This is a genomic window from Bradyrhizobium sp. SZCCHNS2022, assembly GCF_032377575.1.
In the GTDB taxonomy this organism is placed as follows: Bacteria; Pseudomonadota; Alphaproteobacteria; order Rhizobiales; family Xanthobacteraceae; genus Bradyrhizobium; species Bradyrhizobium aeschynomenes.
In genome coordinates, this window is the sequence record NZ_JAUHHZ010000001.1 from 1251362 (window position 1) to 1712734 (window position 461373).

At 65.4% G+C, this 461373-nt stretch carries 400 protein-coding genes, 2 tRNA genes and 2 pseudogenes (1 of these 404 running past the window's edge); 242 read left to right on the forward strand and 162 right to left on the reverse strand.

Annotation, left to right across the window (positions count from 1 at the left end):
* The first annotated feature begins 109 nt into the window (after positions 1-109).
* Together QXZ94_RS05480 and QXZ94_RS05485 are read left to right on the forward strand one after the other, a co-directional pair.
* On the forward strand, positions 110-2176 hold the full coding sequence (locus QXZ94_RS05480) for an FAD-dependent oxidoreductase (RefSeq protein ID WP_315719560.1): 2067 nt from the start codon (positions 110-112) through the stop codon (positions 2174-2176).
* A 203-nt stretch (positions 2177-2379) separates the two neighbouring features.
* Complete coding sequence (locus QXZ94_RS05485; RefSeq protein ID WP_315719561.1) at positions 2380-4461, forward strand: ABC transporter ATP-binding protein; 2082 nt, start codon at positions 2380-2382, stop codon at positions 4459-4461.
* A 36-nt stretch (positions 4462-4497) separates the two neighbouring features.
* Here QXZ94_RS05485 and QXZ94_RS05490 read toward each other — a convergent pair whose 3' ends face one another.
* On the reverse strand, positions 4498-5709 hold the full coding sequence (locus QXZ94_RS05490) for an NAD(P)/FAD-dependent oxidoreductase (RefSeq protein ID WP_315719562.1): 1212 nt from the start codon (positions 5707-5709) through the stop codon (positions 4498-4500).
* A 793-nt stretch (positions 5710-6502) separates the two neighbouring features.
* Between QXZ94_RS05490 and rpsL the strand changes: the two genes are divergently transcribed.
* The 39 genes from rpsL (at position 6503) to QXZ94_RS05685 (ending at position 33812) form a co-directional block, all read left to right on the forward strand.
* Positions 6503-6874 carry a 30S ribosomal protein S12 gene (gene rpsL / locus QXZ94_RS05495; RefSeq protein ID WP_006611834.1) on the forward strand — a complete coding sequence of 124 codons (372 nt, stop codon included), beginning with the start codon at positions 6503-6505 and terminating at the stop codon, positions 6872-6874.
* A gap of 29 nt (positions 6875-6903) precedes the next feature.
* Positions 6904-7374 (forward strand): 30S ribosomal protein S7, encoded by a 471-nt coding sequence (gene rpsG, locus QXZ94_RS05500; protein ID WP_006611835.1) that lies wholly within the window; start codon positions 6904-6906, stop codon positions 7372-7374.
* Between the two features lie 33 nt (positions 7375-7407).
* Positions 7408-9480 carry an elongation factor G gene (gene fusA / locus QXZ94_RS05505; RefSeq protein ID WP_172108062.1) on the forward strand — a complete coding sequence of 691 codons (2073 nt, stop codon included), beginning with the start codon at positions 7408-7410 and terminating at the stop codon, positions 9478-9480.
* Positions 9481-9519: 39 nt separating this feature from the next.
* A complete protein-coding gene (tuf, locus tag QXZ94_RS05510; protein WP_006611837.1) occupies positions 9520-10710 on the forward strand; it encodes an elongation factor Tu in 1191 nt (396 codons plus the stop codon).
* 91 nt (positions 10711-10801) lie between these two features.
* Positions 10802-11110, forward strand: coding sequence for a 30S ribosomal protein S10 (rpsJ, locus tag QXZ94_RS05515; RefSeq protein ID WP_002712302.1), 309 nt, complete (start codon positions 10802-10804; stop codon positions 11108-11110).
* A gap of 57 nt (positions 11111-11167) precedes the next feature.
* Positions 11168-11887: a 50S ribosomal protein L3 gene (gene rplC / locus QXZ94_RS05520; protein WP_006611838.1), complete on the forward strand. Its 720-nt coding sequence runs from the start codon at positions 11168-11170 to the stop codon at positions 11885-11887.
* The gene (gene rplD / locus QXZ94_RS05525; protein ID WP_015667617.1) at positions 11888-12508 is read left to right on the forward strand and encodes a 50S ribosomal protein L4; all 621 of its coding nucleotides are present in this window, start codon (positions 11888-11890) and stop codon (positions 12506-12508) included.
* Positions 12505-12804, forward strand: a complete 300-nt coding sequence (locus tag QXZ94_RS05530) for a 50S ribosomal protein L23 (RefSeq protein ID WP_172108066.1) — start codon at positions 12505-12507, stop codon at positions 12802-12804. Before rplD ends, QXZ94_RS05530 begins: the two co-directional genes overlap by 4 nt.
* A gap of 12 nt (positions 12805-12816) precedes the next feature.
* Positions 12817-13650, forward strand: a complete 834-nt coding sequence (gene rplB, locus QXZ94_RS05535) for a 50S ribosomal protein L2 (RefSeq protein ID WP_006611841.1) — start codon at positions 12817-12819, stop codon at positions 13648-13650.
* Positions 13651-13662: 12 nt separating this feature from the next.
* Positions 13663-13941: a 30S ribosomal protein S19 gene (rpsS, locus tag QXZ94_RS05540; RefSeq protein WP_006611842.1), complete on the forward strand. Its 279-nt coding sequence runs from the start codon at positions 13663-13665 to the stop codon at positions 13939-13941.
* A 10-nt stretch (positions 13942-13951) separates the two neighbouring features.
* Positions 13952-14332, forward strand: coding sequence for a 50S ribosomal protein L22 (gene rplV, locus QXZ94_RS05545; protein WP_006611843.1), 381 nt, complete (start codon positions 13952-13954; stop codon positions 14330-14332).
* 21 nt (positions 14333-14353) lie between these two features.
* Positions 14354-15064: a 30S ribosomal protein S3 gene (rpsC, locus tag QXZ94_RS05550; protein WP_006611844.1), complete on the forward strand. Its 711-nt coding sequence runs from the start codon at positions 14354-14356 to the stop codon at positions 15062-15064.
* A gap of 40 nt (positions 15065-15104) precedes the next feature.
* A complete protein-coding gene (gene rplP / locus QXZ94_RS05555) occupies positions 15105-15518 on the forward strand; it encodes a 50S ribosomal protein L16 (protein ID WP_006611845.1) in 414 nt (137 codons plus the stop codon).
* A gap of 5 nt (positions 15519-15523) precedes the next feature.
* Positions 15524-15730: a 50S ribosomal protein L29 gene (gene rpmC, locus QXZ94_RS05560; RefSeq protein ID WP_006611846.1), complete on the forward strand. Its 207-nt coding sequence runs from the start codon at positions 15524-15526 to the stop codon at positions 15728-15730.
* Positions 15731-15740: 10 nt separating this feature from the next.
* The gene (gene rpsQ, locus QXZ94_RS05565; protein WP_006611847.1) at positions 15741-15989 is read left to right on the forward strand and encodes a 30S ribosomal protein S17; all 249 of its coding nucleotides are present in this window, start codon (positions 15741-15743) and stop codon (positions 15987-15989) included.
* Positions 15990-16088: 99 nt separating this feature from the next.
* Positions 16089-16457 (forward strand): 50S ribosomal protein L14, encoded by a 369-nt coding sequence (gene rplN, locus QXZ94_RS05570; protein WP_006611848.1) that lies wholly within the window; start codon positions 16089-16091, stop codon positions 16455-16457.
* Complete coding sequence (gene rplX / locus QXZ94_RS05575; RefSeq protein WP_006611849.1) at positions 16457-16771, forward strand: 50S ribosomal protein L24; 315 nt, start codon at positions 16457-16459, stop codon at positions 16769-16771. Before rplN ends, rplX begins: the two co-directional genes overlap by 1 nt.
* Positions 16764-17321 (forward strand): 50S ribosomal protein L5, encoded by a 558-nt coding sequence (rplE, locus tag QXZ94_RS05580; RefSeq protein ID WP_172108070.1) that lies wholly within the window; start codon positions 16764-16766, stop codon positions 17319-17321. Before rplX ends, rplE begins: the two co-directional genes overlap by 8 nt.
* A 46-nt stretch (positions 17322-17367) precedes the next feature.
* The gene (gene rpsN, locus QXZ94_RS05585) at positions 17368-17673 is read left to right on the forward strand and encodes a 30S ribosomal protein S14 (protein WP_315719563.1); all 306 of its coding nucleotides are present in this window, start codon (positions 17368-17370) and stop codon (positions 17671-17673) included.
* A 12-nt stretch (positions 17674-17685) separates the two neighbouring features.
* Positions 17686-18084 carry a 30S ribosomal protein S8 gene (gene rpsH, locus QXZ94_RS05590; RefSeq protein WP_172108072.1) on the forward strand — a complete coding sequence of 133 codons (399 nt, stop codon included), beginning with the start codon at positions 17686-17688 and terminating at the stop codon, positions 18082-18084.
* A 13-nt stretch (positions 18085-18097) separates the two neighbouring features.
* Complete coding sequence (gene rplF, locus QXZ94_RS05595) at positions 18098-18631, forward strand: 50S ribosomal protein L6 (protein WP_315719564.1); 534 nt, start codon at positions 18098-18100, stop codon at positions 18629-18631.
* A gap of 11 nt (positions 18632-18642) precedes the next feature.
* Complete coding sequence (rplR, locus tag QXZ94_RS05600; RefSeq protein ID WP_008963474.1) at positions 18643-19005, forward strand: 50S ribosomal protein L18; 363 nt, start codon at positions 18643-18645, stop codon at positions 19003-19005.
* Positions 19006-19053: 48 nt separating this feature from the next.
* Positions 19054-19626: a 30S ribosomal protein S5 gene (rpsE, locus tag QXZ94_RS05605; protein WP_006611855.1), complete on the forward strand. Its 573-nt coding sequence runs from the start codon at positions 19054-19056 to the stop codon at positions 19624-19626.
* A gap of 44 nt (positions 19627-19670) precedes the next feature.
* Complete coding sequence (gene rpmD, locus QXZ94_RS05610; RefSeq protein ID WP_006611856.1) at positions 19671-19862, forward strand: 50S ribosomal protein L30; 192 nt, start codon at positions 19671-19673, stop codon at positions 19860-19862.
* Positions 19863-19873: 11 nt separating this feature from the next.
* Positions 19874-20359 carry a 50S ribosomal protein L15 gene (rplO, locus tag QXZ94_RS05615; protein WP_172108077.1) on the forward strand — a complete coding sequence of 162 codons (486 nt, stop codon included), beginning with the start codon at positions 19874-19876 and terminating at the stop codon, positions 20357-20359.
* A 157-nt stretch (positions 20360-20516) separates the two neighbouring features.
* The gene (secY, locus tag QXZ94_RS05620) at positions 20517-21848 is read left to right on the forward strand and encodes a preprotein translocase subunit SecY (protein ID WP_011926058.1); all 1332 of its coding nucleotides are present in this window, start codon (positions 20517-20519) and stop codon (positions 21846-21848) included.
* An 86-nt stretch (positions 21849-21934) separates the two neighbouring features.
* Positions 21935-22825 carry an adenylate kinase gene (locus tag QXZ94_RS05625; protein ID WP_315719565.1) on the forward strand — a complete coding sequence of 297 codons (891 nt, stop codon included), beginning with the start codon at positions 21935-21937 and terminating at the stop codon, positions 22823-22825.
* A gap of 196 nt (positions 22826-23021) precedes the next feature.
* Entirely contained in the window at positions 23022-23390 is a 369-nt protein-coding gene (gene rpsM / locus QXZ94_RS05630; protein ID WP_172108081.1) for a 30S ribosomal protein S13, read from the forward strand.
* 129 nt (positions 23391-23519) lie between these two features.
* Positions 23520-23909 carry a 30S ribosomal protein S11 gene (rpsK, locus tag QXZ94_RS05635; protein WP_006611861.1) on the forward strand — a complete coding sequence of 130 codons (390 nt, stop codon included), beginning with the start codon at positions 23520-23522 and terminating at the stop codon, positions 23907-23909.
* Between the two features lie 120 nt (positions 23910-24029).
* Positions 24030-25061 (forward strand): DNA-directed RNA polymerase subunit alpha, encoded by a 1032-nt coding sequence (locus QXZ94_RS05640; protein WP_006611862.1) that lies wholly within the window; start codon positions 24030-24032, stop codon positions 25059-25061.
* A 163-nt stretch (positions 25062-25224) separates the two neighbouring features.
* On the forward strand, positions 25225-25638 hold the full coding sequence (rplQ, locus tag QXZ94_RS05645) for a 50S ribosomal protein L17 (RefSeq protein ID WP_006611863.1): 414 nt from the start codon (positions 25225-25227) through the stop codon (positions 25636-25638).
* Between the two features lie 168 nt (positions 25639-25806).
* Entirely contained in the window at positions 25807-26253 is a 447-nt protein-coding gene (locus QXZ94_RS05650) for a hypothetical protein (RefSeq protein WP_172108083.1), read from the forward strand.
* A gap of 198 nt (positions 26254-26451) precedes the next feature.
* The gene (locus QXZ94_RS05655) at positions 26452-27246 is read left to right on the forward strand and encodes an SDR family oxidoreductase (protein WP_315719566.1); all 795 of its coding nucleotides are present in this window, start codon (positions 26452-26454) and stop codon (positions 27244-27246) included.
* Between the two features lie 10 nt (positions 27247-27256).
* A complete protein-coding gene (locus QXZ94_RS05660) occupies positions 27257-27553 on the forward strand; it encodes a DUF1330 domain-containing protein (RefSeq protein ID WP_315719567.1) in 297 nt (98 codons plus the stop codon).
* Positions 27554-27573: 20 nt separating this feature from the next.
* Positions 27574-28881, forward strand: coding sequence for a chloride channel protein (locus QXZ94_RS05665; protein WP_315719568.1), 1308 nt, complete (start codon positions 27574-27576; stop codon positions 28879-28881).
* A gap of 276 nt (positions 28882-29157) precedes the next feature.
* Entirely contained in the window at positions 29158-30213 is a 1056-nt protein-coding gene (locus tag QXZ94_RS05670) for an ABC transporter substrate-binding protein (RefSeq protein ID WP_315719569.1), read from the forward strand.
* A 337-nt stretch (positions 30214-30550) separates the two neighbouring features.
* Positions 30551-31462, forward strand: a complete 912-nt coding sequence (locus QXZ94_RS05675; protein WP_315719570.1) for an ABC transporter permease — start codon at positions 30551-30553, stop codon at positions 31460-31462.
* The gene (locus QXZ94_RS05680; RefSeq protein ID WP_315719571.1) at positions 31462-32250 is read left to right on the forward strand and encodes an ABC transporter ATP-binding protein; all 789 of its coding nucleotides are present in this window, start codon (positions 31462-31464) and stop codon (positions 32248-32250) included. Before QXZ94_RS05675 ends, QXZ94_RS05680 begins: the two co-directional genes overlap by 1 nt.
* Positions 32251-32273: 23 nt before the next feature.
* The gene (locus QXZ94_RS05685; RefSeq protein ID WP_315719572.1) at positions 32274-33812 is read left to right on the forward strand and encodes an amidohydrolase family protein; all 1539 of its coding nucleotides are present in this window, start codon (positions 32274-32276) and stop codon (positions 33810-33812) included.
* Positions 33813-34052: 240 nt separating this feature from the next.
* On the opposite strand, the gene QXZ94_RS05690 is transcribed toward QXZ94_RS05685, so the two are convergent.
* Entirely contained in the window at positions 34053-35516 is a 1464-nt protein-coding gene (locus tag QXZ94_RS05690) for a hypothetical protein (RefSeq protein WP_315719573.1), read from the reverse strand.
* Between QXZ94_RS05690 and QXZ94_RS05695 the strand changes: the two genes are divergently transcribed.
* Positions 35506-35646, forward strand: a complete 141-nt coding sequence (locus QXZ94_RS05695) for a hypothetical protein (protein ID WP_315719574.1) — start codon at positions 35506-35508, stop codon at positions 35644-35646. The two genes, QXZ94_RS05690 and QXZ94_RS05695, sit on opposite strands and share 11 nt — an antisense overlap.
* A 253-nt stretch (positions 35647-35899) precedes the next feature.
* Entirely contained in the window at positions 35900-36196 is a 297-nt protein-coding gene (locus QXZ94_RS05700) for a hypothetical protein (protein WP_315719575.1), read from the forward strand.
* A gap of 119 nt (positions 36197-36315) precedes the next feature.
* Here the strand turns inward: QXZ94_RS05700 and QXZ94_RS05705 are convergent, their stop codons facing one another.
* The 4 genes from QXZ94_RS05705 to QXZ94_RS05720 form a co-directional block, all read right to left on the reverse strand.
* Positions 36316-37062, reverse strand: a complete 747-nt coding sequence (locus QXZ94_RS05705; RefSeq protein WP_315719576.1) for an SDR family NAD(P)-dependent oxidoreductase — start codon at positions 37060-37062, stop codon at positions 36316-36318.
* 192 nt (positions 37063-37254) lie between these two features.
* Entirely contained in the window at positions 37255-37989 is a 735-nt protein-coding gene (locus tag QXZ94_RS05710) for an SDR family oxidoreductase (protein ID WP_315719577.1), read from the reverse strand.
* Positions 37990-38130: 141 nt separating this feature from the next.
* Positions 38131-39954 carry an IlvD/Edd family dehydratase gene (locus QXZ94_RS05715; RefSeq protein ID WP_315719578.1) on the reverse strand — a complete coding sequence of 608 codons (1824 nt, stop codon included), beginning with the start codon at positions 39952-39954 and terminating at the stop codon, positions 38131-38133.
* A gap of 173 nt (positions 39955-40127) precedes the next feature.
* The gene (locus QXZ94_RS05720) at positions 40128-41207 is read right to left on the reverse strand and encodes a LacI family DNA-binding transcriptional regulator (protein WP_315726118.1); all 1080 of its coding nucleotides are present in this window, start codon (positions 41205-41207) and stop codon (positions 40128-40130) included.
* Positions 41208-41536: 329 nt separating this feature from the next.
* Between QXZ94_RS05720 and QXZ94_RS05725 the strand changes: the two genes are divergently transcribed.
* From QXZ94_RS05725 to QXZ94_RS05750, 6 genes are all read left to right on the forward strand, one after another.
* Positions 41537-42598, forward strand: a complete 1062-nt coding sequence (locus tag QXZ94_RS05725) for an ABC transporter ATP-binding protein (protein ID WP_172108107.1) — start codon at positions 41537-41539, stop codon at positions 42596-42598.
* Between the two features lie 90 nt (positions 42599-42688).
* Positions 42689-44011 (forward strand): ABC transporter substrate-binding protein, encoded by a 1323-nt coding sequence (locus QXZ94_RS05730; protein ID WP_315719579.1) that lies wholly within the window; start codon positions 42689-42691, stop codon positions 44009-44011.
* Between the two features lie 268 nt (positions 44012-44279).
* The gene (locus tag QXZ94_RS05735; protein ID WP_315719580.1) at positions 44280-45233 is read left to right on the forward strand and encodes a sugar ABC transporter permease; all 954 of its coding nucleotides are present in this window, start codon (positions 44280-44282) and stop codon (positions 45231-45233) included.
* On the forward strand, positions 45230-46138 hold the full coding sequence (locus tag QXZ94_RS05740; RefSeq protein WP_315719581.1) for a carbohydrate ABC transporter permease: 909 nt from the start codon (positions 45230-45232) through the stop codon (positions 46136-46138). Before QXZ94_RS05735 ends, QXZ94_RS05740 begins: the two co-directional genes overlap by 4 nt.
* A gap of 268 nt (positions 46139-46406) precedes the next feature.
* Complete coding sequence (denD, locus tag QXZ94_RS05745) at positions 46407-47390, forward strand: D-erythronate dehydrogenase (protein ID WP_315719582.1); 984 nt, start codon at positions 46407-46409, stop codon at positions 47388-47390.
* A gap of 74 nt (positions 47391-47464) precedes the next feature.
* Complete coding sequence (locus QXZ94_RS05750; protein WP_315719583.1) at positions 47465-48634, forward strand: acetyl-CoA acetyltransferase; 1170 nt, start codon at positions 47465-47467, stop codon at positions 48632-48634.
* A gap of 426 nt (positions 48635-49060) precedes the next feature.
* Here the strand turns inward: QXZ94_RS05750 and QXZ94_RS05755 are convergent, their stop codons facing one another.
* The gene (locus QXZ94_RS05755; protein ID WP_315719584.1) at positions 49061-49624 is read right to left on the reverse strand and encodes a DinB family protein; all 564 of its coding nucleotides are present in this window, start codon (positions 49622-49624) and stop codon (positions 49061-49063) included.
* Between the two features lie 164 nt (positions 49625-49788).
* Between QXZ94_RS05755 and ybaL the strand changes: the two genes are divergently transcribed.
* Complete coding sequence (gene ybaL, locus QXZ94_RS05760) at positions 49789-51531, forward strand: YbaL family putative K(+) efflux transporter (protein WP_315719585.1); 1743 nt, start codon at positions 49789-49791, stop codon at positions 51529-51531.
* Positions 51532-52458: 927 nt separating this feature from the next.
* Here the strand turns inward: ybaL and QXZ94_RS05765 are convergent.
* A complete protein-coding gene (locus QXZ94_RS05765; protein ID WP_315719586.1) occupies positions 52459-52884 on the reverse strand; it encodes a GFA family protein in 426 nt (141 codons plus the stop codon).
* Positions 52885-53148: 264 nt separating this feature from the next.
* On the opposite strand from QXZ94_RS05765, the gene QXZ94_RS05770 reads away from it, so the two are divergent.
* The 4 genes from QXZ94_RS05770 to QXZ94_RS05785 all read left to right on the forward strand — a co-directional run bounded on the left by QXZ94_RS05770 (position 53149) and on the right by QXZ94_RS05785 (position 57220).
* Entirely contained in the window at positions 53149-54357 is a 1209-nt protein-coding gene (locus QXZ94_RS05770; protein ID WP_315719587.1) for a CoA transferase, read from the forward strand.
* Positions 54358-54361: 4 nt separating this feature from the next.
* Positions 54362-55528 (forward strand): acyl-CoA dehydrogenase family protein, encoded by a 1167-nt coding sequence (locus QXZ94_RS05775; RefSeq protein WP_315719588.1) that lies wholly within the window; start codon positions 54362-54364, stop codon positions 55526-55528.
* A gap of 202 nt (positions 55529-55730) precedes the next feature.
* Entirely contained in the window at positions 55731-56867 is a 1137-nt protein-coding gene (locus QXZ94_RS05780; protein WP_315719589.1) for a thiolase family protein, read from the forward strand.
* Positions 56864-57220 carry a Zn-ribbon domain-containing OB-fold protein gene (locus QXZ94_RS05785; protein WP_315719590.1) on the forward strand — a complete coding sequence of 119 codons (357 nt, stop codon included), beginning with the start codon at positions 56864-56866 and terminating at the stop codon, positions 57218-57220. Before QXZ94_RS05780 ends, QXZ94_RS05785 begins: the two co-directional genes overlap by 4 nt.
* A gap of 658 nt (positions 57221-57878) precedes the next feature.
* Here QXZ94_RS05785 and glsA read toward each other — a convergent pair.
* Positions 57879-59741 (reverse strand): glutaminase A, encoded by a 1863-nt coding sequence (glsA, locus tag QXZ94_RS05790; protein ID WP_315719591.1) that lies wholly within the window; start codon positions 59739-59741, stop codon positions 57879-57881.
* 370 nt (positions 59742-60111) lie between these two features.
* Here glsA and QXZ94_RS05795 point away from each other — a divergent pair, with 370 nt between their 5' ends.
* Positions 60112-61095 carry an IclR family transcriptional regulator gene (locus QXZ94_RS05795; protein ID WP_315719592.1) on the forward strand — a complete coding sequence of 328 codons (984 nt, stop codon included), beginning with the start codon at positions 60112-60114 and terminating at the stop codon, positions 61093-61095.
* Positions 61025-62584, forward strand: a complete 1560-nt coding sequence (locus QXZ94_RS05800; protein ID WP_315719593.1) for an acyl-CoA carboxylase subunit beta — start codon at positions 61025-61027, stop codon at positions 62582-62584. The genes QXZ94_RS05795 and QXZ94_RS05800 overlap by 71 nt, the downstream gene beginning before the upstream one ends.
* Before the next feature lie 2 nt (positions 62585-62586).
* Here QXZ94_RS05800 and QXZ94_RS05805 read toward each other — a convergent pair whose 3' ends face one another.
* From QXZ94_RS05805 to QXZ94_RS05815, 3 genes are all read right to left on the reverse strand, one after another.
* Positions 62587-63870 carry an MFS transporter gene (locus tag QXZ94_RS05805; protein ID WP_315719594.1) on the reverse strand — a complete coding sequence of 428 codons (1284 nt, stop codon included), beginning with the start codon at positions 63868-63870 and terminating at the stop codon, positions 62587-62589.
* A gap of 86 nt (positions 63871-63956) precedes the next feature.
* Positions 63957-65144, reverse strand: coding sequence for an acetyl-CoA C-acyltransferase (locus QXZ94_RS05810; RefSeq protein WP_315719595.1), 1188 nt, complete (start codon positions 65142-65144; stop codon positions 63957-63959).
* Between the two features lie 140 nt (positions 65145-65284).
* Entirely contained in the window at positions 65285-66055 is a 771-nt protein-coding gene (locus QXZ94_RS05815) for an enoyl-CoA hydratase (RefSeq protein WP_315719596.1), read from the reverse strand.
* 151 nt (positions 66056-66206) lie between these two features.
* Here QXZ94_RS05815 and QXZ94_RS05820 point away from each other — a divergent pair, with 151 nt between their 5' ends.
* The 10 genes and pseudogenes from QXZ94_RS05820 (at position 66207) to QXZ94_RS05865 (ending at position 76772) form a co-directional block, all read left to right on the forward strand.
* Positions 66207-66863 carry a TetR/AcrR family transcriptional regulator gene (locus tag QXZ94_RS05820; protein ID WP_315719597.1) on the forward strand — a complete coding sequence of 219 codons (657 nt, stop codon included), beginning with the start codon at positions 66207-66209 and terminating at the stop codon, positions 66861-66863.
* Positions 66864-67027: 164 nt separating this feature from the next.
* Positions 67028-68524, forward strand: a complete 1497-nt coding sequence (locus QXZ94_RS05825; RefSeq protein ID WP_315719598.1) for a CoA-acylating methylmalonate-semialdehyde dehydrogenase — start codon at positions 67028-67030, stop codon at positions 68522-68524.
* A gap of 169 nt (positions 68525-68693) precedes the next feature.
* Positions 68694-69839 carry an isobutyryl-CoA dehydrogenase gene (locus tag QXZ94_RS05830; protein ID WP_315719599.1) on the forward strand — a complete coding sequence of 382 codons (1146 nt, stop codon included), beginning with the start codon at positions 68694-68696 and terminating at the stop codon, positions 69837-69839.
* Positions 69836-70912: an enoyl-CoA hydratase/isomerase family protein gene (locus tag QXZ94_RS05835; RefSeq protein WP_315719600.1), complete on the forward strand. Its 1077-nt coding sequence runs from the start codon at positions 69836-69838 to the stop codon at positions 70910-70912. The genes QXZ94_RS05830 and QXZ94_RS05835 overlap by 4 nt, the downstream gene beginning before the upstream one ends.
* 18 nt (positions 70913-70930) lie before the next feature.
* A pseudogene (gene mmsB, locus QXZ94_RS05840) lies at positions 70931-71830 on the forward strand (3-hydroxyisobutyrate dehydrogenase); the annotation flags it as partial.
* On the forward strand, positions 71830-73557 hold the full coding sequence (locus QXZ94_RS05845; RefSeq protein ID WP_315719601.1) for an AMP-binding protein: 1728 nt from the start codon (positions 71830-71832) through the stop codon (positions 73555-73557). The pseudogene mmsB and the gene QXZ94_RS05845, both read left to right, overlap by 1 nt.
* Positions 73558-73564: 7 nt before the next feature.
* A complete protein-coding gene (locus QXZ94_RS05850; RefSeq protein ID WP_315719602.1) occupies positions 73565-74041 on the forward strand; it encodes a MaoC family dehydratase in 477 nt (158 codons plus the stop codon).
* A 134-nt stretch (positions 74042-74175) separates the two neighbouring features.
* Entirely contained in the window at positions 74176-75093 is a 918-nt protein-coding gene (locus tag QXZ94_RS05855) for an SDR family NAD(P)-dependent oxidoreductase (protein WP_315719603.1), read from the forward strand.
* A gap of 156 nt (positions 75094-75249) precedes the next feature.
* Entirely contained in the window at positions 75250-76488 is a 1239-nt protein-coding gene (locus QXZ94_RS05860; protein ID WP_315719604.1) for a TIGR03862 family flavoprotein, read from the forward strand.
* A complete protein-coding gene (locus QXZ94_RS05865) occupies positions 76485-76772 on the forward strand; it encodes a hypothetical protein (RefSeq protein WP_315719605.1) in 288 nt (95 codons plus the stop codon). Before QXZ94_RS05860 ends, QXZ94_RS05865 begins: the two co-directional genes overlap by 4 nt.
* Before the next feature lie 171 nt (positions 76773-76943).
* Here the strand turns inward: QXZ94_RS05865 and QXZ94_RS05870 are convergent, their stop codons facing one another.
* The 3 genes from QXZ94_RS05870 to QXZ94_RS05880 all read right to left on the reverse strand — a co-directional run bounded on the left by QXZ94_RS05870 (position 76944) and on the right by QXZ94_RS05880 (position 80490).
* Positions 76944-78023: a D-TA family PLP-dependent enzyme gene (locus tag QXZ94_RS05870; RefSeq protein ID WP_315719606.1), complete on the reverse strand. Its 1080-nt coding sequence runs from the start codon at positions 78021-78023 to the stop codon at positions 76944-76946.
* Positions 78024-78163: 140 nt separating this feature from the next.
* Positions 78164-79990, reverse strand: a complete 1827-nt coding sequence (locus QXZ94_RS05875) for an ABC-F family ATP-binding cassette domain-containing protein (protein WP_315719608.1) — start codon at positions 79988-79990, stop codon at positions 78164-78166.
* Positions 79991-79995: 5 nt separating this feature from the next.
* Positions 79996-80490 carry a YaiI/YqxD family protein gene (locus QXZ94_RS05880; protein ID WP_315719609.1) on the reverse strand — a complete coding sequence of 165 codons (495 nt, stop codon included), beginning with the start codon at positions 80488-80490 and terminating at the stop codon, positions 79996-79998.
* A gap of 123 nt (positions 80491-80613) precedes the next feature.
* Here QXZ94_RS05880 and QXZ94_RS05885 point away from each other — a divergent pair, with 123 nt between their 5' ends.
* Both QXZ94_RS05885 and QXZ94_RS05890 read left to right on the forward strand, forming a co-directional pair.
* Complete coding sequence (locus QXZ94_RS05885) at positions 80614-81408, forward strand: hypothetical protein (protein ID WP_315719610.1); 795 nt, start codon at positions 80614-80616, stop codon at positions 81406-81408.
* A gap of 341 nt (positions 81409-81749) precedes the next feature.
* A complete protein-coding gene (locus tag QXZ94_RS05890; protein WP_315719611.1) occupies positions 81750-83342 on the forward strand; it encodes a helix-turn-helix domain-containing protein in 1593 nt (530 codons plus the stop codon).
* Between the two features lie 931 nt (positions 83343-84273).
* Here the strand turns inward: QXZ94_RS05890 and QXZ94_RS05895 are convergent.
* The 14 genes from QXZ94_RS05895 to QXZ94_RS05960 form a co-directional block, all read right to left on the reverse strand.
* Positions 84274-84915 (reverse strand): hypothetical protein, encoded by a 642-nt coding sequence (locus QXZ94_RS05895; protein WP_315719612.1) that lies wholly within the window; start codon positions 84913-84915, stop codon positions 84274-84276.
* Between the two features lie 104 nt (positions 84916-85019).
* Positions 85020-85904: a hypothetical protein gene (locus QXZ94_RS05900; protein ID WP_315719613.1), complete on the reverse strand. Its 885-nt coding sequence runs from the start codon at positions 85902-85904 to the stop codon at positions 85020-85022.
* A gap of 53 nt (positions 85905-85957) precedes the next feature.
* Positions 85958-87271: an NAD(P)/FAD-dependent oxidoreductase gene (locus QXZ94_RS05905; protein ID WP_315719614.1), complete on the reverse strand. Its 1314-nt coding sequence runs from the start codon at positions 87269-87271 to the stop codon at positions 85958-85960.
* Positions 87272-87377: 106 nt separating this feature from the next.
* Positions 87378-89795: a hypothetical protein gene (locus QXZ94_RS05910; RefSeq protein ID WP_315719615.1), complete on the reverse strand. Its 2418-nt coding sequence runs from the start codon at positions 89793-89795 to the stop codon at positions 87378-87380.
* Between the two features lie 31 nt (positions 89796-89826).
* Positions 89827-90519 (reverse strand): hypothetical protein, encoded by a 693-nt coding sequence (locus QXZ94_RS05915; protein ID WP_315719616.1) that lies wholly within the window; start codon positions 90517-90519, stop codon positions 89827-89829.
* Positions 90520-90539: 20 nt separating this feature from the next.
* Complete coding sequence (locus QXZ94_RS05920; RefSeq protein WP_315719617.1) at positions 90540-91595, reverse strand: hypothetical protein; 1056 nt, start codon at positions 91593-91595, stop codon at positions 90540-90542.
* 4 nt (positions 91596-91599) lie between these two features.
* A complete protein-coding gene (locus tag QXZ94_RS05925) occupies positions 91600-91944 on the reverse strand; it encodes a hypothetical protein (protein ID WP_172108188.1) in 345 nt (114 codons plus the stop codon).
* Positions 91945-92045: 101 nt separating this feature from the next.
* Positions 92046-92678 (reverse strand): RebB family R body protein, encoded by a 633-nt coding sequence (locus QXZ94_RS05930; protein ID WP_315719618.1) that lies wholly within the window; start codon positions 92676-92678, stop codon positions 92046-92048.
* Between the two features lies 1 nt (position 92679).
* On the reverse strand, positions 92680-92901 hold the full coding sequence (locus QXZ94_RS05935; protein WP_210265422.1) for a RebB family R body protein: 222 nt from the start codon (positions 92899-92901) through the stop codon (positions 92680-92682).
* A gap of 67 nt (positions 92902-92968) precedes the next feature.
* The gene (locus QXZ94_RS05940; protein WP_172108192.1) at positions 92969-93241 is read right to left on the reverse strand and encodes a RebB family R body protein; all 273 of its coding nucleotides are present in this window, start codon (positions 93239-93241) and stop codon (positions 92969-92971) included.
* A gap of 73 nt (positions 93242-93314) precedes the next feature.
* Positions 93315-93584 carry a RebB family R body protein gene (locus QXZ94_RS05945; RefSeq protein WP_172108194.1) on the reverse strand — a complete coding sequence of 90 codons (270 nt, stop codon included), beginning with the start codon at positions 93582-93584 and terminating at the stop codon, positions 93315-93317.
* A gap of 70 nt (positions 93585-93654) precedes the next feature.
* On the reverse strand, positions 93655-93924 hold the full coding sequence (locus tag QXZ94_RS05950) for a RebB family R body protein (RefSeq protein WP_172108196.1): 270 nt from the start codon (positions 93922-93924) through the stop codon (positions 93655-93657).
* A 73-nt stretch (positions 93925-93997) separates the two neighbouring features.
* Complete coding sequence (locus QXZ94_RS05955) at positions 93998-94282, reverse strand: RebB family R body protein (protein ID WP_172108198.1); 285 nt, start codon at positions 94280-94282, stop codon at positions 93998-94000.
* A 532-nt stretch (positions 94283-94814) separates the two neighbouring features.
* Positions 94815-97190 carry a xanthine dehydrogenase family protein molybdopterin-binding subunit gene (locus tag QXZ94_RS05960; RefSeq protein WP_315719619.1) on the reverse strand — a complete coding sequence of 792 codons (2376 nt, stop codon included), beginning with the start codon at positions 97188-97190 and terminating at the stop codon, positions 94815-94817.
* A 200-nt stretch (positions 97191-97390) separates the two neighbouring features.
* Here QXZ94_RS05960 and QXZ94_RS05965 point away from each other — a divergent pair, with 200 nt between their 5' ends.
* The 9 genes from QXZ94_RS05965 to QXZ94_RS06005 all read left to right on the forward strand — a co-directional run bounded on the left by QXZ94_RS05965 (position 97391) and on the right by QXZ94_RS06005 (position 105913).
* Positions 97391-98464 carry a Ppx/GppA phosphatase family protein gene (locus QXZ94_RS05965; RefSeq protein ID WP_315719620.1) on the forward strand — a complete coding sequence of 358 codons (1074 nt, stop codon included), beginning with the start codon at positions 97391-97393 and terminating at the stop codon, positions 98462-98464.
* Between the two features lie 237 nt (positions 98465-98701).
* On the forward strand, positions 98702-99397 hold the full coding sequence (locus tag QXZ94_RS05970) for an RlmE family RNA methyltransferase (RefSeq protein ID WP_315719621.1): 696 nt from the start codon (positions 98702-98704) through the stop codon (positions 99395-99397).
* Positions 99398-99499: 102 nt separating this feature from the next.
* On the forward strand, positions 99500-99778 hold the full coding sequence (locus QXZ94_RS05975) for a DUF3551 domain-containing protein (RefSeq protein WP_315719622.1): 279 nt from the start codon (positions 99500-99502) through the stop codon (positions 99776-99778).
* 82 nt (positions 99779-99860) lie between these two features.
* Complete coding sequence (locus tag QXZ94_RS05980) at positions 99861-100223, forward strand: hypothetical protein (RefSeq protein ID WP_315719623.1); 363 nt, start codon at positions 99861-99863, stop codon at positions 100221-100223.
* Positions 100224-100426: 203 nt separating this feature from the next.
* A complete protein-coding gene (locus QXZ94_RS05985) occupies positions 100427-101395 on the forward strand; it encodes a Bug family tripartite tricarboxylate transporter substrate binding protein (RefSeq protein WP_315719624.1) in 969 nt (322 codons plus the stop codon).
* The gene (locus tag QXZ94_RS05990; protein WP_172108208.1) at positions 101392-101880 is read left to right on the forward strand and encodes a tripartite tricarboxylate transporter TctB family protein; all 489 of its coding nucleotides are present in this window, start codon (positions 101392-101394) and stop codon (positions 101878-101880) included. The genes QXZ94_RS05985 and QXZ94_RS05990 overlap by 4 nt, the downstream gene beginning before the upstream one ends.
* Positions 101880-103379 (forward strand): tripartite tricarboxylate transporter permease, encoded by a 1500-nt coding sequence (locus QXZ94_RS05995; protein ID WP_315719625.1) that lies wholly within the window; start codon positions 101880-101882, stop codon positions 103377-103379. Before QXZ94_RS05990 ends, QXZ94_RS05995 begins: the two co-directional genes overlap by 1 nt.
* Positions 103380-103433: 54 nt before the next feature.
* Positions 103434-104651, forward strand: coding sequence for a hypothetical protein (locus tag QXZ94_RS06000; RefSeq protein ID WP_315719626.1), 1218 nt, complete (start codon positions 103434-103436; stop codon positions 104649-104651).
* 248 nt (positions 104652-104899) lie between these two features.
* On the forward strand, positions 104900-105913 hold the full coding sequence (locus QXZ94_RS06005; protein WP_315719627.1) for an acyltransferase: 1014 nt from the start codon (positions 104900-104902) through the stop codon (positions 105911-105913).
* Here QXZ94_RS06005 and QXZ94_RS06010 read toward each other — a convergent pair.
* Positions 105898-107259 (reverse strand): O-antigen ligase domain-containing protein, encoded by a 1362-nt coding sequence (locus tag QXZ94_RS06010; protein WP_315719628.1) that lies wholly within the window; start codon positions 107257-107259, stop codon positions 105898-105900. The genes QXZ94_RS06005 and QXZ94_RS06010 overlap by 16 nt on opposite strands.
* Before the next feature lie 367 nt (positions 107260-107626).
* On the opposite strand from QXZ94_RS06010, the gene QXZ94_RS06015 reads away from it, so the two are divergent.
* Positions 107627-108799 carry a sialate O-acetylesterase gene (locus QXZ94_RS06015; RefSeq protein WP_315719629.1) on the forward strand — a complete coding sequence of 391 codons (1173 nt, stop codon included), beginning with the start codon at positions 107627-107629 and terminating at the stop codon, positions 108797-108799.
* 10 nt (positions 108800-108809) lie between these two features.
* Here the strand turns inward: QXZ94_RS06015 and QXZ94_RS06020 are convergent, their stop codons facing one another.
* Positions 108810-110297: a DHA2 family efflux MFS transporter permease subunit gene (locus QXZ94_RS06020; protein WP_315719630.1), complete on the reverse strand. Its 1488-nt coding sequence runs from the start codon at positions 110295-110297 to the stop codon at positions 108810-108812.
* Between the two features lie 134 nt (positions 110298-110431).
* Between QXZ94_RS06020 and QXZ94_RS06025 the strand changes: the two genes are divergently transcribed.
* From QXZ94_RS06025 to guaA, 6 genes are all read left to right on the forward strand, one after another.
* Complete coding sequence (locus QXZ94_RS06025; RefSeq protein WP_315719631.1) at positions 110432-110680, forward strand: hypothetical protein; 249 nt, start codon at positions 110432-110434, stop codon at positions 110678-110680.
* Positions 110681-110931: 251 nt separating this feature from the next.
* Entirely contained in the window at positions 110932-112419 is a 1488-nt protein-coding gene (guaB, locus tag QXZ94_RS06030; RefSeq protein WP_315719632.1) for an IMP dehydrogenase, read from the forward strand.
* Positions 112420-112628: 209 nt separating this feature from the next.
* On the forward strand, positions 112629-113651 hold the full coding sequence (locus QXZ94_RS06035) for an NADP-dependent oxidoreductase (RefSeq protein WP_315719633.1): 1023 nt from the start codon (positions 112629-112631) through the stop codon (positions 113649-113651).
* A 138-nt stretch (positions 113652-113789) separates the two neighbouring features.
* Entirely contained in the window at positions 113790-114122 is a 333-nt protein-coding gene (locus QXZ94_RS06040; RefSeq protein ID WP_315719634.1) for an MAPEG family protein, read from the forward strand.
* Positions 114123-114136: 14 nt separating this feature from the next.
* A complete protein-coding gene (locus QXZ94_RS06045) occupies positions 114137-115438 on the forward strand; it encodes an RsmB/NOP family class I SAM-dependent RNA methyltransferase (protein WP_315719635.1) in 1302 nt (433 codons plus the stop codon).
* 471 nt (positions 115439-115909) lie between these two features.
* Positions 115910-117526, forward strand: a complete 1617-nt coding sequence (guaA, locus tag QXZ94_RS06050) for a glutamine-hydrolyzing GMP synthase (protein WP_315719636.1) — start codon at positions 115910-115912, stop codon at positions 117524-117526.
* Positions 117527-117595: 69 nt separating this feature from the next.
* Here guaA and QXZ94_RS06055 read toward each other — a convergent pair whose 3' ends face one another.
* The 5 genes from QXZ94_RS06055 to QXZ94_RS06075 form a co-directional block, all read right to left on the reverse strand.
* Positions 117596-119032: a UvrD-helicase domain-containing protein gene (locus QXZ94_RS06055; protein ID WP_315719637.1), complete on the reverse strand. Its 1437-nt coding sequence runs from the start codon at positions 119030-119032 to the stop codon at positions 117596-117598.
* A complete protein-coding gene (locus QXZ94_RS06060) occupies positions 119019-120974 on the reverse strand; it encodes an ATP-dependent nuclease (protein WP_315719638.1) in 1956 nt (651 codons plus the stop codon). The genes QXZ94_RS06055 and QXZ94_RS06060 overlap by 14 nt, the downstream gene beginning before the upstream one ends.
* Before the next feature lie 618 nt (positions 120975-121592).
* Entirely contained in the window at positions 121593-122000 is a 408-nt protein-coding gene (locus tag QXZ94_RS06065) for a DUF4174 domain-containing protein (protein ID WP_315719639.1), read from the reverse strand.
* 98 nt (positions 122001-122098) lie between these two features.
* A complete protein-coding gene (locus QXZ94_RS06070; RefSeq protein ID WP_315719640.1) occupies positions 122099-122596 on the reverse strand; it encodes a nucleoside deaminase in 498 nt (165 codons plus the stop codon).
* A gap of 10 nt (positions 122597-122606) precedes the next feature.
* Positions 122607-123029, reverse strand: a complete 423-nt coding sequence (locus QXZ94_RS06075; RefSeq protein ID WP_315719641.1) for a PA2169 family four-helix-bundle protein — start codon at positions 123027-123029, stop codon at positions 122607-122609.
* A gap of 270 nt (positions 123030-123299) precedes the next feature.
* On the opposite strand from QXZ94_RS06075, the gene QXZ94_RS06080 reads away from it, so the two are divergent.
* A complete protein-coding gene (locus QXZ94_RS06080) occupies positions 123300-123647 on the forward strand; it encodes a hypothetical protein (RefSeq protein WP_315726120.1) in 348 nt (115 codons plus the stop codon).
* 23 nt (positions 123648-123670) lie between these two features.
* Here QXZ94_RS06080 and QXZ94_RS06085 read toward each other — a convergent pair whose 3' ends face one another.
* Together QXZ94_RS06085 and QXZ94_RS06090 are read right to left on the reverse strand one after the other, a co-directional pair.
* Positions 123671-124216 carry a GNAT family N-acetyltransferase gene (locus QXZ94_RS06085; protein ID WP_315719642.1) on the reverse strand — a complete coding sequence of 182 codons (546 nt, stop codon included), beginning with the start codon at positions 124214-124216 and terminating at the stop codon, positions 123671-123673.
* Positions 124217-124329: 113 nt separating this feature from the next.
* Positions 124330-125535 (reverse strand): M20/M25/M40 family metallo-hydrolase, encoded by a 1206-nt coding sequence (locus QXZ94_RS06090; RefSeq protein WP_315719643.1) that lies wholly within the window; start codon positions 125533-125535, stop codon positions 124330-124332.
* A gap of 248 nt (positions 125536-125783) precedes the next feature.
* On the opposite strand from QXZ94_RS06090, the gene QXZ94_RS06095 reads away from it, so the two are divergent.
* The 3 genes from QXZ94_RS06095 to QXZ94_RS06105 all read left to right on the forward strand — a co-directional run bounded on the left by QXZ94_RS06095 (position 125784) and on the right by QXZ94_RS06105 (position 127602).
* The gene (locus QXZ94_RS06095) at positions 125784-126350 is read left to right on the forward strand and encodes a cytochrome b (protein WP_315719644.1); all 567 of its coding nucleotides are present in this window, start codon (positions 125784-125786) and stop codon (positions 126348-126350) included.
* Positions 126351-126499: 149 nt separating this feature from the next.
* On the forward strand, positions 126500-126904 hold the full coding sequence (locus QXZ94_RS06100) for an OsmC family protein (RefSeq protein WP_315719645.1): 405 nt from the start codon (positions 126500-126502) through the stop codon (positions 126902-126904).
* The gene (locus QXZ94_RS06105) at positions 126901-127602 is read left to right on the forward strand and encodes a VIT family protein (RefSeq protein ID WP_315719646.1); all 702 of its coding nucleotides are present in this window, start codon (positions 126901-126903) and stop codon (positions 127600-127602) included. Before QXZ94_RS06100 ends, QXZ94_RS06105 begins: the two co-directional genes overlap by 4 nt.
* 296 nt (positions 127603-127898) lie before the next feature.
* Here QXZ94_RS06105 and QXZ94_RS06110 read toward each other — a convergent pair whose 3' ends face one another.
* Positions 127899-128201 (reverse strand): hypothetical protein, encoded by a 303-nt coding sequence (locus QXZ94_RS06110; protein WP_315719647.1) that lies wholly within the window; start codon positions 128199-128201, stop codon positions 127899-127901.
* Positions 128202-128733: 532 nt separating this feature from the next.
* Between QXZ94_RS06110 and QXZ94_RS06115 the strand changes: the two genes are divergently transcribed.
* The 8 genes from QXZ94_RS06115 (at position 128734) to QXZ94_RS06150 (ending at position 135225) form a co-directional block, all read left to right on the forward strand.
* The gene (locus QXZ94_RS06115) at positions 128734-129492 is read left to right on the forward strand and encodes an SDR family oxidoreductase (protein ID WP_315719648.1); all 759 of its coding nucleotides are present in this window, start codon (positions 128734-128736) and stop codon (positions 129490-129492) included.
* A complete protein-coding gene (locus tag QXZ94_RS06120; protein ID WP_315719649.1) occupies positions 129489-130412 on the forward strand; it encodes a sigma-70 family RNA polymerase sigma factor in 924 nt (307 codons plus the stop codon). Before QXZ94_RS06115 ends, QXZ94_RS06120 begins: the two co-directional genes overlap by 4 nt.
* A gap of 323 nt (positions 130413-130735) precedes the next feature.
* Positions 130736-132268, forward strand: coding sequence for an acyl-CoA carboxylase subunit beta (locus tag QXZ94_RS06125; RefSeq protein WP_315719650.1), 1533 nt, complete (start codon positions 130736-130738; stop codon positions 132266-132268).
* 395 nt (positions 132269-132663) lie between these two features.
* On the forward strand, positions 132664-133122 hold the full coding sequence (locus QXZ94_RS06130) for a hypothetical protein (RefSeq protein ID WP_315719651.1): 459 nt from the start codon (positions 132664-132666) through the stop codon (positions 133120-133122).
* Between the two features lie 176 nt (positions 133123-133298).
* Positions 133299-134015, forward strand: coding sequence for an alpha/beta hydrolase (locus QXZ94_RS06135; RefSeq protein ID WP_315719652.1), 717 nt, complete (start codon positions 133299-133301; stop codon positions 134013-134015).
* A gap of 55 nt (positions 134016-134070) precedes the next feature.
* Positions 134071-134385 (forward strand): hypothetical protein, encoded by a 315-nt coding sequence (locus QXZ94_RS06140; RefSeq protein ID WP_315719653.1) that lies wholly within the window; start codon positions 134071-134073, stop codon positions 134383-134385.
* 371 nt (positions 134386-134756) lie between these two features.
* Positions 134757-134957 carry a hypothetical protein gene (locus tag QXZ94_RS34375; RefSeq protein WP_409998467.1) on the forward strand — a complete coding sequence of 67 codons (201 nt, stop codon included), beginning with the start codon at positions 134757-134759 and terminating at the stop codon, positions 134955-134957.
* Between the two features lie 16 nt (positions 134958-134973).
* The gene (locus QXZ94_RS06150; protein ID WP_315719655.1) at positions 134974-135225 is read left to right on the forward strand and encodes a GCG_CRPN prefix-to-repeats domain-containing protein; all 252 of its coding nucleotides are present in this window, start codon (positions 134974-134976) and stop codon (positions 135223-135225) included.
* Positions 135226-135387: 162 nt separating this feature from the next.
* Here the strand turns inward: QXZ94_RS06150 and QXZ94_RS06155 are convergent, their stop codons facing one another.
* Positions 135388-136062 (reverse strand): metalloregulator ArsR/SmtB family transcription factor, encoded by a 675-nt coding sequence (locus QXZ94_RS06155; protein ID WP_315719656.1) that lies wholly within the window; start codon positions 136060-136062, stop codon positions 135388-135390.
* A gap of 99 nt (positions 136063-136161) precedes the next feature.
* Between QXZ94_RS06155 and QXZ94_RS06160 the strand changes: the two genes are divergently transcribed.
* Together QXZ94_RS06160 and QXZ94_RS06165 are read left to right on the forward strand one after the other, a co-directional pair.
* Positions 136162-136476 (forward strand): NIPSNAP family protein, encoded by a 315-nt coding sequence (locus QXZ94_RS06160; RefSeq protein ID WP_315719657.1) that lies wholly within the window; start codon positions 136162-136164, stop codon positions 136474-136476.
* A 45-nt stretch (positions 136477-136521) separates the two neighbouring features.
* Complete coding sequence (locus QXZ94_RS06165; RefSeq protein WP_315719658.1) at positions 136522-137340, forward strand: isocitrate lyase/phosphoenolpyruvate mutase family protein; 819 nt, start codon at positions 136522-136524, stop codon at positions 137338-137340.
* A 69-nt stretch (positions 137341-137409) separates the two neighbouring features.
* On the opposite strand, the gene QXZ94_RS06170 is transcribed toward QXZ94_RS06165, so the two are convergent.
* Positions 137410-137721, reverse strand: coding sequence for a hypothetical protein (locus QXZ94_RS06170; RefSeq protein WP_315726122.1), 312 nt, complete (start codon positions 137719-137721; stop codon positions 137410-137412).
* A 215-nt stretch (positions 137722-137936) separates the two neighbouring features.
* On the reverse strand, positions 137937-138365 hold the full coding sequence (locus QXZ94_RS06175; protein WP_315719659.1) for a hypothetical protein: 429 nt from the start codon (positions 138363-138365) through the stop codon (positions 137937-137939).
* Positions 138366-138500: 135 nt separating this feature from the next.
* Here QXZ94_RS06175 and QXZ94_RS06180 point away from each other — a divergent pair, with 135 nt between their 5' ends.
* The 10 genes from QXZ94_RS06180 (at position 138501) to QXZ94_RS06225 (ending at position 152850) form a co-directional block, all read left to right on the forward strand.
* On the forward strand, positions 138501-139145 hold the full coding sequence (locus QXZ94_RS06180; protein ID WP_172108360.1) for a trimeric intracellular cation channel family protein: 645 nt from the start codon (positions 138501-138503) through the stop codon (positions 139143-139145).
* A gap of 314 nt (positions 139146-139459) precedes the next feature.
* The gene (locus QXZ94_RS06185) at positions 139460-142951 is read left to right on the forward strand and encodes an indolepyruvate ferredoxin oxidoreductase family protein (protein ID WP_315719660.1); all 3492 of its coding nucleotides are present in this window, start codon (positions 139460-139462) and stop codon (positions 142949-142951) included.
* A 980-nt stretch (positions 142952-143931) separates the two neighbouring features.
* A complete protein-coding gene (locus QXZ94_RS06190) occupies positions 143932-145080 on the forward strand; it encodes a thiolase domain-containing protein (protein ID WP_315719661.1) in 1149 nt (382 codons plus the stop codon).
* Positions 145080-145469 (forward strand): Zn-ribbon domain-containing OB-fold protein, encoded by a 390-nt coding sequence (locus QXZ94_RS06195; protein ID WP_315719662.1) that lies wholly within the window; start codon positions 145080-145082, stop codon positions 145467-145469. Before QXZ94_RS06190 ends, QXZ94_RS06195 begins: the two co-directional genes overlap by 1 nt.
* Before the next feature lie 249 nt (positions 145470-145718).
* Positions 145719-146579: a MaoC family dehydratase gene (locus QXZ94_RS06200; protein WP_315719663.1), complete on the forward strand. Its 861-nt coding sequence runs from the start codon at positions 145719-145721 to the stop codon at positions 146577-146579.
* A 137-nt stretch (positions 146580-146716) separates the two neighbouring features.
* Positions 146717-147595, forward strand: coding sequence for an SDR family oxidoreductase (locus QXZ94_RS06205; protein ID WP_315719664.1), 879 nt, complete (start codon positions 146717-146719; stop codon positions 147593-147595).
* Between the two features lie 109 nt (positions 147596-147704).
* Positions 147705-148658: a dihydrodipicolinate synthase family protein gene (locus QXZ94_RS06210; protein WP_315719665.1), complete on the forward strand. Its 954-nt coding sequence runs from the start codon at positions 147705-147707 to the stop codon at positions 148656-148658.
* Between the two features lie 2 nt (positions 148659-148660).
* Positions 148661-149464: an NUDIX hydrolase gene (locus QXZ94_RS06215; RefSeq protein ID WP_315719666.1), complete on the forward strand. Its 804-nt coding sequence runs from the start codon at positions 148661-148663 to the stop codon at positions 149462-149464.
* A gap of 113 nt (positions 149465-149577) precedes the next feature.
* On the forward strand, positions 149578-152259 hold the full coding sequence (locus QXZ94_RS06220; RefSeq protein WP_315719667.1) for a PAS domain-containing protein: 2682 nt from the start codon (positions 149578-149580) through the stop codon (positions 152257-152259).
* Positions 152260-152397: 138 nt separating this feature from the next.
* Positions 152398-152850, forward strand: coding sequence for a hypothetical protein (locus tag QXZ94_RS06225; RefSeq protein WP_409998468.1), 453 nt, complete (start codon positions 152398-152400; stop codon positions 152848-152850).
* Positions 152851-152867: 17 nt separating this feature from the next.
* Here the strand turns inward: QXZ94_RS06225 and QXZ94_RS06230 are convergent, their stop codons facing one another.
* The gene (locus tag QXZ94_RS06230) at positions 152868-153251 is read right to left on the reverse strand and encodes a VOC family protein (protein ID WP_172108377.1); all 384 of its coding nucleotides are present in this window, start codon (positions 153249-153251) and stop codon (positions 152868-152870) included.
* A gap of 219 nt (positions 153252-153470) precedes the next feature.
* Between QXZ94_RS06230 and QXZ94_RS06235 the strand changes: the two genes are divergently transcribed.
* The 4 genes from QXZ94_RS06235 (at position 153471) to QXZ94_RS06250 (ending at position 155956) form a co-directional block, all read left to right on the forward strand.
* Complete coding sequence (locus tag QXZ94_RS06235; protein WP_315719669.1) at positions 153471-154181, forward strand: hypothetical protein; 711 nt, start codon at positions 153471-153473, stop codon at positions 154179-154181.
* A 116-nt stretch (positions 154182-154297) separates the two neighbouring features.
* Positions 154298-154771: a hypothetical protein gene (locus QXZ94_RS06240; protein ID WP_315719670.1), complete on the forward strand. Its 474-nt coding sequence runs from the start codon at positions 154298-154300 to the stop codon at positions 154769-154771.
* A 189-nt stretch (positions 154772-154960) separates the two neighbouring features.
* Positions 154961-155374, forward strand: coding sequence for a DUF3775 domain-containing protein (locus QXZ94_RS06245; protein WP_172108383.1), 414 nt, complete (start codon positions 154961-154963; stop codon positions 155372-155374).
* A gap of 135 nt (positions 155375-155509) precedes the next feature.
* On the forward strand, positions 155510-155956 hold the full coding sequence (locus QXZ94_RS06250) for a host attachment protein (protein ID WP_315719671.1): 447 nt from the start codon (positions 155510-155512) through the stop codon (positions 155954-155956).
* 80 nt (positions 155957-156036) lie between these two features.
* Here the strand turns inward: QXZ94_RS06250 and QXZ94_RS06255 are convergent, their stop codons facing one another.
* Together QXZ94_RS06255 and QXZ94_RS06260 are read right to left on the reverse strand one after the other, a co-directional pair.
* Positions 156037-156231, reverse strand: a complete 195-nt coding sequence (locus QXZ94_RS06255) for a hypothetical protein (protein WP_315719672.1) — start codon at positions 156229-156231, stop codon at positions 156037-156039.
* A gap of 173 nt (positions 156232-156404) precedes the next feature.
* The gene (locus tag QXZ94_RS06260) at positions 156405-156590 is read right to left on the reverse strand and encodes a hypothetical protein (protein WP_172108389.1); all 186 of its coding nucleotides are present in this window, start codon (positions 156588-156590) and stop codon (positions 156405-156407) included.
* 501 nt (positions 156591-157091) lie between these two features.
* Between QXZ94_RS06260 and QXZ94_RS34380 the strand changes: the two genes are divergently transcribed.
* On the forward strand, positions 157092-157331 hold the full coding sequence (locus QXZ94_RS34380; protein WP_409998732.1) for a GCG_CRPN prefix-to-repeats domain-containing protein: 240 nt from the start codon (positions 157092-157094) through the stop codon (positions 157329-157331).
* A 27-nt stretch (positions 157332-157358) separates the two neighbouring features.
* On the opposite strand, the gene QXZ94_RS06265 is transcribed toward QXZ94_RS34380, so the two are convergent.
* Together QXZ94_RS06265 and QXZ94_RS06270 are read right to left on the reverse strand one after the other, a co-directional pair.
* Positions 157359-157556 carry a hypothetical protein gene (locus tag QXZ94_RS06265; protein WP_409998733.1) on the reverse strand — a complete coding sequence of 66 codons (198 nt, stop codon included), beginning with the start codon at positions 157554-157556 and terminating at the stop codon, positions 157359-157361.
* 147 nt (positions 157557-157703) lie between these two features.
* Complete coding sequence (locus QXZ94_RS06270; RefSeq protein WP_315719673.1) at positions 157704-158891, reverse strand: acyltransferase; 1188 nt, start codon at positions 158889-158891, stop codon at positions 157704-157706.
* A gap of 598 nt (positions 158892-159489) precedes the next feature.
* Here QXZ94_RS06270 and QXZ94_RS06275 point away from each other — a divergent pair.
* The 5 genes from QXZ94_RS06275 (at position 159490) to QXZ94_RS06295 (ending at position 176465) form a co-directional block, all read left to right on the forward strand.
* Entirely contained in the window at positions 159490-159885 is a 396-nt protein-coding gene (locus tag QXZ94_RS06275; protein WP_315719674.1) for a hypothetical protein, read from the forward strand.
* 224 nt (positions 159886-160109) lie between these two features.
* Positions 160110-160865, forward strand: coding sequence for a hypothetical protein (locus tag QXZ94_RS06280; RefSeq protein WP_172130635.1), 756 nt, complete (start codon positions 160110-160112; stop codon positions 160863-160865).
* Positions 160866-160872: 7 nt separating this feature from the next.
* Positions 160873-164496, forward strand: coding sequence for a hypothetical protein (locus QXZ94_RS06285; protein ID WP_315719675.1), 3624 nt, complete (start codon positions 160873-160875; stop codon positions 164494-164496).
* Positions 164493-165908 carry a hypothetical protein gene (locus QXZ94_RS06290; RefSeq protein WP_315719676.1) on the forward strand — a complete coding sequence of 472 codons (1416 nt, stop codon included), beginning with the start codon at positions 164493-164495 and terminating at the stop codon, positions 165906-165908. Before QXZ94_RS06285 ends, QXZ94_RS06290 begins: the two co-directional genes overlap by 4 nt.
* A gap of 12 nt (positions 165909-165920) precedes the next feature.
* A complete protein-coding gene (locus QXZ94_RS06295; RefSeq protein ID WP_315719677.1) occupies positions 165921-176465 on the forward strand; it encodes a LysM peptidoglycan-binding domain-containing protein in 10545 nt (3514 codons plus the stop codon).
* A gap of 757 nt (positions 176466-177222) precedes the next feature.
* Here QXZ94_RS06295 and fabI read toward each other — a convergent pair.
* Genes fabI through QXZ94_RS06315 form a run of 4 tightly spaced genes read right to left on the reverse strand, consistent with a single transcriptional unit; the run spans position 177223 to position 183087 of the window.
* Positions 177223-178050, reverse strand: a complete 828-nt coding sequence (gene fabI / locus QXZ94_RS06300) for an enoyl-ACP reductase FabI (protein WP_315719678.1) — start codon at positions 178048-178050, stop codon at positions 177223-177225.
* Between the two features lie 12 nt (positions 178051-178062).
* Positions 178063-180420, reverse strand: coding sequence for a DUF3141 domain-containing protein (locus tag QXZ94_RS06305; RefSeq protein WP_315719679.1), 2358 nt, complete (start codon positions 180418-180420; stop codon positions 178063-178065).
* Between the two features lie 15 nt (positions 180421-180435).
* Positions 180436-181662 carry an acetate/propionate family kinase gene (locus QXZ94_RS06310; protein WP_315719680.1) on the reverse strand — a complete coding sequence of 409 codons (1227 nt, stop codon included), beginning with the start codon at positions 181660-181662 and terminating at the stop codon, positions 180436-180438.
* Between the two features lie 3 nt (positions 181663-181665).
* On the reverse strand, positions 181666-183087 hold the full coding sequence (locus QXZ94_RS06315; RefSeq protein ID WP_315719681.1) for a bifunctional enoyl-CoA hydratase/phosphate acetyltransferase: 1422 nt from the start codon (positions 183085-183087) through the stop codon (positions 181666-181668).
* Positions 183088-183328: 241 nt separating this feature from the next.
* Between QXZ94_RS06315 and QXZ94_RS06320 the strand changes: the two genes are divergently transcribed.
* The 7 genes from QXZ94_RS06320 (at position 183329) to QXZ94_RS06350 (ending at position 206526) form a co-directional block, all read left to right on the forward strand.
* Positions 183329-184957: an inorganic phosphate transporter gene (locus QXZ94_RS06320; protein WP_315719682.1), complete on the forward strand. Its 1629-nt coding sequence runs from the start codon at positions 183329-183331 to the stop codon at positions 184955-184957.
* 2 nt (positions 184958-184959) lie between these two features.
* Positions 184960-185967 (forward strand): transporter, encoded by a 1008-nt coding sequence (locus tag QXZ94_RS06325; RefSeq protein ID WP_315719683.1) that lies wholly within the window; start codon positions 184960-184962, stop codon positions 185965-185967.
* Positions 185968-185979: 12 nt separating this feature from the next.
* Positions 185980-187338, forward strand: coding sequence for a carbohydrate porin (locus QXZ94_RS06330; protein ID WP_315719684.1), 1359 nt, complete (start codon positions 185980-185982; stop codon positions 187336-187338).
* 723 nt (positions 187339-188061) lie between these two features.
* Entirely contained in the window at positions 188062-189987 is a 1926-nt protein-coding gene (locus QXZ94_RS06335) for a hypothetical protein (RefSeq protein ID WP_315719685.1), read from the forward strand.
* Between the two features lie 11 nt (positions 189988-189998).
* Complete coding sequence (locus QXZ94_RS06340) at positions 189999-191612, forward strand: PEP/pyruvate-binding domain-containing protein (protein WP_315719686.1); 1614 nt, start codon at positions 189999-190001, stop codon at positions 191610-191612.
* Complete coding sequence (locus QXZ94_RS06345) at positions 191561-192328, forward strand: STN domain-containing protein (RefSeq protein ID WP_315719687.1); 768 nt, start codon at positions 191561-191563, stop codon at positions 192326-192328. Before QXZ94_RS06340 ends, QXZ94_RS06345 begins: the two co-directional genes overlap by 52 nt.
* A 260-nt stretch (positions 192329-192588) precedes the next feature.
* Entirely contained in the window at positions 192589-206526 is a 13938-nt protein-coding gene (locus QXZ94_RS06350; RefSeq protein ID WP_315719688.1) for a filamentous haemagglutinin family protein, read from the forward strand.
* 93 nt (positions 206527-206619) lie between these two features.
* Here the strand turns inward: QXZ94_RS06350 and QXZ94_RS06355 are convergent, their stop codons facing one another.
* The gene (locus tag QXZ94_RS06355) at positions 206620-207216 is read right to left on the reverse strand and encodes an RNA polymerase sigma factor (protein ID WP_172130593.1); all 597 of its coding nucleotides are present in this window, start codon (positions 207214-207216) and stop codon (positions 206620-206622) included.
* A 421-nt stretch (positions 207217-207637) separates the two neighbouring features.
* On the opposite strand from QXZ94_RS06355, the gene QXZ94_RS06360 reads away from it, so the two are divergent.
* The 15 genes from QXZ94_RS06360 to QXZ94_RS06430 all read left to right on the forward strand — a co-directional run bounded on the left by QXZ94_RS06360 (position 207638) and on the right by QXZ94_RS06430 (position 223687).
* Positions 207638-209578, forward strand: a complete 1941-nt coding sequence (locus tag QXZ94_RS06360) for a substrate-binding domain-containing protein (protein ID WP_315719689.1) — start codon at positions 207638-207640, stop codon at positions 209576-209578.
* Positions 209579-209908: 330 nt separating this feature from the next.
* On the forward strand, positions 209909-210610 hold the full coding sequence (locus QXZ94_RS06365; RefSeq protein ID WP_315726126.1) for an energy transducer TonB: 702 nt from the start codon (positions 209909-209911) through the stop codon (positions 210608-210610).
* Positions 210611-210705: 95 nt separating this feature from the next.
* On the forward strand, positions 210706-211281 hold the full coding sequence (locus tag QXZ94_RS06370; RefSeq protein WP_315719691.1) for an RNA polymerase sigma factor: 576 nt from the start codon (positions 210706-210708) through the stop codon (positions 211279-211281).
* 150 nt (positions 211282-211431) lie between these two features.
* Complete coding sequence (locus QXZ94_RS06375) at positions 211432-212517, forward strand: FecR family protein (RefSeq protein ID WP_315719692.1); 1086 nt, start codon at positions 211432-211434, stop codon at positions 212515-212517.
* A gap of 338 nt (positions 212518-212855) precedes the next feature.
* Positions 212856-214562 carry a ShlB/FhaC/HecB family hemolysin secretion/activation protein gene (locus QXZ94_RS06380; RefSeq protein WP_315719693.1) on the forward strand — a complete coding sequence of 569 codons (1707 nt, stop codon included), beginning with the start codon at positions 212856-212858 and terminating at the stop codon, positions 214560-214562.
* Complete coding sequence (locus QXZ94_RS06385) at positions 214562-216538, forward strand: MotA/TolQ/ExbB proton channel family protein (protein WP_315719694.1); 1977 nt, start codon at positions 214562-214564, stop codon at positions 216536-216538. The genes QXZ94_RS06380 and QXZ94_RS06385 overlap by 1 nt, the downstream gene beginning before the upstream one ends.
* A gap of 5 nt (positions 216539-216543) precedes the next feature.
* On the forward strand, positions 216544-216948 hold the full coding sequence (locus QXZ94_RS06390) for an ExbD/TolR family protein (RefSeq protein ID WP_172130583.1): 405 nt from the start codon (positions 216544-216546) through the stop codon (positions 216946-216948).
* Positions 216949-217126: 178 nt separating this feature from the next.
* The gene (locus QXZ94_RS06395) at positions 217127-217447 is read left to right on the forward strand and encodes a hypothetical protein (protein ID WP_315719695.1); all 321 of its coding nucleotides are present in this window, start codon (positions 217127-217129) and stop codon (positions 217445-217447) included.
* On the forward strand, positions 217444-218199 hold the full coding sequence (locus tag QXZ94_RS06400) for an energy transducer TonB (RefSeq protein ID WP_315719696.1): 756 nt from the start codon (positions 217444-217446) through the stop codon (positions 218197-218199). Before QXZ94_RS06395 ends, QXZ94_RS06400 begins: the two co-directional genes overlap by 4 nt.
* A gap of 38 nt (positions 218200-218237) precedes the next feature.
* A complete protein-coding gene (locus QXZ94_RS06405) occupies positions 218238-220112 on the forward strand; it encodes a putative porin (protein ID WP_315719697.1) in 1875 nt (624 codons plus the stop codon).
* A gap of 3 nt (positions 220113-220115) precedes the next feature.
* The gene (locus tag QXZ94_RS06410; protein WP_315719698.1) at positions 220116-220715 is read left to right on the forward strand and encodes a hypothetical protein; all 600 of its coding nucleotides are present in this window, start codon (positions 220116-220118) and stop codon (positions 220713-220715) included.
* Complete coding sequence (locus QXZ94_RS06415; RefSeq protein WP_315719699.1) at positions 220712-221773, forward strand: peptidylprolyl isomerase; 1062 nt, start codon at positions 220712-220714, stop codon at positions 221771-221773. Before QXZ94_RS06410 ends, QXZ94_RS06415 begins: the two co-directional genes overlap by 4 nt.
* Positions 221774-221839: 66 nt before the next feature.
* Complete coding sequence (locus tag QXZ94_RS06420) at positions 221840-222361, forward strand: YbjN domain-containing protein (RefSeq protein WP_315719700.1); 522 nt, start codon at positions 221840-221842, stop codon at positions 222359-222361.
* Between the two features lie 339 nt (positions 222362-222700).
* Positions 222701-223213, forward strand: a complete 513-nt coding sequence (locus tag QXZ94_RS34385) for a lytic transglycosylase domain-containing protein (protein WP_409998471.1) — start codon at positions 222701-222703, stop codon at positions 223211-223213.
* Positions 223214-223216: 3 nt separating this feature from the next.
* Complete coding sequence (locus tag QXZ94_RS06430; protein WP_315719702.1) at positions 223217-223687, forward strand: hypothetical protein; 471 nt, start codon at positions 223217-223219, stop codon at positions 223685-223687.
* Between the two features lie 53 nt (positions 223688-223740).
* Here the strand turns inward: QXZ94_RS06430 and QXZ94_RS06435 are convergent, their stop codons facing one another.
* Complete coding sequence (locus QXZ94_RS06435) at positions 223741-223914, reverse strand: hypothetical protein (protein ID WP_172130570.1); 174 nt, start codon at positions 223912-223914, stop codon at positions 223741-223743.
* 322 nt (positions 223915-224236) lie between these two features.
* Between QXZ94_RS06435 and QXZ94_RS06440 the strand changes: the two genes are divergently transcribed.
* Positions 224237-224869, forward strand: coding sequence for a hypothetical protein (locus QXZ94_RS06440; RefSeq protein ID WP_315719703.1), 633 nt, complete (start codon positions 224237-224239; stop codon positions 224867-224869).
* Between the two features lie 65 nt (positions 224870-224934).
* Here the strand turns inward: QXZ94_RS06440 and QXZ94_RS06445 are convergent, their stop codons facing one another.
* The 5 genes from QXZ94_RS06445 to QXZ94_RS06460 form a co-directional block, all read right to left on the reverse strand.
* Positions 224935-225246 carry a hypothetical protein gene (locus QXZ94_RS06445; protein WP_315726128.1) on the reverse strand — a complete coding sequence of 104 codons (312 nt, stop codon included), beginning with the start codon at positions 225244-225246 and terminating at the stop codon, positions 224935-224937.
* A gap of 41 nt (positions 225247-225287) precedes the next feature.
* A complete protein-coding gene (locus tag QXZ94_RS06450) occupies positions 225288-225485 on the reverse strand; it encodes a hypothetical protein (protein WP_315726130.1) in 198 nt (65 codons plus the stop codon).
* Positions 225486-225854: 369 nt separating this feature from the next.
* Positions 225855-226256: a transposase gene (locus tag QXZ94_RS06455; RefSeq protein WP_315719704.1), complete on the reverse strand. Its 402-nt coding sequence runs from the start codon at positions 226254-226256 to the stop codon at positions 225855-225857.
* Positions 226205-226531, reverse strand: coding sequence for an IS66 family insertion sequence element accessory protein TnpA (tnpA, locus tag QXZ94_RS34390; protein WP_409998734.1), 327 nt, complete (start codon positions 226529-226531; stop codon positions 226205-226207). Before tnpA ends, QXZ94_RS06455 begins: the two co-directional genes overlap by 52 nt.
* A gap of 409 nt (positions 226532-226940) precedes the next feature.
* Positions 226941-227849 (reverse strand): protein-L-isoaspartate O-methyltransferase family protein, encoded by a 909-nt coding sequence (locus tag QXZ94_RS06460; protein ID WP_315719705.1) that lies wholly within the window; start codon positions 227847-227849, stop codon positions 226941-226943.
* A gap of 25 nt (positions 227850-227874) precedes the next feature.
* Between QXZ94_RS06460 and QXZ94_RS06465 the strand changes: the two genes are divergently transcribed.
* The 4 genes from QXZ94_RS06465 (at position 227875) to QXZ94_RS06480 (ending at position 230671) form a co-directional block, all read left to right on the forward strand.
* On the forward strand, positions 227875-228555 hold the full coding sequence (locus QXZ94_RS06465) for a sigma-70 family RNA polymerase sigma factor (RefSeq protein WP_315719706.1): 681 nt from the start codon (positions 227875-227877) through the stop codon (positions 228553-228555).
* The gene (locus QXZ94_RS06470) at positions 228552-228797 is read left to right on the forward strand and encodes a hypothetical protein (protein ID WP_172133231.1); all 246 of its coding nucleotides are present in this window, start codon (positions 228552-228554) and stop codon (positions 228795-228797) included. The genes QXZ94_RS06465 and QXZ94_RS06470 overlap by 4 nt, the downstream gene beginning before the upstream one ends.
* Before the next feature lie 423 nt (positions 228798-229220).
* Positions 229221-229934, forward strand: coding sequence for a hypothetical protein (locus QXZ94_RS06475; RefSeq protein ID WP_315719707.1), 714 nt, complete (start codon positions 229221-229223; stop codon positions 229932-229934).
* A gap of 512 nt (positions 229935-230446) precedes the next feature.
* Positions 230447-230671 carry a helix-turn-helix domain-containing protein gene (locus tag QXZ94_RS06480; protein ID WP_315719708.1) on the forward strand — a complete coding sequence of 75 codons (225 nt, stop codon included), beginning with the start codon at positions 230447-230449 and terminating at the stop codon, positions 230669-230671.
* A 34-nt stretch (positions 230672-230705) separates the two neighbouring features.
* On the opposite strand, the gene QXZ94_RS06485 is transcribed toward QXZ94_RS06480, so the two are convergent.
* The 3 genes from QXZ94_RS06485 to QXZ94_RS06495 all read right to left on the reverse strand — a co-directional run bounded on the left by QXZ94_RS06485 (position 230706) and on the right by QXZ94_RS06495 (position 232617).
* Positions 230706-231932: a tyrosine-type recombinase/integrase gene (locus tag QXZ94_RS06485; protein WP_315719709.1), complete on the reverse strand. Its 1227-nt coding sequence runs from the start codon at positions 231930-231932 to the stop codon at positions 230706-230708.
* 227 nt (positions 231933-232159) lie between these two features.
* Positions 232160-232236, reverse strand: a tRNA-Arg gene (locus tag QXZ94_RS06490).
* A gap of 120 nt (positions 232237-232356) precedes the next feature.
* Complete coding sequence (locus tag QXZ94_RS06495; protein ID WP_315719710.1) at positions 232357-232617, reverse strand: hypothetical protein; 261 nt, start codon at positions 232615-232617, stop codon at positions 232357-232359.
* A gap of 215 nt (positions 232618-232832) precedes the next feature.
* Here QXZ94_RS06495 and QXZ94_RS06500 point away from each other — a divergent pair, with 215 nt between their 5' ends.
* Entirely contained in the window at positions 232833-233276 is a 444-nt protein-coding gene (locus QXZ94_RS06500) for a hypothetical protein (RefSeq protein WP_172108421.1), read from the forward strand.
* Positions 233277-233447: 171 nt separating this feature from the next.
* On the opposite strand, the gene QXZ94_RS06505 is transcribed toward QXZ94_RS06500, so the two are convergent.
* Positions 233448-233741, reverse strand: a complete 294-nt coding sequence (locus QXZ94_RS06505) for a histone (protein WP_315719711.1) — start codon at positions 233739-233741, stop codon at positions 233448-233450.
* 70 nt (positions 233742-233811) lie between these two features.
* On the reverse strand, positions 233812-235257 hold the full coding sequence (locus QXZ94_RS06510; protein ID WP_315719712.1) for a deoxyribodipyrimidine photo-lyase: 1446 nt from the start codon (positions 235255-235257) through the stop codon (positions 233812-233814).
* A 123-nt stretch (positions 235258-235380) separates the two neighbouring features.
* On the opposite strand from QXZ94_RS06510, the gene QXZ94_RS06515 reads away from it, so the two are divergent.
* Positions 235381-237084, forward strand: a complete 1704-nt coding sequence (locus QXZ94_RS06515) for a Cache 3/Cache 2 fusion domain-containing protein (protein ID WP_315719713.1) — start codon at positions 235381-235383, stop codon at positions 237082-237084.
* A 258-nt stretch (positions 237085-237342) separates the two neighbouring features.
* Here QXZ94_RS06515 and QXZ94_RS06520 read toward each other — a convergent pair whose 3' ends face one another.
* The 6 genes from QXZ94_RS06520 to QXZ94_RS06545 all read right to left on the reverse strand — a co-directional run bounded on the left by QXZ94_RS06520 (position 237343) and on the right by QXZ94_RS06545 (position 246147).
* Complete coding sequence (locus QXZ94_RS06520; protein WP_315719714.1) at positions 237343-238647, reverse strand: TRAP transporter large permease subunit; 1305 nt, start codon at positions 238645-238647, stop codon at positions 237343-237345.
* Positions 238648-239086: 439 nt separating this feature from the next.
* Positions 239087-239692 (reverse strand): TRAP transporter small permease, encoded by a 606-nt coding sequence (locus tag QXZ94_RS06525; RefSeq protein WP_315719715.1) that lies wholly within the window; start codon positions 239690-239692, stop codon positions 239087-239089.
* On the reverse strand, positions 239685-240686 hold the full coding sequence (locus QXZ94_RS06530; RefSeq protein WP_315719716.1) for a TRAP transporter substrate-binding protein: 1002 nt from the start codon (positions 240684-240686) through the stop codon (positions 239685-239687). The genes QXZ94_RS06525 and QXZ94_RS06530 overlap by 8 nt, the downstream gene beginning before the upstream one ends.
* A 380-nt stretch (positions 240687-241066) precedes the next feature.
* Entirely contained in the window at positions 241067-242722 is a 1656-nt protein-coding gene (locus QXZ94_RS06535; RefSeq protein WP_315719717.1) for a hydantoinase B/oxoprolinase family protein, read from the reverse strand.
* A gap of 2 nt (positions 242723-242724) precedes the next feature.
* On the reverse strand, positions 242725-244809 hold the full coding sequence (locus QXZ94_RS06540; protein ID WP_315719718.1) for a hydantoinase/oxoprolinase family protein: 2085 nt from the start codon (positions 244807-244809) through the stop codon (positions 242725-242727).
* A gap of 861 nt (positions 244810-245670) precedes the next feature.
* Positions 245671-246147 carry a DUF6789 family protein gene (locus QXZ94_RS06545; protein WP_315719719.1) on the reverse strand — a complete coding sequence of 159 codons (477 nt, stop codon included), beginning with the start codon at positions 246145-246147 and terminating at the stop codon, positions 245671-245673.
* Positions 246148-246256: 109 nt separating this feature from the next.
* Here QXZ94_RS06545 and QXZ94_RS06550 point away from each other — a divergent pair, with 109 nt between their 5' ends.
* The 3 genes from QXZ94_RS06550 to QXZ94_RS06560 all read left to right on the forward strand — a co-directional run bounded on the left by QXZ94_RS06550 (position 246257) and on the right by QXZ94_RS06560 (position 249329).
* A complete protein-coding gene (locus QXZ94_RS06550; RefSeq protein ID WP_315719720.1) occupies positions 246257-246766 on the forward strand; it encodes a Spy/CpxP family protein refolding chaperone in 510 nt (169 codons plus the stop codon).
* A 104-nt stretch (positions 246767-246870) separates the two neighbouring features.
* Complete coding sequence (locus QXZ94_RS06555; protein ID WP_315719721.1) at positions 246871-248871, forward strand: DEAD/DEAH box helicase; 2001 nt, start codon at positions 246871-246873, stop codon at positions 248869-248871.
* A gap of 56 nt (positions 248872-248927) precedes the next feature.
* Positions 248928-249329 (forward strand): DUF2177 family protein, encoded by a 402-nt coding sequence (locus tag QXZ94_RS06560; RefSeq protein WP_315719722.1) that lies wholly within the window; start codon positions 248928-248930, stop codon positions 249327-249329.
* A 108-nt stretch (positions 249330-249437) separates the two neighbouring features.
* Here QXZ94_RS06560 and QXZ94_RS06565 read toward each other — a convergent pair whose 3' ends face one another.
* Positions 249438-250097, reverse strand: a complete 660-nt coding sequence (locus QXZ94_RS06565; RefSeq protein ID WP_315719723.1) for a peroxiredoxin — start codon at positions 250095-250097, stop codon at positions 249438-249440.
* A gap of 366 nt (positions 250098-250463) precedes the next feature.
* Here QXZ94_RS06565 and QXZ94_RS06570 point away from each other — a divergent pair, with 366 nt between their 5' ends.
* Together QXZ94_RS06570 and QXZ94_RS06575 are read left to right on the forward strand one after the other, a co-directional pair.
* Positions 250464-251027: a hypothetical protein gene (locus QXZ94_RS06570; protein WP_315719724.1), complete on the forward strand. Its 564-nt coding sequence runs from the start codon at positions 250464-250466 to the stop codon at positions 251025-251027.
* Positions 251028-251197: 170 nt separating this feature from the next.
* Entirely contained in the window at positions 251198-252322 is a 1125-nt protein-coding gene (locus QXZ94_RS06575; RefSeq protein WP_315719725.1) for a S1C family serine protease, read from the forward strand.
* 341 nt (positions 252323-252663) lie between these two features.
* On the opposite strand, the gene QXZ94_RS06580 is transcribed toward QXZ94_RS06575, so the two are convergent.
* Positions 252664-254520 (reverse strand): alkaline phosphatase family protein, encoded by a 1857-nt coding sequence (locus QXZ94_RS06580; RefSeq protein ID WP_315719726.1) that lies wholly within the window; start codon positions 254518-254520, stop codon positions 252664-252666.
* A 207-nt stretch (positions 254521-254727) separates the two neighbouring features.
* On the opposite strand from QXZ94_RS06580, the gene QXZ94_RS06585 reads away from it, so the two are divergent.
* Complete coding sequence (locus QXZ94_RS06585; protein WP_315719727.1) at positions 254728-255219, forward strand: ferritin-like domain-containing protein; 492 nt, start codon at positions 254728-254730, stop codon at positions 255217-255219.
* 14 nt (positions 255220-255233) lie between these two features.
* On the opposite strand, the gene QXZ94_RS06590 is transcribed toward QXZ94_RS06585, so the two are convergent.
* The 3 genes from QXZ94_RS06590 to QXZ94_RS06600 all read right to left on the reverse strand — a co-directional run bounded on the left by QXZ94_RS06590 (position 255234) and on the right by QXZ94_RS06600 (position 260433).
* Positions 255234-256490 (reverse strand): arsenic transporter, encoded by a 1257-nt coding sequence (locus QXZ94_RS06590; RefSeq protein ID WP_315719728.1) that lies wholly within the window; start codon positions 256488-256490, stop codon positions 255234-255236.
* 22 nt (positions 256491-256512) lie between these two features.
* Entirely contained in the window at positions 256513-257793 is a 1281-nt protein-coding gene (locus QXZ94_RS06595) for an MFS transporter (RefSeq protein ID WP_315719729.1), read from the reverse strand.
* Between the two features lie 171 nt (positions 257794-257964).
* Positions 257965-260433 (reverse strand): PAS domain-containing protein, encoded by a 2469-nt coding sequence (locus QXZ94_RS06600; RefSeq protein WP_315719730.1) that lies wholly within the window; start codon positions 260431-260433, stop codon positions 257965-257967.
* A 226-nt stretch (positions 260434-260659) separates the two neighbouring features.
* On the opposite strand from QXZ94_RS06600, the gene QXZ94_RS06605 reads away from it, so the two are divergent.
* The 5 genes from QXZ94_RS06605 (at position 260660) to QXZ94_RS06625 (ending at position 265548) form a co-directional block, all read left to right on the forward strand.
* On the forward strand, positions 260660-261784 hold the full coding sequence (locus QXZ94_RS06605) for a putative zinc-binding peptidase (RefSeq protein WP_315719731.1): 1125 nt from the start codon (positions 260660-260662) through the stop codon (positions 261782-261784).
* 67 nt (positions 261785-261851) lie between these two features.
* Entirely contained in the window at positions 261852-262067 is a 216-nt protein-coding gene (locus QXZ94_RS06610) for a hypothetical protein (RefSeq protein ID WP_172108467.1), read from the forward strand.
* A gap of 157 nt (positions 262068-262224) precedes the next feature.
* The gene (locus QXZ94_RS06615) at positions 262225-264240 is read left to right on the forward strand and encodes an acetyl/propionyl/methylcrotonyl-CoA carboxylase subunit alpha (protein ID WP_315719732.1); all 2016 of its coding nucleotides are present in this window, start codon (positions 262225-262227) and stop codon (positions 264238-264240) included.
* Between the two features lie 142 nt (positions 264241-264382).
* Positions 264383-265249 (forward strand): isocitrate lyase/PEP mutase family protein, encoded by an 867-nt coding sequence (locus QXZ94_RS06620; RefSeq protein ID WP_315719733.1) that lies wholly within the window; start codon positions 264383-264385, stop codon positions 265247-265249.
* The gene (locus QXZ94_RS06625) at positions 265246-265548 is read left to right on the forward strand and encodes an acylphosphatase (protein WP_315719734.1); all 303 of its coding nucleotides are present in this window, start codon (positions 265246-265248) and stop codon (positions 265546-265548) included. The genes QXZ94_RS06620 and QXZ94_RS06625 overlap by 4 nt, the downstream gene beginning before the upstream one ends.
* 22 nt (positions 265549-265570) lie before the next feature.
* On the opposite strand, the gene QXZ94_RS06630 is transcribed toward QXZ94_RS06625, so the two are convergent.
* Complete coding sequence (locus QXZ94_RS06630) at positions 265571-266380, reverse strand: class I SAM-dependent methyltransferase (RefSeq protein ID WP_315719735.1); 810 nt, start codon at positions 266378-266380, stop codon at positions 265571-265573.
* Between the two features lie 152 nt (positions 266381-266532).
* Here QXZ94_RS06630 and QXZ94_RS06635 point away from each other — a divergent pair, with 152 nt between their 5' ends.
* Genes QXZ94_RS06635 through QXZ94_RS06645 form a run of 3 tightly spaced genes read left to right on the forward strand, consistent with a single transcriptional unit; the run spans position 266533 to position 269212 of the window.
* Positions 266533-267102 (forward strand): GbsR/MarR family transcriptional regulator, encoded by a 570-nt coding sequence (locus QXZ94_RS06635; protein ID WP_315719736.1) that lies wholly within the window; start codon positions 266533-266535, stop codon positions 267100-267102.
* 17 nt (positions 267103-267119) lie between these two features.
* Positions 267120-267779: a DUF4166 domain-containing protein gene (locus QXZ94_RS06640; RefSeq protein ID WP_315719737.1), complete on the forward strand. Its 660-nt coding sequence runs from the start codon at positions 267120-267122 to the stop codon at positions 267777-267779.
* Positions 267776-269212, forward strand: coding sequence for a TIGR01777 family oxidoreductase (locus QXZ94_RS06645; RefSeq protein ID WP_315719738.1), 1437 nt, complete (start codon positions 267776-267778; stop codon positions 269210-269212). Before QXZ94_RS06640 ends, QXZ94_RS06645 begins: the two co-directional genes overlap by 4 nt.
* A gap of 19 nt (positions 269213-269231) precedes the next feature.
* Here QXZ94_RS06645 and QXZ94_RS06650 read toward each other — a convergent pair whose 3' ends face one another.
* Both QXZ94_RS06650 and QXZ94_RS06655 read right to left on the reverse strand, forming a co-directional pair.
* Entirely contained in the window at positions 269232-270293 is a 1062-nt protein-coding gene (locus QXZ94_RS06650; protein WP_315719739.1) for an AraC family transcriptional regulator, read from the reverse strand.
* A gap of 59 nt (positions 270294-270352) precedes the next feature.
* Positions 270353-271210 (reverse strand): LysR family transcriptional regulator, encoded by an 858-nt coding sequence (locus QXZ94_RS06655; RefSeq protein WP_315719740.1) that lies wholly within the window; start codon positions 271208-271210, stop codon positions 270353-270355.
* A 110-nt stretch (positions 271211-271320) separates the two neighbouring features.
* Between QXZ94_RS06655 and QXZ94_RS06660 the strand changes: the two genes are divergently transcribed.
* The gene (locus QXZ94_RS06660; RefSeq protein ID WP_315719741.1) at positions 271321-271749 is read left to right on the forward strand and encodes a tautomerase family protein; all 429 of its coding nucleotides are present in this window, start codon (positions 271321-271323) and stop codon (positions 271747-271749) included.
* A 2-nt stretch (positions 271750-271751) separates the two neighbouring features.
* Here the strand turns inward: QXZ94_RS06660 and lipB are convergent, their stop codons facing one another.
* On the reverse strand, positions 271752-272474 hold the full coding sequence (gene lipB / locus QXZ94_RS06665; protein ID WP_315719742.1) for a lipoyl(octanoyl) transferase LipB: 723 nt from the start codon (positions 272472-272474) through the stop codon (positions 271752-271754).
* Between the two features lie 20 nt (positions 272475-272494).
* On the opposite strand from lipB, the gene QXZ94_RS06670 reads away from it, so the two are divergent.
* Entirely contained in the window at positions 272495-272785 is a 291-nt protein-coding gene (locus QXZ94_RS06670; protein ID WP_283814272.1) for a FliM/FliN family flagellar motor switch protein, read from the forward strand.
* 136 nt (positions 272786-272921) lie between these two features.
* Positions 272922-273006, forward strand: a tRNA-Leu gene (locus QXZ94_RS06675).
* A 26-nt stretch (positions 273007-273032) separates the two neighbouring features.
* Here QXZ94_RS06675 and QXZ94_RS06680 read toward each other — a convergent pair.
* The 3 genes from QXZ94_RS06680 to QXZ94_RS06690 form a co-directional block, all read right to left on the reverse strand.
* On the reverse strand, positions 273033-274538 hold the full coding sequence (locus tag QXZ94_RS06680; protein ID WP_315719743.1) for a tyrosine-type recombinase/integrase: 1506 nt from the start codon (positions 274536-274538) through the stop codon (positions 273033-273035).
* A 72-nt stretch (positions 274539-274610) separates the two neighbouring features.
* Entirely contained in the window at positions 274611-274835 is a 225-nt protein-coding gene (locus tag QXZ94_RS06685; RefSeq protein ID WP_315719744.1) for a hypothetical protein, read from the reverse strand.
* 241 nt (positions 274836-275076) lie between these two features.
* On the reverse strand, positions 275077-275805 hold the full coding sequence (locus tag QXZ94_RS06690) for a helix-turn-helix domain-containing protein (RefSeq protein WP_315719745.1): 729 nt from the start codon (positions 275803-275805) through the stop codon (positions 275077-275079).
* A gap of 607 nt (positions 275806-276412) precedes the next feature.
* Between QXZ94_RS06690 and QXZ94_RS06695 the strand changes: the two genes are divergently transcribed.
* Both QXZ94_RS06695 and QXZ94_RS06700 read left to right on the forward strand, forming a co-directional pair.
* A protein-coding gene (locus tag QXZ94_RS06695; RefSeq protein ID WP_315719298.1) for an IS5 family transposase occupies positions 276413-277176 on the forward strand; the annotation gives its coding sequence in 2 pieces (ribosomal slippage) (positions 276413-276748 and positions 276751-277176; 762 coding nt in all).
* A gap of 777 nt (positions 277177-277953) precedes the next feature.
* Positions 277954-279408 (forward strand): hypothetical protein, encoded by a 1455-nt coding sequence (locus tag QXZ94_RS06700; protein WP_315719746.1) that lies wholly within the window; start codon positions 277954-277956, stop codon positions 279406-279408.
* A gap of 56 nt (positions 279409-279464) precedes the next feature.
* Here the strand turns inward: QXZ94_RS06700 and QXZ94_RS06705 are convergent, their stop codons facing one another.
* The 5 genes from QXZ94_RS06705 to QXZ94_RS06725 form a co-directional block, all read right to left on the reverse strand.
* Positions 279465-281174: an ABC transporter ATP-binding protein gene (locus QXZ94_RS06705; RefSeq protein ID WP_315719747.1), complete on the reverse strand. Its 1710-nt coding sequence runs from the start codon at positions 281172-281174 to the stop codon at positions 279465-279467.
* Entirely contained in the window at positions 281153-281995 is an 843-nt protein-coding gene (locus QXZ94_RS06710) for an ABC transporter permease (RefSeq protein ID WP_315719748.1), read from the reverse strand. The genes QXZ94_RS06705 and QXZ94_RS06710 overlap by 22 nt, the downstream gene beginning before the upstream one ends.
* Positions 281992-282999 (reverse strand): ABC transporter permease, encoded by a 1008-nt coding sequence (locus tag QXZ94_RS06715; RefSeq protein ID WP_315719749.1) that lies wholly within the window; start codon positions 282997-282999, stop codon positions 281992-281994. The genes QXZ94_RS06710 and QXZ94_RS06715 overlap by 4 nt, the downstream gene beginning before the upstream one ends.
* Before the next feature lie 39 nt (positions 283000-283038).
* The gene (locus tag QXZ94_RS06720; RefSeq protein ID WP_315719750.1) at positions 283039-284691 is read right to left on the reverse strand and encodes an ABC transporter substrate-binding protein; all 1653 of its coding nucleotides are present in this window, start codon (positions 284689-284691) and stop codon (positions 283039-283041) included.
* A 132-nt stretch (positions 284692-284823) separates the two neighbouring features.
* A complete protein-coding gene (locus QXZ94_RS06725; protein ID WP_315719751.1) occupies positions 284824-285147 on the reverse strand; it encodes a hypothetical protein in 324 nt (107 codons plus the stop codon).
* A gap of 189 nt (positions 285148-285336) precedes the next feature.
* Between QXZ94_RS06725 and QXZ94_RS06730 the strand changes: the two genes are divergently transcribed.
* The 7 genes from QXZ94_RS06730 (at position 285337) to QXZ94_RS06760 (ending at position 291849) form a co-directional block, all read left to right on the forward strand.
* Complete coding sequence (locus QXZ94_RS06730) at positions 285337-285540, forward strand: hypothetical protein (protein WP_315719752.1); 204 nt, start codon at positions 285337-285339, stop codon at positions 285538-285540.
* A gap of 29 nt (positions 285541-285569) precedes the next feature.
* Entirely contained in the window at positions 285570-286508 is a 939-nt protein-coding gene (locus tag QXZ94_RS06735) for a TauD/TfdA family dioxygenase (protein ID WP_315719753.1), read from the forward strand.
* A gap of 694 nt (positions 286509-287202) precedes the next feature.
* Positions 287203-288048, forward strand: a complete 846-nt coding sequence (locus QXZ94_RS06740; RefSeq protein ID WP_315719754.1) for a CmcJ/NvfI family oxidoreductase — start codon at positions 287203-287205, stop codon at positions 288046-288048.
* 152 nt (positions 288049-288200) lie between these two features.
* A complete protein-coding gene (locus QXZ94_RS06745) occupies positions 288201-289325 on the forward strand; it encodes a methionine ABC transporter ATP-binding protein (RefSeq protein WP_315719755.1) in 1125 nt (374 codons plus the stop codon).
* Entirely contained in the window at positions 289315-289980 is a 666-nt protein-coding gene (locus tag QXZ94_RS06750) for a methionine ABC transporter permease (RefSeq protein ID WP_315719756.1), read from the forward strand. The genes QXZ94_RS06745 and QXZ94_RS06750 overlap by 11 nt, the downstream gene beginning before the upstream one ends.
* Positions 289981-290001: 21 nt before the next feature.
* Entirely contained in the window at positions 290002-290814 is an 813-nt protein-coding gene (locus QXZ94_RS06755) for a class II aldolase/adducin family protein (protein WP_315726132.1), read from the forward strand.
* A gap of 258 nt (positions 290815-291072) precedes the next feature.
* Complete coding sequence (locus tag QXZ94_RS06760; protein ID WP_315719757.1) at positions 291073-291849, forward strand: MetQ/NlpA family ABC transporter substrate-binding protein; 777 nt, start codon at positions 291073-291075, stop codon at positions 291847-291849.
* Here QXZ94_RS06760 and QXZ94_RS06765 read toward each other — a convergent pair.
* Positions 291831-293255, reverse strand: a complete 1425-nt coding sequence (locus QXZ94_RS06765) for an FAD/NAD(P)-binding protein (protein WP_315719758.1) — start codon at positions 293253-293255, stop codon at positions 291831-291833. The two genes, QXZ94_RS06760 and QXZ94_RS06765, sit on opposite strands and share 19 nt — an antisense overlap.
* Before the next feature lie 448 nt (positions 293256-293703).
* On the opposite strand from QXZ94_RS06765, the gene QXZ94_RS06770 reads away from it, so the two are divergent.
* From QXZ94_RS06770 to QXZ94_RS06785, 4 genes are all read left to right on the forward strand, one after another.
* Complete coding sequence (locus QXZ94_RS06770; RefSeq protein WP_315719759.1) at positions 293704-295299, forward strand: FAD-binding protein; 1596 nt, start codon at positions 293704-293706, stop codon at positions 295297-295299.
* Positions 295296-295670: a ferredoxin family protein gene (locus QXZ94_RS06775; protein WP_315719760.1), complete on the forward strand. Its 375-nt coding sequence runs from the start codon at positions 295296-295298 to the stop codon at positions 295668-295670. Before QXZ94_RS06770 ends, QXZ94_RS06775 begins: the two co-directional genes overlap by 4 nt.
* Positions 295667-296884 (forward strand): LLM class flavin-dependent oxidoreductase, encoded by a 1218-nt coding sequence (locus QXZ94_RS06780; RefSeq protein ID WP_315719761.1) that lies wholly within the window; start codon positions 295667-295669, stop codon positions 296882-296884. Before QXZ94_RS06775 ends, QXZ94_RS06780 begins: the two co-directional genes overlap by 4 nt.
* A gap of 142 nt (positions 296885-297026) precedes the next feature.
* Positions 297027-297881 (forward strand): NADPH-dependent oxidoreductase, encoded by an 855-nt coding sequence (locus QXZ94_RS06785; protein ID WP_315719762.1) that lies wholly within the window; start codon positions 297027-297029, stop codon positions 297879-297881.
* Between the two features lie 50 nt (positions 297882-297931).
* Here QXZ94_RS06785 and QXZ94_RS06790 read toward each other — a convergent pair whose 3' ends face one another.
* From QXZ94_RS06790 to QXZ94_RS06830, 9 genes are all read right to left on the reverse strand, one after another.
* Positions 297932-298741 carry a MetQ/NlpA family ABC transporter substrate-binding protein gene (locus tag QXZ94_RS06790; protein WP_315719763.1) on the reverse strand — a complete coding sequence of 270 codons (810 nt, stop codon included), beginning with the start codon at positions 298739-298741 and terminating at the stop codon, positions 297932-297934.
* An 88-nt stretch (positions 298742-298829) separates the two neighbouring features.
* The gene (locus QXZ94_RS06795; protein WP_315719764.1) at positions 298830-300173 is read right to left on the reverse strand and encodes an LLM class flavin-dependent oxidoreductase; all 1344 of its coding nucleotides are present in this window, start codon (positions 300171-300173) and stop codon (positions 298830-298832) included.
* 55 nt (positions 300174-300228) lie between these two features.
* Positions 300229-300450, reverse strand: a complete 222-nt coding sequence (locus QXZ94_RS06800) for a hypothetical protein (RefSeq protein WP_315719765.1) — start codon at positions 300448-300450, stop codon at positions 300229-300231.
* Between the two features lie 198 nt (positions 300451-300648).
* Positions 300649-301602 (reverse strand): serine O-acetyltransferase EpsC, encoded by a 954-nt coding sequence (epsC, locus tag QXZ94_RS06805; protein ID WP_315719766.1) that lies wholly within the window; start codon positions 301600-301602, stop codon positions 300649-300651.
* Positions 301603-301625: 23 nt separating this feature from the next.
* The gene (locus QXZ94_RS06810) at positions 301626-302192 is read right to left on the reverse strand and encodes a flavin reductase family protein (RefSeq protein WP_315719767.1); all 567 of its coding nucleotides are present in this window, start codon (positions 302190-302192) and stop codon (positions 301626-301628) included.
* 34 nt (positions 302193-302226) lie between these two features.
* Positions 302227-303456, reverse strand: a complete 1230-nt coding sequence (locus QXZ94_RS06815) for an acyl-CoA dehydrogenase family protein (protein ID WP_315719768.1) — start codon at positions 303454-303456, stop codon at positions 302227-302229.
* 32 nt (positions 303457-303488) lie between these two features.
* Entirely contained in the window at positions 303489-304505 is a 1017-nt protein-coding gene (locus QXZ94_RS06820) for an NrtA/SsuA/CpmA family ABC transporter substrate-binding protein (protein WP_315719769.1), read from the reverse strand.
* A gap of 16 nt (positions 304506-304521) precedes the next feature.
* Positions 304522-305235 (reverse strand): ABC transporter ATP-binding protein, encoded by a 714-nt coding sequence (locus QXZ94_RS06825; protein ID WP_315719770.1) that lies wholly within the window; start codon positions 305233-305235, stop codon positions 304522-304524.
* A complete protein-coding gene (locus tag QXZ94_RS06830) occupies positions 305232-306089 on the reverse strand; it encodes an ABC transporter permease subunit (protein ID WP_315719771.1) in 858 nt (285 codons plus the stop codon). The genes QXZ94_RS06825 and QXZ94_RS06830 overlap by 4 nt, the downstream gene beginning before the upstream one ends.
* A 298-nt stretch (positions 306090-306387) precedes the next feature.
* On the opposite strand from QXZ94_RS06830, the gene QXZ94_RS06835 reads away from it, so the two are divergent.
* The 7 genes from QXZ94_RS06835 to QXZ94_RS06865 all read left to right on the forward strand — a co-directional run bounded on the left by QXZ94_RS06835 (position 306388) and on the right by QXZ94_RS06865 (position 313839).
* Entirely contained in the window at positions 306388-307482 is a 1095-nt protein-coding gene (locus tag QXZ94_RS06835) for an LLM class flavin-dependent oxidoreductase (RefSeq protein ID WP_315719772.1), read from the forward strand.
* Positions 307483-307730: 248 nt separating this feature from the next.
* Entirely contained in the window at positions 307731-308822 is a 1092-nt protein-coding gene (locus QXZ94_RS06840; protein WP_315719773.1) for an ABC transporter substrate-binding protein, read from the forward strand.
* The gene (locus QXZ94_RS06845; RefSeq protein WP_315719774.1) at positions 308800-309813 is read left to right on the forward strand and encodes an ABC transporter permease; all 1014 of its coding nucleotides are present in this window, start codon (positions 308800-308802) and stop codon (positions 309811-309813) included. Before QXZ94_RS06840 ends, QXZ94_RS06845 begins: the two co-directional genes overlap by 23 nt.
* Positions 309807-310598: an ABC transporter ATP-binding protein gene (locus tag QXZ94_RS06850; RefSeq protein WP_315719775.1), complete on the forward strand. Its 792-nt coding sequence runs from the start codon at positions 309807-309809 to the stop codon at positions 310596-310598. Before QXZ94_RS06845 ends, QXZ94_RS06850 begins: the two co-directional genes overlap by 7 nt.
* Complete coding sequence (locus QXZ94_RS06855; RefSeq protein ID WP_315719776.1) at positions 310592-311776, forward strand: acyl-CoA dehydrogenase family protein; 1185 nt, start codon at positions 310592-310594, stop codon at positions 311774-311776. The genes QXZ94_RS06850 and QXZ94_RS06855 overlap by 7 nt, the downstream gene beginning before the upstream one ends.
* A gap of 21 nt (positions 311777-311797) precedes the next feature.
* On the forward strand, positions 311798-312901 hold the full coding sequence (locus QXZ94_RS06860; RefSeq protein ID WP_315719777.1) for an LLM class flavin-dependent oxidoreductase: 1104 nt from the start codon (positions 311798-311800) through the stop codon (positions 312899-312901).
* On the forward strand, positions 312898-313839 hold the full coding sequence (locus QXZ94_RS06865) for an ABC transporter substrate-binding protein (RefSeq protein ID WP_315719778.1): 942 nt from the start codon (positions 312898-312900) through the stop codon (positions 313837-313839). Before QXZ94_RS06860 ends, QXZ94_RS06865 begins: the two co-directional genes overlap by 4 nt.
* 11 nt (positions 313840-313850) lie before the next feature.
* Here the strand turns inward: QXZ94_RS06865 and QXZ94_RS06870 are convergent, their stop codons facing one another.
* Both QXZ94_RS06870 and QXZ94_RS06875 read right to left on the reverse strand, forming a co-directional pair.
* Complete coding sequence (locus tag QXZ94_RS06870; RefSeq protein ID WP_315719779.1) at positions 313851-314201, reverse strand: hypothetical protein; 351 nt, start codon at positions 314199-314201, stop codon at positions 313851-313853.
* A gap of 120 nt (positions 314202-314321) precedes the next feature.
* Entirely contained in the window at positions 314322-314546 is a 225-nt protein-coding gene (locus QXZ94_RS06875; protein WP_315719780.1) for a hypothetical protein, read from the reverse strand.
* A gap of 370 nt (positions 314547-314916) precedes the next feature.
* Here QXZ94_RS06875 and QXZ94_RS06880 point away from each other — a divergent pair, with 370 nt between their 5' ends.
* A complete protein-coding gene (locus QXZ94_RS06880; protein WP_246739043.1) occupies positions 314917-315213 on the forward strand; it encodes a hypothetical protein in 297 nt (98 codons plus the stop codon).
* Between the two features lie 145 nt (positions 315214-315358).
* On the opposite strand, the gene QXZ94_RS06885 is transcribed toward QXZ94_RS06880, so the two are convergent.
* The 17 genes from QXZ94_RS06885 to QXZ94_RS06965 all read right to left on the reverse strand — a co-directional run bounded on the left by QXZ94_RS06885 (position 315359) and on the right by QXZ94_RS06965 (position 333803).
* Positions 315359-315793, reverse strand: coding sequence for a hypothetical protein (locus tag QXZ94_RS06885; RefSeq protein WP_315719781.1), 435 nt, complete (start codon positions 315791-315793; stop codon positions 315359-315361).
* Positions 315790-316224 carry a cytochrome c gene (locus tag QXZ94_RS06890; RefSeq protein WP_315719782.1) on the reverse strand — a complete coding sequence of 145 codons (435 nt, stop codon included), beginning with the start codon at positions 316222-316224 and terminating at the stop codon, positions 315790-315792. The genes QXZ94_RS06885 and QXZ94_RS06890 overlap by 4 nt, the downstream gene beginning before the upstream one ends.
* Positions 316221-316766: a methylamine dehydrogenase light chain gene (locus tag QXZ94_RS06895; RefSeq protein ID WP_315719783.1), complete on the reverse strand. Its 546-nt coding sequence runs from the start codon at positions 316764-316766 to the stop codon at positions 316221-316223. Before QXZ94_RS06895 ends, QXZ94_RS06890 begins: the two co-directional genes overlap by 4 nt.
* A gap of 24 nt (positions 316767-316790) precedes the next feature.
* A complete protein-coding gene (gene mauD / locus QXZ94_RS06900; RefSeq protein ID WP_315719784.1) occupies positions 316791-317387 on the reverse strand; it encodes a methylamine dehydrogenase accessory protein MauD in 597 nt (198 codons plus the stop codon).
* Positions 317388-317394: 7 nt separating this feature from the next.
* On the reverse strand, positions 317395-317943 hold the full coding sequence (locus QXZ94_RS06905; protein ID WP_315719785.1) for a MauE/DoxX family redox-associated membrane protein: 549 nt from the start codon (positions 317941-317943) through the stop codon (positions 317395-317397).
* Positions 317940-319079, reverse strand: coding sequence for an amine dehydrogenase large subunit (locus tag QXZ94_RS06910; protein ID WP_315719786.1), 1140 nt, complete (start codon positions 319077-319079; stop codon positions 317940-317942). Before QXZ94_RS06910 ends, QXZ94_RS06905 begins: the two co-directional genes overlap by 4 nt.
* A 134-nt stretch (positions 319080-319213) precedes the next feature.
* Positions 319214-321526, reverse strand: coding sequence for a N,N-dimethylformamidase beta subunit family domain-containing protein (locus QXZ94_RS06915; RefSeq protein ID WP_315719787.1), 2313 nt, complete (start codon positions 321524-321526; stop codon positions 319214-319216).
* Between the two features lie 10 nt (positions 321527-321536).
* Complete coding sequence (locus tag QXZ94_RS06920) at positions 321537-323072, reverse strand: branched-chain amino acid ABC transporter permease (RefSeq protein ID WP_315719788.1); 1536 nt, start codon at positions 323070-323072, stop codon at positions 321537-321539.
* A complete protein-coding gene (locus QXZ94_RS06925) occupies positions 323069-323995 on the reverse strand; it encodes a branched-chain amino acid ABC transporter permease (protein ID WP_315719789.1) in 927 nt (308 codons plus the stop codon). The genes QXZ94_RS06920 and QXZ94_RS06925 overlap by 4 nt, the downstream gene beginning before the upstream one ends.
* Entirely contained in the window at positions 323992-324693 is a 702-nt protein-coding gene (locus tag QXZ94_RS06930) for an ABC transporter ATP-binding protein (RefSeq protein WP_315719790.1), read from the reverse strand. The genes QXZ94_RS06925 and QXZ94_RS06930 overlap by 4 nt, the downstream gene beginning before the upstream one ends.
* Positions 324690-325340: an ABC transporter ATP-binding protein gene (locus QXZ94_RS06935; RefSeq protein WP_315726134.1), complete on the reverse strand. Its 651-nt coding sequence runs from the start codon at positions 325338-325340 to the stop codon at positions 324690-324692. The genes QXZ94_RS06930 and QXZ94_RS06935 overlap by 4 nt, the downstream gene beginning before the upstream one ends.
* Before the next feature lie 100 nt (positions 325341-325440).
* Positions 325441-326694 carry an ABC transporter substrate-binding protein gene (locus QXZ94_RS06940; RefSeq protein ID WP_315719791.1) on the reverse strand — a complete coding sequence of 418 codons (1254 nt, stop codon included), beginning with the start codon at positions 326692-326694 and terminating at the stop codon, positions 325441-325443.
* Positions 326695-326807: 113 nt separating this feature from the next.
* On the reverse strand, positions 326808-327770 hold the full coding sequence (locus QXZ94_RS06945) for a helix-turn-helix transcriptional regulator (protein ID WP_315719792.1): 963 nt from the start codon (positions 327768-327770) through the stop codon (positions 326808-326810).
* A 364-nt stretch (positions 327771-328134) separates the two neighbouring features.
* Positions 328135-329328, reverse strand: coding sequence for a xanthine dehydrogenase family Fe-S subunit (locus tag QXZ94_RS06950; RefSeq protein ID WP_315719793.1), 1194 nt, complete (start codon positions 329326-329328; stop codon positions 328135-328137).
* A complete protein-coding gene (locus tag QXZ94_RS06955) occupies positions 329325-330155 on the reverse strand; it encodes an FAD binding domain-containing protein (protein ID WP_315719794.1) in 831 nt (276 codons plus the stop codon). Before QXZ94_RS06955 ends, QXZ94_RS06950 begins: the two co-directional genes overlap by 4 nt.
* Positions 330152-332524: a xanthine dehydrogenase family protein molybdopterin-binding subunit gene (locus QXZ94_RS06960; protein ID WP_315719795.1), complete on the reverse strand. Its 2373-nt coding sequence runs from the start codon at positions 332522-332524 to the stop codon at positions 330152-330154. Before QXZ94_RS06960 ends, QXZ94_RS06955 begins: the two co-directional genes overlap by 4 nt.
* 1 nt (position 332525) lies before the next feature.
* Positions 332526-333803 (reverse strand): amidohydrolase/deacetylase family metallohydrolase, encoded by a 1278-nt coding sequence (locus tag QXZ94_RS06965; protein ID WP_315719796.1) that lies wholly within the window; start codon positions 333801-333803, stop codon positions 332526-332528.
* 201 nt (positions 333804-334004) lie between these two features.
* On the opposite strand from QXZ94_RS06965, the gene QXZ94_RS06970 reads away from it, so the two are divergent.
* The 10 genes from QXZ94_RS06970 to QXZ94_RS07015 all read left to right on the forward strand — a co-directional run bounded on the left by QXZ94_RS06970 (position 334005) and on the right by QXZ94_RS07015 (position 341282).
* Entirely contained in the window at positions 334005-334460 is a 456-nt protein-coding gene (locus tag QXZ94_RS06970; protein ID WP_409998735.1) for a MarR family winged helix-turn-helix transcriptional regulator, read from the forward strand.
* 427 nt (positions 334461-334887) lie between these two features.
* The gene (locus tag QXZ94_RS06975; protein ID WP_315719798.1) at positions 334888-335721 is read left to right on the forward strand and encodes a nitroreductase family protein; all 834 of its coding nucleotides are present in this window, start codon (positions 334888-334890) and stop codon (positions 335719-335721) included.
* A 24-nt stretch (positions 335722-335745) separates the two neighbouring features.
* Positions 335746-336600, forward strand: a complete 855-nt coding sequence (locus QXZ94_RS06980) for a transporter substrate-binding domain-containing protein (protein WP_315719799.1) — start codon at positions 335746-335748, stop codon at positions 336598-336600.
* 117 nt (positions 336601-336717) lie between these two features.
* Entirely contained in the window at positions 336718-337362 is a 645-nt protein-coding gene (locus QXZ94_RS06985) for an amino acid ABC transporter permease (protein ID WP_315719800.1), read from the forward strand.
* On the forward strand, positions 337359-338015 hold the full coding sequence (locus tag QXZ94_RS06990) for an amino acid ABC transporter permease (RefSeq protein ID WP_315719801.1): 657 nt from the start codon (positions 337359-337361) through the stop codon (positions 338013-338015). The genes QXZ94_RS06985 and QXZ94_RS06990 overlap by 4 nt, the downstream gene beginning before the upstream one ends.
* 10 nt (positions 338016-338025) lie before the next feature.
* On the forward strand, positions 338026-338793 hold the full coding sequence (locus tag QXZ94_RS06995) for an amino acid ABC transporter ATP-binding protein (RefSeq protein WP_315719802.1): 768 nt from the start codon (positions 338026-338028) through the stop codon (positions 338791-338793).
* A gap of 24 nt (positions 338794-338817) precedes the next feature.
* Positions 338818-339210, forward strand: a complete 393-nt coding sequence (locus QXZ94_RS07000; RefSeq protein WP_315719803.1) for a RidA family protein — start codon at positions 338818-338820, stop codon at positions 339208-339210.
* Between the two features lie 11 nt (positions 339211-339221).
* On the forward strand, positions 339222-339824 hold the full coding sequence (locus QXZ94_RS07005) for an urea carboxylase-associated family protein (protein ID WP_315719804.1): 603 nt from the start codon (positions 339222-339224) through the stop codon (positions 339822-339824).
* The gene (locus tag QXZ94_RS07010) at positions 339821-340630 is read left to right on the forward strand and encodes an urea amidolyase associated protein UAAP1 (protein WP_315719805.1); all 810 of its coding nucleotides are present in this window, start codon (positions 339821-339823) and stop codon (positions 340628-340630) included. Before QXZ94_RS07005 ends, QXZ94_RS07010 begins: the two co-directional genes overlap by 4 nt.
* A gap of 10 nt (positions 340631-340640) precedes the next feature.
* On the forward strand, positions 340641-341282 hold the full coding sequence (locus tag QXZ94_RS07015) for an urea amidolyase associated protein UAAP2 (RefSeq protein ID WP_315719806.1): 642 nt from the start codon (positions 340641-340643) through the stop codon (positions 341280-341282).
* Between the two features lie 35 nt (positions 341283-341317).
* On the opposite strand, the gene QXZ94_RS07020 is transcribed toward QXZ94_RS07015, so the two are convergent.
* Together QXZ94_RS07020 and QXZ94_RS07025 are read right to left on the reverse strand one after the other, a co-directional pair.
* Positions 341318-342718: an amidase gene (locus tag QXZ94_RS07020; protein WP_315719807.1), complete on the reverse strand. Its 1401-nt coding sequence runs from the start codon at positions 342716-342718 to the stop codon at positions 341318-341320.
* A gap of 449 nt (positions 342719-343167) precedes the next feature.
* Positions 343168-343542 carry a hypothetical protein gene (locus tag QXZ94_RS07025; RefSeq protein WP_172109404.1) on the reverse strand — a complete coding sequence of 125 codons (375 nt, stop codon included), beginning with the start codon at positions 343540-343542 and terminating at the stop codon, positions 343168-343170.
* Positions 343543-344113: 571 nt separating this feature from the next.
* On the opposite strand from QXZ94_RS07025, the gene QXZ94_RS07030 reads away from it, so the two are divergent.
* From QXZ94_RS07030 to QXZ94_RS07070, 9 genes are all read left to right on the forward strand, one after another.
* On the forward strand, positions 344114-344686 hold the full coding sequence (locus tag QXZ94_RS07030; RefSeq protein ID WP_315719808.1) for a cupin domain-containing protein: 573 nt from the start codon (positions 344114-344116) through the stop codon (positions 344684-344686).
* 335 nt (positions 344687-345021) lie between these two features.
* The gene (locus QXZ94_RS07035) at positions 345022-346038 is read left to right on the forward strand and encodes an ABC transporter permease (RefSeq protein ID WP_315726136.1); all 1017 of its coding nucleotides are present in this window, start codon (positions 345022-345024) and stop codon (positions 346036-346038) included.
* Positions 346039-346041: 3 nt separating this feature from the next.
* A complete protein-coding gene (locus QXZ94_RS07040) occupies positions 346042-346893 on the forward strand; it encodes an ABC transporter permease (RefSeq protein WP_315719809.1) in 852 nt (283 codons plus the stop codon).
* A complete protein-coding gene (locus QXZ94_RS07045) occupies positions 346893-347855 on the forward strand; it encodes an ABC transporter ATP-binding protein (RefSeq protein ID WP_315719810.1) in 963 nt (320 codons plus the stop codon). Before QXZ94_RS07040 ends, QXZ94_RS07045 begins: the two co-directional genes overlap by 1 nt.
* Complete coding sequence (locus tag QXZ94_RS07050) at positions 347852-348844, forward strand: ABC transporter ATP-binding protein (protein WP_315719811.1); 993 nt, start codon at positions 347852-347854, stop codon at positions 348842-348844. The genes QXZ94_RS07045 and QXZ94_RS07050 overlap by 4 nt, the downstream gene beginning before the upstream one ends.
* Positions 348834-350288, forward strand: coding sequence for an amidase (locus QXZ94_RS07055; protein ID WP_315719812.1), 1455 nt, complete (start codon positions 348834-348836; stop codon positions 350286-350288). The genes QXZ94_RS07050 and QXZ94_RS07055 overlap by 11 nt, the downstream gene beginning before the upstream one ends.
* Before the next feature lie 46 nt (positions 350289-350334).
* Positions 350335-351948, forward strand: coding sequence for an ABC transporter substrate-binding protein (locus QXZ94_RS07060; protein WP_315719813.1), 1614 nt, complete (start codon positions 350335-350337; stop codon positions 351946-351948).
* Complete coding sequence (locus QXZ94_RS07065; protein ID WP_315719814.1) at positions 351948-353213, forward strand: amidase; 1266 nt, start codon at positions 351948-351950, stop codon at positions 353211-353213. The genes QXZ94_RS07060 and QXZ94_RS07065 overlap by 1 nt, the downstream gene beginning before the upstream one ends.
* On the forward strand, positions 353210-353695 hold the full coding sequence (locus tag QXZ94_RS07070; protein WP_315719815.1) for a heme-binding protein: 486 nt from the start codon (positions 353210-353212) through the stop codon (positions 353693-353695). Before QXZ94_RS07065 ends, QXZ94_RS07070 begins: the two co-directional genes overlap by 4 nt.
* Before the next feature lie 238 nt (positions 353696-353933).
* Here the strand turns inward: QXZ94_RS07070 and QXZ94_RS07075 are convergent, their stop codons facing one another.
* Positions 353934-354410 (reverse strand): hypothetical protein, encoded by a 477-nt coding sequence (locus QXZ94_RS07075; RefSeq protein WP_315719816.1) that lies wholly within the window; start codon positions 354408-354410, stop codon positions 353934-353936.
* A 72-nt stretch (positions 354411-354482) separates the two neighbouring features.
* Between QXZ94_RS07075 and QXZ94_RS07080 the strand changes: the two genes are divergently transcribed.
* The 5 genes from QXZ94_RS07080 to QXZ94_RS07100 all read left to right on the forward strand — a co-directional run bounded on the left by QXZ94_RS07080 (position 354483) and on the right by QXZ94_RS07100 (position 371634).
* Positions 354483-356609: a type I secretion system permease/ATPase gene (locus QXZ94_RS07080; protein ID WP_315719817.1), complete on the forward strand. Its 2127-nt coding sequence runs from the start codon at positions 354483-354485 to the stop codon at positions 356607-356609.
* Positions 356596-358050 carry an HlyD family type I secretion periplasmic adaptor subunit gene (locus QXZ94_RS07085; protein ID WP_315719818.1) on the forward strand — a complete coding sequence of 485 codons (1455 nt, stop codon included), beginning with the start codon at positions 356596-356598 and terminating at the stop codon, positions 358048-358050. The genes QXZ94_RS07080 and QXZ94_RS07085 overlap by 14 nt, the downstream gene beginning before the upstream one ends.
* Before the next feature lie 147 nt (positions 358051-358197).
* Complete coding sequence (locus tag QXZ94_RS07090; RefSeq protein WP_315719819.1) at positions 358198-362583, forward strand: RHS repeat-associated core domain-containing protein; 4386 nt, start codon at positions 358198-358200, stop codon at positions 362581-362583.
* A 29-nt stretch (positions 362584-362612) separates the two neighbouring features.
* Entirely contained in the window at positions 362613-362918 is a 306-nt protein-coding gene (locus QXZ94_RS07095; protein ID WP_315719820.1) for a hypothetical protein, read from the forward strand.
* Between the two features lie 76 nt (positions 362919-362994).
* Complete coding sequence (locus QXZ94_RS07100) at positions 362995-371634, forward strand: calcium-binding protein (RefSeq protein ID WP_315719821.1); 8640 nt, start codon at positions 362995-362997, stop codon at positions 371632-371634.
* An 899-nt stretch (positions 371635-372533) separates the two neighbouring features.
* Here QXZ94_RS07100 and QXZ94_RS07110 read toward each other — a convergent pair.
* From QXZ94_RS07110 to QXZ94_RS07125, 4 genes and pseudogenes are all read right to left on the reverse strand, one after another.
* Entirely contained in the window at positions 372534-374663 is a 2130-nt protein-coding gene (locus tag QXZ94_RS07110) for a pyrroloquinoline quinone-dependent dehydrogenase (protein WP_315719822.1), read from the reverse strand.
* A complete protein-coding gene (locus QXZ94_RS07115) occupies positions 374660-375022 on the reverse strand; it encodes a hypothetical protein (protein ID WP_315719823.1) in 363 nt (120 codons plus the stop codon). Before QXZ94_RS07115 ends, QXZ94_RS07110 begins: the two co-directional genes overlap by 4 nt.
* Positions 375023-375212: 190 nt before the next feature.
* Positions 375213-375398 (reverse strand): annotated as a pseudogene (locus tag QXZ94_RS07120) (cation:proton antiporter); the annotation flags it as partial.
* A 38-nt stretch (positions 375399-375436) separates the two neighbouring features.
* Entirely contained in the window at positions 375437-377170 is a 1734-nt protein-coding gene (locus QXZ94_RS07125) for a winged helix-turn-helix domain-containing protein (RefSeq protein ID WP_315719824.1), read from the reverse strand.
* Between the two features lie 211 nt (positions 377171-377381).
* On the opposite strand from QXZ94_RS07125, the gene QXZ94_RS07130 reads away from it, so the two are divergent.
* The 5 genes from QXZ94_RS07130 to QXZ94_RS07150 all read left to right on the forward strand — a co-directional run bounded on the left by QXZ94_RS07130 (position 377382) and on the right by QXZ94_RS07150 (position 387018).
* The gene (locus QXZ94_RS07130) at positions 377382-381125 is read left to right on the forward strand and encodes an autotransporter domain-containing protein (protein WP_315719825.1); all 3744 of its coding nucleotides are present in this window, start codon (positions 377382-377384) and stop codon (positions 381123-381125) included.
* Positions 381126-382242: 1117 nt separating this feature from the next.
* Positions 382243-383934: a PQQ-dependent methanol/ethanol family dehydrogenase gene (locus QXZ94_RS07135; RefSeq protein ID WP_409998501.1), complete on the forward strand. Its 1692-nt coding sequence runs from the start codon at positions 382243-382245 to the stop codon at positions 383932-383934.
* Positions 383935-384164: 230 nt separating this feature from the next.
* Positions 384165-385295, forward strand: coding sequence for a c-type cytochrome (locus QXZ94_RS07140; protein WP_409998736.1), 1131 nt, complete (start codon positions 384165-384167; stop codon positions 385293-385295).
* A 72-nt stretch (positions 385296-385367) separates the two neighbouring features.
* Entirely contained in the window at positions 385368-386054 is a 687-nt protein-coding gene (locus QXZ94_RS07145; protein ID WP_315719828.1) for a response regulator transcription factor, read from the forward strand.
* Positions 386055-386295: 241 nt separating this feature from the next.
* Complete coding sequence (locus tag QXZ94_RS07150) at positions 386296-387018, forward strand: response regulator transcription factor (RefSeq protein WP_315719829.1); 723 nt, start codon at positions 386296-386298, stop codon at positions 387016-387018.
* Here QXZ94_RS07150 and QXZ94_RS07155 read toward each other — a convergent pair.
* Together QXZ94_RS07155 and QXZ94_RS07160 are read right to left on the reverse strand one after the other, a co-directional pair.
* Positions 386972-388324: an ATP-binding protein gene (locus tag QXZ94_RS07155; RefSeq protein WP_315719830.1), complete on the reverse strand. Its 1353-nt coding sequence runs from the start codon at positions 388322-388324 to the stop codon at positions 386972-386974. The genes QXZ94_RS07150 and QXZ94_RS07155 overlap by 47 nt on opposite strands.
* Complete coding sequence (locus QXZ94_RS07160) at positions 388321-389493, reverse strand: FIST N-terminal domain-containing protein (RefSeq protein WP_315719831.1); 1173 nt, start codon at positions 389491-389493, stop codon at positions 388321-388323. The genes QXZ94_RS07155 and QXZ94_RS07160 overlap by 4 nt, the downstream gene beginning before the upstream one ends.
* Positions 389494-389711: 218 nt before the next feature.
* Between QXZ94_RS07160 and QXZ94_RS07165 the strand changes: the two genes are divergently transcribed.
* Positions 389712-390083, forward strand: a complete 372-nt coding sequence (locus QXZ94_RS07165) for a c-type cytochrome (RefSeq protein ID WP_315719832.1) — start codon at positions 389712-389714, stop codon at positions 390081-390083.
* A gap of 87 nt (positions 390084-390170) precedes the next feature.
* Here the strand turns inward: QXZ94_RS07165 and QXZ94_RS07170 are convergent, their stop codons facing one another.
* Positions 390171-392618: a hypothetical protein gene (locus tag QXZ94_RS07170; protein WP_315719833.1), complete on the reverse strand. Its 2448-nt coding sequence runs from the start codon at positions 392616-392618 to the stop codon at positions 390171-390173.
* A 299-nt stretch (positions 392619-392917) separates the two neighbouring features.
* Between QXZ94_RS07170 and QXZ94_RS07175 the strand changes: the two genes are divergently transcribed.
* Positions 392918-394180, forward strand: a complete 1263-nt coding sequence (locus QXZ94_RS07175; protein WP_315719834.1) for a TCR/Tet family MFS transporter — start codon at positions 392918-392920, stop codon at positions 394178-394180.
* Positions 394181-394292: 112 nt separating this feature from the next.
* On the opposite strand, the gene QXZ94_RS07180 is transcribed toward QXZ94_RS07175, so the two are convergent.
* From QXZ94_RS07180 to QXZ94_RS07190, 3 genes are all read right to left on the reverse strand, one after another.
* Entirely contained in the window at positions 394293-395519 is a 1227-nt protein-coding gene (locus QXZ94_RS07180) for an ABC transporter substrate-binding protein (RefSeq protein ID WP_315719835.1), read from the reverse strand.
* A gap of 144 nt (positions 395520-395663) precedes the next feature.
* The gene (locus QXZ94_RS07185) at positions 395664-396800 is read right to left on the reverse strand and encodes a hypothetical protein (RefSeq protein WP_315719836.1); all 1137 of its coding nucleotides are present in this window, start codon (positions 396798-396800) and stop codon (positions 395664-395666) included.
* 93 nt (positions 396801-396893) lie between these two features.
* Complete coding sequence (locus QXZ94_RS07190) at positions 396894-397514, reverse strand: TetR/AcrR family transcriptional regulator (RefSeq protein WP_315719837.1); 621 nt, start codon at positions 397512-397514, stop codon at positions 396894-396896.
* A gap of 178 nt (positions 397515-397692) precedes the next feature.
* Here QXZ94_RS07190 and QXZ94_RS07195 point away from each other — a divergent pair, with 178 nt between their 5' ends.
* From QXZ94_RS07195 to QXZ94_RS07205, 3 genes are read left to right on the forward strand one after another with little or no spacing between them, the layout of a single operon-like run.
* Positions 397693-398583, forward strand: a complete 891-nt coding sequence (locus tag QXZ94_RS07195) for a DUF3313 family protein (RefSeq protein ID WP_315719838.1) — start codon at positions 397693-397695, stop codon at positions 398581-398583.
* A complete protein-coding gene (locus QXZ94_RS07200) occupies positions 398580-399818 on the forward strand; it encodes a patatin-like phospholipase family protein (RefSeq protein ID WP_315719839.1) in 1239 nt (412 codons plus the stop codon). The genes QXZ94_RS07195 and QXZ94_RS07200 overlap by 4 nt, the downstream gene beginning before the upstream one ends.
* On the forward strand, positions 399815-400123 hold the full coding sequence (locus QXZ94_RS07205) for a hypothetical protein (protein WP_315719840.1): 309 nt from the start codon (positions 399815-399817) through the stop codon (positions 400121-400123). Before QXZ94_RS07200 ends, QXZ94_RS07205 begins: the two co-directional genes overlap by 4 nt.
* A gap of 311 nt (positions 400124-400434) precedes the next feature.
* On the opposite strand, the gene QXZ94_RS07210 is transcribed toward QXZ94_RS07205, so the two are convergent.
* The 5 genes from QXZ94_RS07210 to QXZ94_RS07230 form a co-directional block, all read right to left on the reverse strand.
* Entirely contained in the window at positions 400435-401178 is a 744-nt protein-coding gene (locus QXZ94_RS07210; protein ID WP_315719841.1) for an SDR family NAD(P)-dependent oxidoreductase, read from the reverse strand.
* A gap of 325 nt (positions 401179-401503) precedes the next feature.
* Positions 401504-403000, reverse strand: a complete 1497-nt coding sequence (purF, locus tag QXZ94_RS07215; protein ID WP_315719842.1) for an amidophosphoribosyltransferase — start codon at positions 402998-403000, stop codon at positions 401504-401506.
* 59 nt (positions 403001-403059) lie between these two features.
* Positions 403060-403686 carry a CvpA family protein gene (locus QXZ94_RS07220; protein WP_172109375.1) on the reverse strand — a complete coding sequence of 209 codons (627 nt, stop codon included), beginning with the start codon at positions 403684-403686 and terminating at the stop codon, positions 403060-403062.
* 187 nt (positions 403687-403873) lie between these two features.
* Positions 403874-405373, reverse strand: coding sequence for a DNA repair protein RadA (gene radA / locus QXZ94_RS07225; RefSeq protein WP_315719843.1), 1500 nt, complete (start codon positions 405371-405373; stop codon positions 403874-403876).
* A gap of 19 nt (positions 405374-405392) precedes the next feature.
* Complete coding sequence (locus tag QXZ94_RS07230) at positions 405393-406118, reverse strand: sulfite exporter TauE/SafE family protein (protein ID WP_315719844.1); 726 nt, start codon at positions 406116-406118, stop codon at positions 405393-405395.
* 277 nt (positions 406119-406395) lie between these two features.
* Between QXZ94_RS07230 and QXZ94_RS07235 the strand changes: the two genes are divergently transcribed.
* Entirely contained in the window at positions 406396-406698 is a 303-nt protein-coding gene (locus QXZ94_RS07235; protein ID WP_172184873.1) for a hypothetical protein, read from the forward strand.
* Between the two features lie 204 nt (positions 406699-406902).
* Positions 406903-407721 (forward strand): LssY C-terminal domain-containing protein, encoded by an 819-nt coding sequence (locus QXZ94_RS07240; RefSeq protein ID WP_315719845.1) that lies wholly within the window; start codon positions 406903-406905, stop codon positions 407719-407721.
* A gap of 14 nt (positions 407722-407735) precedes the next feature.
* On the opposite strand, the gene QXZ94_RS07245 is transcribed toward QXZ94_RS07240, so the two are convergent.
* From QXZ94_RS07245 to QXZ94_RS07255, 3 genes are all read right to left on the reverse strand, one after another.
* Positions 407736-409241 (reverse strand): MFS transporter, encoded by a 1506-nt coding sequence (locus QXZ94_RS07245; protein ID WP_315719846.1) that lies wholly within the window; start codon positions 409239-409241, stop codon positions 407736-407738.
* Between the two features lie 56 nt (positions 409242-409297).
* A complete protein-coding gene (locus QXZ94_RS07250) occupies positions 409298-410098 on the reverse strand; it encodes a hypothetical protein (RefSeq protein WP_315719847.1) in 801 nt (266 codons plus the stop codon).
* A 97-nt stretch (positions 410099-410195) separates the two neighbouring features.
* On the reverse strand, positions 410196-411692 hold the full coding sequence (locus QXZ94_RS07255; protein WP_315719848.1) for an amidase: 1497 nt from the start codon (positions 411690-411692) through the stop codon (positions 410196-410198).
* A 716-nt stretch (positions 411693-412408) separates the two neighbouring features.
* Here QXZ94_RS07255 and QXZ94_RS07260 point away from each other — a divergent pair.
* Positions 412409-412702 carry a GlsB/YeaQ/YmgE family stress response membrane protein gene (locus QXZ94_RS07260; protein ID WP_315719849.1) on the forward strand — a complete coding sequence of 98 codons (294 nt, stop codon included), beginning with the start codon at positions 412409-412411 and terminating at the stop codon, positions 412700-412702.
* A 13-nt stretch (positions 412703-412715) separates the two neighbouring features.
* On the opposite strand, the gene QXZ94_RS07265 is transcribed toward QXZ94_RS07260, so the two are convergent.
* Positions 412716-413705, reverse strand: coding sequence for a helix-turn-helix domain-containing protein (locus QXZ94_RS07265; protein WP_315719850.1), 990 nt, complete (start codon positions 413703-413705; stop codon positions 412716-412718).
* A gap of 104 nt (positions 413706-413809) precedes the next feature.
* Here QXZ94_RS07265 and QXZ94_RS07270 point away from each other — a divergent pair, with 104 nt between their 5' ends.
* On the forward strand, positions 413810-414535 hold the full coding sequence (locus tag QXZ94_RS07270; protein WP_315719851.1) for an alpha/beta hydrolase: 726 nt from the start codon (positions 413810-413812) through the stop codon (positions 414533-414535).
* A gap of 193 nt (positions 414536-414728) precedes the next feature.
* Positions 414729-415247: a hypothetical protein gene (locus QXZ94_RS07275; RefSeq protein WP_315719852.1), complete on the forward strand. Its 519-nt coding sequence runs from the start codon at positions 414729-414731 to the stop codon at positions 415245-415247.
* Between the two features lie 64 nt (positions 415248-415311).
* Here QXZ94_RS07275 and QXZ94_RS07280 read toward each other — a convergent pair whose 3' ends face one another.
* Positions 415312-416082 carry an exodeoxyribonuclease III gene (locus QXZ94_RS07280; protein WP_315719853.1) on the reverse strand — a complete coding sequence of 257 codons (771 nt, stop codon included), beginning with the start codon at positions 416080-416082 and terminating at the stop codon, positions 415312-415314.
* 27 nt (positions 416083-416109) lie between these two features.
* Here QXZ94_RS07280 and QXZ94_RS07285 point away from each other — a divergent pair, with 27 nt between their 5' ends.
* Both QXZ94_RS07285 and QXZ94_RS07290 read left to right on the forward strand, forming a co-directional pair.
* A complete protein-coding gene (locus QXZ94_RS07285; protein WP_315719854.1) occupies positions 416110-416352 on the forward strand; it encodes a hypothetical protein in 243 nt (80 codons plus the stop codon).
* Positions 416353-416420: 68 nt separating this feature from the next.
* On the forward strand, positions 416421-416984 hold the full coding sequence (locus QXZ94_RS07290) for a GNAT family protein (RefSeq protein ID WP_315719855.1): 564 nt from the start codon (positions 416421-416423) through the stop codon (positions 416982-416984).
* Positions 416985-417189: 205 nt separating this feature from the next.
* Here the strand turns inward: QXZ94_RS07290 and QXZ94_RS07295 are convergent, their stop codons facing one another.
* From QXZ94_RS07295 to QXZ94_RS07315, 5 genes are all read right to left on the reverse strand, one after another.
* Positions 417190-417933 carry a hypothetical protein gene (locus QXZ94_RS07295; RefSeq protein WP_315719856.1) on the reverse strand — a complete coding sequence of 248 codons (744 nt, stop codon included), beginning with the start codon at positions 417931-417933 and terminating at the stop codon, positions 417190-417192.
* A 47-nt stretch (positions 417934-417980) separates the two neighbouring features.
* Positions 417981-418448, reverse strand: coding sequence for a hypothetical protein (locus QXZ94_RS07300; RefSeq protein WP_315719857.1), 468 nt, complete (start codon positions 418446-418448; stop codon positions 417981-417983).
* Positions 418449-419286: 838 nt separating this feature from the next.
* Positions 419287-420474 (reverse strand): alanine racemase, encoded by a 1188-nt coding sequence (alr, locus tag QXZ94_RS07305; protein ID WP_315719858.1) that lies wholly within the window; start codon positions 420472-420474, stop codon positions 419287-419289.
* A gap of 45 nt (positions 420475-420519) precedes the next feature.
* Positions 420520-422028, reverse strand: coding sequence for a replicative DNA helicase (locus QXZ94_RS07310; RefSeq protein WP_172109353.1), 1509 nt, complete (start codon positions 422026-422028; stop codon positions 420520-420522).
* Positions 422029-422591: 563 nt separating this feature from the next.
* Positions 422592-423842 (reverse strand): cyclopropane-fatty-acyl-phospholipid synthase family protein, encoded by a 1251-nt coding sequence (locus QXZ94_RS07315; RefSeq protein WP_315719859.1) that lies wholly within the window; start codon positions 423840-423842, stop codon positions 422592-422594.
* Between the two features lie 415 nt (positions 423843-424257).
* Here QXZ94_RS07315 and QXZ94_RS07320 point away from each other — a divergent pair, with 415 nt between their 5' ends.
* On the forward strand, positions 424258-425055 hold the full coding sequence (locus QXZ94_RS07320; RefSeq protein WP_315719860.1) for a hypothetical protein: 798 nt from the start codon (positions 424258-424260) through the stop codon (positions 425053-425055).
* A gap of 60 nt (positions 425056-425115) precedes the next feature.
* Here QXZ94_RS07320 and rplI read toward each other — a convergent pair whose 3' ends face one another.
* The 4 genes from rplI to rpsF form a co-directional block, all read right to left on the reverse strand.
* The gene (gene rplI, locus QXZ94_RS07325; protein WP_315719861.1) at positions 425116-425709 is read right to left on the reverse strand and encodes a 50S ribosomal protein L9; all 594 of its coding nucleotides are present in this window, start codon (positions 425707-425709) and stop codon (positions 425116-425118) included.
* A gap of 49 nt (positions 425710-425758) precedes the next feature.
* Complete coding sequence (locus QXZ94_RS07330; protein ID WP_315719862.1) at positions 425759-426715, reverse strand: DUF2232 domain-containing protein; 957 nt, start codon at positions 426713-426715, stop codon at positions 425759-425761.
* 132 nt (positions 426716-426847) lie between these two features.
* Complete coding sequence (gene rpsR, locus QXZ94_RS07335) at positions 426848-427087, reverse strand: 30S ribosomal protein S18 (RefSeq protein WP_006610961.1); 240 nt, start codon at positions 427085-427087, stop codon at positions 426848-426850.
* Positions 427088-427092: 5 nt separating this feature from the next.
* A complete protein-coding gene (gene rpsF, locus QXZ94_RS07340; RefSeq protein ID WP_315719863.1) occupies positions 427093-427554 on the reverse strand; it encodes a 30S ribosomal protein S6 in 462 nt (153 codons plus the stop codon).
* Positions 427555-427898: 344 nt separating this feature from the next.
* Between rpsF and fabD the strand changes: the two genes are divergently transcribed.
* The 7 genes from fabD to gmk all read left to right on the forward strand — a co-directional run bounded on the left by fabD (position 427899) and on the right by gmk (position 435058).
* Entirely contained in the window at positions 427899-428858 is a 960-nt protein-coding gene (fabD, locus tag QXZ94_RS07345; protein ID WP_172109348.1) for an ACP S-malonyltransferase, read from the forward strand.
* Positions 428859-428891: 33 nt separating this feature from the next.
* Positions 428892-429629: a 3-oxoacyl-[acyl-carrier-protein] reductase gene (fabG, locus tag QXZ94_RS07350; protein ID WP_172109347.1), complete on the forward strand. Its 738-nt coding sequence runs from the start codon at positions 428892-428894 to the stop codon at positions 429627-429629.
* A gap of 462 nt (positions 429630-430091) precedes the next feature.
* Positions 430092-430331: an acyl carrier protein gene (locus tag QXZ94_RS07355; RefSeq protein WP_006610957.1), complete on the forward strand. Its 240-nt coding sequence runs from the start codon at positions 430092-430094 to the stop codon at positions 430329-430331.
* A 220-nt stretch (positions 430332-430551) separates the two neighbouring features.
* Complete coding sequence (gene fabF / locus QXZ94_RS07360) at positions 430552-431817, forward strand: beta-ketoacyl-ACP synthase II (protein WP_172131979.1); 1266 nt, start codon at positions 430552-430554, stop codon at positions 431815-431817.
* Positions 431818-432103: 286 nt separating this feature from the next.
* Entirely contained in the window at positions 432104-433384 is a 1281-nt protein-coding gene (mltG, locus tag QXZ94_RS07365) for an endolytic transglycosylase MltG (protein WP_315719864.1), read from the forward strand.
* 123 nt (positions 433385-433507) lie between these two features.
* Positions 433508-434395, forward strand: coding sequence for a YicC/YloC family endoribonuclease (locus tag QXZ94_RS07370; RefSeq protein WP_315719865.1), 888 nt, complete (start codon positions 433508-433510; stop codon positions 434393-434395).
* Between the two features lie 3 nt (positions 434396-434398).
* Positions 434399-435058, forward strand: a complete 660-nt coding sequence (gene gmk, locus QXZ94_RS07375; RefSeq protein WP_315719866.1) for a guanylate kinase — start codon at positions 434399-434401, stop codon at positions 435056-435058.
* Positions 435059-435127: 69 nt separating this feature from the next.
* Here gmk and QXZ94_RS07380 read toward each other — a convergent pair whose 3' ends face one another.
* From QXZ94_RS07380 to lptF, 8 genes are all read right to left on the reverse strand, one after another.
* Complete coding sequence (locus QXZ94_RS07380; protein ID WP_315719867.1) at positions 435128-437527, reverse strand: hypothetical protein; 2400 nt, start codon at positions 437525-437527, stop codon at positions 435128-435130.
* Between the two features lie 391 nt (positions 437528-437918).
* Positions 437919-438977, reverse strand: coding sequence for an alcohol dehydrogenase (locus QXZ94_RS07385; RefSeq protein ID WP_172184914.1), 1059 nt, complete (start codon positions 438975-438977; stop codon positions 437919-437921).
* 26 nt (positions 438978-439003) lie between these two features.
* Entirely contained in the window at positions 439004-439864 is an 861-nt protein-coding gene (rsmA, locus tag QXZ94_RS07390; protein ID WP_315719868.1) for a 16S rRNA (adenine(1518)-N(6)/adenine(1519)-N(6))-dimethyltransferase RsmA, read from the reverse strand.
* Complete coding sequence (pdxA, locus tag QXZ94_RS07395) at positions 439861-440862, reverse strand: 4-hydroxythreonine-4-phosphate dehydrogenase PdxA (protein WP_315719869.1); 1002 nt, start codon at positions 440860-440862, stop codon at positions 439861-439863. Before pdxA ends, rsmA begins: the two co-directional genes overlap by 4 nt.
* Positions 440862-441800 carry a SurA N-terminal domain-containing protein gene (locus QXZ94_RS07400; protein WP_315719870.1) on the reverse strand — a complete coding sequence of 313 codons (939 nt, stop codon included), beginning with the start codon at positions 441798-441800 and terminating at the stop codon, positions 440862-440864. The genes pdxA and QXZ94_RS07400 overlap by 1 nt, the downstream gene beginning before the upstream one ends.
* 120 nt (positions 441801-441920) lie before the next feature.
* Positions 441921-444416, reverse strand: coding sequence for an LPS-assembly protein LptD (locus QXZ94_RS07405; RefSeq protein ID WP_315719871.1), 2496 nt, complete (start codon positions 444414-444416; stop codon positions 441921-441923).
* A complete protein-coding gene (gene lptG, locus QXZ94_RS07410; RefSeq protein ID WP_172131973.1) occupies positions 444416-445513 on the reverse strand; it encodes an LPS export ABC transporter permease LptG in 1098 nt (365 codons plus the stop codon). Before lptG ends, QXZ94_RS07405 begins: the two co-directional genes overlap by 1 nt.
* Complete coding sequence (lptF, locus tag QXZ94_RS07415; protein ID WP_315719872.1) at positions 445510-446679, reverse strand: LPS export ABC transporter permease LptF; 1170 nt, start codon at positions 446677-446679, stop codon at positions 445510-445512. The genes lptG and lptF overlap by 4 nt, the downstream gene beginning before the upstream one ends.
* 338 nt (positions 446680-447017) lie before the next feature.
* Between lptF and QXZ94_RS07420 the strand changes: the two genes are divergently transcribed.
* The 3 genes from QXZ94_RS07420 (at position 447018) to QXZ94_RS07430 (ending at position 449691) form a co-directional block, all read left to right on the forward strand.
* Positions 447018-448517, forward strand: a complete 1500-nt coding sequence (locus tag QXZ94_RS07420) for a leucyl aminopeptidase (protein WP_315719873.1) — start codon at positions 447018-447020, stop codon at positions 448515-448517.
* Between the two features lie 13 nt (positions 448518-448530).
* On the forward strand, positions 448531-448983 hold the full coding sequence (locus tag QXZ94_RS07425; RefSeq protein ID WP_172109333.1) for a DNA polymerase III subunit chi: 453 nt from the start codon (positions 448531-448533) through the stop codon (positions 448981-448983).
* A 207-nt stretch (positions 448984-449190) separates the two neighbouring features.
* Positions 449191-449691 (forward strand): hypothetical protein, encoded by a 501-nt coding sequence (locus QXZ94_RS07430; protein ID WP_172109815.1) that lies wholly within the window; start codon positions 449191-449193, stop codon positions 449689-449691.
* Positions 449692-449734: 43 nt separating this feature from the next.
* Here the strand turns inward: QXZ94_RS07430 and QXZ94_RS07435 are convergent, their stop codons facing one another.
* The 3 genes from QXZ94_RS07435 to QXZ94_RS07445 all read right to left on the reverse strand — a co-directional run bounded on the left by QXZ94_RS07435 (position 449735) and on the right by QXZ94_RS07445 (position 452340).
* The gene (locus QXZ94_RS07435; protein ID WP_315719874.1) at positions 449735-451603 is read right to left on the reverse strand and encodes an ABC-F family ATP-binding cassette domain-containing protein; all 1869 of its coding nucleotides are present in this window, start codon (positions 451601-451603) and stop codon (positions 449735-449737) included.
* 66 nt (positions 451604-451669) lie between these two features.
* Positions 451670-451855, reverse strand: coding sequence for a hypothetical protein (locus tag QXZ94_RS07440; protein WP_315719875.1), 186 nt, complete (start codon positions 451853-451855; stop codon positions 451670-451672).
* 200 nt (positions 451856-452055) lie between these two features.
* Positions 452056-452340 (reverse strand): sulfur globule protein precursor, encoded by a 285-nt coding sequence (locus tag QXZ94_RS07445; RefSeq protein WP_172109330.1) that lies wholly within the window; start codon positions 452338-452340, stop codon positions 452056-452058.
* 284 nt (positions 452341-452624) lie between these two features.
* Here QXZ94_RS07445 and ndk point away from each other — a divergent pair, with 284 nt between their 5' ends.
* From ndk to QXZ94_RS07460, 3 genes are all read left to right on the forward strand, one after another.
* Positions 452625-453047 (forward strand): nucleoside-diphosphate kinase, encoded by a 423-nt coding sequence (gene ndk, locus QXZ94_RS07450; RefSeq protein ID WP_011926284.1) that lies wholly within the window; start codon positions 452625-452627, stop codon positions 453045-453047.
* An 85-nt stretch (positions 453048-453132) separates the two neighbouring features.
* Entirely contained in the window at positions 453133-453996 is an 864-nt protein-coding gene (locus QXZ94_RS07455; protein ID WP_315719876.1) for a TerC family protein, read from the forward strand.
* A 356-nt stretch (positions 453997-454352) separates the two neighbouring features.
* Positions 454353-454775, forward strand: coding sequence for a globin family protein (locus QXZ94_RS07460; protein ID WP_172131969.1), 423 nt, complete (start codon positions 454353-454355; stop codon positions 454773-454775).
* Between the two features lie 92 nt (positions 454776-454867).
* Here QXZ94_RS07460 and ppx read toward each other — a convergent pair whose 3' ends face one another.
* From ppx to QXZ94_RS07480, 4 genes are all read right to left on the reverse strand, one after another.
* A complete protein-coding gene (ppx, locus tag QXZ94_RS07465; protein ID WP_315719877.1) occupies positions 454868-456367 on the reverse strand; it encodes an exopolyphosphatase in 1500 nt (499 codons plus the stop codon).
* Positions 456368-456394: 27 nt separating this feature from the next.
* A complete protein-coding gene (locus tag QXZ94_RS07470; RefSeq protein ID WP_315719878.1) occupies positions 456395-458590 on the reverse strand; it encodes an RNA degradosome polyphosphate kinase in 2196 nt (731 codons plus the stop codon).
* Positions 458591-458729: 139 nt separating this feature from the next.
* The gene (locus tag QXZ94_RS07475; protein WP_172109325.1) at positions 458730-459407 is read right to left on the reverse strand and encodes a DnaA ATPase domain-containing protein; all 678 of its coding nucleotides are present in this window, start codon (positions 459405-459407) and stop codon (positions 458730-458732) included.
* 59 nt (positions 459408-459466) lie between these two features.
* Positions 459467-460021, reverse strand: a complete 555-nt coding sequence (locus tag QXZ94_RS07480; protein ID WP_315719879.1) for a CDP-alcohol phosphatidyltransferase family protein — start codon at positions 460019-460021, stop codon at positions 459467-459469.
* A gap of 156 nt (positions 460022-460177) precedes the next feature.
* On the opposite strand from QXZ94_RS07480, the gene purM reads away from it, so the two are divergent.
* Positions 460178-461251, forward strand: coding sequence for a phosphoribosylformylglycinamidine cyclo-ligase (gene purM, locus QXZ94_RS07485; protein WP_315719880.1), 1074 nt, complete (start codon positions 460178-460180; stop codon positions 461249-461251).
* 13 nt (positions 461252-461264) lie between these two features.
* Positions 461265-461373, forward strand: partial view of a phosphoribosylglycinamide formyltransferase gene (gene purN, locus QXZ94_RS07490; RefSeq protein WP_315719881.1) — the 5' portion only. The gene runs 545 nt beyond the window's last position; only the first 109 of its 654 coding nucleotides appear in the window; its start codon is at positions 461265-461267; its stop codon lies beyond the right edge, outside the window.

The window sequence follows — 461373 nt, forward strand, 5'->3', positions numbered from 1 at the left end:
CATGCGGAGAGCGGTAGATTATGGCTGGTCGGGCGCCGAGGGTGGGTGGCAGGACCCGCGACATGGACGACCGGCAACGTCGCTGACAGCCGGAGATGGCGGAACTTCGATGCTTGACCTTGCGATTGTTGGTGGCGGTCCGGGCGGCCTGATGAGCGCCTGGTACTTGAGGCGGAAGCTCGGCGATCTCTGCAAGGTGACGATCTTCGAAGCGTCCGACCGGCTCGGCGGCAAGATCGTCACGCGCAAGTTCGACAGCGCGCCGGCCATGTATGAAGCGGGTGTCGCCGAGATCTACGACTACTCGATGACCGGCCCCGATCCGTTGCGCGAGCTGATCCAGCATTTCGGCCTGCAGACGATCCCGATGGACGCGTTGCAGGTGCAGCTCGACGGCGAGCTGCTCGACGACGTGCCGGGGCTGCGCCGCAAATACGGGCCGAAGACGGCGGCCGCCGTCGAAGCGTTCCGCAAGCGTTGCGCCGACGTGATGTCGCCGGTCGAATATTACGAGGGCGTCGGCGCCCACGACAACGAGCACCCCTGGGCCTACAAGACCTGCGAGGAGCTGCTCGACGAGGAGGTTGAGGATCCCACCGCCAAGCGCTTTTTCAAGGTGATGTCGCGCTCCGACCTCGCGACCGAGGCCCACAACACCAACGGCCTCAACGCGCTCAAGAACTTCGTGATGGATATCGACGACTACATCGGTCTGTATTCGATCCAGAACGGCAATGAGCAGCTGATCGAGTGCCTGCGCTCCGAGGTCGACGCCGACATCCAGCTCAATCACCGCGTGCTGCGCATCGGTAAGACCGAGCAGGGTCGCTACAGGCTCAACATGATGAACGGCAAGGGCCCCGAGACGCGCGAGTTCGATCTCGTGCTGGTCTGCCTGCCGCATTCCTGGCTGTCGACCGTCGGCTGGGAGGGCGAGAAGCTGCGCCAGTCCATGATCAAGCACATCGCCTATTTCGACCGGCCTGCGCACTATCTGCGGGTCTCGATCCTGTTCGACGAGCCGTTTTGGGGCGACCGGATCCCGGGGTCCTGGTTCATGTCGGAAGCGTTCGGCGGCTGCTGCATCTACAACGAGGGCTCGCGCCACGACGTCGGCAAGCACGGCGTGCTGAACTGGCTGATCGCCGGCTCCGATGCGCTCGCCTTCGCCAACCTCTCCGACCAGGAGCTGATCGATGCCGCCCTGAAGTCGCTGCCCGCGGCGCTCGGCGACGCTCGGGCGCACTTCATGGAAGGCAAGATCCACCGCTGGCTGTCGTCGGTCAATGCGCTGCCCGGCGGCCTGCCGGTGCGCGACGTCATGACGAATCACCGGCCCGAGCCGAAGGAGCATCCGGGGATCGTGGTGGTCGGCGACTACCTGTTCGATTCAACCCTGAACGGCCTGCTGGACTCGTCCGATGCCGCCACCGACATCATCCTTACCGAGATGATGCGGCTGCGCCGTGCCCGCTCGCAGGCCGAAGCGCCGCTGTCGGACAAGATCGACCGCGACTATTTCGACAATTATCGCGGGCAGGGGCCATACGCCGAATCATGGTCCCACTTCACCGATCCGGACTATCTGACCAGCCTGATCAAGATCGTCTGGAACCGTGCCAGCAAGGGCAAGGGCTACAAGCTCCTGGTCGCGGGCTCGGCCAGCGGCGAACTGATCGGCGCGCTGCGCGAGCGCGGCATCGATGCCTGGGGCGTCGAAAACAACCGCTACATTCACGGCAAGACGCCGAAGGCGCTGAAGAAGTACAACAAGCTCGGCTCGATCACCGACCTGCCGTTCAAGGCCGGCGAGTTCGACTTCGTGTTCGAGACCAGCCTGTGCCATCTCGGCGACAAGCAGGTGGCCCGGGCGATTCGCGAGCTCAACCGGGTGGTCAAGACCGGCTTGGTGTTCGGCTCGATCACCTCGGACATGGCGCCGGCGCTGGTCGACCGTTACGACCTGCTGCGCGGCGTCAAGAAGCTCGGCACCTGGTGGGAGTGGTCCGAGCTGTTCTTCGGCAACGGTTTCGATCTGGCGATGCACCGCCGCGACTGCACCGACGAGGTGTGGGCTGCAACCCTGGCGGCCAACAAGGGGCCTGGCCAGTGGTATGCCGACGCGGACAGCCTGCGCTATTCGTTCTTCGACAAGGTCGAGGACGACGAGGACTGATAGCGGATGAGCGGCTGCGTGGGCCGCTCGTCGGCGCCCTGGCCGCCAATGAACTGTGCTGATTGCGCGACAGCGGCGCGCCGTGCGCGCCGCCGCTGCGGCACCATGTCGCGAGAACGCTGGCGGCAGGCCAGCACAGGTGTTAAAGCCGGGCCGCTTTAATCCGTGACGGCCAGATGGGCCGTGCAGGATCGGTTCGTTGAATGGCGCCCAAATCTTCACCGCCGGAAAATCAGAAGTCCGGGTCGGCAGCTGATGCTGCTGATGATCCGGACAAGCGCGCGATGACGGCTGCGGCCAAGCCCGCGGTTCCAAAAGCAGGAACGCCGAAGGCGACGGCGAGCGACAAGGCTCCTGTTACCGACGACGATGATGACGAGGATGAGGACGGCGAAGAGACCGCTCTCGATCTGGACGACGATGACGACGACGAGGATCTCGTCGTCTACACCGCCCGCGAGGCCGCCGGCGCGCTGGCGACGATCTACGGCTTCGTCTCGCCGCTGCTGGCGAAATACAAGAAGATGCTGGCCTTCGTGACGATCGGCGTCCTGATCGAGACGCTGTTCAACGTCATCATGCCGCTCAGCCTGAAGTTCCTGATCGACGATGCGCTCGGCGAGGAGGATTTCGAGGCGCTGTACCGCATCCTCGGCGTGCTGGCGGCGGCCGGCATCTTCACCTCGATCGTCGCCGTGCTCTACGAGCGCTGGGATGCGCGCCTGGCGGCCGGAATCATTTCGGATGTCCGCACGCGTCTGTTCGATCACGTGCAGAACCTGCCGGCAGCGTATTTCCAGCGCACCAAGCGCGGCGAGATCCTGTCGCGCTTCTCGGTCGACATGTCGGCCTTCGAGGGCGTGGTCAAGACCTTCGTGAACAGCGCAGCCCTGCCGCTGCTCGAGCTGATCGCCGGCATCATCCTGATGCTGTTCCTCAACTGGCAGCTCGCCGCGGTCGCGCTGCTGGTGTTTCCGATCACCCTGATCGGCCCGCGTATCCTGACGCCCAAGGCGGTGCATGCCAACTACGAGCAGAAGCTCAACGAGGCCACGCTTCTCGGCGTCATCCAGGAGAACATCGCCGCGCAGGCGGTGATCAAGGCCTTCAGCCTGCACCGCAAGGTGTTCGGCTGGTTCTCCTTCCGCAACGACGAGGCGCGGCACAAGATCGCCGACGCGATGTTCCTCTCGACCATGGTCGAGCGCTCGGTGACGATCGCGGTGCTGCTGCTGCACCTCGTGGTGCTCGCCATCGGCGCCTATCTCGCCACCAAGGGCCAGATCACGATCGGCACCTTCGTCACCTTCGAGAGCGCGTTCTGGGAGGTATCCTACAACATCGCCCACGTCATGCATTTCGTGCCGGTGTCGATCTCCTCGGCGGCTGCGATCCGGCACATGCAGGAGCTGCTGGACGAGCCGACCCGCGGCGCCGACCGGCCGGGCGCGCCGGATCTGCCGCGCATCAGCCATGACATCACGTTCGAGCGTGTCGGCTTCACGTATGAGGGCAGCCAGACGCCGGTGCTCGACAATCTCAGCCTCAGGCTCGATGTCGGCAAGCGAATCGCCATCGTCGGCCCCTCGGGCTCGGGCAAGAGCACGCTGCTCAACCTGATCCTGCGGCTCTATGTGCCTGATGAAGGCCGCGTCACCATCGATGGCGTCGACATCCGCAAGGTGACGCGCGATTCGCTGCGTGGCAGCATGGCGGTGGTGTTCCAGGAGAACATGCTGTTCAACATGTCGCTGCGGGAAAACATCCGGCTGGGCAAAGAGGGGGCGACCGACGAGGAGGTGGAGGAGGCGGCCAAGAAGGCCGAGATCCACCGCTACATCATGAGCCTGCCGCAGAAATACGACACCCTGGTTGGCGAGCGCGGCGACACGCTGTCCGGCGGCCAGCGCCAGCGCATCGCGATCGCCCGGGCCATCATCCGCAATCCCTCGGTGCTGCTGCTCGACGAGGCGACCTCGGCGCTCGACCAGACCACGGAAGCCGCGATCAACCGCACCTTGCTCAAGGTCGCCAAGGGCCGCACCATGATCTGGTCGACCCACCGCCTGACCTCGGTGGTCGAGATGGACGAGATCATCGTCATCTCCGGCGGCCGCGCCATCGAGCGCGGCAGCCATGCCGAGCTGCTGGCCAAGAACGGTACCTATCGCAAGCTCTGGGACGACCAGGGCCACCAGCCGAGCCGGCTCGCTCAGGCGGATGACGACAGCGACGACGAGGACGAGGAAGACGACCTCGAGGACGATGAGGACGATGAGGAGTGACCCGCAGCCCGCATGAGCGCAGTGACATGCGGGGTCTCACGAGCTTTTGGTGAGACCCCGGATATCGCTGCGCTCTTCCGGGCTACGAGAACCAGCCTGGAGCCCCGCGCTTTCAAGCCGGTGTCGCACGCCGCGGCCGAGCGAGACCGCAAACCGCGCCCAGCGCTGCGCCAGCCAATACGGGCCGGTGCCGACCGAGACCTCTCGGAAACGCCAGGCCTTGTCGAGCGACCACGCGTCGCAGGCTGTCTTGACCGGATCGTCGTAGAACGCCGCGATCTTGCCCTCGCTCATCCCGTCGGTGGCGAGCCAGCGCGGGATGTGCACGTTGCACAGGCGCTCGACATCGGTGAACACCTTGTCGGAGCCCGTACCCGTGACCGGGCAGGTGGTGCAGAAGGCGTCGCCGATCAGGACCACGCCGGGCATGCGATAGCCGCTGTTGATGATGAGGTCGGCCGGACGGACCTTGACCTCGCCGGTCACGGCGTAGTCGCCGGCGATCCGCTTGAGGCCGGGCAGGGCGGCCTGCAGCATCTCGACCGGGTTGTGCCGGACCGTCCTCAGCCAGGGATCATCGGCCTCGCGATAGGCGAACAGATTGGCCCGCATGCGGTCGCCGATCGGGAACAGCGTGACGTAGGGCACCCGGCTGCTGGCCCGCTCCTGGAAATAGGTCATGGCCGGAAACGGGAAGGTGGGGCGCCCAATCGGCACCAGATCGAAGCCGACCGAGATCGAGTGGGCTGGGCTGGTGATCCTGCGGGTGATTCCCAGCATGTGACGCAGCCCGACATTCAGGCCGTTGGCGAGCACGACCAGACGGGCGGAGAGGGTCTCTCCGTTCGACAGGGTGACGGATTGGCGGTCTTCGCTGGGGTTGATCGCGACCGCCTTGGCGACGATTCGCGCGACGGCGCCGGGAATTTCCTCCCGGACCGCCGCGACCAGCGCATCGTACATGATCCCGTATTGATGGACCGGCGCCTTGTCGAGCACGTAGCCGAATCGCGCGATCCAGTTCTCGGACGCCAAGGTCGCCCGGCGCAGCGCCAGGTCGGCACCCCCCGTGCGCCGGAAGCGCGCGATCTGCTCGGCGCCGGAAATCTTCTCGATTCGGAAGTCAGGTGGGTAGACCGCATGCGGATCGACCAGAACCGTAGGCATGCCTGCCCGCCCCAGCATGCCGGCCGCAATCGAGCCCGCCAGACCGCCGCCAATGATCGCAATGTCGGTATATCGGGTCACCGGATGCCTCGTTGCGGCGCCATCCTTGTCCGCCAAAGCCGAACAAAGCCTTAGCTCTGTTGTTTCAGCCTGTTGCTGAGGGTGAACGGAGGGATTCGCCGGACGGCCAAGGCCTGCCGGGCTGCGGAGCATGCAGGCCCGGCGGTCGGCAGCCCAGGTGACCGTCAGGCGCTTTGTCTCGCGCCGGCATCACTGATAGCGGTTCTTGCCGGGAGACCAATCTTGCAGCGACAACATGGACTTGAAAGGCAGCATTGAGTGAATAGGTGAGGCTCACCTGATGGCCGGCACCGAGCGGGCGATGGGTTGCGGTGGCCGGGTCCCGAAAGAGCGGTTTGCGCGTCCTGCGGCGTCGTTTTGCTTGACTTGGGGTTTTACCGCTTATAAAAGGCCGGCACTCAACGACAGGCGGTGAGCTTCGCCAGCGTCGGTACGGATCACCCGGACCGCCTCTAACAGGGCAAGACGGGCACCAACCTCGACGAATGCCGCTCAAACGCTGTCGATCATAGCTAGGCAATGCCAAAACGATATTAGATCTCTCGAGCTCGTTCTCTGGAGACCAATTTCGGATGCATGACCTCGGTAGGCCGCCATCAGCGCAAGCTGAAGGGTGGTGATCGCGGTCCTCTGTGGCGTCAAGCGCTTTCCGTTCAGCGATGAATGGTTGGCGCGATTTCGTTTTGCGCGGGTTTTTCGCGCGAGGCGGCCCGGTGAGGCGGGGAACCTCAAACAGAATTTGCGGAAGCCGGTCACGGTCTCCGTTCGAACGTTGAGAAGGGTGAAGGCCAAGATGCCGACGATCAACCAGCTGATCGCAAATCCGCGCGAAGTGCAGAAGTCGCGCAAGAAGGTGCCGGCGCTGCAGCAGTCGCCGCAGAAGCGTGGCGTTTGCACGCGCGTCTACACCACGACCCCGAAGAAGCCGAACTCGGCGCTTCGTAAGGTCGCCAAGGTGCGCCTGACCAACGGCTTCGAGGTGATCGGCTACATCCCGGGTGAGGGCCATAACCTGCAGGAGCACTCGGTGGTCATGATCCGCGGCGGCCGCGTCAAGGACTTGCCGGGCGTGCGCTATCACATCCTCCGCGGCGTGCTGGATACCCAGGGCGTCAAGAACCGTAAGCAGCGTCGTTCGAAGTACGGCGCGAAGCGTCCGAAGTAAGACGTTCGAGAGAAGCGGGAACAGATCAGATGTCGCGTCGCCATTCAGCCGAAAAGCGTGAAGTGCTTCCGGATCCGAAGTTCGGGAACATCATCGTCACCAAGTTCATGAACTCGGTGATGTACGCCGGCAAGAAGTCGGTCGCCGAAGGAATCGTCTACGGCGCATTCGGTATCATCGAGGCCAAGACCAAGCAGAGCCCGCTGACGGTGTTCGAGCAGGCGCTGGAAAACGTCATGCCGACGATCGAAGTGCGCTCGCGCCGCGTCGGTGGTGCGACCTACCAGGTGCCGGTCGAAGTTCGCTCGACCCGCCGGCAGGCGCTGGGCATTCGCTGGCTGATCTCGGCGGCCCGCGACCGCAACGAGAAGACTATGACCGAGCGGCTTTCGGCGGAGCTGCTCGATGCCTCGAACAATCGGGGTAACGCCGTGAAGAAGCGTGAAGACGTGCACCGGATGGCGGAAGCCAACCGCGCCTTCTCGCACTACCGCTGGTAACAGCGGCCCGAACGGAAATCAGGGAACAGATCCATGCCCCGCCAACACGCCATCGAAGACTATCGTAACTTCGGTATCATGGCGCATATCGACGCCGGTAAGACGACGACGACCGAGCGCATCCTGTATTACACCGGCAAGAGCCACAAGATCGGCGAAGTGCACGAAGGTGCCGCGACGATGGACTGGATGGAGCAGGAGCAGGAGCGTGGCATCACGATCACTTCCGCTGCCACCACCGCGTTCTGGAACGGCAAGCGCCTGAACATCATCGACACCCCCGGCCACGTCGACTTCACCATCGAAGTCGAGCGTTCGCTCCGCGTGCTCGACGGCGCCGTGTGCGTGCTCGACTCCAACCAGGGCGTCGAGCCGCAGACCGAGACCGTCTGGCGTCAGGGCGACAAGTACAAGGTGCCGCGCATCGTCTTCGCCAACAAGATGGACAAGACCGGTGCCGACTTCTTCAAGTGCCTGGCCGACATCGTCGACCGCCTGGGCGCGAAGCCGGTTGCGATCCAGCTGCCGATCGGCGCCGAGAACAACTTCAAGGGCTGCATCGATCTCGTGACGATGAAGGCGATCGTCTGGAACGACGAAGCGCTCGGCGCGAAGTTCGACTACGCCGAGATCCCGGCTGATCTGGCCGATCAGGCCAAGGAATATCGCGAGAAGCTGGTGGAAGCCGCCGTCGAGCTCGACGACGATGCCTTGACCGCGTTCCTCGACGGCAAGGAGCCGGACGAGGCGACGCTCAAGAAGCTGATCCGCAAGGCGGTGCTGACCGGAGCCTTCTATCCGGTGCTGTGCGGCTCGGCCTTCAAGAACAAGGGCGTTCAGCCCCTGCTCGACGCGGTCGTCGACTACCTGCCGTCGCCGCTCGACGTGCCTGCGATCAAGGGCACCGACGACAAGGGCAACGAAGTCGTGCGCAAGGCGGACGACAAGGAGCCTCTGGCGCTGCTGGCGTTCAAGATCATGGACGACCCGTTCGTCGGCACGATCACGTTCTGCCGCATCTATTCGGGCATCCTGACCTCGGGCACCGGCGTCGTGAACTCGACCCGCGAGAAGAAGGAGCGCATCGGCCGCATGCTGCTGATGCATGCGAACAACCGCGAGGACATCAAGGAAGCCTATGCCGGCGACATCGTCGCTCTCGCAGGCCTCAAGGAAGCCCGCACCGGTGACACGCTTTGCGATCCGTCCAACCAGGTGATCCTGGAAAAGATGGAATTCCCGGAGCCGGTCATCGAGATCGCGATCGAGCCGAAGTCGAAGGCCGACCAGGAGAAGCTCGGTGTCGCGCTGGCGAAGCTGGCCGCGGAGGATCCGTCCTTCCGCGTGTCGACGGACCACGAGTCGGGCCAGACCATCCTCAAGGGGATGGGCGAGCTCCATCTCGACATCAAGGTCGACATCCTGAAGCGCACCTACAAGGTGGATGCGAACATCGGCGCGCCGCAGGTGGCGTTCCGTGAGCGCATCACCAAGCCGGCCAATGTGGACTACACCCACAAGAAGCAGACCGGCGGCACGGGCCAGTTCGCGGCCGTGAGCCTCGTGGTCGAGCCGAACGAGCCGGGCGGCGGTTACGTGTTCGAGTCCAAGATCGTCGGTGGTGCGGTTCCGAAGGAATACATCCCCGGTGTCGAAAAGGGCATCGAGAGCGTGCTCGGCGCGGGCGTGGTTGCCGGCTTCCCGGTGGTCGACGTCAAGGTCGCGCTGGTCGACGGCAAGTATCACGACGTCGACTCGTCGGCGCTGGCCTTCGAAATCGCGTCCCGCGCGGCTTTCCGCGAAGCGCTGCAGAAGGGCAAATCGGTTCTGCTCGAGCCGATCATGAAGGTCGAGGTCGTGACCCCGGAAGACTACACCGGTTCGGTCATCGGCGACCTGAACTCGCGTCGTGGCCAGATCCAGGGCCAGGACATGCGCGGCAACGCCAACGTCATCAACGCGATGGTGCCGCTCATGAACATGTTCGGTTACGTGAATAACCTGCGCTCGATGAGCCAGGGTCGCGCGACCTTCACGATGCAGTTCTCGCACTACGCTGAAGCGCCGGCCAACGTGTCGGCGGAAGTCCAGAAGAAGTTTGCCTGATTGTCGCGAGCTCAAGTTAGCGACTGAACGGAGAGTCAAATGGCCAAAGCTAAATTTGAACGTAACAAGCCCCACTGCAACATCGGCACCATCGGTCACGTCGACCATGGCAAGACCTCGCTGACGGCTGCCATCACCAAGATCCTGGCCGAGACGGGCGGTGCGACGTTCACTGCCTACGATCAGATCGACAAGGCGCCGGAAGAGAAGGCCCGCGGCATCACCATCTCGACCGCTCACGTCGAGTACGAGACCAAGAACCGCCACTACGCGCACGTCGACTGCCCCGGCCACGCCGACTACGTGAAGAACATGATCACCGGCGCCGCCCAGATGGACGGTGCGATCCTGGTCGTGTCGGCCGCTGACGGCCCGATGCCGCAGACCCGCGAGCACATCCTGCTCGCCCGCCAGGTCGGCGTTCCCGCGCTGGTCGTGTTCCTCAACAAGTGCGACATGGTCGACGATCCGGAGCTGCTCGAGCTGGTCGAGCTCGAGGTTCGCGAGCTGCTGTCGAAGTACGAATTCCCGGGCGACAAGATCCCGATCATCAAGGGCTCGGCTCTGGCCGCTCTGGAAGATTCGGACAAGAAGCTCGGCCACGACGCCATCCTCGAGCTGATGCGCAATGTCGACGAGTACATTCCGCAGCCGGAGCGTCCGATCGACCAGCCCTTCCTGATGCCGGTCGAAGACGTGTTCTCGATCTCGGGCCGCGGCACCGTGGTGACCGGCCGTGTCGAGCGCGGCATCATCAAGGTCGGTGAGGAAATCGAGATCGTCGGCATCCGTCCGACCCAGAAGACGACCGTCACCGGCGTCGAGATGTTCCGCAAGCTGCTCGATCAGGGCCAGGCCGGCGACAACATCGGTGCGCTGCTCCGCGGCACCAAGCGCGAGGACGTCGAGCGCGGCCAGGTGCTGTGCAAGCCGGGTTCGGTCAAGCCGCACACCAAGTTCAAGGCTGAGGCTTACATCCTCACCAAGGAAGAGGGCGGCCGTCACACGCCGTTCTTCACCAACTACCGTCCGCAGTTCTACTTCCGCACGACCGACGTGACCGGCGTCGTTCACCTGCCGGAAGGCACCGAGATGGTGATGCCGGGCGACAACATCGCGATGGAAGTGCACCTGATCGTGCCGATCGCGATGGAGGAGAAGCTGCGCTTCGCCATCCGCGAGGGCGGCCGCACCGTCGGCGCTGGCGTCGTCGCCTCGATCATCGAGTAACAACAGCGAATAGGGAATGGCGGGTGGCGAATGGAGATCATCCATTCGCCGTTCGCTACTCGCCACTCACTACTCAAAGAAAGATACGGCAATGAACGGCCAAAATATCCGCATCCGTCTCAAGGCGTTTGACCATCGCATCCTCGATACGTCGACGCGCGAGATCGTCAACACGGCGAAGCGGACCGGCGCGCAGGTTCGCGGACCCATTCCGCTGCCGACCCGCATCGAGAAGTTCACCGTCAACCGTTCGCCGCACGTCGACAAGAAGAGCCGCGAGCAGTTCGAGATGCGCACCCACAAGCGTCTCCTCGACATCGTCGATCCGACCCCGCAGACCGTCGATGCTCTCATGAAGCTCGACTTGGCCGCCGGCGTCGACGTCGAGATCAAGCTCTAAGTTTTTGGATTCACGTTCGCTCTTTCGCGGACATAGAGAAGAACAGGAAGCACGCCGATGCGCTCCGGAGTGATCGCACAAAAGGTCGGGATGACGCGGGTCTTTACGGAGACCGGCGAGCATATCCCTGTGACCGTGCTGAAGCTCGGCAATTGCCAGGTGGTCGGTCACCGCACCACCGAGAAGAACGGCTACGTCGCGCTGCAGCTCGGCAGCGGCAGCCGCAAGACGGTCTACATGCCGAAGGCGGAGCGCGGCCAGTTCGCGGTCGCCAAGGTCGAGCCGAAGCGCAAGCTCGCCGAATTCCGTGTCAGCGAGGATTCGCTGATCCCGGTCGGCGCCGAAATCCAGGCCGACCACTTCGTCGTCGGCCAGTTCGTCGACGTCACCGGCACCTCGGTCGGTAAGGGCTTCGCCGGCGGCATGAAGCGCTGGAACTTCGGCGGTCTGCGCGCCACGCACGGTGTGTCGATCTCGCACCGTTCGATCGGTTCGACCGGTGGCCGTCAGGACCCCGGCAAGACCTGGAAGAACAAGAAGATGCCCGGTCACATGGGTGTCGACCGCATCACCACGCTGAACCTGCGTGTGGTGCAGACGGACGTCGAGCGCGGCCTGATCCTGGTCGAAGGCGCGGTGCCCGGCTCCAAGGGTGGCTGGATCTCGGTGCGCGACGCCGTGAAGAAGCCGCTGCCGAAGGAAGCGCCGAAGCCCGGCAAGTTCAAGGTCGCGGGTGAGCAGGCTGCCGAAGCGCCGGCCGTGCAGGAGGGCGCATAAATGGAACTGAAAGTCACCACGCTCGAGGGCAAGGAAGCCGGCTCCGTCCAGCTGTCCGACGCCATCTTCGGTCTGGAGCCGCGCGCTGACATCATCCAGCGCTGCGTCCAGTGGCAGCTCAACAAGCGCCAGGCCGGCACCCACAAGGCCAAGGGCCGCGCGGAGATCTGGCGCACCGGCAAGAAGATGTACAAGCAGAAGGGCACCGGCGGTGCTCGTCACGGCTCGGCCCGCGTGCCGCAGTTCCGTGGCGGTGGCCGTGCCTTCGGTCCGGTCGTGCGCTCGCACGCCACCGACCTGCCGAAGAAGGTCCGGGCGATGGCGCTGAAGCATGCGCTGTCGGCGAAGGCCAAGGACGGCGATCTGGTCGTCCTGGAGAACGCCACGCTGGAGGCGGCGAAGACCAAGGCGCTGATCGGTCATTTCTCCGGTCTCGGCCTGACCAACGCGCTGATCATCGACGGCGCCGAGCTGCACAACGGCTTCGCTGCTGCTGCCCGCAACATCCCGAACATGGACGTGCTGCCGATCCAGGGCATCAACGTCTATGACATCCTGCGCCGTCAGAAGCTCGTGCTGACCAAGGCGGCGATCGATGCGCTGGAGGCGCGCTTCAAATGAAGACCATCGATCCGCGCCACTACGACATCATCATCGCGCCGGTCGTGACCGAGAAGGCGACCTTCGCCTCGGAGCACAACAAGGTTCTGTTCAAGGTGGCCGCCAAGGCGACCAAGCCGCAGATCAAGGAAGCGATCGAGAAGCTGTTCGACGTCAAGGTCAAGAGCGTCAATACGCTCGTCCGCAAGGGCAAGACCAAGGTGTTCCGCGGCAATTTCGGTTCGCAATCGGACAGCAAGCGGGCGATCGTGACCCTCGAAGAGGGCCACCGGATCGACGTCACCACCGGACTGTAAGGCTGAGCTGCCATGGCACTGAAGACATTCAATCCCACGACGCCGGGCCAGCGCCAGCTGGTGATGGTCGATCGTTCGGCCCTGTACAAGGGCAAGCCGGTCAAGGCGTTGACCGAGGGCAAGCAGTCGAGCGGCGGCCGCAACAACACCGGCCGCATCACGGTTCGCTTCCTCGGCGGCGGCCACAAGCAGTCGTACCGCACGGTCGACTTCAAGCGCGACAAGGTCGACGTTCCCGCGACCGTCGAGCGCCTGGAGTATGATCCGAACCGCACGGCCTTCATCGCCCTGGTCAAGTATCAGGACGGCGAGCTCGCCTACATCCTGGCGCCGCAGCGCCTGGCGGTCGGCGACACCATCGTCGCCGGCAACTATGTCGACGTGAAGCCGGGCAACGTCATGCCGCTCGGCAACATGCCGGTGGGCACGATCGTCCACAACATCGAGGTCAAGATCGGGAAGGGCGGCCAGCTCGCGCGTTCGGCCGGCACCTATGCCCAGATCGTCGGTCGCGACCAGGACTACGTGATCGTCCGCCTGAACTCGGGCGAGCAGCGCTTGGTGCATGGCCGCTGCCGCGGCACCATCGGTGCGGTGTCGAACCCGGACCACATGAACACCTCGATCGGCAAGGCCGGCCGCAAGCGTTGGATGGGCCGTCGCCCGCACAACCGCGGTGTCGCGATGAACCCGATCGACCATCCGCACGGCGGCGGCGAAGGCCGTACATCGGGCGGTCGTCACCCGGTCACTCCATGGGGCAAGCCCACCAAGGGCAAGAAGACCCGCACCAACAAGTCGACCGACAAATTCATTCTCTTGAGCCGCCACAAGCGGAAGAAGTAAGGAACGACGGACATGGTTCGTTCAGTCTGGAAAGGCCCGTTCGTCGAGGCGTCGCTGCTCAAGAAGGCAGATGCGGCGCGCGCGTCCGGCCGTCACGACGTCATCAAGATCTGGAGCCGCCGCTCGACCATCCTGCCGCAGTTCGTCGGCCTGACGTTCGGCGTCTACAACGGCCAGAAGCACGTGCCGGTGGCGATCAACGAAGAGATGGTCGGCCACAAGTTCGGCGAGTTCTCGCCGACCCGCACCTTCCACGGCCATTCGGGCGATAAGAAAGCCAAGAAGGCTTGAGGATTAAGCGATGAGCAAACCAAAGCGCGAACGGAGCCTCCCCGACAACGAGGCCAAGGCTGTGGCCCGGATGCTTCGGGTGAGCCCGCAGAAGCTGAACCTGGTGGCGCAGATGATCCGCGGCCGCAAGGCGTCGGCAGCCCTCGCCGACCTGCAGTTCTCGCGCAAGCGGATTGCGGTCGACGTCAAGAAGTGTCTGGAATCGGCGATCGCCAATGCCGAGAACAACCACGAGCTCGAGGTCGACGATCTCGTCGTCTCGCAGGCTTTCGTCGGCAAGGGAATCGTGATGAAGCGTTTCTCGCCGCGCGGCCGTGGCCGTTCGGGCCGAGTTTTCAAACCGTTTTCGCAGCTGACGATCATTGTTCGTCAGGTCGAGGCGAGCGCTTAAGTCGGGCGCTGGGAGAATACGATGGGTCAAAAGATCAATCCGATCGGTCTGCGTCTCGGCATCAACCGGACCTGGGATTCGCGCTGGTTCGCCGGCAAGGCCGAGTACGGCAAGCTGCTGCATGAGGACGTCAAGATCCGCGAGATCCTGCACAAGGAGCTCAAGCAGGCGGCTGTCGCCCGCATCGTGATCGAGCGTCCGCACAAGAAGTGCCGCGTCACGATCCACTCGGCCCGTCCGGGCGTCGTGATCGGCAAGAAGGGCGCCGACATCGACAAGCTGCGCAAGCGCGTCGCCGACATCACCTCGTCGGACGTCGTCATCAACATCGTCGAGATCCGCAAGCCGGAGCTCGATGCCACGCTGGTCGCCGAGTCGATCGCGCAGCAGCTCGAGCGCCGCGTTGCGTTCCGCCGTGCCATGAAGCGCGCCGTGCAGTCGGCGATGCGTCTCGGCGCCGAGGGCATCCGCATCAACTGCTCGGGTCGTCTGGGCGGCGCGGAAATCGCGCGCATGGAGTGGTATCGCGAGGGCCGGGTACCGCTGCACACGCTGCGCGCCGACATCGACTACGGTGTGGCCACCGCGTTCACGACCTTCGGCACCTGCGGCGTGAAGGTCTGGATCTTCAAGGGCGAGATCCTCGAGCACGATCCGATGGCACAGGACAAGCGGATGAACGAGGGTGGTGGCGAAAGCCCGTCGCCGCGTTCGCGCCGCGACGCGGCCTGATCGATCAGCCGCGACAAGACAGGTTTGAGGGCTCAAAGCCATGATGCAACCAAAGAAGACCAAGTTCCGAAAGGCGCATAAGGGCCGTATCCACGGCGTTGCGTCCTCGGGCGCGACACTGGCCTTCGGCCAGTTCGGGCTGAAGGCGATGGAGCCGGATCGCGTCACCGCGCGCCAGATCGAGGCCGCCCGTCGTGCGCTGACCCGTCACATGAAGCGCGCCGGCCGCGTCTGGATCCGGGTGTTCCCGGATCTGCCGGTGTCGAAGAAGCCGGCCGAAGTCCGCATGGGCTCTGGCAAGGGGTCGCCGGAATTGTGGGTGGCCCGCGTCAAGCCGGGCCGGGTGATGTTCGAGATCGACGGCGTCAGCAACCAGATCGCGCGCGAGGCGCTGACCCTGGCGGCTGCCAAGCTGCCGATCAAGACGCGCTTCGTCGAACGCATTGCGGAGTAATGGTCATGGCCGAGATGAAGATTGCCGACATTCGCGCGATGAGCCCGGACCAGATGGACGATGCGATCGTCAATCTGAAGAAGGAGCGCTTCAACCTGCGCTTCCAGCGCGCCACCGGGCAGCTCGAGAACACCGCCCGCCTGCGTGAGGCGCGCCGCGACATCGCCCGTATCAAGACCATCGCCGCGCAGCAGCGCGCCAAGACGAAGTAAGAGGCTCGACATGCCGAAACGGACCCTCCAGGGCGTGGTCGTCAGCGACAAGCAGGCCAAGACCGTGGTCGTGCGCGTCGACCGGCGCTTCACCCACCCGATCTACAAGAAGACCATCCGCCGCTCGAAGAACTACCACGCTCACGACGAGAGCAACGAGTTCAAGCCGGGCGACATGGTCTGGATCGAGGAGAGCAAGCCGATCTCCAAGCTCAAGCGCTGGACGGTGGTCCGCGGCGAGCATAAGAAAACCGCCTGAGTCGCGAGACGCGGCCCTGATCGAAGGGGCCGATTTCGCTTTCGGGATCAAAAAGGCGCAGCTTTCCTGCGCAGCATATGAAGAGGACGAGGTGCATCAATGATTCAGATGCAGACCAACCTCGACGTGGCCGATAATTCCGGCGCACGCCGTGTTATGTGTATCAAGGTGCTGGGCGGCTCGAAGCGCCGCTATGCCACCGTCGGCGACATCATCGTGGTGTCGATCAAGGAAGCCATTCCGCGTGGCAAGGTGAAGAAGGGCGACGTCATGAAGGCCGTCGTGGTGCGCGTCCGCAAGGACATCCGCCGCGCCGACGGCTCGGTGATCCGCTTCGACCGTAACGCGGCCGTTCTGATCAACAACCAGTCGGAGCCGGTCGGCACCCGTATCTTCGGGCCGGTGCCGCGCGAGCTGCGCGCCAAGAACCACATGAAGATCATTTCGCTCGCGCCGGAGGTGCTGTGATGGCTGCCAAGATCCGCAAGGGCGACAAGGTGATCGTCCTGACCGGTCGCGACAAGGGTCGCACCGGCGAGGTGTTCGAGGTGCGTCCCGACGCCGGCACGGCGCTGGTGCGCGGCATCAACCTGGTGAAGCGTCATCAGAAGCAGACGCAGAACCAGGAAGGCGGCATCATCACCAAGGAAGCGCCGATCAACCTGTCCAACGTCGCCTATGTCGGCAAGGACGGCAAGCCGACGCGCATCGGATTCAAGATTCAGGCGGACGGCAAGAAGGTCCGCGTTGCCAAGAGCTCGGGAGTTGAGATCGATGGCTGAGACTGCATACACCCCGCGCCTCCGCACGGAATACGACCGCACGATCAAGAGCCAGCTGACCGAGAAGTTCGGCTACGCCAACGTCATGCAGGTGCCGCGGCTCGACAAAGTCGTGCTGAACATGGGCATCGGCGAGGCCGTGAACGACCGCAAGAAGGCGGAGACGGCGGCGGCCGACCTGTCGCTGATCGCCGGCCAGAAGGCGGTCGTGACCTACTCGCGCGTCGCCATCGCGACCTTCAAGCTGCGCGAGAACCAGCCGATCGGCTGCAAGGTCACCTTGCGCAAGACCAAGATGTACGAGTTCATCGACCGCCTGATCAACGTCGCGCTGCCGCGCGTCCGCGACTTCCGCGGCCTGAACCCGAAGAGCTTCGACGGCCGCGGCAACTATTCGCTCGGCATCAAGGAGCACATCATTTTCCCCGAGATCGACTTCGACAAGGCCGGGGAGAGCTGGGGCATGGACATCACGGTGTGCACCACCGCGACGACCGACGACGAGGCCCGTGCCCTTCTGACCGCATTCAATTTCCCGTTCCGGCAGTGAGCAGCTGACCAACAGCTTCTCAAACGCGGATACCCAGGAGCCAAGCATGGCAAAGAAGAGTTCAGTCGAGAAGAACAACCGGCGCAAGCGGATGGCGAAGAACGCCGCCCCGAAGCGTGCGCGGTTGAAGGCGATCATCGCCGACAAGACCAAGCCGATGGAGGAGCGCTTCGCCGCGACCCTGAAGCTGGCGGAAATGCCGCGCAACTCGTCGACGACCCGCATCCGCAACCGATGCGAGCTGACGGGCCGTCCGCGGTCGAACTACCGCAAGAACAAGCTGAGCCGCATCGCGCTGCGCGAGCTCGGATCCAAGGGCCTGGTTCCGGGCCTCGTGAAGTCGAGCTGGTAAGGAGGGTCGAACATGTCAACGCACGATCCCATCAGCGATCTGATCACCCGCATCCGCAACGCGCAGATGCGCTCGAAGTCGAAGGTCTCGACGCCGGGCTCCAAGATGCGCGCCAGCGTGCTCGAAGTGCTGAAGTCCGAAGGCTACATCCGTGGCTACGCCACGGTGGAGCATCCGTCGGGCCGCAGCGAGATCGAGATCGAGCTGAAATATTTCGACGGCGAGCCCGTGATCCGCGAGATCGAGCGCGTCTCCAAGCCCGGCCGGCGCGTCTACACCTCGGTGAAGAACCTGCCGCGCGTGAACAACGGGCTCGGAATTTCTGTTTTGTCGACGCCGAAGGGAATCATGGCCGACCATAGCGCGCGTGACGCGAATGTCGGCGGTGAAGTTCTCTTCACGGTGTTCTAAGAAGGATTGAGCCATGTCACGTATTGGCAAGAAGCCTGTGACGGTGCCGTCCGGTGTGACGGCCTCCGTCGACGGACAGACCGTCAAGATGAAGGGGCCGAAGGGCCAGCTTCAGTTCATCGTTCATGACGACGTGGACGTGAAGTTCGAGAACGGCCAGGTCAAGGTTGCCCCGCGCGCCGAGACCAAGCGCGCGCGCTCGCTGTACGGTACCGCCCGCGCCCAGATCGCCAACCTTGTGGAAGGCGTGACCAAGGGCTTCGAGAAGAAGCTCGAGATCACCGGCGTCGGCTACCGTGCCGCGATGCAGGGCAAGAACCTGCAGCTCGCGCTCGGCTACAGCCACGACGTCGTCTACCAGATCCCGGAAGGCATCACGATCGCGGTGCCGAAGCCGACCGAGATCACGGTCACGGGCATCGACCCGCAGCGCGTCGGCCAGGTGGCCGCCGAAATCCGCGCCTACCGTCCGCCGGAGCCCTACAAGGGCAAGGGCGTGAAGTACGCGGGTGAATTCATCTTCCGCAAGGAAGGCAAGAAGAAGTAACGGAGCCGGACATGTCGAGAGCAAAGGTTACGAATGCCCGGCGCAAGCAGCGTGTGAGGCTGTCGCTGCGCCGCTCCGCCGGCGGCCGTCCGCGTCTGTCTGTGTTCCGCTCGTCGAAGCACATCTACGCTCAGGTCATCGACGATCAGAAGGGCGAGACGCTCGCCTCCGCGTCGTCGATGGAGAAGGAGATGCGCGCGGCCGGCAACACCGGTGCCGACATCGACGCGGCCAAGGCGGTGGGCAAGCTGCTCGCCGAGCGCGCTGTGAAGGCCGGGATCAAGGAAGTCGTGTTCGATCGCGGCGGCTATCTCTATCACGGGCGCGTCAAGGCGCTGGCCGACGCGGCGCGCGAGAGCGGGCTGAGCTTCTAACATCAATGGATATGGGCGCGAGAGCCCCTCAGAAGATTGGATAGCACCATGGCAGGTGAACGGGAACGAGGCGGTCGCGATCGCAAGGAGCGCGAGGAGCGCGACAGCGAGTTCGTCGACAAGCTCGTCCACATCAACCGAGTCGCGAAGGTCGTGAAGGGCGGTAAGCGCTTCGGCTTTGCGGCGCTCGTCGTGATCGGCGATCAGAAGGGCCGGGTTGGCTTCGGCCACGGCAAGGCGCGCGAAGTGCCGGAGGCGATCCGCAAGGCGACCGACTCCGCCAAGCGCAACCTGACCCGCGTCGCGCTGCGCGAGGGCCGCACCCTGCACCACGACATCTTCGGTCGTCACGGTGCGGGCCGCGTCTATCTGCGTGCCGCTCCGGCCGGTACCGGCATCATCGCCGGCGGCCCGATGCGCGCCGTGTTCGAGACGCTGGGCATCCAGGACGTGGTGGCGAAGTCGATCGGCTCGTCCAACCCGTACAACATGGTGCGCGCGACCTTCAACGCGCTGAAGCACCAGGACAGCCCGCGCTCGGTCGCTGCCCGCCGCAACATCAAGGTGTCGACCCTGCAGGCCCGCCGCGTCGGTGGCGATGCCGAGGCAGCCGCCGACTAACGAACGCGCGCCGCCTTTGGCAGGCGCATCTCGGAGTGAGCACAATGGCTAGCGCCAAGACGATCAAGATCGAGCAGATCGGCAGCCCGATCCGCCGGCATCACTCGCAGCGCGAGACGCTGATCGGGTTGAAGCTCAACAAGATCGGCCGGGTGACCGAGCTGCCGGATACGCCGGCGGTCCGCGGCATGATCACCAAGGTTCATCATCTCGTCCGCATCGTCGACGAGAAGTAAGGAGAAGGGCGATGAAGCTCAGCGATATCGCCGACAACGCCGGCGCGCGCAAGAAGCGCATGCGCGTCGGCCGCGGCATCGGCTCCGGCAAGGGCAAGACCTCCGGCCGTGGCGGCAAGGGCCAGACCGCACGCTCCGGCGTGCGTATCAAGGGCTTCGAAGGCGGTCAGATGCCGATGCATCGCCGTCTGCCGAAGCGCGGCTTCAACAACATCTTCGCGCTCGATTTCGTCGAGATCAATCTCGACCGGATCCAGCAGGCGATCGATGCCAAGAAGCTGGACGCCGGCAGTGTGATCAACGCCGAGTCCCTCGTGAAGTCGGGCGCGCTGCGCCGCGCCAAGGACGGCGTGCGTCTGCTCGGCCGTGGCGAACTCACCGCGAAGATCAACATCGAGGTGCATGGTGCCTCGAAGTCGGCGATCGCGGCGGTCGAGAAGGCCGGCGGCACCGTCAAGCTCCTGGCTCCGGCCAAGGACGAAGGCGAAGCGGCGTAACTTCTGCGTCATCTCCCTGGCTTCGGTTCACGCCGAAGCGGGCAGGGCGATGGACAGACTGCGCCTGCGCACCAGATAATATCCGACGTCTGCCCAAGCCCCGCGAGCCCTCGCGGGGCTGATGCGGTCAAGAACGGGCGGCGGGAGAAAGCTAGACATGGCCTCAGCAGCGGAACAACTTGCGGCAAACCTCAATTTCGGCGCGCTTGCAAAAGCCGATGAGCTGAAGAAGCGCATCTGGTTCACCCTCGGCGCGCTGCTGGTCTACCGCCTCGGCACCTATATTCCGCTGCCCGGCATCGACCCGAACATCTGGGATTCGGTGTTCCGCACCCAGGCCGGCGGCATCCTCGGCATGTTCAACATGTTCGCCGGCGGCGGCATCCACCGCATGGCGATCTTCGCGCTGAACATCATGCCGTACATCTCGGCATCGATCATCATCCAGCTCTTGACCACCGTCTCGCCGCAGCTCGAAGCCCTCAAGAAAGAGGGTGAGGCGGGCCGCAAGATGCTGAACCAGTACACCCGCTATCTGACGGTGATCCTGGCCGCCGTGCAGTCCTACGGCATTGCCGTCGGCCTCGAGGGCGCCGGCAATGTCGTCGCCGATCCCGGTCTGTTCTTCCGCCTGTCGACTGCGATCACGCTGACTGGCGGCACCATGTTCCTGATGTGGCTGGGCGAGCAGATCACCTCGCGCGGCATCGGCAACGGCATCTCGCTGATCATCCTCTCCGGCATCGTCGCGGAGCTGCCCTCGGCGCTCGCCAACATGCTCGAGCTCGGACGTCAGGGCGCGCTGTCGACCGGCCTGATCCTGATCGTCATCGTGATGGCGGTCGCCGTGATCGCCTTCATCGTGTTCATGGAGCGCGCCCAGCGCCGCCTCCTGATCCAGTATCCGAAGCGTCAGGTCGGCAACAAGATGTTCGAGGGCCAGTCCTCGCATCTGCCGCTGAAGCTCAACACCTCGGGTGTGATTCCGCCGATCTTCGCCTCGTCGCTGCTGCTGCTGCCGACCACGGTCGCCAATTTCAACGCCGGCAAGGGCCCGGAATGGTTCCAGTGGATCACCACCCAGCTCGGCCACGGCCGCCCGCTGTTCCTGGTGCTGTATCTGGCGCTGATCCTGTTCTTCGCGTTCTTCTATACGGCCATCGTATTCAACCCGACCGAGACGGCCGACAATCTGAAGAAGCATGGCGGCTTCATCCCAGGCATCCGGCCGGGTGAGCGCACTGCGGAATACATCGACTACGTGCTGTCGCGGATCACCGTGCTCGGCGCCATCTATCTGGCGATCGTGTGTCTGATCCCGGAAATTCTGATTTCCTACGCTTCCGTCCCGTTCTACTTTGGTGGCACTTCGCTTCTGATCGTGGTCAGCGTTACGATGGATACCGTGGCGCAGGTTCAGGGTTATCTGCTCGCCCATCAGTATGAGGGGTTGATCAGGAAGTCGAAGCTGCGGGGGCGTCGCCGCTGATCGCGGCGGATCCGCGCCCGGGAACCAAAAAGCCAAGAACAAGGTGTGCGGGAGGTCGCCCACCGTGTGCCGGGGGGCGAAATTCGATGAGACTCATTCTTCTGGGACCGCCCGGTTCGGGCAAGGGCACGCAGGCGCAGCGCCTGGTGCAGCGTCATGGCATCGTCCAGCTGTCGACCGGCGATATGCTGCGTGCCGCCGTGGCCGCGCAGACGCCGATCGGGCTGAAGGCCAAGGACATCATGGCGGCCGGCGGCCTGGTGCCGGACGAGGTCGTGGTCGGCATCATTGCCGACCGAATCGAGCAGCCTGACGCGGCGAATGGTTTCATTCTGGATGGCTTCCCGCGAACCGTGCCGCAGGCCGAGGCGCTGGACGCGCTGCTCAAGCAGAAGCAGATGAAGCTGGACGCCGTGATCGAGCTCCGGGTCAACGAAGGCGTGCTGCTGGAGCGGGTCGAGCGCCGGGCGGCCGAGACGCGGGCTCGCGGCGAGGCGGTCAGGGCGGACGATACCCCGGAGGTGCTCACCAAGCGCCTAGCCAGCTACCGCGATCAGACCGAGCCGCTGATCCACTATTATTCCGACCACCGGATGCTCGCGACCGTCGACGGCATGATGCCGATCGAAGAGGTGACCGAGGAGATCGGCCGGATCCTGGCCGCCGTCGGCAAGAGTGAGGGCAGCCGGGCGGCCAAGAAGGCGAGCCCGGCCAAGCGGAGCGCCAAAGCTCCGGGCAAGGCTACGCCGGCGAAATCGGCCAGGAAGGCTGCCAAAAAGGCTCCGAAGGCGGCTGCCTCGGCAAGAAAGGCCGGAAAGACAGCCAAAAGGGCGGCCAAGACTGCAACAAAGGCCGCCAAGGCGGCTCCCAAGAAGGCCCCCAAGGTTTCGAAGAAGGCCTCAAAGGCCGCCGCCAAGGCGGCTAGCGGAACCCGGAAAACCTCTGCAAAGGCACCAAAAAAGCGCGCCAAGAGGTGATCGAATCTTGTAGGGGCGGTTGACGACCGCCGTGTGAATCCATTAATAAGCCCGCATCCAAGTCGGATAGTTTTCCAAAGATGCCGGGCCCCCAGGAATCGAGGGGTGGGCGTCTTGTTCGCGTTTGCGGACGCCTGCCCGAGATAGCGAGAACGAAGGCCGGTCCGTCCTTGGATCGGTGACAGGAGAGAAGTCCGTGGCCCGTATTGCCGGTGTCAACATCCCGACCAACAAGCGCGTCCTGATCGCGCTCCAGTATATCCATGGCATTGGCCCGAAGATCGCGGCCGACATCATCGAGAAGGTGAAGATTGCCGAGGATCGTCGCGTCAATCAGCTGAGCGACCAGGAAGTCCTGCAGATCCGCGAAGTCATCGACCGTGACTACGTCGTCGAGGGCGACCTGCGGCGCGAGACCGGCATCAACATCAAGCGGCTGATGGACCTCGGCTGCTATCGCGGCCTGCGTCATCGCCGTGGCCTGCCGGTGCGCGGTCAGCGCACTCATACCAATGCGCGCACGCGCAAGGGTCCGGCCAAGGCGATCGCCGGCAAGAAGAAGTAATTTCGCGAGTTGCTGATAGCGAGTGGCGAGTAGGGGAGATCCCTATTCGCTACTCGCTATTCACCATTCGCGTTTCTGGTGTAGCCGCTGGCACTACGGCGGCGTTGAGATCTCGAGAAAGGTACCTATATGGCCAAGGAAGCCGCACGTGTCCGTCGTCGTGAGCGCAAGAACATCGCCTCCGGCGTCGCCCACGTGAATTCGTCGTTCAACAACACGACCATCACCATCACCGATGCCCAGGGCAACACCATTGCCTGGTCGTCGGCCGGCACGATGGGTTTCAAGGGATCGCGCAAGTCGACCCCGTATGCTGCGCAGGTCGCGGCGGAGGACGTGTCCAAGAAGGCCCAGGAGCACGGCATGCGCACCCTCGAAGTCGAGGTTGCCGGTCCGGGTTCCGGCCGTGAATCGGCCCTGCGCGCGCTGCAGGCCGCGGGCTTCACCGTCACCTCGATCCGCGACGTGACGACGATCCCGCACAATGGCTGCCGTCCGCGCAAGCGCCGGCGCGTCTGATGTGAAGATGTGAAAGAGGCGGACAGCATGTCCGCCTCGTCGTGCTTTTGAGACATTTCGGTTGCCGCGATCTGATGCGCGGTTCTCCAACGCCAGTCAGTCAGATTCCATGACCGGCCAATGGGTGAAACAGTGACGATCCAGAAGAATTGGCAAGAATTGATTCGGCCGAACAAGCTCCAGGTCACGCCGGGCTCCGACGCGACCCGTTTCGCCACGGTGGTCGCCGAGCCGCTGGAGCGCGGCTTCGGCCAGACGCTGGGCAATGCGCTGCGCCGCATCCTGCTGTCGTCGTTGCAGGGCGCCGCGGTGCAGTCGGTGCACATCGACGGCGTGCTGCACGAGTTCTCCTCGATCGCCGGTGTCCGCGAGGACGTCACCGACATCGTGCTGAACATCAAGGACATCGCGATCAAGATGCAGGGCGAAGGCCCGAAGCGCATGGTCGTGAAGAAGCAGGGTCCGGGTGCCGTCACTGCCGGCGACATCCAGACCGTCGGCGATATCGTCGTGCTCAACCCCGACCTGCCGCTCTGCACCCTGGACGAGGGCGCGGAGATCCGCATGGAGTTCACGGTCGCGACCGGCAAGGGCTACGTCGCCGCTGATCGCAACCGTCCCGAGGATGCGCCGATCGGCCTGATCCCGGTCGACAGCCTGTTCTCCCCGGTCCGCAAGGTCTCCTACAAGGTCGAGAACACCCGCGAGGGCCAGATTCTCGACTACGACAAGCTGACGATGACGATCGAGACCAACGGCGCGATCTCGCCGGAGGACGCGGTGGCCTATGCCGCCCGTATCCTGCAGGATCAGCTCAACGTGTTCGTCAACTTCGAAGAGCCGCGCAAGGAAGTCGCCCAGGAGATCATCCCTGACCTCGCCTTCAACCCGGCCTTCCTCAAGAAGGTGGACGAGCTCGAGCTGTCGGTGCGTTCGGCGAACTGCCTGAAGAACGACAACATCGTCTACATCGGCGACCTCGTGCAGAAGTCGGAAGCGGAGATGCTTCGCACCCCGAACTTCGGCCGCAAGTCGCTGAACGAGATCAAGGAAGTGCTGGCCCAGATGGGTCTGCATCTCGGCATGGAAGTGCCGGGCTGGCCGCCGGAGAACATCGACGAGCTGGCCAAGCGCTTCGAGGATCACTACTGAGCGAATAGGGAGTGGCGAATAGCGAGTAGGGGAATAGCGAACTGGGACGACACCATTCGCTACGCGCCATTCGCTACTCGCTCTCTTGGGCGAACGCAGGCAGCCCACCTGAGCAACATGTCCGACGAACCGTCGCGGCAGATTGAAAAGAAGGACTAAGACAATGCGTCACGGCAAGGTTCATCGGAAGCTCAACCGCACCGCCGAGCATCGCAAGGCGATGTTCGCCAACATGTGCGCCGCGCTGATCAAGCACGAGCAGATCGTCACCACGCTGCCGAAGGCCAAGGAGCTGCGGCCGATCGTCGAAAAGCTGGTCACCCTCGGCAAGAAGGGCGGCCTCGCCTTGCGCCGTCAGGCGATCGCCGAGATGCGCGACGTCGACCAGGTGAAGAAGCTGTTCGACGTGCTGGCGCCCCGCTACAAGGACCGCAACGGCGGCTACACCCGCATCATCAAGGCCGGCTTCCGCTACGGCGACAACGCCGCGATGGCCGTGATCGAGTTCGTCGATCGCGACGTCGATGCCAAGGGCCAGGATTCCGGCCCGGTGCAGGAGACCTCGGAAGCCGCATAAGCGACGCTCCGATGTGAGTTTGCAAAACGGCGCCTTCGGGCGCCGTTTTCGTTTTGGTGGACCCGTAGCCCGGATGAGCGCAGCGACATCCGGGTTTATCGCTGCGGCTCGAGAGACCCCGGATGTCGCTGCGCTCATCCGGGCTACGCAAAATCAACGGAGCCGCGCATGAGCACCGCAGAGCTACGCCTCGCCTACGAGCGGGATGAGGACGGCACGGGCAAGATCATCGCCGTGGCGAGGGCCGGCGCGTTTGCCGGGCGCGGCGAGGCGTGGTTCGGCAATGATCTGGACGCCTTTCTGAAGGAGCTGCGTTCGTTTCCGCTGTCATCGGAGAAGCCGCCGATGATCGAGGGCGGGTATTACGACGGCAAAGGCAGCCTCGCGGAATGTCACGTCCGGATCATCGTCAAGCCGCACGACATGAAGGGCACCTTGCTGGTCCATGCCGATCTGGCGACCCTCGTTCAGCACACACCAGATTTCGACGTGCAGAACTGCGCCTCGATCCGCTTCCTCACCGAGTATGCGGAGCTGGATCGCTTCGCCGCGGAATTCGGGGAGATGTTGAAAGGGCGGCGTGAGGTCGCGACCCTGATGGGAGCCACGAGCTGAAGAGGACGGGGGCTGGTCTCGCTCTGTAGCCCGGATGAGCGCAGCGACATCCGGGGTCTCACCGACGGTCGTGATGAACCCGGATATCGCCGCGCTCATCCGGGCTACCGCCAGAAAGGATCAGCTCTGCGTGCAGCGCGTTGGGGTCGGCGCAATGGCGACCTACATCCGTTTCTCCAGCACAACGGAGAGCTGCCCATGCACATCGACCTCACGGGAAAGACCGCCCTCGTCACCGGTTCCACCGCCGGCATCGGCTTTGCCATCGCCAAAGGGCTGGCCGCATCCGGCGCCCAGGTCGTCCTCAACGGCCGTGCCCAGGGGCGCGTCGATGACGCCGCCGCACGGCTGAAGCAGGCGGTGCCCGGCGCCAAGATCCGCGGCGTGGCCGGCGATGTGGCGCAGGTCGACGGCGGCAATGCCATCGTCACGGCGGTCCCCGAGGTCGACATCCTCGTCAACAATGCCGGCATCTTCGAGCCGAAGGACTTCTTCGACATTCCCGACGAGGACTGGAGCCGCTTCTTCGAGGTCAACGTGATGTCGGGCGTGCGCATGGCGCGCGCCTACATGCAGGGCATGCTGAAGCGCAACTGGGGCCGCATCATCTTCATCTCCTCGGAATCGGGGCTGAACATCCCGACCGAGATGATCCACTACGGCATGACCAAGACCGCCCAGCTTGCGGTCTCGCGCGGGCTCGCCAAGCTGACGCGCGGCACCGGCGTCACCGTCAATGCGGTGCTGCCGGGGCCGACGATGTCCGAAGGCGTCGAGACCTTCGTCAAGGATCTGGCGCGGCAGAACGGCCAGTCGGAAGAGGAGGCGGCAGCGTCGTTCGTCAAGCAGCACCGGCCGGCCTCGTTGCTGCAGCGCTTCGCCAGCGTCGACGAGATCGCCAACATGGTGGTCTATGCCGCATCCCAGCAAGCGTCCGCCACCAATGGCGCGGCGCTGCGGGCCGAGGGCGGCATCATCGACACCATCGCCTGAGGGCCCGGCGATGTCCGCCTACGTCATCTCCGAGGTCGAGGTCCGGGACGCCGAGGTGATGGAGCGCTACCGCAGTCTTGCTGCGCGATCGATCGCGCAGCACGGCGGACGCTATCTGGTCCGCGGCGGGCCCGCCGAAACCATCGAAGGCGGGCCTCCGGCCAAAACTCTCATCATCGTCGAGTTTCCCTCGATGGCGCGGCTGCGCGAATGGTATGCGTCGCCCGAATATGCCGAGGCGCTCGGCGTGCGTCGGAAGGCGCTGGACCGCCGGCTGGTTTTCGTCGAGGGTATTGCACCTGCGTAGAGACCGGATCGACCCCGCCGATGCTGAAGATCACCCCCCGCCGCAAGCGTTGGCTCAAGCTGACCTCGGCGCGCTGGCAGCGGCGGGTGCTGTTCGTGGTCGGCGGGCTGGTGGTGGGGGCGGCGGCGGTCGCTCTGGCGGAGCTCGCCGATCAGGCCCAGCTTGCCTTCAACTGGTTGCTGTCGACATCGCGCTATGCCTCGCTGATCGTGACGCCCGCCGGTTTTGCGCTGTCGGTCTATCTGACCCAGCGCTACTTCCCGAACGCGCAAGGCAGCGGCATCCCGCAGGCGATCGCTGCGCGGCATCTGTCGGACACGCGGGCGCGCAGCCCGCTGGTGTCGATCCGGATCGCGATCGGCAAGGTGCTGCTGACCCTGCTGGGGCTATTGTGCGGCGCCTCGGTCGGGCGCGAAGGGCCGACGGTTCAGGTCGGCGCCTCCATCATGTTCGCGCTCGGCCGGCTGTCGCCCCGGCGGCAGCCTGGTCTGATCCTGGCCGGCGCTGCGGCTGGCGTCGCGGCGGCCTTCAACACACCGCTCGCCGGCATCGTGTTCGGCATCGAGGAGATGAGCCGCGCCTTCGAGACGCGGACCTCCAGCCTCGTCATCGCCACCGTGATCGCCGCGGGCCTGACCTCGCTGGCGCTGATGGGCAACTACGCCTATTTCGGCACGACGCCGATGGCGTTGGGCAAGGGCATCGACTGGCTGGCGGTGCCCGTCTGTGGCGTGGCCGGCGGCGCCGCCGGCGGCCTGTTCAGCCGCATCCTGATCGGCATGGCGCGCGGGCTGCCGGGGACGATCGGCCTGTTCATCAAAGGCCGGCCGCTGCTGTTCGCGCTCGCCTGCGGCCTCGCCGTCGCGCTGTGTGGGCTCGCCTCCGGCGACACGATCTACGGCACCGGCTATGCGCAGGTGAAGGCGGCGCTGGAGACCGGCACGCCGCTGCCGGCCGATTTCGGCGTGCTGAAGTTCCTCGCCACCACCTTCGCCGCGATCAGCGGCATTCCCGGCGGCATCTTCGCGCCCTCGCTCGCCGTCGGCGCGGGTATCGGAGCCAATATCGCCTCGTTGTTCCATCAGACCCCGCTGGCGCCGATCATGCTGCTCGGCATGGTCGCGTATTTCGCCGGCGTGGTGCAGGCACCGATCACGGCCTTCGTCATCGTCACCGAGATGACCGACAACCACGCCATGGTGGTGCCGCTGATGATGGCTTCGCTGATCGCCTACGGCACGTCGCGGCTGATCTGCGAGGAGGGGCTCTATCATGCGCTCGCCAAGGGCTTTGTGGCGAAGGCTGAGGCGGCGCAAGCGGCGCCGTGATGCTGCGGTCGTGAGCAGGCTGATGCTTGATTGAGCGCGGTCGCCGCGGCTCGCGTTCCACAACAACGAATTCTGCTGTGAGTTCAACGTCAGCCCGTTGGCACACGGCTTGCGTAATTGATCTCAGCGCAGAGCTTCGCTCTCATGGGTTGGCGTGCCCATCGTCGGGATCCCCGTTGGGTCGGTGGGACGATGTCGAGATCGCGCCCGCCGTCGATGGAGCTATCAGCTCGTCACCCTCATGGGTCCATCCCGTCGTCATGGATGGAGACTCGCATGTGCGATCGTGACGGAACGTTTTATCGCAGCTTCTCTCGCCGTAACTTCATCAAGACCTCGGTGGCCGCAGCCACCGCCACCGTGGCCATTCCTGCTCATCTCGCAACCTTGCTGGCGCCGACGCCGGCAATGGCTGCGACCGTCATCAAGGCGACCCATGGCTCCGGCTTCTGCAACATGGGCATCTTCCTCGCCAAGGAGCGCAACCTGACGGTCGCCGACGGCGTCGAGCTCGAATTCGTGGTCACGCCGTCGAACACCGAGATCACCACCATGTTCGGCGCCGGCCTCGTCGACATCTCGATGATCCCGTACTCCAACTTCATGACGCTGTACGACGCCGGCGCGCCGGTGAAGATCGTCGCCGGCGGCGGCGTGCAGGGCTGCATCATCGTCGCCAAGGACGGCATCAAGTCCGCCGCCGATCTCAAGGGCAAGACCTTCGGCACGTTCCAGGCCGACACGCTCGAGGTGCTGCCCTACGACTACCTGAAGAAGGCCGGGCTATCGTTCAAGGACGTCGACATCAAATATCTCGATACCTCGCCGGAGCTGGCGCAGGCCTTCATGGCCGGCGCGCTCGACGCGATCTGCCACATCGAGCCGTATGCGACGCAATGCGTGCAGCAGCGTAAGGGCGCGACCGTGCTGTCCGACGGCACCGACCTCTACGGCAAGGGCTATTCGGACTGCGTGCTGGCCGCGCGCACCCCGCTGATCGAGAAGAATCCGGCGGCGGTGAAGGCGGTCATCAAGGCGCTGATGGTGGCGCAGAGCCAGGCCGAGGCCGACAAGGGCGCCGCGCTGAAGGACACCGTCGGCAAGTACTACAAGACCTCGATGGAGGCGGCGATCGACGCCTCCTCGAAGCAGCCCATCGTGGTCGATCAGCGCAGCCAGACCCAGTTCATCATCGACCGCGGCGTCTCGATGAAGGAGCTCGGCTACGTCAAGAAGCTGCCCGACCAGGGCGCCTTCGACTGGTCGCTGCTGGAGGCCGTCATCGCCGACAACAAGGCGCTCTATGAGGGGCTGAAGCTGAAATCGGCGTGAGGGATCGTTGTGGCCCATCCTTCAAGACGCCGGCCTTTCGGCCGGCTCTTCGGAGATGAGGTCGTCGTTCGCGGCGCACGAACGATCCTCGTCATGAGCAGGCTGGTCATGGTCAATCAGCAGCGCCGCCCTCGGCTTTTGACCCTCATGGTGAGGAGCGCCGCGCCGATCAGTGGCTACTTTGCAGAAATCGTCGTTCGCGGCGCGTTCAGGCGATGCTCTCGCATCGCCTTGAGAACCATGAGGCCACAGCTCGGGCCTCGCCCTTCGAGACGCCCGCCCTGGGGCGGGCTCCTCAGGGTGAGGGTTTGGAGGGTCATGCAGGGTGACGGAGATCATGCGCTTGCCAACTGACACCGTAGCCATGGGCGCGCCGGCTACGGACGCGCCGTCACCTCCCGCGTCTCCGCCACGCAACTGGCGCAAGGCCCAGCGCCACATCGCTGCGCTCGCTTGGGCTGCGCTGTCCATCGGCCTGTTCGCCGCGATCTGGGAAGCGCTGTGGTACTTCGGCAAGATCAACCCGCTGCTGCTGCCGCCGCCGCATCTGTTCCTGCAGGACATTCCGGGCACGCTCAAATTCTTCGACCGCTCCAACCGTGTCGGCTCGGTCGCCTCGGGCGGCGGCGCCGGCGCGCTGGCGATCACGATGTTCTGGACGACGTTCCGCGTCTTCACCGGTCTCGCGCTCGGCTTCGTCAGCGGCGTCGCCGTCGGCGCCGCGCTGCACTACGTGCGCTGGCTGCGCAACCTCCTGATGCCGACGGTGCTGCTGCTGGCGCCGATCTCACCGGTCGCCTGGCTGCCGGTCGCGATCTTCGTGTTCGGCATCGGTGACGTGCCGGCGATCTTCCTGGTCTTCATCACCGTGTTCTTCACCATCGTGCTGTCGACCTCGGCGCAAATCGAGAGCGTGCCGGTCAACTACATCCATGTCGCCCGTATCATGGGCGCGACGCAGACGCAGCTGTTCTGGCGCGTGATCCTGCCGGCGATCCTGCCGAGCCTGTTCATGACCCTCAGGCTCAACCTGTTCGGCGCCTGGATGGTGGTCCTGATCGCCGAGACCGTCGGCGTCGGCACCGGGCTCGGCCAGATCATCTCGATGGCGCGCGCGACCTTCAACGCCAAGCTCGTCTTCTTCACCATGGCCGTGATCGGCGCGCTCGGCTTCCTCAGCGACTGGGGTCTGCGCCAGATCCAGCGTCGCATGCTGTGGTGGGTGGCGCCGAGCAGGGGAGGGGTGTGATGGCGCGTCCGGCCGTCTCCATTCGCAATGTCGGCAAGACCTGGGACGTCGAGGGCCGACCTCCGCTGCGCGCCATCGACGAGCTGTCGTTCGACGTCGCGCCCGGCGAGTTCGTCGTGCTGCTCGGCCCGTCCGGCTGCGGCAAGTCCTCGCTGCTCTACATGATCGCGGGGCTGGAGAGCGTGAGCGATGGTGTCATCGAGGATGACGGTCTCGCCATCGCCGGCCCGTCGCCGGAGCGCGGCCTGATCTTCCAGGAAGCCTCGCTGTTTCCCTGGCTGACCATCCTCGACAATGTCGCCTTTGGTCTCGCCATCCGCGCCGAGCTGCCGGAGCGGCGGCGAGAGAAGGCACGCGAGATCCTGCGCCGCGTCGGGCTCGGCGACGTGCTCGACAAGAAGCCGGATGAACTGTCCGGCGGCATGCGCCAGCGCGCCGCGTTCGCCCGCGCGCTCGTGATGCAGCCGAAAGTGCTGATGATGGACGAGCCGTTCGCCGCGCTCGACGTCCAGACCCGCGCCAAGCTGCAGGATTTCCTGCTGCAGATCTGGCAGGACAGCCGCGCCTCGGTGCTGCTCGTCACGCATTCCATCGACGAGGCGATCAGCCTCGCCGACCGCGTGATCGTGTTCACGGCGCGGCCGGGCCGGGTCAAGGAGATCGTGCCGATCGACCTGCCGCGGCCGAGGCCGACGCGCTCGCCGCGCTATCACGAATATCGCGACTATTTCACCGAGCTGCTCGCCGCCGAGGTCGACAAGGCCTTCGCCGAGCAGTCGGGCCTGTGAACCGGACAGCGGGAGGAGACAAGATGACTGATGTGTTGGTCGGGGCGAAGTGGGTCGTCTCCGGAATCCAGGATCGGCACACGCCCGTCGTGATCGAGGATGGGGCGGTGCTGGCCCGCGACGGCGTCATCGTGGCGGTCGGATCGTTTGCCGAGCTGGAGCGGCTGGCGCCGCAGGCGACCGTCAAGCGCCATCCGAACCACGTGATGCTGCCGGGCTTCGTCAATAGCCACCACCATGTCGGGCTGACGCCGCTGCAGCTCGGCTCGCCCGATCATGCGCTGGAATTGTGGTTCGCCAGCCGCCTGCCGGCGCGCCGGATCGATCTCTATCTCGATACCCTGTACTCGGCCTTCGAGATGGTCGCCTCGGGCGTCACCACCGTGCAGCACATTCACGGCTGGATGGCCGGCGGCTTCGACGCCATCCACGGCGCCGCCACCAAGGTGCTGCAGGCCTATCGCGCGATCGGCATGCGCGCCTCCTATTGCTACGCCGTGCGCGAGCAGAACCGGCTGGTCTATGAGGCCGACGAAGAATTCTGCGCCCGGCTGCCCGCGCCCTGGAACGAGCGGCTGGCCGCGCATCTGAAGGCGCAGCAGGTGCCGTTCGCGGACTACATGAAGCTGTTCGATGTGCTCACGGCCGAGAACGCCGGCGAGACGCTGACCCGCATCCAGCTCGCGCCGGCCAATCTGCACTGGTGCACCGACGACGGCCTCGTGGCGCTGCACGAGAAGTCGCGCGCCGCCAAGGTGCCGATGCACATGCACCTGCTGGAGACCGCCTATCAGAAGGAATATGCGCGGCGGCGCACCGGCAAGACCGCCGTGCGGCACCTGCATGACCTCGGCGTGCTCGGCCCGCACATGACGCTCGGCCACGGCGTCTGGCTGACCGAGGAGGACATCGACATCGTCGCCGACACCGGCACCTGCATCTGCCACAACTGCTCGTCGAACTTCCGGCTGCGCTCGGGGCTCGCGCCGCTCAACGTCTGGGAGAAGAAGGGCATCACCATCGGCATGGGCCTCGACGAAGCGGGCATCAACGAGGACCGGGACATGCTGCAGGAGTTGAAGCTGGCGCTGCGTGTCCACCGCACGCCGGGCATGGACGACGATGTGCCGACGGCGCCGCAGATCGTGCGCATGGCCACCGAAGGCGGCGCCAAGACCACGGCGTTCGGCGACAGCATCGGCAGATTGGAGCAGGGCCGGCTGTTCGATGCGGTGCTGATCGACTGGAACGCGGCGACCTATCCGTTCCAGGATCCGGACATCCCGATGCTGGATGCGCTCGTTCAGCGCGCCAAGTCGCAGCACGTGGCGGCCGTCTATGTCGGCGGCGACATCGTCTACGCCGACGGCCGCTTCACCCGCATCAACCGCGACGAGGTTCTGGCCGAGATCGCCGACATCCTGGCCAAGCCGCGCACCGAGGAGGAGGTCGCCCGCCGCGAGCTCGGCCTGGCGGTGTTCCCGCACGTCAAGCAATTCTATGACGGCTATTTCGATGCGGCCGCGCACACGCCGTTCTATCGGACGTCGACGCGGAGCTGATTGCTCGGTCGTGGCCGTATCAGATGCCATATAAGTCATGAGACTGTGCGATACAGCACCCTCTCCCCTTGTGGGAGAGGGCATCGCCGGCCCATCCAGGCAAATGGTTGGGTGAGGGGTCTCTCTCCGCAAGTGATGCTCGTGGAGAGATACCCCTCACCCAAGCGAGCTTGCCGCGCCTTCATACATGCCCTCTCCCACAAGGGGAGAGGGCGCAATCACGGGCACCGCTCGTTCCACCTACTTCCGGAACGGATCGGGGCGCATCAGCAGCTTGCCCGAAATCGAGTTCGGCACCTCGTAGGGCGAGCCGATCGACAGCACGTGGCTGAGCGCGATCAGCCGGTTCGGCAGCTTGGCCGGCGGCGGCGTCTGGAACGAGTAGGACGTCGGATTGTGGCACAGGAAACAGTTCAGCACGTTCTTGATCGGCGTGTTGTCGGCCTGCTGCACGAAGGTCTCGGCGGTGGCGTTGGCGAGATTGACTGAGCCGACGGCATTGGTCTGGTTGCTGTTCAGATTGTAGGAGTTCGGCAGCATCCACACCGTGCCGTCGAGGCTGTAGCTGGCGAAGGTCGATTGCGGGCCCTTCAGGTTGGACAGGAAGCCCTGGGCTTGCGCATTGATCGCGTAGATGTTGCCGACGCCGTTCGGCTGGTTCTCGCCGCCGGTCTTGTTCTCCAGCACGACATTGGTCACGGGCGTGAGCTTCTGGGTTGCGGGATCGAGCGTCAACTGCGGCCGGCTGGCGCCGGGCTGTGCTGCGATGTTGACTTGCGAGAACGGCGTGCGGCCCTTGTACAGCGTGTAGCTCTTCGGATCGGAGCGGCTCGCCGACGGCTCGAAGGTGTTGTCCGGCGTCTGCGGCGAGTTGTTCTTCAGCTCGAACGTGCCCCACAGGAATTCCGGATGGTTCTCGGTGTAGCCGACCACGTGCAGTCCGATCAGCGCCACGGTCACAGTGACGAACTTGCCGGCCACCGGCTGGATCGTGATCTGACCGGGCGTGATCTTGTTCTCCAGCACCGGCACCTGTGCCTGCGTCGTGTAGGCCCCGGCGGGCGGCGCCTGGTTCGGATCCAGCCGCAGCCATGTCGCCTTGAACACGGCATCACCCACCGCGAAGGACGAGCCCGCCGGCTGGCTCTGATAGCCGCCGGTCACGATCAGGTTCTTGCGCGCGGTGTTGAAATAGGTCTGGTTCATGTGAACCGAGGCATAGACCGGGTAGCCGTTCTGGGCGACCAGCATGTTGCCATCAGCCTGGACGATCGCGCCGGCGCCTTCGGTGAAGCCCGCCGCGCCATGGAAGACCTGCGCGCGGGCCGCCAGCGTCAGCGGCCGCAGCTTCGGGGCACCGGCGTTATCGGCATTGCTGAGCAGCTCGGCCGGCGTCGCCAGCGTCATGAAGCGCGGCACGTTGCTGCCTGATCCCGGATCCTTGACCAGCGCGGTTGCCCAGACGAATGCTTCCCACGACCATTGGTGAAAGTTGCAGTCCGGCGTCGGGATCGTCTTGGTATCCGAGGTGGGGAAGGCGGCGTCCGGCTTGAGATACTGGCCGAGTCCCTCCGACCAGCCGAACGCCGGGCAGTTCTTGGCCGGCGGCGGCGCCGCCGCGTTGGCCGGGCTGAGCGCGCCGGCAAGTCCGCCTGCCGCCATCGTCGTTGCGAAAGTCAGGGTGAGCCACTGAATGGTCTTCATGGCCAATCTCCATGTGATGCGCGCGCTGGAATGGACCCGCGGGGGAGCGGTGATGGTCTGCCGCGAAGTCCGGCCGCCGAGCGCCGTCAATGATGTTAAAAATGATTCATTCAAAAGTAGTGCGCCGTGAACATGCACTCAAAGGTGAGATTTGCAAGACCGGCATTTCACGCATGCCGAGATTTTTTTCCGGAGCATCTCGACGCCGGGACCGGCACATCCTGCCGGACGGCGGGGCGACGATCGGGCGTCCGCCACATGATCGAGTGTGAGTGCGCGCACGGTCGTCGCCGTCGATCTCGCTCATCCTGCCGGCCGTTCGCTGGAGGAGTGCGGACAATGACGTCTTCACGCCGGTGGACACCACCCCACAGGAGAGTGACATGAAGTCCATCATGACCGGTGCACTGCTGCTCGTCATCACGTCGGGAGCGAGCTTTGCCGGCACGCCGCTGATCGACGCGCGGCAGAATGCGCAGTCGCATCGCATCTACAACGGCATCGCCTCGGGCCGGCTGACCTATCCGGAGACGCAGCAGCTGGTCCGCGGCCAGATCCACGTGCAGCGGCTGGAGAACCGCGCCAAGGCCGACGGCGTGGTGACGCCGTTCGAGCGCGCCCGCATCAACGTCGCGCAGTCGGTGCAGGGCGCGCGCATCTTCTGGAAGAAGCACAATTAGGCGGATCTCGCCGCCGCGACGACAACTGCGTAGCCCCGGATGCGCGTAGCGACATCCGGGTTCGCGTCGGCAGCGCGTGAGACCCCGGATGTCGCTACGCGCATCCGGGCTACGGGCTCCTAATAGGTTGCGCGGCCGCCGGAGATGTCGAACACCGCGCCAGTCGAGAAGGAGCATTCCTCGGAGGCGAGCCAGGACACCAGCGCGGCGAGCTCCTCGACGAGAACGAAGCGGCCCTTCGGAATCTTCGACAGCATGAAGTTGATGTGCGCTTCCGTCATCTGATCGAAGATCGCGGTCTTCGCCGCGGCCGGCGTCACCGCGTTGACGGTGATGTTGTGCTGCGCCAGCTCCTTGCCGAGCGACTTGGTCAGCGCGATCAGGCCGGCCTTCGAGGCGGAGTAGTGTGCCGCGTTCGGATTGCCTTCCTTGCCGGCGATCGAGGCGATGTTGACGATGCGGCCATAGCCCTGTTTCAGCATGACGGGCACGATGGCCTTGGCGCACATGAAGGGCCCGTCGAGGTTGATGCGCAGCACCTTGCGCCATTCCTCCAGATCGGTCTCCCACACCGTCTTGTTGATGCCGGCGATACCGGCATTGTTGACCAGGATGTCGATGCTGCCGAACGCGGCCAGCGTGGCATCGCGCGCGCCTTCGACAGCCGCGTTGTCGGTGACGTCGACCTTCAGCGCCAGCACCTCGGATCCGATCTCCTGCGCAGCCTTTTCGGCCAGCGCGATGTCGTGATCCCAGATCGCAACCTTCGCGCCCGAGGCCTTGAAGCGCTCGGTGATGGCCCGGCCGAAGCCCTGCGCGCCGCCGGTGACGACGGCGCAGCGGTTGGCGAGATCGATGTGGTTCATGGTGTTTCCTCTCCTAACAACCCCGCCTCTTGCAGCGCGAGCGGTGCGCTCCCTCTCCCCGTTCTTACGGGGAGAGGGCGGGGTGAGGGGCAGACGCACGGGTGGTGTGCGTGGTTGGACCTGTACCCCCTCACCCGGATCGCATCTGCGATGCGATCGGACCTCTCCCCGCAGGCGGGGAGAGGTAAAGACCTACAACGTCCAGCCGCCGTCGATGGTGTGCGCGACGCCGGTGGTGAACGCGCTCTCGTCGCTGGCGAGATAGACGGCCAGATGCGCGATCTCCTCGGCGGTGCCGAGCCGGCCCATCGGCTGGCGCGAAATGAACATCTCGAGCCCGTTGGGGCCGGCGGCCGCGGCGCGGCCGAGCATCGACGGCGTCTCGATCGTGCCGGGGCAGATGCAATTGCAACGGATGCCTCGACCGACGAAGTCGGCAGCGACCGAGCGCGTCACCGCCGCCACCGCGGCCTTGGTCGCCGCGTAGACGTAGCGGTTCGGCGCCGCCTTGAACACGCCGGCGGCGGAGGCGATGTTGACGATGGCGCCACCGCCCTGATCCAGCATCTTCGGCAGGAAGGCGCGGATCGTGCGATGCATCGACTTCACGTTCAGATCGAACGAGAACTCCCAATCGTCATCGGAGCAGTCGAGGATGGTGCCGTTGTGCACGAAGCCGGCGGCATTGAGCAGGATCTCGACCTTGCCGACCCGCTCGGCCATGGCGTTGACGGCCGCCGTGTTGCGCACGTCGAGCGTCGCGACCTCGGCGATGCCTTCGCTCTTCAGCGTGGCCAAGCCCTTCTCGTCGATGTCGGTCGCGAACACCGTGGCGCCTTGCCGTGCGAAGGCGATGGCACAGGCGCGGCCGATGCCGGCAGCGGCGGCGGTGACAAAGGCGCGCTTGCCCTTGAGGCGGTCGGACATGGGGGCTCCCTGGGATGGCTTGTTTGTTAGTTGCCGTCATTCCGGGGCGCCCGAAGGGCGAGCCCGGAATCCATACTCCCGATCGTGGTTATGGATTCCGGGCCCATCGCTTCGCGATGTCCCGGAATGACAGCGGATGGTTCAGTGATTATGCCTGGCCACGCCAACGGTGCCAGCAATGTTCTGGTACCGCGTCGCGAGCTCCATGCAGGCGCCGGTGGCCTGCTGGCCGACGGTGTTGCGATAGAGCTCCTGCCATGGCGTCTGGTTGGCCGGATGCGGGAAGCCGCCCTTGGCCTTCAGCTCGGCGCGACGCTTGGCCAGCTCCTCGTCGGAGATCAGGATGTTGGCCGATCCCTGGTTGAGGTCGATCCGCACCCGGTCGCCGGTCTTGAGGATCGCAAGGCCGCCATCGGCGGCGGCCTCCGGCGAGGCGTTGAGGATCGACGGCGAGCCCGAGGTGCCGGACTGCCGGCCGTCCCCGATGCAGGGCAGGGACAGGATGCCGCGTTTGATCAGCGCCGCTGGCGGCTGCATGTTCACCACCTCGGCGCCACCGGGATAGCCGATCGGACCCGCGCCGCGGATGAACAGCACGCAGTGCTCGTCGATCGCCAGCGCCTCGTCGTCGATGCGGTCGTGATAATCCTCGGGCCCCTCGAACACGATCGCGCGGCCTTCGAAGGCGTTCGGGTCCTTCGGGTTGCTGAGATAGCGGTCGCGGAATTCCTTGGAGATCACGCTGGTCTTCATGATCGCGGAATCGAACAGGTTGCCGCGCAGCACCAGGAAGCCGGCGTCCTTCACCAGCGGCTTGTCGTAGGACCAGATCACATCGTTGTCCGGCTTCGGCGCGGCGCGGCAATTGTCGCCCATGCTGCGGCCGTTGACGGTGATGACGTCCTCGTGGATGCGCTTGTGGCGCATCAACTCGCCGATCACGGCCGGCACGCCGCCGGCGCGATGGAATTCCTCGCCGAGATAGAAGCCGGCCGGCTGCATGTTGACCAGCAGCGGCACGTCGTGGCCGACGGTCTGCCAATCGTCGATGTCGAGCTCGACGCCGACATGGCGCGCCAGCGCGTTGATGTGGATCGGCGCGTTGGTCGAGCCGCCGATCGCGGAGTTCGCGACGATGCAGTTCTCGAACGCCTTGCGGGTGAGAATGTCCGACGGCTTCAGGTCTTCCCACACCATGTCGACGATGCGCGTGCCGGTCTCGTAGGCGATCTGGCCGCGTTCGCGATAGGGCGCGGGGATCGCGGCGCAGCCGGGCAGGGACATGCCGAGCGCTTCCGCCAGCGCGTTCATGGTCGAGGCGGTGCCCATGGTGTTGCAATGCCCGACCGACGGCGCCGAGGACGCCACGATCTGCATGAACTCCTCATAGCCGATCTCGCCCGCAGCGAGCCGCTCGCGCGACTTCCACACCACGGTGCCGGAGCCGGTGCGCTGGCCCTCGTGCCAGCCGTTCAGCATCGGCCCGCCCGAGAGCACGATGGCCGGGATGTTCACGGTGGCCGCTGCCATCAGGCAGGCCGGCGTCGTCTTGTCGCAGCCGGTGGTCAGCACCACGCCGTCGAGCGGATAACCGAACAGGATTTCGACGAGGCCGAGATACGCGAGGTTGCGGTCGAGCGCCGCCGTCGGACGCTTGCCGGTCTCCTGAATCGGATGGGTCGGAAACTCCATCGCGATGCCGCCAGCGGCGCGGATGCCCTCGCGGACGCGATGTGCCAGCTCGAGATGGTGACGGTTGCAGGGCGACAGATCGTTGCCGGTCTGGGCGATGCCGATGATCGGCTTGCCCGACTGCAGCTCGGCGCGGGTCAGGCCGTAATTGAGATAGCGCTCGAGATAGAGCGCGGTCATGCCCGGGTTGTGCGGATCGTTGAACCACGCCTGCGAGCGCAGCTTGCGGCTCTTGTCAGCGCCGTTGCCGGCATGTCCGTTCGATTTTGTCATTCGTTTCCTCCCGCAGTGCAAAGGTGGCGATGCCGGTCTGGTGGGGGTGCCTCACGCGCGTCGAGACGCGAGATGAAGCACCGCGGTCAGATGCAATGGCCTCCGGTCGCCCAGGCTTTTTTGTTCAACGCGTCGTTCGGTCGCGTGGTTCTAGATCACCAATTTTGGTTGCGCTACCATTTTGTTCCTGTGGCGCGGCCGGATGCCGGCTGCAGGTTCGCGGCAGCCCGTTGCAACGTCGAGCTCTGCCGTTCGATCACCTCGAAGCCAAGATCCACCACGCGCTCGGCCACGGCGCGCCCTTCGATCTCGTCCATGATCATCGTCGCCGCGCGCAGGCCCATCTCGTAGCGATTGGTGCGAACGCTGGAGAGCGTCGGGACGGCCGATGCCATGAATTCCATGTCGTTGAATCCGACGATCGCGACCTGCTCGGGCACGGCGATGTGCCGGCGCTGGCATTCGAACAGCACGCCGAGCGCAAGGTCGTCATTGGCGCAGAACACCGCATCGAGGTCCGGCGCCTTGAGCAGGAGATCGGAGAACAGGCTACCTCCCATCGTCGTCGAGGTCGGGACCGCCGTGGTGACGATCAGGCGCGGATCGAACACGGACGCCTCCTTCATCGCGTTCTGATAGCCCTGAAGACGGCGCTGCACCCTTGGGTCCATGCGTGCGCCAAGAAAGCCGATCCGTCGGCATCCCTGCGCCAGCAGATGCGAAATCGCAGCATGACAGGCGTCGGCGTGGGAGAAGCCGATCATCATGTCGATCGGATCGGCGCCGAGCTCCATGATCTGCACCACCGGGCAGTCTGCCGCCTGCACGATGGCGCGGCCTTCCGCGGTCTGATCCACGCCGGTCACGATCAGCCCGGCCGGCTTCTGCATCAGGAACAGCCGCAGCAGGCGCTCCTCCTGCAGCACGCTGTAGCGTGTATTCGCAAGTTGGATGCTGTAGCGGCTGCCTTCGAACGCGTCATAGATGCCGCGCAGCACGTCGGAGAACACGTTGTTGGTGAGGGACGGTATCAATACGCCAATCACCTCGGTGCGCTGCGATGCGAGTGCGCGCGCGGCGAGGTTGGGAACGTAGCCGAGATCCTTGGCGGCACTCTCGATCCGCAGCCGGCGGCCGGCCGACACCGTGTCGGGATTACGGAAGAAACGTGACACCGTAATCGGACTGACGCCCGCCAAGGCCGCAACCTCGGTCAGCCGCACTTTGCCCGGCTCGTTACGTTTCCGTCCCATGCGATTGCTCATAGCATAGGCGAACGGGCAGACAAGCGATATTGACAGCGCTATCACGCGGTTGCTAAGCGAAGCATTGCGGAAGCGATATAAACTGCCGACAATGTCTTCGAAGCTGGTCGCCGGTTCCGGACGCAGCCAGACGATCGAAGGCAGCCAATAATAAGACAGCCAATAGGAAGACTGCCAACAAGACAGCCAATAACACGTCAACAAGACCAGCAGACCAAGACTACGCAACGACAAGCGGCCAGATCAAACGGCCGAGAACAACGGTCAGGATGCCGCCGGCATGCAGCAAATGCAGCCGGTCAATGAGGAGGAAATTGATGTCGTCGGTGCAAATTCGCGACGTGCGCAAATCGTTCGGCGGATTCGAGGTCCTGCACGGCGTGACCATTCCGATCGAGGATGGCGAGTTCGTCGTGCTGGTCGGGCCGTCCGGCTGCGGCAAGTCGACGCTGCTGCGCATGCTGGCCGGGCTCGAGAATATCACCTCCGGAACGATCTCGATCGGTGAGCGCGTCGTCAACAACGTGCAGCCGAAAGAGCGCGACATCGCGATGGTGTTCCAGAACTACGCGCTGTATCCGCACATGACCGTCGCCGACAACATGGGCTTCTCGCTGAAGCTGCGCGGCGCGCGGCCCGAGGACATCAAGAAGGGCGTAGCGCGAGCTGCCGAGATCCTGGCATTGACGCCGCTGCTCGACCGTTATCCGCGCCAGCTCTCCGGCGGTCAGCGCCAGCGCGTGGCGATGGGCCGCGCCATCGTGCGTGACCCGCAGGTGTTCCTGTTCGACGAGCCGCTGTCGAACCTCGACGCCAAGCTGCGCGTCGCGATGCGCACCGAGATCAAGGAGCTGCATCAGCGGCTCAAGACCACCACCGTCTACGTCACCCACGACCAGATCGAGGCCATGACCATGGCCGACAAGATCGTCGTGATGCACGACGGCATCGTCGAGCAGATGGGCTCGCCGCTCGATCTCTACGACAAGCCCGACAACCAGTTCGTCGCCGGCTTCATCGGCTCGCCGGCGATGAACTTCCTCAACGGCCATCTCAAGTCCAACGGCTCGGTCTATGTCGAGACCGACAACGGCGCCAAGCTGCCGCTGCTGTCGGCGCCGGCAGCATCCGACGGCCGCCCGGTCGTGTATGGCGTTCGCCCCGAGCATCTCGAGCTTGCCGATGACGGCATCGAGGCCGAGGTCGTGGTCGTCGAGCCGACCGGCTCGGAGACGCAGATCGTCGCCCGTATCGGCACCCAGGACATCATCGCGGTGTTCCGCGACCGCCACGAGGTCAATCCCGGCGAGAAGATCCATTTGCGCCCGCGCGCGTCGGCGGCGCATCTGTTCGACAAGGACAGCGGCCGGAGACTTTGATCCGGTCGCGCGACGCAGACCTAAGAACCAAAACGACCGAAAAATCGGCAACGAACAAAACAAGCAATACTCAACGGGAGAAAACTTCAGATGACCTATTTCCCCACCGATCGACGTTCTCTGCTCAAGGGCGGCGCGACGCTGCTGGCGGCTGCGGCGACGATGTCGGCAGAGGATCTGCTCGGCTACGCCAAGGCGTGGGCGCAGACCTCGCCCTTCAAGCCGGAGCCCGGCGCCAAGATCAACATGATGCGCTGGAAGCGCTTTGTCGAGGCCGAGGACGTGGCCTTCATGAAGATCGTCGACGCCTTCCAGAAGGCCAACAACGTCACGATCAACGTCTCCAACGAATCCTATGACGACGTTCAGCCCAAGGCCTCCGTCGCGGCCAACACCGGGCAGGGCCTCGACATGGTGTGGGGCCTCTACACGCTGCCCTTCCTGTTCTCCAACAAATGCGTCGACATGACCGATGTTGCCGACTACCTCGGCAAGAAGTGCGGCGGCTGGACCGACTCGGGCAAGGCCTACGGCATGCTCGACGGCAAGTGGATCGGCATCCCCGTGGCGGCGACCGGCGGTCTCGTCAACTACCGCATCTCGGCCGCCGAGAAGGCCGGCTTCAAGACGTTCCCGAAGAATCTCGCGGAGCTGTCCGAGTTCTTCAAGGCGATGAACAAGAACGGCACGCCGGGCGGCATGGCGCTGGGCCACGCCTCGGGCGACGCCAACGGCTGGACGCACTGGGCGTTGTGGGCGCATGGCGGCAACCTGATCGACAAGGACAACAAGGTCGTCATCAACTCGCCGGAGACCGCCAAGGCGCTCGAATACGTCAAGGGCCTGTACGACAATTTCGTGCCGGGCACCGCGTCCTGGAACGACTCGTCGAACAACAAGGCGTTCCTCGCCGGCCAGCTCTACGCCACCGTCAACGGCATCTCGATCTACGTCACCGCCAAGAAGGAGGCGCCGCAGATCGCCGAGGACATGAACCACGCGCATCTGCCGCCCGGGTTGGACGGAAAGACTCGTGAAATGCATCTCGGCTTCCCGATCCTGGTGTTCAACTTCTCCAAGTACCCGCAGACCTGCAAGGCATTCACCGCCTTCATGCTGGAGCCGGAGCAGTTCAATCCGTGGATCGAGGCGGCGCAGGGCTATCTGTCGCACTTCCTGAAGGGTTATGACGCCAACCCGATCTGGACGGTCGACCCGAAGAACACGCCGTATCGCGAGGTCGCGGCGACCGCGACGACGCCGGCCGGCCTCGGTAAGCTCGGCGAGGCGGCTGCGGCTGCGATCGCCGACTTCGTGGTGGTCGACATGTTCGCGAACTACTGCACCGGCCGCGAGGACGTGAAGACGGCGATGGCGACCGCCGAGCGGTCGGCCAAGCGCATCTTCCGCTGAGGCGGGCGCCGATCTCGTAGGGTGGGCAAAGGCGGCGCGCCGGGGGTGGAGGAGAGAGCCAAATCTCCCGCGCGCCGCGCCGACTCTACGGCTTACTCACTGCCGTCATTGCGATGAGCCGAAGGCGACGAAGCGATCCAAATTTTCCTGCTTCGGCCCTGGATTGCTTCGCTTCGCTCGCAATGACGAAATTGGCGTTGATCCGTCCCGAACACCGGTGGGCATGTCGGATTGCCCACCCTCCGGTTCGAAGGGAGCTGCTCGATACATGAGTACCATTCAGACCTCGCTGCCATCGGGCGCCGCCGTCGGCGAGCCCTCGGCATGGTCGCGCCTGAAGACCAACCGCAACGTCATCGCTCTGTGGTTCATGCTGCCGGCGGCGGCCTTCCTGATCCTGTTCCTGGCCTATCCGCTGGGGCTCGGCGTCTGGATGAGCTTCACCGACGAGAAGATCGGCCGTACCGGCGTCTTCGTCGGTCTTGAGAACTACGAATGGCTGTGGGACGATTCGATCTTCTGGCTGTCGGTGTTCAACACGCTGCTCTACACGATCGTGGCGAGCGCCATCAAATTCGCAATCGGGCTGTATCTTGCGCTGCTGCTGAACCGGCACATGCCGTTCAAGGCGATGATCCGCGCCATCGTGCTGATCCCCTTCATCGTGCCGACGGTGCTGTCGGCGATCGCGTTCTGGTGGATCTACGATTCGCAGTTCTCGATCATCTCCTGGTCGCTGATCAAGCTCGGAATCATCACGCAGAACATCAACTTCCTCGGCGACACCTCCTGGGCGCGCGCCTCCGTCATCATTGCCAACATCTGGCGCGGCGTGCCGTTCGTCGCCATCACCTTGCTGGCCGGCCTGCAGACCGTCTCGCCCTCGCTCTATGAGGCCGCGACGCTCGACGGCGCCACCAGCTGGCAGCGCTTCCGCTACATCACCTATCCGCTGCTGACCCCGATCATCGCGGTGGTGATGACGTTCTCGGTGCTGTTCACCTTCACCGACTTCCAGCTGATCTGGGCGCTGACCCGTGGCGGCCCCGTCAATGCCACTCATCTGATGGCGACGCTCAGCTATCAGCGCGGCATCATCTCGGGGAGGCTCGGGGAGGGTGCCGCGATCGCGACCGCGATGATCCCGTTCCTGGCAGCGGCGATCGCGATCTCCTGGTTCGGCATGCAACGGCGCAAATGGCAGCAAGGATCAGACCAATGACCGACACCACGCTGCAAGCCAAGGCGTCCACCACGGCCAGCTCCGACGAATCGGAGGGCATGAGCTATCTGGAGTCGCTGCCGCGGCGTCTGATCACGCTCTATCTGCCGCTGTTCATCATCCTCGTGGTGCTGCTGTTCCCGTTCTACTGGATGGGGCTGACGTCGATCAAACCCGACGAGCAGCTGATCGACATGGAGAAGTACAACCCGTTCTGGGTGGTGCATCCGACCTTCAAGCACATCTCGAAGCTGCTGTTCGAGACGCAGTATCCGCGCTGGCTGTGGAACACGATGTATGTCGCGGTCGGCGCCACCACGCTGTCGATCTTCGCCTCGGTGCTCGCGGCCTATGCGATCGTGCGGCTGCGGTTCAAGGGCGCCGACACGGTGGGCGTGCTGATCTTCTTCGCCTATCTGGTGCCGCCGTCGATCCTGTTCATCCCGCTGGCTTCGGTGATCCAGGCCTACGGCTTGTTCGACTCGCCGCTGTCGCTGATCCTGGTCTATCCGACGCTTCTCATCCCGTTCTCGACCTGGCTGCTGATGGGCTACTTCAAGACGATCCCGTTCGAGCTCGAGGAATGCGCTCTGATCGACGGCGCCAGCCGCTGGCAGATCCTGGTCAAGATCGTGGTGCCGCTCGCGGTGCCCGGCCTGATCTCGGCCTTCATCTTCTCGTTCACCTTGTGCTGGAACGAGTTCATCTACGCGCTGACCTTCCTGCAGTCGACGCCGAACAAGACCGTGCCGGTCGCGATCGTCAACGAGTTCGTCGATGGCGACATCTACAAATGGGGATCGCTGATGGCCGGCGCCCTGGTCGGCTCGCTGCCCCTCGTGATCCTTTACGCCTTCTTCGTCGAGCATTATGTGTCGGCCATGACCGGCGCGGTGAAGGAGTAGGGCGGGGTTTCGTTGAAGAAATTCAAATGCGGCCGCGCCGGCGGTGCACCCTCTCCCCTTGTGGGAGAGGGTGGTGGCGCGCGAAGCGCGCCGCCGGGTGAGGGGTCTCTCTCCGCAACGACGGAGTTCGTGGGACCAACCCCTCACCCAATCGAGCATGCGGCACCTGCGGTGATGCCCTCTCCCACAAGGGGAGAGGGCGCAGTAATGTCGATCGCATTCGCAGCCAGCTGATGTGATCGACCAAAAAGAAACAAGGAGCATCCCCTTGCATATTCTCGTTCTCGGCGCCGCCGGCATGGTCGGGCGCAAGCTGGTGGAGCGGCTGGTCCGCGACGGCCGCCTCGGCAATCACGCCATCACCCGCATGACCCTGCAGGACATCGTCGCGCCGTCCAAGCCCGACACGTCGATCGCCGTCGAAACCATCGCTGGCGATTTCGCCGTCCCCGGCTTCGCCGAGAAGCTCGTCGCTGATCGTCCCGACGTGATCTTCCATCTCGCCGCGATCGTCTCCGGCGAGGCCGAGCTCGATTTCGACAAGGGCTACCGCATCAATCTCGACGGCACGCGGATGCTGTTCGACGCCGTCAGGCTGATCGGCGACGGCTACAAGCCGCGGCTCGTCTTCACGTCCTCGATCGCGGTGTTCGGCGCGCCGTTCCCCGAGGCCATCGGCGACGAGTTCGTCAATGCGCCGCTCTTGAGCTACGGCACCCAGAAGGCGATCGGCGAGTTACTGCTGGCCGACTACAGCCGCCGCGGCTTCTTCGACGGCGTCGGCATCCGGCTGCCGACCATCTGCATCCGCCCCGGCGCGCCGAACAAGGCGGCGTCCGGCTTCTTCTCCAACATCCTGCGCGAGCCGCTGGCCGGCAAGGAAGCCGTGCTGCCGGTGTCCGAGGACGTCCAGCATTGGCACGCCACGCCGCGTTCGGCGGTCGGCTTCCTGCTGCATGCCGCGACCATGGACACCGCCAAGATCGGCCCGCGCCGGAACCTGACCATGCCCGGCCTGACGGCCACCGTCGGCGAGCAGATCGCCGCGCTTCGCCGCGTCGCCGGCGACAAGGTCGCCGACCGGATCAAGCGGGAGCCGGATCCCTTCATCGTCGGCATTGTCGCCGGCTGGCCGCGGAACTTCGAGGCCAAGCGGGCCCGCGAGCTCGGCTTCACCACCGAGGAAAAGACCTTTGACGACATCATCCGGATTCACATCGAGGATGAGCTGGGCGGCAAGTTCGTGGCCTGAGACCGCCACCAGCCTCTGGACTCGCATGGCGCAAAGCGCCATTTGAGGGCAGGGAGACATTCGGGAGAGACAGCATGACCGCCAGCATCGTCGGATGGGCGCATACGCCGTTCGGGAAGTTCGACGCCGAGACCGTCGAGAGCCTCGTCGTCAAGGTCGCCAATGAAGCGCTGGCGGATGCCGGCATCTCGGCCGGCGACGTCGACGAGATCGTGCTCGGCCATTTCAACGCCGGCTTCTCCCCCCAGGACTTCACCGCCTCGCTGGTGCTGCAGGCCGATCCGGCCTTGCGCTTCAAGCCGGCAACCCGGGTCGAGAACGCCTGCGCCACGGGCTCCGCCGCCGTCCACCAGGGCATCCGCGCCATCGCCGCGGGTGCCGCCAAGATCGTCCTCGTGGTCGGCGTCGAGCAGATGACGCGGACGCCTGGGCCCGAGATCGGCAAGAACCTGCTCAAGGCGTCGTATCTGCCGGAGGACGGCGACACGGTCGGCGGCTTCGCCGGCGTGTTCGGCAAGATCGCCCAGGGCTACTTTCAGAAGTATGGCGATCAGTCCGACGCGCTGGCGCTGATCGCCGCCAAGAACCACAAGAACGGCGTCGCCAACCCGTTCGCGCAGATGCGCAAGGATTTCGGCTTCGAGTTCTGCCGCTCCGAGAGCGAGAAGAATCCCTATGTCGCCGGTCCCCTGAAGCGCACCGACTGCTCGCTGGTCTCCGACGGCGCCGCCGCTTTGGTGCTGACCGACAGCGAGACGGCGAAGTCGTTCGCCAAGGCGGTCAATGTCCGCGCCACGGCGCATGCGCAGGACTTCCTGCCGATGTCCAAGCGCGACATCCTCGCCTTCGAGGGCTGCACCGTCGCCTGGCAGCGCGCGCTGGAGAAGGCGGGAGTGACCCTGTCCGACCTCTCCTTCGTCGAGACCCATGACTGCTTCACCGTCGCCGAGCTGATCGAGTACGAAGCGATGGGCCTGACGCCGCGCGGGCAGGGCGCCCGCGCGATCAAGGAAGGCTGGACGCTCAAGGACGGCAAGCTGCCGGTCAACCCGTCCGGCGGTCTCAAGGCCAAGGGCCACCCGATCGGCGCCACCGGCGTCTCGATGCACGTGATGACCGCCATGCAGCTCACCGGCACGGCGCCGGAGGGCATGCAGCTGCCCAACGCCAAGCTCGGCGGCATCTTCAACATGGGCGGCGCCGCGGTGGCCAACTACGTCTCGATCCTGGAGCCGGTGAAGTAGGCCGCCACTCCATCCTCCGTCATTGCGAGCGCAGCGAAAGCGATCCAGGGCCAAGCACTCGGCTCTGGATTGCGTCGTTTCGCTCCTGTCAATGACGGTGGTGCGTCCTTCCAGATGGCGTATCGGCTCGCCCGCTCATCTCTCCTCCTCGTCATTCCGGGGCATTCGCGCGCAAAAATGGCGCAGCCATTTTTGAAACAGCGCGAATGAGCCCGGAATCCATAACCACGAGCGGGCGTGGGATGAAGAATAGCGCCACTGCCAGCTCGATCCTCACGGCAGGTGGTGGCTATGGATTCCGAGCTCGCACTCCGACAGCAGGCCGACATGGGTCGGCCTGCTGCTGCGCGCGTCCCGGAATGATCGCGGGGTGAGGCTTCGGTCCCAACGTTCAGCTCGTGCTCGCTGCCGCCTTTCGCACCTTGTTCAGCTCCGCCAAACCTTCTCCTCGCTGAACCCCAGCTCGGCGAAATCCTTCGTCCGCAAGCCGGCATCATCGGCCGGAAAGAACTCATCCAGCTGCGGCGGTTTGACCGATGTACTCGACAGCATCGCATGCGCCTGGCCGCGGTGGTGGATGTCGTGCTGGAACAGATGCAGCAGCAGGCGGTCGCAGCGCTCGTTCTGCACGCGGGTCTCGCGGTTGATGCGCACGGTGTCATCGAGCCGCGCCGGCGTCAGCGCCTCGCAGAAGCCGATCAGCCGGCGGTCCATCGCGCTCTGCGCTTTCACGAGATCGGCGAGGCGCGGGAACGGCACCTGGTCCTGCCAGGCCATCGGGCCGAGCCAGCCGCCTTCCAGCGCGTCGACGTAAAAGAGGTCGATGATGTAGATGTGGTTGAGCGTCTTCTGCAGGCTCGGGAAGAAGCCGGTGCGCTCGGCCGCGAACTCCTCGGCGCTGAGCTGGCCGCAGGCGCTCAGCAGCCGGTGATTGGCCCAGGCGTTGTTGTAAGCGAAGGCACGAAAAGTCTGGACGAGATCGGCGGGCATTGCGTCTGATCACCCCGTGATGGCTCGTCGCCGATCATACGGAACGGATCGCGCCCTTCACCACCGATTTCCGCGCGCTTCCCCGCATCATCCCCATGCGCGTGACGGAACTCTGCCACAATTGGTCGCGGTGCATCATTTGGCCTCCCGTGCAACAAGTTCAGATGCCGCACGACACACCCCTCATCGCGACCATCGTCGCCGGCCTCGGATTGGCCTTCGTCTTCGGAGCCCTCGCGCAGCGGTTCCGCTTTCCCCCGCTGGTCGGCTATCTCCTCGCCGGCGTTGCCGTAGGCCCGTTCACGCCCGGCTTCGTCGCCGACCAGGCGCTGGCGACCGAGCTCGCCGAGCTCGGCATCATCCTCCTGATGTTCGGCGTCGGCCTGCATTTCTCGCTGAAGGACCTGATGTCGGCGCGCGCCATCGCCGTGCCCGGCGCGGTCGTGCAGATCACCGTCGCCACCCTGATGGGCATGGCGCTGAGCTGGGCGATGGGCTGGTCGATCGGCGGCGGCCTCGTCTTCGGTCTCGCGCTGTCGGTGGCCAGCACCGTGGTGCTGCTGCGCGCCTTGCAGGAGCGGCGGCTGATGGACACCGAGCGCGGCCGCATCGCGGTCGGCTGGCTGATCGTCGAGGACCTCGCGATGGTCCTGGCGCTGGTGCTGATCCCCGCCTTTGCCAGCCTGCAGACCGGCAATGGCGACGTCGCCGCCGCCGATCCGCTCGCCGCCCGCTTCGGCCTGGGCTTGACCGGCGTGCTGCTGCTGACCTTCGCCAAGATCGGCGTGTTCATGGCGGTGATGCTGCTGGTCGGCCGCCGCCTGATCCCGTGGATCCTGCACTACATCGCCCACACCGGCTCGCGCGAGCTGTTTCGTCTGGCGGTGCTCGCGATCGCGCTCGGCGTCGCGTTCGGCTCGACGAAGCTGTTCGGGGTGTCGCTGGCGCTCGGCGCCTTCTTCGCCGGCATGATGCTCGGCGAGTCCCCATTGAGCCAGCGCGCTGCGCAGGAATCGTTGCCGCTGCGCGATGCCTTCGCGGTGCTGTTCTTCGTCTCCGCCGGCATGCTGTTCGATCCGGCGAGCATCATCCGCGAGCCCTGGCCGTTGCTCGCAACGCTGTTCATCATCATGTTCGGCAAGTCGCTGGCCGCCTTCCTGATCGTGGTCGCATTCCGCCATCCGGTCTCGACCGCGCTGACGATCTCGGCGAGTCTGGCGCAGATCGGCGAGTTCTCCTTCATCCTCGCCGAGATCGGCGGCGCCACCAACCTGCTGCCGAAGGCTGGCCGCGACCTGATCCTGGCCGGCGCCATCATCTCGATCATGCTCAACCCGCTGATGTTCGCCGCGCTCGACTGGCTGCTGCCGCGGCTGGAGCGCCGCCGTGCCGATCCGGCCACGCCGGCTGCGGTGCCGCCGAAGGAGGTGCCGGTGACGGGACTGACGGAGCACACCATCGTCGTCGGCTACGGCCGCGTCGGTCGCCTCGTCGGCGAGGCGCTGCAGCAGCGCGGCCACGCCTTCCTTGCGGTCGAGACGTCCGAGGACATCCTCAGACAGCTCAAGGATGCCGGCATCGAGACCATCACCGGCAACGCCGCCCGCAGCAACGTGCTGCGCGCGACCAACCCGTCGGCTGCCCATGCGCTGGTGATCGCCATCCCAGAGGCGTTCGAGGCCGGCCAGATCGTCGAGCAGGCCCGCGCCGCCAACCCCGCTCTGCACATCGTGGCGCGCGCGCATTCGGACGCCGAAGTCGAGCATCTGAAATCGCTCGGCGCCGACATGGTCATCATGGGCGAGCGCGAGATCGCCCGCGGCATGATCGAGGAACTGGATACGCGGCCGCCTGATCCGGCACCGGAGCTTGTGCCACAGCGGGCGGGGGAAGGCGTGCAGGCGTGAGCGGATCGTTCGGCTCCGTGGTTGGATGTCTGACACGGCCGTGGCCTCATGGTTCGAGACGCGCCGCTCCATGAGCGGCTCGTCTCGGTCAGCTCGCCGTGCCCGCGGCGCTCCTCACCATGAGGGGGCAGCTCGGAAATCATCGCGGCGCCCGAACCATGGGCGGCGTGCTCATAGACAGAAGGCGGACGCCTGAACCGATTGGTGCTTGCCGCTTTGCCAGACCGGTTTCGCCCCTCACCCTGAGGAGCCCGCCCGCAGGGCGGGCGTCTCGAAGGGCGAGGCCTCGACCTTCGCATGGTCGGGTCTTTGGGCGAGGCGTCATCGTCCGAAGACGCGCTGCGATCCCTGCGACAAGCGGTTCGGAGCCTGCGCCGGCAGCTAGAATTCGCCTGCGGGATCAAGCCGATTTGCCCTGTCCAGTCCTGCCGCAAAAAATAATCCTGTTTCCATTTTTCAGAAATCATGCTTTGCTGCCGTCATCCTGCTTCGCCACGAGGGGCGCTTCGCGATCGTCACGAACGTTGAGGCAGGGAGGCGGTGGCCGCGACGTGTCGCAGCGTAGCTTGTCTGCGCGGACGAACGGCATGGCGCGGACGCGAAGTCGCGTGGTCCCGGCATCCCGACGCTGATGCCAAGCCTGAGGGGCATGATGATCCCGAGGGCGACGGTGGCCAAAAGCCGGTGCACCGAGGAGAGCGCGAAGTAAGCGTGAAAACCACCGCGCAGGGAAGGCCGGGTCGGTCCGGCTGAACCTGTGGTTCTCTCCCCGTGCTTTTCTTTCGCACGGGGGCCACGGGTGCCAGTCGGCACCCGGCCTTCCCTGCGCCCTCTGTTTCAAGAGAGGGCGGTCGGATCAGCAAAGCTCGGACAGATCCTGTCGCGAGGCCGGTGATGCTTGCGCATCTGTTGCACGCGGACCTTGACTCACTCCGGCATCATCTCGCCGGAGCCGCCGAACTCGGCTGGAAAATCCTTCAGCTTCGGCAGCCCGTCCTTGATCGGCAAAACGCTTTCCGCGTAGTTGACGTGCACGCCGGGCGTGAACTTCAAGGTCGGGATGGTCGCGGCATAGACGTCGATCATGCCGAGCGGCGGGTGGTCGGTCATCAGGTGACCGCCGCATTTGGTGCAGTATTTGCGGTGGCTCATGTCGGTATTGTGATAGGTGCCGATCGCTTCCGCGCCCTTGGTCACGCGCACGTTGGCGGGCTTCCACAAGGTGAAGGCGTTGACCGGGCCCGCCGACCACGAGCGGCAGGACGAGCAGTGGCAATAGCCCATCGCCTCCGGCTCGCCGTCGGCTTCGAGCTCGACCGTGCCGCAGAAGCATTTGCCCTGATACAGCGTCATGACAGCGTTCTCCCTCACTGGTGTTCTTGGATGTTGGACGGACATGCTGACACAGCTTGGCGGCGAAAGGGAATCGCAGAATGGAGCTGATGGCACGGAACATCTGGTGCGATGCAACGGCCCGCGTGCGACCGTGATCCGCGCGGCGGAATGTTGCGACAGCGCGCTCGCGCGCATGGCCCCATACGCGCACACCCGCTTGCTCCGGAACCGACTGTGCCGTTAGCTCTGTCCATAACAACGAACCAGGGAGCCGACGCCGCGATGGGACCGCTTGCGGGCATCAAGGTCATCGACATGACCACCGTGCTGATGGGGCCGTATGCCGCCCAGACGCTCGGCGACTACGGCGCCGATGTCATCAAGGTGGAATCGCCGGAGGGCGACGTCACCCGCAAGATCGGCCCCTGGCGTCATCCCGGCATGGGGCCGGTGACCCTCAACACCAACCGCAGCAAGCGCGTGATCTGCCTCGACCTGAAGAAGCCGGCCGGCCGCGAGGCGGTTCTGCGCATGGTCAAGGACGCCGACGTGCTGCTCTACAACATTCGCCCGCAGGCGATGGCGCGGCTGAACCTCGGCTACGACGTGATCTCCGCGCTCAATCCGCGGCTGGTCTATGCCGGCGTGTTCGGCTTCGGACAGAACGGCCCCTATGCGGCCAAGCCCGCCTATGACGACCTGATCCAGGGCGGAGCGGCGCTGTCGCACCTGATGGCGGTGGCCGGCGACGGCACGCCGCGCTATGTGCCGAACGCGCTGGTCGACCGCATCGTGGGACTCACCGCCGTCGGCGCGATCTGCGCCAGCCTCGTGCATCGCGACCGCACCGGCCGCGGCCAGCGCCTGGACGTGCCGATGTTCGAGACCATGTCGGCCTTCATCATGGGCGACCACATGGGTGGGCTGACCTACGAGCCGCCGCTGGACAAGGGCGGATATGCGCGGCACCTGTCGCAGGACCGCCGGCCCTACAAGACCGCCGACGGCCATATCTGCGTCATCGTCTACAACGACAAGCAATGGGAGGCGTTCTTCGAGGCGTCCGGCCGCACCGACCTCCGCGCCGATGACCGCTTCAACAGCTTCGCCCGGCGCGCCGCCAACATCGATGTCGTCTACGCCGAGTTGGCGCGCATCTTTCAGACCCGCACCACGGCGGAATGGACCGCGCTGCTCGACAGGGCCGACATCCCGGTCATGCCGATGCACGATCTCGAAAGCCTGCTGCACGATCCGCACCTCGTCGCGACCGATTTCTTTCCCGTCGTGCAGCATCCGACCGAAGGCCCGATCCGCAGCACCCGCGTCTCCGCGACCTGGTCCGAGACCAGGGCCGAGCCGCAGCATCTGGCGGGGCGGCCGAACGAGCACGGGGAGGAGATCCTGCGCGAGCTCGGCTTCTCGACGGACGAGATCGCCGCGATGATCCGCGACGGTGTGACGATGCCCCCTCCAGCGGCAAAGGAGTGAGCAGATGGATTTCGCGCTCTCCGCCAACCAGGAATCCATCCGCGATGCGGTGGCAAAAATTTGCGCCGATTTCGACGACGCGTATTGGCTGAAGAAGGACAAGGAAGGCGGCTTCCCTGCCGACTTCCACAAGGCCCTGGCGGACGCCGGCTGGCTCGGCATCTGCATACCCGAGGAGTATGGCGGCTCCGGCCTCGGCATCCTCGATGCCGCGATCATGATGCGCACGATTGCAGAGTCGGGCGCGGGCATGAGCGGCGCTTCGGCGATCCACATGAACGTGTTTGGTCTCAATCCCGTCGTCGTGTTCGGCACCAAGGAGCAGTGCGCGCGGATGCTGCCCGGCATCGTCGACGGCACTGAGAAAGCGTGCTTTGCAGTCACCGAGCCGAACACCGGCCTCAACACCACGCAGTTGAAAACCCGCGCCGTGCGCAAGGGCGACCGCTACGTCGTCAACGGCCAGAAGGTGTGGATCTCGACCGCGCAGGTCGCCGAAAAGATCCTGCTGCTGGCGCGCACCACGCCGCTCGAGGAGGTCAAGCGCCCGACCCATGGGCTCAGCCTGTTCTACACGGATTTCGACCGCAGTCGCATCAAGGTGCACGAGATCGAGAAGATGGGCCGCAAGCCGGTCGACTCCAACGAGCTGTTCTTCGAGGACTTCGAGATCCCGGTCGAGGACCGCCTCGGCGAGGAGGGGCGAGGCTTCGACTACATCCTGCACGGCATGAACCCCGAGCGCATCCTGATCGCCGCGGAAGCCGTCGGGCTCGGCCATCTTGCGCTGTCGCGTGCCTCGGCCTATGCGCGGACGCGCAACGTCTTCAACCGGCCGATCGGTCAGAACCAGGGCATCCAGCATCCGCTGGCGACGAACTGGATGGAGTTGGAAGCTGCGTGGCTGATGGTGTTGCAGGCCGGCTGGCAATACGACCAGGGCATGGCCTGCGGCCCGGCCGCCAACGCCGCGAAATATCTCGCGGCAGAAGCCGGCTTCCACGCCTGCGAGCAGGCCGTGATGACGCATGGCGGCTTCGGCTATGCGCGCGAGTATCACGTCGAGCGTTACCTGCGTGAATCCCTGATCCCCCGTATTGCCCCAATCAGCCCGCAACTGATCCTGTCCTTCATTGCCGAGAAGGTCCTCGGGATGCCGAAATCGTACTGAAGACGAGTTTGACGATGACATGCCCGCACTCCCTCCCTACGTCATTCCGGGGCGCCCGAAGGGCGAGCCCGGAATCCATAACCCCAGGGCGATGTCGTGAGGCGGGATGCCAACCACGTCTGTGCCTCACACAGCATCCGGTGGCTATGGATTCCGGGCTCATCGCTGCGCGATGCCCCGGAATGACGGAGCACGTGGCGCGATGACCTACATCACCGGCACCGGCCTGACCTCGTTCGGCCGCCACGATGGCCGCTCGTCGCTCGACCTGATGAGCATGGCGGCGCAGCTTGCGCTCGATGACGCCGAGCTGACGCGTGATGACATCGACGGCATCCTGTGCGGCTATTCGACGGTGTCGCCGCACATCATGCTCGCGACCGTGTTCGCCGAGCATTTCGGCATCACTCCGTCCTATGCCCACGCGGTGCAGGTCGGCGGCGCCACGGGGCTCGCGATGGTGATGCTCGCGCATCACCTGGTCGAGGCAGGCGTCGTCGAGAATATGCTCGTCGTCGCCGGTGAGAACCGCCTGACCGGCCAGAGCCGCGACGCCTCGATCCAGGCGCTGGCGCAGGTCGGTCGTCCCGACTACGAGCTGCCGCTCGGTCCGACCATCCCCGCTTATTACGGCCTCGTCGCCTCGCGCTACATGCACGAGTACGGCGTCACCGAGGAGGACCTTGCCGAATTTGCGGTGCTGATGCGCACGCACGCACTGGGTCATCCTGGCGCGCAGTTTCATGAGCCCATCACGGTTGCCGACGTGATGGCGTCGAAGCTGGTCGCAAAGCCGCTGAAGCTGCTCGACTGCTGTCCGGTGTCCGACGGTGGCGCAGCCATCATCGTCAGCCGCGAGCCGACCGGATCGATTGCGATCAGCGTGCGCGGCTGCGCCCAGGCGCACACGCATCAGCATGTCACCGCGGCTCCGGCTCTGAGCAAGCTCGGGGCGGAGATCGCGATCGAGAAAGCCAAGGCCGCTGCCGGTGTCGCGATCGCGGATGTCGACTATGCCGCGGTCTATGACAGCTTCACCATCACGCTGTGCATGCTGCTCGAGGATCTCGGTCTTGCCGGCCGCGGCGAGGCGGCGTCGCGAATCAAAGCGGGGCATTTCAGCCGCGACGGCGCCGTCCCGCTCAACACGCATGGCGGTCTGCTGAGCTACGGCCACTGCGGCGTCGGCGGCGCCATGGCGCATCTCAACGAGGCGCATCTGCAGATGACGGGGCGGGCGGGACGCCGCCAGGTGCGGGAGGCCGCGCTGACGCTTCTGCACGGCGATGGCGGCGTGCTGTCGTCCCATGTCAGCATGTTCTGGGAGCGGGTGCGATGAGGGAAGGAGACGATTGGACCAAAGGCGTGGCGGCGATTCGCTATCAGCGCTGCGCTTGCTGCGCCCATGTGCAGTATTTCCGCCGAGACTTCTGCGCGGCCTGCGGCTCGCTGGCGCTCACCGACCACACCGCGAGCGGGGAGGGCACCGTCTACGCGACGTCGCTGGTCTGCCGTGCCGCGACCCCGGAGACCCGCGCGCATGTGCCCTACAACATCGTGCTGGTGGACATGCGCGAGGGCTTTCGCATGATGGCCCATGGCGACCACGATCTGACGATCGGCGACGCCGTCGCGGCGCGCTTCACGGCCTTTGCGGGTGGCACGGTGCCATATTTCGGAAAGAGGGAATGAGAATGTGTGGCCGCGCGACGTCGGGAGACGCGGGCCGCGGGCGGCCGAGGCGGGACGATACGCCATACAAATTCGTCCCGACCCGGATCGCCGCGCGATTGACGCAATACTGGTACGCTACGCCTACTAACTCAAACGCAACTCAACTCGGTCGTTCGCGTGAGCAATCAAGCCCACAATCCTACCTACGGGCGATGAAGAAACTGCGACGCAGAACCTCCAGACAGCCCTTCATCGCCCGTAGAACAGGACGCTGGCGATGACGATCATCGAGGTCACCGCCAGCATGTGCGCGAGTGCTTCCGATGTCGCCCTCTTAGTGGCTTCCTTCATGCCGTTTCCTCCCTGGACTGGACACGACTCTCCGTTGCGCAAATACACACGCGACGGCGGCTGGAATTTTACTCGGAACACCCCACTTCGACGTTCGCTTTGCGAGTCCCCACTCGGCGTTCATCGACGGTTCAGAACATCGTCGGGCAATGCGGCGCGAATTGGGCTCGCTTATGGTTGTCCTGCGACCGTGTTCCGGTAACGTTTGGGCGAGACCGTACAAATACGAGTGATGAGAAATGTAGTACCGAAGCTATCAAATGCTGTGAATTGCAACCTTGAGTATTTGTTTGCATCTTCTACATGCGACGCTTCGATGACCGGCTTAGTCGGCAGCGAGCAGATTGAGCCTCGCATTGGCGATCGTGAGACGCTCCGCCAGCAATTGCGCCAGATTGCGCATGATGCGCTCGCCCGCTTTCGGATGCCGCACGCGGAAACGCTCGAAATCCGCAAGCGTGATCTCGAAGGCGGTGGCCGAGAAATCGGCGGTCACGTCGGCGGAGCGCACCGGGTCCAGCAGCGCCATCTCGCCGAAGCATTGGCCCGCGGTGAGCGTCGCCAGCCGGATGCCGTCGGACAGCGTGACGTGGACGACGCCGGAGCGCAGGAAGAACAGCGCGTGTGCCGGCTCGCCGGAGCTGAGAATGCGCTCGCCCTGCTGATAATGCCGGATGATCGCCAGCGCCGCGAGCTCATGGCGCTCCTCTTCGCCGATCCCTGCAAGCAGCGGCTGCTCGGCGAGCTCGGTGGTTTCCAGAAAGTCGATCGCGCCGCCGTAGCGGTAGACGATCTGGTCCTCGGCCCATTCGATCGCGGTGTCGAGCAGGTAGAAGTCACGCACGTTCCTGATGTCACCGGTGCGCGCGGTGATCTCCTGCCATTCCGGCGACGAGCGCCGGATCCCGGACAGCACGACGGTCACGTGGAAATCGGCCAGCTCGTGAAACAACTCGGCGAGCAGGCGCAGGCCCGCTTGTGTCATCGCGGTGACGCGGTGCAGGTCGAAGATCACGAATTGCGGGCGCGCGCTGGCGGCGAGCTGCCGCGAGACATAGTCGACATTCGAGAGCGACAGCGTTCCGACCAGCTCGAGCACGCGCACGGCATCGGGATGTGCGGCCAGGATATCGCGCTCCTGGGCGCGGCGGCTGCGTCGCGACGGATTGGCGCCGATGTCGTAGTCGGCGATGATCGTGGTGCGCGCATCGTCGGAGCGGTTCAGCATGTGCAGGCCGTAATGCGCCGACAGCGCCTCGCACACCTTGATGCCGCGCACGCTGTTGCCATGGCCGTCGAGCCGCGGCGAGTAGCTGCCCAGTCCGAGGCGCGCCGGCAGGCTCGCGAGGATGCCGCCGCCGACGCCGCTCTTGGCGGGAATGCCGACGCGGTAGATCCATTCGCCGGCGAAGTCGTACATGCCCGAGGATGTCATCACCGAGAGCGTCCGCGACACCGCATAGGGCGTCACCACCTGCTGGCCGGTGACGGGGTTGACGCCGCGATTGGCGAGCGTCGCCGCCATGATCGCGCAGTCGCGCGCAGTGACCAGCACGGCGCATTGCCGGAAGTAGACCGCGAGCACGTCGTCGACGGATTCCTTGATGACGTCAGAGGTGCGCAGCAGGTAGGCGATGGCGCGATTGCGATCGCCGGTCGCGGATTCAGAGGCGAACACCGCATCGTCGACGTCGAGCTTGCGTCCGGCAAAGCGGCCGAGCGCATCACGGATGGTGTCGAAGGCGTCCGCCTGCCGCGCCTGCCGGAGCAGGCCGCTGCAGGTGATGGCGCCGGCATTGACCATGGCATTGAACGGATGATTGTCGGCGTTCAGCCGGATCGAATTGAAGGGGTCGCCGGACGGTTCCACACCGATGACGCGCTCGACCGCGTCCGAGCCAAGAATATCCAGCGCGAGCGCGAACACGAATGGCTTCGACATGGACTGGATGGTGAACGGCACGCGGCTGTCGCCGACCTCGTAGACGTGACCGTCGAGCGTGGCGAGGCTGATGCCGAAATGCGCCGGATCAGCCTTGCCGAGCTCCGGGATGTAGTTGGCGACCGCGCCGTCGTGGTCGGACCAGAAGTCGGCGTGGCAGGCCGACAGGAAGCGCTGCAGGGGCGGCATCGCCGCGGATGCCCAATTCTGCGGGTTCTGGATGGGCCTCGGGTGTCGGGTGGTCATGGGCAGCTCGGCGGGAACAAGATCTGGAGCCGGTTATGTCGTAGCCGGGCCGGGGCAGCCAGCCCACACTTGTCGCAATGCTGGTCAAATGCTGTTGCTGCTCACCGATTGGGCGAAGCGGTGGCATGGGCCCGCGCCATCGGAGCTGGCGAGCGAGCTGCCGGAGCACCGCAGTGCCGCGCTTCGGAACTGCCATCACCGCCATGGTTGGCATGCCAGTGCAGATTGCACCGCGATTCCGCGTCTTGTGCCAACACGCTGAAGAACAGCAGCTTTTAGAGAGGGTCTATGGTTGTGACGGCAAAATTGCTGCGCTAGCTTGTTCGATAAGCGGAATATCATTCCGCAGGACGGAATTGGTGGGAAACGCATGGGACGACGGTCTGAGCGATTGAGCAGGGCGGGCATGCTGCCCGGAGATCTCGCCGGGGAAGGTGAGGTCATTCAGGTGGTGTCGCGAGCGTTCGACGTGCTTCGCTGTTTCGAGGGGCACGATTCGCGGCTCGGCAATCTCGAAATCTCGAACCGCTGCGGCCTGCCGCGGTCGACGGTGTCGCGGCTGACGCACACACTGACGCGCATGGGCCAGCTGGTCTATCTGCCGCGCGATCAGAAGTACCGCATCGGCCCGAGCGCGGTTGCGATGAGCACCTCGATGACTCGCGGGCTTCAGCTGCGCAACCTGATCCGCCAGCGTCTGCAGGACGTCGCCGAGCAATTGCCGGGCACCGTCGGCTTCGTCATCCCCGATCAGTTTCATCTGGTCTATCTGGAGTTCGGCCGCGCTGCGAATGCGCTCGGCCTGCACGAGACCACTGGCAGCCGCATCTCCATGGCCTCGACGGCCGCGGGGCATGCGTATGTCGCTGCGCTCGAGCCGGAGATCGGCGACGCGCTGCTCGCCGAGATGGAGCGCGAGATGCCGGATGCGGCGAGTCTCTTGCGGCCGCGGCTCGAGCACAACAGGCAGTTCCTGAAGGAGCATGGCTACGTGGTGGCCTGCGGCCTCTGGAGCCCTCATATCAACGGCCTGGCGCTGCCGGTGTGGTCGCCGCAGTACCAGACCAACGTCGTGCTGACGATCGGCCTGCTGTCGGCGATGTATGACGAGCAGCGTCTGCACGACGAGGTCGCTCAGCCGATGCGCGAACTCGGCCGCAACATCGCGGCCCTGCTGCAAGGCGCGGAAGCCGATGTCTTCAACAGCCGGATGGAAAGGAAGCCGCTTCCTGTGACGGCGAAGACCAATCATAAGAAGACCATCACCGGGGCAGGGGGAACGAATGAGTTGGCAGCCGGAGCTCGAGGAATTGGCCCGGCGCGAGGCCTTCGCGCGGGAGATGGGCGGGCCTGACAAGGTCAAGCGTCAGCACGACCAGGGCCGCCTCACCGTTCGCGAGCGCATCGACGGCGTCGTCGATCCCGGCAGCTTCCACGAGATCGGCGCGGTCGCCGGTCTCGGCGAATATGACGAGCAGGGCGAGCTGAAGCATGTGACGCCCGCCAATTGCGTGTTCGGGCGCGCACGCGTCGACGGCCGCACGGTCGTCGTGGTCGGTGACGATTTCACCGTGCGCGGCGGCTCGGCCGACGCGTCGATCGCGGCGAAGCCGCTGATGGCCGAGGAGATGGCGCACGATTTCCGTCTGCCGATCATCCGCATCATCGAGGGCTCCGGCGGCGGCGGCTCGGTCAAGACGATCGAGACCAAGGGCGCTGCCAATCTGCCCGGCGGCATCGGCGGCAATCGCTGGTATCGCTACACGACCGAGAACATGTCGCTGGTGCCGGTGGTCGGGCTGGGTCTCGGCTCGGTCGCGGGGCTGGGCGCGGCACGGCTGGCGGCGAGCCACTATTCGGTGATGACGCGGCAGTCGGCGATGTTCGTCGCCGGCCCGCCGGTGGTGAAGCGGCTCGGCCAGGACCTCGGCAAGATGGAGCTCGGCGGCGCCGACATCCAGACCAAGGCCGGCGGGGTCGACCATGCCGTCGACACCGAGGCGGAAGCCTTCGCCTGCGCGCGGCGTTTTCTGTCCTATCTGCCGTCCTCGGTCTACGAGCTGCCGCCGACCTTGCCCTGCACCGACGATCCGCAGCGCACCGACGAGCAGCTGATCAGCGCCGTGCCGCGCGATCGCCGCCGCGTCTACAAGATGCGGCCGATCATCGAATCCGTCGTCGACAGCGGCTCGTTCTTCGAGGTGGCGCAGAACTACGGCCGTCCGCTCATCGTCGGTCTCGCGCGGCTCGAAGGCCGTGCGGTGATGGTGCTGGCCAGCGATCCCTATCACTTCGGTGGGTCATGGACCGCGGATGCCTGCCAGAAGGTGATCCGCTGGGTCGACTTCGCCGAGACCTTCCATCTGCCGATCGTCTATCTGATGGATTGCCCCGGCTTCATGGTCGGACTCGACGCCGAGAAGGCGGCGACCATTCGCCATGGCGTGCGCGCGATGGCGGCAGTCAACCAGTCGACGGTGCCGTGGTGCACGGTGATCGTGCGCAACAATTTCGGCGTCGCCGGCGTCGTGCATCAGCCGGCCGACCGGTTCTCGATGCGCTATGCCTGGCCGTCGGCCCATTGGGGCTCGCTGCCGCTCGAAGGCGGCATCGAGGCGGCCTATCGCGCCGAGATCGATGCCGCGCCGGATCCCAAGGCCAAGCTGAAGGAGATCGAGGAGCGGCTGACCAAGCTGCGCTCGCCGTTCCGCTCGGCCGAGAAGTTCTGGGTCGAGGAGATCATCGACCCCCGCAAGACGCGCGCGCTGCTGTGCGAGTTCGCGCGCCTCGCCGAGCCGTTGCGCACGCCGGGCCCGCCGACCGCGATGACGACGCGGCCGTGATATTACGCCGCGGCAGGCTTCGCCTGCCGCGCGATGGCGAGCGCAAGCAGCGCCGCGATGATGCAGAGCGCACCGGCGATGAAGAACGCCGGCAGGTAGCTCTGCAGCAGCGTGCGCGACAGGCCGGCGCCGAAGGCTGCGGTGCCGGCGCCGAGCTGATGTCCGGCAAACACCCAGCCGAACACCAGATTGGCGCGCTCCGGCCCGAACCGCTGCGCCGTCAGCCGCACTGTCGGCGGCACGGTCGCGATCCAGTCGAGGCCGTAAAACATCGCGAACAGCGACAGGCCATAGAACGAGAAGTCGGTGAACGGCAGGAACAGCAGCGAGAGTCCGCGCAGGCCGTAGTACCAGAACAACAGCCAGCGATTGTCGTAGCGGTCCGACAGCCAGCCCGACACGATGGTGCCGACGAAGTCGAACATGCCCATCGCGGCGAGCAGGCTTGCCGCCTGGACCTGCGGGATGCCGAAGTCGAGGCACATGGGGATCAGGTGCACCTGGACCAGGCCGTTGGTCGAGGCGCCGCAGATGAAGAAGGTCGCGAACAGCATCCAGAACACCGGCACCCGCACCGCATCGCGCAGGGTGCCGAGCGCGGCGGCGAGGATCGGCGTGGTCACAGGGGCGGGCGCCGCGATCGGATCGGTGCCGTTGTCGCCGAATGGGCGCAGACCGAGATCGCTTGGCCGGTCGCGCATCAAGAGCAGCACGGCGGTCGCGGAGACGCCGAGCGCGAGGCAGACCAGCGCCAGCGCCGTGCGCCAGCCGAGCCGTTCGGTGAGGCTGGCGAGCAGCGGCAGGAACACCAGCTGCCCGGTGGCGACGCTGGCGGTGAGGATGCCGACGACGAGGCCGCGCCGCGCCACGAACCACCGCGTGGCGATGGTCGCGCCGAGCACCAGCGCGGTCATGCCGGTGCCCAGCCCGATCACGACGCCCCACAGCAACACGAGGTGCCAGACCTGGGTCATCGCCAGCGATGCGAGCAGCGCCGAGACCACGATCAGCTGCGCCAGCAAGGTGATGTTGCGCAGGCCGTAGCGGTTGAGCAGGGCGGCCGCGAACGGCGCCATCAGCCCGAACAGCACGAAGCGGATCGACAGCGCCGAGGAGATCTCCGCGGTGCTCCAGCCGAACTCGTGCTGCAAGGGCACGATGAACACGCCGGGCGCCCCCACCGTGCCGGCCGAGACCAGCGCCGTGAAGAAGGTGACGGCGACCATCACCCAGCCATAGTGGATGTTGCGCCGTCCGAGGGCTGCGGCGAGCTGATTGGAGATCATGCGGTTCTCGTGAGGCTAGGAAACGGCGTCAAGTCTGGCAGACGGCGCACGTGACATAAATGGCAAAGTTCCCTCGTTTCAGGACATCACGGCCGCTCCACCGCGATCGCCGTTGCCTCGCCGCCGCCGATGCACAGCGCGGCGATACCGCGTTTCAGGCCACGGGCCTGCATCGCATGCAGCAGCGTCACGATCAGCCGCGCGCCGGTGGCGCCGATGGGATGGCCGAGCGCGCAGGCGCCGCCATTGACGTTCAGCTTGTCGCGGGGAATGCCGAGGTCGCGCTGCGCGGCCATCGCGACGACCGCGAACGCCTCGTTGATCTCGAACAAATCGACGTCCTCGACGCGCCAGCCGACCTTGTCGAGCAGCTTACGGATCGCCGGGATCGGCGCCGTCGTGAACCATTGCGGCTCCTGGCTGTGGGTCGCGTGCCCCTTGATCTCGGCGATCACGGGAAGGCCGTCGCGCTCGGCGCGTGATCGTGCCGTAAGCACGAGCGCCGCGGCGCCGTCGGCATTGGCGGAGGACGCCGCCGGCGTGATCGTGCCGTCCTTGCGGAAGGCCGGCTTCAGTGCCGGAATCTTGGCAGGATCGACCTTGAGCGGATGCTCGTCATGGGTGACCAGCCGCGGGCCGGATCTTTCCGTCAGCGTGATCGGTGCGATCTCGGCCGCGAACGCGCCGCTCTCGACTGCCTTGCGGGCGCGCGTCAGCGTCTCGACAGCGTAGGCGTCCTGATCGGCACGGGTGAACTGATAGGCTTCGGCGGTGGCCTCACCAAAGTCGCCCATGGAGCGGCCGGTGTCGTAGGCGTCCTCCAGCCCGTCCAGCATCATGTGGTCGAGAATGCGGTCGTGGCCGGCGCGATAGCCGCCGCGCGCCTTGGCCAGCAGATAGGGCGCATTACTCATGCTCTCCATGCCGCCGGACACGACGATCTCGGCCGAGCCGGCCCGGATGATATCGTGCGCCAGCATCGTCGCCTTCATCCCGGAGCCGCAGACCTTGTTGATGGTCGTGGCGCCGGTCGCATCGGGCAGGCCGGCGCCGCGCGCGGCTTGGCGAGCCGGGGCCTGGCCCTGACCGGCCGGCAGCACATTGCCCATCAACACCTCCTGCACCGCGTCAGCGGAGACGGCCGCCCGTTCCAGCGCGGCGTTGATCACGTGCGCGCCGAGTCGGTGCGCGCTGAGCGGCGACAACTCGCCCATGAAGCGGCCGAGGGGCGTGCGGGCGGCGGACAAGATGACGACGGGATCGGACGATGCCATGGCTGGCTCCCTGATTGGATTATCATCATCATATAATGTCGCCATGGAAAAGAAAACCCCGGCAAGTTCTCTCAACATCTTCCGAAGACGACGCGACATTGCCCGGGGGTTGCAGTCGGAAACTTTGCGAAAATTGCGCCCTAGCGCTTGCGATCGATGAAGTGCTGCATCAGCCGCTTGGGCTCGTCGGTCAGGAACGATCGTCCGAAGGCGCCGATCGACACCTCGATCGACTCCTTCAGCGGCAGATCCTCCCATTGCCGCAGCAGGGCCTTCTGCGCCCGCAATGCTTCGGGACCGCAGGCGAGCAGCGATGCAATGACCTTCTCGACCGCGTTATCGAGCTCTCCTTCGGCCGCAACCAAGTCGGCGAGTCCCCAGGCGAGCGCGGTCGGCGCATCGATCGTCTCGGCTGTCATCACCAGCCATCGCGTGCGGCCCCAGCCGATCAACCGTGGCAGCAACGCGGCATGAATGACCGAGGGGATGCCGACGCGCACCTCGGGCATGCCGAATCTGGCGTCATGGGAGGCAACTCGGATGTCACAGGCTGCCGCGACTTCCAGGCCACCGCCGAGGCACCAGCCCGGCATTCGCGCGATCACGGGCACTGGAAAGTTCCGAACCGCCTCGCATAGTCCGGCCAGGCGCGAGATGAACGCCTCTGCCGAGGCTTGATCGAGCGTCGCCATCTCCTTGATGTCGGCGCCGCCGATCATGCTCTTCTCACTTTCTCCCGCCAGCACGAGCGCGCGAATGCTGGCGTCGGAGGCGAGTGATTGCAGTCCGGCTTGTATGCCAAGGATGGCCGCCGAGCCGAGAATGTTCAGCGCGCCGGCATGGCAGATCGTCAGCCGGACCACGCCGCGGGCGTCGCGACTCACGCCGCAGTGAGAATTGAGCATGTCCATGGCCGGCCTCGTCGGGTTGTTGGGCGTGAAAGTCGCGGGAATAAATCAGGCCAGCGAAGTTGATTTAGATCAACTCGAATTCATCAAATAGCTGCAGCGAGCAGGGCGCAGAGCTGCTATTGTATGACCTCAGACATTCAATGGGACGGCAATGCGCTACTCTCCGGAACACAAGGCGGAAACCCACGCGCGAATCGTGCGCAAGGCGTCGGTGCGGCTGCGGGAGAAGGGCGCTCACGGGGTCGGTGTTGCCGATCTGATGAAGGAGGCCGGGCTCACCCATGGCGGCTTCTACGCCCATTTCGAATCGCGCGAGGCGCTGGTCGTCGAGGCGTTCGGCTATGCGATCGACCGTTCGGTCGAGCGCTGGCGCAAACTGTTGGAAGAGCTGCCGCCACAGAAGCGGCTCGCCGCGATCGTCGACGGCTACCTGTCGCCCGAGCATCGCGATGATCCTGGCCATGGCTGCGCGGTGCCGGCGCTCGGCGCCGAGATCGCGCGCGAGAGCGCCAGGACGCGCAAGGCTTTCGCAGCGAAGCTGGAAGAGCTGATCGACCTGTTCGCCGATTACATCATCGACGTGCCGCGCAAGACCGCGCGCAAGCGGGCCTCCGCGATGCTCGCGACCTTGATGGGGACCATCGTCATGGCGCGGGTCACCGGGAGCGGCCAATTATCCGACGAGATCCTGAACTCCGGACGCGAGGTGGCTCTGGCGATCGCCACGGACGGTGCGCCGGCCGGCAAGCCGCCGGCGCGGGGGGCGGCGAAGAAGGCGGCAAAAAAGCCGGCGTCCGCGAAGCGCTGAGCCTGTGGCCCGCGGGGGGCGCCGCGTCCGAGCGCGCGTTTGACGGGGAAGCGAAGGGGCGGCATTTTCGCAGCGCCGGTCAGCGCTTAGACCCTTCCCAAACGCCGCAAAGACTGCAAGATGCCGGCCAAATCGGCACTGCTTACCCCTTGCGGAGGATACCCATGCGTTCGATCGGTCATTTCATTGGCGGCAAAGAGGTCAAGGGCACGTCTGGACGGACGGCCGACGTCTTCGAGCCGATGACCGGTGACGTCCAGGCGAAGGTCGCCTTGGCCTCGCGCGCCGAGCTCCGGGCCGCCGTGGAGAATGCCAAGGCCGCGCAGCCGGCCTGGGCCGCGACCAACCCGCAGCGACGGGCCCGCGTGATGATGAAGTTTTTGGAACTCGCCCAGCGCGACTACGACCAGCTCGCCGAGCTGCTGGCACGCGAGCACGGCAAGACCATTCCGGACGCCAAGGGCGACATCCAGCGCGGCCTCGAAGTGGTCGAGTTCGCCTGCGGCATTCCGCACCTGATGAAGGGCGAATACACCGAGGGCGCCGGTCCCGGCATCGACATCTATTCGATGCGTCAGCCGCTCGGTGTCGTTGCCGGCATCACGCCGTTCAATTTCCCGGCGATGATTCCGATGTGGAAGTTCGCCCCCGCCATCGCCTGCGGCAATGCCTTCATCCTCAAGCCGAGCGAGCGTGACCCGGGCGTGCCGATGAAGCTCGCCGAGCTGATGATCGAGGCCGGCCTGCCGCCGGGCATCCTCAACGTCGTCAACGGCGACAAGGAGGCGGTCGACGCCATCCTGGAGGATCCCGATATCATGGCGGTGGGCTTCGTCGGCTCGTCGCCGATCGCGCAGTACATCTATGAGCGCGCCGCTGCCCACGGCAAGCGCTGCCAGTGCTTCGGCGGCGCCAAGAACCACGCTATCATCATGCCTGACGCCGACCTCGACCAGGCGGTCGATGCGCTGATCGGCGCCGGCTACGGCTCGGCCGGCGAGCGCTGCATGGCGGTCTCGGTCGCGGTGCCCGTCGGCAAGACCACTGCGGATCGGCTGATGGACAAGCTGATCCCGCGCGTCGAAGCCCTGAAGATCGGCACCTCGGTTGATCCGTCGGCCGATTTCGGCCCGTTGGTGACCCGCGAGGCGGTCGAGCGCGTGAAGAACTATGTCGACATCGGCGTCAAGGAAGGCGCGACGCTCGCGGTCGACGGCCGCGGCTTCAAGATGCAGGGCTACGAGAACGGCTTCTACATGGGCGGCTGCCTGTTCGACAACGTCACCAAGGAGATGCGGATCTACAAGGAAGAGATCTTCGGCCCCGTCCTATCGGTCGTGCGCGCCAAGGATTACGCCGAGGCGCTGGCGCTGCCGTCGGATCACGACTACGGCAACGGCGTTGCGATCTTCACCCGCGACGGTGACGCCGCGCGCGACTTCGCGGCCAAGGTCAATGTCGGCATGGTCGGCATCAACGTGCCGATCCCGGTGCCGATCGCCTACTACACCTTCGGCGGCTGGAAGAAGTCGGGCTTCGGCGATCTCAACCAGCACGGCCCGGATTCGATCCGCTTCTACACCAAGACCAAGACCGTCACCTCGCGCTGGCCGTCCGGCGTCAAGGAAGGCGCGGAATTCTCGATCCCGCTGATGAAGTGACGACATATGGGAGCCGATGACGGCTCCCATTTTCGTCATTGCGGGCGAAGCGACGCAACCCAACCCAGGGCGTCGTCCATAAGTCTGGATTGCTTCGTCGCTTCGCTCCTCGCAATGACGAGGGCCGAGGACACGTCAACGAACAAAAACTTGGAAACGCGGAGAACGAATGCAGTTCGCTCTCGATGAGGATCAGATCGCGGTGCGCGACATGGCGCGCGCGTTTGCAGCCGAGAAGATCGCCCCGCATGCGCTGCGCTGGGACGAGGAGAAGCATTTTCCGGTCGATGTGATGCGCGAGGCCGCAAGCCTCGGCATGGGCGGCATCTACATCCGCGACGATGTCGGCGGCTCCGGTCTTTCCCGGCTTGATGCCGCGCTGATCTTCGAGGCGCTGGCGACAGGCTGCCCGACGGTGTCCGCCTTCATCTCGATCCACAACATGGCGTCGTGGATGATCGACACGTTCGGCACCGAGGCCCAGCGCCAGGCGTACCTGCCGAAGCTCTGTCCGATGGACCTGATCGCGAGCTATTGCCTGACCGAGCCGGGTGCCGGCTCGGACGCCGCCGCGCTGCGCACCCGCGCGGTGCGTGACGGCGACGACTACGTGCTCAACGGCCAGAAGCAGTTCATCTCCGGCGCCGGCGCGACCGACATTCTCGTCGCGATGGTGCGCACGGGAGCCGATGGTCCCGGAGGCATCTCGACCCTGGTGATCGATGCCAAGACCCCCGGCGTGTCGTTCGGCGCCAACGAGCGAAAGATGGGCTGGAATGCGCAGCCGACCCGCGCCGTGATCTTCGAGAATGCGCGTGTGCCCGTGGCGAACCGGCTCGGCGAGGAGGGTATCGGATTCAAGATCGCGATGGCCGGGCTCGACGGCGGCCGCCTCAACATTGCGGCGTGCTCGCTCGGCGGCGCGCAGGCGGCGCTCGACAAGACGCTGGCCTACACCAGGGAGCGCAAGGCGTTCGGCAAGCGGCTCGATGAATTCCAGGCGCTGCAATTCCGCATCGCCGACATGGCGATTGAACTCGAGGCGGCGCGGACGTTCCTGTGGCGAGCGGCGGCGGCGCTCGATCGGAAGGATCCGGATGCGACCATGCTGTGCGCGATGGCCAAGCGCTTCGGCACCGATGTCGGCTTCGAGGTGGCCAACCAGGCGCTGCAGCTGCATGGCGGCTACGGCTACCTCAGCGAATACGGCATCGAGAAGATCGTCCGTGATCTGCGCGTGCACCAGATTCTCGAAGGCACCAACGAGATCATGCGCCTGATCGTGTCGCGCAAGCTGATCGAGGGCGCGCGATGAGCGACGTCATCGAAGGCGATCTGATCGTCCGGCGCGAAGGCTCGGCGGGCATCATCCGGCTGAATCGCCCGAAGGCGATCAACGCGATGACGCTGGAGATGTCGATGGGCATCGACGCGGCGCTCGATCAATTCGAGGCCGATCCTGCCGTCGCGGTGGTGGTGCTCGAAGGTGCGGGCGAGCGTGGGCTTTGCGCTGGCGGCGACATTCGCGGGCTCTATGAGAGCTCGAAGGTGAATGGCGACCTCGGAAAAGTGTTTTGGCGCCAGGAATACATCATGAACGCGCGCATTGCGGCGTTCCCGAAGCCCTATATCGCGTACATGGATGGCCTCGTCATGGGTGGCGGCGTCGGCCTGTCGGCGCATGGCCGGCATCGCATCGTCACCGAGAAGACCAAGCTCGCGATGCCCGAGGTCGGCCTCGGTTTCTTTCCAGACGTCGGCGGCACCTGGCTATTGGCGCGCGCGCCGGGCGAACTCGGCGCCTATTTCGGTTTGACCGGGCAGACCATGAATGGTCCCGACGCGATCCACGCGCGCTTTGCGGACGCCGTGGTGCCAACGGAGAAATGGCCGGCGCTGCGTGAGGTCCTGACCAAGGTCAGGCCGGGCACGCTCTCGGTCGAGATCGATCGGCTGATCGCAGGCTTTGCCGCGGGTGAGGCCGCCGGACCTGTCGCTGCGCGGCAGGCGAAGATCGATGCATGGTTCGCCCACGATAACATGCACGATATCTTTGCGGCGCTGGAAGCCGATGGCTCCGAGCTTGCGTCGTCGACTCTGAAGACGTTGAAAGAGAAGTCGCCGCGCGGCATGGTGGTGACGCTCAAGCTGCTGCGGCTGGCGCGCGGAGCGACATCGTTGCAGGAGTGTCTGGTGCGCGAGTATCGCGCGGCGCTCGAAGTCTTCCGCAGCGACGATTTTCGCGAAGGTGTGCGCGCCGCGATCATCGACAAGGATCGCAATCCAAAATGGTCGCCGCCGGATGTCGATCAGGTGACGCCGGAGATGCTGGCGCCGTATCTCGCCGAGATCGGGGCCGACGAGCTGACATTTCCGCAAACGAGATAACAAGCAGTCGAGGGGAGAGAACGAACCATGGCAACGATCGCATTCATCGGCCTCGGCAACATGGGCGGCCCGATGGCCGCCAATCTCGTCAAGGCCGGCCACAAGGTGGTCGCGTTCGATCTGGTCGAGGCCTCGCGTGCGCAGGCCAAGGCCGATGGCGCCGAGATCGCCGACAGCGCCGTTGCGGCGGTGAAGGGCGCCGACGCCGTCGTCACCATGCTGCCGGCCGGCAAGCATGTGCTGGCGGTCTGGAACGAGATCGTGCCCGCGATGGCGAAGGGCGCCCTGATCATCGATTCCTCGACCATCGACGTCGAGAGCGCGCGTGCTGCGCATGCGCTGGCGGCCAAGCATGGCATTGCGGCTGTGGACGCGCCGGTGTCCGGCGGCACCGGCGGGGCCAAGGCGGCGACGCTGACCTTCATGTGCGGCGGCGAGGAGGGCGCGTTCGCCGCGGCCAAGCCGATCCTCGAAAAGATGGGCAAGAAGATCGTCCATTGCGGCGGCGCGGGCGCAGGCCAGGCGGCCAAGATCTGCAACAACATGATCCTGGGCATCTCGATGATCGCGGTCGGCGAGGCCTTTGCGCTGGGCGAGAAGCTCGGCCTGTCGCATCAGGCGCTGTTCGACGTCGCCTCGACCTCGTCGGGTCAGTGCTGGTCGCTGACGTCCTATTGCCCGGTGCCGGGCCCGGTGCCGGCCTCGCCGGCCAACAACGACTACAAGCCGGGCTTCGCCACCGCGCTGATGCTGAAGGATCTCACGCTGTCGCAGGATGCTGCGAAGGCCGCCGGCGCGGCGACCCCGCTCGGCCAGCACGCGCAGGAGATCTACAAGGCGTTCGACGCAGCCGGCCATGGCGGCGTCGATTTTTCGGGGATCATTCAGCACGTCCGCAAGCTCGCCGGGACCAATTGATGACGACATTCAAGGACGCACGCGCGTTTCTGCTGGCGCATCGCACCGACTACGATGCCGCCGTGAAGGGTTTTCGCTGGCCCGATCCGGTGCCGTTCAACTGGGCGCTCGACTGGTTCGATGCCGAGCTCGCCTCCGATCCCGAGAGCCGCGAGCGCACCGCGCTGTGGATCTTCGATGCCGCGCAGGATCGCCAGACGAAGCTGTCCTTCGCCGCGCTGTCGCGGCGCTCCAACCAGGTCGCCAACTTCCTGCGCGCGCAAGGCTTGAAGCGCGGCGACCATCTGCTGCTGCTGCTCGGCAATGTCGTGCCGCTGTGGGAGACGATGCTGGCGGCGATGAAGCTCGGCGTGGTCGTGATTCCAGCGACCACGCTGCTGACGACCGACGAATTGCGCGACCGTCTCGAGCGTGGCCGCGCGAAGGCTGTCGTCGCCGCGCAGGACCAGGTCGCGAAGTTCGCCGATCTCGGCGCGGATGATTTGGTTCGGATCGTCGTGGGGACGACGACATCGGCCGGCTGGCTGCCGTTCGAGCAGGCGGCCGATGCCGCCGAGGCGTTCACGCCGGATGGTCCGACACAGCCTGATGATCCGATGCTGCTGTATTTCACCTCCGGCACGACGGCCAAGCCGAAGCTGGTGCGGCATAGCCATCGCAGCTATCCGGTCGGCCATCTCTCGACGATGTACTGGCTCGGGCTGCAGCCGGGCGACGTGCATCTCAACATCTCCTCGCCGGGCTGGGCCAAGCACGCCTGGAGCTGCTTCTTCTCGCCGTGGAATGCCGGCGCGACCGTGTTCGTGGTCAACCAGCCGCGCTTCGACGCCAAGGGGCTGCTCGCGATCATCAAGCGCTGCGGCGTGACGACCTTGTGCGCGCCGCCGACAGTGTGGCGGCTGTTCATTCAGGAGCATCTCGCCGACTTCAAAGTCAGCCTGCGCGAGGCCTGCGGCGCCGGCGAGCCGCTCAATCCCGAGGTCATCGATCAGGTCCGCGCCGCCTGGGGGCTGACGATTCGCGATGGCTACGGCCAGACCGAGACCGCCGCGATCTGCGGCAACTCGCCGGGTCAGAAGCTGAAAATCGGCTCGATGGGTCGGCCGTTGCCGGGCTACCGCGTCGAGGTTGCCGACATCGACGGCAATCTGGCGAGCGAAGGCGAGATCACCTTGGCGCTGACGGGTGAGCGTCCGGCCGGGCTGATGCAAGGCTATCAAGGCGACGACGGCAGGCTGTCGGGCGCGGACGGCACGCGCTATCGCACCGGCGACGTCGTGTTCCGGGACGAGGAGGGTTACCTCACCTTCGTCGGTCGCTCCGATGACGTGTTCAAATCCTCCGACTATCGCATCTCGCCGTTCGAGCTCGAGAGCGTGCTGCTGGAGCACGAGGCAGTGGCCGAGGCCGCCGTCGTGCCGAGCCCGGATCCGATCCGGCTCGCGATCCCCAAGGCCTATGTGTTGCTGACATCAGGCGCGGACCGATCGCGTGCGACCGCGCTGTCGATCTTCGAGCACCTGCAGGCGCGGCTGGCGCCGTTCAAGCGCATCCGCCGGCTCGAGCTCGTCAGCGAACTGCCGAAGACGATCTCCGGAAAAATCCGCCGCGTACAGCTGCGCCGGCTGGAGCACGAGGACAACCGCACGGACCATCTGCGCGGCACGGAATTCAAGGAAGAGGACTTCCCGGAGCTGAAGACGCGGCCGTCCGGGCACGAGGTATAGGGAACGCATGAACCAGATCTGGAAGAAGCCGCCGATTTCGCTCGAAGCCTATCAGGCCATGGTCGGCCAGGAGATCGGCGTGTCGTCATGGCACGTGCTCGATCAGAAGCGCATCGACACCTATGCCGACGTAATCGAAGATCATCAGTTCATCCATGTCGATCCTGACAAGGCCAAGGCCACGCCGTTCGGCACCACCATCGCACACGGCTTTCTGACGATGTCGCTGCTGTCGGTCATGTCCTACGAGGTCATGCCGGCGATCGAGGGCACGGCGATGGGTGTCAATTACGGTTTTGACAAGCTGCGCTTCATTTCGCCGGTGAAATCAGGCAAGCGCGTGCGTGGCCGCTTTGTGCTCGCGGAAGCCACGCTGCGCAAGCCTAAGGAGTTGCAGTCGCGCACCAACGTTACGGTCGAGATCGAGGGCGAGGAGAAGCCCGCGCTGGTCGCCGACTGGATCGGGCTGATCTATCTGAGCTAACCAACTCTTGTCACACCCCACTTTCGTCATCGCCGGGCTTGACCCGGCGATCCATCTAGACCGAGATTCTGTCGAAGTGGATGGATGCCCGGGTCGAGCCCGGGCATGACGACCTAACTGATAGGGCAAACATCATGGCAATCAGATTCGACGGACGCGTCGCCATCGTCACCGGCGCAGGGAATGGTCTCGGGCGCGCGCATGCGCTGGGGCTGGCGAGCCGCGGCGCCAAGGTCGTGGTCAATGATTTCGGCGGCGCGCGCGACGGCACCGGCGGCTCGATGACCGCGGCGGAGACCGTGGTCGAGGAAATCCGCAAGGCGGGCGGCACCGCGATGGCCGACGGCGCCGACGTCTCGAACTTCGAGCAGGTCACCGCGATGGTCGAGCGCGCCACCAAGGAATGGGGCAGCGTCGACATCATGTGCGCCAATGCCGGCATCCTCAGAGACAAGTCGTTCGGCAAGATGGAGGTCGGCGATTTCGCCAAGGTGCTCGACGTGCATCTGGTCGGCAGCTTCTACTGCTGCAAGGCAGTGTGGAACGGCATGCGCGAGCGCAACTACGGCCGCATCGTGCTGACGACGTCGTCCTCCGGCCTGTTCGGCAATTTCGGCCAGGCCAATTACGGCGCGGCCAAAACAGGGATGGTCGGCCTGATGAACGTGCTGGCCGAGGAGGGCCGCAAGACCAACATCCGCGTCAACATCATCTCGCCGACGGCCGCGACCCGCATGACCGAAGAACTGCTGCCGCCGCAGGCGCTGCAGCTGATGAAGCCGGAATCGATCACGCCGGCGGTGGAATATCTCCTCAGCGAGGACGCGCCCACCCGCACCATCATGGGCGCCGGCGCCGGCTCGTTCGCGGTCATCAAGATCCTGGAGAGCGAAGGCATCAACCTGCCCCCGGAGGAGTGGACGCCGGACGCGATCGCGGCGCACTTTGCCGAGATCAGCGACATGTCGAAGGCGCGGGCCCTGCAGGGTGCGTTCGAGCAGACGCAGAAATATGTCTCGCAGGCCGCCGCGCGGCTGGGGATCAAACTTTAAGGCGCGAAGCCTGCCCCACACTCCGTCGTCATGGCCGGGCTTGACCCGGCCATCCATCACTTTTGGCACAGAACGCTTGGAGAGACGTGGATGCCCGGGTCAAGCCCGGGCATGACGACTTTTTGCATAACGACGGGCGCGGCCTAAACTGGCGACATGTCATCTTCAAAGCAAATCGCCGTCATCGGAGCCGGCCCAGCCGGGCTGATGGCCGCCGAGGTGCTGGCCGAGGGCGGAGCCAGCGTCACCGTCTACGACGCGATGCCATCGGTAGCGCGCAAGTTCCTGATGGCGGGGCGAGGGGGCCTCAATCTCACGCATAGCGAAGAGCTGGCGGCATTCCTGTCGCGTTATCGCGAAGCCGCGCCCTGGCTTGCGCCGGCCATCCAGGCTTTTTCGCCGCAACAACTTCGCGAGTGGTGCGAAGCGTTGGGCCAGCCGACCTTCGTCGGCTCCTCGGGCCGCGTGTTTCCGGTTGCGATGAAAGCCTCGCCGCTGCTGCGCGCCTGGCTGCGCCGGCTCGACGCGCAGGGCGTGCGCTTCGAGCTGCGGCATCGCTGGACCGGCTGGGACCAGCAGGGCCATCTCATCTTTGCAACGCCAAACGATCCACATACCATCGCAGCCGATGCGACGGTGCTCGCGCTCGGCGGCGCCTCCTGGCCGCGCCTCGGCTCCGACGGCGGCTGGGTGCCGATCCTCGGGGCGAAAGGCATCGCGATCGCGCCGCTCCGTCCGGCCAATTGCGGCTTCACCGTCGCCTGGTCCGACATCTTCCGCGACCGCTTCGAGGGCCAGCCGCTGAAGGGCATCGCGTTGTCGTTCGGAGAGCACAGCAGACGCGGCGAAGCCGTGATCACGCGCAACGGCGTCGAGGGAGGCGCCGTCTACGCGCTGTCGGCCGAGTTGCGCGAGGCAATCGCTGTTCATGGCGAGGCGACGCTGCACGTCGCGCTGCGGCCCGATGTCGAGGCCGCTGATCTGATCAAGAAGCTCTCGGCCCCGCGCGGCAAGCAGTCGTTTTCGAATGTGCTGCGCAAGTCGCTGCAATTGTCACCGGTCGCGATCGGTCTGCTGCAGGAGGCGGCGAAGACACAAGGCCCGGCTCTGTCGTCGCTGTCGCCGGATCGCCTTGCGGCGCTGATCAACGCCGTACCAATCAAGCTGACAGGCACCGCCGGCCTCGCCCGCGCCATCTCCAGCGCCGGCGGCATCGCGCGTGATGAGCTCGATGCCGACTACATGCTGCGGCGACTGCCGGGCGTGTTCGCCGCAGGCGAGATGCTGGACTGGGAAGCTCCGACCGGCGGTTATCTGCTGCAAGCCTCGTTCGCGACCGGCGTTGCCGCAGGGAAGGGCGCGTTGAAGTGGCTGAGAGGGACCGGGCCGTCATGACCGAGCAGCTACCTGAGCCCTGGTTTTTGCTTACCGACGATCATGTGCGGACGACACTGGAGGCCGAACTCGCGCGTGAAATTGCTCCTGGCCATGCACTGGCACATCTGCCCGGCAGCATCGTCGCAAAGCGTGACGATTGCGATGATGTCCTCGTCACATTGCGTGACGGCCGCGTAGCCGTGGTTCACCTCACGTGGTCTGGCGGTCGCGAAGCCGACCCCCGGCGGCCGACAACTGTGTTCTACGACTCGCTCGACGATTGGCGTCTCTCTTTCGACTGATCGTGATTTCGGAAGGAGCCAACTTCAGATACCGCCGTCATTGCGAGCGAAGCGAAGCAATCCAGGGCTGCGTGTGTAGCTCTGGATTGCTTCCGCCGTCGCCCTTTGGGCTATGGCGGACAAGTCGTCGCTCCGCTCCTCGCAATGACGGACTGAGAGAGTTGCGCGCGCCTAACGCAGCTTGCCCCGTGCCGCGACCGGCAGCGTGCCCAGAATCTCCTCGCCGCGGACCATCACGACCTCGTCCATCATGTTGACGACGACGCAGACGTGGTTCGGCACGATGCGGACGACGTCGCCGACATTGGGGCGCGTGTTGCTGCGGGAGAGGTCGAGGAAGCCGTGCTCCTCGGCGAAGCGGGCGATCTTCGCTTCCGGGTGCTCCAGGATCAGGCCGTGGCCATCGAGGCCGCCCGTGTCCGTTGTCAGCGTCTTCGAGCCGGCATCGAGGATGCCGCGCTCGGGCGCGGCGCGGCTGACGACGGTGGAGTAGATGTGCAGCGCGCAGTCATCCCAGGTGGCAACGCCGGCGGCGACCTGCATGCGGTCGTTGTAGATGTAGGTGCCTGGGCGGTGCTCGGTGGCGCCCTTGAGCTTGCCGAGATTCTTCAGGTTCGGCGAGCCGCCGGTCGAGACGATGCTGGCCTCCAGACCTTCGGCGCGCACGCCGGCCAGCGCCTCGTCGTAAAAGCGTTGCGCCTCGTCCCAGCCGCTCTCGGTCGGATACAGCATGAAGCCGGCGAAGCGCAGGCCGTCGCTGGCCTTGATCTGCCGCGCCAGCTGGATCGCCTCGGCGGGCGTCTCGACGCCGGCGCGCTTGCGGCCGGTGTCGCATTCGACGACGACCGAGAGCGCGCGGCCCGACTGCTTCGCCGCCTGCGGCAGGCCGGCGATCACGGTCGCGTTGTCGGCCGCGACGGTCATCTCGGCTTTCGCCTGCAGCGCCGCGAGCCGCGCCATCTTCTCCTCGCCGATCAGATTGTAGCTGATCAGGATGTTGGCGATGCCGGCGTCGGCCATGATCTCGGCCTCGCCGATCTTCTGGCAGGTGATGCCCTGCGCTCCGGCCTCGATCTGCAGCTTGGCCAGCACCGGGCTCTTGTGCGTCTTGATATGCGGCCGGTTGGCCACGCCGGCAGAGTCGCATTGCGCCTGGATGCGCGCGATGTTGCGCTCCACCTTGTCCATGTCGATGACGGCGCAGGGCGTGCCGTACTCCCGGGCGATTTTGGCGGCGAGCGGGGTGGTCATGTTGTTAGCTCCATCATCAACGGTGGCAGCGTGTGCCATCAATCGTAGGGTGGGCAAAGCGAAGCTTGCCCACCGTCTTCTGTTGCGCAAGGATTCGGTGGGCACGGCGCGTGCGCGCCTTTGCCCACCCTACGGCAGCGTCATCCGCCCTCGATCTCCTCGCGCAGCACTTCGAGCTCCAGCCAGCGGTCTTCGGCGGCGGTGAGTTCGGCTTGCGAGGTGGCGATGGCGAGGGACGCGGCATCGAATTTTTTGCGGTCCTTGGCGTAGAGTGCGGGGTCGGCGAGCACGGCCTGCTGCTTGGCGATCTCTCCTTGCAGCTTGGCGATCGTCTTCGGCAATGTTTCCAGCGCGTGCTTTTCGTTGAAGGACAGCTTGCGCTTCGGCGTACTCGCGGGCTGAGCTGCCGCCGGCTTGGTGTCCTTCTTTTCTTCAGCCGCCTTGTCTTCGGCTTTCTTGGCGTGCTCGCGCTTCAGATCGGCGCCGCGCTGAACCAGCATGTCGCTGTAGCCGCCGGCATATTCCTGCCATTTGCCGTTGCCCTCGGGCACGATCACCGAGGTGACGACGCGGTCGAGGAAGTCGCGGTCGTGGCTGATCAGGATGACCGTGCCCTCGTAGTCGCCGAGCATGTCCTCGAGCACATCCAGCGTCTCCAGGTCGAGATCGTTGGTTGGCTCGTCCAGCACCAAGAGGTTCGACGGCTTGGCCAGCGCGCGGGCCAGCATCAGCCGGCCGCGCTCGCCGCCGGACAGCACCTCCAGCGGCGTGCGCATCTGCTCACGCGAGAACAGAAAATCCTCCATGTAGCCGACGACGTGCTTCGGCTTGCCGGCGACCATGACGTGATCGCCGCGGCCGCCGGTCAGCGCCTCGGCGAGCGTGGTGCGCGGGTCAAGGCTCTCGCGGTGCTGGTCGAGGGTCGCCGTCTCCAGATTGACGCCGAGCCGGATGCTGCCGCTGTCGGGCTCGCTGCCGCCGGTCAGCAGGTTGACCAGCGTGGTCTTGCCGGCACCGTTGGGGCCGACGATGCCGATGCGGTCGCCGCGCTGGATGCGGATGGAGAAATTGTCGACGATCTTGCGATCGCCATAACTCTTCGATGCGCCCTTCGCCTCGATCACCAGCTTGCCGGACTTGTCAGCCTCGGCGGCGGCGAGATTGGCGGCGCCCGCGGTGCCGCGATAATCGCGGCGCTGCTGGCGCAGGGCATGCAGATTGGCGAGCCGCTTGACGTTGCGCTTGCGCCGACCGGAGACGCCGTAGCGCAGCCAATGCTCCTCGTTGACGATCTTGCGGTCGAGCTTGTGCTGCTCGCGCTCTTCCTCCGCCAGCACCTCGTCGCGCCATGCCTCGAAGGCCGCGAAGCCGCGATCGATCTGCTTGATCTGGCCGCGGTCGAGCCAGGCGGTGGCGCGCGACAGATTGGTCAGGAAGCGGCGGTCGTGGCTGATCAGCACCAACGCGCAGCGGCGGCCGTCGAGCTCGTTCTCCAGCCACTCGATGGTGGTGAGGTCGAGATGGTTGGTCGGCTCGTCCAGCAGCAGGATGTCGGGATTGGGCGCGAGCACGCGCGCCAGCGCCGCGCGGCGCGCCTCGCCGCCGGAGACGTGCGCGGGGTCTTCTTCGCCGGTCAATCCGAGCTGCTCGACGAGATAGCGCGCCTGGTAGTGATCGTCGCCAGGCCCGAGCCCGGCCTCGACATAGGACAGCGTCGTCGCATGGCCGGAGAAATCCGGCTCCTGCGGCAGATAGCGCACGGTGGCGCCGGGCTGCACGAAGCGCGTGCCGCTGTCGCAATCGACCAGACCCGCGGCGATCTTCAACAGCGTCGACTTTCCTGAGCCGTTGCGGCCGATCAGGCAGACGCGCTCGCCGGGCGAGACGGAGAGCTCCACGCCTTGCAGCAGCGCGGTGCCGCCGAAGGTCAGGCGGATGTCTTTCAACTGGATGAGGGGCGGCGCCATGTCGCTTAGCTCTGTTGCTGGACCCGCGCGGCGCGTTGGCGCTGCACGCGGCGGATCGTGGTGTCGAGGGTGGAGAGGAACGTCGAGCGGTCGCGCGGCGTGAACGAGCGCGGGCCGCCGGTGACCTCTCCGGAGGAGCGCAGATCGGTCATCAGATTGCGCACGGCGAGCGTCATGCCGATCGACTCCTCCGTGAACGGCTTGCCGTTTGGCGCGATCACGGCGCTGCCGGCCTTGACGCAGCGGCTCGCCAGCGGAATGTCCGCGGTGATGACGATGTCGTCGAGACCGGTGCGCTCGGCAATCCAGTCGTCCGCCGCATCCATGCCGCTGCCGGCCGCGATGCGCGTGATCAGGGGATCGTCGGGCACGCGGATGAAGCCGCCGGCGACGACGATCACCGGCAGGCCGTGCCGGATCGCGACGCGGTAGATTTCGTCCTTCACCGGGCAGGCGTCGGCGTCGACATAGATGGTGGTCGGGGCGGTTTCGGTCGTCATCGGGCCTTCATTCAGGATGGCCGGTTGGTACTCCATCGAGCCGGGAATTGCGAGCCAAACGCTGCGCTTGCCAGGGGCTTTCCTGCCGCTACCATCGCCGAAAAGGGTCGAAGGGAGGCAAGGATGTCCGGCGAAATCGCGCCTTACGCGGTCGAGGCGTTCAACACGGCCAAGCAGTCCGAGAACAAGATGCACGACGACGGCGTGGCCCGCCGCTTCGGCTTCGCCGGCGGCCTTGTGCCCGGCGTCGAGGTGCTGGCCTATATGCTGCACCAGCCGGTCGCGCGCTGGGGGCGGGCGTTCCTGGAACGGGGTCTGATCGAGGCGCGCTTCATCAAGCCGGTCTATGACGGCGAGATCGCCGAAGTCAGGGCGAGCGAGGAAGGGGAGGGGCTCAGCCTGGAGGTGATCAGTCAGGGTCAGCTCTGCGCCACCGGTTCCGCAACGCTGCCGACGGCCCCGCCGGACGTGACGCTGGCGGACTATCGCGATGTTCCGCCAGCAGCCGTGCGGCCGCCGATCGGCGCAGACTCGTTCGCGGTCGGTAGCCTGCTCGGCACGGCGCCGCGCGCCTGGCCGGGGCAGGCGGCCACGATGTATCTCGACGAGATTCGCGAGCGCGATCCGATCTATGCCAACGAGCGGCTCGGTCATCCCGGCATGCTGCAGCGGGTGATGAACCGGCTGCTGGTCGACAACGTCGTGCTCGGTCCGTGGATCCACGTCGGCAGCCGGATGCAATTGCTGGCGGCGATCGCCGAGACCGACGAGATCACGGCGCGGGGACGGGTGACCGCCAACTACGACAAGAAGGGCCACCGCTTCGTCGAGATCGACGCGCTGGTGGTCGCGGACGGCGATCGGCCGCTGGCCCATTGCCGTCACGTCGCAATCTACCAGCCGCGCGCGCAGGCTTGACGGCTGCGTCATGGCGTCGCCGCTATCAAGACGATTTGATCATTAATAGTGAGGCCGTTCATACGCAATCTAAAATTGTGTATGCTTCCTTCTGCCCGTCATGTGAAGGGGCGAGGATCGGTGAGCGTATTCGACGAACACGGTGTGCCCGCCAGCTGCGTCATATCTGGGCATGCCATGACGAGGCGTCTTCTGCTCGGGAGCGGCATCGACGAGGTCTGCGGCAGCAGGGGCGAGTTTGCCGTGTTGGGTCGACACGCATTTCCGGTGCCGTCAGCACGATCATGAAGGATCAGAGGGGACCCGAAGCTGGCGATCACGCCTGGCGGGAATTGGCCAGGATGAGCCGGCCGTATCTGGAGGTCGCCGATTTCCTCGTGAGCTATGCGCAGCGGCTGGCCGAGTTGTCGCGCGCAGCGACGGTTGAGATCGCGGTCGCCGATCTCGGGCGCATCGTGCTGTCGAGATCCGGGACCGAGACGGTGCAGGACTGGCTCAGCGAGCGGGACGGCGGTGCTGCGGCGGCCTCCGAGCGCGAGCCGCGACGGGCGCCGGAGTGGCGGCTCGAACCGACGCCATCCGTCACAGTGCCGCTGGTCTATGCCGATGTGGGGATCGGCCGCCTGAACCTGGCCTGGGACCGGCGGCGGAGCGGGGCGGACCTTTCTGAGGCGCTGGCGGATTGCGCGCGCCAACTCGCCTTCGTGGTGAAGCGCTACGAGGTCTGCGAATGGGCGCGGCAGCGCCTCGGCCGCTCGCTGTTGCTGGTCGGCGCCAGCGATGCCGTGCGCAACCTGGAAATTTTCGTCGAGAAGGCCTCGCACAGCGATCTGCCTTGCCTGCTGCAGGGCGAGTTCGGAACCGAGACGCCGTATCTGGCGGCCGCCATCCATTGCTGTGGACCGCGCCGCGATCTGCCGTTCGTGCAGGTCAATTGCGCCCAGCCGCGCGGGGCGCCGCAGGACTGGTTTCGGCAGGCCGAGGGCGGCACGCTGTTCTTCAGCGACATCGACATGCTGGCGCCGGGCCTGCAGAACGAGCTGCCGCAATACATGCATTCCCGTCTCGGACAATGGCTCGACGTCTCCAGCACGACGCGGGTGCGCGTGATCGCGTCCGCCAGCGGCGATCTGCCCCGGCTGGTGGCCGAGCGTGCCTTCGCACGTCAATTGCTGGCGGAGCTGGATTTCCTCCCGGTCAGCGTGCCGCCGCTGCGCGAGCGCAACGATGACATCGAGCCGCTGGTGATCGCCGCCCTCGAGGGACATGGTCACCGCGCAGAGGACAAGATCAGTGCGGAGATGCTCGAACTGTGCCGCAGCTATGCCTGGCCCGAGAACGCATTCGAGGTGGAGCGCGTGATCGCCCGGCTGGCGGTGATGACCGGACGGGCCAGGATCCGCGCCGACGACGTCAGGCGCTATTTTCCGGCGCTCCACGCGCAGGCGGAGCAGGCCGCGGCGCCGGCGACGCCCGTGGTCATGGCGCCGCCGGCACCCGAGGCCGTTCTCGAGCCGATGGTCGCGCCAGTGCCGGTGTCGGATGGCGGTGGGCCCGACGACTGGGTCCATCACGTGCTCAACAAGGACGTGAAGGCGCTGTCGCGCCTGCATCCCAACCTCCGCAAGGCTCTGATCTATCTGGTCGACCATTACGCCGAGCCGATCCGGCTCGACACGCTGGCAAGACAAGCCCATGTCAGCCAGTCGCATCTGAGCTTCCTGTTTCGCCATAGCCTGCAGACATCATGCAAGGCGATGCTGTCGCGCATCCGGGTCGAGAAAGCCAAGGAGCTCTTGGCCACCAATGCGCGGCAGCCGATCACCGACGTGGCGCTGCAGGTCGGCTTCGCCGATCTCAGCCATTTCGAGAAATACTTCCGCCGCCAGGTCGGCCGTACGCCGCGCGAGTACCGGCGCATGGCGGCGGAGTGAGACATGTCCATCGGCCTCGCGTGGCCATCGCCATGGTCGTCATCAGAGAGTTCTTGTCAGCCGTCGTGCTCAGGGAGATAATGCCAAGTGAAGCAACCCTCGCGCGAGATTTCGGAGGTCGCAGATGTCGTCCAGCCAGAGTGTGTTCGACGGCAGTGAAGCAGAAGCTTCGACAAGATCGCAAACCCCGGGCGCGCGACGATCCACATCGTCCGATCGATCATCAGCGTTCGATGCCTTTGAGCCGCAAGCCGCCGGAGTGTTCGATGAACCACGGTCCGGGATGCCGCATCGGGCTCGGTCCGTCCCGGATCGAAGCCGACATGGCGATCTCTTCTCGGATCTGGGATCGGATGTGTCGGCGCCCGGTCGCGTTCGCGGCCTTGGCTCGCTTCCGCAGGGTGCAACCCGTCAAACGCGACTGCCGGCCGCACCGCGTCCTGTGAAGGTGCTTGCTGAAGGGTCGGCAGGCCGGAGCCCGGATGGAGGCGACATCTTCGCTGAGCGCTCTTCCGAGACGTCGCGTCGGCCCCGGCCGGTAGGTCGAAGCCCAGGCGAAGACCTGTTCTCGGACGTGTTCGCGGCTGTGCCATCGCCCGGTTCGGCCCGCAGCCCCGTCCCAGTGCCACGGGCCGCGGCCCATCAGGGAGCGCTATCGCGATCAAAGTCGTCCGTTGCAGGTTCGCGCGTATCGCATCCGACGCGGCTGCTCGCTGATGCGTCGCCGTCGAGATCCGCCTTGCGTTCGTCAGCAGGATCGAGCGTGTTCGACGATGATCCGCCAAGCGAGCCGCGGCGCTGCCGCCTGGTTCGTCTCCGAAGGACCGCGCGGCGCCGGCGCATGGTCGTCATCGACCGGTCCGGAGTATGACAGCGGCGTCGGAGGGCGGCCTGGGAGAAGAGGGTATTACGCGTCCAGCCGCGGATGCTCTCAGAAGCTGTCACCCGGGCCGAAGAGCTGCTGATTGACCCGCGGTGTGCCGACCTTTGGCATGCTCTCCATCGTGGTCTTGCCGATCGCGGATTTGTCGATCGCGGATTTGTCGATCTCCTTGGCGGCTCGCCATTCCCCCTCGCTGCCCGAAAATGCGAGATAGAAGGCGATGCCGCCGACCGACAGCACGCGGTTGAAGATGTAGTTGACGTCGTCCGGCTTCCAGCCGGACATGCCATCATCCGCGGACTTTTCGATGGTGACCGCGAGCATGAAGGCGCCGCTGTCCACGTAGATGTTGCGGCGGCCCTCGTCCAGCTTTTTGAGATCCTTCTCGACCTCCGACATGAAGGTCGGCGCACTCTGCTTTGCTGTCTGAGCCTTGATCTCGACGAGAATTTGATACTTCGTCAACAATTCGGGGTTGAGCAGGAGATCGACCCGCCAACTCTCCTGATGGTAGACGCTCTGCTCGCGGGCTATCTGTCCCTTGTATTTGGCCTTGAGATATCCTGCGAGATCGGCCTGTAGCCAAGCCTCGTAGCCTCCATCATCGAGCGCCGTCACCAGCTGCAGGCCGGCGATGCCGCGGTCGTTGGCCCAGGCCAGCAGGCCTTCACAAAATTCTTTCTCATTCATGATCTGGTCCTCGAGGCGCAAAGCTGCCTTGCGGTCTCAAGCGGGACGCGGCACGCCATCGCCTGCGTTGCAGCTGGGCGCGACATCGGTGATCGCGGCCGGAGTCATTCCAGCGCCAGCACATGGACGATGCCCTCACCGCAGCGTTGGCATTTGTAGTGGCCGTCATCCTGCGTGCCCCAGTGGAAGACGCCGGCCTCGTCGTAGCTTCCGAGATGCGCCTCGCAGGCGACGAAGCCGCATCGGCCGCACTGCCCCGAGCCGGAACGGATCGGGGCCTGACAGACGAAGGGAAAGCTTCCTCCTTCCTTCTTCGTCCGCATCACCCAGCCGCGGCACGTCGAGTACGGCACGGTCGCCAGTTGATCGACCTGGTTCTGATGCAGTCCGGCAATCGTCACGGCGACGAAGGCGAGGTCTTCATCCCACACCTTCGAACATGAGAACATCAGCGGCCAATCCGGCACCGTCTGAATCTGCTGCTTGGCCGCTGGCCCGAGATACAGCCTGAGAGCCCAATGATCGGTGTTCCACCAGTTCTTGCTGCGGACGATCACGTTGTAGCGGCTGTCGGCATCGAACGGAATTGGTTCGAGCCCGTTGACGCGAAGCATGATGCGGACGAGACATTCGAGAAACTCCGTCTGGGGCGCGCAGTCCTGTTCGAGCTCAGGTCCTTCCATGGTTGCCTCCCGCAACAACGCCGCCATGCGCTGGAGATCGACGGCGTTTCCCTCCTGGGGATATTGCTGAGCGGCATCCTGCTTGATGCCCAGTGGATAGCCCATCGCGTCCGTGTTCAGCACGTTTGCGATGATGCTGCTGTTGCTCTTGAAGTCGTCAACGGTCAGCGTTCCGCCGCTGAGCACCCAGTTCCAGCACGCATACTGATAGAGCGGACCGGTGATGGTGTTCGGGACCTGCTGCCCGTTCCGTGTCCGCTCGTAGCTGAACAGCCGGCGTATGACGGCCATGGGAAGGTTCGGCATGGAAGTCTCCCAGAGTTTCGTATCAGTCGATCAATGGTCCATCGGCTGGCGCGTCAGGCCCAGCCGGCCTGCTGCAAAATCGTCGTTGCGGCTCGTTCACCCGAGTAGAAGGCGCCGTGAATCGTGCCGTAGGCGTCCACCCAGGTGGCTTCGCCGGCGAAAAGGATTCGTCCCCCGCCATGCGGCTTGCCGAGCTCCAGCCGCGCATTCAGCGCCGTCGGATCGTTGGCATTGCCGCCGTCGTAGCGGGTGAACGAGTAGGCGCCGCGGATGTGAGGCTGCATCGACCAGTTGGTGAGCATGGGTTTCTGGAGGGGGACGATCTCCGCGGGCGCGTAGGCTGCATTCAGGACCTTGAACAGCGCGGCAACGACCGTCTCGTCGTCCATCCTGTCGAGCATGTGAGCGAAGTTGCCGGAGGCCACGCAGATCAACGCCTGCGGCGCCGTCGGCAGGCGGAAATATTGCCAGCAGCCTCCCAGTGCACCGTCGTAGACATAGTAGTCGCAGCTCGGCGCGATCGCGTCCGGCATCTGCTTCGGACAGAACGCGACCTTCTTGTAGGATCCGAGCAGCACATAGGTCAGGGCGGTGGTCCGCTCGAAGGTCAACGGCGGCTCGAACGCAATGCCGGCGATTGCGCTGCAGGGCACGGTGACGATGCAGTAGTCGTAGTCGCCGACCACCTGCTCGCCGGCGCAGATCCGCACACGATTTTCGGCAGTCAGCAGCCGGACGGCCGAGACGACGGTCGCGGGGTGGAGCGTCAGCGTGTCGGGAAAGCTCTTTTGCAGGCTGCGCCCATAGGCGTCGACGAGGGTGCCGATGCCGTTCTCGACGAACAGAACCTCGCCGCTGCCTTCAGCCTGTCGCTCCCGGTCGGCCGCGATATATTGCCAGGGCTCGGCGGATTCCGCGATCGATCCATATTGGCTGGAGCCGAGCGCAAGCGCGGCATCGGCGCCCGACGTGGGGGATTGGGCGATCGGAGCGGCGTTGCGGGACTGAATAGCCGCCGCGTAGCCCTCATCCAGCAGCGTTTGCACCTCGTTGATCCCAGGGGTACCAAGCCTGTTCTGCCAGACGCCGTCGAGCTGGACGCGGTAGTACGTCCCGGCGGCCTTGTCGTCGCGGGGAAGCAGCTCGAAGTCCAGCGACTTCGCGATCCCGGTCCACGGATTGACCTCGGGGTCCTGAATGAACTGCGGTCCCAGATCGAAGGGAAACCCCTGATCCGGCCGGGTCCAGGCGCGGCCGCCGAAGCGCTCGTAGGCGTCGACCAGAGTGACGTGTTGCTTGTTCTTCAGCAACAATTGAGCTGCCCCGAGCCCTGCGCAGCCGCCGCCGATGATGACGACCTTGACCATGTTCGTCAGTCCTTGGTGGAACGATCGAGGGAGGCGATATCGCTCCCGGCGCGTTCAGTTCATGTGCGACGCCGTCCCCTTGCCTGCGCAGAGGCGACGCCGCTTTTCAGAGCCTTGCCCTGAGCTGTCGGGGCGGCCTTGCGAGGACCGCGGCCTCCATCGCGATCAACGTGCCGAGCGTCTCTGCGAGCTTCCAGCGCGTTGCCCATTCACCGACATCGGCTGCGCGCCCGCGGCACCAGGGTATCAGCTCGAGCAGACCCAACACGGCGAGCGGTCCAACACGGTTGAGAACAATATTGCTGCTGAGGCGCGGACGCAGCGAGAAGCGGATCAACAGTGGGCAGTAGCTGGTCGTGCCCAGTGGCAGGGATGTCTTGGCAAACACATTGACGGTGTTGAGGGGGGCGATCTTGCCGACGATTCCGAAGGCCGGGATCTGGCTGGCAGTCTGTTCGACCATCTGGGCAAAGCTGGTGAGCTGCGAGTCGGAGATCTCGCTTTCGCTCACACATGTCTCGTAGTGCAGGTCGATGGCGGCAAATTCGGCGGGAATGACGTTGCCCTCGATCGTCGGTGACGCGAAGAGACGGTGGAGATTGGCGGCATAGCTTCCTTCCGCCACGGCCAGCACTTTCGGTGCGACGGCAACCTGGGCCGTGAGCCCGAAGATGGCCGCGTTCTGGCTCAGGACGAATCTCCCGCGCTCCGCGAGATGCGTGACCATCATGGCGGAGACGGCGTCACACCACTTGAACACCAGTCCTGCCTGCTTGATCTCTGTTTCGCTGGACATGCCATCGATCAGATCCTTGAGCGTCGCGCTGTTCACGACATCGAATGCCTCGGCAAGCCCGGGATCGAGTGCGAGCTCGTAGGCGACGCAGAACTGGCCGAGCAAGATCCACGCGAGATCCCGAATGCGCGGGAGACCGACACGGGAGACCTGCTGCTGGCACAAGACGAGCCCGGCGGTCGTTACGAACCCTTGTTCCCATGCCACGTAGAGCTGCGCATCGTCCGTGCCCAAGACCTCCAGCAGCCGCGCCAGCCGCGTCTCACGCTTGTTCGCCGAGGGGGATATGCCGGCGTCGGACTCCCGGATGACGTCGATCAGGTCGTCGATGAAGTAGCTGGCGCCCGGATACGGAACGCCATTGACCGTTTTGATGCTTCGGCGGACATGCCGCCATTGTTGCAGGAGCTCGATCGTATAGTAGCGCGGAATGCCGACGTCGACCAGCTCCGCCTTGCAACTGCCTGACGGCTTGTCGGCGATCTCGCGCCAGACGCTTTCCAGCGAAAGCAACGGATCCAGACTCAAGGCATTCTCGTCGATCGTGTCCTGCCAGGCGAGCACGAAGACGTTGTCGATCACCTTGTCGAGGGTCTCGACCGAGCTGGCCCTTGTCCTTGCATAGGTCTCCGTGGAGACGATGAGGGAGGGGGCATTGGCCATCAGATTGGCGGAGAATATGAAGTTGTCGCGCAGCAGCATGTTGTCGACAATGGCGCGAGTCCGCTCGTAGAGTTGCCACCACTCGCCCGGAGGCAGATAGGGATCGATGAGGATCTGCGTGTCCCAGTCGTTTTCACCGCGCTCGGGCGTGCCCAGGAGATAGGCCAGGCCGCGACCGCCTTTAAGGAAGAAGACGACTTTGCCGTCGAGCTCACGTGACAAGGCGGCGATCATCCGCTGCAGCAGCTTGAACAGCCAATCCTGCTCATTGTGCAGGAGCTTCGTCAGTTGGGAGCTTGCAATGCTGCGGTAGATGCCGTCTTCGCTCCTTCTTACGAGAAGGCTATAGGGAACGAGAAGACGCAGAAGGAAGAAGTGCGGTATGGCCTCGTTGTTGGTCACGATGCAGAAGCCGTGGACGATGCTGTGCAGTGCGTCGCTTACGGCAGTGAGATTTCTCAGGCAGGTGCTGGCCACGGCGCGCGCTTCGTCAACTAAGGCGCCTGGTTTGATCTTCGCGCATTCGACCGGCACCGCCTTGCACATTTCAATGCAGGTCTGCAGACATGTGATGGTCTGCATGCTCGGATCGAGGTCGATGAGGTATTGGCAGATCTTCACGAATTCCTTTGCGATATCTTGTGCGCGGGCACCGATATTGATGAGATCGCCCCCCTTTTTGTAGGCTTCGACGACCTCGTACAGCTGCTTCGACTGCGCATTGACATTGTCACGGGCATTCTGCGCATCTCCTCCGGGCGGAAGTGGACCCGTCTCGATCCGAAAATATTGCTCCATCAGCAGGCTCGAGCGCAGCTGGCGTTGTTTGGCGGAGCTCTCCCGCGCGCTGAGCGCCGCGATGGCGTCCGGATAGGGAGGCCAGTAGAGCGGCAATTCTGGTCCTTTCCGGACCCACCGGATCGTCAGGTCGTGATGGTCGTTCACATAGTCGATCGTGACCGGAGCGGGCGGCTGCGATTGCGCGATGATCTCCGTGACCGTTCTCGCCATCAGCCCGAGGGCCTCGAGGGCCGCGTCATCCTTGTCGCAGAGCGTGCCGGGCATGCGTCGTGTTCTCCGTCCGCAGCGCGCCAGCTCAGGATGCTGCTGCGGTGCGCTGTATCGGCGGCTGGCTCGCGGCCATCGCGGCGCCGATGGAGCGTTCGGCGGCGATGACGCTTTGCTCGGCGGCCTCCTGGGCCTCGGCGATGATGGCGCGGCCCGCGGCGGCCATTGCCGACAGCTGGCGGTCGGTGAAGCCCGTGGCCTGGCGCGTGGCGATGATCGAGGCTGCGACGGCCTGTTCGGCGGTCTCGACCGTGGGCGAGGCGTATTCCATGGGAGGAGGCAGCGGCTCGACCTGCGGCCGGCGCGACAGCATGGCTGCCTGCGTCGCTGCCATCTTGCGCTCCATCGCGGCAGCCGTCCGGCCGACCGCTTCGTTGAAGGCGTGCTGAGCCGCGGCGATCGCCCGCGCGGCCTCGGCGAGGCGGTGCTCGATCTGATGGATGGAATGGGACGACAGCGGAGGTGCGGCCGGCTCGTCGATCTCGCTCACGGTCTCGTCCTCCGCCGTCTCCACCTGCTGCTCGACCGCGACCACCTCGTCGGTGCCGCTCTCGATCAGCTCGGCTTCGAGCTCGGCATGGCGGGCGAGGTCTGCCGCCGACTGCTCCTCGATCTGCTCGACGAAGGCTTCGGGCAGCATCGGTCCGGCATAGGGATTGTCGAGCAGGATGTCGGGCTCGTTCTCGGACGACGAGGTCGGGATCTGCTGCTGCTCGCTCATGATGGCCTGCCTCTCGGATGTCAGCTCTTTTCGGCGGGCGGTGCGATCCGCCGGAATTGGCGCAAGGTGATGTCGCCGTCGGCGCCCAGGTAAAGCTCGGCGTAGAGATTGCCCGACTGCGTCGGCAGGATGCAGGAGCGGCCGTCCTGACTGATCCGGCCGGTCTTGGGATGGTTGGCGGATAGGAACGACTGGGCGTTGGCAAGATACAGCGTGACGACCTGCTGGGCGGCCGCGCCGGTCTCCTGCGTGAAGGTCGTGCTCTCGATGATGCGGCAGACGCCCTCCGACAGCCGGGCGAAGCCGAGCCGCCGGCCCTGGCGCAGCCAATTGTTGACGGCGGCCGCGACCTCGTGCGGCGGCACCAGGCCCTTGACCTGCGGGCAGTCGAGCGCACCGAACATCAGCGGCAGCAGCGTCTGCACCGCGGCATTGGCCTGTGAGAGGCGCTGATCGGCGGAGCTGGCGGCGCTCTTGAGCTTGGCCGTCAGCGCCATGTAGATGCGGTAGTAGTCGCAAAATTCGTCGGGCGTGCGGGCCTGCTGAACGGCGAATGCCGCCGCGTCGTTGCGGATGTCGGGGTTGCCGTCCTGCGGCTGTGGCAGCGCGATGAGCTCCCACAGAGCAATGGTCTCGTTGAGGCCGAGGCACTGGAACACGGGCGCTGCCGCGACGCCGAGCTGCGTGAGCAGGGCCGGGACCGCGGCGAGGTCCGATTGTCCACGAATGCCGTGGGCACTGAGGATGCTCTCGGTCTGGCTCGCCGTCGCCGCATCCTGTGCGCCGGTCTCCGCCTTCGCGAGCGTGCGCAGGTCGCCGAGATTGAAGGTCAGCAGCTTGACCGGGCTGACCTGCAGGCACAGGCCGGGCAGCAGCGCCAGCGGCGAGCCGTGCAGCCCGTCCTGGATCTCGGCCATCATGCTCGTTTCGTCCGGGAAGCTGTAGCTCGCGGTCGGCGCGCGCACCGCCCAGTCCAGCCATTGCACTCCGCCGTCGATGAACGCCAGGACCACCGCCCCGATCTCGGAGAGGCCGCCGCGGCCTTGGATCAGCCTGTTTGCGACCGTCACCGTCATGACATCACCCCGACGGGAAGTTCTTGAGGATGGTGGAGGCGGCGGCGCCGATCTGCGCGAAGTCCTCCGTCGCCGATTTCATCATGCCCTGCGCCGTCACCAGCGCTTCGGCATATTTCGGCTCGCCGGTCGCCAGCAGCTGCGCCATGGCGACGCCGGAGGCGGTGGTGGCGATGGTCGAGACGTTGCGCAGGGCGTCCGCCGCATCCTGGATCGCGATTGCCGCCGATTGCGCCACCGACTGATAGGCCTTGCCGGCGCCGCTGGTGAGCACGACCTGCGGCGCCATGGTCGCCTTCTGGACCTGGTTGATCACGTCGATGATCTGGGCGTCGACATTGCTCGGCATCTGCGTTTCCTCAACCGAACCGGCCGCCGCGGCAGGGGAGCGGCATCCCGGATCATGATGGTCTCGTCAGGTTGTCCGGCCCGGGGCCTGGCCGGAGGCGATCAGGTTTTGGGCGGAGCAGGCGGCGTGCCGCCGGCCTCGGTGATCAGCTTGTTGAGATCGTCCTGCGCGGTCTGTGCCAGGCTGTTTGCGGTCGCGGCCTGCGCCTTCAGCGTATCGATCGCGGTCTCGGCATCGGCATAGGCGGTGGCGATCGAGGTGCCCGGCGTAGGCGGGGCCGACGGCGCCGTGCCGCCGGCATCGGCGACGATCTGGTTGAGATCGGCGGTCGCGGTCTGCGCGAGGTTGGAGGCCGCGCTGGCCTGCATCTTCAGGGCCGTCACCGCGCTTTCCGCTTCGGCGAAGGCCGCGGCGACCGCCGCGCTGGGCGAGGTGTTGGGCGGCGGTCCGGGCAGCGGATCGACCGAGGGCGGCGGAGGCTTCGGCACGGGCGGCGGTGCGATCGGAAACGGCACCGACAGCATCTTGGCGCAGGCCGCCGTCACCGCTGCTGAGCCGATCACGCTCGCGCCCTGCTGGCGACCGATGGCATTGTGCATCGCCATGCCGAGCGTCTCGACCATCACGGCGTCGAGCAGCCCGAAGGCCTGCGAGGGAGACTGCCCGGTGAGCAGCGTGACCACGCCGGTCGTCGAGTCGATGATCTGGCTGTTGACCGTCCCCGGATCGTTCATGTCACGAGCTCCCTTGCGCGATGATCATCGCCAGGACCTGCGCGAGCGCCGCGCCGGCCAGGACCTGGCCACGTTGCTGATTGGCCGCGGCGTTCGCCATCGCGAGCCCGAGGCTGTCGGCCATCGCCACATAGGTCATCCCCATGGCGACCGATGGCGCGAGCCCGACATTGACCACGTTGCCGTCGACCACGGCCGTCAGCGATGCGGATGCAGTTGGCACGGCGAACCGCTCCGTTGGCAGCGCGCACGCCTGCGGCTAGCCGGCGGCACCGTCGATGGACGGCCTGCTACACCAGGCCGAGCACCTTCTCGGTGGCGATGCCGGTCGTCCCGGTATCGAGCGTCAGCAGCGTGGAGATGCCCTGCGTGGTCGAGGCCTGCATCGTCACGTAGGACTGCTGCTGGTTGTTGGTCGCGTTGTGGGCCGCGTTGGACAGCGCCTGGCTGGTGGCGATGAACAGATTGCCCATCGCGACAGCCGGCGCATCACCGAGCACCTTGGTGTTCACCTGGCTGATGGAGTCGGTGATCTGACTGTTGACGGCGGTCGGGAATGCCATGATGTCTCTCCTTTGCGAGTGCTGTTGACGTAGGGTCGTCTCTCGATCGGCCAGGCGTCACGCGGGACGATGCCTAGCTCTTCAGGATGGTCGACGTCGCCAGTCCGGTCGACGCCGTATCGAGCGAATACAGCAGCGCGACGCCTGCCGTCGTCGCTGCCTGGGCAGTGACGTACATCTGCTGCTGCGCCAGGGTGGCGTTATGCGCCGCATTCGCCAGCGCCTGCGCCGTCGCCTGGTACAGGTTGCCCATCGCGATCGCGGGTGCCGTACCGAGCACCTGGACGTTGCTCTGGGTCACGGAGTCCGTGATCTGACTGTTGACTGCCGTGGGAAATGCCATCTCACCAGCTCCCTGGGATCGTTAGGCGCGTGCCAAGATCGGGCGTGACCGGTCCCGCGCTCGTGCTGCGTCAGGACGACAGGATGTCCTTGGTGGCGACGCCGGTGGCGGCGGTGTCGAGCGAGTAGAGCGTGGCGACGCCCATGGTCGTTGCCGCCTGCGCGGTCACGTAGCTCTGCTGCTGCGAGTTGGTGGCGTTGTGGGCGGCGTTCGCCAGCGCCTGCGCGGTCGCCTGGAACAGGTTGCCCATCGCGATCGCCGGCGCGTCGCCGAGCACCTTGGTGTTGGCCTGGGTGACGGAATCGGTGATCTGATTGTTGACTGAGGTCGGGAATGCCATGGCTTGGTCCTTTCAGGTGGAAGGCGATCGAGGTGGTCGGGAAGCAAACTGGTACGGAGCGCGCGTCAGCTGGTCAGAGGCCCTTGACGCCAGTGTTGAGGATGTCGGCGGTTGCGACGCCGGTGGTCGCGGTGTCGAGCGAGTAGAGCGTGGCGACGCCCATGGTGGTCGCGGCCTGGGTCGTCACGTAGCTCTGCTGCTGCGCATTGGTCGCGTTGTGCGCGGCGTTGGCCAGCGCCTGCGCCGTGGCCTGATAGAGGTTGCCCATCGCGATCGCGGGCGCATCACCGAGGACCTTGGTGTTGGCCTGGGTGACGGAATCGGTGATCTGGTCATTGACCGACGTCGGGAAAGCCATCTCGTCCTTCTCCCTGTTTGAACCGAGATCCACCTCGTGACGCATCGCGCGTCGTTCGGCGTGGCACCGGCGTCCGGGCGTGTCCCGAGGATGCCAACCGGCGTTGCAACAACCCTAGGGAGAGCCGAACTCGCGCGATAGTCGAAAGGGATGGAACTCAGGGACAAATCCGGGAGAAAACGGCCGGGTCGTTCCGTCGATTCTGCCGCAATTCAGCGATCTGCCCGTACGCGCACGACGGGATTTCGGTGGCATGCCTTCTCGGAAACGGGATCAGCCGCCCAAGCCCATGATCGGTGTCAGCGAGAGCAAGTCGCGAATGCGGCGGCTGTGGTGTTCGCCAAGCGGTCTTCCGGCTGCGCCGTCATTGCGAGCGCAGAGAAGCCATCCAGACTGCCGCCGTGGCAAGATTCTGGATTGTTTCGCTGCGCCGCTGCGCCCGCAATGCGGTCAAGACGGAGGAGAGGGCAGGGATCGATGCGGCGAGCAGGGTGCAACAGCCCCCGCGCGTTTCCCTGCAATGCGGAGGCGACTACGCTGCCGTCTTTGCCTTGCCGTCTTGGATCGCGCGCCACAGCTTCTCGGTCGTCAGCGGCATGTCCAGATGCTTGACGCCGTAGTCCGACAGCGCATCGATCACCGCGTTGATCACTGATGCCATGGATCCGGCGCAGCCGGCCTCACCGCAGCCCTTGGTGCCCAGCGGATTGCTCTTGGCGGGCACCGGATGGTTGTCGACCGTCATCATCGGCACGTCGGAAGCGCGCGGCAGCGCATAGTCCATCAGTGATCCCGTGATCGGCTGGCCGCTCTCGTCATAACGCAGATGCTCCATCAGCGCCTGGCCGATGCCCTGCGCCACGCCGCCATGCAATTGCCCGGCGACGATCATCGGATTGATGACCGTGCCGAAGTCGTTGATCGCGGTGTAGCCGACGATCTGCGCCACGCCAGTATCGGGTTCGATCTCGACCTCGCAGACATGGCAGCCGTTGGGGAAAGTCGATTCGGTCGCGGTCGAATTGTGGTCGACGTCGAGCGAGGCCGGCACGCCCTCGGGCATCTTGCCCTCGCGCATGCGCCGCGCCAGCTCCATGATGTCGATGCTGCGGTCGGTGCCGGCGATGGTGAACTGCCCGCCCGCGAACTCGATGTCGGCCTCCGAGGCCTCCAGCAGATGCGCCGCCGCCTGCTTGCCCTTGGCGATGACGAGCTGCGAGGACTCGACGATGGCCTGGCCGGTCGCCGTGATCGAGCGCGACCCGCCGGTGCCGTTGCCGAACCGCACGAGATCGGAATCGCTCTGCTCCAGCCGCACCTTCTCGAAGGGAACGCCGAGCTGCGCCGACAGCACCTGCGCGAACGGCGTCGCATGACCCTGGCCGTAATCCAGCGTGCCGGTCGTGAGCGTCACGCCGCCATCGGCATCGAAAGTGATCTTGCCGAGCTCTCCGCTCGGCGGCGCGGTGACCTCCAGATACGAGCCGACGGCGATGCCGCGCAGCTTGCCGGCCTTGCGGCTCTCGCGCTTGCGCTTGGCGAAGCCGGCATAGTCGGAAACCTGCAGCGCCTTTTCGAACACCGCGGCGAAGTCGCCGGAATCATAGGTCACGCCCGAGGCCGCCGGGAACGGCATCTGGCTCGGCTTGATGAAGTTGCGCTTGCGGATGGTGAGGCGGTCGATGCCCATCTCGCGCGCTGCGGTGTCGATCAGCCGCTCCATGAAGTAGTTGGCCTCGGGGCGGCCGGCGCCGCGATAGGCGCCCATCAGGGTCACGTTGGTCAGCACGGTCTTGATGTCGACGCCGAGCAGCGGTGTCTTGTAGACGCTGGCGAGGTTCTTGCCGGTGTTGAGCGACAGCGGCAGCGGCGCCACGCCCATGATGTAGGCGCCGAGATTGCCATAGCCGGAGAGACGCACCGCGAGGAACTTGCCGTCGGCATCGAGCGCCAGCTCGCCATGGATGATCTGGTCGCGGCCCTGGCTGTCCGACAGGAAGGCGGTGGTGCGCTCGTCGCGCCATTTCACCGGCTTCCCCAGCGCCTTGGCGGCATGCAGGATGCAGATATATTCGGGATAGGAGACGTTCTTCATCCCGAACGAGCCGCCGACATTGGTGGTGACGATGCGAACCTTCTCCGGTGCGACGTTGAGGATCTTGGCCAGCGTCGCCTTGTTGCCGGACACGCCCTGCGTCGGCACCTGCAAGGTGAATCGCTCGCTCTTGCCGTCGAACGCGGCCAGCGCCACGCGCGGCTCCATCGACACCACGGCGACGCGGGTGTTGACGATGTCGAGCTTGGTCACGTGCGCCGCCTTGGCGAACGCTTCGTCGATCTTGGCCGTGTCGCCATAGTGGTAGTCGAGCGCGACGTTGTTCGGGATGTGATCATAGAGCTGCGGCGCGCCCGGCTTGGTCGCCTCTTCGGCATTGGTGACAGCGGGCAGGGGCTCGATATCGACCTCGACCGCTTCGGCCGCGTCGCGGGCCTGCGCCGCGGTCTCCGCCACCACGAAGGCGACGGGATCGCCGACGAAACGCACCTTGTCGGTGGTCAGTGCGGCGCGGTTGGTTTGCAGCAGAGGCGAACCGTCCCGGCTCTTCAGCGGCAGGCCGCAGGTGAACGGGCCGTAAGCGGCCGCCGCCAGGTCGGCGCCGGTCCAGACGCCGAGCACGCCCGGCATGGCCTTGGCTGCCGTGGTGTCGATGCCCTTGATGATGCCGTGAGCGTGGCTGGAACGCACGATCCAGGCATGCGCCTGGCCGGGCAGGTTGAAATCGTCGGTATATTTGCCGTGCCCGCGCACCAGCGTGTCATCCTCCTTGCGCCGAACCGGCTGCCCGACGCCGTATTTCTGCAGCGCAATTGCGTTTTCGAGGGAGGCGGGGGAGGTGTGATCTTGCATGGATGAGGACCCAACGGGCTGGATTGGTCGCAAATGCGGGCTGTTCCCAGATAGTGCAGCGCCCGCGGCCGGACAACGGTTGATTAGGAATGGTGCATCACGCCTGACGGAGGGGCTGTTGCGCCGGCGCTATCCACTGATAATGTCTCGGGAAAGAGAACTTCCATCTGGGCCGGTTCGGCCAGCGGAAAGACATTTGAATGATCAATGACACGCGGCTGCGGGAGAGTCCCACGCCGCGCGGGAACCTGGAGCCCGGCTTGCGTCCGGGTCTGGACGTCGCGACCACAGCCTGCGCCAGCCATGGCAGCAGCGTGTATGCGGCCCTGGACCTCGGAACCAACAATTGCCGGCTCCTGATCGCCTGTCCGTCGGGCGACAGTTTTCGCGTGGTCGACTCGTTCTCGCGCATTGTCCGGCTGGGCGAGGGCATCTCGACCACCGGCTGCATCAGCGATGCGGCGATGGATCGGGCGATTGCCGCCCTTTCGATCTGCCGGGACAAGATCCAGTCGAAGAAGGCGCGGCGCCTGCGCCTGATCGCGACGGAGGCCTGTCGGGCGGCGGCCAATGCCGAAGGGTTCCGCAGCCGGGTGGCGGCGGAGACCGGCATCGAGCTCGAGGTGATCGACCGCGAGACGGAGGCGGCGCTGGCCGTCAAGGGCTGCGCGCCGCTGCTCGATCCTGGCGGGCGCGGGGCGATCCTGTTCGACATCGGCGGCGGTTCCAGCGAGCTGGTCCGGATCGAGCGTGATCCGTCGGATCGCAATGCCGAGCCGCGCATCAAGGCCTGGATGTCGATCCCGCTCGGGGTCGTGACCTTGGCCGAGCGCTTCGGGGGTCGTGACGTGACGCCGGAGATCTACACCGCCATGGTCGATGCGGTGGCCGAGCATGTCGGTCCGTTCGCGGCCGAGAATGGCGGCGATCTCGCCGGCATGCATCTGCTCGGCACCTCCGGCACGGTGACGACGCTCGCGGGCATTCATCTCAACCTCGCGCGCTATGATCGTCGTCGCGTCGACGGCATCTGGATCAACGATGCCGACATCACGACGACCATCGGCAAGCTCCTGGCCATGAGCTACCAGGAGCGCGCCGAGAACAATTGCATCAGCATCGACCGCGCCGACCTCGTGCTGGCCGGCTGCGCCATTCTCGATGCCATCCGGCAATCCTTCCCGCTGCCGCGGCTGCGCGTCGCCGATCGCGGCCTGCGCGAGGGCATGCTGGTCGAAATGATGCGCGAGGACGGCGCGCTCAGGACGGCGTAAACTCTTCACCCTGCCCTGGAGGGGGAGGGTCGTCTCGCATGGAGCGCAGCGAATGGGAGTCGGGGTGGGGTGAGCCCCACGGGCAGTCTTTCCGTGGCTCACCCCACCCCGATCGCTCGCTTCGCTCCCGATCGACCCTCCCCCTCCAGGGGAGGGTGAACCAAATAGTGGCTGTCGGACCTTGATCATCGACCGATCTTACGTCGTCGGCATCCGGTCACGACCATCGAGAAACACATGGCAAAAGACACCACCGGCCGCATGCATGTGCAGGTCAAGACCGGGGGCAAGCGCAAGCTGTCCTCGAAACTCTGGCTGGAGCGGCAGCTCAACGATCCCTATGTGGCCCAGGCCAAGCGCGACGGTTATCGCTCGCGCGCCGCCTACAAGCTGCTCGAGATCGACGACAAGCATCACCTGCTGAAACCCGGCATGACCGTGGTCGACCTCGGCGCTGCGCCCGGCGGCTGGAGCCAGATCGCGGCGCGGCGGGTCGGCGCCGAGGCGGGCAAGGGCAAGGTGATCGCGATCGACCTGCTGGAGATGGGCGAGATCCCCGGCGTGACGTTCACCCAGCTCGACTTTCATGCCGCTGACGCGCCCGAGAAGCTCCGCGCGACGCTCGGCGGCCGCGCCGACGTCGTGATGTCCGACATGGCGGCCAACACCACCGGCCATCGCAAGACCGACCAGCTGCGCATCGTCGGCCTCGTCGAGCTCGCCGCGCATTTTGCCGGCGAGGTGTTGAAGCCGGGCGGCGCGTTTCTCGCCAAGACGTTCCAGAGCGGCGCCGACGCCGAGCTGCTGGCGCAGCTCAAGCGCGATTACGCCAGCGTCCGTCACGTCAAGCCGGCTGCCAGCCGGCAGGGTTCCTCCGAGCGCTACGTGCTGGCGATGGGCTTTCGCGGCGGAGAGCAGACCGACCTGTTGTAATGGCGTCATTGCGGCTTTTGCGCCCTGGCGATACAGAGCAGGGGCAATCACCGTCTCGGGAATCGGCCTGGGCCGGCGAGACGTCGAGTCCGGAGGTCCTGCATGCGTGTCCTCAACTGGAGCGCCCTCGTGCTGGGTTTGGCGGTCGGGTCCGTCCTGTCGGGCGCTGCTCACGCCCAGGCCTACGATCCGCGCTATCCCGTGTGCATGAAGGTCTATGAAGGCGGCCGGTTCGGCGGTGGCGAGTGGATCGACTGCAGCTATACGTCGCTGCCGCAATGCCGCGCGACCGCGTCGGGCCGGGCGGCGATGTGCGACCTCAATCCCTTCTATGCCCCGCCGCAGCCGCCACCGCGCCGCGCGCATCGCCGGCATCACTGAAACATTTCATGACGGAACGGCCGTTGCCGTGCCGCGCGATCAAGCTCAGGATCCGGGACCTCATCGCAATCGGGCTGCCGCAATGCCGCATCGTTCTATCATTTCGCTCGTGATGCTCCTGCTGCTGCTGCCCGCGGTTGCGATGGCCGCGCCGTCGCACAAGCGCAAGGCGCACCGCTGGCAGGGCTACGGCTTCCTGCCGGGCTACAAGCAGCCGCCGAACAACAGCCTGCCGCTCTATGCCGACAAGGAGGCGATGCGTAACGGTCCGCCACGCGGCAGCCGTCGCCACTGGTATATCGACGGCACGCCGAAATACATGCTCTACAACGGCGAGTGGCACTATTTCGGCCGTCCCGGCTTCTACCGCGGCCAATACAATGGCGGCAGCTTCGGTCCGTGCTGGACACGGACCCCGATCGGGATGGTGTGGACCTGCGGATAGTCTCCGCGATCCAGAATTCGCTGCCGCATTGCGCAACCGCTGCGGGCGCGCAGGCTGGTCCGATGGCCCGGATGCGCGCGACAACCATTCCTGTCTGGACAGGGGCCGGGTTTCCCGCTGAAATGTCGCACCTCTGAGCCAAGAACCTGAGAGCCAAGAGAAGAAGCGCGAGCCGCTCGTTCGGCCCACCGTGGAGGATTGCCTTGAATTCGTTCCGTACGCGTCTGTTCGGCGCAGCCATCGTGTTGACGTCGCTGGCCGGTGCTCCGGCGATTGCCCAGCAGCTCGAGCTCAAGGTGATGGCGCCGGCCGCGCCCGGCGGCGGCTGGGACCAGACGGCGCGCGCGATGCAGCAGGCCTTCGTCGCATCCGGCGTGGCGCGCAGCGTCCAGGTCACCAATGTGGCGGGGGCGGGCGGCACGGTCGGCATCGCGCAATTCGTCAACGGCGCCAAGGGCGACGGCAACCAGCTGATGGTCAACGGCTTCGTCATGGTCGGCGCGCTCGCCATGAACAAGTCGCCGGTGACCCTGGAGCAGGTGACGCCGATCGCGCGGCTGACCGAGGAGATCCAGGTCATCGTCGTGCCGGCCAATTCGCCGATCAAGACGGCGCAGGATCTCGCGACGGCCCTGAAAGCCGACATCGCCAAGGTCACGTTCGCGGGCGGCTCTGCGGGCGGCGTCGATCACGTGATGGCCGCGCTGTTCGCGGGCGCCATCGGGGCCGATGCCAAGAAGGTCAACTACATCCCGTTCTCGGGCGGCGGCGAGTCGCTGGCGGCCATCCTCGGCGGCAAGGTCACCGCCGGCATTTCCGGGCTCTCCGAGTATGACGGGCAGATCAAGAGCGGCAAGCTGCGCGCGATCGGTGTGTCCTCCGAGAACCGCATTCCCGGTGTCGACATCCCGACCTTCAAGGAGCAGGGCATCGACCTCGTGCTCGCCAACTGGCGCTCGGTCGTGGCCGCGCCCGGCATCACGCCCGAGCAGAAGAAGACGCTCAGCGAGGCCGTCGAGAAGATGGTCAAGTCGGATGCGTGGAAGGAAATCCTGAAGCAGAAGGGCTGGGATGACGCCTACCTTCCGGGCGACGCATTCGCCGAGTTTCTCAAGAAGGAGAACGTCCGCGTCACCGACGTGCTGAAGTCGGTCGGTCTCGTCAAATCATGACCGACGGCGTCGGCACGGAAGCTCCGGCGCGCGGCGTCGACAAGGCCGGCATCGTGATCGCGGCGCTGCTCGCGGCGGTCGCGCTGGTGCTGGTCTACGATGCCAATCAGATCCCTGCGACCACGATGTACGGCATGGGGCCGCAGGTGATGCCGGTGGTGATCGCGATCGGGCTCGGCATTTTGGCGCTGGCCAATCTGATCGATGCCCTCAGGGGCAATCTGCCGCCTCGCGAGAGCTCCGATCCGTTCGCGGTGCTGCTGATCCTCGTCGGCCTCGCGCTGCTCATCGGCATCATCGGCTTCGGCGGCGGCTTCATCCTGGCGACGACGGCGCTGTTCGTCACGACATCGGCCGCGTTCGGCCGCCGCGCCTTCGTCATGGATCTCGTCATCGGCGCCGTGCTGACGACGCTCATCTACGTCGCCTTCGACCGTCTCCTCACCCTGAGCCTTCCCGCCGGTCCGCTCGAAAGATTGCTGTGATGGACACCTTCGCCGCGCTCGCGCATGGGATGGCGATCGCCGCCCAGCCCATGAACCTGCTGTATGCGCTGATCGGCGTCTTCCTCGGCACGGCGGTGGGCGTGCTGCCGGGCATCGGGCCGGCGCTGACCGTCGCGCTGCTGCTGCCGGTCACCTACAAGCTCGATCCCGGCGGCTCGCTGATCATGTTCGCGGGCATCTATTACGGCGGCATGTATGGCGGCTCGACCACCGCGATCCTGATCAACACGCCCGGCGAGAGCGCCTCGATGGCCACCGCGCTCGAAGGCAACAAGATGGCCAAGGCCGGCCGCGGCGGCCCGGCGCTGGCGACCTCGGCGATCGGCTCGTTCGTCGCAGGCACCATCGCCACCATCGGCCTGGCATTCCTGTCCCCCTATCTCGTCGACATCGCCGTGCGCTTTGGCCCTGAGGATTATTTCGCACTGATGTGCGTCGCCTTCATCACGGTCTCCGCGACCTTCGGCGACTCGCCGATCCGCGGCCTCACCAGCCTGTTCATCGGTCTGACGCTCGGCCTTGTCGGCATCGACAAGCTCACCGGACAGGCACGGCTCGCCTTCGGCGTGCCCGAGCTGCTCGACGGCGTCGAGGTGACGACGCTCGCAGTCGGCCTGTTCGCCGTCGGCGAAGCGCTCTACGTCGCCTCGCGCCGGCATCACACCGAGGAGAAGATCGAGGCCATCAAGGGCTCGCTGTGGATGACGCGCGAGGACTGGAAGCGGTCCTGGAAGCCCTGGTTGCGCGGCACCATGTTCGGCTTTCCGATCGGCGCATTGCCTGCGGGCGGCGCCGAGATTCCGACCTTCCTGTCCTATTCGACCGAGCGGCGGCTGACGAAATATCCGGATGAGTTCGGCAAGGGTGCGATCGAAGGCGTCGCCGGACCCGAAGCGGCCAACAACGCATCGGCCGCCGGCACGCTCGTGCCGCTGCTGACCTTGGGCCTGCCGACCTCGGCGACCGCCGCGATGATGCTCGCCGGCTTCCAGCAATACGGCCTCAATCCGGGCCCGCTGCTGTTTGCCGAGCGTCCGGATCTCGTCTGGGGCCTGATCGCGAGCCTGTTCATCGCCAACACGATGCTGCTGGTCTTGAACCTGCCGCTGATCGGCTTGTGGGTGCGGTTGTTGAAGATCCCGACGCCGTGGCTGTACGCCGGCATTCTCGTGTTCGCGACCATGGGCACCATCGCCGCAAAGCCGTCCGTGGTCGAACTGTCGATGCTGGCCGGATTCGGCGTGCTCGGCTTCCTGATGCGGCGCTTCGATTTCCCGATCGCGCCCGTCGTCGTCGGCCTCATCCTCGGGCCGATCGCCGAGAGCCAGTTGCGGCGCGCGCTGGCGATCAGTCTCGGCGACCCGATGACGTTGCTGCAATCGCCGATCTCGGCGACGCTGCTGGTCGTCGCGCTGATTGCGCTGATCGCGCCGTTCGTCCTGAAGGGCCTCGGGCGCTTCAAGGCGAATGAGGATTGAGGGAGGCCAGACCACCGGTTCGGTGCGGCCCATGATATGTGCGGTGGCGTCACTATGAGGCTCACGTTCATGGTCGTCTTGGCGGTGGCGCTGTTGGGCAGTGGGGGCGCGACGCAGGCTGAGGTTTCGTTCTGTCCGGGACTCATGAAAGCGGTTGCACCGAAGCTCGCGGCCCGGGAGGCGGTGTTCATTCGCAGCTATGAGCCAGCCGATGGCGATGGGGAATTGCCGCTTGGCCTGTCCACGACCGCTTTCGTCTACGACAACGCGCTCGCTGCGATCGCGCTTGTCGCATGCGGCCACGTCGATCAGGCGCGGACGATCGGCAACGCCCTGACGCATGCGATGTCCCATGATCGCAGCTTCGACGATGGCCGGCTGCGGAATGCCTATCGCGCTGGTCCCGTGGGTTCTGGGGCTGCGCTGCTGCCGGGCTGGTGGGACGATCGACACAAGATCTGGGGCGAGGATGCCGCACAGGATGGTACTGCGACAGGGAATGTCGCCTGGGCGGCGCTGGCGCTGCTGACCTTGCACCAGGCAACTGGAGAGGCGGCGTATCTGTCCGGCGCGCGGCAGCTGATGGACTGGATCCTCGGCCATGCCGCGAACGGGTCCGAGGGCTTCAGCGGCGGTTTTCACGGCTATGATCCGCAGCAGGTGCGGCTGACCTGGATGTCGACCGAGCACAACACCGACGTCTATGCGGTCGCCGCGTGGCTGGCACGCCTCACGTCGGAGCCGCGCTATCTGAACGCCGCCAAAGCGGCGCGGCGGCTGCTCGATCGCGCCTTCCAAGGCGATCACTTCCTGCTCGGCACCAAGCCGGACGGCAGCCTCGCCGACCGGAATCTCCTCGCGCTTGACGTTCAGCTCTGGCCTTGGATGGCGGTCCCGGATGCGCTCGACTGGCGCAAGGCACTCGGTTTTGCTGAACGAAATCTCGCCGTGGACAATGGCTTCGACTTCAACGGCGATCGCGACGGCGCCTGGGTCGAGGGCACGGCGCAAGCTGCGCTGGCCTATCGCATGGTCGGCGACAAGGCCGCAGCTCAGCGCCTGCTGGCGGGCATGCGCAACGACCGGACGTCCTCGGGGCTTCTCAACGCGACCCGCGGTGCGCGCGTGACCACGGGTCTGTCAATCGATCCGAGCGGGAACAGCACCATCCCCGATTTTTTCTATTTCAAGCGGCCGCATCTCGGCGCGACGGCCTGGGCGGTGCTGGCGGAGACCGGCTGGAACCCGTTCACCGGTGAACAGGTGCCCTGACGTTCCGAATATCGTTGCGCAACGACCCCCTTTGGCTCGCGAGCCTCGGTCAGGGGTGATTAAGACTAACATCAAAATGCCCGGTATCCGGCGCCGAAGACAGACGGCACCGGAAGGCCACGTGCGATATGTCTCGTTGGAGTGCCGCGCGGGCGTCGCAGGGACGATGGTCCGGACGCGCTGCGCGCAGGCAGGGCCTATCGGGCATGGATGCGGGAACGCAGAAAGCGACGGCTGACACCACGCGTATGGTGTGGATCGATTACGCGCGGGGCATCGGCGTGATCCTGGTCGTCTACGGCCATGTGCTCGGCGGCCTGGTGCGCCCTGGGATTTTTCCGGACGGGGCGCTCGCGCGCTGGATGGACTACACGCTCTACACGTTCCACATGCCGCTGTTCTTTTTCCTGGCGGGCTTGAACGTGCAGCACAGCCTGCGGCACGGCGCGCGCCCGTTCCTGAGCTCCAAGCTCTGGACCATCGCCTATCCCTACGTGCTGTGGTCGCTGATCCAGGGCGGGACCACGATGCTGCTGGCGCGGGATGCCAACATTCCGATCCATCCGAGCGATCTCGCGGCGATCTGGTATCGCCCGATCGCGCAATTCTGGTTTCTCTACGCGCTGATGCTCTGCCACCTGGTTGTGGTGATCGTTCCGTCGCGGACGGTCCTCGTATCGCTCGCCTTGGCCGGTTTCGCTGTGTTTCTGATGCTTCCTGTCCGTCCCGATCTCGCGCTGACCTTGCATCACCTGCCGTTCTATGTCGCTGGCCTGTACGGCGCCCGCCTGATGGCGGAATGGCGCCCGCGGGGCTGGCCGCTGCTGATCATGATTGCCGCAGCGTTCGCCGCTGCGGTGGCGCTCGGAGGTCATCTGTCGGGCATGGACGCCAACGGCCTCGCCTCGCTGCCGGCCTGCGTGCTCGGGATTGCCGGTACGGTCCTGTTCTGCCGGCTGCTCGACCCCGCGCATCACCGCTGGCTCGCCGCCGTCGGCGTCGCGTCGATGACGATCTATGTGCTGCACATCCTCGCCGGCTCGGGCATGCGCATCATCATGCTCAAGGCGCACATCCCGACATGGCCCTGGCTCTATCTGTTGGCCGGAACCGCGGCGGGTATCGTGCTTCCTCTGATCGCCCATGTGGTCTTGCAGCGACTGCATCTGCTCGCGCTGTTTGGACTGGCGGCGCCTGCCAGGCGCAAGGCGCAATCTGCGGCGATCGCGCCGCGTGTCGCGTCCGATCAGGCCCCGGTCTGATGCTGCTGTCGGCCGACGGCGGGCTGGGACTGGCCGGCCGTCTGGTCGCTCGGGCAGGCCATCGCGACCAGCATCCAGAACAGCGCCGACACTTCGCCCGAAGAGATGCTGGTGAGCGGCAGCTGGATCAAGAGCGCGCTGATGGCGAGCGCGCCGAGCACGACGCCCTCGCGCGTCGGCAGCCGCCAGGCGGCGGCGGTGGCCGTGAGACCAACCCAGATGTAGGCCGCGAGGCAGATCAGCCCGACCGGGATGCCCATCGTCACCCAGCTTGCGATGATCTGGCCGTCGATCGGCATCGCGCCGGCGACGCCGACGTCTGTGATGGTGAAGCCGGATCCCAGCACCATGCTGTTCGGCGCGTTCCACAGCATCACGAACTCGTCGAGTCGCTCGCTGCCGCTGCTGTCCTGCGACACGCTGCCGAGCGACTCGAAACGGGAGGTGATGACATCCGCAAACGGCGTGAACAGCACGGTGACGACCACCGCGGCCAGCAGCCCGATCGTCAGCGACAGAGAGCGCGTTCGCGTCGCGGGGAAGAACAGGCAGAACAGGACGCCGACGGCGAGCGTGATCCAGCTGGTGCGATAGAGCGACAGCAACAGGCCGAGCGCCGCCGGCGCCATCGCGATCATCGCCAGCCAGCCCGGCCGCAGGAAGCCGACCAGCAGCAGGCCGGTGGCCGTGAAGGTCGCATAGCTGGCAGGTCCGTTCATCGTGCTGAACACGCGCACCATGTAGGGCAGCGGATAGCCGGCGGAGGTGATGCTGGCATTCACCATCCAGAACCGATCCCAGTTTTGCGGATCGACATATTGCCAGATGCCATAGAGGCCGGTGAGCGGCAACACGATCATGAACACGCGCGTGATCGCATCGATCAGCACAGTGTCGGATCGGGCCTGCTGCTGCAGTGCGATCGCGTAGAGCACCGGCGCGGCCCATTTCATGCCGCCATTGGCGGCATTGAACCAGTCGTTCTGGAACATCGACAGCGCGCCGCCGTAGAGGATGCAGGCCAGGATGATGAACGGCGGCACCAGCCACGAATTGCTCGGTCCGGTTCTGCCCGCGGGCGAGAGGATCAGGCTCGGGATCGGCATGAGGATGAACAGCAGCGGGCCGCTCAGCATGATGCCCGAGGAGTCGAAGCCTGCGGAGATGTCGACCAGGCGACGCACGAACGGGGCAAAGGCGAACATGATGATCGCCGACTGCACGTGAGCGGTGGCGCTGCGACGCCACGCAAACCAGCCGGCGGCGGCGCAGCCGAGGATGAAGGCCGGTCTGACCAGTCCGCCGAGGACGGGACCGGCGAGAGCCGCTGCCAACAGCAGAAGCACTGTCGGCCAACAATCCATCGCCAGGGCGGCGAGCGGTTGCGCGTCGATTCGGCTTTCCTTCATGGTGGCAGACTATAATGGAAAAGCCTGTGTCCGACCTCTCCTCGCACGAGCGTCTCGGATTGTCCTGCCTCACAACCCCCGTCATTCCGGGGCAAGGCCGCAGGCCTTGAACCCGGAGTCTCGAGATTGTCTGGCGTCGACCATGTCGAGATTCCGGGTTCAATCCTCAACGCATAGACGCTTCGCGGCTGCGCATTGAGGATTGCCCCGGAATGACGGTGAGCAACGTGATCGTCCGATTCCTCGTTACATGGTAGCCGAACTCTCCCTGTCGATTGGGCTGGAGCTGATGCGAAGCATATTGATGTCAATCGTTGCCGGGCTCGGGTTGGTCTCTTTGCCCGCCACGGCCGGTGCGGCGGAGGTGCTGCCGCCACGCGATGTCTGCCAGCCGACCACCGCGGCCAAGTCGCGCGACGGCAATTGTGCTGCTTGCGCCGTCGGCGCGATCTCGACGCGACCGAGCTTTCAGGCGCTGGTGGCGCAGGTGCGCGCGCGCCGCGCCGCCTTCGACGACATCGATCGCCGCATCGACGGCGCAAGTGGCGACCCGGAGGTGCAGAGCCTGCTGAAGGAGCGCAAGCTCGCGCAGGCACTGTACGGGTCGGATGCGGATTTCATCGCGGGCGGCAACGCCTCGCGTTGTCTCCTGCCTGACAACGAGGAGGCGCGCAGCGCGGCCACGCCGGTTCCCTGCAATGCCATTCCCCGCGACGGGCTGGTGGTGCTGCTGACCGCAGGGCAGTCGAACATCTCCAATGGCGGCGCGCCGGATCAAGGCGGGAAGCTCTATCAGCCGCGTCACCGCTTCTACAATTTCAACCGCTTCGACGGCCGCTGCTATGTGGCCCGCAATCCTTTGCTGGGCACGACAGGCGACGGCGAGAACGTCGCCACGCGGCTCTCGGACGAACTGATCGACCGCGGGCTTGCGAAGACGGTGGTGATCGCGCCCGCCGCGATCGGAGGCACCTATGTCGAGGAGTGGCGCGCCCGCGGCGGCAAATATTTCGAGGTGCTGCTTTCGACGTTGGCCGGCTTGCGCGACGCCGGTCTCGAGCCGAGCGCCGTGCTCTGGCATCAGGGCGAGAGCAACGCCTTTGCGTTCTCGACCAATGGCGCGGAGGACGGCACGCAGTTGCAGGTCAGCGCGACGATGAAGGAGGCGGCGCGGCTGTCCTATTTGCGCAACGATCTCGAGATCATCGCGGGCTTGCGCGCGGCCGACGTGACCGCACCGATCTTCATCGCCAAGGCGACGCTCTGCGGCAGCATTCCTGACGAGATCATCCGTTCCGCGCAGGCAGCCGTGCCGAACCCCTCGCTCGGGGTTTATCCCGGTCCGGACACCGACCAGATCGGGCTGCCGCTGCGCCACGACCGCTGTCACATGAGCCGCGCCGGCACCGAGCTGCACGCAAAGATGTGGGCCGATCGCCTGGCCGACTACTGGAAGTCCGCCCCGCGGAAGCCCTGAGCCGCGGCACTCAGCCGAGCTTCTGATCGCGCGCGTCGTGCGTGGTCTCGCTGGCCGACTTCGTCGCAGCCTTCTCGACGCCTTTCTCGGCGCCCTTGCGGCTGGCGATGGCCGCGACCTTGCGGCCCGAGATCTCGCTGCCGGCGTCATCCGGCATCTGCCAGAAGAAGAATGACGACAGCGCCGAGGTGATGGCGACGACGATGAAGGCCGGGGCGAAGGAGGCGGCGGTGAGCTCGCTCGCGCCATGCGCCCACATCGTCGTTTCAACTGAAAATGCGCCGACCGCGACGCCGGCCGAGATCGCGAGCTGCTGGTTGACGCTGGTGAGCGTCGTGGCGCGGCTCATCTGCGCGGTCTCGACCTCGGCATAGGCCACCGTGTTGATCGCGGTGAACTGCAGCGAGCGGAAGAAGCCGCCGACGAACAGGATGATGACGATCAGCAAGAGCGGCGTCGCCGGCGTGAACAGCGCGCAGGCGGCGAGAAAGACCGAGCTGACGACGGCGTTGACCGTCATGAGGTGACGGAAGCCGAAAGCCTTGATCAGCCGCGCCGCCAGCGCCTTCATGCCCATGGCGCCGGCGGACGAGCCGAAGGTGACGAGGCCGGACTGGAACGGCGACAGGCCGAAGCCGAGCTGCATCAAGAGCGGCAGCAGGAAGGGCAGGGCGCCGATGCCAAGCCGGAACATGAAGCCGCCGACGATCGAGGCGCGCAACGTCGGCAGGCGCAGCAGCGAGAAGTCGAGCACCGGCGAATTGGTCCGCCAGGAATGGCGGACGTAGAGCGTCATCGAGATCGCGCCGATCGCGACGAGGCTGCCCACCACCGACCATGGCAGCAGGTTGAGCCCGGCGACGGAGAGGCCGAAGGCGAGACCGGCGAGGCCGATGCCGGCGAGCACCATGCCATAGAGGTCGAACGGCTCGGGATTGTCGCTCTTGATCGGATCGATGAAGCGCAGCGCCATGATGATGCCGACGATGCCGATCGGGATGTTGATCAGGAAGATCCAGTGCCAGGAGAAATAGGTTGTGATGAAGCCGCCGACCGGCGGCCCGATCACCGGGCCGATCAGCGCGGGGATCGTGACCCAGGCCATCGCGCCGACCAGCGCGCTCTTGTCGACGGAGCGCAGCAGCACGAGGCGTCCGACCGGGGTCATCATCGCGCCGCCCATGCCCTGCAGGATGCGCGCGAAGACGAAGTTCTCGACGGAATTGGCGAGCGCGCAGCCGATCGAGCCGATCATGAACACCGCGACGGCGCTCGAGAACACGCGGCGCGCGCCGAACCGGTCGGCGGTCCAGCCGCTCGCCGGGATGAACACCGCGAGCGACAACAGATAGGACGTGATCGCGAGCTTCAAGGTCAGCGGGCTGGTGCCGATATCCCTGGCGATCGCCGGCAGCGAGGTCGCGATGACCGTGGAGTCCATGTTCTCCATGAACAGGGCGGTGGCGACGATCAGCGGAATGATTCGTTGCTTGTTCATCGAATCCTGGGGAGGGGCAGGAGGCCGGCGCGGCGGCTTTAACACCCTGCGACGAACGGGGCCATTGCGTGGGCGGCATGGCCCCCCAAATGCAGCGCGACGCTGTCGCGTCCTGCGTTTTGGGAGATGTGCCGATGATCTACCTGCTCGCCGCTCTGGTGCCGCCGCTGGGTCTGCTGTTCAACGGGCAGCCGTTCGCGGCCATCTTCAACCTGCTGCTGTGTCTGGTCTGCCTGGTGCTCGGCCTGTTCTTCCACGTGCTGCTGCTGGTGCCCTCGGCGCATGCCCTGATCGCCGTGCACATGCGGCGCGAGGACCGGCGCCACCGCGAGGTGGTCGACGCCATCCGCCGCTACGGGCCGCCGCCGGGCGCCTGGCGCTAACGGCGGAACTTCTGCCCCGGAATCGGGGCTTTGGCGACCTTTTGTTGCGCATCAGGGGCCGATCCAGGCCGTCTTTCGCAATCGCGGGAGGAGGGCGGATCGGCCCTTTGATTCGTCACAGGCCCATGCTATCGACCCGCGTCAACCCCACCGATGGGCTCCGATTCGACGGCGAGGCATGGTCTCGCCGGCGGCGCCGCTCATCCTTAGATCCCATCGCGGCCGTTACGGCCGCAGACAAGGAGTTGACGATGGCGACCGTGCAGACACTTCGCGAAGCCTTCACCTTCGACGACGTGCTCTTGAAGCCGGGCCTGTCCGATGTGCTTCCCTCCGAGGTCGACATCCGCTCGCGCGTGACGCGCGAGATCCCGCTGAACATTCCGATCATGGCGTCCGCCATGGATACCGTCACCGAGGCGCGCATGGCGATCGCCATGGCTCAGGCCGGCGGTGTCGGGGTGATCCACCGCAATTTCGATCCCGAGGGCCAGGCCGCCCAGGTGCGCCAGGTCAAGAAGTTCGAATCCGGCATGGTGGTGAACCCGCTGACGATCTCGCCGGACGCGACGCTGGCCGACGCGCTGGCGCTGATGAAGGACTACGGCTTCTCCGGCATTCCCGTGGTGACTGGCGGCAGCAAAGGCATTCCCGGCAAGCTGGTCGGCATCCTCACCAACCGCGACGTGCGCTTCGCCACCGATCCGCGGCAGAAGATCTCCGAGCTGATGACGCATGAGAACCTCGTCACCGTGCGCGAGGGCGTCGGCCAGGACGAGGCCAAGAAGATCCTGCACAAGCACCGCATCGAGAAGCTGCTCGTCGTCGACGATCAGTACCGCTGCGTCGGCCTGATCACCGTGAAGGACATGGAGAAGGCGGTCGCCCATCCGCTCGCCTGCAAGGACGCGCAGGGGCGGCTCCGCGTCGCCGCGGCGACCACCGTGGGCGAGGGTGGCTTCGAGCGCACCGAGAAGCTGATCGAGGCCGGCGTCGACCTCGTCGTGGTCGACACCGCGCACGGCCATTCCTCGCGCGTGCTGGAAGCGGTCAACCGCATCAAGCGCATCTCCAACGCGGTGCAGGTGATCGCCGGCAACATCGCCACCCGCGACGGCGCGCAGGCGCTGATCGATGCCGGCGCCGACGCCGTCAAGGTCGGCATCGGCCCGGGCTCGATCTGCACCACGCGCATCGTCGCCGGCGTCGGCGTGCCGCAGCTCACCGCGATCATGGATGCGGTGGAAGCCGCCAAGAAGGCCGACGTGCCCGTCATCGCCGATGGCGGCATCAAGTTCTCCGGCGATCTCGCCAAGGCGCTCGCCGCCGGCGCCGACGTCGCCATGGTCGGCTCGCTGCTCGCCGGCACCGACGAGACCCCCGGCGAAGTGTTCCTGTGGCAGGGCCGCTCCTACAAGGCCTATCGCGGCATGGGCTCGGTCGGCGCGATGGCCCGCGGCTCGGCCGATCGCTACTTCCAGCAGGACATCAAGGACACCTTGAAGCTCGTGCCGGAAGGCATCGAGGGCCAGGTGCCTTACAAGGGCCCGGTCGGCAACGTCATGCACCAGCTCGCCGGCGGCCTGCGCGCCGCCATGGGCTATGTCGGCGCCAAGACGCTGGAAGACTTCCACGCCAAGGCCGAGTTCGTCCGCATCACCGGCGCCGGCCTGCGCGAAAGCCACGTCCACGACGTGACCATCACGCGCGAGAGCCCGAACTATCCGGGCGGGGCGTAAGCCAAGCGCTTGCCGCCACACGCCCGTCATTCCGGGGCAGCGCAACGCGCAACGCGCGGCGCGCTGAACCCGGAATCTCGATATTGTCTTGCACGACCACTCTCGCACCTCACCTCTGGATTCCGGGTTCGCGCTGACGCGCGCCCCGGAATGACGGAGGAGAGAGCATCACTCCCTCAGCAAGCATAAGAACATCAGGAGGAAACACCATGTCCCAAGCCAAGCGCATCGTGCTCGCCGCACGTCCCGTCGGCGAGCCCAAGCCGTCCGATTTCCGCCTCGAGGATTATGCCGTGCCAACGCCCGGCGCCGGCGAGGTGCTGCTGCGCACGATCTGGCTGTCGCTGGATCCCTACATGCGCGGGCGCATGAGCGATGGGCCGTCCTATGCCCAGCCGGTGCCGGTCGGCGGCGTGATGGAAGCGGGGACGGTGTGCGAGGTGGCCGCGTCCAACAATCCCGGTTTCAAGCCCGGCGACATCGTGCTGGCCCGCGCCGGCTGGCAAACGCATGCGATCTCCGACGGCCGTGGTCTCGCCAAGGTCGACCCGAGCCTCGCCCCGATCTCGACCGCCGTCGGCGTGCTCGGCATGCCCGGCATGACCGCCTACACCGGTCTCCTTGACATCGGCCAGCCCAAGGCCGGCGAGACCGTCGTGGTCGCCGCCGCCTCCGGCGCGGTCGGCTCGGCGGTCGGGCAGATCGCCAAGATCAAGGGCGCCCGCGCCATCGGCATCGCCGGCGGCAAGGACAAATGCGACTATGTGAAAAAGGAATTCGGCTTCGACGACTGCCTCGATCATCGCGATCCCGATCTCGCGGCGAAGCTGAAGGAGGCCTGCCCCAAGGGCATCGACGTCTATTTCGAGAATGTCGGCGGAGCGGTGTTCGAGGCGGTGTTCCCGCTGTTCAACGCCTTTGCCCGCATGCCCGTCTGCGGCCTGATCGCCCACTACAACGACACCCAGTCGGCCTCGCCGAAATGGGCCGGCGCGCTGATGCGCAACGTGCTGACCAAGCGGCTCCTGATCCGCGGCTTCATCGTCTCCGACTTCGCCTCCCGCCATGGCGACTTCCTCAAGGACATGTCGGCCTGGGTCCGCGACGGCAAGGTCAAGTACAAGGAGCACGTCACCGAGGGCCTGGAGAACGCGCCGGAGGCGTTCATGGGCCTGCTCAAGGGCGCCAATTTCGGCAAGCAGCTCGTGCGGGTCGGGCCGGATAAAGCCTGAGCCACACTTGATGTGAAAGTTCAGCGGAGCCGTAAAATCACGGGAACCACAGCCCCTTATCGGGAGTCCTGATGGAACCGGTTCATCCAGAGGGCCCGGCAGCATGCCGGGCCTTCGCCATTCCAAGGGGGATTTTCGATGTCGCTGCCCATGGTGCTGCTGCCCGTCTTCGTCGAGGTCGCGCTCACCTTTGCGCTATTGTTCTGGAACAAGAAGCGCGGCCAAGCCACGGACGCCGCCGATGAATTCGGCCTACCGACCCTGTTCTATGCCTTGATCGCGATTGCGCTGCCGCTGCGCCATGCCGATCTGGTGATCGTGCTGCTGTCCTGGGTGTTCGTCGTCACCCGCTTCGTCAATGCCGGCTTTATCCGCGGGGCAGATAAGCGCGGGCTGGCCTGGACCGCCTCGGCCCTGGTGCTGCTGGCGATGTGGCTGTATTTCGCCCTGAAGATGCTTCTCCTGATCTGAGACTGGATTCCTGAATGACCCCCGCCGCCCGGCTGTCCGCCGCCATCGACATCATCGAGTCCATCGAGTCCCTCAGGGCGCCGGCGGCCAAGGCACTGAAGGACTGGGGCACCAGCCACCGCTTCGCCGGCTCCGGCGACCGTGCCGCCATCGCCGGCCTGGTCTGGGACGTGCTCCGCCGCCGCGCCTCCAGCGCCTGGGTGATGGAGGACGATACCGCGCGGGCGCGGGTGCTCGGAATGCTCAAGCTCGAGCGCGGCCTGGACGTGCCGACCATTGCCGCGATGTGCGACGGCAGCCGCTTCGCCCCGCCGCCGCTCTCAGTGCAAGAGGAAAAGGTGCTGGCCTCGCGCACCACCGAGGGCGCGCCGCCGCCTGTCGCCGGCGACTATCCCGACTGGCTCGACCCGTATCTCGCCGCCGTGTTCGGCGACGACCGCGTCGCGGAGGCCATGGCGATGGCCAGCCGCGCGCCACTCGACCTGCGCGTCAATTCGCTGAAGGCCAAGCGCGACAAGGTGCAGGCCTCGCTGAAGCATCTCGGCGCTCAGCCGACGCCCTGGTCGCCGCTCGGCCTGCGCATCACGCTCGGCGCCGACGCCCGCAATCCCGGAATCCATGCCGAGGAGGATTTCATCAAGGGCGCAATCGAGGTCCAGGACGAGGGCTCGCAGCTCGCAGCACTCTTCACTGCGGCCAAGCCCGGCGAGCAGGTCATCGACCTCTGCGCCGGCGCCGGCGGCAAGACCTTGGCGCTGGCGGCGATGATGGGCGGCAAGGGCCGCCTGATCGCCACCGACGCCGACAAGCGCCAGCTCGCCCCCATCCACGAGCGTCTCTCCCGCGCCGGCGTCCACAACGCCGAGATCCGCACCCCCAAGGGCGACGCCGACCCGCTCGCCGACATCAAGGCCTCGGCCGATCTGGTGGTCATCGACGCCCCCTGCACGGGCACCGGCACCTGGCGCCGCAACCCCGACGCCAAATGGCGCATGCGCCCCGGCGCGCTGGAGATCCGGTTGAAGGACCAGGCCGAGGTGCTGGAGCGCGCGGCGGCCCTGGTCAAGCCCGGCGGCCGCATCGCCTACATCACCTGCTCGGTGCTCCAGCCGGAAAACGGCGACCAGGTGCGGGCGTTCGTCTCCCGCCACCCCGAATTCACCATCCAGCCCCCCGACCAGACCGCCACCGTCCTCTGGGACAAGGCCGAGGTGTTCGCCGAGGCCGCGCTGAAGTCGGAAGAAGGCTTGCTGATGACCCCCCGCCGCACGGGGACGGATGGATTCTTCGTGTCGGTCTTGAAGAAGCAGGCCTAGCCCTTTCCGCCGTCCGAAAGTCTCTCCGCCGTCCAAGCTCTTTCCGCCGTCATTGCGAGCGAAGCGAAGCAATCCAGAGTTCCGCCCGCCACCCTGGATTGCTTCGCTACGCTCGCAATGACGCGGGGCAGGCAGTTGGGCCAATCCACTCGCAAGAGCGGGGCAAGCGGCCGCGGCACCCTCCGCTGTCGTCCTCCGCGAAAGCGGGGGACCCAGTATTCCACCGCCGGCCGTGGCCGGCCGAGATGTCGCGGCGTACTGGATACCCCGCTTGCGCGGGGGATGACGCCCTTCCCCCACCAACGGTGTCATTCCGGGACGCGCCCCTTGGCGCGGGCCCGGAATCCATACTCCCGATCGTGGTTATGGATTCCGGGCTCGCGCTCCGCGCGCCCCGGAATGACGGGGAGGACAAGGCGTCGGCTCCTTCCAAGGGTTGCGGGACTCGTGCTCTCGGCGTAATTCCTTGCCATGACAGCCCAAGACAAAACCAGCGCCAACACCCCGACCGCCGCCGCCACCGACACCTCCGTGGCCGCGCTCCACGACAAGATCCTGATCGTCGATTTCGGCAGCCAGGTCACGCAGCTGATCGCGCGCCGGGTGCGCGAGGACGGCGTGTATTGCGAGATCGTGCCGTTCCAGAAGGCGGAGGCCGCCTTCCGGCAGATGAACCCGAAGGCCGTGATCCTCTCCGGTGGCCCCGAATCCGTCCACGAGGAAGGCTCGCCGCGCGCCCCGCAACTGATCTTCGATTCCGGCGTCCCCGTGATGGGCATCTGCTACGGCCAGATGACGATGGCCGCCCAGCTCGGCGGCACCGTCGAGGGCGGCCACCACCGCGAGTTCGGCCGCGCCGACGTCGAGGTCAAGACCTCGAGCCTGCTGTTCGACGGCGTCTGGCAGCCGGGCGAGCAGCACCAGGTGTGGATGAGCCATGGCGACCGCATCACGCAGATGCCGCCGGGCTTCTCGGTCGCCGGCGTGTCGCCGAACGCGCCCTTCGCCGTGATCCAGGACGAGACGCGCAAATATTACGGCCTGATGTTCCACCCCGAAGTGGTGCACACGCCCGACGGCGCCAAACTGATCCGCAACTTCGTCCGCAACATCGCCGGCCTCGGCGGCGACTGGACCATGCATGCCTTCCGCGAGGAGGAGATCAAGAAGATCCGCGCCCAGGTGGGCAAGGGCAAGGTGATCTGCGGCCTCTCCGGCGGCGTCGACTCTGCGGTGGCCGCGGTGCTGATTCACGAAGCGATCGGCGACCAGCTCACCTGCGTGTTCGTCGATCACGGCCTGCTCCGCCTCAACGAGGCCGAGACCGTCGTCGATCTCTTCAGGCACCACTACAACATCCCGCTGGTGCATGTGGACGCCTCGAAGCTGTTCCTCGGCGAGCTCGCCGGCGTCACCGACCCGGAGCAGAAGCGCAAGACCATCGGAAAGCTCTTCATCGACGTGTTCGAGGCCGAGGCCAAGAAGATCGGCGGCGCCGATTTCCTGGCGCAGGGCACGCTCTATCCCGACGTGATCGAGAGCGTCTCCTTCACCGGCGGCCCCTCGGTGACGATCAAGTCGCACCACAATGTCGGCGGCCTCCCGGCGCGCATGAACATGAAGCTGGTCGAGCCGCTGCGCGAGCTGTTCAAGGACGAGGTCCGCGTCCTCGGCCGCGAGCTCGGCCTGCCCGACGTGTTCGTCGGCCGCCACCCGTTCCCGGGCCCCGGCCTCGCCATCCGCTGCCCCGGCGAGATCACGACCGACAAGCTCGACATCCTCCGCAAGGCCGACGCCATCTACATCGACGAGATCCGCAAAGCCGGCCTCTACGACACCATCTGGCAGGCCTTTGCCGTGCTGCTCCCCGTCAAGACCGTCGGCGTCATGGGCGACGGCCGCACCTACGACTACGTCGTCGGCCTGCGCGCCGTCACCTCGACGGACGGCATGACGGCGGACTTCTATCCGTTCGATATGAAGTTCTTAGGCAACACGGCAACGCGCATCATCAACGAGGTGAAGGGCGTGAACAGGGTGGTGTATGACGTGACGAGCAAGCCGCCGGGGACGATTGAGTGGGAGTAGGGCGTCAGCATACGCCCAATCTAACGCGCGGTCCGTTGGTGATCGACGGGCTGCCTGTCGTCAAGAAAATTAAGGCGCTTTTGCCTTGAGCAACTGTTCCGGAGAAACGATTGTAATCGTCCGCGAGGCGCGCGTAAGTGCGACATACAAGTCGTTTCGGCTTAGCTTTTCAGGCGCAATAATTATCGCGTGATCGAACTGGAGCCCTTTCACCAGCAGCGTGCTTCCCACAGAGCGTCGCCCCAGCCGGCGTCCGGCATGTCGCATCCTATTTTGCACGTGCCAAGCAGCGTCATCGAGAGACGAGTGCTCGCCATTCACCACTAGCTTGAGGGCCTTTATTGCAGCTGACAAAAGCTCTCGTCGAAAGGTGAAAACGTCGGGCTGCTTGCGTAGCTGCTCCAGCAATCGGAGCACGTGAGATAGGTTTTCTGAAGACAGAGCGTCCAGGGCTGCGCGCTCGGCTTCGGTGAGGGCCTTCCTCGGCTTCCATCCCGCGGCGAGACGTATCACCCGCCGTTCAAACTCTACCCTCCTCAAGCCAGACATGGCGCTATCTGCCAGATCAAGCACTACAGCCAGTTGATCCTTTCCTGTGCAGACCTGAACTCTGTCAATGAAGTTACTCAAGGCCTTGCAGGTCACGGGCTCGATCGCTGAGCATTTCAGCTTCTCTGCCAAGGATCCTCGTATCCGTTCGCTTGCTTTATCGCCGATAACGATTAGCGTTTCTGACCCTGCGAGCCGAACGGTTTTGCCGGCTATGATATTGGCTTTAACGAGGTCTTGGTGATCTGATGATTGAGGTTTGATCTGCGATACGCACCTCGGTGCCGACGTCAGGTCAACTTGGTTGAGTTGCTCCAACTGGTCGCGGATCCCAATCAGCCAAGCCCCTAACGCGTCATTTTGTACACGTTTCCATCGCCAGGGTTCTTGGAGAGTGCCAATATTTGGAAAGCTGCTCGTCACGGAAGTCCAGTCGATCAGCTTATCTTCTCGAAACCCGAAGATGGCTTGTAACGGGTCGCCGAATACGCAGGTCGGGAGATGTCGCGAAAGCGCGACAATCAAATCGTGCTGAGCTACAGTGCAATCCTGGTATTCGTCCACGAGTACTCTTTGATAGGATTGCTTAAGAACTCCAGAGATGAAGTTGCCTTCAACAAGGCGCTTTGCAGCGCTATAGACAGACGGCCAATTGTCGCTACGGGGCTCTGTAGTTGCTATGCCAGATCTCTGAGGGAATGCCGCAGCAAATCTTAGCGACCAGCCGGCAATGGTTTCAAGGTCCGCCCGCTGAAGATTGACGCCTTTTTCCCTAAATCGTTGACGTAGCGAATCGACCCCTGCAAGCGTATGCGTGAGGATGAGGCACTTAGGTGATCCAACTACGGATTTAACGACTTCGGCAATACAATCCGTCTTGCCGCAACCGGCTGGTGCGACGATAGATCCTTGGTATGAACCCAGGACCGACGTGATCAGGCACTCATTGTCCGCCATCAATCCACACTCTTATTTCCGAGATAGTTTTTGGAAAGATGCCTTTCAACTTTGCGAGATGCGGGCCAACATGTTTACGGCCGATCCATTCTGCTATTGCAATGTCCTTGAACATTCCGCGCTCACGGTCGTCTTTTTTGTTCTTTGGCCTCGCCTTAGCTAATTCGCCCATCGCGATCCTAACCGCTTCATCCGCGGCGGCCACTTGTAGTTCTGATACGGAGGCAAACCGTCGGCTAGGGTACTTGCTGAAGAAGCGGTCAAGGAATATTTTATCTGTCTCTTGGAATGCTGCTGCCGCTTTGATCAAGTCGGATACTGCTTCGGTTGGGAGGTCGCGAAACAGGTGATCTTCCGTAGCATAACCCGGTGCCCAGCGGAAAAGCGTCACGCCAAGCGCCTTTAAAGAAGTTAGTATGGTGCTGTCGTCAGGTTCGCAGTCGCTGTCAAGCAAAAGTCCGACTCTGTAGCCGAGAGATCGAAAGTAGCCGGCAATTAACGGAGAGAGTTGAATCCCTCCGCCGGAAATCGCTACGACGCCGGCTGTTGAAAATGGAAGGCGATCCTTCGTCACCCAGAAGTCGTCCAGCCCTCTCATCAGGCCTACCTCCGTTTTACCTTCGCAAACTAGGACGCTAGGAGCTAAATAAGCTTGCGGATTTGAGCGGGGCTGGGATTGTGGGTCCAATCTCTTGTACGGCTTGTTCGCTGCTACGATCGTTACTTTTCCTGTATCAGGGTCGCGCCTCACGACGTTAAGGTCACTGACGCCCAACTCTTGGAGTACAACGGGTGAGTGCGTGGTCATGAAGACTTGGGCCTTGGTTCTGCCTTCGACGGTCTCTTGCGTCAGCTGTCGAAGCAATCGAGATATTCGATGAGGTTCGAGTCCGTGTTCGACCTCGTCGATGAGAGCCACAGATGCTTTGGACCGGGCGCGATCTTGTAGCGCGGCGGTGAACAGTCGCGATGATCCGACGCCAAGTCGGCGTAGCGGTAGATTGTCGTCGTGAAGAGAAATGGCACCGCCCGACAGGCCGATCGCTTGAACGTCAAGCATTGCGTGAAGCTCGTTGCTTACGGGGACGCCAAGGGTTCGCGCCGCCTGCTTCGCTTCTTCGATCGTGTCTGCAAAAAGGCTCTTCGAATCTTTCGAGAACTCTTGGCGAGCGATACGTCCCGCTTCCGCTATGAGGCTGCGGGAGGCGCTCGCGCCTTTGGTTAGGTGATTGAGTACAGACTGCCGTCCCCAGCCCAGATGACGATCAGCATACGGTCCAAGGCGGCTCGGCGCGACGTCTTGACGATCCTGATAACCTAAGGTCCTTGGGCTTAATTCGCCCTGACGTACTCGGTCGTTGAAGAGTGTCCACTCTGCTTCTAGGGTGTGGTCGACCGTGAGCCTCACAGAAAGAGCATACTTGAGACCCTTTGCTTCGTCAGGCTCATCGTCTAGTGTTTTTTTGACTTCGTCCCATCCTCTTAAATAGTAGCCGTAGCGGTCCTCTTTGAGGAACTCCGCTGGTAGATCGGTAATCGTAATAGTGATAGCAATGGGATTGGTCTTTGGATCGACATCAAAGAAGTCGGTATCATCAAATGTCACGCCATTGCGCGGCGCGAATGTCAATTCGATAGCATCCAGAATGGTTGTCTTAGCAGAGTCACCCGGACCCACCAGACAATTAGTGCCGGGTGCAGGATCCCAAGCAAGCCGCTTAATCCCTCGAAAGTTAAAAATTTCGACGCGAATGATTCGCAAATTCATCCTCCAGTCTAATGGACGATGGATATCACGAAATTGCAACCGATGGTAGTTTACATCCTGATCTCGTTTAGTCGCGGCGAGCGACAGCAGTTCGGATCGTTTTAAATTGCCCGACGGGCAATCCTCGCACATCTCGCATGCATCAACTGCCCGTCGTGCCAGTTTGTCGCGCACTTTTCCCTTGTCACGTCGGGCAAATCACCTCCACATTCTCGGCCATCCCGGCTCGCTGAAGAGGGACGTTTCGCGATCGTCATGAAGCGTCGAGCCGGTGAGGCGACGGGCGCGTTGCTCTGCAGCCGGGTGTCAAAAGCCCGTGCGGACGAACGGAGCGAGGCGACGGCGAAGTGGCGTGGTCCTGGTCTCCCGACGCTGAGACCAAGCCGGTGGTGATGATGATCCGCTGGTGACGGGGGCAAGACAGCCGGTCCCCGGGGAGAGCACCTATAAGTCGCAAAACCGTCGCGCAGGGAAGGCCGGATATTGGGCTGAACCTGTGGTTCTGCCGCGTGCTTATCTGCTGCACGCGGACCGCGGGTATCAGCCGATACCCGGTCTTCCCTGCGCCTCTTCTTCGATAGAAGAGGTCGATCGATCGCAAAGCTCGGGCGCATGCGGCCGCGAGGCGGCTCAGCCATGCCTGCTGTTTGAAACGTGGAGAAGTCTGCCGTGACGATGTCCCGCGCCGGTGCGGCACGGGAGCAGGGTCGTTGACGGTGCACAAGACCTCGAGCCTTTGGCGCCGCAGCTCATCCGGTCGGCGCGATCCAACAGCGCCGCCGCACGCCGTCTTCATCGCGACCTGTCGCGCCGCATCTCGTCCTGCCGCATCGGCATCGCGTCGATGCGCTTGAACAGCGCGTCGGCCGAAACAGGCGTGTCCGACGTGAAGGCCGTGTGGCCGTCCTTGCCGATCAGCGTGACCTTGAAGCGGCTGACCTCGCTGCCGAGCGCCGCGCGGAGCTCGCGAGAGGCGGCGCTGTCGTCAACGGCGTTGAGCAGCACGATCGCGCGCTCGGACATGCCGGCTTGGGCGGCGTCGTAGATCCGGCGCTGCTGCTGTGCTGCGGCGTCGTCGGGGCCGGTCACGACCAGGAGCCGGTTCTTCCATTTGTACCGGTCGAGCGGGGAGGCGTCACTCGGGTTGGGCATGGCGATGAATCCTGCGAGGATTGCGGTCGTGAGCAGATGCCGTCGCATGGTCGGGGTCTCCTGATGGCTCTCGCCTGAACGGCGGCGGCCGCGGGCCGGATCTCCGGTCGTGCCGCGTGCCTCCGCGGCAGAGAGCGCGGCCCGCTCTAGCGGTTGCCCTGGTCCTCGACCGGGACATCGTCCCAGGGCCGATAATACAGCTTGCTGCAGGCCTCGCGCAGGACGCCGCCTTCGATCGTGATGTCGTCGCGATAGGCGTTCGCGACGAATTTGAGCGTGTCGACATGGCGCGCCTCGAAATACATCTGGTGCACGTCGTCGCGGCCGGCGCCGAACACGATGCGGCCGACCTTGCTCCAGATCGAGGCCATCGTGCACATGCCGCAGGGCTGCAGGGTGGTGTAGAGCGTGGCGCCGCGCAACTCGCCGTCGTCGAAGCCGCGGCCGGCGGCGCGGATCGCCTCGATCTCGGCATGCGCGGTGGAGTCGTGCTTGGCGGCGACGTGGTTGCGCTCGGCGGCGATGATGTCGGAGCCGAGCACGATCACGCAGCCGATCGGCGACAGCGACGGGTCAGCACCGTCCTGGGTGGCGACCTTGATCGCCTCCTGCATGAAATGCTCGTCGGTTTTCAGGTTCGGCACGATCGGACGCTCAGGCTGCGAGCTGCTTCATCTGGGCGACCTTCGCCTGCAGGCTCGCGCGCTGCCGGGTCAGCGTGGCGGTGGTCGCGGCATCATCAGCGCAGTCCGTCAGCGCGTCGTCATACTGGCTGAGGATCTGCTCCTCGCCGCTGACGAAGGACGACAGCGCATTGCTGCCGAGGCCCGTCAGGGCGGAGCGGACGCGGATGACGGTCTGATGCACCGTCGACATGAAGGAGCCGGACTCGTCCGGCGTCTCGCCCATCCGACGGAGCGCGTCATGCAGCTCGGCGTGATCGCGCTCCTTGAGCGCGATCATCTCGGCGAACAGCGCCTTGAGCGCCGGCGTCTCGGCGTCCTTGGCCGCTTCCTGATAGCCGTTGCGCGCATCGATCAGGGACGTGTGCAGTGTCTTCAGGCTGTCGGCAGCCATTGTCGCCTCGCGGGTCTGTCGTGTCTGATGTGTGGAAATTTCGACGGGGACAATCCGGACTCGCCGGCTTTGTTCCGGGGCTGCTGCCTTCCGCCACGGGGGGAGACGTCTTCGCGGCCGGAGTCGTTGCACACGCTCACGCCGCCGCAAGTGGTTGCCGGGGGGAGGGCGGCGGCGTAGGCTCAGCGTGCGGAGCGACGGGCATGATCCCGGACCGGGGCGGTTCTGGACATGGTGTCGGCGCTGATGTCGCGGAGGACGGCGCGGGTGATGGATGAGGACGACCGGAGCGGACAAATCGCCCTGATCGAGTCGCGGATCGAGCAGCTTGCCGAGATGGCCGAGCGGTGTCGAAAGTTCATCCTGGCTTCGAAGGTCCTGATCGCTGCCGGCGCCGCCTTGCTGCTCGGCGCGGTGCTCGGCCTGCTCGGCTCCAATGCCACCGCGCTGCTCGGCGCCATCGCTGCGGTGCTGGGTGGCATCGTGTCGCTCGGATCGAACGTCAGCACGCTGCGGCAGACAACGGCGGCGATGGCCGAAGCCGAAACGCTGCGCTCGGACCTGATCGGCAGCATCGACCTTCGCCTGGTCCGCGACGCCAGGCGACTCGGAGCGTAGCTTGCCCGTGCGGTGAAGCCCCCTCAACGCTCCTCTTGCATGATCTTCTCGAAGCGGAAGAAGTCGCCGTCGTCGGGCATGCCCTCCAGCGGCGGCCGGTGCGGCAGCGGATTGTGGGCGTTATAGTATTCGACGATCCGGAAGCCGCATTTGTTGACGTAGAAGTGGATGTTGCGCTTCTCGAAATACGGCGTGAACGTCTGCCAGACCTTGGTGTCGGGATAGCGCGCCTCGATCGCCCGCCACGCGCGCTGCCCGATGCCGCGGCCATGCTGCCGGAGCGAGATGTAGAACAGGTCGAGCGAGTTGTGATGCGACACCGGATCGATGCTCAGGACGGCGCCGCCGACGCGTCTTCCGTCGAGCAGGACATGATAGGTCGCCGCGCCCGGCGCGGTGAACGACTGCTCGATATCGTCGCCGGAGGGGATCGCCTGCTCCGGGACCGAGCCGATCTCGTCCGTCAATGCGGCGGAGAAGGCCTCCTGCAGCTCCTGCTTGAAGGCCGGCAGATCCCGCTCGTCGGCGACCTCGAGGGTTACGTGGCCGTCTCCGCTGTCGTGTTGCAAAACCAGTCCTCGCTGCAAGATGCCCCGTGCGATCCACCGCCGGGCGCGGCGATATCAACGCGGTGAAGCTTACCGCCGTCTGACATGGCGATCGCAGCGAAGCGTGGCGCAATTCACCCCATCGTCGCCAGCCGCACCGCCAACGCGCAGGCGCGGTCGTATTCGTCGAGGTTGATCCACTCGTCGATCGTGTGCGGCTCGTTCTGGCCGGTGCCGAAGGTGACGGTGGGGATGCCGTGGCGGACCATCCAGTTGGCGTCGAGGCCGCCATTGCCGGCGCGCAAGGTCGGCGTGGTGCCGATGTCGGTGACGGCGGCGGTGGCGCGCTTCACGACGGGCAGGGTGTCCTTCATGCGGAACGGATGATAGTCGGTCTCGGCCTTGAACTTGACGCGGCCGGACTTGCCCTCGCTGTTGGTGACCTGCCTGGCGGCCTTCTCGAACGCCGCCTTGTAGGCCTTGGTGATCTCGCGGATGAACTTGGCGTCATGGCTGCGGCATTCGCCGCGGACATGGACGTAGTCGGTGACGACGTTGGTGGCATCGCCCGCGGGGCGGCCTTCGCCGCCGGTGACCGGGCCGACATTGCTGGTGCCTTGTCTGGCGTCCTTGCCCTTGCCCTTCACCACCTTGCCGAACCAGCCGCCGGCTTTGACGTCGGCGAGCGCGAGCGCCAGGATCATGGTGGCGCTGATGCCGCGCTCCGGCGCGACGCCGGCATGCGAGGCGCGGCCGAAGATCTCGACCTCCCAGCGGTCGGCACCGACGGCGCCGATGGTGACCGACGAGGCCGAGCTGCCGTCGAAATTGAACGCCATCTCCGGCGCGCCGAGGTCGTCGGTGTTGACGTGGCGCGCGCCGTAGAGCCCGCTCTCCTCGCGCACGCAGAACAACAGCGTGATCGGCGGATGATCGAGCTTCTGCCGGACGAGCTCGGCCGCGAGCGTCACGAGGATGCCGCAGCCGCAGCGGTTGTCGCCGCCGAGCGCGGTCCTGGCCTGGTTGACGATCTTGCGGCCCGTGATCTTCGGCTGCGCGCCGGCGCACAGCGGCACCGTGTCCATGTGGGTCATGAACATGATCCGCGGCTGATTGTGCTGAGTGCCGCGTCCCGGCAGCTCGACGATCAGATTGCCGGTCTCGGTCGGCAGCGGAATCCGCGTATTGGCATCGTCCAGCCGCATCGCCTTGGCCGGCACGCCAGCCTGCTTCAGCGCCGCCATGATCTCCCGCCCGATCGCCTTCTCCTGACCGGTTACGCCCGGCACGGCGAGAAAGCGCATCAGGCGATCGGTGGCGGCGGCGGTGTCGACGGACATGGCGAATCCCTGGTTCAGCGCGACCAGCATCGCTCCCGCGGCGGCGCTGTGCAAGGAGAGCCGCTGCAACACGGCAATGCGCCACGTGACGGGGACAGCCGCCGGTCAGTTGCCCGTCATGCCGACGATCCCGTCGACCCCAACGTTGTCGCAGCCGCGTCGTCGCACCGGGCCGATGCCGGCACGCGCTTGATCCACATCAACGAGGCAGGCTTGCGTGAGGAGCACAGTCAAAAAGAGGTCCCGAAATGCAGCTGTTCAATTCGACCAGGAACTACGGCGCGATCCCGCAGGCGCTGCATTGGTTGACGGTCATGCTCGTGGCCGTCACCTGGGCGCTCGGTGTCTTCGGCGACATCTTGCCCAAGGGCGCAGCGCGCGACTCCGGTCTGCTCGTGCATGTGACGGCCGGCAGCGCGATCCTCATTGTTCTTGTGGTCCGCCTGGCTTGGCGGCTGGCCGATCCATCGCCGCCGCCGGAGGCGACCGAATTCGCGACATGGGTGGGGAAGTGGCAGGATCCGGCGGCGCGTCTCGCGCACTACGTGCTCTATGCGCTGCTCTTTGCCGTGCCTGTCGTCGGGATCGTGCTGCAGTTCGCCCGCGGAGATGCCTTGCCGTTGTTCGGTATCGCCGAGATCGCATCGCCCTGGGCCAGGGACCGCGCGTTCGCCCACAACGTCAAGGAGGTCCATGAGCTTCTCGTCCATGCCCTCGTCATCGTGGCCGCCATGCATGCGGCGGCCGCGCTGATTCATCACTGGATCTTCCGGGACCGGACGCTGCTTCGCATGCTGCCTCACGCGGACAAATAGGGAGACGGCACGTCAGCCGCGAATGACCGCTCGCGGCCCGCGCGCCTCAACCGCTGCAGCCGAACGGCGCGCCATCGCGATCCGATCGATCGCTCCGCTCGGGCTTCTGTCCGCCAATGCCACACGGACACACGGCCGGGAGACTCGCTATGCTGGAGTATCACGTCAACGCCCGACGGATCGACGCGCATGAAAGCGTCGCAGACTGCAAGGATGCGACCGTGGTGCTCGACACCGATGTCAAAGGACGGCGGGACGCGTTCAACCCTGCCGAGCTTCTTCTCGCGGCGGTGGCCGCCTGCATGATCAAGGGAATCGAACGCGTGACGCCGATTCTCAAATTCGATCTGCGCGGCGTCGACGTGCGCCTGACCGGCGTCCGTCAGGACAGCCCGCCGATGATGGCCTCGATCGACTACGAACTGATCGTCGACACCGACGAGGACGACCGCCGGCTCGAGCTGCTGCATCAGAACGTCAGGAAGTATGGGACGATCTCCAACACCGTGGCGGCCGCAACGAAGCTCCACGGCGTGATCAGGAGAAAGACATGAGCCGCCTTCACGTCCATCCCGAAAATCATCTGGTTGCCCGGATCGGATGGCTCAGGGCGGCCGTTCTCGGCGCCAATGACGGAATCATTTCGACCGCCAGTCTGATCGTCGGCGTGGCGGCGGCGGCGGCGACGCGAAGCGACGTGCTGATCGCCGGCGTCGCCGGTCTGGTCGCCGGCGCGATGTCGATGGCCGCCGGCGAATATGTCTCCGTCAGCTCGCAATCCGATACGGAGCAGGCGGACCTTGCGCGCGAACGCAAGGAGCTGAGCGACAACCCTGCGTTCGAGCTCGACGAACTGGCCGAGATCTACGTCAAGCGGGGCGTCGACGCGTCCCTCGCGCGGCAGGTGGCCGGACAGTTGATGGCGAAGGACGCGTTGACGCCCCATGCGCGCGACGAACTGGGGATCTCGGAGATCACGGCAGCGCGGCCGATCCAGGCGGCGCTGACCTCGGCCCTGATGTTCTCGGTGGGGGCCGCCATGCCCTTGCTGATGGTCGTCGTGTCGCCTGCGAACGCGCTCGTGCCGATCGTCTCCGCGGCTTCGCTCGCCTTTCTCGCGGTGCTCGGCGCGATCGGCGCCAAGGCCGGCGGGGCCAACATTCCGCGCGCCACCGTCCGCGTGACATTTTGGGGCGCTTTCGCTCTGGCGCTCACCGCCGGCATCGGGAAGCTGTTCGGGGCCGTCGTTTGAAGCGGGGGTAACGCCTGCGCGACGGTCACGAGGCCGATGCCCGGGATGCGACGTCTCACCAGCCTATCGAGGCGATCCGGTTGCAGCGATAGCAACGAAAGACGCGGACCGCCGCGGCACCCATCACGGCGGGCAGGTCGCCGAGGTAACGCGCGCACCCTTAACGCGCACCCCGGTCGCCAGTCCGGCCCCGTCTCAGCATATCGCCGCCCGCGGTGGCCGACTGGCAACGGCGCGAACGGCCGCTGTGCGAGCATCGGAGTCGGGCCGGCCGCCGCGATGAGTTGCAGTGCAACTCAGTGGTTCAGCGCCTGCACGCCGTCATGGACCTGATAGACCACCTTGCCCTCACGCCAGGCGAAGGGCGCGGCGGGATCGCGGCAGACGATGCCCGATTCGGGAATCAGCTTGTCGCAAAGCATGATGATGATGTCCTGCAGCGGAGCCGATGTGTCGTTCTCCTCGGTCATCCGATCGATCGAGATCTCGCCGCCTTCGACGCCGCCGTCGATGTGGACGATGAAGATCTCCTCATGGCCGTGAATGCCATGCGCCGTCACCCGGAACACTTCGCCCTTGTATTCGAATTCGCGAACCATCGTTTCCACCCTTGCCGTGTTGTTGATTGCCGCAAGCGGGAGCGGAAACTAGGAGTGCACGTTGCGAGGGTCAAGAAGAGTCGGTGTCGGGAATCCGACAAAATGCAATGGCGCTGCGAGGCGCTTGCAAATGTTGTTAGTTGCATCGATGCAGAAAATCTGTGTCGGTATTTGTTGTCGAACGGTGCCGCGTCGCTGAACGGGGTGTGGCCTCATCGCGGCGGGGGGACGGTCCAGGAATCCGCGCATTGGCGTCGGGCCCACCGCCTCGGCCGGCACCCAGGCCTGCTTCAACGCCGCCTTGATCTCCCGCCCCGGTCGCCTTCTCCTGTCCGGCTACGCGCTGGACGCTGAGACGAGGGCGTTCTGTGGCGGCGGTGGTGTCGACGGAGATGACGCGACTCCCGCGATGGGCCGCGAGCATCCAGCCCTGTGGCCCGTTGCGCGAGGGGGGGGGCGGCGCATGGGCGCTGCCTGACTCTTTTGCCGTGCCTCGATCGTCTTCACTTCATCTGGACATTGGAGCATCATCATGAGCCTGAAAGACAAGACGATCGTCGTGACCGGTGGCAGCCGCGGGCTCGGCCTGGGCCTGGTGGAGGCGCTCGTCGCGCACGGCGCCAGGGTTACCGTGGTGGCACGCGGAGCCGAGGCGCTGAGCGCTGTTGCAGCCCGTCTCGGCGTGGCCACGATCGCGGCCGACGTGACCGACGAAGCCGCCGCGCACCGCATCGTCGGTGACGTCAGCCCCGACGTCCTGGTGCTGAACGCCGGCACGACGCCGCGCATGGGCCGGCTGGATCGGCTGAGCTGGACGGATTTCTCGATGGTCTGGGAGACCGACGTCAAGGCTGGGCTGTATTGGCTGCAGGCGGCGCTCAGGCTTCCCCTCAAGCCGGGCAGCCGAGTCCTGATCGGATCGAGCGGGGCGGCGGTGGCTGGTTCGCAGATGTCGGGCGGTTACGCCGGCGCCAAGCGCATGCTGTGGCTCATGGCGAAATACGCCAATGGCGTATCGGCAGAGAAGAAGCTCGGCATCCGCTTCCAGGCGATCGTGCCGCGGATGATGATCCTGGGCACCGGGGTTGGTGACTCGGCTGCGGGCGCCTATGCGAGATCGATGGGCATCACACCGGAGCAGTTCGTCGCCCGCTTCGGCGCCGCCATGCCGCCGCGCGCGTTCGGCGAACGGGTGGTCTCGATCCTGGAGGAACACCAATTTGCCGATGGCGTCGCGTTCGGGCTCAATGGCGACGCCGGTGTGACTATCATGGAAGGGGCGGCAGCTTGAGCGCAGGCCGACATTCTCCCGACGAAGGGCGGCGGGCCGAGCTCGCCGCCCTTGCGGAGCAGCTGCGGCCCGAGCTCCATCGCTACTGCGCACGCCTGATGGGTTCGGTCATCGATGGCGAAGACGTCGTGCAGGATACCCTGGCGAGGGCGCTCGCCGCCTCGGATGAGAGGCTGGACATCGGGGTGCTGCGCGCCTGGCTGTTCCGGGTCGCCCACAACCGGGCGCTGGACCTGCTGCGCAGCCGTGCGATCCGGACGACCGAACCGATGGAGGCCGCCGGCGACGTCGCCGACGACAGCGCGCCCGATGCCGTGGAGATGATGATCCGCGAGGAGGCGGTCAGAACGGCGGTGTCACGCTTCACGGAGCTATCGATACCCCAGCGCAGCGTCCTCATCCTGAAGGACGTGCTCGATGAGCCGCTGGCCGACATCGCAGTCCTGCTCGATCTCACCGTGGATTCGGTGAAGGCGCATCTCGCCCGCGGACGCGCGCGTCTCGCCGAGATCAACGCCGTGGCCGGCGCGCAGCAGGCGGCCAGACCCGCATCCGATGCGGTGGCGCGCTACGTCGCCCTGTTCAACCGGCGGGATTGGGACGGCCTGCGCGCGCTGCTTGCCGACGACGTCAGGCTGCACCAGTCCGCCCATCCCGTGCGCGTCGGGGCGGCCGATGTCGGCATGTTCTTCGGCATTTACGCCACGATCGACGGGATCTGGCTGGTCCCGGCCTGGCTCGAAGGCCGCGAGGTCATCGCTGTGTTTGAAGACCGCGCGGACCCGAAGCCCAGCTACATCATGTGGCTGGAGTGGCGCGACGGCAACATCAGCGTCATTCGCGACTACCGTTATGTGCGCTATGTCATCGCCGATGCGGAACTGGCGCTGGCGGCGGACTCCGAGCAGGGGCGGCGGTGACGGCGGCGGCGCCACTCACGGCCGCACCCGGAAGGGCAATCGCATATGGCGGTGGGGCTTGGAGCGGGCAGCACGAGCCCCACCGTCCGTCGAGACACCCGCCTTCGGCGGGCTTCTGGTCGACGTGCAGGGCCGGTGTCGGCAGCCGGCCGAAGCGTTTGCAATCCGGAGTCGCGGGACCCGCCGGCCGGCCATGACCCTGATTCCGCGACCAATTCCGAGCTGTGGAGGCCGCCTCGCGCGACCGAAAGCGGCTTTTCGGTTCCGAAACAGCCGTGTTAGAAGGCCGCCAACATTCACGACATGGGAACGGGCGGACGCGCATGAAGGATATCCTGGACACCCTCGAGGAGCGGCGCAAAGGCGCCAAGCTCGGCGGCGGCGAGAAGCGCATCGAGGCGCAGCATGCGCGCGGCAAGCTGACGGCGCGCGAGCGCATCGAGCTGCTGCTCGACAAGGGCTCGTTCGAGGAATTCGACATGTTCGTCGAGCACCGCTCGACCGAGTTCGGGATGGAGAAGACCAAGGTTCCCGGCGACGGCGTCGTCACCGGCTGGGGCACGGTCAACGGCCGCAAGACCTTCGTCTTCGCCAAGGATTTCACCGTGTTCGGCGGCTCGCTGTCCGAGACCCACGCGCTGAAGATCACCAAGCTCCAGGACATGGCGATGAAGGCGCGCGCGCCGATCATCGGCCTTTACGACGCCGGCGGCGCCCGCATCCAGGAGGGCGTCGCGGCGCTCGCAGGCTATTCCTACGTCTTCCGCCGCAACGTGCTGGCGTCCGGCGTGATCCCGCAGATCTCGGTCATCATGGGCCCGTGCGCCGGCGGCGACGTCTATTCGCCGGCCATGACCGACTTCATCTTCATGGTGAAGAACACCAGCTACATGTTCGTCACCGGCCCCGACGTCGTGAAGACCGTGACCAACGAGGTGGTCACGGCGGAAGAGCTCGGCGGCGCCTCGGTGCATGCGACGCGCTCCTCGATCGCCGACGGCGCGTTCGACAATGACGTCGAGACGCTGCTGCAGATGCGCCGGCTGATCGACTTCCTGCCGTCCAACAACTCGGACGGCGTGCCGGAATGGCCGAGCTTCGACGACATCGAGCGCGTCGACATGTCCTTGGACACGCTCATCCCGGACAATCCGAACAAGCCGTACGACATGAAGGAGCTGATCCTGAAGGTCGTCGACGAGGGCGATTTCTTCGAGATCGCGGACATGTTCGCCAAGAACATCGTCACCGGCTTCGGCCGCATCGCCGGGCGCACCGTCGGCTTCGTCGCCAACCAGCCGATGGTGCTGGCCGGCGTGCTCGACTCGGACGCGTCGCGCAAGGCGGCGCGCTTCGTCCGCTTCTGCGACGCCTTCAACATCCCGATCGTCACCTTCGTCGACGTGCCCGGCTTCCTGCCGGGCACCGCGCAGGAATATGGCGGCCTTATCAAGCACGGCGCGAAGCTGTTGTTCGCGTATTCGCAATGCACGGTGCCGCTGGTCACCGTGATCACCCGCAAGGCCTATGGCGGCGCCTTCGACGTCATGGCCTCGAAGGAGATCGGCGCCGACATGAACTACGCCTGGCCGACCGCGCAGATCGCGGTGATGGGCGCCAAGGGCGCGGTCGAGATCATCTTCCGCGCCGACATGGCGGACCCCGACAAGATCGCCGCCCGCACCAAGGAATACGAGGACCGCTTCCTGTCGCCGTTCATCGCCGCCGAGCGCGGCTATATCGACGACGTCATCATGCCGCACTCCACCCGCCGCCGCATCGCGCGTGCGCTCGCGATGCTGCGCGACAAGAAGATGGAAATGCCGGCCAAGAAGCACGACAATTTGCCGCTGTAGGCATTCGCGAGAGCGGTCGTCCGCGCGGTGGGGCGGCGAAAAAGTCATTGCGAGCCTAAGGCGTGGCCCTGGGCCGCTTCGCTGCGCTCGCAATGACGGCGAGTGTGGCGCTTGCTGAGAAACACCCTAGCGCGCAACTGCGTCAGGCGGGCTGAACGCGCTCCACACCCACCGTCATTGCGAGGAGCGCAGCGACGAAGCAATCCAGAGCCTCGCGGGGGGCTCTGCACGGCTGCACTCGCCTTGCGGAGATTGCGGCAATCTGGCGCCGGTTCCGGCCCTGGCGTTAAGCACGTGGCTTAACTAACCTTTAATGATGGGTTTGCGGGAACTGGGCCGCTGGCCTAGCTTTGATGGTCAAGGCAGGCGAGTGCGTAGAGTAGAGGTCGCGTATCATGGCTGATAGAACATCGGCGTTTCCTCATCGAATTTGGGTTGCCTGCGCAGGGGCCGCCGCGCTGATGCTCTCCGCGGGGACCGCCTCGGCCGGGTCTGGCGCTGCGGTGGCTGCGCCGGTCGCTGTGGCTGGGTCGGGCCAGGTCGTAGCGCCGGCGCCGGGCGTGCGGCCCTTCGTTCGCCACCACCACCGCGGCATTCGCTCCTATCTGCCGGCCGCCGGCGCCTTTGCGTATGGTGGCACCGGCGAGCCCGTGATTCAGCAGATCCCCGAGCACACCTCGGCCGACGTGCGTTACACCTATACCTACGACGTGCCCTGGGACTGGGCGCATCGCTATCCGCCGAACGTCGTGCCGTCAGATCGGCCCTACGTCTCGAGCTGTCCGATGCAGACCGTGACGGTGCCGGGCCGCCGCGGCGGCGATCACAGCGTGACGATCACGCGCTGCTACTGACGTCTTGAGCCAGCTCAATGCGAGCCGCGTGACCGGGCGATAGGTTTTGAGGAATACCGACCGGCCTCGCTCGCGCGAGGTCGCCAGGTGACGAGGCCCGGACTCCTAGGCACTCCGGGCCTCGTTGATTTCTGATACTCTCCCGCCATTCGCGAGTCGGGCGGGGGAAGGCTACGATGATCAGACCAACGGCTTGGTCGTGTCGCGTGACGGTGCGTATCTGGCTGGCGCTGGTGCTCTGCGCTTGCGGGAGCGCTGCATGGGCCGACGAGACAGTCACGGTCGGCGGCTCGCGCGTGGCCCTGATCAAGCCGAAGGCGGTGCGTGCCAGCGTGATCCTGCTGCCCGGCGGCGACGGCGCCATCAATGTCGGCGATCACGGCGACATTCGTAGCCTGCTCGGCAACCAGCTGGTGCGCACGCGCAACGCCTATGCCGCCCGCGGACTCGCGGTGATGATCGCAGACGCCAACACCGACCTCAAGGCCGCCATCGACTACATGGCCGCCATCAAGCGTCCGGTCACGGTGATCGGCACCAGCCGCGGCACCTTGCGCGCGGCGGAGGGAATTGCGCGCGGCGCCCGGCCCGATGCGCTGGTGCTGACATCGGGCTTCCTCAGCCCGGAGTCCGGCAGCTCCTCGAACGTGATGTCGATCCTGGGCTCACCGGCGACGCTGCCGCGGACGCTCGTCATTCACCATACCGGCGATGCCTGCAAGGTGACGCTGCCCGCTGGGGTCGATCCCTTCATCAAATGGGCCGGCGGCCGCGCCCGCGTGAAGTGGCTGTCTGGCGGCGCCGAGCAGGGCGATCCCTGTCAAGCCCGCGGTCACCACGGCTTCAACGGCCTCGATGGGCAGGTGGTGTCGCTGGCCGCTGGCTTTCGCTGAACCGCGGATTGCGGTTAGGCTCGGCGACAAGACCAACAACATCCGGAAGCTTCCCATGACGCCAGCCATTTTCGTCGTCCGCGCCACGGTGCCCGATGCTTCGAAACGCGAGGAGTTCGACCGCTGGTATCGCGACGTTCACCTGCCCGATGCCGTCAGGAGCTTCGGCGTGCGCAAGGCGTGGCGGGTGTGGAGCCTGAGCGACCCCGCAGTGCATCAGGCGATGTATCAGTTCGATGATGTCGCCGCGATGGAGCGGGCCGTCGGCGGCGAGGAGATGAAGCGGCTGATCGTCGACTTCAATCGCGACTGGCCCGAGGTGACGCGGACCCGCGAGAGCTTCGCGCTGGCGCAGACCGTCGAAGGTTAAGTCGCGCGATCGACCGACCATGACGAAAGCGTGGCGGCGCCATATCCGCGCCGCACGTCATGTGGTGAGACAGTTCAGCTCACGTTCAGGTGATCAGTCGAATACTGCCTTCATGCTCTGAGCTCATGGATCATGGAGGCGCGCGATGGAACGACGAAATTTCCTCAGATTGGCATTGGGCCTCGGCTGCGTGGCCGCTGCGGGCGCCGCCCTTCGCGCGACGGAATCGATCGCAGCGCCGCTTGCGCCGTCGCCCCTCAACGGTGCGCTTCCGTCAGCAAGAGACATGAATGTGGAGCGCGCGGTGACCTCGCAGGAGGAGGCCGGTCGGCTCGCCCCGGAGCAGGTGCGCGGCGGGCACCACGGGCATCATGGTCATCACGGTCACGGTCATCATGGCGGTTGGCGCCGGCGTCACTGGGGCTGGCGGCGCCGCCATTGGGGCTGGCGTCACCATCATCGGCATTGGCGGCGCCGCTGGCACCGTCGTCATCATTGGTGATCGGCGTCGGAGGCGTGAACTTTCGTCATCACCGTCAAACTACCGTTGGAGCCGCGTCGCGGCGTGTTGAAGGGAAGGAATGAGCGATGAAGACTCTTGCTGCCGCTGCTTTGGCTCTCGGCGTTGGCCTGTTCAGCCTGTCCACGGCACAGGCTGCGCCACTCGCACCGATCACGCCGGCGATGGTGCAGGGCGCCTCGTCCGCCGAGATCATTCAGGTGGCGCAGGGCTGTGGACCCGGCTTTCACCGCGGTCCGCGTGGCGCCTGCCGGCCGCTCTACAACTGTCCTCGGGGATGGCACACCGGCCCCTACGGCAAGCGCTGCTTCCGCAACTGATAACGCCTCGGCGTGACAGTCGGGCAGGGATTGCGCAGCAGCGCGATCCCTGCTGCTGCGCCTGATCCACTTGCTCAGAACGTCGAGCAGCAGTGAGTCTTATTCGGCCGGCGCGTCGCGAAACGCGAGGTGATCCGCATCGGCGATCACAGCGCGTGATCGTCAGTCGCCGGCCGGTCCGAACAGCGCCGCAAAGTGCTTTTCCCCAGCGCGGCTGAAATTCACGATGCGACTGCCGGCCGTGGTGTCGCGCGCGGCCCATTTGAGCTCGGTGAAGCGCTTCATCAGGGCTGCGCCCAGCGTGCCGGCGAGATGATGCCGGCGCGCGCTCCAGTCGAGACAGGCCTTGCAGACCGGCCGCCGTGGGTGCGTCAGCATTTCCGGCGAGATCCTCAAATGTCGCGCAAGGAAGTGCTCGCCCTCCTCGGTGAGGATGATCTCCTGCTTGCGATGGCGCACCAGCTTCTGCCGGACCATGCTGTCGAGCATCTGCACGCCGAGATCGCCGGCGAGATGGTCGTAGCAGATGCGGGCGCGCCGCAGCTCTGGCTCCTTGGGCCCGGTACGGACTCGCATGTGGCCGGCGCGCGCCGCGAGACCGGCGAGCTTCTCCAGCACGTCCGCGACATCGGGATCGGCGAGCCGGTAGTAGCGGTGGCGGCCCTGCTTCTCCGGCTCGATCAGGCCGCCGCCCTCCAGCTTGGCCAAATGGGAGCTTGCCGTCTGCGGCGTCACGCCGGCCTCCTGTGCCAGCTCGGTGGCGGTCAGCGCACGTCCGGAGAGCAGGGCGGTCAGCATGTTCGCGCGGGCGGGATCGCCGACCAGCGCTGCAACCATTGCGATATCGGGACCTGATTTCATACTTCGATGCTAGCCGAAGCATTGCCGTCGGGCAAGCAGATAGTCTCGATCATGCCAAACATACTCGAGGTTGTCATGAGCATCACGGTCTTCATCCGCTATCGCATCGATCCGTTCAAACGCGACGTGTTCGAGCACTACGCACAGCGCTGGCTGTCGATCATTCCCCGCTGCGGCGGCAACCTGATCGGCTATTTCATGCCCCATGAGGGCACCAACGACATCGCCTATGGCCTGATTTCCTTCGACAGTCTCGCCGCTTACGAGCGCTATCGCGCGACCTTGCGCGGGGATGCCGAGGGCAGGGCGAACTTCGCGCTCGCCGAGGAGCACAGGCTCATTCTGGGCGAAGAGCGAACATTCTTGCGCAGCGTCGTAGCGGCGCCATGAGAGCGGTACTATGCTGGTGCAACTGATGCGAGATGGGAGAATGAGATGGCAGTGACTACCACGGCGGACAAGCGCGCGGCCTTTCGCAAGCTGCATGAGACGGGTTGCTTCGTGTTGCCCAATCCGTTCGATGTCGGCACGGCGAAGATGCTGCAGCATCTCGGCTTCAAGGCGGCAGCCTCGACGAGCGCCGGCTTCGCGTGGTCGATCGGCAAGGCCGACACGGGCACGACGCTCGACGAGATGCTCGCGCATCTCGCCGCGTTGTCGGCGGCCGTCGACATTCCCGTCAACGCCGATTTCGAGGGCGGCTTCGCTGATGCCCCGGAAGGGGTGGCCGCCAACGTGGCGCGCGCGGTCGCGACCGGTGTCGCGGGCCTGTCGATCGAGGATTCCACGGGTGACAAGGACGATCCGCTCTATGAGCGCGAACTGGCCGTGGCGCGCATCCGCGCCGCACGGCAGGCGATCGATGCCAATGGCGGCGACGTGCTGCTGACCGGTCGCTGCGAGGCGTTTCTCTGGGGCAAGCCCGACCTCGGGCTCGTGACCGACCGTCTCACGGCCTATGCCGAGGCCGGCGCGGATTGTCTCTATGCACCGGGGATCAAGACGGTCGAGGAGATCTCCGCTGTGGTGAAGGCTGTGGCGCCGAAGCCGGTGAACCTGCTGATCGGGGCGTCCGGCCTCTCGTTGGAGCAGGCCGCGGGACTTGGCGTGCGCCGCATCAGCGTCGGCGGATCACTGGCGCGAATGGCGTGGGCTGGTTTCATGCGCGCAGCGAAGGAGATGGCAGAGCAGGGCACCTTCACTGAGCTGGCGAAAGGCTATCCCGGCGGCGAGCTGAACAAGATCTTCGGCTGAGAGCAGATCCACTCATGCAGAAAAGCCGCGGACCTGCCGCGGCTTTTCCAATTCAGCAGCTCCAACCGCTCAGTAGCGGTCCGTCCCAATGCCGACGCTCACGCCGGGGGCGCGGATGCCGATGCCGCCGCGATCTTCATAGGTGCGGCGCTCGATGTAGCGCTCGCGCGGGGAATAGGCGTAGGAATCGCGGTCGCGATCTTCGATGATGACGCGACGTTCGCGGTGCTCGCGCCAGCAACGTCCGTTCTCGTTGCAGACCATCCGGACGTTCTGGACGTCGCGCTGCGGGACGGCCGAAACGTCGGGCGAGAGCGGGGCGGCCGAGGCTGCGGTCATCACGAGCGTGCCTGCTGCGGCTGCGAGAGCAAGAACCTTGATCATGTGTCTCCTCCAATCAGTGGGTCAAAGTGCCGCACAGCCAATCGGCAAGGGCGTGATTGGTTCCACCCCAAATGTTGTTGGTACGTGATCATCGGCCGGAGCCCGCCTGGTGCTGACAAGGACTCTCTCAAAAAGAAGCAGCGGGTGATTGCTCACCCGCCGCCAGTTGTGACGGCTCATCGCCGTCTGCGAGATAGAGTCGTCGGGCGCGATTATTTCGCGTTGTTGTTCTGGCCGCTCGGTGCCGCCGGCGGCGGGGTCGTGCGATCACCGGCTGCGCCCGTGGTCACGCCAGGCGAACCGTTGGGCGTGGTGGCGGTCTTCGTCGATGCCGATTGCGACGCCGGCGTGGTGCTGGCCTGGTCGTTGCGCATCGACATGTTGTTCAGGCCGTAGAACACCGCGCCGAGCAGGATCGCGATGCCGAGTGCGTAGGCCGCCATGCGGCCAGTCGAAGCGCGTCCTTCCGACAGCTCCGGATCCGGCTGCAGCTGACTATCCATGCGCGCCGCGCGATCGTATTCGGTGCCCGTCATGCCCGCCCCGGTCGGGTCGGCGGCGCCCATGCCGGGGCGCGTCGTCATGTCCGGCCGGGTCATGCCGTCGGGATAACGTTCGTTCGGAAGCCGTTCGTTGGCCATTGCATCCTCCTTGCGATTGTCTGCGGACAACCAGCGCGACCCTGCCTCCGTTCCGCGAAACCTTACGAAATCCCCATCTGGATCGTGTCGGCACGCTAAGGTTCCGGGCGCGCCTTTGCGATTCTGGAGCTCTCGATGTGGAACCTGCCGCCGGCTGACAGCGTGTTGCATGTGTTGTCCTGGCTGGCGCTGGCGGCGCAGGCGATGACCGCGGCCCTCGCGGCGGGGCGCCGCAGCATGGACTGGATGGGCGTCTGCCTGCTGGGCGCCATCACCGCGCTCGGCGGCGGCACGCTGCGCGACGTTCTGCTCGGACATTATCCGCTCGCCTGGGTCGAGCGGCCGTCCTATCTGCTGCTGACCCTGCTGGCGCCATTCGTCACCATCGCGATGGCGCGTGTCGTGCACCGGCTGACCACCGCCTTTCTCGTGCTCGATGCCATCGGGCTCGTGGTGTTCACGATGTCGGGCTGCAACATCGCCTGGCAGATGAACGTGCCGTTCGGCATCGTCATCGTCGCCGGGATGATCACGGGCTGCGCGGGCGGCGTGCTGCGCGACATCCTCTGCAACGACGTGCCGCTGCTGTTTCGCGCCGAGCTCTATGCCAGCGTGTCGCTGCTGACCGGCTTGATCTACGCCACGGGATTGTCGCTCGGACTCGGCAGCGGCGTCCTGACGGCGCTGACCTTCGTGTTCGGGCTGTCGTTCCGGCTGCTGGCGATCCGCTACAAATGGAACATGCCGCGCTTCGTCTTCACGGGCGAGGAGCGCGGCTGAGCCGCCGCGTTGTCGCATTGCACAATGACGTCGTGGCAGAATCGTGCATGCCGCAACGCTCCGGTAACCGTTTCCCAGCGCTCGCCAAGCCATGCTGCGCATCATCCCATTTCGCGCCGGCGGCCGTTTCCGACATAAACCGCAAAAGCCGCCGCTGGCCGTCGCCATGAAATTGCGATTTCGGGTGGCTGCCCTGCGCAGGCGAGATTTGTGATGCGCATTCTTCAAAAGCGGACATAAATGATTGGCAGAACGCGCGCTTCCGCCCGAGGGCGGTGAGCTGCGCCCCCGACAAGGCACGGCAAGAGGGCGGAATGGGCATCAACGAGAGCGAGATCAATCTCGACCAGAAATACACCGCAAGCTCCGGCCACATCTTCCTGACCGGCATCCAGGCGCTGGTCCGGCTGCCGATGGCCCAGATCCGGCGCGACCGCGCCGCCGGCCTCAACACCGCCGGCTTCATCTCCGGCTATCGCGGCTCGCCGCTCGGCGGCTACGACCAGCAGCTGTTCTCCGCGCGCAAACATCTCGAGCAGTACAACGTCAAGTTCCAGCCCGGCGTGAACGAGGACCTCGCGGCCACCGCGGTGTGGGGTTCGCAGCAGCTCGCACTGTCGCCGGGCGGCAAGTATGACGGCGTCGTCGGCATCTGGTACGGCAAGGGCCCCGGCGTCGACCGCTGCGGCGACGTCTTCCGCCACGGCAATGCCGCGGGCTCCGCCAAGAACGGCGGCGTGCTCTGCCTCGCCGGCGACGACCACGGCGCCAAGTCGTCCACCGTGCCGCACCAGTCCGACCACGCCTTCATGTCCGCGTTGATGCCCTATCTCTATCCGTCCTCGATCCACGAGATGATCGAGATGGGCCTGCTCGGCATTGCGATGTCGCGCTATTCCGGCTGCTGGGTCGGCATGAAGGTGATCACCGAGACGGTGGAGACCACCGCCGAGATCAACCTCAACGACGAGATGACGCCGTTCGTCATCCCGACGGATTTCGAGCTGCCGCCGGGCGGCCTCAACCTCCGCTGGCCCGACGACCGCTTCGAGCAGGACCGCCGGCTGCAGGACTACAAGGGCTTTGCCGCGATCGCCTTTGCCCGCGCCAACAAGGTCAATCGCATCACGATGGATAGTCCGAACGCCCGCTATGGCATCATGGCGTCGGGCAAGAGCTACGAGGACATCCGCCAGGCGCTGCGCGAGCTCGGGATTACCGAGGAGGTCGCCGCCAAGATCGGCTTGCGCCTCTACAAGATCGGCATGCCCTGGCCGCTGGAGCCGGAAGGCGTGCGCCAGTTCGCAGTCGGACTCGAGGAGATCTTCATCATTGAGGAGCGCCGCGAGATCGTCGAGAACCAGGTCAAGCAGGAGCTGTTCAACTGGCGCGATGACGTCCGCCCGCGCATCGTCGGCAAGATGGACGACCACGACAAGCGCTTCCTCCCCTTTGCGACCGAGCTCTCGGTTGCCTCGCTCGCGACCTCGCTGACGGAGCGTCTTCTTCGCCTCGACCTCAATCCCGAGATCAAGGCGATGCTGCGCGCCAAGGCCGACTGGTTCAACGGCCGCGACGCCTCGCAGATGCAGCTGGTCTCGCCGGTGGCGCGCACGCCGTATTTCTGCTCGGGCTGTCCGCACAACACCTCGACCAAGGTGCCCGAAGGCAGCCGCGCGCTCGCCGGCATCGGCTGCCACTTCATGTCGCTGTGGATGAACCGCAACACCGAGACCTTCACGCATATGGGCGGCGAAGGCGTGCCGTGGGTCGGCATCGCGCCGTTCACCAATGAGGAGCACATCTTCGCCAATCTCGGCGACGGCACCTATTTCCATTCCGGCAGCCTCGCGATCCGCCAGGCGGTCGCCTCCAAGGCCAACATCACCTACAAGATCCTCTACAACGACGCCGTCGCCATGACCGGCGGCCAGCGCCATGACGGCGATTTGTCGCCGCAGCAGATCACCTTCCAGCTCCACGCCGAGGGCATCCGCGAGATCTATCTGGTCTCGGAAAACCCGGACTCTTATCCGAGCGACAGCATCGCGCCCGGCGTCAAGCTCGCGCATCGCGACGAGCTCGACAACGTCATGAAGACGCTGCGCCAGACCAAGGGCGCCTCGGCCATCGTGTTCGTGCAGACCTGCGCCGCCGAGAAGCGCCGCCGCCGCAAGCGCGGCACGATGGAGGATCCGCAGCGCCGCCTGTTCATCAACCCGGCCGTCTGCGAAGGCTGCGGCGATTGCTCGGTGCAGTCGAACTGCATCTCGGTCGAACCTTTGGAGACCGAGCTCGGCCGCAAGCGCGTCATCAATCAGTCGTCCTGCAACAAGGACTATTCCTGCGTGAAGGGCTTCTGTCCGTCCTTCGTCACCATCGACGGCGGCAAGCCGCGCTCGCGCGCGCCCGCCGAACTCGGTGATATCGGCGAGATGCCGGAGCCGCAGACCAAGCCGTCGCTCGACCGGCCCTACAACGTCGCCGTCGGCGGCGTCGGCGGCACCGGCGTGCTGACGATCGGCGCGCTGCTCGGCATGGCCGCGCACATCGAGGGCAAGGCCTCGATGATCCTCGACATGTCCGGCCTCGCGCAGAAGGGCGGCGCGGTGCTCAGCCACGTCCGGCTGTCGCAGAACACCGCGGACGTGACCTGCTCACGCATCGTCACAGGCACCGCCGATCTCGTCATCGCCGCCGACGAGGTGGTGGCCGGCGCCAAGGAGACGATCACGCTGTGCGATGCGGAGCGCACCCACGGCGTGATCAACAGCCATCTGATCCCGACCGCCGATTTCGTGCTCAACCGCGACTTCAACTTCCAGAACCGCAAGGTGACGAGCCTGCTGGAGACCGCGCTGCGCAAGGACGCCACCTTCTTCGACTTCACCAAGCCTGCCGAGGCGCTGCTCGGCGACTCCATCGCCACCAACATGATGATGATGGGCTATGCCTATCAGAAGGGCCTGCTGCCGCTGTCGGCCGAGGCCATCGAGAAGGCGATCGCGATCAACGGCGTCGCGGTCAAGATGAACACCGAGGCGTTCCGGCTCGGCCGTCTCATCGTCGTCAATCCCGAGCGTGTCGCCGGCATGATGACCGGCCAGGACGAGACGGTGCCGCCGAAATCGCTCGATGCCATGACGCTCGACGAGATCATCGCCCATCGCATGACCTACCTCACCGCATACCAGAACGCCCGGCTCGCCAAGCGCTACCGCAAGCTGGTCGATCAGGTCCGCGACGCCGCCGACAAGGGCGGCTATGGCGAGGCACTGCCGCGCGCGGTGGCGATCAACTACGCCAAGCTGCTCGCCTACAAGGACGAGTACGAGGTGGCGCGGCTGTTCTCCGACGGCACGTTCGAGAAGCAGCTCCACGACGCCTTCGAGGGCGACTACAAGGTCAGCTTCAACCTGGCGCCGCCGATCTTCAACAGCGGCCTGGACCCTCAGGGCCGCCCGAAGAAGAAGAGCTACGGCCCCGGCATGATGAAGATTTTCCGGCTGCTGGCGAAGCTGAAGGGCCTCCGCGGCACCCCGCTCGACATCTTCGGCTATTCCGCCGAGCGCAAGATGGAGCGCGACCTGATCGCCGGCTACGAGAAGGACGTTGCGACAGTGCTGAGCTTGCTGTCACCGGCCAATGCCGAGATCGCGTCCGAATTCCTGTCGCTGCCCGACAAGATTCGCGGCTACGGCCCGGTCAAGGAGAAGGCGGTGCAGGACGCCAAGGTCCGCTACGCACAGTTGGCCGCCGACCTGGCGAACCCGCCGCCCGCGCCGCGCCAGATGGCGGCGGAGTAGGGTCCGCTCTCTCTGTCATCGCGAGGAGCGCAGCGACGAAGCGACCCAGAGTCATCGCGGAACTCTGGATAGCTTCGCTTCGCTCGCAATGGCGCGGAGAGAGCTGTAGCCCGCATGAGCGAGCGATATGCGGGACGGCTGTCCCAGGTGTCGCTGCGCCCACCCGGGCCGCATGTTGCTCTCAAGTTCTGATTTACAGATTTTAATTGACGAATTTCGGAATTTGTGATCTACTCCCGACATCCCGCCTCATCGGAAGGGGCGTTGCGCGCGATCGTCACGACACGCGGGGCGGGGAGCGATGGCCGCGGTCGAGCCGCAGCGTAGCTTGCTACGCGGACGAACGGCTGGGCCGCGGACGTGAAGTCGCAGCGTGCTGGCACCCCGATGCTGGTGCTACGTTCGTGACGGCGCTCGCGCGCCGCGCGGGCTATGGTGGCCAACAAGCCCGGCGCACCAGGCAGACTGCGTATAAGCGTGAAGACCATCGCGCAGGGAAGGCCGGGTTGTCCGGCTGCACCTGTGGTACCTGCCGCCTGCATTTTTTCTCGCAGGCGGGCCGCAGGCGTCAGCCGACGCCTGGCCTTCCCTGCGCCCTCCGATTGAAGAGGGCGAAAGAGATCAGCATGACTCGGGCAGTAATGTCGCGGGAACGCGCGCTCACGTGTAGTTCGATATGAGCTCGCTCGCGCCACACCTACGGTGTCGTCCCGGGCTTGACCCGGGACCCATAATCACAGACGGGCGTGAGAGTGCACGCTGGTTGACCATCGAGTCCAACAAGATCCGCCGGTGGCTATGGGTCCCGGGTCAAGCCCGGGACGACGGCGGAGTCAGAGGCGCGATCGCGCGCCATCTCCACCCTGCGGAATATTTTCCGCCTTTGCCAAGACGCTTGCCAAGACGCTTGCCAAGACTCCTGCGAGGGTCCAGAAAATCTCCAACCCTCGGGTAAGAAACGACAGGAAGCGGAGACGGAATTGACCATCAAGGGCAAGGCCTACATTGCCGGGATCTATGAGCATCCCACCCGGCACGCACCGGACAAATCGACCGCGCAGCTGCATGCCGAGGTCGCCAAGGGCGCGCTGGAGGATGCCGGGCTCAGCGCGAAAGACGTTGACGGCTATTTCTGCGCCGGTGATGCGCCCGGCGGCGCCTGGCCGATGGTCGATTATCTCGGGCTGAAAGTGCGGCACATCGATTCCACCGAGACCGGCGGCTGCTCCTATCTGATCCACGTCGGCCACGCCGCTGAGGCGATTGCCGCCGGCAAATGCTCGATCGCGCTGATCACGCTCGCCGGCAAGCCGCGCACCGGCCCGATGCCGCCGCGTGCCGCCGGTGCGGAAGCCGACTTCGAGATGGCCTATGGCGCCACCACGCACAATGCGTACGGCATGTGCGCCATGCGCCACATGCACGACTACGGCACCACCTCCGAGCAGCTCGCCTGGATCAAGGTCGCGGCCTCGCATCACGCGCAGTACAACCCGCATGCGATGCTGAAGGAGGTCGTGACCGTCGAGGACGTCTTGAACTCGCCGATGATCTCCGATCCCTTGCATCGCATGGATTGCTGCGTCGTCACCGACGGCGGCGGCGCGCTGATCGTCACGACGCCGGAAATCGCCAAGAGTCTGAAGAAGCCGCTGGTGCGGCTGATCGGCCATGGCGAGGCGATGAAGGGGCCGCGCGGCGGCAAGGATCTCGATCTCACTTATTCCGCCGGCGTGTGGTCCGGCCCGCGCGCCTTCGAGGAGGCGGGCATCACGCCGAAGGACATCAAATACGCCTCGATCTATGACAGCTTCACCATCACCGTGCTGATGCAGCTCGAGGATCTCGGCTTCTGTAGGAAGGGCGAGGGCGGCAAGTTCGTCGCCGACGGCAATCTCATCTCCGGCGTCGGCAAGCTGCCGTTCAACACCGATGGTGGCGGCCTGTGCAGCAACCATCCCGTCAACCGCGGCGGCATGACCAAGGTGATCGAGGCCGTGCGGCAGTTGCGCGGCGAGGCGCATCCGAAGGTGCAGGTGCCGAACTGCGATCTCGCCATTGCTCACGGCACCGGCGGCCTGCTCGGCGTGCGTCACGCCGCCTCGACCTGCATTCTGGAGCGCGTCTGATGTCTGAAGCCAAGAAGCTGCCGGCCCCCGTCACCAATCCCGAGACCAAGGCGTTCTGGGATGCGGCCGCCGAGGGCAAGTTCCTGATCAAGCGCTGCACGGCGTGCGGCGAGGCGCACTACTTCCCGCGCTCGATTTGTCCGTTCTGCTTCTCCGACCAGACGGTGTGGGAGCAGAGCGCGGGCGAGGGCGAGATCTACACCTTCTCGATCATGCGGAAGTCGCCCACGGGGCCGTATGCGATCGGGTATGTGACCCTGAAGGAGGGGCCGTCGTTGCAGACGAATTTCGTCGACTGCGACTTTGATCAGCTGAAGATCGGCCAGAAGGTGAAGGTGGTGTTCAAGCCGACCGACGGCGCGCCGCTGCCGTTCTTCACGCCGGTCTAGGTGAGGGCCCAGATGCATCCACGAGTCATTGCGAGGAGCAAAGCGACGAAGCAATCCAGAGCGTCTTGCGCGGTCCTGGATTGCTTCGCTTCGCTCGCAATGACGATGGAGGGCGAGCTGTGCACCCCATAACAGGTGCGTAGGGTGGGCAAAGGCGCGGAGCGCCGTGCCCACCGTGGTCGTTGCAAGAAAAGCGGTGGGCACGCTTCGCTTTGCCCACCCTACGAATAAAGAACTTGGGGAGGCGACATGCCGATCAACTATGATGAGCTGATGGCGATGAAGGCGATCGGGCAGCCCTATGCCTACACGGATCGCGACGTCATGCTGTACGCCTACGGCATCGGCATGGGCGCCGATCCGATGGACGAGCGCGAGCTCGCCTTCGTCAATGAAGCCACCGCCGAGCCGCGGCCGCTGAAGGTGGTGCCGACCTTTGCCTCCGTCGCCGCCTGGGGCGCCGGCCCCGGCGACATGAAGCTGAATCGCGTGCTCGTCGTCGACGGCGAGCGCGACATCACCTTCCACAAGACGTTGGCTGTCGCGGCGAAGATTACCGCAGACTCCTCCGTGCTCGCCGTCTCCGACAAGGGCAAGGACAAGGGCGCCGTCATCCGCCATCAAACTATCCTGCGCGATGAGACTGGTGCTGCGCTGGCGACGCTCGTCGCCTCCCGCTTCGCCCGCGGCGACGGCGGCTTCGGCGGTCCCTCCGGCGGCATCCCAGATCCGCATCCGGTGCCGTCGCGCGCGCCTGATCGCAGCGTCGACATCTCGACGCGTCCCGACCAGGCGCTGATCTATCGTCTCTGCGGCGACCGCAACCCGCTGCACTCCGATCCCGAATTCGCCCGCCGCGCCGGCTTTCCGCGGCCGATCCTGCACGGCATGTGCACCTACGGCCTGACCTGCCGCGCCATGCTGCAGACCTATGCGGACTACGACGCGTCGGCGTTCAAGCAGCATGCCGCACGGTTCTCCTCGCCGGTGTTTCCCGGCGAGACCGTGACGGTCGATCTGTGGAAGGACGGCGATGTGATCTCGTTCGAGGCGCGGGTGAAGGACCGCAACGTCACCGTCATCAAGAACGGCAGGACGGTGCTCGGTTGATATCGGCGTGAGAGGCACGTCTGCTAGTTGTCGTCATGCCCGGGCTTGACCCGGGCATCCATCCTCCTTCGAAGATGGATGGCAGGGTCAAGCCCGGCCATGACGAATAGAACGAACAACGCAGCGGGAGGACACCCATGGGACTGCTCGACGGCAAGGTGGCGCTGATCACCGGCGCAGGTGGTGGCCTCGGCAAGGCCTATGCAAAACTGTTCGCGCGCGAGGGCGCGGCGGTCGTCGTCAACGACCTCGGCGGCCCGCGCGACGGGTCCGGCTCGGATCTCTCGATGGCCGAGCAGGTGGTGGCCGCGATCAAGGCCGAGGGCGGCCGCGCGGTTGCCAATGCCGCCGACATCTCCACCATGGCTGGCGGGCAGTCGGTGTTCGACGACGCCATCCGGCATTTCGGCCGCGCCGACATCCTGATCAACAACGCCGGCATCCTGCGCGACCAGACCTTCGCGAAATCCAGCGAGGCCGACTGGGACAAGGTGATCCAGGTCCACCTCAAGGGCACCTTCTGCTGCACCCTGCCGGTGTTCCGCTGGATGCGCGACAATGGCGGCGGCGTCATCGTCAACACTTCTTCGACCTCGGGCCTGATCGGCAATTTCGGCCAGTCCAACTATGGCGCGGCCAAGGGCGGTATCTGGGGCCTGTCGAACGTGCTGGCGATCGAGGGCCGCAAGTACAACATCCGGGTCTGGACCCTGGCGCCGGGCGCGCTGACGCGGATGACCGCGGACCTGCCGCGCTACAAGGAGAACCCGGGCGCGGCGCTGACGCCGGAGGGCATTGCGCCGGCCGTGCTCTACATGGTCAGCCACCTCTCCGGCGATCAGACCGGCAAGGTGCTCGGCGTCTCCGGTCCGCGCGGCGTGCGCGAGTTGCGCATGATGGAAATGGACGGCTGGAAGCCGCCATCCTCGGCCTGGAGGGCGGAGGACATCGCAGAACATGCAGGGGAGATATTCTTTTCGGAGGACGAGATTCGAAAGTCCGCGCGGCGGTTCTAGGCTATAGCGTCATTCCGGGACGGTCCGAAGGACCGGACCCGGAATCTCGAGATTCCGGGTTCGCCTCTGCGAGGCGCCCCGGAATGACCAAACGAGAGAGAGGCTCCAAATGAAGCTCACCGCCGCCGCCAAAGGCACCTTCGCGATCGCGCCGACGCCGTTCCACGATGACGGCCGCATCGACGAGGCCTCGATCGATCGCCTGGTCGATTTCTATGCCGCGGCGGGCTGCGACGGCATCACCGTGCTCGGCATCATGGGCGAGGCGCCGAAGCTCGACGCGGCTGAATCCGCCGAGGTCGCGATCCGCTTCGTCAAGCGCGCGAAGACCATGCAGATCATCGTCGGCGTGTCGTCGCCGGGCTTCGCTACGATGCGCGCGCTGGCCCGCGCCACCATGGATGCCGGCGCTGCCGGCGTCATGATCGCGCCGCCGCCGAGCCTGCGCACCGACGACCAGATCACCGGCTATTTCAAGCAGGCGCAGGAAGCGATCGGCGAGGACATTCCCTGGGTGCTGCAGGACTATCCGCTGACGCAGCAGGTCCAGTTCACGCCGGCCGTGATCCGCAAGATCGTCATGGATAGCCCGTCCTGCGTGATGCTGAAGCATGAGGACTGGCCCGGCCTGGAGAAGATCGCGGCCCTGCGCGCGTTCCAGAAGGACGGCTCGCTCAAGCCGCTGTCGATCCTGTGCGGCAATGGCGGTCTCTTCCTCGATTTCGAGATGGAACGCGGCGCCGACGGCGCGATGACCGGCTACGCCTTCCCGGAAATGCTGGTCGACGTCGTCAAGCTGTCGCAGGCCGGCAAGCGCGATGCCGCGCACGACCTGTTCGACGCGCATCTGCCGCTGGTGCGCTACGAGCAGCAGCCTGGGGCAGGGCTCGCCGTGCGCAAATACGTGCTGCAGAAGCGCGGCGCCATCGCGTCGAGCGCGCAGCGCAAGCCGGGCTCCGCGATCACTGCCGCGGCCAAGGCCGAGGTCGACTATCTGCTCTCGCGGGTCGCGCGCTATGACGCCCGTGCCAATCTGCAACCCCGAGCCAGTGCCGCGGAGTAACCATGGCTGACGCTGCCGCCGTTCGTCCCGCCTCGACCGTGCTGCTGCTGCGCGATAGCGCTGCGGCACGCGAGATCGAGGTCTTCATGATGGTGCGCCACCATCAGATCGAGTTCAACTCGGGGGCCCTGGTGTTTCCAGGCGGCAGCGTCGACAAGGGCGACCGGGAGATTGCCGGGATACCCGAGTTGTATTCCGGTGGCGACGGCGTGGCCGCCGAGGCGCTCGGCTTCCGCATCGCCGGCCTCCGCGAGACCTTCGAGGAGAGCGGCATCCTGCTGGCGCGTCCGCGACGTTCGGACGCGCTGATCGATGCCGCCGCGGTGCGCGAGATCGAGGCGGCGCATCGCCTCGCGCTGTGTGAGGGTAAGACCAGCTTCCTCGAGGTGCTCGAGACGCATGGCCTCGTCCTGGCGCTCGACGCGCTCGTGCCTTACGCCCATTGGATCACGCCCGAGGGCATGCCGAAGCGCTTCGACACCTGGTTCTTCCTGGCGGCCGCGCCGCCGGACCAGCTCGGCGCCCATGACGGCCGGGAATCGACCGATTCCGTCTGGGTCTCGCCGCGTGAAGCGCTGGCGGGGGGCGAGGATGGCCGCTTCAAGCTGCCGTTTCCGACCACCCGCAATCTGATCCGGCTCGGCAAGCAGCCGGCCGTGGCCGAGGCCCTGGCGGCGGCGCGGGACATGAACGTCGTGACCGTGATGCCGGTGATGACCAGGACCGCCGATGGCGGCCGTCAGCTGCGCATTCCGCCCGAGGCGGGCTATGATGGCGAGGTGTTCGAGTTCGGTGCGGCCGGTTAACCGCACACGCTATTTTTCGTCCGGCGGATGATGCGCCGGCGGCGTTCGTTCCCTATTTGTTCATTTGGCCGCGCGGCGGCTCGTATATACTGCGGTTCCGAACATCGGATCCCATGAGTAAATTACCGGACCTCGACACGGCCTGCAGCAGCCTCCGATCGATGACGATCGGACGGATGATCTTTGGCAGTTTTTTGCTGCTGCTCGCCGTGATCACCGCCACCAGCATGGCGAGCGTGATCGCCATCCGCCACATCGATTCGACCTTTGCGGAGCTGCAGCGGCTGCAGGGCGTCGGCGATCTCGCCGAGGAGATCGACCAGCGCATGAACGAGCTGCGGCTCGCCGCGCGCGATTTCGTCACCGATCCGGGCTCGCGCTCCGACCGGGCGATGGAGGCGGCGACCGAGCTCAATGCGCTCTTGAAGAAGACGCGCCTGCAATTGGCGCCGGAGCAACAGGCGACCATCGACGGCGTGTCCCAGCGGCTCGCGAACTACCGCGAGGGCATCGACCGGATCAGTGCGCTGATCGCGCACCGCGCCGAGCTGTTGTCGGGGCTGCCGGCGGCCCGCGAGAGCTTCGAGGAGGCGATCGCCGGCCTGACCGATCGGGGCACCGCGCGGGCGCTGTTCCGGGTGCAGAACCAGGTCGGCGCGGCGCTGCTGGCGCGCGATCCAGCCGGCGCCGAGCAGGCGGCGCGCAGCATGCGCGCGATGCCGATCGAAGACGTCGCGCTGCGCGCCGCAGCGGACCGCTACGCCGAGGCCATCATCGCCATCGCCGGCACCGAGGACGAGATTGCGCGGCTCGACAAGGAGGTGCTCGGCATCGAGGGCCGGCTGATCGGCCGGGTCACCGAGCTGTTGCGCGCGCTCAGCGCCAGCCAGGGCAAGGTGTTGTCGCGCGACTTCGCCCGCACGCTGGCTGAGACCAAATGGCAGAGCATCATCTTCGGCACCGCGGGCGTCCTGATCGGCATCTTTGCCGCCTCCTTCGTGGTGCGTCGAACCGTGCGGCCGCTGGCGTCGATCGCCCGCTCGATCCGGGCGCTGGCGGCAGGTGAGAAGGCGACCTCGATTCCGCAGACCGACGTTCAGAACGAGATCGGCGACATCGCGCGTGCCGCCGAGGTGTTCCGGCAGACGCTGCAGGACGCCGACGCGGCCCGCGAGGCCGCGGTGCGCGCGCTGGCCGAGCAGCGGCTGGCGGAGGAGAGCTATCGCAAGCTGTTCGAGGCCTCGATCGACGGCATCTATGTCACGACCCCGGGCGGCCTCGTGCTCAACGCCAATCCGGCGCTCGCGCGGATCATGGGGTATGAAACGACGAGCGAGCTCATTCAGAGCGTCAACGATATCGCCGAGACGATCTACGTCCATCCGCTGGCACGCGAACGCTATCAGCGGCTGATGCGGCGCGACGGCATGGTGCGCGAGTTCGAATACCAGGTGCGACGGCGCAACGGCGAGATCCGCTGGCTGTCGGACAGCGCCACCGTGGTGCGCGACGAGAGCGGTGAGGTCGTCCGCTACGAAGGCGTCGTTCGCGACATCACCGATCAGAGGCGCGCGGAAGATGCGATCGCCGAAGGCCGCAGGCTGCTACAGCAGGTCATCGACACCGTGCCGGCGGTGATCAACGTCAAGGATCGCGACCTGCGCTACGTGCTGATGAACCGCTACATGGCCGGCATCTTCAACGTCGAGCCCGAGGATGCGCTCGGGCGCACCACGGGTGAGCTGATGGTGCGCTACGGCGCGAGCAAGACCGACTCGAACGACAAGCGCGTGCTGGCCACCAAGGCCGGCCTCGGCTTCTACGAGGAGGAGTATCTCGATTCCTGCTGCGTCATGCGGCAATGGCTGGTCAACAAATTGCCGCTGCTGGATGCGGACGGCGAGGTCGACAAGATCGTCACGGTGGCGCTCGACATCGGCGAGCGGAAGAAGAGCGAGCTGGAGATGCGCAAGGCCAAGGAGGCCGCCGAGACGGCGCTCCGCAACCTGCGGGAAACCCAGGCCTCGTTGATCGAGGCCGAGAAGCTGGCGGCGCTGGGGCGCATGGTCGCGGGCGTCGCGCACGAGGTCAACAATCCCGTCGGCATCAGCCTGACGGTGGCCTCCGCGCTCGAGCGCAAGACCGAGCGCTTCAGCGAGGCGGTGACGCGCGGCGAGCTCAGGCGCTCGAGCCTCAACGAGTTCATCGAGACCAGTCGCAACGCGGCCGCGCAGCTGGTCGCCAATCTCAACCGCGCGGCCGAGCTGATCCAGTCGTTCAAGCAGGTCGCGGCGGACCGCAACTACTCCGACCAGCGCAGCTTCGATCTCGCCGATCTCACCGAGCAGGTGGTGATGAGCTTGCGCCCTGGCGTGCGCAGACAGAACCTGACGATCAATGTCGATTGCCAGCCCAATCTGGTGATGAACAGCTATCCCGGCCCGTATGGCCAGGTGCTGACAAATCTGTTCCTCAATGCGGTCGCACATGCGTTCCCGGACGGGCGCAGCGGCGTGATCGAGATCCGGGCGCGCGAGTCCGGACGCGACAATGTCGAGATCATCTTTTCCGACAATGGCTGCGGCATGAGCCTCGACGTCCGCCGCCGCGCCTTCGATCCGTTCTTCACGACGCGCCGCGACCAGGGCGGCACGGGGCTCGGCCTGCACATCGTCTACAACATCGTCACCAACCGGCTCGGCGGCCGGCTCGATCTCGACTCCGAGCCCGGCGCCGGCACGCGCATCCAGATCATTCTGCCGCGCGTCGCGCCGTTGGAGCAGGCGGCCGAATAGGGACGGACTGAACAAGCATGTGACGCAACGACGTCGATCTCCTGATTGACTCTCACGAAGGCGCGATCGAATCGAAATCTGGCCCGGTTGATGCATCGTCATCGGCGCACCCTGGGGTGGTGCAGGAGCCAGATGGAAATGAGCAGATGGATCGTGTCCCGCGGCCATGCGCCGCATCGCGCTGATTGTTCGGCTGTCCGTCACACCGGTTCAAGGCGGCAGGAGGCCGGACGCTGGAAGCCACCCATCCGGGTCACTGGCGCAGCGCTGCTGATCGCTCTCGCCACGCCGACGCAGGCACGCGACCGCGGTCAATGGGCGAACTCATCGCCGGAGATGAAGGCGTGGTTCGACGGCTTGCGCAGCGGCAAGGGCCCATGCTGCTCCGATGCCGACGGCAGCGCCGTCAGCGATGTCGACTGGGAGAGCAAAGGCGGCCATTACCGCGTGCGTATCGAGGGCGAGTGGCTCGACGTTCCCGACGACGCCGTGATCACGGAGCCCAACCGCGTCGGCCGCACCATGGTCTGGCCGATGCGTGGCTATCAAGGGCTCTCGATCCGCTGCTTCATGCCCGGCAGCATGACGTAGGCCGCGTGCGCGGTGGCTCAGGCGTATTTCTGGTCGCGCTCGAGCAGCTCGATCGAGATGCCCTGCGGCCCGCGAATGAAGCAGATGCGTACACCGGGCCGGATCGTGGTCGGCTCGGTCGTGAAGGTCACGCCCTTGGCCTTGAGAGCAGCGGCTGCGGCGTCGATGTCCTTCACGGTGAGGCCGAAATGATCCAGGCCCTGGTGCGGCGTCAGCGGCGGTTCGTTGACGCCGTCGCCCGGCTCGACCTTGGCGATGAACACGCTGGCACCGCCGAGCTTCACGTCGATCCGCCCCGGATGGCGGACGATCTCGCCGCCGAGCATCTCGTGCAGCCAGCTCGCGGTCGCTTCCGGATCCGGGCTGCGCAGATGAATGTGGTCCCACGTGACATGCAACATCGTCGAGATCTTTCGAGGAGTGAACCGTCTGCGGCGCGGCAGCGTTTCCAAGGCGTTGGCGATGATCCGGATGTTTACCGACTCGTTGCCGGCCGCGCCAGCCCGGCGAACGTACCTGTATCCGGGCCTGCCCTCCAATTGTCGGCTTTGCATGCAACGCTGTCGATGTTTGCCGATTGATGTTCCCATACGCCCGGCCGGGCAGCCGATGGTGCAGACATGAGCGCGGGTCTCTTCCGTTTGCCAGGACTCAAGCTCGGCGGCGCCGCGGCGGCGGCGGGGCGCCGAGGCAACGAGGCTTACATTCCCCTCGGCGCTGCTGTATCCGGCCTTGTGGTGCTCGCGTTGATCATGTGCGGCGCCGTCGGCTGGCTGATCATGTCTGTCGACGACGGCGAACCGTCGGATCCCAGTCTCGCGCGGCTGACGTTGGATCACCCGAGCGGACAGTTTGAGGGCGAGGAGGATGGAACAGAGCCGTCGCGCGGCTTTGCGTCCGTGGTGCCGGGTGTGGCCGTCAGCGCCAACGCACCGCCGGCACCGCCATTCGCGGTCAGGTCCGGTCCGAGTCTGATGGATGCCAATGCGAGCCTTGCGCCAGCGATGCAGGCTGCGCCCTCGGCGGCGTTCGATCCGGCCGCTCTGTCCGGTCTGCGTATCAGTTCCCAATCCTGGCGGCGCGGCGGCCTCGGATCAAAGGCGCTGGTGACGTTCACGCTGCGAAACACCAGCGCCTTCACCATCAAGGATGTCGAGATCAACTGCGCCTTCAGCCGGCGTGATGGTAGCCACGTGACGGACCGTCGGCGGGTCGTGCCTGGAGAAATCCGCTCGGGCGGCCGCAGGACCTTCGCCGCGGTCCATGTCGGATTTGTCAACGTTAACGTCAGCACGGCCAAATGCGCGCTGGTTGCAGCGACGAAAATCTAATTATGTCGCGCTAGTTTCCCGCGGTCATTGAACCTGATTGGTCGGGCCGGGAACATACTGTCATGGTCCCCGTTAGGTGGATGGTCGGCTCAGGTGGGCCGACGGAGCGGTGAATTATGCCTATCTTGCGTTATTTTCTATTCGTCGGTGGTACTTTGCTCGCGCTGCTGGTCCTCGCGGATGCCGTGCTTCCCAGCGTACCGTTGCCGACGACCCTGACCTCCGCTTCGGATCTTCCCCCGGTACGCATTCAGTCCGCCCGCAAATGGCCAGAGCGGATCGTGATGGACACGTCGGTCGTGCCGCCGGCGCCTGCGATGATTGCCAAAGTGGAGCAGCCTGCGCCCGTGGCGGCCGCCGCCAAGGGCGACGTGCGCGACGCCTTCGCCCAGATGAATGTCGCCGACACCAAGCCGCAGGCCGTTGCCGCGGTGGGCGTCGAGGCGCCTCGGGCCGCGACCAGGATTCCGGAGACCGCGACCAAGCTCTCGGACGCCAAGAAGCGGAAGACCGCGAAAGCTCATCCTGGCAAGCCGATGATCCTGGTGGCTCAGCAGCCGCACGTCGGCGCGTTCTATTCCACCTGGTAACATCCAGTCCTTCGCTGCGTTCATTGCTGAGTGTCCGGGCCCGTCCTCGTGAATGAGATCGGTCGCGGCGACGTCTTGGACGCCGCCAGACTGCCTTGATCTTGCGCAAAGTGCGCTCCTTCCGGAGCGCCTAGCGTCACCTCGATGGGAACCAGGGCGCGTTGCCCCGTGGACCCAGGGAGACGCTCAATGACCACCACCCCGCCCAATCTCTCGATCTCGCCGGAGAAGGTCGCCTTCGTGGTGACCAAGGCCCATCAGTACGAAATGGAGGCGGCCGAGCCCGAGCTGCTGGCGGATCTCACCGACGATGACGCGGCTCCGGCAACGGGCGGACGCGGCGTAAACACGGACCGATCAGAGCTCGTCAGCTTCATCAAGGGCCTCAATGTCGATGAGCAGATCGATCTGGTCGCTTTGACATGGCTGGGGCGCGGCGACGGCTCGCTGGAAAACTGGGACGAGCTTCGCGCGCAGGCCGCTCAGGCGCACAACAACCGCACGGCCAGCTATCTCATTGAGACGCCGATGCTCGGTGACTATCTCGAGGAGGCACTGTCGGAGTTCGGCCTCTCGCTGGAAGATTTCGAAGAAAGCCTCTAGCGCATGGCGGGAGCGGCATCGGCCGCGAGGAACGGCGCTGATGCATGGGAATAACCAAGTGATGTCCTCGCTGTGCCATGGCGGGGACTCGAAGGCGGCCCCGCGCTGGGGTCGTTGACATCAAGGAGTAGGCTCATGGACAAGCTGAAGGTTGGGACCGGTGACTGGGTCGTCGTTTGCGATGGGCGCAAGGCGCTGATCCTCGAGAACATCGGCGACAGCATGTTTCCGAACCTGCACACCAAGGAGGTTCATGAGCATGAGAATGAGCGCACCAGCGCTCAAGGAGCCGATGCGCCCGGTTCGGTGCAGCAGTCGTTCGGCCATGCGCGGAGCTCGGTGGAGCAGACCGATTGGCACGATCAGGCGGAACGGGCCTTCCTCAAGCAGATCGCCGACCGCCTGCATCTCGCCGTCCTTTCAGGCGAGACCAAAGCCGTAACGATGGTCGCGTCGCCACGCGCGCTCGGAATGATCCGCGCCGATTATTCCGACGCAGTACGCAAGGTGTTGCATGGTGAAGTCCACAAGGACCTCGTGAAGCTTCCGGTCTACGAAATCGAGAAGCAGCTGCTGGCCTGAGCCGGCCGTCCGGCGCCGCAAAGACCTTGCCGACCGACATCACCGATCTCTCCTGCAGTCAGGGCCGGCTGTGGGGGAGGTCAATGCGTGCGTTCAAGAGACGCAGCCGTCTCTGGCTCGTTCGGCACCAGGCTCGCGTCCCGATGGATCGTCTCCTTTTCGACGATCTCATATCCGCATTCCTGTAGCCAGGCGATGAGCCGGTCTGCCATGGCATAATCCCATGTCGGGTAGGAGCGTGCGATGACTTGGCGCGGCGTGAGCTTGCGAGACATTCTTAATCCTTCGCGACCTGATCTCGTGATGCTCGAGAAATTCTCGTCGGGTGTCGCTGTTGAACCCCACAACGACGCGCGGGTTCCGGGGTCACGCGATCCGTCGATGCTGCATCGAACTCCGCGCCCTATGCAACGCAGAGCGAGCCCTCTGCGACGCGGGCCGATATGGGTCAGCAGGCGTTGATCGCGGGCGGCTGCAAGTCGTCTGCCGGCAGAACAGCGGACTCATGCAGCTTCTTCTCGACGATCTGATAGCCGCAATGATCCAGCCATGCGATCAAGCGGTCGGCCATGGCGTAATCCCAACTGGGATATGACCTGGCGATGACTTCGCGAACCGTCATTGTCTTAGCCATGGTGTCGACCCGTTGCTCCCTTGCATTTTCATTCGAGTATTCGCGCGCAACCCGGCGGCCGATCTTTCGTCAGCTGTCCGCGCCGTTCCTCCCAGAGGAGGCCTCGATCCAACCCGTCGGTTGTCCTTGTCCCAATTTTTCCGAACTTGTCGCCATGGTGCGGTGAAAATCGGATCGTTTCGTTACATTTGATGGCGAGAGATGACGTTTGTCTTTCTGCCGTGGCGCGGCACCCCGCAACGTTCTCAACTATGGTGAAAACCTTCTCGCCACGGAGTGCCAGACCATTTCGATGGCTGGCTGTGGCGCAGTCGTGCACGGAGTAAGGCGGGCATGTGGCGGGCGGCGCGGTGTTTCGTCACAGGTCCGGTCAACGGTTCGCTTCAGAACCGTGCCTTACTGCGGCGCGCGCTGGGCGACCAGCGCTGGAAAAGAGTGAAGCGCTCGAGGTTCTCAGCGGAGAACGCAGACGAACGGCCGTGGAGTGAAGGGAGCGAAGCAATGAGACTGGTAGTGCTGGCCGTGCTGACGACGGGCCTTGCGGCCGGAACGGGTGCGTCGGCCGCCAGCGAATCTTGTGGGCCCGGGTGCCATGTCGCTCCCAACGGCGGTTGTGTTGTGAACGGCTGGGAGCAGGGGGCGCCGGTATGGAACGAATGCCCCGCAGGAGCGCGGCCCAGACCGCCTTGCGGCGCGGCATTCCGATGGAGCCGCCCGGCAAGGGCTTGCGTCAGCAAGTGAACGGCGACCCTGGTCCGGGGCGGGGAGTTACAGAGGCTCGGACATGGCCTCGATGTCCAACGTGAACAGGCGTTGCTCGTCCGCATCGTCCGAGCGTGCCAGGACTTGCTCGAGCAGGCCGATCACGGCAGCGGCTCGCGCGTCCTCATTGGTGTCGTCATAGCTGGTGGCTGCGAGGATCGAACCGTCGGCCTCGCACATCGCCTTGATCTGAATAATCACCATTGCATCCCATGCCGCGTCGGATGTCCTAAAGACTGGCGGCAATCTTGTTAAATTCGCGCAAAATGGTCCGCATAAATCGCCGGTAAGGCCGCACCCTCGCGCCGCGACGCACGGATCCGGGTACCGCGCAGAACGCGCGCTGCTGTGTCAGCTTGCCTTGGCCTGGATCACCTCGCGCGGCGCACGGGTGCCCAGAGCGCGCCGGATCCAAGCCCGCGACGGCGCCTCGACGACCATATAGGTGATCCAGGCGACCGCCGTCGCAATCGCGACGAACAGACCGAGTCGAAGCGCAAGCTCGAGAACTCCTGGCTGGTCGGGCTTGCCGATCATTGCGAGGCGGATCAGGAATGGGTGCAGCAGGTATATCGAATAGCTGCATTCACCGCCGATGATGATGGCGCGGGACGACAGCCACCGCGCATGACCGTAGCGACTGGTGGCAACGAAGACGATCGAGAACGCCGTGATCTCGATCAGACGCACGCTGAGCTCGATCGCAAACGACCAGTCGGGCAGGTGCGGTTGCATGAACAGCAGCGCCGGCGCGCAGGCCAGACCCGCGAGTGAGAGCCAGAACAGCACCGTCACGCAGCGTCGTTCCGTGGGGGCCGGATCGGTGCGCGCGCGGTTCTGGTAGATCATGGCCGCGAAGCACCCGGCCAGAAACTGTGCCACGTGCAGGTAGGGCGCGTAGTAGGTCAGCCATTGCATCCCATTGTGCTGCAGGCTCGGCACGAGAGCCCGCAGCATGGCGTCGCCATAGGTGAAGAATGCCGCGATCGTGAGCGCGAACGCCAGGATGTTTGCTGCCGCAAGCCAGATCATCGTCGACAGCCGAACGACGCCGGCCAGCAGAAAGCAGACCAACGGAAAAAGTAGGTAGAAGAACAGTTCGACGCTGATCGACCAAAGGTGTTGGAGGGGCGGAACGACCGCCACCAGCATGGTGCCGTTCTGAACGGGAAACCAAGCCTGCGTCATCGTCAGAATAAAGCCGAGCGAAGGAGCGGAGAGTCCCCGGGCGAGCATGAGGTAGGTGACGATTGCGGCAACGAGAACGGCATACATCGGATAAAGCCGGGCGAAGCGCGCGATCGCGAATTCCCGAATGGCACCTGCGACCGGCTCGGCGTGAAAGCGTCCGGCGTAATTGAGCCAAAGGACAAACCCGCTCAGCACGAAAAACATGGTCATGCCGATGCTGCTGACCTGCGCGATCAACTCCGCCGGCCGGCCTTGGCCCAACGACGGTGCGCCGTGTCCGACTGCGACCGTTGCGGCCGCGACGAAGCGCAGGCCGGTCAGGGATCCAATGAAACGTTGATCATTCACGGGGAGACATCGTCCTCGCATCAGGGAGCCTGGGCGGGCTGCCCTGCATCCATGAGCGCGGTTGTAGGAACGCCGGTGCCCGCAGGCAATCCATCGCCGGTCCGTTGGAGCAAATTCCGCGGAGCAGATGTCTTTGGGGCATTCCGGCGGCGATCCACACGAGAAGGCGGAGGGCAAGCGCGGCCGAACCGTAGGGGGTGATCGTCCATCTAACCTATTGAATAAAAAATGGATTTGATCGTGAATGGGCACGATCGTGCCGGCCCATCTCGCCGCGGGCTTTTCTGGCGACCGCACCGATCAAGCATCGTTGCGACGCCCAGGGATTCCAGCACCTGGGCGGGACCGGCCGTGCATTGCACGGTCGCGCATGAGCCATTCTCAACGACAGGCGACCCGGCGGAACGACGCCGCTCGGCGTGTCTGATTGTTGCGCAGGTCAGATCCGGCCGGTGAGGCGGCTGACCGCATCGTCCGAGGCGGCCCGGACAGCGTCCAGCTTGCACATGGACTCGACAGCGGACCGCGGCTAGTTATCCATTGCGTCATCTCAGACGGTTGTTTGACGTTGCGCGCCTGATCGAGGACGGGAGCCGCCTTGCCCGCTGCACCATCTCAGCTCACCAATCAGACCGTCAACACCCAGTTGACGACGGATTGCAGCGCGCAGGCGGCCGCCACCTTCGACATCAACGAAAGCACCTGGATCACCTTCTTCGTCAACCCTGCGATTCCGTGCTGGATGGCGCTGGTGTCGGTCGGCGAATTTCAGGTCACGCTATCCGAAGACATCAGCGTCGCCAACGTCGTCCTGCGCAAGGGGCTGACCGTGGCCATGAACACGATGGGCTCCTACTACACGGTGACGATGACGGGAACGATCGTCGATTCGGGCAAGGAGAGCAGCTTTCCCGGAGCCGTCTTGGGCTCGTTCACCCGCGCGGCTGCGATGAAGCGTGCGGTGCAGATGCTCCAGATGCAGGGCAGCCGCTGAAAGGCCGTCCCGTTCCGCGCGAAATGTAAACACCAGAATGTTATCGGGCGCGTGCAGAGACTGTGATCTGGCACAATTGACCGTCTCATCCAACTCTGGTACACGCCACAACCTCTGATAGATTTCAATCAGTGGTAGTTTGATCGATATTTGATTCGTTTCAACTGCGTTGCCCGGATCTGCTGCAGGTCTCGGCCTGCGTTATTACAAAATGGGAGATAGCTATGGTCGATCACGAAGCCGTTCGTTTCACTGCTCCTTCGGTCGTCAAGACCCCCACCAGCCCCAACACCGATGTCGTAGCGACGCCGACCGGGGATACGAACAACACCACTCAGCTCGTCTTCGAGTATCAGGGGCGCATCCCTGTCTGGACGCCGGTGGTGTCGCAGGCGCAACCTCAGGTCGTTCTCGGGGCTGACATCACGATCGGCGCAACGACCTGGCGCAAGGGCATCACGGTCCAGTATGCGGCGCTCGGATCGACCCAGTACACCGTGACCATCATCTCGGGGGAGATCGTGGACGATCGTGGCCTCTACTCGCTCCAGGGCGTGACGCTCGGCATCTTCCCGATCAGCTCGTCGGTCAAGGCCGCGCCGTCGGCCGCCGCGTTGCGGACCGAAGAGTACCCGCGTGCGGCGTTCACGGCTCTGCCGACGGTGAACACCCCGACCAGCCCGAACAGCAATGTGGTGACGACGCCGAGCGGCGACACCAACAATACCACCTATGTCTCATTCCAGTATCAGGGGCGCATCCCGGTCTGGACGCCGATCGTATCGCAATCGCAGATCACTGCGGTGCTCGGCGCCGATATCACCATCGGGGCGACGACGTGGAAGGCCGGCATTACCGTGCAATATGCGGCGCTGGGCTCGGCGCAGTACACGGTGACCATCATCAAGGGCGACATCATCGACGATCGCGCCCTCTATTCACTGGCGGGTACGCTGCTCGGCATCTTCCCGATCGGGTGATACGGCCATGGACGCGCTTGCGTCAGCGCAGTTCGAGCAGGTCGGCTCCGCCGCGATCTATGAGACCAGGGTTGCCGGCTCAGTTGGCTGGGCCGGCTACCTGCTCGGCGCAGGTGCGTCGCTGCCACCGTTCATCAACTACGACGACTCGCTGAAGAAGTACGGTGGCAGCTATCTCTTCGCGACGCAGCGGCCCGCCGATCTCGATCGGGATCCCGGCGGGTTCGCCAAGCGCGTTCGTGATTACATCGGCGCGGCGACGGGCAACCGCGCCGTCGTCTGGCTGGCATCGGCGAACCCGGTCGTGTTCGGCGATTTCAAGCGCTATGGCGTCGGCTTCATCAATCTGCCGCCGGTCTACCAGGTGTCGGGCAACCTGAACCTCTGGTTCGCCGGCAACGCCAAGTTCTACGTTCTCGATCAGAGTCGCATCGACATCGATGGCGGGGCTCTGCGCCTGTCTGGCTCGGCGACGAGCTCGCCGCCGTTCATCGGCTTCTCCGGCAAGGGCGACAATCCGCTCGGCATTCGGATCGCGCCGGCCAACAGTCGCATCTACGCCTACGTGCCGTTCAGCGGCGCCAATACGGGCTGTGTGACCTTCGATGGCCTCCTCGATTCCAAGCAGGCCTTCGTCGCCCAGGGCTTGGGGCAGGGCTTCCGCTACACCATCAACAACAGCGCCGCGACGTTGCTGCAGGCGGCGCAGTATGCGGCGATGACGGTGGCGGCCTTGCCGCCGCAGCTTTCGATCGCCGGCGCCTTCGACCTGGGTGATCCCGCCAACCGCGTCATTGATGGAGCGCTGCTCGAACAGGGCTATCTACGCTCGGGCTTCGCCATCAAGGCCGCGCCGGCGCTGACCAGCGAATTCCGCACCACCGGCGGACGCGTGGTGCAGCTGACGCCGCTCGGGGCCGGCAGCGCGGATACGGCGCCGGCGCTCGGGGCAGGTGGCTTCGCCTTCGCCACCAGCGTCGCGAAAACGATCGCGACCGATGCCGGCACCGCCTATCTCAGCCTGGCGGGCCAATACGCGCTCAGCGCCGACGGCAGCTCGGGTGGCCAGGTCGCGAAGCTGATGGGCGGACTGTTCGGATCGGAAGCTCTCAGCTTCAAGACCTACGATGCGAACCTGCCTGCCGCACAGAACGATCGTCTCAACGCCATTCCATCAAAGCCCGGCTATGCGCCGGTGTTTCCGTTCGAGACGGCGGATCTCAACCGCCCCGCGAGCGGCGCCGTCGCGCCGCGCCTGACCGACGACTATCAGACCTCCTGGGTGACCATCATCTCCGGAGGCGGCGCCGTCGACTATCTCGCCGAGCCGGAAGGCAGCGCGATCTACGGAGCCGCCGCAGCCGGTGTCCCCGACGACGCGGCGATCCTGCAATCGGCGCCGCCATTCATGCCGCTCGCTCAGGGCAGCGACAAGACGTTCCCGCTGGTGCCCTACGGAGCCGTGGCGAGCAGCGGCGTCGACGGCGCGACGCTCGTCCAGTTCGAAAGTCAGATCGTCGCCGCAACCCGCAAATCGCTGATCTCGAGCTATGGCAGCAGGACGTGGTCGGCGCGGGTTCAGGCGGCGCGCGCGCATGCGTTGCACGGCACCCTGGCCGACGGACCCGGTACCGATGGGACAACGCCGCAAGGCTTCATCATCGAGCGCGATCGGGGGACGGGAGCCTATCTGAACGTCAGCATGGCCCAGTCGCTCAAGCAAGACGGCAAGACTCTGCCGTTCGCGCTGTCTCATCCGACTCCGGCGATGCAGGACGCATTGCAGACCAACCAGCTGTTTCTGGTCGCCGTCAATCCGGAACCGTTCGGCACGGGGGCTCAATTCGCCAACACCGTCAACATCGCGGGCTGGACCATGACTGCGGCAGTCGGCGCCGGAGCGTCGGCGACCGCCTATCGTAACGTGATGATCATGAAGTTCTGCTCCGGCTCGTTGCTCGACCGGGTCACCAATGCCAATCGCTGGACCTCGGCCGAGCAGTTCTCGCTGCTGCCCGGTACGCCGCCGGCCACAGCCGCGCTGTCCTACACCGGTCTGTCGCAATGGCTACAGGACTACATCGCAGACGCGATCACCAGGTCGAAGGGCACGTCGGGTCCGTTCTACGAGAATTTCGCGCGCATCGCCCAGGATCCGAACTGGACCGGCGTCATCGTGCTCGCGGCCGATCTCGGCCAACGCGATATGCCGCCGGAGATTGCGGGCCTAGCCGCCGGCATCGACTTCACCCGTTTCAATGCTCATCATTTCGGCTTCACCGTGAGCCGCGTCACCGTCGAGGCGAGCACCGGTAAGATCACGATGCCTCCGGGCAGCTCCAGCCTGTTCGGCCTGATCGACTACGAAGATCCGCGCTATGCGATGAACGTCTCCAATGGCGTCGCGCCTGACGTGCCCGTGCCGGTGCAGATGAGCGGCGATTTCGATTTCACCGTGCTGCAGCTGCAATCCTTGTTCGAGAATGCCAGGCTGACGCGGTTCGACAGCCATGTCCAGCTCTCGGTTGCAGCGCTGTTCGGCGCGCCGGTGTCGCGCCTGTACTCGCGCGGCAAGCCGCAGCCCTTCACTGGGATCGTGCTCAAGGGCAGCTATGTCGATCAGGGCGGCCGCACGGCCTATGTCTTCGAGCAGAACACGACCAACGTGCTGACCAGCCCGTCGAACGTGCTGCCGGCCGTCGCATTCGACCGTGTGCAGTTCAACACGCTCGGCACCCAGGACCAGGGCGCGACGGTGGCGAGCAACTTCCTCGTCTGGGGGCAGCTCGATTTCACCGCGCTCGAAAGCACCACCGGAGAGACGCTCGACCTGCTGTCGTTCGGCAGTCCGCCGGACACGCCGGAGGCGGCGCTTGGCGTCGGCCTCGCCTTTTCCGGTCTCGCCGTGGGAATGACCTATCCGCAGGCGACGCCCGGCGCCAAGCGGTTCCAGGTCGCGACTGGCAATCTCGCGTGGAATCTCAACGGCTCGACGATGCGCGACACCAGCCTGTTCCGCGGCTTCGCGCTGCAGCTCAAGAGCTTCGTCAACGCCTCCGGCGATCAGAAGCCGTCCGATCTGGGCTTCCTGCCGGTGACGTCGCAGCTCAACCTCACTGAGCTGGAGGGGCCCTGGTTCGGCGTCGTCTACGACGTCACGCTGGGCGGACCGGGTGCGCTTGCCTCCGGCGTCGGCTTCCAGTCGCAGTTGCTCGCCGCCTGGTCGCCGGTCACCACCGGCGCGGATGCGGAGCATGCGGTTTTCATCGGCATGAGCCTGCCGGGCGCGGCACCCGGTGCCAGCCTGTTCAGCATCCAAGGCGTCATCAAGGTCGCTGTCGGCGCGATCTCGATCCTGCGCCAGCCGGTCCCGACAGCAACGGGGCGTATGCTGGCCGACGCCGCTCCGAAATGGTTCTACTGCCTGCGGATCGACGATATCGCCATCAAGATCTTCGGCATCGCCAAGCTGCCGCCGTCCGCCAACATCCAGTTCTTCCTGTTCGGCGATCCCGACAACACCGGCAGTCTCGGCTGGTATGCCGCCTATGTCGCCGACGACAATCCGGGCTGCGAGCAGTCGCTCGCGTTTGCCAAACGCAAGCCCGAGCTGCAGGAGCCGTCATCATGACGCGGATCCTGTTCTGGAACATCGAGAACTTCTCGGTCAACAAGATCTTCTCGGCGTCGATCAAGCGGCAGCGCGGGCACGGCGGTCTCAACGACATGCAGAGCGCGATCCAGCGTCGCGCCGTGATCAACGCCGTGCTCGCCGCCGCGCAGCCGGACATCATCGTCATCATCGAGGTGAGCTCCGGCGACAACGCGCCGAACGCGCTGGCGAGCCAGACCGGCGGGATCAATGCGCTCGCCATGGTGCAGTTCGGGCTCAACAATCCAGGCACGATGGTGGCCGGCGGATGGAACGCAGTGCCGCCGCTCTATACGGGGACCGGCGGTCGCTCGGAGACCGTGGGCATTCTCTTTCGGCGCACCAACAATGCAGGCACGCTCAATCGCTACTTCACCGGACCCAACATCTGGACCGGCGGGCACGCCGGCCTGTCGGTGCCGCCGGGCGGCGGCGTCGCTACGCCCTACAATGGCATGGCGGTGCCGGTCGGCGCCGTCAACGTCAACGGAATGCTGGTGCCGCCGGGGCTTGGCGGTGTGCGGCAGATCCCGGCAGGGGCCCAGCACAATGGCGGTCTCAACGAGGATGTCGTCGCCGCGCGCATCGCCTTCACCACGCCGCTCGGTGCGGGCGTCGCATTCGGCGGATTGCGCGAGCCGTTCATGGCGACGTTCACGGAGGCCGACAATCTCGGCAACGTGCAGCGGGACATCACCATCTTCGGCATCCATTCCCCGCCCAACAACCCTGCGGCGGCGAACTACATCACCACGCTGTCGACCATCAACGACATCGTGGGCGGCTTGGGCGCCAACGAGACGCGGGTGATCGGCGGTGATTTCAACGTCAATCTGTTCGCGGTGAACGGCACGGCCTCGGGCCTCTACAATCCGCTCACCGGTGGCCCAGGCGCCTATACGCTGCTCGTCGGTCCGACGGCAGTAGGCGTTCCAGTCAATCTGGACCAGTACAAAGGTTATTTCTCCACCCATATCCGCGGCAAGACCAAGACCGCCGCGTCGAAATTCCTGTGGTCCAACGGCGGCGGGCCGGGCCAGAGCTTCTATCCCGGCTACGGCTATGTCGGCTCCAACTTCGTCGCCGCGCCGTTCTACTCGATCGATAACGTGCTGGTCTGGCCGCATAATGGCTTGCACAACTATCAGACAACGATCATGAACACCGTCAGCGGCACGCCGATGAACGCGGTGATGGGTCCGCCGGACAATCCTCCCCCCGGTGCGATCGCTTTGGCCAACCAGTTCACCGCGGCGCCGATGGGCTGGCCCGGCGCACCCACGGCGGCGAACTATCCGGGGATCGGCGGCGCCGGAAATCTGACCGGCTGGAGCAACTACGGACGCGTTCGCAACACCAGCGATCACTTCGGCATCTTCGCCGACATCTGAGGGAGCGCCGGCATGAGCGCTATCGACAATCTCCGCGCCGCTGTCGAAGCCGCTGCCGGTGACACGGCCTTCGCGCTCGATGCCGCGTTCCTGACGGCGGGCCTCGCCGATCCCGCCGTGAAGCTTCCCGCTGACTATGACACGTGGCTGAGCCAGGCCTTCTTCCTCGAGGCCGCAGCCGACTTCAAGGTGACGGTGGCAAAGTCCGACGTCGGCCCGGTCGATGGGACGGCGTTCACGGTGCAATCGGCGACGATCCCGTTCGTCGGTGCCTCCGCGCCGCTCGCTGCGAAGGCCACGCTCGTGTTCTCCGTGGACGCCGACCAACTGATCGTGCAGGCCGAGGCGACGCCGTCGAACTGGACCTGGACGAGCAGCTTCGCCTTCATGGGCGGCTTCCCGTTCAATCAGTTCGGCACGCTGAAGAACGTCAGCTTTGTCTTCTCGACGGCGACCGGCACCTACCCATATGGCGACTCCGCAGGCCGCGCCGTGAGCGGCGGCGCCGTGCAGAATTTCGTTGCCAAGGTCGCTCTGCCGGATGTTGCCAAGCCCTTCCTGCTGCTGTTTCCGGGCCTCACCGTGCCCGCGGGTGATCTGCAGCTGAGCGGCGCTCTCAACATGGGCATCTTCAACGGCGAGACCGTGCTGTTCCCGCCGGGACAGCTGCGGGCAGCGATTCAGGACGGCACGTTCAAGCTCGCGTCGCAGTTCACCGTCAAGGATCCCAGCCTGGCTCTGACCATTCCCGCGCCCGATGGTGCGGACGAGGTCGACGGCGTGCTGGTGCTGGCCGATCCCGCCGATCCGGATGCCGGCGATCAGGCGCCGACGCTCGCGATCTCCTCGCAGTTCGACGTCGGCAGCACCGGCTCCTACCAGCTCGACGTCGAGATCACGCCCGGCGCGGACGCCAACTACTCGGTGGCGCTCGCCGTCGTCGAAGGCGGCGCGCCGCTGACGCCGGCGACGGTGATCGAGGTGATGGGCGGCAATGGCGGCTATCTCGCCGCGACGCCCGACGTGCTGCAGCAGTTTCTCGCTTTCGTCGGTCTCAACGGCTTCTCAATCGCCGGCACCCTCGGCCGCTCGCCGACGATCACGGCGGTCTCGATCGAGATCGGGAGCTCCAAGGATACCAGCTGGCAGATCCTGCCGCCGACCGGCGTGCTCGACTTCAAGATCACGAGCTTCTCGCTGCAATGGTCGATGGCCTATCCGTTCGACGGCGCCAAGCGGCAGCAGACCTACGATTTCACGACCGAGTTCGTGCTGGCGCCGAGCGTCTTCAAGGGGCCGGACGGCGAGGGCGACGGCGTGTTCACCGTCCAGTTCACGTCGGCCAAGCAGTTCTATGCGTCGTTCGCGGGGACCGCCAAGCTGAGCGACTTCCTGACGGCGCTGTCCGGCGGGGCCGTCATGCTCGACGTCGAGAATGGCGGCGATTTCGAGCTTGGCGACATCGCGGTCGCGGTCGATTACGGCGCGCAGAGCTTCCAGTTCGATGCGGGTTTCAGCCTGACGCTCAACCTGCTGAAGATCAACGATCAGCCGATCCTTGCCGTGCGCGACGGCACGGTCTCGATCGCGGCGCAGACTCCGACGCAGACGGAGGGGGGCGGCAACGCGACGACGTTGCTGCGGGCCACGCCGCTTCCGATGCTGCAGACCTCGCGGGCGGTCGCCTTGCAGACCGCCTCGCAGACGCAGTGGAAGTCGAGCGTCGCCGGCTTCCTCGACGTCGGGCCGCTGCACACCAAGGTCAGCGTGACCTATGACGGGTTCGAATCGCCCAAGCGATGGGATCTCGCCGCCTCGCTGGAGGAGCCGCTGAAGGTCTCGGAGCTGATCAACCAGTTCTTCTCGCCCGGCAGCGCCTACGGTTTCCCGAGCTTCCTGCCCGGCAATCTCGTCATCGCCGAATTCGGGATCACCGCGACCATTCCGGCCGAGCAGGGCGAGTTGAAGACGAGCTACGACATCACCGTCGGGTTCAGCTGGACGTTCACCTTCGGCGACCAGACCGTCGGCATCGATCCGGCGCGGCTCGGCGTCAGCTATGACGGCAGCAAGCCGGCGCAGCAGCAGTTCTCTGGCTTCGCGCAGGGGACCTGGGTCTACACGGCGATCAACCTCAAGCTCACGATGGGCTATGAGTTCAAGACCACCGAACTGGGCTCGAACAACATTCTGTTCGTCGACTGGGAAGGATTTCGCGCGACGTGGGAGAGCGGCAAGGAGCTGGTCACGTTCAGCCTCAAGGGCTGGAGCATCGGCTCGCTGGTGCAGGCGCTGGTGCGCACGCTCGGCAACCCGTATTTCACGCTGGACTCGCCGTGGGACCTGCTCAACCAGATCTCGCTCGATGCGCTGCGCGTCAACGTATCGCTCAAGAACGGCGAGAGCTTCTCGCAGCGCCTGTCGGCCAGCTACGAGCTGTCGAGCCCGATCAATCTCGGTTTCATCAGCATCACTGCGCTGACCTTCCGTCGCGGCACCGACGGCAAGGTGACCCTCGCCATCGAAGGCTCGAGCCCGCTCGTTGCCGACGATCCGGCGTTCAAGAATCTGCTGGATCCGGCCAAGGGGCAGGACGTGCAGAACCTGCCATCGGTGCCCGGCCGCGGCGAGGAATGGTTCAAGCTGTTCCTGCTGGTGCTGGGACAGCGTATCGGCATCACCGGTCATTCCAGCTTCAACAGCACCAAGGAGGTGATCTGCGCGCTGCAGTCCGTCCCGAGCACGACGGGCAAGATGAATCCGGTGGATCCCAACGCGGACCAGGGCGGCGCGCCGGGGCTGCCCTATTACGACCAGTCGAACAACTGGCTCATCGCCGGGCATCTCGGCCTGATGAAGGTCGCCGGCACCTGGTCGATCGATGCCATGCTGGTGTTCAACGACCCCAACCTCTACGGCCTGCGGCTGGCGCTCGCCGGCGAGAAGATGGGCGGGCTCGCCAATCTCGTCGTCGACATCCTCTATAAGAAGATCACCGACGACATCGGCGTCTACCAGATCGATTTCACCTTCCCGGACATCATTCGCAACCTCAATTTTGGCGCCGTCTCGATCACGCTGCCGCAGCTCGGGATCAAGGTCTACACCAACGGCGATTTCTTCATCGATATCGGATTCCCTTACAATCTCGATTTCCGCCGCTCGTTCTCGATTTCGGTGATCGTCTACGGCGTTCCGGTGCTGGGCGCGGGCGGCTTCTACATCGGCAAGCTCTCCAACGCGACGTCGACCAAGATCCCGAAGACCAATCTCGGCACCTTCGATCCGGTCATCGAGTTCGGCATTGGGCTGCAGCTCGGCTTGGGCTACAATTTCGAAAAGGGTCCGCTGAAGGCGGGCTTTGCGCTGACGGTGTTCGGCATCGTCGAAGGAGTCGTGGCGCCGTGGCATCCTTATGACCCTGCGCGCACACTGGCATCTCGCGCGAGCAGCGGCGCGCTGCAGAGCGACTATTATTTCAAGCTGTCGGGAACGGTCGGCATCATCGGGCTGCTGTATGGCAGCGTCGATTTCGCGATCATATCGGCCTCCGTCAACGTCAAGATCGTGCTGTCGATCCAGCTCACCTATGAGAGCTATCGCGAGATTCCCGTGGTCGCCAGCGCCAGCGTGACGATCAGCCTCAAGGTCAAGATCAATCTCGGCCTGTTCTCGATCTCGATCAGCCTGTCGTTCTCCGCGCAGGTGTCTGCGACCTTCGTGATCGGACAGACCAGCACGGCGCCGTGGGAGGTTCAGGGGGGACGGGCCGACGCGCTGCTGATGCAGCGGGCTCACGCGCGCGGACCGGACGCGGTCATGCGGCTGGCGCGCAGCTTGAAGCCGCGTCCAAAGCGGCTCGCGCCGGCTGTCGCGCATCGCATGGGCCTTGCGGCCAGTGCGGGAGACAAGCCCAAGCTGTCGGTGATGGCGGGGGCGCAGTACACCGTGCTTGCTCCGGAGGGCGCAACGGATGCGGCGTCGAACCAGGGCGCTTTCGTGCTCCTGCTTGCGATGGACGCGCCGGATGCCGCTGCGAGCGTTCCGTCCGCCACCAAGACATCGTTCGACGTGCTCGCCGAGGTCTACTTCCCGTGGATCATCGATGCGCTGGGCAACGAGAGCGGCCATGAGGCTGAACTCGCCGAGACGCTGGCGACGTCGGTGTCGCTCACCCAGCTGGAGGCCTATGTCGCTCGCCTCGCCGACACTGCCGATCCATTCCTGTCGATCACCGGGCTGCTGCAGTTCCTCGCCGACGGGTTCAGGCTCGACATCTTGAACCCGGCGACGGCTCAGTCCTCGGGGCTGAAGGCCAAGCTCGACGCCGGCTCCGTGCTGTTTCCGGTGTTCGACGGATTGAAGCTGCAAGTCCCCGCCTTGTCCGGTGGCCAGACCTCGCCGATCGCGTTCGAGACGTACGCCACGGCGACGCCCGGCTATGCGACTGCGGTCAGCAACATGTTCGCGCAAGTGGCCGCGGACATCCAGGCTCAGAACAAGGAGATGCGCCGGCTCGCCGCGGAGAACGATGCGAACTCGACGGAGTCGATGGCTGCTCTGGTGTTCGTCGACACCTTCACGCTGATCGCCCGCCAATTGCTCCAGGCGGCGGCCGACGCGCTGAAGAGCTACGCCTATCCGCTGGCGCCGAGCAGCGCCATCGGTGGGATCCTCGACGAACTCAACAGGATTCCCGGCAATGCCTTGACGATTGCTGATGTCGTGCAACCCAATGTCGATCATGCCCTGGGGGCCGGACTGTCGCTGCATATCGAAGGCCTCGAATACGTGGTGCAAACCGGAGACACCCTGCAGAGCATCGCGGACCGCTATTCCGATGCGGTGAAGCCGCCGCGCTGGACGTCGACGCCAGACCGCCTGATCGTCGCCAACCGGTCCCGCCATATGTTGCAGGGAGGCGTTAGCCTGACGCTGACCAACAGCCAGGGCCAGCAGCAGGTTTACGTGACTCGGCAGGGTGACAGCTTCGACGACATCGCGCTGCAGCTCGGCGCTATCTCCATCGACGCGCTCGCTGCACAGGGCGTGCTCTACGGCGCCGTCGGCCTGCTGCAGCCGACCTTGCCGCTCGCGATCTGGCCGATCGCCTACAAGACGGAGGGAACATCCGGTCCGTCGTCCGATACGTTGGCCAAGGTGGCGAGCCTGTTCCAGACCACCTCTGTGGCGGTCGCGGATGCCAATCGCGACGTGCCCGGCCTGTTCTCTGTGGAGGCGGAGCGCGGCCTGCTCACGATCGCCAATCTGGAGGCGCAGTCGGTTGCGGCGCTGTGGTCGGCGATCGCTGCCACCGGCCAGGTCGGGCAGACCGCCGGCATGGTCTCGCGGTTCCTCGTCTACGGGCTACGACTGCCGATCCTGGATGGACTGACGCTGTCCAGTGCGTTCCTCTATCCGCGGACACAATCGGGATACGGCGTCTATCAGCTCACCGGCCAGCAGTTTCCGACTCCCAACGCTGCCACGAGCTACAAGATCGACTTCGCGCGCGAGAAGCAGAGCCACGGTGTCCCGCTCGACTTCATCTTGCTGAACGACAGCACCGATCTCAGCATGGAGGTCGATCTGAGCCAGGCCTATGCCGCCCTGAACGTCGTGGTCAGCTGGGCTAAAGCTCCCGGCAATTTCGCGCCGAGCCCGACCTTCGCGGCGTTGCCGCTCGCCGAGCGCCAGCCGCGGCCGTTTACCGCCAGCGGCTATGCGCGCTGGTCGAGCGGATCCGTCGCGAGCCTGTTGGCGCTGACCAATCGCGGCGGGGTGGCCGCGGCCGGTGATGCCGGCGCGCAGGTACAGCCGACGTTGTGGAGCCTGCCCCCGGCGCAGACCAATCTGGTCGCCATGCGCGAGCAGTCGATCCGCGCCGTCATGCCAGATCTCCGCTCGACCTACGCGCTGCTGCCCAAGTTCCAGCCACAGATCGGCCGCAGCAATCCTGCAACGGGACGCACCGACTACGCTGGCATCGCACGGTGGGCCTGGTGCACGCGACTGGACGTTCAGATCAAGCGTCTGCCGGACGCGGCGGCGATCGCTGCCCGGGGCGTCGGTGCCGGCGATCTGCCGAGCGGTCCGGCGTCGTCCCCAACGCTGCCGTTCGTCTATGAGCTGGTGGGACCCAGCTCGGAGGATGCGGTGCGGCTGCAGCGCATCCTGACCGCCATGGACGCGCTGGGCGAAGGCATCGCCTCTGCCGTATTCCTGCTCTACAATCAGTCCGGACCTGGCGCACCGATGCTGGTGACGCCGGCGGATGCCAACTTTCTGGCCTTCATCACCCAGACCAACCTGTCGACCGAGACCAATCCGGCCGCCGCTCTCCGGCTGATGCTGGCGGCCGAAGGCGCTCCGCCGCGCGGGATCGCCAATTCCCCGGCGCAGTTCATTCGCCTGATGTGGGAGCTCAGCACGGTCCGCAGCGGCGGCTACTATCTCTACTACGAGAACGTCGAAAGCGGCGAGGGCCTGCCGGCCGCCGTTTTCGACTCGTCCGGCTCGGGCATTGTGACGGTGGTCGTGACGTTTGCGGCGCAGGGCAGCAACTCGTTCGGCACGACGCTTCCCGACTTCGTCAACGCCTTCGTGACGACCGACGCCGTCGATCCGCAAAGCGACCTGGTGCAGACGGTGTCGCTGGCCTCGACCGGCCCAACGGCCCCGGTCGCGGCAGGAGCATCGCTCGACGCGCTCGCGGCGATCTACGGCCCCGGGCCCGGAAGGATCGCCGAGGTCAACGCGACCAGGCCGCTCGCCGCGGACGCGCTGGTGCCGATCGTGGGCGCGGTGCGCCAGCTGACCGACGCGGATCTCGTCCGTGGCGCCGGCGGCGTCATCGATGCGCCGGCCACGCTCGACAAGCTCGCCAAGCTGTTCTCTGCCGGAGCCGTCCATTCCATCACCGGCCAGGACATTGCGGCGTTCAATCCTCAGGTCGCGGTTGCGCTCGCGGCCGTGTTCTACATTCCGCCGCTGACCTACCAGGTCAGTTCCTCAGCCGCGCCCGGGATGAGCTTCGCCGCCATGGCCGCCTATTACGGGTTGGATGTCGACCTGATCGCCCGGGGGGCCAGCACTGCGCCGGGACTGTTCCCGGTCAATGCCGTGCTCGATCTCGATCCGCAGCTGTTCTCCCTGCGCGATCAGTTGCCGCCGCAGAACATCGGGTTCTCCCTGACGCGCGAGAACCTCGGTCTGCCGCCCGACGATCCCGCAGCGCCCGACTTCGCCAGGAAGACGATGTACCAGCTCTACACCTCGCTGGCCGCGGGGCTCGCAGGCAGCGTCTTCTACAAGGCGAGTCCGCTCGGCATGCCGTTCGGTCCCCAAGACCATGACGACGATGGGTCCAGCGCGTTCGAGAGCCATGCGCGCTCTGCGAAGACTCGCGGCAGCCGCCTGGCGCAGGTCGCCATGGCCGATCTCGACTATCGCCAATCCATCGGCATCGCTGCGCAGTTCGCGCTGGTCAACGCCGCGCCCAATCCACCCGATCCGGATCTGCCGCCGAAGGCGGGCAATCCCTATCTCGGTGTCGGCACCATGGCGCAGGTCGAGCTGCAATGGCGCGACATCTTCGGCAACACCACCGTGACGCCGTTCGAGGCGCCGCCGCAAGGCTATCGCGGCGCGCTCAATGGCGCGGCGGTGCCGATGCTGTATCGCGACGAACTGATCGGGCTGGGGTCCTGGACCAACACCAACGCCAGCTATACCTACGAGGCCAGTGGCGGGGCCGCGTTCAAGCTCTCTCTGTCTCTCAACGGTGCCGCCTATACCGGCCCTGATGGTGCCGCGCGGGCCGCCGACGATCTCTCGCTTTACACCCGGATCTACTATCAACTGCATCAGGACTATTCGACCAATGTCGCGGTGCACGTGCCGGGCGTGTCCGGAAATGCGGTTGCGATGCGGCTGTCGAATTCGCTGATGGCCAAGCCCGATGTGGATCTCAGCGACGTGCAGGCGGACATCATCCGCGGCTATGTGCGTGCCTGCGTGCTCTACCTGAAGCGGGTGGCGCAGGGGCAGACGCCAGCGGCTCCGGCAGCGTTGCTGTCGATTCCGATCGACGTGAATGCGATCGCCGCCGGCAACATCCTCGAGCTCGATGTGGCGCTCACGCTCAGCCGTAATCCGCTGCTGGTCGATCCGGCGGTGGCAGCACTGCTGGGCGGCACCGGCGTGGCCTCAGCGATCCTGCCGCGCGCCGATGGCGATGGCAACGTCGCCTACACGGTGTTCAGCAAGGCGTTCGAGGCGATGTTCGCCACGGCCGACTGGTATCTCAAGGTCGGGCAGGGCCTGTCCCGCGACGGCGAGGATGCGGCGGACGGAGCTCAGCAGCTCTGGGCCGTCCGTTTCGGCCGGGCGGCCGGCCAGGGTATTCACTTCAAGCTGGGGACATCGCCGAGCTACTTCGCGCCGAAGCCGATCGCCAAGGCGCTTGCAAGCGGCGATGCGACGATCACGCGCTATGACAGCGGCGACTCCGATACGCTGCATCTCGACGGCGTCGATCTGAACCAGTGGTTCCAGAGCGCGTTGGATGCGATCGATCAGTTCCTCTCGGCTGATTACGCGCCGCACGCCTTCATCCTCGACCGGATCGACGGTGTGACCGATCCACTCAAGAACGGCTCGCTCGGCAGCGTGCTGTCGACCAAGGAATTGCTGGCCGATACGATCAGCCTGAAGACCTTGCCGGTGCTGTCGACCAGCGCGGGCGATCCTTCGACCGGATTCGCCGCCAGCGAGAAACTGCGCCAGCAACTGCTCAATCAGCTCGGCGCAGCCTATCGCGCCGGCGCGGCCGTCGTGTTCGGGCTGACCGAGGTGACGGGCGGCGGCGACAACAATCCGGCCGGGCCGCCAAACCTTTACGGTCAGCCGGGCGGTAGCATCAAGGGCGCCGCGGACAATCAGAATTTCACGCTGACACCAACGCGCATCCCGCTCGGAGAGGTCTACGATCCCACCAGCAAGAGCTGGTACGATCCGCGGCTGGCCTTCGTGTTCGCGACCAAGAACGTCGTCGACCAAGCCTATGTGCCGCTCAAATTGACGCTGTCGCTCAGCCATCTCGAATTCGAACGGCGCACCGTCGCCGGCATCGAGGGCTATGTCGATTCGCGATGGCTCGCCTTTGTCAACGGACCATTCAGCTACCCGCTGGCCGGCGACGAGGTCGCCAACATCCCCGTGGTCAATCGCGATCTGCCGACGCCGCCGACCGTCTCCGCGCAGCGGGCACAGCAGCTCACCGGCGAGGGCGCGACGGATCCGTCGAAGCTGAGCGCCTGGAGCTATGCGTTCGACTATCTCTATCAGCAGGCGGCAGCGGATGCGGTGTCCTGCACCGTCGAGTTCAACCGTCCGAATCCGATGACGCTGCGTGGCGCCGCGCGGCTGGACGGCGAGCCGGACCTGTTCACCGCGCTCGCGCAGTTCGTCACCAACTATCCGGCCATCCTTCGCGATCTCAATCAGTCTCTCGTGAACATCGATGGCGCAGAGCCTGATCCGGCCACGCTCGCCGCCGCGCGCAAGGCGACCGCCGCGTTTGCATTGGAGACCAAGCAGATCGCTGATGCCTACGCGCGGGAGACGGTCGGAGCTGCGAAGCTTGCGGCTGCGCCGGCGCATGTGATCGTGAAGTTCCTGTCGACGCTCGACGGCACCAAGGACGGACATGCGCGCACCAATCTCGTGAACATCACCATCGATGGCCTGACGGCGAGCTGGGATGCGGCAGCCAACACGATCTCGAACGGGATCACCACGCTTCCGGCTCCCGTGATCGCGATCGCGCCCGAGCTCTATACGCCCCAGGCCGTACCGCCAGCGGAGCTGCCGGCGGGGGTGGAGATCGCTTATGTCTATGCGCGTCAGGTCGACGGCAAGACGGTCTATCTCGGCGAAGAGGAGGCGCGTGGGCTGCCCGCCCGAACCGTTTCGGTATCCCCACTCGATGTGCTGCTATACCAGAGCGGCTGGGCGTCGGTGTTCGTGCAGCGCAATCTCGCGCTGTTCCCGCTGGCTGATCTCAAGACCACCAGCACCAACCCGGCGTTCCTGTTCCAGACGCCGGAGGTGCGCTTTGCCTCCACGGTCGTTCCACAGCTGAACTACAACGCGTTCTCGCTCGACGCGATGTCGGGCGCGTCCGGCAACCTGGATGCGCGTTTGACGACATTCTTCGCGGGGCTCTATGCCGACGGCAATGGCAGCACCAGCGACGAGGTCGCGATGCAGGGGATGTACAGCTACGAGATCGTGGCCGGCCAGCCGGCAATTCCTCGCGTGCGGCTGCCGATCAACCTGCTGACGCCGACCCCGTCGGTGGTCGATCCAGGTGTGAAGCCGGCCTTCGTGGCCCCGTTCGCGCAGATGATCGACGCTTGGCGGGGGGCAACCAACCCGACGACGTCCGGCCACGCCCGTGTCGAGATCGAGCTGAAGGTCTTCGGCGGCGTCGGCGATGCGACGCAGCCGTTGATCCAGGTCAGCCGGCTGACCCACGACGTCGCGAGCGCCTGAGCGCGCTCGGCCGGCGCTCCTGTCGGATGCCGCCGCAGCGGCCGCACGAGGGGCCTGGCGCGCTCGGAGAGATTCGAACTGAGCTCCTGACCGATTGATTTATATGAATTATTTCGCAGGGATTTAAATTCGAGGGACAAGCCAAGGGACAGGTTGTTCCGTCTTGCAGTTATCAACAAGCTTCTTGCTCAAATGCTGGTGCGTCGAACAAAGCGTGGGTTGCGGGGAGGGCGCTGTTTGCTCCTATTCAATCGATGGGTCGCTACTGACAGCTACGTCTTCTGAAAGCGATCAGCCAGCAGGGTGAGGCTACTCGCTCTTCCGCTAATATCATCGATCGCTCGACTTGGGCTAGCCACAGGCGCATCCGGCACAAAAGCTCCACGACGTTACACTGTGAACTGCCGACCTTGGGCGCCGCTTGTATTTGCTCGCTTCTGAACCTGCAAGCAGACCGTTATGAGCGGTGGTATATCGTTCAGATTTGTTGATTGTTTTTGTTCGATCTTAACCGCGTTCGTGACCGTTTGACCGCTTCGTTTCCGGTGCGAAACAGGTGCGGCTGAGACGCAGCTCGACGTTCAGGCTGGCAATCCTGATGTAGCTAGCTAAAGTTCGATCTCCTCGCATCTAGCATACTGAGCTTGCTATGCCGCACACTGCTCGAGGCAGCGGATCTGTTCCGCCATTCGGAGGGCAGATCTCTCGCGGCCCAGCCGGTCCGCCGGCGGCGGCAGATGTTCGGGGCAGTCCGGCGTCAGGCCACATTATGCAGGCCGGCGTCCACGTAAATAGTGTCGCCGGTCATGCCGGACGCGCCGCCGCCGACCAGGAAGGCGACGACGCGGCCTATCTCGGCGATGTCAACCAGACGATGGCCGGGGCTGCGGGACACGGCGGCTTCGATCAGCTCATCGAAATGGGCAATGCCGCTGGCGGCGCGGGTGCGCAATGGGCCGGGTGAGACGGCGTAGACGCGGATGTTCTTGTCGCCGAGCTCGGCCGCGATATAGCGCACGGCGGCCTGCAGCGAGGCCTTGGCAAGCCCCATGACGTTGTAGTTGCTTACGACCTTGTCAGCACCGTAGTAGCTCATCGTCAGCAGCGCGCCGCCGCCGGTCATCAGCGGCTCGGCGGCGCGGGCGAGCTCCAGGAACGAATAGACGGAGATCCGCATTGCGCGGGCGAAGCCGTCGGCGGAGCAGTCGATGACGCGTCCGTGCAGGTCGTCCTTCGGCGCGAAGGCGATCGAATGCACGACGAAGTCGAGCCGGCCCCAATCCTGCTTGATGCGCGCGAACACCGCTTCGAGCTCGTCCGGCTGCTCGACGTTCAGCGGCAGCAGCAGGCTGGCGCCGATCTGCTCCGCGAGCGGGGTAATGAAGTCGCGGGTGCGCGCGTCGGCATAGGTCAGCGCCACCTCGGCGCCGAACGCTCGCAGCTTGGCGGCGCAGCCGAAGGCGATCGAGCTCTCGTTGGCGACGCCGACCACGAGGCCGCGCCGCCCTTTGAGCATGTCGCCGATCCGGTCGTCGGGATTCCACACGGTCGGCAGCGGATCGGGCGAGCGGGTGGTGTCGGGCATGATGCTCTCCTGTCAGGCGACGTCGCGGATCGCGCCGTTCTCCCTCAGCGGATCGTCCGACACCGCGGCGAGCGCCAGCGGAGGCAGGCCGAACGCCTCGCGCAGCCGCTGCAGGGTGCGGATCGTGTTCGGCTCCATGTCCTCGACGCTGCCCGCGATGAACTCGACCACGTCGATGGCGCGGTTGCGGTCGTCGACATCAGGCAGCAGCTCGCTCAGCGTCTTGATGGCCTGCTCCGGCTCGAACTCGACGATGATCGACTGCTCGCGGATCAGCGCGGCGCGGCGCTCGGCGCCGAGGGAGGCGAACGGCTCGTCCCTAGTCAGCACCTTGGCGGAGCGCTCGAGCCGGTCGCGGCGCACCGAGCCGCGCGATTCCGCGAGCAGGATCAGCATCCGGATCACCGCCTCCTCGAAGCCGCCGCGATCGATGCCCGGCAGGATCGCCTGCACCTCGGGCAGGAAGCGCAGCTCCTTCGGCTCGCGGTGGACGCGCTGGAAGGCGTGGGTCGAGGCGATCGCATCCATCAGCGGCGAGCTGTAGATCGACAGGAACGTCGCCTCGTAGAGGCTGTCGCGGATGTCACGGGCCACGTCGAAGGCCTGGATCACGCTCTTGGCCCAGAACTGCTCGAGCGCGAGAAACGGGTTCGATGGTGCGGCCGGCGTCCGCGCCGCGCGCGCCTCATCCGCCGCCTTGCGGATGGCTTGTGTCACAGCGTTGTCGTGGCCGAGGGCGCGGCGCTGCAGGCGCGCAGGATGCGTGTCGCTGATCAGTCTGGCCATCTCATCTGTCACCACCGACTGCACCAGCGGGCGGGCGGTCAGGTCGTACAGCTCGGCGCCGAGCTCGGACAGGCGCGCGACGGCGGCAAAGCCGCGTTCCTCGCTGCGGTCGTTGTCATCGATCGCCAGAATGTCGGATATCCTGCGCTCGTGGAACGAGACGTGGAAGCGCGCATCGATGCCCTCGCCGAACTGCTCGTCGATCGTCATCTCGTAGAGCCCGGGCGCCAGCGCCTCGATTGTCTTCATCGTCGAAGCGACCTCGGCGTGCTCCTTCCTCGCGATCGACGACGACACGAAGATGCCGAGATGGCCGACCTTGTCGTGCACCATGTAGATGATCCGCTGGCCGCGGATGCGGATCTCGTGCTCGTCGGCATAGGTGTCGACGATCCAGTTCAGCGCCTGCTGCGGCGGGGTGATGTTGTCGCCCCAGCTCGCGAACACGATGATCGGCGAGCGGATCGCCTTGAGGTCGAGCTGGCGGCCGCGCTCGATGCGCGCCTCGCCGCGCGACAGCCGGTTGCCGATAAACAGCTGCTCGACGATCCAGCGGATCTCCTGCTCGTTCATGAAATGGAAGCCGCCCCACCAGCGCTCGAATTCGAGGAAGCTCGCGCGGTTATTCTCGGGATTGGAATAGAGGTCGAAATACTTACCGAAATAGTTGCGGCCGGGATTGAGCATCTCGAAGTTGGACACGAGGTGCACGCCGTCGAACTCGCCGGCACCGAGGTCGGACAGCACGAGTGCCGGCAGGATACCGCCGAGCAGGCCACCATTGTAGCGCATCGGGTTCTCACCGAGCCGGCCCGACCAGTACGCGACCGGCGCGCCGTTGACGACGAGAGGCCCGGTGATGTCGGGATTGGCCGCGGCCAGGACCAGGGTCGCCCAGCCGCCCTGGCAGTTGCCGACGATAATCGGCTTCGGCGCCTCCGGATGGCGGCGATGCACCTCCGCGATGAACTCGGCTTCCGCGCGCATCACGTCGGCGAGTGTCTGGCCCGGCTCGGGATGCGGCCGAAACACGACGAAATAGACCGGATGCCCGTCATGTAGGGCGACGCCGACCTGGCTGTCCTGCTTGAAGCCGCCGATCCCCGCACCGTGTCCGGCGCGCGGGTCGATGATCACATAGGGCCGCTTCCACTCATAGGTGACGACGCCCGCGGGCGGCAGGATCTTGAGCAGCATGTAGTTGACCGGCCGGGGCAGGCTGCGGCCGTCGAGCGCGACCTCGTGGTCGTAGATCAGGACCGGCGGCGTGCCGGCGGCCTCGTGCTGGGCATCGTTGTCGGCGCGCTCGCGCAGCACGTCTAGCGTCAGGGCCATCCGCTGGCCGGCGTCGATCCAATAGTCCCTGACATGGTCGAGCAGCTTGCCCTGTGCCGTGCCGCTGAACGATTGCGCGAGACCCGCGCCCTCGCTGATCAAATCCTGCACCCGCTTGCCATGCTCGCGGGCGAACTTCTCCAGGTGCCGGCTGAGGCTCTGCGAGACGCGCTGCGTCTGCGTCGTCGTGATGCCGGCCGCGCCGAAGGAGCGGGCAAGCGCGGTGGCGGGGCTGTAGGGCGACGACATCGATGTTTCCTCTGGTCAGGCGGTCAGGCGCGTGAGCATCATCGAGTCCGCGGGGGCTTGCATCAGGCCCAGGATCTCGGCGGTGTGCTCGGCGATCATGCGGTCTTCATCGGTCGGAATGACGAGCACGGTCACTCGGGAGCCGGGCTGGCTCACGGTTTGCGCGTTGCCCGCATTGGCCTCGCGGTCCAGCGCGATGCCAAGCCAGGCCATGTCGCCGAGGATCTGCTCACGCACGTGCCAGGCATGCTCGCCGATGCCGCCGGCGAACACGATGGCGTCGACGCCGCCGATGGTGGCGGCGAGCCCGGCGATCTCGCGACGGACCCGCGCAACGAAGTAGTCGATCGCCTCGCGCGCCTCTGGCGCGTCGGACGCCTCGAGCTCGCGCATGTCGTTGGAGAGACCCGACAGGCCCCGCAGCCCGGAATCGTGATAGAGCATGTGGGTGATCTCGTCGGCGCTCATGCCCTTCTCGGTGAGCAGATAGAGCACGACGCCGGGATCGAGCTGGCCGCAGCGTGTGCCCATCGGCAGGCCGTCGAGCGCGGTGAATCCCATGGTCGAGGCGATCGAGCGGCCATCGCGCAGCGCGCAGACCGAGGCGCCGTTGCCGAGATGGGCGATGATGACGCGTCCCGACGCGAGGTCAGGCGCAACGCTGCGCAGCCGCCGCGAGACATATTCGTAGGACAGGCCGTGAAAGCCGTAGCGGCGCACACCCTCGTCGTAGAGCCGTCGCGGAAGTCCGAAGGTATCGGCGATGAACGGGTGCTGGCGGTGGAAGGCCGTGTCGAAGCAGGCGACCTGCGCCGCGTCGGGAAAAGCCTGCAGCGCCGCTGCGACGCCGGCGAGATTGTGCGGCTGGTGCAGCGGCGCCAGCGGCACGAATTGCCGCAGGCGTTGCAGCGTGTCGGCGTCGATCACGACCGGCTCGGCATAGTCGGGCCCGCCATGCACGACGCGGTGACCGATCGCTACGACTTGAAAACCCTGTTCGTGTTGCCGCAGCCAGTCGATCGCCAGAAGGAGTGCAGCGCCGTGATCGACCGTGCCCCTGGGCGCATCGATCGGCTGCATCTCGGCGGGCCCGCCGGCCGGGCCGGCCTCGAACGTCGTGTCGTCACCGATATCGTCGATATGGCCTCTGGCGACCGCGCGCAGCGCGCCGGCGCCGATCTCATAGGCTGCGAACTTGATCGAGGACGAGCCGGCGTTGACGGTGAGAATGACATCGGTCATCGGCTACTCCGCCGCCATCGCCTGCGCAGCGCCGGTGAAGGCGCGGCCCTCGCGGCGCCAGTGGTGGTAGAGCTGCGCCAGCGCGCAGGAGGCGAGCCGGGCGCGGTCATTGTCGGCGCGGCTGGTCAGCATGACCGGCACGCGTGCGCCGACCACCAGACCCGCGGCTTCGGCGCGCGCGATGAAGGTGAGCTCCTTGGCCAGCATGTTGCCGGCCTCGAGGTTCGGCACGATCAGCACATTGGCGTGCCCGGCGACCAGCGAGGCGATGCCCTTGGTCTTCGCGGCTTCCATGTCGATCGCATTGTCCATGGCCAGCGGGCCATCGACGATGCCGCCCTTGATCTGGCCGCGTTCGGCCATCTTCGACAGCACCGCGGCGTCCAGGGTCGAGGGGATGTTCGGATTGATGGTCTCGACTGCCGAAAGCACGCCGACCCGGGGACGGTCGAGCCCGCAGGCGCGTGCGACATCGATCGCATTCTGGATGATGTCGACCTTGGCCAGCAGATCCGGCGCGATGTTGATCGCGGCGTCGGAGATGAACAGGATCTCGTCGAGGGTGGGTACGTCGAGCGCGAACACATGGCTGATCCGGCTCGTGGTCCGCAGTCCGCCATCCTTCTTCACGACCGCCGCGAGCAACTCGTCCGAATGGATCGCGCCCTTCATCACTGCGCCGGCTTCGCCCGCCAGCACCATCGCGACGGCGCGGGCGGCGGCGGCACGATGATCGGTCTCCGACACCAGCACCCAGCCGCTGATGTCGGCCTCGATCGCGCGCGCCGCCGCGGAGATGCGATCGGGATCGCCGATCAGTACCGGATGGATCAGGCCGCGTTCGGACGAGAGCAGGGCGCCAGCCAGCGAGTTGTGATCTTCCGGGCAGACGATGACGGTCTTGAGCGGCGGCAATTGCGCGGCGAGGTCGATCAGCTTGGCGAAATGATCGGCATGGTCGACGATCAGCGCCGGCAGCTCGCGCACGGGCCTCTCGATCGAGATCATCGGTGCGTCGACCTCGGCAAGCCCCGCGCAGACGAGGTCGCCAGCCTGGTCGGTGATGTCGGCGCGAAACACCGCGATGGGCTGCTCGCGCTTCTCACAGCAGGTCACAGTGATGCGCAGGCGGTCGCCGACATGCACGCGCTTCCTGAAGTCGAGTGATTGCGAGCGATACAAGGTACCAGGGCCCGGCATGACGTTGCCGAGCACCGCCGAGATCAGCGATCCGACCCACATCGAGGGCGCCACGACATCTTTCGTGCCATGATTGGTGCTCCCGTCCGGCAGCATCAGCGGATTGGTATTGCCCGAAACATGGGCAAACAGGACCAGGTCCTGAATCGCGCATTTGCGCTCGATGGCCGCGGTGTCGCCGACCTTGAGCTCCGCCCAGGTCTTGTTGCGTATGGTCGGTGTCATTTCGCGCTCCGTTGCCGAAAGTCGCATCACTCGACGGCGTCTGTCGGCACGTCTGCTGCGTCTTTTGATGGACGGAGCGGCGGCGTGATACGGCTAGCTCTGGCTATACGATCCAAGCGTGACGGCTGATTGACTGCGTCGTCCGTCAAGCGTTCCGATCGCGGTGCGACCGTGTGTCATCTGCGCTTTAAATCCGCGCTCCACAATCGGGCTTCCCAAGTATGGGGTAACGGGGAGCCACATGGCCGAAATCACAGTCAACCAAGCCGTCGGCGACGAGCGGCCAATTCAGCCGGCCGGACGGCCAAATCTCGACAAGGGCTTCAACCCGCTGACGATGATCCTCTTCCTCGGCATTCTTGCCGCCGGACTGATGTTCGTCGCCTACAGCATCTATGTCGACGTCGACGCTACCGGCATGAAGGTGACCACCTACCTGCCTTACATGCTGCTGTTCGTGGCGCTCCTGATCGCGCTCGGCTTCGAGTTCGTCAACGGCTTCCACGACACCGCCAATGCGGTCGCGACCGTGATCTACACCCATTCGCTGCCGGCCGAGTTCGCCGTGATGTGGTCCGGCTTCTTCAACTTCCTCGGTGTGCTGCTCTCGAGCGGCGCGGTCGCCTTCGGCATCGTCTCGCTGCTGCCGGTCGAGCTGATCCTGCAGGTCGGCTCCAGCGCCGGCTTCGCCATGGTATTTGCGCTCTTGATCGCAGCCATCGTCTGGAATCTCGGCACCTGGTATTTCGGCCTGCCGGCCTCGTCGTCGCACACGCTGATCGGCTCGATCATCGGCGTCGGCGTCGCCAACGCGCTGCTGCGCGGCCGCGACGGCACCTCCGGCGTGGACTGGAGCAAGGCGACCGAGATCGGCTACGCGCTGCTGCTGTCGCCGCTGGTCGGCTTCCTCTGCGCCGCCGCGCTGCTCTACATTCTCAAATTCCTGGTCCGCAACCCGGCTCTCTATGCCGCGCCGGAAGGCGTCAAGGCGCCGCCGTGGTGGATTCGCGGCCTCTTGATCCTGACCTGCACCGGTGTGTCGTTCGCACATGGGTCGAACGACGGCCAGAAGGGCATGGGCCTGATCATGCTGATCCTGATCGGTACGGTGCCGACCGCCTACGCGCTGAACCGCACGCTGCCGGAGTCGCAGATCGCCAAATTCCAGGAGACGTCGCAGGCGGCCTCCAAGGTGATCGCCGCCAAGGCCGCCGGCTACAACGTGATCGGTGATCCGCGCCCTGCCGTCACGCTCTACGTCTCTCAGCGCAAGATCAACGAGGGCACCTATCCCTCGCTCGCCGTGCTGGTGAAGGATGTCGGCGACCAGGTGCGGACCTACGGCTCGCTGAACAAGGTGCCGGCGGAAGCGGTCGGCAACACCCGCAACGACATGTACCTGGCCTCTGAGGCGATCCGCTTCCTGATGAAGGACAAGGAGAATGACCTCAACAAGGACGAGATCGCGACCCTGAACGCCTACAAGGCCTCGCTCGACGGCGCGACCAAGTTCATCCCGACCTGGGTGAAGATCGCGGTGGCGATCGCGCTGGGCCTGGGCACCATGATCGGCTGGAAGCGCATCGTGGTCACGGTCGGCGAGAAGATCGGCAAGTCGCATCTGACTTACGCACAAGGTGCCTCGGCCGAGCTCGTCGCCGCCGCGACGATCGGCGCGGCGGACGTGTTCGGCCTGCCGGTGTCGACCACCCACGTGCTGTCATCGGGCGTCGCCGGTACCATGGCGGCCAACGGCTCCGGCCTGCAGATGGCGACCGTCCGCAACCTGCTGATGGCCTGGGTGCTGACCTTGCCGGCGGCGATCCTGCTGTCGGGCTCGCTCTACGTGATCTTCAGCCGGATCTTCTGAAGATGCGCGCGGACAGGGCGACGCTTGCAGCCGTGACGGCGCCGCCCCTCGAGGGGCTGGTGTGGGCCTTCCGCTTCACCGCGGACGGCACGCCCCAGCCGCTCGCCAACGACCAGCCGTTTCATCTCGATCACGACGGCTGGTATTGGCTGCACTTCAATCTGGCCGATGCGCGCGCCGTGCATTGGCTCAGCAATTCCGAGCTGCCGCCGGCCGCGCGCGCCTTGCTGCTGTCGAAGGACAGCTTTCAGCAGTTGCATGGCACCGAGGACTGCGTGCATGGCGTGATCGCCGATCTCGCGCGCGACATCGGCGGTTCGACGGAGGAGGCGGGGCGGCTGCGCTTCGTCATGACCGAGCGTCTCTTGGTCAGCGGACGTCATCACGCCCTGCATGCGGTGGACGTAACGCGGCGGTCGCTCGAAGCCGGTCAGCGTGTGCCGAGCGCAGCCGTACTGTTCGAGCGGATCGTGGAAAATGTCGCCGAGGCGATGGAACACATCGTCGACGGATTCGAGCAGCAGCTCGACGAGATCGAGGAGAAGCTGCTGTCGAACGAGGGCGACAACCAGCTTCCCGCGCTCGGCCGCCTGCGCCGGACCTGCGTTAGAGTGCACCGGCATCTGTCCGAGCTGCGCATCGTGCTGCATCGCTTCGACCGCAATGCGCCGTCCGACACGAAGCCCGCGCTGCAGCTGCGCGCCCGCAATCTCGCCGAGCGGCTCGACGCGCTCGATCATATGGTCGTCGAGCTGCGCGACCGCAGCCGGCTGCTGCAGGAGGAGCTTCATCTGCAGATGGAGGAGCAGACCAACAACAGCCTCCGGATCTTGTCGGTGCTGACGGCGCTGCTGTTGCCACCGACGCTGGTGACCGGCATCTTCGGCATGAACACCAAGGGATTGCCGTTCACGGACTCCGAGACTGGCTTCATCTCGGCCGTTCTGCTGATGGCGCTCGCCGCTCTCGGCTCGTATGTCTTGATGAAGCGCATCGGCCTGATCAGATAGAGCGAGCGTCGCGTGACTTTTCGAGCGTCGGTCAGAGTGCAGGTCTCGTCGTTCGCATTTGCATTGCTGGCAGCCTGCACGCTGTGGCCTGGGGCCCGGGCCGACGATCGAGCTTCCGTAGCGGGGCAACAAGATCTCCGGCAGCAGCTCGCTGCTTGGGGCATCCAGTTCAACCTGACCTATATCGGCGAGACCTTCGCCAACCCGATCGGCGGCGTCCGCAACGGCGCGATCTATACCGGGCGGCTCGATATCGGCACGACCATTGACCTGGAGAAGCTGGTCGGCTGGGGCGGCGCGACCTTCCACGCCAATGCCTTCCAGATCCATGGCGACGGCCTGTCGCGCAGCTATGTCGGCAATCTGATGCTGGTGAGCGGCGTCGAGGCGCTGCCGGCCAGCCGGCTCTACGAATTCTGGGTCGAGCAGGCGCTACTCGGCGGCAGGCTTCAGGTCCGCGTCGGCCAGCAGCCGTCCGACATCGAGTTCATCGACAGCAGATATGACGACCTGTTCGCCAATTCGGCGCTGGGATGGCCGGGGATCACCGGCATCATCCTGCCGAGCGGCGGACCATCGCCGCCGCTCGCGGTGCCCGGCGTCCGGCTCAAGGCACAGCTGACGGAGAAGCTCGTCGGCTATCTCGCGGTGTTCAACGGCGATGCGGCGCCGCCAGGCCCCGGCGATCCTCAGCTCAAGAATCCACACGGCATCCTGTTCCGGGTGCAGGACCCGCCCTGGGTGATCGGCCAGCTCAGGTACAATTTCGAGCTCGGCGCGACGGCCTTGCCCGGCACCATCGCGGCCGGCGCCTGGTATCATTTCGGCTCGTTCGACAACCAATATCTCGACTCCGCCGGCCGCTCGCTGGCCGATCCGCTCAGCTCCGGAGAGCCGGCGCGGATGCGCCGCAATCAGGGGGTGTTCGGCGTGGTCGAGCAACTGCTGATGCGGAGCTCCGTGGATCCCGCGAAGGGCGCCGGCCTGTTCATCAGGACGTCGGTCAGCCCCTCCGACCGCAACCTCATCAGCTTCTACATCGATGGCGGCATCCAGTTCACCGGCTTCAGCGCGGCACGTCCCGAAGACAAGTTCGGCATCGCCGCGACCTATGCGCGGATCTCGCGCGACGTCCGCCGCTACGATCAGGATCTCCAGCTGTCCACCGGCATCGCGACGCCGGTCCGCGATTTCGAAGCCGTCATCGAGGCGAGCTACTCGTTCCAGGTCACTCCCAACGTCGCAGTCCAGCCGATCGTCGAGTATGTCATGCATCCCGGCGGCGGCGCGGTCGACCCCAGCGATCCGACCCAGACACGGCGCATCCGCGATGCGATCGTATTCGGCGTGCGCACCACCGCGGCCTTTTGAGGGCCGATGCTCGCAAGATGCGGCGGCCGCTTCCGGGCGTGAAACTCGCAAATCCGGGGCGCACCGTCATTGGGTTCGGAAAATAAAAAATAGACTTGCGTTTTTCCGGAAGGTGTGGTTTTGTCCGCTCATCCCGCCTCATTCGGAAGGGGCGTTGCGCGCGATCGTCACGACACGCGAGGCGGGGATGCGATGGCCGCGAGAGCTCGCAGCATGTCCTCGTCGGGCGTGCGGACGAACGAGCATTTGCGGACGGTCAAGTCGCGTGGTCCTGGCCTCCCGAAGCTGAGGTCAAGTTCGCGCCGCTACTGACGCGCGGCGCTGACGACGGTGGCCAACAAGCCGGCGCACCGGGGAGATCGCGAAGCAGCCGTAAGCCCGTCGCGCAGGGAATGCCGGAGTGTCGGCTGAACCTGTGGTACCTGCCGCCTGCATTTTCTTTCGCAGGCGGGCCATGGGCGAGGCCTTCGCCCGGCATTCCCTGCGCCCTCCTGCATGTCATGAGGGTATGCGATACGCATGGCTCGGGCTCCATCCGCCGCGAGAACGCATCACCTTGTTCCAAACTGAAGACATGCCAGCAACAGTGCATCCCGACGCATGGCATGACGTGCGCTCTGCTGTGAATGTGACAATTCAGTGAATGATCCAGCGCAAACACTCTTCATCTGCGGCTGCTACCAACGCGTCGCGTAACGATGACATGGATGATGACACGGGCCCATGAAGACTGAAATCGTCAAAGAGCTCGGACAAGCCGACATCCTCCTGCCACGTCTGGTGGCCGAAGGGTTGGCCGCCAACGATCGCATCAAGCTCCGCCTCAGCGCGTTGCAGGCCGCGGTCCAACATGCAAGAGACCCGCGCGGCGACGTGCCCGATCTCACGCTGGAAAGCCGCGCCGCCGGACTTGCCCACGCAGCCCTGGTCACGCTGATCGGCGGAGCCCATCTCGCCGGCGACGATAAGGTCGTGGCTCCCGGGCTCGCGCCGCTCCTGAAAGGCATCGACAGCGACATTCTCGCGATGATCAGCGCCGTTGCCGCGGGCGACACGGCGAGCGGCCAGCAATTCGACAGACGTCTGGCCTCGATCCGCAGCGCCGGGCATCTGGATGCGACACCGGAGATCGAGATCGCCCGCATCGGCCGGTTGACGGGGGTCGATCATGACGGGCCGGACAGCCTGCACCGGCTGGTGATGGACCTCCACAAGGCGCTGAACCGTCTGGCCGCGAGCCATTCCGAGCAGGTCATCGCCGGCGCGCATGTCTTCGGCGTGCAGGAGGGCGATCGCGCGCCGATCGAAAGCTTCATGCGCGGCCTCGGCGAGACGCGACCGCTCAAGTTCAACCACCCCGGGCTCGATGCCACCGCGATCCGGGCCGGCGAACGCCTGGTGATCCAGAACGACATCGGCACGACGGACGCGCATGTCATCGTCATCGTGGTCACGGCCAGCGCGGTGACGATCACCTACACGGACGTTCACCTGGCCCGCGCGAAATTCTTCGTGTCGCTGTTTGAAGGTCGTGCGCTGAAATGGAGCGGTCTCGACAAGCATGCGGCTGCCGGACTCGAGGACGAGGGGACCTTCTACCTCGTCACGGGATCCTACGAGTATGGCGGACCCGACGATCGCGACGACCTGCTGGCCGCCATCGGGGCGTCGCTGGTGTTCCTGATCGATTGGAACAAGGCGCGCAAGCTGCTGCGCAGCTGGGTCGCCAAGACCGATGCGGTTCGCATTCTAGAATGGGCGGCGCGCCAGCGCATCGGCCACCGCGGCTTCCTGGAACTCGGCGGCAACGAGCTGCTCGGTGCAGCCGTGCGCAGCGCCGCGCCGACGCGGATCGGTTTCGGCGAGCGACTCGATCAGGTGCTGGGACGGGAGGCCGCGATCAGCTTTCTCAAGGCATGCCTGCAGATCTCGACCGAGGCGCTGCTGGAAGGACAGTCGTCGCGACTCGCGCGCGACCGGATCGGCGCTGATCTCGTCAGGCATCTGGACCGCGTCGACAGCGGATTGCTCGCCATGGTGCTGCGGCAGATCGGTCTGTCGCGGGACGTCGCCGCGCTGGTTCAGCAATGCCTCGCGATCAGCGAATCTGGTCCCGTCGCGGTCAAGCAACTCGCGCAGCGGGCCGGCCGCATCGAGCAGAAGGCCGACAGGATCGCCATCGAGGCACGTGCGGAGATCACCCGGCTCAATGCGCGGCCGGTGATCGGCGATCTGGTCGACCGGGTCGAGCAGGCGATCGACGAATTGGAGCAGGCCGCGTTCATCGCATCTCTGACGCCGGGCCAGATGAAGCCGGAGATCGGAGCCGCACTGCAGGCGCTCGCCGGAATTGGGGTGACTGCAACCGAGCATGCAGCGGCCGGCCTCGCCGCGGCGGCCGAGGTTCAAGAGGGCCGCCGCGCGGACTCGGAGGATGCTTTGGCGGCCGTCGCGCGCCTGATGGATGCTGAGCATCAGGCGGATGCGAGGGAGCGCGAGATTACGGCGCTGGTGTTCTCCGGTGGCCTCGACATCACCGCCTCGCTCGCAGCGCTGGAGCTTGCGCGTGCGATCGAGCGCGCCACCGATTGCCTGGCGAGCTTCGGCCATTTGCTGCGGCGCTATACGATGAGTGACCTCTCGGCGTGAGGAATGATGCAATGACGATCATACGGATTGGCGATGGCCGGCGTGAGCTGCCCGGCGCCGAAGAGGTCGGAGCGAAAGCGGCAAATCTGGCACGGATGGCGGCGCTGGATCTGCCGGTGCCGCCGGCCTTCGTGCTGCCGGTGCAGCTCTGCGCCGACGTCGTTGCAGGGAAGGGCCACGCGACGCGTCAGCTCGTCGACGGTTTGAAGGCGGGCATCGCGTTTCTCGAGCAGGCCACCGGAAAGTCGTTCGGCTGCTCGCGCAATCCGTTGCTGGTCTCGGTCAGGTCCGGCGCGGCGCGGTCGATGCCCGGCATGCTCGACACCGTGCTGAATGTCGGCTGCACGTCGCGGGCCGTGCGCGGCCTGGTGCGAGCGAGGGGGCGGCCACGGCTGGCCTGGGACTGCCGTCGGCGCTTGCTCGAGAGCTATGCGGAGACGGTCATCGGGATGGATCCTGCGCCGCTGACTGAGCGGTTGAACCAGATGATCGCGGCAGAGGGCGTCGCCAACGAGCGTGAGCTGGACAGCGAGGCGCTGGAGCGGCTGGCCTGCGAGGAGCGACGGTTGTTGGAAGATTCCGATGAGGACGGCTGGCTGGAGGATGCTGCGGTCCAGTTGGAGCGCTCGGCGCGGGCGGTCTATCGCTCCTGGACCAGCGAGCGGGCGCGGACCTATCGACAGCTCCAGGGATTGGAGGATCTCCAGGGCACGGCGGTGACAGTGCAGGCCATGGTGTTCGGCAATGGCGGCACGTCCTCGGGAGCGGGCGTTGCCTTCTCGCGCGATCCCTCGACGGGCGCGGACGCGCCGGTGATCGACGTCCTGTTCGACTCGCAGGGCGAAGACGTGGTGTCCGGCCGACGGACGCCGGAGACGGAGGCCGCGCTGTCCCGCACGCTGCCGGACGTCGCACGGCAATTGCGCGCCACGCTGAAGCTGCTGGAGGCCGAGTTCCGCGACGTCCAGGACATCGAGTTCACCATCGAGGAAGGCCGCTTGTGGATCCTGCAGACGCGCGCCGCCAAGCGCACCCCGCGCGCCGCGCTGCGCATCGCAGTCGACCTGGTGCACGAGCAGCTGATCACGCCGCAGCAGGCTCTCGAACGGATGGAAGGTGTCGGTCTCGAGGCATTGACGGAGACCTCGCTCGTCGCGACCGGCCAGCCGGCTGCCGTCGGGGTCGCGGCCTCGGGCGGCGTCGCAACCGGGCGGGCGGCGTTCGACAGTGCGTCCGCGGAGCGGCTCGCGGCATCCGGTGATCCGGTGATCCTGATCCGTCACGACACCAGCACCGCCGACATCGCCGGCTTCGCCGCGGCGTCGGCGATCGCCACCTCCGTCGGAGCTCGCACCGCGCATGCTTCTCTCGTCGCCCGCCAGATGGGGAAGCCGTGCGTCGTCGGATGTGCCGCGCTTCGAATCGATGGCGAAGCGCCGCTGGCGCGGATCGGCGACACCGTGGTTTCGCCGGGCGACTGGATCACGATCGACGGCAATGCCGGCTGCCTGTATCTGGGGCGCGGCGACATCGTTGCGCGGCGGCCGGAAGCCGAGCTTGCGGAGCTGTCGACATGGCGCTCGCTGCACGCCAACAGTGTTTCAGGCGCGGCGCCGGCTGCGTGACTCATGACGTGGGGACAGGGATGAGCGCGATGCGTCGTGCTGCTTCGTGGCGTCTCGTTGTCGCCGCGTTCGTTCTCCTCGCCGGCGCGGCAAGTCATGCCGGTGAAGCTGCCGGAGATGAGCAGCCTCGCTTGTTCTCGATCCCGGCACAGCCATTGGCGGCTGCGTTGCAGGCCTTCGGCCAACTGGCCGGGGTTCAATTGCTGTATGAAAGCAAGTCCGCCGAAGGGCGGCAATCCGCTGCGGTCGACGGGCGCTATACCTCGCATGACGCGTTGATGAGGCTGCTGGCGGGGACGGATCTGAAGGTGCAGTACAGCCGTCCCGGTGCGGTGACGCTGACCCTCGACGCGCCCGCGCGCGTGGAGGGCGCCGCCCCGCGCTTCGGCTCGGACCTGTCGCTGGGCACGATGCACGTCCAGGGCGGACCATCGCGATCGGCGCCGTCGCAGGAGTTCAGCGACTCCGTGCGCATCGACGTCCACAACGCGCTGCGCAACAATCCCAGGACGCGCGACGGCAATTATCGCGCCGTCGTGAACCTGTGGATCAGTTCCGAGCGCACCATCGACCAGGTCATGGTGGCGAGTACGACGGGTGATCCCGGGCGCGACACGGCCCTGGTTGCGGCGCTCCGCGGCCTCACCATCAGCCGTCCCCAGCCGCCGGGAATGGCCCAGCCGGTGCGGATCGGCGTCAGCGTCAGGACGCACTGACCCCCTGCGCCCCACGGCTCGCCTGATGTTCCCGGCCAAAACTCTTTCAGTGCTGGCCCCGATCGATCGTCTGTTCAGCAGTGAGCCGAGCCGCGACCGGCCGGCGAGCTCGATGATCACGTTGAAGTCAGGAGCGGATGATGGCGCAGGGCAGGTCAACGCAGGCGAAGCGCGCTGCGACGGCGGCGCCGCGCCAATGGCGTGCCTCGCGCTCGTCAAGCGAGATCAGGCAACCTCTGCCCGCTCCGATGATCGCGCTCATGCAAGCCACGCGAGCGGCTCCGGCTCGTTTCCACCGGCTGCTGTGGCTCGGCTGCGTGAGTGCCGTCGCGCTGCTCATGAACGGCGCTGCCGTCCAGGCTCGTCCGCTCGGTGCGTCGGGGGCGGCGTCTGCGGCCGCGGCGGCGAGTGCTGCGGCATCGGCCACCTCTCAGCAGGCGGCGACGATCGCCAAGCAGTCGCAGGACGCCATGACCAGGGCGGCCGCGATGCTTAAGGCGATGCAGGCGGCCCAGGCGGCCGCCCGCAACGTCGCGACGGCCGGTGCTTCGACCAGTCTCGGCAACGGTCTGCCGGCGGTCACCGATGGTCTGTCGCACGGCGGGCTCGTCGTCGATCCGCGCGTCATCAATGCCGCGCAAGCCGGAGCGTCAACCAACTTGTGGGTCGGCGCCGATCAGCCGGTGCAGGCGAGCGCGGCCAACGGGCAGACCACCGTCACGATCAACCAGACCGCGCCCCAGGCCATCATGACCTGGTACCAGTTCAATGTCGGAAAGAACACCACGCTGGTCTACAACCAGCAGGGCAATCCCGGCTGGATTGCGCTGAACCGCGTGGACGCCACCGGCAGGCCCAGCCAGATCCTCGGCAACATCAAGGCCGACGGCACCGTGCTGCTGATCAACCCGAACGGCATCATCTTCGGCGGCGGCAGCCAGGTGAACGTCGGCTCGCTGATCGCGACCACCAACGACATCGCCGGAACATCGGTCGCAGCGGCCGCCTCGGTCTTCTCCGGCGCGAGCCCGAACTACAGCCCGCAGAGCGTCAGCGCGAACGGGACGTCCTATTCGTTCGCGGCGCCGGCCAACGAAAGCAGTGCCAACGACTACTTCGCGCAGAACGGCCTCTTCGTCACGCCGGCCACGAACTCCGGCGTGGCCGTGGCCAGCGGAAGATCTGCCGTGTTCGTGATGGGCGACCAGACGCTGGGATCGGTCGGCGGCGGCGGCATCCTGGTGCAGCCGGGGGCGGACATCACGATCAATGCGGCGGCCTCGACCACCCGCAACGGTTTTCTGGCTCTGATCGGACCGACGGTCACCAATTCAGGCACGCTGACCGCCAACAACGGCCAGATCATCCTGGCGGCCGGAAGCGGCATCGTCCTCACCGAGCCGTCGTCGAGCGCGACGGGCGTGGCGCAGGCCCTGACGGCATCGTCGTTCTCGCCGAGCACAACTCAAGTCTATGTCAACACGAATGGCGACTCCATCCAGCTGTCGCCCGCGGTGGCCACCAAGTCGCTTGCCACGGCGCTACCCAACGGGGCTCTCGCGACGAACGATGGACTCATCCTGTCGAACGACGGCGCCGTCAGCGTGGTGGCCGACAGCATCCGCCAATTGGGCGTGATCGAAGCCACGACGAGCGTCAATCGGCCAGGCTCCATCCGTCTGAACACATATTACACGACGCCGATCGCCAATGGCGCGATCGGCAGCATCGTGCTGGGACAGAGCAGCCTGACCACGATCCTGCCGGATGAGACCAGCAGCACCATCCCCACCAGCACGGCCACGTCGACCTATTTCGCGGCCAACGTCCAGCCGCAGATCTCGATCAAGGCGAGCGGCGACATCGATCTGCAGGGCAGTGCGGACGGTGCTGGAGGCGCCTTGCTCAGGGCGCCCGGAGCGGCGGTCGAGCTGGCCGCCGGAGTGACGAGCAGTGGCGGGAGCACCGTTGTCGGGACGACCGGCACGGTGTTGCTGGAATCGGGCAGCAGCATCGACCTGTCGGGTCTGGCGGGAGTGGTCCTGCCGACCTCCAACTATCTCCTGACCTTCAAGGTGACCGCCGCAGAAGTCGCCGACACGCCGTTGGCCCGCGGTCTGATCGGCAGCACCGTCACCATCGATTCCAGGCTGAGTGGGACCCGAGCCGACGGCTCGTCCTGGGTCGGCTCGCCTCTGCTCAATGCGCAGGGCTATACAGGTCTCATTCCGAAGACCATCGACGAGCTGTTGACCACGGGCGGAAAGCTCTCGATCTCGGCGGGGCAAAACGCGATCACGTTGCCGGGATCGTCGATCAATCTCTCCGGCGGCTACGTCCAGTATGCTCCCGGGTTCGTCGGCACGACGCGGGTGATCGGATCTAACGGGCGCGTCTACAACATCGGCAGTGCTCCGTCGGATCTCAGCTTCACGGCTCTCGGCGGCTTCAGCGTCGATCACGCCCGCTGGGGCGTCAGCGAGACCTACGCCAGCATCCTGTCGCGCGGCTCCTATGATCCGGGCTACATCTCCGGGCGCGGCGCCGGCAGCGTCGGCTTCAGCGCCGCGGCGCCGATTCTGGAGGGATCGTTCGCCTCGGCGATCGTCGCCGGCGAACGCCAGCGCGCCGGATTGGAGGCCATGCCGAATGGCGCGGGCCTCAGCATTGCCCTGTCGGGCACCAATGCCGCCACTTACACCGTGCTGCTGGAGCCGAAGGCTGACGCCGGACTGGATCCGTTCGGACTGTCGACGTTCAAGCTGGGCTCGTCCTGGACGCCGACGCTGGCCCGGCTTGCCGACGGCACCCAGGCCTTCCCGATCTTCAGCGATCTCCTGACGGACTCCGCCTTCGGCAGCATCAGCATCAACACCGGCAGCAATGCCATGCTGCAGATGACTGCGGACGCTGCCCTCACCGTGCGGCCGGGCGGCAGCGTGACCCTCGGCAATGTCGCGCGGATCGATGGAACGATCACGGCCCGGAGCGGCAGCATCTCCCTGACCGGCTTGACGATCGCAAGCGGCATCCCGCAGTCCGTCGCGCTTCAGGATATTCTCGTCACCGGTGAACTCAACGTCAGCGGACTATGGGTCAACGACAGCGGTGCCGACCAGGGCTCGCTGCTTGGATCGGCCTATGTCAACGGCGGCTCGGTCACGATCAATACGATCGCGAGCGAGGTCTTCGCATCGGAGCTCATCAGCAGCGGCACGACGACCGCAGGCATGAATTTCAGCACCGGCTTCTTCTACAGCATCACGTCGATCCAGGACACGACGCGCAGCATCAGATTGGCGCAGGGAAGCGTGATCGATGCATCCAGCGGCGGCTATGTCGATCGCACCGGAACGATGAAGAAGGGCGCTGACGGGCTGCCGCTCGGGAAGGGCGGCAGCGTGGCCCTCAAGACCTATGACGGCGCGTCGTTTACCACGCCGATCTACGGCGTCGCGGCGACCGCCATCGGAGGTCCCGCCGGGGTCATTGTCGCGGCGGGAACAGGGTTCTACTACTATGCAGACAACGGCGGCGGAACGACGGTGCTTGCTCCGCTCAGCAATCGCGCCAACACCTATCTCGACGGGAGCATTTTCGCCCAGGGTTTTTCCGGCGGTGGCACGTTCACCTTGCAGGCGCCCTATGTCCAGGTCGGCGGCACCGGGGCCATCTCCTACGGCGCGGGTGAAACCCAGAGCAGCGGCGTCGGCGAGATCAGCCTCCCGACCTCCTTCTTCAATAGTGGCGGCTTCGGCAGCTACGCGCTGATCGGACTGGCGGAAGTCAACGTCGCCGCGAACACCGTCCTGACGCTGAGGCAGTCCAATCTGCTCGCGCCGGCGTCCGGATCGCTCGCCGCGCGGGACACGAGCGCCGGGAGCGCCCGCGACTTCGCGCAGGCTGGGACGGTCGTCGACGGCCTGCGCAAGCCGCTCAGTCTGTCGCTCAAACAATCCGGCATCGATCTGTCGCAGTCCGGATTCGCCACCGTGACCGGCGGCATCGCCGTCGGGACTGGCGCCACGATCACGGCCGATCCCGGCGGATCGATCGACATCGTCGCCGATCAGGCGATCAGCTTCAAGGGCACCATTTCAGCCGGCGCAGGCGCCTCGGTCATGATGGTCTCCAACACTGCGTCCACGACCGTGGCCGGTACTGTCCGGGCGCAGGGCGGGACGATCAGTATCGCGAGCCCGGGAAATCTCACCATCGCGGCAGGGAGCATCATCGACGCCAGCGGCGTGTTCGTGCCGGACCAGACGGTGACCCGCTATGCGACGGGCACGGTCTATGATGGCGGCACGGTGACGCTGCTCAGCAACAACACGGTCGAGGTGCAGCCGGGCGCGGTGATCAACATCGCCGGTGCGGCGGGTGTGATCGAGCTTCCCACCGGCCGCGACGTCGAGAGCAGGGCGGTGTGGAGCAATGGCGGTGCTCTGCAGGTCGGAGGCTTCACCGTCCATCTCGGCGGCAGCCTGTCTGCGGCGGGAGGTTCGGCGCTCGCTGCAGGCGGATCGCTGTCGCTCGGGGATTTCATCCTGCCCGAGACGCTTGCGCCCTACGCGTCGGTCTTCGCAGGCGCGGTCTACAATTCCGACACGCAATCGGTGGTCGGGATCAGGTCGGGCGTTCTCGTGGCCCAGAGCGGATCAGCGACGCCGTCGACGACGGTCACGCTGACCGCCGACATGATCAACAGCAGCGGGCTCGATTCTGTCACCCTTTCATCGGGCGGCTATCTCCAAGGCATCGCAAAGCCGGCGACGATCGGCTTCGCCGGCTCGACGGACATCCATGTGCCCGGATCGCTGGTGCTCCACAGCGGCAGCAATCTCATCAGCATCCTTCCGGCGGGCTCGACCCTCGCCAGCCTGTCCAGCACGCCGGCCAGTGTCGGCGGCGCGACCGTCAGCCTCGACGCCGGCTACATCCGGTTGGCGGGAACGACCGCCGAACAACTGACCTCGTCCCCCGCGGTGAGGAACATCGCGGACGGCACGCTTTATGTCGGCTCCGACGGAGTCTCGCATGGCCGCTTCGTCACGCAATGGATCGACCTCCAGGGCAATCTGTCGCTGGTGAACGTGGCCAATGCCATGCTGACCACGGCCGGCTCGGTGCGGCTGCTGCCCGGCCGCTATGGCAGCGAAACGCTCGTGCCGACGGGCTCGGCGCTCGGCGGCTCCTTCGTCACTCCGGGCCGGCTCACCATCACCGCGGCGGAGATCTTCCCGGCCACGAGCACCGCCTTTCTGCTGATGTCGACCATGAGCGTCAGCGACTCCTCACCAACGCTCGCGATCAAGCAATATGCCGGCAGCTCGCCGAGCGCTCCGTTGTCGGCTGGCGGAACGCTGGTGCTGGACGCGCAGAACATCGAGCAGGATGGCACGTTGTGGGCGCCGCTCGGCAGCATCGTCGTCGGCTTGCGCTCGGCCGCCGACATGCCGCTGGCGGTGACACGGGCGACGGTGTCCTCATCAGCCACGAGCTATTCGGGAGCGCTGGTCCAGACCCAATCGGTCACGCTCGGAGCCGGCAGCCTGACCGCGGTCTCGACCGGCGGGCTCGACATCCCCTATGGCTACACGGTCGATGGTGCCACCTGGTACTATGGCCTCGACCTGAATGCGAACGCGACCACCGCCTCGATAAATCCCGTCACGCAGCAAACGGCGGCGCCGGCGAAGTCGATCAGCATCTACGGTGCGTCGGTCGCGCTCGGCGGCAGCATCGATGCAAGCGGTGGCGGCGACGTCTATGCAGTCGAGTATGTCGCGGGGACGGGCGGGACACGCAACGTCCTTCTGAACTACCAGCAGGTCTCCACGGTCACCTCGAGCGGTACGAGCACCAGTTTTTCGTCGACATATGCCGATGGACGTCAGGTCTATGCGCTGGTGCCGGCCTATGAGGCTCAGGTTGCCGCCTACGACCCGGTCTTCAACTCCTATCCCTATTATTCAGGAAGGAGCGTGACGTCCGCTGGCCTGGTGACGAGCGGCAGCAAGCTGTCCAGCCTCCCGGCTACTGCGATGAACAACGCCACCGGCATCCTGCCGGGGACCTCCGTCACCCTGAGCGGCGGCAATGGAATCGCGGCCGGCACCTACGTGCTGCTCCCGGGCATGTACGCGACACTGCCCGGCGCCTACCGCGTGGTCCAGTACACGACCAGCAATGGCACATCGCCCGGCAGCTTCACTGGTGCCGACGGCTCCGTCTACATGACCGGCTCCCTGGGCAATGCGATCACCGGGTCCCGCTCGTCGCAAACGCTTCTGTTCCAGCTGCAATCGCAGGCAGTGTGGGAGCAATATTCCAAGATCAACATCACCAGCGGCACCAGCTATTTCTCGAACTATACGGTCAACAACGGTCTTGCTCCGACCGCCTTGCCGGTCGATGGCGGTCTGCTCGTGATCGGCGCCACCAGCAGACTGACCCTCGGCGGCAGCAACAATTTCGCTGCCGGCAGCAGCGATCTCGCACCGACGGTCCAGGGCGCCACGGGACAGATCGACATTGCCGCCGCGAACATTGCAGTCGTCGCCAGCGATCGGCTGGGCCAGTTCGGAACCGTCGCCGCCAATGGCGGATTCACGGCCAGCTCGGCGTTCGCCAACTACCTATTCCTCGACGCCGACCAGCTCAGCAGCCTCGGCGCAGGCAGCGTGCTGATCGGCGGCACGGCGTCCGTCGGCTCTCCGGGCTCGGTCACGGCCGTCGCGCTCAATCTCGAGGTCGCCACCGATGCGGAGCATCCGCTCAGCGGGCCTGAGATGATCCTGGTCACCCAGGCCGGCGGCAGCAGAGGGCTCACCGTCGACGCCGGCAGCGTCGTGAGCACGAAGGGCACCGTCTCCGGGACGAGCCGCAAAATCGCCTTGAGCGGCGACGGCGCGCTGCTGCGGGTCTCGAACGGCAGCATGGTCTCGGTCACGCGCAGCGGCGCCATTGGCACCGGCAGCTTTGCGATCGGCACGAACGTCGGAACCTCGCAACTGGTAGCCGGCGCCGGCGTCGTGATCACGGCCGGCAACTCGCTGATGATCGACACCAGCGGGTCCGGTGCATTTGCGCCTGATCGCGTGAACGGCGGCGCGCTCGCAGCCGGCGTCACGCTCAAGGCGTCGAGCCTGTCGATTGCAGCAAACACGTTCAATTTCGGTCCCGAAGGATTGGCAACGAGCGGCCTGAATCTGACATCGGCTCAGTTCAATAGCCTGTTTGCCGGTGCTTCCTCGGTGACCCTGCGCAGCAACGCGGGCTTCGATTTTTACGCCCAGACGGGTCTCATGCTCGGTGATGCCGCCAATCCGATCGGGACGCTGACATTCGATGGATCCGGCTTCTACAGCATCGGCAACAACACCGCAGGAGCCAGTGTAACGGATTGCTCGGCCTACTGCGCCACCATCGCGGCCACCAACATCACCCTGATCAACAGCCGCGGCGCATCCGGCGTCAGTTCCGACGCCACCGTCACCGCAGGGGCGGGCGGCACGCTCAATCTCAATGCAGCCAAGGTGATCACCGCAGGCACGGGCGCCAAGAGCTTCGGTGGCTTCAGCAAGGTCAATTGGACCGCGGCCGAGAGCATCGCCTTCGCCGGCACAGGCAGCATCGATGCCGCCGCTGCCACCGCGATGGCAAAGTTCAACCTCAGCTCGGTCGCGATCAGCAGCGCCGGGACCGGCTATACCAGCGTGCCGACAGTCACGATCTCCGGTTCCGGCGGAATGGCTGCGACGGGTACGGCGCTGCTCGGCATCGTGTCCTTCAACGTGTCGACGTCCGGCACCGGAACGGGCTATCGCGCCGGTGATCTGATCACCATCAAGGACTCCGTCACTGGCGCCACGGCGACCGGAACGGCCGTGGTCAGCTCGACGGGCGCGATCACCGGCGTCAACATCATCTCGGGCGGCTCCGGCTTCAGCGGCGTGCTCGCCAATCTCACTTTGACGGTCACGACCGGCGGCTCCAGCGCCGCGATCGGCACCGCAGCCGCGCCGACCGTCGGACTGCAACCGCAGTTCGGCGTCGTCGGCGTGAACGTGCAGGGAGGCGCGGGCTTCACGGGAATTCCAACGGTCGCGATTTCCGGCGGCGGTGGCTCCGGCGCTGCAGCCCAGGCTGTCACGACGTTGGGCTCGCTGACCGTCGCCAATGGCGGCACCGGCTTTACGAACGCGCCGATCGTCACCATCACCGGAGGCGGCGGCTCCGGTGCGACGGCGACCGCGACGCTCGGCGGCTCGGCAGTGTCCGGGCTGACCTTGACCAATGGCGGCGCCGGCTACACCAGCGCACCGACCATCTCGGTCTGGGGCGGCTCCGATCTCATCCTGTCGGCGCCAGACGTCGTGGTGAAAGCCGGCGCAAGCCAGACCGTCACTGCTCGCGGCAATCTCGTGATGCAGGGGAATGGCAACAGCACGTTGGCCGGCGATGGCAGCATCAGCGGCAGTCTGGCCCTGACGGGAGCATCGGTCACGGCGAAGAATGGCGTACAGATCGATGCCGCTGGCGGCAAGGTCAGCATGGCGGCGGCCACGGGCGACGTCGTCCTTGCATCGGGCGCTGCGATCAACGCTCCGGGGCTGCGGCTCCAGGTGAACAATCAGCTCGTGGACACGCCGGCCGGCAGCGTGCAGCTGACGTCCGATCTCGGCAATGTCAGCATCGTCGGGGCCAGCATCGACGTCTCCAACCCGTATGCCGGCTATGCAGGTTCGCTCGCGATTCAGACCGGCAACAACGGCGCGACCGGGACCGCCACGCTGGCTGGTACGCTCAGCGGGTCGGCGCGGTTCAACGATCTCGGCGGCACTTTCAGTCTGCTCGCCGGAAATCTGGTCGGTGCGCTGCCGCTCGACGGCACGAGCCCGAACTTCTCCGGCAGCTTCACGGGGACGCTGCAGGCCGGCGACATCGAGCTTGCTGCGGGCACCAGCCTGACCTCGCGCAATGTCCAGCTGACCGCTAATGGCGGCAGCGTCAATGTCGGTGGCACGATCGACGCGCGCGGCCTGAGCGGCGGCCAGATCTCGCTGTTCGGCACGGGAACGTTGCCCTCGGCGTCGGGCTGCACGTCCACCTGTGGCGTGTGGCTCCAATCGTCGGCACGGCTGCTGGCAAGCGCCGTCGGCCAGGGCGACGCCACGTTCGACCGCTATTCCTCGGTCGACCATGGGGCGACCAATCCCAGCGGCGGCACCATCACGCTGGCGACGACCGGAACGCCGACAGTGGGCGCATATGATCCCATCTACGGCTTCCAGCAGGTGTCGAGCGCAAATTCAGGCTGGATCAAGGTCGATGCGGGCGCGCTGCTGGATGTCAGCGGCGGCCCGACGGCCCCGGCCGGCCAGGTCATCGTGCGGGCGCCGCTGCTCAGCGACTACACCGTCAATGTGCGCTTCAAAGGCAACGTCGTGACCAATGGTTCGACGCCCGGCGGCGGACTGGCCTTGAACGCCTACGCAACCTGGAGCACCACCGACACTACGACGGGCGCCACCCATTTCGACGGCATCATCGATCCCGCCGGCTGGTTCGATGGCACCGGCACGCGCGTCGCCGGCACCGTCATTTCCGGCGATACGATCAGCTACAGCACGACCACGACCTACACGGCGGTGCCGACGATTCTGGTCGGAGGCGCCAGCGGCGTGGCCACCGCGATCATGACGACCCAGACGGGAGCGCTGTCGGTCCCGGCCGCGAGCCGAGGGACTGGCTTCGGCACCGCATCTCGCAACAATTGCAAAGGTGGTGGTGCATCGTTCACCTGCTATTCCGATGCAGCCATGACACTCAATGCCGTCACGGTTACGTTGACGGGCGGCGCCGGAGGAAGCGGACTGATCGTCACGGGTGTGACGGTCAGCGCCGGCACCGTCACGACCGTCACCGTGAGCAATACCGCGGCCATCGGCTACACCAGCCCGGTTACGCTGACCGTGACGGGCGGCACGACGGCGGCGACCGTAACCGCGAACCTGCTCTTGGCCGGCCTCGTCGCCACCAATCCGAACACGACCTACGCCACGGCCCCGACCGTCACGGCAAATGGCGCGAGCCTGACGGCCAAATACACGGTCAACCAGCCCTATTCGCTGTCGCAGACGACCAGCGTCGCCCAGGGCATCGGCATCTTCGTGCCGACCACCGCCAATGCCAATCACGTCAATTTCTATCAGAGCACGCTCACCGGCTTCGTCCAGAAGTCGCTGGCGAGCTCGGTCGCTGCGGGGAACGGCGATGCGTTCGACTTTGCCGGTGGCCTCGGCGCCATCCTGCACGTGCGGCCGGAGATCGTTCTGTCGAACCCGTCGACCACGACCAATGCCGGCAACATCACCGTGGCCAGCAACTGGAATCTCGGCGGCGTGAAAGGCCTGGTGAACGCCACGGCCTTCACGGCCGTGAACGGCACTCTGGTCAGCGCCAACACCGTCGTCACCGACGCCGCAGGCAAGCTCCTTGCCAACTACACGAATTACACGGGGCAGCTGGTCGCGACGGCCCAGACGCCGCTGGCCTATCGCACCGCGGCCGGCGAGCCGGGATCATTGACCCTGCGAACCGTCAACGACATTGCGGTCAAGGCGAGCATCAGCGACGGTTTCTTTGAAACCCGAGACTATTTCGGCGGGTCGGTGGCCGTTGCCGACCTGATTGCCAACAATCCCGCGCGGTCCGGCAATGTGGCGGACTACAACACGACGGCGGCCGCGGATCTCATGTCGCGGATTCCGGGCGTCAACAGCGGCTCGTTCTCGATCAACCTGGTCGCCGGCGCGGCGTTCACCTCCGCTCGCGACACCACGGCGAATCCCTACGCGGTGGCTCCCGTGTCCACGCTGACGGCAAGCCGCACCGGGAACGTGACGATCGACGGTCATGTGTATTCGCCGGTCACGACGACGTCGGGAACGACCACGACGACATCTCTCAGGATGATTCCGACACTGGTGCGCACCGGCACGGGAAGCATCACCATCGCTGCTGCCGGCAACTTCCAACTGCTCGACAAGTCTGCGCCGGGCGCCGTCTATACGGCGGGGGTCGCGACATCGACGCCTGCCGACTTCACCGCTCTGACGCTTCCACCTGTAGACAATTGTGCCGGGCTCGCCTGCACGAACGGCTATGTGAACACGCCCACCTGGGCAATCGGCGGCGGCTCCGTGACCATCACCGCTGGTCAGTCGATCGTCGGCATCGAGACGCCGATCAGCGATGCGTCTGGAAATTACGCGAGCTCCATGCAGCTGTGGAGTAACTGGTACTTCCATGGAGGCTGGGGCAACGGCACGGCGACACCGTTCGCCAATTGTACCGCGTTCAACAGCTGCCAGACCGCGGCCTGGATCAACTACGCATCATTCTTCCAGGGCATCGGCGCGCTCGGCGGCGGCAACGCGACGCTATCGGCGGGGAGCGACATCAAGCAGATCGGAGTCTCGCTTCCGGAAACCCTCGTTGTTGCCGGCGGCCTCAACGCCAACGATCCGGCGCACATGATCACCTATGGCGGCGGCAATCTGGTGGTGCAGGCCGGCGGCAATCTGCTGAGCAGCGACTTCTTGGTCGGTCTTGGCAGTGGCCGGATCAAGGTCGGCGGCACGATCAGCGCGGATCCCAACTCGTCGATTTCGGCGGCGCTGGTGACCGGAAACTCTAATGCAACAGCGAAGTCGGCCAATACCTCGCCGACCAGCAAACCTCTGGATCTGATCCTGGCGGTGCAGACCGGCTTCATCAGCGCGGTGGCGGGCGGCAGCATCAACCTGTTGTCGGCATATGATCCCGCTCAGCTCGCGGTAAGCTCCCCCATCACAGTTACCAGCCTGCCGGGCGGAGCCGCCAGCTCAACGTCATCCTGGATGGGCTCGCCGTTCACCACCTACGGCGCCCAGAGCGGGATTTCGCTGACTGCCGTTTCCGGCGATGTCACGTTGGCGACCGCCACAGCGGGCGCGGTCGTGGCGAAGGGAGGCACCGTCACGGGCAGCAACGCGCCGATCGTTTATCCCGCCACGCTCGACGTTGCGGCTTTGAACGGATCGATCGTCATTGGTGGGCAGAGCATCAACATCGTCCCGATCCCGAGCTACGACGGAACGGTCTCCGGAACGCTGGCGCTGATCGCCGCGCAGTCGATCAACTTCGGCGCCGGCTCGGGACTCGTCATGCTTGATCTAGCAACCGGTGCATCCAGCAGGTACGTGCACGGTGGGGCCGGCTCCGCCGCGAACTACATCAATCCGCTCGGGCGGCCGCTTGCGGATCTGACCGAGGCGCTGCACGCCAATGATCCCACGCCCGTCATCATCGCCGCCGGGCAGGACATCACGTTCGCGGGCACGGGTACCCTGACGCTGATCAAGCCCGCCGACGTAACCGCAGGCAACAACATCCTCTCTCAATTCGTCCTCACATCCGTGGTCGACGGTGTTCCGCAAAGCAACGCAGGTAACGCCACCATCACCTTCCAGAACAACAACACCGACGATGTCACCTCGCTGGTGGCCGGGAACTCGATCATCGGCGGGTCCTACACTCTTTATGGTCCGGGATCGTGGCTGGTCCAGGCCGGGCACAACATCGGTCCGCTCCGCCAGAGCGCGAGCGGCTATGCAGGATTGATTGCGGCCGGCAATGGCAGCAACTACGGCACCAATGCCGACGTACCAGGGAAGCTCGTCAAATACCTGCCGAACCAGAGCGCCGACATCTACGTCCTGGCAGGCGTGAAGCCGCGGCTCATGGACTATGCGTCTGCCATCGCCGAGTATGTCGATCCGGTCCGGTCCTCCACCAGTGGAATCGATCTGCTACGGCTCATCGCCGGTAAGCTGAACGACGGAGTTGATCCTGCCAAGAGCTGGGACGATGCCGCGCGGGCGCAGGCTTGGCGTGATTTCAACGCGCTCGCCATCGGCAAGCAGCACGCGCTGGTCGACCAAGCCTTGAGCGACTATTTCGGAACTGGCGCGCGTGCCAACTACGTGGCTTTCGTCAATCAGTACGTCGTGCAGTCTCCGCAGGCCGTCGGGTTTGATTTCCTGGCCGACATCGCCGGCGCGCTCGGCATCAGCAGGGAGGCGGCAAGTGCGAGATTTTCTAGCATCGCCGTCGGAGGCGACATGCCGACCTTGCGCGAAAAGCTCGCGATCGACCGCAGCTTCAACGACTTCCTCATCCGGGTCGGCAAGGATCGCAACGATCCGGCGAGCGCGTATGCCGGGGAGTATGGCCGCGCCTATGCTGCGATTTCGACGCTGTTCCCGGCGGCGCTGGGCTACACCGATAACCGCCCTGTCAACGGCGTCAATGGCGCTGCCAGCCGCGTTGTGACCGGCACGATCTCGCTCGGCGGCTCGGTGCTCGAGACACAGATGGGCAGCGACATCAACATCCTGGTGCCAGGTGGCAACATGAATGTCGGTCGTAATGGACGTGACCTGCTGTCTCCCATCCAGGAAGGGATACTCACGCTCGCCGGCGGGACGATCCGCGGCTACAGCGACGGCACGATCCAGCTTGCGCAGAGCCGGCTGATGACCATGCAAGGCGGCGACATCGACATGTTCTCCGCCAATGGCGACATCAACGCCGGGCAGGGCTCCAAGACCTATGCGGCAAGTGCGCCGCAGCAGACCATCTGTGACGCCAACGGCTATTGCTACCTGAATCCGACCGGGCTGGTGACCGGTGCCGGTATCGCAGCGCTGATCACGTTGAACGGACAGGACCCGACGAAGAGCAATGTCAACCTGTACGCGCCGACGGGCACGATCGACGCAGGCTCGGCCGGCATCCGTGTCGCCGGCGATCTCAGTCTGGGTGCGGCGCGCATCCTCAACGCCTTCAACATCAATGTGCAGGGCTCTGCGACGGGCATTCCCACGGTGGCGCCGCCGCCGGTGGCGGCATTGACTCTCGGCAACAATACCGCGGCCGCGCCGCAGAAGCTCGCACCGTCGCAGCAGTCGTCCGCGGACGGGCGGGCCTCCGTCATCATCGTCGAAGTGCTCGGCTATGGCGGCAGCCAGGCGAACTCTGGCGGTGAGGCCCCCGCGCGCAATGGCGGAGGCGCGACGCCGCCTCAGGGCAGCGGCGCCACACAGCAGGACTGCACCGAGGGCTCGGGACAGTGTCGGTCCCAACCGTGATGCTTGCTCCGCGCCGACGCGGGGGCGGGAACCACGGCTCGCCGGCGCGCTGATCATCACGCGGGGCGCGATGTGACCGCGTTGCTTCGCAGGTTAGCCGGTATCCTCCAGCGCAGGCGTCCATGGGCGCAGGGCAGGGCGGTGCGACGCGTGAGCATCGCTGCGTGACGGCAGCCGGCGCTCCAGCGATCGCTCGAGCTGGCCTGCGCAATAGAGCAGCGCCTCGCGCAACTCGACCTGAATGCGGCGCACGGACACGCGGTGCCGCTGCGCGATCTGATGCACCGACTGTTCGTCGACGAAGGTGGCGAAGACGATGTCGCGCTGGCGCGCTGACAGCTGCAGCAGAATGCGCCCCAGCGCAGCGATCTCGGAGCGGGACTCGACGATGCGAGCCGGATCGGGCGAGTCGTCCGGGACGTCCAGCAGCGCGTCGATCTCGGATGTCGTGAGCCTGCGGTTTTCGGCAACGCGCCGGTTGTTTGCAAGATTGAGCGCAGTCCGGAACAGATAGGCACGCGGGCTTTGGACGGCGCCAACGTCGTTGCCGCACTCCAGGCGAAGAAACGTATCCTGAAGCGCCTCGCTCGCCAGCTCGGTCGAACCCAACCGCCGTGCGAGTCGTCGTTTCAGATCGTCATAGCCATCGATCAGCGCGTTGAGCAGCGCCGCTCGGCCCGAATCCCGCATCTCGGAAACGCCCGCCCCAGGGTGACCTTTCGGAACACGCGGCCGCGAAGGTCTCGTCACTAATAAAGTACCGGCTCACGATGACTGACCCATGACATGTGTTGTGGCGCGTATCTGAAATGCGCGTTGCGCGGGATTGCGCCATAGGCCCTGCTCGCTCTTCGAACATGAAGCGATATTTCTCCGGAAAGAGATTCGCCGAGACGCGACGTGAATTGTCTCTCTAGTGCGAGCCACCGATCACAACGATGCGAGAGACTGTTTTGAACCGTCAATCGTCTCAATGACCGCGCGGGTCGTCCGAGAGAGGGATGTCTCGTTCGACTAACAAATACATGGCGACGGTTCTCTTCCTCGAAGCAGCTGGCATCGCTGCGTCTCGATGGCTCGCAATTCGACTGCAACCTCACGGAGACTTCCGATGACTCATCGTTCTTCGATCGACCGCCTGCGCGGCACCGCCTCGGTGTTCGTGCTGTCGGCTGCTGCGGCTCTCGCCGCAGCCGTGCAGCCTGCTGCGGCTCAGACCGCGGTGTATGGCGGCGGCAGCACGCTGGTGTCGCTCGCCATGCGGCAGGCCATGGACTGCTACAACGCCCAGACCGTGACCAATGACGGCTACAGCTTCTCGCCCAGCTTCGATGCGACGCTTCCTACACCCGGCCTGTTGCCCGGATCTCAGGACGGGGCCAATTGCGGTCAGGTTGGTGCGCTCGGAACGGTCGGTCTCTATGCTGCTGTTGGCTCCGGCGCCGGCCAGCGCGCGTTCATCACCAACGATCCGAAACAGCTGCTGCGCGGCAGCGCGCCCTCGCTGTCTCTGCCGGCCGTTCCGCCGGTCTTCCTCGAGAGCAGCGTCCCGGCGCTCGCGACCTATCCCTACGCACGCGTCGACTTCGGCGCCGGCGACTCGCCGCTTCCGAACACGCTGACCGCGACGGCGCTGACCAACTTCACCCCGGCCAGCAACTGGCAGGATCAGACGGCGATCGCCGCCAGCAACGCGTCCTCGGCGACCACGTATAACGCCGCAGGGTTCGGCCCGGCGATCCAGCTGCCTATGATCGAGGCGCCGGTCGCGGTCGTCGTCAACACCAGCAACACGCCGGTGGCGACCTGGACCGTCAATTCGGCCGGCACCGCAGGCACGCCCGGTTCGGCGATCCAGCTCTCGACCGCTCAGCTCTGCGCCATCTTCTCGGGCGAGGTGCGCGACTGGAGTTCGACGGCCGCGATTGCAGCGCTCGACAATGTCGGCCAGGCTCGCGTGCAGACCTTCATGGACGACAACACCGGGAACGGCGGCGCGGCCCAGGCCTATGTGTCGAACTCGCTGCCTATCCAGGTTGCGTTCCGGTCCGACGGCTCCGGAACCAGCTACATTCTGACCAACTTCCTCGCCAACAGCTGCCCGCAGCTGGACGTCGATGGTTCGCACAACTACGCGAAGATCTTCACCGGTGTTGGTGTCACCTTCCCGAGCACCGCCGTGACGCTCAACAACCAGGTGGCGGGCACCACCACCACCACGACCATCGCCGCCAAGACCAACGCCTCGGCCGCCAATCTGCCGTCGACGACGTTCGCCATCCTGATCGCCAACATCAAGGCCGTGAAGGGCGTCGACGTTTCGACCGGCACGGGCGGCTGGCTCGCCGGCAACGGCACCGGCGAAGTCGCCGACACCGTGAGCAGCAATGCGCAGGATGCCAACGGCAACTACCTGGGTGGTCGCATCGGCTATGTCAGCAACGATTTCGCCAAGCCCTACAATCCGGCCAACGGTGCTCCGGCCTCGGCCAGCATCCAGAACGACGAGCAGCGAGCCCGCGGCATCTATCACCCGGGCGACCTTGGGGAGAGCTTCATCGCGCCGACCCCGACATCGGGCGATAACGCTTTCAAGAGCGTTGCGGTCCCCACGGGCACAACCTATACGGCCTGGAATCTGTACAATCAGGTGTATGTCGCCGGTACAACGTTGGGCGACGGCACGACGGTGGTTCCTGACGACGGTAAGGTGGCCGGCATAAACGTGGTCGGCAAGTCGCAGCTCGGCCTGCCGATCATTGCGGGCGCCTATCCCGTCACGGGCACGACCTTCGCCTATCTCTACAGCTGCTACAACACGGCGTCGGCCCCGACCCGCGTGACCGATATCACCAACTTCCTGTCCTGGTTCTATGCTAGCCAGGATGCGGCAAGCGTGCTCCAGAACAACGGGTTCAATGCGCTGAATGCCAACTTCGCCACGGTGATCAACTCGTCGTATCTGACGGCTGGCAGCGGCACTGCCATCTCCGGCAGCTCGACCCAGGTTGACGGCTGCAGCTCCGTGGCCGTCGGCGCGGGTGCGCAGTAAGCGGTGATTGAGCCGCCTATCGCGCGTTGAACGCGGATCAACTCTCGAGGCCGGGCGCCCTGATCGCGCCCGGCCTTCTCATTTTCGATCGATCTCGCCGACTGCACGTCATGGGTGATCATCTCCTCTGGAGAGTCTGAAACGATTGCATCGCACCTCGACATCTGTTGAATAACGAGATACCACCCTGCTCATTCCGACGACGCTGGCGGTGAAGATCGGATTGAGCTCGATGCGTTTCGACCGCTTAGTTCGTGATGTCCGTCTGAGCGATTGGATGGGTTGAATTCGATGGGACGGGACACGTGGCGATCCGGGCAGTTGGACGAGGTGCCGTTGCACGATTGGCATGCGGCAGCGCCGGCGCTCGGGCTGCGCTCGCTCGCAGCCGTTGCAATGACGGTTCCGGCTCTCTTGGCATTTGGTGTCTATTGGCTGCGCCACACCCCTGCAGGCGACGGTCTCGGTCCCGTCGACAATGTGATGCAGGTCCGTCTGGTCGCGTCGCAGACGGCGGAGACGCCCCATCGGGACGCCGTGATCACCGGGCCGAAGCCGGCTTTGACGAGCGTCTCGAGATCGGATTCGGCGGTCTCTGCTGCGCCAATTGATGTGCCCTCGGGAAACGCTCCATCATCGGAGCCAACATCCTCGCATGCACTGGCAGAGCTGCCGCCCTCTCCGGCATGGGACGCGCCGATTCCCGGTTCGCAACTGGCCCTTGCTCTGACGACGCCCGATCAAAAGACGATGACGTTCGTCCGGAGCGTCAAGTCCCATATCGCGAGATTTCAGTATTATCCGGAGCGCGCCGAGCGCGAGCGCATCCAGGGCACCGTCGGCCTCGTACTCACCCTGCAACGCAATGGCACGGTTACGAAGGTCCGCATCGCTTCGAGCTCAGGGGCAGCGTTGCTCGATGCTGCCGCCGTCGACATGGTGAAAAGGGCTCAGCCGCTGCCGAGCATCCCCGTCGAGTTGCCTGCACAGCTCAATCTCGACTACACGATCGCGTTCGACCTGCCACAGTAGCCGTCCAACGGCCTTGCGAACGCGAGTCGTCACGTAGCTGTCATTCTCCCCCGGTAGGTACATTGGTGGGGCTGAGATCGGTCGGAAAACGGCTGATGTTACGGGGCGGCGTTGTGTCTTACTCGAACAGCAAATCGCTGCGCGATGTGCTCGTAGCTGATTACGAGAGTTTGGCCCGCCGTCTGACGCGTTGCCTTGGCTCACCGGACGTCGCGCGCGAGGCGCTTCATGAGGCGTTCGTGCGGGCCGACCGCGTGTCGGACGCGGTTCCCCTGCGCAGTCCTGTCGACTATCTGTTTCGGATGGCGCTCAATTTGGCAAAGGATCATCGCAAGGGCGAGCGCCGCCTCCTCAACGCTTCGGAAATCGAAGCGATCATGGCCTTGCCCGACGACCGGCCGGGACCGGCTGCCGCGTTCGAGTCGCGCCTGGAATTCGAGCTGTTCGAACGGGCGCTCGCGGAACTGCCGCAGCGAAAGCGCGATGTGTTCATATGCGCTCATATCGAGCTTGTTCCGCATCGTGAGATTGCCACACGCTTCGGCATCAATGTGCGGACTGTCGAATTCGACCTGCAGCACGCCATGGAGCATCTCAGCCGGCGGCTTGGACGCAAGGTCGTGCGTCGATTTGGTCCTCGTGCGTCGTCTCGATCCAACGAACCGGGCTAACGAGGCGCGTTTCCGGCCAGCGGCAGCCTTGCCGCATTCCGGGCAGATACGCTAAGCAACGACGCATTGCGGCTGGAATGCAATTCAAGCCGCTGCCCATGTCGAGATTCAACGTGCAGATTGTTCGATATTTCATTTCGGTCCAGCGCTATGCGGGTCGTCTATCGAATGACCGCAGGGCGTCGCCATGAGGGAGTCGCCCTCTGGCCGCCGAAACAAGCGAGCGACCTGATCTTGATCGCAGGCGACGACGACCGCACGGAAATGGATCAGACCCTGCGTCAGGGCCTGGCATGGGTGATCCGTCTGCATTCCGGGGAGGCAACCTCGGATGACGCCGCGGCTTTGACGTCATGGCGCGAACGGAGCCCCGAGCATGAGGCTGCATTCCGACAGGCTGTCATGCTGTGGCGCCGGTTCGGTGATGCGACCCGCCAGCTCGCTGCGGACCCGGCCTTCGCTCAGGCCGATGCTCGGCGCGCGCCTGCGTCCCGTGCCGCGATCGGTCGCCGCGCGCTGATCGGAGGAGCCATGGCGACCGCCGCGTCGCTGGCTGCGGGATACCTGGTGGTGCGCCCGCCCTTGGAACTCTGGCCTTCACTGCAGGAGCTGTCGGCGGACATGCGGACAGCCAAGGGCGAGCGGCGCAGCGTTGCGCTGACCAGCGACGCCTCGGTCGTGCTGAACACCCAAACCAGCATCGCGCTGCGGACGGTAGACGGGCCGCGACGGTTCGAACTGCTCTCAGGAGAGGCGGCCGTGCAATGTGCGCCGACAGCGCAGGACCCGGTGATCATTGATGCAGCGGGCGGGCGCGTCACGGCCTTGCATGCCGATTTCAATCTGAAGTGCCTGGGCGGCGTCGTGACCGTCTCTTGTCTCGACGGCAGCGTTGACGTCGCCTGCGGCGGGCGAGGGACCAAGATCGTCAAAGCCCAGCAGGTCTCATACACGGTCGACCACGGACTGGGATCGACCTCCCGGCTGGACGTCGACGCCGTCAAGGCCTGGCAGAACGGCCTGCTGATCGTCCGTGATTGGCCGGTGACCCGCTTAGTGGCCGAGATCAACCGCTACCGCCCGGGCAAGATCGTGGTCATGGACGAGCAGCTCGGACGGCGCATGATCTCGGGCACCTTCCGTCTCGATCGCCTGGACGACTTCATCAGTCAGGCCGAGAGCCTTTTCGGCGCCAAGGCGCGGCCTCTGCCGGGAGGCCTCGTCCTGCTGAGCTAACGCGCCTCGCTGGATGAAGATCCGTGCCGTTCGCAAGTCCTCTGGATTCTGCACGGCGCATCGCCCCACGAGCAGGTCGCTCGCTCGGTATATGTTCTCTTGACCGATCCAGCCAAAGTGCCGTGACCGTAGCCGCCGAGGGTTGCCCTCATGCAGGTGTTGTGCGAACGCCGACCCAGGACCGGCGAATCGTTCCGCTTCGTCGAAGCAATCGTTAGGAAATCGATTCAGTCTCGCGCGGGTCCGATCGTCTTTCCGACCGAGGCACCATGGTCGCGGCTTCCCGTCGCGACGTCATGTGCGTGCCGGATGATGAGCGGACGTCGGTGCGGGTCAGAATGGAAGAGGAGAGGGGCGGGCGCCGCTCCGCGCGTCCGACGTCGTTCGGCGCGGAGGTCGTCGTGCTGGCTGCCGCCGTCCTGGTCGGCGGCTGTATTGCTCCCGCGCGGGCCCAGGCGGCGGGAGCATCGCCGGCTGCTGCGGGCGCCGCTCCGGCCAGGCCTGCTCCCGGCCCCGCATTGCGCTTCGATATCGATGATTTTGCGGTAAAGGGAGCGGAGAAGCTCACGCAGGTCGACCTCGAAGAGGCGATTTATCCCTTCCTCGGCCCGAACAAGACCGCCGACGATGTCGAGAAGGCGCGTGCGGCGCTTGAGAAGGCCTATCACGACAAGGGCTTTCAGACCGTCTCGGTCGAGGTGCCGCCGCAGAATCCAGCCAATAAAGTAGTCGTGCTCAACGTGAGAGAGCTGAAGGTCGGCCGCCTACGCGTCAGGAACTCGCGCTATTTCGATACTGACAAGATCAGGGAGGGCGCGCCATCGCTGAAGGAGGGCTCGGTCCCCAATTTCAACGATCTCACCAAGGACATCTACGGTCTCAATCAATGGCCGGATCGCCGCGTCACGCCGGCGCTGCGTGCCGGCGTGACGCCAGGAACGGTCGATGTCGACCTCAATGTCGAGGACAAGGCTCCCTTGCATGGCAGTCTCGAGATCAACAATCGGCGTTCGGGCGGTACGACCGCGACCAGGGCGATCGGGACCGTCCGCTACGACAATCTCTGGCAGCTCGGACACTCGCTGACACTCAGCTATCAGGTGGCGCCACAGCGACGCAATGATGCGGAGGTCGTGTCGGTGTCCTATCTCGCACGGTTGCCCGTCGATTGGCTCGCTCTGCTCGCCTATGCCGTCAAATCGAACAGCGATGTCGCGACCGTCGGCGGCACCAACATCGTCGGCCCCGGCCAGATCGTCGGAACTCGTGCGGTCATGACGCTGCCCGGACGCGACGGTTTCACCCAGACGCTGTCGGCCGGCGTGGACTACAAGCACTTCTTCCAACTGGTCTCGCTGAACGGCAGCGGCTTCGCGTCCCCCGTCACCTATTTTCCTGCGGTCGCGAGCTATACGGGAACGTTCCAGGGCGAAAACTTCACGACACAGTTCAACGCGTCGCTGACGTCCAATCTGCGCCCGCTGTCGAGCGACCATCAGGCATTTGAGAACAAGCGCTTTTCTGCATCCGCCAGCTTTACGCATTTCAACCTCGACATCTCGCATACGCAGGAGCTGCCCGAAGGCTATCAGATGTGGGGACGGCTGCAGGCGCAGAAGGCCGACGGCCCGCTGGTGTCCAGCGAGCAGATCAGCGCCGGCGGTCTCGACACGGTGCGCGGCTATCTCGAATCGGAGACCCTCGGCGACGATGGCGTCACCGGCAGCTTCGAACTGCGCAGTCCCGATATCGGCGCCATGCTGCAGAAGCAGATGAAGGATGAGACGGGGCAGGGCGCGCCGCGGTTCACGACCTTCAACGAGACGCGGCTGTTCGTGTTTGCCGATGCCGGCCTCGTGCACGTGCAACGCGCGCTGTCTGATCAGATAGCGCAATCAAATCTATGGAGCTACGGCGTCGGCGCCCGGTTCAGGATGTTCAGCGCGTTCAATGGCCTGTTTGCGCTGTCGGTGCCAATGACCGACGAAACCTATACCCGCGCGGGGCATCCGCGCCTCAATGTCCGGCTCTGGGGCGAATTCTAATGGTAACGCGACGTAAGAACCGGGATGCTGGCAGCCCGCGCGCTGTCGTGAAGCTTGCCGCGCGACTGTTCGGTGCGATCGCCGCGCTGGCGATCCTGTCGTCTCCGGCCAGCGCCTGGTGGAACGACGATTGGCAGCTGCGCAAGAAGATCAGCATCGATGCCAGCGCGTCCGGCGCCAACGTCACCGATCCGATCGGCACCATCCCCGTGTTGATCAGGCTGCACCCGGGCAATTTCCGGTTCAGCGCAACCAAGGAGGATGGCAGTGACCTGCGCTTCGTCGCCGGCGACGACAAGACTCCGCTGAAGCATCACATCGAAAAATACGACGCGCTGCTCGGCGAGGCGTTGGTCTGGGTGTCGGTGCCCAGCCTCGCCTCGGGCGCCAAGACGGAGATCTGGCTCTACTACGGTAACAAGAAGGCCGTGCCGAACGCGGATGCCAAAGGCAGCTACGACCCGGATTTCGCGGTCGTGTATCACTTCAACGAACGTGGCACGCCGGCGTTGGATTCCACGGTCTGGGGCAACAATGCGCAAAGCGTCGGACAGCCCGCGGAGGGCGCGCTGATCGGCACGGGCCTGCGCCTCGACGGGCGCGCGCCCCTCATGCTGCCGTCGGCATCATCGCTGGCGACGGTTGCCGACGCCGGCTGGACGTTGTCGCTGTGGGTCAAGCCGGCCGCGCTGCAGCCGAACGCCGTCCTGTTCAGCCGCCGCAACGGCGGCGACGGCATCCTCGTCGGTCTCGACAATGGTGTGCCGTTCGTGGAGGTCTCGGCTGGTGGCTCGTCGCAACGCAGCGCGGCGGCGGCGCCGATCGCTGCGGCGAGCTGGCATCATCTGGCGGTCGTCGCAGCATCCGGAAAGACCACGCTCTATCTCGACGGCAGTCCCTATGCCGCTCTCGACACCGGCCTGCCGGCGCTCGATACCACGGCGCAGATCGGCGGCTCCGACGCCGGCGCGACTCCGGCTGCGGCGCAGCCGGTCTCTTCAGCTGCCGGCGATGCAGCCGCTACGGACGCTGCTCCCGCGCCGTCCCTCGCTAATGATGCCGCGGCGGCAGGCCCGACGGCAGCGGCATTCGTCGGCGACATCGACGAGCTCCAGATCAGCAAGGTCGCGCGTCCCCAAGGCTTCATCCGCATCGCTGCGATCGGGCAGGGACTCGACCACGGCAAGCTGATCGCCTTCAGCGTGGACGAGGAGACGGCGAGCTGGCTGTCGGGCTATTTCGCAGTGATCCTGAAGTCGGTCACGCTCGACGGCTGGGTGGTGATCGGCGTGCTGCTGGTGATGGCAGCGATCAGTTGGATGGTGATGTTCGACCGGGCCTCCTATCTTCGCCGACAGGCCAAGGCCAATGCCCGCTTCCTGCAGGCGTATCGTGATCCGAACTTCGATCTCGCCGTCTTATCCAGTGGCAACGCCGAGGCCGTGGCATCGCTGTCGGGCGGCATCGGTAAGCGCGATACGATCGTGGTGCGCTCGTCCTCGCTCTATCGCATCTATCGTGTTGCGGCCGAGGAGATTCAGCGCCGTTCGGCGCGAAGCTCGTTGCCCTATCTTTCCGCAACGTCGATCGCCGCGATCCGCGCGGCCCTTGATGGCGGTGTCGTCAGGGAAGTTCAGCGCCTGAACAGGCTCATGGTGATCCTGACCATCGCGATCTCGGGCGGACCCTTCCTCGGACTGCTCGGTACCGTCGTCGGCGTGATGATCACCTTTGCGGCGATCGCGGCAAGCGGCGACGTCAACGTCAATGCGATCGCTCCAGGCATTGCCGCGGCGCTGGTTGCGACCGTCGCCGGCCTTGGCGTCGCGATCCCGGCGCTGTTCGGCTACAATTATCTGATTTCCCGGATCAAGGATCTCACCGGCGATATCCAGGTCTTCGTCGACGAACTGGTGACGCGGCTCGCGGAACTCCATTCCGCGGATCAGTCCGATCGTCGCATGGCGGCGGAGTAGCTGCCATGCAGGTCAATGCCGACTCCAAGCCTTATGACGATATCAACATCACGCCGATGTTGGATCTCGCTTATGTGCTGCTGGTCATCTTCATCATCATGACGACTGCCACGGTGCAGGGGCAGAAGGTCAACCTGCCGAAGGCCTCGGCCGCGCCGAGCCTCGCGACGCAGACCACGAAGGCGATCACGATCGCCAATGACGGCAAGATCTTCCTCGACACCATTCCGGTCACCTTGCCGGAGCTGGAGCAGCGCCTGATCCAGCAAAAGGCGCTGACGCCCGAATTCCCGGTGGTGCTGCGCGGCGACGCGCAGGCGCAATATCAGAGCGTGATGGACGTTCTCGACCTGCTGGGCCGCATCGGCCTGACGCAGGTCGGGCTCGCGACCAAGCCGCTGGTGAAGTGATCGATGCGGGTCTGATCACATGCGCAAATCGCCCCCCACCCAACCGCCAGGTCCGCATTCCCCCGAGAGAGTGCTGGTGCAGATGCGTGAGCTCGCTCGGCGGACACGGATGCCGTTCTCGCCAGCGCAATCGGATGGCAGGTCGGAGTCGGTCGCCGGCAGTCGAGCATCCGCCGCAGTGCTCCCGTTTCCGGCCAGCAGCGAGGCTCTGCTTGCCAGTCTCGTGCCGACGCTTCGCGGTCTCTACCTCGGCGCGGAGGATGAAAGCGACCCGTTTCTGATCACGATGTCGCATGGTCTGCATCCGCGCCTGTCGATCGATCGCGATGCCTATGTCGAGATCCGGCATCAGCCGGACACGTTCCTCCTGAAGATTGCCGCCGCGCCGGATTCGAAGATCACGTTCGAGACCCCGGATTTCGCCATGCTGGTGAAATTCGTGCTGCAGTACTTGGCCGAGCGGCACGGTGACCTCGGGGCGAGCGGGAGCTCGTCGTGAGCAATCTCCAGACGAGCCGATCGGTGTCCGCCGACGTCGCAAGAGGAGATGCGCCGCCGAGCCGGTTGCGATCGACGCTACGCATCGTCGTCGCCATCGCAGGAATCGTTCTCCCGCTAGGCAGCGTCGCCTATTGGGTGCTGGCACAGCGCGATCAGCCGCCGCCGCCGCGCCAGGTTCACGAGATCACGCTGCTCGCCGTCACGCCGCCGCCACCCCCGCCCCCGCCGCCGAAGGTGACGCCGCCGGTCGAGCAGAAGATGCTCGAGCAGCCGAAGATGGCGGAGCCGGAGTTCAAGGAGGAACGGCCGGTCGACAAGCCGCAGGACAAGCCGATCAAGGATGCCAAGGACGATCAGCCGCCGGGCCCGCTGTCGCTCGATGCGAAGGCGACTGGCCCCGGCGATCTGTTCGGTCTCGGCGGCAAACCCGGCGGCAATCCCTATGGCGGTGCGCGCGGTGGCGGCAGCAGCCGCTGGGGCTGGTACGCATCGATCATTCAACAACAGATCGAGGCGGCGTTGCGTGCGAACGAGAAGACTAAGAAGGCGGTCATCCGCGTGCAGATCAGCCTGTGGGCGGACAGCTCCGGGCGTGTCAGCCGCGTGCAACTGCTGTCGTCGACGGGGGATGCCGAGCTGGATCAGGCGCTCCGCGACGATGTCCTCGGCAATCTGACGCTCCGTCAGCCGCCGCCCAAGGACATGCCGATGCCGATCGTGACGCGCGTCACGGCGAGCCGGCCGAGCTGATTTCCGTCATGGACTGCGAACTAAGGGGACTGGGGACGATGTTTGAGACTCTTCCAAATGCACGCCGGTGTGCGGTCCTGATCGCCGCCTCGCTCGCGGCGATGGGGGGTGCCGCCCCGGCATTTGGCCAGGCCGCAGGGCAAACCGCCATGCCGGACAGCAAAGCCGGCGCGGCCAGGCCCAAATTGTCGGACGCAAGACCGGCTTCGCCGAATGCGACGATCAATCTCGTTCATCTCCTCGTGAAGCAGGGCGTTCTGACCGAAGATCAGGCGGCTGGGCTGATCAAGCAGGCCGATGATGAGGCCTACATCGCCCGTCAGGCGGCGAAGGCTGCATCCACGAGGGCCGACGAAGCGGCCAAGGCGGCGAATGCCGCTGCGGCGGCGAGCGAGCCGAAGGGGACACGGCACGTCACCTACGTGCCCGAGATCGTCAAGCGGCAGCTGCGCGAGGACATCAAGCGCGAGGTGATGGCGAAGGCGGAGCAGGAGAATTGGGCCTCCCCGGGCAAATATCCGGAATGGGCGCAGCGGATCCGCTTCTACGGGGACATTCGTGGCCGCTACCAGGGCAGCTTCTTTCCGACGGGCAACGACCAGTTCGATGCCCTCAACTTCAACGCGGTGAACACCGGCTCGCCCTACGACATGGCGAGCCCGTACAACCTGCCGACCTATAACACCACCCAGAACCGCAATCAGATCAAGCTCCGCGCGCGCCTGGGCATGGAGGCCGATCTCACCAGCGGCTTCAATGCAGGGATTCGGATTGCAACCGGCGAGTCGAACTCGCCGGTGTCGACCAACCAGACCATGGGCGGTGGAGGTTCGAACTTCTCGAAGTTCGGACTATGGCTCGATCGGGGCTACCTGACCTATCAGGCCTGGGACCGCAACCTCGTGGCATCGGTCGGACGTTTCGATAATCCGTTCTGGTCGCCGACTGATCTCGTCTGGCACCGCGATCTCGGCTTCGACGGCTTCGCCGTGCAAGGCCGATATGCCGTATCCGACAGCTTCACGCCGTTCGGCGTGCTCGGCGCGTTCCCGATCTTCAACACGGATTTCAACGCGGGTACCAATCTGGCTCAGCTCGATTCCAAGTTCGCGAGCCGCGACAAATGGGTGTTTGGAGGTCAGGTGGGCTTCTCGTCACGGTTCGACTCTTTCCGTGAATTGCGTCTGGCTGCGGCCTTCTATGATTTCGAGAACGTGCAAGGACAGGCGTCGCAGCCTTGCTACGTGCAGTCGAGCTCGGACATCTGCAATACCGATCAGACGCGGCCGTTGTTCGCCCAGAAGGGCAACACTTACATGCTCCTGCGGAACCTACAGGTCGGCTCCTGGAACAACTTCGGGACGACCTCTCTCTACCAATACTATGGCCTGCTCCAGCAATTCCGGCCGATGACGGTCAGCGCGTCGCTCGATCTGGGCGACTTCCATCCGTATCACATCGTGCTCGACGGCGAGTTCGTCTGGAACACCGCGTTCAATCGCGGGCTGGCGGCTGCGGGGACGGGTCTTCCGGCCAGCGTCGGCATTACGTCGCCGGGCGTGGCGCTCAACAACCGTGCTGCGTCGTCCGACGGAAAGACCGTCGGTCCGTTCAACGGCGGCGACAAGGGCTGGATGGCGCGGGTCACGGTCGGAAAGAAGGAGATCAGGCATCTCGGCGACTGGAGCGTGCATGCCGGCTACAAATATCTCGAATCCGATGCGACCGTGGATGCATTCGTGGATTCCGACTTCGGTCTGGGCGGCACCAACCTCAAGGGCTATTTCCTGGGCGGAAGCTATGGACTGAGCCCGAATGTCTGGGCATCGCTGCGCTGGCTGAGCGCCAACAATATCGGCGGCGTGCCCTATGCCGTGGATGTCGTTCTCGTCGATCTCAACGCGAAGTTCTGACCAATGCGCATGCGATCATTGATTGTCATCATCGCCGCGGCCGCGTGGAGTCCGATCGGGTCGTCTCGTGCGGCCGATAGCGACGCCGACCGGTTGCGCGAGGCGCTGCGCGCGGCGACCTTGCAGACACGTCAATTGGAGGACCAGCGGGCGGCGCTGCAGGCCAAACTCGCCGAAGCAGACAAAGAAAAAGTCGTCGCCAAGGCTCAGGTCGAAGCTGCGAAGGCCGAGACCCGCAAGATCGAGAAGCGGGAGCGCGAGACGACGGAGGAGTTCAACCGCCGCCTCGCGGAGCGCGACGACACGCTGGAGAAGTGGAAGGCCGCCTATGAGGAGGCGGCTGCCGTCGCCCGCGATCGCGACGCGGCCCGTGCGAAGTTCGAGGCCGAAGCGAAGGCCTATAAGGCCTCGGCCGATAGCTGTGTCGACAAGAACACGCAGCTGATCAAGCATGGTCAGGACCTGCTGCAACGTTATCAAAGTGTCACCATTGGCGACACAATCGTCGCACGTGAGCCCGTCCTCGGTCTGCGGCGCGTCGAGATCCAGAACGCGATTCAGGACCTCCAGGACAAGATCCTCGACCAGAAGGCAGCACCATGAACTCGTCAGCGTTCGGCCGCGCAGCCCGCATGCGATCATTCCAGGCTTCGGCGCTGGCCATGGCGCTGGCCTGCATTCCCCTGGCCGTTTCTGCTCAGACGGCGCCGCCGCGCAGCCAGGCACCTGCGGCCGTGAAGCCGAAGCCGCCGGCAGCGCCCGTTGCGCCAGCGACGACGCAGCCTGCGCCGGCGGTTCCGGCGCAAGGCGTCGGGCAAGGAAAGGGCGGGGGAAGCGACGAGGTGATCGCGCGCGTCGGCGGCACCAACGTGTCGGCCGACGAGATCCGCAACTATGTCGCAGCGCTCGGGCCGCGCGAGCGTGCCGCGTTCGGGCAGGATCCCAACCTGCTCAGCCAGGCCGTCCGCATGATGCTCGCCAACCGCATCGTGCTGCAGGAGGTCGTCGCCAGGAAGTGGGACCAGCAGCCGAGCATCGCCGAGCAGCTCGACCGCGTGCGGGAGAGCGCGGCGGTGGAGTTGTATCTGCAGTCGATTTCGACCCCGCCGGCCGGCTTTCCGAGCGACGATGAGCTGCAGAAGGTCTATGATGCCAACCGCGCCGCCTTGCTGATGCCTCGGCAGTTTCAGCTGGCGCAGATCTTCGTGCCGATCCCAAAGGATGCGGACAAGGCGGCCGAAGAGAAGGCCAAGAAGGCCATCGATGACGCTCAGCGCAGGCTGAAGGCGCCCGGCGCCGACTTCGCGGCCATCGCCAATGACAACAGCGACGTCAAGAACGGCGGCGATCTCGGGTGGATCGTCGAAAGCCAGATTCGGCCCGAGATCCGCACTTCGGTGATGGAGCTCGCCAAGGGCGCGATGTCGGAGCCGGTCCGGCTCGAAGACGGCTGGCATATCATCAAGCTGGTGGACACCAAGGCCGCTTACACCCGGACCCTTCCGGAAGTCCGTGACGCACTGGTGCAGCAGATGCGTAACGAGCGCGCCGCCGCTCTGCGGCGTGCCTATCTGGCCGAGATCGTCAAGCAGCATCCGCCTGTCATCAACGAGCTCGCGCTGTCGAACCTGCTCAGTGAGCAGGTCTCGGCAGCGAGATAGCACGCAAACGCGACTGGCGGGCTCGCACAGCCGCCACTCCACGTCCCGCTCTCACGGAGCTTTCTGATGTCCGAGACCATGATCGACAAACTGTCCCTCGACCGTCTCCGTGAGCTGTTTCAGCTCGCCGGCTATCGAGTGGAGACGCTGACGGATCCAGCCGCTGATGTCGCCTATCTGCGTTCTGCGACCAATGGGATTGCGTTTGACATTCGCCCGGGCAATCCGGTGCCGGGCGACGAGCCGGCCTTCGTCGACCTGGCACTGATCGCGGTACTGCACGTGCAGGGTGAGTTACCGCTGGACCTGGTCAATCGCTGGAACGCGACCCGACGTTTCGCACGGCTGCATTTCAGTGCGCCATTCCTCGTGCTGACGTCCGACATGTCGGTCGCGGGCGGCGTTGCGCCAAGCCATGTGCGTGGTCAGATCGAGATCTGGGATCAACTCGTGCAGCAGCTCGTGAGCTTTCTGCGCGAAGAGCTTGCGGCGCTGGCATCGCCAAAGCAGACCCAGTCTGGACCGCAAGCGGCGGCTGCGAGCGGCAGCCGGACGGCCGAACTCAACCCCGCGCATCCGGTCCAATAGGCCAGCGAGGTCGCCATCTTCGCCGATGCTGTCGCACCTGGTAGGTCTCCAATGAAGCGTCTCGGCGTAATCGCGCTCGCCGCCACGGCGATGGCGGTGGCATCTGCAGGTCATGTCGAGCAGGCACGGGCCGAGCCTGTCGCTGAGCAGCGCGCGGGTTCTGATCCCATGGCGGAGACAGGGACAACACCGGGCGCTGTCCCGCCGGAGCCCGCCGCTGCATCGTCCAGAAAGCCGTCGTCGTCGATCGACTCCAGCGGCGCAAGGTCCCTTGCAGCGGTCCCAGAGCGAGTTGGTACTTATCGTGACCTGATTGCCAAGGAGGCGGGACGGCAGGGATTGGCCCCCGAAATTGCCGAAGCCGTGATGGCGGTCGAGAGCGGCTACAATCCGGATGCCGTGGGCGGCTCCGGCGAGATCGGACTGATGCAGATCCTGCCGTCGACGGCGCGCATGCTCGGGTTCAGCGGCAGCACGGCCGAACTCGGGGTGCCCGAGACCAACATCCATTATGGTGTGCGCTACCTTGCGCAAGCGTGGCGGCTGGCTGGCGGCGATCTCTGCACGGCCACGATGAAATATCGCGCCGGCCACGGCGAGACGCGGTTCTCATATCTGTCCGTGAACTACTGCATCGCTGTCCGCGGCAAGCTCACCGCCCGCGGCTTCGCCGTCACCGGCGACGTTCCGACCCCGACTTTCGGCGCTCCCGGCGCGGCTGTCGGTCTCGCCGCACGCTTCAGCGGAGCCTGTGGCCGAAAGTGCGTGACGGGGGCGACGGCGCGCGTCGATCTCGTATCCCTCAACGCGAGGCTGAGCATGCTCGTGACCCAGGCACGGGCAGGAAAGTGAGCCATGGCCTCGCATTCCAGGTACTCATGCTCGCTCTCAGTAAAGGCCGCGGCGATGTCTACCCTGATGATGAGTCCGGTCCAAGCCGCCGATCCGCAATTTCTGCCACCCGTGACGGTGGATGCACCGGATCGTCCGCCGTCCAGCCCCTTGCGGCCGGCGCCAAGTGGCACGTCGGTGGCTCCCATACTGGGCGGTCGCGCAGACACCTCGGCCGGCAAACGTAGTAGCTGCGCCGACGGCACCGTCACCCAGGACGGATTGTTCGACTGCATCAACGTGAAACTGCGGCGCAAGGTGGATACCGTCAATCCGTCGATCAATCAGGCGCCGATCGATGCGCGATCATCCGATCTCAAGGTCGGAACAGTGAATGTGCCGGCCGTCCAACAGCAATATGGCAGCAATTTCGGGCGCTCAGTCGTGCCGCTTCGGCCCACCGCGGTGTTTCCCTCCGGCTTTGGCCGACGCTGACGACGTCGGCAGGTGGACATGATCGCGTATGGTCTCGTGTCTTCGAAGACGCTTCAGCTCACCGGGATGTCTCTAGCGTCAGCCAACGGCAGACCGATCTCAGCCGCTCTTTGCTTGCGATCCTGCTTGCGGAATTCCAGCTCCCGCCGCTCGAATTGGAGCAACTCGTCGCGCAAGGCCTTGAGGAAGCGATCGCGTTCGCCGAGAGGATTCTGACGAGGCTGCATGAGAGTTCACTCCATTGCCGATCAAGACGCGGCCGGCTCCGAAACGGTTTCATGTTACAGATTTATGACTTTTCGGGCAAGACAGAGACGGCTGGCAGGCGATCACTGGAGCCAGCCGCTTCTCGCGGCGCCGGTGAACTGGATTCGACTGACGACATTGGTCCTGGTCAGCATGATTCGGTGATGCGAGCCGAGCAGTCTTGTCGGACGACGCGCCTGTGTGCGCGCAACACGAGCGGCGTCGGCACGCGACCGGCGCAGACGGAAACGCCGCGGTGACGGCGCTGTTCATCGTCTCCGGGCCATGCCAAGGACAGATGTGATGCGATCATGGGTCAATTCACGCGCGGTCGCACTCGTCGCGGCCTGTGTGGTCGGCTGCTCCTTTGGTCAGGCCTTTGGTGGTCAAGGCAACGTGCGCGAGCCGGCTACGCCGACGCAGGCCGCGCCTACGAGCCGCGATGGCGATCCGCTCGCTGTTCCGCCGACGTCAACTCGCACGGTCGCGGCAGGGACCACGGTGAGCAGCGCAAATCCGCTGTGGGACGTTCCGCTCGCTGCATTGTCAGCGACGCGCGATCGTCCGCTGTTCTCGGCGTCGCGGCGGCCGCCGCCGTCAACCGTGGCGCCTGTCACCGTGATGCGCGCGCCGTTGCCCCCGCCCAGGGAACCGGAACGTCCACCCCTGCAACTCGTGGGCACGGTTATCGGTGACGAGGAGAGCTTTGGCATCTTCGTCGATCCTGTGTCGCAGAAGTCACTACGCTTGCGTGTTGGCGCCTTGCATGAGGGATGGCTGCTCTATGCCGTGAAGCCGCGCGAGGTGACCCTGCGGCGGGAGCTGGCCTCGGTGACTTTGCCGATGCCGCAACTCGGGCAATTCGCCGAGAGCGTGGCTCGACCAGCACCCGCGGCGACGCGCACAGGAGACCGGATCACTCGGCGGGCGCGCTGAGCGGCGGTCTGTCCGTTCACCTGAGAACGCGCGACCGCGCACATCCGAGTTGATCGTAATCTGCGTTACTTCTGCGTTCGCAGCGCCTTTTTGGGACGTCGTACGCACAACGCAACCCAATCCAGCATCTCACTGACGCTCTCGCCGATCAGATGAAGAGCGCCCCCACGGCAACCGCAGATTCGGTCTTTCACGTCGAGCAGAACGTCTTCGCGTGGCAGATGATCGGGCAACGCACGACGTCGCGGTGGCGCTTTGATTTCCGGAGCGAGCCTCCGCTGTGCTTCCTCGATGCGGCCAATGTCACTGTCGAGATCCTCGAGACCGAGTGCCAGTTGGTCGGGGTTAATGCGTTCGGAGCTGCGACCGAACTGCAGTCGCTGCTCCTGTTTCGTACCTCAGTTCAGCACCAAGTTTTTTAGATCATCCTGCAATCGCAGGCTTCCATACGCGTTCTGGCGCGCGCCAGTCGATGCATTCGATCCGCATCGTGAGTTGCGCCAGCGTGAGCTTGATTGAGCCATCGTCCCCGCCATCTCCGGCCACACGAAGCCGCCTGATCAATGCGCTTGGTGAACAGGCAGAGCCCGTTGCCGTCCCAGAACAGGAACTTCAGGAGCGATGCCTTCTTGCCGAAGGCAAGCCGATGGCCGGAGAAAGGATCCCTTCTTTAGCGGGGCCTGCACCAGCATTGCAGCCCGTCCATGCCCTCGCGCATGCCGGTATAGCTGAGTGTCAGGTGTACCTCTACGCCCGTGGGAACGAACATCATGATGCTCTCTCTCCGCTCTCTATCTGCTCCCGCACCATCCGGATCGCTGTCGGCGGGAGCGAAGACACGCCGTCCGTCAGTGAGGTCGACAGCCATCATGCGCTCCGGTAGACGCACGAGATCGCGCAGGGCGCGCGGGGCGGGCGTGTCGTCGGGCAACACGACGGGGGCGAGCTTGGAGCGCTTCTTTTGCGCGATGCCGAACTGCCCGCGTCAGCGGAACAGCAGGCCGGTGACGATGCCGTGCTTGCGCGCGACGGCAGAGACCTTGGCGCCTGATAGCTCGGTTTCCTTGGCGATCGCGAGCTTCTCCTCGTCGCTGAAGAAGCGGCGAACCGGTGCCGGCGCCGCCGCCGGATCGCCGATTTTGGCGGCTGTCAAGTGGCGTTCGGGCTGTGAGTTCCTAGCACTAGTGCTAACGGCCGGACGGGCGGAGGGATGAAGATGGGCGCGCCAGTCGATCGTGACCTCGCCCGTGGCCAGTCGGTCGCGCCATTTGCGCAGCGAATGCGGCGACAGCTGCATCGCCGCGGCGCAGGCGCGGAGCTCCATCCCACTCCAGTTCAGCGCCTCGACATGCATCGCCCAGAACGCCTGGGGCGCCCGATTGCGCACATCCGAGGTGATGGTGAACCTGCACTGCTTCTGCTTTCGGAGCGCCTTCCCCGCCCTTCCCGGGCGCGCTCGCGGCGCAATTCCGTCTGATATTTCTCGAGCTCAAGCGCGGTCTCGTTGCTGGCCAGCCGCTTCGACCAACGCCGCAAGGTGTTCTCGGTCAGACGTTGTTGCAGGCAGTATTTGCGGATCCCGAGACCGTTGCGACGCCACGCCTCGATGTGCAGCGACCACCATTCGCGGCGCGCTTTGTTCTCGAAATGTTTGGATCCCACCGGAGATTCCCCACAGCAGCAGAGAACTCGAAATGGAACGACAACACACGAGGGGGAAGGTGTGCAGAGACCGGACGGTTACGGGGCGACGGTCAAAGGCAAGATAAAAGCGGCTCGCCGGTTGAACGGCAAGCCACTGACATGGCGTGCGTTCAACCGTGCCGGTCGGTCGGTCGGCGTGCCGCTACGGAGAGTTTTGTCAGCAAAATCAAAGACTATTTCGGCACTGATCGTGCTGTAGCGAACTCTGGCGAAGACTCGAATCATTCCGCGCCAAGGGCAGAATCCGCTACGCGGTCTGCGCCGGCGGATGAAGCCGTATCGCGGCCGTGGCGCCTGCGAGTCTGCGCTGACGCATTCCGCCCGGGGCTGGGGGAAGGCTGTCTTAGCCGATGCCTCGGATCGCGCATCAGGCGGTGTCGTTGTTGCCGCCTTCGGCTTGCCGTGCGGTCGCATCGACCTCCGATCCCTGTCGCTCCAGCCAGAAGCCGGGTGCCTGGTACCAGACCCGTTCCGACTCGGCGGATGACGGAATGCCACGGTGCAGTGCTTCGATCGGAACATTCATCATCGGCGAGTTCTCGAGGGCGGTCTTCAGCCGGCGGCTGGCGTGCTCATCGCGGCCGTTTGTACAGGGATAGATGCTGACTCCGCCGATCGACGCGGCGCCGAAGGAGGCACCGCGGCGGACCACGCGCAGCAGGAAGCCGGACCAATCTTCGCTGGTCAGCGGGAGCAGCAGCCGGCCGTTGTCGGCGAGGCCATCCAGCCATTGCGGAGCGGGGTGCGTGCAGCCAGCGAACACGATCACCACGTCATGGTCGCTCGCGTCGGCATGGACATCTCGGCCGTCGCCCGAGATCACCTGGACCTGCGGCCAGCCCTTAAGGTTGGCGTGAGCTCGAGCGGCGAGAGCCGGGTCGACTTCGACCGCCGTCACCCGCCCGGAGGGCCCGACGATTTCGGCGAGCACGGCCGAATAGTAGCCTCTGCCCGCTCCGATCTGCAGCACGCGTTCACCTCGGGCGATATCGAGGTGCTCTAAATTGCGCGCCCAAAAGCTCGGCATCCCATTGTTGAGCTTCCGGGTCGGGTCGATCGAGACCAGGACGTCGTGATAGAGCCAAGTCGGATCGTCGTCCGGGGTGATGAACGGCTCCCGGTAGGGGTAGGGTATGATCCACCAAGGACCTGGGCCGACGAACGCCTCTCGCGGGACGGCGCCGAAGGCCTCGACGATGTGTGGGTTGCGCAGAATAGGCGTCTTGCAGCGTAGGTCGTCGGCATACCAGCGGCGTGCATTTGCGATCTGATCCACGGTTCTCTCCTCCAACATGGAGAGGATGCGGATCTCGGATCGGTACCGCGGACACGGCGCAAAATTTTTCCTGAGGCTGTCCGCAACGTATCTGCTTGGCCGCATAATAGGGGTGATGGAACGATCGATTGGCACCCCTGGAGTTGGCTCGAACGCCGGTCGCACCGTCGCCGATGCGGCGGCGGCGATCGAGGCTTTGTCTGAGACCGATCTGGTGCGGCTGAAAGCTCTGGCGCAATTGTGGAGCCGCGGGCTGCCCGGTGGGATCGGCTGGACCGACGTGCTGCATGAGGCCATCCTCCGCGTTCTCGACGGATCGCGGGTCTGGCCGTTGGGTGTGCCGATCCTGGCTTTCCTATCCGGCGTCATGCGCAGCCTCTGCGACGATTATTGGCGGCGCGTTCGGAGCGAGCAACGGCTACTGGTCAGCCGCGATGATCGCGGCCAGCACGGCGTCCCGAGCGATCCCGTTGACGAATTGGCCGATCCCGAACGCGTGGCTGTGGCGGTCGCAGGGCTCGCCGAGGTGTTCCGGCTGTTTGCAGGAGATCCGGTCGTGTTGCAGATCATCGACGGGCTGGCCAACGGCCTGACGGCCAGGGACATCTGCCGGGCGTATGGCATCTCGGCTATCGCTTACGATACTGCGCGGCGGCGAATGCGGCGCGCGCTGCTCCGCCACCAACGGAATTGGAGCACGCCATGACACGTTGGCACCCCCGCCTCGAACTCGCGCGCCTGCTCCAGGCGCTCAGCGATGACGTGATTGCGGCGACTGACGAGGAACTGCGGGAGATCCAGGGACGTGCCCTGGCCGGCACGGCACGGCAGGTCAGGCGTCTCGTCAAAGCAGCGCAGGCTGCCGAGAGCGGCGAGCCCCGCATTGTTAACTCTAGCGATCCAGAACGCGGCCTGGAGTCTGTCCTATCACATCACAATCGGCACTGATTGGGTGGGAGAAGGCCTGGAAGAGTAGGGGAGCCGGTCTCTGTGAAGGACAGTCGGCTGAGCAGGGCGGCCGGTTTGGGGACAGCATGTGGTCCACGGCGAGCCTTGTACTGGCGACGCTCATCTTGGTTGACGCCTCTCGCGTTGCCTAGACCTCCGCGGCCTGTCGATCGCATGGCGACGTAGCACAGCGAAGACTCGGCGATATGCGAGTCCGGAGTTGCTGTGGCACAATCGATATATGTCGTCGTGCGGCCGTTGCCTGAGTGAGTTGCGCGCTCCGACCAATGCGAGGTCCTGCAAGCTCCTGAACCCGGCGTATCCTCCCGTGAGCTTCGCACGCCGTTCCGGAGGGGCAGGGTGCCGTCAGGCGGCTCGAGTTCGCGCCGATCTGCATGGGCTCACCTGGACGGTCACCCGCCGGTGACCATTGTCCGTCGCGAGCACAAGGCGCAGTTCACCATCGTTCCGAACGCGGTCTTCGCGGATCCCCGCCTCTCTATCGAGGCCAAGGGCGTTCTCGGCTATCTCTTGTCACGCCCCCACAACTGGCATGTCCGCCTCGATCATATCGGGCGAACGCTCCTGGTCGGCCGCAAGAAGCTCCAGCGCATCTTCCGAGAGTTGATCGCCGCCGGCTACGTCACACGCGAAGCGCAACGAATTGTCGACGGACATCGGTTCGGCGAGATCGATTACGTCGTTCGTGACGTGCCGGCGCCTGTGGATAAGTCGGCGCGTCCGCGGGGTCGAAAGGGACCTGCGGCTCCGCGGGTCCAAAAGGGACCTGCGTATAAAGACTCACCGCAGGGCCCTGAGGGACCTGCCTATAAAGAACTATATAAAAACAGACCTGCATTGCCGGGGCTCCTCGCTCCTGACGGTCGGCCGGACATCATCGGCGGGGCGCGCGATCAGATGGCCGAGCGCCAGGATGATGCTCGTCTTGATCCAGGTATTGTCGACCTTTTCGACGACGCCGCTGAAGGTTGGGAATTGATTGTCGCGCTTCCAGATCCAGCACGGGACGAGGTGCGTCAACGCTACCGGCGGGGTGAGCTCGATCGGTTTGCGATCATGGAGCTCCGGACCCGATACCGACATTTGCTGGGTGGCGGTCCAACGAAGGGCAGGTAAGCGATCGGGCTGTCGCGGGGCGCCCAGATTGTGCTGGGTGCAGTGACGTGACGAAGCTCCAGACCGCTGGGGAGAGCCGGCGGGGCAGTCCAGGGGCGAACCGGAAGCTATGCCGTGTATCGTCCTGATCTTTGCCTCCTCGTAACATGCGCTGCAAAGCCCAGTGCGGGCGCAGGAGACTGAAGCCAATGGATCGGTTCTATCCCCACACCGATCGCCTTTGAGACACTCCAAGGATGTCCGGAGGGATTTGGAGAGCTGTGGAACCGAGATCGCAGCAAAGGGGGCAACAGTCGCCACACTGTGTTGGCACTGCGGCTGCCCTTTTAGCTGATCTCGGCACCCGCGCTTCGCTGAGTCAGGATTCTCAACTCTCCCAATTGTACGAAACCGCATCCGAAACTACGCCTAAGGACTTCGGATGTTGCCAAGCATTCGCTTAGCCTTCATCCGTCGGACCTGCGTGCCTGGGATGTCGTCGCGGGCGACAAATGAAGCGAAACCACCCCTAGATGCCAAAGCGCGAACCGATGCTCCGAAACGCTGCGGAAAAGCTCGGCCTCACCGTTCCTGAGGCTGCGCTACTGTCTTCGCTGGGCCAGACGTCGCTTTACAAGGCGATCAAAGAAGGGCGGCTGCGAGTTCGGAAGTATGGCACGCGGACGATCATCACGCGCGCAGATCTGGCGTCCTTCCTGGAAAGCCTGCCCGACGCGACCAAGCAGCCCGGGCGGTGACATCCTCGGCGGGGCCGGGGGATAGCTTGAACTTTCAGGCGACCTTCATCGGGGTCACATTGCTCTTTGGTGGTTGCGTTGCGAAGTCCGCGAATGTCTGCATCACATGCAGTCGCTTGTTCAGGGCCTCGCCGCGCTTATAGGCCTTTTCGGCATCATCGCCCGTGATGTGGTGCAGGCAATGCTCGACGATTTCCTCCTCGAAGTGGGTTTGCTCCTGCGCCCAGGTTCGAAACGTCGTGCGGAAGCCGTGCACAGTCAGGGAGTCGTCTCCGGTGAGCTCCTTGAGATACTTGAGCATGGTCATGTTGCTCATCGGTCTCTTGAGACTGCGACCGGGAAACACGAATTCGTCATTGACGCGGCTGTCGTAAGCCTCGCGCAAATAGGTCAACGTCTGCCGGGGCAACGGCGTGCGCTTCAACCGCTCGTTCTTGGTGCCGAGAAAGCCAAGATCCCAGATTCCGTTATCGAGATCGAGTTGCGCCCAGCGCATGTTCTGAACTTCGGCGGTTCGTCCCAGGGTCAGGATGATGACCTCGAGCGCCCGCGCGCTTTGTGTCGAGATGGCGCCGAGCTTGTGCATGAACGCCGGTAGGTCCTGGTAGTCCATCGCCTTGTGGCCGCCCCGTATCGTGCCACGCCGCCGTTGCCTGGGCATGATCGGTTGCAGTCGGCTGGCCCAATCAGCCGGGTTGTCTTTCGGTCGCAGGTTATGGGCGATCGCTGCGTCGAGAATCTTTTTGATGATCTGGCGTGCGGAGCGGGAGGTCTCGGGCTGCTGCCAGATCGGCATGAGCACGTTGACGACATGGGCGGTCTCGATCTCGTGGACCCAGTGCTTGTGGAGTGGGCGGCAGATGACCTGCACGATGCGCTTCAGCTTTGCTTTTGCGGCCTTGTGCCTCATGCCGGTCTCGTAGGTTCGCCGCCATTCCTCGGCGAATTCGCCGAACTGGCGCGATCCCTGGGTGCGGCGTTTCTCGACGTCACGGTGCTCTCGCGGATCGGTCCCCTTGGCCAGCAGCCGCAGAGCGTCAATCGCCTTATCCCTGGCCTCGGACAACTTCAGGCCGGTTTCCTTGGCCGAACCAAAACCCATCTTCTTGACGATGCCGTTGCGCTGGTAGCGGAACGCCCAGCGGCGGCCGCCACTTGGGGTGACGATCAAATAGAGGTTGTTGCCGCACGGGTATTCGCCGGGCCCGACGGAGAGATAGTTCTTGGCGGTGATCTCGGGCTTTTGAGTTAGAAACTGCATGGGAGATTCGAACTCCTGTCCCTCGCCGAAAAATGCAGCGTTTCAGGTGAGGGGGATTCTAACTCAGATCGAGGGATGGCCAAATGGACGGTCTGGCGGAGTTCGCCGACGATCGCCGATCGTGCGCTGCAGTCACCGAAAACGCGAAAAACCACGATCTGACAAGCGCTTATCGTGCGCTTCAGTGATGGTCGGCGATGGCGGGTGATGGGGGGCGAAGACGGCCCTGGCGCGCTCGGAGAGATTCGAACTCCCGACCCTCGGAATCGAAATCCGATGCTCTATCCAGCTGAGCTACGAGCGCCTAGCGAGGGAGCAACCCCCCGCACGAATCCGGATACCAGAGTTGGGCTGCCAAGGCCAGCCTCCGCCAGCGGATCGTCGGCTCGCCGGGCGGGCGAGCCTCGTGAAGGCGAACGGGGCCTCAAAAGCAGGGATGCCGGCGCCGGTCCTGGCCGATATAGGCGGCCGAACTCTGGTAGCAGTGGTTGGTCGAGGGGCCGTCATAGAACGCGAAAGTGCCGGGCAGGGGTCCCGGACCATAATTGTGCAGGAAGCTGATCGCGTAAGGCAGCCCGTGGTGGTGGCGGTGGTGCCGATGGTGGCTGCGTGCCTCCGATGTCACCGGGATAAGGGCAGCGGCGGCCACGATCAGGGCGACCGCTGACGATACGAGCTTGCTCATGTTTTTCTCCGAGAACGACGCCAAGATGGGCCAATTGCTGACAATTTAACTGCGAAGTGCCGGAAAGGGTGCGTCAAAGCGGGGGTTCGGTCAAAATTTTGGCCTTTTCCGCATGCTTAACGAATCCGTGACAAGCTCCCGCGCATGCGTCGCGCATCGGGCCGCAGGACCTTGCCGTGCCCCCGCCCAGATGAGACCGGGTTCCCGTCCGATCGATGAACCGCCTGATCCCATGCGTCGTGCTTTCCCTGGTCGCCGCGACCCCGGCGCGGGCGGATCTGCACATCACGCGGGATCATGGCGGCTACATTGAGGAGTACAAGGCGAGGTACAAGCACATCCGGGACACGCGGCAGCGCGTGATCATCGACGGCATCTGCAATTCCGCCTGTACGCTCGTATTCGGCTTCGTCCCGCTCAACAAGATCTGCGTCACGCCCAAGGCGAGCCTCGGCTTCCATCAGGCCTATTACGACAAGGCCTTCACCTTCGGCATCAAGGTCACCAGCTTCGAGGGGACATCCGAGCTGATGTCCTATTATCCCGACACGGTGAAGGACTGGATCCGCCGCAATGGCGGGCTCACCACCGAGATGAAGCGGATCAAGAACGGCGTCGATCTCTGGAAGATCGTCGATCCCTGTCCCGATTCTTGGTGAAGCGCAACTGCCCGCTCGCCGCCTCGCGCACTGCAGCGAAGAGCTGAGGCCGGCCACGACATCCGAAACAATCCAGCGCCAGATCGTCCCCACTACCGGGCACTGGATTGTTTCGCCGGGACCATCAGCATGGGCGATTGCCTCTGCCTTACCATCCCGAACCAGTCGGCTTCAGCGCTTGGCCTTCTTCGTCTTCTTGGCCGCTTTCTTGGTGGCCTTCTTGGCCGTCTTCTTCGCAGTCTTCTTGGCGGCCTTCTTCACGGTCTTCTTGGCCGACTTCTTGGTCGCAACCTTCTTGGCCTTGGCAGCAGCCCGCTTGGGAGCGGCCTTCTTCGCGGTCTTCTTGGCCGACGTCTTGGAAGCCCGCTTCGCCTTCGGCGCGGCGGCGGTCACGGGATCCGTCGCGGCCTCGGGCGGCGTGCCCGGTGCGGCGATGGTCGGGTCGGTCAGTGTGGTGTCGTCCATATCGGTCCCCCGATCTGTTGGAAACCCTACGACGATAGCTGGATTCTCTCAGCTGTCAAAGCGAGCGCAACTAATCACTTGTGCGCAAGCTCGCGTAGGCCGCCAGCGCGCGCTCGCGCCCGTGCTTGTGCTCGACGATCGGCGACGGGTAGGAGCGGCCGAGCGCGACGCCGGCTTCGGCGAGCTCGAGCGGCTTCGCCGCCCAGGGCTGGTGGATCAGCCCGGCGGGGAGGCGCGCCAGCTCAGGAACCCAGCGCCGCACATAGGCCCCGTTGGCATCGAACTTCTCGCCCTGCAGCACGGGATTGAAGACGCGGAAATAGGGTGCGGCATCCGCGCCCGAGCCGGCCACCCACTGCCAGCTGGCGGGGTTGCTGCCGGGGTCGGCGTCGACCAGCGTGTCCCAGAACCATTGCTCGCCCGCCCGCCAGTCGATCAGGAGGTGCTTCACGAGCAGCGAGGCCGCGACCATGCGGACGCGGTTGTGCATGCTCCCGGTGTGCCACAGCTCACGCATCCCGGCGTCGACGATCGGATAGCCGGTCTGCCCGCGCTGCCACGCAGCGAGTGCGGCGTCGTCCTTCGTCCAGGGGAAGGCGTCGAAGGATGGCTGCAGGTTGCGGGTGGCGAGGTCGGGATTGTTGTAGAGCAGGTGGCGGCTGAACTCGCGCCAGCCGAGCTCGCTCAGGAACTTGTCGATGCCGCGTGCGCAGGCGGGCCGCTCCTCGGCGGCAAAGCGTGCCGTGTGCCAGATCTGGCGCGGGCTGATCTCGCCGAACCGTAGATGCGGCGATAGCCGCGAGGTGGCCTCGATGTCGGGACGATCGCGGTCGCTGGCGTAGCCGTGCACGGCGGATTCGAGAAAACGCGTCAGGCGCTGCTGCGCTGCGCGCTCGCCGGCCTGCCACGTCGTGCGGAGTCCGCCCGCCCAGTCGGGCTTTGTCGGCTCCAGCCCCAGGGCGTCGATGGCGAGGCCCGATGCGCCGGTCACGCAGGCGAGCCTGGCGGGGGTGGGCAGGGGCTTCGGCGGGGCGCCCAAGGCGAGCACACGCTTCCAGAATGGCGTGAACACGCGCGGGCCGCGTCCATCCTTGCCGCGCAGCTCGGCGGGATCGACCAGCAGGTCGTCGGCAAACACACGTGACGCGACGCCGATGTCGCCAAGCGAGGCCTCGACATCCGCGGCCACGGCGCGCGGACCGGCCTGGGCGACGTCGTTCCAGTACACCACGCCGGCCTTGATCTCGCGCGCCAGCTCGCCGAGCACCTTGGCCGCAGGCCCGCGGCGGATCACAAGATCGGCGCCGAGCGCCTCGAGCTCTGCGCGAAGTGCACGCAGCGATTGCGCCAGCCACCATTGCGTCGCTCCGCCGAGCGGACGGATCCCGGGGCTCTCCTGATCGTGGACGTAACTACACACCACCCGGCTGCCGGACATCGCTGCGGTATACAACGCGGGGTGGTCGGAAAGGCGCAGGCTCTCGCGAAACCATACGATGATAGGGTTCGATGACATGCTCGGGTATCTGATTGCCGTTCTTTGACGAGGCTTCCGGTATTCTACGCTCCGGAAAATAACTGCTTTGAAACCAACTACGGGCAGTTTGAGAATTGGTTGCAGTCCTGGGAAGGTGAAGACGTGTCGTTCAAGTTGAAGCTGGGTACCAAGGCGCTGATCGGCGCCGTCGTCGTCATCGCGCTCAATACGGCGCTCGTCGTCGGAGCGGCTTACTGGTCGCTCACCTCGGATTTCAACGAGCGCGCCAAGCGCGACATCGAAGGCAATCTGCGCACCTTCGCGCTGACCTTTGCCGAGACCTTCAAAGACGCCAAGATCGGCGTGCAGAACGGAGCGGTGACACGCATTGAGATCCCGGCGATCCCCGAGGTCAAGGACCACGCGATCGTCGACCGCGCAGTCTCCTATGTCGGCGGCAGCGCCACGTTGTTCGTGGTCGACGACAGCGGCCAGTTCGTGCGGCGCTCGACGAATGTGAAGAAGGAGAACGGCGACCGCGCCGTCGGCACTCAGCTCGCCGCCGACCACCCGGCGCAGGTGCTGCTGCGCCGTGGCGAGGCCTATAAGGGTCCCGCTACGCTGTTCGGCAAGCCGTTCATGACCGCCTATTTCCCCGTCACCAATCCCGCAGGCAAGGTGATCGGCATTCTCTATGTCGGCGTGCCGATGGCCGAGCTCGATGCGATGCTGTCGCAGGCCATGCAGACCATGAGCATCGCCGCTGCCATCGCAGCGCTGCTGGTGCTGGGGCTGACCATGCTGGCCGTCCGGCGCGTGACCAGGCCCTTGGCCTCGGTGACCGAGGCGTTGACGGCCATCGCCGAAGGCCGCGAGACTGCCGAGATCAAGTCGGACGACCGCGGCGACGAGATCGGCGAGATCGCGCGCAGTCTGGTCGTGTTCCGCAGCGCCGCCGGCGAGCGGCGCCGGATGCGCGAGGAGCAGGCGGCCGCCGCTTCGGCTGCGGTCGAGCAGCGCAAGGCCGAGTTGCAGCGCTTCGTCGATTCGTTCCAGGCCAGCATTGGCGGTATCATCGAGAACGTGCTGACCTCGTCCAGCGAGTTCGAGCGCGAGGCGCGCCAGCTCACGCAGGCGGCGCGCACCACCGCCGATCTGTCGGGGCAGTCGGCCGGTGCTTCTGAAAGCGCGTCCGAGCACGTCCGCACTGCGGCTGCGGCGTCCGACGAGTTGTCCGGCTCGATCGGCGAGATCATCCGCCGGGTGCAGGAGTCGAACGCCATCGCGGCCGAAGCGGTCAACCAGGCGACCGCGACCGACCAGCGCATCAAGGAGCTCTCCGACGCCGGCAACCGCATCGGCGACGTCGTCAAGCTGATCACCTCGATCGCCGAGCAGACCAACCTGCTGGCGCTCAACGCCACCATCGAGGCCGCCCGCGCCGGCGATGCCGGCCGCGGCTTCGCGGTGGTGGCCCAGGAGGTCAAGACGCTGGCCGGCCAGACCGCCAAGGCCACCGAGGAGATCTCCAGCCAGATCGCCAACATGCAGACGGTGACGCAGGAATCGGTCGACGCCATCAAGGCGATCGGCTCGACCATCGAGCGCATCAACGGCATCGCGGCGTCGATCTCGGCGGCGGTCGAGCAGCAGCGCGCCGCCACCCAGAACATCACCCAGAGCGTCCGCTCGGCGGCGAGCGGTACCGCCGAGGTCGTCAACAACATCCGCAGCGCGGCGCGCGGAGCGGGCGAGACCGGCGAGAGCTCGAACCGCATGTTTGCCTCGGCGCAGGCGCTGTCCGGCGAGAGCCTGCGGCTGAAGGCCGAGGTGCAGAAGTTCCTCGACGGGATGCGCGCGGCGTGATTTGCCCGGCCGGATGGCGCTGAAACCCATCCGGACCCTCGCTCTCTCGTCATTCCGGGGCGCGAAGCGCGAGCCCGGATTCCATAACCACGACCGGTCGTTGGTTCGAAGAGCGGCGCCACTCGCATCACGCCACGCCACGACCGTTCGTGGTTATGGATTCCGGGCTCATTCGCGCTGCTTCAAGACGGCTTCGCCGTCTTGCGCGCGAATGCCCCGGAATGACGGTGGGGAGAGAGCTCATTTCGATCCCATGGTTTACCCGTAGAGTAGCCTGGGGAGAATGGTCACGATGCCCGGGAACAGCGTGAGCAGCAGCACGAAGGCGACCATGATGGTCAGATAGGGGGCGGTCACGCGGGCGATATAGCCGAGGCCGTCCTCCGTCAGGCCCTGGATCACGAACAGGTTGAAGCCGACCGGCGGCGTGATCTGGGCCATCTCGACCGCGAGCACCAGGAAGATGCCGAACCAGACCTCGTCGAAGCCGGCGCCCTTCACGATCGGCAGCACGATCGGCAGGGTCATCACGATCATCGAGAAGCCGTCGAGGAAGCAGCCCAGGATCAGGTAGAACACGATCAGCACGACGATGAGCATGAACGGCGACAGGCCGAGGCCCTTGACGAAGGCGGCCACCGCCTGGGGGATGCCGAGGAAGGCTGCGGCGTTGCCAAGGATCGAGGCGCCGAGCACGATCAGCGCGATCATCGAGCAGGTGATGACCGAGCCGATCATGACGTCGCGGATGACCTGCTGCGATAGCGCACCCTGGAAATACGCCACCAGCGCTGCGCCGAGCACGCCGACCGCGGCGGCCTCCGACGGCGTGGCGAGGCCGCCATACATCGAGCCGAGCACGCAGGCGATCAAGAACAGGGCGGGCGCGAGGTCCTTCAGAGCCGCGAAGCGCTCGGCCCACGGCACCTGTGAAAGCTGCGTCTCGGCCTTCGGCACCATTGCAGGCTTCAGCGTGGTGTGTAGCATCACCCAGCCCATGAAGGTGCCGGCGAGCAGCAGGCCGGGCAGCACGCCGGCCGTAAAGAGCTTCAGAATAGAAACGTCGCCGAGCACGCCGTAGATGATCATGATGTTGGACGGCGGGATCAGGAAGCCGAGCGTGCCGGCGCCCGCGAGCGAGCCGATCGCGATGTCGCGCGAATAGCCGCGGCGGAGCAGTTCGTTGAGCGACATCCGGCCGATCACCTGCGTGGTGGCGGCTGACGAGCCGGAGATCGCGGCGAAGATGGTGCAGCCGATGACGTTGACGTGGAGCAGGCGGCCAGGGAGCAGGCCGGCCCAGGGCGCGAGGCCTTGGAACAGCGAGCGCGACAGGCGGGTGCGGAACAACAGCTCGCCCATCAGGATGAACAGCGGCAGCGCCAGCAGCTCCTGGGTGGTCAGGATGTTCCAGGCGTATTGCGGGAGCAGCTTGTCGAGCGGAATCGAGCGAAACATCGCCAGCAGCAGAGTCGCGGTGAAGGCGAGCGTGAGCCCGATCCACAGGCCGCCGGCCAGCAGCGCGAACAGGATGACGAACAGAGCGATGACTTCGATGGTCATGGGGAGGGGGAGTCCGCGGTGAGAGAGGCGGGCGGGAGGGCGGAAGAGGGGCCGGGGTGGGGACCCCATATGTGCGAAGCGGGCACGACGTTTGACGATCGAGTTTTTGAGCTCGCCTGCTTCCAAGGCGTCATGGCCGGGCCTGTCCCGGCCATCCACGTCGTCCGGCATCCTGAGAACGACGTGGATGCCCGGGACAGGCCCGGGCATGACGGAGTAACTAATCGGCAGGATTGTTCGAGTGGGTACAGGTCTATCCGAGCACACTTCCCGTGCGGTTGCCCCTCACCCCGACCCTCTCCCCGTAAGGACGGGGAGAGGGGGCGCACCGTTTGCGGGGCGAGGGCTCGGTTATAACTGGAAAATCTCAGGCACGAACTACGTACCTCGGCGCCCGCTGCCCGCCGTGAACTGATCGTCGCGATATAAGCCCGTCTCCTCATTCGACCGGCGACGCCTTCATGCGGTGGTCCTCCAGCGGCAAGCCCAACGCAGCCTGAATCGCCCGCGCCAGAAATTGCAGCGTGAGAAGCAGCATGCCGAAGGTGACGACGGCCTGCGGAAACCACAGCGGGGTGTCGCTGGAGGTCGAGACCTGGCCGCGGATGAAGGAGCCGAAGGCGAACTTCGTCATCGCCGAGGTCAGGAAGGCCATGAAGGCGAAGCCGGCGGCGGCCGCCAGCACCTCGAGCGCGCGCTGCAGCGGGGCGGGCACGTTCTTCAGCAGCAGCACCACGCGGATGTGGCCGCCGACCCGCAAGGTCATCGCGGCGCCGAAGGTGAACGAGGCGGCCATCAGATAGGACGAGTATTCCCAGGCGATCGAGATCGTCGGCGGGAAGAACGGCAGCACGTTCGACAGCGCCCGCGTCGTCACCTCCGCCAGCATCAGGGCTGTCAGGAGCAACAGACAGCCGCCGCCGATCCAGCCATCGAGCCGGCCGAGCCGGTCGATGACGTCGAGCAGGATGCGCAGCGGCGCGGGCGCCGCTGCATTGAGGCTCGCCCGATCGCCCGGCGACGGCTCCACGGCGGCCTCAGCCACGCTTCATCTCGGCGAGATAGGCCTTCACCGGCGCTTCGGCGGCCGGCACGCGCTTGAGGAAGGCCTCCATCTGCGGCGCGGTCTTGGCGCGGATCTCCGTCATCATCGCGTCCGAGACCGGCACCACCTCCATGCCGCCCTCCTTCAGGCGGTTGAGGCTGTCGACGTCGGCTTTCAGCGAGTTGGCCCAGAAGGCCGGCTCCATCCTGGCGGCGATGTCGCTGACGGTCTTTTGCTGCTCCGGCGTCAGTGCCTTCCACGAGTCGAGGTTCACATTGAGCATCTGCGACGACCACACATGGTTGGTCGGGTAGACGTATTTGAGGAATTCCCAGAACTTGCCGTCGACACCCGACACCGACGAGGTCGATACGCCGGCGACCGCGCCGGAGGCCAATGCCGGAATGGTTTCGCCCCAGGGGATCATGACCGCGGCCATGCCGATGGCGTTGAGCATGTCGACGGCGTTCTTGTCGGGTACGCGGATCTTGATGTTCTTCAAGCCCGCGACGTCCGTCGTCTTGACCTTGAGATGCAGGTACTGCGTCGGCCACGGTACGATGTAGAGGATCTTCTGGTTGTTGCGCGCGGCGATCTTCTCGTATTCCGGCCGGACATATCTGTGCAGCACCTTGAGCTCATCCATCGAGCCGGCCAGGAACGGGATGCTCTCGACGCCCATGAACGGCTCGTCGCCGACCTGCTGGATGTTGAGCACGTCCGCGAGCGGCACGAGGCCGTCGCGCACCGCGCGCAGATGCTCGGGGCCCTTGAAGCCGAGCTGGCCGCCGGCCTTCACCGTGATGTTGACGGCGCCATTGGTCTGCTTCTTCACCTCCTCGGCGAAGGCCATCGCATTCTGGGTGTGAAAGTTGCCGTCCGGCCAGACGGTAGACATGTCCCAGTTGGTCGTGGCCGCGCGGGCGCGCGTCGAGACCTGGGTCGCGGCGAGCAGGGAGGCTGCTCCGGTGGTGAATGTGCGTCGCGTGATCATGAGGGTCTCCGCTTCGTTGCTGAGCTATCGAGTTTAAAGGATGCAGTGAGGTAGGCAGAGTTGCGGCCGCCTCTCACGTGCGGCGCCGGTCTCGAATGTCGACCCTGTCCATCAACATGCCTTTCGGTGTGTTCATGGTCAGGTTTGCAGTGCCGATCTCGGCTCTTGACCCTCATGGTGAGGAGCGTCGCCCTTGCGACGCGTCTCGAACCATGAGGCCCAAGTCCGGGCCTCGCCCTTCGAGACGCTCGCCTTCGGCGAGCTCCTCAGGGTGAGGAGTAACAGTTGCGCGCCTTCCTCCCACGAGGACTGGGAGAGATGATCTCACGAACGGACTCCTGGGCTTGCGAAGCGTCTGGCGTTCGGCGCGTACGAGTTGCTCACAGTCCATGCCCATAGACCTTCGCCGCGTTGTCCGCCGACACCAGCCCGCTCTCGACGTCGCTCTGCACCAGCTCCGCTGCACGTGCGCGGGGATCGCCGATGCCCGCGCCACCCGGTGTCAGCACCACCAAGCGATCGTCCGGCGGGACGGTCTGGAATCCCTTGCCGCGCAGCTTCTTGCCCGAGGCGAGCCCGACATAGCCGGCCTCGCCATTGTGGCCGCCGTCGCGGCCGCGGGGCGGGTGGTCGATGCGGTCGAAGGCGGCGAGGATGTCGAACGGCGCGTCGACGCCGCTGCCGACCTCGATGATCTGGCCGAGGCCGCCGCGGGTGCGGCCGGCGCCGCCGGAGTCCGGGCGCAGCTCCTTGCGCCAGAAGATCAGCGGCGTCTGCGTCTCCGCGATCTCGACCGGCGTGCCGCGCACGCCGCTCGGATAGGCCGTCGCCGAGAGCCCGTCCTTGTCGAAGCGCGCGCCGGTGCCGCCGTTCGAGGTCACCGCCATCGAGAACCCGTAATTGCCGCCGGCGCCCGACCGGGTCTGGCCGCGGACATTGAGATTCCACAGGCAGGACGTGCCTTCGGCCGGTACGCGCTCCGGGATGATCTGGCGCAGGCAGCCGAACACGACGTCGGGGAGCATCTGGCCGATCACGTGACGCGAGGCGACCGGCGCGGGTTTCGGCGCATTCAGGATCGCGCCCGAGGGCGCCGACACGGTCAGCGGCGACAGCGACCCGGCATTGTTGGGGATCGCGGAGGCGACGACGCAGCCAAGGCCGAACACGGTGTAGGCGGTGGTGTAGGACAGCGGCACGTTGATGCCGAACTTCGAGGCTGTCGACGTGCCGTCGAAATCGACGTGAATGCCGTCATCGCTGATCGTCAGCGCGGCCTTGAGCGTCACCGGCGCGTCGTAGCCGTCGACCACCATTTCGTTGCGCCAGGTGCCCTTCGGCAGCTTGGCGATCTCCGCCAGCACGGCCTCGCGCGAGCGGTCGCAGACATAGTTGCCGAGCTCATCGAGCGATGAGATGCCGAACTCGCGCATCATCTCCACCAGGCGCTGGCAGCCGACATCGTTGCAGGCGGCGAGCGAGTAGGTGTCGCCTTCGGTGTCGACCGGCAGCCGCGTATTGGCGCGGATCATCGCCATCAAGGTCTCATTGACGACGCCCTGGTCGATCAGCTTGAGCATCGGGATGTAGAGGCCCTCCATGAAGACGTCGGTGCCATCGGGGCCGAAGCCGATGCCGCCGATGTCCATCAGATGGCTGGTGCAGGAGAACAAAGCGACCGGCTGGCCGTCCTTGAAGCAGGGCGTGGTGACGACGAAGTCGTTGAGATGGCCGGTGCCCATCCAGGGATCGTTTGTGATGTAGGCATCGCCTGGCTTCATCGTCTGAAGCGGGAAATGCGTGATGAAGTGCTTCACCGACTCGGCCATCGAGTTGACGTGGCCCGGCGTGCCGGTGACGGCCTGCGCCAGCATGCGGCCCTTGAGGTCGAACACGCCGGCGGAGAGATCGCCGCATTCGCGCACGATCGGGCTGAAGGCGGTGCGCAGCAGCACCTGGGCCTGCTCCTCGACCACGGCGATCAGCCGGTGCCACATGATCTGCAGGTCGATCAGGCTGGTTTGTGATGCGCTCATGGCTAGGCCGCCTTCCGTTCCATGACGATGCTGCCGGCACCGTCGATATGCGCGTCGAAGCTGTTGGAGATGAAGGTCGAGGTCTCGTCCTCGGCGATCACGGCGGGGCCTGCGATGACCGCGCCGGGCGCCATCTGCTCGCGGCGATACAGCGGGATCTCGACGAAGCGGCCGGCGCGGCCGTCGAAGAATTTGCGGTGGCCCGAAGCCGCGCCGGCGGGCTTGCGCGTGATCTCGGCGACGGCGGTCGGCTGGCGCGCGTCCGTCGTCGCCAGCACCGACCAGCTCAGCACTTCGATCGCGGCACCCGGAATGGCGCGCTCGAACAACGCAGCATAGCCGGCCTCGAAGGTCTTGCGTAGGGCAGGGAGGTCCTCCGCGGTCAGTGCGCGGTTCGGCAGCTCGACGCTGATCTCGTGGCCCTGGCCGACATAGCGCATGAACGCCGCGCGGCGCTCGCGCACCGGCGCACCGGCCGCGCCGGGCTCGACGAGGGCACGGGCCTCATCGGCCATCTCCTGCAACAGGCCGGAGACGAGCGCGGTGTCGAAGTCATCCAGCCGCGCGTGGCGGCTGCGTACCAGCTCATAGGCGATCGGCGCGGCAAGGAAGCCGACGGCCGAGCCGACGCCGGCATTCGATGGCACGATGACCCTGGCGACGCCGATCTTCTCGGCGACGCGGGCGGCGTGCAGCGGCGCAGCGCCGCCGAATGCGATCAGCGTGTGCTGGCCGATGATCGCGCCGCGTTCGACGGCGTGAACGCGCGCGGCGCTCGCCATGTTCTCGCAGACGACCTCGTGCACGGCATAGGCCGCGGTCTCGGCATCGAGGCCGAGCGGCGCGCCGACGTCGCGGAGCAGGGCCTGTTTCGACAACTCAGGATCGAGCTTGATGGTGCCGCCCGCGAAGGCGTCGGGATCGATCATGCCGAGCGCGACATCGGAATCGGTGACCGCCGGATGCTGGCCGCCGCGGCCATAGCACGCCGGGCCCGGCTCGGACGAGGCGCTCTCGGGACCGACGGTGACGCGCTTCATCGCATCGATGCGCGCGATCGAGCCGCCGCCGGCGCCGATCTCGACCATCTCGATGACGGGAATGCGCACCGGCAGGCCCGAGCCTTTCAGGAAGCGCGCGGCGCGATCGACCTCGAACACGCGCGAGCTTTCCGGCTCGAAGTCCTCGATGAGGCATATCTTGGCGGTGGTGCCGCCCATGTCGAACGACAGCACCTTGCGCTCGCCGAGCCGTGCGGCGATCTGGCCGGCGAAGATCGCGCCGCCGGCGGGGCCGGATTCGACGAGCCGCACCGGAAACCGGCGCGCCGTGGCGATCGACGTCACGCCACCGCCCGAGGTGACGAGATAGATCGCGCCGCGGAACTGCTCGACCTGGAGTGCCTGCTCCATGCGGGCGAGATAGCTGTCCATCAGAGGCTGCACATAGGCGTTGGCCACCGCGGTCGAGGTGCGCTCATATTCCCGGATTTCGGGACAGACCGCCGAGGAGACCGTGATCGAGACGTCCGGCATCTCTTCGGCCAGGATCTCCGCCGCGCGACGCTCATGGGTCGGATTGGCATAGGCGTGCAGGAAGGCGATGGCGACGCTGGCGACATTCTGCGCGCGCAGCAGCGGCACCAGCGAACGCACGGCCGCTTCATCGAGCGGCAGTCTGACGTCGCCATGAGCATCGACGCGCTCCGGCACGGTGAAGCGAAGGTCGCGCGGGACCAGCGGCTTCGGCTTGTCGATCGAGAGATCATACTGGTCGTAGCGGCTCTCAGTTCCAATATCCAGAACATCGCGGAAGCCTGACGTCGCGATCAGCGCCGTCTTCGCGCCGCGTCGCTCGATGATGGCGTTGGTCGCGAGCGTGGTGCCGTGAATGAAGACGTCGATGTCGGAGATGCGGGCCTTTGCATCGGCGAGAATCAGGCGCGTCCCGTCCAGCACGGCCTGCTCCGGCTGTGTCGGCGTCGTCAGCACCTTGCGTGTGCGACGGTGATCGCCGATGTCGAGAACGATATCGGTGAACGTGCCGCCGATATCGACGGCCAGCCGGACTTCGGCTCCTTCAAGCATTCGGTCATCTCCGCAAGCGACGAATTGATGTGCGATTTGAGCAAGTCCCATGCCATTGCGCCAGCAGAGATGTGTGTTGCTGCTCTGCGATTTTGCGATGCGGATTAGAGGTCGCGATGTCGTGCGGGCTCAACCTTGCTGATCGACATGCGACCGTTGCTTGCTCCATCCTCATGCTGTTGCGCGAAGCCAGCCATGTGAGATGTACGATGTTTCCACACCGTCATTCCGGGGCGCCCGGAGGGCGAGCCCGGAATCCATACTCCCGATCGTGGTTATGGATTCCGGGCTCGTCGCTTCGCGCCGCCCCGGAATGACAGCGTATGTGTTGAACGAGCTTGGCAGACGCGCATTCGCATTCTCGCGGCCTGATCAGCCCGAGTTCTGCAGTCAGTTCACCCTCACACAAAACGAGAGGGCGCAGGGAATGCCGGGTGAAGGCCTCACCCATGGCCCGCCTGCGAAAAAAATGCAGGCGGCAGGTACCACAGGTTCAGCCGAACATCCGGCATTCCCTGCGCGGTGTCTTCACGCTTATACGCAGTCTCCCTGGCGCGCCGGGCTTGTTGGCCGCCATGCCGCGACAATGCTTGCGCATTGCGCGGGGGATACCAGCATCGGGGTATCAGAACGCTGCGACTTCACGTCCGCAATCGTGCCAGTCGTCTGCGCATCGCGCGCATCCGGCATGACCTGCGGCACCGCATCCCGCCCCGACGTTCGTGACGACGCGTACGTCCCTCTGCAGGGGGCAGGACGACGCGGATCATACACGAATTCCGGAAAGACGAAAGAAAAATTTTCTGGTTTATCGAAGTCTCGCCGGGCCGTCGGCGGGAGAATTGCCTCGCACGCGGAGGCTCAATTTTCCCGAGGCGGTCTCTGCAGGGCCGCGTAGACGACGCCGAGAACCAGGCTGTAGGCCTCGATCATGGCCAGTGAGAACAATGCCGGGCCTGCGCCGAGGCCGAGCGACAGGCCGAACGGCCCGAGGCCGATGGCCGGAAACAGCGCGATCCCAAGCATTGCCCAGGCGGCAAGGCCGAGCAGAAACCCTTTGGCGAGACCGCTGCGTCCCGGCAGGCGGTGGAAGAAGTGTCCGAACAGCAGGCCGATCAGGAAGGCGCCGTTGAGCTGCGAAAGCAGCCACAGCGGCGCCTGCAGATGCGTTACGTCAAGCAGTGGCAGGAGCGTGTCGAGCAGCGCGGACGACGGATCGAATTGCGGCAGCAGGTGCAGCGCGGCCTTGAGCTGCATCAGCCCCATATGCGCCAGCGTCCCGCAGCCCGATGCCGCGATCGACGACCAGACCCAGCGGAAGCTGCGTTGCGTTTGCATCGCGTCACCTCGCCCCGATGACGGTTCCGTTGATCCTGCTCAATCAGCTGCGTTCGCTGCCCGGTTAGTTTGCACGAACTCATTGATGCCACGTCAAGGGAGTTCCACCATGCGAGCAGATCCACGCGCGTTGATCCTGGCCGCCGCAGTCATGGCGGCGACCGTCGCACCGTCCTTCGCCCAGCCTGGCGCAGGCGGACCGCCGGGCTGGGGCCCGGGCATGATGATGGGGCCCGGCATGATGGGCGGGCGGGGCTTCGGTTTTCTCTGCAATCCGCGCATGGCCGGGTTTGCCGAATGGCGCCTGTCGCAGATCGAGAGCGCGATCAAGCCGAACGAGACGCAGCGGGCCAGGCTCGACGATCTCAAGACGGCCTCGGCCAAGGCGGCCGAGCTGATCACCAAGGACTGTCCGACGGCGTTTCCCACCAGGGCCACCGAACGTCTCGCGCTCGCGGAGCAGCGCCTGGACGCCATGCAGCAGGCGATCAAGCTGGTCCGGCCGGCGTTCCAGGCGCTGTACGATTCGCTCGACGACAAGCAGAAGGCGGCCATGGACGCCAGCGGGCCGCGCAACTGGGGCTGGCATCACTGGCACTGGCCCTGGAGCGAGGAGTAATCGGCTCCGCACGCTGAGCGGGGGGCAATTGGGCGTTCACGGCCCTCGTGTTCCGGCCCGGCATGGCGTAAAGCAGCCGGACTCGAAACGAGGTTTTCCCCCAGTTGTCCTTTCCCGTGACTTCTCCGCCGCTGGCCCGCGCGCTGGCCGAACGCAATTTTGAAACGCCCACTCCCGTTCAGCTGGCCGTGCTGGCGGACGAGGCGGTCGACCGCGACCTCTTGGTGTCGGCGCAGACCGGCTCGGGGAAGACCGTGGCCTATGGGCTGGCGATGGCGGCCGACCTGCTGGGCGAGGCCGAGCGCTTCGGCCCGGCCGCGGCGCCGCTGGCGCTGATCGTGGCGCCGACGCGTGAATTGGCGCTGCAGGTGCAGCGCGAGCTTGCCTGGCTGTATCAACATGCCGGCGCGCGGGTGATCTCCTGTGTCGGCGGCATGGATCCGCGCCGCGAGCAGCGCGAGCTGGAGGCGGGGGCGCATATCGTCGTCGGCACGCCCGGGCGGCTGTGCGATCATCTCCGCCGCAGCCGTCTCGACATCTCGGAATTGAAGGCCCTGGTGCTCGACGAGGCCGACGAGATGCTCAATCTCGGCTTTCGCGAGGATCTGGAATTCATCCTCGAGACCACGCCCGAGACCCGTCGGACGCTGTTGTTCTCGGCGACGTTCCCGCGCGGCATCGTGGCGCTGGCCAAGGAGTATCAGAACGACGCGTTCCGGATCGAGGTCGAGGGCGACGAGGGCGGCCACGCCGACATCGAGTATCGCGCCATCCGTATCGCGCCTGGGGATGCCGAGCACGCGGTGGTCAATCTGCTGCGCTTCTACGAATCGCCGAGTGCGATCGTGTTCTGCAACACCCGCGAGGCCGTCCGGCATCTGCAGGCGGCGCTGCTGGAGCGCGGCTTCTCGGTGGTCGCGCTGTCGGGCGAGTTGACGCAGAACGAGCGGACCACGGCGCTGCAATCGCTGCGCGACGGCCGCTCGCGGGTCTGCGTCGCGACCGACGTCGCGGCGCGTGGCATCGATCTCGCCAATCTCGATCTCGTCATCCATGCCGAGCTGCCGAACGATCCCGAGGTGATGCAGCATCGCTCGGGGCGCACCGGGCGGGCCGGGCGCAAGGGCGTCAGCGTGCTCCTGGTGCCGCCGGCGCGGCGGCGCCGCGCGGAGATGCTGTTGAGCCTCGCGGGCGTCGAGGCCGTCTGGGGCACGGCGCCGCAGGCGGACGAGATCCGCAAGCTCGATCAGCAGCGCATGCTGCAGGATTCGATCTTCACCGAAGAGACGACGGCGGATGATCTGGCGCTCGCGCAGATCCTGCTCGCGCAACGGCCGGCCGAGGACATCGCCGCCGCGCTGGCGCGGCTCTATCGCGCCCGGCTGCCGTCGCCGGAGGACATCCTCGATGCCGTCGAGGATCGCGGCCGCGGGCGTGCCGAGCGTGGCCGCGACCCCGTCGCCCGCAATGCGCGCGACACCGCCGCGCGGGATGACGGTCGCGCGCCGGCGCCGCGAACCAAGGGCGGCAAGCCGTCGCGCCACGGCATGGGCGAGCCCAGCGTGTGGTTCCGCGCCGCGATCGGGCGCCGCAAGAACGCCGAGGCGCGCTGGCTGCTGCCGATGATCTGCCGCCGCGGCGGCATCGACAAGCAGGACATCGGCGCGATCAAGATCTCCGACACCACGACCGAGTTCGAGATCGCCGCGCGCGTCGCGGACAGCTTCGCCGCCAACATCCGCCGTCCCGACAAGGAGGACACCATCCGCATCGAGCCGCTCGGCGCGGCGCCAACGGAGCAGGGGACCTCGGACAAGCCGCGCCCGGAGAAGCGCGCGCCGCGGCGCGATGCCGAACCGCGGCGAAAGACCGAGGAGACCGCGTATCATCCGCTGCATCGCGACGAACCCCGCCGTGACAAGGAGGCTTCGCCGCGCGGCCGGGCGCACCGCGACGCTCCATTGAAGTCCGGTCATGCGCAGGCCTTCACGAAGAAAAAGAAGCATGACGACAAGTCCAGCCGCGGCGGACAGTCGTTTCCTTCTCACAGCCCGCGGTCGAAGGCGCCGGGTGGCAAGAAGCCCAAGACCAAACGCCGCGGCTGATCGCATCTGTCGATCGGCGGCGTTGGGTCGGTGAGTGAAGAGTGAAGGAGCCGTCCTTGAGCCGCTATGCCGTCCTGTATTTCGCCACCCTGGCCGTGCTGCTCGGCTTCGACATCCCGTTCCTCGCCATCGTCGCCAAGGGCTTCTTCCAGTCGCAGGTCGGCGAGATGCTCGGCGAGGTCCGCCCCGTTCCGGCCGTGCTGTTCTACCTGATCTATATCGCCGGCGTGCTGATCTTCGTGAACGGCACTGCCGACGCCACCTGGCGGTCGACCCTGCTCTACGGCGCGCTGTTCGGCCTTTTTTGTTACGCGACCTTCGAGCTGACCTCGCTCGCGATGCTCAAGCAGTGGACCTGGACGGTGGTCGCGGTCGACATCAGCTGGGGCGTGTTCGTGACCGCGGTGTCGGCGACGGCCGGGCTGCTGATCGCGGACTGGGTCACGCCGCGGGGGTAATTGGCAGTCATTCCGGGCGCGCGTAGCGCGAACCCGGAATCCTGAGATTCCGGGGCCGCCCCCTGCGAGGCGTCCCGGCATGACGTTGGCAAGCCCTGTGTGCCGCTATCACTTCGGCTGCGGCACCACCCGCAGATACGGCTTCGGCGCCTTCCAGCCGTCCGGATAGATCGTCTTGGCCTCGTCGTCCGACACGGAGCCCGCGATGATGACGTCCTCGCCCTGCTTCCAGTCGGCGGGGGTGGCGACGCGGTGCTTGGCGGTGAGCTGCAGCGAGTCGACGACGCGGAGAATTTCCTGGAAGTTGCGACCCGTCGTCATCGGATAGACCAGGATCAGCTTGATCTTCTTGTCGGGCCCGATGATGAACACGTTGCGGACAGTCAGGTTGTCGGCTGCGGTGCGCTTGGCCGGATCGCCGGACACGGCGGCCGGCAGCATGTCGTAGAGCTTGGACACGTTGTAGTCGGTGTCGCCGATCATCGGATAGTTCGGCGCCGCGCCCTGCGTCTCGCGGATGTCCTCCGACCATTGCGCATGCTTGTCGACCGGGTCGACCGACAGGCCCATCAGCTTGACGCCGCGCTTGTCGAACTCCGGCTTCAGCCGGGCGAGGGCGCCGAGCTCGGTGGTGCAGACCGGCGTGAAATCCTTGGGGTGCGAGAACAGCAGCGCCCAGCTGTCGCCGATCCAATCGTGGAATTTGATCTTGCCTTCGGTGGTGTCAGCCTCGAAGTCGGGCGCGGTGGAGCCGATCTGAAGAGCCATGGCAGTCCTCACGTGATTTGGAACGGGGCGGCATAAAACGTTCTATCGACTATAGGAAATACCGCCTTCCATGGGAACCGTTCCAGAAAAAAGAGAACATCGTTCTCCCGCAGCCCTCGCGCGCAACAACTTCTTTTGAGGACCGCGCCTGCGGCGAAACATCCGTGAGACTACCGGTTGCCCAGATTTCGCCACGTCTCGGTCGCAACACGCCGGCCCTCGCGACAGGCCGCTTTGAACCGTGATCGAGGTCACTGCGGCAAAAGAGCAACCGATACAAAAACCCACAACGCCGTCTCGAACCATTAACCACTCGTTCAGACGCGGACCGACAAGGTGGGTCAACACAGCAACTGAGAAGAGAACATGGCTTCCTCTGCACCAAAAACCATCGATGGTCTCCAACCGTCCTGTTGTGAAACCGCCGCCTCGGCGCTCGGCATCGTGCGCGACGGCGTGATCACCGGCGAGGGTCCGACCACCGCAGGCCGCGTGCATTTCTCCCGCATGCTCGACGCCGAGGACGCCGCCTGGTGCGCGCGTATCCTGACATCAGCCGCGATCAACGACACGCCCGTCAGCCGCGCCGAGGCCGAGGCGCTGTTCGAGATCGACGCCGCGGCGACCGAGCGCAAGGATGACGGCCGCTTCGAGGATCTGCTCGCCAAGGCGATCGCGCATCACACCGCGTCCGCCTCCGGCCTGCCGGTGCCGCCGCGCAGCGTGGCGCTGTCGCCGGAGACGGCGATCGAGAGCTGGGCGCCGATGAATGCGCGCGGCGTTCGCACCGATGCGCTGGAATGGGTCGCCAAGCGCATGCGCGGCAAGCACCACGGCAATCGCGCGCTGCGCGCGATGGTCGCGACGCTGGTCGGCGTCTCTGTGCTGCCGCTGGCGCAGCTGCCGTCGATGATCGATATCGGGATGTAAGGCGCACGGCGCCGCACTCAGGTCGAGAGATTTCGAAGAGCGCGATGATTTCATCGCGCTCTTTTCTTTTGTCGATCCATCGCGTTGCGTCCCGATGCCCAGCCTCTTGATGATGCGCGCCTGCCGGTCAATAGATCGGTGGTGATGGGATCGAGCACGGAGATGTCGACATGAGCCGATGGAGCTTTCCCGCGCGCCTGCTGGCGGTGGCGGCGACGGCGCTGCTGCTCATGATGGCCTGGCAGAGCTTCCCGCTGATCCAGGCCGAACTGCTCGGCCTGCGCGCCAAGCCGCGCGACATCACGCCGCGCGGCGATCTCGCCGCCGACGAGAAGAGCACGATCGCGCTGTTCGAGAGCCGCAGCGGCTCGGTGGTATTCATCACGACGGTTCAACAATCCGTCAACCCGTGGACCGGCAATGCGCAGCAGGAGCGCTCCGGTACCGGCTCGGGCTTCGTGTGGGACGAGCTCGGCCACATCGTCACCAACTATCACGTGATCGAGGGCGCCACCGAGGCGCTGGTCAGCCTGACCGACGGGCGGTCGTTTCGCGCGGCGCTGGTCGGCGCCAGCCCGGAAAATGATCTCGCGGTGCTGGTGATCGGCGTCGGCGTCGACCGGCCGAAGCCGCTGCCGGTCGGCACCAGCGCCGACCTCAAGGTCGGGCAGAAGGTGTTCGCAATCGGCAATCCCTTTGGTCTCAGCAGCACGCTAACCACGGGCATCGTCTCGGCGCTGAACCGCAACCTGCAGGTCACGCAGGAGCGGACCTTGAACGGCCTGATCCAGACCGATGCCGCGATCAATCCCGGCAATTCCGGTGGGCCATTGCTCGACAGCGCGGGGCGCCTGATCGGGGTGAACACTGCGATCTACAGCCCGTCGGGCGCGTCAGCGGGCATCGGATTCGCCGTGCCCGTTGACAAGGTCAACCGCATCGTGCCGCGCCTGATCGCGAGCGGCCGCTATGTCAGCCCGAGTTTGGGGATCAGGACGGATGCGAAGGCCAACGAGGCGCTGGCCTCGCGGCTCGGCGTCTCCGGCGTGTTCGTGCTCGATGTCGAGCAGGACTCCGCGGCCGAGAAGGCCGGGCTGATCCCGGCGCGGCTGACGCGCGATGGCGGCTTCGCGCTGGGGGACGTGGTGCTGGCAATCGACGGGCAAGCGGTTGATTCACCTGACGACATGACGCGGGCGCTGGAGAGCAAGAACCCGGGCGATCGCGTCGTGCTGCGCGTACTCCGCGGCGGCAAGACAATCGAGGTCCGGGCGACGCTCGACGTGGCGCGGTGAGGGATTCGCGCCCAGGCAGCGATGACCGCGCCCGAGAACGAAGCGGTCTGCAAAGGAAGTCTCCCCGCGAGTCGCTTCGCTCAACCCGTCACGCGATCTCGTCACTTGTCATTCCGGGGCGCGCGCAGCGCGAGCCCGGAATCCATCGCCACAGGCGGGCGTGTCGCGCGAGATGGCTGTGGCATCTGCCTTCGTTTCACAGCCGCTCGTGGTTATGGATTCCGGGCTCACGCTGCGCGTGCCCCGGAATGACGAGAGGAGGGAGTTTGCGTGCTTCTCAAAACAAGAGTGCCCCGCTTTCGCGGGGCACTCTCGTCATGTCATAAAACGCAACGGGCCGACTACTTCGCCGCCGCCTTCTGCTTCGGCGCCGCGTCGTCCAGCCCCACCGTGCGGCCGGGGAAGCCGGCGGCGTCGAAATAGCGCTGGGCGCCGACGCGCTGCAGCTTCAGCACGGTGCGCAGGCCGCCGGCGGCGGGGTCCGACTTGATCACGTCGGAGGTCGCCTTCGGCGTCGCGCCGTTCGGCATCGCCTCGGTCATGACGCGGCCGATGAGCTTGCCCTTCGGCGCGACCTTGAGGTCCAGCAGCTTGGCCGCTGTGATGCCGACGTCGGCGTTGCTGACGGGCAGGGGATCGACAAAGCCCGCCTTGAAGTCGGGACCGATGGCGGCCATGAAGTTGTAGGTGTCGCCGCGGCTGAACGAGCCGTGCATGCCCTGGCCCTGGCGCAGCACGGTGTCGGCGACTTCGACCGAGCAGTTGCTGGGCACGTCGCACCCCGGCGCCACGTAGGAGCGGAAGTTGACGACGATCGCCGGATGCGGCGTCACGGCCTTGCCGTCGAGATTGACGACCGACAGCGGCAACGTGCCGGGGATCTCGCCGAGCTTGTCGTCGACGAAGATGCCGGAGACGTAGTCCTGTTCCAGCAGCGCCTTCACGGCACGGCGGGCGAGCTTCCTGTCGTTGTTCGGCAGATAGATCAGGTCGGAGCCGCCATTGGTAGCGACGACGAGGTCCGGCTTGGTCGGGTCCTTGCCGAGCACGCCGTTGCCGGCCTTCGGATGCTTGCCGGCGGGCACGGCGGCGTTCTTGTCGTTGGGATCGAACAGCGGCAGGTCGAGCGCCTTGGCGAGGTCGAGCGCCAGGAAGCCCATCGGCAGGAAATCCTTCGGAGTGTCGTCATAGCCGACCTTGGCCGAGGGCGAGGTCTTGCTCTCCTTGGAGATGGTCGAGAAGCCGTGGTCGGCCTGCACCATGATGTTGGTCGAGGCGGAAAGGCCGAGATCGTCGAGCGCCTTGCGCAGCGCGGCGAGATTGTCGTCGGCATTCTTGATGCCGGCCATCGAGGTCGGGCCGTTGATGCCGGGGGTGATGGTATTCAGGCTGTCGCCGTGATTGTGCTGGCTGCCGTCCGGATCGCGCGACCAGAATACCAGAACGAACGGCTTGTTGCGCGCCTTGAACATCGGCAGCACCACCTTGGTGGCGACGTCGACCATGTAGGCCTGCTGCGGGACGTTGGCGGATGTGGTGCCGGGCGTCTTCGCGTCGCCCGCCTTGCCATTGTCGCCGCGCGACGGCGTCGCCAGCGCGAGGCCCGCCTTGGTCATGGCGTCCTTGACCTCGTCGGTGATGGGCACGCCGTTCTTGTTGCCGGTGGAATCGTCGATCACGATCGAGGAGGACGCGCCCGGCTTGCAGGGGCAGCCGGTGTGGTCGAACAGGTAGGTCGGGCCGAGCTTGCCGATCGCCGCGGTCGAATAACCGGCCTTGCGCGCGAGCTTCAGGACCGTGTCCTCATTGAGGTAGTCGCCATTGAAATGCTCGTCGATGTCGCCGAGCACGGCGTCGTTCTCGATGAAGGGCACGACGGTGTCGCCGGCGGGGACCGAGGTGTAGCCGGTGAAGATCGTGTTCGAAAACGTGCCGGTGTCGCCGAGATAATGACCGGTCGCCATGGCCGAGCCGTTGGCCATGGTGAAGGTCGGAAACAGCGAGTGAGAGTTCTTGAAGTTGACGCCCTTGTCGCGGACGGCGGCCATGGCCGGCGCCGTTTCCGGCGTCACCTTCGCCGCGCGCAGGCCGTCGGGAATGAAGAGAATGAGGTTACGGGGCGTGGCGTTCTGCGAAAATGCGGCGCTGGACGACAAAAGGGTCAGTCCGGCGCACAGCAGCACGAGCGGGCGGCGCATTGAAAACTCCTGAAAGCAATCGGCGGAATCGCGGCGTCTCGCCGCAGGCGAGAGCTTTAGTTTTGCCGCGTGACGGCTTTGTTACAAGGGGCTCGCGCGCCGCCGACGCCGCTCCGGACAGGATTTTCGTTCGGCGGTAGCCAGTGGCAGGAACCCCCATGTGGCTTTTCAGTTGAAGCGACACAACACTCACTGGAGCGAACCACCATGGCCGATAAAGATCTGAACGAACTTTTTCTCGATACTCTCAAGGACATCTATTACGCCGAGAAGCAGATTTTGAAGACCCTGCCCAAGATGGCCAAGGCGGCGCAGTCCGAGAAGCTGCAGGCTGCCTTCCTGAAGCACCACGATGAGACCGAGGGCCAGATCGAGCGCCTGGAGCAGGTGTTCGAAATGCTCGGCAAGCCGGCCCGCGGCAAGAAGTGCGACGCCATCGAGGGCATCATCGACGAGGGCAAGGAGATCATGGACGAGTACAAGGGCACGCAGGCGCTCGACGCCGGTCTGCTCGCCGCAGCGCAAGCCGTCGAGCACTACGAAATGTCGCGTTACGGGACCCTCAAGGCATGGGCCCTGAAGCTCAACCTGCCAAAGGTGGCCAAGCTGCTCGACCAGACCCTCAACGAGGAGAAGAAGACCGACGAGTCGCTGACCAAGATCGCTGAGACCGCGGTGAACTACGAAGCCGCGGCCTGATCGCGACCTTCGTTCTATCCGAGGATGGCCGCCGCCAGTGCTGCAATCAGCGCTGGCGGCGTTGCCACAAGTCCGATCTTGAGAAACTGCCAGGCCGACACCTCGATCTTTTCGCGCCGCAGCGCGGTCAGCCAAAGGATGGTCGCGAGCGAGCCGGTGACGGAGATGTTGGGGCCGAGATCGACGCCGATCAGGATCGCTCGGATGACCTCGTGCGGCAGGTGATCACTGGCCGCAACCGAGCCCGCGACCAGGCCGACCGGCAGATTGTTGGCGATGTTGTCGGCGACCGCCGTGATCACGCCCGAGGCCCAGGCCGTTCCCGCCGGTGAGTGACCGACGCCCTGGTGGAGCCAGGCGCTGAACTGGCCGATCGCGCCCAGCCGGCTCAAGCCCTCGACCATCACGAACAGCCCGCCGACCAGTGGCAGCACGCCCCAGGACACGCCCTTGAGGATCGGCAAGGGCGACTGCCGGCTGACCACGAGGATCGCGGCCGCGGTGACCACGCCGCAGACGAAGGTCGGCAGGCCGAGCTGGACGTCGAGCGCAGACGCCGTCAGCAGCACGGCTGCGATGGCGATGATGCCGAACGCTGCAAGCCGGCCTTCACGGCTCAGATGCGGCTTCTCGACATCGGTGCGCAACTGCTCGTCGCGCAGGGCGTGGCGCTGCGTCAGCCACAGCGCGACATAGGTGAGGGCGATCGCGGCCATCGAGGGCAGGGTGAATTGGCGCAGCCATTCGGTCAGATGCGGCATGCGCTCGCCGAACACGACGAGGTTAGCCGGGTTGGAGATCGGCAGCACGAAGCTCGCGGCATTCGCGATGAAGGCACAGACGTAGAGATAGGGCAGCGGCGAGGCGCCGGCCGCGCGCGTCGCGGCGTAGACGGCAGGCGTCAGCACGATGGCGGTGGCGTCGTTGGACAGCAGCACGGTGACCAGCGTGCCGACCGCGTAGACCAGCAGGAACAGGAGCTGCGGCGAGCCGCGGGCGTGCTCCACGGCGTAGGCGGCGAGATAGTCGAACAGGCCCTCGCGGCGGGCGAGCTCGGCGATCAGCATCATGCCGATCAGGAACAGATAGACGTCGACGCCCTTGCGGATGCCGGCGAGCGCGTCGGCCGCCGGCAGCAGACCGAGCGCGACCAGCAGCACCGCGCCGGTGACGGCCCAGATCGCTTCGGGCAGGCGGAACGGGCGGATGATGACGCCGGCGGTGGCGAGGATGATGATGGCGTAGGCGACGAAGGTCGGGTGTGGGAGCATGATCGGGGATCGATAGAACAAATCATTTGGCGGGGATAGCGGGCGAGGGGACCGCGTTGGGCTGCGAGGCCTCGGTGCCGCCCGTCTCCGGCAGCAGCAGCCAGCACACGATCACGGCGAGGGCCGCCGTCGCGCCGAGCGCAAGGAATGCGGCGCTGTAGCCGCCATGGACCACGACGAGGCCGGCGAGTGCGGTCGACAGCGCAGCCCCAATGCTTTGCGCGGTGATGACGGCGCCCTGCGCGACGTTGAAGCGGCCGGTGCCGCGCATCAGGTCGGCGACGATGACCGGCATGATGGCACCGAAGATGCCGGCGCCGACGCCGTCGAGCAATTGCACGGCAACCAGCCAGGCCTTGTCGTCCGAGAGCGTGTAGAGCACGGCGCGCAGCGGCAGGATCAGCAGGGCCGCCAGGAAGAATCGCTTGTGGCCCCAGCGGTCGGCGCGCGCCCCGACCAGCAGCGCCATCGGCACCATGACCAGCTGCGCCGCGGCGATGCAGGCCGACATCAGGCTGGTGCCGAGATTCTTGTCCTGCAACGCCAGCTTCTGGCCGACCAGCGGCAGCATCGCCGCATTGGCGAGGTGAAACAGCGCGACGCAGATCGCGAAGATGAGGAGTGGACGGCAGGTCAGGAGAATGCCGAGACCGGACGGCTGATCGCCTTGGTCGCGGGCGGCGCCTTCTTTCTGGTGCGACAGGCCGCGGGCGACGTCATGATCGATGGCGCGCTCGGGAATCGCGAGCACGCTGATGAGGCTGCCGGCGGAGGTGACCGCCATCAGGTAGAACACGGCTGACGGTCCCAGCGCATAGGCGGCAGCGCCGGCGATCACGGCGCCGACCGCATTGCCGGCGTGGTTGAAAGTCTCGTTGCGCCCGACACGGGCTGTGAACGCCCTGGCGCCGACAATTCCGAGCGACACGGCGGCGATGGCCGGCGCGAAGATCACGCCGGCGCCGTTGGCGACACTCTGTGAGATCGCGACCGGCCAGAAGCTCGACATCAGCGGCAGTGCCAATGACGCTGCCGTGACGACGATCGCAGCCGCGATCATGATTATGCGTTTGGCCCTGACAGCATCGACCAGCGCGCCGGCCGGCGTCTGGGCGACGATGCCCGCGATCGTCGCCAAGGACATCACGGCGCCGATCGAGGCCTCGTCCCATTTCTGCTCGGTGAGCAGGTAGATCGCGAGATAGGGGCCGAGGCCGTCGCGCACGTCCGCCAGGAAGAAATTGGCGGCGTCGAGCGCACGGCTCGCATGAACGAGATCCTTGCTGGGTTTGACTCCGGTCATGCCGCCTCGTTGCGCGTGAGCAAGCGCAACATCCGTGCACGGGACTTGGTTCCGTGACGGCCGCCGGCGCGAGACGCTCGCCGCCGCTTGCCATGCACAACATGAGGGCCCGAAGACCAGGCCCGGGATGACGAAGCGAAGACAGCACGCTTCTCTGTGGCTACGGGCCGCTCACCGCGGCAGCGGTGCCTTCTCCGCCATCGCCTTGCGCAGGATGCGCGACAGCGACTCCACCGAGTAAGGCTTCTTGATCAGCTCGAAGCCATGATGGGCATTCTCCGCCAGAACGTGGCTGTAGCCGGAGGTGAGCACGACCGGCAGGCCGGGGTAGCGTTCGCGGATGATGCCGGCGAGCTCGAGGCCGTTGATGCCGGGCATGATCACGTCGGAGAACACGAGATCGACCGCGAACTCGTTGTCCGCCAGGATGGCCAGCGCATCCTGGGCGTTGGCGACGCGGCGCGTGACATAGCCGAGGTCTTCGAGCAGCTCGGTCGAGAACTGCCCGACCTCGTCATTGTCCTCGACCACCAGCACGCGGTAGCCGCGACCGATCGTGGCCGGCTCGATGCGGGCCAAGCTCGCATCCGGGCCGGTCTGCGGCGCCGATGCCTGCGGCAGATAGATCGTGAAGCTTGCGCCATGACCCAGCCTGCTATCCACGGCGATGTCGCCTTCCGACTGCTTGGCGAAGCCGAAGGCCTGGCTGAGGCCGAGGCCGGTGCCTTTGCCCACTTCCTTGGTGGTGAAGAACGGCTCGAAGATCGCGTTGAGATGCTGAGGCGCGATGCCGCCTCCGGTGTCGGCGACCGAAATGGCGATGAAGGCGCCGGGTCGCGCGCTCTGGCCGCGCAACGCGGGGATGGCTTCGGTGCTCTGCACGCTGATCGTCAGCCGTCCTTCGCCGTTCATGGCGTCGCGCGCGTTCACCGCGAGATTGATCAGCGCGGTCTGGAATTGCGCGACGTCGGCCAGGGTGAACAGGCTGCTGTCGGCGACGGCAAGCTCGATCTGGATGCGGCTGCCGACGAGCGGGCGGATCAGCTGCACCACGCTGTCGACCTGCTCGCCGACATTGAACACCTGTGGGGTCAATGGCTGCCGCCGCGCGAACGCCAGCAGTTGCGCCGTCAGCTTCGAGGCGCGCTCGACCGTCTCGGAGATGGCGTCGACATAGCGCCTGCGCCGCTCCTCCGGCAGATCGCGGCGGCGCAGGAAATCCGTCGCCGAGCGGATGATCGTCAGCAGGTTGTTGAAGTCGTGCGCCACGCCGCCGGTGAGCTGCCCGACGGCCTCCATCTTCTGCGACTGGCGCAGCAGCTCCTCGCCCTGGACGCGCTCGGTGATGTCCACGGCCTCGGCCACGGCGCCCATGATCGCATCGTGCTGGTCGAGCAGAGGCCGCATCGACAGCTCGAAATGCCGCTCGCCGCTGGCGAAATCCAGCCGCACCTCGGTGCTGAAGCTGTCCCCCTCGAGTACGCGCGCAAACGCCTTGCGCACCATCTCTGTCACACCTGGGGTCTGGGTGAACCATGGCGCCTCCCACAGCCTGACGCCGATCACGTCGACGTCGCCGGCGCGCATGCCGGCCAGCGCGATGCGGTTGGCATGGGTGACGCGGCCCTCGATGTCCAGAATGCCCTGGTACTGATTGCTGGTGTCGAAGATCGCGCGCATGCGCGCCTCGTTGGCCGCGAGCTGGGCAGTGCGCTCCCGGATGCGCTCCTCCAGGGTCTCGTTGATGCGGCGGAGCTCGATCTCAGCCTGCTTGGCGGCCGTCACGTCGTGGGCGACGCCGATGAAGCCGATGTGCTTGCCGTTCGCATCCCAGCGCGGTTGCGATTCCGAACGCAGCCAGCGCCATTGTCCATCGGCGCGGCGATAGCGCGCTTCGAGAAAGAACGGCTTCAGCGAGCATTCGCCCGATTGCTGCTGCGCGAGGATGCGCGGCAGGTCCTCGGGATGCAGCGCCTTGCGCCAGTCGAAGGCGAGGGCCTCCTCGGCGGACACGCCGAGGAAATCGACATAAGCGCGATTGACGAAGGAGCGGGTGCGATCGAGCTTCGTCACCCAGATCGGCACCGGCGCGCTGTCGGCAATCAGCCGGAAGCGTTGCTCGCTTTCGCGCAGCTTGGCCTGCGCGAGCATCTGGTCGGTGACGTCGATATGCGCTCCCACCAGGCGGATCGCGCGGCCGTTCCAGTCGCGCTCGATGCGCGCAATGACGCGGATCCAGCGGATCTCGCCATCGCTGGGACGGATGATGCGGTATTCGGTGGTATAGTCCTCCTGCTTGCTCTTGACCGCAGCGATGAAGTCCTGCTCGGCCTTGACGCGATCGTCGGGGTGGACCCGCTTGACCCAATCCTCGTGCGTCTCGTTGGCCGCCTCGGGCGGCAGGCCGTGAATGATCAGATATTCGGGCGAGCGGCGGTTGCGAAAGCCTTCACGCAGATCGACCTCGACGCCGCCGACCCGCGCGATGCGCTGGATCCGCGCCAGCTCCGCCTCGCGCTCCTGCAGGGCCCGATAGGCCTGGTCGCGGTCGCGTGCGATCTCCTCGATGTGCTGCCGCAGCTCGATTGCGCCGGCGGCCTCGGGAAGCGCGTCGTGTCTGGGCGCATCCGCGCTGCTCATGCTGACCTGCACTGGGTGGACGAACGGTCGCCGCAGGATTCCACTGCGGCTGTTCGGAAGCGTGGCGACATTAGGGTCACGAAAAGCAAACTGGCCAGCGATTGAGGCAGGCAAACGCCTGCATGACGGGAACGCCGGGGCAGATAAAAAGTTCCGCATCCCCGGAACGGACTGTTACTGTCGCGCGTCGTCAGGCGCTGAACAATGCAACGCGTAGGTCCTCCCCGTGAAGCTCTTCGTCTGCCAGGCCTGCAAGAACATCCTGTATTTCGAGAATCGCAGCTGCGGGCGCTGCGGCCACCAGCTCGCGTTCATGCCGGAGCGGCAGATCCTGTCGGCGATCGAGCCGGCCAATGAGGGATTTCGGACGCTCGCGGATGGGGGCGAGGGGCGATTCTTCTGCGCCAATGCCGAGCACGACGCCTGCAACTGGCTGCTGGAGGTCGGTGAGACCGCGGGATTTTGTCGCGCCTGCCGTCACAACGGCACCATTCCCAATCTGTCCGACCCTGCGCAGCTTACCGGCTGGCGCGAGCTGGAGGTGGCCAAGCACCGGCTGTTCTATTCCCTGATCCGCTGGCAGCTGCCGCTCAAAACCCGGACAGAGGATCCTCAGCACGGGCTGATCTTCAACTTCCTGGCCGATGATCCCGCCGGCCAGCAAAAGGTTCTGACCGGCCACGACAACGGGCTGATCACGATCGCGCTGGCCGAGGCCGACGACATCGAACGCGAGCGGCGCCGGCTGGAGATGGACGAGCCGTACCGGACGCTGCTTGGTCATTTCCGGCACGAGGTCGGGCACTATTTCTGGGACGTGCTGGTGCGCGATGCCGGCAGGCTCGATGAGTGCCGCGCCGTGTTTGGCGACGACAGCCTGGATTATGGCGAGGCGCTCAAGCGTCACTACGATGCGGGCGCGCCGGCGGACTGGCAGGACAACTACGTCTCGGCCTATGCGACCACCCATCCGTGGGAGGACTTCGCCGAGACCTGGGCGCACTATCTGCACATCGTCGACACGCTGGAGATGGCCTCCGAATTCGGCATCGAGATCGACCCGCCGGCCGATCAGATCGGCGGGCTGACCGCGCGTGTCACGTTCGATCCCTATGTCGCCGAGGATTTCGACACGATCGTCAATGCCTGGCTGCCCTTCACCTTCGCCATGAACAGCGTCGCCCGGGCGATGGGCGCGCGCGACCTCTATCCCTTCATCCTGACGCCTCCGGTCATCGCCAAGCTCGCTTTCATTCACGAGCTGGTGCGCGAGGGGGTGCCGGAGAAGCAGGCGGCACTGGCACCCGAGGCCGAGCCGCAGCAGGACCAGGAAGAGGTCGGGGCGGCGTGATCTGCCTTGACTCAAGAGAACATAAAGTGAACATGAGGGCGACTGGAGCGAGGATCGCCATCACGCCATGCCGTCTGAATTGCATGCCAAAGCCGGCGAGCCCGCCGATGGCGCACTCGATGAAGCCGTGGATCAGGCGATCGCAGCCTGCGGTGGTGACCTCAGGGCGACCATTCGCGCGCTGATTGTTGCAAACGATTATCTCGAGACCGAGGTCACCGAGCTGATGAAGGCGGTCTCCCACGCCTATGCGCGAGGACGTTTCCACAGCTATTCCGGGTGACGGAGCGCTGGTCTCTGGCATGCCTGCGAGATGCGCAGGGATCGCGCCGACAGGCGGGTTGCGCGCGGGCGATTTTGCTATAGACGAACCGCGGAGCTCGCGGTGGTCGCGCCTGTGCCGTGAGCGGGGAGCCCGCCCAAAGGTATCAAGAAAAAACATGTTCAAGACCATTCTGATCGCGAACCGCGGCGAGATCGCCTGCCGGGTCATCAAGACCGCCCGCCGCATGGGAATCAGGACCGTTGCGGTCTATTCGGAAGCCGATCGTGACGCGCTGCATGTCGAGATGGCCGACGATGCCGTGCTGATCGGGCCGCCGGCCGCCGCCGAGAGCTATCTCCTGATCGACCGTATCGTCGAGGCCTGCAAGAAGACCGGCGCCGAGGCAGTGCATCCCGGCTATGGCTTCCTGTCCGAGCGCGAGGCATTCCCGCGCGCGCTGGCCGAGGCCGGCATCGTCTTCATCGGCCCCAATCCCGGCGCCATCGCCGCGATGGGCGACAAGATCGAATCGAAGAAGGCTGCGGCCAAGGCCAAGGTCTCGACCGTGCCCGGCTTCCTTGGCGTCATCGAGGACGACAAGCACGCCGTGCGCATTGCCGACGAGATCGGTTATCCCGTGATGATCAAGGCTTCCGCCGGCGGCGGCGGCAAGGGCATGCGCATCGCGCACTCGACCGCGGAGGTGGCGGAAGGCTTCAATCTCGCCAAGGCCGAGGCGAAGGCCTCGTTCGGCGACGACCGGGTCTTCGTCGAGAAGTTCATCGTCGATCCGCGCCACATCGAGATCCAGGTGCTCGGCGACAAGCATGGCAACGTGATCTACCTCGGCGAGCGCGAATGCTCGATTCAGCGCCGTAACCAGAAGGTCATCGAGGAGGCGCCGTCGCCGCTGCTCGACGAGGAGACACGGCGCAAGATGGGCGAGCAGGCGGTCGCGCTCGCCAAGGCCGTGAACTACGATTCCGCGGGCACCGTCGAGTTCGTCGCCGGCCAGGACAAGAGCTTCTACTTCCTGGAGATGAACACCCGTCTCCAGGTCGAGCATCCCGTCACCGAGCTCGTGACCGGCATCGACCTCGTCGAGCAGATGATCCGCGTCGCCGCCGGCGAGAAGCTCGCACTGGCGCAGAAGGATGTCAGCCTGACCGGCTGGGCGGTGGAATCGCGTGTCTATGCCGAGGACCCGTTCCGCAGCTTCCTGCCGTCCATCGGCCGCCTCGTGAAGTATCGCCCGCCGGCGGAGAGCAAGGCGGACGGCATCACCGTGCGCAACGACACCGGCGTGCAGGAGGGCGGCGAGATCTCGATCTACTACGATCCGATGATCGCCAAGCTCGTCACCCACGCGCCGTCGCGCGCCGCGGCGATCGAGGCGCAGTCGACCGCGCTCGATGCGTTCTACGTCGACGGCATCCGCCACAACATCCCGTTCCTGTCGGCGCTGATGAACCATCCGCGCTGGCGCGAGGGGCGGCTGTCGACCGGCTTCATCGCCGAGGAGTTTCCCAAGGGCTTTGCCGCGCGTGCGCCGGAAGGCGAGATCGCGCGCCGGCTGGCGGCGGTGGGGGCTGCGATCGATCACGTGCTCGGCGAGCGCAAGCGGCAGATCTCGCAGCAGATGATCGGCCGTCCGGTGAAGCGGCAGGGCCGCCGCGCGGTGTGGCTCGGCCGCGACGAGATCCTGCTCGACATCACCAGGGATCAGGGCGCGATCACGGTCCGCTTCGTCGCCGCCGACGGCAAGGTCGGTCCGGCGCATCAGCTCGTGTCCGATTGGAAGCCGGGTGACGCGGTGTGGCACGGCACCATCGACGGCGCTGAGATCGCCGTGCAGACGCGCCCGATTCCGAATGGCATGCGGCTTGCGCATCAGGGTGTCGAAGCTCCCGTCTATGTCTACACCGAAGCAGAGGCGGCTGCGGCGCGGCTGATGCCGGTCGTCACCGCCGGCGATAGCGGCAAGAAGCTGCTGTGCCCGATGCCCGGCCTCGTGGTCTCGATCGCCGTGACCGAAGGGCAGGAGGTCAAGGCCGGCGAGACCTTGGCCGTGGTCGAGGCCATGAAGATGCAGAACGTGCTGCGCGCCGAGCAGGACGGCACCGTGAAGAAGGTCCACGCCTCGGCGGGAGCGACGCTGGCCGTCGACGCGCTGATCCTGGAGTTCGCGTAAGTCTAACCGTCGTCCTTGCGAGCGCAGCGACGCAATCCAGGGCTCGGCAGATGACTCTGGATTGCTTCGTCGCGTGGCCCATCACCGGCTCGCGCCTTGCGCGATCGGTCGGCTCCTTGCAATGACGAGAGAGGAGCCTGGGATGACCTTCCGTGCACGTCGAGAAGCGTTACGCTCCATCCTCGCCGGCGACCGCTGCATCCATCCCGGCTCGGTCTACGACGCGATCTCGATCCGCATCGCCGAAGACCTCGGCTTTGAACTCGGCATGTTCGGCGGCTCCGCGGCATCGCTCGCTGTGCTCGGCGATCCCGACATTGCGCTGATCACCCTGACCGAGCTTGCCGAGCAGATGCGACGGATGTCGCGTGCCGCGGCGTTGCCGGTGCTGGTCGATGCCGATCACGGCTATGGCAATGCGATGAACGTGCGGCGCACCGTGCAGGAGTTGGAGGCTGCCGGTGCTGCCGGTCTCACCATCGAGGACACGCTGCTGCCGCAGGCCTTTGGTGCGGCCAAGCCGCAGCTGATCTCGCTGGATGAAGGCGTCGGCAAGATCAAGGCTGCGCTCCTCGGCCGCAGCGATCCCTCGCTGGTCGTCCTGGGGCGGACCGGCGCCGTCTCCATCACCTCGCTCGATGAGGCGATTGCGCGGGCCAAGGCCTACGAGGCGTGCGGCGTCGACGGACTGTTCTTCACCGGCATCACCGCGCGCGCTCAGCTCGATGCGATCGCCGCAGCGACCACGTTGCCGATCGTGCTCGGCGGCGCGCCGAAGGAGATGTCCGACCTCGGCTATCTCGCCGCACGCCGCGTTCGCATCGCGCTGCAGGGCCATGCTCCGATCGCTGCGGCGACACAGGCGGTCTACGAGACGCTGAAGGCGCTGCGCGAGGGTGCCTCGCCGGAGCAGCTGAAGGGGCTGCCGTCCGCCGAGTTGACTGCGCGTGTCATGCGCGACGCCGACGTCAAGACGCGTCTGCGCGATTTTCTAGGGCTTGGATCATGAGCAATCGCGCGATCGTTCACGTCACGGTGCGCGGCCGCGTCCAGGGCGTCGGCTATCGCGCCTGGGTCGAGGATCAGGCCATCCTGAACGGCCTCGAAGGCTGGGTCCGCAACCGCGCCGACGGCAGTGTCGAGGCGGTGTTCGCCGGTCCTGCCGATGATGTCGCGGCGATGGTCTCAGCCTGCCGCAAGGGACCTCCGGCGGCGCGAGTTGATGACGTGATCGACGCGGCAGGGACGGCCGATCAGATCAGGCTGCGCCGGTCCGGCGAGTCGTTCTCGGTGCTGCCGACCTCTTAGCCGTTCGGACGGAACTCGCCGCTCAGGCGGCCGAAATCACCAGCGCCTGAATGGCCCCCTCGATCGGGCCGGCTCCGAACCGTCGTTCGAGCGCCTCCGCAACCGCCTGTGTCGCGGCCTCGAGCCCCGGCGTCCCGCGCGCCTCGATCTCGCCGCGCATCGGCGTGCCCTGGCAGAATGCCATCGCCGGCTCATGCGCCGAGGCCGCGCGGCTGCGATGGGTAACCGTCTCGATCGCGATGTCGGTGAAGCCGGCCGCGGTCAGATCCGCCTTGATCCGCTCGGTGTCGTAGTAGCCGTGCGGCGTGCGCGTGAAGAACTGCGGCGGGTCATCGGGAAACAGCTGCTGCAGCGTCTCATGGACCACGAGGGGAAAGGCGTTGTCCTCGATCCGGTCCCAGACGTTGAAGACGAAACGCCCCCCCGGCCGCAGGGCGCGGCGCGCTTCGGCATAACCTTTGACGCGGTCGGGAAAGAACATCGCGCCAAACTGGCACACGATCACATCGAAGCTCCCATCGGCAAAGGGCAGCGCCAACGCATCGGCCTGCTGCCATCGGACACGAGCGGCGCCGGCGAGATGCGTTCTCGCCTGCATCAGCATTGGCTCGTTGAGATCGGTCGCCGTGATGGGAACGTCGGGCGGCAGCTTCGCATGCAGCGCCCTCGTGACGACGCCGGTTCCGGCAGCCGTCTCCAGGACATCGCGTGGCTGACGAGCGCCGATGCGCTGCGCGAGATCCTGTGCATAGGAGGTGAAGATCAGCGGAACCAGCATTCGATCGTAGATCTGCGCAATCGATCCGGTGAAGGCCTTGTCGGACGCCGTCATGGCTTGCTCCTGTACCAGAAGGGCAGGGGGGCGATCAGGCGGTCAGCGCGCTGCGGCGGCTTTGCGCCCTCTTCTTGCGTCTTGCCGATCGCCTGCCCGGTTCACCCCGGATGGCTCTTGACATTCACTCTCGCCAGTCAGATATTTCTGTCATGACAGAAATAACCGGCAAGAAGAAACTTCCGCCCGCGGTCGAACGCTTCATCCTCAACTGGGGCGACATGGGCGATCAGTGGGGCGTGAACCGCTCGGTGAGCCAGATCCACGGTCTGCTCTATCTCGCCGAGAAGCCGATGACCGCGGAGGACATCGCCGACACGCTCGGCATGGCGCGCTCCAACGTGTCGAACTCGCTGAAGGAGCTGCTCGCCTGGGATCTCATCAGGCGCGTGCCGATCCTCGGCGACCGCCGCGATCATTTCGAGGCCGAGACCGACATCTGGGAGGTCGCGCAGCGCATCGCCGCCGGCCGCAAGCAGCGCGAGATCGATCCTGCCATCGCGGCGCTACGCGCCTGCGTGGCAGAGGCGACGGCCGATCCCAGCATCAGCGCGGTCGCGAACAAGCGGCTGAAGGACATGCTGGCGTTCACCGAGCTGGTCGACCGCTGGTACGCGCAGATGCTGAGGGTGCCGCGGCCGCGCCTGGTGGCGCTGATCAAGCTCGGCGAGAAGATTGCCAACCTGCTGCCGGCCGGACGTTCGAGGCCCGGCAGCGATTAGGATCGTGGAGGTGCGTCATGGTGAGCCTACGACATCTCGGACTTTCAGCGCCCTCCAACGCCAGGCTCCACGACGATCACCGGTTTCGCGCGCTGCTGTCGCCAGAGGATTGGGGACGACTGCCGGTGTCGATCTGGCGCCGTTTCTCCAAGCGTCTCCTCGACGGCGCGACGGTGGTCTATGTCGGCGAGATCGATCAGGCCGAGCTCAGCCGTGCCGGCTTCTGGTTCGCGCAAGCCGCGCGGCTGATCGGCGGGCCGCTGCCGACGAGCGCAAATGCCGGCGTGCCGATGATCGTCGCCGTGACGGAGGATGCCGCGAGCGGCGGCCAGATATGGACCCGCATCTGCGGTCGTCCGCACGGCTTTCCGCAGGTGATCCATTCGGCCAAGCGCTTCGCCGGCCCCACCGGGCTCGAGGAATATCTCGGCTGGGGCCTGAGCATGAGCCTGCGTGTCCGTGTGGCGGATGGCGCGCTCGTCTTCCACAGCGCGGGCTACACCTTCGCCTTTGCCGGCCGGCGCTGGACGCTGCCGTCCTGGCTGACGCCCGGCGATCTCACCGTCACCCATTCCGATCTCGGCGGCGGCGCCTTCCGCTTCTCGCTCGAGATCGTCCATCCGCGCTTCGGCCGGATCATCCGCCAGAGCGCCACGTTCCGGGAGTCCGCACCATGACGCCGCTGCTGTGGTCCCTGATCGCCCTCCAGGTCGCGATGGGCGTGTTCGACACCTTCTATCACCACGAGTTCACCGAGCGGCTGGCGTGGCGGCCGTCACAGCGGAACGAGCTCAGGCTGCACGGGGCGCGCAATCTGCTCTATGCCTTGCTGTTCGTCGTTCTCGGCTGGTGCGAGCCGCATGGCCTGTTCGCCGTGCTCTTGCTCGCAGTGTTGGTCGCGGAGATCGCGATCACGTTGACCGACTTCGTCGAGGAGGACCTGACACGCAAGCTGCCGCCGAGCGAGCGCATCAACCACACGCTGCTCGCCATCAACTACGGCGCCATCCTGATGCTGCTGGTGCCGCTCCTCATCGGCTGGGCGGCGCGGCCTTCGGCGATCGTGCCGGCCTTTGCAGGCCCGCTGAGCTGGATTGCCGCCGCGGCTGCAATCGGCGCGGCTCTGTGCGGTTTGCGCGATTTCACTGCGGCGCGGCGGCTTGCGCGGATGTCGCTGCCGGATGCAGGCGTGCTGGTCGCGGCGCTGCCGCCGACGCAGACCATTCTCGTCACCGGCGCGACCGGCTTCATCGGCGCGCGGCTGGTGGCGAGCCTGACGGCGGCCGGCCATCACGTGATCGCCCTGGTGCGCGATCCGGGCAGGGCGGCTGCACTGCCGTCGCCGCTGACCCTGATCACCTGCCTGGACCAGCTTGCCTCCGATACCCGCATCGATGCCATCGTCAATCTCGCCGGCGAGCCGATCGGCAACGCCGCCTGGACGACGGCGAAGCGCGCGGCGATCCTGCAGTCGCGGCTGACGACCACCGATGCCGTCGTTGCCCTGATCGCGCGGCTCGGCCGCAAGCCGAAGGTGCTGGTCAATGGTTCGGCGATCGGCTGGTACGGCCTGTGGCAGGACCAGCCGTTGACGGAAACGGCCAAGTCGCATGACTGCTTCAGCCACGACCTGTGCGAGGCCTGGGAGCAGGCGGCCTGTCGCGCCGAGTCGCAGGGCGTGCGCGTCGCGCTGCTGCGCATCGGCCTCGTCGTCGGCCGCGACGGCGGCTTCCTGTCGCGCATGCTGACGCCGTTCGAGTTCGGCCTCGGCGGTCCGCTCGGCTCCGGCCGGCAATGGATGTCCTGGATCGAGCGGGACGATCTGATCAGGCTGATCGCGCATGTGATTGTGACCGACGCCATCGCGGGCCCCGTCAACGCGACCGCACCGCTGCCGGTGCGGAACGTCACATTCACGGCCGAGCTGGCGCGCTGCCTGCGGCGCCCGGCGCTTTTGCGCGTTCCGGCCGGCCTGCTGCGCCGGATCGGCGGCGACTTCGCCGAGGAGCTGCTGCTCGGCGGTCAGCGCGTGGTGCCCAACAAGGCGCTGTCGAGCGGCTTCGTGTTTCGCCACCAGAGCCTGCGCAGTGCGCTCGAGGCCATCCTGTGAGCAGCGAGGGACGGCGAACTCACGACCGCGCGGCGCGCGCGATCGTGGTCGACGGAAGCTCGCCGAACGTGGCGCGGTAGTAGCGCGCGAAGTGACCGGCATTGGCGAAGTTGCAGGCGGCAGCCGCCGTCGCCACCGTCACCGCCGGATCGCCCGAGCGCAGCATCTCATGGGCGCGGCGCAGGCGGACGGACTTTGCAAAGGCGATCGGCGAATAGCCGCGAACGCGCTCGAACAGGCGGAAGATCGAGCGGGCGCTGACGCCGGCCTCGCGCGCGAGGCGCTCGATCGTGATCGGCTCACGCCAATGAGCCTCGATGTAATCCTCGAGCCGCTTCACGAGCCCGAACTCGGGCAGCGGAGCGGGGTCGACGAGCATGTCGTGGAAGCGATGGCGGCTGGCGCAGAGGAAGGCGACGTGGACCGCATCCTCCAGCTCGCGATAGACCGCGGCCGGAAAGGCGGAGTCCTGCGCGTTGAGTTGGGTCGCGAGGAAATCGAGCAGCCGTAGCAGGCTGCGGGCCTGCGGCTCGGCAGCCGGAATGGCTGGGTCGATGGCAAAATCGGCGCGCGGCTGCACGCCGACCAGCGCCGTCAGCCTCTGTCGCAACGCCTGTGGATCGAGCCGCAAGGTGAGCCGTTGATGACCGCCCTGGCAGGCCATCTGCCAGGGGACACCTGCCGCCGCCACCGCGAATTGATGCTCGTTGACGTCCGTCGCCTCACCCCCGACGCAGCTGACCGCGCGGCCTTTGAGCGCCATCTGGACCCTGATGAAATCGGCCGGCCGATGGTCGGAGACTATGTCGCAGGTCATGGTACCGTAGGCGAGGCCAATCGTCTCGAGCTCGATCAGATTGACGACGGCCTCGAAGCGCTCGGCATTTCGAAAGTCGACGCGCTCGGCGCCGAGCCGACGGCCCGCGAGGTCACGCAGAACGTCGGCATTGGAGGTTCGAAGCAGCGCGTGGCGGTGCAATGGCTCGAGGCCGCCCGATGCAAGGCCGAGTGTGCCCGTCGTTGCCGGGCCCGGCTTGGGGGAAGCGCTGACGATGTCAGCTGCGGTCAAGAGACGGTTCAAGCCGCTGCTCCTGAGCTCCGATCATTAACCCATGCTACATCACGGCCGGTCGACGTCAATTACTTCGAGGGCGACGCACTTCGGAATGCCGCGGCCAATGCACGCAACGCGGTTCGTTTGGCGGGGTCGCCGACATTGGCGTGGAGGACGACCTTCGAGCGCGCGAGCTTCGGCAGGCCGAGCGTGGATCCGATCTCGACGAGACCGGCCGGCGCGATTCGGCGGGCCAATGGCGCGATCGCGAGGCCGGCCTGCGCGGCGGCGGCGACGGCTGCAACGCCGCCGCCGACGAATGCCTCTGCATAAGGCAGTCTGGCCTTGTCGAGGGCGCGGACCGCAATGGCACGTACGCCGCAGGGCGCGGCCAGCACCGCGAGCGGCAACGGACCGCCTGCGGCCGCGCGAAACCGCGGGCTGGCGAACCAGCCGAAATCGTCGTCGGCCAAGGTCTCGCCGCCGCGGCGGGACGCCTCCTGCCGCACGATGACCGCATCGAGCGAACCTGCATCATAACGGTCGAGCAGGTCGCGCGAGAGCCCGATGCCGACGGACAGCGTCAGCTCCAGGGTCATGGCCTGAAATTTCTGCAGCATCGGCACCAGCTCCGGGCCGGCGGCATGATCGCTGATGCCGAGCGACAGACGCGGGCGGATCTTCGGCGCTGCCGTCAGCGCGAGATCGTGCGCGGCCACCAGCGCGCGGGCGTTGTCGATGAAGGCCGCACCGTCCGCGCTCAGCCGCACCGCTCGCGGCGACCGCTCCAGCAGGCGTTTTCCCAACGCGGCTTCCAGCCGTTGCAGCTTCAGGCTGATCGCGGCCTGCGTGGTTCCCAACGCTTCGGCCGTTCGCGTGAAGCTTTCCAGGTCGGAGACCAGCAGGAAGGCGCGGACGGCGGCGATGTCGAGCGTGGTCTGCATTAGGGATGCTTATCATTGATATCAATAATGATAGCATACCGAAATGATGCGGCAGACGCTAGGTTCTTTGGCATGCGCGGCGGCGCCGCCTCATCCGAAGGAGCCAACCCATGCCTCTGATCAACATCGTCTATGCCAGCCGGCGTCACGCGCCGTCGCTGAAGAAGGACATCGCAGCCGCCGTGACCGAACTGACGGCGGGCATCCTGCACAAGGATCCCAAGGTCACGGCAGTCATTGTCTCCGAAGCCGATCCGGCGGACTGGTTCGCCGGCGGTGCCTCGCTCGCGGAGCAGGGGCTCGCCAGCTACTGGATCGACATCCACGTGACGGAAGGTACCAACACCAAGGACGAAAAGGCCGCCTATCTCGCCGCGGTGTTCGCGCGCATGGCCGAGCTGATCGGCCCGCTGCACCATGAGACCTATCTGCATGTCGACGAGGTCAAGGCGGATGCCTACGGCTTCGGCGGATTGAGCCAGGAGCACCGCTACGTCGCGGCGAAGCTCGATGCGCCGCCACAGCGGGGCGCCGCCTGAGTTCATGCGCCCTCTGGCAGGGTGACGCGCGTCGCGCCGAACACGCTCTCGAACGCCTGCCGGAGCGCGACGTCGACGTCGCTCATGGTCACCGGCAGGCCGAGATCGACCAGGCTGGTGACGCCATAGCGGGGGTCGGTGACCCCGCAGGGCACGATGGCCTGGAAATGCGACAGGTCGGGCTCGACGTTGATGGCGATGCCGTGGAAGGTCACCCAGCGCTTCAGCCGCACGCCGATGGCGGCGATCTTGTCTTCGTACCCGGCGCCCTTGTCGGGCCGCCTGACCCAGACGCCGACGCGGTCCTCGCGCCGCTCGCCGCGCACGTTGAACGCGTCCAGGGTGCGAATGATCGTCTCCTCCAGCGCCGCGACATAGGCCCGGACGTCGGGGCGGCGCCGCTTGAGGTCGAGCATGACATAGGCCACCCGCTGGCCGGGACCATGATAGGTGACCTGGCCGCCGCGGCCGGTCGGCACGAAGGGAAAGCGCGGGTCGCGCAGGTCCTCAGGCTTGCCCGAGGTGCCGGAGGTGTAGATCGGCGGGTGCTCGAGCAGCCAGACCAGCTCGTCGGCCTCATGCGCCGCAATCGCCGCCGCCCGGGTCTCCATGAAGGCAATGGCCGCCGCGTAGTCCTCGAGCGAATCGGAGATCCGCCACGCCACGGCATTGCCGGGAGGGCCCGCGAAGGTGGTCAGGTCGAGCGTTTCGCGGCTGTTAACCATTGGCTAACCACAACATGGTGATGTCTCGGGTAACGGAATCCAGTGACTTCGGTGGTCCTGCAGTGTCAACCCTCGATAAAGTGACAGTCGACCTCATGGTCGTGCTCGGCACCTGTTCAATGCCCATTCACCAGGTTCTGCGCCTGTCCCGCGGCGCCATCATCGAGCTGGACGCCACCGAGGCCGACGACGTCAAGGTGCTCGCCAACAATCTGCCGATCGCCAATGGCGTGGTCCTGGTCGACCGCAACCGCATTGCGGTCGAGGTCAAGCAGATGCTGCCGCGATCACCGACGCCGACCACGCGATAGCGCTGAGCAGCTTTCGAAAAACTGTCCACAAAACCCGCAGATAGGGGCAGGGCGGGCCTTGTCCCCCCGACATCGATTTGATACACGGGCGCCACTGATCCGGTGCCGCATTTTCCTCTGGTCCCGGCTTCTTTTAGCGCTCGTGGCGGAATTGGTAGACGCGCTGCCTTGAGGTGGCAGTGGGTAACACCGTGGGGGTTCGAGTCCCTCCGAGCGCACCATACCCACGCGCAAGCAACTGAGGTTGCTACGCTTTTTTCCCAAAGTTACTACGGAAAGTTACGACTTTGTTCCCTGCCGGTGTTCCGGCGGCGTTCTCCTCCGGTGATTGAAGGAAATCATCCAGCGATTGGCTCTGATCGAAGGCAACGATCTTGTCCATTCCGCGAATTCCTAGCTTTTCCCGGTTCGCTTTCGCGATGTAGTGGGCCGGCATCTTCGGATCGGTCCAGCCGAACATCGCCATCATCTGGCTCTCGGTACATTCTGCATAGGCGGCCACTTCCGCCCGCGCCTTGCGGACGCCGTGGCAGCTCTTCTTGCGCTCGTTGATTCCGGCCAGAACGGCGTACTTCTTGAACTTCATCGCCCACGCCTTCTTGTTCATCGGCAGCACGCGGCCCTTGGTCGTTTTACCGGTGAAGACCTCGGCGCCAATGATCCCAGCCGCTCGTGCTGCTCGCAGGCTCTCGGCAAATTCGGGATGGACCGGCACCGTGACGGTGGTGTTGCCCTTGCTCTTCTCGGTTGCGATCTGAACCGCCATCTTGCGTACGATCTGGCGGAGGTGGGGCGGTCCGAAGCGATAAGCGTCTCCCAGCCGAAGAAACGTGTAGTGGAGGATGTCGAACATCAGCCGCGCCTCGGTACCAACAGGCCACTTCGCCCGGTACAGCGCCATGTCGTCCTCGGTCCAGGGCAGGAACCCGCCGCTCTCGCGAGAGGCCTTGGCCTTGCCTGAGCGAAGACCGATGGTTGGATCATCGTCTTCGTCCAGATAGCGTTCGTCGATCATCCAGCGGATCATGCCGCGCAGCGCCGAAAGAAGATTGCCTGCCTGCGAGGGGGTCCTCGCCTTCATCTCCTCCTTGATGACTTTGCGCGTCATCACGGCAAATGGCTTCTCGCCATTCTCGTACAGCAGGCTCTCGATCAGTCCAGTCCGCTGCAGCCTGGTCGTGTCAGAGAGGCCGTCAAGGCCGACGCTGAGGTCGCCAAGCCAATGGTCGCTTTGCTTGTAAAGCGTCCAGTACCAGCGCAGGGTGTGAGGCTGCGGCGGCGTGGAGGGTAGTCTCGCACGCGGCTCGTTGCGTTGCTTCTGCGCGTTGACGTCATCAGTCGTATCGCCGTAAATCGCGATCTGCGAGACGATTGCCACATCGCACTCTTTGTCGAACTCTTCTGACCCGAATTCGGCCCTGATCCGGATCTTGGGAAGTCCGTTGCGAAGCTGAACATAGTAGCGCGTCTGTCCGCGTTGCGAGCGGTCGGCTCCGACGTATCGCCGTTCTGGTTGCTGAAGTGGATCGGGTTCGACACGGCGTTTACGCATCACTCCCCCAAGCGCTGCAACTGCAGCCTCATAGGCGGCGTCGAAGCCAGCCGTGCCATAGTCCCCGCTGATTCCGATCCGGCGACCCTTGCGGCTGACCTTGACGTACCAGCGCAACGCGCCTGATGCGGAATAGTCGAAATAGAGATACATCCGGCGATCCCCAGGCGCGCGGGGATCGGAGCGGTCGGTCTCAGGCATTGGTGTGCTCCGTGAGCCAATGCCTGGAGTCTACGAATCCTCGGATTCGGCATCAATGGCGAAAGGTGCGTTTCACCCGCTTTCGGTGCCATTGAGACGGCGCGCAAGTGCCTCGGACGGCGTCCAGATTTCGCCGAAATTGATCTTGGATTGGGAAGGCGATCGAGCGATCGACGTGAGTGCGATCCTGATCACGCCGTCCGTATCGACGATGACCTCAGCGGCATCAGTTTCCTTTGCCGCGCGGATCGCGCGTGAAATGTCTGCCTGTGTGACTCTGGCCGGTCGGCGGGGCATTGAGCATCTCCATGCGATCTGTGAGCGCCATTGGACGAATTTGGGCCGCCGGGCGCGAACGCCACGGCAGCGATCGCGAGCAAGAAACGCCGAAATGCACCATTCGAACAGTGCTCGGTTTCTGGGCGGCGAACATTTGGCGGGAAATGCGTGTGAAACGGACGGTCGGTGCCGAGTTCGACGATTGACGGCATCAGGCGCATTTGCGGCAGAGGCGCCTCCGACCGTGCTCGAACCGGCGCTAATAGCCCTTTGTCGTGGGTTTGACGCGGCCATCGTCGAGCAGGCGGCGATACATCCTGCGCAGTTCATCCACCGCAGTTCGGTCGAGCTCGCCTCGTCGCTGACGGTCGCGCAGAACAGCACGATCCTCCGCCGAGAGGGCGATCAGGAATCCCCAGCCTTCGCCCTTGTCCGGGAACAGCTCGACGATCCGCAGATCGATCCGCGCGGCCTCATCGTCGTCATGGGCTGCCTCGATCGGCTTGGCCTCGAGTTGTCTGCGAGACGTCCTGGGCAGATGGCTTGGGGATGATCGTGATCTGTTTTTATCTGTTTCTTTATAGGCAGGTCCCTTAGGGCCCCGCGGTGCTTCTTTATACGCAGGTCCCTTTTGGACCTGCGGAGCCGCAGGTCCCTTTCGGCCCTGCGGCGCTCCAGTATGTTTGTCCGGCACTGGCACGTCGCGGACGACATAGTCGATCTCACCGAACCGTTGTCCGTCGGCGAGGCGCTGCTGCTCGCGAGTGACGTAACCCGCGGAGATCAGTTCGCGGAAAATGCGTTGCAGCTTCTTGCGGCCGACCAGAAGCGTCCGTCCGATATGGTCGAGACGGACGCGCCACTTGTGTGGGCGTGACAGCAGGAAACCGAGCACGCCCTTGGCCTCGACCGAAAGCCGTTCGTCGGTAAACACGGCATTCGGCACGATCGTGAAATGCGCCCTGTGCTCGCGTCGAACGATGGTCAAGAGCGCGCTCCCAATTCGTCGGCTCTCGTCAGCGCAATCGACCGGGACCGAGATGCGGGAAGACCAACAGCGCGGCTCATGAGCGTTGCAGGATTGGAAGCGTTTATAGCCTCTCTCAGCCGCGGCGGCCGGAGAGCAGGGCAGCCGTATGCAAGAGGTTGCTGAAGGTCTTTGACCAGGGGCGGCTGCAGTGGAAGCCGATGAGGACTCGCCCGTGCACCACGCTCGGCCCATCCTAAGCCCGCTCGCCGGCCGGCAGGTTTGATCGCACGCCGATCGATAGTGCCTGCGGACGCGCTCTCGCCGGCTGCAGCTGGATCAGCTTCCGTAGAGGGGCGTGGTCGTTGGGAGGGAGCGTTGCGGTAGTGCATGAGAGAACATGCCACGGCAAACGCGAACGACCATCATGCCGATCCTGCGATCCGCTTCGACGAAGTTGCTCATATTCCGAACGGTGTATCGGTTATCCCCGGATGGAGAAGCCGCGTCCTTCAAGAGCAACCGTCGCTCGTCACCGGGGCGATCCCGTCTAGGTTCTGTACTCATAAATGGATTCCGTTAGCTGACGGACGGTGATTCACTCCCCTTAGGTGATTTGGGGGGTGAAATGGCGCGGTTTGACCTGAGCGATCGAGAATGGGCTTTGATCAAGCCCTTGCTGCCGAATAAGCCGCGCGGTGTCGGTCGGGTCGACGACCGGCGGGTTCTCAACGGCATCTTCTATGTGCTGCGGACAGGCTCGCCCTGGCGAGATCTTCCGGAACGCTATGGCCCTTACACGACGGTCTATAACCGCTTTAACCGCTGGGCCAAGGCAGGCGTTTGGGTCCAGATCTTCGAGGTGTTGGCAGCTCGCTCGCCGCAGTCGATGGCGCTGATCGACAGTTCTATCGTCCGCGCCCATCAGCACGCCGCTGGGGGTAAAAAGGGGGCGAGGATCACGCCATTGGCCGTTCTCGTGGAGGACTGAGCACCAAGATCAATGCGGTCGTCGACGAGAACGGACTGCCGGTCCGGCTGATGCTAACCCCGGGGCAGGCCCACGATCTGCGTGCTGCGCCATTTCTGCTCCAAGGGCTCAAATGCCGTGATGTTGTGGCCGACCGTGGTTACGACGCCGATGCCCTCCTGCACATGATCAGAGCCCACGGAGCTAGGGCTCATATTCCCTCCACCAGCCAGCGAGTGGTCCAACGCTCCGTCAGCCGCCGCATCTATCGCAAGCGAAATCTGGTTGAGCGCTTCTTCTGCAAGCTCAAGCATTTCAGGCGCATCGCGACCCGTTTCGACAAGCTCGCTCGCAACTTTCTCGCGGCAGTCGCACTCGGCTCAACCCGCCTCTGGGCCAGGGCTTATGAGTCCACGCCCTAGTCCACCGGGGCGAATTCTGTGCAGTCTCGGATCGCCAACGATAGCACGTTCATCGGTCGACGATCCGATTCCGCCAAACCCGCGCAGACGTACGCTATAGTACGAATAGTGCCATTCGGGGGATTGATCCACCTCACTAATTGTATTCGAGCAGCAACCAATGAAATTCGTGAGTGCCAGAGCGCACGTAGTCAAGACAAGCACTTACGACCGCCGATTCTACGCAGCGGAGAGGCGCTTTTATCTTGCCCTCTAACCCGCCCTTTATTCGGCCATCTCCTCCCCAGGCGGAATTGCGCTCAGACAGCGTGATATTGCAACGCGAGCGGCGCGTCTGAGGCAGCGTCTTTGTCGGATTTCAGATCGAGCCATTGGCATTCACGCGTAGCGTCTTGGCGATCAATCGACCAAAATCAGCGCAGTCGAACTGCATCGGCGATGCTCTTCGTCTGTAGATCCGATGCGGAAAGTCGGACGGAGCCGGTGCTTAGGCCCGCATACAAGTTGCCGATACGAATGGTCAAAGCCAACCGGCAGTCGGCGCCAAGTGGCCTGCAAAGATGCGCATCTCAGCTGTGAAGGGGAGGGCTGAAGCGTGCAACATCGCGCTATTCGGCCGTTCCGCTTTGGCTTCCGGCGTGCCAGCTTCGAGGTACCGCGCGTCGGCCAAGGCCCGCGAGGCTTGAGCCGCTTTCGCGGAGCAGCGTCAGAACACCCGCGATCCGGTACCACCGCGCCCGGCATCTTGCTGTTTCTCTCCGGGGGCGAGCAAGCAGAATGCTCGATCCCGGTCGTGGTATGGAACGTCATCTCAGGGCCGCCGAGGTGTGCCTCATCGTCTCTGGAGCGGCCGGCCTTTCGGTTGTCTTGCGCTTCAACGGGCCGGTATGCATGGAGCAATACCCGATCATGACCGAGTCCATTCCGCCTCATCCCTTCGATGACATGGAGGCACTGGCTTGGCTACGCTCACAGCCCGAGCTACACTTGACGGTCAGTGCCGCTGAGCTGGGACGCCAATGGGGCTGGAACAGGATGCGGACCAGTCGTCGCCTGAAAGCCTGGGAGAGAGCTGGCCTGATCCGTCGTAACGCCGAAGCGATCATTGTAACAGGCGCTAGCACGTCGACCGTTACGGCGCCCGTTACAGATCGGAGGGCGGTCATTACCGAGACCGCCGACATTACCGAAATGTCCGGAGCGCACGGCGCGTATCGTCCCACGACAGCGATCAAGCTCGCTGCTGTCATCGTGGCTCTGGCCCTGGCGTGTGTCTCGGCCGCCTTTTCCATCAACGGGCTAACAGCGATCTTTGCCGGCGCCTTCTGGCCCGTGATCATCATGGGAGCCGTGCTGGAGGCCGGAAAGCTGGTCGCGGTCGCCTGGCTCACCGAACATTGGAGCTCTGCTCCGCCCCTCCTGAGGCTCGCTTTCGTGTTGATGATTGGCGTGCTGATGGGTCTAAACGCCATCGGTGTGTTCGGCTTCCTCACCCGTGCCCATCTCGAGCATAGGGCATCAATAGACTTTGCCCTTGCCAACAGGATCGCAGATGTCGAGGCTCGCCTCGGGATACAGAGCCGAGTGGTTGCCGACATCGACCGACGCGTCGCCCAGATTGACGCGGCCATCGAGGAGGCGACGCGCATTGGCCGGCCGGTCGGAGCGATGACGCTCGCTGACCAGAAACGCCGCGAACGTGCCGACATCGTGGCTGAACGCCGGCGTGAGTCCCAGGCACTCGCCAATCTGCAGATCGAACAGGCGAATATTGACGCGCAGCGCAGGCGTGCCGAGGCTGAGGTCGGACCGGTACGATATCTCGCCGAGCTCCTCGGTATACCTGCAACCGACTTTGAACGAGCGGTCAAGCTGCTCACGCTGGCGCTCGTTGCCGTCCTTGATCCGATGGCAGTCGCGCTCCTTCTCGCTGCTGGCGTTCACGCGAGGCGAGGGGGGGGCATTCTGGCCCATGCTGAATGTCACAACCTGTTCCCAGAGGGAGAGGCGACCGGGACTGAGTGCGCGCCAGGCGGAACCAACGAAGGCCTGAGCAGGTCGTCTCCGACACAAATTGAGGGAGCGAAGCGCCTCTGCATCGCTCGGGCCTATGTATCGAGATCAAGAACGAAAACTCAGCAGGTCGCTGACGCGGCAACCGACTTCAGTGGCGAGCTCTACGCTTCGGCGATCTGGCGCGGCGCTCAACGTCGCGGCGGAATGGAGAAGTGACGGCCGGCGCGCTTCGGTGGGCCGGCGTCTTCAATGGCGAGTTGGTCTGGTGCCGATCAGGCGGCCGTGATCATCGTGCGGCGCTGCGGTGCAGACGTCTGAGCCGCCGCGCCCGAGGGTATCGACGCGAGCAGCGTTCGCGTATAGCCCTCGCGGGGCGTGTCGAAGATCTCGAAGACGGTGCCGTGCTCGACGATGCGGCCGCGATGCATGACCGAGACGGTGTGGGCGAGCTGACGCACCAGCGCCAGATCATGCGAGACGAACACATAGGTCAATCCGAGGCTCGCCTGCAGCGACAGCAGCACCTCGACGATGTCGGCCTGGACGGTGACATCGAGCGCCGAGGTCGGTTCGTCGAGCACGATCACATCCGGTCTCAGCACGAGCGCGCGGGCGATCGCCACGCGCTGGCGCTGGCCGCCCGACAGCGCGCCGGGCTTGCGCGCGAGCAGATGCTCGCCGAGACCGACATCGGCCAGCGCCTGCCGGACCTGCACGCTCCGAGCCTCCGCTGTGCCGATCTTGAACCGATCCAGCGGCTCGCGGACGAGGCGCGCGACGGTCCAGGTCGGGTCGAGCGAGGTGAACGGATTCTGGTAGATCAGCTGCAGGTGCCGCCATGCCGAACGTAAAGCCTCCGGCGAGCGGCCATTGAGCGTCTCGCCAGCGACCGCGATCGTGCCGCTGTCGGGCTGTTCGAGCCCGAGCAGCAGCCTGATCGTCGTTGTCTTGCCCGAGCCGGACTCGCCGACCAGCGCATGCGTGGTGCCGGCCGGCACGGTGAACGATACGCCGTCGACGGCCGTCAGTGTCCGGTCGCCGACGGTGAAGGTCTTGGTGACGGAGTGGACGGCGATCTTTGCGGCGGCGCCCTGTGCGAGGTTGCCGGTGCCGGAGGCGCGCAAGCTTGCGTAGCGGTCGGGATTAAGCGCCGGGGCGTCGGCGTGCAGCTTCCGCGCATAGGCCGAGGCCGGCGCGGAGGACACGGATGACGTCCGGCCGGCCTCCTGGACGATGCCGTCCTTCAGCACCACCAGCGCATCGGTCCGCTCGGCGGCGATCGCGAGGTCGTGGGTGATCAGCAGCAGGCTGATGTCGAGCTCGGCCTGCAATCGCGACAGCAGATCGAGGATGCGCTTCTGGATGGTGACGTCGAGCGCGGAGGTCGGCTCGTCCGCGACCAGCAAGGACGGCCGTGGCAGCACCGCGAGACCGATCAGCACCCTCTGCAGCATGCCGCCGGACAGCTGATGCGGATAGGACTCGATGACGCGCTGGGGATTGTCGAGCCCGACCTGCGCGAACGTCTCCAGGATACGCTGCTGCCGGACTCTTTGGTCCGGCTCGTCGAGCAGCGCGGCGGCCTCCAGCGCCTGGGCGCCGATCGTGCGTACCGGGTTCAGCGCGTTGCCGGGGTCCTGCGGCACGAAGCCGATGGCGCGGCCGCGCAGCGGCCGGAAGCGGCGCTCGGACAGCGCGAGCACATCCTGGCCGTCGAAGGCGACTCGACCGGTCGCCTGTCCGCCGCTCGGCAGCAGCCGCAGCACCGCGCGGGCGATCGTCGACTTGCCTGAGCCGGACTCGCCGATCAGCGCAAGGCTCCTCCCGCGGCCGAGCTCGAAGCTGACGCCGGACACGACCTGCTGTCCGCCATAGGACACGGACAGGCTATCCACGTGGAGCAGGGGAGAGGAGGGTTGCAACGCTGGCGCCTCGTGGGTGTCGCGGCTGAATGTGGCGCTCAGTCTGTCCGGCGAAGCCATCGGCTGATCCTGTTCAATGAGAGCACGGTCCCGATCGTGACGAACGCCGGCGCGTAGACCAGCCACGGCCATTTCAGATAGTCCTTGCCGATGGAGATCAGGAGGCCCCAGTCGGAGGCCGGCGGCGGGTCGCCATAACCGAGGAAGGCGAGGCTGGCGATCACCAGGATCGACAGGCCGAACTGCAACACCGCGAGCGGCAGCACCGAGCGCGAGGCGTTCGGCAGCACATGCCGCAACAGGATGTGCCAGCGCGAGCCGCCGAGCAGGAACGTAGCCTCGACGAACACCGCCTGCCGCGTCTTGATCACCTCCGAGCGCATCACGCGGGCGAACACCGCCACCGCCGAGATGCCGGTCGCGATCGCCGCGTTGGTCGTGTCGAAGCCGAGCGCGGTGACGATGATCACGGCGAGCAGGAAATGCGGGATCGCCAGCAGCACGTCGACGAGACGCGCCAGCACGATGTCGACCCAGCCGCCGAAGAAGCCGGAGAGCAGGCCGATCAGGCCGCCGGCAACGGCCGCGATGCCGACGGCGATCAGGGCGGAGCTCACCGACGACGCCGTGCCATGCACGACGCGGGCATAGAGGTCGCGGCCGAGATGGTCGGTGCCGAACCAATGCGCGGCGCTGGGACTGAGCAGCTTGTCGGCGGGGACGCCGTTGATGGGGCTGTGGCTTGCGAACAGGCCGGGCGCGACCGACCAGGCGATCACGAGCGCAATCACGGCGAAGGACAGCAGCACTGTCGGCGGGATCCTGAGAGCCGTCAGCCGGCTGGCCGCCGGCACGAATGCGGAGGAGGTGAGAAGGCTCATGGCGTCACCGCCTGCGGAGGCACGGCGGCCTCGTCCGCCGTGGTCGGGCGACGGCTGGCGGCACCGATCAGCTTCACGCGCGGGTCGAGCAGCGGATAGACGAGATCGGCGAGCAGGTTCACGAGCACGAACACCACGGCGGCGAGCGAGACCACCGCCTGCAGTACCGGCAGATCCTGCGTGCTCACCGAGCGCTGCACCAGGCTGCCGATGCCGGTGCGGCCGAACACCGTCTCGGTGATCAGCGAGCCGCCGAGCAGCTCCCCGAGCGTGAGCGCGATGATGGTGACGACCGGCAGCGACGACGGCTTGAGCAGATGCTTGAAGAACAGACGAAGAGGCCCGAGACCGCGGCTGCGGGCGACGGTGGCGTAGTCCTGCGCCCGCTCATGGTCGAGATTGGCGATCAGGACCTCCGCGATCTGCGCCGACACGGGAATGCCGAGCGCGACCGCGGCGAACAACGTCGCCCAGAAACTGTTCGGCGCGATCACCTTGAACAGGCCGAGCTGGAAGCCGAACAAATGGATCAGCACCAGGCCGATGACGAAATTGGGCACCGACAGGAACAGTGATGGAAAGCCGCGCATCAGTCCCTGGCCGTATCGCTTCGGCACGAACTGCGTGCCGTAAGCGATACCGCTTGCCAGCAGCAGCGCGACCGCGAACCCCGATGACGCGAGGATCAAGGTCGACGGCAGAACCTCGGCGATCAACGTCGTGACCGGCCGGCTGGAGCGCATCGACAGTCCGAAATCGCCGACCAAGAAGTGCGTCAGCGACGTCCAGAGCTGCACCAGCACCGGCTTGTCGAGACCCTGGGCTGCGATGATCTGCCGGATCTCGTCCTCGGTGAAGCCGTTCTGCGGATCGCGCAGCACGTTGGTGATGGGATCGCCGGGCAGGATGCTGACGACGACGAAGGTGAAGACGTAGGCCAGCAGGATGACGACGATGGCTTGGGCGAGCCGCCGTGCGGCAAAGCCGAGATAGGCGTTGCTCATGTGGCCTGCCTCCTCACCCGACCTGTCCGCAACGGCAGGCTACTCACCCTTCGTCGCCGTATAGTAGCTGGCATAGGCGATGCCGTTGTAGACCACGCCCTTGAGCCGCGGTGACTGCACGTAGATGCGCTGCACGATCTGCGTGCGCGGGATGAAATAGCCTTGCGTCAGCACGTAGCGCTGCAGCTCGTCGAGCAGCGGCGCGCGAATCTCGGTTGTGCCGGCGCTGGCGATCCTGTCGCGCAGCTCGTTGAGCTTGCCGTCGCTCTCGCCGAGCGCGAACCAGTTCTCGCCATTGTTGGCGTTGGTCAGGATGCTGGCCACGGTGCCGGCATCGATGAAGCTGCGGGTCACCTCATAGGCCGGGACCGCCGGGCCGCCGAACGCGACCTTCTCGCCGAAAGTGACGACGTCATAGGCGCGGATGAAGACCTTCCAGCCGACCTTGCCGAGCTGCTGGGCGATCAGCTCGTCGACCGGCTTTGCCGTCGCGAGGTACGGATTGGAGTAGAGCGTCAAGGTCAGCGGCTTGCCGTCCTTGCTGCGGACGCCATTGGCGCCCTTGACCCAGCCGGCCTCGTCGAGCAGCCTGCCGGCCTTGTCGGGATCGTAGGCCAAGAGCGCGCTCTGGTCGGTGGCGCCGGGCACGTTGCTCTGGATGAACGAGGTCGCGAGCTTCCACTCCGGCGTATAGACGGTGTCGATGATCTCCTGCCGGTTGATCGCGGCCTGCAACGCCTGGCGCACCTTGACGTCGTTGTAGGGTTCGAGCTTGGTGTTGATCGCCCAGCCGTTGACGAAGCCGAGATAGCGCGGCGTCGCCACGGTGAAGCCGGCGTCCTTGAGCGATTTCAGCTCCTGCGGAGAGGCGTTGTAGGCGACATCGGCCTGGCCGGACTGAACCGCGGCGACGCGCAGCGACTGCTCCGCGACCAGCTTGTAGGTGATCGAATCGAGGAAGGCAGGGCCGGTGTGGCCGACGGCCGCGGGGCCCCAATTGTAGTCCTTGCGCTTGACCAGCTTGACGAAGTCGCCTTCCTTCCAGGACTGGACCACGTAGGGGCCGCTGCCCGAGGTCTTGCCGAGATCGGCCTGCTGGCTGGCGGGCTGCGTCAGCGTTTTCGGCGAGATCAGGATCGAGCCGTGATAGCCGAGCGTCGGGATGAAGCCGAGCGTCGGCGCCTTGAACGACACCTTCACCGTGGCGGCATCGACCGCCTCGGCGCTTTTGTAGGTCTTCGGAAACAGGCCGATCGGGTTGATGCCTTCGTTCTTGCGGCCCGCATACCAGATGTCGAGATTGGCGACCACGGCGGCGGCGTCGAGCGGCGTGCCGTCGGAGAAGGTCACACCCTTCTTCAGGTGAAGAATAAATGAGGTGGCGTCCTCGTTCTGCTCCCAGCCCTCGGCGATCCAGGGACTGACCTTGCCGTCGGCATCGACATAGACGAGCTTGTCGGTGACGTGGCCCCAGATGTGGCCCTGGAAGCTCGAGATCGCGCTGTTGTTGGGGATCCAGGTGCTGCCCAGCGAGTCGATCAGGAAGACGATGTCGCCGCCGTTCTTCGGCGCGCTGGCGCTGCGCGCGACAGGAAGGTCCGTCACCGCCACCAGAGATGCTGCAGCGGCTGCAAACCCGCTCAGCAGCAAGCGGCGACGCGAAAGCGGGAACGAAGCAAGGCGTGAGATCATCGGGGCAGCCATCCGCATCAACCGAATTCAGAGGTTGCCTAGCAAAAGCGAAAACTTCGAATCTGACCATTCCAAAGTTTGCTTGAGACCGGCAACAAACCCCTCCGGATCGCCGGCGATTCAGTGCAGCTGTCACTCAGTTCGGCGCCTTGGCTTCGTTTCTGTCGTAGTCACGACGGCAAACGCCACCATGCTGATGACCACGTCGTCTGATATGCCGCGAATGACGAGCGCCGAGGGAAGCTGCGCTCCGACCGGAAAGCGCTGCAGCGACGATGACCTGTGCCGGATCCACTCACGGTATCTGCAAATCCATTGCAATCCGGTGGATACGCGACGAACGACTATTTGCTTCGGCGTGTCCGGTTCTGAAACAAACGATGCGCCGGCTCGCGATCTTTGAAGTTCCATTTCATTGACCGGAGAAAGGCGTGCGCCGATATTCACCGCCGTCATCGCACAACCACGGATCGCCAGATGAGAACCAGAACCGCAGCCCGTTGCCTGGTGCGCAAGCGCCGCGCCGGACGCTGCTTCTCGGCGGCGACCGGGGCCTGTTGCTGATCGCTGCAGCCGAACTCACCTCAATCAACGATTTGCAGATCCGACAGGAGCGCCGCTGCGCAAGGCGGCGAATGATCAATCATGCCGACAGCCTTTGTCATCGAAGTCTTCAACCGCACCGCGGGCATCGTCACCGCCGACGAGCGCGGCTTCAGCTTCTTCTCGTCCGAGCGCGCGTTCGACAGCCTGGAAGGGCAGTCCTTCACATCGGCGCGCGATGCCGAACGTGCCGCCCGTGCGCTCGTCGCCAGCAGCGGCGGACGCGTGCGCCGTGCCCGCCTCTGACTTTCCTATCGACATAAGGACCATCGCTCATGAGCTTCTACAGGGACTTCAACGACAAGCTCGCCATCCAGGCCTGGAACGGCGCCAAGCGCCAGCCCTACGAGACGATCGAGGTGAGGCAACTCGGTCCGACGATCGGCGCGGAGATCGGCGGGGTCGATCTCGCAAAGGACGTTTCCGATGTGCAGTTCGCGGAGATCCACCGCGCGCTCGACGAAAACCTGGCGATCGTGTTTCGTGATCAGGACATCTCCAAGGAGGACCACAAGCGCTTCGCGCGCCGCTTCGGCAAGTCGCTGCATCGGCACGAACTGGCGGCGACACGTTTCCGTCACGACGGGCCGTTCGACCCGGAATTCCTGTCGTGGAAGACGGATGCGAATTCGCGCTTCACCGCCGGCGACGGCTGGCACCCGGACGTCTCCTGCGATCCGAGCCCGATCGCAGTCTCGCTGCTGCGGGTGACGAAGACGCCGCCGCTCGGCGGCGACACGGCGTTTGCCAACATGTATCTCGCCTATGAATTCCTGTCGGATCCGATCAAGCAGCTGCTCGACGGCTTGACCGCGATCCATGACGGATCATTGGCCTGGACCGCCGGCTACGGCGCCAAGCCGGATCCCGGCAAGACCTATCCGCAATCGGAGCATCCGGTGGTCGTGACCCATCCGCGCACCGGCCGCAAATTCCTCTACGTCAACGCCTCCTTCACCTCGCACATCGTGCAGCTGACGCGGCGCGAGAGCGACGCGCTGCTGCAGCTCTTGTTCCGCCATGTCGAGAGCCAGCTCGCGCTGCAGACGCGGGTACAGTGGCGGCCCAACTCGCTGCTGGTCTGGGACAATTGGGCGAGCCAGCACCATGCCGTATGGGACTACTATCCCGAAGAGCGCTGGGGCGAGCGGGTGTCGGTGGTGACCGGCGAGAGCCCGCGGGCACGGCTCGATCTCAGCGAGGCCGCGGAGTAGGGCACTCGCGCCGCGGCGAGAGCGATCTCTCCCGCGGCGTCAGCCCGGGCCGAGATGAACCACGAGCAGGCGACAGATCGCGTCTTCGGCCAACTCGTCGGCGCGGTCGAGATAGATCGCCGCCTCGCTCGGAGCGCGAGCCTTTCCGCCTGCGCGGGGCGCCTGAGCCGGCAAAAGGCGTCGATCGCGCGCAGCAAGTCCGGCGATCGCACCAGGCTTTGCGCTGAGCTGTGATCCTGCGCGGCGAATACGAAGGCTGGACGCGGGCCCAGGTCGATGGCGAAGACCTGCGGAGCTGCGGCTGACATTGGCGGCGTCTGATGGTGCTGTTGGGCGGGAGCGCGCTGCAATACCGATAAGTTTAGGAGGACGGTGAATGTCGTCAATGAAATGGGACAGGCGAATTGCCGTGTGATCGTGCAACAATTTTCTGCTGGAGCGATCAGCACTCGAGTGCACGAGGACACGATGACCCGCAGAAGCTGGCCGCGATCATGTCATGCCAGCCATGTCCTGGGGTCGGAGGTGGAGCCCGGAAGAATACCACGGTCGCGAGCCTCCTCCTGCAGGCAAGCTCCCTCTACGCCAGGCCGTCCCGGAAGCAGGCGCGTTGCTATTTCCGGCATCGGCTTGTTCTGTCAGCCGGCGCCGCCCAAGCTCCATGCAATCGCATGAAACTGCCCGGAGACATCTCATGAGCCTGGTTGAGAGAAAGATCGAAGCGCTGCCCTTCGTACTCGCCGAGCTGAACTATCTGGCCCCGACACCGGCCAAGCCGCGCACCTACGCGTTCGATCCGCCGCCGGGTGAGCCGAAATCGACGGCGCTGCCGGAGCCGCACCGGGTGCCGGTGTTCGACGGCCGCCCGATCGCATCCTCGTTCTCGCTCGATCGCGAGGGCTTTGCGCTGGTGCGGCACCCGACCTTCGTGCGTGACTTCACCAATGAAAAGGAAGTCCGCTCCGTCTACTATCCGGCGGCCGAGGCGTTCATTCGCGCGACCTTGCGCGCCGATCGTGTCGTCATCTTCGATCACACCGTGCGCAAGCGCGTCCCCGGCGCCGCCGATGTCCGCGACGGCGGCCCGCGACAGCCGGCGACACGCGTTCATGTCGACCAGACTGTGGCATCAGGTGCAAACCGGGTGCGCGAGCATCTGGGTGACGAAGCCGATGCCCTGCTGCGCGGCCGGGTCCAGGTCATCAATCTCTGGCGCCCGATCATCGGTCCGCTGCGCGACAGTCCGCTCGCGATGTGCGATGCCACCACCGTCGCGCCTGAGGATCTCGTCGCCTCCGACCTGATCTATCCGAACCGCAACGGCGAGACCTATTCGGTCACGTACAATCCGGCGCATCGCTGGTTCTATTTTCCGGAGATGACGGTGGACGAGGCGCTGCTACTGAAATGCTACGATTCGGCGACCGACGGCCGCACCCGGTTCGGGCCGCATACTGCCTTCGTCGATCCGACCACGCCCGCGGATGCCGCGCCGCGCGAGAGCATCGAGCTAAGGACGCTGGTGTTCCATTACAATTGAGGATGCGTCGGGGAGCATGATGTTTCACGACGCGCCACTGCACGAGAAGCTTCGTCCATGACTTCGGGCATTTCTGAAATTGCCTCCGGACCGCTCGCAGGCGATGGTGAGGTGAATGCGTGCGCTGCAGCACGTCCAATCAAGGTTCTCTCATGAATGCCCACTCGTCCCTCGCTGTCGCCGAGCCGATCCGGCCGGTAGAGCCGGTCGTGCCGGAAGCAGCCGTCGCCGCGCCGATGGTCCGCTTCGAGGCGCTCTCCAAGACCTATCCCGCCTATCGCGACAAGCCTGCCGTCGCGGCGCTCAAGGAGATCGATTTCGCGATCGCGCGCGGCTCGATCACCGGCGTGATCGGGCGCTCCGGTGCCGGCAAGTCGAGTCTGGTGCGGCTGATCAACGGGCTGGAGAAGCCGAGCACGGGCCGCGTCATCGTCGACGGGCGCGAGATCTCGGCGCTGAGCGGGCAGCAGCTGCGGCTGGCGCAGCGCTCGATCGGAATGATCTTCCAGCACTTCAACCTGCTGTCCTCGCGCACCGCGGCCGACAACATCGCCCTGCCGCTCGAGGTCGCCGGCTGGACGAAGGCCGATATCCGGACCCGCGTCGGCGAACTGCTCGAGCTGGTCGACATCGCCGACAAGCACGACCGCTATCCGTCGGAGCTGTCCGGCGGGCAGAAGCAGCGCATCGGCATTGCGCGCGCGCTCGCGACGCGGCCGGACGTGCTGCTGTCGGACGAGGCGACCTCGGCGCTCGATCCGCAGACGACGCGCGCCATCCTCGATCTGCTCGCCAACATCAACCGCGAGCTCGGCGTCACGATCATTCTCATCACCCACGAGATGTCGGTGGTCCGCCAGCTCGCCAAGGAGGTCGTCGTGATCGATGACGGGCGCGTGGTCGAGCGCGGCCATGTCGCCGACATCTTCACCCATCCGAAGCACCCGACGACGCAGACCTTCCTGGCCGAAGCGCTCGGCGATGCCGTTCCGGTGTCGCTGGCGAGCCGGCTCGTGCAGGAGCCGACCGCGATCGGGCAGGCGGTCATTCGCGTGCAGGTGCGCGGCACCGATGCCGGCGACACCTTGGTCGCGCGGCTCGCCCGCGAGCTGTCGATCGACGTCGCGCTGCTGTCGGCGCGCATCGATGAGATCGGCGGTCAGCATGTCGGCTCGCTGATCCTCGGCATCCCCGGTGGCGAGGCTGCGGCGCGGCAGACGCTCGCTTATCTCTCTCAACAACAGTTCGCAGCGGAGCGTCTCGGCTATGTCGCCTGAGCTCATCAACCTGATCGTCCAGGCCACCGGCGAGAGCCTGTTCATGGTGTCGACCGCGGCCCTGGTCGCGACCGCCCTGGGTCTGCCGCTCGGCATCTTCCTGGCAACCAGCCGCAAGGGCGAGCTGTTCGCGGCTCCCGCCGTGAACGCAGCGCTCGGGGTCGTCGTCAATGCGACGCGTTCAACGCCCTTCATCATCCTCGTCGTCGCCATCATCCCGTTCACGCGTCTCGTGGCCGGCACCTCGATCGGTTCGGGTGCGGCGATCGTGCCGCTGACCGTCGCTGCGACGCCGTTCATCGCGCGGCTGGTCGAAGCGGCCATCCGCGAGGTCGATGCCGGCCTGATCGAGACCGCGTCATCGTTCGGCGCGACGCCGCTGCAGATCGTGTTCAAGGTGCTGATCCCGGAGGCGCTGCCGGGCCTGGTGCTGGCCTTGACGCTCGCGGTGGTCAGCCTGCTCGGCTACTCCGCGATGGTCGGCGCTGTCGGTGGTGGCGGCCTCGGCGATCTCGGCATCCGCTATGGCTATCAGCGATTCATGCCGGAAATGATGCTGGCCGTGGTGGTCGTGCTGATCGCGCTGGTGCAGACGGTGCAGACCATCGGCGACCATCTTGCGCGCCGGCTCAACCGCCGCTTGCGGCAGCGCTGAGCTGACGCGGATACGGGTTCAATCGACGCAGCCGAGCAGGAGGAAACGACCATGAACGAGATCGTCGAACGGCCCAGGAAGTTTGCGCTGGTCGAGCGCGCGCCCGCAGCCACCTTCGAGGAGGAGCGGCTACATCGCAAGCAGCGGCTTGCCGCGACCTTCCGCCTGTTTGCGCGTTACGGCTTCGATCAGGGTCTGGCTGGCCACGTCACGGTGCGCGATCCGGAGTTGCCGGACCGGTTCTGGATCAATCCGCTGTCAACGCATTTCAGCCAGATCAAGGTCTCCGACCTGCAGCTCGTCGACCACGACGGCAACATCCTGATCGGCAACAAGCCGATCAATCAGGCCGGCTTCGTCATCCATTCTGCGATCCACGCCGCGCATCCCCAGGTGATCGCCGCCGCGCATACGCATTCGACCTATGGCAAGGCGTTCTCCGCGCTGGGCCGGCTGCTCGATCCGCTGACGCAGGATTCCTGTGCCTTCTACGACGACCACGTGCTGTTCGACCCTTTCACCGGCGTTGTGCTCGATGCCGAGGAGGGCAAGAAGATCGCGGCTGCGCTCGGCACCAAGAAGGCCGCGATCCTGCAGAATCACGGCCTGCTGACGGTCGGCCCGACCATCGAGGCGACGGCTTGGTGGTACATCGCGATGGACAATGCCGCGCGGACGCAATTGCTGGCCGAGGCGGCGGGACCGACCAAGCCGATCCCGCACGAGATCGCCAAGCACACGGCGGGGCAGGTCGGCACCCACAAGGGCGGTTATTTCAGCTTCCAGCCGCTGTGGGACTGGATCACGGCGCAAGAGCCGGACCTGTTCAACTGAGTTGAGCGCCGTAGCCCGCATGAGCGCCAGCGACATGCGGGTTCTCCTCGGCGGCTCGTGTGACCCCGGATGTCGCTTGGCTCATCCGGGCTACGCGGGGAGAGAACAAATCGATCGGCAAGGAGCCGAATAAAGAACATTCGTACACAAACATTGATGTCGGAAGCGCGTCCATTGTTTTGTTCGCAGCTGCGATTGATCCTTTGCGGCGCCAGGGCTAGTCACCAGCGGAACTTGTTTGTTTGGTTGGAGACTTGAATGTTACGTCCCGTTGTTGCGCTTGCCGCCTTACTGTCCCTCGCGCTTCCCGCGCAGGCCGAAACCATCCGGGTCGGTGTCACCGCTGGCCCGCATGCCGAGATCATCGATGTCGTGAAGAAGGTCGCGGCCGAGCGTGGGCTCGACATCAAGGTCGTCGAATTCACCGACTACGTGATCCCGAACCAGGCGCTGGCGCTGAAGGATCTGGAGGCGAACTCGTTCCAGCACGAGCCCTATTTGAAGAACCAGATCTCCAAGACCGGCTGGAAGATCGTCAAGGTCGCCACCACCATCGCTTCGCCTCAGGGCGTCTACTCGCAGAAGTACAAGACGCTGGCGGAGCTTCCCGAAGGCGCCAAGGTCGCGATTGCCAATGATCCCTCGAACGGCGCGCGCGGGCTGATGATCCTGGCGCTGCATGGCGTGATCAAGCTGAAGGATCCCACCAATGTCGCCGCGACGGTCGCCGACATCACCGACAATCCCAAGAAGCTGAAATTCGTCGAGCTCGACGCCGCGCAGCTGCCGCGCGCGCTGGCCGACGTCGACCTGGTCTCGATCAACAACAACTACGCGGTGCAGGCCGGGCTCAATCCCGCCAAGGACGCGATCGCGCGCGAGAATGCGGAAGGGCCGTGGGTCAACATCCTCGCGGTGCGCGAGGAGGACAAGGACAAGCCCTGGGTCAAGCAGTTGATCGAGGCGTACCACTCGGAGCCGGTCAAGGCGTTCCTCGATACGCGCTTCAAGGGCACCTATATCGCGACCTGGTGATCTCCGGCTGCGGCCAGCGCCGGCGCATCGACCGGCGGCACGGTGATCGGGCGGGCCTGCAACAGCCGGTCGGCCAGATCGGCGCATTGGCTGCGAATATCGGGGATCGCGATGATCTCCCAGAAAGCGGCGCGCGTCAGCGGGCCGATCGCGAACAGCCGCTGCGATGGCGTGCCATCGGCGCCGACGATGGCGCAATCAGCGGTGACCTCGATACCGATCCGCAAGGCGTCGCAGCGCGCCAGCCCCTGGTCGAACAGGCTGCGGACTGCTGGATTGGCGGTGGCGCGAGGATCTTTGACGATGCCTGTGCAGTCGATCACGGCGCCGGCCTCGAGCGTCTCGATTTCGCTCCGGCCGCGCCGGCGATAATGCGCGCGAGCGCCTTGCGTGCCGCCGTCGATCTTGACGAGCTTGGCGGCGGCAACTTGGAGCTGGCCGTCCGCGATCGCGCGTGCGATCCGCTCCTCGACCTCGGGCGCCATGCGGTGGCGATGCACGTCCCACCACGCCCGCGCATGTTCCAGGAAGCTGCGCTTGGACGCCGGCGGCAGGTCCTGCCACAGCCGGTGGCTGAACGGCCTCACGGCATCGATGACGGCGCGCCAGTCGCCGCCCTCGGCGATGTGGGCGGCAATCCGTTGCCTGAACCAGCGCAGCAGAACGCTGCCTCGCGCGCCGAACGGAACCTCGTCTTCGCTGATCCTGCAGGGAGCAATGCGCCGATGTCCCCTCGCCATCAGGCCGCGGCGCGAGATCGCGAGGATCTGGCCGCGATGGCCCTCGCGCAACAGCGACAGCACGTAGTCCGCCATCGTCAGGCCCGCGCCGAGAATGAGCACCGCCGAGTCGCGGCTGAAGCCGGGAACGGACGGGTTGATCCAGGGATCGGCATGCCAGGCCGAGCGCGGGATCGCGGCATCATGGCCCGTGGCGAACACTGCGACGTCGCCGAGCTGGCGCGTGCCGTTGGCGAGGCTGACGGTGACGCCGTCGCGACCTTCGCTGACCGCCACACATTCGCCCTGGATGATGGCGAGCCGCTGCGCACCGCCCTCGGTCGCAAGGAACGGCGCGATCAGGCTAGCGATGTAGTCGCCATAGAGCCGGCGAGGCACGAAGCAGAACGGATCGGGGCAGAGCTGAAGGCCATGCTCATGGGTCGATAGCCAGCGCCAGAAATGGTCGGGATCATCCGGCAGCGCGCTCATGTTGGCGGCGCGCACGTTGAGCAAATGATCGGCATTTCCGGTGTGATAGGCGAGCCCGCGGCCGACCTCCGAACGCTTCTCGATCAGGGTGACGCGGATATCAGACTCAAGGCGTTGCAGCAGTTGATAGGCCAGAAGCACGCCGGATGCGCCGCCGCCAACGATGATGATGTGTCGTTCCGGAAAACGGCTCATGCAGAGATGCCTTTTCTCTCGCGCGCGGGCGGTGCGTAACGTTCATAATCTAGCACGGAAACCGGCGGCCGGCTTCGGAAAGACAAATCTTCCAAGTCTCGGCATGTTCCGGTCGAATTTGTTCCAGGAAAGTGCGGATTGTTGTCGCAAGTATGTCGTCATGAACGATGGCACATGAGAATTGTCATAAGCGCCGACTGGAAGGCCGGGCGACGATAGGGCCGGGAACGCGCGACCGAATTCTTCTCCGATCACGGATCGCGGCGAGAACAGAGCGTTCGAAAATCGCGCAATTCTGAAATTGCCAGCGGCGATGTGCTGGATGACCATGGCTGCGCATGTGCGTCGTTTGCGCGCAGGGCTGCGGAGTTCGGACCATGATTGCGCGGGTGATGCCGGCAGAACTAACGGGAGCGCGGGCCTTGCGGGTGGCGCGTCGGGTCGCCTCGTGACGGGTAACGTGACTGATCCACTCATGCTCACCGCAGATGTGCTCGTGATCGGTGGCGGCATGGCCGGCGCCTGGGCTGCGATCTCGGCCGCGCGTGCCGGCGCGCGGGTGATCCTGGTCGACAAGGGCCATTGCGGCACCAGCGGCGTCACGGCCGCGGCGGGCCCGGGCCATTGGTGGGTGCCGCCTGGTGCGCGCGAGCAGGCCGTGGGTCAGCGTGTCGCCGCCGGGCTCGGGCTCGGCGAAGCCGCCTGGATGCATGCGATCATCGACGAGACCTGGCGCACGCTGCCGACGCTCGCGAGCCACTATGCGTTCGGCATCGACGATGACGGAGAGACCAATTATCGCGCCGTTCGTGGCCCCGAATATATGCGGGCGCTGCGTACCCTTGTGCGGGAGAGTGGCGTCACCATCCTCGATCATTCGCCGGTGCTGGAGCTGCTCGCGCGCGGCGACGGCACGATCGGCGGCGCACGAGGCCTTCGTCGGCAGGACGGCAATCGACCCTATCAGATCGCCGCAGGCGCAACCGTGCTGGCGGCCGGCGGCACCAGCTTCCTGTCGCACCTCCTGGGATCGCGCACCAACACCGGCGACGGTTATCTGCTCGCGGCCGAAGCCGGCGCGGATCTCTCGGGCATGGAGTTCACTGCGGCCTACACGATCGCGCCGGCGCATTCGACGATGACGCGCAGCATGGCCTATGCGTTCGCGACCTATTACGACGCTGACGGCCGCGAGCTCGATCTGCCGTTCGGACCGCAGCAGACGATCGGGCTGGCTAGGGCGTTGCTCGCGGGTCCCGTGTTCTGCTCGCTGCATCGGCTGCCCAGCGACATCAAGGCCCGGCTGCACACGATCTCGCCGAACGTACCGCTGGTGTTCGATCGCTGGGGCATCGATCCCTGGCGCGATCGCTTCGAGGTAGCGCTGCACAATGACGGCACCATACGCGGGCTCGGCGGTGTCAGGGTCGACGATGTCGATGGCCGCACGTCGGTGCCGGGGCTGTTCGTCGCCGGCGACAATGGCTCGCGCGAGAAGGTGGCCGGTGCGATCTCCGGCGGCGGCAACATCAATTCGGCCTGGGCGCTGACCTCGGGCGTCCGCGCGGGGCAGGCCGCCGCGCGGCTGTCGCGCAGCATCGGTGCAAAAGCCTCGACCTTGACGCCGCTCGGGCAGGCCGGCCTGCGGCCGCACTTGCGGACCCGTGCGCTCGATCACGACGCCATCAGGGCCGGCGTCCGCGCCGAGATGCATCCCTTCGACAAGACCCTGTTCCGCAAGGAGTCGACGCTGGCGGCGTCGCAGCGCGCGCTCGATGGTCTCTGGCGCGAGATCTCCGACCATGCGGGCGGCGATGTCATGCGCTCGCGCGAGACGGCGGCACTGGTCGCCACGGCACGCTGGTCGGTCGCGACCGCGCGCCGCCGGACCGAGAGCAGGGGCCTGCATCGCAGGATCGATCATCCCGGCCTCGACCCAAGCCTCGCGGTGCGCCTCGTCAGCCGTGGTCTCGATCGCGTCGAGATCGCAGCCGACATGCGCCGCACGGCGGACGCTCCGATCGAGTTGGAAGCCGCGTCATGATCGAGCTCATTCTTGCCGATCGCTGCACCGATTGCGGCGCCTGCGTCGACGTGTGCCCCACCAACGTGCTCGACCGCGCGGCGTCGGGACCGCCCTTGCTGGCACGGGTCGAGGATTGCCAGACCTGCTTCATGTGCGAGCTGTATTGCCGCGCCGATGCGATCTATGTCGCGCCGGATTGCGACCGCCGCGTCGCGATCACGCCGGCGGAGGTATTGGCCTCGGGGCGTCTCGGTCAATATCGCAAACATTCCGGCTGGGACGAATGGGCCGGCCAGTTTCCCAACGAGCAATGGCTGATGGAGACGGTGTTTCGCCGGGCCGGCGAGGCCGCGCGCGCAGCCGAGACCGACGACAAGAGGACAGCATGACCATCATCTCCCACCGGCCGGGCGCCCTGGTCGGTCTCGACGGCTTTCCGGGACCGGCCGACCGGCCGGACAGCCCGTTGTCGCAAGCGCTGCAACAGCCGCTATTGCTCGGCCTGTTCCTGCCGATCCAGGCCGGCGGCTGGAGCGCCTCGAACTTGCCGCGCACCACGTCATGGCATTTCGACTACAACCGCGACCTGGTGCTGACTGCTGAGAATCTCGGCTTCGATCTGGTGTTCGCGCTGTCGCAATGGCTGCCGAAGGGCGGCTATGGCGGTGTGTTCACGGGCGAGGCGCTCGACTCCTTCATGACCACGGCCGCGTTGACGAGCCTGACCAGGCGCATCATCCTGATCTCGACGATCCACGTGCTCTACGGTCCCATGCACCCGCTGCATCTGGCGAAATACGGCGCCACGCTCGACCACATTTCCAATGGCCGCTGGGGCATCAATGTCGTCACCGGCCACCGTGCCGCCGAGCACGAGGCGTTCGGCTGGAGCCGGATCGATCACGACCGCCGCTATGAGCTCGCGGCCGAGTTTCTCGAAGTGCTGCAGCGACTGTGGGGCGACAGCGAGAACTACTCGTTCTCCGGCCAGTCGTCCTGGAAGCTCAACGGCGCTTTCGTGACGCCGAAGCCGCGCTTCGGCCGGCCGGTGCTGGTCAACGCCACCGGCTCGGATGCCGGCGTCGCCTTTGCCGCGCGCTATTCCGACATCGTTTTCATCACGAGCCCGGCAGGCTCGAGCTTTGAGAGCGCGATCCCTGCGCTGCCCGCGCATACGGCGCGGGTCAAGCAGGCGGCGCGCGACATCGGCCGCGAGGTGCGGACGTTGCTCAATCCGATGGTGATCTGCCGCGAGACCGAGCGCGAGACCTGGGCCTATCACGACGCGATCGTCGCCCATGCCGACCCGGTCGGCGACTTCCACCGGCTCGACAGCGACGCCCATGCCTGGCGCGGCCGCGTCGGCGTCGATGCGCCGAAGCGCCGGGCGATCGGCGGCAACATCGAGGTGATCGGCACGCCCGAGCAGGTGGTCGAGCAGTTCGTGCAGTTGAAGAAGGCCGGCGTCGACGGCCTGCAGCTGTCGTTCTACGACTTCAAGCCGGATCTCGACTTCTTCGGCCGCCGCGTGCTGCCGCTGATGGAGCAGGCGGGTTTGCGCCAACCGGTGATTGATCCCACCACGGCCCAGGCGGCGGAGTAACTGGGCCTTTCGACATCGCACGCATGATCCGTCGGGGGATTGCCGTCGTCCTCCGGGTCGGCTTTGCTAGGTGCCGACGCGCACGCAACTATCGAACATCGGCCGTGACAATGGCGGACCGGCCGGCATGGGGACTGAGGCAATGACGATCATCGAAACGAGGGCACCGACGACTCCGAGCGACGACATCACCGCAGCGCTGCGCAAACGCTACGGCGCGGACATCCCCGCAATCGCTTCCGGTGCCGACGACATCCTCGGCCATCTCCTGGCGCACCGCTCGATCCGCAGCTATCGCCCCGATCCGGTGCCGCCGCACACCGTGGAGACGCTGGTGGCTGCGGCGCAGTCCGCGGCGTCGTCGTCGAACCTGCAGACCTGGAGCGTCGTCGCGGTCGAGGACCCCGCGCGCAAGCAGCGCCTGTCGGAGTTCGTGGGCAACCAGAAGCATGTCCGCGAGGCGCCGCTGTTCCTGGTCTGGCTCGCCGATCTGTCGCGGGCCGAGCGGCTGGCGCGGCGGGAAGGGCGCCCCGATGATGGCATCCATTTTTTGGAGACGCTGTTCGTCGCGATCATCGACGCAGCTCTCGCTGCGCAGAATGCCGTCGTCGCGCTCGAGGCGCTCGGCCTCGGCTCGGTCTATATCGGCGCGATCCGCAACCGGCCGCAGGCGGTGGCTGAGGAGCTCGGCCTGCCGCCGAATGTGCTCGCCGTGTTCGGCCTCTGCGTCGGCTATGCCGATCTCGCGGCCGGCGAGGACGTCAAACCGCGCCTGCGCCAGAGCGTGGTTCTGCATCGCGAGCGCTATGCGCCGACCGATGAGATCCACGGCATCGCCGCCTATGACGAGACTTTGCGCGCGTTCCAGACCAGCCAGGGCGTGGCGCCGGTCGGCTGGCGGGACACGGTGCTCAACCGGCTCGGTTCGGCGAAGGCGCTCAACGGCCGCGACAGACTGACCGAAGCGCTGCGCGCGCTCGGCTTCGGATTGAAGTAGCTACGGGCGGTAGATGTTGGCGGCGGCCCGGGACGGGCCGCCGTAATCGATCACTTCATGTAGTCGGGCAGGGTGAAGCCGTCATAGAAGCGGTCCGCGAGGATGGCGGCCTTGAAGCCCGGTGACTTGTAGCCGTCCACGATGTCCTTGGCCCAGGCGGTCTCGGCATTACCGCGCTTGACGGCGACCACGTTGATGTAGGGCGTGGTCATCTTCTCCAGCGCGAACGCATTGGTCAGCTTCAGGCCGCTGAAGATCGCAAAATTGCCCTGGATGGCGGCGAAGTCGACATCGTCGAGCGCGCGCGGCGCCTGTGCCGCCTCGAGCGGGACGATCTTGATGCCGCCCGGGTTTTTGATGACGTCGAGCTCGGTGACGTCGATCGGCTTGGAGTCGCGGATCTCGATCAGGCCGAGATCGCGCAGGATCCACAGCGCGCGCTGCAGGTTGACCGGATCGTTGGGGACCGCGATCTTGGTGCCGAGCGGATGCTTCTTGGAATAGATCCCCATCGGCGGTGTCGGCACGTGTACGATGCCGGTGAGGTCGGTGCTCTGCCGCTCATTGTAGGAGTTCAGGAAGATCATGTGCTGCATGACATTGGCGTCGATCTCGCTCTTGAACACGGCATTGTTGGCCTCGAGGCCGGTCGAGAATTCGACGTAGCGGATCTGGTAGCCCTTCTTCTGCAATTCGGGTGCGACGCCGATCTTGAACTCGTCGATGTAAGGGCCCGGGACGAAGCCGACCTTCAACTCCTTCTTCTCGGAGGCTTGCGCCAGTGCGCCGCCGCCGATGGCGATCGAGAGGACGGAGGCGGCGATCAGGCCGATGAAATGCGATCTGGTGATGTGATGCATGTGACTTCCAAGGCTTGATAAGGCTTGAACCAAACGAAAGGCGGCGCGGGCGCCTTGATTGGCGTCCGCGCCGCCCGTGAAACGGCGCTCAGGCGATCGCCTGGACCGGATGGCTGTAGAGACTGGCGGGTCGATCCAGCCCGTAATGCTCGCGCAAGGTCGTTCCGGTGTACTCTGTGCGGAACAGGCCGCGCTTGCGCAGGAGCGGCACGACGTGCTCGGCGAACAGATCGAATCCGCCGGGCAGCCAGGGCGGCATCACATTGAAGCCATCCGCGGCGCCGTTCTCGAACCAGGTTTGGATGTTGTCGGCGATCTTCTCCGGCGTGCCGGCGATCACCCAATGGCCGCGGGCGCCGGCGAGGCGCTGGATGAGCTGGCGGATGGTCGGCTGCTCGCGGTCGACAATGTCGACGACGAGCTTGAAGCGGCTGGCGACGCCGCGCGCGCCGTCGGTCTCGATCAAATGACGCGGGAACGGCCCGTCGAGATCGAAGCCTGAGAGATCGAGCCCAAGCATCTGGCGCAGTTGCACCAGCGAGTATTCCGGCTGGATGAGATCGTTGAACTCCTCCTGCAGCCGGTCGGCCTCGGCCTGGGTCGAGCCGATGAACGGGCTGATGCCGGGCAGGATCTTGACGTGGTCGGGATTGCGATCGAGCGCGCGCGCCTGGCGCTTGATGTCGGCGTAAAACTCCTGCGCGCTGGCAAGCGTCTGATGTGCGGTGAAGATCGCTTCCGCAAAGCGCGCTGCGAAGGCGCGGCCGTCCTCGGACGAGCCGGCCTGGACATAGACCGGCCGGCCCTGCGGCGAGCGCGGCACGTTCAGCGGCCCGCGCACGCGGAAGTATTTGCCGACATGATTGAGCGGATGGACCTTGTCGGTGTCCGCAAAGATGCCGGACGCGGGATCATTGACCACGGCGTTGTCCTCCCAGCTGTCCCACAGCGCGGTGACGACGTCGAGGAACTCCTTGGCACGCTCGTAGCGCTCGTGGTGCGGGGGATGCTCCGGCAGGCCGAAATTCTGCGCTGCCTGCGCCGCGCTGGTCGTGACGATGTTCCAGCCCGCGCGGCCGCCGCTGAGGTGGTCGAGCGAGGCGAACAGGCGGGCGAGATTATAGGGCTCGTGATAGGTCGTGGATGCCGTGCCGATCAGGCCGATATGGCTGGTGGCGGCGGCGATCGCCGACAGCCAGGTGATCGGCTCGAAGCGGAAGCGCTGAGCGTAGCGCACATTGTCGGCCAGCGCCGGACCGTCGGCAAAGAAGATCGCGTCGAACTTGGCATGCTCCGCCGTTCGCGCCAGCTGCTGGTAGTAGCCGATGTCGAGCGCGCGGCTGGCGGATGATCCCTTGTAGCGCCATGCCGCCTCGTGATGGCCGCCCGGATAGATGAAGAGATTGAGGTTCAGTTGACGACGCTGGCTCATGGGGCGCTCGTGGGCTGGATTGTCGGGAGAGGCGAAGCGATCGCTTGGAGAATGGCTATCGCGGCGTGTCGGTCACAACGCGGCTCGGCGATTGCGGCCACCGCAGGCGTCGCGCGAGCTCGACGGCAACACGGCCGATGCCTGCGCCGAGATCGCGACCGCGCAGGTGAAGCTCGTGAAGCAGCGGCCTCTCGGCGGGCGTGCTGTCGCGGAGCACATCGCTGCGACCCGTGGGCGGATCCTGGTGCAGGCTGATCATGGCGAGAGGGTCGAACATCACGGCATCCGTCGAGGCGCGACCGTCACGGCATCGTTGATGCCGGCCGCGCGAATGCGAAAATCTAGCTTTTGTAGGACGATGCTGTCGATGAAATGGATTTGCATTGTTGTCCGCGGCACGAGCATGAATCCGTCGTGCTCATCAGCAACCGGGGATCGCCATTTCGATCGCCCGTTCCAGCAGATCCACGTCTGCTCAGGAGGTCTGCAGGTTCGGTCCGCCGACCTTGTTGCGGAGCGTGGCCTGGGTGACGACGCTGTTGGGCGGAACATCATGCGTCAACCAGACATTGCCGCCGATCGTCGATCCCTGGCCGATCGTGATGCGGCCGAGGATGGTGGCGCCGGCATAGATCACGACGTCGTCCTCGACGATCGGATGACGGGCGTCGCCCTTGATCAGCGTGCCGTCCTCCTCGGTCGGGAAGTGACGGGCGCCCAGCGTGACCGCCTGGTAGATCCGGACATTGTCGCCGATTACGGCCGTCTCGCCGATGACGACGCCGGTGCCGTGATCGATGAAGAAGCCGGAGCCGATGCGGGCCCCCGGATGGATGTCGATGCCGGTCCTGGTATGGGCGATCTCGGCGATCAGCCGCGACACTAGGCGTGCACCGAGACCGTAGAGAAGGTGGGCGAGGCGATGATGGATGATCGCCGTCATGCCGGGATAGCCGATCAGGATTTCCGGAAAGCTCTTGGCGGCGGGATCGCCGACGAAGGCGGCGCGCAAATCGCTGATCAGGATGCCGCGCAGCGCGGGCAATTCTTTCGCGAAGCTGTGGGTCAGTTCCATTGCCTCGGGCTGACGAAATCCAGGGATGAGCTCGTCGCCGACGAACAAGGCGGCGCGGTGGATCTGGTCGGACAGCAGGTCGAGGCCGACGCTCAGCCGGTGGCCGACGAAATAGTCGATGTTCTCGCTATCAAGGTCGTACTGGCCATAGTGTCGCGGAAACAGCGCCTCGGTCAGGGCGGCGACGACCTGCGCCAGCTTCTCGCGCGAGGGCGGCCGGTGGATGACACCGTCCTTCCGGACGCTGTGGGTTTCCTCGCGCGACACGCGCAGCTCCGCCACCAGCCGATCGAGGCCCCAGCGTTCGCCCGCCGGGGCCGGCGTCTCTGCGCCGGAGCCTGGACGATGTCTCATACCGTCTCCCCCATGCTGCGCCGTCACCGCACATGCGCCGGCGGTACGCCGACCTCGGCGAGCAGGTCGAGATCGGCATTGCGGTCGACCTCGACATACTGCTCGTTCCAGTACAGCAGGCTGGACAGCCGCGGCGCCAGCTCGATCGTGTCGGGACGGCCGACGATGATCGCATGGTCGTAGCGCTCGATGATCTCGTCGACCTCGCAGGCGATCGCCGCCTGCGCATGCTGCAGCAGCGGCACACCGGCCGCATGGCGCGACCACTCGACGCCCTCGAATTTCTGCCGTCCGGCGAGATGCGGACTGCTGAAGCGGTCGGCGAGCGTGAGCTGGTCGGAACTGAGAACGTTGATGCCGAACCAGCCGTCACGGACAATCAGGGGAAAGGCCGACGTTTGCTGGCCGAGATTGATCATCAGCCGCGGCGGCTCGACCGAGAGCGAGACCAGCGACGCCGTGGTCACGCCGGTGATGTCGTCGCCGCGCCCGGCGGTCACGATGCTGACGCCGGCGGCGACGCGGCGCAGCGCCGAGTAGAAGTGCGGGGGAGTGGACGCCGTCAGGAGATGCAGTCCATGCTTGCTCATCCGTCGCCTCCTTCGCAGGGCACGCGCGCGCCGGTCAGAAGAATCCCTTGGCCGGAAGCGGCGTGCCGTTGATCAGATATTGTCCGATCGCCCGCTCCTTGTAGGTGACCGGATTGTGTGACGACAGCGTGCGCGCATTGCGCCAGTGGCGGTCGAAATTGGTGGCCTTCTTGGTCGACGACGCGCCGCCGACGTCGAAGATCAGCCCGCCATTGCGGATGGCGGCATCGTCGGCGATGATCTTGGCTTGCGCCGACAGCAGTGCGGCCCGATGCGCGAGCGCCTCGGCGTCGGCGCGGCCCGCATCGAACGCGTCGGTGGCGGCATCGAGCGCCTCGGCGGCGACGAGCACCACCGTTTCCGCGGCGTGCGCGGACGCCGCGATCTGGCCGATCGTCTGCTGCAGCAGCGGGTCCTCGGTCGGCTTCTCATGCGGTGCGTAGTAGAAGGTACGCTTGCGCGAGCGGACCAACGCGATGGCATCGCGCAGGGCCGCGCGGCTGATGCCGGCCACGGCCGCGGTCAGGAACAGCTGCGCGAACGTGTTGGAGTAGGGCACGCCGTAGCCGATGTCGGGCGCGTCGAACACGATCTCCTGCCGCTTGACCCGGACATTGCGGAAATGCGTGGTGCCGGTCGCGGTGAGCCGCTGGCCCATGCCGTCCCAGTCGTCGATCAGCTCGATGCCGGCGCGATCGAGCGGCAGGATGGTCGCGCCGGGACGTCCGTCCGGATCGGCGGCGCGCACCAGGACCAGGTCGGAATAGAGCGTCCCGGTGCTGTAGTACTTGGTTCCGTTCAGCAGATAATCGTCGCCATCGGGTGTGAAGGTGGTGTTCGGCGTGATGTTGCCGACCTGGGGGCTGTCGAGCTCCGTGGTCGCGAGGCCGATGATCGCGCCAGCCGCGACGCGCTGCTGCCACTCCCGCGCCTGGTCGTCGCGGGGAATGCGGACCAGACGCTCGACCACGCTGAAATGATTGCGCAGGATATGCGCGACATTGGCGTCAGCCTCGGCAAGCCGGATCACGATCTCGAACAGGCCGCGGATCGTGCTTCCGGCACCGCCGGCGGCCACGGGCAGGCGCAGTGCGCCGAGCCGCGCCTGCTTGATCAGCGCGATCTGCTGGTGCGGCAGGATGCGCTCGCGCTCCCGCTCCGACTCATCATCCGCGATGGCGGCGAGCAGCTGATCGATCGTCTCCGCTGCCAACAGCAGCGGCGCGTCGGCGATGAGGGTCTTGGTCGAGACCGGCTTGTTCATGACGAGTCCAGATGGAATGGAACGATGGATGCTCAGCGCTGCGGCGCCGGGTCCTCGATCGAAGCGAGGTGATCGGCAACCTTGACCGGCTCAGGCAGCACCTTGCGCTCGACCAGCCAGTCGGCGGCCTTCTGCAGGTCGGTGACGAACTGCTTGTCGTTGACCGAGAAATAACGGTACTGACGCTTCATCGCGATGAACCGGTCGCGGATCTCGTCGCTGTACTTTCCGGCCTTCTGCGCGATGTATTCGGCCTCTTTGCTGTTCTCCGAGATCCATTTGCCCTCGGCGCGAAACGCTTCGTTGACGGCGCGCACCAGCGCCGGGTTCTCGGTCGCGAACTTCCGGGTCGTCAGATAGGATGTGTAATCGATCTGGAACTCGAGATCGCGGCCTTCCAGGAAGATGTCGTGCCCCTTGTAGTCGATCCGCGCGATGTCGACACCCGGGCTCCACATCGACCAGGCGTCGACCTTGCCGGATGCGAGCGCGGGCGCTGCATCGGGCGGATTGAGATAGACGAACTTGACCTTTGAGCGATCGACCTTGTGTTTCTCGAGCGCAGCGACCAGCAGGAATTCGCCGAGGCCGGAGCGATTCACGGCGACCGACCTGCCGACGAGGTCCTCGACCTTGTTGATGCCGGAATCATCGCGGGCGATGATCGCCGTGGTGCGCGGCTCGTAGACCACGAATTGCGTGAACACCAGCGGCGAGCCGGCGATGATGGCGGCCAGCGCAGGCGTGGTCGAGCCGCCGAAGCTGAAATCCGCGGTGCCGCCGGTCACCGCCTGCAGGGTCGGTGCGTGGTTCGGGAATGGCCCGATCCATTCGACCTTGATGCCGTCCTTGGCGAGCAGCTTCTCGAACTCGCCGCGTTCCTTGGCGATGTTGTTCAGGCCGGCAAGGCCCCAGGTCAGACGCACGGTGTCGGTGACGCGGCCGGGGGCAGACCACGCGTCATCGGTCAGCGTGAAGCCGACGAATGCGCCGATGCCGAAAGCGGCCGTGCCGAGGAATTTGCGGCGCGAGAAATCATCCGAAGACATGATCGATCCTTCCAAATCAAGCGGGAGCCTGGGCATGCAGCACGCCCAGTTCGGTCAGCAGGTCACCGCGGGCGACCGCACCCTCGCGGCTGGTATGGTGCTCGTAGGCGATCCGGCCATCGCGCATCACCAGGATGCGATCGGCGAGCGTGATCGCCTCGTCGACGTCATGCGTGACCAGCAGCACGCCGGGGCGGTGGCTGGCGACGAGTTCGCGCACCAGCGCGTGCATGCGGATGCGGGTCAGCGCATCGAGCGCGGCGAACGGCTCGTCGAGCAGCAAGAGCTCCGGCTGCTGCACGAGAGCTCGCGCGAGCGCGACGCGCTGCGCCTGGCCGCCGGAGAGATTGCGCGGCCAGTCGTCGAGGCGATCACCCAGGCCGACCTCGGCGAGCGCGGCCGCCGCGCGTTGCCGTGCGTCGGGAACGTCGAGTCCGAGCGCCACATTGCGCCAGAGGCTGTCCCATGGCAGCAGGCGGTGCTCCTGAAACACCACGGCAGGGCGCTTCGGCGCGGTGATCCGCCCGGCTTGGATGGGGTCGAGCCCGGCCAGCGCGCGCAGCAAAGTGGTCTTGCCGCAACCGCTCTCGCCGAGCAGCGCCACGAACTCACCACGCTCGATGCGCAGATCAAGGCCATCGATCACGGTGCGATCGCCATAGGCGCGGCGCAGGCCGTTGACGATCACGGCCGGCGTGGCCGGCTGAGGAGGCGCGAACTGGACGGTCATCGCGGGGCTCCATAGTTCGGATGCCAGGCGAGCCGCCGCCGCTCCAGCCAGCGTGCGATCAGGTCGGCGCCGACGCCGATCAGGGCGTAGATCACGATCGTCAGCACGATGACATCGGTGCGCAGGAATTCGCGGGCGTCCATCGCCAGGAAGCCGAGGCCTGATTGCGCGCCGATGGTCTCGGCGACGACCAGCGCGAGCCAGGCGGTCGCCAGCGCGTAACGGACGCCGGTCAGGATCGAGGGCAGCGCGCCGGGCAGGATGATGCGGCGGATCAACTGCACGGTCGACAGCGCCTGCACACGGCCGAGCTCCAGCAGCTTCGGATCGACCTGGCGAATGCCGAGCGTGGTGTTGATGTAGATCGGGAAGGTCACGCCGAGCGCGACGAGGAAGACCTTCTCGGCCTCGCCGACCCCGAGCCAGACGATCACGAGCGGCAGCACGGCGAGAAATGGGATCGCGCGGATCATCTGCACGCTGCGGTCGATCAGCGCCTCCGCGATCCGCGACAAGCCGACGAGAATGCCGAGCGCGAAACCGACGGCGCCGCCGATCGCAAAGCCGGCAGCGGCGCGCAGCAGGCTGACGCCGAGATCGTTCAGCAGGGTGCCCTGTGTGGTCAGCTTGAAGGCGGTGCGCACGACCTTGCTGGGCGCCGGCAGGACTTGCGGCGACAGATAGCCGCCCTGCGCCGCCGCTTCCCAGATCACGATCAGCAGGACCGGGGCGAGCCACGACAAAGCCTGCAGCGCCAATGGGCTCAGCGCGCGGTGTCGTCCGGTGCCGGGGCGCGCGCCACTTGTGGTCTGCGGCAGATCGATCGTCCCGGCAGCTTGTTCCAGATTTCTCAAGAGTACGTCGTCCTCGCGATATCATGGCGCCGCCGATCGCGATCGCGCGGCAGAGTAGAGTAGATCGGATGCGCGGGTGGCCGCGTGACGCAGCGCCGTTGCGCGCCTGCAAACTGTCCCACGAAACATGGCTGATCTAAATAGAGCCGTTTTCCAATTGTTGTTGCCTTGGGAGGTTTTCGATTTCTTGCCCGGGCCAAAAGCGGCAAGAACTTCTTTTCGGGATTTGTTAGTACGTGCGGCTATGAAAACGCATCGTCGAGACGGCGAAGCGTGACTGAGATCGTGAGGCTCGACCATGACACATCCGCTCCGCTTCGGGATTTGGGCCCTCGTGCATGGCCCGCGAGCCGCGCATCAGGATCCGGACGAGCCGTATGATGCCTCGTGGGAGCGTAATCGCGATCTCGTTCTCAAGGCCGAGACGCTGGGATTCGATTCGACGCTGGTCGCCCAGCACACCATCAATCCGCATCAGGAGGATCTCGATCAGCTGGAGGCCTGGAGCGCGGCGGCGGCGCTCGCGGCGCTCACCAGCCGGATCGAGATCATCACGGCGATCAAGCCCTATCTGTATCATCCCGTGGTGCTCGCCAAGATGGCGCTGGGTATCGAGAACATCAGCCATGGGCGTTTCGCTATTAATCTCGTGAATGCCTGGAACAGGCCTGAATTGGAGCGTGCCGGCATCGGATTTGCCGAGCATGATGAGCGCTACGCCTATGGCCGCGAATGGATCTCGGTGGTGTCGCGGCTGCTGCAGGGCGAACGCCTGACGCATAAGGACCGGTATTTTGACGTGCAGGACTATGCGCTGCGGCCGAAGGACCTCTATCGCGCGAGGCCACGGATCTATGTCGGTGGTGAATCGGAGCCGGCGCGCGCGCTGGTCGCTGATCACGGCGATGTCTGGTTCATCAATGGCCAGCCGCTCGTTGATGTCGCCGGCCTGATCCGCGATGTCGCGGCGCGGCCACGAGGTGCGGCGCCGCCGCTCCGCTTCGGCCTCTCGGCCTTCGTGATCGCCCGTCCGACCGCTGACGAGGCCGAGGCGGCGCATCAGCGGCTGCTGCGTCTCGCCGAGAAGGATGCGCCGATGAAGGCGATCCAGAAGGCGAACACCGATCCGAAGGTCGTGATGATGCAGACCATGCAGAAGAGCGCGCGTGTCGGCAGCAATGGCGGCACCGCGGCCGGGCTGGTCGGCAGCTACGAAGAGGTGGCCGACCGCATCATCGACTTTCACGCCGCCGGCATCGAGCTGTTCATGCTGCAGTTCCAGCCGTTCGAGGCCGAGATGAAGCGGTTCGCGGAGGAAATTATTCCTCTCGTGCGTCAACGCCAGCACGATCGTGGTGTTGCGAGCCCTGAGTCCGGTCGCCGTGCGGGATGATATCGCCTGCGAGGCGTGCAGAAGAACTGATTGCTTTGTGAAGGTCGTTGCGCGGGAAGATAATCGCTCGCCGCCGCGCAACATTCGAAAATCCATTTCATTGACGATGTGCAGGAGCGAACGCATCATCGGCTCATCATTGGGGCGCTGACGACGGCGCACGTTCAACGACACATCGATGCATTCCGCGGGGAGTGCGGGCGGCGCGCGCCTGCGCAACGGCGGAGCTTTGTCGGCAGGAGAGGGCGATGGACAACACGGACAACACGGGCGCAGTCACCCGGCGTCGGCTGCTTCAGACGGCGGCCGGCGCCGCTTTGGTGGCGCCATTCGGCGGCTTGGCCGCGCAGGCGCTATCGCTGCGGGCCGCCCCGGAGATCGATCTGTCGCAGTTTCCGATCTGCCGGACGGCGGCCGAGGCGCCGGCTCTCACCGGCGCCCCGCGCAAGCTGAAACTGTCCTGGAATGCCGGTGCGGTCTGCCTGACGCCGGTGCCCGTGGCGATCGACCAGGGCTTCTTCAAGAAGTACAACCTCGACGTCGAGCTGATCAACTACTCGGGCTCGACCGATCAGTTGCTCGAGGCGATCGCAACCGGCAAGAGCGATGCCGGGCTCGGCATGGCGCTGCGCTGGCTGAAGCCGCTGGAGCAGGGCTTCGACGTCAAGATCGCGGCGGGCACCCATGGCGGCTGCATGCGGGTGCTGGCGCGCACGGATTCCGGGATCAAGACGCTCGCCGATCTCAAGGGCAAGGCCGTCGCCGTCGGCGATCTCGGCGGACCCGACAAGAACTTCTTCTCGATCCAGCTGGCGCGGCTCGGCATCGATCCGGTGAAGGACGTCGATTGGCGCGTCTATCCCGGTGCCGTCGTCAACGTCGCCGCCGACAAGGGCGAGACGCAGGCGTTCCTCGCCTCCGATCCGCTCGCCTATCTCTGGCTCAAGGACCCCGCCTATCGCGAGGTCGCCTCCAATCTCGATGGCGAGTATCAGAACCGTGTCTGCTGCATCCTCGGCCTGCGCGGCAGCCTGGTGCGCGAGGAGCCGCAGGTCGGCCGCGCCATCACCCAGGCGTTGCTCGATGCCGCGATGTTCACCGCGCAGAACCCGGTCGAGGCGGCGAAGTCGTTCCAGCCCTATGCGCCGAAGCAGGCGACGCTCGCCGATCTCGAAGGCATGGTGCGCTATCACACCCACCATCATCATCCGCATGGTCAGCCGCTCAAGCAGGAGCTGAAGGCCTATGCCGACGACCTCAAGATCGTCTCCGTCTTCAAGCCGAGCACCGACACCAGCAAATTCGCCGAGCGCATCTATGTCGACATTTTCGCTGTCTGAGGTCGCCTCCGGCGGCGTCGCGCCGAGCAGCGGGCTCGCCGACAAGCTCCGCGACGTCGCGCCCGGCATCGCCGTTGCGCTCGCCTGGGCCGCTTTCGGTGCGGCCTGTCTGGTCCGCGAGGATGTCGGCGACTGGTCCCGAACCACGGATCTCGCGATCGCGGCCTTTGTGATCGCCGGGCTCGTGCTCGTCGCGAGTGTCGCGGCCGCGCAGCTCGGTCGCGCCGGCTCGGCCCTGCGCAAGCGCAGCCCCTGGCTGCTCGCGCTCGGCGTGTTCCTGACGCTGTGGGAGCTCGCCACCGCCAAATACGGCTGGTTGCCGCTGCCGTTCTTCCCGCCGCCGCAGGCGATCATCGAGGTCTATACCGACGATCTGCCGAAACTGCTCGACAGCGTCATCGCCTCGATCAAGCTGCAGCTCGGCGGCTATCTGATCGGCGCGGCCACCGGCTTCATCACTGGCGTCTCGATCGGCTGGTCGACGCGGATCGGCTATTGGGTGCATCCGGTGCTGCGCTTCATCGGGCCGCTGCCGGCGACCGCCTGGCTGCCGATCGCCTTCTTCGCGTTCCCGACCAGCTGGAGCGCGTCGACCTTCCTGATCGCGCTCGCCACCGGCTTTCCGGTGACGGTGCTGACCTGGTCCGGCGTCGCCAGCGTGCCATCAGCCTACTACGATGTGGCACGCACGCTGGGTGCCAGGCCGTGGTTCCTGGTGCTGAAGGTCGCGATCCCCGCGGCGTTGCCGCATGTCTTCGTCGGCTTGTTCATGGGCCTCGGCGCTTCCTTCGCGGTGCTGGTCGTCGCCGAGATGATCGGCGTCAAGGCCGGACTCGGCTGGTACCTGCAATGGGCGCAGGGCTGGGCCGCCTATTCCAACATGTATGCCGCGCTGCTGGTGATGTCGCTGCTGTGCTCCGGCGCGATCACCTTGCTATTCAAGACCCGTGACCGCGTGCTGGTCTGGCAGAAGGGAGTCGTCAAATGGTAGCCGCAGCCGTTGCCGTCAGGACGCAATATCCCGGCGCGGCCATCGACATCGCCCATGTCGACCATGCCTTCGACGTCGACGGTGCCGAGCTGAAGGTGCTCGATGACGTCAGCCTGATCGTCGAGCCCGGCGAGTTCGTCGCGCTGCTTGGTCCCTCCGGCTGCGGCAAGTCGACCCTGCTGCGCCTGATCGCCGGACTCGACAAGCCGCGCAGCGGCAGCTTGCGCGAGGACGAGGTCAGCATCAGGGGGCCGCACCCGTCGCGCGTCGTCGTGTTCCAGGATCCGACGCTGTTTCCCTGGCGCACGGTGTGGGACAATGTCGCGCTCGGCCTCGAAGCGCAGGGCATCCTGAAGAAGCAACGTCATCGCGTCGATGCTGCGCTCGATCTCGTCGGCCTCACCGACTTCAAGAATGCCTATCCGCATCAGCTCTCCGGCGGCATGGCGCAGCGCGTCGCGCTGGCGCGGGCGCTGGTCAACGATCCCAAGGTGCTGGTGCTCGACGAGCCGCTCGGCAAGCTCGATTCGCTGACGCGGATCGCCATGCAGGCGGAGCTGGTGGCGCTGTGGCAGCGCAAGGGTTTTACGACCCTGCTCGTCACCCACGACGTCGAGGAGGCGCTGGTGCTTGCCAATCGCGTCATCGTGCTGAGCGACCGCCCGGCGCGCATCAAGGCCGACATCGTCGTGGACCGGCCGTATCCGCGGCATCGCGGCGATCCGCATCTCGCCGATCTGCGCCGGCAGATTCTCGGTCTCCTCGGGTTGGAAGCGACATGGTAGCCGTCATCGAAAGCCTCGCGCCACGCCAGACCGGCGCTGACAACGAGGACGAACTGATCGCACGCGCGCTGCGGCTGGTTCCTGTCATCGCCGAACGCGCGCCGGCGCATGATCGCGATCGCAGCTTTCCATTCCAGAACTTCACGGATCTGTTCGAGGCCGGCCTGCTGTCCCTGACCGTGCCGACGGCGCTCGGCGGTCATGGTGCGGGCGCGGGCCTCACGGCGCGCGTGCTCGGACTCATTGCCGAGGCCGATCCGTCGACGGCACTGGTCCTGGCGATGCATTACATCCAGCACTTCGTGATGGCGCGGAGCCAAGAATATCCGCCGCGGCTGGCCCGCAAGCTCCAGCGGGACTCGGTCGAGCGCGGCGCGCTGATCAACACCTTTCGCGTCGAGCCCGCGCTCGGTTCGCCGTCGCGTGGCGGCCTGCCGGAGACGATCGCGCGGCGCACAGAGACCGGCTGGCGGCTGAGCGGCCACAAGATCTATTCAACCGGCGCGCCGATCCTGTCCTGGTACTCGGTGTGGGCCAGGACCGACGAGTCCGAGCCGCGGCTCGGACTGTTCCTGGTGCAGGCAGGGCTCCCCGGCATCCGCATCCTGGAGACGTGGGACCATCTCGGCCTGCGCGCCAGCGGCAGCCATGATGTCGTGTTCGAGGATGTCGTGATCCCGCTCGACCACGAGATCGAGCTGCGCAAGCCCGCGGACTGGCGGGTGCAGAACCCGACCCAGGCGCTGGTTCATGCCGCCTTCGTCGGCGCGATCTATGACGGCGTCGCACGCGCGGCGCGCAACTGGATCGTCGACTTCCTCAGGACGCGGACGCCGTCGAGCCTCGGCGCGCCGCTGTCGACTCTGCCGCGTGCGCAGGAGGTGCTCGGCGCGATCGAGGCGCGGCTGCAGGTCAACGCGCGGCTGATCGAGAGCGTCGCGCGCGATTTCGACGACGGCCGGGTGGTCAGCCCGGTCGAGGGCAACATCATCAAGCTCACCGTCACCAACAATGCGGTGGCAGCAGTCGAGGACGCGCTGTCGCTGTCGAGCAATCACGGCCTCAGCCGTGCCAATCCGCTGGAGCGGCATTATCGCGACGTGCTGTGCGGCCGCGTCCACACCCCGCAGGACGACGCCACGCGCATCGCCGCGGGCCGTCTGGCGCTGGGACTCTAGGAACATAAGGAGACAGGACAGATGTCCGAAATCGAATTCATCGGCTTCATTTCCAACAACAACTCGTCCGAGATCATCGTCCGCCAGGGGCCGGTGCTCGATCCCGTTCACATCGAGACGGTGGCCAAGGCGCATGAGAATGCCGGCTTCGACCGCGCGCTCCTGGCCTTCCACTCGACCTCGCCGGACAGTTTGCAGGTGGCCCAGCATGTGCTCGTTGTCACCTCGCGGCTCAACGTGCTGATCGCGCAGCGGCCGGGCTTCACCTCGCCGACCCTGCTGGCGCGCCAGTTCGCGGTGCTCGACCAGTTCTCCAAGGGGCGCGTCGCGCTGCACGTCATCACCGGCGGCAACGCCAATGAGCTGCGCCAGGACGGCAACACGCTCGACGACAAGAGTGAGCGCTACGCCCGGACCAGCGAGTTCCTCGACATCGTCCGTGCCGAATGGACCAGCGAGAAGCCGTTCAGCTACGCCGGCAAGTACTACCAGGTCGAGAATGCGTTCGCGCAGGTCAAGCCGTATCGCAAGGAGGGCATCCGGATCTATTTCGGCGGCGCCTCCGATGCGGCGATCGACGTCGCGGGCAAGCATGCCGACACCTATGCGCTGTGGGGCGAGTCCTACGCGCAGGTGCGCGAGCAGGTCGCCCGCGTCAGCGCGGCCGCGGCGAAGCACGGCCGTCCGGCGCCGCGCTTCTCGCTGTCGGTCCGGCCGATCCTCGCCGACACCGAGGAGAAGGCCTGGGCAAGGGCGCAGGACATCCTGGAGCGCGCCACCGCGCTGCAGGACCAGACCGGCTACCGCAAGCCGGCTGATGGCCACGCCACCGACGGCGCCAAGCGCCTGCTGGCGATCGCCGAGCAGGGCAAGCGCGTCGACAAGCGGCTGTGGACCGAGATCGCCAAGCTCACCGGCGCCAACAGCAACACCACGGCGCTGGTCGGCACGCCGGAGCAGGTCGCCGAGGTGTTCGGCGACTATTACGACCTCGGCATCAGCCATTTCCTGATCCGCGGCTTCGATCCGCTGATCGATGCCATCGACTATGGCCGCGCGCTCATCCCCGTGACGCGCGCGCTGATCGCGCGCCGGCAGGGCGCCCGGGGCGTGGCCGCGGAATGAAGCGCGTTCTTCTTGCCGCGAGCCTTCTGCTCGCATTCACCGCCTCGGCCGTCGCGCAGGTGACCTTGCGCGTCGGCGACCAGAAGGGCAATGCGCGCGCCGTCATGGAGGCGGCCGGCGTGCTCAAGGACGTCCCCTACACCATCGCCTGGAAGGAGTTCGTCGCGGCGGCGCCGCTGCTGGAGGCGCTCAGCGCCGGCGCGATCGACACCGGTCTGGTCGGCGACGCGCCCTTCACCTTCGCGGCGGCCTCCGGCGTGCCCGTGAAGGCAATCGCCGCGATCCGCCAGACCCAGGAGGGATTGGCGATGCTGGTGCCGGAGACTTCGCCGATCAGGAGTTTTGACGATCTCAAGGGCAAGAAGATCGCCACCGGCCGCGGCTCGATCGGACACCAATTGGTGCTGGCGGCGCTTGAATCGCGCGGCTGGACCACCAGCGACATCCAGCTCATCTTCCTGCCGCCGTCGGATGCCAAGGTCGCCTACACGCAAGGCTCGGTCGATGCGTGGTCGACATGGGAGCCCTATGTCAGCCAGGAGGAGGTGCTGTTCAAGTCGCGCCGCGTCATCACCGGCGAGGGACTGACGCCAGGCCTGAGCTTCCAGGTCGCCACCCCCTCGGCGATCAAGGAGCAGCGCGCGGCGCTGGAGGATTTCGCGCAGCGGCTCGCCGCGGCCCGCGCCTGGTCGCTCGGCCACGTCGAGAGCTACGCCGAGACCTGGGGCCGGCTGATGAACATCCCGCCTGCCGTGCCGCTCAATTGGCTTAAGCGCGCCAAGGTCCGCATCGTCCCGATCGACGCCGCCGTCGCCGCCGACGAGCAGAAGACGATCGACCTCTACACGCGCACCGGCCTGATCAAGGAGCGGCTCGATGCAGGGGGAATCCTCGACCGGTCGTTCGCTACGGCCATCGCGAAGGGGGCTGGCCTTTAGCATTGCGTCCGCTAGGCCAGCCTGTGCCACCTGAAAACAACCAAACGGGCCGAAATGCGCCTTAACGCGATGGGCATTCGAGCAAGTACATGGGTCTTCGGCAATTTGTTGCGAAGCTGCACGTAGTAGCGCAACTGACCGCGCTGGCTGACATCGACGTAGAGATAGCGGCGCTCCGGTTGACCGGGCTTGTTGGTTCCTTTGACGCGCCGCATCCGCAACACTCCTCCGAGTGCGGCGACCGCCGCCTCATAGGCAGCATCGAACGCCCTCGTACCGTAGTCTTCGGCGATCCCGATCCGGCGTCCCTTGACGTACCAGCGCAACGATCCGGATTCGGAATAGTTGAAATAGAGGTACATGCGACGATCCCCGGGCGCGCGGGGATCGGGACGTTCGGTCTCGGGCATTGGCCGGCTCCGTGAACCAATGCCTGGAGTCTACGAATCCTCCGATTCGGCATCAACCGTGAAAGGTGCGTTTCACCCGCTTTCCGTGCCATTGAGACGGCGCGCAAGCGCCTCGGACGGCGTCCAGATCTCGTCGAAATTGATCTTTGGCTGACGGGTCGACTGAGCGCTCGAGGTCAGAGCAATCCTGATCACGCCGTCCGAATCGACGACGACCTCGGCCGCGCCGGCCTCCTTAGCGGCGCGAATCGCGCGCGCGATATCGGCCTGGGTAACCTTGGCTGGGCGGCGAGGCATCGAGGATCTCCATTCGATCTATGATCGCCGGCGCCTTTTTGCCTGTCATCATGATGGGCGCGGTATTGGAGGCCCGTAAGCTCGTCGCAGCCGCCTGGTTGACCGAGCACTGGAATTCGGCCCCGTTACTCCTGCGGTACGTCCTCGTCCTGATGATCGGAGCACTGATGGGCCTGAACGCTATAGGCGTATTCGGCTTCCTCACCCGCGCTCACCTCGACCATATGACATCTATAGATCTCACCCTTGCGCAGACGTCGAGGCCCGCCTCGCAATACAGAGCCAGAAGGTTGCGGACATTGACCGGCGTACTGCGCAGATCGACGCCGCTATCGACGAGTCCACACGCCTTGGCCGTCCGGTCGGCGCGATGACAATCGCTGACCAAAAGCGCCACGAACGAGCCAACATTGCCGCTGAACGCAGTCGCGAGTCGGAGTCGCTCGCGAACTTACAAATCGAAAGGGCCAGGATTCAAGCGCTGCGACGGCGCGCCGAGGCTGAAGTGGGACCGATCCGATACCTCGCCGAGTTGATGGGGATACCTGCTACCGACATTGAGCGAGCAGTCCGGCTGCTCACGCTGGCGCTCGTCGCCGTCCTTGATCCGATGGCAGTCACGCTCCTTCTCGCCGCCGGTCTTCACAGGCGTGCGCGTTCGTCATGACCATCGCCGTTTTATCTAGAACAACAAGTTCGCCTGCTCGCTTCAATCATGCTCGTTCGTGCAAACCTTTGAGCATGCTGAAGGCGTCAGCCATCCGGACCGAAGCCGCGGGCGGCAGAGATCGAGGCCGTGGGATCCGTGACTTTCAGTAGGCGATCGAGATGCGCTTTTTGGCGAGTTCGACAGCGAGGGCCTGTCTGAGCGCCGTGATGTCGTCCACCGGCCTGGCTCGCAGGTGATGGACTTCTTCCGCCGTGAACGGCTTGCCGCGATCGCGCGTGGGCGTGCCCCAGACGCGAAGGACGTAGTTCAGGAGATCCGCGGTCTCGCCATCAGGAAGGGCAGCATTCACAACGCCGGGTACGTTCGCAAGATAGAGCCGGCCCTGTTCACTGCCGGCGAAATGTCCGACGATGCCGGGAAAGGGCGGGATGCGTCCGACGGACGACCCTTCGCCATCGAGACCGTGGCAACCGGAGCAGTGCAGTCGATAGAGATATTCAGTGCTCTCTGCTGCCCGTACGCGTTCGATGGCGCCGATCGTGGTTGCTGCGATCAGGACAAGGGTCAGACATCTCATGGCATCAGGCCGGAACGGATCTGCTTGATCTCGTCATTGCCCGCCGGATGGCTGCGGGCGCGAGCGACGTCGGCGGCCTTGAGCTGGACCTTGGCACGGTTCAAGCGGAACACGTAATTGACCACGGCGGCGGTCGCTTCGTCGTTCAAACCCGGTTGGGGCGGCATCGCGCTGGTGATGGTCTCACCCCCTTCGAGCGGAAGCGTACCGGAAAGCCCGTTGATTACGACCATTGCGGGATAGTCGGGCCGCTTGGTCGCCGCGTTGGAGAGCACAGGCGAGACCAATGGCGGGGCCAGCCCGGGCGAGCCGACGCCGCCGACTTGATGGCAGGCCTGACAGGTCTCGGCGTAGATCTTGGCGCCGTCGGCAGCGAGCGCGATGCCAGGCCATGTCAATGCGGCGCAAGCGGCGAAGATTGCGGTTCTCATTTCTTGTCAGCCACGCCGACCAGCACCGACACCGTGCAGTGATACATGCTCTGGGTATTGGCCATGCACCAGTTGATGTCGTTGTGAACGCCCATTCGGTAGCCGGGGCGCTCGCCGACATTGCCGTTGCAGAGGCAGCGACCGCATGTGGTCTTGCCGCAGCAATCATTGTAGGAGACGAGATAGTCCTTGCCATCGGTCGGATTGTGGCAGGTGCCGACCCAGGTGACCTTCGACGGCTCGGCGCCCGGCGGGCAGGACGAGACGCTGCCGCCGCAGCACGAGCACAGGAAACCATCGAGCGCGCAATAGCGCCAGTAGTCGCAATTGACCTCGTTCGCATCCGGCTTCGACGTTCCTTCGGCATGAGCCTGCCCTGAACGATCGAAGGGCAGCACCGGTAACAGTGCTCCGCCCACCAGCAGTTTACCGATCCCGCTCAGCGCCGACCGTCGGCCGATGCTCTGCGCCGAGCGCCGGAAGGCCAGCTCCGCGGCCCGGTCGAAGGCCGCCATCAGCCTGTCGATGATGATGTCCGACATCAGCTTCTCCGCATGGGGCCGTGGCTAGTGGGCGGGGTGGGGCGCATCGAGATAGGACTGGATCGAAGCGATGCCGAGATCGCGGGCATTGAACAGGCTCTCGAGCTGCTCGCGGTTGTTGATCAATCCCTTGGCGCGCACCAGCCCGTTGCCGTCGATCAGCGCGGCGTAAGGCAGCCGGCTGACGCGGAACGCCATGCCGAGCTCGCGGGAGAGCACGAAGGGAAATTTGTCCAGCCGCCGCTGCGCGACGAAAGTTCGGTGCGCGGCCACGTCGCCGTCGCCGGCGAGGACCAGGTCCAGCCACGAACTTTCGGCTGCAGCGACGGAGGAGAGGATCGGCAGCAGTTTCTTGCAGACCGGGCAGGTCGGCGACAGGAAGAATACCAGCTGCGAACGGGGACCAGCGGCACCGACCGCGACGGCGCGACCGTCGAGCGCAGTGAGGTCGAAGCGCTGCACCTTTTCGCCAACCGAAGGGCCGGAGTCGGTCATGAGGGCCCCCATCGGGGAGATCCGTTCGTACAGAATGCCGACCTGGCGCGCCAGCGCGAACACCGCGATGGCCAGTCCGAGCACCAGGATACAGAGCAGGATGAATGCGACGACGAGACCGTCCATGGTCACCTCAATTGAACGAGCGGGAGTCGAGCCGGCGAATGACCGCCCATGTTCCGATGGTTTTTTCGGCCGTTGCGAGTAGCAGCAGCAGCACGAACACGGCCATTGGCCCGATCAGCATGTCGGACCAGCCCATTGGACGTGGCGATGTCTGCAGCATGATGGCGGCACTGACCGCGACCAGCACCGCATTTCTGGCAACGAGCGTCCAGCTGACGAGCTGGCCCTCGCCGCCGCAGCCGCATTCGATCTCGCTGCGACCTGCAATCAGGACTGCAGCCATGGCGAAGGCGTAAAGGCAGAGCAGCAGGGAGGCGAGGATGGCTCCGATCTGGCTTGCGGCAGGATACATCAGGCACCCAATCGCCGCGATTTCCGCCGCCAGCAGCAACGGCGCGGCGAGGGGAGCCAACGCCTCAGGCAGCAGACGATAGTCGCGCAGGTTCGCCACGAAGAGAGCGTAGCCTTGAACCTTCTCCAGCACCGCGCGTGCCAGCACGACGATGATGAAGCCGCTTGCCACCAGATGCAGAACGGGATCGAGCTGCCAATTCATCGGGGAGCCTCGACCAAAGCGGCGGTCTCGCCGAGCTTGATGTCCGCGGAGCGCGAGACCTTTCCAGTCGCATCGATCGTGAGGCGCTCGATCTTCTGGTCGACCGGATTGATCGCGAACAGCACTGTCGGATCAACGGCCGACAGTGTCAGTGATGTCAGGTTGCGAGCGGGCGAGCGCGCCAGAAGACGCTTGTTGCCGATGTCATAGGACCAGATCTCCGCGCTCGGATTCTTGTGTGCTCCGTCCTTGTCGTCCGAATGCATCAAGATGTAAGCAATCCGCGCTTTGGCGTCGACCGCAAAAGGCTGATAGCCGCCCGGCGCCCAGCCGGTCGCATCGGGCGGAATGACATCGAGCGTCTCGACGGCTGTGGCGCGCTCGCCCTCCAGCGAGACACGCAGTAGCTTGCCCTTGAAGCTCAGGAAAATGTAGCTGTCCTGGTCGTGCTCGGCGTGAATGAACAGAGGATCGGCGCCGGCATCGAACAGCTTACCGCTCACCTTACGGTCCGCGCTGCGCAGATTTGCCGTGATCGTGTATGTGCCCACCGTTCCGTCACCGCATAGGGTCGAAAAGCGCAGCGGCGTGGACAGTGCGGGATAGATGCCGAAACATCCAGGCGCCGGAGCCTCGAGCTGACGCTTGCTGTCGGGATCGACGATGCTGACAGAGGTTGCCGGGGTGGCGTTCTGAATGAACAGCAATCTGCCGTCGCTGGAGCGTTGGAACAGGCTGCGATAGCCGAGCGCCTGGGCACGTCGCGTCAGGATCGGAATTTCGTCGATCACCTTCAAGGTCTGGTCGTCGAACACCTGGATGACGTCGGTCCGTTTGCCGCGGGTGAGCCGCTCGTAAAAGGTCGTCGCGACATAGACGCGGTGCTTGTCGGGCGCCGCGACCATCATGCCGGCGAAGCCGGCTTCCAGCATTCCTTTGAGGCTGAGGTCAGAGGCATCGAGCACGTAGACGCGTCCATCGACCATGTGGGGAAGCGCGGGGTCGGCCACATAGACGCGGTTCATGGTCGCGGGAATCGTGCTGCTCGATGTCGCCTCCGGCTTGAATTCGGCCGCAGCGCACGGGCGGAGCATCAGCGCGAGCCCGAGCAGGGATATGAACGAAGACGACCTCATCTCAATCTCTCCGCCGCCGGGCCCCCAGTACGCCTACCCCGTCGCCTTTGCAGCAGCCAAGGCTGCGACGTGCTCCGGGGAGCAAAGCATACGATGGGACGCTCCGGCTCCGTAATGATGCATATGCATCATGATCAACGCCAGAGCTTTTCTTCGCCGACGAATTCGCTACCGGGCAGGGGGCCGGGACGCAGGAAGGCGGTCAGCACGTTGCGCATGATGGTTGCGACGTTGTTGTCGCCCCCTCTGACCGGCAGCGCCTGGCTCCAGGCGATGGAGCCGATCGATAGGCAGGCGCCGTTCGAGCCGGTCGTGAAATAGGTCATGTCGGCCCGGACCAGGGGATCCTGGGTACCGCCGCGGCCGGGGAACGCGTAGGTGATCTCCTCGGATACCAGCGGGTAATTGTCGGAATGCCCGTGCGACGAGGCGACCAGCAGCGTGTGCGGTGGCGTGCCCAGCGCCAGATCATAGCGGTCGATTTCGATTCCCGCCGCCCCGCCGAGCCCCAGCCCGAAATTGCCGATCTCTTCCCGGTCGCCGATGCCTTCGAACATCCATGCTATCAGGCGGTGAAAGGAATCCGGCATGCGCTCGAACGGCTGGCTTTCGTCCATGCCCTCGGAGGTGAAGCCGACGCCGACCAGCTTTTGCGGGGCCCGGCCGCGGGAGCGCCACAGCCCCGACCGCTCGCCGGTGCTGACGAGATAGGCTTCTCCCGGATCGGCCTGCCAGGCCCGCGAGCCGTTGTCGAGCTTGCGCACTTCCATGCAATGCGGCTCGTCCTCGCGCAGCCCCGACACCCAGTAGTAGCCGTTGCCGCCGGCATAGATCAGGCGGCCGCCCGCGCGCAGATAGTCCTCGGTGCCGTCCATCATCCGCTCGGAATAATATTCGGGATGGGTGCAGTTGATGACGGCGCGATAGGGGTGCAGCGCGGCGGCGCCTTCGGCATGCAGATCGTGGTCGGTGAGGATCTCGAAATCGTAGCCGGCCTGTTGCAGCCACCACAGCAGCGACAGATCGGCCGGAAGCCCCCAGGTGACGCCGGTCGCGGCATTGCGATGCCGCGGCCGCATGTTGATGATCGGCCGGCGCCAGGACGAATAGCAGCACCCCGACCCGTCGGAATGGTGATCGTAGGTCGACAAGCCGAATTCCTGGAGCTTGTAGAAGTCGATGTCAGCCTCGCTGAAGATCGGCGTGTGAGCGGTGATCGCCTGCGCGATCGGCGCATCGAAGCCGAGCCGCTCGTTGGCATAGGCGAGATACGTGAAGGTCGACATCAGGACCGCCAGCGGCGCGCGCGGCGTCGCCGCCCGGACGAAGAACGGGATGTGGTCTTCGCTCTCGCCGGCCCGGAGCCGCAGCGCGTAAACGCCGCTCCTGAGATCGTTCGGAATCCGCAGCGTCACGGTTGGCGACCAGCGGCAGTCGGTCAGCGCATCATCGCGGAAGGCGATGCCGCCGTACTGGTTGGGATCGAGACGAAAGCTGTCCTCACGTCCGGCCCAGTTCCAGCCGGTCATGCCGCGCACCGGCCGGTTGACACCGTGCGCATGCAGACCATGCGGTCCGACATCGGTGATCGTGTCGCCGATGCCACGGTCGGTGTAGCCGGCGCTCGTGTCCCAGCGGGCGATGATCGCGTCGGTGGACGGCAGCTCGCCTTGCGCCAGGGCGGCGATCGCCTCAGGCGGCAAGGCCGTGTTGAGGATTCCGGGGCGGTCGATCTTGCCTGAATAGAGCATCCCGACGAAGCGGCCGCGGCGATCGTTCTCCTCGCTCGCGCCCGCCCACAGAAACGGGACCGACTCGTCGGGCGCCTGGGGCATCACGCGGAAGGTCTCGGCGACGCGGGAATCGTAGTCGATCGGCACCACGAGGCCGAGCAGGGAGTTGTAGCGATTGACGACGCCGATCTGATGGAGTCGGGCCTCCAAGGTGGCGGCATTGAACGTCGCCGCCACGAAGTACCAGGCACGGGGACGCAGCGGCACCTCGGCGGTCACATGGTCGATCAATTCGCCATTGCCGACCCAGAACTCGAGCCGGCCTTCGGTGTTGATGCCGATGCCATAGCCCTTGCCGGACATGATGTCCCAATTCGACAGAATGGCCTGGCGGCTGCCGCCCGGCCGGGTCGGAAAGATGAAGCCATAGACGGTGAAGTCGCCCGCGGGAACGAGGCGCCGGGAGATGTCCTCGACGACGGCGTGGGCGCCGACCTGGGTGAATTGGCGCCGGACGTTCAAAGTGGCCGGAATTTCGCAATCGACCTCCTCTTCGAGGAAGCCGGGACCGTCCGGGTGTTCGTCGCCGTGAACGAGACGAACCAGGCGGACGTCAACGGTGTCGGTCCCTTCGGCCGAGATCATGAAGGACAGGGTCTCGCCCTGCTTGACTGTCCAGGGGTCGCAATAGCCGTAGAGCTTCTTCTCTGCCATGGCGTCGGTCTCAGCTCGCAAGCAGGTCGTTGATGCGGAGCAGGAACACCGCGTGATAGGCCTCGTCGAGGGTCGGATAGAGCTTGTCGTCGACGAGGCGGGGCGGATGGCCGGCGCGGCCGGACAAGGCCATCACGCGATAGCTGCAGGAACGCAGCGGGCCGACCCTGAGGACGGCGTATTTGTCCGGCATCTCCTCGCGGCGGAAATAGTTCAGCAGACGATCGAGCGCGTCGGAGTGCTGGCCGAGCGGTTTGGCCCGGTGTTCCGCGATCAGGTCCGGCGTGATCGACGATTTCAGCGCGTCGCGCAGCCGCCTGTCGAACAGGCGCCGGTAGATCAACTGCTTGTCGGCAATTTCGGTGGCTTCCTCGGGCATGACCTCGCCCCCTTTCTCCGTCCGCGCAGCGCGTCGCTCGCTCTTCTTGCGATTCCTGAAGGCCTGGAATTGGGCCTTGATGCCGGTCAGTCCCTCGCGGGCCGTCAGCGCGACGATGATCATGACGGCGGTGACGATGATGATGCGCAAGGGTCCGAGGCCGATCAGGCCCTTGTCGATCAGCACCACGATCGCGGTGCCGAGCACGGCGCCCTCGGAACGGCCGAGGCCGCCGATCACGATCATCGCGAACAGCAAAAGAAGCTGATCGAGCGAAAACACCGCCAGTGAGATCGAGCGATAGAACATCGCATAGAACGCCCCGATGACGCCGAGCGCGCTCGAAGCGAGCACGAACACGAGCCAGCGCGCCCGGCGGTAGTCGATGCCGACGGCCTCCGCGAAGGCTTCGTCCTCGCGCGCGGTCTGCAGCAGCAGGCCAAGCCGCTCGGTGTTGACAAGCCGAAATACCAGAAGTGCACAGAGCAGGAGGACGAATGCGCCGGCGAAGCCCAGGAGTAATCCGGGTCGCTGCAGATGCCAGGCGGAGGGAATGAAGGAGTCGACCCCGTTGATGCTGCTGTTCGACGGTGCAAGGGCCTTGATCTGCGAAATCGAGACCCGGCAGATCTCGGCGATCCCGAGCGTCAGCAGCGCGTAATAGAGGCCGTCGAGCCGCGTCGAGGGCAGGGCGAGCAGCAGCCCGAAGATCAAGCCCACGGCAGCTCCGATCGGCATCATCAACGGCCAGGGCAGGCCGAGATAGACGTTGGCCGCGGCGGCGGCATAGGCGCTCAGGCCGACGACCGCCATGGTCGCGAGCGAGAAGATGCCGGCCGCCCCCACGATCAACGTCCAGATCACGTTGATGGCGGCGAAGATGCAGAAGATCGCAGCGATGTTGACGAACTGATCGGATAGGAAAGGAACGGCGATCAGCAGGCCGCCGAGCCCCAACGTCCACCACAGCGGCCGTTTGTCGACGAGCCGCCGCTCGCGGCGCAGCGATTTCGGATTGTAGCGTCCGCGCCAAGCCAGCCAGTGCCGCCGGCTGAACGGCGGCCGCCAGCGATGCCATAGCTGGTCGCCATCCGGCTTCAGCGTGACCTCGTCCGACCGGCGGCCGACCTTGACGTACGAGGCTGCAGGTTTGTCCGTCTTCATCATTCCCGCGTCTCGTCCAGCAGGCCGCCGAGACCCCGGGGGCGAATGAGAAGAACCAGAACGATGAAGGCGAACTGCACCACCAGAACGTAGCGCTGGCCGAGAAAGGGAATGATCCCGGTGATGGCCTCGAGAAAGCCGATCAGGATCGCGCCGAGCACGGCGCCGGGGACCGAGCCGAGACCGCCGAGGAGGGCAATGGTCAGCCCCTTGATCAGCGGCGTCGTGCCGGCACTCGGGTTCACGAAGATGCTCTGCGACAGCAGCACGGCGGCAAGGCCCGCGAGCGATCCGGTCAACATCATGACCGGAAGCGCCGTCCAGCGGTTGGATATGCCGCACAAGGCCGCGCCCTCGGAGTTCTGCATCACGGCACGAATTTCCAGGCCCCTGCGGCTGATCCGCAGCCACAACAGCACCAGGGCGAGGAGCACGATCGTCGTCACGATGGTGATGGCCTGATCCAGGCGCATCGACGTGCCGAGCAGGTTGAAGCGGCCGACGCCGAAGATGCGCGGCAGCGCCTTCTGCTGCGGCCCGAACGCGAACAATAAGGCCTGAACGGCCGCAAGATTGATGGACAGCGTGACGATGAGGCTGCGGACCGCGAAGTTCGGCTTGTCATGGATCGGCAGGAAGGCCACGAGATAGACGAAGATGCCGAACAGCGCGCCTGCGATCATCCCCGCCATGACGGTAAGGACCGCAAGCAGAACCATTCCGTCAGCGCCTGTGCTCCAGCTTCGAATGGCCGGCGCGATCGCGTCGGCCGCGAAATAGGCGGCGTAGCCGGCCACTGCGAAGGTCGCGCCATAGGCCATGTTGACCATGCCGATGCTCGACCAGACCAGCGAGATGCCGATCGCCATCAGGGCATAGATGGCGGCGAGATAGAGCGCATAAATGACGAGGGTGGCGTCCATCATGCGAGCCCTACATGCCCGACCTCGCCGCGCAGGCGGCCGGCGTGCATTCCCATCATGCGGCTCACGGCGCCGGAGAGCAGCGCGACGTTCTGCTCGGTGATGACCATGGCCTTGCCCTCGAGCGGGATGTTGACGAGCGCCTCGATCACCCGCTTGGAGACCTTGGGCGCAAGGCCGAGGGTCGGCTCGTCGATGAGGTAGAGCTTGGCGTCGGACATCAGCGCACGTCCGATAGAGACCATCCGGCGTTCGCCGCCGGAGAGCTTGCCGACCAGGGCACCCTGAAGCTCATCCAATTGCGGAAACAGCTGATAGACGCTTTGGCGGCGGCGGGCGCGGTCTCGCCAGGCCGTCTTGGCGTGGGCGCCGCAATCCAGATGCTCCCGCACTGTCAGCCCAGGAAAGATCGCATCGCCCTGCGGTGTCATGGCGATGCCGAGCCTGACGATCCCTGGGGTATAGCGGCCCTCACCGAGCGAGCGGGTGCCACCGATCTCCTTGCCGTCGAACAGGATCGATCCGCGCTGCCAGCCGACGAGTTGCATGATGGCGCGGAACAGCGTGGTCTTGCCATGGCCATTCAGGCCGACGATCGCGAGCCGCTCGCCCGGCGCAATCGCGAAATCGATGTCGTGAAGCACGCGCAGCGGCCCGTAGCCGGCGGACAGGCCGCGAACGGTGAGGAGCGCACTGCTCATGCGGCGCCTCCGAAATACGCCGCCTGGACCCGATCGTCGCGAAAGACGTCTTCGGGCGCGCCCTCCGCGATCATGGCGCCAAGATCCAGCACGTAGACCCGGTCGGCGATGGCTCCGAGCAATTCGAGCCGATGCTCGATGAGGATGATGGCGAGATGATATTCGTCGGCGAATTTGCGCAGCAGCAGATCGAGCTCCGCGATCTCGGTGTTGATCAGCCCGGAGGCCGGCTCGTCCATCAACAACACACGTGGCCGGCGCATCATGAGGCAGGCCAGCAGGAGCTTGCGCCGATCGAACGTATCGAGCGAGCCGGCCGGCCGGTCCCAGCTGGCTTCCAGCCGCACGAGGCGCGCGGCCCATTCGGCGTCATGCGCCGACATCATCGGCGCATAGGCCTTGCGAGCGGCGCGCAAGGTCTGGCCGATGGTCAGTGCATTGGGAACGACGGGGCTCTGATAGGTGCGGGCGACGCCGAGCCGGGCCCGGCGAAAGATGTCGAGGCGATCGAGCCGCAGCTCGTCGAGAAAGACCGATCCGTGTTGCGGATGGTAGCGCCCGGACAGGACCTCGAACAGGGATGTCTTGCCCGCGCCGTTCGGGCCGATCAGGCCGAGCACCTCGCCGCGCTTCACGTGGAGGGACACGTCGCTCAAGATCCGCCGGCCTCCCAGCGACAGCATGACGCCCTCGCATCCGAAGCACGCGCCAGCTGGCAGCATGGTCGGTGATCCGCGTGCGTTGCGTTCAGAACCAGGGAGCAGGCTTGATCTTGACCTCCGCCAGTTCGGCCGGCGCGATGATCTTATGCTGACCGTCCTGCACCTGCAGCAGCAGATGGCTGATACCCGCCTTCACATCCTCTGTCTGCCAGGGATGACAGGGCGGCGCCTGTTCAGCGTTGTCGAACGTATAGGTGCCGCAGACGCCCTCGTAACGGAGCTTGCGGATCGCTGAGCCGACCGTGTCGAAATTCGACGGATCGGTCTTCTCCCACACGGTCGCGAGCAATTTGACGGTGTCGTAGCCGCTGCCCGTATAGACGATGCCCATATTGTCGCCGTAGCGCTTGATGTACTTGCTGCGGAAATCCTTGCCCTTGCCGTCGGCATGGGTGCCGATCACGGTCCCCCAGATCATGCCTTCGGCGCTGCCGGCGGCGAGCTTGAGAAACTCCGGCTGGCTCGGGCCGTATTGCAGATAGACCAGCGAGCCCTTCACCGGATCGGCCGCGAACTGCTGGGCGAAGGCTGCCAGCTCCGCCGCGACCCAATGGTCGATGAACATGACGCCCGCATCGGAATCGTGCAGCGCACGTAGTACCGGCGACCAGTCCTGAACCGGGAACTGGATGTCGGTGACGGGACCCAGCACCCATTCGCCGCCGGATTCGGCGATGGCTTTTTGCACCGACTTGGAGATCACCTGGGTGTAGGAGATCTGCTCCTGCACGATATGGATATTGTTGTTCTTCGGCTTCCATCCAGCGGCCGTGAGCTGTTTCAGATAGCGCACGAAGCCGTAGCCGTACCAGGTCTCGGCGGGATCGATCTGGAAGATATTCTTGTATTTAGCGGGATTTGACTTCACGAGCTCGAGCGAGGCGATCGAGGTGTTGCCGTGCAGATAGGGGGTCCCAGACGCCGCGGCGGCATCCATCGCTGGCTGCGGAATGAGCACGAAGGCGGAGGCGATGGCGTGGACGCGCTTGCCCGTCAGGGTCTGCATCGCCGACACCGTGCCTTCCGGTGTCATGATGTCGATGTCGGTGACTTCCGCGCGCAGCTTGCGCCCGGCGACACCGCCGGCTGCATTGATCTCATCGATCGCCAGCGTGACCCCGTTGAGCCAGTCCTTCTGGTCGCCGACCCCGACGGGGGATGATTGGGCGGTAGGCACCCCGATCAAAATATCATCCGCAGCCGCGGCACGGCCGGCCAGCGATCCGGTCAGAGCGGATGCTGCCATTCCTCCGAGCAGTGTTCTGCGTGCGATCTGCATGTGCGGTGTCCTGTCCTGACCTGCGTTCGATCATCAGCGATCGTCACGGTACGGCGACGGAAGGGACCCCGGTATGATGCAGATGCATTAGGGCAGGGCGAATGGCTCGCGGTTCAGCCGGCGGCCGCGGAATGGATCAGTTTGAGCAGCGCGGCCTTGTTGCGGGCGCCGAGCTTGGTCAGCACCGCCTGGGTATGATTGCGCACCGTTGCCGGCGAGATGCCGAGATGTCGGGCGATTTCCTTATGCGTCAGGCCATCGGCGATATGGGCGACGACCTGCCGCTCGCGCAATGTGAGATTGTCACAAGGGTCCTTGCCGAGCAGGCGGACATAATAGAGGTGCGGGTCCGCCAGCTGAGATGCGAGCTGGATTTCGAAGCGGACTTTCTCGATCGACACGATCTGCCGCGACGAATGCCGCGGCGGCCCGGCCGGCAGACGGTCTCCCTTCCAGCCAGGCCAGACATCGCGCAGGGCGCGAAGCGTTTCCGGTGAAGCGGCCAGCACACGGCCGCTCTCATTGACCAGAAGATGCTTCCCGTCTGGCCCACCCAGCGCCTTGCGCTCGACGGCCAATTCCACATGGTCCAGTGCCGCGCGCAAAAATCTGAGCTCGCCCTCGGCGAGCGTTCGTGCTGAGCGGCCGCTCCGGTAGCAAGACATAAACAGCATCACGGGCAGTCGCTTGTTGTCGACCACGATGGTCGAAAACTTGTCGATGTTGTACCTGTCGGACAGCGCGACCATGCCTTCGGTGTGGCGCGTCCCCTGGCGACTATAGGTCGGGTATGCGCAACCGGTCTCGATGAAGTCACGGGCAAGCAGATCTTCGTGCTTGATGTCGGACCAGAATTTCACGAAGTCGGGCGGCAGGTTGCGCGAGACCGAGCCGCACATCTCGATGGCGTCGTAACTGAGGTCGGCCCAGCCCCCCCAATTGGCGTCGCACGCCGTTGTGGCACCGAGGCTGTCGATGCTCCAATGCAGGAGATCGACGGGATCAAGCACCTGACTGCGCTCGTACAGCTCGAGAACGAACGCGCTGAAGGTCCTAAGATCGGCTCGAGCTTCCATATCGGGGTCTCAGACCGGACGGGTGATCTCGCGAGGATCATGCAAATGCCATGCAAATTGAACCAGCCTTTTTGCGGGCTGCCAAGGCCTCTGATGCGGGCCGGCGCTGAAAACCGATGCTGCATCCGCTAACACGTAACAGTGTCATATCAGAGCAGCGCGATAGCTCCGGAAATTGCCCAGTCGCTCCAGGGCTGCATTCAGGTGGACTTATTTGCTCTGAGAAGAACCGGTCATGTCCAAATAGCTGTCCGTATCGGGGCTGCAGCTCGGCCTCGTAGCCTTGAGCTGCTCTATATTTTTTGGCGCTACTTTGCCTTTACAGCCGGATGAAGATCGGAGCGGACGTTCGCGAGTGGCGGCTTCATGACCTGCGCAGGCGCCGGACGATGGCGGTGAAACGTGTCCATGCGACGTTCAGCAGCAAGCCAAATGCATCGAGGCGCTGCGGCTCGATGGTCTCCGCCGAACTGAACGTGCCGTTGATGTGCCGTTCGCAGTTCTGCGCGAATGTCGTCGTGAGGCGTGACGCCAGATCGCGCACCACCCCATCACGCGCGATCTGCGCCAGCGGGCCGGTGAGGCTGTATCCGATCGTAAGCTCGACGCGGGTGGCCCGTCCGCCGTCGAGCGGAAGCATGCGCCAATCGATCTGTCCGGAGGTCGAGGTGCGGCTCCTCCGGTCACGTCCTGTGCCCACGAGGCGGCCTGACAGATCCGATGCGTTGCGCTCGATCCTGGCAGAACCCAGGAATGCGGCCGACAGCGGACCGATGGCGACCCTGATCTCTCCGTCGATCCGATCCGGAGCCGGGATGTCGGTGATGGCAGCACCGGGAAAGCATGCAGCCAGCGTCTTCGGCTGACCGAACAGTGCAAAGACCTGTTCGGGCGCGGCGCTCACCGTGAATGCCGCATCGAAGCTCCTGGCGGGCGCGACCTCCAGGGCATCGAGCAGACCGGAGGCAACACTGCGGGAGAGCTTGACCTCCGTCACCCCGGGCCGCGCCGGTGAGATGGCGGCCGCGCCCGGTAGCGATCCCACCGGGCCGAGCAAAGTCCGCCCGGCACCGGTCACGGCCGCGATGCCTCGCTGCCGTCGTGCCGAGATCACCGCGCTGATCGCTCGCACGATCCCTGCATAGCCGGTGCAGCGGCAGAGATTGCCGCTCAAGCCGACGCGGATGGCTTGCTCGTCGGCATGATCGAGGCGCATCACGAGGTCGCGCGCCGACATGATCATGCCGGGCGTGCAGTAGCCGCATTGCAGCGCGTGCTCGCGCGTGAAGGCGTCGCGCAGTTCGGCTGCGATCTCGTCCTCGTCGAGGCCTTCGATCGTGGTGACCGCGGCCCCATCGCAGGCCACGGCAAGCGTGATGCAGGAGCGCGCCGGGGCGCCGTCGAGCAGCAAGGTGCAGGCGCCGCAGACGCCATGCTCGCAGCCGAGGTGCGTACCGGTGAGGTCGAGCTGATCACGCAGCACATCGGCAAGATGGGTGCGGGGTTCGATTGTGGCCTCGGCCGCACGGCCGTTGACGCTGAGCTGGATCGTCATCATGCGGTGGCCTCCGCAACCGCCCGCGCGAGCACGCTGACATGGATGTGGCGCGCGGCCGGATCGCTCGCGCCCGCCTGCATGAGCAGGCGGTTGGCGAGGTCGCGATCGAATTGCCGCCGGAGATCGGTGATTGCGCCGCCGAACAGCGAGGAGTCGTCGATAACGATCGGCGTCGTGTCGATGGCGCCGATGACGACACGGCTGCGCGTCTTTTCGGGCTCGATCAGCGCGGCGGCCATCGCATGGGCGAATTCACCGGGCTTGCGACAGGCCTTGGCGTAGCCGAAGCGCGCAGTGGGCGACAGCGAGGGGACGCGGATCGCCGTGACCAGCTCGCCGGGACGCAGCGCCGTCTGCAGCACGCCCTGGATGAACTCTGCGACCGCGACTTTACGTTGGCCGTTAGCGCTCGTCAGCTGCACGCTCGCACCAAGAGCGACGAGCGTAGTGACCCAGTCGGCCGCCGGATCGGCATGGCTGAGAGAGCCTCCGATCGTGCCGCGGTTGCGCACGGCGCGATAGGCGATCCCGCGGGCGATCCGCGGCAACACGCCATGAGTAACGTCGGGAATTCGTCCGTCCTCGATATCAGCGTGTGTGACGCAGGCGCCGATCATGAGGGCATCGCCATCGCGCTCGACGGAGCGAAGCTCGGCAAGGCCGGCGATATCGACGATACGCGGCGGCTGCACCAGACGGAGATTGAGCATCGGGCCGAGCGACTGTCCGCCGGCCATGATCCTAGCTTCGCTATCGACGTCTGCGAGCAGGGCGAGCGCGTCGCTCACGCTGCGGGGGCGCTCATAGGCGAAGGAGGCGGCCTTCACGGCGTGCTCGCCTGTTTCGCGGCCAGCACCGCCGCGACGATGCGGCGCGGCGACAGCGGCGATTGCATCAGCTCCGCGCCGAGCGGCCGCAGCGCGTCGTTGACGGCATTGGCTATCGCGGCCGGCGGCGCGATCGCGCCGCCTTCGCCGATGCCCTTGACGCCGAACATCGTGTAGGGCGACGGTGTCTCCATGTGGATCATGCGCGGCGCGGGGACTTCGGTCGGACCAGGCAGCAGATAGTCGGCCAGCGTCGTCGCCAGCGGCTGCGCGGCGTCGTCGAACGGCATCTCCTCGTACAATGCGGTGCCGATGCCCTGCGCCAGGCCGCCGAGGATCTGGCCGTCGACGATCATCGGATTGACGAGGACACCGCCGTCCTCGACGACGACGTAGTCGAGGAGCTCGACCTCGCCGAGATCCGGATCGACGGCGACCGTCACGGCATGTGCCGCGTAGGAGAACGTGCCGCTGTCGCGCACCGGCTTGTAGCCGCTGGTGACTTCGAGGCCGGAAGGATCGACATCGTTGGGAAGATCCTGCGGCCGGCGGTACCAGGTGTGGGCGATCTCGACGAGGCCTATGCTGCCGTTGGGCCCGCAGGCGCGGCCGTCGCGCCATGTGACCGCCTCGGGCGCGAGCTGCAGCAGCTTGGCGCCGATCCGGGTGGCGCGTGCGACGAGCTGTTCGCAGGCGGTACCCACGGCGCCGCCGGCCATCACCATCGAGCGCGAGCCCCAGGTGCCGGTGGAGTAGGGCGTCATCGCGGTGTCGCCGAGGATGACGCGGATCTTGTCGGGATCGACGCCGAGGATCTCATGCGCGACCTGCGTGAGCGTCGTCTCGAGCCCCTGGCCGTGGGAGTGCACGCCGACGCGCAGCTCGAGACCGCCGTCGGGCGTCAGGCGCGCTGTGGCCTGCTCATGGCCGGGCACCATCGGGATGCCCCAGCCGGCATAGACCGAGGTGCCATGCGCGGCCTGCTCGCAATAGATCGAGACGCCGGTGCCGATCAGCCGGCCGTCCGGCTCGCCGCGCCGCTGGCGCGCCCGCACGCCGGGGACATCGATCGCCGCCAGCGCGCGCTGCAGCGCGCCCGGATAGTCGCCGCTGTCGAAATGCTTGTTGGTGATGTTGTCGAACGGCATGTCCTGCGGCTGCACCAGATTGCGCAAGCGCACCTCGCCGGGCTCGAGCCCGGCCTCGACCGCGACGGCATCGAGCAGTAGCTCCAGCGCGAAGCAGACGCCGGTGCGGGCGACGCCGCGATAGGGCAGGATCGGGCATTTGTTGGTCGCGACGGAATAGGTGCGGCAGCGATAGGCCGGCATCCGATACGGTCCCGGCAGGATGCTCGCGATCTGCGCCGCTTCGAGGCAGGCGGAGAACGGGTAGGACGAGTAGGCACCGGAATCGACGATTGCCTCGCAGTCGATGCCGCGCAGGCGGCCGTCGCGGTCGGCGTAGACCGTGATGTGATAGGCGTGCTCGCGGCAATTCGCGCTCGCGCTCAGATGCTCGCGCCGGTCCTCGATCCAGCGCACCGTCATGCCCTTGGTCAAGGCGAGCCAGCTCAGGCAGACCTCCTCGGGCAACAGGATGCCCTTGTGGCCAAAGCCGCCGCCGATATCCGGCGCGATGATGCGGATGCGGCCCTGTTCGATGCCGAGGCAGTCGGACAGGCCGTTGCGCACGATGTGCGGCATCTGCGATCCGGTGTGCAGCGTGAGCTGATCGAGCCGGTGATCGTAGGCCGCGACGACGCCGCGGCCCTCCAGCGGCGCCATGCATTGGCGCGCGGTCGTGATCTCGCGCGTCACCTTGATCGGCGCGTCCAGCGCGGCCGAGATGTGGACCTCGAAATTGGTTTCCAGGAAGACGTTGTCGCCCCAATGCTCGTGCACCAGCGCGCTGCCGGCCGCGCGCGCCAGCCGCATGTCGTGCACTGCCGGCAACGGCTCCAGGTCGAGCTCGACGGAAGCGGCGATGTCCTCGGCTTCGGCACGGCTGCGCGCGACGCACATCGCCACGAGCTCGCCGACGTGGCGCACCTTGCCCACAGCCAGCACCGGCTGCTCGGAGACCTTGAAGCCGGGCAGGCCGGAGACGGCGCGGATCGGCTTGATGCCGGTGAGGTCGTCGGCCGTGAACACGACGTCGCGATATTCCGCGGGAATGTAGATCGCCCTGATCTGGGCATGCGCCACCGGGCTGCGCACGAAGGCCACGTCCTTCAATCCCGGCAGTCTGATGTCGGCGACGTATTGACCGCGGCCGCGCAGAAAACGATCGTCTTCCTTGCGCGGCAAGCACGCGCCGACGCCGCGCGGTGCGCGATCATCCGAGACGGTCGGAGCCGTGTCGGTCACGTCAGGCCGCGACCGCTGCGGGCAGGATCGGCGCCGTCGCGTCGTGACGGACTCCGGCGCGCAGGCAGAACACCGGCTGCAGCAGCTTCTCGGCGATCACCTCGGTCTTCTCGTTGTCGCGCAGGACGAACCGGCCCTGCTGCTCGCGGAGTACGCTGACATCGGCGGCCATGTCGGGCCGCAGCGCGCCGATCTGGTCGGACAGGCCGAGCATCGCGGCGGGATTGGACGTGACCATCGGTACGACCTGCTCCAAGGTCAGACCGAGCGCGACCAGTGAGCTCATCGCCTGCACCAGGCTGAACTTGGCATGGCCGGCGAACGGATGGCTCTCGTCGTCGGCAGGCTCGTCCGGCGTGCCCGCGGGCGCCGGCACATGTGTGTTGTAGCCGTGGATGTCGGCGCCGAGCGTATGCGGCACGATGCCGGCGTCGATCGCCTTGCGCGCCAGCCGGTAGGAGAAGTGACTGCCGTGACCGACGTCGACCTTGAGCCCGCGATCGAGCGCGGCCTGGATGACTGGATGCACCTCGCCCCTGGTGTTGACGAAGCCGCCGGGATGGCGCGTGAACGGATGCGCCAGCACGTCGCCCGGACGCAGCAGCGGAATGACGCGCTCCAAGATCGTGTCGACATCCTCGCCGTTGGTGCCGCTCGCGGGCAGGCCCCAGAGCTGTCCGAAATGGACGTAGACCGGAAGCTCGGCGCGGCGGCCGATCTCGGCCGCCATCTCGATGACGCGGATGCCCCAGCGCGCAAAACCGCCGATCTCGGCATGCGCCTTGATGCCGCGCACGAGGTCGCGGTTGGCGACTGCCGATTTTACCGTGGCGTCGATGTCGACGCAGTCGGGACGATAGAGATCGGGGTAGTAGTGGCCTTCGAGGCCTCCGACCAGATAGGCCGACAGGAACGCATAGACGCGCGATTGCGCGCGCTCGGCGACGAAATGCCGGAAGCCGGGCAGCGTCATGCATGACGGGCCGCCCTGGTCGATCAGACTGGTGACGCCTGAGTGCACGCCGACCATATCAGCGTTCATGCCGAAGCGGCCGGTGACGTACTGATACACATGGGCGTGGGTGTCGATCAGCCCCGGCAACACGAGCTGGCCGGTGACGTCGACGACGTCCTTGGCGCCCGATGGCAGGATATCGGACTGGACAGCTGCGATGCGGCCGTCGCGGATGGCGACGTCTCTCAAGCCGTCGATGCCGGAGGCGGGGTCGATGACGCGGCCGCCGCGCAACAGCAGGTCGAACGAGGCGCTCACGGACATGCAAGCTCTCCTTATCCGGGTTGTTTGTCCCGGTCAAAGCTGTCCTCGACGAGCCGGCGCGGATGATGCGCCGACCAATTTACGAAGCATGCTTCGCATTACATCAAGATCCGTGCCATAGACAGCTTCAAATTGATGCAGCGTGACCAGCGCTTATGCGGGAGCCGATCGATGGCCGGAAGGAGCAAGACGAATGCAGATGTGTCGTGGCCCCTAGAGGAACGTCCAGGCTATCTGATCAGGCGGCTGCACCAGATCCATGTCGCGTTGTTCCAGGAGAAATGCGCCGCCTATGAGATCACGCCATTGCAGTACAGCCTGTTGACGGCGCTGGCGAAAAGGGGAACGGCGGATCAAACGGCGCTGGCCCAGGACATCGCCCTCGACCGGACCACCACGACCGGAGCGTTGAAGCGGCTGCAGGCGCGCGGCTTCGTCGACCGCAGCGTCGGACCGCACGATCGGCGCTCGCGGACCTGTTGTTTGACCCGGTCCGGCGCGGCATTGCTGCGCAAGATCGAGCGTCCCGCGCGGGCGGCGCATCTCGCGACGATCGCGGATCTGACCAGGGCCGATCAGAAGCGGTTCATCGCCATGATGCAGGCGATCGTCGAGGCGCAGGGACAGAGGCTCGACGCGACGCGATCGCCGGACTGACTGCAACGCGCTCCGATTAGATAATGGGCACGGTGCTGCCCGAAAAGCAGCGCATCGCCGGAGTACGGTATCGGGGCGAGCTGTCCGTTCCCGCAACTACGAAGCATGCTCCGCATTCCGCGCTACGGCGTTTCGCCACAAAAGGCACTTGCGACTGCGCAATTTCGTCGGAGATCGCCGCGACGGCGGGGGCGCAGACGCTGCGCTGCGCCTAGCCCCACGAGCTCTGGCATGTCCCTTGCTGACAACTTCCATAAGAGCTGCGCGCAAAGCCGCGGCGAAATCAATCCGGGGCGGCGACATCGATGTCGCAGTGCATGGAGTGAGCGATGCGATGTCTGCCGCGGCGCGAGCCGCCGATCATTGCTCTGTCCAACGGGGTCCGTTGGACGTGGTGTGCCGCGCGTGACGGAAGAAGAGCGCCGTGATGTCGGAGCATGCTGATGCCATCGCGACGCGCTTTGGAGACGGCGGGCCTGATGGCGGCGACATCCAGGCGAATGAATTTCTCCGCGGCGTGCTGGCGCGCAAGACGGTCCGCCGCTACACCGACCGGATGCCGGAAGAGGGGCTGCTCGACCTGCTCGTCGCCTGCGCGTTGAGCGCCTCGGCCAAGTCGGACTTCCAGCAGGCCTCGGTGATGCGGCTGTGCGATGCCGAAAAGCGAGCCGCGATCGGCAAGCTGTTTCCGAGCATGCCCTGGATCGGCGCGTCACCGGTCTTCTTCGTGTTTCTCGGCGATGCCCGCCGTCTGCAGCGGATCGGTGAGTTGCGCGGCAAGCCGGTCAAGAACGGCACCCTCGAAGGCTTTTTCAATGCCTCGGTCGATGCGGCGCTGGCGCTGCAGACAATGATATTGTGCGCGGATTCAGTGGGTCTCGGAACCTGTCCGATCAGTGTGATCCGCAACGAGATCGACACCGTCGCCAAGGTGCTGGAACTGCCGGATATGGTGTTCCCCGTCGCCGGGCTGTGCCTCGGCTATCCCGCGGCCGAGGGCCATGTCAGCCTGCGGCTGCCGCGCAACATCACCACGCATCTCGACCGCTATGGCGACGATTCGCTGCCTGCAGCGCTCGACGATTACGACCGGCGGCGTCATGCCCGGCACGCCATTCCGAAAGACCAGCAGCGCGGCATTGCCGAGTTTGGCGAGGCCGAGTTCTACGGCTGGTCGGAGGACAAGGCGCGTCAGGCGGCCAAGGCGGAGGGCGCAGCGTTCCCGCCCTATCTTCGCGCCCACGGCTTCAGCTTCGACTGATCAGTTCATATGAGGAGATGCGAGATGACCACGCCTTCGTTTTTCCGCTTTCAGGCGCCGTCGCGGCGAATCGCGCTGGCCCTGCTGGCCGCTGCGCTGACCTTGCCGGCTACGTTCAATGCCAACGCCGGCAGCATGGACGAGATCAAGAAGCGTGGCCTGATCGTCGCTACCGAGGACGATTTCCGCCCCTTCGAGTTCGTCAAGGACGGCAAGCCGACCGGCTTCGACAACGAGATGATCGAGGATCTGCGCAAATACGCGCCGTTCGAGATCAAGCAGCAGATCCTGCCCTGGACCGGCATCCTGGCCGGCGTCTCCACCGGCAAATACGATGTCGCCATCACCGCGGCGATCATCACCAAGGAGCGCAAGAAGTCGCTCGACTTCACCAGCCCGATCGCCGACGCGACGCACTATTACGTCAAGCGCAAGGACGACAAGAGCATCAACGCCATCAAGGATCTCAGCGGCAAGACCGTCGGCGTCCAGGCGGGCAGTGCGCTGCTCGGCCGTCTGCCCGAGCTGAAGGACATGCTGGAGAAAGAGGGCGGCAAGCTCGGCAAGGTGGTCGAGTACACCTCGTATCCAGAGGCTTATCAGGATCTCGCGCTCGGCCGCGTCGACTACGTCGTCAACACCATCATCAACATCAAGGCGCTGGTCGCCGAGAAGCCGAACGTGTTCGCGGTCGGCCAGCCCGTCTCCGGCAAGTCGTATCCGGCCTGGGCGGTCGCCAAGGGGAACACCGAGCTGGTGGAGTTCCTGAACGGCTTCATTGCCAAGCAGAAGGAGAGCGGCCGCTTCGCCGAGTTGCAGAAGAAGTGGTTCGGCGAGGCGTTCCCGGATCTGCCGGTAACGTTCGAGCCGGAATTCTGACGCCGCGATCGAGGTGCAGTTGATGTGCGGGTGGCGATCGCTGCGCGCTGGTTTGTTTGCCCGTGAGGTGTGGCCGGCCGTGCTGCGCCGGCGGCACGCTGCCAGGGCTGGACGGCGATGAGTGCGGCCGACGTGCTCGCCATACTGCAGGGCGCCGTCGTGACGGTGACGCTGTCCTTCGTCGGAATCCTGATCGGCCTGCCGATCGGGCTTGGCTTGGCGCTGCTGCGCTGGGCCAACGTTCCGTTCGTTGCCCGCGTCGTCGCCGTCTATGTCTCGGTGCTGCGCGCGACGCCGCTCGTGACCTTGCTGCTGCTGTTGTTCTTCGCGCTGCCCAATGTCGGTATCGCGATCGGTCCGGTGTCGGCAGCGATCCTGGCGCTGGTCATGAACACCTCTGCGTTTAATTGCGAGGTCTGGCGCGCCGCGCTGATGAACTTCCCGAAGGAGCAATACGAGGCTGCGCAATCCGTCGGCATGCATGCGAGCCTGCGTTTCCGCCGCATCGTGCTGCCGCAGATCGTACGGGTCAGTCTCCCCGGGCTCGTCAACGAGATGTCGCTGCTGATCAAGGTCACGCCGGTGCTGGCGGTGGTCGGCGTCGTCGACATCACCCGCGCGGCGGTGCGGATCGGCGCCGAGACCTATGAGCCGCTGCCGCCGTTCCTGGTGGCGATCGCGATGTATGCGCCGATCGTGTTCGCGCTGGTCTCCCTGCAGCGCTTCATCGAGCGGCGCCAGCTCGCAGCCGAGGCGGCATGATCAAGGATTTCGCTATCGTCTGGAGCGAACGGGACCTGCTGCTGAGCGGGCTCGGCAACACCACGATCCTCTCGGCGCTGTCCGCGATCGCCGGCGTCGTGATCGCCTTCGTGCTGACGCCGGCGCTGATGTCGAAGCGGCGCTGGCTGGCGCTCACGGTGCGGGTGTTCGTCGACGGCATGCGCTGCGTGCCGTTCCTGCTGTTCGCCTATATCGTCTATTACGGCCTGCCGTCGTTCGGCATCCGGCTCGACAATTGGAGCTCGGGACTGGTGGCGCTGACCGTCTATCACGCCGCCTATCTCGCCGAGATCCTGCGCGGTGCGTGGGCGGCGCAGCCGCGCGAGCCGATCGAGGCCGGCGTCGCCATCGGCTTCTCGGGACCGCGTCTGTTCCGGCGCATCATCCTCCCGCCGCTGCTGCTCGCTGCCGGTCCCGTGATCGGCAACCAGATGATCCAGATCGTCAAGGACAGCGCCTTCCTCACCATCATCGCATTGCCCGAGCTGACGCATGCCGCAAGCTCGATCCAGTCGCGTCACTACGTGCCGTTCGCCGCCTTCATCACCGCCGTGTTCCTCTATTGGGGCCTTTGCCTGGTGATCGAGGCGGGGGTCAGCGGCATCGACCGGCTGGCCGCGGCGCGGCGCTGAGGGAGGTGGAATGACCGACGACATGCCCGTACTCGACGTCGCCGGCATCTCCAAGCGCTTCGGCGACCTCGAGGTGCTCTCCGACATCAGCTTCACGGTGACGCGCGGCGAGACGGTCTGCGTCCTCGGCCCGTCCGGCTCCGGCAAGTCGACGCTGCTTCGCTGCATCAACTGGCTGGAGCGGCCGGATGCCGGACAGATCTATCTCAATGGCGACCGCATCGGCGTCAACAATGGCGGCGTCGTCATGTCCGATCGCGAGCTGTCGCGGGTCCGCACCCGCATCGGCATGGTGTTCCAGCATTTCGCGCTCTGGCCGCATCTCACGGTCCTGCAGAATCTGATCGAGGCGCCGGTGCAAGTGCAGAAGCGCCCGATGGCAGAGGTGCGCGAAGAGGCGATGGCGCTGCTCGCCAAGGTAGGGCTGTCCGACAAGGCCGACGTGTTCCCGGCGCGGCTGTCGGGCGGACAGAAGCAGCGCGTCGGCATTGCGCGCGCGCTGGCGATGAAGCCGGATGTGCTGCTGTTCGACGAGCCGACCAGCGCGCTCGATCCGGAACTGGTCGGCGAGGTGCTGCTGGTGATGCGCGAGCTCGCTCGCGAGGGCCGCACCATGGTGATCGTGACCCACGAGATGGGCTTTGCGCGCGACGCCGCCACGCGCATCCTGTTCATGGATCGCGGCCGCGTCGTCGAGACCGGGCCGCCGGAGCGCTTCTTCGTCAGCCCGGACACCGAGCGCGCGCGCCAGTTCATCCAGCGCTACGCCGCGGGATAGCTAATAAAGCAGCGAGGACACGCCATGGATCCGATCTATCATCTGCTTCCCGACGCGCCGAAGCCGGTCACGCCCTATAGCCATGCGGTGCAGGCCGGTCCGTTCCTGTTCGTCACCGGCCAGCTCGCGACCGACCCCGATAACGACGCGCTGCCGCTTCCCGACGGGATCGAGGCGCAGACCCGCAAGGTGATGGACAACCTCGCGCGCGTGCTCAAGGGCTGCGGCATGAGCTTTGCGAACGTCGTGTTCGCCCGCATCTACCTGACCGATTTCAAGCGCGACTACGCGCCGATGAACGCGATCTTCTCCAGTCATTTCGACGACGCGCACCGGCCGGGCCGGACCACGATCGGCGTCTGCGATCTGGCGCGCGGCGGCATTGTCGAGATCGACCTGGTGGCCTACAAGCCCTGAGGGAGAGTGCAATGGAGCCAATCGAAATTCCCGCGCGGCGCGGCAAGGCGGCGTTCGTGGCGGCCGGCCAGGTCGTCACCGTGATCAACACCCATGGCGAACAGGTGGTCGACACCTGGGCGTTCAATCGCGCCGACCTCTCCGAGTTCATGTCGAACGAGCATACAAGGGCGCATTCGCTGCATCTGGTGCCGCGGCCGGGCGACGTGCTCCGCACCAACTTGCGCCGGCCGATCCTGACCTTGATCGAGGACACCTCGGGCGGCATTCACGACACCCTGATCGCCGCCTGCGATCGCTATCGCTACTCGTTTCTCGGGCACGAGGGCCATCACGACAACTGCACCGACAATCTGTTCGCCGGCATGGCCGAACTCGGCCTGACGCCTCCGGAGGTGCCGAGCCCACTCAATCTGTTCATGAACATTCCGTGGGACGCCGAGGGCACGCTCGGCTTCGCCGCGCCGCCGCGTCCCGTGCCCGGCGGCCATGTGCGCTTGCGCGCGGAAATGGATCTGGTGATCGCATTCTCCGCCTGTCCGCAGGACATCCTGCCGATCAACGGCAAGGCCGGGAAGCCGGTCGAAGCGCATTTCTCGGTCACCGAGGCATGACGGGACAAAGCAAGGCGGAGCGGGCCGCCGCCAACCGCCGCCGCTATGAGGAGCTGCGTGCGGCTGGGCAGGAGCTGAAGCAGTTGCCTGCGCCGACGGCGCTCGACGGTGCGCCGATCGCGACGGATGCCATCATCCAGACCGAGCAGGTGCCGCCCGGCTGGCACACGACGGTGCGGCTGTCGCGCGGCGAGGCCCTGCGCATCATCGATGATCTCGGGCGCTCGAGCGTGTCGCTGCTGGCGTGGCGCAGCGAAGATCCGAGCGAGCGCCTCAACTGCGCCGACACCGTGAAGGTGCAATGGAGCGCGGCAATATCGAAGGGCCGCATGATCCTGTCGGACATGGGCCGGGTGCTGCTGTCGGTGTTCGAGGATACGTCCGGCGCGCATGATCTTCTCGTCGGCGGCTCGACCGCCGACTCGACCCTTTCAGCGTATGGCGAGGTGACGCGCAATACGCAGGCGAACTTCATCTCGGCTGCCGCCAAGATCGGGCTCGGCCTGCGCGACGTCCCGCCCTGCGTGACCTTCTTTGCTCCCGTGACAACGGACACGACGGGACGCTTCGTCTGGCACGCCGCGCGCAAGCGCGCCGGCGATTTCGTCGATTTGCGCGCCGAGATGAACCTGATCGTCGCGGTCTCCAACTGTGCCCATCCCCTCGACCCGGCGCGGCCGGCGGCGACGGCCCCGGTCACGCTGATCCGCCATCGGCTGCCGCCGCCCGCAGCCGACGACGTCTGCCGCACGGCGTCGCCGGAAGCGCTGCGCGCCTACGCCTTCACCGATCAGCTGTTCGCGTGAGGAGGTGATCATGTCACCGACCAATACGGGCTCTCTCATCTACGCCTTCGACGTTCCCGCCGAGCAGCCCTGGTCGCGGGTGCTGAAGAAGGGGCAGACGCTGCGCATCATCGACAGCGAGGGCGAGCAGGCGGTGGACGCACTGATGTACGTCGCCGATGACACCGCCGAACGCTACAGCGCGCAGGATACGCTGCGCGTCCAGGGCTCGGCCTATCTCGAGCTCGGCACACGGCTGATCTCCAACCGCGGCCGGGTGATGGCAACGATCACCGCCGACACCTGCGGTCGCCACGATACCTCGGCGGGCTGCTGTTCCTGCGAGAGCAACGCCGTCCGCTTCGGCGAGGCGACGCGCTACCAGCATGCCTGCCGGGAAAACTTCATCCTGGAGCTGTTGCGGCATGGCCTGACCAAGCGCGACATCGTCTCCAACCTGAACTTCTTCATGAACGTGCCGATCGAGCCGACAGGCAATTTCACGGTGCTGGATGGCCCCTCAGTGCCCGGCAACTACGTCGACGTCACCGCCGAGCTGGACGTGCTGTTCGTGATCTCGAACTGTCCGCAGGTCAATAACCCCTGCAACGGCTTCGATCCCACGCCGATCCGCGTGGAGATCAGGGAGGCCGCTGCGGCTGAGAGGTCCTAGTTCCGCCTGCGCCGACGATCTGACCGATGTTGATATCAGGTCCCGGGGTGACGTTTGTGCCAGTCGGTAACGCGCTGAAATGCATCGCCGGCGCGGACCAGGCTGGCCTCGTCGAAATGCTGGCCGACGAACTGGAATCCCACCGGACCGCCATTCGCCGCAAAGCCTCCCGGCAAGGTCACGGTCGGACTTCCCGTCATGTCGAACGGGCATGTGAAGCGAAGTAGGCCACCGATCAGCGAAGCGTCCTCGCCGAGCGTCGCCATCTTGGCGAGGCTCGGCGCAGCAAAGGCCTGCGCCGGGACTGCAAGCAGATCGATAGATTCGAACAGCACGCGGACGGCGCCGCGAAACGCTTCGCGCCGAAGCACGATCTTCTGATAGTCCATGCCGGATTGTTGCCGGCCGAGATCGAGCAGGCCTGCGAGCCCGGGGCCGTACTCGTCCTTGCGAGACGGATAGGTGTCCTCGTGCGCGACCGCGACCTCGATGCCGCAAAGCGGGAACCAGTCGTCGATGGCGGCCTGCGGATTCGGGAAATTGATCTCCGTGATCTGGGCGCCGAGATCGACCGCCACGCGCAGGCCCTCGGCCAGCACCCTGGCTGCATCGGCGTCTGTGCCTTCGCTGGTCCAGCGCCTGTCGATGCCAATCGTCACGCCCCGGAGATCGCCGGAGAGGCCGGCGACATAATCCGGCACCGGCAGCGGAACCGACGTCATGTCCTTGGGATCATGGCCCGCAATGACGCGGAGAATGGCGCCACAATCGACCGCGCTTCGCGCCATCGGGCCAATGTGATCGAGCGTCGCTGCGAGCTCGTACGCGCCGTAGCGGCTGACACGTCCCCAGGTCGGCTTGAGCCCGGTGACGCCATTGGCCGCAGACGGAAAGCGGATCGAGCCGCCGGTGTCCGTGCCGAGCGAGCCGTAGCAAAGGCCGGCCGCGGTGGCGACGCCGGACCCGCTCGAGGATGCGCCAGGCCAGAGATCCGCGTTCCAGGGATTTTTCGGCGGATCGATCTTCGGATGATGATCGGCGTACGCGCCTTCGGTCTGCTGCAGCTTGCCGAGGATGATGGCGCCCGCCTCCTTGAGCCGCGCAACCACCGTGCCATCCTCCGTCGGACGGAAGTCACGATGAATGGTCATGCCATGCGCCGCTGGCGCTCCCTTGGCCCAGCACAGATCCTTCACGGCCACCGGCACGCCGTGCAACGGCCCCTTGATCTTGCCGGAGGCAATCTCTGCCTCAGCCACCACAGCCTCGGCGAGCGCGGAGTCCGCCATCACGTAGGCAAAGCTCTTGAGCTTGCCGTCGAGCTGCTCGATCCGTCCAAGCATGGCCTTGGTCACCTCGACCGGCGACACCTCCTTGGCCTGGATCTTCCGCCCGATATCGACGAGTCCGAGATAGTGGAGGTCTGTAGCTGCCATCGTTCTTTCCTCTCTCGCGATATGGTGCACGCTCGCACTCGGAGATGCACCGCCGTTCTGGCGATGCGGACGCATCGGACGCTTCTCGGGCGGCAAATGAAAAAAAAAGCCACCCGTACCTCCCGAATGAGGCAACGAATGGCTCACATGCCGCGTCTATGATTTGTCGTCGAGGATCCGTCTTCGAACGAAGCACTTGGTGCAAAGAGCTGGACGACGTCGGCCAGATCAGCGCACGCCGCGTTCGACGGTATACCCTTCAGAGAAGGTAGATAGTTCTCCCTCGCATTGTCAACGAGGGACTTCGATCTCGCCACGGTTCCGCCCGCGGACAGCGATGACGCGCCGCTCGAGAGCGATCGGATCATCCTTGCTTTGAGATAGACGGGATCGGTGGCGGTCGGCCCGTGAGGCACAACCGCCACGCCAAAGTTTCGCTCAGAACGAGCTCAGCGGCAATTCCAGGTCGTACCCTGGGCGCAGACCGCGTTCGGGCTGTCGCCGCCATAGACCTGATAGGGGTATTCGCCCTTGCGGTAGTAGCCATAGGCATTCGGGTTCGGGCCGTAATAGGACGGCGCCGCGTAGTAGGCCGGGCCGCCATAGACCGGACCATCATAATAATCGTAGGCGTCGCGGCTCGCGGCAATCGCAAGACCGGTGCCGATGACGCCGGCTGCGATCGCTGCGCCGGCCGCAGCCCCGCCGCCGTGCCAGCGGCCATTTCGCGCGTCGGCGCTGGTCGGGCTCAAGGCGCCGATCGCGAGTGCGGTCAATGAAGCGATGACGGCCGTGCGGCCGAGCAGAGCAGGTTTGGTCGACATGTCAGGCCTCCAGTGAAGTATGCCGTGATCGGCGGATATGTCTGGTGTTCGCGGTCTGAAGAACTGTCGACGAATGTCAGAACCGAAAGACACCATACGGATGAGAAGTGTCAGGGCCGGACCTGACCTCGCGCGCGCGGCGCTAGTGGTGCCACTCAGGCGGATGTCCGATCCTTCGGACTAGAACTTCAACTTGCCTTTCGGGTTCCGGCTTACCCGAGCATCCATGCGGACCAGAAAGGACTGCCGGACATCTAACGGAGCGGGCGCGCTGTCGCGCTGCCGAGCTTGCCCGGGACGACACCCTTTACGTCATCAAGGACCGTTGCAACGACCAGGACAACACCGAGCGTGAGGATCAGTCAGGCCTGTGCTTCTCCGGCGTGCTTTGCTGCACGCGGACCGCGGATCAGCCGATATTCGGGGAGGCGATTGCGCCTGCGCTCGCGGCCCGCTCAACGCGGCACCCCGATCAGACACCCTTGATTACCTTCCAGCCCGCACAACATGCTGGTAAATCACGTGATTGTTATGCATATATCTGACGGCTGCAACCGCTGGAACCTGTCGCGTGAGTTCGGAAAGCACATTGGATATCGGTCCGCGTCTGCGGCGAGCCCGGCTGGCCAAGGGGATGAGGATGCGTGACCTCGCGCACGTCGTCGGCTGCGATGAAAGCATGATCTCCAAGATCGAGGCCGGCAAGGTCATGCCGTCGCTGCCGATGCTCGACAAGATGGTCCACGCGCTGGACCGCGACATGGCCTCGTTCTTCGGCCTCAGGGTCGACGACTACAAGCTGGTGCAGAAGCCTGAGGATCGGATGAAGGTGCCGGTCGATGCGCTGCGCGGCGGCAAAGGAGTCGTCTACGAGCGGCTGGTGCCGGTGGCCGCTGGGAATTTGCTTGAAGCGAACATTCACGTCGTCGCGCCCGGCGGTGAGAAGGTCGATCTGATCACTCATCAGGGTGAGGCTGTCGGCTATCTCGTGTCCGGAACGATCGAGCTCACCATCGACGATACGACCTATCTGATGACCGCCGGCGACTCCTTCTTCTTCAAGGCCTATCTGACCAACAGCTATCGCAACGTCGGATCCGACGAGGCGCGGATCGTCTGGGTCAACACTCCGCAGGTCCACTAGGTCTCGGCTCCGGTGAGCGTGCAGCAGGCGGCCGACACGGGAATGTCTGCGCGGCTGCATGAATTTCATGCATGTGACGGGAACGGAAGCAGGGAGCGTGAAGCCTGAGAAGTTCCGCTTTTCTTTATGCAGACGAATTGGCGCGCTACCGGGGCGGATTTCCCAACTCTTGCATTTCGAGGAGCCGCCAAGACGGTGGCATAGCGTTTGCTTGAATTCGACAGGATTGTGATGCATGCCAACTGCCCCTGGGCTGCGTCCGACTGTCGATGGGGCCTCACCCGCTAAGGCGCGCGTCGTAAGCCGCAGCAGCAGCGATGATGGCAGGCGAACCGCTGATGGCTTTCGTTTGGAAACGACTGCTTGGCACCATCCCGAGCCTGGTGGGCGTCGTCGTTCTCACGTTCTTCATTTCGCGTGCGCTGCCCGGAGATCCCGCGGCCTTCTTCGCCGGCCCTGCCGCGAATGCCGCATCGATCGCCAGTATTCGCGCCACGCTTGGCCTCGATCGTCCGCTGCCGGTCCAGTTCATGAGCTACATCGGTGACCTCGCGCACGGCAATCTCGGCCGCTCGCTCACGACTGGGCAACCGGTGCTGACCGATTTGCTTGAACGTCTACCCGCGTCGCTGGAATTGTCATCGTTCGCGCTGCTGTTCGCCATCGGCATCGCCATTCCGATGGGAGTCTGGGCGGCGACCCGCATCAATGGCGGCGTCGATCATGCCTGCCGCGCGCTGGTTACCGTCAGCGCCGCGTTCCCGACCTTCTTCGTCGGGCTGCTGTTCGTCTATATCTTCTACTTCCTGCTCGGCTGGGCGCCGCAGCCGCTCGGCCGGCTCGACGAGATCGCCTTCTCACCGCCGCCTCGCGTCACCGGGGCCTACACGATAGACGCCGTCATCGCCGGCGACTGGCCGGTGTTGCGCGCGGCACTGGCGCAGCTGATCCTGCCGGCGATCTCGCTCGGCCTGTTCGCGCTGGCGCCGATCGCGCGGATCACGCGGGCCGCGATGCTGGAGGCGTTGAGCAGCGATTTCATCCGCACGGCGCGCGCCAGCGGCCTGCCGGTGCGCAAGATCCTGATGGCCTACGCCTTCCGCAACGTGCTGCTACCGGTCTCGAGCGTGCTCGGCATGGTGTTCTCCTTCCTGATCGGCTCGAACGTGCTGATCGAGCAGGTGTTCGGCTGGCAGGGCGTCGGTGCCTATGCGGTGGCCGCCGTCATCGCCTCCGACTACGCGGCGGTGCAGGGCTTCGTGCTGATGATGGCCGTGCTTTACGTGCTGCTAAATCTCGCCGTTGACGTGTTCGCGACGCTGGTCGATCCCCGCGTCAGGTTCGAGGGCTGAGCGATGAGTCTGGTCACGCTCGCCCGCAACACCGGTTATGCCTTCGGCGAAAACCGCCTCACACTCGTCGCCGCGATCATCCTGGCCTTGCTGACGCTGTGCGCGATCTTCGGTCCCTCGATCGCGCCGTACGATCCGCTGCTCACCTCGGCCACCACTAAGCTCGCGCGCCCGAGCCTCATGCATCCGTTCGGCACCGATGCGCTCGGACGCGACATCCTGAGCCGTGTCATCGTCGCGACGCGCCTCGATCTCGGCATGGCGGTCTCGGCGGTGGCGCTGTCCTTCGTGGTCGGCCTCGCGCTAGGTGCGCTCGCCGGCTATTTCGGCGGCTGGACCGATCGCATCATCGGCCGGGCGATGGACACCATCATGGCGTTCCCGCTGTTCGTGCTTGCGATGGGCATCGTGGTGGCGCTCGGCAACAGCGTCGCCAACATCATCATCGCCACCATGATTATCAACCTGCCGTTCTACTGCCGCTTCGCCCGTGCCGAGGTGAACGTGCGGCGCGAGCTCGGCTATGTCGAGGCGGCGCGCATGGGCGGCAACGGGCCGCTGCGCGTCCTGGTCAATCATATCGTCCCGAACATCCTGCCGCCGATGATGGTGCAGGCCTCGCTCAACATGGGCTGGGCGATCCTCAATGCCGCCGGCCTGTCCTTCATCGGGCTCGGAGTCCGGCCGCCGACGCCGGAGTGGGGCATCATGGTGTCGGAGGGCGCGAGCTACATCATTTCCGGCGAGTGGTGGGCTTTCATGTTCCCGGGCGCCGCGCTCGTGCTGGCGGTGTTCTCCTTCAACATGCTGGGTGACGGGCTGCGCGATCTGCTCGATCCGAGAAAGCGCGTGTGATGGCGCAGCTCGAGATCGACAATCTCTCGGTGGAGTTCCGCACCCGTCATGGCGTGGTGCGGGCGCTGGATGCGGTCAGCTTGTCGGTGTCGCGCGGCGAGATCGTCGGCGTGGTCGGCGAAAGCGGCTCCGGCAAATCCGTCACCGCCTACACCGTGATGGGCCTCAACGATGCGGCCGCGCGCATCACCAAGGGCGCGATCACGATGGGCGGCATCGATCTCCTCGCGGCGCGCCCCGAGGCGATGCGCGAGCTGCGCGGCCGCGAGATGGCGATGATTTTCCAGAGCCCGCGCACCGCGCTCAATCCGATCCGTAAGGTCGGCAAGCAGATCGAGGACGTCCTGCAGGAGCACGCCGCGCTGCCGCGGCGCGAGCTGAAGAAGGCCGCAATCGCCGCGCTTGCTCGGGTACGAATTCCCGATCCTGAACGACGCGCGGAGGCTTATCCGTTCGAGCTCTCGGGGGGCATGTGTCAGCGCGTGATGATCGCGATGGCGCTGGCCTGCACGCCCTCGGTGCTGATCGCTGACGAGCCGACCACGGGGCTCGACGTGACGACGCAGGCTGTGATCATGGACCTGATCCGTGAGATGAGCCGGGCGACCCAGATGTCGACTCTGCTGATCACCCATGATCTCGGGCTGGCCGGCGAATATTGCGACCGGATCGCCGTCATGCATGCCGGCCACATCGTCGAGATCGCACCCACTGAAGAGCTGCTGGAGCGTCCGGCGCATCCCTATACGCGCCGGCTGCTGGCAGCTACGCCGGTGCCGGAGTCGCGCCTCGACGACCTCAATGCCATTCCCGGCCATCTGCCCGATCTGCGCGGTGCGCTGCCGCCGTGCCGCTTCAGCGGACGCTGCGAACTGAGACAGCCGATCTGCGACGAAGCGGAGCTGCCTTGGACCAATGTCTCGCCCCAGCATCTCGTGCGTTGCCGGTTTCCGCTGTCATGACGCCGCTGCTTGAGGTCACCTCGCTATCCAAGCTGTACCCGATCAAGCGGGCGGGGAAGGGGGCGAAGCTCCACGCCGTCGACGACGTCAGCCTGACGATCTCAGCCGGAGAAAGCGTCGGCCTCGTCGGTGAATCCGGTTGCGGCAAGTCGACGATCGTGCGCCTGCTCGGCCGTCTCATCGATCCCACCGCAGGCCATGTCCTGATGGACGGCGAGGATCTCACCGCGATCACGCAGACGAAATTCGCGGCGTCGCCGAGCCGGCGGCGCATCCAGGTCGTGTTCCAGGACGCGACCGAGAGCCTCAATCCGTCGTTCCGCGTGTTCCAGGCGATCGCCGATCCGTTGAAGCGGTTGCTCGGCATCACCGACAACGCCGAGATCGCGCGCCGCGTTCAGGCCACCGCCGCCCTGGTTGGGCTGCCGGATGAACTGCTGCAGCGTTATCCGCATCAGCTCTCGGGCGGCCAGCGCGCGCGCGTCGGCATCGCGCGCGCGGTCGCGGTCGAGCCGTCGCTGCTGATCCTGGACGAGCCGACCTCGGCGCTCGACGTCTCCGTGCAGGCCGTGATCCTGCGGCTGCTCGCCGACCTGCGTGCGCGGCTGTCGATGAGCTATCTGTTCGTGTCGCATGATCTCAACGTTGTCAGGCTGCTGTGCTCGCGCGTGGTCGTGATGTATCTCGGCAAGATCGTCGAGATTGCGCCGGCCGAGGCGCTGTTCACCGCACCAAGCCACCCCTACACGCAGGCGCTGGTTGCCGCGATCCCCGACCCCGCGCGGCGCGGTGAAGCGCGGCCGCGGCTCGACGGCAGCCCGGCCAGCCCGATCAATCCCGATCCCAATGTCTGCCGCTTCTACGGACGCTGTCCGAAAGCAGCCGACATCTGCGCGAAGGCGATGCCGCCGCTCCGCGCGACAGGTCCGGATCGTTTCGCCGCCTGCCACTTCGCTGTTTCACCCGCTGGAGGAAACGATGAGCGCTGAAAACGACATCTGCCGCATGGACGCCGTCACCGTTGCGGCGAAGGTCAAGGACAAGACCCTCTCGGCCACCGAGGTCACCGAGGCGGTGTTGCGCCGCATGGACAAGCTCGAGCCGCACATCCATGCCTTCTGCACGCCGACCCCGGACGTCGCGCGTGCTGCGGCGGCCGCCGTCGATGCCAAGATCGCGGCCGGCGAGGATCCGGGCCTGCTCGCGGGCGTGCCGATCGGCATCAAGGATCTGGTCGCGACCAAGGACGTCCTCACCGTGATGGGGTCGCCGCTTTACCGCGACTTCGTGCCGGATGAGGACGACATCGTCGTCGAACGCCTCAGGTCAGCCGGCGCCGTCATCATCGGCAAGACCAACGTGCCGGAGTTCGGCTACAGCGGCGTCGGCCACAATCCTGTATTTCCGGCGACGCGCAATCCCTGGAATCTCGACATGACGTCGGGCGGATCGAGCGCCGGCTCCGGCGCCTCGGTCGCGTCAGGCGTCGCGCCGTTCGCGATCGGCTCCGATGGCGGTGGCTCGATCCGCATTCCCTCGGCGCTGTGCGGCCTCTACGGCATCAAGGCTTCCATGGGTCGCGTGCCGCTGTATCCAGGCTGCCGGGACGAGCGTTATCCCGGCGTATCGAGTTGGGAGTCGCTCGAACATGTCGGTCCCATGAGCCGCACCGTGGCCGACTCCGCATTGATGCTCAAGGTGATCACCGGACCCGATCCGCGCGATCGCTACTCGATTCCAGCAGCCGATTTCGACTACGTCGAGGCCACGAAGGAGAGCATCAAGGGTCTCCGCATTGCCTACAGCGAGGACTGGGGCTATGCGCCCGTCGACCCGGAAGTCCGTCGCGTCGTCTCCGAGGCGGTCCGCGTGTTCGAGACCGATCTCGGCTGCACGGTCGAGCGCGCCAATCCCGGCTGGGACGATCCGTTTCCGCATTTCTGGACCATCGTCGCCGGCGACACCGACCTCACCGGCCTGCGCCGGATGATGAAGGGGCGCGAGAAGGAGATGTCGCCGCATCTCGTCGCGCTGTTGCAGCGGCAGTGGACGGCCGAGGAATTCACCGACGCCAAGATGATCCGCCAGATGGTCTGCAACCGCATGTGGCGGTTCATGGCCAACTACGATCTCCTGATTACGCCGACGCTCGCGGTGCCGGCCTTTCCGCTCTACATGCAGGGGCCCGAGATCATCGAAGACAAGATGGTCACGACCGGCGACTGGCTCTGCTTCACCTTCATCTGCAACCTGACGGGCCAGCCCGCCGCGACCATCCCCGCGGGCTTCACCAACACGGGTCTTCCTGTCGGCATGCAGATCATCGGCCGCCATCTGGCGGATCGGACCGTGCTCGCCGCCTCCGGCGCCTTCGAACAGGCGCGTCCGTGGGCGCACAAATGGCCGAAGCTGTTGACCGAGCTCGGCCTCTGACACTGCCTCCACCACCCACCTGAAACATCCAGAAAGGACGCACGATATGAAGCTCTATCGCAATCTCGTTGCAGCGGCGTTGCTCACAGCGTCCGCTGTGCTGCCAGGCGCCCTTGCGCGCGCGGCCGAGATCGCCAAGGACACCCTGGTGATTGTGTCGGAGATGGGCCCCAACGGTCTCGACACGATGGTGCCGACCGCCAATGATCACAGCCGCATGGTGGTCTGGCAGGCCTATGACCGGCTCGTCAGCCATGGCGAGAAGACGCTCGCGGACGGCACGGTGTCCTATGACGCGAAGATCATGACGCCGGAGCTCGCCGAAAGCTGGGAAGCCAGCGAGGATGGCAAGACCTACATCTTCCATCTGCGCAAGGACGCGACGTTCCACGACGGCACGCCGGTCACCGCCAAGGACGTCAAATGGTCGTTCGACCGTGCCATCGCCGCCGGCGGCTTCCCGGCGGTGCAGATGGCGGCGGGCTCGCTGGTCAAGCCCGAACAGTTCTCGGTCGTCGACGATCACACCTTCAAGGCTACCTTCGATCAGTTCAACAAGCTGACTATGCCGGATCTCGTCGTGCCCGTGCCGGTCATCATCAACTCCGAGTTGGCCAAGAAGCACGCCACCGCGCAGGACCCCTGGGCGTTCGACTGGGTGTCACGCAATGATTGCGGCGGAGGCGCCTACAAGGTGGAGTCCTGGACGCCGGGACAGCAGACCGTGTTCACCCGTTTCGACGCCTGGAAGTCCGGACCGCTGCCGAAGCTCAAGCGCGTCGTCTATCGGCAGATCGCATCGGCCGGCACGCGCCGCGCGCTGTTGGAGAAGGGCGACGTCGACATGTCGGTCGGCCTGCCGCCGAAGGACTATGCCGAACTGGCGGAGCAGGGCAAGGTCACGATCATCGGCGTGCCCGTGCAGAACGACCTCGTGTTCGTCGACATGAACGTGAAGATCGCCCCGTTCGACAATCCCAAGGTGCGTGAAGCGATCTCCTACGCCATCCCCTATAAGGAGATCGTCAGCTCCGCCCTCTACAACCGCGCCAAGCCGATGTTCGACGGCGACCCGGCCAAGCCCTATCCTGATGCGACCTGGCCGGTCCCGATCAAGCATGGCCAGGATCTCGCGAAAGCCAAGCAGCTGCTCACCGAGGCCGGCTTCCCGAATGGCTTCAAGACCACGCTGTCGATCGATCTCAGCGAGTCCACCGTGCGTGAGCCGACCGCGATCCTGATCCAGGAAGCGCTGAAGTCGATCGGCGTCGAACTCACGATCGAAAAGGTACCGGGCTCGAACTGGTTCGCCCAGATGGCCAGCAAGACGATGCCGATGGTCATCGCCGAGTTCTACGGTTGGCTCGACTACCCCGACTACTTCTTCTTCTGGACCTTCCATGGCGGCAACAACTCGGTGTTCAACACAGCCAACTACGTCAATCCCAGTCTCGACAAGGTGATCGACGAGGCCCGCTTCACCAGGGATCCTGAGATCTACAAGACGAGCCTGAACAAGATGGTCGACATCGTGATGACCGATCTGCCGCGCATCCCGCTCTACACGCGCTTTGCCGACTATGCGATGCAGAAGAACGTCAAGGGCTTCGAGTACTGGTTCCACACGCATCCGGACTTCCGCAAGCTCTACAAGGAGTGATGCTGGATGAGAGGACGGCAGGCGCGCTCGCGTCGGGCGCGCCTACTTTTCATCGGGGACATCTCGTGCAGGACACTCTCGGGGCCTTCATTCCTGGCGCCATCATTCGGCGGGCACCGCACCGGTCGGGCCCGTTGTCGGGCCTGACCTTTGCGGTCAAGGATCTGTTCGATGTTGCCGGCGAGGTGACCGGTTGCGGCAATCCCGACTGGGCCGCCACGCATGACGCCGCGGAGGCGGACGCCTGGGTTGTCGACGCGCTGCTAGGCGCCGGCGCCGCGCTGACCGGCAAAACCATCACCGATGAGATCTCGCTCGGGCTGCTCGGCATTAACAAGTTTGACGGAACGCCGCTCAACCCGCGCGCGCCGAATCGCGTCCCCGGCGGCTCGTCGAGCGGCTCGGCCTCGGCCGTTGCCGGTGGCCTGGTCGATGTCGCCCTGGGAACCGACTCCGGCGGCTCTGTGCGCACGCCCGCGAGCTTCTGCGGGATCTACGGCCTGCGCCCGACGCACGGCCGTATCTCGGTCGCCGGCCTGATGACCCAGGCGCCGTCGTTCGACACGGTGGGCTATTTTACCAGGGACGCGCAGACGTTCAGCCGGGTCGGCGCCGTGCTTCTCAGCGAGCCGATCGCGGACGCCTTGCTCCCGGAGATCGTCATTGCATCTGACTGTTTCGCGCTCGCCGATGCGCCGGCCTGGGACGCGTTGCAACCGGTTCTCGGCCGGCTCGGCAATGCCACGACAACCCATTCGTCGCCTCTGGCTGACGGTCAGCTGCTCGACTGGGCACGCCATCAGCGCGTCCTGCAGAAGAGCGAATTCCACGCGACGTTTCGCGACTGGATCGATCGGGTGAACCCGCGCTTCTCCTCGGAGGTGGCCGGCGCCTTCGCTGACGACGGCCGCATCACGGTGGACGAACTCGCTGCCGCCAAGGCGTTCCGCGCGGCAGCCGCGAAGCGTCTCGACGATCTCCTGGACGGGCGGCGCATGCTGTGTCTGCCGACCTCGCCCATTCTGCCGATCGCGCGCAATGCGCGTCTGTCGGAGATCCGCGCTGCCGTGCACCGGATCGTCGATCTCACGTGCATCGCCGGACTGACGGGGCTTCCGCAGGTGAGCCTGCCTGTGGCGACATCCGGCCCGATTCCGGTTGGGCTGTCTTTGATCGGCTGGCGCGGCGGCGATGCGCCGCTGATCGCTGCAGCGCGCACGCTGGCCCGGGACTTCTCCATAGGCCTGTTTGAGGAGCAACCATGACCGACGTCAAGGACACGAGGACGCTGACGCTTCCAGGTGGGCTCAAGGTGCTGAACGCGGCCATCGCGGAGGCGACGCGGATCGGACAGCCCATGTGCATTGCTGTTGTCGATAGTGGCGGCAACCTGCTGGCGTTTGGGCGCATGGACGGCGCGAAGGGACTGAGCGTGACCTCGTCGATCAACAAGGCGCGGACCTCGGCGCTGTCGGGGACGCCGACCGGCGGGGCTCACGCGGATGTGGAAATCCAGGTCACCCTGGCGCATGAGAGCCGCTGGACCAACCTGATCGGCGGGCTGCCGATTTGCGTCGACGGCTTCATCCTCGGCGCGGTGGCGGCGGGCTCCGGGTCTGGTGCGCAGGATCTCGCCGTCGCCCGCGCTGGCGCGGCCGCCATCCCTGGCGCCGACATGTACATCGATTTCAAACCCATGGGGGCAGAAGATACAGGGATCATCAGGGGGACGACGCACCAGGGGTAGGTCTGACCACTTAATCTCCTGCGTGAAAATGCCTGGCGATTAGCTCGAAACCAAGGTGCGGATGTGGAAATTGGCGGTCTGAAGACGGCGGTCATGCTGAAGAATATTGGCGCCAGAAAGTGCCCATCTCCGTTCGATAAGCACCGTTTCGGTCCGCCTGCGAGATAAGGCATTGGAATCGCAACCGACGTCTCCGCCCTCCGAGCGCACCACAAACCCACGTTTTCCCTTGAAATCGTTACGGTTTTTTCCGGATGTGACCCGGGAATGTTACCACTTCGTTCCCGCCTGCCGTTCCCGTCCTGTTGTCCGCGACAGACCGCAGAAAATCATCCAGTTCCTGGCCCTGGTCGAACGCGACCACCTTGTCCATTCCACTGATGCCGAGCTTCTCGCGGTTGGCCTGCGCGATGTCGTGCGCCGGCATCTTCGGGTCGGTCCAGCCGAACATCGCCATCATCTGGCTCTCGGTGCACTCGGCATAGGCGACCACCTCGGCGCGCGCCTTGTGCGCGCCATGGCAGCTCTTCTTCGCCTCGTTGACGCCCGCGAGGACGGAGAATTTCTTGAACTTCATCGCCCACGCCTTCTTGTTCATCGGCAGCACGCGCCCCTTCAGGCGCTTTCCGCGTGAAGGTCGTTCAATTAACCTCCACAACCATGAGATGTAATTTTGTTGCTGATATGAAACATCGGTAAAATTACCGGCGCGCACTCCTCCTCAATCTTGCCCTTCAATAGGCTCCTGTGCACCATATGGTCGCACAACTTTTGGTAGTTTGACGCAATGGACGCGGGGCAGAGGGATACGGGGCTCGACTGCCTAACGTTGTTGCTGCGGTTTCATCAGGTCGCAATTGATCCTGCGCAGATTGCACATCAGCTGGCGGGCACGCCAGTCGGCGTCAACGAGATGCTTCGCTGCGCCAAGCAGCTGAAGCTGAAGGCGCGTTCGGTCCGTCAGAGTTGGGATGGGCTTGCCAAGCTGCCTCTGCCGGCGATCGCGGCGCGGGCTGACGGCTCTTTCGTCATACTCGGTCAGGTCACGGCCGAGACGGTGCTCATCCAAGACCCCCGGATCAACCGGCCGCAGAGCGTGAAGCGCGCCGAGTTCGAATCCAACTGGACCGGCACGGTGGTGCTGATGGCGCGGCGCGCCTCGCTCACCGATCTGGCGCGGCGCTTCGACATCACCTGGTTTCTGCAGGCGATGCAGAAATATCGCCGGCTGCTCGGCGAGGTGCTGCTGGCGTCGTTCTTCCTGCAGCTGTTCGGCCTGGTCACGCCGCTGTTCTTCCAGGTCGTCACCGACAAGGTGCTGACGCATCGCGGCTACACCACGCTCGACGTGCTGGTGTTCGGTCTCGTTACCGTTACCATCTTCGAGACGGTGCTCGGCGGACTTCGAAATTACGTGTTCTCCCACACAACCAATCGCATCGACGTCGAGCTCGGCGCGCGGCTGTTCCGGCATCTGGTGGCGCTGCCGATCGCGTATTTCGAGGCGCGGCGGGCCGGCGATTCGGTGGCGCGGGTGCGCGAGCTCGAGAATATCAGGAACTTCATCACCAGCTCGGCGCTCACGCTGGTGATCGATCTCGCCTTCACCTTCGTCTTCTTAGGGGTGATGTTCTACTACTCGCCGTTCCTCTCCTGGATCGTGGTCGGCTCGTTCCCGTTCTACATCGCGCTGTCGGCCGGCGTGACGCCGCTGTTCCGCAAGCGTCTCGATGTCAAGTTCGACCGTGGCGCCGAGAATCAGGCCTTCCTGGTCGAGACCGTCACCGCGATTCAGACCCTGAAGGCGATGGCGATCGAGCCGCAGATGCAGCGGCGCTGGGAGGAGCAGCTCGCAGGTTACGTCGGCGCCAGCTTCGACGTGCTCTCGCTCGGCAACTGGGCGAGTCAGTCGGTGCAGTTCATCAGCAAGATCGTCACCGCGTTGACCTTGTATTTCGGCGCCCATCTGGTGATCGAAGGCAATTTGAGCGTCGGCGAGCTCATCGCCTTCAACATGCTGGCCGGCCGGGTGGCCCAGCCGGTGCTGCGGCTGGCGCAGCTGTGGCAGGATTTCCACCAGGCGCGGCTGTCGGTGGCACGGCTCGGCGACATCCTCAACACCACGCCAGAACCGGCCTTCAATCCCGGCCGCGCGGCGCTGCCGCCACTGCGTGGCGAGGTGGTGTTCGATCACGTCCATTTCCGCTATCGTGTCGATGGGCCGCTGGCGCTGCACGATGTCAGTCTGAAGGTGCCGGTGGGCCAAGTGGTCGGCATCGTCGGACCCTCCGGCTCAGGCAAGTCGACGCTGACCAAGCTGATCCAGCGGCTGTATGTCCCCGAAGCGGGCCGCATCCTGATCGACGGCGTCGATCTGACGGTCGCCGACGTCACCTGGCTGCGCCGGCAGATCGGCGCGGTGCTGCAGGAGAACGTGCTGTTCAACCGCTCGATCCGCGACAACATCGCGCTCGCCGATCCCGGCATGGCGATGGAGCGGGTCATCCAGGCGGCCGAGCTCGCCGGCGCCCATGAGTTTATCCTCGGCCTGCCCGACGGCTATGACACGGTGGTCGGCGAGCGCGGCGCGAGCCTCTCCGGCGGCCAGCGCCAGCGCATCGCGATCGCGCGTGCGCTGGTCACCAATCCGCGAATCCTCATCTTCGACGAGGCGACCTCGGCGCTCGACTACGAGAGCGAGAACATCATCCAGCGCAACATGCGCAAGATCTGCGCCGGGCGCACCGTCTTCATCATTGCGCACCGGCTGTCGGCGGTGCGCAACGCCGACCGCATCATCACCGTCGAGAACGGCCGTCTGGTCGAGGACGGCACCCATGACGAGCTGATCAAGCGCGCCGGGCGTTACGCGACCCTGCATCAGATCCAGGCGGGGCTCCATGTCGTCGGCTGAGGCGAAGCGCCAGGACAACGCGCCGATCTCGCTGGATGCGCGGCGTCGGCGCCGCAACGATGCGCGCGAGTTCCTGCCGGCGGCGCTGGAGATCGTCGAGACGCCAGCCTCACCTGCGGGCCGCGCGATTGCCGGCAGCATCATGCTGTTCTTCGCGATCGCGATCGGCTGGTCGATCGTCGGCCACGTCGACATCATCGCCTCGGCGCAGGGCAAGATCGTGCCGACCGGCCGCACCAAGACGATCCAGCCGCTGGAGGCCGGCATGGTCGCCGCCATCCATGTCCAGGACGGCGACAAGGTGCGGGCCGGCGACGTGCTGGTCGAGCTCGACCGCACCGTGACCGAGGCCGAGCGCCGCCGCGTCGCGCAGGGGCTGATGCAGGCGAAGCTCGACGTCGCCCGGCTTGGCGTGCTTCGTGACAGCTTCGATGATCTGGCCGCGCTGCGGCCGCTCAGCGTGCCCGAGGGCGCGTCACCTACCGACGCCGCGCGCACCCGCGCCGCGCTGCAGGCCCAGGCCGCAGAGCAGCTATCGAAGCTCGCATCGAACCAGCAGCAGGTCGCTCAGAAGCGCGCCGAGGCGCAGTCGGTAGAAGCCAGCATTGCCAAGATCGACGCGACGCTGCCGTTCCTGCAGGAGACCGCCGATATTCGCCGCAACGCCAAGGAGATCCAGTACGGCAACCAGATCGCCTATATCGACGCGCAGTCGCGCCTGATCGACCAGCAGAACGAGCGCATCGTTCAGACAAGGCGTCTGGTCGAGATCGAGGCCGCGCGGCTGGCGCTGGAGCAGCAGCTGGCACAGACCCGCTCCGGCTTCGAGCGCCAGGTGCTGTCGGATCTCGCCGAAGCCGAGAAGAAGGCCGAGGAGCTGACGCAGGACCTCGTCAAGGCCGAGCGGAAGATCGCCGAGCAGGTGCTTCGCGCCCCGATCGACGGCACCGTGCAGCAGCTCGCGCTGCACACCGTCGGCGGCGTCGTCACGCCGGCGCAACAACTGATGCTCATTGTCCCCGCCGACAGCAAGCTTGAGACCGAGGTCATGATTTCAAACCGCGACATCGGCTTCGTCAATGTCGGCCAGCCGGCTGAGATCAAAATCGACACCTTCAACTTCACCCGCTACGGCCTCGTCCACGGCAAGGTGCTGAGCGTGTCGCAGGACTCGATCGTCCGCGAGAAGCCGACCGACAAACAGAACGGCGGCAAGGCGGCAGGCGCACTGGCCGAGACCAGCGAGCCGGCGGGACAGGAGTTCATCTACTCGGCGCGGGTCTCGCTCGACGAGAAGCAGATGCAGGTCGAGGACAAGATGGTTGCGCTGGCGCCGGGCATGGCGGTGACGGTGGAGATCAAGACGGGGACGAGACGGATCATCGAGTATGTGATGTCGCCGCTGCTCAGATACAAATCCGAGAGTCTTCGCGAGCGATGAAACTATTCCGCGAAAATGCCGTGCCTCATCACCGATTTTGTTGGGATGCCGACGAGGAAAGGGCTGTTGTCGAATTGACATCCTGAGGTGACAAAATACCGTGTAGTTGATCTCAGGTTGAGACGTGGTTGATTCGTGTGGGGGCACATGATCCGGGTTGGAAATAGGTTTGCGCGGCTGACTTGGCTGCGCGGTTCTATCGTCGCAGTCATCTTGTTCTGTGTCTCGTTCATCGTCTGTCTTGCGCCCCAGCCGGCGCATGCGGGTCACTGGGCCAGCTATCACAATGGGAACTGCGGTTCGGATGGTATTGCCTGTGCGCAGGAGGACTTCTGGGCTTATTGGAGCAGCGACCCAAGCGTCGTCCTGACGAGGTGCTATCTGAACGGGGCGGGCAGCAGCGGGATTTTCGCCGGTGCGGTTTGTGACGGGAATTCGAATGGAGCTTACCGGGGTGGTGTAGCGTTTCTCAACTGCGATAGTGGTGAAGTTTTAACCGGATCGGGGTGTCTCGCTGCTCCCCCGGCGGATCACTGCCCGTCCTGTCGAGACCAGGTCGCCAATCCCGTCGATCTTCGCAGTGGCATGAAGATTGAGACCTATACCGATTTCTCGACCCAGAGCACGAGCGACGGCGGTGCGTCGCTCAAATTCGAGCGCTTCTATACGAGCGATCAAGCGACGCTGAGCGGACGTCTGCGTCCGTCGCGGCTCGGTAACGGATGGCGATCTAACTTCGATTCCGGTGCGATCGTCACTTCCAATAGCGTGACGGTTACGCTCCCTAATGGAGAGGTCGTTCTTTTCAGCTATGTCAGCTCGACCGGTCTCTATGCGCAGAGTTATTACGACTGGAGCCTGAAGAGCCTCGTCATTGGTAACCGTAGTCGCGCCGCGACGCTCGTCAAGAATGCGACCACGCAGCTCTTTACCCTGACGACCGATGACAATATCAGCCGGGTCTACGACGCCAATGGCGTGCTGCAGTCGATCGTGTTCCAGAGCGGTTACGTTCAGACGTTGACCTATGACAGTGCCGGCAACAACACGTTGGTGACCGACAGTTTCGGTCGGACTCTGCAGTTCACCTATACGCCGCAGGGGTTGCTCGACACGATGACGGTGCCCGGCGGGCAGGTCTATCGCTACAAGTTCATTCCGCGCTACGCCATCGTCGGCAGGAGCGGTCCGGATCCGCTGCAGATGGCAGCGGACCTGTTCGCGCTGGAATACGTCATTCAGCCGGACACGACCGTGGACACGGCGGACAATCCGCGCATCCGCTATCATTACGAGAATGCGAGCTTTCCCTACGCGCTGACCGGCATCACCAACGAGGCCGGCGTACGCTACGCGACTTGGACCTACGATGCCAAGGGGAGGGTGCTTACATCGGAGCATGCCGGCGGCGTCGAGCGCTATTCGATCGCCTACAACGATGCGGCCAACACGGTGACGGTGACCAATCCGCTGTCTAAGGTGGCAGTGTATCACTACACCAAGGATGCGCGGGGTAACAACGTCCTCGCCAGCATCGAGGGGCAGCCGTCCGCCAACTGCGTTGGCTCCAATTCCGTCATCGGCTACGACGTCAACAACTATGTGACGGACGAAACCGACGAGGAGGGGCGGACCACTCACTACGTCCGTGACAGTCGTGGCAATCCGACGGTCATCACGCGAGGCTATGGAACGTCGCTTGCGCAGTCCAACAGCTACACCTGGCATCCGACCCTGAACGTCCCGACGCGCGCGGTCGAGCCCGGCGTGACCACCGATTTCACCTGGACGGGCGGGCTGCTGACGCAGCTGACGAAGACCGATACGACCAGCCAGACTGTGCCGTATGCGACCAACGGCCAGACCAGGACATGGACCTATGGCTATACCACCGGAGGTCTGCTCGCCTCTGTCGATGGGCCGCTGCCGGGAGCCGGGGACACCGTCCTTTATACGTATGACCAGACCGGCTTCGTGGCGACGATCACCAACGAGGTGGGCCATGTCACCAAGGTGATGTCGCACAACGGGCGGGGGCAGCCGACGACGATCCTCGATCCCAATGGCGTCTACACCAACCTGACCTATGATCCGCTCGGCCGACTGAAGAGCACGGTCGTGGATCCCAGCGGTCTCGTCGCCACGACGTCGATCGACTACACCCCGATGGGGGACGTCAGCAAGATTACGAGGCCGAACGGCGCGTTCCTGCAATACACCTATGATGACGGCCGCCGCCTCATCCGGGTGCAGGACAATACCGGGGCCACAATTGAATACGACCGCGACACTCTCGGCAACGTCACGGCGCGGCGGATCAAGGATCCGAGCGGCGTCCTGCAGTCGTCGCAGACCGCGACCTATGACGAACTCGGGCGGCTGCTGACCTTCGTCGGGGCGTCAGGGCAGACGTGGACGCACGGCTACGACCGCACCCACAACGAGGTGTCGGTGACCGATCCACGCGCCAACGTGTTCGGATCGAGCTTCGATGGCCTGAACCGGCTGATCGGCACCACCGACGAGGAGGGCAACTCGGTCACCGTGACCCGCAATGGCGCCGACGACATCACCGCCTATACCGACCCGCGTTCGCTGATTACCAGCTACGTCCGCAACGGCTTCGGCGAGGTGATCCAGCGGGGCAGCCCCGACAGCGGTACGACAACTTACACCTATAACGTCCAGGGCAAGCCGACTCAGATCGTCGACGCTCGTGGTGTCGTCACCAACCTGACCTATGACAATGCCGGCCGCCTGCTCGCTAAGCAGTATCCGGCGGCGCCGAGCGAGAACGTCACCTATACCTGGGACGACACGGCCAACGGCAACAAGGGCAGGGGCCGGGTGACCCGGATCCAGGATGCCACCGGCTCGATCGAGTGGAGCTTCAACGCGCTCGGGCAGGTGACGCAGGAGCGCAAGGTCACGGGGGCGGCCGTCTATGTCGTCGGCTATGCCTATGACCTCGATGGCAACGTCATCCGCATGACCTATCCGTCGGGGCGGGTGGTCGATTATACTCGAGACACGCTCGGCCGCATCACGGATGTGACTTCGCGGACGACGAGCGCAACCGTGCCTCTGGCGTCCAACGTGACGTATGGCGCGGCGGGGCCATTGCAGTCGCTGACCTACGGCAATGGTCTGACGCTGGTTAAGACGTACGATCAGGATTACTTGCTCAGTCAGCTGCTGGTCACGGACACGTCGTCGGGAACTGATGTCCTTAATCGGCAGTACAGCCGTAACGACGGGGTGAACATCACCGACATCACCGACAATCTGGATCCGTCGCGGAGCGAGAGCTACTCCTACACTCCGGTAGGCCGGCTCGAAAATGCCACTGGATCATGGGGCGTGCTTACTTATGCCTATGATGCTGTCGGCAATCGGATCCTTGAGTCCTACAACAGCCAAGGCGTAGCGACAGATCGTGTTACGAGTTACGAAACATCGTCTAATCGGCTCCTGAACATATCAAGCAACGGCGCGACCGTTCGCGCGTTTGCTCATGATGCAGCAGGAAATCTGATGGCAGACAACCGGTCTGGCACGGTCTATGGTTACCGATACAACCAACGGAACCGATTTGACCAGCTGACGGTGGGTTCGGAGGTCGTGGCCGATTACGTATATGATGGGGCGGAACGGATGGCGGTTCGCACCCTGCGGACAGGCTCATCCCCCGTTATTATGCACTATATCTATGATCTTTCCGGCCATCTAATTGGCGAGGCAACAGCCGCTGGAGTCATTGCCCGTGAGTATTTCTGGATTGCTGACACGCCAATAGCGTTAGCCGGCGACCTCGAGACAGCGACGCCGATGCTTTTGTACGTTCACGCCGATCATCTTGATCGTCCTGTCCGTATGACGGATAGCAGGAAAGTACTGGTGTGGGATCCCCGTTTCACCCCATTTGGTACGGTCGACGTGATCGTTGGCTCTTCGACGAATAATCTTCGGTTCCCCGGGCAATATTCTCTCGTGGAAGCGGGACTGCACTACAATTCGTTCAGAAACTACGATCCTACTTTAGGGCGGTTTACTCAGCCCGACCCAATTTATGATGTCCTTCGGAATCAGCCTGTTCATCGCGATACGTCATGGTTCGCAGTAGAACAATCCTCCTTACACCAACGGGAGGTAGGATCATTGTCTGTCTCGGAGAGCAATGTGCGTCGAAGGATAGCAACTGAAGTTCCCGAATTTGCCGACGGATCTAGCCTATATTCTTACGCAAAGTCGGCGCCCACCGTTAATGTGGATCCGAGCGGGTTGCTGGTGGGCACGGCGCCGATGAAGGCGGTAGAACAATCTTGTACCCCGGTTTATCTGCCGGGTGGTGGCGGTGGTGGTGGTGGTGGTGGTGGAAGCGGATCACCGAGAGTATGTCGATTGATTCCAGGCTCGTCATTAGCGGGAGCTGTTTGTCTATATTTCTGTCCAAATAACGGAATCAAACGTGGGCCGATGATAAGCCCAGGCGGGTCATGTCCTAATGTGATATTTGTCTTCGAGGGCCAGTGATTTGGGTCGGATGTCTGAGAGAGGAAAGTATGAAGATAACCGAGCGAGCGCTAAGAAAAATTGAAACAACAATCGCGGGTATAGACGATCCGAATGAATTTGGTGACTTTGTTCCGGTCATCGTGTGGATCTACAACCGGTCGGATGCCGATGACAATCCGGGTCCGTCTCTTGGGCTGTTAGATAGGAGTCAGGCTAACATTGAAAGCATGGAACATTTTACTGATGGGAAAGTGACGGTCTATAACGGACTGCCTGACGATCTCAGGCAGAAATACCAAACGAGCGTTCTCGATTTTATAGATAATAATTTCGAGTTCGTTGATGGCGCCTAGCTAATTCGAATATGTGTCTCGCAGCTTTTCGTCTGCGGAATCGGCAGATTGTGTCGGTGGTTTGGGGAGGGGCTACGTGGCGACAATATTGGGCACATCAACTAGTGACACGCTGACTGGCACATCGTCGGCTGATTCTATCTACGGGCAGGCTGGAGATGACACACTGATTGGCGGGCTCGCCAATGACACGCTGCAGGGTGGTTTCGGTAACGACACCTACATCTTCAACCGCGGTGATGGTCAGGATACGATCTTCGACAACGGTGCCGGCAGCGGTGAAATCAACACGCTGCAGTTCGGGACAGGGATTGCGACGGCCCAGGTTATCGTCAAGGAGTTCGGCACCGGGGATCTGGTGCTGAGCATCACCGGGACGACCGACAAGATCACCTTGCGCAACCAGCTGGTCTCGGCTGCCGGCGGCGTCGATCAGGTGGTGTTTGCCGATGGCACGGTCTGGAGCCGGGCCACGCTGCTGGCGCTTGCGACGGCGCCGACGAGCGGCAATGATACGTTCTATGGCGACTACAACGCCAATACGCTGAACGGCGGCGCGGGTAATGACACGCTGTCGGGTGGTGCCGGCGACGATACCCTGATCGGTGGGACCGGCAATGACACGCTGTCGGGCGGGACCGGCAACGACACCTATGTGTTCAACATTGGCGACGGCCAGGACACGATCACCGACAATGGTGCGGCGAGCGGCGAGACCAACACGCTGCAGCTCGGCAGCGGGATCCTGCCTGCGAACGTGGTGGTGACCGAGGCGAATGGCGGCGCCGATCTGGTGCTTACCATCAGCGGTACGACCGACAAGGTCACGTTGAAGAACCAGCTGGTGTCGGCCACCGGCGGCGTCGATCAGGTCGTGTTCGCCGACGGAACGGTGTGGACGCGCGCGGCGTTGCTGGCGCAGGCGACGGCGCCGACTGGTGGCAACGACACGTTCTATGGAGATTATCTCGCCAATACGCTGAACGGCGGGGCCGGGAACGACACGTTGTATGGCGCCGGAGGCGACGACGTTCTGGCCGGTGGCACCGGCAATGATGTGCTGGTCGGTGGCACCGGCAATGATACCTATCTGTTCAATCTCGGCGACGGCCAGGACACGATCTTCGACAACGGCAGCTCGAACAGCAGCGAGGTCAATACGCTGCGGCTGGGAACCGGCATCGCGGTTGGGGCCGTGACGGTGACCGAGGTCAATGGCGGACGCGATCTGCTGCTCTCGGTCGGTGGGACGACGGACAGCGTTCTGCTGCAGAACCAGCTGATCGCCAAGTCCGGCGGCGTCGACCAGATCGTGTTTGCCGATGGTACGGTCTGGAGCCGGGCGGACCTGCTGGCGCAGGCAACCCTGCCGACCGTCGCGGGCGCCACGTTGTATGGCGACTATGCCGGCAACGTGCTGACCGGCGCGGCTGGCAATGATGTGATCTATGGTGCGGGCGGCGATGATACGCTCGCCGGGGGTGGAGCCAACGACACGCTCGAGGGCGGCGTCGGCAACGATACCTACCTGTTCGGCCGCGGCGGCGGCACCGACCGCATCAACGACAATGGCGCGGCAGCCGATGTGGACCGGCTGCAGTTCGCGGCCGACATTGTACCGACCGACATCGTGGTCACGCAGGCCAATGGCGGGCAGGATATTGTTCTGAGCATTGCCGGCAGTAGCGATAGCGTCGTGCTGGGCAATCAGCTGGTCGGCACCACGGGCGGCGTCGATCTCGTGCAATTTGCCGACGGCACGGTCTGGGACCGTGCCGCGATTCTCTTGAAGTCGCTGGTGCCGACCAGTGGCGACGACGTCCTGGGCGGCGACGACGGAGCAAACATCCTGACCGGTGGCGCCGGCACTGACCGGCTGATCGGGCGCGGCGGTGCCGACACCTATGTCTACACGCTCGGCGATGGCGCCGACATCATCGACGATCAGGCCAGCAGCGACGGCGATACGGTTCTGCTTCACGGCATCGTGCCGAGCCAGGTTCATGTCGTGCGCAGCGGCGACAACGCTCTGCTGCTGTTCGAAGCCGATCTCAACAGCCGGCTGACCTTGACGGGCCAGTTTGCCGGCACCGGAACGATCGAGCAGATCGTGTTCGACGACGGGACGGTGTGGTCGAGCGCCGACCTCCTGGCCGCGGCTATCAGTGGAACCGACACTGTCACGCTCGGGACCAATGCGGCCGAGACCATCGTCGGCTCCGGTGCCAATGATACGATCGAGGGGCTCCGCGGCAATGACGTGCTGCAGGGCGGCGGCGGTGATGACACCTACATCTTCAATGCCGGCGATGGGCAGGACACGATCATCGAGTCCGGCGGAAATGACACCTTGACGTTCGGCCGCGGCCTCGCCGCTGGTGATGCCATCCTGCAGGGCGTCGGCAGTGATTTGTATGTCCGGTTCCGCAACTCGACCGACTCGGTCCTGATCCAGTCGGCCTTCACCGGTTCATCCGCTGCGGTCGAGACGGTCCGCTTTGCGGATGGCACGAGTTGGGATCTGACGAAGCCGCTGACCTTCACCTATATCGGCACCGATGCGAACACCGTTCTCACCGGGAGTTCCTACGGGACCAACATCTTTGAGCTCGGGCCGGGCGGCGATACCGTCACGGCCGGCTCCGCCAATGATGTCGTTGTTGTCAAGCGTGGCATTGGTCATGCGAACGTCACCCTGACCGGCACCGGAGCGACGTTGAAGCTGGCTGCAGGGATTGCGCAATCCGAGGTCACCGTCCAGACCGCCGTCAATGGCGACGTCACCGTGGCGCTTGCCGGCACCGACGATCGTGTCACGTTCCTCGGGGCTGCGGCGAAAGGCCTGAGCACGATCTCCTTCAGCGATGGCGCGGCGTGGCGGCTGATCTATGGCACCTCCGGCAACGACACGCTGAATGGCGGATCTGGGGTCGACATTATCAATGCCGGCATTGGCGCTGATCAGCTCAATGGTGGCGCCGGCTCCGATACGTTCTTCTACAAGGGCGGCGACGGCAACGACACGATCACCGAAGGCGGAGCGGCCGATGGTAGCGTCGACAGGCTCGTTCTGATCGATATCTTGCCACCTCGCGTGTCGGTGACGCGCAGCGGGACCGACGTCACCCTGGTGATCGCGCCCAGCACCGCGGGCGGCAGCGACGGCGGTTCGGTGCTGCTGAAGGCAGAGCTGGACACCCTCAACGGACAAGGCGTCGAGACCATCGTTTTTGCGGACGGAACAGTGTGGTCTCCGGCCGTGCTGCGCGCCATGCTGGTCACCATCGTGGGAACGGCGGGCAATGATACTCTGACCGGCACCAGCGGATCGGATATCATCGCCGCCGGACTTGGTGACGACAATATCGACGGTGGCGGCGGGTCGGACTCGTACATCTACAATGCCGGCGACGGCAACGACAGGATCACCGACAGCTCCGCCTTCGATGGCGCCGTCGACAGGCTGGCGCTGGGGGCCGGTCTGGCCCCGGAGAACCTGCTGATCAGCCGTAGCGGTAGCGACATCATTATCAGCTTCACCAATCAGCCGGGTTCGGTTCGCCTGGTCTCCGAGGACGGCGGAGCAGGTACCGGTGTCGAGCAGGTGGTGTTCGCCGACGGCACGGTGTGGAGCAAGCAGCAGCTGGAGAGCGCCTATATCGCCCAGCAGATGGCGGCCGGCGCGACGACCATCACCGGCTTCGACCAGAACGGCGACGTGATCGGCGGTACCGCGGGCAATGATACGCTGTACGGCCTCGGCGGCAACGATACGCTGACCGGCAACCGCGGCGACGACACGCTGGACGGCGGCAGCGGCTCCGACAGCTACGTCTACAATGCGGGCGACGGCAACGACGTGATCACGGATGGCACGGCGTTCGACAGCTCGAACGACAGGCTGGTCCTGGGCGCGGGACTGACTGCGGCCAATCTGGTGATCAGCCGCAGCGGCAGCGACATCACGCTGAGCTTCAGCGACCAGGCGGGGTCGATCCGCATGGTGGCATTCGACAGCGGCAGCAGCGTCGGGCTGGAGCAGGTGGTGCTCGGCGACGGCACGGTGTGGAGCAAGCAGCAGCTGGAGAGCGTCTACATCGCGCGGCAAATGGCGGCCGGCGCGACGACCATCACCGGCTTCGACCAGAACAGTGACGTGATCGGCGGCACCGCTGGAAATGATACGCTGTACGGCCTCGGCGGCAACGATACGCTGACCGGCAACGGCGGCAACGACGCGTTGGACGGCGGCGGCGGCTCCGACACCTATGTCTACAATGCCGGCGACGGCAACGACGTGATCACGGATGGCACGGCGTTCGACGGCTCGAACGACAGGCTGGTCCTGGGCACGGGGCTGACCGCGGCCAATCTGGTCATCAGCCGCAGCGGCAGCGATGTGACCTTGAGCTTCAGCGACCAGCCGGGATCGGTCCGCATGGTTGCGTTCGACAGCGGCAGCAGTGTCGGCCTGGAGCAGGTGGTGCTCGGCGACGGCACGGTGTGGAGCAAGCAGCAGCTGGAGAGCGCCTATATCGCGCAGCAGATGGCAGCCGGCGCGACGACGATCACCGGCTTCGACCAGAACAGCGACGTGATCGGCGGCACCAGCGGCAACGACACGCTGTATGGTCTCGGCGGCAACGATACGTTGACCGGCAACGGCGGCAACGACACGCTGGACGGCGGCGGCGGCTCCGACACCTATGTCTACAATGCCGGCGACGGCAACGACGTGATCACGGATGGCACGGCGTTCGACGGCTCGAACGACAGGCTGGTCCTGGGCACGGGGCTGACCGCGGCCAATCTGGTCATCAGCCGCAGCGGCAGCGATGTGACCTTGAGCTTCAGCGACCAGCCGGGATCGGTCCGCATGGTTGCGTTCGACAGCGGCAGCAGTGTCGGCCTGGAGCAGGTGGTGCTCGGCGACGGCACGGTGTGGAGCAAGCAGCAGCTGGAGAGCGCCTATATCGCGCAGCAGATGGCGGCCGGCGCGACGACGATCACCGGCTTCGATCAGAACAACGACGTAATCGTCGGCACCAGCGGCAACGATACGTTGTACGGTCTTGGCGGCAACGACACGCTCAACGGTGGCGCCGGCAACGACTATCTGAACGGCGGCAGCGGATCGGACACCTATATCTACAACTCGGCCGGCGGCAATAATGTCATCGAGGACAACACGAGCGACAATCTGCTGGTGATACAGGACATCGCGTCCACGGCCGTCATCCTCAGCCGGCCGGGTAACGGCGCGGATCTCGTGATCGAGAACACGCTGACAGGCAACACAGTCACGGTGAAAGGCCAGTTCAGCGGCGGCAATCTGGCGAGCGTGAGCTTCAGCGACGGCGTCACCTGGACCGCGCAGAATGTTGCCAGCATCGTCACCAACCAGCCGGTCATTCTCGGCACGGACGCCGCGGACACGATCAACGGGACGGCGAATGCGGAGATCATCGACGGCCGTGGCGGCAACGATCTCCTCAACGGGGCCGGAGGTGCGGACACCTATCTCTTCAGGGTAGGATCTGGCAACGATGTGATCCAGGAGGCTGCGACCAACACCGGCAATGATGTCGTCAAGCTCTTGGGATTGAACCAGGCCGACGTTGACATCACGCGCAGCGGCAACGACCTTCTCGTTCGCATTTTGTCGAGCGGTGAGACGCTGACCATCAAGGACCAGTTCCAGGCCGCGGGCCCCGTGGTCGAACTGCTCCAATTCGGCGCCAGCGGCACCGCGATCGATCTACGCAACATGACCGCGCCGACCGTGACGATCACTAGCCCTGCGGTCTCCAGCAATGTGGCGACCCAGACCATCGCGGGCACGGTGACATCGGGTGGGATTGCCAAGGTCGCTGGGCAGACCTTGACCCTCACGGATAATGGCGTGTCGCTGGGGACGACCACGGTGCAGGCCGACGGTACGTTCTCGTTGACCGTCACGCTGCCCAACCAGGGTGCCAACGCGCTGGTCGTCAGCGTCACGGACAGCTTCGGCAATACTGGCGCCAGTGCGGCAGTGGTCGATACGCTCGACACGATTGCGCCATCGGTGGCCATCAACGGTCTCGCGGAAACGAGCAACATTGCCAGCCAGACGGTTACCGGGACGGTCGGCCTGAGCGGTGCTGCCGCGGTGATCGGTCAGACGGTCACCGTCACCGACAATGGCGCGGTGCTGGGCACGACGACCGTGCAGGCCGACGGCACATTTGCGCTGACCGTGACGCTCCCAAACCAGGGCGCCAACGCGCTGGTTGCCAGTGTGGCCGACAGCTACGGTAATGTCGGCACCAGCGCCGAGGCGGTCGTGGTGCTCGACAGTGTCGCGCCCACAGTCGCGATCACGAGTTCGGCGCAGGCCGGCAATGTCGCGGCTAAAACCGTTACCGGCACCGTCAGCCTCGGCGGCGTCGCTAACGTTGTCGGCCAGACCGTCACCGTCACGGACAACGGGACGGTCCTGGGAACGACGACGGTTCAGCCAAACGGCACGTTCGCGCTCACCGTGACGCTGCCATATCAGGGCGCCAACGCCCTGGTCGCCAGCGTGGCCGACGCCTTCGGCAATGTTGGCCACAGCGCTGCGGTCGTCGATACGCTGGACAACGTTGCGCCGACGGTGACGATCACCGGGGTAGGCTCCACCGGCTATGGCGCAGCTCAGACTATTACGGGGACGGTGAGCCTGGATGGTGCAGGTACCGTGGTCGGCCGGACCGTGACCTTGACCGACAACGGCATGACGTTGGCGACGACGGCCGTTCAATCCGACGGCACGTTTTCCTTCAACGTGACGTTGCCGAGCCGTGCCATCAACAATCTCGTGGCCAGCGTGAGCGACAGCTATGGCAATGCCGGCGCCAGCGCGGCCATTGTCGATACGCCCGGCGGCGTTGCGCCGATCATCACCGGCACGATCGCAGGACAGACGACGACATCGGAGACCCCGGTGCATCCGTTCGCGGGTGTGACGATCACGGATCTGAATCTCGGTGCAACCGACACGCTGACCATCACGCTGAGCGGCGCGGGAGGGACGCTGTCGGGAGCCGGGCTAAGCGGCTCGGGCAGCACCTACACATTATCGGGGAGCGCCACCACGATCACTAGCCAGCTCCGGGCGCTCACCTTCACGCCGGCCGCTGGGCAGGCCAACAGCAGCCAGACCACCACGTTCACCTTGGCGGACCGGAGCAGCGGCTACACCACCGCAGTCTATGCGGGTGCACCGACGGTGTTGACCTCGTTCAACGGCACGACCAATGGCAATCGTCCTTTCAGCGCTCTGATCAGCGATGCGGCCGGCAATCTCTATGGCACCACCCAGAATGGCGGATCTGCCAACGGAGGTGTCGTGTTCGAGATCGCCAAGACCAGCAGCGGCTACAGCAGCACACCGATCGTGCTGGCCTCGTTCGGCGGCATCAGCGGCGACAACCTGCGAGGCGGGCTGGTGATGGATGCGGCCGGCAACCTGTTCGGCACTGCGCGATCCGGCGGCGCCAATGGCTATGGCGCCGTCTACGAAATCGTCAAGACGAGCACCGGCTACAGCAGCACTCCGGTCGTTCTGGCCTCCTTTAGTGGCACCGACGGTTCAGCGCCACAAGACGCTCTGATCATCGACGCGGCCGGCAACCTGTTCGGCACCACGACAACCGGCGGCGCCGGCGGCTACGGCACCGTCTACGAGATCCCCAAAACGGCTAGCGGCTATGGCAGCACGCCCACGGTGCTGGTGTCGTTCAACGGTACCAACGGCGCCAATCCGATGGCTAGCCTGTACATGGACGCATCCGGCAATCTGTTCGGCACCACGACCAATGGCGGGGCAAACAATCTTGGCACCGTCTACGAGATCGCCAAGACCGTGAGCGGCTACGGCAGCACGCCGACGGTGCTGGTGTCGTTCAGCGGCACCAACGGTTCGAACCCGTATTTCGGTAGCCTGATCGCCGATGCCGAGGGGAATCTGTTCGGCACGACAGAGGCCGGGGGACCCAACGATGCCGGCTCCATCTTCGAGATCGTGAAGACTGCAGACGGCTATGGCAGCGCGCCGATCATGCTTGCCTCGTTCAACGGAACCAACGGGCTCAACCCCTACGGTGGCCTAATCATGGATGCTGCGGGCAATCTGTTCGGCACGACGCTTAACGGAGGAACAAACAACCAGGGAACGATCTTCGAGCTAACAAAGACGGCGACCGGCTATAGCAGCACGCCCACGGTGCTGACGTCGTTCAATGGCAACAATGGCAAAGGGCCCGGCGCGAGCCTGTTCATGGACGCCGGTGGCAGTCTTTACGGAACCACCTACCTCGGCGGCACCGGCGGTGTCGTGTTCAAGTTGCCGGTCACGTCCTCGACGCCTGCTGCTCCGGTTGTCAACAGCATTACCACGGTGACGAATATCGATCCGCCGAACCCGACCTCGCTGGCGATGACCAGCTCAATGCTCGAGAGCCCTAGCGCGAGCCAGACCAGCGCGCTTGATTGGTTCAGCAGCAACTCGATCCCGCTGCAGGAAATCACCGCGCCGGGCCTCAAGATCGACAGCCAGATCGCGCAATTGGTGCAGGCGATGGCGAGCCATTCGTCGAGCCATGCCGGTTTTGATTTGACTGGCGCCACCAACCAGGCTGCGCCGAATGACCCGACCCTGCAAGCCTCGATCGCCACGGCGTGGCACGTGTAGGCCTCGCAGCAAGCTCTGTAGGAGGCACGGCATACCGCGCGACGCGGGGGGCCGTGCCTGACCTTTGGCCACTGGCGCATCGGCAAGTTGGTAGGCAGGGCGCCATTATGAGTGCAGTCAGGGGGAGGGGCTGGCGTCGCCCGCGTTGCGGCTGCTGCTGAAGTTGGGCAAACAGCTTACTTGGCTCGTGCAGGTCATGGCCAAGTATTGCACGACCCAAGCGAGAGTCCGTGCGCCGTCCCTCGGTACAGCCGGAAAACCTCCTTGTCATTGACTAGGTAGCCATCCCGCTTGAGCTGCATGCGCAAATGATGTGCCGCAGCTTTGCGTCATCCGACCGGCTCGTCTGATATCTGACCGTCATTCCGCAACAGACAGTGGCTTTATGCGCCAACCGATCGATTCCGTGAACGCCCCTGAGGTGTACGACACCTTCCGCTTCGCCGCCGGCGTGACTGCTTCATTGCTAGGAGATCCTTGACGCATAGTCGGACATGGCAACCCGCCCGCGGCCGCTTCGGCTACGTGTTCTCATCCTCCCGGATCTTCAGCCGCTTGGCCTCCAAGAGGTCCATTCCGCCGCACTTGGCCCTGCTTCTATTTGCTGACGTCGCTCACGCTATGCTCGCAGCTTGGATCTCCGGCGGGAACGCCAGCCTCGTGCTCCTTCAAAATGCCGACGATCCGCTCACTTGAAGGAAATCATCCAGCGATTGACCGCAGACGTCGAGGCCCGCCTCGGGATGCAGAGCCGAGTGGCCATCGACATCGACCGGCGCATTGCCCAGATCGACGCGGCCATCGACGAGGCGACGCGCCTTGGCCGGCCTGTTGGAGCGATGACGATTGCTGACCGGAGGCGTTGCGAGCGTGCCGACATCGCGGCGGAACGCCGATCCCTAGTGTCGCTGGGGCAGAGCATAGACCACCACCTGATCGCCGACCTGGTCCTTGAGGATCGTGTTGCCGCCGGCGACGAAGGCAACGTACTCGCGGCCCTTGTACGCGTAGACGGCCGGATTGGCGACCGCGGGGGCCTCGACGATGTCGGACCACAGCTCCTTGCCGTCGGACAAGGCATAGGCCCGCACCTTGGCGTCCATCGAGGCGCCGATGAAGATCACGCCGCCGGCCGTCACCGCGGGACCTCCGATCGTCACCGAGCCCATCGACTCCGGCATGTAGAAGCCCCATTTCTGTGACGCGCCGATCGGACGGCGCCACTTGATGTCGCCGGTGGACATGTCGATGGCGGCGATTTCGCCGAAGGGCGGTGCCCAGCAGGGCATGCCGAGCCAGTTCAGCGCGTTGTCGAGCGACATGCCATAGGGCGCTCCGTCCTGCGGATAGAAGCCCTGCTCGTTGCCCGAGCCGGCTGCACGCTGCTCATATTCCGTCCGCGGGTAGAGCTTGATGGACTGCACCACGTGCGAGAAGTTGACGATCGCGGTCTTGCCGCGCGGATCGAACGCGACGCCGCCCCACTGCACGCCGCCGGCGGAGTCGGGATAGGCGAGAACGCCGTTGTCCTTATGCGTCGGCGGCGAGTACATTCCGGCGTAGTTGAGGCTCTTCCACAGCCGCGAGCACTGGCCGAGCCCGAGCGCGTCGGCGACCCACCAGATGGGAGGCTTCCTGGATTGATCGAGCAGCGGCGCCGGCTTGGTCGGGAATGGCTGCGTCGGCGCGTAGACTTCGCCCTGGATCGAACCGTCGCCGCCGGGCACCTTGCGCTCTTCGATCGGCCAGACGTCCTTGCCGGTGCGGCGGTCGACGACGAACAGGAAGCCCATCTTGGTCGCCTGCATCAAGGCCGGGATCTGCTGGCCGTTGACGGTGATGTCCATCAATGTCGGCGCGGAGTTGATGTCGTAATCCCAGATGTCGTGATGCACCCATTGTCGCGACCAGACGACTTCGCCGGTTTCGAGATTGAGCGCCGTCGTCGAGGTGGCCAGCGGAATCGTCTCGGTGCGGTTGCCGCCCCAGTAGTTCGGGGAGGGGCTGGAGACGGGGAGATAGACCAGCCCCAGGCCTTCATCGACCGACATGCCCGTCCACACATTGGCGGTGCCGGTGCGCGGCGCGATCTCCGGCGGCAGCGCGGCGAACGACCATTGCCGCTGGCCGGTCTGCGGATCGATCGAGAAGACGGTGCCGGGAGGAGCCTCGGCATAGGCCCAGTCCTTGCCGGCCCAGCCGACGATCACGTGATTGCCCGCGACAGTCGGCGGCTGCAGCAGCGACAACGGGTATTTGTTGTTCACGTCGTTCCACTGGTCGACGTTGAGGACACCGTTGTTCGCGAAGTCGCGGCAGAGCTTTCCGGTGTCGGCGTCCATGGCAAACAGCTGCGCGTCCATGGTGCCGAGATAGACGATCTTCTGGCACGGCTGGCCGGCGACGGGAGCGGGCGACTGCCAATAGGCGACGCCGCGATTTTTCAGCGCCGGCTGGGTCAGAGCCTTCAGCGTCGACTTGGAGTCGAAGGTCCATCTGACCTGGCCGGTGCCGGGGTCGAGCGCAATGACGCGATAGAATGGCGTGCCGATGTAGAGCGTATCGTTGGCGAAGATGGGCGTGGCGGACCAGACGCTGGTCGGCAGATCGCCCGAGCCGTCCGACACGTCACCGGTGTGATATTCCCAGACCTTCACCAGCGATTTGACGTTGTCGGCCGTGATCTGGGCGAGGGGAGAGTACTTCTGCGCGTTGAGCTGGCCGTGAAACGTATTCCAGGTGGGATGCTCCGGGACGAGCGCGATCTGCTTCGGCGCGGGCAGAGTGGCGGACGGCTGCTGCGTCGCTGCATTGGTCGTTCCTTGTGGGCTGCTGGCCGGTGCCGACGATGGGTTTTCGACATTGCCACGCGGCAGCGACTGATCATGCTGGCCCTCACCGGGGATGCCCCCGGAGGTGGCCGCCGGATTGTTCGTGTCGTTCTGGGCGACGGCCGACGGCAGCGCGGCGGCCATCGCGAGTGCAAGCGCCGCAGCTGGCGTTCGACGGAGCAGCGTACCAATTGTCATGCCGCGACCCTCCTCGGCTGGGAGGGCGCCGCGAGCGTCACGATCAAGCCGGCGAAGACGAAAACGGTTGCCGCCGCGAGCCACCACGCGTGCAGAAACCAGGCCGCGACGACGGTGCCGAGTGCGCCGAGCACCCCGAGCGTCCAGAACACCCCGAATAGCCATCCGCGCCCGCCGAACCACAGGATGAAGGCATCGATGACGAGGGCCAGGCTGGACCCGATGACGAGCAACACGCCGGGCGCTCCGGTGACCCCGGTCAAGGGAGTCAGATAATAGTAGAGACCGAGCAGCGCGCCTGCGGCGGCTGCGACGAGGACGATGATGGGACCGAGCGGATGACTGTGAGATGAGGTCAAGTGACTGCGTCCAGGCTTCATGGCCTGCCGGAGCGGCAGGATGTATCAAATGAACAGGAAGAGAATGTTCTTTCGAAGCGGCGGTTCCTCCCGCCCATGTCCGTCCGGCGGGTGGCAGAGGCGAAGCTCAGCGGCCGGCCTTGGCCGGCAGAGACAACGTCCGCCTGGCGACGAGACCGAGCGTCGACCCCTGCGGGCCGCGATCTCCGATCAGCAATCCAGCCGCCACCACGGCAAGCGGCGCGCTGCAACGCAGCCGCAGGGCAGTCGCGTACACCGAGGTGACGAGCGCCAGGGACAGCAGAACCTCGATCGCGTAGTCGTCGATCGCGTGCATGGCCCTGTAGGCGATGTAGCCGCCAGCAAGACCCAGAAGCGGAATTTCGCGCTTGCCGGCAGATGGGCCAGCGGACCTTACTGCTCCGGCAAGCCTGCATCGACCATGGACTGAACGATGCGAGCCGAGGCTGCGAGGCACACCGGGCTCACATTTTTCCAAGGCGGCGTGACGTTGAGTTTCGTCGTGCCGGGACGCAGCCTCAGTCCCTCCGCCATCGCCGCTCTCGCCTCCTCGAACCGGCCCGATCTCTGGTAGGCAGCGGCGAGCAGCATATGCGAGCGGCCGGTCGCCGGCGTAATCGCGATCGAGCGTTGCAGCCATGGCAACGCCTCCTCGTCGCGTCCCATCAAGAGATTCGCCCAGCCCGCGCCGAGCAGCCAGGTCCAGCGCGAGGCCGGCGGCGTGTCGTAACGATCGGCTTGCTGGAATGTCGCGAGCGCATCGTCGAAGCGGCCGAGAAAGATCTGCCCGAGGCCGATCAGATAAAGCGCAGACCCGTTCCACGGATCGAAGCTCAAGGCTTTGGCGCAGGTCACGAGACTTTTGACGAAATGGTTGGTGGCGCTGAGGAAGCGGCAATGGGCCTCGAGCACCGGAATGGAATTCGGCTTCGACCGTAGCGCCCGCTCAAGCGTCGCGTCGGCCCTGGCCTCGACCGCGGCCGCTTCCTCCGGGCTGAACCAGACCATCTGAATTCCGCGCATCTGCAGCGAGGCAAGCGCGACGGCGAGGTCGACATTGTCGGGATCCTCCGTGAGCGCATTTTGCAGCATCGACTGCGCCGCGCCATAGCGCTCGCGCGTGGTTTGATTGATCGATGCGAGCGCCTGCTCGAGGGCTACCTTGTCACCGCCCGCGGACGATCCGCGTGGGCTGGACGGCGGCGCGCTGGGCTCCAGCATTTCGTTGAGGCGGCGGGCAAGGACATGACCCACGCCGGCGGCGAGGCGGGACTGCGCAAGCTGCGCGTCCGCCTCGTCAGCGGCGACCGAAGCGGCGGCGACCGCCTGAACCTCGCCGGTGGTCGTCTTGATCATGCGCGCCCGCAGCGTCCAGGATTGATCGCCATGCTGCAACTCGCCGCGAATTTCGTAATCGGATGATGCGGCAGGCAGCCCGGCGGGTTCGACGCCTGCGACCGCCGCCGATCGTGGCGCGACCACGCTGACGTTCTGGATCTTGGCAAAACCGTCCACGAGGCGGCCGGTGACCTCCGCCGCCATCACCACGCCGCGCGAATCGCTGCTGGCGTCAACGATGGGCATCACGGCGATGCGCGGCGGCGTTCGCCTGAAGAGGAGGTCCGGCTTCAACACCGGTGCAGCCACCGCAAGCCCCGCGATCGCACCAAGCCCGGCCATTGCGGCGACCATGGCCCGCCGGCTGAAACCGAAGATTGAGCGTTGCGACGTTGCCTGTATCACGGCACCGTTGGCGGGCGCCGGGGGACTCGTCTCCACGGCCTGGGCGAGCGGAGCCACCTCGCCGCCCGCCGTGACCTCGGGCTCGACCTCAACCTCCGCCGTCAGCAGATAGCCGCCGCCGGATGCGAGCCTGATCAACTGCCGCCGGTCGTCTCCGAGCGCCGTGCGAAGCTCGCGGATGCATTGGAACAGGCTGTCCTCGCCGACATGGACGTCCGGCCAGACCGCGTCGATCAGCTCCTGCTTGCTGAGGACCCGGCCGCCGCTGGTGGCGAAAAGCCGTAGCATTTCGAAGGTCTTCGGCCGGAGCTTGATCACCCCGCCGTCAGGCCTGCGCAGCTCCGCGACCTGCTGGTCCAGCACGAAGCCCGCGAAACGAAGCAATCTATCCCCCAAAAGCGTCCCTCTCGCCGGCTTATAAGCGGAAGTCTGTCGAAAATGCCCGAAAATCGGGTCTGAAACGCAAATATCAGAAATCTTCAGAAAGCTGCCGGCCCCCTTATCAAGACACCACCCCCGGCCAATGAGATGACTCCCCTCGCGGACTCGCGGTCAGCGAGAGGGGAAAGCGTTGAATACAGGGAAATATTGTTTCGTGGCGACGCTCCGCCTGCGGCGCGCGCTGCTGACGTCGTCGGCACTGGCTCTGGTCTGGATGCTCCCGGCGACTGGGCCGGCACGGGCGCAGGACGCGAGCTGGCAGACCACTCCGGGGTCGAACGATTTCTACGACGCGAACAACTGGACCCCGGGCAGCGTGCCGACCGGCACGGCCACGTTCGGCGCCTCGAGCACGACCGCGTTGACGCTGGGGTCTTCCGGGACCTTCGGCGGCTGGACGTTCAATGCCGCAGCCTCGAATTACGCGTTCGATATCGCGGTCTCCACGACCCAGGATTTCACCGGAGCCGGCATCGCCATCAATGGCGGCAGCGCCAGCATCACCAACCTCGGCAGCCTGACTTTCTACAACGCCAGCACTGCCGACAGCGCCGCCATCGCCAATGGCGGGTTCATGGAGTTCCGCAACAGCAGCACCGGCGGCAGCGCCACCATCACCAACAGCAACTCCCTGAATTTCGCCGAGACCAGCACGGCCGGCAATGCCACCATCACCAATAACAGCGTCCTGCTCTTCTACGGCAGCAGCACCGCCGGCAGCGCCACCATCACCAACAATGGCGGCCTGGACTTTAGCGGAGCCAGCACGGCGGGCAGTGCCAATATTTCGAACAACCACTATCTGAACTTCCTGGGCACGAGCACCGCCGGCGGCGCCGCCATCACCAACAATGACACCTTGACCTTCCGCGACGCCAGCACGGGCGGTAGCGCCACCATCACCAACAGCGGCACTTTGCAATTCCTCGACGTCAGCTCGGGCGGCAATGCCGCCCTCATCAACCAGGCGGGAGGCACTGTCGATATCTCGGGCGTCGACACGTCGATGACCGCCGGGTCGATCGCGGGGGCCGGCAATTACATCCTCGGCTCCAATCGATTGATTGTCGGCTCGAACGATCTCTCGACCGAGGTGAGCGGCGTGATCTCCGGCATCGGCGGCAGGCTGGACAAGACCGGCGCGGGCACGCTGACGCTGACCGGCGCCAACACCTATACCGGTGGCACAACCATCACCAGCGCCTCCTCCAACAGTCGCAGCACGTTGCAACTCGGCACTGCCAGCCGAGTCGGCTCCATTCTGGGGGCGATCACCGTCGGCAATTGGTCCACGCTGAATGTCGTCAACGCCGACATGAGCGGTACGGCGATCACGAGCAACTTCGGTTACGTCGATTTCCGCAATGCCAGCACCGCAGGCAGCGCGACCATCGCCAACAACAACGGTGTCCTGAGTTTTCATGACACCAGCACGGCCGGCAGCGCCACCATCACCAACGATGGCTCCGTGCATTTCCAGGACGCCAGCACGGCGGGCAACGCCACCATCGCCAACAACAGCTACCTCGAGTTTATCAATGGCAGCACGGCCGGCAGCGCCACCATCATCAACAGCAGTTTGAGTTACGGCCTGACTTTCGACGAAGCCACGGCGGGCAGCGCCATCATCATCAACAACTCATACCTGCTTTTCGCCCGCACCGGCACGGCAGGCAACGCCACGATCGCCAACACTGGCGGCATGGATTTCATTGACACCAGCACGGCGGGCAATGCCACGATCACCAATGCCGGCACCATCCAGTTCCTCCAATCGAGCGAGGCGGGCAGTGCCAGCATTGCCAACACCGGCAGTCTGCAAGTCTTCAGCAGCGCTGGCCATGCCGCCATCACCAACAACAACATCCTGGACTTCCGCGGCAGCGGCACGGCAGCCAGCGCCGCCATCACCAACGCCGGCGTTCTGTCGTTCTTCGATTTCAGCACGGCGGGCAACGCCACCATCACCAACAACGGCAGCCTGCAATTCCACAACACCAGCACGGCCGGAAACGCTGCCCTCATCAACAACGCCGGAGGTATCGTTGATTTCTCGGACAGCCTCGGTCCCGGCAGCCTCCAGAGGCTGAGCGCGGGATCGATCGCCGGAGCCGGAAACTACCTCCTCGGCGCCAACGAGCTGACCGTCGGCTCGAACGATTTTTCGACCGAGGTGAGCGGCGTCATCTCCGGCAGTGGTTCGCTGGTCAAGACCGGCGCGGGCATGCTGACCCTGACGGGCGCCAACACCTATGCGGGTGCGACACGCGTCGACCGCGGCGTGCTGCGCGTGGACGGCTCGATCGCGACCTCGATCGGGGTGACGGTGGATGCGAACGGCACGCTGATGGGCACGGGAACGGTCGGCGGCACGGCGATCAACAGCGGCGGCTCGCTGCTGGGCGGCAACGGCACCGCCGGCACATCGCTCGCGATCTCCGGCAATCTCGCGTTCCAGTCGGGCGCCCGTTATCTCGTCGAGGTCAATCCGGCGACGGCCTCTTTCGTCAACGTGACCGGCGCGGCGACACTGGGCGGCGCAACCGTCAATGCGGCGTTCGCGGGCGGCAACGTCGGCCGGCGGTACACGATCCTGACCGCCGGCAGCGTCAGCGGCGCGTTCAACCCGCGGGTCGATACCAACCTCTCGTCGAACTTCCGGACCGAGCTGAGCTACGACGCCACCCACGCCTATCTGAACCTGACGCTGAGCTTCGTCCCGCCGCCGGGCAGCGGACCGGGCGGCAATCAGCAGAATGTCGGCAACGCTCTCGTCAACTCCTTCAACGGCAATGGCAGCATCCCGCTGATCTACGGCTCGCTCACGGCCGCCGGCCTGACGCAGGCGTCCGGCGAGACCGCGGCGGGGTCGCAAGCGACCACGTTCCATGCGATGGGCGAGTTCATGGGCCTGCTGACCGATCCCTTCAGCACGGGCCGCGAAGCGGCGGCATCCGCGCCGCCGGCCTATGCCGACCACGGGCCGGCAGGCGCCGGGCGCGACGCCTATGCGATGCTCGCCAAGGTGCCACCGGCCGAGACCTTCGAGCAGCGCTGGAACGTGTGGGCTGCAGGCTTCGGCGGATCGCAGACCACGGACGGCAGCACCGCGCAGGGATCGAACAGTGTGACCGGCCGGCTGTTCGGCACCGCCGCCGGCGCCGAGTACGCCTTCTCGCCACGAACGCTGGCCGGCTTCGCGCTCGCCGGCGGTGGCACCAGCTTCTCCGTGACTGGCGGTGGCACGGGCCGCTCGGACCTGTTCCAGGCCGGCGCCTATCTCCGGCACACCAATGGCCCGAGCTACATCACCGCGGCGCTGGCCTATGGCTGGCAGGATGTCACCACCGATCGCACCGTGACGCTCGCCGGCGTCGATCGCCTGCGTGCCGAGTTCAGTGCCAATGCCTGGAGCGGACGTATCGAGGGCGGCTATCGCCTCGTTGCGCCGCGGGCCGGCGGCTTCGGCCTCACGCCATATGCCGCGGGCCAGTTCACGACGTTCACCCTGCCGGCCTATGCCGAAACGGTGGTCTCCGGGAGCAACGCCTTCGCGCTGGCTTATGCCGCCAGGAGCGTGACCGCCACGCGCAGCGAACTCGGCCTGCGCACCGACAAGTCCTTTGCCATGCAGAACGCGGTTCTCACCCTGCGCGGCCGCGCCGCCTGGGCGCACGACTTCAATCCGGACCGTTCGGTCGCTGCGACGTTCCAGGCGCTGCCCGGCACGAGCTTTGTCGTCAGCGGCGCACGACCGGCAGCGGACTCCGCACTCACCACCGCCTCCGCAGAAATGAAATGGCTGAACGGCTGGTCCGCCGCTGCGACCTTCGAAGGCGAGTTCTCCCATGTGACGAAGAGCTATGCCGGCAAAGGCGTCGTCCGCTATGCGTGGTGATGACTTTGGCAAGCCATCGAAATCGCAGTAGATGCGACCGCCCTCCGAGCGCACCATCCCTCTCTCCCCAAATTCAAATCTGTTTGCGGTTTGTCGCGGCCTCGCGCCCTTCGTTCGGGCGAGGGGCTGCGGTCCCGCGGCGCGATCGCGTCCGAGTTGTGCCGCTCGTTCCGCCCTCGAGAATGAGAGGGCGCGGGGAATGCCGGGCGCTGGCCGCACCCATGGCCCGCCTGCGAAAAAAATGCAGGCGGCAGGAACCACAGGTTCAGCCGAGACATCCCGGCATTCCCCGCGCGATGGTTTTCACGCTTATGTCGCGATCTCCCCGGTGTCCGGCTCTTTAGCCACCGTCGCCCTCGGGATCATCGCCCGACGACTTGGCGCCAGCATCGGGGCGCCAGGACCACGCGTCTTCACGTCCGCACACCTGCCGTTCGTCGGCGAGCCCGTGAGCCCGCTGCAGCACGCCTGCGGCCACCGCATCCCCAGACCCCACGTCTCGTGACGATCGCGAAGCGCCCCTCTCGGCGGGTCCAGGATGGCGACACTCAATCGTGTATTCGGAAAAATAGCAACAAGATTATTTTCTTCAGAAGGTCTGGACGGGCCAAATCAGCTTGATCACAGCTCGTGCGACCCCGCGGAGTGCGAGGCGTCAGCAGGCCAAAAGCGAGCTTTGCGCCGGCTTTCCCTGTCCGGCACCGAGCCCTGCGTATTCCAGCGGGCGGCCGCGTCCGAACCAGAAGATGCCGCCGTTCGGCCCGGCTTGTTCGAGGCGTCATCTCGAGAGAGGGCGTCCCTCGGTGTGCAACCGCGAGGACGCCAGGCTGCAACGAGACCGCGCAGTGGAGGCGCGCCTGTTCATCCCGGCAATGACGATCCTTCCGCACACAGGTGATGAAATTTCGGTAAGTCGATGAACGGTCGTGATAATCGGCGTTCGGCCCCGATCCCGCGCGCCTACTACCTTCCGCCTATGAGAGCCGGGCAGAGCTGATGCTGTAATCGCCCCGTTGCTCGCAGCGCGACCGCTCATCTCGGGCCTGGCGCACGCGCCATACGACCACAACAAAGACATAAGCGGAGGGAACTGATGAACTTCACGAGCAGGAGATTCTTGGCTGGCATCTCGACGGTTGCGTTCCTCGTTGCCGGCACGCTGGGCGTCCGCGCCAACGACTCGGCGCTGAAGGCTGCCAGCGAGCCGGGCGCCTGGGCGATGGCCGGGCACGATTACGGCAACACCCGGTTCAGTCCGCTGAAGGAGATCACCACCGAGAACGCCGGCAAGCTGTCGCTGGTGTATTCGTTCTCGCTGGCCTCGCTGCGCTCGAACGAGGCCTCGCCGATCGTGATCGGCAACACGCTCTACGTCTCGACCTCATGGGGACCGAAATACGTCTATGCGCTGGATGCCGCCACCGGCGCGCGCAAATGGACCTACGAGCCTGAGATTCCGGACGACACGCTGCAATATGCCTGCTGCGACGTGAACAGCCGCGGCATCTCCTATGCCGACGGCAAGCTGTTCGTCGGCCGGCTCGACGGCAAGCTGACCGCGCTCGATGCCGCTACCGGCAAGGAGCTGTGGACGTCCAAGGTGGTCGACTACAAGCAGGGCTCGGTGATCACCTCGCCGCCGCTGGTCGTGCGCGACAAGGTCATCACCGGCTTCGGCGGCGGCGAGTACGGCGTGCGCGGCTCGCTTCAGGCCTACGACATCAACTCCGGCAAGATGGTCTGGCAGACCTACACGGTGCCCGCGCCCGGCGAGCCCGGCAGCGAGACCTGGAAGGGCGACACCGGCCTGCATGGCGGCGGCGCGGCCTGGCTGGTCGGCTCCTACGATCCGAAGAGCGACACGGTCTATTGGGGCACGAGCAACCCAGGTCCCTGGAACACCGCCGTGCGCTCGACCGGCAATGGCGATTTCGGCAAGCTGACAAATCTGTATACGGCGTCCACGCTGGCGCTCGATCCGAACACCGGCAAGATCAAGTGGCACATCCAGACCACGCCGGCCGATGCCTGGGACTATGACGGCGTCAACGAGGCCATTCTCGCCGACCTCAAGGTTGGCGGTGCAGCCGTTCCCACGCTGATGAAGGCCGATCGCAACGGCTTCTTCTTCGTGGCCAATCGCGAGACCGGCAAGGTGATCTCGGCCGAGAAGTACGTCTTCGCGAACTGGGCGCAGAAATGGGACACCTCCACGCTGCGCGCGGTCGAGGATCCGGACAAGCGGCCGGGCCCCGGACATCCCGTCAAGGACGTCTGCCCGAACCTGATCGGCGGCAAGAACTGGCAGCCGATGTCGTACAATCCGGACACCGGCCTGGTCTACATCCCGACGAACAACGTCTGCATGGACTGGTCGGTCAGCGACGTCTCGTACAAGCGCGGCGTGTTCTATCTCGGCGCGGAATTCCCGACCAAGGAAGGGCCCGGCGGATTCCTCGGTGAGCTCATCGCCTGGGATCCCGTGAACAACAAGAAGGTCTGGTCGATTCAGGAAGACCTTCCGTTCAACGGCGGCACGCTGAGCACCGCCGGCGGCCTGGTGTTCTCCGGCAACCTGCACGGCGACTTCCGCGCCATCGACGCCAAGACCGGCAAGATCCTGTGGAAGAAGAATCTCGGCTCCGGCATCGGCGCCGGTCCGGTGACCTATTCGGTCGACGGCAAGCAGTACGTCGCCGTCGTCGTCGGCCGCACCGCCTCGATCCCGGCGTTCCTGGGCGAGATCGGCAAGAAGATGACGAACGCAGCTCCTGAAGGCGGCGCCCTGTTCGTGTTCGCGGTCCAATAGCCGCAACGTTCGCGACGGCTGCGCGTGTCCCCGGCCGCGGGGACACGCGCAGCGCTCGGCCAATCCGCGTCGAGCGGACGAAGCAACACGGCCCGCTCGCGAGGGCGAGCCGTACCATCCAAACAACAAACAAGATCGAGGGACCGAGGATGCGCCTGAATCGCCGACAGACTGGCTCGAATGGACGGGCCGCCGCCGAACCGGCAGCACGCGCGACGGCTCTCGTCGCCTTGACGGCCTGCACCCTGCTGACCGCGCCGGCCGCAGCCCTGGTTCATGAGATGGAGCCGCTGCGGCTCTGTGCGGATCCGACCAATCTTCCGTTTTCGAGCGACAATCCGGCGCAGCCGGGATTCTATCTCGAGGTCGGCCAGGCGCTGTCACGCGAGCTCGGTCGCCCCGTGACGTATGACTGGTACAAATCCTATTTCGGCAAGCGAACCGTGCGCGTGACGCTGCTCGGCAAGCAGTGCGACGCGATGATCGGCCTGCCGCTGTCAGCGGACTTCATGGGGCCGGCAGTGATCTTCTCGAAGAAGATCGCGACCGAAACCTACGCACTCGTCAGCCGCGAGACGTTGGTCGTCCATGGCATCGACGACCTTCGCGGCAAGCGGGTCGCCGTGCAATATCAGACCACGCCGCAGAACCTGCTGGCCCAGCTTGATGACATCGAGAAGGTGACGGTGCTGACGCCGGACGAGGGCTTGGCGGCGCTGGCGAAGGGCAAGGTCGACATCGCCTTCGTCTGGGGACCGGTCGCAGGCTGGCTGAACAAGACGACCTACCAGAGCAGCTTCCGGATCCAGCCGGTCGAGGGCGACGGTCTGTCTTGGGATGCCGCGATCGGCCTCGCCAAGAGCTCCACGCAATTGCGCGATCAGATCGACGCCGCATTGCCGAAGCTCGCAGCCGGGATCGCCGAACTGGCGGTCAAATACGGGCTGCCGAGCGAGCCGTCGATCAGGCTCGGCGCCGTGCCGCGTCCGATCAGGCTGGCGTCGCTGATCGAGCCTGCTCGGCTTCTGCGCCAGCCGGTTGCCGAGTCCGCCGTGACGAGGGTTTCGGACTCGACCGCGGGCCAGTCGAAGACCGAGGCGGTGACGCTGGGCAAGGAGATCTTCAACGGCACCTGCGCGCATTGTCACGGACCCGACGCCGTGCAGGCGGAACGGCGCATCGACCTGCGGCGATTGCAGACCCGCTACGGCGAGGACATGCGCGACAAATATTGGAGCACGGTGCATGAAGGCCGTCCTTCCAAGGGCATGCCCGCCTGGAAGGAGGTCTTTACCGACGACCAGTTCGAGAGCATCTATTCATTCCTGCTGACCGTGCAGACGTCCGAAACGGCCAACTGAGGGAGGCGGACATCGGGCGGCCCGGCCTGTCGGGATCATCCGGCTCGTGCCGGCGGCAAGTGAGAGTCGGACATGACGCGCTTTCTGATCATCGACGATCATCCGCTGTTTCGCGAAGCGCTCGGCAATGCGGTGCGCCTGGCGCATCCGGATGCCGAGATCTTCGAGGCGCTGTCGATTGCCGATGCGCTCACCAGCCTCGCAAGAACACCCGATATCGACCTCGCGCTGCTCGACCTGACGCTTCCCGACGCCGTGGGCTTCTCGGGGTTCCTGCAACTGCGCGCCACGCATCCGCGGCTTCCGGTCGCCATCGTCTCGAGTGAGGAAGACCCGAACGTCGTGCGCGAGGCGCTGTCGCTCGGCGCCGCCGGCTATCTGCCGAAGTCGACCTCGAAGCGAGAGCTGACGTCGGCGATCGAGCGCGTGCTCAGCGGCTCGATCTCGGTCCCGAAGGATTTCGTGCCCGCGGCGGAGCGACAGGGCAACGGCTCCTCGCGCGCGCTGCAGGCGAGGCTCGCGGAGCTGACCCCGCAGCAGCTTCGCGTGCTCGACCTGATCAGGCGTGGCTATCAGAACCGGCAGATCGCCGGCGAGCTTCAGCTCGCGGAGTCGACCGTCAAGGCGCATATCACCGAGATCCTGCGAAAGCTCCGCCTGTTCAGCCGCAACAAGGCGGTCATCGAGATCGGCAAGATCGCGCTGCCCGCGCCGGCCGACCGTCAGGGACCGCGCACCGCCTCGCGCAGAAACCCGTAGCGGAATTGCTGCGGCGCAAGACGTCGCGGCCGTCGCGACATCGCCGACGTCTTGGGCTTTGATCTTGGGCGTTGATCTTGCGCGTTGATCTTGGCCGTTGATTGCGATCGACCTCCGCGCTATCGCTGTTGCTCCGGCCCTGACATCGGCTCGAAGATGCGGTGCGCGCACTGCTTTGAATGTCGGGTCCGCGACAATGACCAAGCTGGATTTCCGGTCCGGCCGGGGAGGGGACAGGCACGTGGCTCGATTGCTGATCATCGAGGACCATCCGCTGTTTCGCGAAGCGCTGGAGAGCGCCATCCGCGCCGCTCTGGCCGATGCCGAGATGCGCGAGGCGACATCGATCGACATGGCCGTCGATCTTCTTTCATCCCCGGCGAAATTCGACCTGATCCTGCTCGATCTCTCGACACCCGGAACGACCGGACTCTCCGGCGTCATTCGCGTCCGCAAGGCTGCGCCGCGCACGCCGATCCTCGTCGTGTCAGCGCATCAGGATCCGGGCCTCGTCGCCCATGTTCTCGCGCTGGGTGTCTCCGGCTACATCTCGAAATCGACCTCCAAGCTTCAACTGGCCGATGCGATCAGGGCGGTGCTGTCAGGCGACGTCCATGTCGAAGCCGGCTCGCTCGGCACCGGCACGCGCCGCGCCAGTCTTCCTGCTCGCGATCTCCTGAAGCGTCTCCACGAACTGACGCCGCAGCAGCTGCGTGTGCTCGATCTGATCCGCTGCGGTCTGCAGAACAAGCAGATCGCCTATGAGCTCGGGATCTGCGAGACCACGGTGAAGGTCCACGTCTCTGAGATCCTGCGCAAGCTCCGCGTCATGAGCCGGACCAAGGCGATCGTCGAGATGGAGAAGATCGACTTCGTCAACCTCATCAGCGGACCGCGGCCGAGCGGCGCCGACGAACTCATGACAGCAGGAACGACAACAGCGCGCGCAGCTCCGCAGGCCTGACCGGCTTGGTCAGGATCTCGAGGCCGTATTGGCTTGCTTCCCTGGCCGCGTCTTCGGAATAGTCGGCGGTCACGATCATCGCCGCAACCTCTCGCCCGAGGAATTGCCGGATGTCCCGGATCGCGGCAAGCCCGCTCTCGTCGCCTTCCAGATGGAGGTCCGCGATGATCGTCTCGGGGATTGCCCCGAGCGCGCTCAGGCGCAGCAGCGCGTCCGTCGTCGATGCCGTGGCCACGACGTCGCAGCCCCATTTTTCCAGCAGACTGACCATGGCATCCGCAGTAGCCAGATCGTTTTCGATCAGCAGGATCTTTGCGCCTTCGAGCCCGCCAAAATCATGCTCGACGTGCTCGGCAGGATGCGGATCCGGCAGTACGGCGGCCGGATCCGCCGGGTCGAGCGTGAGCCTGAACGTCGATCCGTGGCCCATGCGCGACGCCAGCCCGACCTCATGGTTCAATGCGTTGGCGAAGCGGCGGACGATCGACAGGCCGAGCCCGAAGCCGGCCTGGTCCTCGGCGCTCGGCTGACCGCGCTGGAATTCGAGAAAGATCGCCTCCTGCTGCGGCTCGGGAATGCCCGGGCCGGTGTCGTAGACCTCGATCCGAACCCGCTCTGCACCCGGTCCTCGCCGACATCCCATGACGACGCCGCCCTGTCGCGTGTAGCGCAGCGCGTTCGCGAGGAGATTCTGCAAGATGCGCCGCAGCATCATCGCATCCGAGATCACCGCGACCGAGGAGGGACAAATACGCAAGGACAGGCCGCGTCTGGCCGCGATCGGAGCGAATTCGCGTTCGAGCGGCGCGAACAGGCTCGCGAGCAGTATCGGCCTCATGTCGGGGCGCAGGGCGCCGGCATCGAGCTTGGCAATCTCCAGCAGCGATCGCAGCAGATCCTCGAGCGTGGCCAGCGAATGGTCGACCTGGCCGACCATGGCCGTGCCACGCTCGGACGAGACCTCGTCGGCCAATGTCGACAGCGTCAGCCGCGCGGCATTGAGCGGCTGAAGCAGATCATGCGTGACGGAGATGAGAACCGAGGATTTCAGGGAGCTGGCCGCCTCGGCCTGCTGCTTGGCGCGAAACAGGTCCTTGTTCGCCGTTTCGATCGAACGCAGCGCATCGCGCAGCTGTCGCGTCCGCTCACGCACCTGGTGATCGAGCGCGATTGCCGTTTCGAACAGCGAGAATGCATTGAACTGCTGGTCCATCGAGCGCTCGACCCGGGACATCAGCGCGGCGTTGATCTTCCTGAGCTTGGCCGCCTCGCGCTGCAGGTCGTCCGGAGACCCGGCGCCGGTCATTGCTGCGCTCCCGGACGCTTGCCGATCGCGACCCCGGTCAGCGTCTGATTGACGTGCATCGAGCCGTACTGCTCGCCATAGGTATGGAAACCGACGATCCGGTTCTCGCGGTAGAGCTCGGACATTTCGCGCGCAAACTGGTGCTGCTCGGCGTCGAGGCGCCTGAGGATGCATTCGAAGCCGATGAAGAGCGAGACCTCGCCGATGTCGTCGCGGACCTCGGCCAGCATCTCGCGGGCCGCCGCCACCGAGTTGCGCGACCTTGCCGCCGTCAGCACCATGCCTTCGTCGATGGCGCAGAAGAACCGCAGCGAGCCGTCGGGGCTCACCCGCTGAATCGAGCGCGCGAAATACGATCCTCCCACGCGCACCAGGACCGGATGGGCCGCAAACAGGAACGGGTCGAGCTCGGAATCGGCGATCCCGATCGCGCGGCAATATTCCTCCGCCGCCGGCTCGGCGTTGAGCTGCTTGACGATGCGCTGCTCGAGATCGGCTTCCGTCACCACCATCTTGGTCGAGGTCGGCTCGAAATTGTCGCATTTGAACAGCCGGAACGGCAATGAGGTCCTGATCAGGATGAGGACGGCCATGTCCGTGTGAGCTTTGCCGTCGTGAAAGACCCAGGTCTGCTCGAAGCGCAGACCATCGCCGGCCGACCCGCCAACCAGGGGAATGTTGTCGAGCGACGCATAGATCGCCGACATGATGGCCTCTTCGCGCTGGCACATGCCATCGATCAGGACGAGCCCAAACACGCTCTCGCCGTCGCGGCCTTCATGCTGCGACAGATTCTGCCTCAACTGGAGGCCAAGGCGCCGGCCTTCGTCGACGCGAAAGCCGGACAACCCGAAGATGGGCTGTGCGAACACGGTGAAATCGTCGGCGGCAAAGCCGAGCGCGACGACACTGTTGTCGTCCCAGCCATCGGGCGACAGCTCTCCCGCCGTCGTGCAGCCATACACGGGGATGTCCGCGAGACGGATCGTCATCTCCGACATGAACGCGTTCGGATCGTAATGGGGCGAGAGAAAGATCAGCACCATGGCCAGGCCGTCGGCAGGCAACTGGCCGCAGATGTCGGCCACCGCAGCGGCCTCCGTCGCAGCCTTCGACTTCGCCGCAATCACGCCGGACGGACGCGCGGGCCGAGGATCGGCGTTTCCCACCGGGGCACCTCCCTGAACGACACTTTCGAGCATCGTGTTGCAGATCGTTCGTTTTTTTAGAAGATTAGGCGAATTGAGCAGCAACGGCAACTGCGCGGCTTGATCCAGGACAAGGACTTGGATCGGGCAGTCGTCCGATCATCTGTGCGGATCTGCTCATGGTCTGGCCGCGGGGCTGGCCCGCGCCCGCTCCGGGGCGAAAGAGGGGAAGGATTCACATGCTCCGCCGCATCGCTCTTGCCGCCGTTCTCGCCGGCCTGGCCCCGAGCGCGCACGCGCTCGACGGAGATGCCGCCGCCGGGAAAAGCATCTTCCAGCGCATCTGCCAAAACTGCCACTCTGCCGAGATCGGCGTCAACAAGGTCGGCCCGAGCCTCTGGAACATCGTTGGCCGGCAGCCAGCCGCCGTGCCGGATTACGCATATTCGGAGAGCATGAAAAGGAACCATGCGCCCTGGACCGCAGCGGCTCTGGACGCCTATATCGCCGATCCGCGTGGGGACGTTCACGGAGTCAAGATGTATTTCAAAGGACTGGCGGACGCGAAGGAGCGAGCCGACGTCGTCGCCTATCTGTCGACGCTGAAATAGCGCAGCCAGGGAAGCTTTTGGCTTCCGCGCGCTGACGGCGCTTGTCGCAGGAATCTGCACCAACGGCGCATGGTGGACGCCGCGGGCCTAGTCGGCGGCTGAATGGATCGTGAGGTCGCCGGACTGCTCGGTCTCGTCGGATTGTTGCGAGGGCGCAACGCGCTCGTAGACGAACCTGTTCGTGACATCGCCGCCATCGGCCGACACGCCGATCTGATTCTGTTCGCTGGAGCCGCGATACTGCAGATATCCCCCGCTCTCAAGCTTCAGGCGTATATGCTCGCCGCCGGGCAACTCGTCGAGTGTAAAGGTGGAGTCCGACCGAATGGCGTCGCCGTCGGGGGCCACGTAGTTGTTTTGTCCCTTGCGCAGATATTTGCCGTTGCCGTTGTCGGCCTTCAGCGCGAACCCGCCCCGGTCGGCAGCGACCACCTTGAACAGGCAGAAATAGTCGTGGGCAGGTTTCGAAGCGTACAAGCAGTCGCGGTTCTCCCAGTAGCGCGAGAGATACAGGCCGTTCGAGGCCTTCAACGCGATCGTGTCGCCGGCTTGAAGAACGTGCTCCGCGACCCGGGCCAGAATCCAGCTCTTGATGCCTTCATCGACCGTGCAATGCGGCTGATTCCAGGCGGGGACGTACCATTTGTTGAACGGTGTCTCACCCGGCCGCACCGTTCTCGCCTCGAACGCGTAGGCGTCCTGACGGGGAACGCCGAGCGCACTGTGAACCGGGATGAAGCAGTTGACCTCGTAGTGCAGAGCCGCTCTCTGAGGGCAGATCAATGCGTCGTAGATCGTTTTGAAGTTCTTGGCGAGGCCGCCGGCGCAGCCGTCGCGCGTGTAGAAGCCCTGGGCGTCGGAGTCCACAGAGTAGAAGACGCGCGCATTGCGCGTCTGGTCCCACATGTAGAGCTCGGCATAGTAGGTCTTGGAATTGAAGACCCTGTTCGGTGTCGCCCAGAGCTCCACCCTGTAGACGGTCGGTGAATCCGTTCGTTCGACGGAGAGGGTCTTGGCGCCGCCCGGAATGCTGACGACATGTGAATCAAGCGCGCCGTTGCAGATGGCATACTTCTTTGGTCGGGTCGGATAGCCGTGGAATGCGAGCGCCTCCAGTTCCGCATAGAACTTGCTGAACTCCGGCTTGGTCAATGACTCCCGTTCGCCATCCCAGCGCCAGACCTGATGGATCAGCATCTGCTTGGCCGCAGGATAATTCAGCAGCGTGTCGGGATCCGGCTGGCGATAAGCGAAGAACCTCGCCGTGATCTGAGCGGCGAGCGGCACATTGGCCGCCTGATGAGGCGAGTCGAATGTCGTCAGGGCCGCGACGTCGCCGGGGTCGAGCCGCTGCTGCTCGGCGTAGGCGAGCGCATAGCGGGCGATCAGGCCGCCCATGCTGCCGCCCATGGCATGAACTCGCGGCCGGCCTTGCGCGCCGTTGTCACGGATCCAGTACAGGGCCTCGAGATAGACGAACGCGTTGCCCTGAATCGGAGAGCCGCGTTCGTCGAAAATCAGGATGACGAGATCGTAGCCGGCGACGCGCAACTCGTCCGCAAGCTTGGCATTGGGGTTGTTGCGCTCCCCCGTGAACCCATTGAAATAATCGTAGATGGCGTTTGCATCGTTCTTGCCCGGAAATCCCTCGGCCAGCAGCAGGGGCTTTCTGAGCTTTCCGCTCCTGTTGCTCCAGGCCCAGTAGACGTGCATCACGCCCTGGTAGAGCTTGCCCTCGTGGGGGATGCTCGCCCTCACGTCAATCCGACTGGCCGGGACGGGCGCGCCGTCGCCACGCTCGGGGGGAGTCGCGTGCCGAGCGGCATCCGCCACGATGAATCGAAAGGCAGCGCAGCGGGCCTCGTCACCGAACCATGCTCGCAGCACGATGCGCTGCTCTCCGGCTTCGTCATACGTCACGATGCTTTCGGTGTCGAACAGGGCGGGCCGAAAGCCTCCACCGTCGCCGAAATCGATCTCGACACGGTCCGGCAATTCGCCGTTCGAGACGTAGAGCGTCCTGTCCAGCTTGAAATGCACCTCGAGCCCGTCGTGCACCTCCTGCTGGCGGGAGACGCCCCAATAGGCCGGAGGCAGGATCGCACAGGCGGCAAACGCGGTCCTGGTTTCGATCATGTCGGAGATGTCGGTCCCCGGCGGCAACTCCAGAGCTGCCTGATCGCGGACGGCCCGGCGCAACGCCCCCGCCAGCCTGCGGTCCGGGGCCTGGTATTGCACGTTCAGAACGCCGATCGCGACCGCGCCTTGCTGCGAGTCGGCGAGGTCGAACATGGCGGAAAGCGGCGGAATGGTCTGCTCCGCCGCAACGGCCAGCTCACCGTACATCGCCTCCCATTGCCGTTGGTCGATGGTGTCGGCGTAGAGAGCACCATCCCGCAGATTTGCGAGGCCATTCAATCCAAGCAGGATCGGGATGTTCCGGTCTCGCCCGGCCCTGGAGCGCTGGGTCGCGATGAATTCATCAAGGACGCTGGAGCAGACGGTCTTGTGCTCGGCTGTCAGAATGGCAGACATGGTCGTCTCCTTTCCTCCGAATGTGCCGGCGTGCGTGATTTCGTCGAACCAGCATTCACCCTCGAAGGTATTAAGACGCAGGATGCTATCTCTGGTCGAGGTAGCCAAATGGCTACCTGTCGCCGTTGCGCCGGGAGCATCGATACTGCGACGGGCCTCGCGATGGATCTCGTCTGGATCGTGGCGGGCTTTGCCGTGTCGCGCGCCTCCTGAGCTTCCGGATTGCCGGCCTGGGCCGCGCGTGTATAAGTCGGCGGCTCGTGCCGCGGCTGCCGCGGACGGTTGTCCGATGGCAGGTCATGGTCGAGAGCGACGTCAACAGATCCGACGGCATGCCGCAGTCGCCACGCCGCGGTGCCGTTGCGTTCATCTTCGTCACCATCCTGCTCGACATGCTCGCGCTCGGGCTGATCATGCCGATCCTGCCGAAGCTGATCGAAGGCTTCGTCGGCAACGACACCGCGCAGGCGGCGCGCATCTTCGGCCTGTTCGGCACCGCCTGGGCGCTGATGCAGTTCGTGTTCTCGCCGGTGCTCGGCAGCCTGTCCGACCGGTTCGGGCGGCGGCCGGTGATCCTGTTGTCGAATTTCGGGCTCGCGGCGGACTACGTGCTGATGGCGCTGGCGCCCTCGCTGGCCTGGCTCTTTCTGGGGCGCCTCATCTCCGGCGTCACCTCGGCCAGCATCTCCACGGCGTTTGCCTACATCGCCGACCTGACGCCGCCGGAGCGCCGCGCGGCGATCTTCGGCCGCATTGGCGCGGCGTTCGGCGCCGGCTTCGTGCTGGGTCCGGCCACCGGCGGACTGCTCGGCGACATCGATCCGCGACTGCCGTTCTGGGCTGCAGCCGGCCTCAGCTTCGCCAACGCGCTGTATGGATTGCTGGTGCTGCCGGAATCGCTCTCGCCCGAACGGCGCAGTCCGTTCCGCTGGCGAACCGCCAACCCGCTCGGCGCGCTGCAATTGTTGCGCTCGGACCGCACGCTCGCCGGACTCTCCGCCGTCAACTTCATCACCCAGCTCGCCCATGTCGTGCTGCCGTCGACCTTCGTTCTGTATGCGACCTATCGCTATGGCTGGGACACGCGCACCGTCGGCCTCACGCTGGCGATCGTCGGGGTCTGCGCCATGATCGTGCAGGGCGGAGCGGTCGGGCTGATCGTGCGCTCGCTCGGCGAGCGCGGCGCGCTGATGCTGGGACTATCGGCCGGCGCGGTGGGATTTCTAATCTTCGGCCTCGCGCCCACGGGAACGTTGAGCTGGCTCGGCATTCCCGCGATGGCGCTGTGGGGCGTGTCGGGTGCCGCGATCCAGGCGCTGATGACGCGGCTGGTGGCGCCCGACAAACAGGGTCAGCTGCAGGGCGCGACGTCGAGCGTGCAGAGCATGGCCCAGCTTGCCGGCCCGTTCCTGTTCACGCTGACCTTTGCCTATTTCATCGGCGCTGCCGCGCCGATGCATCTGCCGGGCGCGCCGTTCCTGCTGGCTGCGGCGCTGCTGATCGGAGCACTCGTGATGGCCATCCAAACACTGCGTGCGGGCAACGAAAAACCCTCATCCTGACACGCGGCGTTGCATGCGTGTGGGATGAGGGTTGATCGGGATCGGGGGCCTCATGGTTGGAAGACGGCGCGAGGCGCCTCATCACCATGAGGGTCCGTCGAGGGCTGCAGCCTTACTTCTTCACCAGCGGACACTCGCTGGCCTCGAGCGGCTTGGCGGCGTCCTCCGGCGCGATCTTGGCGATCAGCTTGTAGTAGTCCCACGGATATTTGGACTCGTCCGGCTTCTTGACCTCGAACAGATAGGCCGGGATCAGGCGGCGGCCGTCGGCGCGCAGCGGGCCCTTGCCGAACAGCGGGTCGTCGGTCGGGATCTCCTTCATCTTGGCCACCACCTTGACGCCGTCATGCGGATTGCCGCCGAGCGCCTCCAGCGTCTTCAGGTAATGCAGCGTGCCGGCGTAGACACCGGCCACCGTCATCGACGGCATCGTGCCCTTCGGTGACACCTTCTGGAACCGCTTGGACCATTCGCGGGTCTGGTCGTTCAGATCCCAGTAGAACGATTCCGTGAACGTCAGGCCCTGCGCGACCTTCAGCCCCAGCGCATGCACGTCGTTGACGAACAGCAGGAGCGCGGCGAGCTTCTGGCCGCCCTGGACGATGCCGAATTCGGAGGCCTGCTTGATCGAGTTGGTGGTGTCGCCGCCGGCATTGGCAAGGCCGATGACCTTGGCCTTCGAGGACTGCGCCTGCAGCAGGAAGGACGAGAAGTCGGCGGTGTTGAGCGGGTGCTTGACCGCGCCCAATACCTTGCCGCCGCTGCTGGTCACCACCGCCGACGTGTCGCGCTCCAGCGCATGACCGAACGCGTAGTCTGCGGTGAGGAAGAACCAGCTGTCGCCGCCGGCCTTGGTCAGCGCCTTGCCGGTGCCGTTGGCGAGCATGTAGGTGTCGTAGGTGTAGGAGATGGTATTGGCGTTGCAGGCCTTGCCGGTGAGATCGGCGCTCGCTGCGCCCGAGTTCAGCAGGATCGAGTTCTTCTCCTTGACCAGATTGGAGACGGCCAGCGCCACGCCGGAGTTCGGCGTGTCCATGATCACGTCGACCTTCTGGGTGTCGATCCATTGCCGCGCGATGTTGACGCCGACGTCGGGCTTGTTCTGGTGATCGCCGCTGATGACCTCGATGGTCCAGCCCTTGGCCTTGAGGCCGGAATCTTCGACCGCCATGTTGGCGGCCGCAACCGAGTTCGGACCGCCGATGTCGGCATAGAGGCTCGACATGTCGTTGAGCACGCCGATCTTGACGACCTTATCGTCGGCGAAGGCGGAGCCGGCAAAGCAGAGCGCGGTGGCAGCAAGCAACGCGGCCATCCGGCGCGCATGAGACGTCGTCATCAAAGTCCTCCCTGGTGTCGTGTCGCGGCGGGGCTTGTTGGGCGCCCCTTGCCGTCTGTCATCCTGGATAGCCGGTCTCGTGGGTTGCGGCAATGCGCCAATAGGGGGGAGGGGCGCCCAAGCTTTGTGCTGATGGGGTGAGCGTTAACGCAGGGCGTCCGAGGTCAGCCTGAATTTCTGGATGCGCTTTCCGGTGTCGACCTCGGCGGTATAAACGTTGCCTTGCTTGTCGACGGCCATCGCATGCACCCAATGAAACTGGCCGGCATTGCGGCCATTGTGGCCGAAGCTCCCGACCACGCTGCCGTCGGAGCGGCGGATGATGCGGATCTCGTTGTTCTCGCCGTCTGCGGACAACAGATAGGTCTGCTTCGGATCGGGCCAGATCGCGACGTCCCACACCGCGCCGTTGCCCAGCGTGTTCTTCTCGAAGAACCATTCCGTCACGAAGGTGCCGTCCTTCCTGAACACCTGGATGCGATCGTTGATGCGGTCGCAGACATAGACGAGGCCGTCGTCGGCGATCTTCACGCAGTGTACGGGATTGCCGAACTGCTGCGCCGCCGGCGCCTTGGGATCGTAGGGCGGCTGCTTGGCATCGTCGGGAGCGCGACCATACGCGCCCCAATGCCGCTTGTAGGCCAGCGTCGTCGCATCGAACACGATGACGCGGCGGTTGCCGTAGCCGTCGGCCACATAGATCTCGTTCGCGTCCTTGTCGATCGCGGTCTCCGCCGGTTTGCCGAGCTGCGTCGTGTCGTTCGAGCCCTTGCTCGGCGCAATCGCCCCGATCTGGGCGACGAACTGGCCGTCTACGGTGAACTTCAGGATCGCGTTGTCGTTGTCGGCATTGCCGCCGATCCAGACGAAACCGCGCTCGTCGACCTCGATGCCGTGCTCGCGGCCGACCCATTCGTAGCCCTGTCCCGGGCCGCCCCAGGCGCGCAGCAGATTGCCGTCGACGTCGAATTCCAGCACCGGTGGCGCCGGAATGCAGCATTTCGAGCGCGGCGGATTCAGCGCTGCGCCCTTTTCGTCGTCGGTCAGCGAGCGTGGCCGCTGGATGACCCAGATGTGGCCCTGGCCATCCACGGTGATGCCGCCGACCTGGCCGAGGATCCAATTGTTGGGCAGCTGCTTCGGCCAGGACGGCTCGACGGCGAAGGTCGGGATGTCGGCGGCGCTGACGCTGCGCGGCAGCAAAAGAACGGTGGCCGCAATCGCCGAGACAAGCATCATCAGGGCAAGATCGATCGCGCGTCTGCGCGGTGCTCGCGTCATGGCATCCTCCCCGAGATCGGCTGCGACCGGCCGCTTTGTTGCAAGCAGTCAATCGTGCGCAGGGGAGGGTGTCAATTGGAGTGGCGGCGGGCGTCAGGTGGGAGCGGCCGTGTGCCCGGTCGCGGCGGGCGGCGCAAGGAAGCGTCTCAGCATGATCCGCAGATGCGCGCTGCTCGCCTGGACATCGACGGCCGGATTGCGGATGGGCAGAGCGCGGGCGCCGTCGACGATGGCGAGCAGGATACTGGCGGTCGCCTCGGGATCGAGCCGGGCATCGACCTCGCCACGCTGCTGCGCCTGGACGAGGAACTCGACCAGGAGCGTGCGCATCGCGCGCGTCTGGGCGTGGACGATCGCCGCGAAGTCGGGATTGCGGCAAGCCTCCGCCAGCGCTTCGGTGCTGAGCACCTGAGCCTGCGGCTGGTGGAGGCTGGTGTTTTCGAGTTCCTGCACCAGCGCGTCGATCACATTGGGCGCTGCCAGCACGGCCTGGAGCCGCGCCGCGGCATGGCCGAGGTTCATCTCAACCAGCGCCTGGATCATGGCCTCCTTGCTCGGGAAGTAGTGATAGAGGTGGCCCGGGCTGATCTTGGCGGCAGCGCAGATGTCGGTGGTGCTGGCGCCGTGAAACCCGCTCCTGACGAAGCACGACAGCGCCGCCTGGAGAATGCCCCGGCGCTTCTGCTCATGCTTGACCGGATCGACCTTCCGCATCGCTTCAATTCCGCCGCCCAACTCTCGCCAAAATCGCGGGCTCCCGACAACTCATTGTAATATAAAATAATATTTCTCGCCGCTGTAATCTAGAGAATTTGATCTAGCTTTGTTGGACAAGCGCCGACGCTTGTGAGAATAAATAGAGTAAGTTCTCTATCAATGGAATTCCCGCGTCATGCGTGTCGCCTCGCTGCAGTGGACGGCGCTTCTCTCGGTGGCCTTGGCGCAGTCGGGTTGCGCGACCGCACCGCTGGAACGCGCCGGTTCGCTGCGGAATTACGACCGGCTCGCTGACGCCAACGGTCTCGTGACCCGGGCTCAGATCAAGGCCAACAAGCAAGAGTTGATCGAAGCGAAGACCGTCCGGATCGAGCCGACCGCATTTCCGCCGCGTCCCGGCGTCACCCTGGACGAATCCGAGCGCAAGCTGGTGGCCAATGTGATCAGCCGCGAAATGTGCCTGCGCTTGAGCGAGCGCTTCCGCATCGTCTCGCCGGGAGAGGATTCCGACCTGACGGTGAGGGCGACCGTGACTCATGCGACCGCCACCAACGCGACCGCATCCGCGGCCTCGCAGGCGGCCTCGGTCGCCAAGAGCGTGGCGCTTCCGGGCGTGCCGGTGCCGGTGCCGCGGCTGCCGATCGGGCTGGGAACCTTGTCGGTCGAGGCCGATGCGCGCAACTTCGCCGGTTTCCAGGCCGCAGCGATGGTGTGGGCGCGCGGCGCCAGTTCGGTCTCGACGGCCCGCATGGCCAATGACGGCGATGCCTACGATCTCGCGTCCGAGTTCGGTGCCGATTTCGCCAAGCTGGTGTCGACCGGCGAGTCGCCGTTCGGCGGCCTGCCGTCGCTGCCGTCGGCGTCGAGCCTGCCGGCCAAGCTGGGCGGCGCGCCGAAATATGCCGCGTGCGAGCAGTTCGGGCGCTTTCCCGGCGTGAAGGGGTTTGTCGGCGCCGGTCTCGGCCTGCCGCCGGGCTGGACCGACAAGGGCGCCGAGGAGGCGAGCTCTACTGCGCAACCGCCGCCGCCGATGGTCGCGAGCATGGAGCAGCAGCCCGCGCGATGACCCCGGCCGTTGATGTCCGCACCGTCGTTTCGCGTGTGCTGCTGACGCTCGCCGTCGCGCTGCCGCTGGCGGCCTGCGCCGCGATCATGCCGCGCAATGCGGCGCCCGAGCTCGCGGCCGCTAGCGCCGAGCCGGTCGGTTTTCGCGACGTGCGCTATTGGGGCGACGAGCCGGCGCCGCGCTTTGCCGAAGCCTCCGTGCAGCGCGCCTCGGCCATGCTTCCCGCCCAGCGTTCGCTGAATTTTCTGGCGATCTCCGGCGGCGCAGAGAACGGCGCGTTCGGCGCCGGGCTGCTGGTCGGCTGGAGCGAGGCCGGCGACCGGCCGAACTTCGACATGGTCACCGGCGTCAGCTCCGGCGCGCTGATCGCGCCGTTCGTCTTTCTCGGCCGCGCGCATGACGACCGGCTGCAGGAGGTGTTCACCGCCTATGAACGCAAGGACATCTTCACCTCCAACATTCCCGGCCTGCTGCAGGGATCGGCGCTGGCCGACAACACGCCGCTGTCGCGGCTGATCGAGAAATATGTCGATCGCGACTTCCTGCGCGACGTCGCCCGCGAGAGCCGCAAGGGCAGGGTGCTGCTTGTCGGCACCACCAATCTTGATGCGCAGCGGCCGGTGCTGTGGGACATGGGCCGCATCGCCGCGGCCGACACGCCGGAGGCGATCGAGCTGTTCCGCAAGGTGTTGCTGGCCTCGGCGACGGTGCCCGGCGCCTTCGCGCCGGTCCGCATCAAGGTTCGGATCGGCGACAAGGACTATGACGAGCTGCATGTCGATGGTGGTGTCACCCGCCAGGTCTTCATCGGCCCCTCGGTGCTGCGCCTCGTCTCCGGCCGCGGCCCGCGCCGCACGGTGAACGGCGCGCATCTCTACGTCATCCGCAATGCCCGCATCGATCCGCAATTCGAGAGCGTCGGCGCCGACGTGCTCTCGGTGACGCAGCGCTCGCTCGCCACGCTGATCAAGAACCAGGGCATCGGCGACATCTACCGGATCTACTCGGTCGCGAAGTTCAACGGCATCGACTTCAACCTCGCCAGCGTGCCCTCGGATTTCCAGGTCAAGGCCGACGGGCCATTCGACCGCACCTACATGACTGCCTTGTTCGATCGTGGCCGCGACATGGGCCGGAGCGGCTATCCGTGGGTGAAGGCTCTGCCGGGCCTGCAGTCCAATGAGCATGGCATCACGGCGCAGAGTTCGGCGCCCACGATGGCGTTGGCCCGATGACGTCGCATACGGGCTTGCCTTCGATGGGGCGAACAGCGCTCGCGACGACGCTGTTGATGCTGCTGCTGCTCGGCGGCTGCACGACGACTGGAACGACGCCGACAGCCGACAGCGCTCAGTACGGCAGCACGTACAACTATCTCCCCGTCAACGACGTGCCCCATGATGATCAGCGTCCGGTGCTCACCACGGAGCAGCAGGAGAAGCTCCGCAAGGAATTGGCGGCCGTGCGCGATCGCCAGGTGCCGGCAGCGGTGAAGGCCACGACGCCAAAGCCTGCAGCGACGAGTGCCGCTCCGAAATAGCTCCAATGCCAATCGGCTACAGCTCGCTTCACTCATGCGGTGTTGAGAGTTGGCGAACTGAGAGTCTCGGTTCCGGCGACATCCTCCGCCGTCGTCCCGGCGAACGCCGGGACCCATACCGCGTGATGTGTGTTGGGGAAGACAGTCGGAGTTGCGATCTCGCGCAATATGACCGCCCGTGGCTATGGGTCCCGGCTCGGTGGCCGGGACGACAGCTGGGGGTGTCGCTCATGGCCGGGCATGGATCGATGAGGTCCGAGACGACGTCATCGTTGCGCGGTGAGGCCGGCAGACGGGATTCTCCCGGCCACTTACGCCGGCGGCTGAAAACTCTTCAGCGTGCGGGTCTTGTACTCGTAGAGCTTGCCGGTCTCGGTCCACGACGGCAGGCACATCGGCAGGATGAACTCGGCGACCTGCTCGGGCGTCTCCAGCGTCATCGGGTCCTCGCCGGGAAACACCGTGGCGCGCATGCGGGTGCGGATCGGGCCGGGGCTGAACAGGTTGACGCGCAGCGGCGTGCGCTCGGTCTCGTGGGCCCAGACGCGCGCCAGGGTCTCCAGCGCGGCCTTGGTGACGGCGTAGGGGCCGAGATAGGCCTGCGCCTTGTGCGCGGCGCCCGAGGTGAGGAACACGGCGCGGCCGGCGTCGGAGGCCTTCAGCAGCGGCTCCATGCAGCGGATCAGCTGGAAATTGGCCGAGAGGTTGACCGCGACCACGTCGTTCCACGGCTTCAAATCGATATGGCCGAGCGGCGAGGACGGGCCGGGCACGGCGGCATTGCCGACGAGGATATCGAGCTTGCCGTGGCGCTCATGCAGCGCGGCGCCGAGCCGGGCGATGCCGTCGCTATCGGTCATGCTGAGCGGCACCAAAGTGGCGCCGTTGCCGGTTTCTTTGCGGATCTCGTCGTCGAGCTCCTCCAGCCCGCCTTGCGTACGGGCCACGGCCACGACATGCGCACCGGCGCGGGCGAGCGCGCGGGCGGTCGCATGGCCAATGCCGCGCGAGGCGCCGGTGACGAGGGCAATCCGATCGGCGAGGGGAAGGGTCATGGCCGCAGGTCTCAATTGTCGTCATCCCCGCGAAAGCGGGGATCCATACTCCGCGGCGGTTATGAGGGAGTTGGCCGGCCGTGGCTAGTCCTGCCTGCCAAACGACGGTCGGTGGCTATAAGTCCCGGCTTTCGCCGCGACGACGGTTCACCACACCGCCGTCATTCCGGGGCGAGGCCGCAGGCCTCGAACCCGGAATCTAGAGGTGAGTCGCGCAAGACAACTTCGAGATTCCGGGTTCGATGCTGCGCATCGCCCCGGAATGACGTCGTTTGGTCAGGAGGCCGTGCGGTAACGACCTCGCTGCTTACGACGTCATACCACCTCAGCTCGCTTCCGCCAGCAGCGACAGCTGCTGCTGGGACGGCTCGACCAGCGACTGGTCGGTGAGGTGGGTCGGATAGCTGCCGGTGAAGCAGTGGTCGGCGTATTTCGGCGCGGCGGGGTCGCGGGCCGGCTCGCCCATGGCGCGGTACATGCCGTCGATCGACAGGAAGGCCAGCGAATCGGCGCCGATCAGCTCGCGCATCTGCTCGAGCGAATGCGTCGCCGCCAGCAGGCCGCCGCGGTCCGGCAGGTCGATGCCGTAATAGTCGGGGTAGAGGATCGGCGGCGAGGCCAGGCGGAAATGCACCTCGGTGGCGCCGGCGTCGCGCATCATGCGCACGATCTTGCGCGAGGTGGTGCCGCGCACCAGCGAATCGTCGATCAGGATGATGCGCTTGCCTTCGATGGCGGCGCGGTTGGCCGAGTGCTTCATGCGCACGCCGGATTCGCGGATCGCCTGGGTCGGCTGGATGAAGGTGCGGCCGACATAGTGGTTGCGGATGATGCCGAGCTCGAACGGCACGCCGGAATACTGGCTGTAGCCGATCGCCGCCGGCACGCCTGAATCCGGCACGGGCACGACCACGTCCACCTCGGGGTGGCTCTCGCGCGCCAGCTGCGCGCCGAACGCCTTGCGCACCTCATAGACCGAGCGGCCGCCGACCACGGAGTCGGGGCGCGCGAAGTAGATGTATTCGAACACGCAGGGACGCGCCGGCTTCGGCGGGAACGGCTTGTGGCTGTGCATGCCGGTCTCGTCGAAGATCACGACCTCACCCGGCTCGATGTCGCGGATGTAGCGGGCGCCGATCATGTCGAGCGCGCAGGTCTCCGAGGCCAGGATCGGGCAGCCTTCGAGCTCGCCATAGACCAGCGGGCGGATGCCGAGGGGATCGCGGGCGCCGATCAGCTTCTTGTTGGTCATGCAGACCAGCGAGTAGGCGCCTTCGAGCGCGCGCAAAGCCTCGATGAAGCGGTCGATGAAATTGCTGCGGCGGGAATGCGCGACCAGATGCAGGATCACCTCGGTGTCGGTGGTCGACTGCATGATGGCGCCGGCGCGCACCAGCTCGCGGCGGAGCGTGAGGCCGTTGGTGAGGTTGCCGTTGTGGCCGACGGCGAAGCCGCCGGCGCCGAGCTCGGCGAACAGCGGCTGCACGTTGCGCAGGATGGTCGCGCCGGTCGTGGCGTAGCGGACATGGCCGATCGCGGCATTGCCGGGCAGTCGCTCGATCACCTCGCGGCGGGAGAAGGTGTCGCCGACCAGGCCGAGGCGGCGCTCGCTGTGGAAGCGGGCGCCGTCATAGGAGACGATGCCGGCGGCTTCCTGGCCGCGATGCTGGAGCGCATGCAGGCCGAGCGCGGTGATCGCGGCGGCGTCGTTGTGCCCATAAATGCCGAACACGCCGCACTCTTCGCGCAGCGTGTCTCCGTCCAGGTCTGGGTCTCTCGTGTAGGCTTGAGGTCCGAAGTCCAGATCCGCGCAGGTATCCATTTGGGCTTCGCCGGAAGAATCGTGGTGCTGGTCCATCGCGCCTCTCTTCTGGGCTTGGCTCACTTGGCCGCGGGCTTCTCGATCAGCTTCTTCAAGCTGTCGCGGGCAGGCTTGCTGTACCCATCGCCGCCCGCTGCGGGCGACTCGGTGTCAGTCTGGTCGTCGTCCGGCTTGTTCTTCTTGAATTTCTTTAAAATGGTGTTCTCGGGATCATCAGGCAAGAGCGACATCAGCCAATCCCCGGTTCCCTGCAGGACGACGCGGGACTTGGCGGAGGTGACCCAGTCCGGACGCTGCTTGTCCGGCACCAGCCAGCTGAAGAACAGGAAGGCGACCACGACGATCAGCAGGCCGCGCCCCAATCCGAACAGGAATCCGAGGGTGCGGTCGAGCGCGCCGATGCGCGAATCGAGGATCATGTCGGAAATCTTGACCGTGATCACCGAGACGATGAGCAGGGTGCCCACGAAAGTACCGGCGACGACGACGACGCTCGCGACGGTATCGTTGTTGAAGTAGGTCTTGGCGGTCGGCAGCAGCTTGGAGAATGAATAAAGCGTGACCAGGGCGGCCGCGCCCCAGGCCGCGATCGAGAGGATCTCGCGCATGAAGCCGCGGACCATCGCGAGCAGCCCCGACACCAGCATCACGCCGAGCAGGATGAGATCGAGGATCGTTATCGGCATCGGCTGCTCAGGTCCGCTTCACAGGTCCAAGGTTCGCTTCAAGGTTCGCGTCGAATCGACCGAGGAGCGATCCTCCGCGTGGAGGAAAGCAGGGTTCCCCGGCAAGTCCGGAGGCAGCACGCGATGGCCTGCGCGCGCCCGGTTGCGGCGTTGTATAGCGGCGAGTCACGCGAACGTCACGGTCCGCCTAGCCGTCCTGGCGGCGGAATCTCGCTGGTGTGGCATTTTTTTCGGCATGGCTGGGGCCACGGCGGCCCTGGTCGCGCGAATCCTCGTCGTCCCGGCTGCTGGCTTGACGTGCCCGCGGGGTGCCGCGGGCCGCAATGTCAGCGACCAGCGACGTCAATCCGCCGACGGTATTGAGGTTCAGCCCGGCATCGCCGCCGGCCTCGCCGCGGGCGCGTTCCGGCAGCACCACGCGCAGAAAGCCGAGCTTGGCGGCCTCCTTCAGGCGCGCCGAGGTCTGGGCCACCGGGCGGACCGCGCCGGACAGCGAGATTTCGCCGAAATAGACGGCGTCCGGCGGCAACGGCGCGTTCACCAGTGAGGAGACCAGCGCCGCGGCGGCGGCGAGGTCCGCCGCCGGCTCGTGGATGCGCAGGCCGCCGGCGACGTTCAGATAGACGTCGTGGCCGGACAGCTTGACGCCGCAATGCGCCTCGAGCACCGCCAGCACCATCGACAGCCGGCTTGGATCCCAGCCGACCACGGCCCGGCGCGGGGTGCCGAGCGAGGTCGGTGCGACCAGGGCCTGCATCTCGACCAGCACCGGGCGCGTGCCCTCGATGCCGGCAAACACCGCCGTGCCGGGGCTGCCGAGGTCGCGCTCGGACAAAAACAGCTCGGAGGGATTGGTGACCTCGCGCAGGCCGAGGCCGGTCATCTCGAACACGCCGATCTCGTCGGTCGGCCCGAAGCGGTTCTTCACCGCGCGCAGGATGCGGAACTGCTGCGAGCCCTCGCCCTCGAACGACAGCACGGCGTCGACCATGTGCTCGACGACGCGGGGGCCCGCGATCTGGCCGTCCTTGGTGACGTGGCCCACCAGGATGATGGCCGCGCCGGATTTCTTGGCAAAGCGAATGAGCTTCTGCGCGGAGGCGCGCACCTGGGTGACCGTGCCCGGCGCCGATTCCACGGTGTCGGTCCACATCGTCTGGATCGAATCGATGACGATCAGCCGCGGCACGGCGCCCTCGGACAGGGTCGAGATGATGTCCTCGACCGAGGTCTCGGCCGCCAGCTGCACCGGCGCGTCGGCGAGCCCGAGGCGCTCGGCGCGCAGCCGCACCTGCGCCACGGCTTCCTCGCCTGAAATGTAGACCGCGCGATGACCGGCGCGCGCCATCATCGCGGTGGCCTGGGTCAACAGCGTGGACTTGCCGATGCCGGGATCGCCACCGACCAGCAGGATCGAGCCGCGCACGAAACCGCCGCCGGTGACGCGGTCGAGCTCGGTCATGCCCGAGGACAGCCTGGGCGCGTCGATGCTCTGGCCGGTCAGCGATTCCAGCTGGAAGGTGCGGCCTTTGCGCTTGGAGCGCAGCGACACCGGCGCCGAGGTCGCGCCCGTCGTGTCTTCCTCCGCCAGCGTGTTCCACTCGCCGCAGGCCTCGCATTTGCCCTGCCAGCGCGAATAGGCCGCGCCGCAGTTCTGGCAGACGAAGGAGAGCGTGGTCTTGGCCATGTCGGGAGAATCGATGCGGTCAGGAGTGGGTGGCGTTCCATAGCATAGTTAGGCCTGCGGCCAGCATGATGCCATCCATGACCAGGCGGAACACATCCGGCTGCATCTTCAGCACGAAGCGCTTGGCGACGAAGGCGCCGGCCATCAGCGAGCCGCCGGCGATCAGGCCTTTCAGCAGGATGTCCGGCGTCAGCGCGCCGAAGCGCTGGAAGGTGACGGATTTCGAGACATAGAGCCCGAGCGAGCTCGCGGCCTCGGTCGCAAGGAATGCGCCCTTCGACAGCCCATAGAACAGGAACAGCGGCACGCTGAGCGGCCCGGTCGAGACCACGATGCCGGTCAGAAATCCGATCACCGCACCGCCGAGCGCGAGATGCCAGCGGTTGGCCTTGATCTCGTGCCGCGCCAGCCAGTGCCGGACCGGCACCATCGCCATCAGAAACAGCCCGATGGTGATGTCGACGGCCTGAGAGGGCAGGATCAGCAAGGTGCGCGCGCCGAGCGCCGCGGCCGGGATGCCCGTCACCGAATAGGCCGCGCACGCCCGCCAGTCGACCTCGCGCCACCACGCCAGGATGCGCGACAGGTTCGCCATGACGGCCGCCACCGCCATGATCGGCACGGCCTCCTTCGGCCCGTATTCATAGGCGAGCACCGGCATCAGCATGATCGACGAACCGGTGCCGACGATGCCGGACAAGGTGCCGGCGACGAGACCGACCGCGAGGACGAAGAGGAAGCCCAAGATGTCGTCCTCCGGGATGGCCGCGAGATCTGTGCTCCGTCATTGCGAGCGAAGCGACTTGTCCGCCATAGCCCGAAGGGCGACGGCGGAAGCAATCCAGGGGCCGCGGGTGCCGGCCTGGATTGCTTCGTCGCTGCGCTCCCCGCAATGACGGAGGATGGTGCGGTGGTTAACGGGTGGTTCGAGGCGACTCGAAATCGCCGATGATTGTGCGTCCGCATCATTAAAAGTTGAAGCGTATTCCTCGCATGTCCGCTGATCTCGCCGGACGATGACGATGAGCAAAACGCCAATGTCCTTGCAGGTGCGGCCGTCCATGACGGCAACCGCCGATGCGCAGTTCCCCTGGTTCACGGCCGCGATGCTGGCCATGGAAGCCGCGGAGGTCATCCGGCTCCGGCTGGAAAAGTTCGCGCGCGGCGAAGCCGATGCGGGCGAGGAGGCGGAGCTGATGGTCAGCGAGAAGATCGCCGCAGCCCTGGAGGCGACGGCGAAGCTGATGGCCGGCGCGAGCCCGGCGGCGGTCGTCGATCTCTATCGGGATTATGTCGCGGCCAACGCCGAGCGGCTGTCGGCGTAAGCCCCGCGCAGTCCGATTGCGTTGGACTGCGGATGTCGAGCAACCGAGCGCGGACGAGCTGGTCGAAATGCCGCCGACCGGGCCGTTTCATGTGTTCAGGTGCGGTGTTGCCATTGTGATGGAGATCGGACACCTTCCGGAAAACACCGACTGCTGCTCACTTCCTTTCGTCGGGCCGATCCAGTGCGACTGCTCATACGCCTCATGCAACGCGTGCTGGTCGCCGGGCTGGGGATCTTCACGGTCTGGCTGATCGTCTTCGTGGTGTTCGAGACCGCGAACCGCAGGCTGCCCTGGATTGTCGCAGTCGGCGTCAGCTACGCGTTCGCGGCCTATGTCGTTCTGCCGCGCGTGATCCGGTTGAGTCTCAGGATTCTTCAGAAGCGGCGAGTGCCCAGCTACACGATCACGGGTGATGGATTGCCCGGCGACCCCGTCAATCTCGCCCTGGTCGGGACGCTCCAACAGCTCCGCGCGAGCTTTGCTGCGGTCGGTTGGTCTGAAGCGGACCGATTGGGTCTGACGAGCTCTTGGGCCATGATCCGCGCCTTCGTCCTCGATACGCCTTACCCCGCCGCTCCGTTCAGCACGCTCTATCTGTTCGGACGCGGCCAGGATATCGGCTTTCAGAAAGCCATCGGCAACAGCCCGCGAAAGCGCCATCACGTCAGGTTTTGGGCCGTTGGCCTGGCACACGCAGAGCAAGCCTGGAATGCCGGCGATTTCTGGTCCAACGCCGATCAGCCGGCGGTCGATGAGCCCGCTCTGTGGGTTGGAGCCGGCACGAAGGACACCGGCCTGTCGTTTACTCGATTGACGTTTCAGGTCACGCACGCCACCGATCCGGATGTCAACGCCGAGCGGGACTACATCATGGCCGAGCTGATCAGGACACGATCGATCGAGATCGTGGAGCTGTACAAGGCTGGCGAGAGCCTCCCCGAGCGGGTCAATCACTACGTGACGGACGGAGACATTGCGTTGGCGAGCATGTTGGTCTCCACCACGGACGACGGCACATGATTGCCGTCGTCTGTCTAGTGGACATGCTGACGAGCCTCTTTTGATGTCGTTCGCTCTGCCCGGGGCCGGACCAGGAAGGCGGTGCCGAGCAGGACGACCATCGCCACGCAGACGACCGTCAGGAACGCCTGATCGAAGGCGCGGTGAGCGTGCGAGGTGACGATGGCCGCGAGCTCGGCCGGCAGGCGTTCGGCCGCGATCAGCGCCTCGTCGATGCTGTCGCGCGCAGCGGCGGGAATGCCGAGGCCGTCGGGCAGAACCATGAAGGCCGTATAGACCCCGGACAGGATGCTTCCGAAAATGCTGATGCCGATGGTGCCGCCGAGCTCGAACGACACTTCCTCGATCGAGGCGGCCATGCCTTCGCGGCCTTCAGGCGCGTGATTCATCACGGCGTTGGAGGCGGCGGCGATGGACGCGCCGAGCCCGAGCCCGTTGATCGCGATGCAGATCAATTGCAGCACGAGGCTGGCGTTGTAGCAGAGCAGGTAGCCGGCCGCGCCGATGCCGGCGATCCACAGCGCGCCGGACATCGTGGTGGCGGCTCCGACGCGACGGAGCATCAGGCTCGCGAGCGGGCCGCCGATGAACGCACCGAGCGGAGCCGGCAGGATGTACATTGCCGCCTGCAGCGGCGAGTAGCCGAGGACGAGTTGCAGGCGCTGGCTGATCGCGAGTTCGGTGCCCGCAATGGCAAGCGAAGCCACGATCGCGGTGATCACGCTGAGCGTGAACTCGATATTCCGGAACAGGGTGAAATCGAGCAGGGGATCTTCGAGACGCAGTTGACGGCGTACGAACACCGTCAACATGATGACCGTCGCGACAGCCGTGCCGGCAAGGACGACATAGGAAGACTGGCGGCTGCCGAGCTCCTCGACGACGTAGGCGAAGCCGATCAGCCCGGCCATCACCTGCACTGAACCGAGGATGTCCCAGTCGCGCTCAGCTCGATCTCGCGGCGCAGGAATCAGCAGCAGGCCGGCGACCAGCGCCAGGACGACGAGCGGCACGTTGATCAGAAAGACCGAGCCCCACCAGAAATATTCCAGCAGGACACCGCCGACCAAGGGGCCGACTGCCGCCCCGCTGGACGCAACGGCTCCCCAGATCGCGATGGCGAGTGCCCGTTCGTGGTCATCGGAGAAGGTGATGCGAATGATCGACAGCGTCGCCGGCATCATCAGCGCGGCGCCGACCGCGAGCAGGACGCGTCCGCCAACCAGGATCGTGGCGGTCGGCGAATAGGCGGCGACGACCGAGGCCAGTCCGAAGACGATGAGGCCGGCGACGAATGTCCTCTTGTGCCCGACGCGATCCCCGAGCGAGCCGAAGCCGGGAAGCAGGCCGGCGACGACGAGCCCGTAGGCCATGACGATCCACAATTTCTCCGAGGCGGTTGCTCCGAGCTCATGGGTCAGGCTGGGCAGCGCCGTATAGAGCACCGTCATGTCGATGACGACGAGCGCCAGCGCGCCGGAGACGGTCAGGAGGATCAGCCAGCGAATGCGCTTCGACATCGGCGTGCCCTTGTCAGGTCCGGAATGATCGGGGCGCATCGTGTCCGAGCGCAGCTTCACTTCGGGAACAGTAAGGCGAGGCTCGCCCGAAACTGCCAATGCGATGCCTGGTCCGGCTTCAGCAGGTTGTAGTAGACGCCCACCTCGGCATTGACCGGCTGCTTATCGACCATGAAGAGCTTGCCTACGCCCACGCCGACCGGCACGACCCAGCGATCACGGCCTTTCGCGAGCCAGTTCGCCGTGATGATGGGACTCGAGCTGATGTAGGACCCGTCGGAGAAGTTGTAGGTCACGAAGTACTGCAGCATCATCTGGTTCACCGGCGCGCGGTCGCTCGGACCGGCAAACGACCAGATGTTGTTGGCGAGCACCCCGAGCACCCATGGACCCGGCATGGTCAGCGCGACGAGGGTCGGACCTGCGCTCCATTTTCCCGAACCGAGGGCGGGATCGGTCGCCGACGGATAGGAAAAGGTCGGGCCGACACCCCAGATGAGGGCGCCCGAATGCGACGGGGTGAGCGCGAAGATCTGGTTGATGTCGCCGACCCCGCCGATCCGGCCCTGCTCGGGGGAGAAGCGGACCTGCGCGATGCCGGGAATGGTCGTGCGCGTCACCAGATTCCAGTCGGCATTGAGCTGGAACGGGATGACCGGCTCGATCTTGAAGACGTCGGCCGTCTGCCGGTACGGGCCCGTATTCGGCATGACGATGGTCTCGAGCCCGACGCTGATCGTGTCCGCGATCGGGTTCTGCGCCGCCCTGGCCAGATCTTCGAGCGACGGCGTCTTGGCCTGCTGTGCCAGGGCGCCGGAGTCATGGCAGAGCGCCGTGATCAGGAGCAACAGAACCACCCGTCGGAAGGCTCTTGGCGTCCTCCTCGATCTCGCCCTCGAAGCGCTGCTCTTGCAGCCACCGTCTCGCGTTCGCACCGTGTGGCCCCCCGCTGCATCAGGTGAAGGTCGGAAAACGCTCGCCCGCGAACAGCGACCGCCGGAGACGGGACCAGTTGGACGCGAACTGGAACGTGTCGAGGTCGCTGTATGTCTGGCCGATCACCTGCATGCCCGAGGGCATGCGCTCCTCGACCAGGCCGAGCGGGACATCGACGACCGGATAGCGGTTGAGCAGATTCCAGTGCCACGTCAGCGCCAAGTTCAGGCCGGTGCCCACCCACGGGTCCACCTTGTTGTCCTTGCTCTTGAACATGTCGGCCCCGACGAGAGGCGTCGCCATGGTCGGCATGAGCAGGATGCGGTAGCCCTTGCCGAACACGCGCTGCTGGACCTGGCGGTGCAGCCCGTGCAGCAGTTCTTCGGCTTCTTCCGCCTGGCGCGGTCCGACCGGGCCGACCTGGTCGAGCATTTCGGTCATGTAGGGCGAGAGCTGATCGCGATGCGCATTCGAAATCTCGATCGCAGTGCCGATGGACGTCGACATCAGCCCACGGATGAAGACCATCTTGTGGGCCTTCGTGAAGCCGCAATCGACCTCGTCCACCGTGCAACCCGCGGCGCGCAGCGCCGCGATGCCTCCCAGCATCGCAGCCTTCACGGACGGAATGGCCTCCGCAATGCCGGCGCCCCAATCGACGGCGATGCGCCACCCGGAAAGGCGCGGATAACGGATGGGATAGTCGAGCCGAGGGCGCATCGCGGCCATCACCCTATCGGACGGACCGACGATCGCGTTCTGGAGGCGGACGAGGTCGTCGAAGCGCCGCGCCATCGGGCCTGAGGTCGAGAACGGGATTTCCCCGCCGGCGACGCGTCCGAACGGCGGCCTGAAGCCATAGAGACCACATTGTGAGGCGGGAATTCGGATCGAGCCCCCCATGTCGGAGCCGAGGGCGAGCGTCGTGAAGCCCGCGGCCAACGCCGCGCCGGACCCCGCCGACGACCCGCCCGGAGAATATTCGAGATTCCATGGATTGCGCGTCGTGCCCCAGGCGCGGGTGGATGCGCCGAGGAAAAGATAGAATTCCGGCACGGTTGTCTGGAACGGCATGACGGCGCCAGCGGCCTCGAGCGAGTCGATGATGGCCGCGTTCTCCGTTGCCGGCGGCGAGTCCTTGTAGATGAGCGAACCCTGTGTCGTCCGCCAGCCCGGCCTGGAGAATTCGTCCTTGATGGCCACCGTGATCCCTTCGAGAGGCCTCGGATTGCCGCGCCGATAACGGTCTTCGGACTGCTTGGCCTCCTTCATCGCCTGGTCGAAGTGCTCGTAGGTGATGCAATTGACCTTCGGGTTATAGGCTTCGATCCGCTTGATCTGCGCCTTCAGGAGATCGACCGGCGACGCCTTGCGGGCCCGGAACATGGCGATGAGATCGGCGACCGACGCGTAGCAGAGCGGATCGGCGGACTCGGCCCGGGCGGCCGGCAAGCCGAGTTCGGACGCGACCAACGCCGCTGCCGTGCCTTTGATGAGCATTCGTCTATCGATCATATACGCCTCCGTATTTCCGGGATTCGGTCCGAGTATTTCGATCTGATCGTGAGGTGACGGTCCGAGAAAAACGTAGGATTCAGCTTCGTTGTTCGTGGCTGAGCTGCCCGTTCATGACGGTCATCAGCACCTCAATGTCGGGCCACATCGGCCGCGGCGAACGCCGCGACTGTCTGGAGGAGGCGGATTCACAATCAAACTGGAGCAAACCGCGAAATCTCGCCCAGTTGCATGCGACGCACATGAATTCACCTCTGCACGCTCTGCGGGAAAGTCACTATTCCCGATTCCGCGGATCGTATGAACTCGGGGGAACTACGTAGTCCATTGCGCGCGAAGCGTTCGCATGAGCTCCGCGTGTTCGAGACGAATAGGTTAGAATGATCATCAATTCGGAATAACTCCGCGACTTCGAAGCGGAATCGCCATTTGAAGCAAGCAGGCCGCATCACATCGTGAGGGACGCCGGCCTCCGCATCGTGCAGTTTGCGATTAGGTCGCGAACTCATCTGATGGGCAGAGTTCAGCTCATGGCAACGAAATCGATGTAACCTGCAAGTGCGCGATTCGTGTGGCTCTGCGAGCAAGACCCCTGACCTGGCTGCATCCGTGTAGCAACCGGCGGTCCCGCTTCGCTCGACAACGTGCTCTCATGATCTTGCTGCTGGCCGCGCCGCTCCAACTAAGGGGCGACGGGCAGATCGATGGAGTGAAGAATGTTCACACTGGTACATGCAGGGACTTGGCTCGTCGTCGGCTTGATTGGCGGCGGCCTCGCCGGAATCCTGGTGAAGCGCCGCCGAGCAGGTTTCGGGCTCCTCACCAACATCGGATTGGGGTGCGTCGGCGCCCTCATCGGTGGTGTCCTGTTCAACCTGTTCGGGTTGTTTCCAGGCATGGGCAGCATCGTCATTTCGCTGCGCGACGTCATCGCGGCGTTCGTCGGCTCGCTCGTCCTGCTGGCGGCAATCTGGTTGTGGGGCGTCGCGCGCGAACAAAGCCCGCGCTGATCCCAGGCGGTCGTCAGCCCGAGTGTGGCGTGGTGTCCGCGCGCCAGTCGCGTGGGCGCAGGCCGAAGCGCTGCTTGAAGCGGCGCGAGAAGTGCGACAGATCCGAAAAGCCCCAGTCGAAGGCGAGGCTGCCGATGTCGCGGCCGGCGCAAGCCGGATCGCGCAGATCGCGCGCGACGCCGTCGAGCCTTCGCTCCATCACGAGCTCCGTGAAGCTGGTGCCGGCGCGCGCCAGCAGCTTGTGGACATAGCGCTCGCTGATCCCCACGCGGGCTGCGATGGTCGCCACGGTCAGGCGGGGCTCGCGCAGATGCGCATGGATCGCGCGGCGCAACGCCAGCGTCGTGGCATCGGCGAAGGAGGTGGTGGTCAGCGCCTCGCGGCGGTGGCTGCGCGACAGGCTCAGCGCCACGAGGTCGAGCAGCACGCCGAACAGAGCCGCTGCATCGCCGGGCGCGAGCCGCAGCGCATTGGCATTGAGCGAGCGCGCCGTCTCGACGATCAGCGCGCCGACGCAAGGGTCGTCGGACAGCCGCGCCGGCGCGAGGTCCGGCACGGTCGCCATGCGGTCGCACAGCGCCGTTGCCGGAACGCGGAACGAGATGACGCCGAGCGAGGGACCGCGGTCGTGCTGCAGCACGAAGGTCCGGTCGCTGTCGAAGATCCCGACCTGTCCGGCGGACAGGCTGACCTCGCAATCGTCCTGCAGGATGGTGCATCGCCCAGCCAGCTTGAGGTTGAGATAGAAGCAGCGCTGGCCGGAGGCCGCGATATCCGCGCGTGAGCGGCGCACGACGTGCTCGGGAAAGGTCACGCGGTTGATGGCGCCGTCGCCGACGACGATGCTCTGCACGTCGGCAGCGAAGCCGACGCCGCGCGCAGGCTCCGGTGTGAGGTTCATGAAGGCCTGGCAGATCGCCTCGCGATAATAGGAGAACTGCTCCTCCGGCCGCACCGCCGCCGTATTCCAGCTCCGCTGACGTTCCTGCTGCACGGCCGGCACCGGTTCACTCCGAGACCAATTGGGTTCAGTTGCAGCCAAGCGCGGCAGGCGCCGTCCGGCCATCATTCCTTGCACCACCTTCAAGAGTGCAAAGGAACCTCATCATGTCAACCTACGTCCTGGTCCACGGCGCCTGGCATACCGGCGCCGAGCTCGAGCCGGTCGCGGCGCCGATCCGCGCCGCCGGTCATGTCGTCCACCTGCCGACCATCCGTGGCAACCGTCCCGGCGATGCCAAGACCACCGGGCTCGACGAGGCCATCGCCTCGATCTGCAACTACTTTACCGAGCACGACATCACCGACGCCGTGCTGATGGGCCATTCCTATGGCGGCATGGTCATCACCGGCGTCGCCGATCGCATTCCCCAGCGCATTCGCCGGCTGGTGTACTGGAATGCGTTCGTACCCAACAATGGCGAGTGCCTCAACGACATGGTGCCGCCGCACTACGTCGCGCTGTTCGACGCCGTCGCGGCCGAGCGCGGCGACGGCTCGGTGGTGCTGCCGTTCCCGATCTGGCGCGAGGCCTTCATCAACGACGCCGATCTTGCCACCGCGACGCGGACCTATGAGTTGCTCAATCCGCATCCGAACAAGACGTTCACGGACGCGATCACGCTCCGCACCAATCCGGCCGAGATGACCATCGCCAAATCCTACATCAACTGCACTGAGGACACGGCGCTGCCGCACAGCCTGCCATGGCATCCGCGTCTCTCGGGCAAGCTCGGCCTGTTCCGCCTGGTGCAGGTGCCCGGCAGCCACGAGCTGTGCTTCTCCGATCCGGCGCGGCTGGCGCAGGCGATCATGGATGCGGGCCGGGACTGATAGGCAAGGAACTGATAGGCAAGGAACTGATAGGGCAGGAGCGCTGACCGTCAGCCGTGTGGCGGTCGTGCACGAATATCCCCGGTTGTGATCCGCCTCACATTCGCCGCCGCCGGGACCTGCAAGATTAATCTCCGATGAACGGACCCGGTTGGTCAGCAATCCCCCTGCCGAAACATCGGAGATCGCAGTCATGGCCCAGCTCCATCTGACGTCCTCGTCCAAGGTTCTTGCGTCCGAGGCTCTCAGCGACACCTCGAACGCGCCCGCGTCCGCCGCCAAGACGGGCTGGACCACCGGCTGGCTGGCGATGGCGGCCGGCGCGCTGACCACGGTGTTCGCGGCGATCGGCGCCGTGAACAGCGTCATTCCCGCGGTGTCGAACATCGGCTCGGCCACGCTGGACATGCTGAACCTGCCGGCCTGCTTCAGCTACGCCGATCACTTCGGCGGCACCCAGAGCAGCTTCCGCAAGGAGGGCAACCTCTGGCGCGAATATCCGCGCGGATCGGAGACCTTCAGCTACGAGTTCAAGGAGATCCGGCGTACCCGCCAGGAGATCATGCTGTGGAACGTGACGCCGCGGCCGAACGTGCCCGATGCCGCCAGCCTCGTCGTGCATCTGCCGGTGTGCGGCGGCATGGCGGTGCTGACCGAGGGTCTGCCGGAGCGTACGACCAAGCTGCAGGAGACCTGGCCCGAGCGCAGCTGATCTCGTCAGGGTCCTGACATTTGGTCGGGGTGGTGCGGTGGATGACGCGGCCGGGATCTCGGAGCTATCTGAGCACGATCCAGGCCGGAGCATGATCGCTGGCGCCATCCTCGCCGCGGATGGCGCGATCGACCCCGGCCTTGCCGAGGCGCGGGGCGAGAGCCGGGCTCAGCAGCAGATGATCGAGCCTCAGGCCGGCGTCGCGCGGCCAGCGGTTGCGCTTGTAGTCCCAGAAGGTGAACATCGGCGCGTCAGGATGCAGCGTGCGGATCGCATCGCACCAGCCCTGATCGAGCAGCGCCTCGAAGGCGGCGCGGCTCTTCGGCTGGATCAGCGCATCACTGTCCCATGACCGCGTCGGATAGATGTCCTGCGGCGTCGGCGCGACGTTGTAGTCGCCGGCCAGCACGACCGGCAGGTCGTCCTTGATGAACTTGGCCGCATGCCTGTGCAGCCGCTTGAACCAGGCGAGCTTGTGGTCGAATTTCGGCCCCGGCTGCGGATTGCCGTTCGGCAGATACAGGCAGCCGACGACGATGCCGCGCACCGCGGCCTCGATGTAGCGCGCCTCCTTGTCCGCCGGCGCGCCGGGCAGGGCGGTGCGAGTCAGCACCGGCTCGGACTTGCGGGCGAGAATGGCGACGCCGTTCCAGGTCTTCTGCCCCTGCCACACCGCGCCGTAGCCGGCCTTGGCGATCTCATCGATCGGGAATTCGGCCTGCGCACATTTCAGCTCCTGCAGGCAGACGATGTCAGGCCTGGCGGCGCGCATCCAGGCCAGCAAATTGGGGAGACGCCGCCGGACATTGTTGATGTTGAAGGTCGCGATCTTCATGATGCTGCCGCTTGGGGGAAAGGCCGGATGAAAAAGCTCGCAACCGCGATTTTGTTCACGCTGACGGTTGCCGCCGTCCCTGCGGCGCACGCGCAGCGGCAGCCGACCGACGAGGAGCGCGCCGCCTGCCAGGCCGATTACGACAAGTTCTGCCTCGGCCTGATTCCCGGCGGCGGCCGCATCATCGCCTGCCTCACACGGAACTATGCGCAGCTCGCCGACGCCTGCAAGAAGATGGTCGACTCCTACAAGCCGGAGGTCAAGGAGTAGAATACATCCGGGGGTGCGCTCGGCTCTCGGTACTGCTACGCTGGCGCGATCACCGTACGAGCGTGTCCATGGCCAAGCCGTCGATCCCGCATCCCATCCTGTCGACGTCTCGTTTGCGTCTGCGCCAGTTTCGCTCCGATGATGCCGAAGGCCTGCATCGCTGCTACAGCGACGCGGCCGCGATGCGGTTCTGGAACCACACCGTTCACACCAAGCTCAGTGAGAGCGAGCGGAGCGCACGCCGCTTCATCGACTGCACGCCGTCTTACTACCGGTTCTGGGCCGTGGCGGAGGCCAAGAGCGACCGGTGCATCGGCATGGTCAACTACCACGATGGTCAGATGAAGAGCCGGCGCGTCACGATCGGCTACATCGTCGATCCCGCCCGGCAGCGCGAGGGCATCGCCTTCGAGGCTGTCGGGGCGATGCTCGACTTCTGCTTCGGCGAGCTCGGCCTGCATCGGGTGCAGGCGTTCATCCACCCAGACAACACTGCCTCGCGAAAACTCGCCGAGAAGCTCGGCTTCCGCTGCGAGGGCCGGCTCCGCGATCATCTGCGCGTCGGCGGCCAGTGGCGCGACGACATGCTCTATGCATTGCTGGCGACGGACGCGCGAGGCTGGACGCCGTAGCCGCCGCACGCCTGAGCGACGTATCGTGCGATCAAGAACACCGAGGCGATGGCTGCCTGCGCGCAAGTCCCGCGACCGGCTCTGGAGGCTGCCGGAGGCCGCGTTCTGGTGCGCGGCATGCCGGCCGCCGTGGTCGAACTCGGACTGAACGAGCGCGTTGAAAGTGCGCCGGGGCCGCACGGCCGGCGGCGATTCTGGACGGACCTCAGTGCGGTCCGGGTGGCCGATCATCAGATGTCGGCTCCGGACTCGCAATGTCGAGGTCATTCGATGCCGATCCAGGCTCGGCTTGAGTTCGGTCCTCCTCCGCGGGTGAGGACGGAGATTGAGCGTCACCGTCGTCGCGATCGCCGCGCAGAAGCCGGTGCAGCTTTTCCCCCTGGTCGAAGATGATCCCGAGCAGCCAGCCTGCGATAGGCCGCGCGATCGCACGGAACGATCGGGCGATGATGAAGCCGCCCTTGACGTTCTCGATCGGGAAGGCAAGCGCGTTGATCAGCGTGTCCGCTGTGACGTGCCGGTAGTTGTTCGCCAGATGCTCGGAGTTGATCAGCATCTGGATGGCCGGCTTGTCGTCGTCGCCGTTGATCAGGACCTTCGCGAAGAACCTGTCCGACCCCGTCAGTTCATTGGCGGCCGCCGCGGGGAGGGGATGCAGGCGCACCACGCTGGCTTCGGTTTCCTTGCGGTAGTGGATCGCGAGCGTGAGCTCGCCCATCTGCACGGCCGCCAGCAGCGTGTCGAGATAGCCGGCATCGATCTCGGGGCGCTCGAATTTGACGCCCGGCACCATCTCGATGATATCGAGAATCCGTCCGAGATCCGCTGCCGCCGCTGCGCGGGTCGCCAGGCTGGCGGCGAGGTCGGCAATGGCGCTGGAGGCTTTCGCAAACTGCCCGCCGACACTTTTCGCGGCGCCGCTGGCGATTTCCTTGAGTTTGGAGAACACAGCCACGTCTTTCGTTGGACGAGGGACCGATCATTGACCTGAGTCGCTTAGACTCGTCGGCTTCTCCCAACTCCTGCAAAATATCGAGGCTTCGCCGTCGCAGCCTCAAGGTCCGACATCGCAATGAACGGCCAAGCCGCGAACTCGCCTGCCTCTTCGAACTCTTGCCATCGCCGAGCCTTGCGGCGTTCCCACCAACCGAAACTCAGGATGTTCATCGGCCAGTTCACGATTTGAAGGAACGAGTATTCGGGCCAGAGATACTCACTACGACTGTGCAGGAACACGATCCACTTGGCGATGCTGCGTCGATCGCGGCGGGATATCTTGTGCCGGCCCTTTGCATAATGGCTCTTTGTATCGTCGTAGAGTGTCCATGCGGCCTGCTTGACGGCAACCGCTCCGCGATCGCGCCAATCAACCTCGACCTCATACAGAGTGTCGTTGTCGATCCGTCCGGCGACGTAGCGCCGCAGAGCCAGGGCCAATCGAATTCGGGACTGCTCACAAATCATGCGCCGGTCTCGCTTGCAGGCTGGAAGACGTCCATATCACATCATCCCGAACACGACATCCAGAAGCCGCTGCTGATCTGCCCGACAGGATTCTCATTCGTGCCCGGAGAAGTCGGATTTCTCAGCAAATTCAAAGCGACTTACCTTGTCCAGTGCTGCGCGGAAAAATATTTGCCTTTCGTTTTTTCGAAAATCATGATTGTATGTCGCCGTCCCGCCTCGGCACGAGGGGCGTATCGCGATCGTCATGACACGCGGGGTGGGATGCGGTGGGCGCTTCGGGTCGCAGCATGGCTTGATGCCGTGCGGACGAACGGCACGGGGCGCACGTCGAAGACGTATGGTCCTGGCATCTCGACGCTGATGCTACGCTGGCGGTGATGATCCGCCGGTCACGGGGGCAAGACAGCCGATCCCCGGGGAGAGTACGCATAAGACGTAAGGCCATCGCGCAGGGAATGCCGGCTGACCGGCTGGACCTGTGGTGACTGCCGCCTGCTTTTTTTCTGCAGGCGGGCCATGGGTTGCGGCCAGCACCCGGCATTCCCTGCGCCCTCGTCTTCGAGAGGGTGACAACGAGATGCAAGCCTCGGGCGTGATGGGCCGCGAGAACGACGGTACATGTCCGAACACCGCTGGTGCCTCACCAGCGCTCATCCAGGTGATAGCAGCGGGCGTTGTCGCGAGTGTTTGCCGAACTCCATCAGCCCGTCATTGCGAGCGAAGCGAAGCAATCCAGAGTCCCGCAAACCACCCTGGATTGCTTCGCTTCGCTCGCAATGACGGCGCGGAGGCAGCATCCCGTGCGATCGCGTGCGGCGGTTGTTGGTGTAGACGATCAGCTCTCCGCGGGCGCCGCACCGCCCTTGTAGATGCGGTGGTAGCGGCGGCCGAGATTGGTCAGGACTTCGTAGCCGATGGTGCCGAAATGATGCGCGAGCTCGTCGACGGTGATGCCTTCGCCGAGCAAGGTGGCGAAGTGGCCGCGGCGGGCGGCTTTCGGCGGCAGGTCGGTGACATCGACCGCGATCAGGTCCATCGACACGCGGCCGGCGATCGGGCAGCGCTGGCCGGCGATGATGACGTCGGCGCCGCGGGTGCCGTCGTTGGACGAGGCGGCGCGGAAATAGCCGTCGGCATAGCCGGCGGAGAGGATCGCGAGCTTGGTCGGCCGGCGCGCGGTCCAGGTGCCGCCATAGCCGACGGCGTCACCGCGGGCGAGGTCGCGCAGCTGCACGATGCGGGCCTTGATCTCGGCGACCGGCTGCATCGGGTTGTCGGCCTCCGGCGTCGGATTGACGCCGTAGAGCGCCGCACCGGGACGCACCATGTCGAACTGGAAGGAGGCGCCGAGGAAGATGCCGGAGGAGGCCGCGAGCGCAGCCGGCACGCCCGTGAAGACGCTCGTGACCTCGCGGAAAGTCGCAAGCTGGCGCGCATTCGCGGGGCTGTTGACCTGCTCGGCCGAGGCGAGATGGCTCATCACCAGGGTGATGCCGTGGTCGCCGGTCTGGATGCGCGGGATCATGCCCTGCGCATCGATCGGGGGCAGGCCGAGCCGGTTCATGCCGGTGTCGACATGGATGGCGGCACCGCCCTTCCATCCCGTGCGGCGGCAGAACATGTCCCACTCGGCAAGCTCGTTGAGGTCGCCGATGACCGGGCGGCAATTGATCGCCGCGTAGTCGTCGCCGGTGTTCTGGAAGAAGCCGTCAAGCACGTAGAGCGCGGCCGTGTCGGGCAGGGCTGCCCGCGCGGTCCTGGCCTCGCCGAGCGTCGCGACGAAGAAGGTCTTGCAGCCGGCGGCGGCGAGCGTGCGCGCCACCTGGGGGATGCCGCAGCCATAGGCGTCGGCCTTGATCACGCCAGCGCATTCGGCGGGCACCGCGGTCTTTTCCAGCTTGCGCCAGTTGGCGGCGAGCGCGTCGAGATCGATGGTCAGCACGCCCGTGGCGCTGGCCGGAACTTGGCTGACATCGTCAGCCAATGCGGGCTGCTCGGCGGGTTTCGGTTCGGGAACACTCATGGGGCGCTTTTACGCGCCGCAGCGTCTCCGTTCAACAGCACACGGTCAATAGTCGTGGTTCTGCTGCACCATGCCGTCATGGGCGAGATCGCCGAACCGGGTGACCGAGGCGTCGAAGTGCAATTCGACCGTGCCGGTCGGGCCGTGACGCTGCTTGCCGATGATCACCTCGGCCTTGCCGAGGGCCAGGTCCATTTCCATCTGCCACTTCTGGTGCTCCTCGGTGCCGGGGCGCGGCTCCTTGGCGGCGAGGTAGTATTCGCCGCGATACACGAACAGCACGACGTCGGCGTCCTGCTCGATCGAGCCGGATTCGCGCAGGTCCGACAGCTGCGGCCGCTTGTCCTCGCGGTTCTCGACCTGGCGCGACAGCTGCGACAGCGCGATGATGGGCACGCTGAGCTCCTTGGCCAGCGCCTTCAGGCTGGTGGTGATCTCGGTGATTTCCTGCACGCGGTTGTCGTTGCCGCGCTTGCCCGAGCCCGACAGCAGCTGGATGTAGTCGATGACCAGCAGGTCGAGGCCCTTCTGCCGCTTCAGGCGGCGGGCGCGGGCCATCACCTGCGCGATCGAGATGCCGCCGGTTTCGTCGACATAGAACGGCAGCGACTGCAATTCGATCGAGCACTCGCGCAGCTTCTCGAAATCGGCCTCTGTGATGCCGCCGCGGCGGATGTGGCTCGATGGAATTCCGGAGCGTTCGGCGATGATACGGGTGGCGAGCTGCTCGCCGCTCATTTCGCACGAGAAGAACCCGACCACGCCGCCCTGAGCGGCGCGATAGGTGCCGTCGGGCTGCAATTCCGGAACGTAGGCCTGGGCGACGTTGTAGGCGATGTTGGTGGCGAGCGAGGTCTTGCCCATGCCGGGACGGCCGGCGAGGATGATCAAGTCCGAATGCTGCAGGCCGCCCATCTTGGCGTCGAGATCGCGCAGGCCCGTGGAGATGCCCGACAGCTTGCCGTCGCGCTGGAACGCCTTGGCGGCCATGTCGAGCGCTGTCGTCAGCGCCTGCGAGAATTTCTGGAACCCGCCGTCGTAGCGGCCGGACTCGGCGAGCTCATAAAGCCTTCGCTCGGCGTCCTCGATCTGGTTGCGCGGGGCGAAATCGACCGGCGCGTCATAGGCGACGTTGACCATGTCCTCGCCGATGCCGATCAGGTCGCGGCGCAACGACAGGTCATAGATGGTGCGGCCATAGTCCTGCGCGTTGATGATCGTCGTCGCCTCGGCCGCGAGCCGCGCCAGGTATTGCCCGACGGTCATGCCGCCGAGATCGACGTCGGCCGGCAGGAACGTCTTCAAGGTCACGGGCGTCGCGACCTTGCCCATCCGGATCAGGCTGCCCGTGGTTTCGAAAATGGTCTGATGCAGCGGCTCGAAGAAATGCTTCGGCTCGAGGAAGTCGGACACGCGATAGAACGCGTCGTTGTTGACCAGGATGGCGCCGAGCAGACCTTGCTCCGCCTCGATGTTGTGAGGCGCGCTGCGATAGGCCGGCGTGGCGGCGTCCGTGGGAGCCAGCTTGAGAACGTTCGAATCGGTCAATGCCATGGATGCGTGTTTAGCAGCTTTGAAGGGGAGGGGATAAAGCGCCAGTCGCTGCCTGAGCGGAAGCGAAAGCTGCGCGCTATTCACCGTCCGGTAAATCTGGTGGATGAATCCGGACTCGCCAGATGCCGTGCTTGACGGGATCGGAGGGACTCGCGGCCGCTCATGGTGGAACGGAACTTCGCTTCAATCAGGGGGCGAGAACCGCCGCGCAACCGCCGTCGAAGCGGCGCGAGCCGTCAGACCAGCAGCAGATACAGCAGCGCGATGAGGGATGCGCCCACGCCGGCGGCAATCAGCGCGTAGTCGGTGCTGAAGTCGGTCTTGGGTTCCAACATGGCTTGCGTGGGGCTCTGGGACATGCCGGAACATTACGGCCGGACATTCACGGGGTCTGTGAGCCAGTTCACAGATCGAACGATTTGTTCGAAAGTTTGAGGCGGATCGCTGCGATCTCGCTTTGGGCGTGCTTTTCGTCGGGTGAGCATCTCGAAATTGAAGTTGCGGGCGCGCGAGAGTCGAGCGGAGGCGTTCGATGGTCCGTCAGTGATCGCAGCTCGCGCTCACTACTCTCCTGCCATCCGCAGTGCCGGCCGCATGCCGCGCTCGAGCGTGCGCAGGCGGGTCTCCTCGTGATGGATGTAGTCGCGCGTCATGGGCACCACGCCCTGGCGCCTGGCCAGCTGGATCTGGAAGTTCATCATGTTCTGCTTGCGGAACGCCATCTCCGCACAAGCCAGGTAGAACTCCCACATCCGCGCAAAGCGCTCGTCGTAGAGCTGCACGGCCTCCTCGCGGCGGGCCATGAAGCGCTCGCGCCAGGCCTTCAGCGTCTGCGCGTAGTGCAGCCGCAGGATCTCGATGTCGCACACCAGGAGGCCGGCGCGTTCGATGGCCGGCAGCACCTCGGAAAGGGCCGGGATGTAGCCGCCGGGGAAGATGTATTTGGCGATCCACGGATTGGTGGCGTCCGGCCCCTCGGAGCGTCCGATCGAATGCAGCAGCATGATGCCGTCCTCGGCGAGCAGCTCGGCGTAACGGCGGAAGAAGGTGTCGTAGAAGGCGACGCCGACATGCTCGAACATGCCGACCGAGACGATGCGGTCGAACGTGCCGGGCACGTCGCGATAGTCCTGGAGCAGAAAGCGCGCGGAGTCGGAGAGGTGCCGTTCCCCAGCGCGGGCTCTGGCGACCTGCAACTGCTCGGTCGACAGCGTCACGCCGGTGACGTCGGCGCCGAGGATCTCCGCCAGATACAGGCCGAGACCACCCCAGCCGCAGCCGATGTCGAGCACGCGGTCGTTGCGGCCGATCATGAGCTTGGCGGCGATATGGCGCTTCTTGGCGAGCTGGGCGTCATCGAGCGTTGCGTCCGCACGCTCGAAATAGGCGCAGGAATATTGCCGGTCGGCGTCGAGGAACAGCGCGTAGAGCCGGCCGTCGAGATCATAGTGGTGGGCGACGTTGTGGCGCGCGCGTTGTTTGATGTTGAGCTGACGCAGCAGTCTGATCCCATAGCGAAGCCACCATTGCATCTTCGCCCATCGCGGCACCATCTCCGGCTGATCCATCACCACCGCGAGCAGGTCGGCAATCGAGCCTTGCTGGATGACCAGGGAGCCATCCATGTAGATTTCGCCGAGCGCGAGCTCGGGGTTGGTCAGGATCCGGCGCTCGGCCGCGCGGGTGAGGAACCTGGCGGCGACCGGCGTGCCCGTGCCATCGCCGCAGCGGAATGTCGCACCGTCAGCGGTCGTGAAGCTGATCGAGCCACGGCAGATGAAACGACTGAGGAGACGACGCAACAAACGGTCCATCCACACCACCCAACGAGTTATCCCCGTGAGATGCCGACTTTTCCCGCTGTCGCACACGACGCATGCCGCCCCGTTTGGTTCCCATGTCCTCTCAATTTATGTTAGTCGTTGGGCATAGGTGGTGCCCCTCGGGTGAACACAAAGCGGTTATTTCAAATGAGATTGAGCGATGGACATCTCCGCGCAGCAGGATCTGTGCGCTTTCATTCCCTCGCCAATTCGCTAAAAAGGCGCCCGCCGGTTGCAACACCGGCAGCCGGAATGTGAGGGCCGGCAGTGGGCTCATGGGTCTGCCGTCGCGCAGGCGAAGCGGCCGCGGTTGGCGGTCGTTGCGTCCGGGCGGTGAAGAGGAGCATGGCGGCGGTATCGGGCAGAGACCGCGTCGTGAGGGCGAAACGATAGCTGGAGAATGAGGATGGTGGGCCGAGCGCTCAATTTGGCGGCGGCGGTGGCCGTGTTCTGCACGATGCTCGCGAATGGGGCCGCGGCGCAGGAAAATCTGGATGCGGGCAAGACGCCTTCTCAGCTCTACAACGGCACCTGCGTGGTCTGTCACAAATCTCCGCGCGGCCTCGCCAAGAACACGTCGGCGAGCTCGCTGCCGGGGTTCTTGCGGCAGCATTACACGACCAGTCCCGAGATGGCCGGCGTGCTCGCCAACTACCTGATCTCGAACGGCGCGGCCGATGCGCGCTACATGGGGCATTCGGGCAAGGACGGCAAGGAGACGCGGTCCGAGCGCCGCGCCCGGTCGCCTGCCGCCGAGCCTTCCGAGGCGAAGCCTGCCGCCGAGGCGGACGGCCAGGCCGAGCCGCGCCGCCGCTCGCGTCACCATTCGAAGCGTTCGGACCCATCGGCGCCGGCCGAGCCGAAGCCCGAGGCCGGAGCGGACGGCAAGGATCCGGTCGCTGGGCCCGCCGATGGCGAGGGCAGTGCGCCGGGCAAGAAAGGCAAAGTCGGCAAGCGCAAGAAGCCGGCCCAGGAGGGAGCCGCTGCGGACGAGTTGCGCAGCGAGTCCACCGGGGCCACCCGGCCGTCGCCGGCGCGCGACGACAATGCCGCCCGCGCCGAGCCGCCGAAGGTGGAGACGCCGAGGTCGAGCGACGCCGCGCCGTCGCTGCGCGCCGATCCGGTGCCGCCGGTGACCCCCGCGCCGGCGACGATCCAGTCGGTGCCGGCGGATCCCTCGGTGCCGTCGTCGCCGTCGCGATGAGACACATAAAAAGCCCGGCTCGCTGAGCCGGGCTTTTCTGCAAGCGGCGCTGGAGGGCGCTTATTGCTCGGCGGTCTCGCCGGCGGTGCCCTCGTCCTGGGCCTCCGGATCGAAGAACTCGCCGGCGGCGGCGATGGCCTCGGCGGCGGCGTCGCGGTCCTCCTGACGGGTCGAGATGTCCTCGCCGCGCTTGATGCGCTCGGCCTCGTCGGCGCTGCGGGCCACCGTGACGGTCACCGAGGTCTCGACCTCCGGGTGGATCGCGATGGTGATCTTCTGCTGGCCGATGGTCTTGATCGGCGCATCGAGGCAGACCTGCGGACGGCTGACGGTGATGCCGTCGGCGGCGAGCGCGGCGACGATGTCACGGACCGAGACCGAGCCGAACAGCTGGCCGGATTCGGAGGCCTGGCGGATGATGACGATGTCGCGGCCGTCGATCTTCTCGGCGACCTTGGACGCTTCGCCCTTGGCCTTGATGTTGTTGGCCTCGAGCTCGGCCTTCATGCCCTCATACTTGGCCTTGTTCTCGGCCGTCGCCCGCAGCGCCTTCTTGCGCTTGAGCAGAAAGTTGCGGGCGAACCCGTCCTTGACCTTCACGATCTCGCCCATCTGGCCGAGCTTGGCGACGCGTTCCAGCAGAATGACTTCCATCGATGTTCTCCTTGAGATGTTCGGAAGCGGTTGGTGTGAGGTTGAAGGTCTACGGCACCGGCAACGGCGGCGGTTGCCGCGGGCCGAAGCGGTGGCGGAGGTCGAAGGCGGCGTCGGCGAGGCCGAGGACGACCATCGCCAGCACCGGCCAGATGAACAGCACGATGACGACGTAGATCGAGCCCAGCCACAGCGCGCGGCTGCGCAGCGCCAGCGTGAGCGTATGGAGCACGGCGAAGCCGGTCAGCGCGTAGGCCATCAGCAGCGCCGCCGCGACGATGACGGCGATCAGGGCTGGAAGACCGCTGCTGAAGGCGAAGCCGATGGCGACCAGCAGCGCCACCAGGGTCATCGGCGGCAGCGCGGTGGCTCGCAGGTCCGGCCAGGGCCGCCGCAGCCGACCGGAGGTCGCGGAAATCTTGCCGGCGAGCCACAGATTGAGGCTCAGCGTCAGAGTCGCGAACATCGCCGCCCCTCCAGGCGCGATTCGGATGAGCGCGTCGATCCATCGGTCGGCGTCCGGAGGCAACGGAGAGTCGGCGGCGTTCAAGATCCGGGCGAGCGCGCGGCGCAGGGTGCTTGTGATCGTGTCGGCATCGGTGCCGAGCGTCAGCAGGGCGGCAAGGGTCGTGAGAGCCGCCAGGGCGGAGATCCACAGCAGGATGCGACCGATCGGATACCATTCGATTGCACCCGGCGCGTCGGGCGAGGTCGCCTCAGCCGCACGGCCGAGCATCACGAGGTGCCCGAGCCACCAGGCGGGCAGCGCCACGGCCACGACGAAGGCGATGCAGTAGGGGAAGCTGACGAGCAGGCCGAGCCCGATCGCCGCGGCGATGCCGCCGATGCTGGCGTAAAGTGGGCCCCAGGCGATGGCGGTCACCATCAGCGGCAGCGGCGCCAGATAGAACAGGGCAAGCGAAATCAGGACGCCCGAGACGATCGAGGCGAACATGACGGCGGCGGCGGCGCCTGCCGCGAGCGCGATGAGTATCGGTGCGATCATCAGCTGTCCCGCTCCCTTCGAGCGGTTAGAGGCCTCAAGGCCCCAACCATCGGCAACCGGACGACCCGGAAGCCTTATGAGAATTCGAGTCAAGAGAACCGGCGGCGCGAGGCCGCCGGTTTGACGCTGAAATCAGCGAATGACGTAGGGCAGCAGGCCGAGGAAGCGGGCGCGCTTGATGGCGCGGGCCAGCTCACGCTGCTTCTTTGCGGACACCGCCGTGATGCGGCTCGGCACGATCTTGCCGCGCTCGGAGACGTAGCGCATCAGCAGCTTGGAGTCCTTGTAGTCGATCTTCGGCGCATTCGGACCCGTGAACGGGCAGGTCTTGCGGCGGCGGAAGAACGGGCGACGTGCGGGGGCTTCAGCCATTGATCTTACTCCTCGTCCGCAGTTTCTTCGTCACGGGGCCGGCGCGGGCCACGATCACCACGGTCACCGCGATCGCCACGGAAGCCGCCGCCATCGCGCTCACCACGGAAGCCACCGCCGCGGTCGTCGCGCTCACGGTCGCGATCGGCCTTGCGCATCATGGCCGAGGGGCCTTCCTCGAGCTCGTCGACGCGGACGCTGAGGTAACGGATGACGTCCTCGCTGATCCGCTCCTGACGCTCGATCTCGGCGATCGCAGCGGACGGCGCGTCGATGTTGAGCAGCACGAAGTGCGCCTTGCGGTTCTTGTTCATGCGGTAGGTGAGGGAGCGAACGCCCCAATTCTCGGTCTTCGTGACCTTACCGCCGAGACCCTCGACGATACCGGTCATCTGAGCCGTCAGTTCTTCCACCTGCTGGGTGCTCGCGTCCTGACGCGCGAGGAAAACATGCTCGTAAAGCGGCATGGCTGTCCTTTCCAAGTTGGCGCAAATCCCGGCGTCAAGCCCTTCGAGCCCTTGTGGAAAGGACTCGCAGACGTCAGCTCAGAAGGCGGGAACACGGGACGACGGGCCGACTGGCCCTGCCACATCAAAGTCGCCTGGAATAGCAGGTGAAATTTGCTGGGACCGTCCGTTCAGCTCCCGGCTCGGGATCCACGGATGGCGCGCTATATACCGATTTTCGGCGCCGAGGCAAGGGAAAGTGGTCGAATTGCGCCCGTCACGCGCTTGACATGACAGCCGTTGCCAGTGTCTTTCCGGCCAAAGTTACTCATTTCCAGGGATTTTGGAACGTTCAGGGAGCGGCCATGACGGCAGCATTCACTTTTCCGGGGCAGGGGTCCCAGGCCGTCGGCATGGGCAAGGCGCTTGCGGACGCATTTCCTGCGGCCCGCGCCGTGTTCGACGAGGTCGACGCTGCCCTCGGCGAGAAGCTGACCGCCATCATCTGGGAAGGTCCGGCCGAAACCCTGCAACTGACCGAGAATGCCCAGCCCGCCCTCATGGCGGTGTCGATGGCGACCTTGCGGGTGCTGGAGACGGAGGCGGGGTTCTCGGTCGGCCGAGACGCGGCCTTCGTCGCCGGCCACTCGCTCGGCGAATATTCGGCGTTGGCGGCTGCCGGCAGCCTGACGATTGCCGATACCGCCCGCCTGCTGCGCACCCGCGGCCTCGCCATGCAGAAGGCCGTCCCGGTCGGCGTCGGCGCGATGGCGGCGCTGCTTGGCATGGATTACGAGGCTGCGGTCGCCGTGGCCGAAGAGGCGGCCCAGGGTGAGGTCTGCCAGGCCGCGAACGACAATGGCGGTGGCCAGGTGGTCGTCTCCGGCAACAAGGCTGCCGTGGACCGCGCCGTCGAGATTGCGCGTGCCAAGGGTGCCAAGCGCGCCATGCTGCTGCCGGTGTCTGCGCCGTTCCACTGCCAGCTGATGCAACCGGCCGCGGATGTGATGGCCGAGGCGCTGTCGAAGGTGACGATCAAGGCGCCGGCCGCGCCGGTCGTGTCCAATGTTCTGGCCGCGCCGATCAGCGATCCCGACGAGATTCGCCGTCGTCTGGTCGAGCAGGTCACGGGGACCGTGCGGTGGCGCGAATCGATCGCCTATATGGCGGGCCAGGGCGTGACGCGATTCTTCGAGATCGGTGCCGGCAAGGTGCTGAGCGGCCTGGTCAAGCGGATCGCGGAGGGCGCAGTGGGCGTCGCCGTCGGCGGGCCGGCGGACATCGCGGCCGCCAAGGATGCGCTGGCTGCAGCCAAAACGTCGTAGAGCGTCGCGTAAGGCGGCATTGAGGAGAGTTGGATGTTCGATCTGAGTGGCAGGACCGCGCTGGTCACCGGCGCGACCGGCGGCATCGGCAATGCGATCGCGAAGGCATTGCATGCCCAGGGGGCGACCGTTGCCGTGTCCGGCACGCGCCGCGAGGTGCTGGAGACCTTGGCGGGCGAGTTGGGCAGCCGCGTGCATGTGCTGCCTTGCAACCTGTCGGATGCGGCCGAGGTCGAGGCGCTGGTCCCGGCTGCCGAGCAGGCCATGGGACAGGTCGACATTCTCGTCGCCAACGCCGGCATCACCCGGGACAACCTGTTCGTGCAGCTGCGCGACGAGGACTGGGACGAGGTGATCAAGGTCAACCTGACCGCTACCTTCCGCCTGTCGCGCGCCGCCACCAAGCTGATGATGCGCAAGCGCTTCGGCCGCATCATCGCGATCACCTCGATCGTCGGCGTCACCGGCAATCCGGGGCAGGGCAATTACACGGCGTCCAAGGCCGGGATCATCGGCATGATCAAGACGCTCGGCGCCGAATACGCCAAGCGCGGCGTGACCGCCAACTGCATCGCACCCGGCTTCATCAAGACGCCGATGACCGACGCGCTGAACGAGAAGCAGCGCGAGTCGATCCTCGCCAAGGTGCCGGCGGCGCGGTTGGGTACGCCCGAGGACATTGCTGCAGCTGCGGTGTACCTCGCTTCCAACGAGGCCGCCTATGTCACGGGCCAGACCATCCACGTCAACGGCGGCATGGCCATGATCTAGCTCTTGATCTAGCTCTTGATCTAGCTCCTGGCCCGCGGCCCGGAATGCGGCGAAAAGACGTCGCGCTTACGGGCCGGGGCCGTGTGGTCAATGATTCGCGTGTATGGTAACCGAGCCGCTCACGGGGGCACGAAGAACGCCATTGCAGGATTTCCAAACCCTGTATATTGGCGGGGCGAGCTGCCATCGTTCGCCGGGCCTCCGTCCGGCTGGTGCTGCTGATCCGGGTTCCTGTTCGAGCGTCCAGGATCGGAGGCGTACCGGCCTCATGGAGTGTGTGGATTGGAGTTTGTGAGTGGCCCCGTTTCCGAAGTTTTCGGACCGCATGTTGTCCGCCAATTTCGGTAAAGGGGCGCTGCGGGGCAAATCTGGTTTTGCGCGATCGCGAAGGAAGTTTGACGGCCGGGGTGATGCGGATCATCCGGGGGTCGGGTCTTAAAGGAACAAGCACGAGGTTGAACGATGAGTGAGATTGGCGAGCGGGTTAAGAAGATCGTGGTCGAACACCTTGGTGTCGAGCCCGAGAAAGTGGTCGACAACGCGAGCTTCATTGACGACCTCGGTGCCGACAGCCTCGACACGGTCGAGCTCGTCATGGCTTTCGAGGAAGAATTCGGTTGCGAGATTCCGGACGACGCTGCCGAGACCATCCTGACGGTCGGCGACGCCACCAAGTTCCTCGAGAAGAACGCCAAGAGCTGACGCTCCGGCGAGAGTTGTGCGAAACCGGCCGATCCGTCTTGTGCGGTCGACCGGTTTCTTGCTGTTGGCGGCATGCGGTAGGCCGTCATCTGGCGGCCGGCAAGGCACCATTCGGACGCGATGCCCGGCCAGAACGTGTTGCTCGAACAATTGACCCGAGGTGCCGCGACGGCCGTCAGCCGGTTCACAAGCGCTCAAGGTCGGGTCTGGAGAAACGAACATGAGGCGGGTTGTCGTCACTGGCCTTGGCATGGTTTCGCCGCTTGGCTGTGGTGTGGAAACGACCTGGCAGCGGATCCTTCAGGGCAAGAGCGGTGCGCGCGTGATCGAGTCGTTCGACGTCTCCGATCTGCCCGCCAGGGTGGCCTGCCAGGTGCCGCGCGGCGATGGCAATGACGGCACGTTCAATGCCGATCAGTGGATGGAGCCGAAGGACCAGCGCAAGGTCGACGACTTCATCATCTTCGCCATGGCGGCTGCGCGTCAGGCGCTCGATGACGCCAACTGGCATCCCGCAACGGAAGAGGACCGCTGCGCGACCGGCACCCTGATCGGCTCCGGCATCGGCGGCCTCTCGGGCATTGCCGACACCGCGATCCTGCTCAAGGAGCGCGGCCCCCGGAAGGTCTCACCGTTCTTCATTCCCGGACGTCTGATCAATCTCGCCTCGGGCTATGTCTCGATCGAGCATGGGCTGAAGGGCCCCAATCATTCGGTGGTCACGGCCTGCTCGACGGGCGCGCATGCGATCGGCGATGCGAGCCGGCTGATCGCGCTCGGCGATGCCGACGTCATGGTCGCCGGCGGCACGGAGTCGCCGATCTGCCGAATCGGCATGGCCGGCTTCTGCGCGGCACGCGCGCTCTCCACCGGGTTCAACGAAACGCCGGAACGGGCCTCGCGGCCCTACGACAAGGATCGCGACGGTTTCGTCATGGGCGAGGGCGCCGGCGTGGTCGTGCTCGAGGAGTATGAGCACGCCAAGGCGCGCGGCGCGCGGATCTACGCCGAGGTCTGCGGCTATGGCCTGTCGGGCGATGCCTATCACATTACCTCGCCGTCGCCCGATGGTGACGGCGGCTTCCGCAGCATGAGCGCGGCGTTGAAGCGTGCCGGCATCACGGCCGCCGACATCGACTACATCAACGCCCACGGCACCTCGACGCAGGTCGGTGACGAGATCGAGCTCGGTGCAGTCGAGCGTCTGCTCGGCGATGCCGCCTCAAAGGTCTTGATGTCCTCGACCAAATCATCGATCGGTCATCTGCTCGGAGCTGCGGGCGCCGTCGAAGCGATCTTCAGCATTCTCGCGATTCGGGATAACATCGCTCCGCCGACGATCAATCTGGAGAACCCGTCGGTGCAGACGGCGATCGACCTCGTGCCGCACGCGCCTCGCGAACGCGAGATCAACGTGGCGCTGTCGAACTCGTTCGGTTTCGGCGGCACCAACGCTTCGGTGATCCTGCGGCGCGTGGTGAGCTAGTGCGGAAGGCCGGAGTGCCGCTCGGACCGATGGTCACTTGGTCACGCGGATATCCGACTGCAGCCACACTAGAACCCAAGACTTCGCGTGTCTTTAACTTCGCGGGTCTTTCTCGGTCGGCTTTGGACGCCGATACGGTAAGCGGATGTGCATGGCGGGGAGGCCCGGCGAAAACACCTTTTCGCCGTATTCGATGACGAATCGTTGAGATGGGCGTGGACTTCTGGTCGCTTGCGTTGGGGAGCGCACGGCCGCGACGAGAGCGACAGGACTGAAGGTTGCATCGATGAGTGAACGGCCGCCCATCTCGCCCCGCAGTCCGCGCGCAGCGCTGGAGCCCGAACGCGTGCCGCCGCCGCCGCGCCGCTCCGAGCGGGCACGCAACCCCTTCGTCGTGGTCGGCAATGCGATCATCACGCTGCTTCTGCTCGCGATGATCGGGGCGGGTGCGGCATACTATTATGGCCGGCAGATCCTCGAGGCCGCCGGGCCGCTGCAGGAAGACAGGATCGTCAACATTCCCCAGCGCGCCGGCAAGCGCGACATCGCCGACGTGCTGGCGCGCGAAGGCGTCATCGACGTCAATCCCTGGATATTCATTGGCGGCGTCTACGCATTGAAGGCAAGCTCCGACCTGAAGCCGGGCGAGTATGCGTTCCAGAAGAATGCATCGCTGCGTGACGTGATCGGCGTGATCGTCGAAGGCAAGGTCGTGCAGCATGGCGTCACGATTCCCGAAGGCCTGACCTCCGAGCAGATCGTCGCCCGCCTGTCCGACAACGAGATCTTCACCGGCAGCGTCCGCGAGATTCCGCGCGAGGGCACGCTGCTGCCGGAGACCTACAAGTTCCCGCGCGGCACGAGCCGCGATCAGGTCATCCAGCGCATGCAACAGGCCCAGAAGCGCGTGCTCGCCGAGATCTGGGAGCGCCGCAGTCCCGATCTGCCGGTCAAGACGCCCGAGCAATTGGTGACCCTGGCCTCGATCGTGGAGAAGGAGACCGGCAAGCCGGACGAGCGCAGCCGTGTCGCCGCGGTGTTCGTGAACCGGCTGAGGCAGCGGATCAAGCTGCAGTCCGATCCGACCATCATCTACGGCCTGGTCGGCGGCAAGGGGACGCTGGGACGTCCGATCAAGCGCAGCGAGATCACTCAGCCCTCGCCCTACAACACCTATGTGATCGAGGGCCTGCCGCCCGGTCCGATCTCAAATCCCGGCCGCGCCTCGCTGGAAGCAACGGCGAATCCGGCACGCACGCGCGATCTGTATTTCGTGGCTGACGGCACCGGCGGCCATGCCTTCACCGAGACCTACGACCTGCACCAGAAGAACGTCGCGAAGCTCAGGGCGATGGAACGGCAGACGCAGAACGACACCGTCGAGCCGGACGAGGCGTTGCCTGCCGTTGCCGGCGGAGCGGTGGATCCGGCGGCCGGGGCAGCCGCTCCCAGGGCGCCCGCGGGGGCGAAGAAGCCGCCCGCCAATCGTGCCCCCGGCGGGATTGCACCCGGCAACGGGGCACGGCAGGGCGCCGCGCAGCCGAGCCCGCCGGTCGTTCAGCAATAATTTCCCACGCAGGCCGGCCGCGCAGAACCGGGCTTAACATTCGCCCAAAAGCCCGTAAGGTTCGCGCACTTTTGGCGCGGGCGAGTCTGTCCCCGCTGCTGATCTGCCGGAGAGATTGACGAAATGGCGCTGTCGAGCATGACCGGCTTTGCCCGTAGCCACGGGGCAAGCGGTCCCTACTCGTTCGAGTGGGAGTTGAAGTCGGTCAATGCCAAGGGATTGGACGTCCGGGTGCGCCTGCCGCAGGGCTGGGACGAGGTCGAGGCGTTCGCCAAGAAGCGCGCCACCGAGGTGCTCTCCCGCGGAACCGTCTATGCGAACCTCACCGTGAAGCGTGCCGAGACCGGTACGACCGTGCGCATCAACGAGGACGTGCTGGCTGCTGTCGTGAAGGTCGCGGGCTCGCTCGCCGGCAGGATCGATGCGGTCGCGCCGAGCATCGATGGCCTGCTGTCCATCAAGGGCGTGATCGAGGTCGCCGAGCCGGAGAGCGACGAGGCCGAGGACAAGGCTGCCAAGGACGCTGCCATGGCGTCGTTCGAAACTGCTCTGAAACATCTCGTCGAGATGCGCCGGCGCGAGGGCGACACGCTTGGGCAGATCCTCAACCAGCGCGTCGACGAGATCGAAATGCTGGCGAAGAAGGCGGAAGCATCGCCCGGCCGCAAGCCCGAAGCCATCAAGGCCCGGCTCGCGGAGCAGGTTGCGGCCTTGCTCGAAACGTCCGATCGCTTCGATCCCGATCGCCTGGCGCAGGAGGCGCTGCTGATCGCGGCCAAGGCCGACGTGCGCGAGGAGCTCGATCGCATCGCCTCGCACATCGCGCAGGCGCGCGAGATGCTCGGTAAGGGCGGGTCCGTCGGCCGCCGGCTCGACTTCCTCGCCCAGGAATTCCATCGCGAGGTCAACACCACCTGCTCGAAGTCGAACGACATCGAGCTGACCAATATCGGCCTCGAGCTGAAGACCGTGGTCGAGCAGTTCCGCGAACAGGTTCAGAATCTGGAGTGATCCATGGCGGCTCACGACGGAAGCTTTGATGGAGTCGAGCGGCGCGGCCTGATGTTCGTGCTGTCGTCGCCCTCGGGCGCCGGCAAGACGACGCTGTCCCGCCTGCTGATCGAGCGCGTGACGGGCCTGCAGATGTCGGTGTCGGCGACGACGCGGCCGATGCGGCCCGGCGAGGTCGACGGCCGCGACTATCACTTCGTCGACCGTGCGCGGTTCGAGGAGATGGTCGAGCGCAACGAGTTGCTCGAGTGGGCCACCGTGTTCGACAACCGCTATGGCACGCCGCGGCCGCCGGTCGAGGCGGCGCTGTCGGCCGGCCAGGATGTGCTGTTCGACATCGACTGGCAGGGCACGCAGCAATTGCGCGAGAAGGCGCGGCAGGACGTGGTCAGCGTATTTATCCTGCCGCCGTCCGCTGCCGATCTCGAGAAGCGGCTGCATACGCGCGCGCAGGATTCCCACGAGGTCATCCGTGGGCGCATGAGCCGTGCCAGCCACGAGATGAGCCACTGGGCGGAGTACGACTACATCGTCATCAACCGCAACGTCGACGATGCGTTTGCCGAGGTGCAGTCGATCCTCAAGGCCGAGCGCCTGAAGCGCGAGCGCCGGACCGGGTTGACGACCTTCGTCCGCGAACTGCAGCGCCAGCTCGAAAGCTGACGCTCTCTATCATGCTTGCTCAAGCATGATCTTTTCGGAAAACCGGTTTCCGCTTGTCCGGTTCATGCTCTAGGCTCTGCGGCCGAGACGCGCCAGGATGTCCTGGATGCCGTCGAGCGACTCGTCCTGCTGAATGTTGCGAGGCCGAGGCCGCAGAGCCGGCGGCCGTGGAATGAAATCGAGCGGCGGGGTCGCCGGATCCTCGAACGGCGTCGGCGCGAACGGGGGCCGTTGCTGCGGCGGCCGCTGCTGATGCGGCTGCTGCGGCATGTGCCGCTTGGGCGGCGGCTGCTGCGGTGGTGGTCTGTCGATGACGGGCGGTGCGGCCGGGATCGATGATCGCGATTCCAGCAAACTCATGAGCTGCGCGGCAGGATCGTCGTGGATCTGCACGACGGGCTGCGGCGCCTGGACGGCAAACTCTTCCCGGGCGTCCCGAGGCGGCTCCGTCTCCAGCTCGTCTTCCGGCAAGGAGAAGCGCGACTGCAGCAGATTGATCAGCGCTGCCGCGGGATCGTCGAGGTCGTCGTCGGCAGTGGGCGCCTCCGGCAGGGCTGCCGCATCAGCCGCTTCCATGTTGTCATCCGTCTGATAGGCGGGCTGCCGCGCTGCATGCGCGCGAAGCGTTGCGATCAGCGCCGCGGCAGGGTCGCCCGTTTCGGCTTCCTCTGCGCCGGCGGCGGCAGGCTGATCCGATGTGGCAGGCCCCGGCTGAGCCGCCAGCTGGCGGCTGCGCAGACGATTCATGAGCTGTTGCGCGGCTTGAGATTGAGACATGGCAGATTGAGACATGGCGGCCTCCGCCGCCGGCGGCGGGGGCGCTTCGGCGGCGACGGCTACCGACGGGGTATCGCCGCTCTCGTTCGTTGCTGCCTGGGTCGTCCGCCGCTTGGCTGCGCGCGACACCAGCAGCGCGGCAATCACCTTGGCGGCGTCGAGCGGAGCTGCGCCCGCCGACGGCGATGCGGCCTCGCTGGTGCGGGCCTTGCGTAGAGCCGACACGATCTCGCTGACGTCGACAGGGGCCGGCGGTGCAGCCGGCGCGGGATCCTGGGCCGGCGGCGCGGGAGGCGGGGTGGTCACGAAGGCTGGCGTTGGAATGGCTGCTGCAGAGCTTTGTGGCGCCGACCAGGAGTTCGCGGCTGGTTCGGCCGGTGCCGCGTGAGCGGGCGACGCCTGGGGAGCGAGCGCCGCCGCCGCGCTGGCTTTGGCAGCCGCGATCTTGGCGGCAGCGGCTTGCGCCGCAGCCATCTGGGCAGCAACCATCTGTTGTTGTTGCGTCGGCGGCGCTGGGGGCGCCATCATCGCAACAGGAGCCGGCTGAGCGGCGGCCGCTGCCATCTGCTCGGCGGCGGCAGGCGCACGCCGGGCTGCGGAGCGGTCGGCGAGCTGGTCCGCAGCCTGCCACACGGCGTCGGTGCTCTGCGGCCGCTGCATGTCCATCGCAGCGTCGAGCTCGCGCCGGCGTGCCGAGACGGGCTGACGATGGTCCGGGTGCTGTGGGGATGCCGCCTGTCGGTGCGGACGCGACTCCAGGTGCTCCGGCTGAGATGCCGACAGCCGCGCGCTCGCAAGGTCGAGTGCCGAGGCCGGCTGTGAGCCGCGGCCGCTATCGGCCTGAGGCGCATGTGCCATGCCGCCGCGACCGGCACGCATTCCCGTCGGCGCCGCCTTGGATCGTGGCTTGGTGCGGGCGCGGCGCAATTGCACTGCATCCTCGTGCCAGCTGCCGTTGCGCCGGCGCCGCCGTCCCATGCGGCTGAGCCGGTAGAGCGCGCTGGCGAGCAGGCCCGAAATTCCGAGTGCGCCGATCACCACCAGCATCAGCATGTGGATCGGCGCTTCGGGCTTGGTCGCCTTGGACGCAGCGGTACCCTGGCCGTCGCCCGCAGAAGCCGCATTGGCGCCGGCATCGGCACCGGCATCGCCGTCATCGGCCATGGCTGCCGGCGCCGTATCCATCGGCGTGGTATCCGCCTGTTGCGGCGGCGCAGACGGCCAGGGCGAGGCATCGAGGCTGCGCGGCAGGCTGGCGTCCGAGGCCGTCAGGGTCGTGGGCGTGATGGCGAGATTCTGCGGCTTCGGGGTGCCCCTTGGGTCGACTCCGGTGCGCAGGCGGGATTGCGGCAGCTCGGCCATCGCGTCGGCGCCGGAGCGCAGGGCTGGACCATCGGTACGTCGCGGTGTCAGCTTGGGGGCCGCGGGCTGGGCGAAGTCCCAGGGGGCCGGCTGCTGCGTCGCGCGGGCAGGCGCGGCGATCTCACGGCCATTTGCGTCCTTGAGATACCAGCAGCGCCGATTGGTGCCGCGGTCGAAACGATAATACCAATGCTGAGCGTCGGACTTGTCGCCGGTCGGCTCCGTCAGGCATTCCTCAGCCGTCACGGCAGCGCGCGGCAATGCGAACAGTACGGTCGCTGCAATGCCGGTCGCAATGGCAAATGCAACTCCTGCCGTTCGGCTTGCCATTGACGACTCCGGATACGCTTACGCAACGGCGCGTTCTCGGAAACAAGTTGGGTGGCAATGAGCCGCAATTCCGGATTAATTCTGGCTCGGTCCTTTCGTAGCTGAGTGCGGCTTTTTTCCCACAAGAGATTCTGTCTGCCTTCGCGGTTTTGGCCGCGATGTCGCGCCAGATCGGTCGCATCGGTGACGACCGACGGCGTGTTTCACCCTCCGCGATCAAGAAAACGGCGCCGACAACCGCTACGTTTGTGGACGAACGATCGGTGGACGGTGCGCAGGGCAATGCGGTCGCATCACCCTCCGCCTGATCGCAAGATGCGGGGGCGAGGGGGGCAGCAGGCGGCGACGGTGCAAGACCTGCGGCCGCCTGCGAATTGATGGCCACGACTCATCAGTTCGTGAGGACGACCCGACCGACCACGTGTCCGGCCCGCAGCGCATCGATCCACTTCTGCACGTCGCCCATCGGCTCCTCGCGCATCGGCGGCGGCTTGATCTTTCCGGCGCGGGCCAGCGCCATCAACTCGTGCGCCTCGGTCAGGGTGCCGACCATGAAGCCTTCGATGGTCATGCGCTTGTAGACCCATTGAACCATCGGCAGGGTGAACTGGCCCCCCATCAGTCCGGACACGACGATCTTGCCGCCGCGTGCAACGACGGACACCGCGAAGGCCATCGACTTCTCGTTGCCGGCGAAATCGACGACCTCGTCGAAGCCGCCTTCGGTCTCCTTGAGGATGCGCTTGATCACGTCCGGCTCGGCCGGATCGTAGGCCGTCGCGGCGCCATTCTTCAGCGCGGTCTCGCGTGCGGCCGCCGAAAGATCGGCCACCGAGATCGGCTGCTTGAACATCGCCTGCGCGAACGACAGCCCCATCATGCCGACGCCGCCGAGTCCGATCAGCAGCAGATTGCGCTGGCGCGGCCGGTCCACGAGGCGCTTGAGCGCGCCATAGGCCGTGACGCCGGAGCACATCAGCGTCGCGGCCTGGTTGACCGGCAGCGGATCGTATTCCAGCAGATACTTCGCATCCGGCACCAGCACGTGGGTGGCGAAGCCGCCGTCGATCGAGACGCCGAGGAAGCGCTGCTTGGCGCACAGATTCTCGTCGCCATTGACGCAGTCGCGGCACTGGCCGCAGCCGATCCATGGAAACACCGCGCGCCGGGCGCCGATCAGCTCCTTCGGCACGTCCGGTCCGACCTCGTCGACCACGCCGGCGATCTCATGGCCGAGCGTGAAGGGCAGGGTCATGCCGCGCGTCGTGTCCAGGCGCTTGCCGTTGCCGAGATCGGCATAGCCATCCTGGATGTGCAGATCGGAGTGACACAGGCCGCAGCGCTCGATGCGAACCAGAACTTCGCGGCCTTGCGGCTTCGGTGTCTCGACGATGGTCTCGCACAGCGGCGCGTCGAACTTGACGAGCGATTGGCGGCGCATCAACGCCATGATGAATCTCCCTGAAATGCTTGTTGTTAGGTCTTGTTGTCGTTGCGACTATTGGTCAATTCGCGAGCCATGGCAACAAAGCCGGACACCGGGATGGTCTCGGCGCGACGGGTGGGATCGACGCCGGCGGCCGCTGCCAGCCGCGCCGGATCGGCAGGCAAGGACTTCAGGCTCTGCCGCAGCATCTTGCGCCGCTGGCCGAAGGCGGCGGCGGCGACCTGCTCCAGCGCGCGGCGGTCGCACGGCTCGGGCGCCGCGCGGGGCACCAGCCGCACCACGGACGAGGTGACCTTCGGCGGCGGCACGAAGGCGGACGGCGAGATGTCGAACAGGATCTTGGTCTCGCAGCGCCAGTTGGCGAGCACGCCCAGCCGGCCATAGGCCTCCTCGTTCTCGCGCGCGACAATGCGCTCGGCGACCTCGCGCTGGAACATCAGCACCATCATGTCGTACCAGGGCGGCCACGGCTCGGCGGAGAGCCAGCCGATCAACAGGTGCGTCGCGATGTTGTAGGGCAGGTTGGCGACGATCTTCGCCTTGGTGCTCCCGAGATAGGGAGCGACATCAAAGGTCCGTGCATCGCCGCAGACGATTTCCAGCCGCCCGGGATAATGGTCGGCGATCGCCTGCAGTGCAGGAATCGCGCGCTCGTCGTGCTCGACCGCGATCACATGGCGGGCGCCGAGCGCGAGCAGGGCCCGCGTCAGGCCTCCCGGACCCGGGCCGACCTCCACCACGGTGGCGTCCTCCAGGGGACCTGCGGCGCGCGCGATCCGGGCCGTGAGGTTGAGATCGAGCAGGAAATTCTGGCCGAGCGCCTTGCGTGCCGACAGCTGGTGCTCGCGGATGACCTCGCGCAGCGGCGGGAGGTCGTCGATCGCGCTCATGACGATTGGCTGGCCATGCGCGCGGCGAGCTGGAGAGCCGCGATCAGGCTCGCCGGGTTGGCGGTGCCCTTGCCGGCGATGCCGAAGGCCGTGCCGTGATCCGGCGAGGTGCGGATGAAGGGCAGGCCGAGCGTCACGTTGACCCCTTCGTCGAACGCCAGCGTCTTGATCGGGATCAGCGCCTGGTCGTGGTACATGCAGACGGCGCAATCATAGCTCTTGCGCGCGGCATCGTGAAACATCGTGTCGGCCGGCAGCGGCCCCTGCACGTCGAGCCCCGCATTGCGCAGGGTCGCGATCGCCGGCGCGATGATCGTGTCCTCCTCGGTGCCCATCGTGCCGTCCTCGCCGGCATGCGGATTGAGTCCGGACATGGCGATGCGCGGCCGTGAGACGCCGAAATAGCGCCGCAGACTGGCGGCGACGATGCGCGTCGTCGAGGTGATCAGCGGGCTCGTCAGTTGCTCGATCGCCTCGCGCAAGGACACGTGGATGGTCACGGGCACGACGGCCAGCGTCGGTGACCACAGCATCATGACGGGCTGCGGCACCGCGCCGCCGTCGGCAGCGAGCTCGGCGAGGAATTCGGTGTGACCCGGATGCGAGAAGCCGGCGCGGTACAGCACGGCCTTGGCGATCGGATTGGTGACGACGGCGCCGGCCCGTCCGGCCCTCACATCGGCAACGGCCTGGCGGATCGCGCCGATGGCGGCCTCGGCGCTGGTCGCATCGGGGCGGCCGGGCAAGGCGGTGACGCGATGACCCGTGGAGACCACGGGAAGTCCCGCTGCAAAGGCCTCCGGCGCCTGTTCGGGTCGCACCTCGGCGATGGGAACGGGGAGATCGAGCAGCTTGGCGCGCTGCGCCAGAAAAGCCGGGTCGCCGAGTACGTAGAAGGCGGGGAGACCGAGTGCATTGCGGCGCAGCCAGGCCTGCAACGTGATGTCGGGTCCGATGCCTGCGGGCTCCCCGAGGGTCAGCGCGAGGGGCTTGGTCATCAGCGATATTCGATCATCGCCGCCTTGCGGACTTCCTGCAGATAGGCCTTGGAGGTCGCCTCGTATTTCTTCGCGTACATCTGCTCCTTGATCTCGCGCTTCTTCGGCGTGTCGATCGTCGTCGGCGTGCGCGCGCAGAGGGCCACCATCTGGATGCCCTGCTTGGTGGCTTCAGGCGGGGTCAGATGGCCGATCGGCGTGTCGTCGAGCAGCTTGCGCAAGTTCGGCGGGATGTCGGCAGAAGTCTTGATCACGATCTCCTTGATCACGGCATTGGCCGTCGTTCTGAGGATGGAGTTGGCGTCGGCGCAACTCTGGATCCTCGCGCGCAGGGCTTCCGCTTCCTTATGCCGGATGTCCATCGCGCCCTGATTGGACGAATTGGCGACGATCAGAACCACCGGCTGCATCTTGTACTCGAACGCCTGGCCCTGCTGGTCGGAGTCGCCGCCCGCCGCGGCGACGGCTGCAGCCACGTCCTTGTCGGAGACGATCAGGCGTTCCTTGTAGCGGCCGCGCACGAGGCTGGTCCAGACGATCTCCGCCTTGATGCGGGCCTTGAGCGTCTCCGGCCGGACGCCCTGGCTCTCGAGCGATTTGGTGAGCTGATCGGCATTGAGGCGCATGCGGGAGCCCATGCCGGCGTAGGACTGGTCGACGTCAGCGGAGGTGGGCTCGACGCCGAATTTCTTGCCTTCCTTGATCTTCACCTTGTCGTCGATCAGCTCGTTGATGACCTCCTGGCGAGACTGCTGCTTGCGGGTGCTCAGGAAGTTCAGCTTGGTGCGCTGCTCGACGTCGTAATTGGTGATGGGATCGCCATTCACCATGACGACGATGCTCTGAGCCTGGGCCGAGATCATGCCACAGCCCCAGACCAGCGCGGCAACCGCGCAGATCGTCAGGGCCCGAAGGCGAGGAGGGAACGCAATCGTCATGGCCAAGCTTCGCTGTTCGCAATGGATCCAACTGAAAGCGGCGCCACGGCTCTCAACCGCAAGACTCTCGACGCGGGCCTTTTCTCAGACCCAAGGGAGCCGGCCGGAGACTGGCGCGCGCTACTGAAGGCCCCCAGCCCCGGTTCCCGTCGACGAGGAATTGGCGAGTGTCCGGAGTCCGATCTGGAGCATATAGGCATGGCTCAGAACGGGGGCGGTGGTGCCTGTCGTGTAATTATACGACGTTACATAGTTGGCGGCCAGCACGAAACAATCGTCCACGTAGCCCGCACCGATCACATACTGGTTGATCTTGTTGGCCGCGAGGTCCCATCGCGCAGCACCGGTCACGACCCAGTTCGGCGCGACCTTGACCGAGCCGCTGCCCAGGATGCCCTCGCGTCGGGCGAGGTAGCCGATCGCCGGATCGGCGGCGTAGTTGCCATACGTCAGGGCCATCGACCAGCGGTCGAAGTTCGCCTTGGCTTCCGCCTCGAAACGCTGGACGTTCAGGTTCTGCTGATCGAACCGGCTGCGCATGCTGAACGTGTAGGTCCGGTTCGGCGAGTAATCCACCCGGGCCACGTAGTCGGACACGTTCTTGTCCAGGCCGGAACCGATGGCGGTGTTGTTCATGTCCTGAACGGCGAACGAGTTCAGGCCGAACAGGTGGTAGGACTGGCCGAACAGCACGTTGATGGTGCCGCCGCGGTCGAACTGCGTGGTCGCCTGCACGCCGACATTGGCGCGCCCGCCGCCTTCGACGCGGTCGTAGCCGGAGAACTTGTCGACGCTGAACAGGTTGCTGGCGTCGAACACCATGCTCTGGGCGTCCTCGTTCGGCAGCCGGCCGGCATAGGTTTCGTTCGGCCGGATGATGACCTGGGCGATCGGCTCGATCGTGGTGGTGCCCCACGGCTGAACGTTGATGAACGGGTAGCGGTATTCGAGGCCGACGGTCGGCATCAGCCGCAGCGCCTGGGTGTCGCCGGTCGGCAGGAAGTTGCCGACGCCGGGCTGGGCCGTCACGTTGGCATTGATCGCGTCGGCGCGCAGGATCGCGAACGGCGTCCAGATCTGTCCGTAGGGATCGGTGAAGGACTTCCGCCACTGCGCCTGCGCGCTCAGGCGCGTATAGGTTCCGGGCGTGGCACGCAGCAGGCACTGGGTCGGCAGGCGCGCCAGCGGGTCGGCCGACGTCGTCGTGCACAGGCCGTTGGTGTTGGCCGTGGTGGTGATCGGATCGAACACCGCCTGTTCGCGGGTCAGATTGACGAAGTTGGTCTTGTAGCTGAACTCGCCGCCGAACACCGGGTAGTTGAGCACGTTCGAGTAATCCAGCACCGGATAGACGATCGGAACCGTCTGCTGGTTGCCGGAGAAGCTCAGATAGTGGATCGCCCTGATGTCGAAGAAGCTGCGGCTTCCGACGCCGGTCAGATACAGCTGCGAGATCGCTTCCGTCGGCAGGCTCATGAACGAGTTGAACGGATCGCGGTATTGCGCCAGCCGGTAGTCCGACAGGAACATGTAGTCGGACAGCAGGATGCCGTCCCAGCCGAACACCCATTTGTCGTTGAGCGCGAACTGGCCCTTGGTGTCGACGCCGCCGCGGAACTGGCGGTCTCCCGGCTGGCCGGCGAACGCGTTGCGGTTCAGCTGGTCGATGCCGTACAGGCGCACCTGATAGCCGCCATTGCTGAGGCGCTGGCGGAACTCGGTCTGCACCAGCACGCCCTGCTTGGAGGTGATGCGCGGCGTGAAGGTCGCGTCGTAATCCGGCGCGATGGCCCAGTAGTAGGGGATGTCGACACCGAAGCCGTAGCCACCCGTCTGGGTGAAGCCCGGCATCAGGAAGCCGCTCTTGCGCTTGACCGTCGGATCAGGCGTCGAGAAGTAGGGGATATAGGCCAGCGGGACGCCGAAGAATTCGAGCTGGGCGTTCTCGAAATACAGCATCTTCTCGGTCTGGTCGTGGATGATGCGCGCACCCTTGACCTGCCACAGCGGCGGCTTCTTCGGATTGTCCTTACAGGGCGCGCAGGCGGTGTACACGCCGTTCTCGAAGACCGTGTAATTGCCCTTGGAGCGGTCGGCGCGGGTGGCCGCCATCCGCGTCTGGTCCTCGGTCTCGACGCGCAGCGAATCGACGAAGCCGTCGCGGTAGTCGTCGGACAGATCGAGGCTGTTGGCGTAGGTGATCTTGCCGTCGGCGTCGGTCATGCGGATGTTGCCTTCCGCATGCAGACGCTTGGTCTTCTGGTCGTAGATCACCCGATCCGCCTCGACCGAGGTGCCGTTATAGAACAACTGGACGTTGCCGACCGCCGACACGCGCGAATTGTTGTAGTCGTAATCGACCTCGGTCGCCTGCACCAGCATCTGGTTGTCGTTGGCGACGCGCGGCGGCGGCGCCTTCGGCGGGCGCGGATTGTAGGTGAAGCTCTGGGCAGCGGCAGGCGACAGCGCAGAATCGGCCACGAGGCCGAGCGTCAGTGCGACGGCGCAGACGAGTACGGCAGACCCGGCGCAACGGGCGCCCGCGCAAGCAAGGCGCGCAACGGCATGCAGCCGGAGCGCGGCGAGCGCGGTCTGACGGACGGCAACGAACGACACTAGCCGTCCTCCTGGTAGAGCAAGGCCATAAAACCGGTGAGGCCGCCGACGAACACGGGCAGCCACGCCGCAGCGATCGGATTCATCAACGCAGCCTTGCTCAAATCTTCCGTTACTTTCGACAGCACGTAGAGCAGAAAGCCGGCGCCCACGCCACTCAAAACCATTTTTTGAACGCCACCCATACGGAAGAACCTGAGGGACACGGACGCAGCCAGCATGACCATCGCAGCCAGCAAAAACGGCTGCGCGATGAGCTTATGATACTGCAGTCGGTACCCTGCGGTCGCGAAGCCCGAGCTCTCCGACGAACGGATGTAGCTCGGCAGTTGCCAAAACGACACAGTTTCGGGGGTGGAGAAGCTGTTGCGGACCTGCGCCGGCGTCAAGGTGGTGGGCAGGATGAACGTCGGTTCGTCCACCGGCGGTGCATCGAGCGAGAATCGGCGCACCGATTTGAACACCCATTGGCCTTCCTCGAGACTCGCCTCGCGGGCCTCGATTCGGTCCTTGAAGCGATTCTGCGTATCAAAACGGAACAGCGTGAGGCCGGTCAGCCGAACGCCCTGCTGCTCGCTGCGCGCGGCGTTGATGATGACCGAGCCGTCCGGATTGAGCTGATTCAGCCAGAAACCCGACGCATCCTGCACGCCGCCGCCCGGGGCCGCGCCGAACAGCTCGGCCTCCATGCGCTTCGACAGCTCGCGCAGATTGGCCGACATCGGATTGTAGAGCGTCGTCGCCATCAGGCCGAGCATGATCGCGCTCGCCAGCGCCGGCGCGATGAACTGCCAGGCCGAGACGCCGGCGGCGCGCGCCACCACGAGTTCGAGCCGCCGCGACAGCGCGAGATAGCAGGTCATGGCGCCGATCAGCACGCAGAACGGCATCATTTTCTCGAGCAGCTGCGGCACGCGAAACAGCGAGGTCTCCGCCACCATCAGGGCCGAGGCGGAGGCCAGGCCCGACGTCCTGCGCACCATCTCGATGTAGTCGACCAGCACCAGCAGCAGGAAGATGCTCGCGAACACACCGACCGCCGAAACCAGGAAACGGCCGGCAAAGTAGCGCCCGAGCGTGTTCGTGATCATGCTCATGCGGTGGCGGGCCTTCTGAACAGCCGCGCGATTCGCGCATTGGAGCGGTTGATGGCCTCCATGAGCCGCGCCGGCGGCTCGACGACCACGCCACCGACGATGATCCAGATGGACAGGCCAAGGGCGCCGAACAGCATCAGGTACTGGATCAGTGCGGCGACCGGGGTCTTCACGGTCATGACCGAGCAGGCAAAGCCGGCCATGCGGACGCCGAACACGGCGAGGATGGCGCTGCCGAACGAGAAGTTTCGGCTCTGGCGCGTGGTCCGCGGCGCTCCCAGAAATGCGAAGGTGAGCGCGGCGAAGGCGAACGGGTAGATCGGGGCGAGGAAGCGGTCGTGCAATTCCTGCCGGAATTGTCCGGGGATCTGCTTGTAGATCGGATCATCCTCGGCCGGCGCCATCAGCTCCCACACATAGCGTTCGCGGATGCCGAGCGTGACGTCGCGTCCCTGATTCGAGAACTTCGACATGTCGAAGGCATAGCGGGCGAACGCGACCATCGCCGGCTCGCGCTTGCCGATCTCGAACCGCTCCAGATTGCCGTCCTCCAGCACCAGGAACGAACCGTCGGCGTTCTTCACCACGGTGCCCTTTTCGGCGATGATCGTGATCCGCTCCTTGGGATCGCGGCGGTCGTCGATCAGGATGTTCTTCAACTCGCCGCCCGGCTGGCGTTCGCCGATCCGGATCGTCAGGTTCTGGTCGAGCTGCGCAAACCGCCCCGGCTGCAGGATGTTGGTCAGCACGTCGGCGGTGATCTCTGCGTCCCACTGCTTGATCCGGCGCAGACCGTCTGGCGCGATATAGGACGCGAGCAAGGTGACGAGCAGGGCGACCACGCAGGTCGCATAGGCGAACGGCACGAACAGCCGGATCGGCGACATGCCGGCGGCGTTCATGACGATGATCTCCGAATCGGTCGCGAGCTTGTTCAGCGTGTGCGAGACCGCGATCATCAGCGCGATCGGCGCGATGACGCCGAGCAGCGAGGGAATGACGAGGCCGGTGATGCCGAGGAAGGTCAGGATGGTCTGGCCCTGGCTCGTCATCAGGTCGATGCCGCGCAACGCCTGGGTGATCCAGATCACCCCGGTGAGGCTCACCAGGACCAACGCAAACGACGCGAGCGTCGTGCGAAAGATGTACCTGTCGATGGACCCCATCGTGTGCGCTCGATCCCCAATCAGCGGTCCCAGAACGAGCGCTGCAGCCACCCCTCGAAACGGGTCCCCACGCTGCCTGCGCCGTCACGTTCCAAGGGCAGTGAATATCTTTACCATCCCTTTGATCCGTCGACAAAATGGCTGTGGCGTGGCGTCACGAAAATACGATCAAAATTTCATTGATGTGGCCGCCCCGCCACGGGAAGGCTTGGCAGCTCCGGCCAAGCCGGGTCATACTGTTGCCAAGTTGGGTTCCGAACTGCCGCCATCCTCGCCTGTCCGCACGGATTTTGGCCGGTCGCGGCGGCTCTCACGTCGAAATTTTGGAGGATTGCTTGATGTCCGACACCGTCAAGGTCGGCTTCGTTCCGCTGTCGACCGCTCCGCGCGGTATCGTGGTGGCGTTCTGTGACGACTCGCTGCGACTTGGAGCCGCGACCGAGAAGGCGCTGGGAGGGGTTTCGGACCTGATCAAGCGTGCCGCGTCGGCCGCACGATTCAAGGGCAAGGATGGCGCCGCGCTGGACCTGCTGGCCCCCGAAGGAATCAAGATTCAGCGCTTGATCGTCATCGGGACGGGCAAGGGCGCTGACCTCAAGGACAAGGATTTCCTCAAATTTGGCGGGACCTTAACCGGAAAACTCAATGCCGGAACTGAACCGGTGACGGTGCTGGCCGAGCTGCCGGCCGGACCGATGACGCCGGATCAGGTCAGCTCGCTCGCCGCCGGGATCAGGCTGCGGGCCTATCGATTCGACCGCTACAAAACCAAGAAGAAGGACGACGAGGCGGGCGTCAGCGCGGCTGTGTCCGTCGCGGTCGCGGATGTCGCGGCGGCCAAGAAGGCGTTCGCGCCGCGCGCCCACGTCACCGATGGCGTGATTCTGGCGCGTGATCTCGTCAACGAGCCGCCGAACGTGCTCTACCCGGAGGAGTTCGCCAAGCGCGCCGCCGCGCTGCGCAAGCTCGGCGTCACCGTCGAGATCCTCGATGTGCCCGCGATGAAGAAGCTCGGCATGGGGGCGCTGCTCGGCGTCGGCCAGGGCTCGGCGCGGCCGAGCCGCACCGTGGTGATGCGCTACGATGGCGGCAAGAAAGGCGAGCAGCCGGTCGCCTTCATCGGCAAGGGCGTGTGTTTCGACACCGGCGGCATCTCGATCAAGCCGGCCGGCTCGATGGAGGACATGAAGGGCGACATGGGTGGCGCGGCCTGCGTGGTCGGCCTGATGCATGCGCTGGCGGCCCGCAAGGCCAAGGCCAACGTGATCGGTGCGATCGGGCTGGTCGAGAACATGCCGGACGGCAACGCCCAGCGTCCCGGCGACATCGTCACCTCGATGTCCGGCCAGACCATCGAGATCATCAACACCGACGCGGAAGGGCGGCTCGTGCTCGCCGACGTGCTCTGGTACGTCGCCACCAAGTTCAAGCCGAAATTCATGATCGACCTGGCGACCCTGACCGGCGCGATCATGGTTGCGCTCGGCACCGAGCATGCGGGCCTGTTCTCCAACAACGACGATCTGGCCGACAAGCTGCTCAAGGCGGGGCAGGAGACCGGCGAGAAGGTCTGGCGCATGCCGCTCGGTCCCGAATACGACAAGCTGGTCGATTCGCAGTTCGCCGACATGAAGAACACCGGCGGCCGCCACGGCGGCTCGATCACGGCCGCGCAATTCCTGCAGCGCTTCGTCAACGACACGCCGTGGGCGCATCTCGACATCGCCGGCACGGCCATGGGCGCGCCGAAATCCGAGATCAACCAGAGCTGGGGATCCGGCTACGGCGTCCGCCTGCTCGACCGTCTCGTCTGGGACTCGTACGAAGGGAAGGCGTGACGGAGCCGAGCCGATGACCGAAGTCCTGTTCTATCATCTGCAGAACATGACCCTGGAAGGCGTGCTGCCGCCGCTGCTCGAGAAGTCGCTCGAGCGCGGGTGGCGTGTCGTGGTGCAGTCGACCTCGGAGGAGCGTGCAGATGCGCTCGATGCACATCTGTGGACCTATCGTGACGATTCGTTTCTGCCGCACGCCACCTGGCGCGTGGCCGATGTGGCCGATCAGCCGATCGTGCTTTCGGTGGAGGAGAGCAATCCCAACGGCGCGAACGTCCGGTTTCTGGTGGACAACGCGGCGCTGCCGGCCGATTCACACAGCTATGAGCGCATGGTGCTGGTCTTCAACGGTGACGACGCCGATGCGCTTGCTGCAGCGCGATCGGCATGGACCGATTGCAAAACACGTGGATTCGAGGTCACCTATTGGCAGGCCGACGAGCGTGGGCGCTGGCAACGCCGACAATGATGGCGTAAGCGGAGCGAGCGTGCCGATGATGGCAGCGCCGCGCGATTAATGATAATCTGCCGATTTGCCGGCAGAGCGTTGGCAAAGCCACGAACGTGCCGCAAAGTGATGATGGGACAACACGTTAGAGTGTCCACAAGTTGCAATTCAGCAAGGTTCATCGTGCGAGACCACACCAAACAACTGACGCGCGTTCTGCCGTTCCTTGTGCTTGCAGCGGTCGTGTCCGGATGCTCGAGCACGCCGGATTTCCTGTCCAAGGACGCCGAATGGTTTAATCGGCCGCAGCGTCTGTTCATCAAGAACATCTCGATCGACGCGCCGCCGCTCACGCCTGACAAGCCCGTCAACGCCGACGATCTCGTCAGCGCGGAGGGCGCGTGTCCGGGCATGGCACCGGCTGGCGGTGCTGCCGGTGCGAATGCGCTGACGAACGATGCGGCCGCTGCGCCGCCGCCGGCCGCAGGCGGCACTGTCGCGCTCGGTCACACCGAATGCGACGTCGTGCGAGGCATCGGCGCGCCCGACAGCGTCAACATCGGTAACAATGGCGGCGATCGCGTTGCGACCGTGACGTGGCTGCGCGGCGCACGGGCCGGCGTCTACACGTTCACCGCAGGCCGCCTGTCCTCGGTGGAGCGCGCTCCCGATCCGGGGCCGGCGCCGAAGATGGCCAAGCCCAAGGCGGCCAAGAAGCGCGCAACCTGAGCGCGCTCGCCGCCGGCGGGTTCGATCGGCGACGATCAGTTTGTCAACCGGCGACCTCGTCATACAGCGTGCTGGCCTCCAGCCACTGCTCCTCGGCTCGCGCCAGCGCATCGGCGGCATTGGCTCGCGCCTTCGACAATTGCGCCGCCTGCTTCGGATCGCGCGTGAAGATGTCGGGCAGCGACAACGCGCCGTCGATCTTGGCGATGATCTTGGTGATGCGGGCAATCTCGGCCTCGGCGGCCGTGATCTTCTGCTTCAGTGCGCCGCGCCGGTTGTCGGCGCGCGGCCGCTCCGTCTTCTCGGTCACCTGTGCGCGGTCCGTCTCACGCGCGGCGGCGCCGCTGCGCGAGGACAGGATCATGCGCCTGTAATCGTCGAGATCACCGTCATAGGTCTTGACGGTCTTGTCGGCGACCACCCACAGCCGGTCGGCGCACGCCTCGATCAGGTAGCGATCGTGCGACACCATGATCACCGCGCCCGGAAATTCGTTGATCGCTTCTGCCAGCGCGGCGCGGCTGTCGATGTCGAGATGGTTGGTCGGCTCGTCCAGGATGATCATGTTCGGGCCGAAGAACGTGGCGAGGCCGAGCAGCAGTCGCGCCTTCTCGCCGCCCGACAGGCTCTTCACCAGCGTATCCGCAGCCTTGCCGGAGAAGCCGATCGCACCGGCGCGCGCGCGCACCTTGGACTCCGGCGCCTCGGCCATCAATTTGCGGACATGCGTGTAGGGCGAGCCGGTCTCGTCGAGCTCGTCGAGCTGATGCTGGGCGAAATAGGCGATGGAGAGCTTGTCGGCGCGCGTGACCTTGCCGGAGAACGGCGCGAGGCGTCCGGCAAGCAGCTTCACCAGCGTCGACTTGCCGTTGCCGTTCGAGCCGAGCAGCGCGACACGATCGTCATTGTCGATGCGCAAGGTGACGCGGTTGAGCACGGGCTGCGCGGGATCGTAGCCGACCGAGGCGTTGTCGACGGCGATGATCGGCGGCGACAGCAATCGCTCCGGGGCGGGGAAAGTGATCTCGCGCACGTCCTGGGTGACGAGCGCGGCGATCGGCTTCATCCGCTCCAGCATCTTGACGCGGGATTGCGCCTGGCGTGCCTTCGAGGCCTTGGCCTTGAAGCGCTCGACGAAGGCCTGTAGCCGGGCGCGCTCGGCCTCCTGGCGCTTGACCGCCTTGGCGTCGAGCATCTCGCGCGTGGCGCGCTGCTCTTCGAACGAGGAATAGCCGCCGCGATAGAGCGTCAGCTTGCCCCGGTCCAGATGCAGGATCTGGTCGACCGAGGTCTCCAGCAGGTCGCGGTCGTGGCTGATCACGATCACCGTGCGCGGGTAATGCGCCAGATGATCCTCGAGCCACAGCGTGCCTTCGAGGTCGAGATAGTTGGTCGGCTCGTCCAGCAGCAGCAGGTCGGGCGCGGCGAACAGGGTGGCGGCGAGCGCGACGCGCATGCGCCAGCCGCCGGAGAATTCCGAGCAGGCGCGGGCCTGGTCGGCGGCGGAGAAGCCGAGGCCGCTGAGAATGGCGGCGGCGCGCGCCGGCGCCGAGTGCGCGTCGATGTCGACGAGGCGGGTCTGGATTTCGGCGATCCGGTCCGGGTCGTCAGCCGTCTCGGACTCGCGCAACAGCGCATCACGCTCGAGATCGGCCCGCAGCACCACCTCGATCAGGCTTTCGGGCCCGCTGGGGGCCTCCTGGGCCAGGCTGCCGACGCGCCACCGCGGCGGCAGGCTGATGCTGCCGCTCTCCAGCGACAGTTCGCCGCGGATGGCTTTGAACAGCGTCGATTTGCCGGTGCCGTTGCGGCCGACCAGGCCGACGCGCGCGCCGGGCGGAATCTGCACCGTGCTCTGGTCGATGAGCAGCCGTCCGGCGAGACGGATGGAGATGTCGGTGATGGAAAGCATTCGCGCCTTGTCACCGCGCGCGCGGCCAAACGCAACCGCTTTGTCGCCGTTTCAGGCGCAGCGGCTTCAATCGAAGCGCGCGAGCGGCTCATCGCGCTTACGCAACTCGTTCATGAGGTGCGCCAGCGGATCGGGCAGATGAGAGTCGTCGGGCGGCAGACTGAGCTGCAGCCGTTCGCCCACGGCATCGCAGATCGACCGGCTGGTCTTGCGATCGAGCGCCTCGCTGAAATCGGCGGTGCGGCCAGTCATGACGGAGTTCCACGAGCAGTTGCAATACGATGTCGTATCAAGTCGTGGGTGGCCGATTTGTTTCCGGTCTGCTGCCGGAATGCACCGGATTGAGTTGAAAATGCATGAAAAAAGCCCCGGCGTGGGGGAACGCCGGGGCGATGCGAGTTCGGAGCGGCGGGGGGCGGGTGCCGCGCCGAGGCTCGTATCAGAGGCTCAAATCAGTAGCAGCGGTTGATCCAGCGCCAGCGCGGTCCCCACGGGGTCGGAACGACGCGGCGGACGTAGCAGCCGCCATAGCCGTAGCTGTAGGCCGGGCCGCCGACGAAGAAGCGGGGGCCGTAGAACGGACGGTGCCAGCCGCCATGCCATCCTCCGCCATGATGCCAGCCGCCGCCATGGTGCCAGCCGCCGCCATGCCATCCTGCCGATGCGGCGGTCGGGGCGAGGGCGGCTGTGCCCAGGGCAATTGCGGCCGCCGCGGTGAGGGAGAGTTTGCGCAACATGATCGTCTCCTGGATGACAGCGCTGTGGCGCCGAAATTGTCCGACGGATGAGGCTGGGAGAAGGCGGCCAGCGGAAGGCGGCTGGTTCATCCTCGCCCGATACCGATCACCTTAGACCACGGCAGCTGAACGCTGGTCGCACGGCGCCTTCAGACTATGTTCAGAATCGTGAAATTGTCGTAAGGCGTCGCGCCTCCGGCAGGGGCCCGGTCGCTTGCCGTCGGCCAATCGCGTCGATATAAGCCCGCAACTCACCCAAATCCCGCATCTCCAAGGACGATATCATGGCGATTGAGCGCACCTTTTCCATCATCAAGCCCGACGCGACCGAGCGGAATCTGACCGGCGCGATCAACGCGCTGATCGAGAAGGCCGGCCTGCGCATCGTGGCCCAGAAGCGGATCCGCATGACCCGCGACCAGGCCGAGACCTTCTACGCCGTGCACAAGGCGCGGCCGTTCTTCGGCGAACTGGTCGACTTCATGATCTCCGGCCCCGTCGTGGTCCAGGTGCTGGAAGGCGAGGGCGCCATCCTGAAGTACCGTGACGTGATGGGCGCGACGGACCCGTCCAAGGCGGCCGAAGGCACCATCCGCAAGGCGCATGCGAAGTCGATCGGCGAGAATTCCGTGCACGGCTCGGACGCGCCGGAGACCGCCGCGATCGAGATCGCGCAGTTCTTCGCCGGCAACGAGATCGTCGGCTGAGCGGGTTCGCTGCGGCGAGGCCTAAGCTTCGCCGCAGCATCGCCCGCATGCGAAATCCCGTCGAACGCATCTGAAAGGTCTGGCCGTGAACTGGCTATCGCAGCTTGCTGATCCCGCCACTTACGGCCATTTGCTCGCTCAATTCGAAGCCGACCTGCACAGCCCGGGCTTCTGGCTCGCGCTCGGCAAGATCGTCTGGATCAACGTGCTGTTGTCGGGTGACAACGCGCTGGTGATCGCGCTCGCCTGCCGCGGCCTGCACGGCAAGCATCGCGTCTGGGGCATGGTGGCCGGCTCCGGCATCGCCGTTGCGCTGCGCATCGCGTTCACCGGCATCGTCGCCACCCTGATGGCGCTGCCTTATCTGAAGCTGATCGGCGGCCTGGCGCTGCTGGTGATCGCTGCCAAGCTGCTGGTGCCCGAGGACGAGAACGACGACATCGCCGCCGGCACCACGCTGTGGCACGCGGTGCGCATCGTCGCGCTCGCCGACCTCGTGATGAGCCTCGACAACGTGATCGCGGTGGCAGCCGCCGCCAACGGCCAGGCCTCGCTGCTGATCATCGGCCTCGCCATGAGCATCCCGCTGATCATCGCGGGCGCCGCGCTGATCATGCTCGTGCTCGACCGTTTTCCGCTCTTGGTCTGGCTCGGCGCCATGCTGCTCGGCTGGGTCGCCGGCGAGGTGATCGCGACCGATCCGGCCATCGAGCCGATGCTGCACCATCTCCTCGACGGCACCGTGGTCATCAACGTCGAGGCGGCCTCGGGCCTGTTCGCGGGCAAGACGCATCTCTCCAGCCATGTCGACGTCATGGAGACGCTGATGTCGCTGCTCGGTGCCGCGGTCGTGCTGGTCGCCGGCTCGATCTGGCGCCGTCGCGCCCTGGAGCACCAGGCCAAGGACGAACTCGAGGCGGTGCCCGCGCGCGGCGTCAACCTGCCGTAGCTGATCCGCCGCGGTTCAGACTTCTCATGCTGCGTCGGTCGCGGCCGCTCGTCACATGAGCGGTCCGCCCGGTCTGCGTCTCAATCAGCCTTTGCGCTGGTCGTGATGATCGAGCCGAGTGATGGCCGCGAAGCGCTGCCGTCAGCCGACCAGGTACCAGCTCTCTCGCGGCCGGACCTGCGTGCCGCATCTTTCCCGATGTCGATACGGCTGCGGCAAGGTGCCGCGCTTCGGGCAAATACCGTAGGGTCGGTTGTCAGCTCCTCGTAGTCTTGAACCACAATGGGCCGCGGCGACACCACCACGTCGTACTCATTCCTCGCTGCTGATTTGCATGCCTTGAACCGGACTTGAGAATGTTGACTGCAGAGGAGATCGGTCACGTCAGATCGTCGTTCGACATGGTGTTTGCCAATGCCTCGGACATGACGACGACGTTTTACAACCGTGTTTTCGAGCTCGCCCCGGAATGCCGCCCGATGTTTCGCGACGATATGGACGTGCTCAAGCGCGACTTCATCGCAACGCTGGCCGTGCTTGTCGGCAGTCTCGACCAGATGACGGGATTGATGTCGAGCACCGACATTCTCGGCCGCAACCATGCGCGCTACGGTGTGAAGCCGGAGCACTATCCCGTGGTCGGCGAAGCGCTGTTGTGGACGCTGGCCAGGGGGCTTGGCCCGCAATGGAGCGACGAGGTGGAGCAGGCGTGGCGCAAGGTCTACGGCATCATCGCGCAACGCATGATCGCGATCTCCGCGCGGGCGCCGCGGCCCTGATCCCGCTGAAGCAGGCGGAACGCTCGCGGGGGCCGCCTCGCGATTCCTGCCGTGTCGTGCAGATCGTTGGCGAACGCCTCGAACATGGCCGCTCAGTTCAGCACCACGGAGCCCGAACGCCCGACCAGCCGCGCGAGCTGCTTGAAGCGGCCGCCGACGCGGTCGGCGACGAGGTCGACCAGATGATGCTCGAACACCAGCATCAGCTTGCGGTCCTGGGTGCGGAAATGCGTGGCGGGCAGCACGCCCGGCCGCGCGGCCGAGATCAGATGCGCGACGCGGAAGGCGGTGCCGAGCAGACGCGCGCGATCGATCTGCGCCGGGCTCAGCTGCTCGGTGAGGGCGGGCGCCGCAGCCTCGTCGCCCAGGCCCTCGTAGCGAAAGAACACCGACAGCGCCGCGAAGATGCGGCCCTCATGGCTGATCGAGCCGAAATTGCCGTTGAGGATGATGCCGTAGGTCTGCTCGCCGCGATGATCCGGATGCATCCGCCAGCCAATGTCGGACATCAGGCAGGCGGCATGGCGCAGCCTTCGCTCCTCCTCGGTCTCGCGGATATGCACCACGCGGAACAGCCGGTCGGTCCAGTCGATCAGCTCGCGCGCATGCTGGGCGGAGCGCGACAGCAGCTCGTTCAGCCCTTGCGCTGCAGAGAGCAGGCCGTCCTTGGCGCGCTCGGCATCGGGAAGCTTGGAGTACAGCAGGCCCTCGCGCACGCCGAAGGTCGAGAACACCACGGTGGTCGGCTTGGCAACGCGGATGATGTGCTCGAGCACGAGAGCGGCATAGGCGAGCAGGGGGCGCCGGGCTTCGGCGATCGCCTCGATGTCGGCCAGCATGTCGGCGGCGACGAGCCGGCGCAGGCGGCGCACGAAGGCGAGGGCATCGGTCGCGGGGATCGCATAGCCGTGCATGACGCCGAGCGGATAGCCGCTCTGGATGATGTGAATGCGGGCCAGCGCGCGCCAGGTCCCGCCCACGGCGTAGAAGGTGCGGCCTTCGCCGGCCAGCAGTTGCGGCAGATCGGTCAGCGCCTCGCTGGCGATCCGCTGCGCCTTCTTCAGCGACTTCTCTGCCAGATCCTGCAGCGCCAGGCTGCCGAGCGGCAGGGTGACCCCGCTGCGCACCTGGTGGCCGCGGACGTCGATCAGCTCCAGCGAGCCGCCGCCGAGATCGCCGACGATGCCGTCGGGCTTGTGAATGCCGGAGATGACGCCGAGCGCCGAATAGCGGGCTTCCTCGGGCCCGGTGAGGATCTGGATCGGTGCGCCGCAGATCTTCTCCGCCTTGGCGATGAAGTCGGGGCCGTTCGAGGCGTCGCGGCAGGCGGCGGTCGCGATGGCGTAGACGCTGCCGACCTGCTGCACCTTGCACAGCGCGCGAAAGCGCTTCAGCGCGGTCAGCGCCTTGTCGACGGCATCGGTCGCCAGCAGGCCCGTGGTCTGGACCTCGCGGCCCAGCCCGCACAGCGCCTTCTCGTTGAACACGGTAACGAGGCTGCGCTCCATCGCCTGGTAGACGACGAGGCGGACCGAGTTCGAGCCGATGTCGATGACGCCAACGCTGGCCGCCTTGGCAGCGGGCCGTCTCACCGCGGCGTCCTCTGACGAGCGTCGCCGCTACGAAGAGTTGCGTTCGTTCCGGCGCGTGAGCCGGCGCGGCGATGATTCCTTGAGCGACTTTCCACGGCCGGACAGACTCGGATTCGTCATGAAGTAATTGTGCAGGTTGAACGGCTCCTCGCCCTTCGCGGCCTTCATACGCGTTGACGACCCATCCGGCAACAATTGCCAGCTCTGCTCGGTATCCTTCAGATTGGCGACCATGATCTGCTCCAGAACCTGCTGATGCACGGTCGGATTCTGCAGCGGGCACAGCACCTCGACACGGCGGTCGAGATTGCGCGGCATCATGTCGGCCGAGGAGATGTAGACGGCGGCCTTGGCGCTCGGCAGGCCCTGACCCATACCAAAGCAGTAGATGCGGCCGTGCTCGAGGAAGCGGCCGATCACCGATTTGACGCGGATGTTGTCGGAGAGTCCGGGAATGCCCGGACGCAGGCAGCAGATGCCGCGCACGATCAGCTCGATCGACACGCCGGCCTGCGAGGCCTCGTACAGCGCGTCGATGATGTCGGGATCGACCAGCGAATTCATCTTCATCCAGATCACGGCCGGCTTGCCCTGGCGAGCGAAGCTGGTCTCGCCCTGGATGTGCTCGATCATGCGCTTGCGAAGCGTGAGCGGCGAGACCGCCATCTTCTCGATGTCGATCGGCTCGGCATAGCCGGTGATGTAGTTGAACACCCGCGTGACGTCGCGGCCGATCACCGGGTCGGACGTGAAGTAGGACAGGTCGGTGTAGATGCGTGCCGTCACCGGGTGATAGTTGCCGGTGCCGGTGTGCACATAGGTCGTGAGGCTTCCGCCCTCGCGGCGCACGACCATCGACAGCTTGGCATGCGTCTTCAGCTCGAGGAATCCGTAGACGACCTGCACGCCGGCGCGCTCCAGATCGCGAGCCCAGCGGATATTGGCCTCCTCGTCGAACCGCGCTTTGAGCTCGACCAGCGCGGTCACCGACTTGCCGGCTTCGGCGGCTTCGACGAGCGTGCGGACGATCGGCGAGTTGTTGGAGGTGCGATACAGCGTCTGCTTGATGGCGACGACATCGGGATCGCGCGCCGCCTGCTGCAGGAACTGAACGACGACATCGAAGGATTCGTAGGGGTGATGGACGATCAGGTCCTTCTGCCGGATGGCGGCGAAGATGTCGCCGCCATGGTCACGGACGCGCTCCGGATGGCGCGGCACGTAAGGCGCGAATTCGAGGTCGGGACGGTCGACCCGCGTCAGCTGCGACAGCTCGTTCATCGCCAGCACGCCGTCGACGACGAACACCTCGTCGTCGGTCGTGGACAGCGCATTCTGCACGAAGCGGCGCAGCTCCTCCGGCATGTTGGCCTCGATCTCGAGCCGGATCACCGAGCCGCGGCGGCGCCGCTTCAGTGCCGTCTCGAACAGCCGCACCAGGTCCTCGGCCTCTTCCTCGATTTCGATCTCGCTGTCGCGGATGATGCGGAAGGCGCCCTGGCCCTTGACGGTATAGCCCGGGAACAGCCGGCCGATGAACAGGCCGGTGGCCTGCTCCAGCGTGATCAGGCGGATCGCGCCGTCCTTGGCGCCGGGGAAGCGGATGAAGCGGTCGATCTTGCCGGGCATGCGGATCAGCGCATTCATCGGCCGACCGTCGGCGGTGCGCGTCAGCTGCAGCGCGACGGTGAAGCCGAGGCTCGGGATGAACGGGAACGGATGCGCCGGATCGATCGCGAGCGGCGTCAGCAGCGGGAAGATGTTGGCGAGGAAATGGTCCTCGATCCAGGCCCGCTCGCTCTTGCTGACGTCCTGGCCGTCGACCAGCACGATGCCGAGTTCGGCGAGAAATTTGCGCAGGTCGCGCCATATCGCCTGCTGGTCGATGGCGAGCTGGGAGACGGTCTCGTTGATCAGCTTCAGCTGCTCGGTCGGCGTCAGCCCGTCCGGGCTGCGCTCGGCGATGCCCTCGCGCACCTGGGCGCGGATGCCGGCGACGCGGACCATGAAGAATTCATCGAGATTGTTGGCGGAAATCGACAGGAAGCGCACCCGCTCCAGCGCCGGATGGCGCGGATTGACCGACTCCTCGAGCACGCGGCGGTTGAAATGCAGCCAGGACAGCTCCCGATTGATGAAGCGCTCGGGACTCGACGCGATCTGCAGCGGCGTCGCCACAGCCGGCTCTTTCGAAACGATCTCAGAAACTTGTTCGGTATCCATCAGAAATTCGATCCATATCCGATCACGGCATCAAATCAGGGCGCTCACCCTCGACCGTAGCCCACTCTGGGTGACCAGGGGATGACGTTCCCGGCACCATTGAGGTTCCCCGGCGGACCGGCGTCAAGATGGCCCCCGGTCACACCGGGCGCAGCAGCTCGGCGGCCAGTGCGCGGGTGACCGGTCGGCCGAGCCTCAACGACTCATTGTCCAGCAGCGCGATGGTCTCGCGGGCTGCGGCGTAGGATCGCTCGATCCGGGTGGCGAGGTAGCTGACGACCGTTTCGTCGATCGCCAGTTGCCGATCCGCGGCCAGCTTGACGATCAGGGCGCGGAACAGCTGGTCGTCCGGTGGCAACAGCGTGACCACGGGAACGGCGCGCAGCCGCGATCTCAGATCGGCGAGCCCGATCGGCAGCGCCGCCGGCGCCTCCCGCGCCGTGACCAGGATGTAGGCCTCGTCCTGACGCGCCAAGTTCAGCAGGTGGAACAGCGCCCGCTCGTCGAGATCGGTCGCCGTCAGATCCTCCAGCACCAGGGCCCCCGTGGCGAGCGCCCCGGGCACGGTGCTCGCCTCCAGCGCATGCGCCGACAGCGAGCGGGCGCCGGAGCGCTCGGCCCAGATCGCCGCCAGATGACTTTTGCCCGAGCCGTCGGGGCCGACGAGGAACATGGTCCGCGCGGGCCATTCCGGCCAGGCATCGACCAGCGCGAGCCCCGCCGCATTGCCCGGCCCCTCGAAGAAATTGTCCCGCGTCAGGCTCTCCGCATGTGGCAGCGCGAGCGCCAATTGACGAGGGGGGATATGGCCGGCCAAGGTTGACGTGCTCCGTGTCGTGTCGTCGGCGGGGGCGGTACTGGGCCTGCCGGGCGGGCTCATCGCACCTCGATCGTGTTCATGTGGCGCACCCATTCGACGAGATACAGCCCGACCGATACGAGGGTAAAGACCGTCACGAGCACCATCAGCACGACATCGTAGGGCTTGGGCTCGAAGCCGAACGCGAGCGCGGCCAGCACCAGCCCTGCGAATCCAACCTGCGCGGCGGTATTCAGCTTCGAGACCATCAATGGCTTCATTGCGACGGGCCGGTCGAACAGCCAGGAGACGATCACGGCGGCGACGATCATGATGTCGCGCGACACCACCAGGATCACGATCCAGCGCGGGATGGCCCCCCAAATGCCGAGGGTGACGAAGATCGACACCAGCAGGGCCTTGTCGGCGAGCGGGTCGAGCAGGGCGCCGAGCTCGGAGCGCAGGTTGAAGCGCTTGGCCAGAAAACCGTCCACCGCGTCGCTCACGCCGGCGACGACGAACACCATGAACGCAATTTCCATCTCGCCGGCCGCGATCGCCCAGACGACGATCGGAACCAGCAGGATTCGGCCGAGTGTAATGAGATTGGGGATAGAGTGGGGAATGGTCACACAGAACGTCCCGACGACAACTCGATCAAATCCAACCCGATTCCGAAGCGGGGCGAACCGGTCCGGTTCCTAGATAGTATGGGGACGAGCCCCTTGCGAGCCATTGCGCGCAGCCGGATTCCGACGTAACCAGCGGCCAGATTAGGGGTTTTGACCATGACCGAGCGCAAGAACGGGCTCACTTATGCAGATTCGGGCGTCGATATCGATGCCGGCAATCGTCTGGTCGATCTGATCAAGCCCATGGTGCGCGCCACCGCGCGCGCCGGCGCGGATGCCGAGATCGGCGGCTTTGGCGGCCTGTTCGACCTGAAGGCGGCCGGCTTCAAGGATCCGGTGCTGGTGGCGGCAACCGACGGGGTCGGCACCAAGGTGAAGATCGCGATCGAGACGGGGCTGCATGGCGGGATCGGCATCGATCTGGTCGCCATGTCGGTGAACGACCTGGTGGTGCAGGGCGCCGAGCCGCTGTTCTTCCTCGACTACTTTGCCTGCGGCAAGCTCGATCCCGAGGCGACCGCGTCGATCGTGGCAGGCGTCGCCGAGGGCTGCCGGGAGTCCGGCTGCGCCCTGATCGGCGGCGAGACCGCGGAGATGCCGGGCCTCTACAAGGATGGCGACTATGATCTCGCCGGCTTTGCGGTTGGCGCGGCCGAGCGTGGCACCCTGCTGCCGTCGCCGGACATTGCCGCTGGCGATGTGGTGCTGGGGCTCGCGTCGTCGGGGGTGCATTCGAACGGCTATTCGCTGGTGCGCAAGATCGTTGCCCGGTCTGGCCTCGGCTTCGATGCCCCGGCGCCGTTTGCGCCGGTCCTGACCCTGGGAGCCGCGCTGCTGACGCCGACCCGGCTCTACGTGAAATCCTGTCTGCGTGCGATCCGCGAGACCGGCGCGGTGAAGGGGCTGGCACACATCACAGGCGGCGGCTTCACCGACAACATTCCGCGCGTGCTGCCGAAGCATCTCGGCGTCTCGATCGACCTGGCGCATCTGCCGGTGCTGCCGGTGTTCAAATGGCTGGCGGAGCAGGGTGGCATTGCCGAGCGCGAGCTGCTCCGCACCTTCAATTGCGGGATCGGCATGATCGTGATCGTCAAGGCCGAGGCCGTCGATGCCGTGACCGAGGTGTTCACCGCCAATGGCGAGCACGTCGCACGGCTCGGCGAGGTCGTTGCTGCCGCAGGCGAGGAGCGCGTGATCTATACCGGCGCGCTCGATTTGTCCCTGTGAGACGAGTGACGAGATGAAGCGCCGCGTCGCCATCCTGATTTCCGGCCGTGGGTCCAACATGGCCGCGCTGATCCGAGCGGCCACGCAGCCGGATTTTCCGGCCGAGATCGCCGTCGTCATGT

Excerpts from the sequence above, each read along its gene's own strand:
- QXZ94_RS07470 (WP_315719878.1), bottom strand. The coding sequence starts at position 458,590 with ATGGATACCGAACAAGTTTCTGAGATCGTTTCGAAAGAGCCGGCTGTG.
- QXZ94_RS05955 (WP_172108198.1), bottom strand. The coding sequence starts at position 94,282 with ATGGCTTTCCCGACGTCGGTCAATGACCAGATCACCGATTCCGTCACC.
- QXZ94_RS06500 (WP_172108421.1), top strand. The coding sequence starts at position 232,833 with ATGAACCGCCTGATCCCATGCGTCGTGCTTTCCCTGGTCGCCGCGACC.
- QXZ94_RS07300 (WP_315719857.1), bottom strand. The coding sequence starts at position 418,448 with ATGATTTGTGAGCAGTCCCGAATTCGATTGGCCCTGGCTCTGCGGCGC.
- QXZ94_RS05885 (WP_315719610.1), top strand. The coding sequence starts at position 80,614 with ATGTCCGGCGAAATCGCGCCTTACGCGGTCGAGGCGTTCAACACGGCC.
- QXZ94_RS06710 (WP_315719748.1), bottom strand. The coding sequence starts at position 281,995 with ATGAGCCTTCTCACCTCCTCCGCATTCGTGCCGGCGGCCAGCCGGCTG.
- QXZ94_RS07055 (WP_315719812.1), top strand. The coding sequence starts at position 348,834 with ATGAGCGCTGAAAACGACATCTGCCGCATGGACGCCGTCACCGTTGCG.
- QXZ94_RS07255 (WP_315719848.1), bottom strand. The coding sequence starts at position 411,692 with ATGATCGATAGACGAATGCTCATCAAAGGCACGGCAGCGGCGTTGGTC.
- QXZ94_RS07195 (WP_315719838.1), top strand. The coding sequence starts at position 397,693 with ATGCGTGTCGCCTCGCTGCAGTGGACGGCGCTTCTCTCGGTGGCCTTG.
- QXZ94_RS06885 (WP_315719781.1), bottom strand. The coding sequence starts at position 315,793 with ATGAGATGTCTGACCCTTGTCCTGATCGCAGCAACCACGATCGGCGCC.
- QXZ94_RS06670 (WP_283814272.1), top strand. The coding sequence starts at position 272,495 with ATGTCTCGGGTAACGGAATCCAGTGACTTCGGTGGTCCTGCAGTGTCA.
- QXZ94_RS07370 (WP_315719865.1), top strand. The coding sequence starts at position 433,508 with ATGGCGCTGTCGAGCATGACCGGCTTTGCCCGTAGCCACGGGGCAAGC.
- guaB (WP_315719632.1), top strand. The coding sequence starts at position 110,932 with ATGGCGACCGTGCAGACACTTCGCGAAGCCTTCACCTTCGACGACGTG.
- QXZ94_RS06415 (WP_315719699.1), top strand. The coding sequence starts at position 220,712 with ATGAACTCGTCAGCGTTCGGCCGCGCAGCCCGCATGCGATCATTCCAG.
- QXZ94_RS06895 (WP_315719783.1), bottom strand. The coding sequence starts at position 316,766 with ATGTCGGACATCATCATCGACAGGCTGATGGCGGCCTTCGACCGGGCC.
- rpmD (WP_006611856.1), top strand. The coding sequence starts at position 19,671 with ATGGCTAGCGCCAAGACGATCAAGATCGAGCAGATCGGCAGCCCGATC.
- QXZ94_RS06540 (WP_315719718.1), bottom strand. The coding sequence starts at position 244,809 with ATGCTTGAAGGAGCCGAAGTCCGGCTGGCCGTCGATATCGGCGGCACG.
- QXZ94_RS06150 (WP_315719655.1), top strand. The coding sequence starts at position 134,974 with ATGAAGACTCTTGCTGCCGCTGCTTTGGCTCTCGGCGTTGGCCTGTTC.
- gmk (WP_315719866.1), top strand. The coding sequence starts at position 434,399 with ATGGCGGCTCACGACGGAAGCTTTGATGGAGTCGAGCGGCGCGGCCTG.
- QXZ94_RS06435 (WP_172130570.1), bottom strand. The coding sequence starts at position 223,914 with ATGCAGCCTCGTCAGAATCCTCTCGGCGAACGCGATCGCTTCCTCAAG.
- QXZ94_RS07050 (WP_315719811.1), top strand. The coding sequence starts at position 347,852 with ATGACGCCGCTGCTTGAGGTCACCTCGCTATCCAAGCTGTACCCGATC.
- QXZ94_RS06385 (WP_315719694.1), top strand. The coding sequence starts at position 214,562 with ATGGTAACGCGACGTAAGAACCGGGATGCTGGCAGCCCGCGCGCTGTC.
- QXZ94_RS06340 (WP_315719686.1), top strand. The coding sequence starts at position 189,999 with ATGACGATCATACGGATTGGCGATGGCCGGCGTGAGCTGCCCGGCGCC.
- QXZ94_RS06735 (WP_315719753.1), top strand. The coding sequence starts at position 285,570 with ATGAGCTTCTACAGGGACTTCAACGACAAGCTCGCCATCCAGGCCTGG.
- QXZ94_RS05695 (WP_315719574.1), top strand. The coding sequence starts at position 35,506 with ATGGTCTTCATGGCCAATCTCCATGTGATGCGCGCGCTGGAATGGACC.
- QXZ94_RS05910 (WP_315719615.1), bottom strand. The coding sequence starts at position 89,795 with ATGCCCGGCACGCTCTGCGACAAGGATGACGCGGCCCTCGAGGCCCTC.
- QXZ94_RS06225 (WP_409998468.1), top strand. The coding sequence starts at position 152,398 with ATGAGCAGATGGATCGTGTCCCGCGGCCATGCGCCGCATCGCGCTGAT.
- QXZ94_RS06645 (WP_315719738.1), top strand. The coding sequence starts at position 267,776 with ATGACGCCGCTGCTGTGGTCCCTGATCGCCCTCCAGGTCGCGATGGGC.
- QXZ94_RS06870 (WP_315719779.1), bottom strand. The coding sequence starts at position 314,201 with ATGTACCTCTATTTCAACTATTCCGAATCCGGATCGTTGCGCTGGTAC.
- QXZ94_RS07110 (WP_315719822.1), bottom strand. The coding sequence starts at position 374,663 with ATGACAATTGGTACGCTGCTCCGTCGAACGCCAGCTGCGGCGCTTGCA.
- QXZ94_RS06230 (WP_172108377.1), bottom strand. The coding sequence starts at position 153,251 with ATGTTGCATGTCACGTGGGACCACATTCATCTGCGCAGCCCGGATCCG.
- QXZ94_RS06095 (WP_315719644.1), top strand. The coding sequence starts at position 125,784 with ATGCAGCTGTTCAATTCGACCAGGAACTACGGCGCGATCCCGCAGGCG.
- QXZ94_RS06110 (WP_315719647.1), bottom strand. The coding sequence starts at position 128,201 with ATGGTTCGCGAATTCGAATACAAGGGCGAAGTGTTCCGGGTGACGGCG.
- QXZ94_RS06215 (WP_315719666.1), top strand. The coding sequence starts at position 148,661 with ATGGCTGACGCTGCCGCCGTTCGTCCCGCCTCGACCGTGCTGCTGCTG.
- fabF (WP_172131979.1), top strand. The coding sequence starts at position 430,552 with ATGAGGCGGGTTGTCGTCACTGGCCTTGGCATGGTTTCGCCGCTTGGC.
- QXZ94_RS05780 (WP_315719589.1), top strand. The coding sequence starts at position 55,731 with ATGACCTACATCACCGGCACCGGCCTGACCTCGTTCGGCCGCCACGAT.
- QXZ94_RS05700 (WP_315719575.1), top strand. The coding sequence starts at position 35,900 with ATGAAGTCCATCATGACCGGTGCACTGCTGCTCGTCATCACGTCGGGA.
- ndk (WP_011926284.1), top strand. The coding sequence starts at position 452,625 with ATGGCGATTGAGCGCACCTTTTCCATCATCAAGCCCGACGCGACCGAG.
- QXZ94_RS07270 (WP_315719851.1), top strand. The coding sequence starts at position 413,810 with ATGTCAACCTACGTCCTGGTCCACGGCGCCTGGCATACCGGCGCCGAG.
- QXZ94_RS06315 (WP_315719681.1), bottom strand. The coding sequence starts at position 183,087 with ATGACACCGACCATACGCAACAAGACCTGGGCGGAGCTCAAGGTCGGC.
- QXZ94_RS06345 (WP_315719687.1), top strand. The coding sequence starts at position 191,561 with ATGGCGCTCGCTGCACGCCAACAGTGTTTCAGGCGCGGCGCCGGCTGC.
- QXZ94_RS06775 (WP_315719760.1), top strand. The coding sequence starts at position 295,296 with ATGATCGAGCTCATTCTTGCCGATCGCTGCACCGATTGCGGCGCCTGC.
- QXZ94_RS06790 (WP_315719763.1), bottom strand. The coding sequence starts at position 298,741 with ATGCATCACATCACCAGATCGCATTTCATCGGCCTGATCGCCGCCTCC.
- rpsJ (WP_002712302.1), top strand. The coding sequence starts at position 10,802 with ATGAACGGCCAAAATATCCGCATCCGTCTCAAGGCGTTTGACCATCGC.
- QXZ94_RS06075 (WP_315719641.1), bottom strand. The coding sequence starts at position 123,029 with ATGGCTGCCGACAGCCTGAAGACACTGCACACGTCCCTGATCGATGCG.
- QXZ94_RS05755 (WP_315719584.1), bottom strand. The coding sequence starts at position 49,624 with ATGCCCGCCGATCTCGTCCAGACTTTTCGTGCCTTCGCTTACAACAAC.
- QXZ94_RS06890 (WP_315719782.1), bottom strand. The coding sequence starts at position 316,224 with ATGAGAACCGCAATCTTCGCCGCTTGCGCCGCATTGACATGGCCTGGC.
- QXZ94_RS05680 (WP_315719571.1), top strand. The coding sequence starts at position 31,462 with ATGGCGCGTCCGGCCGTCTCCATTCGCAATGTCGGCAAGACCTGGGAC.
- rpsF (WP_315719863.1), bottom strand. The coding sequence starts at position 427,554 with ATGCCGCTTTACGAGCATGTTTTCCTCGCGCGTCAGGACGCGAGCACC.
- QXZ94_RS06745 (WP_315719755.1), top strand. The coding sequence starts at position 288,201 with ATGAATGCCCACTCGTCCCTCGCTGTCGCCGAGCCGATCCGGCCGGTA.
- QXZ94_RS07445 (WP_172109330.1), bottom strand. The coding sequence starts at position 452,340 with ATGTTGCGCAAACTCTCCCTCACCGCGGCGGCCGCAATTGCCCTGGGC.
- rpsR (WP_006610961.1), bottom strand. The coding sequence starts at position 427,087 with ATGGCTGAAGCCCCCGCACGTCGCCCGTTCTTCCGCCGCCGCAAGACC.
- rplO (WP_172108077.1), top strand. The coding sequence starts at position 19,874 with ATGAAGCTCAGCGATATCGCCGACAACGCCGGCGCGCGCAAGAAGCGC.
- QXZ94_RS06310 (WP_315719680.1), bottom strand. The coding sequence starts at position 181,662 with ATGACCGATGTCATTCTCACCGTCAACGCCGGCTCGTCCTCGATCAAG.
- lipB (WP_315719742.1), bottom strand. The coding sequence starts at position 272,474 with ATGGTTAACAGCCGCGAAACGCTCGACCTGACCACCTTCGCGGGCCCT.
- QXZ94_RS06655 (WP_315719740.1), bottom strand. The coding sequence starts at position 271,210 with ATGCAGACCACGCTCGACATCGCCGCCGTCCGCGCCTTCCTGCTGGTC.
- QXZ94_RS05850 (WP_315719602.1), top strand. The coding sequence starts at position 73,565 with ATGAACCAGATCTGGAAGAAGCCGCCGATTTCGCTCGAAGCCTATCAG.
- QXZ94_RS06570 (WP_315719724.1), top strand. The coding sequence starts at position 250,464 with ATGGCTTCCTCTGCACCAAAAACCATCGATGGTCTCCAACCGTCCTGT.
- QXZ94_RS07180 (WP_315719835.1), bottom strand. The coding sequence starts at position 395,519 with ATGACGACGTCTCATGCGCGCCGGATGGCCGCGTTGCTTGCTGCCACC.
- QXZ94_RS05990 (WP_172108208.1), top strand. The coding sequence starts at position 101,392 with ATGACCGACGGCGTCGGCACGGAAGCTCCGGCGCGCGGCGTCGACAAG.
- QXZ94_RS06350 (WP_315719688.1), top strand. The coding sequence starts at position 192,589 with ATGCAAGCCACGCGAGCGGCTCCGGCTCGTTTCCACCGGCTGCTGTGG.
- QXZ94_RS07220 (WP_172109375.1), bottom strand. The coding sequence starts at position 403,686 with ATGCCGATAACGATCCTCGATCTCATCCTGCTCGGCGTGATGCTGGTG.
- purM (WP_315719880.1), top strand. The coding sequence starts at position 460,178 with ATGACCGAGCGCAAGAACGGGCTCACTTATGCAGATTCGGGCGTCGAT.
- QXZ94_RS06320 (WP_315719682.1), top strand. The coding sequence starts at position 183,329 with ATGGCCGAAATCACAGTCAACCAAGCCGTCGGCGACGAGCGGCCAATT.
- QXZ94_RS06980 (WP_315719799.1), top strand. The coding sequence starts at position 335,746 with ATGACCACGCCTTCGTTTTTCCGCTTTCAGGCGCCGTCGCGGCGAATC.
- QXZ94_RS05530 (WP_172108066.1), top strand. The coding sequence starts at position 12,505 with ATGAAGACCATCGATCCGCGCCACTACGACATCATCATCGCGCCGGTC.
- QXZ94_RS05770 (WP_315719587.1), top strand. The coding sequence starts at position 53,149 with ATGGGACCGCTTGCGGGCATCAAGGTCATCGACATGACCACCGTGCTG.
- QXZ94_RS06065 (WP_315719639.1), bottom strand. The coding sequence starts at position 122,000 with ATGCGACGGCATCTGCTCACGACCGCAATCCTCGCAGGATTCATCGCC.
- QXZ94_RS07205 (WP_315719840.1), top strand. The coding sequence starts at position 399,815 with ATGACGTCGCATACGGGCTTGCCTTCGATGGGGCGAACAGCGCTCGCG.
- QXZ94_RS05970 (WP_315719621.1), top strand. The coding sequence starts at position 98,702 with ATGGCAAAAGACACCACCGGCCGCATGCATGTGCAGGTCAAGACCGGG.
- QXZ94_RS06580 (WP_315719726.1), bottom strand. The coding sequence starts at position 254,520 with ATGCGCCGCCCGCTCGTGCTGCTGTGCGCCGGACTGACCCTTTTGTCG.
- QXZ94_RS06685 (WP_315719744.1), bottom strand. The coding sequence starts at position 274,835 with ATGCCCCGCCGACCGGCCAGAGTCACACAGGCAGACATTTCACGCGCG.
- QXZ94_RS06325 (WP_315719683.1), top strand. The coding sequence starts at position 184,960 with ATGCGCGCGGACAGGGCGACGCTTGCAGCCGTGACGGCGCCGCCCCTC.
- QXZ94_RS05805 (WP_315719594.1), bottom strand. The coding sequence starts at position 63,870 with ATGATCTCCAATCAGCTCGCCGCAGCCCTCGGACGGCGCAACATCCAC.
- QXZ94_RS07010 (WP_315719805.1), top strand. The coding sequence starts at position 339,821 with ATGACGGGACAAAGCAAGGCGGAGCGGGCCGCCGCCAACCGCCGCCGC.
- QXZ94_RS06420 (WP_315719700.1), top strand. The coding sequence starts at position 221,840 with ATGTCCGAGACCATGATCGACAAACTGTCCCTCGACCGTCTCCGTGAG.
- QXZ94_RS06680 (WP_315719743.1), bottom strand. The coding sequence starts at position 274,538 with ATGCCTGAGACCGACCGCTCCGATCCCCGCGCGCCTGGGGATCGCCGG.
- QXZ94_RS06305 (WP_315719679.1), bottom strand. The coding sequence starts at position 180,420 with ATGTCGTCGCCCTACAGCCCCGCCACCGCGCTTGCCCGCTCCTTCGGC.
- QXZ94_RS06985 (WP_315719800.1), top strand. The coding sequence starts at position 336,718 with ATGAGTGCGGCCGACGTGCTCGCCATACTGCAGGGCGCCGTCGTGACG.
- QXZ94_RS07260 (WP_315719849.1), top strand. The coding sequence starts at position 412,409 with ATGTTCACACTGGTACATGCAGGGACTTGGCTCGTCGTCGGCTTGATT.
- QXZ94_RS07440 (WP_315719875.1), bottom strand. The coding sequence starts at position 451,855 with ATGACTGGCCGCACCGCCGATTTCAGCGAGGCGCTCGATCGCAAGACC.
- QXZ94_RS05980 (WP_315719623.1), top strand. The coding sequence starts at position 99,861 with ATGCCGCATCGTTCTATCATTTCGCTCGTGATGCTCCTGCTGCTGCTG.
- QXZ94_RS07020 (WP_315719807.1), bottom strand. The coding sequence starts at position 342,718 with ATGGCAGCTACAGACCTCCACTATCTCGGACTCGTCGATATCGGGCGG.
- QXZ94_RS07435 (WP_315719874.1), bottom strand. The coding sequence starts at position 451,603 with ATGCTTTCCATCACCGACATCTCCATCCGTCTCGCCGGACGGCTGCTC.
- QXZ94_RS05710 (WP_315719577.1), bottom strand. The coding sequence starts at position 37,989 with ATGTCCGACCGCCTCAAGGGCAAGCGCGCCTTTGTCACCGCCGCCGCT.
- mauD (WP_315719784.1), bottom strand. The coding sequence starts at position 317,387 with ATGGACGGTCTCGTCGTCGCATTCATCCTGCTCTGTATCCTGGTGCTC.
- QXZ94_RS07280 (WP_315719853.1), bottom strand. The coding sequence starts at position 416,082 with ATGAAGATCGCGACCTTCAACATCAACAATGTCCGGCGGCGTCTCCCC.
- QXZ94_RS06535 (WP_315719717.1), bottom strand. The coding sequence starts at position 242,722 with ATGAGCGCATCACAAACCAGCCTGATCGACCTGCAGATCATGTGGCAC.
- QXZ94_RS06840 (WP_315719773.1), top strand. The coding sequence starts at position 307,731 with ATGGACAACACGGACAACACGGGCGCAGTCACCCGGCGTCGGCTGCTT.
- QXZ94_RS06200 (WP_315719663.1), top strand. The coding sequence starts at position 145,719 with ATGCCGATCAACTATGATGAGCTGATGGCGATGAAGGCGATCGGGCAG.
- QXZ94_RS06765 (WP_315719758.1), bottom strand. The coding sequence starts at position 293,255 with ATGAGCCGTTTTCCGGAACGACACATCATCATCGTTGGCGGCGGCGCA.
- QXZ94_RS06245 (WP_172108383.1), top strand. The coding sequence starts at position 154,961 with ATGACCACCACCCCGCCCAATCTCTCGATCTCGCCGGAGAAGGTCGCC.
- QXZ94_RS07040 (WP_315719809.1), top strand. The coding sequence starts at position 346,042 with ATGAGTCTGGTCACGCTCGCCCGCAACACCGGTTATGCCTTCGGCGAA.
- QXZ94_RS07095 (WP_315719820.1), top strand. The coding sequence starts at position 362,613 with ATGAAGATAACCGAGCGAGCGCTAAGAAAAATTGAAACAACAATCGCG.
- QXZ94_RS06725 (WP_315719751.1), bottom strand. The coding sequence starts at position 285,147 with ATGACGGCGGTGAATATCGGCGCACGCCTTTCTCCGGTCAATGAAATG.
- QXZ94_RS07165 (WP_315719832.1), top strand. The coding sequence starts at position 389,712 with ATGCTCCGCCGCATCGCTCTTGCCGCCGTTCTCGCCGGCCTGGCCCCG.
- QXZ94_RS05880 (WP_315719609.1), bottom strand. The coding sequence starts at position 80,490 with ATGACGACCGAAACCGCCCCGACCACCATCTATGTCGACGCCGACGCC.
- QXZ94_RS05900 (WP_315719613.1), bottom strand. The coding sequence starts at position 85,904 with ATGCCGAACCTTCCCATGGCCGTCATACGCCGGCTGTTCAGCTACGAG.
- QXZ94_RS06015 (WP_315719629.1), top strand. The coding sequence starts at position 107,627 with ATGTCAATCGTTGCCGGGCTCGGGTTGGTCTCTTTGCCCGCCACGGCC.
- QXZ94_RS07070 (WP_315719815.1), top strand. The coding sequence starts at position 353,210 with ATGACCGACGTCAAGGACACGAGGACGCTGACGCTTCCAGGTGGGCTC.
- QXZ94_RS05905 (WP_315719614.1), bottom strand. The coding sequence starts at position 87,271 with ATGGTCAAGGTCGTCATCATCGGCGGCGGCTGCGCAGGGCTCGGGGCA.
- QXZ94_RS06255 (WP_315719672.1), bottom strand. The coding sequence starts at position 156,231 with ATGTCTCGCAAGCTCACGCCGCGCCAAGTCATCGCACGCTCCTACCCG.
- QXZ94_RS05685 (WP_315719572.1), top strand. The coding sequence starts at position 32,274 with ATGACTGATGTGTTGGTCGGGGCGAAGTGGGTCGTCTCCGGAATCCAG.
- QXZ94_RS05875 (WP_315719608.1), bottom strand. The coding sequence starts at position 79,990 with ATGGCGCCGCCCCTCATCCAGTTGAAAGACATCCGCCTGACCTTCGGC.
- QXZ94_RS06610 (WP_172108467.1), top strand. The coding sequence starts at position 261,852 with ATGCCGTCTGAATTGCATGCCAAAGCCGGCGAGCCCGCCGATGGCGCA.
- QXZ94_RS06115 (WP_315719648.1), top strand. The coding sequence starts at position 128,734 with ATGAGCCTGAAAGACAAGACGATCGTCGTGACCGGTGGCAGCCGCGGG.
- QXZ94_RS05870 (WP_315719606.1), bottom strand. The coding sequence starts at position 78,023 with ATGACCACCCCGCTCGCCGCCAAAATCGCCCGGGAGTACGGCACGCCC.
- QXZ94_RS06910 (WP_315719786.1), bottom strand. The coding sequence starts at position 319,079 with ATGAGGTCGTCTTCGTTCATATCCCTGCTCGGGCTCGCGCTGATGCTC.
- rplV (WP_006611843.1), top strand. The coding sequence starts at position 13,952 with ATGAGCAAACCAAAGCGCGAACGGAGCCTCCCCGACAACGAGGCCAAG.
- ybaL (WP_315719585.1), top strand. The coding sequence starts at position 49,789 with ATGCCGCACGACACACCCCTCATCGCGACCATCGTCGCCGGCCTCGGA.
- QXZ94_RS05995 (WP_315719625.1), top strand. The coding sequence starts at position 101,880 with ATGGACACCTTCGCCGCGCTCGCGCATGGGATGGCGATCGCCGCCCAG.
- QXZ94_RS06130 (WP_315719651.1), top strand. The coding sequence starts at position 132,664 with ATGGCTGATAGAACATCGGCGTTTCCTCATCGAATTTGGGTTGCCTGC.
- QXZ94_RS05735 (WP_315719580.1), top strand. The coding sequence starts at position 44,280 with ATGAGTACCATTCAGACCTCGCTGCCATCGGGCGCCGCCGTCGGCGAG.
- QXZ94_RS06020 (WP_315719630.1), bottom strand. The coding sequence starts at position 110,297 with ATGAACAAGCAACGAATCATTCCGCTGATCGTCGCCACCGCCCTGTTC.
- QXZ94_RS06220 (WP_315719667.1), top strand. The coding sequence starts at position 149,578 with ATGAGTAAATTACCGGACCTCGACACGGCCTGCAGCAGCCTCCGATCG.
- rpsC (WP_006611844.1), top strand. The coding sequence starts at position 14,354 with ATGGGTCAAAAGATCAATCCGATCGGTCTGCGTCTCGGCATCAACCGG.
- fabG (WP_172109347.1), top strand. The coding sequence starts at position 428,892 with ATGTTCGATCTGAGTGGCAGGACCGCGCTGGTCACCGGCGCGACCGGC.
- QXZ94_RS06040 (WP_315719634.1), top strand. The coding sequence starts at position 113,790 with ATGTCGCTGCCCATGGTGCTGCTGCCCGTCTTCGTCGAGGTCGCGCTC.
- QXZ94_RS07460 (WP_172131969.1), top strand. The coding sequence starts at position 454,353 with ATGTTGACTGCAGAGGAGATCGGTCACGTCAGATCGTCGTTCGACATG.
- QXZ94_RS07385 (WP_172184914.1), bottom strand. The coding sequence starts at position 438,977 with ATGGCGTTGATGCGCCGCCAATCGCTCGTCAAGTTCGACGCGCCGCTG.
- QXZ94_RS06005 (WP_315719627.1), top strand. The coding sequence starts at position 104,900 with ATGGTGTGGATCGATTACGCGCGGGGCATCGGCGTGATCCTGGTCGTC.
- QXZ94_RS07185 (WP_315719836.1), bottom strand. The coding sequence starts at position 396,800 with ATGACGCGAGCACCGCGCAGACGCGCGATCGATCTTGCCCTGATGATG.
- QXZ94_RS06405 (WP_315719697.1), top strand. The coding sequence starts at position 218,238 with ATGTTTGAGACTCTTCCAAATGCACGCCGGTGTGCGGTCCTGATCGCC.
- QXZ94_RS07355 (WP_006610957.1), top strand. The coding sequence starts at position 430,092 with ATGAGTGAGATTGGCGAGCGGGTTAAGAAGATCGTGGTCGAACACCTT.
- QXZ94_RS06810 (WP_315719767.1), bottom strand. The coding sequence starts at position 302,192 with ATGAGCAAGCATGGACTGCATCTCCTGACGGCGTCCACTCCCCCGCAC.
- QXZ94_RS05690 (WP_315719573.1), bottom strand. The coding sequence starts at position 35,516 with ATGAAGACCATTCAGTGGCTCACCCTGACTTTCGCAACGACGATGGCG.
- QXZ94_RS06925 (WP_315719789.1), bottom strand. The coding sequence starts at position 323,995 with ATGATGGACGCCACCCTCGTCATTTATGCGCTCTATCTCGCCGCCATC.
- QXZ94_RS06430 (WP_315719702.1), top strand. The coding sequence starts at position 223,217 with ATGGCCTCGCATTCCAGGTACTCATGCTCGCTCTCAGTAAAGGCCGCG.
- QXZ94_RS06915 (WP_315719787.1), bottom strand. The coding sequence starts at position 321,526 with ATGGCAGAGAAGAAGCTCTACGGCTATTGCGACCCCTGGACAGTCAAG.
- QXZ94_RS06505 (WP_315719711.1), bottom strand. The coding sequence starts at position 233,741 with ATGGACGACACCACACTGACCGACCCGACCATCGCCGCACCGGGCACG.
- rplQ (WP_006611863.1), top strand. The coding sequence starts at position 25,225 with ATGCGTCACGGCAAGGTTCATCGGAAGCTCAACCGCACCGCCGAGCAT.
- QXZ94_RS05855 (WP_315719603.1), top strand. The coding sequence starts at position 74,176 with ATGGCAATCAGATTCGACGGACGCGTCGCCATCGTCACCGGCGCAGGG.
- QXZ94_RS07290 (WP_315719855.1), top strand. The coding sequence starts at position 416,421 with ATGGCCAAGCCGTCGATCCCGCATCCCATCCTGTCGACGTCTCGTTTG.
- QXZ94_RS06905 (WP_315719785.1), bottom strand. The coding sequence starts at position 317,943 with ATGAATTGGCAGCTCGATCCCGTTCTGCATCTGGTGGCAAGCGGCTTC.
- QXZ94_RS06820 (WP_315719769.1), bottom strand. The coding sequence starts at position 304,505 with ATGTCTTCGGATGATTTCTCGCGCCGCAAATTCCTCGGCACGGCCGCT.
- QXZ94_RS07400 (WP_315719870.1), bottom strand. The coding sequence starts at position 441,800 with ATGACGATTGCGTTCCCTCCTCGCCTTCGGGCCCTGACGATCTGCGCG.
- QXZ94_RS06845 (WP_315719774.1), top strand. The coding sequence starts at position 308,800 with ATGTCGACATTTTCGCTGTCTGAGGTCGCCTCCGGCGGCGTCGCGCCG.
- mltG (WP_315719864.1), top strand. The coding sequence starts at position 432,104 with ATGAGTGAACGGCCGCCCATCTCGCCCCGCAGTCCGCGCGCAGCGCTG.
- QXZ94_RS07065 (WP_315719814.1), top strand. The coding sequence starts at position 351,948 with ATGCTGGATGAGAGGACGGCAGGCGCGCTCGCGTCGGGCGCGCCTACT.
- QXZ94_RS07155 (WP_315719830.1), bottom strand. The coding sequence starts at position 388,324 with ATGACCGGCGCCGGGTCTCCGGACGACCTGCAGCGCGAGGCGGCCAAG.
- lptG (WP_172131973.1), bottom strand. The coding sequence starts at position 445,513 with ATGAGCATGATCACGAACACGCTCGGGCGCTACTTTGCCGGCCGTTTC.
- QXZ94_RS05945 (WP_172108194.1), bottom strand. The coding sequence starts at position 93,584 with ATGGCATTTCCCACGGCAGTCAACAGTCAGATCACGGACTCCGTGACC.
- QXZ94_RS05715 (WP_315719578.1), bottom strand. The coding sequence starts at position 39,954 with ATGACAAAATCGAACGGACATGCCGGCAACGGCGCTGACAAGAGCCGC.
- QXZ94_RS06175 (WP_315719659.1), bottom strand. The coding sequence starts at position 138,365 with ATGGCCAACGAACGGCTTCCGAACGAACGTTATCCCGACGGCATGACC.
- QXZ94_RS06290 (WP_315719676.1), top strand. The coding sequence starts at position 164,493 with ATGACGCGGATCCTGTTCTGGAACATCGAGAACTTCTCGGTCAACAAG.
- rplC (WP_006611838.1), top strand. The coding sequence starts at position 11,168 with ATGCGCTCCGGAGTGATCGCACAAAAGGTCGGGATGACGCGGGTCTTT.
- QXZ94_RS06155 (WP_315719656.1), bottom strand. The coding sequence starts at position 136,062 with ATGGTTGCAGCGCTGGTCGGCGATCCCGCCCGCGCGAACATGCTGACC.
- rplN (WP_006611848.1), top strand. The coding sequence starts at position 16,089 with ATGATTCAGATGCAGACCAACCTCGACGTGGCCGATAATTCCGGCGCA.
- QXZ94_RS05825 (WP_315719598.1), top strand. The coding sequence starts at position 67,028 with ATGCGTTCGATCGGTCATTTCATTGGCGGCAAAGAGGTCAAGGGCACG.
- QXZ94_RS07315 (WP_315719859.1), bottom strand. The coding sequence starts at position 423,842 with ATGGACCGTTTGTTGCGTCGTCTCCTCAGTCGTTTCATCTGCCGTGGC.
- QXZ94_RS07085 (WP_315719818.1), top strand. The coding sequence starts at position 356,596 with ATGTCGTCGGCTGAGGCGAAGCGCCAGGACAACGCGCCGATCTCGCTG.
- QXZ94_RS06370 (WP_315719691.1), top strand. The coding sequence starts at position 210,706 with ATGTTACGGGGCGGCGTTGTGTCTTACTCGAACAGCAAATCGCTGCGC.
- QXZ94_RS06825 (WP_315719770.1), bottom strand. The coding sequence starts at position 305,235 with ATGACCGTCCAGTTCGCGCCTCCTCAGCCGGCCACGCCGGCCGTGATC.
- QXZ94_RS05750 (WP_315719583.1), top strand. The coding sequence starts at position 47,465 with ATGACCGCCAGCATCGTCGGATGGGCGCATACGCCGTTCGGGAAGTTC.
- QXZ94_RS05845 (WP_315719601.1), top strand. The coding sequence starts at position 71,830 with ATGACGACATTCAAGGACGCACGCGCGTTTCTGCTGGCGCATCGCACC.
- QXZ94_RS06280 (WP_172130635.1), top strand. The coding sequence starts at position 160,110 with ATGGTCGATCACGAAGCCGTTCGTTTCACTGCTCCTTCGGTCGTCAAG.
- QXZ94_RS06760 (WP_315719757.1), top strand. The coding sequence starts at position 291,073 with ATGTTACGTCCCGTTGTTGCGCTTGCCGCCTTACTGTCCCTCGCGCTT.
- QXZ94_RS06590 (WP_315719728.1), bottom strand. The coding sequence starts at position 256,490 with ATGCTCCCACACCCGACCTTCGTCGCCTACGCCATCATCATCCTCGCC.
- QXZ94_RS05835 (WP_315719600.1), top strand. The coding sequence starts at position 69,836 with ATGAGCGACGTCATCGAAGGCGATCTGATCGTCCGGCGCGAAGGCTCG.
- QXZ94_RS06035 (WP_315719633.1), top strand. The coding sequence starts at position 112,629 with ATGTCCCAAGCCAAGCGCATCGTGCTCGCCGCACGTCCCGTCGGCGAG.
- QXZ94_RS06640 (WP_315719737.1), top strand. The coding sequence starts at position 267,120 with ATGGTGAGCCTACGACATCTCGGACTTTCAGCGCCCTCCAACGCCAGG.
- rpsG (WP_006611835.1), top strand. The coding sequence starts at position 6,904 with ATGTCGCGTCGCCATTCAGCCGAAAAGCGTGAAGTGCTTCCGGATCCG.
- QXZ94_RS06575 (WP_315719725.1), top strand. The coding sequence starts at position 251,198 with ATGAGCCGATGGAGCTTTCCCGCGCGCCTGCTGGCGGTGGCGGCGACG.
- QXZ94_RS05890 (WP_315719611.1), top strand. The coding sequence starts at position 81,750 with ATGAGCCGGCCGTATCTGGAGGTCGCCGATTTCCTCGTGAGCTATGCG.
- QXZ94_RS07170 (WP_315719833.1), bottom strand. The coding sequence starts at position 392,618 with ATGTCTGCCATTCTGACAGCCGAGCACAAGACCGTCTGCTCCAGCGTC.
- QXZ94_RS05865 (WP_315719605.1), top strand. The coding sequence starts at position 76,485 with ATGACCGAGCAGCTACCTGAGCCCTGGTTTTTGCTTACCGACGATCAT.
- QXZ94_RS06485 (WP_315719709.1), bottom strand. The coding sequence starts at position 231,932 with ATGCAGTTTCTAACTCAAAAGCCCGAGATCACCGCCAAGAACTATCTC.
- QXZ94_RS05795 (WP_315719592.1), top strand. The coding sequence starts at position 60,112 with ATGGGACGACGGTCTGAGCGATTGAGCAGGGCGGGCATGCTGCCCGGA.
- QXZ94_RS06835 (WP_315719772.1), top strand. The coding sequence starts at position 306,388 with ATGACACATCCGCTCCGCTTCGGGATTTGGGCCCTCGTGCATGGCCCG.
- QXZ94_RS06740 (WP_315719754.1), top strand. The coding sequence starts at position 287,203 with ATGAGCCTGGTTGAGAGAAAGATCGAAGCGCTGCCCTTCGTACTCGCC.
- QXZ94_RS05830 (WP_315719599.1), top strand. The coding sequence starts at position 68,694 with ATGCAGTTCGCTCTCGATGAGGATCAGATCGCGGTGCGCGACATGGCG.
- QXZ94_RS06240 (WP_315719670.1), top strand. The coding sequence starts at position 154,298 with ATGCCTATCTTGCGTTATTTTCTATTCGTCGGTGGTACTTTGCTCGCG.
- QXZ94_RS06600 (WP_315719730.1), bottom strand. The coding sequence starts at position 260,433 with ATGAGCAGCGCGGATGCGCCCAGACACGACGCGCTTCCCGAGGCCGCC.
- rpsL (WP_006611834.1), top strand. The coding sequence starts at position 6,503 with ATGCCGACGATCAACCAGCTGATCGCAAATCCGCGCGAAGTGCAGAAG.
- QXZ94_RS06375 (WP_315719692.1), top strand. The coding sequence starts at position 211,432 with ATGCGGGTCGTCTATCGAATGACCGCAGGGCGTCGCCATGAGGGAGTC.
- QXZ94_RS06440 (WP_315719703.1), top strand. The coding sequence starts at position 224,237 with ATGCGATCATGGGTCAATTCACGCGCGGTCGCACTCGTCGCGGCCTGT.
- QXZ94_RS06495 (WP_315719710.1), bottom strand. The coding sequence starts at position 232,617 with ATGAGCAAGCTCGTATCGTCAGCGGTCGCCCTGATCGTGGCCGCCGCT.
- QXZ94_RS06865 (WP_315719778.1), top strand. The coding sequence starts at position 312,898 with ATGAAGCGCGTTCTTCTTGCCGCGAGCCTTCTGCTCGCATTCACCGCC.
- fusA (WP_172108062.1), top strand. The coding sequence starts at position 7,408 with ATGCCCCGCCAACACGCCATCGAAGACTATCGTAACTTCGGTATCATG.
- QXZ94_RS06355 (WP_172130593.1), bottom strand. The coding sequence starts at position 207,216 with ATGCGGGATTCGGGCCGAGCGGCGCTGCTCAACGCGCTGATCGATGGC.
- QXZ94_RS06250 (WP_315719671.1), top strand. The coding sequence starts at position 155,510 with ATGGACAAGCTGAAGGTTGGGACCGGTGACTGGGTCGTCGTTTGCGAT.
- QXZ94_RS05730 (WP_315719579.1), top strand. The coding sequence starts at position 42,689 with ATGACCTATTTCCCCACCGATCGACGTTCTCTGCTCAAGGGCGGCGCG.
- QXZ94_RS06140 (WP_315719653.1), top strand. The coding sequence starts at position 134,071 with ATGACGCCAGCCATTTTCGTCGTCCGCGCCACGGTGCCCGATGCTTCG.
- QXZ94_RS06930 (WP_315719790.1), bottom strand. The coding sequence starts at position 324,693 with ATGAGCAGTGCGCTCCTCACCGTTCGCGGCCTGTCCGCCGGCTACGGG.
- QXZ94_RS06550 (WP_315719720.1), top strand. The coding sequence starts at position 246,257 with ATGCGAGCAGATCCACGCGCGTTGATCCTGGCCGCCGCAGTCATGGCG.
- guaA (WP_315719636.1), top strand. The coding sequence starts at position 115,910 with ATGACAGCCCAAGACAAAACCAGCGCCAACACCCCGACCGCCGCCGCC.
- QXZ94_RS06410 (WP_315719698.1), top strand. The coding sequence starts at position 220,116 with ATGCGCATGCGATCATTGATTGTCATCATCGCCGCGGCCGCGTGGAGT.
- QXZ94_RS07175 (WP_315719834.1), top strand. The coding sequence starts at position 392,918 with ATGGTCGAGAGCGACGTCAACAGATCCGACGGCATGCCGCAGTCGCCA.
- rpsQ (WP_006611847.1), top strand. The coding sequence starts at position 15,741 with ATGCCGAAACGGACCCTCCAGGGCGTGGTCGTCAGCGACAAGCAGGCC.
- QXZ94_RS07210 (WP_315719841.1), bottom strand. The coding sequence starts at position 401,178 with ATGACCCTTCCCCTCGCCGATCGGATTGCCCTCGTCACCGGCGCCTCG.
- QXZ94_RS06125 (WP_315719650.1), top strand. The coding sequence starts at position 130,736 with ATGAAGGATATCCTGGACACCCTCGAGGAGCGGCGCAAAGGCGCCAAG.
- QXZ94_RS06465 (WP_315719706.1), top strand. The coding sequence starts at position 227,875 with ATGCGGATCTCGGATCGGTACCGCGGACACGGCGCAAAATTTTTCCTG.
- QXZ94_RS06620 (WP_315719733.1), top strand. The coding sequence starts at position 264,383 with ATGACCTTCCGTGCACGTCGAGAAGCGTTACGCTCCATCCTCGCCGGC.
- QXZ94_RS06510 (WP_315719712.1), bottom strand. The coding sequence starts at position 235,257 with ATGTCATCGAACCCTATCATCGTATGGTTTCGCGAGAGCCTGCGCCTT.
- fabD (WP_172109348.1), top strand. The coding sequence starts at position 427,899 with ATGACGGCAGCATTCACTTTTCCGGGGCAGGGGTCCCAGGCCGTCGGC.
- QXZ94_RS06000 (WP_315719626.1), top strand. The coding sequence starts at position 103,434 with ATGAGGCTCACGTTCATGGTCGTCTTGGCGGTGGCGCTGTTGGGCAGT.
- QXZ94_RS07190 (WP_315719837.1), bottom strand. The coding sequence starts at position 397,514 with ATGCGGAAGGTCGATCCGGTCAAGCATGAGCAGAAGCGCCGGGGCATT.
- rpsE (WP_006611855.1), top strand. The coding sequence starts at position 19,054 with ATGGCAGGTGAACGGGAACGAGGCGGTCGCGATCGCAAGGAGCGCGAG.
- QXZ94_RS06795 (WP_315719764.1), bottom strand. The coding sequence starts at position 300,173 with ATGAGCCAGCGTCGTCAACTGAACCTCAATCTCTTCATCTATCCGGGC.
- QXZ94_RS05925 (WP_172108188.1), bottom strand. The coding sequence starts at position 91,944 with ATGCCGAGCAATGTCGACGCCCAGATCATCGACGTGATCAACCAGGTC.
- QXZ94_RS06730 (WP_315719752.1), top strand. The coding sequence starts at position 285,337 with ATGCCGACAGCCTTTGTCATCGAAGTCTTCAACCGCACCGCGGGCATC.
- QXZ94_RS06205 (WP_315719664.1), top strand. The coding sequence starts at position 146,717 with ATGGGACTGCTCGACGGCAAGGTGGCGCTGATCACCGGCGCAGGTGGT.
- QXZ94_RS07045 (WP_315719810.1), top strand. The coding sequence starts at position 346,893 with ATGGCGCAGCTCGAGATCGACAATCTCTCGGTGGAGTTCCGCACCCGT.
- QXZ94_RS05480 (WP_315719560.1), top strand. The coding sequence starts at position 110 with ATGCTTGACCTTGCGATTGTTGGTGGCGGTCCGGGCGGCCTGATGAGC.
- QXZ94_RS05815 (WP_315719596.1), bottom strand. The coding sequence starts at position 66,055 with ATGGACATGCTCAATTCTCACTGCGGCGTGAGTCGCGACGCCCGCGGC.
- QXZ94_RS05975 (WP_315719622.1), top strand. The coding sequence starts at position 99,500 with ATGCGTGTCCTCAACTGGAGCGCCCTCGTGCTGGGTTTGGCGGTCGGG.
- QXZ94_RS07240 (WP_315719845.1), top strand. The coding sequence starts at position 406,903 with ATGCAACGCGTGCTGGTCGCCGGGCTGGGGATCTTCACGGTCTGGCTG.
- QXZ94_RS06920 (WP_315719788.1), bottom strand. The coding sequence starts at position 323,072 with ATGATGAAGACGGACAAACCTGCAGCCTCGTACGTCAAGGTCGGCCGC.
- QXZ94_RS06720 (WP_315719750.1), bottom strand. The coding sequence starts at position 284,691 with ATGATCTCACGCCTTGCTTCGTTCCCGCTTTCGCGTCGCCGCTTGCTG.
- QXZ94_RS06750 (WP_315719756.1), top strand. The coding sequence starts at position 289,315 with ATGTCGCCTGAGCTCATCAACCTGATCGTCCAGGCCACCGGCGAGAGC.
- QXZ94_RS07080 (WP_315719817.1), top strand. The coding sequence starts at position 354,483 with ATGGACGCGGGGCAGAGGGATACGGGGCTCGACTGCCTAACGTTGTTG.
- QXZ94_RS06165 (WP_315719658.1), top strand. The coding sequence starts at position 136,522 with ATGGCAGTGACTACCACGGCGGACAAGCGCGCGGCCTTTCGCAAGCTG.
- QXZ94_RS06100 (WP_315719645.1), top strand. The coding sequence starts at position 126,500 with ATGCTGGAGTATCACGTCAACGCCCGACGGATCGACGCGCATGAAAGC.
- QXZ94_RS06990 (WP_315719801.1), top strand. The coding sequence starts at position 337,359 with ATGATCAAGGATTTCGCTATCGTCTGGAGCGAACGGGACCTGCTGCTG.
- QXZ94_RS07145 (WP_315719828.1), top strand. The coding sequence starts at position 385,368 with ATGACGCGCTTTCTGATCATCGACGATCATCCGCTGTTTCGCGAAGCG.
- rpsN (WP_315719563.1), top strand. The coding sequence starts at position 17,368 with ATGGCAAAGAAGAGTTCAGTCGAGAAGAACAACCGGCGCAAGCGGATG.
- rplP (WP_006611845.1), top strand. The coding sequence starts at position 15,105 with ATGATGCAACCAAAGAAGACCAAGTTCCGAAAGGCGCATAAGGGCCGT.
- QXZ94_RS06265 (WP_409998733.1), bottom strand. The coding sequence starts at position 157,556 with ATGGTGATTATTCAGATCAAGGCGATGTGCGAGGCCGACGGTTCGATC.
- QXZ94_RS07310 (WP_172109353.1), bottom strand. The coding sequence starts at position 422,028 with ATGGCATTGACCGATTCGAACGTTCTCAAGCTGGCTCCCACGGACGCC.
- tuf (WP_006611837.1), top strand. The coding sequence starts at position 9,520 with ATGGCCAAAGCTAAATTTGAACGTAACAAGCCCCACTGCAACATCGGC.
- QXZ94_RS06045 (WP_315719635.1), top strand. The coding sequence starts at position 114,137 with ATGACCCCCGCCGCCCGGCTGTCCGCCGCCATCGACATCATCGAGTCC.
- QXZ94_RS05665 (WP_315719568.1), top strand. The coding sequence starts at position 27,574 with ATGCTGAAGATCACCCCCCGCCGCAAGCGTTGGCTCAAGCTGACCTCG.
- rpsS (WP_006611842.1), top strand. The coding sequence starts at position 13,663 with ATGGTTCGTTCAGTCTGGAAAGGCCCGTTCGTCGAGGCGTCGCTGCTC.
- QXZ94_RS05895 (WP_315719612.1), bottom strand. The coding sequence starts at position 84,915 with ATGAATGAGAAAGAATTTTGTGAAGGCCTGCTGGCCTGGGCCAACGAC.
- rplR (WP_008963474.1), top strand. The coding sequence starts at position 18,643 with ATGTCGAGAGCAAAGGTTACGAATGCCCGGCGCAAGCAGCGTGTGAGG.
- rplI (WP_315719861.1), bottom strand. The coding sequence starts at position 425,709 with ATGGAAGTCATTCTGCTGGAACGCGTCGCCAAGCTCGGCCAGATGGGC.
- QXZ94_RS05650 (WP_172108083.1), top strand. The coding sequence starts at position 25,807 with ATGAGCACCGCAGAGCTACGCCTCGCCTACGAGCGGGATGAGGACGGC.
- QXZ94_RS06470 (WP_172133231.1), top strand. The coding sequence starts at position 228,552 with ATGACACGTTGGCACCCCCGCCTCGAACTCGCGCGCCTGCTCCAGGCG.
- QXZ94_RS05640 (WP_006611862.1), top strand. The coding sequence starts at position 24,030 with ATGGGTGAAACAGTGACGATCCAGAAGAATTGGCAAGAATTGATTCGG.
- QXZ94_RS06055 (WP_315719637.1), bottom strand. The coding sequence starts at position 119,032 with ATGGCGGACAATGAGTGCCTGATCACGTCGGTCCTGGGTTCATACCAA.
- rpsK (WP_006611861.1), top strand. The coding sequence starts at position 23,520 with ATGGCCAAGGAAGCCGCACGTGTCCGTCGTCGTGAGCGCAAGAACATC.
- QXZ94_RS07425 (WP_172109333.1), top strand. The coding sequence starts at position 448,531 with ATGACCGAAGTCCTGTTCTATCATCTGCAGAACATGACCCTGGAAGGC.
- QXZ94_RS05775 (WP_315719588.1), top strand. The coding sequence starts at position 54,362 with ATGGATTTCGCGCTCTCCGCCAACCAGGAATCCATCCGCGATGCGGTG.
- QXZ94_RS05940 (WP_172108192.1), bottom strand. The coding sequence starts at position 93,241 with ATGGCATTCCCGACCGCCGTCAACAGTCAGATCACCGACTCCATCAGC.
- QXZ94_RS06850 (WP_315719775.1), top strand. The coding sequence starts at position 309,807 with ATGGTAGCCGCAGCCGTTGCCGTCAGGACGCAATATCCCGGCGCGGCC.
- QXZ94_RS05660 (WP_315719567.1), top strand. The coding sequence starts at position 27,257 with ATGTCCGCCTACGTCATCTCCGAGGTCGAGGTCCGGGACGCCGAGGTG.
- epsC (WP_315719766.1), bottom strand. The coding sequence starts at position 301,602 with ATGAGACATCGTCCAGGCTCCGGCGCAGAGACGCCGGCCCCGGCGGGC.
- QXZ94_RS06875 (WP_315719780.1), bottom strand. The coding sequence starts at position 314,546 with ATGCCTCGCCGCCCAGCCAAGGTTACCCAGGCCGATATCGCGCGCGCG.
- QXZ94_RS05920 (WP_315719617.1), bottom strand. The coding sequence starts at position 91,595 with ATGACGGTGACGGTCGCAAACAGGCTGATCCAAGGCCGCGGCGGCCTC.
- QXZ94_RS05800 (WP_315719593.1), top strand. The coding sequence starts at position 61,025 with ATGAGTTGGCAGCCGGAGCTCGAGGAATTGGCCCGGCGCGAGGCCTTC.
- QXZ94_RS06705 (WP_315719747.1), bottom strand. The coding sequence starts at position 281,174 with ATGGCTTCGCCGGACAGACTGAGCGCCACATTCAGCCGCGACACCCAC.
- QXZ94_RS05670 (WP_315719569.1), top strand. The coding sequence starts at position 29,158 with ATGTGCGATCGTGACGGAACGTTTTATCGCAGCTTCTCTCGCCGTAAC.
- QXZ94_RS07420 (WP_315719873.1), top strand. The coding sequence starts at position 447,018 with ATGTCCGACACCGTCAAGGTCGGCTTCGTTCCGCTGTCGACCGCTCCG.
- QXZ94_RS06700 (WP_315719746.1), top strand. The coding sequence starts at position 277,954 with ATGCTCGATCCCGGTCGTGGTATGGAACGTCATCTCAGGGCCGCCGAG.
- QXZ94_RS05765 (WP_315719586.1), bottom strand. The coding sequence starts at position 52,884 with ATGACGCTGTATCAGGGCAAATGCTTCTGCGGCACGGTCGAGCTCGAA.
- QXZ94_RS05960 (WP_315719619.1), bottom strand. The coding sequence starts at position 97,190 with ATGCAAGATCACACCTCCCCCGCCTCCCTCGAAAACGCAATTGCGCTG.
- rplF (WP_315719564.1), top strand. The coding sequence starts at position 18,098 with ATGTCACGTATTGGCAAGAAGCCTGTGACGGTGCCGTCCGGTGTGACG.
- QXZ94_RS05655 (WP_315719566.1), top strand. The coding sequence starts at position 26,452 with ATGCACATCGACCTCACGGGAAAGACCGCCCTCGTCACCGGTTCCACC.
- QXZ94_RS07285 (WP_315719854.1), top strand. The coding sequence starts at position 416,110 with ATGAAAAAGCTCGCAACCGCGATTTTGTTCACGCTGACGGTTGCCGCC.
- lptF (WP_315719872.1), bottom strand. The coding sequence starts at position 446,679 with ATGGGGTCCATCGACAGGTACATCTTTCGCACGACGCTCGCGTCGTTT.
- rplX (WP_006611849.1), top strand. The coding sequence starts at position 16,457 with ATGGCTGCCAAGATCCGCAAGGGCGACAAGGTGATCGTCCTGACCGGT.
- QXZ94_RS07005 (WP_315719804.1), top strand. The coding sequence starts at position 339,222 with ATGGAGCCAATCGAAATTCCCGCGCGGCGCGGCAAGGCGGCGTTCGTG.
- secY (WP_011926058.1), top strand. The coding sequence starts at position 20,517 with ATGGCCTCAGCAGCGGAACAACTTGCGGCAAACCTCAATTTCGGCGCG.
- QXZ94_RS06480 (WP_315719708.1), top strand. The coding sequence starts at position 230,447 with ATGCCAAAGCGCGAACCGATGCTCCGAAACGCTGCGGAAAAGCTCGGC.
- QXZ94_RS05820 (WP_315719597.1), top strand. The coding sequence starts at position 66,207 with ATGCGCTACTCTCCGGAACACAAGGCGGAAACCCACGCGCGAATCGTG.
- QXZ94_RS05950 (WP_172108196.1), bottom strand. The coding sequence starts at position 93,924 with ATGGCATTCCCGACCTCAGTCAACAATCAGATCACCGATTCCGTCACC.
- QXZ94_RS07330 (WP_315719862.1), bottom strand. The coding sequence starts at position 426,715 with ATGATCGCACCGATACTCATCGCGCTCGCGGCAGGCGCCGCCGCCGCC.
- QXZ94_RS06335 (WP_315719685.1), top strand. The coding sequence starts at position 188,062 with ATGAAGACTGAAATCGTCAAAGAGCTCGGACAAGCCGACATCCTCCTG.
- QXZ94_RS06260 (WP_172108389.1), bottom strand. The coding sequence starts at position 156,590 with ATGGCTAAGACAATGACGGTTCGCGAAGTCATCGCCAGGTCATATCCC.
- QXZ94_RS06630 (WP_315719735.1), bottom strand. The coding sequence starts at position 266,380 with ATGACGGCGTCCGACAAGGCCTTCACCGGATCGATTGCGCAGATCTAC.
- QXZ94_RS07275 (WP_315719852.1), top strand. The coding sequence starts at position 414,729 with ATGGCCCAGCTCCATCTGACGTCCTCGTCCAAGGTTCTTGCGTCCGAG.
- rplB (WP_006611841.1), top strand. The coding sequence starts at position 12,817 with ATGGCACTGAAGACATTCAATCCCACGACGCCGGGCCAGCGCCAGCTG.
- QXZ94_RS06380 (WP_315719693.1), top strand. The coding sequence starts at position 212,856 with ATGGAAGAGGAGAGGGGCGGGCGCCGCTCCGCGCGTCCGACGTCGTTC.
- QXZ94_RS06940 (WP_315719791.1), bottom strand. The coding sequence starts at position 326,694 with ATGCAGATCGCACGCAGAACACTGCTCGGAGGAATGGCAGCATCCGCT.
- QXZ94_RS05485 (WP_315719561.1), top strand. The coding sequence starts at position 2,380 with ATGGCGCCCAAATCTTCACCGCCGGAAAATCAGAAGTCCGGGTCGGCA.
- QXZ94_RS06080 (WP_315726120.1), top strand. The coding sequence starts at position 123,300 with ATGGATGAGGACGACCGGAGCGGACAAATCGCCCTGATCGAGTCGCGG.
- QXZ94_RS06800 (WP_315719765.1), bottom strand. The coding sequence starts at position 300,450 with ATGTTCGACCCTCTCGCCATGATCAGCCTGCACCAGGATCCGCCCACG.
- QXZ94_RS05725 (WP_172108107.1), top strand. The coding sequence starts at position 41,537 with ATGTCGTCGGTGCAAATTCGCGACGTGCGCAAATCGTTCGGCGGATTC.
- QXZ94_RS06090 (WP_315719643.1), bottom strand. The coding sequence starts at position 125,535 with ATGTCCGTCGACACCGCCGCCGCCACCGATCGCCTGATGCGCTTTCTC.
- QXZ94_RS06715 (WP_315719749.1), bottom strand. The coding sequence starts at position 282,999 with ATGAGCAACGCCTATCTCGGCTTTGCCGCACGGCGGCTCGCCCAAGCC.
- QXZ94_RS06855 (WP_315719776.1), top strand. The coding sequence starts at position 310,592 with ATGGTAGCCGTCATCGAAAGCCTCGCGCCACGCCAGACCGGCGCTGAC.
- QXZ94_RS06285 (WP_315719675.1), top strand. The coding sequence starts at position 160,873 with ATGGACGCGCTTGCGTCAGCGCAGTTCGAGCAGGTCGGCTCCGCCGCG.
- QXZ94_RS06360 (WP_315719689.1), top strand. The coding sequence starts at position 207,638 with ATGACTCATCGTTCTTCGATCGACCGCCTGCGCGGCACCGCCTCGGTG.
- QXZ94_RS07090 (WP_315719819.1), top strand. The coding sequence starts at position 358,198 with ATGATCCGGGTTGGAAATAGGTTTGCGCGGCTGACTTGGCTGCGCGGT.
- QXZ94_RS06965 (WP_315719796.1), bottom strand. The coding sequence starts at position 333,803 with ATGTCCGTGAGCGCCTCGTTCGACCTGCTGTTGCGCGGCGGCCGCGTC.
- QXZ94_RS06780 (WP_315719761.1), top strand. The coding sequence starts at position 295,667 with ATGACCATCATCTCCCACCGGCCGGGCGCCCTGGTCGGTCTCGACGGC.
- QXZ94_RS07000 (WP_315719803.1), top strand. The coding sequence starts at position 338,818 with ATGGATCCGATCTATCATCTGCTTCCCGACGCGCCGAAGCCGGTCACG.
- QXZ94_RS05810 (WP_315719595.1), bottom strand. The coding sequence starts at position 65,144 with ATGGCATCGTCCGATCCCGTCGTCATCTTGTCCGCCGCCCGCACGCCC.
- fabI (WP_315719678.1), bottom strand. The coding sequence starts at position 178,050 with ATGCCCGACACCACCCGCTCGCCCGATCCGCTGCCGACCGTGTGGAAT.
- QXZ94_RS06565 (WP_315719723.1), bottom strand. The coding sequence starts at position 250,097 with ATGGCTCTTCAGATCGGCTCCACCGCGCCCGACTTCGAGGCTGACACC.
- rplE (WP_172108070.1), top strand. The coding sequence starts at position 16,764 with ATGGCTGAGACTGCATACACCCCGCGCCTCCGCACGGAATACGACCGC.
- QXZ94_RS06520 (WP_315719714.1), bottom strand. The coding sequence starts at position 238,647 with ATGACCATCGAAGTCATCGCTCTGTTCGTCATCCTGTTCGCGCTGCTG.
- QXZ94_RS06545 (WP_315719719.1), bottom strand. The coding sequence starts at position 246,147 with ATGCAAACGCAACGCAGCTTCCGCTGGGTCTGGTCGTCGATCGCGGCA.
- QXZ94_RS06585 (WP_315719727.1), top strand. The coding sequence starts at position 254,728 with ATGGCCGATAAAGATCTGAACGAACTTTTTCTCGATACTCTCAAGGAC.
- alr (WP_315719858.1), bottom strand. The coding sequence starts at position 420,474 with ATGAGTGTTCCCGAACCGAAACCCGCCGAGCAGCCCGCATTGGCTGAC.
- QXZ94_RS34375 (WP_409998467.1), top strand. The coding sequence starts at position 134,757 with ATGGTCATCACGGTCACGGTCATCATGGCGGTTGGCGCCGGCGTCACT.
- QXZ94_RS06180 (WP_172108360.1), top strand. The coding sequence starts at position 138,501 with ATGTGGAACCTGCCGCCGGCTGACAGCGTGTTGCATGTGTTGTCCTGG.
- QXZ94_RS07235 (WP_172184873.1), top strand. The coding sequence starts at position 406,396 with ATGAGCAAAACGCCAATGTCCTTGCAGGTGCGGCCGTCCATGACGGCA.
- rsmA (WP_315719868.1), bottom strand. The coding sequence starts at position 439,864 with ATGAGCGCGATCGACGACCTCCCGCCGCTGCGCGAGGTCATCCGCGAG.
- QXZ94_RS06195 (WP_315719662.1), top strand. The coding sequence starts at position 145,080 with ATGTCTGAAGCCAAGAAGCTGCCGGCCCCCGTCACCAATCCCGAGACC.
- rplD (WP_015667617.1), top strand. The coding sequence starts at position 11,888 with ATGGAACTGAAAGTCACCACGCTCGAGGGCAAGGAAGCCGGCTCCGTC.
- QXZ94_RS07025 (WP_172109404.1), bottom strand. The coding sequence starts at position 343,542 with ATGTCGACCAAACCTGCTCTGCTCGGCCGCACGGCCGTCATCGCTTCA.
- glsA (WP_315719591.1), bottom strand. The coding sequence starts at position 59,741 with ATGACCACCCGACACCCGAGGCCCATCCAGAACCCGCAGAATTGGGCA.
- QXZ94_RS06390 (WP_172130583.1), top strand. The coding sequence starts at position 216,544 with ATGCAGGTCAATGCCGACTCCAAGCCTTATGACGATATCAACATCACG.
- QXZ94_RS06235 (WP_315719669.1), top strand. The coding sequence starts at position 153,471 with ATGAGCGCGGGTCTCTTCCGTTTGCCAGGACTCAAGCTCGGCGGCGCC.
- pdxA (WP_315719869.1), bottom strand. The coding sequence starts at position 440,862 with ATGACCAAGCCCCTCGCGCTGACCCTCGGGGAGCCCGCAGGCATCGGA.
- QXZ94_RS06975 (WP_315719798.1), top strand. The coding sequence starts at position 334,888 with ATGTCGGAGCATGCTGATGCCATCGCGACGCGCTTTGGAGACGGCGGG.
- QXZ94_RS05965 (WP_315719620.1), top strand. The coding sequence starts at position 97,391 with ATGATCAATGACACGCGGCTGCGGGAGAGTCCCACGCCGCGCGGGAAC.
- QXZ94_RS06945 (WP_315719792.1), bottom strand. The coding sequence starts at position 327,770 with ATGGAAGCTCGAGCCGATCTTAGGACCTTCAGCGCGTTCGTTCTCGAG.
- purF (WP_315719842.1), bottom strand. The coding sequence starts at position 403,000 with ATGGATACCTGCGCGGATCTGGACTTCGGACCTCAAGCCTACACGAGA.
- QXZ94_RS06615 (WP_315719732.1), top strand. The coding sequence starts at position 262,225 with ATGTTCAAGACCATTCTGATCGCGAACCGCGGCGAGATCGCCTGCCGG.
- QXZ94_RS05915 (WP_315719616.1), bottom strand. The coding sequence starts at position 90,519 with ATGAGCGAGCAGCAGCAGATCCCGACCTCGTCGTCCGAGAACGAGCCC.
- QXZ94_RS06185 (WP_315719660.1), top strand. The coding sequence starts at position 139,460 with ATGGGCATCAACGAGAGCGAGATCAATCTCGACCAGAAATACACCGCA.
- QXZ94_RS06950 (WP_315719793.1), bottom strand. The coding sequence starts at position 329,328 with ATGATGACGATCCAGCTCAGCGTCAACGGCCGTGCGGCCGAGGCCACA.
- QXZ94_RS06815 (WP_315719768.1), bottom strand. The coding sequence starts at position 303,456 with ATGAACAAGCCGGTCTCGACCAAGACCCTCATCGCCGACGCGCCGCTG.
- QXZ94_RS06785 (WP_315719762.1), top strand. The coding sequence starts at position 297,027 with ATGACGATCATCGAAACGAGGGCACCGACGACTCCGAGCGACGACATC.
- QXZ94_RS07245 (WP_315719846.1), bottom strand. The coding sequence starts at position 409,241 with ATGTCGAAGCGCATTCGCTGGCTGATCCTCCTGACCGTCTCCGGCGCG.
- QXZ94_RS06635 (WP_315719736.1), top strand. The coding sequence starts at position 266,533 with ATGACAGAAATAACCGGCAAGAAGAAACTTCCGCCCGCGGTCGAACGC.
- QXZ94_RS06530 (WP_315719716.1), bottom strand. The coding sequence starts at position 240,686 with ATGATCACGCGACGCACATTCACCACCGGAGCAGCCTCCCTGCTCGCC.
- QXZ94_RS06210 (WP_315719665.1), top strand. The coding sequence starts at position 147,705 with ATGAAGCTCACCGCCGCCGCCAAAGGCACCTTCGCGATCGCGCCGACG.
- QXZ94_RS05720 (WP_315726118.1), bottom strand. The coding sequence starts at position 41,207 with ATGGGACGGAAACGTAACGAGCCGGGCAAAGTGCGGCTGACCGAGGTT.
- QXZ94_RS05930 (WP_315719618.1), bottom strand. The coding sequence starts at position 92,678 with ATGAACGATCCGGGGACGGTCAACAGCCAGATCATCGACTCGACGACC.
- rpmC (WP_006611846.1), top strand. The coding sequence starts at position 15,524 with ATGGCCGAGATGAAGATTGCCGACATTCGCGCGATGAGCCCGGACCAG.
- QXZ94_RS06995 (WP_315719802.1), top strand. The coding sequence starts at position 338,026 with ATGACCGACGACATGCCCGTACTCGACGTCGCCGGCATCTCCAAGCGC.
- rpsH (WP_172108072.1), top strand. The coding sequence starts at position 17,686 with ATGTCAACGCACGATCCCATCAGCGATCTGATCACCCGCATCCGCAAC.
- QXZ94_RS07200 (WP_315719839.1), top strand. The coding sequence starts at position 398,580 with ATGACCCCGGCCGTTGATGTCCGCACCGTCGTTTCGCGTGTGCTGCTG.
- QXZ94_RS05785 (WP_315719590.1), top strand. The coding sequence starts at position 56,864 with ATGAGGGAAGGAGACGATTGGACCAAAGGCGTGGCGGCGATTCGCTAT.
- QXZ94_RS06025 (WP_315719631.1), top strand. The coding sequence starts at position 110,432 with ATGATCTACCTGCTCGCCGCTCTGGTGCCGCCGCTGGGTCTGCTGTTC.
- radA (WP_315719843.1), bottom strand. The coding sequence starts at position 405,373 with ATGGCCAAGACCACGCTCTCCTTCGTCTGCCAGAACTGCGGCGCGGCC.
- QXZ94_RS06595 (WP_315719729.1), bottom strand. The coding sequence starts at position 257,793 with ATGACCGGAGTCAAACCCAGCAAGGATCTCGTTCATGCGAGCCGTGCG.
- QXZ94_RS06660 (WP_315719741.1), top strand. The coding sequence starts at position 271,321 with ATGCCTCTGATCAACATCGTCTATGCCAGCCGGCGTCACGCGCCGTCG.
- QXZ94_RS06880 (WP_246739043.1), top strand. The coding sequence starts at position 314,917 with ATGACAATCGCTGACCAAAAGCGCCACGAACGAGCCAACATTGCCGCT.
- QXZ94_RS34380 (WP_409998732.1), top strand. The coding sequence starts at position 157,092 with ATGAGACTGGTAGTGCTGGCCGTGCTGACGACGGGCCTTGCGGCCGGA.
- QXZ94_RS07060 (WP_315719813.1), top strand. The coding sequence starts at position 350,335 with ATGAAGCTCTATCGCAATCTCGTTGCAGCGGCGTTGCTCACAGCGTCC.
- QXZ94_RS07380 (WP_315719867.1), bottom strand. The coding sequence starts at position 437,527 with ATGGCAAGCCGAACGGCAGGAGTTGCATTTGCCATTGCGACCGGCATT.
- QXZ94_RS05860 (WP_315719604.1), top strand. The coding sequence starts at position 75,250 with ATGTCATCTTCAAAGCAAATCGCCGTCATCGGAGCCGGCCCAGCCGGG.
- QXZ94_RS05625 (WP_315719565.1), top strand. The coding sequence starts at position 21,935 with ATGAGACTCATTCTTCTGGGACCGCCCGGTTCGGGCAAGGGCACGCAG.
- QXZ94_RS05740 (WP_315719581.1), top strand. The coding sequence starts at position 45,230 with ATGACCGACACCACGCTGCAAGCCAAGGCGTCCACCACGGCCAGCTCC.
- QXZ94_RS06160 (WP_315719657.1), top strand. The coding sequence starts at position 136,162 with ATGAGCATCACGGTCTTCATCCGCTATCGCATCGATCCGTTCAAACGC.
- QXZ94_RS06105 (WP_315719646.1), top strand. The coding sequence starts at position 126,901 with ATGAGCCGCCTTCACGTCCATCCCGAAAATCATCTGGTTGCCCGGATC.
- QXZ94_RS06625 (WP_315719734.1), top strand. The coding sequence starts at position 265,246 with ATGAGCAATCGCGCGATCGTTCACGTCACGGTGCGCGGCCGCGTCCAG.
- QXZ94_RS06860 (WP_315719777.1), top strand. The coding sequence starts at position 311,798 with ATGTCCGAAATCGAATTCATCGGCTTCATTTCCAACAACAACTCGTCC.
- QXZ94_RS05705 (WP_315719576.1), bottom strand. The coding sequence starts at position 37,062 with ATGAACCACATCGATCTCGCCAACCGCTGCGCCGTCGTCACCGGCGGC.
- QXZ94_RS05675 (WP_315719570.1), top strand. The coding sequence starts at position 30,551 with ATGCGCTTGCCAACTGACACCGTAGCCATGGGCGCGCCGGCTACGGAC.
- QXZ94_RS07015 (WP_315719806.1), top strand. The coding sequence starts at position 340,641 with ATGTCACCGACCAATACGGGCTCTCTCATCTACGCCTTCGACGTTCCC.
- QXZ94_RS07320 (WP_315719860.1), top strand. The coding sequence starts at position 424,258 with ATGGTGGGCCGAGCGCTCAATTTGGCGGCGGCGGTGGCCGTGTTCTGC.
- QXZ94_RS06135 (WP_315719652.1), top strand. The coding sequence starts at position 133,299 with ATGATCAGACCAACGGCTTGGTCGTGTCGCGTGACGGTGCGTATCTGG.
- QXZ94_RS06295 (WP_315719677.1), top strand. The coding sequence starts at position 165,921 with ATGAGCGCTATCGACAATCTCCGCGCCGCTGTCGAAGCCGCTGCCGGT.